Source organism: Paraburkholderia phenoliruptrix (assembly GCF_047325075.1).
In the GTDB taxonomy this organism is placed as follows: domain Bacteria; phylum Pseudomonadota; class Gammaproteobacteria; order Burkholderiales; family Burkholderiaceae; genus Paraburkholderia; species Paraburkholderia phenoliruptrix.
Genome location: NZ_CP168530.1, coordinates 512,947 through 974,319, shown reverse-complemented (window position 1 = coordinate 974,319; position 461,373 = coordinate 512,947). Strand labels below are relative to the sequence as shown.

At 62.6% G+C, this 461,373-nt stretch carries 396 protein-coding genes, 1 tRNA gene, 15 pseudogenes and 1 riboswitch (1 of these 413 only partly in view); of the genes and pseudogenes, 186 read left to right on the top strand and 226 right to left on the bottom strand.

The genetic code is table 11. The features are described from left to right. Positions 1 to 207: 207 nt before the first annotated feature. Positions 208 to 1,848 carry a methyl-accepting chemotaxis protein gene (locus tag ACEN8U_RS04295; protein ID WP_368608055.1) on the bottom strand — a complete coding sequence of 547 codons (1,641 nt, stop codon included), beginning with the start codon at positions 1,846 to 1,848 and terminating at the stop codon, positions 208 to 210. Positions 1,849 to 2,328: 480 nt separating this feature from the next. Here ACEN8U_RS04295 and fnr point away from each other — a divergent pair, with 480 nt between their 5' ends. Further along, a complete protein-coding gene (fnr, locus tag ACEN8U_RS04290; protein WP_368576700.1) occupies positions 2,329 to 3,141 on the top strand; it encodes a fumarate/nitrate reduction transcriptional regulator Fnr in 813 nt (270 codons plus the stop codon). 134 nt (positions 3,142 to 3,275) lie between these two features. Beyond that, positions 3,276 to 4,568, top strand: a complete 1,293-nt coding sequence (locus ACEN8U_RS04285) for an SUMF1/EgtB/PvdO family nonheme iron enzyme (protein WP_368608056.1) — start codon at positions 3,276 to 3,278, stop codon at positions 4,566 to 4,568. Positions 4,569 to 5,091: 523 nt separating this feature from the next. Here the strand turns inward: ACEN8U_RS04285 and ACEN8U_RS04280 are convergent. After that, a pseudogene (locus ACEN8U_RS04280) lies at positions 5,092 to 5,649 on the bottom strand (IS630 family transposase); the annotation flags it as partial. Between the two features lie 177 nt (positions 5,650 to 5,826). Next, complete coding sequence (locus ACEN8U_RS04275) at positions 5,827 to 6,765, bottom strand: LysR family transcriptional regulator (protein WP_368608177.1); 939 nt, start codon at positions 6,763 to 6,765, stop codon at positions 5,827 to 5,829. Positions 6,766 to 6,884: 119 nt separating this feature from the next. Between ACEN8U_RS04275 and ACEN8U_RS04270 the strand changes: the two genes are divergently transcribed. The 6 genes from ACEN8U_RS04270 to ACEN8U_RS04245 all read left to right on the top strand — a co-directional run bounded on the left by ACEN8U_RS04270 (position 6,885) and on the right by ACEN8U_RS04245 (position 13,368). Continuing rightward, positions 6,885 to 8,192: an MFS transporter gene (locus ACEN8U_RS04270; RefSeq protein ID WP_368608057.1), complete on the top strand. Its 1,308-nt coding sequence runs from the start codon at positions 6,885 to 6,887 to the stop codon at positions 8,190 to 8,192. Between the two features lie 20 nt (positions 8,193 to 8,212). Beyond that, positions 8,213 to 9,610, top strand: coding sequence for an FAD-binding oxidoreductase (locus ACEN8U_RS04265; RefSeq protein ID WP_368608058.1), 1,398 nt, complete (start codon positions 8,213 to 8,215; stop codon positions 9,608 to 9,610). A gap of 20 nt (positions 9,611 to 9,630) precedes the next feature. Beyond that, positions 9,631 to 10,380 (top strand): electron transfer flavoprotein subunit beta/FixA family protein, encoded by a 750-nt coding sequence (locus ACEN8U_RS04260; protein ID WP_368608059.1) that lies wholly within the window; start codon positions 9,631 to 9,633, stop codon positions 10,378 to 10,380. Positions 10,381 to 10,396: 16 nt separating this feature from the next. Beyond that, positions 10,397 to 11,155, top strand: a complete 759-nt coding sequence (locus tag ACEN8U_RS04255) for an electron transfer flavoprotein subunit alpha/FixB family protein (RefSeq protein WP_368608060.1) — start codon at positions 10,397 to 10,399, stop codon at positions 11,153 to 11,155. Positions 11,156 to 11,180: 25 nt separating this feature from the next. After that, entirely contained in the window at positions 11,181 to 12,260 is a 1,080-nt protein-coding gene (gene hppD / locus ACEN8U_RS04250) for a 4-hydroxyphenylpyruvate dioxygenase (protein ID WP_368608061.1), read from the top strand. 133 nt (positions 12,261 to 12,393) lie between these two features. Continuing rightward, complete coding sequence (locus ACEN8U_RS04245; protein WP_368608062.1) at positions 12,394 to 13,368, top strand: dienelactone hydrolase family protein; 975 nt, start codon at positions 12,394 to 12,396, stop codon at positions 13,366 to 13,368. 52 nt (positions 13,369 to 13,420) lie between these two features. Here the strand turns inward: ACEN8U_RS04245 and ACEN8U_RS04240 are convergent, their stop codons facing one another. Further along, positions 13,421 to 14,533 (bottom strand): GlxA family transcriptional regulator, encoded by a 1,113-nt coding sequence (locus ACEN8U_RS04240; RefSeq protein ID WP_368608063.1) that lies wholly within the window; start codon positions 14,531 to 14,533, stop codon positions 13,421 to 13,423. Here ACEN8U_RS04240 and ACEN8U_RS04235 point away from each other — a divergent pair. The 3 genes from ACEN8U_RS04235 to ACEN8U_RS04225 are packed head-to-tail and all read left to right on the top strand — an operon-like array spanning position 14,504 to position 16,438. Then, entirely contained in the window at positions 14,504 to 15,418 is a 915-nt protein-coding gene (locus ACEN8U_RS04235; RefSeq protein WP_368608064.1) for an alpha/beta fold hydrolase, read from the top strand. The genes ACEN8U_RS04240 and ACEN8U_RS04235 overlap by 30 nt on opposite strands. A 53-nt stretch (positions 15,419 to 15,471) precedes the next feature. After that, the gene (locus tag ACEN8U_RS04230) at positions 15,472 to 16,116 is read left to right on the top strand and encodes an FMN-dependent NADH-azoreductase (protein ID WP_368581030.1); all 645 of its coding nucleotides are present in this window, start codon (positions 15,472 to 15,474) and stop codon (positions 16,114 to 16,116) included. 13 nt (positions 16,117 to 16,129) lie between these two features. Further along, complete coding sequence (locus tag ACEN8U_RS04225; protein ID WP_368581029.1) at positions 16,130 to 16,438, top strand: YciI family protein; 309 nt, start codon at positions 16,130 to 16,132, stop codon at positions 16,436 to 16,438. Here ACEN8U_RS04225 and ACEN8U_RS04220 read toward each other — a convergent pair. From ACEN8U_RS04220 to ACEN8U_RS04195, 6 genes and pseudogenes are all read right to left on the bottom strand, one after another. After that, positions 16,424 to 16,615 (bottom strand): annotated as a pseudogene (locus ACEN8U_RS04220) (IS3 family transposase); the annotation flags it as partial. The gene ACEN8U_RS04225 and the pseudogene ACEN8U_RS04220 sit on opposite strands and share 15 nt — an antisense overlap. 210 nt (positions 16,616 to 16,825) lie before the next feature. Beyond that, positions 16,826 to 17,251 carry a nuclear transport factor 2 family protein gene (locus tag ACEN8U_RS04215; RefSeq protein ID WP_413657484.1) on the bottom strand — a complete coding sequence of 142 codons (426 nt, stop codon included), beginning with the start codon at positions 17,249 to 17,251 and terminating at the stop codon, positions 16,826 to 16,828. 279 nt (positions 17,252 to 17,530) lie between these two features. After that, positions 17,531 to 18,427, bottom strand: a complete 897-nt coding sequence (locus ACEN8U_RS04210) for an amidohydrolase (protein WP_368608065.1) — start codon at positions 18,425 to 18,427, stop codon at positions 17,531 to 17,533. Positions 18,428 to 18,505: 78 nt separating this feature from the next. Then, complete coding sequence (locus ACEN8U_RS04205) at positions 18,506 to 19,522, bottom strand: substrate-binding domain-containing protein (RefSeq protein WP_368609973.1); 1,017 nt, start codon at positions 19,520 to 19,522, stop codon at positions 18,506 to 18,508. A gap of 33 nt (positions 19,523 to 19,555) precedes the next feature. Beyond that, complete coding sequence (locus tag ACEN8U_RS04200) at positions 19,556 to 20,551, bottom strand: ABC transporter permease (protein ID WP_368608067.1); 996 nt, start codon at positions 20,549 to 20,551, stop codon at positions 19,556 to 19,558. Between the two features lie 45 nt (positions 20,552 to 20,596). Then, on the bottom strand, positions 20,597 to 22,117 hold the full coding sequence (locus ACEN8U_RS04195) for a sugar ABC transporter ATP-binding protein (RefSeq protein WP_368608068.1): 1,521 nt from the start codon (positions 22,115 to 22,117) through the stop codon (positions 20,597 to 20,599). A gap of 399 nt (positions 22,118 to 22,516) precedes the next feature. Between ACEN8U_RS04195 and ACEN8U_RS04190 the strand changes: the two genes are divergently transcribed. From ACEN8U_RS04190 to ACEN8U_RS04170, 5 genes are all read left to right on the top strand, one after another. Continuing rightward, complete coding sequence (locus ACEN8U_RS04190) at positions 22,517 to 23,419, top strand: LysR substrate-binding domain-containing protein (RefSeq protein ID WP_368608069.1); 903 nt, start codon at positions 22,517 to 22,519, stop codon at positions 23,417 to 23,419. Positions 23,420 to 23,526: 107 nt separating this feature from the next. Further along, positions 23,527 to 24,276 (top strand): SDR family NAD(P)-dependent oxidoreductase, encoded by a 750-nt coding sequence (locus ACEN8U_RS04185; protein WP_368608070.1) that lies wholly within the window; start codon positions 23,527 to 23,529, stop codon positions 24,274 to 24,276. Between the two features lie 152 nt (positions 24,277 to 24,428). Continuing rightward, positions 24,429 to 25,757, top strand: a complete 1,329-nt coding sequence (locus ACEN8U_RS04180) for an MFS transporter (RefSeq protein ID WP_368608071.1) — start codon at positions 24,429 to 24,431, stop codon at positions 25,755 to 25,757. A 25-nt stretch (positions 25,758 to 25,782) separates the two neighbouring features. Continuing rightward, positions 25,783 to 26,634, top strand: a complete 852-nt coding sequence (locus tag ACEN8U_RS04175; RefSeq protein ID WP_368577464.1) for a transketolase — start codon at positions 25,783 to 25,785, stop codon at positions 26,632 to 26,634. Then, positions 26,631 to 27,632 carry a transketolase family protein gene (locus ACEN8U_RS04170; protein ID WP_368608072.1) on the top strand — a complete coding sequence of 334 codons (1,002 nt, stop codon included), beginning with the start codon at positions 26,631 to 26,633 and terminating at the stop codon, positions 27,630 to 27,632. The genes ACEN8U_RS04175 and ACEN8U_RS04170 overlap by 4 nt, the downstream gene beginning before the upstream one ends. On the opposite strand, the pseudogene ACEN8U_RS04165 reads toward ACEN8U_RS04170, so the two are convergent. From ACEN8U_RS04165 to proX (ACEN8U_RS04155), 3 genes and pseudogenes are all read right to left on the bottom strand, one after another. Continuing rightward, positions 27,613 to 28,044, bottom strand: a pseudogene (locus ACEN8U_RS04165) (hypothetical protein); the annotation flags it as partial. The gene ACEN8U_RS04170 and the pseudogene ACEN8U_RS04165 overlap by 20 nt on opposite strands. A 277-nt stretch (positions 28,045 to 28,321) precedes the next feature. Then, the gene (locus tag ACEN8U_RS04160; protein WP_368577466.1) at positions 28,322 to 28,711 is read right to left on the bottom strand and encodes a carboxymuconolactone decarboxylase family protein; all 390 of its coding nucleotides are present in this window, start codon (positions 28,709 to 28,711) and stop codon (positions 28,322 to 28,324) included. 269 nt (positions 28,712 to 28,980) lie between these two features. Beyond that, a complete protein-coding gene (proX, locus tag ACEN8U_RS04155; RefSeq protein ID WP_368608073.1) occupies positions 28,981 to 30,006 on the bottom strand; it encodes a glycine betaine/L-proline ABC transporter substrate-binding protein ProX in 1,026 nt (341 codons plus the stop codon). Between the two features lie 737 nt (positions 30,007 to 30,743). On the opposite strand from proX (ACEN8U_RS04155), the gene ACEN8U_RS04150 reads away from it, so the two are divergent. After that, positions 30,744 to 31,226: an Lrp/AsnC family transcriptional regulator gene (locus ACEN8U_RS04150; RefSeq protein WP_368577470.1), complete on the top strand. Its 483-nt coding sequence runs from the start codon at positions 30,744 to 30,746 to the stop codon at positions 31,224 to 31,226. A 202-nt stretch (positions 31,227 to 31,428) separates the two neighbouring features. Here the strand turns inward: ACEN8U_RS04150 and proX (ACEN8U_RS04145) are convergent, their stop codons facing one another. From proX (ACEN8U_RS04145) to ACEN8U_RS04105, 9 genes are all read right to left on the bottom strand, one after another. Next, positions 31,429 to 32,457 (bottom strand): glycine betaine/L-proline ABC transporter substrate-binding protein ProX, encoded by a 1,029-nt coding sequence (gene proX / locus ACEN8U_RS04145; protein ID WP_368577823.1) that lies wholly within the window; start codon positions 32,455 to 32,457, stop codon positions 31,429 to 31,431. 75 nt (positions 32,458 to 32,532) lie between these two features. After that, positions 32,533 to 33,486, bottom strand: coding sequence for an ABC transporter permease (locus tag ACEN8U_RS04140; protein ID WP_368577471.1), 954 nt, complete (start codon positions 33,484 to 33,486; stop codon positions 32,533 to 32,535). After that, the gene (locus ACEN8U_RS04135; RefSeq protein WP_368608074.1) at positions 33,479 to 34,663 is read right to left on the bottom strand and encodes a glycine betaine/L-proline ABC transporter ATP-binding protein; all 1,185 of its coding nucleotides are present in this window, start codon (positions 34,661 to 34,663) and stop codon (positions 33,479 to 33,481) included. Before ACEN8U_RS04135 ends, ACEN8U_RS04140 begins: the two co-directional genes overlap by 8 nt. Beyond that, entirely contained in the window at positions 34,660 to 35,025 is a 366-nt protein-coding gene (locus ACEN8U_RS04130) for an NIPSNAP family protein (protein WP_368577473.1), read from the bottom strand. Before ACEN8U_RS04130 ends, ACEN8U_RS04135 begins: the two co-directional genes overlap by 4 nt. Beyond that, on the bottom strand, positions 35,022 to 35,900 hold the full coding sequence (locus ACEN8U_RS04125) for an alpha/beta fold hydrolase (protein ID WP_368577474.1): 879 nt from the start codon (positions 35,898 to 35,900) through the stop codon (positions 35,022 to 35,024). Before ACEN8U_RS04125 ends, ACEN8U_RS04130 begins: the two co-directional genes overlap by 4 nt. 3 nt (positions 35,901 to 35,903) lie before the next feature. Then, complete coding sequence (locus ACEN8U_RS04120) at positions 35,904 to 37,040, bottom strand: LLM class flavin-dependent oxidoreductase (RefSeq protein ID WP_368608075.1); 1,137 nt, start codon at positions 37,038 to 37,040, stop codon at positions 35,904 to 35,906. A 46-nt stretch (positions 37,041 to 37,086) separates the two neighbouring features. After that, positions 37,087 to 38,598, bottom strand: coding sequence for an aldehyde dehydrogenase (locus ACEN8U_RS04115; protein ID WP_368608076.1), 1,512 nt, complete (start codon positions 38,596 to 38,598; stop codon positions 37,087 to 37,089). 18 nt (positions 38,599 to 38,616) lie between these two features. Then, a complete protein-coding gene (locus tag ACEN8U_RS04110; RefSeq protein ID WP_368577479.1) occupies positions 38,617 to 39,597 on the bottom strand; it encodes a flavin reductase in 981 nt (326 codons plus the stop codon). 127 nt (positions 39,598 to 39,724) lie between these two features. Further along, positions 39,725 to 41,539: a helix-turn-helix domain-containing protein gene (locus ACEN8U_RS04105; protein WP_368608077.1), complete on the bottom strand. Its 1,815-nt coding sequence runs from the start codon at positions 41,537 to 41,539 to the stop codon at positions 39,725 to 39,727. A 143-nt stretch (positions 41,540 to 41,682) separates the two neighbouring features. On the opposite strand from ACEN8U_RS04105, the gene ACEN8U_RS04100 reads away from it, so the two are divergent. Continuing rightward, a complete protein-coding gene (locus ACEN8U_RS04100) occupies positions 41,683 to 42,273 on the top strand; it encodes an amino acid synthesis family protein (protein ID WP_013590905.1) in 591 nt (196 codons plus the stop codon). 13 nt (positions 42,274 to 42,286) lie between these two features. After that, positions 42,287 to 43,231 (top strand): 2-hydroxyacid dehydrogenase, encoded by a 945-nt coding sequence (locus ACEN8U_RS04095; RefSeq protein ID WP_368608078.1) that lies wholly within the window; start codon positions 42,287 to 42,289, stop codon positions 43,229 to 43,231. A gap of 413 nt (positions 43,232 to 43,644) precedes the next feature. Here the strand turns inward: ACEN8U_RS04095 and ACEN8U_RS04090 are convergent, their stop codons facing one another. Further along, a complete protein-coding gene (locus tag ACEN8U_RS04090) occupies positions 43,645 to 43,974 on the bottom strand; it encodes a DUF4148 domain-containing protein (protein WP_368608079.1) in 330 nt (109 codons plus the stop codon). A gap of 473 nt (positions 43,975 to 44,447) precedes the next feature. Between ACEN8U_RS04090 and ACEN8U_RS04085 the strand changes: the two genes are divergently transcribed. After that, positions 44,448 to 45,278 carry a helix-turn-helix transcriptional regulator gene (locus ACEN8U_RS04085; protein ID WP_368608080.1) on the top strand — a complete coding sequence of 277 codons (831 nt, stop codon included), beginning with the start codon at positions 44,448 to 44,450 and terminating at the stop codon, positions 45,276 to 45,278. Positions 45,279 to 45,720: 442 nt separating this feature from the next. On the opposite strand, the gene ACEN8U_RS04080 is transcribed toward ACEN8U_RS04085, so the two are convergent. The 17 genes from ACEN8U_RS04080 to ACEN8U_RS04000 form a co-directional block, all read right to left on the bottom strand. Beyond that, positions 45,721 to 46,860: an ATP-binding protein gene (locus ACEN8U_RS04080; protein ID WP_368608081.1), complete on the bottom strand. Its 1,140-nt coding sequence runs from the start codon at positions 46,858 to 46,860 to the stop codon at positions 45,721 to 45,723. Between the two features lie 628 nt (positions 46,861 to 47,488). Beyond that, a complete protein-coding gene (locus ACEN8U_RS04075) occupies positions 47,489 to 47,695 on the bottom strand; it encodes a hypothetical protein (protein ID WP_368577490.1) in 207 nt (68 codons plus the stop codon). Positions 47,696 to 47,832: 137 nt separating this feature from the next. Next, positions 47,833 to 48,963 carry a 2Fe-2S iron-sulfur cluster-binding protein gene (locus tag ACEN8U_RS04070; protein WP_368577492.1) on the bottom strand — a complete coding sequence of 377 codons (1,131 nt, stop codon included), beginning with the start codon at positions 48,961 to 48,963 and terminating at the stop codon, positions 47,833 to 47,835. A 14-nt stretch (positions 48,964 to 48,977) separates the two neighbouring features. Next, a complete protein-coding gene (locus tag ACEN8U_RS04065; protein WP_368608082.1) occupies positions 48,978 to 50,237 on the bottom strand; it encodes an SRPBCC family protein in 1,260 nt (419 codons plus the stop codon). A gap of 108 nt (positions 50,238 to 50,345) precedes the next feature. Continuing rightward, positions 50,346 to 51,314 carry a LysR substrate-binding domain-containing protein gene (locus tag ACEN8U_RS04060; protein ID WP_413657482.1) on the bottom strand — a complete coding sequence of 323 codons (969 nt, stop codon included), beginning with the start codon at positions 51,312 to 51,314 and terminating at the stop codon, positions 50,346 to 50,348. Between the two features lie 5 nt (positions 51,315 to 51,319). Then, entirely contained in the window at positions 51,320 to 51,715 is a 396-nt protein-coding gene (locus ACEN8U_RS04055) for a cupin domain-containing protein (RefSeq protein ID WP_368608083.1), read from the bottom strand. A 21-nt stretch (positions 51,716 to 51,736) separates the two neighbouring features. After that, complete coding sequence (locus ACEN8U_RS04050; protein ID WP_368608084.1) at positions 51,737 to 52,732, bottom strand: LysR substrate-binding domain-containing protein; 996 nt, start codon at positions 52,730 to 52,732, stop codon at positions 51,737 to 51,739. Between the two features lie 249 nt (positions 52,733 to 52,981). Further along, entirely contained in the window at positions 52,982 to 53,314 is a 333-nt protein-coding gene (locus tag ACEN8U_RS04045; protein WP_413657347.1) for a pyrroline-5-carboxylate reductase dimerization domain-containing protein, read from the bottom strand. Continuing rightward, positions 53,229 to 53,696: an NAD(P)-binding domain-containing protein gene (locus tag ACEN8U_RS04040; RefSeq protein ID WP_413657480.1), complete on the bottom strand. Its 468-nt coding sequence runs from the start codon at positions 53,694 to 53,696 to the stop codon at positions 53,229 to 53,231. The genes ACEN8U_RS04045 and ACEN8U_RS04040 overlap by 86 nt, the downstream gene beginning before the upstream one ends. A 179-nt stretch (positions 53,697 to 53,875) precedes the next feature. Continuing rightward, positions 53,876 to 55,369, bottom strand: coding sequence for an aldehyde dehydrogenase (locus tag ACEN8U_RS04035; protein WP_368577500.1), 1,494 nt, complete (start codon positions 55,367 to 55,369; stop codon positions 53,876 to 53,878). A 15-nt stretch (positions 55,370 to 55,384) separates the two neighbouring features. Further along, positions 55,385 to 56,716, bottom strand: coding sequence for an NAD(P)/FAD-dependent oxidoreductase (locus tag ACEN8U_RS04030; RefSeq protein WP_368608085.1), 1,332 nt, complete (start codon positions 56,714 to 56,716; stop codon positions 55,385 to 55,387). A 6-nt stretch (positions 56,717 to 56,722) separates the two neighbouring features. Continuing rightward, entirely contained in the window at positions 56,723 to 57,610 is an 888-nt protein-coding gene (locus ACEN8U_RS04025; protein ID WP_368608086.1) for a dihydrodipicolinate synthase family protein, read from the bottom strand. Positions 57,611 to 57,681: 71 nt separating this feature from the next. Further along, complete coding sequence (gene glyA / locus ACEN8U_RS04020) at positions 57,682 to 58,977, bottom strand: serine hydroxymethyltransferase (RefSeq protein WP_368577505.1); 1,296 nt, start codon at positions 58,975 to 58,977, stop codon at positions 57,682 to 57,684. A gap of 176 nt (positions 58,978 to 59,153) precedes the next feature. Next, positions 59,154 to 60,035 (bottom strand): glycine betaine ABC transporter substrate-binding protein, encoded by an 882-nt coding sequence (locus ACEN8U_RS04015; RefSeq protein ID WP_035483412.1) that lies wholly within the window; start codon positions 60,033 to 60,035, stop codon positions 59,154 to 59,156. 92 nt (positions 60,036 to 60,127) lie between these two features. Continuing rightward, positions 60,128 to 61,009, bottom strand: a complete 882-nt coding sequence (locus ACEN8U_RS04010; protein WP_368608087.1) for an ABC transporter permease — start codon at positions 61,007 to 61,009, stop codon at positions 60,128 to 60,130. Next, the gene (locus tag ACEN8U_RS04005) at positions 61,006 to 62,295 is read right to left on the bottom strand and encodes a glycine betaine/L-proline ABC transporter ATP-binding protein (protein ID WP_368577508.1); all 1,290 of its coding nucleotides are present in this window, start codon (positions 62,293 to 62,295) and stop codon (positions 61,006 to 61,008) included. The genes ACEN8U_RS04010 and ACEN8U_RS04005 overlap by 4 nt, the downstream gene beginning before the upstream one ends. Positions 62,296 to 62,969: 674 nt before the next feature. Further along, entirely contained in the window at positions 62,970 to 63,863 is an 894-nt protein-coding gene (locus ACEN8U_RS04000) for a LysR family transcriptional regulator (RefSeq protein ID WP_368608088.1), read from the bottom strand. Positions 63,864 to 63,999: 136 nt separating this feature from the next. Between ACEN8U_RS04000 and ACEN8U_RS03995 the strand changes: the two genes are divergently transcribed. The 4 genes and pseudogenes from ACEN8U_RS03995 (at position 64,000) to hpaC (ending at position 65,568) form a co-directional block, all read left to right on the top strand. Next, entirely contained in the window at positions 64,000 to 64,410 is a 411-nt protein-coding gene (locus tag ACEN8U_RS03995) for a cupin domain-containing protein (RefSeq protein ID WP_368608180.1), read from the top strand. A 13-nt stretch (positions 64,411 to 64,423) separates the two neighbouring features. Next, on the top strand, positions 64,424 to 64,660 hold the full coding sequence (locus tag ACEN8U_RS03990) for a tautomerase family protein (protein WP_368577511.1): 237 nt from the start codon (positions 64,424 to 64,426) through the stop codon (positions 64,658 to 64,660). 161 nt (positions 64,661 to 64,821) lie between these two features. Beyond that, positions 64,822 to 64,905, top strand: a pseudogene (locus tag ACEN8U_RS03985) (3-oxoacyl-ACP reductase); the annotation flags it as partial. Between the two features lie 117 nt (positions 64,906 to 65,022). Continuing rightward, the gene (gene hpaC, locus ACEN8U_RS03980; RefSeq protein WP_368608089.1) at positions 65,023 to 65,568 is read left to right on the top strand and encodes a 4-hydroxyphenylacetate 3-monooxygenase, reductase component; all 546 of its coding nucleotides are present in this window, start codon (positions 65,023 to 65,025) and stop codon (positions 65,566 to 65,568) included. A 128-nt stretch (positions 65,569 to 65,696) separates the two neighbouring features. Here hpaC and ACEN8U_RS03975 read toward each other — a convergent pair. Continuing rightward, a pseudogene (locus ACEN8U_RS03975) lies at positions 65,697 to 66,077 on the bottom strand (TetR/AcrR family transcriptional regulator); the annotation flags it as partial. On the opposite strand from ACEN8U_RS03975, the pseudogene ACEN8U_RS03970 reads away from it, so the two are divergent. Beyond that, positions 66,072 to 66,452, top strand: a pseudogene (locus ACEN8U_RS03970) (SDR family NAD(P)-dependent oxidoreductase); the annotation flags it as partial. The pseudogenes ACEN8U_RS03975 and ACEN8U_RS03970 sit on opposite strands and share 6 nt — an antisense overlap. Positions 66,453 to 66,604: 152 nt before the next feature. Here the strand turns inward: ACEN8U_RS03970 and ACEN8U_RS03965 are convergent. Next, complete coding sequence (locus tag ACEN8U_RS03965; protein ID WP_368577514.1) at positions 66,605 to 68,041, bottom strand: cytochrome-c peroxidase; 1,437 nt, start codon at positions 68,039 to 68,041, stop codon at positions 66,605 to 66,607. Positions 68,042 to 68,155: 114 nt separating this feature from the next. Then, on the bottom strand, positions 68,156 to 69,838 hold the full coding sequence (locus ACEN8U_RS03960) for a phospholipase C (protein ID WP_368577516.1): 1,683 nt from the start codon (positions 69,836 to 69,838) through the stop codon (positions 68,156 to 68,158). A gap of 390 nt (positions 69,839 to 70,228) precedes the next feature. On the opposite strand from ACEN8U_RS03960, the pseudogene ACEN8U_RS03955 reads away from it, so the two are divergent. Beyond that, positions 70,229 to 70,399, top strand: a pseudogene (locus tag ACEN8U_RS03955) (SDR family NAD(P)-dependent oxidoreductase); the annotation flags it as partial. Here ACEN8U_RS03955 and ACEN8U_RS03950 read toward each other — a convergent pair. The 11 genes and pseudogenes from ACEN8U_RS03950 to ACEN8U_RS03900 all read right to left on the bottom strand — a co-directional run bounded on the left by ACEN8U_RS03950 (position 70,399) and on the right by ACEN8U_RS03900 (position 82,788). Beyond that, positions 70,399 to 71,592, bottom strand: a pseudogene (locus ACEN8U_RS03950) (alpha-hydroxy-acid oxidizing protein). The pseudogenes ACEN8U_RS03955 and ACEN8U_RS03950 overlap by 1 nt on opposite strands. Before the next feature lie 96 nt (positions 71,593 to 71,688). Next, entirely contained in the window at positions 71,689 to 72,618 is a 930-nt protein-coding gene (locus tag ACEN8U_RS03945) for an amidohydrolase family protein (protein ID WP_368608090.1), read from the bottom strand. Between the two features lie 2 nt (positions 72,619 to 72,620). Beyond that, the gene (locus ACEN8U_RS03940; protein WP_368577521.1) at positions 72,621 to 73,946 is read right to left on the bottom strand and encodes an MFS transporter; all 1,326 of its coding nucleotides are present in this window, start codon (positions 73,944 to 73,946) and stop codon (positions 72,621 to 72,623) included. 15 nt (positions 73,947 to 73,961) lie between these two features. Continuing rightward, a complete protein-coding gene (locus ACEN8U_RS03935) occupies positions 73,962 to 75,200 on the bottom strand; it encodes an MFS transporter (protein ID WP_368577523.1) in 1,239 nt (412 codons plus the stop codon). Further along, a complete protein-coding gene (locus ACEN8U_RS03930; RefSeq protein WP_368577524.1) occupies positions 75,197 to 76,477 on the bottom strand; it encodes an MFS transporter in 1,281 nt (426 codons plus the stop codon). Before ACEN8U_RS03930 ends, ACEN8U_RS03935 begins: the two co-directional genes overlap by 4 nt. Further along, positions 76,474 to 77,520: an amidohydrolase gene (locus ACEN8U_RS03925; protein ID WP_368608091.1), complete on the bottom strand. Its 1,047-nt coding sequence runs from the start codon at positions 77,518 to 77,520 to the stop codon at positions 76,474 to 76,476. Before ACEN8U_RS03925 ends, ACEN8U_RS03930 begins: the two co-directional genes overlap by 4 nt. A 13-nt stretch (positions 77,521 to 77,533) precedes the next feature. Further along, the gene (locus tag ACEN8U_RS03920) at positions 77,534 to 78,610 is read right to left on the bottom strand and encodes a porin (RefSeq protein WP_368608092.1); all 1,077 of its coding nucleotides are present in this window, start codon (positions 78,608 to 78,610) and stop codon (positions 77,534 to 77,536) included. Between the two features lie 133 nt (positions 78,611 to 78,743). Further along, entirely contained in the window at positions 78,744 to 80,132 is a 1,389-nt protein-coding gene (locus ACEN8U_RS03915; protein WP_368608093.1) for an MFS transporter, read from the bottom strand. A gap of 54 nt (positions 80,133 to 80,186) precedes the next feature. Next, positions 80,187 to 81,116 (bottom strand): SMP-30/gluconolactonase/LRE family protein, encoded by a 930-nt coding sequence (locus tag ACEN8U_RS03910; protein ID WP_368608094.1) that lies wholly within the window; start codon positions 81,114 to 81,116, stop codon positions 80,187 to 80,189. Positions 81,117 to 81,139: 23 nt separating this feature from the next. Further along, positions 81,140 to 82,087: a hydroxyacid dehydrogenase gene (locus tag ACEN8U_RS03905; protein ID WP_368577531.1), complete on the bottom strand. Its 948-nt coding sequence runs from the start codon at positions 82,085 to 82,087 to the stop codon at positions 81,140 to 81,142. After that, positions 82,087 to 82,788 carry an RraA family protein gene (locus ACEN8U_RS03900; protein ID WP_368577532.1) on the bottom strand — a complete coding sequence of 234 codons (702 nt, stop codon included), beginning with the start codon at positions 82,786 to 82,788 and terminating at the stop codon, positions 82,087 to 82,089. Before ACEN8U_RS03900 ends, ACEN8U_RS03905 begins: the two co-directional genes overlap by 1 nt. Before the next feature lie 167 nt (positions 82,789 to 82,955). On the opposite strand from ACEN8U_RS03900, the gene ACEN8U_RS03895 reads away from it, so the two are divergent. Then, a complete protein-coding gene (locus ACEN8U_RS03895) occupies positions 82,956 to 83,666 on the top strand; it encodes an IclR family transcriptional regulator (RefSeq protein WP_368577537.1) in 711 nt (236 codons plus the stop codon). 133 nt (positions 83,667 to 83,799) lie between these two features. Here ACEN8U_RS03895 and ACEN8U_RS03890 read toward each other — a convergent pair whose 3' ends face one another. The 5 genes from ACEN8U_RS03890 to mdlC form a co-directional block, all read right to left on the bottom strand. After that, a complete protein-coding gene (locus ACEN8U_RS03890; protein ID WP_368577538.1) occupies positions 83,800 to 84,945 on the bottom strand; it encodes an alpha-hydroxy-acid oxidizing protein in 1,146 nt (381 codons plus the stop codon). A 55-nt stretch (positions 84,946 to 85,000) separates the two neighbouring features. Then, the gene (locus ACEN8U_RS03885) at positions 85,001 to 86,347 is read right to left on the bottom strand and encodes an MFS transporter (protein WP_368608096.1); all 1,347 of its coding nucleotides are present in this window, start codon (positions 86,345 to 86,347) and stop codon (positions 85,001 to 85,003) included. Next, entirely contained in the window at positions 86,344 to 86,469 is a 126-nt protein-coding gene (locus ACEN8U_RS03880) for a hypothetical protein (RefSeq protein ID WP_368608097.1), read from the bottom strand. The genes ACEN8U_RS03885 and ACEN8U_RS03880 overlap by 4 nt, the downstream gene beginning before the upstream one ends. A 130-nt stretch (positions 86,470 to 86,599) precedes the next feature. Further along, entirely contained in the window at positions 86,600 to 88,051 is a 1,452-nt protein-coding gene (locus ACEN8U_RS03875; protein ID WP_368608098.1) for an aldehyde dehydrogenase, read from the bottom strand. Between the two features lie 55 nt (positions 88,052 to 88,106). Then, the gene (gene mdlC, locus ACEN8U_RS03870) at positions 88,107 to 89,696 is read right to left on the bottom strand and encodes a benzoylformate decarboxylase (RefSeq protein WP_368608099.1); all 1,590 of its coding nucleotides are present in this window, start codon (positions 89,694 to 89,696) and stop codon (positions 88,107 to 88,109) included. A 309-nt stretch (positions 89,697 to 90,005) separates the two neighbouring features. Here mdlC and ACEN8U_RS03865 point away from each other — a divergent pair, with 309 nt between their 5' ends. Next, positions 90,006 to 90,926: a LysR family transcriptional regulator gene (locus tag ACEN8U_RS03865; RefSeq protein ID WP_368608100.1), complete on the top strand. Its 921-nt coding sequence runs from the start codon at positions 90,006 to 90,008 to the stop codon at positions 90,924 to 90,926. Between the two features lie 224 nt (positions 90,927 to 91,150). Here ACEN8U_RS03865 and ACEN8U_RS03860 read toward each other — a convergent pair whose 3' ends face one another. Next, positions 91,151 to 91,549, bottom strand: coding sequence for a nuclear transport factor 2 family protein (locus ACEN8U_RS03860; RefSeq protein WP_368577547.1), 399 nt, complete (start codon positions 91,547 to 91,549; stop codon positions 91,151 to 91,153). An 81-nt stretch (positions 91,550 to 91,630) separates the two neighbouring features. On the opposite strand from ACEN8U_RS03860, the gene ACEN8U_RS03855 reads away from it, so the two are divergent. After that, entirely contained in the window at positions 91,631 to 92,572 is a 942-nt protein-coding gene (locus ACEN8U_RS03855) for a LysR substrate-binding domain-containing protein (RefSeq protein ID WP_413657339.1), read from the top strand. Positions 92,573 to 92,601: 29 nt separating this feature from the next. On the opposite strand, the gene ACEN8U_RS03850 is transcribed toward ACEN8U_RS03855, so the two are convergent. The 6 genes and pseudogenes from ACEN8U_RS03850 to ACEN8U_RS03825 all read right to left on the bottom strand — a co-directional run bounded on the left by ACEN8U_RS03850 (position 92,602) and on the right by ACEN8U_RS03825 (position 97,277). Beyond that, positions 92,602 to 93,048, bottom strand: a complete 447-nt coding sequence (locus ACEN8U_RS03850) for a TIGR02594 family protein (RefSeq protein WP_368577551.1) — start codon at positions 93,046 to 93,048, stop codon at positions 92,602 to 92,604. Between the two features lie 102 nt (positions 93,049 to 93,150). Next, positions 93,151 to 93,312, bottom strand: a pseudogene (locus ACEN8U_RS03845) (amino acid ABC transporter substrate-binding protein); the annotation flags it as partial. Between the two features lie 15 nt (positions 93,313 to 93,327). Continuing rightward, complete coding sequence (locus ACEN8U_RS03840) at positions 93,328 to 94,110, bottom strand: YkgJ family cysteine cluster protein (protein ID WP_368608102.1); 783 nt, start codon at positions 94,108 to 94,110, stop codon at positions 93,328 to 93,330. Between the two features lie 135 nt (positions 94,111 to 94,245). Then, positions 94,246 to 95,160 carry an SDR family NAD(P)-dependent oxidoreductase gene (locus ACEN8U_RS03835; protein ID WP_413657336.1) on the bottom strand — a complete coding sequence of 305 codons (915 nt, stop codon included), beginning with the start codon at positions 95,158 to 95,160 and terminating at the stop codon, positions 94,246 to 94,248. A 189-nt stretch (positions 95,161 to 95,349) separates the two neighbouring features. Continuing rightward, positions 95,350 to 96,378, bottom strand: a complete 1,029-nt coding sequence (locus ACEN8U_RS03830) for an AraC family transcriptional regulator (protein ID WP_368608104.1) — start codon at positions 96,376 to 96,378, stop codon at positions 95,350 to 95,352. A gap of 68 nt (positions 96,379 to 96,446) precedes the next feature. Beyond that, entirely contained in the window at positions 96,447 to 97,277 is an 831-nt protein-coding gene (locus ACEN8U_RS03825; protein WP_368608105.1) for an oxidoreductase, read from the bottom strand. A 364-nt stretch (positions 97,278 to 97,641) separates the two neighbouring features. On the opposite strand from ACEN8U_RS03825, the gene ACEN8U_RS03820 reads away from it, so the two are divergent. The 4 genes and pseudogenes from ACEN8U_RS03820 (at position 97,642) to ACEN8U_RS03805 (ending at position 99,592) form a co-directional block, all read left to right on the top strand. Beyond that, entirely contained in the window at positions 97,642 to 98,112 is a 471-nt protein-coding gene (locus ACEN8U_RS03820) for a DUF2147 domain-containing protein (protein WP_368608106.1), read from the top strand. A gap of 190 nt (positions 98,113 to 98,302) precedes the next feature. Next, positions 98,303 to 98,455, top strand: a pseudogene (locus tag ACEN8U_RS03815) (patatin); the annotation flags it as partial. Positions 98,456 to 98,521: 66 nt separating this feature from the next. Continuing rightward, a complete protein-coding gene (locus ACEN8U_RS03810) occupies positions 98,522 to 98,848 on the top strand; it encodes a hypothetical protein (protein ID WP_368577560.1) in 327 nt (108 codons plus the stop codon). Between the two features lie 3 nt (positions 98,849 to 98,851). Next, positions 98,852 to 99,592: an SDR family oxidoreductase gene (locus ACEN8U_RS03805; RefSeq protein WP_368608107.1), complete on the top strand. Its 741-nt coding sequence runs from the start codon at positions 98,852 to 98,854 to the stop codon at positions 99,590 to 99,592. 157 nt (positions 99,593 to 99,749) lie between these two features. Here ACEN8U_RS03805 and ACEN8U_RS03800 read toward each other — a convergent pair whose 3' ends face one another. Continuing rightward, positions 99,750 to 100,382 (bottom strand): TetR/AcrR family transcriptional regulator, encoded by a 633-nt coding sequence (locus ACEN8U_RS03800; RefSeq protein WP_368608108.1) that lies wholly within the window; start codon positions 100,380 to 100,382, stop codon positions 99,750 to 99,752. A 285-nt stretch (positions 100,383 to 100,667) separates the two neighbouring features. Between ACEN8U_RS03800 and ACEN8U_RS03795 the strand changes: the two genes are divergently transcribed. Next, positions 100,668 to 101,561 carry an NAD(P)/FAD-dependent oxidoreductase gene (locus ACEN8U_RS03795; protein ID WP_368608109.1) on the top strand — a complete coding sequence of 298 codons (894 nt, stop codon included), beginning with the start codon at positions 100,668 to 100,670 and terminating at the stop codon, positions 101,559 to 101,561. A 96-nt stretch (positions 101,562 to 101,657) separates the two neighbouring features. Next, positions 101,658 to 102,521 carry a class I SAM-dependent methyltransferase gene (locus ACEN8U_RS03790; protein WP_368608110.1) on the top strand — a complete coding sequence of 288 codons (864 nt, stop codon included), beginning with the start codon at positions 101,658 to 101,660 and terminating at the stop codon, positions 102,519 to 102,521. 234 nt (positions 102,522 to 102,755) lie between these two features. Here the strand turns inward: ACEN8U_RS03790 and ACEN8U_RS03785 are convergent, their stop codons facing one another. The 4 genes and pseudogenes from ACEN8U_RS03785 to cynS all read right to left on the bottom strand — a co-directional run. Beyond that, on the bottom strand, positions 102,756 to 103,655 hold the full coding sequence (locus ACEN8U_RS03785) for a GNAT family N-acetyltransferase (RefSeq protein WP_368608111.1): 900 nt from the start codon (positions 103,653 to 103,655) through the stop codon (positions 102,756 to 102,758). 150 nt (positions 103,656 to 103,805) lie between these two features. After that, positions 103,806 to 104,393 carry a class I SAM-dependent methyltransferase gene (locus tag ACEN8U_RS03780; RefSeq protein WP_368608112.1) on the bottom strand — a complete coding sequence of 196 codons (588 nt, stop codon included), beginning with the start codon at positions 104,391 to 104,393 and terminating at the stop codon, positions 103,806 to 103,808. A 317-nt stretch (positions 104,394 to 104,710) separates the two neighbouring features. Beyond that, positions 104,711 to 105,193, bottom strand: a complete 483-nt coding sequence (locus ACEN8U_RS03775) for a DUF1348 family protein (protein ID WP_368577569.1) — start codon at positions 105,191 to 105,193, stop codon at positions 104,711 to 104,713. A gap of 72 nt (positions 105,194 to 105,265) precedes the next feature. Continuing rightward, a pseudogene (cynS, locus tag ACEN8U_RS03770) lies at positions 105,266 to 105,622 on the bottom strand (cyanase); the annotation flags it as partial. Positions 105,623 to 105,668: 46 nt separating this feature from the next. Here cynS and ACEN8U_RS03765 point away from each other — a divergent pair. Beyond that, positions 105,669 to 106,031 (top strand): VF_A0006 family four-cysteine protein, encoded by a 363-nt coding sequence (locus ACEN8U_RS03765; RefSeq protein WP_413657332.1) that lies wholly within the window; start codon positions 105,669 to 105,671, stop codon positions 106,029 to 106,031. Between the two features lie 168 nt (positions 106,032 to 106,199). On the opposite strand, the gene ACEN8U_RS03760 is transcribed toward ACEN8U_RS03765, so the two are convergent. From ACEN8U_RS03760 to ACEN8U_RS03745, 4 genes are all read right to left on the bottom strand, one after another. Continuing rightward, positions 106,200 to 106,658, bottom strand: coding sequence for a YaiI/YqxD family protein (locus ACEN8U_RS03760; protein WP_368608113.1), 459 nt, complete (start codon positions 106,656 to 106,658; stop codon positions 106,200 to 106,202). Between the two features lie 89 nt (positions 106,659 to 106,747). Further along, positions 106,748 to 108,409 (bottom strand): NRAMP family divalent metal transporter, encoded by a 1,662-nt coding sequence (locus ACEN8U_RS03755; RefSeq protein WP_368608114.1) that lies wholly within the window; start codon positions 108,407 to 108,409, stop codon positions 106,748 to 106,750. 973 nt (positions 108,410 to 109,382) lie between these two features. Further along, complete coding sequence (locus ACEN8U_RS03750) at positions 109,383 to 110,510, bottom strand: VIT1/CCC1 transporter family protein (RefSeq protein ID WP_368577831.1); 1,128 nt, start codon at positions 110,508 to 110,510, stop codon at positions 109,383 to 109,385. A 237-nt stretch (positions 110,511 to 110,747) separates the two neighbouring features. Further along, entirely contained in the window at positions 110,748 to 111,863 is a 1,116-nt protein-coding gene (locus ACEN8U_RS03745; protein ID WP_368608115.1) for a hypothetical protein, read from the bottom strand. Positions 111,864 to 112,469: 606 nt separating this feature from the next. Between ACEN8U_RS03745 and ACEN8U_RS03740 the strand changes: the two genes are divergently transcribed. Then, positions 112,470 to 113,762: an NRAMP family divalent metal transporter gene (locus ACEN8U_RS03740; RefSeq protein WP_368608116.1), complete on the top strand. Its 1,293-nt coding sequence runs from the start codon at positions 112,470 to 112,472 to the stop codon at positions 113,760 to 113,762. A gap of 87 nt (positions 113,763 to 113,849) precedes the next feature. On the opposite strand, the gene ACEN8U_RS03735 is transcribed toward ACEN8U_RS03740, so the two are convergent. Further along, positions 113,850 to 114,053 carry a hypothetical protein gene (locus ACEN8U_RS03735; protein WP_368608117.1) on the bottom strand — a complete coding sequence of 68 codons (204 nt, stop codon included), beginning with the start codon at positions 114,051 to 114,053 and terminating at the stop codon, positions 113,850 to 113,852. Positions 114,054 to 114,416: 363 nt separating this feature from the next. Between ACEN8U_RS03735 and ACEN8U_RS03730 the strand changes: the two genes are divergently transcribed. Continuing rightward, entirely contained in the window at positions 114,417 to 115,082 is a 666-nt protein-coding gene (locus ACEN8U_RS03730; RefSeq protein WP_413657328.1) for a hypothetical protein, read from the top strand. Here the strand turns inward: ACEN8U_RS03730 and ACEN8U_RS03725 are convergent. Together ACEN8U_RS03725 and ACEN8U_RS03720 are read right to left on the bottom strand one after the other, a co-directional pair. Continuing rightward, positions 115,063 to 116,583 carry a diguanylate cyclase gene (locus ACEN8U_RS03725; protein WP_368608119.1) on the bottom strand — a complete coding sequence of 507 codons (1,521 nt, stop codon included), beginning with the start codon at positions 116,581 to 116,583 and terminating at the stop codon, positions 115,063 to 115,065. The genes ACEN8U_RS03730 and ACEN8U_RS03725 overlap by 20 nt on opposite strands. A 151-nt stretch (positions 116,584 to 116,734) precedes the next feature. Next, positions 116,735 to 119,830 carry an acetoacetate--CoA ligase gene (locus ACEN8U_RS03720; protein ID WP_368608120.1) on the bottom strand — a complete coding sequence of 1,032 codons (3,096 nt, stop codon included), beginning with the start codon at positions 119,828 to 119,830 and terminating at the stop codon, positions 116,735 to 116,737. Positions 119,831 to 120,236: 406 nt separating this feature from the next. On the opposite strand from ACEN8U_RS03720, the gene ACEN8U_RS03715 reads away from it, so the two are divergent. Further along, positions 120,237 to 120,971 (top strand): cupin domain-containing protein, encoded by a 735-nt coding sequence (locus ACEN8U_RS03715; protein WP_368608121.1) that lies wholly within the window; start codon positions 120,237 to 120,239, stop codon positions 120,969 to 120,971. 2 nt (positions 120,972 to 120,973) lie between these two features. After that, positions 120,974 to 122,299, top strand: coding sequence for an NAD(P)/FAD-dependent oxidoreductase (locus ACEN8U_RS03710; protein WP_368608122.1), 1,326 nt, complete (start codon positions 120,974 to 120,976; stop codon positions 122,297 to 122,299). A gap of 58 nt (positions 122,300 to 122,357) precedes the next feature. Here ACEN8U_RS03710 and ACEN8U_RS03705 read toward each other — a convergent pair whose 3' ends face one another. After that, positions 122,358 to 123,242: a LysR family transcriptional regulator gene (locus ACEN8U_RS03705; protein ID WP_368608123.1), complete on the bottom strand. Its 885-nt coding sequence runs from the start codon at positions 123,240 to 123,242 to the stop codon at positions 122,358 to 122,360. 128 nt (positions 123,243 to 123,370) lie between these two features. Here ACEN8U_RS03705 and argC point away from each other — a divergent pair, with 128 nt between their 5' ends. Continuing rightward, the gene (gene argC, locus ACEN8U_RS03700) at positions 123,371 to 124,300 is read left to right on the top strand and encodes an N-acetyl-gamma-glutamyl-phosphate reductase (protein WP_368608181.1); all 930 of its coding nucleotides are present in this window, start codon (positions 123,371 to 123,373) and stop codon (positions 124,298 to 124,300) included. Between the two features lie 72 nt (positions 124,301 to 124,372). On the opposite strand, the gene ACEN8U_RS03695 is transcribed toward argC, so the two are convergent. Together ACEN8U_RS03695 and ACEN8U_RS03690 are read right to left on the bottom strand one after the other, a co-directional pair. Continuing rightward, positions 124,373 to 125,908 carry a methyl-accepting chemotaxis protein gene (locus tag ACEN8U_RS03695; protein ID WP_014972409.1) on the bottom strand — a complete coding sequence of 512 codons (1,536 nt, stop codon included), beginning with the start codon at positions 125,906 to 125,908 and terminating at the stop codon, positions 124,373 to 124,375. 80 nt (positions 125,909 to 125,988) lie between these two features. Next, positions 125,989 to 126,948, bottom strand: coding sequence for a cupin domain-containing protein (locus ACEN8U_RS03690; RefSeq protein WP_368608124.1), 960 nt, complete (start codon positions 126,946 to 126,948; stop codon positions 125,989 to 125,991). A gap of 99 nt (positions 126,949 to 127,047) precedes the next feature. Between ACEN8U_RS03690 and ACEN8U_RS03685 the strand changes: the two genes are divergently transcribed. Then, entirely contained in the window at positions 127,048 to 127,818 is a 771-nt protein-coding gene (locus tag ACEN8U_RS03685; RefSeq protein WP_368608125.1) for an SDR family oxidoreductase, read from the top strand. Here ACEN8U_RS03685 and ACEN8U_RS03680 read toward each other — a convergent pair. Continuing rightward, positions 127,802 to 128,698, bottom strand: a complete 897-nt coding sequence (locus tag ACEN8U_RS03680; protein WP_413657324.1) for a LysR family transcriptional regulator — start codon at positions 128,696 to 128,698, stop codon at positions 127,802 to 127,804. The two genes, ACEN8U_RS03685 and ACEN8U_RS03680, sit on opposite strands and share 17 nt — an antisense overlap. A 102-nt stretch (positions 128,699 to 128,800) precedes the next feature. Between ACEN8U_RS03680 and ACEN8U_RS03675 the strand changes: the two genes are divergently transcribed. After that, positions 128,801 to 129,664 (top strand): SDR family oxidoreductase, encoded by an 864-nt coding sequence (locus ACEN8U_RS03675; protein ID WP_368577590.1) that lies wholly within the window; start codon positions 128,801 to 128,803, stop codon positions 129,662 to 129,664. Positions 129,665 to 129,802: 138 nt separating this feature from the next. Here the strand turns inward: ACEN8U_RS03675 and ACEN8U_RS03670 are convergent, their stop codons facing one another. Next, on the bottom strand, positions 129,803 to 131,044 hold the full coding sequence (locus tag ACEN8U_RS03670) for a cystathionine gamma-synthase family protein (protein ID WP_413657322.1): 1,242 nt from the start codon (positions 131,042 to 131,044) through the stop codon (positions 129,803 to 129,805). A gap of 263 nt (positions 131,045 to 131,307) precedes the next feature. Here ACEN8U_RS03670 and ACEN8U_RS03665 point away from each other — a divergent pair, with 263 nt between their 5' ends. From ACEN8U_RS03665 to dctA, 5 genes are all read left to right on the top strand, one after another. Continuing rightward, on the top strand, positions 131,308 to 132,108 hold the full coding sequence (locus ACEN8U_RS03665) for a DUF4118 domain-containing protein (protein ID WP_368608129.1): 801 nt from the start codon (positions 131,308 to 131,310) through the stop codon (positions 132,106 to 132,108). Between the two features lies 1 nt (position 132,109). Then, entirely contained in the window at positions 132,110 to 132,991 is an 882-nt protein-coding gene (locus ACEN8U_RS03660; RefSeq protein ID WP_368577594.1) for an alpha/beta hydrolase, read from the top strand. Continuing rightward, on the top strand, positions 132,988 to 133,773 hold the full coding sequence (locus tag ACEN8U_RS03655) for a MipA/OmpV family protein (protein WP_368577595.1): 786 nt from the start codon (positions 132,988 to 132,990) through the stop codon (positions 133,771 to 133,773). The genes ACEN8U_RS03660 and ACEN8U_RS03655 overlap by 4 nt, the downstream gene beginning before the upstream one ends. Before the next feature lie 88 nt (positions 133,774 to 133,861). Beyond that, positions 133,862 to 134,830, top strand: a complete 969-nt coding sequence (locus ACEN8U_RS03650; RefSeq protein WP_368577596.1) for a LysR family transcriptional regulator — start codon at positions 133,862 to 133,864, stop codon at positions 134,828 to 134,830. After that, positions 134,827 to 136,146, top strand: a complete 1,320-nt coding sequence (gene dctA / locus ACEN8U_RS03645; RefSeq protein WP_368608130.1) for a C4-dicarboxylate transporter DctA — start codon at positions 134,827 to 134,829, stop codon at positions 136,144 to 136,146. The genes ACEN8U_RS03650 and dctA overlap by 4 nt, the downstream gene beginning before the upstream one ends. A gap of 67 nt (positions 136,147 to 136,213) precedes the next feature. Here dctA and ACEN8U_RS03640 read toward each other — a convergent pair whose 3' ends face one another. From ACEN8U_RS03640 to ACEN8U_RS03605, 8 genes are all read right to left on the bottom strand, one after another. Next, positions 136,214 to 136,996 (bottom strand): substrate-binding domain-containing protein, encoded by a 783-nt coding sequence (locus ACEN8U_RS03640; protein ID WP_368608131.1) that lies wholly within the window; start codon positions 136,994 to 136,996, stop codon positions 136,214 to 136,216. A gap of 53 nt (positions 136,997 to 137,049) precedes the next feature. Beyond that, positions 137,050 to 138,348, bottom strand: coding sequence for an MFS transporter (locus tag ACEN8U_RS03635; protein WP_368577602.1), 1,299 nt, complete (start codon positions 138,346 to 138,348; stop codon positions 137,050 to 137,052). Between the two features lie 121 nt (positions 138,349 to 138,469). Continuing rightward, complete coding sequence (locus tag ACEN8U_RS03630; protein ID WP_413657318.1) at positions 138,470 to 141,295, bottom strand: ATP-binding protein; 2,826 nt, start codon at positions 141,293 to 141,295, stop codon at positions 138,470 to 138,472. Beyond that, positions 141,292 to 142,425, bottom strand: coding sequence for a substrate-binding domain-containing protein (locus ACEN8U_RS03625; protein ID WP_368577607.1), 1,134 nt, complete (start codon positions 142,423 to 142,425; stop codon positions 141,292 to 141,294). Before ACEN8U_RS03625 ends, ACEN8U_RS03630 begins: the two co-directional genes overlap by 4 nt. Positions 142,426 to 142,620: 195 nt before the next feature. Continuing rightward, on the bottom strand, positions 142,621 to 143,793 hold the full coding sequence (locus tag ACEN8U_RS03620) for a TIGR03118 family protein (RefSeq protein WP_368608133.1): 1,173 nt from the start codon (positions 143,791 to 143,793) through the stop codon (positions 142,621 to 142,623). Positions 143,794 to 144,008: 215 nt separating this feature from the next. Next, on the bottom strand, positions 144,009 to 144,344 hold the full coding sequence (locus ACEN8U_RS03615; RefSeq protein WP_368577609.1) for a hypothetical protein: 336 nt from the start codon (positions 144,342 to 144,344) through the stop codon (positions 144,009 to 144,011). 67 nt (positions 144,345 to 144,411) lie between these two features. After that, the gene (locus ACEN8U_RS03610; protein ID WP_368577611.1) at positions 144,412 to 144,879 is read right to left on the bottom strand and encodes a PRC-barrel domain-containing protein; all 468 of its coding nucleotides are present in this window, start codon (positions 144,877 to 144,879) and stop codon (positions 144,412 to 144,414) included. 193 nt (positions 144,880 to 145,072) lie between these two features. Then, a complete protein-coding gene (locus ACEN8U_RS03605; RefSeq protein ID WP_413657315.1) occupies positions 145,073 to 145,975 on the bottom strand; it encodes a LysR family transcriptional regulator in 903 nt (300 codons plus the stop codon). Positions 145,976 to 146,067: 92 nt separating this feature from the next. On the opposite strand from ACEN8U_RS03605, the gene ACEN8U_RS03600 reads away from it, so the two are divergent. The 9 genes from ACEN8U_RS03600 (at position 146,068) to ACEN8U_RS03560 (ending at position 155,215) form a co-directional block, all read left to right on the top strand. Continuing rightward, positions 146,068 to 147,339, top strand: coding sequence for an MFS transporter (locus tag ACEN8U_RS03600; protein WP_368608135.1), 1,272 nt, complete (start codon positions 146,068 to 146,070; stop codon positions 147,337 to 147,339). A 32-nt stretch (positions 147,340 to 147,371) separates the two neighbouring features. Beyond that, positions 147,372 to 148,250 carry an alpha/beta fold hydrolase gene (locus ACEN8U_RS03595; RefSeq protein WP_368608136.1) on the top strand — a complete coding sequence of 293 codons (879 nt, stop codon included), beginning with the start codon at positions 147,372 to 147,374 and terminating at the stop codon, positions 148,248 to 148,250. Positions 148,251 to 148,386: 136 nt separating this feature from the next. Next, positions 148,387 to 149,265 (top strand): sap1 transcriptional regulator SapR, encoded by an 879-nt coding sequence (gene sapR / locus ACEN8U_RS03590; RefSeq protein WP_368577617.1) that lies wholly within the window; start codon positions 148,387 to 148,389, stop codon positions 149,263 to 149,265. 5 nt (positions 149,266 to 149,270) lie between these two features. Further along, positions 149,271 to 149,837 (top strand): D-alanyl-D-alanine dipeptidase, encoded by a 567-nt coding sequence (gene ddpX, locus ACEN8U_RS03585; protein WP_368577619.1) that lies wholly within the window; start codon positions 149,271 to 149,273, stop codon positions 149,835 to 149,837. A gap of 64 nt (positions 149,838 to 149,901) precedes the next feature. Continuing rightward, positions 149,902 to 151,509, top strand: coding sequence for an ABC transporter substrate-binding protein (locus ACEN8U_RS03580; protein ID WP_368608137.1), 1,608 nt, complete (start codon positions 149,902 to 149,904; stop codon positions 151,507 to 151,509). Positions 151,510 to 151,530: 21 nt separating this feature from the next. Continuing rightward, entirely contained in the window at positions 151,531 to 152,601 is a 1,071-nt protein-coding gene (locus ACEN8U_RS03575; protein ID WP_368608138.1) for an ABC transporter permease, read from the top strand. A gap of 58 nt (positions 152,602 to 152,659) precedes the next feature. Further along, positions 152,660 to 153,574, top strand: coding sequence for a nickel transporter permease (gene nikC / locus ACEN8U_RS03570; protein ID WP_013590993.1), 915 nt, complete (start codon positions 152,660 to 152,662; stop codon positions 153,572 to 153,574). A 1-nt stretch (position 153,575) separates the two neighbouring features. Further along, a complete protein-coding gene (locus ACEN8U_RS03565) occupies positions 153,576 to 154,451 on the top strand; it encodes an ABC transporter ATP-binding protein (RefSeq protein WP_309587738.1) in 876 nt (291 codons plus the stop codon). Continuing rightward, complete coding sequence (locus ACEN8U_RS03560; protein WP_014972433.1) at positions 154,448 to 155,215, top strand: ABC transporter ATP-binding protein; 768 nt, start codon at positions 154,448 to 154,450, stop codon at positions 155,213 to 155,215. Before ACEN8U_RS03565 ends, ACEN8U_RS03560 begins: the two co-directional genes overlap by 4 nt. 42 nt (positions 155,216 to 155,257) lie before the next feature. Here the strand turns inward: ACEN8U_RS03560 and ACEN8U_RS03555 are convergent, their stop codons facing one another. Beyond that, positions 155,258 to 155,533 carry a hypothetical protein gene (locus ACEN8U_RS03555; RefSeq protein ID WP_028359618.1) on the bottom strand — a complete coding sequence of 92 codons (276 nt, stop codon included), beginning with the start codon at positions 155,531 to 155,533 and terminating at the stop codon, positions 155,258 to 155,260. Between the two features lie 416 nt (positions 155,534 to 155,949). Here ACEN8U_RS03555 and ACEN8U_RS03550 point away from each other — a divergent pair, with 416 nt between their 5' ends. After that, complete coding sequence (locus tag ACEN8U_RS03550) at positions 155,950 to 157,098, top strand: branched-chain amino acid ABC transporter substrate-binding protein (protein WP_013590997.1); 1,149 nt, start codon at positions 155,950 to 155,952, stop codon at positions 157,096 to 157,098. A 135-nt stretch (positions 157,099 to 157,233) separates the two neighbouring features. On the opposite strand, the gene ACEN8U_RS03545 is transcribed toward ACEN8U_RS03550, so the two are convergent. Continuing rightward, on the bottom strand, positions 157,234 to 157,542 hold the full coding sequence (locus tag ACEN8U_RS03545; RefSeq protein WP_368608139.1) for a hypothetical protein: 309 nt from the start codon (positions 157,540 to 157,542) through the stop codon (positions 157,234 to 157,236). 36 nt (positions 157,543 to 157,578) lie between these two features. After that, positions 157,579 to 158,568: a chemotaxis protein CheB gene (locus ACEN8U_RS03540; RefSeq protein ID WP_368608182.1), complete on the bottom strand. Its 990-nt coding sequence runs from the start codon at positions 158,566 to 158,568 to the stop codon at positions 157,579 to 157,581. 91 nt (positions 158,569 to 158,659) lie between these two features. Here ACEN8U_RS03540 and ACEN8U_RS03535 point away from each other — a divergent pair, with 91 nt between their 5' ends. Further along, positions 158,660 to 158,911, top strand: coding sequence for a hypothetical protein (locus tag ACEN8U_RS03535; RefSeq protein WP_013591000.1), 252 nt, complete (start codon positions 158,660 to 158,662; stop codon positions 158,909 to 158,911). A gap of 67 nt (positions 158,912 to 158,978) precedes the next feature. On the opposite strand, the gene ACEN8U_RS03530 is transcribed toward ACEN8U_RS03535, so the two are convergent. Both ACEN8U_RS03530 and ACEN8U_RS03525 read right to left on the bottom strand, forming a co-directional pair. Next, a complete protein-coding gene (locus ACEN8U_RS03530) occupies positions 158,979 to 163,190 on the bottom strand; it encodes a chemotaxis protein CheB (RefSeq protein ID WP_413657309.1) in 4,212 nt (1,403 codons plus the stop codon). Between the two features lie 355 nt (positions 163,191 to 163,545). Further along, positions 163,546 to 164,412, bottom strand: a complete 867-nt coding sequence (locus ACEN8U_RS03525) for a hypothetical protein (protein ID WP_368577630.1) — start codon at positions 164,410 to 164,412, stop codon at positions 163,546 to 163,548. Between the two features lie 514 nt (positions 164,413 to 164,926). On the opposite strand from ACEN8U_RS03525, the gene ACEN8U_RS03520 reads away from it, so the two are divergent. The 4 genes from ACEN8U_RS03520 (at position 164,927) to ACEN8U_RS03505 (ending at position 170,337) form a co-directional block, all read left to right on the top strand. Then, entirely contained in the window at positions 164,927 to 165,916 is a 990-nt protein-coding gene (locus ACEN8U_RS03520; RefSeq protein WP_368608141.1) for a porin, read from the top strand. A 191-nt stretch (positions 165,917 to 166,107) separates the two neighbouring features. Continuing rightward, positions 166,108 to 167,130: a 3-oxoacyl-[acyl-carrier-protein] synthase III C-terminal domain-containing protein gene (locus ACEN8U_RS03515; RefSeq protein ID WP_368577632.1), complete on the top strand. Its 1,023-nt coding sequence runs from the start codon at positions 166,108 to 166,110 to the stop codon at positions 167,128 to 167,130. A gap of 28 nt (positions 167,131 to 167,158) precedes the next feature. After that, entirely contained in the window at positions 167,159 to 169,720 is a 2,562-nt protein-coding gene (locus ACEN8U_RS03510; RefSeq protein WP_368608142.1) for a hybrid sensor histidine kinase/response regulator, read from the top strand. 83 nt (positions 169,721 to 169,803) lie between these two features. After that, a complete protein-coding gene (locus tag ACEN8U_RS03505) occupies positions 169,804 to 170,337 on the top strand; it encodes an N-acetyltransferase family protein (RefSeq protein WP_368608143.1) in 534 nt (177 codons plus the stop codon). A gap of 36 nt (positions 170,338 to 170,373) precedes the next feature. On the opposite strand, the gene hmpA is transcribed toward ACEN8U_RS03505, so the two are convergent. Continuing rightward, complete coding sequence (hmpA, locus tag ACEN8U_RS03500; RefSeq protein WP_368608144.1) at positions 170,374 to 171,588, bottom strand: NO-inducible flavohemoprotein; 1,215 nt, start codon at positions 171,586 to 171,588, stop codon at positions 170,374 to 170,376. Positions 171,589 to 171,917: 329 nt separating this feature from the next. Here hmpA and ACEN8U_RS03495 point away from each other — a divergent pair, with 329 nt between their 5' ends. Next, complete coding sequence (locus tag ACEN8U_RS03495; RefSeq protein WP_368608146.1) at positions 171,918 to 172,610, top strand: phosphatase PAP2 family protein; 693 nt, start codon at positions 171,918 to 171,920, stop codon at positions 172,608 to 172,610. Positions 172,611 to 172,629: 19 nt separating this feature from the next. Here ACEN8U_RS03495 and ACEN8U_RS03490 read toward each other — a convergent pair whose 3' ends face one another. Both ACEN8U_RS03490 and ACEN8U_RS03485 read right to left on the bottom strand, forming a co-directional pair. After that, positions 172,630 to 174,348 (bottom strand): ShlB/FhaC/HecB family hemolysin secretion/activation protein, encoded by a 1,719-nt coding sequence (locus ACEN8U_RS03490; RefSeq protein WP_368608147.1) that lies wholly within the window; start codon positions 174,346 to 174,348, stop codon positions 172,630 to 172,632. A gap of 55 nt (positions 174,349 to 174,403) precedes the next feature. Continuing rightward, on the bottom strand, positions 174,404 to 176,665 hold the full coding sequence (locus ACEN8U_RS03485) for a filamentous hemagglutinin N-terminal domain-containing protein (protein ID WP_368608148.1): 2,262 nt from the start codon (positions 176,663 to 176,665) through the stop codon (positions 174,404 to 174,406). Positions 176,666 to 177,016: 351 nt separating this feature from the next. On the opposite strand from ACEN8U_RS03485, the gene ACEN8U_RS03480 reads away from it, so the two are divergent. The 9 genes from ACEN8U_RS03480 to atzF all read left to right on the top strand — a co-directional run bounded on the left by ACEN8U_RS03480 (position 177,017) and on the right by atzF (position 191,144). Further along, a complete protein-coding gene (locus ACEN8U_RS03480) occupies positions 177,017 to 179,665 on the top strand; it encodes a PAS domain-containing protein (RefSeq protein ID WP_368577642.1) in 2,649 nt (882 codons plus the stop codon). A gap of 229 nt (positions 179,666 to 179,894) precedes the next feature. Continuing rightward, complete coding sequence (tehA, locus tag ACEN8U_RS03475; protein ID WP_368608149.1) at positions 179,895 to 180,929, top strand: dicarboxylate transporter/tellurite-resistance protein TehA; 1,035 nt, start codon at positions 179,895 to 179,897, stop codon at positions 180,927 to 180,929. 288 nt (positions 180,930 to 181,217) lie between these two features. Next, positions 181,218 to 181,330, top strand: a riboswitch (guanidine-I (ykkC/yxkD leader). Positions 181,331 to 181,388: 58 nt separating this feature from the next. Next, positions 181,389 to 182,456 carry a putative urea ABC transporter substrate-binding protein gene (locus tag ACEN8U_RS03470; protein ID WP_368608150.1) on the top strand — a complete coding sequence of 356 codons (1,068 nt, stop codon included), beginning with the start codon at positions 181,389 to 181,391 and terminating at the stop codon, positions 182,454 to 182,456. Between the two features lie 29 nt (positions 182,457 to 182,485). After that, on the top strand, positions 182,486 to 183,301 hold the full coding sequence (locus ACEN8U_RS03465) for an ABC transporter permease (RefSeq protein ID WP_368608151.1): 816 nt from the start codon (positions 182,486 to 182,488) through the stop codon (positions 183,299 to 183,301). After that, a complete protein-coding gene (locus ACEN8U_RS03460) occupies positions 183,298 to 184,089 on the top strand; it encodes an ABC transporter ATP-binding protein (RefSeq protein ID WP_368608152.1) in 792 nt (263 codons plus the stop codon). The genes ACEN8U_RS03465 and ACEN8U_RS03460 overlap by 4 nt, the downstream gene beginning before the upstream one ends. A 10-nt stretch (positions 184,090 to 184,099) precedes the next feature. Next, on the top strand, positions 184,100 to 184,804 hold the full coding sequence (locus ACEN8U_RS03455) for an urea amidolyase associated protein UAAP1 (protein ID WP_368608153.1): 705 nt from the start codon (positions 184,100 to 184,102) through the stop codon (positions 184,802 to 184,804). An 11-nt stretch (positions 184,805 to 184,815) separates the two neighbouring features. Next, a complete protein-coding gene (locus ACEN8U_RS03450; RefSeq protein WP_368608154.1) occupies positions 184,816 to 185,460 on the top strand; it encodes an urea amidolyase associated protein UAAP2 in 645 nt (214 codons plus the stop codon). Positions 185,461 to 185,656: 196 nt separating this feature from the next. Next, positions 185,657 to 189,280 carry an urea carboxylase gene (uca, locus tag ACEN8U_RS03445; protein ID WP_413657302.1) on the top strand — a complete coding sequence of 1,208 codons (3,624 nt, stop codon included), beginning with the start codon at positions 185,657 to 185,659 and terminating at the stop codon, positions 189,278 to 189,280. Between the two features lie 61 nt (positions 189,281 to 189,341). After that, entirely contained in the window at positions 189,342 to 191,144 is a 1,803-nt protein-coding gene (gene atzF, locus ACEN8U_RS03440; protein ID WP_368608156.1) for an allophanate hydrolase, read from the top strand. Positions 191,145 to 191,209: 65 nt separating this feature from the next. Here atzF and ACEN8U_RS03435 read toward each other — a convergent pair whose 3' ends face one another. The 3 genes from ACEN8U_RS03435 to ACEN8U_RS03425 form a co-directional block, all read right to left on the bottom strand. Further along, positions 191,210 to 191,938, bottom strand: a complete 729-nt coding sequence (locus ACEN8U_RS03435; protein ID WP_368577653.1) for an OmpA family protein — start codon at positions 191,936 to 191,938, stop codon at positions 191,210 to 191,212. Positions 191,939 to 192,005: 67 nt separating this feature from the next. Beyond that, positions 192,006 to 198,227 (bottom strand): ESPR-type extended signal peptide-containing protein, encoded by a 6,222-nt coding sequence (locus tag ACEN8U_RS03430; protein WP_368608157.1) that lies wholly within the window; start codon positions 198,225 to 198,227, stop codon positions 192,006 to 192,008. 1,069 nt (positions 198,228 to 199,296) lie between these two features. Further along, complete coding sequence (locus ACEN8U_RS03425) at positions 199,297 to 200,982, bottom strand: YadA family autotransporter adhesin (protein ID WP_413657299.1); 1,686 nt, start codon at positions 200,980 to 200,982, stop codon at positions 199,297 to 199,299. A gap of 571 nt (positions 200,983 to 201,553) precedes the next feature. Between ACEN8U_RS03425 and ACEN8U_RS03420 the strand changes: the two genes are divergently transcribed. From ACEN8U_RS03420 to ACEN8U_RS03410, 3 genes are all read left to right on the top strand, one after another. Next, positions 201,554 to 202,363, top strand: coding sequence for a response regulator (locus ACEN8U_RS03420; RefSeq protein ID WP_368608159.1), 810 nt, complete (start codon positions 201,554 to 201,556; stop codon positions 202,361 to 202,363). Between the two features lie 49 nt (positions 202,364 to 202,412). Beyond that, positions 202,413 to 204,677 (top strand): sensor histidine kinase, encoded by a 2,265-nt coding sequence (locus ACEN8U_RS03415; RefSeq protein ID WP_368608160.1) that lies wholly within the window; start codon positions 202,413 to 202,415, stop codon positions 204,675 to 204,677. A gap of 133 nt (positions 204,678 to 204,810) precedes the next feature. Beyond that, on the top strand, positions 204,811 to 206,958 hold the full coding sequence (locus ACEN8U_RS03410; protein WP_368577833.1) for a TonB-dependent siderophore receptor: 2,148 nt from the start codon (positions 204,811 to 204,813) through the stop codon (positions 206,956 to 206,958). Positions 206,959 to 207,033: 75 nt separating this feature from the next. Here the strand turns inward: ACEN8U_RS03410 and ACEN8U_RS03405 are convergent, their stop codons facing one another. Beyond that, positions 207,034 to 210,486 carry a PAS domain S-box protein gene (locus ACEN8U_RS03405; protein ID WP_310109699.1) on the bottom strand — a complete coding sequence of 1,151 codons (3,453 nt, stop codon included), beginning with the start codon at positions 210,484 to 210,486 and terminating at the stop codon, positions 207,034 to 207,036. A gap of 445 nt (positions 210,487 to 210,931) precedes the next feature. On the opposite strand from ACEN8U_RS03405, the gene ACEN8U_RS03400 reads away from it, so the two are divergent. Continuing rightward, positions 210,932 to 212,347 carry a sensor domain-containing diguanylate cyclase gene (locus tag ACEN8U_RS03400; RefSeq protein WP_310109700.1) on the top strand — a complete coding sequence of 472 codons (1,416 nt, stop codon included), beginning with the start codon at positions 210,932 to 210,934 and terminating at the stop codon, positions 212,345 to 212,347. Between the two features lie 43 nt (positions 212,348 to 212,390). Here ACEN8U_RS03400 and ACEN8U_RS03395 read toward each other — a convergent pair whose 3' ends face one another. The 3 genes from ACEN8U_RS03395 to ACEN8U_RS03385 form a co-directional block, all read right to left on the bottom strand. Further along, positions 212,391 to 213,125, bottom strand: coding sequence for an ABC transporter substrate-binding protein (locus tag ACEN8U_RS03395; RefSeq protein WP_310109701.1), 735 nt, complete (start codon positions 213,123 to 213,125; stop codon positions 212,391 to 212,393). 81 nt (positions 213,126 to 213,206) lie between these two features. Continuing rightward, positions 213,207 to 213,282 (bottom strand) — tRNA-Lys (locus ACEN8U_RS03390). Positions 213,283 to 213,368: 86 nt separating this feature from the next. After that, entirely contained in the window at positions 213,369 to 213,932 is a 564-nt protein-coding gene (locus ACEN8U_RS03385) for an Hsp20/alpha crystallin family protein (protein WP_310109703.1), read from the bottom strand. A 355-nt stretch (positions 213,933 to 214,287) separates the two neighbouring features. Between ACEN8U_RS03385 and ACEN8U_RS03380 the strand changes: the two genes are divergently transcribed. Next, positions 214,288 to 214,548 carry a hypothetical protein gene (locus ACEN8U_RS03380; protein ID WP_013591030.1) on the top strand — a complete coding sequence of 87 codons (261 nt, stop codon included), beginning with the start codon at positions 214,288 to 214,290 and terminating at the stop codon, positions 214,546 to 214,548. 76 nt (positions 214,549 to 214,624) lie between these two features. Here ACEN8U_RS03380 and ACEN8U_RS03375 read toward each other — a convergent pair whose 3' ends face one another. The 3 genes from ACEN8U_RS03375 to ACEN8U_RS03365 all read right to left on the bottom strand — a co-directional run bounded on the left by ACEN8U_RS03375 (position 214,625) and on the right by ACEN8U_RS03365 (position 217,338). Beyond that, positions 214,625 to 215,818 carry a GGDEF domain-containing protein gene (locus ACEN8U_RS03375; RefSeq protein ID WP_310109704.1) on the bottom strand — a complete coding sequence of 398 codons (1,194 nt, stop codon included), beginning with the start codon at positions 215,816 to 215,818 and terminating at the stop codon, positions 214,625 to 214,627. A 126-nt stretch (positions 215,819 to 215,944) separates the two neighbouring features. Continuing rightward, the gene (locus ACEN8U_RS03370) at positions 215,945 to 216,979 is read right to left on the bottom strand and encodes a transporter (protein WP_310109706.1); all 1,035 of its coding nucleotides are present in this window, start codon (positions 216,977 to 216,979) and stop codon (positions 215,945 to 215,947) included. A gap of 110 nt (positions 216,980 to 217,089) precedes the next feature. Continuing rightward, positions 217,090 to 217,338, bottom strand: a complete 249-nt coding sequence (locus ACEN8U_RS03365) for a hypothetical protein (RefSeq protein ID WP_310109707.1) — start codon at positions 217,336 to 217,338, stop codon at positions 217,090 to 217,092. Here ACEN8U_RS03365 and ACEN8U_RS03360 point away from each other — a divergent pair. Then, positions 217,337 to 219,091, top strand: a complete 1,755-nt coding sequence (locus ACEN8U_RS03360) for a methyl-accepting chemotaxis protein (protein WP_310109709.1) — start codon at positions 217,337 to 217,339, stop codon at positions 219,089 to 219,091. The genes ACEN8U_RS03365 and ACEN8U_RS03360 overlap by 2 nt on opposite strands. 38 nt (positions 219,092 to 219,129) lie before the next feature. On the opposite strand, the gene ACEN8U_RS03355 is transcribed toward ACEN8U_RS03360, so the two are convergent. After that, positions 219,130 to 220,092, bottom strand: coding sequence for a substrate-binding domain-containing protein (locus ACEN8U_RS03355; RefSeq protein WP_310109711.1), 963 nt, complete (start codon positions 220,090 to 220,092; stop codon positions 219,130 to 219,132). A 94-nt stretch (positions 220,093 to 220,186) separates the two neighbouring features. Continuing rightward, positions 220,187 to 221,527 carry a leucine-rich repeat-containing protein kinase family protein gene (locus ACEN8U_RS03350; protein WP_310109713.1) on the bottom strand — a complete coding sequence of 447 codons (1,341 nt, stop codon included), beginning with the start codon at positions 221,525 to 221,527 and terminating at the stop codon, positions 220,187 to 220,189. A gap of 213 nt (positions 221,528 to 221,740) precedes the next feature. Between ACEN8U_RS03350 and ACEN8U_RS03345 the strand changes: the two genes are divergently transcribed. Continuing rightward, positions 221,741 to 222,385, top strand: coding sequence for a methylated-DNA--[protein]-cysteine S-methyltransferase (locus ACEN8U_RS03345; protein WP_310109997.1), 645 nt, complete (start codon positions 221,741 to 221,743; stop codon positions 222,383 to 222,385). A 9-nt stretch (positions 222,386 to 222,394) separates the two neighbouring features. On the opposite strand, the gene ACEN8U_RS03340 is transcribed toward ACEN8U_RS03345, so the two are convergent. Then, complete coding sequence (locus ACEN8U_RS03340; RefSeq protein WP_310109714.1) at positions 222,395 to 224,011, bottom strand: alpha/beta hydrolase; 1,617 nt, start codon at positions 224,009 to 224,011, stop codon at positions 222,395 to 222,397. Between the two features lie 81 nt (positions 224,012 to 224,092). Further along, positions 224,093 to 225,721 (bottom strand): methyl-accepting chemotaxis protein, encoded by a 1,629-nt coding sequence (locus tag ACEN8U_RS03335; RefSeq protein ID WP_310109715.1) that lies wholly within the window; start codon positions 225,719 to 225,721, stop codon positions 224,093 to 224,095. A 370-nt stretch (positions 225,722 to 226,091) separates the two neighbouring features. On the opposite strand from ACEN8U_RS03335, the gene ACEN8U_RS03330 reads away from it, so the two are divergent. Continuing rightward, positions 226,092 to 226,769, top strand: coding sequence for a hypothetical protein (locus ACEN8U_RS03330; protein ID WP_310109716.1), 678 nt, complete (start codon positions 226,092 to 226,094; stop codon positions 226,767 to 226,769). A gap of 261 nt (positions 226,770 to 227,030) precedes the next feature. Then, a complete protein-coding gene (locus ACEN8U_RS03325; RefSeq protein WP_310109998.1) occupies positions 227,031 to 228,539 on the top strand; it encodes an MFS transporter in 1,509 nt (502 codons plus the stop codon). Positions 228,540 to 228,597: 58 nt separating this feature from the next. Here the strand turns inward: ACEN8U_RS03325 and kdgD are convergent, their stop codons facing one another. From kdgD to ACEN8U_RS03310, 3 genes are read right to left on the bottom strand one after another with little or no spacing between them, the layout of a single operon-like run. Continuing rightward, on the bottom strand, positions 228,598 to 229,515 hold the full coding sequence (gene kdgD / locus ACEN8U_RS03320; protein ID WP_013591040.1) for a 5-dehydro-4-deoxyglucarate dehydratase: 918 nt from the start codon (positions 229,513 to 229,515) through the stop codon (positions 228,598 to 228,600). 56 nt (positions 229,516 to 229,571) lie between these two features. Continuing rightward, positions 229,572 to 230,921: a glucarate dehydratase gene (gene gudD, locus ACEN8U_RS03315; RefSeq protein ID WP_310109717.1), complete on the bottom strand. Its 1,350-nt coding sequence runs from the start codon at positions 230,919 to 230,921 to the stop codon at positions 229,572 to 229,574. 46 nt (positions 230,922 to 230,967) lie between these two features. Beyond that, positions 230,968 to 232,299 carry an MFS transporter gene (locus ACEN8U_RS03310; protein WP_310109718.1) on the bottom strand — a complete coding sequence of 444 codons (1,332 nt, stop codon included), beginning with the start codon at positions 232,297 to 232,299 and terminating at the stop codon, positions 230,968 to 230,970. A 388-nt stretch (positions 232,300 to 232,687) separates the two neighbouring features. Between ACEN8U_RS03310 and ACEN8U_RS03305 the strand changes: the two genes are divergently transcribed. Then, on the top strand, positions 232,688 to 233,398 hold the full coding sequence (locus ACEN8U_RS03305; protein WP_013591043.1) for a FadR/GntR family transcriptional regulator: 711 nt from the start codon (positions 232,688 to 232,690) through the stop codon (positions 233,396 to 233,398). Positions 233,399 to 233,433: 35 nt separating this feature from the next. Here ACEN8U_RS03305 and ACEN8U_RS03300 read toward each other — a convergent pair whose 3' ends face one another. From ACEN8U_RS03300 to ACEN8U_RS03290, 3 genes are read right to left on the bottom strand one after another with little or no spacing between them, the layout of a single operon-like run. Then, positions 233,434 to 233,751 carry a hypothetical protein gene (locus ACEN8U_RS03300; protein WP_014972474.1) on the bottom strand — a complete coding sequence of 106 codons (318 nt, stop codon included), beginning with the start codon at positions 233,749 to 233,751 and terminating at the stop codon, positions 233,434 to 233,436. A gap of 1 nt (position 233,752) precedes the next feature. Then, positions 233,753 to 235,111, bottom strand: coding sequence for an acyclic terpene utilization AtuA family protein (locus tag ACEN8U_RS03295; protein WP_310109719.1), 1,359 nt, complete (start codon positions 235,109 to 235,111; stop codon positions 233,753 to 233,755). A gap of 26 nt (positions 235,112 to 235,137) precedes the next feature. Next, entirely contained in the window at positions 235,138 to 236,442 is a 1,305-nt protein-coding gene (locus tag ACEN8U_RS03290) for a citrate:proton symporter (protein WP_310109720.1), read from the bottom strand. A gap of 99 nt (positions 236,443 to 236,541) precedes the next feature. On the opposite strand from ACEN8U_RS03290, the gene ACEN8U_RS03285 reads away from it, so the two are divergent. From ACEN8U_RS03285 to ACEN8U_RS03275, 3 genes are all read left to right on the top strand, one after another. After that, positions 236,542 to 237,435, top strand: a complete 894-nt coding sequence (locus tag ACEN8U_RS03285; RefSeq protein WP_310109722.1) for a LysR family transcriptional regulator — start codon at positions 236,542 to 236,544, stop codon at positions 237,433 to 237,435. Positions 237,436 to 237,575: 140 nt separating this feature from the next. Further along, complete coding sequence (locus tag ACEN8U_RS03280; protein ID WP_310109724.1) at positions 237,576 to 238,406, top strand: alpha/beta hydrolase; 831 nt, start codon at positions 237,576 to 237,578, stop codon at positions 238,404 to 238,406. A gap of 369 nt (positions 238,407 to 238,775) precedes the next feature. Further along, positions 238,776 to 239,003, top strand: coding sequence for a hypothetical protein (locus tag ACEN8U_RS03275; protein ID WP_013591050.1), 228 nt, complete (start codon positions 238,776 to 238,778; stop codon positions 239,001 to 239,003). 173 nt (positions 239,004 to 239,176) lie between these two features. Here ACEN8U_RS03275 and ACEN8U_RS03270 read toward each other — a convergent pair whose 3' ends face one another. After that, complete coding sequence (locus ACEN8U_RS03270; RefSeq protein WP_014972480.1) at positions 239,177 to 241,405, bottom strand: NADP-dependent isocitrate dehydrogenase; 2,229 nt, start codon at positions 241,403 to 241,405, stop codon at positions 239,177 to 239,179. Positions 241,406 to 241,760: 355 nt separating this feature from the next. Continuing rightward, positions 241,761 to 242,771 carry a TauD/TfdA family dioxygenase gene (locus tag ACEN8U_RS03265; protein ID WP_310109725.1) on the bottom strand — a complete coding sequence of 337 codons (1,011 nt, stop codon included), beginning with the start codon at positions 242,769 to 242,771 and terminating at the stop codon, positions 241,761 to 241,763. 290 nt (positions 242,772 to 243,061) lie between these two features. On the opposite strand from ACEN8U_RS03265, the gene ACEN8U_RS03260 reads away from it, so the two are divergent. Further along, positions 243,062 to 243,370, top strand: coding sequence for a putative quinol monooxygenase (locus ACEN8U_RS03260; RefSeq protein ID WP_310109727.1), 309 nt, complete (start codon positions 243,062 to 243,064; stop codon positions 243,368 to 243,370). Next, positions 243,370 to 244,530, top strand: coding sequence for an iron-containing alcohol dehydrogenase (locus tag ACEN8U_RS03255; protein ID WP_310109999.1), 1,161 nt, complete (start codon positions 243,370 to 243,372; stop codon positions 244,528 to 244,530). The genes ACEN8U_RS03260 and ACEN8U_RS03255 overlap by 1 nt, the downstream gene beginning before the upstream one ends. A gap of 279 nt (positions 244,531 to 244,809) precedes the next feature. On the opposite strand, the gene ACEN8U_RS03250 is transcribed toward ACEN8U_RS03255, so the two are convergent. Beyond that, on the bottom strand, positions 244,810 to 245,142 hold the full coding sequence (locus ACEN8U_RS03250; RefSeq protein WP_310109728.1) for a hypothetical protein: 333 nt from the start codon (positions 245,140 to 245,142) through the stop codon (positions 244,810 to 244,812). A gap of 31 nt (positions 245,143 to 245,173) precedes the next feature. Here ACEN8U_RS03250 and ACEN8U_RS03245 point away from each other — a divergent pair, with 31 nt between their 5' ends. The 3 genes from ACEN8U_RS03245 (at position 245,174) to ACEN8U_RS03235 (ending at position 248,152) form a co-directional block, all read left to right on the top strand. Then, positions 245,174 to 246,364, top strand: a complete 1,191-nt coding sequence (locus tag ACEN8U_RS03245; protein WP_310109729.1) for a collagen-like triple helix repeat-containing protein — start codon at positions 245,174 to 245,176, stop codon at positions 246,362 to 246,364. A 72-nt stretch (positions 246,365 to 246,436) separates the two neighbouring features. Next, positions 246,437 to 247,705: an isoprenylcysteine carboxylmethyltransferase family protein gene (locus ACEN8U_RS03240; protein ID WP_310109731.1), complete on the top strand. Its 1,269-nt coding sequence runs from the start codon at positions 246,437 to 246,439 to the stop codon at positions 247,703 to 247,705. Positions 247,706 to 247,864: 159 nt separating this feature from the next. Further along, complete coding sequence (locus tag ACEN8U_RS03235; RefSeq protein ID WP_310109733.1) at positions 247,865 to 248,152, top strand: transposase; 288 nt, start codon at positions 247,865 to 247,867, stop codon at positions 248,150 to 248,152. Positions 248,153 to 248,156: 4 nt separating this feature from the next. Here ACEN8U_RS03235 and ACEN8U_RS03230 read toward each other — a convergent pair whose 3' ends face one another. Together ACEN8U_RS03230 and ACEN8U_RS03225 are read right to left on the bottom strand one after the other, a co-directional pair. Then, positions 248,157 to 249,554 carry a sensor histidine kinase gene (locus ACEN8U_RS03230; protein WP_310109735.1) on the bottom strand — a complete coding sequence of 466 codons (1,398 nt, stop codon included), beginning with the start codon at positions 249,552 to 249,554 and terminating at the stop codon, positions 248,157 to 248,159. Then, positions 249,544 to 250,221 (bottom strand): response regulator, encoded by a 678-nt coding sequence (locus tag ACEN8U_RS03225; protein WP_310109736.1) that lies wholly within the window; start codon positions 250,219 to 250,221, stop codon positions 249,544 to 249,546. The genes ACEN8U_RS03230 and ACEN8U_RS03225 overlap by 11 nt, the downstream gene beginning before the upstream one ends. A gap of 229 nt (positions 250,222 to 250,450) precedes the next feature. On the opposite strand from ACEN8U_RS03225, the gene ACEN8U_RS03220 reads away from it, so the two are divergent. From ACEN8U_RS03220 to ACEN8U_RS03185, 8 genes are all read left to right on the top strand, one after another. Continuing rightward, positions 250,451 to 251,470: an ABC transporter substrate-binding protein gene (locus ACEN8U_RS03220; RefSeq protein WP_310109738.1), complete on the top strand. Its 1,020-nt coding sequence runs from the start codon at positions 250,451 to 250,453 to the stop codon at positions 251,468 to 251,470. A gap of 38 nt (positions 251,471 to 251,508) precedes the next feature. Further along, positions 251,509 to 252,303 (top strand): ABC transporter ATP-binding protein, encoded by a 795-nt coding sequence (locus ACEN8U_RS03215; protein WP_013591062.1) that lies wholly within the window; start codon positions 251,509 to 251,511, stop codon positions 252,301 to 252,303. A gap of 16 nt (positions 252,304 to 252,319) precedes the next feature. Beyond that, entirely contained in the window at positions 252,320 to 253,183 is an 864-nt protein-coding gene (locus ACEN8U_RS03210) for an ABC transporter permease (protein WP_013591063.1), read from the top strand. Between the two features lie 281 nt (positions 253,184 to 253,464). Beyond that, positions 253,465 to 254,934, top strand: coding sequence for a tetratricopeptide repeat protein (locus tag ACEN8U_RS03205; RefSeq protein WP_310109739.1), 1,470 nt, complete (start codon positions 253,465 to 253,467; stop codon positions 254,932 to 254,934). 47 nt (positions 254,935 to 254,981) lie between these two features. Next, a complete protein-coding gene (locus ACEN8U_RS03200) occupies positions 254,982 to 255,464 on the top strand; it encodes a glycoside hydrolase family 108 protein (RefSeq protein WP_310109740.1) in 483 nt (160 codons plus the stop codon). Continuing rightward, on the top strand, positions 255,464 to 256,156 hold the full coding sequence (locus ACEN8U_RS03195) for a hypothetical protein (RefSeq protein WP_310110000.1): 693 nt from the start codon (positions 255,464 to 255,466) through the stop codon (positions 256,154 to 256,156). The genes ACEN8U_RS03200 and ACEN8U_RS03195 overlap by 1 nt, the downstream gene beginning before the upstream one ends. Positions 256,157 to 256,338: 182 nt before the next feature. Further along, positions 256,339 to 257,859 carry an alkaline phosphatase family protein gene (locus ACEN8U_RS03190; protein ID WP_310109741.1) on the top strand — a complete coding sequence of 507 codons (1,521 nt, stop codon included), beginning with the start codon at positions 256,339 to 256,341 and terminating at the stop codon, positions 257,857 to 257,859. Between the two features lie 202 nt (positions 257,860 to 258,061). Continuing rightward, a complete protein-coding gene (locus tag ACEN8U_RS03185) occupies positions 258,062 to 258,379 on the top strand; it encodes a DUF4148 domain-containing protein (RefSeq protein ID WP_013591068.1) in 318 nt (105 codons plus the stop codon). A gap of 204 nt (positions 258,380 to 258,583) precedes the next feature. Here ACEN8U_RS03185 and ACEN8U_RS03180 read toward each other — a convergent pair whose 3' ends face one another. The 3 genes from ACEN8U_RS03180 to ACEN8U_RS03170 form a co-directional block, all read right to left on the bottom strand. Next, positions 258,584 to 258,832, bottom strand: a complete 249-nt coding sequence (locus ACEN8U_RS03180) for a hypothetical protein (protein ID WP_014972497.1) — start codon at positions 258,830 to 258,832, stop codon at positions 258,584 to 258,586. Positions 258,833 to 258,935: 103 nt separating this feature from the next. Beyond that, positions 258,936 to 260,108 (bottom strand): acyltransferase, encoded by a 1,173-nt coding sequence (locus ACEN8U_RS03175; RefSeq protein ID WP_310109742.1) that lies wholly within the window; start codon positions 260,106 to 260,108, stop codon positions 258,936 to 258,938. 87 nt (positions 260,109 to 260,195) lie between these two features. After that, positions 260,196 to 261,242 carry a phytoene/squalene synthase family protein gene (locus ACEN8U_RS03170; RefSeq protein ID WP_310109743.1) on the bottom strand — a complete coding sequence of 349 codons (1,047 nt, stop codon included), beginning with the start codon at positions 261,240 to 261,242 and terminating at the stop codon, positions 260,196 to 260,198. 65 nt (positions 261,243 to 261,307) lie between these two features. On the opposite strand from ACEN8U_RS03170, the gene ACEN8U_RS03165 reads away from it, so the two are divergent. The 3 genes from ACEN8U_RS03165 (at position 261,308) to ACEN8U_RS03155 (ending at position 264,112) form a co-directional block, all read left to right on the top strand. Continuing rightward, complete coding sequence (locus ACEN8U_RS03165; RefSeq protein ID WP_310109744.1) at positions 261,308 to 261,808, top strand: MarR family transcriptional regulator; 501 nt, start codon at positions 261,308 to 261,310, stop codon at positions 261,806 to 261,808. Positions 261,809 to 262,283: 475 nt separating this feature from the next. Next, on the top strand, positions 262,284 to 263,756 hold the full coding sequence (locus ACEN8U_RS03160; protein WP_310109746.1) for an ATPase domain-containing protein: 1,473 nt from the start codon (positions 262,284 to 262,286) through the stop codon (positions 263,754 to 263,756). A gap of 5 nt (positions 263,757 to 263,761) precedes the next feature. Continuing rightward, the gene (locus ACEN8U_RS03155) at positions 263,762 to 264,112 is read left to right on the top strand and encodes a response regulator (RefSeq protein ID WP_013591074.1); all 351 of its coding nucleotides are present in this window, start codon (positions 263,762 to 263,764) and stop codon (positions 264,110 to 264,112) included. 39 nt (positions 264,113 to 264,151) lie between these two features. Here ACEN8U_RS03155 and bla read toward each other — a convergent pair whose 3' ends face one another. After that, a complete protein-coding gene (gene bla, locus ACEN8U_RS03150; RefSeq protein ID WP_310109747.1) occupies positions 264,152 to 265,099 on the bottom strand; it encodes a class A beta-lactamase in 948 nt (315 codons plus the stop codon). Positions 265,100 to 265,208: 109 nt separating this feature from the next. On the opposite strand from bla, the gene ACEN8U_RS03145 reads away from it, so the two are divergent. Beyond that, a complete protein-coding gene (locus ACEN8U_RS03145) occupies positions 265,209 to 266,108 on the top strand; it encodes a LysR family transcriptional regulator (RefSeq protein ID WP_310109749.1) in 900 nt (299 codons plus the stop codon). Here the strand turns inward: ACEN8U_RS03145 and ACEN8U_RS03140 are convergent. Next, positions 266,084 to 266,338 (bottom strand): hypothetical protein, encoded by a 255-nt coding sequence (locus tag ACEN8U_RS03140; protein ID WP_013591077.1) that lies wholly within the window; start codon positions 266,336 to 266,338, stop codon positions 266,084 to 266,086. The two genes, ACEN8U_RS03145 and ACEN8U_RS03140, sit on opposite strands and share 25 nt — an antisense overlap. Positions 266,339 to 266,378: 40 nt before the next feature. After that, positions 266,379 to 266,870 (bottom strand): lecithin retinol acyltransferase family protein, encoded by a 492-nt coding sequence (locus tag ACEN8U_RS03135; RefSeq protein ID WP_310109750.1) that lies wholly within the window; start codon positions 266,868 to 266,870, stop codon positions 266,379 to 266,381. A gap of 463 nt (positions 266,871 to 267,333) precedes the next feature. Between ACEN8U_RS03135 and ACEN8U_RS03130 the strand changes: the two genes are divergently transcribed. Both ACEN8U_RS03130 and ACEN8U_RS03125 read left to right on the top strand, forming a co-directional pair. Further along, the gene (locus ACEN8U_RS03130) at positions 267,334 to 267,621 is read left to right on the top strand and encodes a hypothetical protein (RefSeq protein WP_013342362.1); all 288 of its coding nucleotides are present in this window, start codon (positions 267,334 to 267,336) and stop codon (positions 267,619 to 267,621) included. 5 nt (positions 267,622 to 267,626) lie between these two features. Next, positions 267,627 to 268,397: a PP2C family protein-serine/threonine phosphatase gene (locus ACEN8U_RS03125; protein ID WP_310109752.1), complete on the top strand. Its 771-nt coding sequence runs from the start codon at positions 267,627 to 267,629 to the stop codon at positions 268,395 to 268,397. Positions 268,398 to 268,462: 65 nt separating this feature from the next. Here the strand turns inward: ACEN8U_RS03125 and ACEN8U_RS03120 are convergent, their stop codons facing one another. From ACEN8U_RS03120 to ACEN8U_RS03080, 9 genes are all read right to left on the bottom strand, one after another. Beyond that, a complete protein-coding gene (locus ACEN8U_RS03120) occupies positions 268,463 to 269,821 on the bottom strand; it encodes a sigma-54 interaction domain-containing protein (RefSeq protein ID WP_310109753.1) in 1,359 nt (452 codons plus the stop codon). After that, positions 269,821 to 272,877 (bottom strand): peptidase domain-containing ABC transporter, encoded by a 3,057-nt coding sequence (locus ACEN8U_RS03115; RefSeq protein ID WP_310109755.1) that lies wholly within the window; start codon positions 272,875 to 272,877, stop codon positions 269,821 to 269,823. The genes ACEN8U_RS03120 and ACEN8U_RS03115 overlap by 1 nt, the downstream gene beginning before the upstream one ends. A gap of 42 nt (positions 272,878 to 272,919) precedes the next feature. Continuing rightward, on the bottom strand, positions 272,920 to 273,672 hold the full coding sequence (locus tag ACEN8U_RS03110; RefSeq protein WP_310109756.1) for a peptidylprolyl isomerase: 753 nt from the start codon (positions 273,670 to 273,672) through the stop codon (positions 272,920 to 272,922). Positions 273,673 to 273,709: 37 nt separating this feature from the next. Further along, positions 273,710 to 275,083, bottom strand: a complete 1,374-nt coding sequence (locus tag ACEN8U_RS03105) for an HlyD family efflux transporter periplasmic adaptor subunit (protein ID WP_041746561.1) — start codon at positions 275,081 to 275,083, stop codon at positions 273,710 to 273,712. Then, positions 275,061 to 277,670: an FHA domain-containing protein gene (locus tag ACEN8U_RS03100; RefSeq protein WP_310109757.1), complete on the bottom strand. Its 2,610-nt coding sequence runs from the start codon at positions 277,668 to 277,670 to the stop codon at positions 275,061 to 275,063. Before ACEN8U_RS03100 ends, ACEN8U_RS03105 begins: the two co-directional genes overlap by 23 nt. A 272-nt stretch (positions 277,671 to 277,942) precedes the next feature. Beyond that, positions 277,943 to 279,406, bottom strand: coding sequence for an efflux transporter outer membrane subunit (locus ACEN8U_RS03095; protein WP_310109759.1), 1,464 nt, complete (start codon positions 279,404 to 279,406; stop codon positions 277,943 to 277,945). Positions 279,407 to 279,626: 220 nt separating this feature from the next. Then, positions 279,627 to 279,911, bottom strand: a complete 285-nt coding sequence (locus ACEN8U_RS03090; RefSeq protein ID WP_013591086.1) for a hypothetical protein — start codon at positions 279,909 to 279,911, stop codon at positions 279,627 to 279,629. A gap of 285 nt (positions 279,912 to 280,196) precedes the next feature. Then, the gene (locus ACEN8U_RS03085) at positions 280,197 to 280,631 is read right to left on the bottom strand and encodes a DUF4399 domain-containing protein (protein ID WP_310109760.1); all 435 of its coding nucleotides are present in this window, start codon (positions 280,629 to 280,631) and stop codon (positions 280,197 to 280,199) included. 47 nt (positions 280,632 to 280,678) lie between these two features. Continuing rightward, positions 280,679 to 281,182: a DUF4399 domain-containing protein gene (locus tag ACEN8U_RS03080; RefSeq protein WP_013591088.1), complete on the bottom strand. Its 504-nt coding sequence runs from the start codon at positions 281,180 to 281,182 to the stop codon at positions 280,679 to 280,681. 349 nt (positions 281,183 to 281,531) lie between these two features. Here ACEN8U_RS03080 and ACEN8U_RS03075 point away from each other — a divergent pair. Next, positions 281,532 to 282,293: pseudogene (locus tag ACEN8U_RS03075) on the top strand (caspase family protein); the annotation flags it as partial. Further along, positions 282,279 to 283,553, top strand: coding sequence for a formylglycine-generating enzyme family protein (locus tag ACEN8U_RS03070; protein WP_374725931.1), 1,275 nt, complete (start codon positions 282,279 to 282,281; stop codon positions 283,551 to 283,553). The pseudogene ACEN8U_RS03075 and the gene ACEN8U_RS03070, both read left to right, overlap by 15 nt. Before the next feature lie 37 nt (positions 283,554 to 283,590). On the opposite strand, the gene ACEN8U_RS03065 is transcribed toward ACEN8U_RS03070, so the two are convergent. Beyond that, positions 283,591 to 285,786, bottom strand: a complete 2,196-nt coding sequence (locus ACEN8U_RS03065; RefSeq protein WP_310109763.1) for a serine/threonine protein kinase — start codon at positions 285,784 to 285,786, stop codon at positions 283,591 to 283,593. A 434-nt stretch (positions 285,787 to 286,220) separates the two neighbouring features. Between ACEN8U_RS03065 and ACEN8U_RS03060 the strand changes: the two genes are divergently transcribed. The 9 genes from ACEN8U_RS03060 (at position 286,221) to ACEN8U_RS03020 (ending at position 292,222) form a co-directional block, all read left to right on the top strand. Beyond that, positions 286,221 to 286,493, top strand: coding sequence for a hypothetical protein (locus ACEN8U_RS03060; RefSeq protein ID WP_013591091.1), 273 nt, complete (start codon positions 286,221 to 286,223; stop codon positions 286,491 to 286,493). Between the two features lie 88 nt (positions 286,494 to 286,581). Further along, positions 286,582 to 286,866: a hypothetical protein gene (locus tag ACEN8U_RS03055; protein ID WP_013591092.1), complete on the top strand. Its 285-nt coding sequence runs from the start codon at positions 286,582 to 286,584 to the stop codon at positions 286,864 to 286,866. 183 nt (positions 286,867 to 287,049) lie between these two features. After that, positions 287,050 to 287,268 (top strand): hypothetical protein, encoded by a 219-nt coding sequence (locus ACEN8U_RS03050; protein ID WP_310110002.1) that lies wholly within the window; start codon positions 287,050 to 287,052, stop codon positions 287,266 to 287,268. A gap of 391 nt (positions 287,269 to 287,659) precedes the next feature. Further along, positions 287,660 to 287,866 (top strand): hypothetical protein, encoded by a 207-nt coding sequence (locus ACEN8U_RS03045; RefSeq protein ID WP_310109765.1) that lies wholly within the window; start codon positions 287,660 to 287,662, stop codon positions 287,864 to 287,866. A 177-nt stretch (positions 287,867 to 288,043) separates the two neighbouring features. Further along, the gene (locus tag ACEN8U_RS03040) at positions 288,044 to 288,658 is read left to right on the top strand and encodes a TetR/AcrR family transcriptional regulator (RefSeq protein ID WP_310109767.1); all 615 of its coding nucleotides are present in this window, start codon (positions 288,044 to 288,046) and stop codon (positions 288,656 to 288,658) included. Between the two features lie 86 nt (positions 288,659 to 288,744). Then, a complete protein-coding gene (locus ACEN8U_RS03035) occupies positions 288,745 to 289,974 on the top strand; it encodes a YbfB/YjiJ family MFS transporter (protein ID WP_310109768.1) in 1,230 nt (409 codons plus the stop codon). Positions 289,975 to 290,109: 135 nt separating this feature from the next. Next, positions 290,110 to 290,265, top strand: a complete 156-nt coding sequence (locus ACEN8U_RS03030) for a DUF3309 family protein (RefSeq protein ID WP_013591097.1) — start codon at positions 290,110 to 290,112, stop codon at positions 290,263 to 290,265. A gap of 136 nt (positions 290,266 to 290,401) precedes the next feature. Next, positions 290,402 to 291,202, top strand: a complete 801-nt coding sequence (locus ACEN8U_RS03025) for an SDR family oxidoreductase (RefSeq protein ID WP_310109770.1) — start codon at positions 290,402 to 290,404, stop codon at positions 291,200 to 291,202. Between the two features lie 546 nt (positions 291,203 to 291,748). After that, a complete protein-coding gene (locus ACEN8U_RS03020; protein WP_013591100.1) occupies positions 291,749 to 292,222 on the top strand; it encodes an Lrp/AsnC family transcriptional regulator in 474 nt (157 codons plus the stop codon). A 16-nt stretch (positions 292,223 to 292,238) separates the two neighbouring features. Here the strand turns inward: ACEN8U_RS03020 and ACEN8U_RS03015 are convergent, their stop codons facing one another. The 6 genes from ACEN8U_RS03015 to ACEN8U_RS02990 all read right to left on the bottom strand — a co-directional run bounded on the left by ACEN8U_RS03015 (position 292,239) and on the right by ACEN8U_RS02990 (position 298,970). Next, positions 292,239 to 293,474 (bottom strand): YbfB/YjiJ family MFS transporter, encoded by a 1,236-nt coding sequence (locus ACEN8U_RS03015; RefSeq protein ID WP_310109772.1) that lies wholly within the window; start codon positions 293,472 to 293,474, stop codon positions 292,239 to 292,241. A 163-nt stretch (positions 293,475 to 293,637) separates the two neighbouring features. Next, complete coding sequence (locus ACEN8U_RS03010; protein WP_310109773.1) at positions 293,638 to 294,339, bottom strand: 4'-phosphopantetheinyl transferase family protein; 702 nt, start codon at positions 294,337 to 294,339, stop codon at positions 293,638 to 293,640. Positions 294,340 to 294,407: 68 nt separating this feature from the next. Continuing rightward, positions 294,408 to 295,739 carry an MFS transporter gene (locus tag ACEN8U_RS03005; protein WP_310109774.1) on the bottom strand — a complete coding sequence of 444 codons (1,332 nt, stop codon included), beginning with the start codon at positions 295,737 to 295,739 and terminating at the stop codon, positions 294,408 to 294,410. Between the two features lie 207 nt (positions 295,740 to 295,946). Then, entirely contained in the window at positions 295,947 to 296,183 is a 237-nt protein-coding gene (locus ACEN8U_RS03000) for a DUF2783 domain-containing protein (RefSeq protein WP_013591104.1), read from the bottom strand. Between the two features lie 43 nt (positions 296,184 to 296,226). Beyond that, positions 296,227 to 297,936: an FAD-dependent oxidoreductase gene (locus ACEN8U_RS02995; RefSeq protein WP_310109776.1), complete on the bottom strand. Its 1,710-nt coding sequence runs from the start codon at positions 297,934 to 297,936 to the stop codon at positions 296,227 to 296,229. Positions 297,937 to 298,010: 74 nt separating this feature from the next. Then, positions 298,011 to 298,970, bottom strand: coding sequence for an MBL fold metallo-hydrolase (locus ACEN8U_RS02990; RefSeq protein WP_309587641.1), 960 nt, complete (start codon positions 298,968 to 298,970; stop codon positions 298,011 to 298,013). 278 nt (positions 298,971 to 299,248) lie between these two features. Here ACEN8U_RS02990 and ACEN8U_RS02985 point away from each other — a divergent pair, with 278 nt between their 5' ends. Next, entirely contained in the window at positions 299,249 to 300,127 is an 879-nt protein-coding gene (locus tag ACEN8U_RS02985; protein WP_310109778.1) for an IclR family transcriptional regulator, read from the top strand. Next, on the top strand, positions 300,108 to 300,944 hold the full coding sequence (locus tag ACEN8U_RS02980) for an IclR family transcriptional regulator (protein WP_310109780.1): 837 nt from the start codon (positions 300,108 to 300,110) through the stop codon (positions 300,942 to 300,944). Before ACEN8U_RS02985 ends, ACEN8U_RS02980 begins: the two co-directional genes overlap by 20 nt. A 159-nt stretch (positions 300,945 to 301,103) precedes the next feature. Here the strand turns inward: ACEN8U_RS02980 and ACEN8U_RS02975 are convergent, their stop codons facing one another. From ACEN8U_RS02975 to ACEN8U_RS02965, 3 genes are all read right to left on the bottom strand, one after another. Beyond that, complete coding sequence (locus ACEN8U_RS02975) at positions 301,104 to 301,964, bottom strand: MurR/RpiR family transcriptional regulator (protein ID WP_310109781.1); 861 nt, start codon at positions 301,962 to 301,964, stop codon at positions 301,104 to 301,106. A 63-nt stretch (positions 301,965 to 302,027) separates the two neighbouring features. Beyond that, complete coding sequence (locus ACEN8U_RS02970; RefSeq protein ID WP_310109783.1) at positions 302,028 to 303,110, bottom strand: sn-glycerol-3-phosphate ABC transporter ATP-binding protein UgpC; 1,083 nt, start codon at positions 303,108 to 303,110, stop codon at positions 302,028 to 302,030. Positions 303,111 to 303,137: 27 nt separating this feature from the next. Further along, positions 303,138 to 303,911: an SDR family oxidoreductase gene (locus ACEN8U_RS02965; protein WP_310109785.1), complete on the bottom strand. Its 774-nt coding sequence runs from the start codon at positions 303,909 to 303,911 to the stop codon at positions 303,138 to 303,140. Between the two features lie 289 nt (positions 303,912 to 304,200). On the opposite strand from ACEN8U_RS02965, the gene ACEN8U_RS02960 reads away from it, so the two are divergent. From ACEN8U_RS02960 to ACEN8U_RS02950, 3 genes are all read left to right on the top strand, one after another. Continuing rightward, entirely contained in the window at positions 304,201 to 305,433 is a 1,233-nt protein-coding gene (locus tag ACEN8U_RS02960) for a sugar ABC transporter substrate-binding protein (RefSeq protein WP_310109787.1), read from the top strand. 202 nt (positions 305,434 to 305,635) lie between these two features. Beyond that, the gene (locus ACEN8U_RS02955; RefSeq protein WP_013591113.1) at positions 305,636 to 306,526 is read left to right on the top strand and encodes a carbohydrate ABC transporter permease; all 891 of its coding nucleotides are present in this window, start codon (positions 305,636 to 305,638) and stop codon (positions 306,524 to 306,526) included. Then, positions 306,523 to 307,374: a carbohydrate ABC transporter permease gene (locus tag ACEN8U_RS02950; protein ID WP_028361192.1), complete on the top strand. Its 852-nt coding sequence runs from the start codon at positions 306,523 to 306,525 to the stop codon at positions 307,372 to 307,374. The genes ACEN8U_RS02955 and ACEN8U_RS02950 overlap by 4 nt, the downstream gene beginning before the upstream one ends. A 92-nt stretch (positions 307,375 to 307,466) precedes the next feature. Here the strand turns inward: ACEN8U_RS02950 and ACEN8U_RS02945 are convergent, their stop codons facing one another. After that, positions 307,467 to 307,760 (bottom strand): DUF1330 domain-containing protein, encoded by a 294-nt coding sequence (locus ACEN8U_RS02945; RefSeq protein ID WP_013591115.1) that lies wholly within the window; start codon positions 307,758 to 307,760, stop codon positions 307,467 to 307,469. Positions 307,761 to 308,106: 346 nt separating this feature from the next. Here ACEN8U_RS02945 and ACEN8U_RS02940 point away from each other — a divergent pair, with 346 nt between their 5' ends. After that, a complete protein-coding gene (locus tag ACEN8U_RS02940; protein WP_310109788.1) occupies positions 308,107 to 308,877 on the top strand; it encodes a hypothetical protein in 771 nt (256 codons plus the stop codon). A 42-nt stretch (positions 308,878 to 308,919) separates the two neighbouring features. On the opposite strand, the gene galU is transcribed toward ACEN8U_RS02940, so the two are convergent. From galU to ACEN8U_RS02920, 4 genes and pseudogenes are all read right to left on the bottom strand, one after another. Beyond that, positions 308,920 to 309,831: a UTP--glucose-1-phosphate uridylyltransferase GalU gene (galU, locus tag ACEN8U_RS02935; protein WP_013591117.1), complete on the bottom strand. Its 912-nt coding sequence runs from the start codon at positions 309,829 to 309,831 to the stop codon at positions 308,920 to 308,922. A 132-nt stretch (positions 309,832 to 309,963) separates the two neighbouring features. Further along, positions 309,964 to 310,878 carry a hypothetical protein gene (locus tag ACEN8U_RS02930; RefSeq protein ID WP_310109789.1) on the bottom strand — a complete coding sequence of 305 codons (915 nt, stop codon included), beginning with the start codon at positions 310,876 to 310,878 and terminating at the stop codon, positions 309,964 to 309,966. Beyond that, positions 310,871 to 311,263 (bottom strand): annotated as a pseudogene (locus ACEN8U_RS02925) (helix-turn-helix domain-containing protein); the annotation flags it as partial. The gene ACEN8U_RS02930 and the pseudogene ACEN8U_RS02925, both read right to left, overlap by 8 nt. A gap of 528 nt (positions 311,264 to 311,791) precedes the next feature. Then, on the bottom strand, positions 311,792 to 313,105 hold the full coding sequence (locus tag ACEN8U_RS02920) for an MFS transporter (RefSeq protein ID WP_310109790.1): 1,314 nt from the start codon (positions 313,103 to 313,105) through the stop codon (positions 311,792 to 311,794). Between the two features lie 296 nt (positions 313,106 to 313,401). Here ACEN8U_RS02920 and ACEN8U_RS02915 point away from each other — a divergent pair, with 296 nt between their 5' ends. From ACEN8U_RS02915 to ACEN8U_RS02905, 3 genes are all read left to right on the top strand, one after another. Then, positions 313,402 to 314,289: a LysR family transcriptional regulator gene (locus ACEN8U_RS02915; RefSeq protein ID WP_310109793.1), complete on the top strand. Its 888-nt coding sequence runs from the start codon at positions 313,402 to 313,404 to the stop codon at positions 314,287 to 314,289. A 128-nt stretch (positions 314,290 to 314,417) separates the two neighbouring features. Then, positions 314,418 to 315,593, top strand: a complete 1,176-nt coding sequence (locus ACEN8U_RS02910) for a CoA transferase (protein WP_310109794.1) — start codon at positions 314,418 to 314,420, stop codon at positions 315,591 to 315,593. Beyond that, positions 315,590 to 316,348: an enoyl-CoA hydratase gene (locus tag ACEN8U_RS02905; protein WP_310109795.1), complete on the top strand. Its 759-nt coding sequence runs from the start codon at positions 315,590 to 315,592 to the stop codon at positions 316,346 to 316,348. The genes ACEN8U_RS02910 and ACEN8U_RS02905 overlap by 4 nt, the downstream gene beginning before the upstream one ends. 68 nt (positions 316,349 to 316,416) lie before the next feature. Here the strand turns inward: ACEN8U_RS02905 and ACEN8U_RS02900 are convergent, their stop codons facing one another. The 7 genes from ACEN8U_RS02900 to ACEN8U_RS02870 form a co-directional block, all read right to left on the bottom strand. After that, positions 316,417 to 316,860: a hypothetical protein gene (locus ACEN8U_RS02900; RefSeq protein ID WP_013591123.1), complete on the bottom strand. Its 444-nt coding sequence runs from the start codon at positions 316,858 to 316,860 to the stop codon at positions 316,417 to 316,419. Between the two features lie 137 nt (positions 316,861 to 316,997). Continuing rightward, entirely contained in the window at positions 316,998 to 318,686 is a 1,689-nt protein-coding gene (locus ACEN8U_RS02895; RefSeq protein ID WP_310109796.1) for a metallophosphoesterase family protein, read from the bottom strand. 115 nt (positions 318,687 to 318,801) lie between these two features. Further along, the gene (locus ACEN8U_RS02890; protein WP_310109797.1) at positions 318,802 to 319,221 is read right to left on the bottom strand and encodes a hypothetical protein; all 420 of its coding nucleotides are present in this window, start codon (positions 319,219 to 319,221) and stop codon (positions 318,802 to 318,804) included. A 102-nt stretch (positions 319,222 to 319,323) separates the two neighbouring features. Next, on the bottom strand, positions 319,324 to 321,258 hold the full coding sequence (locus tag ACEN8U_RS02885) for a putative bifunctional diguanylate cyclase/phosphodiesterase (protein ID WP_310109799.1): 1,935 nt from the start codon (positions 321,256 to 321,258) through the stop codon (positions 319,324 to 319,326). Between the two features lie 169 nt (positions 321,259 to 321,427). After that, a complete protein-coding gene (locus tag ACEN8U_RS02880) occupies positions 321,428 to 321,937 on the bottom strand; it encodes a DUF1697 domain-containing protein (RefSeq protein WP_310109801.1) in 510 nt (169 codons plus the stop codon). A 40-nt stretch (positions 321,938 to 321,977) separates the two neighbouring features. Then, on the bottom strand, positions 321,978 to 322,820 hold the full coding sequence (locus ACEN8U_RS02875; RefSeq protein ID WP_310109802.1) for a DUF2182 domain-containing protein: 843 nt from the start codon (positions 322,818 to 322,820) through the stop codon (positions 321,978 to 321,980). Between the two features lie 7 nt (positions 322,821 to 322,827). Continuing rightward, a complete protein-coding gene (locus ACEN8U_RS02870; protein WP_310109804.1) occupies positions 322,828 to 323,595 on the bottom strand; it encodes a DUF899 domain-containing protein in 768 nt (255 codons plus the stop codon). Positions 323,596 to 323,718: 123 nt separating this feature from the next. Between ACEN8U_RS02870 and ACEN8U_RS02865 the strand changes: the two genes are divergently transcribed. Together ACEN8U_RS02865 and ACEN8U_RS02860 are read left to right on the top strand one after the other, a co-directional pair. After that, entirely contained in the window at positions 323,719 to 324,945 is a 1,227-nt protein-coding gene (locus ACEN8U_RS02865; RefSeq protein WP_310109805.1) for a helix-turn-helix domain-containing protein, read from the top strand. A 9-nt stretch (positions 324,946 to 324,954) separates the two neighbouring features. Further along, positions 324,955 to 325,614, top strand: a complete 660-nt coding sequence (locus ACEN8U_RS02860) for a glutamine cyclotransferase (RefSeq protein WP_310109807.1) — start codon at positions 324,955 to 324,957, stop codon at positions 325,612 to 325,614. 49 nt (positions 325,615 to 325,663) lie between these two features. Here the strand turns inward: ACEN8U_RS02860 and ACEN8U_RS02855 are convergent, their stop codons facing one another. Beyond that, positions 325,664 to 326,611: a GlxA family transcriptional regulator gene (locus ACEN8U_RS02855; protein ID WP_310109808.1), complete on the bottom strand. Its 948-nt coding sequence runs from the start codon at positions 326,609 to 326,611 to the stop codon at positions 325,664 to 325,666. A gap of 110 nt (positions 326,612 to 326,721) precedes the next feature. Between ACEN8U_RS02855 and ACEN8U_RS02850 the strand changes: the two genes are divergently transcribed. After that, complete coding sequence (locus ACEN8U_RS02850; protein WP_310109809.1) at positions 326,722 to 327,516, top strand: SDR family oxidoreductase; 795 nt, start codon at positions 326,722 to 326,724, stop codon at positions 327,514 to 327,516. Positions 327,517 to 327,585: 69 nt separating this feature from the next. Here ACEN8U_RS02850 and ACEN8U_RS02845 read toward each other — a convergent pair whose 3' ends face one another. Both ACEN8U_RS02845 and ACEN8U_RS02840 read right to left on the bottom strand, forming a co-directional pair. Then, entirely contained in the window at positions 327,586 to 328,956 is a 1,371-nt protein-coding gene (locus ACEN8U_RS02845) for an MFS transporter (protein ID WP_310109810.1), read from the bottom strand. Between the two features lie 62 nt (positions 328,957 to 329,018). Next, positions 329,019 to 330,476, bottom strand: coding sequence for an efflux transporter outer membrane subunit (locus tag ACEN8U_RS02840; RefSeq protein ID WP_368608172.1), 1,458 nt, complete (start codon positions 330,474 to 330,476; stop codon positions 329,019 to 329,021). A 124-nt stretch (positions 330,477 to 330,600) separates the two neighbouring features. Between ACEN8U_RS02840 and ACEN8U_RS02835 the strand changes: the two genes are divergently transcribed. The 5 genes from ACEN8U_RS02835 (at position 330,601) to ACEN8U_RS02815 (ending at position 337,710) form a co-directional block, all read left to right on the top strand. After that, positions 330,601 to 331,218, top strand: coding sequence for a TetR/AcrR family transcriptional regulator (locus tag ACEN8U_RS02835; RefSeq protein WP_310109813.1), 618 nt, complete (start codon positions 330,601 to 330,603; stop codon positions 331,216 to 331,218). Between the two features lie 84 nt (positions 331,219 to 331,302). Then, the gene (locus ACEN8U_RS02830) at positions 331,303 to 332,412 is read left to right on the top strand and encodes an efflux RND transporter periplasmic adaptor subunit (protein WP_310109815.1); all 1,110 of its coding nucleotides are present in this window, start codon (positions 331,303 to 331,305) and stop codon (positions 332,410 to 332,412) included. Then, positions 332,409 to 335,546, top strand: a complete 3,138-nt coding sequence (locus tag ACEN8U_RS02825) for an efflux RND transporter permease subunit (protein WP_310109817.1) — start codon at positions 332,409 to 332,411, stop codon at positions 335,544 to 335,546. Before ACEN8U_RS02830 ends, ACEN8U_RS02825 begins: the two co-directional genes overlap by 4 nt. Positions 335,547 to 335,624: 78 nt before the next feature. After that, the gene (locus tag ACEN8U_RS02820; protein WP_310109819.1) at positions 335,625 to 336,431 is read left to right on the top strand and encodes an oxidoreductase; all 807 of its coding nucleotides are present in this window, start codon (positions 335,625 to 335,627) and stop codon (positions 336,429 to 336,431) included. A gap of 148 nt (positions 336,432 to 336,579) precedes the next feature. Next, on the top strand, positions 336,580 to 337,710 hold the full coding sequence (locus ACEN8U_RS02815; protein WP_310109821.1) for a DSD1 family PLP-dependent enzyme: 1,131 nt from the start codon (positions 336,580 to 336,582) through the stop codon (positions 337,708 to 337,710). Between the two features lie 58 nt (positions 337,711 to 337,768). On the opposite strand, the pseudogene ACEN8U_RS02810 reads toward ACEN8U_RS02815, so the two are convergent. Further along, positions 337,769 to 338,382: pseudogene (locus tag ACEN8U_RS02810) on the bottom strand (aldehyde dehydrogenase family protein). A 159-nt stretch (positions 338,383 to 338,541) separates the two neighbouring features. Here ACEN8U_RS02810 and ACEN8U_RS02805 point away from each other — a divergent pair. Beyond that, entirely contained in the window at positions 338,542 to 339,462 is a 921-nt protein-coding gene (locus ACEN8U_RS02805) for a LysR substrate-binding domain-containing protein (protein WP_310109823.1), read from the top strand. A gap of 81 nt (positions 339,463 to 339,543) precedes the next feature. On the opposite strand, the gene ACEN8U_RS02800 is transcribed toward ACEN8U_RS02805, so the two are convergent. The 3 genes from ACEN8U_RS02800 to ACEN8U_RS02790 form a co-directional block, all read right to left on the bottom strand. Further along, entirely contained in the window at positions 339,544 to 340,752 is a 1,209-nt protein-coding gene (locus ACEN8U_RS02800; protein WP_310109824.1) for a fumarylacetoacetate hydrolase family protein, read from the bottom strand. A gap of 24 nt (positions 340,753 to 340,776) precedes the next feature. After that, entirely contained in the window at positions 340,777 to 342,561 is a 1,785-nt protein-coding gene (locus ACEN8U_RS02795; RefSeq protein WP_310109825.1) for an IlvD/Edd family dehydratase, read from the bottom strand. Positions 342,562 to 342,750: 189 nt separating this feature from the next. Beyond that, positions 342,751 to 343,743 carry a LacI family DNA-binding transcriptional regulator gene (locus ACEN8U_RS02790; protein ID WP_035477645.1) on the bottom strand — a complete coding sequence of 331 codons (993 nt, stop codon included), beginning with the start codon at positions 343,741 to 343,743 and terminating at the stop codon, positions 342,751 to 342,753. 393 nt (positions 343,744 to 344,136) lie between these two features. Here ACEN8U_RS02790 and ACEN8U_RS02785 point away from each other — a divergent pair, with 393 nt between their 5' ends. Next, positions 344,137 to 345,483: an MFS transporter gene (locus ACEN8U_RS02785; protein WP_310109826.1), complete on the top strand. Its 1,347-nt coding sequence runs from the start codon at positions 344,137 to 344,139 to the stop codon at positions 345,481 to 345,483. 68 nt (positions 345,484 to 345,551) lie between these two features. On the opposite strand, the gene ACEN8U_RS02780 is transcribed toward ACEN8U_RS02785, so the two are convergent. Continuing rightward, entirely contained in the window at positions 345,552 to 346,472 is a 921-nt protein-coding gene (locus tag ACEN8U_RS02780) for a LysR family transcriptional regulator (protein ID WP_310109827.1), read from the bottom strand. Positions 346,473 to 346,660: 188 nt separating this feature from the next. Here ACEN8U_RS02780 and ACEN8U_RS02775 point away from each other — a divergent pair, with 188 nt between their 5' ends. After that, entirely contained in the window at positions 346,661 to 347,875 is a 1,215-nt protein-coding gene (locus ACEN8U_RS02775; protein ID WP_310109829.1) for an MFS transporter, read from the top strand. Between the two features lie 383 nt (positions 347,876 to 348,258). Here ACEN8U_RS02775 and ACEN8U_RS02770 read toward each other — a convergent pair whose 3' ends face one another. Genes ACEN8U_RS02770 through ACEN8U_RS02760 form a run of 3 tightly spaced genes read right to left on the bottom strand, consistent with a single transcriptional unit; the run spans position 348,259 to position 352,152 of the window. Continuing rightward, the gene (locus ACEN8U_RS02770; protein WP_310109830.1) at positions 348,259 to 349,419 is read right to left on the bottom strand and encodes a branched-chain amino acid ABC transporter substrate-binding protein; all 1,161 of its coding nucleotides are present in this window, start codon (positions 349,417 to 349,419) and stop codon (positions 348,259 to 348,261) included. A 25-nt stretch (positions 349,420 to 349,444) separates the two neighbouring features. After that, positions 349,445 to 350,689 carry an FAD-dependent oxidoreductase gene (locus ACEN8U_RS02765; RefSeq protein WP_310109833.1) on the bottom strand — a complete coding sequence of 415 codons (1,245 nt, stop codon included), beginning with the start codon at positions 350,687 to 350,689 and terminating at the stop codon, positions 349,445 to 349,447. Then, positions 350,689 to 352,152 (bottom strand): amino acid permease, encoded by a 1,464-nt coding sequence (locus ACEN8U_RS02760; protein ID WP_310109835.1) that lies wholly within the window; start codon positions 352,150 to 352,152, stop codon positions 350,689 to 350,691. Before ACEN8U_RS02760 ends, ACEN8U_RS02765 begins: the two co-directional genes overlap by 1 nt. A gap of 257 nt (positions 352,153 to 352,409) precedes the next feature. Between ACEN8U_RS02760 and ACEN8U_RS02755 the strand changes: the two genes are divergently transcribed. The 3 genes from ACEN8U_RS02755 to ACEN8U_RS02745 all read left to right on the top strand — a co-directional run bounded on the left by ACEN8U_RS02755 (position 352,410) and on the right by ACEN8U_RS02745 (position 356,253). After that, positions 352,410 to 353,852, top strand: a complete 1,443-nt coding sequence (locus ACEN8U_RS02755) for a PLP-dependent aminotransferase family protein (protein ID WP_310109837.1) — start codon at positions 352,410 to 352,412, stop codon at positions 353,850 to 353,852. Between the two features lie 22 nt (positions 353,853 to 353,874). Next, positions 353,875 to 354,078 (top strand): LysR family transcriptional regulator, encoded by a 204-nt coding sequence (locus tag ACEN8U_RS02750; RefSeq protein WP_374725929.1) that lies wholly within the window; start codon positions 353,875 to 353,877, stop codon positions 354,076 to 354,078. Between the two features lie 276 nt (positions 354,079 to 354,354). Continuing rightward, positions 354,355 to 356,253: an acid phosphatase gene (locus ACEN8U_RS02745; protein ID WP_310109838.1), complete on the top strand. Its 1,899-nt coding sequence runs from the start codon at positions 354,355 to 354,357 to the stop codon at positions 356,251 to 356,253. A gap of 490 nt (positions 356,254 to 356,743) precedes the next feature. Here the strand turns inward: ACEN8U_RS02745 and ACEN8U_RS02740 are convergent, their stop codons facing one another. Further along, positions 356,744 to 357,763, bottom strand: coding sequence for a LysR family transcriptional regulator (locus ACEN8U_RS02740; RefSeq protein ID WP_310109839.1), 1,020 nt, complete (start codon positions 357,761 to 357,763; stop codon positions 356,744 to 356,746). A gap of 371 nt (positions 357,764 to 358,134) precedes the next feature. Here ACEN8U_RS02740 and ACEN8U_RS02735 point away from each other — a divergent pair, with 371 nt between their 5' ends. Beyond that, on the top strand, positions 358,135 to 359,199 hold the full coding sequence (locus tag ACEN8U_RS02735) for a porin (RefSeq protein ID WP_374725932.1): 1,065 nt from the start codon (positions 358,135 to 358,137) through the stop codon (positions 359,197 to 359,199). Between the two features lie 235 nt (positions 359,200 to 359,434). Here ACEN8U_RS02735 and ACEN8U_RS02730 read toward each other — a convergent pair whose 3' ends face one another. Further along, complete coding sequence (locus ACEN8U_RS02730; RefSeq protein ID WP_374725933.1) at positions 359,435 to 360,847, bottom strand: MFS transporter; 1,413 nt, start codon at positions 360,845 to 360,847, stop codon at positions 359,435 to 359,437. A gap of 242 nt (positions 360,848 to 361,089) precedes the next feature. Further along, positions 361,090 to 362,013: a dihydrodipicolinate synthase family protein gene (locus ACEN8U_RS02725; RefSeq protein ID WP_310109841.1), complete on the bottom strand. Its 924-nt coding sequence runs from the start codon at positions 362,011 to 362,013 to the stop codon at positions 361,090 to 361,092. A 384-nt stretch (positions 362,014 to 362,397) separates the two neighbouring features. Between ACEN8U_RS02725 and ACEN8U_RS02720 the strand changes: the two genes are divergently transcribed. Further along, on the top strand, positions 362,398 to 363,024 hold the full coding sequence (locus tag ACEN8U_RS02720; RefSeq protein WP_374725930.1) for an HAD-IC family P-type ATPase: 627 nt from the start codon (positions 362,398 to 362,400) through the stop codon (positions 363,022 to 363,024). A 335-nt stretch (positions 363,025 to 363,359) separates the two neighbouring features. Here ACEN8U_RS02720 and ACEN8U_RS02715 read toward each other — a convergent pair. Beyond that, positions 363,360 to 363,548, bottom strand: a pseudogene (locus ACEN8U_RS02715) (MFS transporter); the annotation flags it as partial. 126 nt (positions 363,549 to 363,674) lie between these two features. Here ACEN8U_RS02715 and ACEN8U_RS02710 point away from each other — a divergent pair. From ACEN8U_RS02710 to ACEN8U_RS02665, 10 genes are all read left to right on the top strand, one after another. Continuing rightward, a complete protein-coding gene (locus ACEN8U_RS02710; RefSeq protein WP_310109843.1) occupies positions 363,675 to 366,047 on the top strand; it encodes a bifunctional salicylyl-CoA 5-hydroxylase/oxidoreductase in 2,373 nt (790 codons plus the stop codon). Beyond that, positions 366,044 to 366,817: an SDR family NAD(P)-dependent oxidoreductase gene (locus tag ACEN8U_RS02705; RefSeq protein ID WP_310109844.1), complete on the top strand. Its 774-nt coding sequence runs from the start codon at positions 366,044 to 366,046 to the stop codon at positions 366,815 to 366,817. The genes ACEN8U_RS02710 and ACEN8U_RS02705 overlap by 4 nt, the downstream gene beginning before the upstream one ends. Further along, entirely contained in the window at positions 366,814 to 367,386 is a 573-nt protein-coding gene (locus ACEN8U_RS02700) for a MarR family transcriptional regulator (protein ID WP_310109846.1), read from the top strand. Before ACEN8U_RS02705 ends, ACEN8U_RS02700 begins: the two co-directional genes overlap by 4 nt. Positions 367,387 to 367,424: 38 nt before the next feature. Then, complete coding sequence (locus ACEN8U_RS02695) at positions 367,425 to 368,276, top strand: enoyl-CoA hydratase family protein (RefSeq protein WP_310109848.1); 852 nt, start codon at positions 367,425 to 367,427, stop codon at positions 368,274 to 368,276. A 1-nt stretch (position 368,277) separates the two neighbouring features. Further along, complete coding sequence (locus ACEN8U_RS02690) at positions 368,278 to 369,495, top strand: acyl-CoA dehydrogenase family protein (protein WP_310109850.1); 1,218 nt, start codon at positions 368,278 to 368,280, stop codon at positions 369,493 to 369,495. Then, positions 369,492 to 369,935, top strand: coding sequence for a thioesterase family protein (locus tag ACEN8U_RS02685; protein WP_310109851.1), 444 nt, complete (start codon positions 369,492 to 369,494; stop codon positions 369,933 to 369,935). The genes ACEN8U_RS02690 and ACEN8U_RS02685 overlap by 4 nt, the downstream gene beginning before the upstream one ends. Further along, on the top strand, positions 369,932 to 370,327 hold the full coding sequence (locus ACEN8U_RS02680) for a RidA family protein (protein ID WP_310109852.1): 396 nt from the start codon (positions 369,932 to 369,934) through the stop codon (positions 370,325 to 370,327). The genes ACEN8U_RS02685 and ACEN8U_RS02680 overlap by 4 nt, the downstream gene beginning before the upstream one ends. Before the next feature lie 61 nt (positions 370,328 to 370,388). Continuing rightward, positions 370,389 to 372,029, top strand: coding sequence for an AMP-binding protein (locus tag ACEN8U_RS02675; RefSeq protein WP_310109854.1), 1,641 nt, complete (start codon positions 370,389 to 370,391; stop codon positions 372,027 to 372,029). Between the two features lie 32 nt (positions 372,030 to 372,061). Further along, positions 372,062 to 373,285: a dienelactone hydrolase family protein gene (locus ACEN8U_RS02670; RefSeq protein WP_310109855.1), complete on the top strand. Its 1,224-nt coding sequence runs from the start codon at positions 372,062 to 372,064 to the stop codon at positions 373,283 to 373,285. Positions 373,286 to 373,519: 234 nt separating this feature from the next. Beyond that, the gene (locus ACEN8U_RS02665) at positions 373,520 to 375,007 is read left to right on the top strand and encodes a DHA2 family efflux MFS transporter permease subunit (protein WP_310109856.1); all 1,488 of its coding nucleotides are present in this window, start codon (positions 373,520 to 373,522) and stop codon (positions 375,005 to 375,007) included. A gap of 52 nt (positions 375,008 to 375,059) precedes the next feature. Here the strand turns inward: ACEN8U_RS02665 and ACEN8U_RS02660 are convergent, their stop codons facing one another. Continuing rightward, positions 375,060 to 375,536 carry a hypothetical protein gene (locus ACEN8U_RS02660; RefSeq protein WP_310109857.1) on the bottom strand — a complete coding sequence of 159 codons (477 nt, stop codon included), beginning with the start codon at positions 375,534 to 375,536 and terminating at the stop codon, positions 375,060 to 375,062. Between the two features lie 618 nt (positions 375,537 to 376,154). On the opposite strand from ACEN8U_RS02660, the gene ACEN8U_RS02655 reads away from it, so the two are divergent. Both ACEN8U_RS02655 and ACEN8U_RS02650 read left to right on the top strand, forming a co-directional pair. Beyond that, positions 376,155 to 377,729 carry a reverse transcriptase domain-containing protein gene (locus ACEN8U_RS02655; RefSeq protein WP_310109858.1) on the top strand — a complete coding sequence of 525 codons (1,575 nt, stop codon included), beginning with the start codon at positions 376,155 to 376,157 and terminating at the stop codon, positions 377,727 to 377,729. A 945-nt stretch (positions 377,730 to 378,674) separates the two neighbouring features. Then, positions 378,675 to 379,202 carry a GNAT family N-acetyltransferase gene (locus ACEN8U_RS02650; RefSeq protein ID WP_310109859.1) on the top strand — a complete coding sequence of 176 codons (528 nt, stop codon included), beginning with the start codon at positions 378,675 to 378,677 and terminating at the stop codon, positions 379,200 to 379,202. Here ACEN8U_RS02650 and ACEN8U_RS02645 read toward each other — a convergent pair. The 3 genes from ACEN8U_RS02645 to ACEN8U_RS02635 all read right to left on the bottom strand — a co-directional run bounded on the left by ACEN8U_RS02645 (position 379,109) and on the right by ACEN8U_RS02635 (position 381,873). Continuing rightward, positions 379,109 to 379,708 (bottom strand): flavin reductase family protein, encoded by a 600-nt coding sequence (locus tag ACEN8U_RS02645; protein WP_310109860.1) that lies wholly within the window; start codon positions 379,706 to 379,708, stop codon positions 379,109 to 379,111. The two genes, ACEN8U_RS02650 and ACEN8U_RS02645, sit on opposite strands and share 94 nt — an antisense overlap. 66 nt (positions 379,709 to 379,774) lie before the next feature. Further along, positions 379,775 to 380,170 (bottom strand): hypothetical protein, encoded by a 396-nt coding sequence (locus ACEN8U_RS02640; RefSeq protein ID WP_310109861.1) that lies wholly within the window; start codon positions 380,168 to 380,170, stop codon positions 379,775 to 379,777. Positions 380,171 to 380,367: 197 nt separating this feature from the next. Further along, positions 380,368 to 381,873 (bottom strand): PLP-dependent aminotransferase family protein, encoded by a 1,506-nt coding sequence (locus tag ACEN8U_RS02635; protein WP_310109863.1) that lies wholly within the window; start codon positions 381,871 to 381,873, stop codon positions 380,368 to 380,370. Positions 381,874 to 382,000: 127 nt separating this feature from the next. On the opposite strand from ACEN8U_RS02635, the gene ACEN8U_RS02630 reads away from it, so the two are divergent. After that, on the top strand, positions 382,001 to 382,726 hold the full coding sequence (locus tag ACEN8U_RS02630) for a GNAT family protein (protein WP_310109864.1): 726 nt from the start codon (positions 382,001 to 382,003) through the stop codon (positions 382,724 to 382,726). A 73-nt stretch (positions 382,727 to 382,799) separates the two neighbouring features. Here the strand turns inward: ACEN8U_RS02630 and ACEN8U_RS02625 are convergent, their stop codons facing one another. Together ACEN8U_RS02625 and ACEN8U_RS02620 are read right to left on the bottom strand one after the other, a co-directional pair. Then, on the bottom strand, positions 382,800 to 383,339 hold the full coding sequence (locus ACEN8U_RS02625) for a GNAT family N-acetyltransferase (protein WP_310109866.1): 540 nt from the start codon (positions 383,337 to 383,339) through the stop codon (positions 382,800 to 382,802). A gap of 94 nt (positions 383,340 to 383,433) precedes the next feature. Next, positions 383,434 to 384,300, bottom strand: a complete 867-nt coding sequence (locus ACEN8U_RS02620; RefSeq protein ID WP_310110006.1) for a LysR family transcriptional regulator — start codon at positions 384,298 to 384,300, stop codon at positions 383,434 to 383,436. A gap of 163 nt (positions 384,301 to 384,463) precedes the next feature. On the opposite strand from ACEN8U_RS02620, the gene ACEN8U_RS02615 reads away from it, so the two are divergent. The 3 genes from ACEN8U_RS02615 to ACEN8U_RS02605 all read left to right on the top strand — a co-directional run bounded on the left by ACEN8U_RS02615 (position 384,464) and on the right by ACEN8U_RS02605 (position 386,743). Next, positions 384,464 to 385,408 carry an AEC family transporter gene (locus tag ACEN8U_RS02615; RefSeq protein WP_413657256.1) on the top strand — a complete coding sequence of 315 codons (945 nt, stop codon included), beginning with the start codon at positions 384,464 to 384,466 and terminating at the stop codon, positions 385,406 to 385,408. Between the two features lie 126 nt (positions 385,409 to 385,534). Beyond that, positions 385,535 to 386,113, top strand: a complete 579-nt coding sequence (locus ACEN8U_RS02610; RefSeq protein WP_028361247.1) for a DUF4337 domain-containing protein — start codon at positions 385,535 to 385,537, stop codon at positions 386,111 to 386,113. A 12-nt stretch (positions 386,114 to 386,125) separates the two neighbouring features. Further along, a complete protein-coding gene (locus ACEN8U_RS02605) occupies positions 386,126 to 386,743 on the top strand; it encodes a LysE family translocator (RefSeq protein WP_310109870.1) in 618 nt (205 codons plus the stop codon). A gap of 348 nt (positions 386,744 to 387,091) precedes the next feature. Here ACEN8U_RS02605 and ACEN8U_RS02600 read toward each other — a convergent pair whose 3' ends face one another. From ACEN8U_RS02600 to ACEN8U_RS02585, 4 genes are all read right to left on the bottom strand, one after another. Beyond that, entirely contained in the window at positions 387,092 to 388,366 is a 1,275-nt protein-coding gene (locus ACEN8U_RS02600; protein ID WP_310109871.1) for an RNA polymerase sigma factor, read from the bottom strand. Positions 388,367 to 388,370: 4 nt separating this feature from the next. After that, on the bottom strand, positions 388,371 to 388,778 hold the full coding sequence (locus tag ACEN8U_RS02595) for a VOC family protein (RefSeq protein ID WP_310109872.1): 408 nt from the start codon (positions 388,776 to 388,778) through the stop codon (positions 388,371 to 388,373). Positions 388,779 to 388,808: 30 nt separating this feature from the next. After that, the gene (locus tag ACEN8U_RS02590; protein WP_310109873.1) at positions 388,809 to 389,222 is read right to left on the bottom strand and encodes a YciI family protein; all 414 of its coding nucleotides are present in this window, start codon (positions 389,220 to 389,222) and stop codon (positions 388,809 to 388,811) included. A gap of 136 nt (positions 389,223 to 389,358) precedes the next feature. Then, positions 389,359 to 389,712, bottom strand: a complete 354-nt coding sequence (locus tag ACEN8U_RS02585) for a YciI family protein (RefSeq protein WP_013591185.1) — start codon at positions 389,710 to 389,712, stop codon at positions 389,359 to 389,361. A 410-nt stretch (positions 389,713 to 390,122) separates the two neighbouring features. On the opposite strand from ACEN8U_RS02585, the gene ACEN8U_RS02580 reads away from it, so the two are divergent. From ACEN8U_RS02580 to ACEN8U_RS02560, 5 genes are all read left to right on the top strand, one after another. After that, positions 390,123 to 392,096 carry a hypothetical protein gene (locus ACEN8U_RS02580; RefSeq protein ID WP_310109875.1) on the top strand — a complete coding sequence of 658 codons (1,974 nt, stop codon included), beginning with the start codon at positions 390,123 to 390,125 and terminating at the stop codon, positions 392,094 to 392,096. A 166-nt stretch (positions 392,097 to 392,262) separates the two neighbouring features. Then, positions 392,263 to 392,814 carry a PAAR domain-containing protein gene (locus ACEN8U_RS02575; protein WP_368580799.1) on the top strand — a complete coding sequence of 184 codons (552 nt, stop codon included), beginning with the start codon at positions 392,263 to 392,265 and terminating at the stop codon, positions 392,812 to 392,814. Beyond that, entirely contained in the window at positions 392,811 to 393,713 is a 903-nt protein-coding gene (locus ACEN8U_RS02570) for a glycine zipper family protein (RefSeq protein ID WP_310109876.1), read from the top strand. Before ACEN8U_RS02575 ends, ACEN8U_RS02570 begins: the two co-directional genes overlap by 4 nt. Before the next feature lie 7 nt (positions 393,714 to 393,720). After that, a complete protein-coding gene (locus ACEN8U_RS02565) occupies positions 393,721 to 394,410 on the top strand; it encodes a hypothetical protein (protein ID WP_310109878.1) in 690 nt (229 codons plus the stop codon). A 41-nt stretch (positions 394,411 to 394,451) separates the two neighbouring features. Further along, a complete protein-coding gene (locus ACEN8U_RS02560) occupies positions 394,452 to 394,637 on the top strand; it encodes a hypothetical protein (RefSeq protein ID WP_310109879.1) in 186 nt (61 codons plus the stop codon). A gap of 153 nt (positions 394,638 to 394,790) precedes the next feature. Here the strand turns inward: ACEN8U_RS02560 and ACEN8U_RS02555 are convergent, their stop codons facing one another. Then, a complete protein-coding gene (locus ACEN8U_RS02555; protein WP_310109881.1) occupies positions 394,791 to 395,264 on the bottom strand; it encodes a hypothetical protein in 474 nt (157 codons plus the stop codon). Between the two features lie 934 nt (positions 395,265 to 396,198). After that, positions 396,199 to 396,468, bottom strand: a complete 270-nt coding sequence (locus tag ACEN8U_RS02550) for a DUF1488 domain-containing protein (RefSeq protein ID WP_013591191.1) — start codon at positions 396,466 to 396,468, stop codon at positions 396,199 to 396,201. A gap of 913 nt (positions 396,469 to 397,381) precedes the next feature. Here ACEN8U_RS02550 and ACEN8U_RS02545 point away from each other — a divergent pair. Then, positions 397,382 to 397,732: a DOPA 4,5-dioxygenase family protein gene (locus tag ACEN8U_RS02545; protein ID WP_310109882.1), complete on the top strand. Its 351-nt coding sequence runs from the start codon at positions 397,382 to 397,384 to the stop codon at positions 397,730 to 397,732. A gap of 22 nt (positions 397,733 to 397,754) precedes the next feature. Here the strand turns inward: ACEN8U_RS02545 and ACEN8U_RS02540 are convergent, their stop codons facing one another. Together ACEN8U_RS02540 and ACEN8U_RS02535 are read right to left on the bottom strand one after the other, a co-directional pair. Beyond that, a complete protein-coding gene (locus ACEN8U_RS02540; protein WP_310109884.1) occupies positions 397,755 to 398,066 on the bottom strand; it encodes a high-potential iron-sulfur protein in 312 nt (103 codons plus the stop codon). 64 nt (positions 398,067 to 398,130) lie between these two features. Continuing rightward, complete coding sequence (locus ACEN8U_RS02535; RefSeq protein ID WP_310109885.1) at positions 398,131 to 398,853, bottom strand: nitroreductase; 723 nt, start codon at positions 398,851 to 398,853, stop codon at positions 398,131 to 398,133. Positions 398,854 to 399,060: 207 nt separating this feature from the next. On the opposite strand from ACEN8U_RS02535, the gene ACEN8U_RS02530 reads away from it, so the two are divergent. Next, entirely contained in the window at positions 399,061 to 400,056 is a 996-nt protein-coding gene (locus ACEN8U_RS02530) for an aldo/keto reductase (RefSeq protein WP_310109887.1), read from the top strand. A gap of 51 nt (positions 400,057 to 400,107) precedes the next feature. Here ACEN8U_RS02530 and ACEN8U_RS02525 read toward each other — a convergent pair whose 3' ends face one another. The 5 genes from ACEN8U_RS02525 to ACEN8U_RS02505 all read right to left on the bottom strand — a co-directional run bounded on the left by ACEN8U_RS02525 (position 400,108) and on the right by ACEN8U_RS02505 (position 408,138). Continuing rightward, positions 400,108 to 400,686: a YbhB/YbcL family Raf kinase inhibitor-like protein gene (locus ACEN8U_RS02525; RefSeq protein WP_310109889.1), complete on the bottom strand. Its 579-nt coding sequence runs from the start codon at positions 400,684 to 400,686 to the stop codon at positions 400,108 to 400,110. 34 nt (positions 400,687 to 400,720) lie between these two features. Further along, positions 400,721 to 401,521, bottom strand: coding sequence for an ROK family protein (locus ACEN8U_RS02520; RefSeq protein WP_310109891.1), 801 nt, complete (start codon positions 401,519 to 401,521; stop codon positions 400,721 to 400,723). Between the two features lie 34 nt (positions 401,522 to 401,555). Further along, positions 401,556 to 403,175 carry a glucose-6-phosphate dehydrogenase gene (gene zwf / locus ACEN8U_RS02515; RefSeq protein WP_310109892.1) on the bottom strand — a complete coding sequence of 540 codons (1,620 nt, stop codon included), beginning with the start codon at positions 403,173 to 403,175 and terminating at the stop codon, positions 401,556 to 401,558. An 88-nt stretch (positions 403,176 to 403,263) separates the two neighbouring features. Next, entirely contained in the window at positions 403,264 to 406,107 is a 2,844-nt protein-coding gene (locus ACEN8U_RS02510) for an MGH1-like glycoside hydrolase domain-containing protein (RefSeq protein ID WP_310109893.1), read from the bottom strand. Between the two features lie 51 nt (positions 406,108 to 406,158). Further along, entirely contained in the window at positions 406,159 to 408,138 is a 1,980-nt protein-coding gene (locus ACEN8U_RS02505; RefSeq protein WP_310109895.1) for an amylo-alpha-1,6-glucosidase, read from the bottom strand. 177 nt (positions 408,139 to 408,315) lie between these two features. Between ACEN8U_RS02505 and ACEN8U_RS02500 the strand changes: the two genes are divergently transcribed. Continuing rightward, a complete protein-coding gene (locus ACEN8U_RS02500; RefSeq protein ID WP_310109897.1) occupies positions 408,316 to 408,654 on the top strand; it encodes a hypothetical protein in 339 nt (112 codons plus the stop codon). A 57-nt stretch (positions 408,655 to 408,711) separates the two neighbouring features. After that, on the top strand, positions 408,712 to 410,874 hold the full coding sequence (locus ACEN8U_RS02495; RefSeq protein ID WP_310109899.1) for a phosphocholine-specific phospholipase C: 2,163 nt from the start codon (positions 408,712 to 408,714) through the stop codon (positions 410,872 to 410,874). Positions 410,875 to 410,979: 105 nt separating this feature from the next. Here ACEN8U_RS02495 and ACEN8U_RS02490 read toward each other — a convergent pair whose 3' ends face one another. Continuing rightward, positions 410,980 to 412,095, bottom strand: a complete 1,116-nt coding sequence (locus tag ACEN8U_RS02490) for a M14 family metallopeptidase (protein ID WP_310109903.1) — start codon at positions 412,093 to 412,095, stop codon at positions 410,980 to 410,982. Between the two features lie 46 nt (positions 412,096 to 412,141). After that, the gene (locus ACEN8U_RS02485; RefSeq protein ID WP_310109905.1) at positions 412,142 to 412,909 is read right to left on the bottom strand and encodes a transporter substrate-binding domain-containing protein; all 768 of its coding nucleotides are present in this window, start codon (positions 412,907 to 412,909) and stop codon (positions 412,142 to 412,144) included. 169 nt (positions 412,910 to 413,078) lie between these two features. On the opposite strand from ACEN8U_RS02485, the gene ACEN8U_RS02480 reads away from it, so the two are divergent. Then, positions 413,079 to 413,999: a LysR substrate-binding domain-containing protein gene (locus ACEN8U_RS02480; protein ID WP_310109907.1), complete on the top strand. Its 921-nt coding sequence runs from the start codon at positions 413,079 to 413,081 to the stop codon at positions 413,997 to 413,999. 26 nt (positions 414,000 to 414,025) lie between these two features. On the opposite strand, the gene ACEN8U_RS02475 is transcribed toward ACEN8U_RS02480, so the two are convergent. The 4 genes from ACEN8U_RS02475 to ACEN8U_RS02460 form a co-directional block, all read right to left on the bottom strand. Further along, the gene (locus ACEN8U_RS02475; protein WP_310109909.1) at positions 414,026 to 414,460 is read right to left on the bottom strand and encodes a rubredoxin; all 435 of its coding nucleotides are present in this window, start codon (positions 414,458 to 414,460) and stop codon (positions 414,026 to 414,028) included. A 328-nt stretch (positions 414,461 to 414,788) separates the two neighbouring features. Continuing rightward, positions 414,789 to 415,997 (bottom strand): aromatic ring-hydroxylating dioxygenase subunit alpha, encoded by a 1,209-nt coding sequence (locus ACEN8U_RS02470; RefSeq protein ID WP_310109910.1) that lies wholly within the window; start codon positions 415,995 to 415,997, stop codon positions 414,789 to 414,791. Positions 415,998 to 416,193: 196 nt separating this feature from the next. Then, complete coding sequence (locus tag ACEN8U_RS02465) at positions 416,194 to 417,645, bottom strand: glycosyltransferase (protein ID WP_310109911.1); 1,452 nt, start codon at positions 417,643 to 417,645, stop codon at positions 416,194 to 416,196. Positions 417,646 to 417,698: 53 nt separating this feature from the next. Next, entirely contained in the window at positions 417,699 to 418,298 is a 600-nt protein-coding gene (locus ACEN8U_RS02460) for a cytochrome b (RefSeq protein ID WP_310109912.1), read from the bottom strand. 321 nt (positions 418,299 to 418,619) lie between these two features. Here ACEN8U_RS02460 and ACEN8U_RS02455 point away from each other — a divergent pair, with 321 nt between their 5' ends. The 3 genes from ACEN8U_RS02455 (at position 418,620) to ACEN8U_RS02445 (ending at position 420,700) form a co-directional block, all read left to right on the top strand. After that, positions 418,620 to 418,823 carry a DUF3562 domain-containing protein gene (locus ACEN8U_RS02455; protein WP_013591211.1) on the top strand — a complete coding sequence of 68 codons (204 nt, stop codon included), beginning with the start codon at positions 418,620 to 418,622 and terminating at the stop codon, positions 418,821 to 418,823. A 186-nt stretch (positions 418,824 to 419,009) separates the two neighbouring features. Beyond that, positions 419,010 to 420,113 carry an NAD(P)/FAD-dependent oxidoreductase gene (locus ACEN8U_RS02450; RefSeq protein ID WP_310109914.1) on the top strand — a complete coding sequence of 368 codons (1,104 nt, stop codon included), beginning with the start codon at positions 419,010 to 419,012 and terminating at the stop codon, positions 420,111 to 420,113. 125 nt (positions 420,114 to 420,238) lie between these two features. Next, a complete protein-coding gene (locus tag ACEN8U_RS02445) occupies positions 420,239 to 420,700 on the top strand; it encodes a GNAT family N-acetyltransferase (protein ID WP_310109916.1) in 462 nt (153 codons plus the stop codon). Positions 420,701 to 420,952: 252 nt separating this feature from the next. Here the strand turns inward: ACEN8U_RS02445 and ACEN8U_RS02440 are convergent, their stop codons facing one another. Next, positions 420,953 to 421,327, bottom strand: coding sequence for a hypothetical protein (locus ACEN8U_RS02440; RefSeq protein WP_310109919.1), 375 nt, complete (start codon positions 421,325 to 421,327; stop codon positions 420,953 to 420,955). Between the two features lie 71 nt (positions 421,328 to 421,398). Further along, positions 421,399 to 421,653 (bottom strand): hypothetical protein, encoded by a 255-nt coding sequence (locus ACEN8U_RS02435; protein WP_413657473.1) that lies wholly within the window; start codon positions 421,651 to 421,653, stop codon positions 421,399 to 421,401. A gap of 281 nt (positions 421,654 to 421,934) precedes the next feature. On the opposite strand from ACEN8U_RS02435, the gene ACEN8U_RS02430 reads away from it, so the two are divergent. Next, on the top strand, positions 421,935 to 422,171 hold the full coding sequence (locus ACEN8U_RS02430; protein WP_310109920.1) for a SymE family type I addiction module toxin: 237 nt from the start codon (positions 421,935 to 421,937) through the stop codon (positions 422,169 to 422,171). A gap of 54 nt (positions 422,172 to 422,225) precedes the next feature. On the opposite strand, the gene ACEN8U_RS02425 is transcribed toward ACEN8U_RS02430, so the two are convergent. The 17 genes from ACEN8U_RS02425 to ACEN8U_RS02345 all read right to left on the bottom strand — a co-directional run bounded on the left by ACEN8U_RS02425 (position 422,226) and on the right by ACEN8U_RS02345 (position 440,414). Further along, positions 422,226 to 422,720 (bottom strand): Imm50 family immunity protein, encoded by a 495-nt coding sequence (locus ACEN8U_RS02425; RefSeq protein WP_310109922.1) that lies wholly within the window; start codon positions 422,718 to 422,720, stop codon positions 422,226 to 422,228. A gap of 23 nt (positions 422,721 to 422,743) precedes the next feature. After that, complete coding sequence (locus ACEN8U_RS02420; protein WP_310109924.1) at positions 422,744 to 426,331, bottom strand: RHS repeat-associated core domain-containing protein; 3,588 nt, start codon at positions 426,329 to 426,331, stop codon at positions 422,744 to 422,746. Positions 426,332 to 426,393: 62 nt separating this feature from the next. Then, entirely contained in the window at positions 426,394 to 426,612 is a 219-nt protein-coding gene (locus ACEN8U_RS02415) for an RHS repeat domain-containing protein (protein ID WP_310109926.1), read from the bottom strand. A 356-nt stretch (positions 426,613 to 426,968) separates the two neighbouring features. Next, entirely contained in the window at positions 426,969 to 428,372 is a 1,404-nt protein-coding gene (locus ACEN8U_RS02410; RefSeq protein ID WP_310109928.1) for an MFS transporter, read from the bottom strand. 25 nt (positions 428,373 to 428,397) lie between these two features. Then, a complete protein-coding gene (locus ACEN8U_RS02405; RefSeq protein ID WP_310109930.1) occupies positions 428,398 to 429,663 on the bottom strand; it encodes an NAD(P)/FAD-dependent oxidoreductase in 1,266 nt (421 codons plus the stop codon). Continuing rightward, positions 429,656 to 430,621: a VOC family protein gene (locus ACEN8U_RS02400; protein WP_310109932.1), complete on the bottom strand. Its 966-nt coding sequence runs from the start codon at positions 430,619 to 430,621 to the stop codon at positions 429,656 to 429,658. Before ACEN8U_RS02400 ends, ACEN8U_RS02405 begins: the two co-directional genes overlap by 8 nt. Before the next feature lie 17 nt (positions 430,622 to 430,638). Continuing rightward, entirely contained in the window at positions 430,639 to 432,129 is a 1,491-nt protein-coding gene (locus ACEN8U_RS02395; protein ID WP_310110007.1) for an aldehyde dehydrogenase, read from the bottom strand. A 54-nt stretch (positions 432,130 to 432,183) separates the two neighbouring features. Further along, positions 432,184 to 433,014 (bottom strand): aspartate dehydrogenase, encoded by an 831-nt coding sequence (locus ACEN8U_RS02390; protein WP_310109935.1) that lies wholly within the window; start codon positions 433,012 to 433,014, stop codon positions 432,184 to 432,186. Further along, a complete protein-coding gene (locus ACEN8U_RS02385; RefSeq protein WP_310109937.1) occupies positions 433,007 to 434,665 on the bottom strand; it encodes a thiamine pyrophosphate-binding protein in 1,659 nt (552 codons plus the stop codon). The genes ACEN8U_RS02390 and ACEN8U_RS02385 overlap by 8 nt, the downstream gene beginning before the upstream one ends. Further along, positions 434,658 to 435,464, bottom strand: a complete 807-nt coding sequence (locus ACEN8U_RS02380; RefSeq protein WP_310109939.1) for an SDR family oxidoreductase — start codon at positions 435,462 to 435,464, stop codon at positions 434,658 to 434,660. The genes ACEN8U_RS02385 and ACEN8U_RS02380 overlap by 8 nt, the downstream gene beginning before the upstream one ends. After that, positions 435,461 to 436,381, bottom strand: a complete 921-nt coding sequence (locus tag ACEN8U_RS02375; RefSeq protein WP_310109941.1) for an IclR family transcriptional regulator — start codon at positions 436,379 to 436,381, stop codon at positions 435,461 to 435,463. Before ACEN8U_RS02375 ends, ACEN8U_RS02380 begins: the two co-directional genes overlap by 4 nt. Further along, positions 436,382 to 437,284 carry an alpha/beta fold hydrolase gene (locus tag ACEN8U_RS02370; protein ID WP_310109942.1) on the bottom strand — a complete coding sequence of 301 codons (903 nt, stop codon included), beginning with the start codon at positions 437,282 to 437,284 and terminating at the stop codon, positions 436,382 to 436,384. It abuts the gene before it with no gap. 35 nt (positions 437,285 to 437,319) lie between these two features. Next, the gene (locus tag ACEN8U_RS02365) at positions 437,320 to 437,847 is read right to left on the bottom strand and encodes a cupin domain-containing protein (protein WP_310109944.1); all 528 of its coding nucleotides are present in this window, start codon (positions 437,845 to 437,847) and stop codon (positions 437,320 to 437,322) included. A 26-nt stretch (positions 437,848 to 437,873) separates the two neighbouring features. Beyond that, positions 437,874 to 438,641, bottom strand: a complete 768-nt coding sequence (locus tag ACEN8U_RS02360; RefSeq protein ID WP_413657241.1) for an SDR family oxidoreductase — start codon at positions 438,639 to 438,641, stop codon at positions 437,874 to 437,876. Next, positions 438,634 to 439,737, bottom strand: coding sequence for an aromatic ring-hydroxylating dioxygenase subunit alpha (locus ACEN8U_RS02355; RefSeq protein ID WP_310109948.1), 1,104 nt, complete (start codon positions 439,735 to 439,737; stop codon positions 438,634 to 438,636). Before ACEN8U_RS02355 ends, ACEN8U_RS02360 begins: the two co-directional genes overlap by 8 nt. A 49-nt stretch (positions 439,738 to 439,786) precedes the next feature. After that, positions 439,787 to 440,098, bottom strand: coding sequence for a recombinase-like helix-turn-helix domain-containing protein (locus tag ACEN8U_RS02350; RefSeq protein WP_013591225.1), 312 nt, complete (start codon positions 440,096 to 440,098; stop codon positions 439,787 to 439,789). A gap of 1 nt (position 440,099) precedes the next feature. Beyond that, positions 440,100 to 440,414, bottom strand: coding sequence for a non-heme iron oxygenase ferredoxin subunit (locus ACEN8U_RS02345; RefSeq protein ID WP_013591226.1), 315 nt, complete (start codon positions 440,412 to 440,414; stop codon positions 440,100 to 440,102). A gap of 440 nt (positions 440,415 to 440,854) precedes the next feature. Here ACEN8U_RS02345 and ACEN8U_RS02340 point away from each other — a divergent pair, with 440 nt between their 5' ends. Further along, a complete protein-coding gene (locus ACEN8U_RS02340; RefSeq protein ID WP_310109950.1) occupies positions 440,855 to 441,928 on the top strand; it encodes a porin in 1,074 nt (357 codons plus the stop codon). Between the two features lie 13 nt (positions 441,929 to 441,941). Here ACEN8U_RS02340 and ACEN8U_RS02335 read toward each other — a convergent pair whose 3' ends face one another. After that, positions 441,942 to 442,898 carry an IclR family transcriptional regulator gene (locus ACEN8U_RS02335; protein WP_310109952.1) on the bottom strand — a complete coding sequence of 319 codons (957 nt, stop codon included), beginning with the start codon at positions 442,896 to 442,898 and terminating at the stop codon, positions 441,942 to 441,944. A gap of 138 nt (positions 442,899 to 443,036) precedes the next feature. Here ACEN8U_RS02335 and ACEN8U_RS02330 point away from each other — a divergent pair, with 138 nt between their 5' ends. The 6 genes from ACEN8U_RS02330 to ACEN8U_RS02305 all read left to right on the top strand — a co-directional run bounded on the left by ACEN8U_RS02330 (position 443,037) and on the right by ACEN8U_RS02305 (position 447,569). Beyond that, entirely contained in the window at positions 443,037 to 443,324 is a 288-nt protein-coding gene (locus ACEN8U_RS02330; RefSeq protein ID WP_013591229.1) for a hypothetical protein, read from the top strand. A gap of 153 nt (positions 443,325 to 443,477) precedes the next feature. Then, the gene (locus ACEN8U_RS02325) at positions 443,478 to 445,187 is read left to right on the top strand and encodes an acid phosphatase (protein WP_310109953.1); all 1,710 of its coding nucleotides are present in this window, start codon (positions 443,478 to 443,480) and stop codon (positions 445,185 to 445,187) included. A gap of 140 nt (positions 445,188 to 445,327) precedes the next feature. Next, on the top strand, positions 445,328 to 445,687 hold the full coding sequence (locus tag ACEN8U_RS02320; protein WP_309587461.1) for a DUF3564 domain-containing protein: 360 nt from the start codon (positions 445,328 to 445,330) through the stop codon (positions 445,685 to 445,687). A 289-nt stretch (positions 445,688 to 445,976) separates the two neighbouring features. After that, positions 445,977 to 446,726, top strand: a complete 750-nt coding sequence (locus ACEN8U_RS02315) for a DNA/RNA non-specific endonuclease (protein ID WP_310109954.1) — start codon at positions 445,977 to 445,979, stop codon at positions 446,724 to 446,726. After that, on the top strand, positions 446,719 to 446,979 hold the full coding sequence (locus tag ACEN8U_RS02310; RefSeq protein ID WP_309587459.1) for a hypothetical protein: 261 nt from the start codon (positions 446,719 to 446,721) through the stop codon (positions 446,977 to 446,979). The genes ACEN8U_RS02315 and ACEN8U_RS02310 overlap by 8 nt, the downstream gene beginning before the upstream one ends. Positions 446,980 to 447,191: 212 nt before the next feature. Next, on the top strand, positions 447,192 to 447,569 hold the full coding sequence (locus tag ACEN8U_RS02305; RefSeq protein ID WP_310109956.1) for a hypothetical protein: 378 nt from the start codon (positions 447,192 to 447,194) through the stop codon (positions 447,567 to 447,569). Positions 447,570 to 447,742: 173 nt separating this feature from the next. Here the strand turns inward: ACEN8U_RS02305 and ACEN8U_RS02300 are convergent, their stop codons facing one another. After that, positions 447,743 to 448,459: a Crp/Fnr family transcriptional regulator gene (locus ACEN8U_RS02300; RefSeq protein WP_310109958.1), complete on the bottom strand. Its 717-nt coding sequence runs from the start codon at positions 448,457 to 448,459 to the stop codon at positions 447,743 to 447,745. A gap of 90 nt (positions 448,460 to 448,549) precedes the next feature. On the opposite strand from ACEN8U_RS02300, the gene ACEN8U_RS02295 reads away from it, so the two are divergent. Next, positions 448,550 to 449,089: a DUF962 domain-containing protein gene (locus tag ACEN8U_RS02295; RefSeq protein ID WP_310109960.1), complete on the top strand. Its 540-nt coding sequence runs from the start codon at positions 448,550 to 448,552 to the stop codon at positions 449,087 to 449,089. Positions 449,090 to 449,132: 43 nt separating this feature from the next. Here the strand turns inward: ACEN8U_RS02295 and rarD are convergent, their stop codons facing one another. Beyond that, positions 449,133 to 450,023 carry an EamA family transporter RarD gene (gene rarD / locus ACEN8U_RS02290; RefSeq protein ID WP_310109962.1) on the bottom strand — a complete coding sequence of 297 codons (891 nt, stop codon included), beginning with the start codon at positions 450,021 to 450,023 and terminating at the stop codon, positions 449,133 to 449,135. A 445-nt stretch (positions 450,024 to 450,468) separates the two neighbouring features. Here rarD and egtD point away from each other — a divergent pair, with 445 nt between their 5' ends. Beyond that, positions 450,469 to 451,449 carry an L-histidine N(alpha)-methyltransferase gene (gene egtD / locus ACEN8U_RS02285; protein WP_310109964.1) on the top strand — a complete coding sequence of 327 codons (981 nt, stop codon included), beginning with the start codon at positions 450,469 to 450,471 and terminating at the stop codon, positions 451,447 to 451,449. A 176-nt stretch (positions 451,450 to 451,625) separates the two neighbouring features. Here the strand turns inward: egtD and ACEN8U_RS02280 are convergent, their stop codons facing one another. Further along, entirely contained in the window at positions 451,626 to 451,919 is a 294-nt protein-coding gene (locus ACEN8U_RS02280) for an acylphosphatase (protein WP_013591239.1), read from the bottom strand. A 170-nt stretch (positions 451,920 to 452,089) separates the two neighbouring features. Here ACEN8U_RS02280 and hpnA point away from each other — a divergent pair, with 170 nt between their 5' ends. Together hpnA and ACEN8U_RS02270 are read left to right on the top strand one after the other, a co-directional pair. Next, the gene (gene hpnA, locus ACEN8U_RS02275) at positions 452,090 to 453,100 is read left to right on the top strand and encodes a hopanoid-associated sugar epimerase (RefSeq protein WP_310109965.1); all 1,011 of its coding nucleotides are present in this window, start codon (positions 452,090 to 452,092) and stop codon (positions 453,098 to 453,100) included. Positions 453,101 to 453,193: 93 nt separating this feature from the next. Beyond that, a complete protein-coding gene (locus tag ACEN8U_RS02270; protein WP_310109966.1) occupies positions 453,194 to 453,751 on the top strand; it encodes a hypothetical protein in 558 nt (185 codons plus the stop codon). A gap of 99 nt (positions 453,752 to 453,850) precedes the next feature. Here the strand turns inward: ACEN8U_RS02270 and ACEN8U_RS02265 are convergent, their stop codons facing one another. Beyond that, positions 453,851 to 455,032, bottom strand: a complete 1,182-nt coding sequence (locus ACEN8U_RS02265) for a glycosyltransferase (RefSeq protein WP_310109967.1) — start codon at positions 455,030 to 455,032, stop codon at positions 453,851 to 453,853. 363 nt (positions 455,033 to 455,395) lie between these two features. Between ACEN8U_RS02265 and ispH the strand changes: the two genes are divergently transcribed. Both ispH and hpnH read left to right on the top strand, forming a co-directional pair. Next, positions 455,396 to 456,340, top strand: coding sequence for a 4-hydroxy-3-methylbut-2-enyl diphosphate reductase (ispH, locus tag ACEN8U_RS02260; RefSeq protein ID WP_310109968.1), 945 nt, complete (start codon positions 455,396 to 455,398; stop codon positions 456,338 to 456,340). 10 nt (positions 456,341 to 456,350) lie between these two features. Next, complete coding sequence (gene hpnH, locus ACEN8U_RS02255) at positions 456,351 to 457,505, top strand: adenosyl-hopene transferase HpnH (protein WP_013591244.1); 1,155 nt, start codon at positions 456,351 to 456,353, stop codon at positions 457,503 to 457,505. A 163-nt stretch (positions 457,506 to 457,668) separates the two neighbouring features. Here hpnH and ACEN8U_RS02250 read toward each other — a convergent pair whose 3' ends face one another. Next, entirely contained in the window at positions 457,669 to 458,274 is a 606-nt protein-coding gene (locus ACEN8U_RS02250; protein WP_310109969.1) for an ABC transporter substrate-binding protein, read from the bottom strand. A gap of 361 nt (positions 458,275 to 458,635) precedes the next feature. Here ACEN8U_RS02250 and ACEN8U_RS02245 point away from each other — a divergent pair, with 361 nt between their 5' ends. Both ACEN8U_RS02245 and ACEN8U_RS02240 read left to right on the top strand, forming a co-directional pair. Continuing rightward, positions 458,636 to 461,251: an MMPL family transporter gene (locus ACEN8U_RS02245; RefSeq protein WP_310109970.1), complete on the top strand. Its 2,616-nt coding sequence runs from the start codon at positions 458,636 to 458,638 to the stop codon at positions 461,249 to 461,251. A 2-nt stretch (positions 461,252 to 461,253) separates the two neighbouring features. Further along, a protein-coding gene (locus ACEN8U_RS02240) for a VacJ family lipoprotein (RefSeq protein ID WP_310109972.1) crosses the window boundary here: on the top strand, positions 461,254 to 461,373 show its 5' end (the start). 972 nt of this gene lie beyond the right edge of the window; the window shows 120 of its 1,092 coding nt (coding positions 1-120); it begins with the start codon at positions 461,254 to 461,256; its stop codon lies beyond the right edge, outside the window.

The following is a 461,373-nucleotide window of genomic DNA, read 5'->3' as shown; positions in this document are numbered from 1 at the left end:
ATTGGATTTCGCTGTCCACGTCCGGATGCTCGGGGCAACAGGCGCCCCTCGACGGCAGCGCGGCACCTGGCCGCGACCTTCGGCAGACAGCAAAACGGGAAAGAGCGCCATGCGGGTGCGGGCTTGCCGTAGCGCTCCGTCTTCGGTTTCTTATCGAGCCGGTCCGCGCGACCGGCTCGTGTCTCCGTCCGTTGCCTGCCTCGACTTCTACTGGGCCGTCACGAGCCACGCATTGGCGTCGCTCATGTCGTTCGTGCGATGCACATTCGAGTCGTGAGCGACGCGCCGCTCCCTGGACGCGCCGTGGTCGAGTTTGAAGGTGCTGACGGTGTGAGTAAGCTGCTGCGCCTGGTCCTGCAAAGCCTGCGCGGCCGCGGCGCTCTGTTCGACAAGCGCGGCGTTCTCCTGCGTGACCTTGTCCATTTGCGTGACGGCGTGGTTGATCTGCTCGATGCCCTCGCTTTGCTCCTTGCTCGAGGCGCTGATCTCGCCCACGATCTCGGTCACATGGCGAATGCTCTTCACGACTTCGCTGATGATCTGCCCGGCTTCCTCGACCATCTTGCCGCCGGTGCCGACCTGATTCACCGAGTCGGCGATCAGTTCCTTGATCTCCTTCGCCGCGACGGCGCTGCGCTGCGCGAGGCCGCGCACTTCGCTCGCGACCACGGCGAAGCCGCGGCCGTGTTCACCCGCGCGGGCCGCTTCCACGGCCGCGTTGAGCGCGAGAATGTTGGTCTGGAAGGCGATGCCGTCGATCACGCCGATAATCTCGACGATCCGGCGCGACGACTCGTTGATCGCGCTCATCGTGCTCACGACCTGGTTCACCGCATCGCCGCCCTTTACTGCGACGTCCGAAGCGTTCGACGCAAGCTGGTTCGCTTCGCGTGCGTTGTCGGCGTTCTGCTTGACTGTCGAGGTCAGCTGCTCCATCGCCGCCGCCGTTTCTTCCAGCGAACTGGCCTGATGCTCGGTGCGGCTCGACAGATCCATGTTGCCGCTCGCCACTTCGCGCGTCGCCTGGCTGATCGTGTCGGTGCCCTGGCGCACTTGCGCGACGATGCCGTGCAGATTGCCGGTCATGCGTTCGAGCGCGCTCAGAAGACGCCCGACTTCGTCGGTCGAGTCGATCTGCAATTGATGCGTGAGATCGCCGGCCGCGACCGCTTCGGCGAGCACCACCGCGCGGTTGATCGGCCGCGTGATGGTGCGCGTGATAAAGATAGCGGTGGCAATGGCGATGACGGTTGCGATCAGCGCGAGAAGAATCATCTGCAGCTTTGCGCGATGCGCCTCCGCGACGGCATCGGCAACGTCGTGCGCCATGCGCTCGGCCTGCACGTCCACCATTTTGTCGACAAGGACGTAGTAGGCGTCCTGCAGACGCGCCATGTCGCCCTGATAGACGTCGCGCGCTTCCTGCTGCTGGTTCTTGCTGACGAGATCGAAGAAGCTCTTGACGCTCACGCCGTAGGCCGAGCGGGCGTCGAACTGCTGCTTGAAGAGCGCCTTGGTTTCATCGCTCGTCAGGTGCTTTTCGAGTTCGGCATACGCTTGCGCGTTGGCTTTGCGGATGGCCGCATAGTCGTCCATATATTGCCTGGCCCTGTCCGGCGACGTGGTCAGCAGCAGGTTGCTGAGAATGCCGTTTGCCTTGTAGCCGTTGCTCTTGATCTGATTGCTGAGCGCGATCAGCGTGTAGCGATTGCTGACGATCTCGTCCATCTTCGTGTTGGTGGACTCGAGATGCTCGATGCCCACGACCGCCGTGCCGACCAGCAGCACGACCATCAGCGCGAAGGCTGAGCCAAGACGAACCCCGATTCTTAAATTCGAAATCTTCATGTGTCTAATTCCTTACCCCAACCGCACGATCCAAGTTGTCGCGAAGCGCGCGCCGGCCGCGGCATGGCGGCGTCGCGCGGCGCTTTAGCGTGAAAACCTCCGCCCCTCTGAAGGCAATTCACTTCAATGACGCCGGAAGCCCGGCGGGCGCCGGCGCGGGCGCGTGGAATCCGCCCCTTTCTTGTTGCCGTCGCTTTCCTCATACGTATGACGACAAAAAATCCTAAACCTTGAGAGCGTCGGCACGAGAAAGTGAAAAATTCGCCAAACGTTTGCGAGGAGGTGGGAAAGCCACCGTAGGGGGGAAAAGGTTGAGTAAGCGTTTTTGCGATTAGGAAGATGCGCTCAGACGCTTCTGCGTCGCGCGCGCGGCTCTGACGCCGCGCAAGGTGCCTGAGCGCGCGAGCGCGTCATTTTGCCGCTAAACGGGGGACAGAGCCGGTGGGACAATGGGTCATTACCCATGACTTTGGCTCAGACATGCTGACCTCCACCGCCGCCGCTCATCCCGCCGATTCGGCCCTTCCAACCGGTTCCGCCGTGAGCGCGCCGCCACGCTCAGGCAGCCGCCGTGCGACGCCGCGGGCCGCCGCGCGAACCCAGACGCGCAGCGCGGCACGCTGCTCGAGCTGCGCGATGCGCCAGCTTTGCATGCCGCAAGGCTTGTCCACCGACGAGCTTTCGAAGCTAGAAACGCTGATCTGCTCGGCGCGCTCCGTGCATCGCGGGGAAGCGCTATACCGCAGCGGCGACCGTTTCGACAGTGTCTACGCGGTACGCTCGGGTTCGATGAAAACCGTGATGGCGCACCGCGACGGACGCGAACAGGTCACGGGCCTGCGGCTCGCGGGCGAAGCGCTCGGCCTCGACGGCATCAGCGAAGACCGGCACGCGTGCAGCGCGGTTGCGCTGGAAGACAGCACCGTGTGCATCGTTCCTTACACCGCGCTCAAGTCGCTGTGCCGGGAAATCGGCTCGATGCAGGAACGCCTGCACAAGCTGCTCGGCGAGCAGATCGTGCGCGAAGCCGCACAGATGATGGTGCTCGGCTCGCTTTCGGCCGACGAACGCGTGGCCGCCTTTCTGCTTGACGTGTCGGAGCGCAACGCGCAGCGCGGCTATTCGTCGGCCGAATTCAATCTGCGCATGACCCGCGAAGACATGGGCAGCTATCTCGGCATGACGCTCGAAACCGTGAGCCGCACCCTGTCAAGATTTCAAAAACGCGGCCTGATCGACACGCAAGGCAAGCACATCCGTATCGTCGATCTGGACGGTTTGCGGCACGTCTGAGTGCGAGACAAAGGGCGCGGACCGCACGGCCGCGCCCCTTCCCACGTTTTTCCGGCGGGCCCTTTGCCTTGGCATGGCATCTGCGAGCGGGTACAGTCTTTGTTTAGTCCGTCCCCCGCAAGGAGACCCGGCGAATGTACCGCGATCCCGGTCCGCATCACCCGCTTGTTCAGCGTCTGATCGACGCGCGTCAGGTTACCGACGCGCTCTTCTCCATCGTCAAGCCCGAGTTTCTCTACGAAAGGCCGATCCGCGAGCGGCATCGCATCGTGTTTTATATCGGGCATCTGGAAGCTTTTGACCGCAATCTGTTCGATCAGCGCCTGTTCGACCTGCCGGCGTTCGATCCGCAACTGGATCAGCTTTTCGCATTCGGTATCGACCCCGTCGACGGCGGTTTTCCGACCGATCAACCTGGCGACTGGCCCTCGCTCCAGACCGTGCGCGGGTACGGCTCGCATGCCCGCGAACAGATCGACCGCGAACTGCGCACACTGACCGACTCCGCGCGCGTCGGCGCGTCGGAGCAACTACTGAATGTCGCGATCGAGCATCGGTTGATGCACGCAGAGACGCTTGCGTACATGCTTCATCAATTGCCGCTGGAGCAGAAGGTCACCGATCTGCGCGAGCGCGTTGTGAGCAGCTCGGGGCGCGCAGACAGCCTCTCGTCGATGGTCAGCGTGCCTGCGGGTTCGACCACGCTCGGCATGCGGCGCGACGGCGGGAGCTTCGGCTGGGACAACGAGTTCGGCGAATTGCGCGTGGACGTGCCGGCCTTCGAGATCGACCGGTATATGGTGACGAACGGCGGGTTTCGGGAATTCATCGACGCGGGCGGCTATCGCGAACGGAAATGGTGGTCCGAGCAGGACTGGGCGTGGAAGGAAGCCGAGCGCATCGAGCATCCGGCATGCTGGTCGCGGCGCGATGCGCAGGGTCCACGCGACGAATGGACGTTGCGCACAATGTTCGACGAGGTGCCGCTGCCGCGCGACTGGCCCGCATATGTGAGCCACGCGGAAGCGAGCGCGTACGCGCGCTGGGCGGGCAAGGCGCTGCCCACCGAAGCGCAATGGCAACGTGCCGCCCAAGGCGCGCCGCACGCGGGCCCAGGCAACTTCGACTTTCGCCATTGGGACCCGCGTCCCGTGGATGCCTATCCCGACAACGTCAGCGCATTCGGCGTGGAGAGCCAGTTCGGCAACGGCTGGGAGTGGACCTCGAGTTTGTTCGACGAACTGCCGGGGTTCGAGCCGTTTCCGTTCTATCTGGGGTATTCGGCGAACTTCTTCGACGGGAAGCATTATGTGCTGAAGGGCGGCTCGGCGCGCACCGCACAGTGCATGCTGCGGCCGACATTTCGCAACTGGTTCCAGCCGCATTACCAGTATGTTTATGCGGGGTTTCGGTGTGTGAGGGGGTGACGAATAAAGCGAAACTTGACACAAGAAATCAACTATCGCTTTAACGCGAATTTGGAATGTCTTTCCGTACGACGCCTGAGCGGTCGAACTCGAAGTCCGGGTAGAGGTAGCAACGCCGGGGCGCGGACCACACACCCAGCAGGTCACCGCTTGCCTGCGCCCGGATCGCGTATGTTGCGGCTTCCGGACCAGGCGCGTTACCGGCCAGCTCGGCAAACCGTTCAGCGTCGGGCCACCCTTTGTCAAGCAGTTCGTCACGGAACCGGATCGCCGACTCGGTGGCAAGCAATTCATTCTTAGTTATCACTGCCCCCCTTCTTCCTGAGCGTGCCTGCGACGTCACCGCCGACACCCAAGACTGAGTCTAACTCACCTCGACGTGCACACGCGCCGTCACGGCCGCGTTACCTATAGCTTGGGGCGACCCGTCAGCCTGATACTTCCTCAGAACCGCATTGTCGCAATTCTGCCGCTTAACCAGGAACAGCTGCCTTAAGCGGCACAATTACGACAATTATGAGGAAGCCTGACACTGGCTCTTTTCGTCCACGCACAGGACCAGGGCGTTCTCCAGCGGACTCAGGTAAAGGCCGACCACGGCGCGCAATTTCTCGATGAAGAACTGATCGGTCGAGAGCTTGAAGCTTTCGCTGCGATGCGGTTGCAGACCCAACAGCTTGAAGTAACGGTGCACACTGGTCGGCGAGATCGCTGTTTCGGCGGCAATCGTACGTACGCTCCAGTGCGTGGAGCCATCGGCGGGTTTGGTATGCAGGGTCTTGTGAATCAGCTGAGCCACCCGCTCATCGTCGATCGTGCGCGGCTTGCCGGGGCGCACTTCGTCATAGAGTCCGTTAACGCGCTGCTCCAGAAACCGAAGACGCCACTTGCCCACCGTGGCGCGCGTGAGTTGCAGGCGCTGCGCGATCGCACTGTTCGGCTCTCCGTCAGCCGCCGCCAGCACGATGCGCGCCCGCGTGACCAGCGCAGCCGAAATCGAGCGAGAACGTGTGATCGATGTCAGTTGCAAGCCCTCGTCTTCGCTCAGCACCAGTTCCGCCTTAGGTCGTCCCATCGACATGCTGATGTCTCCCGTTCCGCTGACGTCAACATGCTACGCGAACATAGATTAGTTAACAACGGAACGGAACACTAGCACCAGTGGCATACGCCAGAGAATTCTGTCCCACGCACCAGGGTAAGGATTCCCCATCGAACGGCCAAGGATGTACGGTCACGGCCCTGCAGTGGCGTGCTTTTAAACGCCCATGCGACATTCGTGCACTCCTGTATCGTCCCTTCCGCCCAGCCACTCGATCAGATGCTGATGGAATCCTTCGGCCGCGGGTGAAACGGCACGGTTTGAAGAATGGTAGAGGCACACCTGACGCATCACTTCGGGGTCCACGATGCGGCGCATAACGAGCCCGAGCGGTCTCGCCAGCAGCCCCACGTAGCCCGGCGCCAGGGTCAACGCAAGACCGGCGGCCGCCATGCCAAGCGCGGTGGTGATGTTGTCGACCACATCCATGGGGGCGATGCGTTCGTCCTCCGCCGCACCCGCCTGCATGAGCGACACGTTTCGTTCGTAGTCGCGTCCTGCCGCGACCAGAGGCTGCTTTCGCAGGTCGGCCCATGTAATCCGTCGCCGCGCGGCGAACGGGTGCTCCGGCGCACACCATAGAACCCATGGGCTTTTGAAGAGGCCGATACGGGTAACGTCGTCGCCGACTCCCTGATCCGGTCCAATGGCGAGGTCCACATCCGCGTTGACGACCATGTCGACGAGGTTGTCGACCGCCGCATCCCGAATCCGGACGATCACCTTCGGATGAGTCCGCCCGTAGGCTTTGATCGCGGCAGGTAACATCGTCGTGGCAATCACAAGCGACGCAGCAATCCGAACGATGCCGGCCGCACGGTCGCGGATGTCCTCCGCGGCGGCCTGAGCGAGATCTATGTTCTTCAGCACGCTCTTCGCATAGGCGAGGAACTCGCGCCCGGCGGGCGATAAAGCCACGCTGCGCGTAGTGCGATCGAAAAGGCGAAAACCCACCGCACCTTCCAGCTCGGCAATCAGCAGGCTCACGGCGGACGGCGACAGATTCAGGCGCTCGCCTGCTTTGCCGAAGTTGCGGACGTCCGCAACGCTCAGGAAGGCGGCGAGTTGCCTGGGCGTGAATCGAGCAGCGGACATGCGTCTCCCAATTAAACAGGTTTTCTCAATAATAGGCCAGAAATCATCGTTTGTCTTATTCAATATGTCGACGCAAACTTCGGCCACAAGATCGACTATTCCAACTCAGGAGACACATTGTGGCGCACTCAATCACCGCGAATCTCGAGCAGGAGGAGCAGCTCGAAGAACGCGCTTATTCGAAAGTGACCTGGCGGCTGGTACCGTTTCTCTGCCTGTGCTTCGTCATTGCGTTCCTCGATCGCGTGAACATTGCATTCGCGAAACTGCAGATGGTGTCGGAGCTCGGCTGGAGCGAGCAGGTCTACGGCTTCGGGGCCGGCATCTTTTTCCTCGCGTATTTTCTGTGCGAGGTGCCAAGTAACCTGATCATGCATCGGGTGGGCGCACGTCGCTGGATTGCTCGCATCATGATTTCCTGGGCAGCGCTCACGGGCCTCATGGCATTCGTACACAGCACGACCGCCTTCTATACGATCCGCTTCCTGATTGGCGCTGCCGAGGCGGGCTTTTTCCCGGGAATCATCCTCTATCTCACGTACTGGTATCCGGCAAAACGCCGAAGCCGCATGATCGCCACGTTCATGACCGCCATCCCGATTGCCGGCGTGAGCGGCGGGATTCTCTCGGGCTGGATCCTGTCGACGTTTAACGGCAACGGCGGACTCTCCGGATGGCAATGGCTGTTCGTGCTCGAATGCGTGCCATCGCTCATCGTCGGTATCGCGGCGCTCTTTTATCTCGACGATGGTATCGCCCGCGCAAAATGGCTGGACGAAGCCGCACGCAACCGGCTGATCGCCAACATCGAAGCGGAGGCAAAAAGCAAACAGACGGTGTCGCTGTCCGCTGTGTTGCGCCGGCCTGCGGTGTGGCTGCTCGCACTCGCCTACTTCGGCGCCGCGATGGGCCAATACGGCTTCGGCTTCTGGCTGCCGTCGATCATCAAAAACACGGGCGTTGCTTCTACGATGAACGTCGGTTTGCTCTCGGCGATCCCCTACGCATTCGGCATCGCGGCAATGCTGGCCGTCGGGCGCAGCGCCGACAGAAGCGGCGAACACCGCTGGCATTACCTCGTGCCTTGCGCCGCGGCTGCGCTGGGACTCGTCGTCAGCGCGCTATACAGTCGCGACCAGCCCGTCTCGCTGATCGCGTTGACGGTCGCCTGCATGGGCTTGCAATGCCTTGCGCCGGTGTTCTGGCGTATTCCCACCTCATTGCTGGGTGGAATAGCGGCCGCGGCCGGAATCGCTTTGATTAATTCGATCGGCAATCTCGCCGGCTTTGTCAGTCCATACATGATCGGCTGGATCGTCGATCACACCGGCAGCACCCGCGTCGCGCTCTATGTGATCGCCGTGCTCCTGTTACTGTCGGCAGCAGTGGTTTTTCGCCTGCCGCATAACACCGAATCCGGCCAGTAAGCCCATATCTGATCCAGACAATGAACGCATTCTTGAATCCGCCCGTCGATGATTTTCTTGCAGCTCTCGCAGCAGTCCTGGGCGAAACGGCTTTGGTCAGCGACCCTTCCATTGCAGCGAGCCATTCCAGCGATTGGAGCGAAGCCGTGCCGACGGTGCCGGGCATCGTCGTTTTCCCGCGGACTCCTCAGCAGGTGGCTGCGGCACTGGAAGTGTGCGGCCGCTTTCATCGACACGTCGTCATTCAAGGCGGTTTGACGGGGCTAGCCGGCGGTGCCACGCCGCGTGAGGGCGAAATCGCGCTGTCGCTGTCGAAGCTCGACGCGATTGAGGAGATCGACACCGTCGGCGGCACTGCAACCGTTCAGGCGGGCGTCGTCCTCGAAGAGTTGCAGCGGCGCGTGGAAGAGCACGACTGGTACTTTCCGCTAGATCTCGGCGCTCGCGGCTCGTGCCAGGTCGGCGGCAACGCGGCAGTGAATGCCGGCGGCAATCGCGTCATCCGCTTCGGCACGATGCGCGACATGGTGCTGGGACTCGAGGTTGCTTTGCCCGACGGGCGCCTTCTCAGCATGCTCAATCGCGTGACGAAGAATACGACGGGCATCGACCTGAAGCATCTGTTCATCGGCAGCGAGGGAACACTGGGTGCGATCACGCGGCTTGTGCTCAAGCTGTCGCCGAAACCAACGAATGCGTGTACGGCGCTCTGTGCCCTTCCGTCGTTCGACGCGGCGACCCGGCTGATACGCACGAGTCGTGCGAGGTTGCCCAGCCTATCCGCATTCGAAGTCATGTGGGACGACTTCATGCTTGCCGCGCGCGAAATGCACGCGCTAAGGCCCGCTTTCGATGCGCCCGCGCCCGTTTATGCATTGATCGAAACGCTCGGTACGGACGAGGTCGGCGAGCGCCAGCAACTCGAGGCTTTGCTCGCCGATGCAATCGAGGCGGGCCTCGTGACGGATGCCGTGGTCGCCCAGTCGATGGACGATGCACAGCGGCTCTGGGCGTATCGTGAAACCGTCGGCGAACTACTCTCAAAGCTCAAGCCTCATGCCGCGTTTGATGTAGGGGTGCCCATGGCAGCAATGGAACGTTTCGTCGACGCGGCGCGCACCGCCCTGACACAGCTGTTTCCGCACCAACGCCACCTGTTTTTCGGCCATATCGGCGACGGTAATCTGCACGTGCTGTCCGGCCCGTACGACAGTCCCGACGATCTGCACCGCGTCGAAGAACTTGTCTACCGTGTTGTCGGGGACGTCGGCGGCTCGATCTCTGCGGAACACGGCATCGGCGTCGTCAAGCGCGACTTTCTGCACCATAGCCGTTCCGCCGATGAGATGGCCTTGATGCGCGACTTGAAAAACCTGATAGATCCGGCGGGCGTGCTGAACGCTGGCCGGATTCTGTAAAAGATTCAGATGAGGAAGACGTGAAGATCATTGTTGCTGTGAAGAGAGTGGTCGACTACAACGTGAAGGTCCGGGTGAAGTCGGACGGCACGGGCGTCGATATCGCGAACGTGAAGATGTCGATGAATCCGTTCGACGAAATCGCGGTGGAAGAAGCGGTGCGTCTGAAGGAAGCGGGCGTGGCGACGGAAGTGATCGCCGTGTCGGCAGGCGTGACGCAGTCGCAGGAAACGCTGCGTACGGCGCTGGCGATCGGCGCGGACCGCGCGGTCCTGATCGAGTCAAACGAAGACCTGCAGCCGCTGGCAGTCGCCAAGCCGCTGAAGGCGCTGGTCGACAAGGAACAGCCGCAGCTGGTGATTCTCGGCAAGCAGGCGATCGACGACGATTCGAACCAGACGGGCCAGATGCTGGCCGCGCTGGCTGGCCTGCCGCAGGCGACGTTTGCGTCGAAGGTCGTGGTCGCAGACGGCAAGGCCACGGTGTCGCGCGAAGTCGACGGCGGCGCGGAAACGCTGTCTTTGACACTCCCCGCTGTCGTCACGACCGATCTGCGCCTGAACGAGCCGCGCTATGTGACGCTGCCGAACATCATGAAGGCCAAGAAAAAGCCCCTGGAAACGATCAAGCCCGAAGACCTGGGCGTCGACGTGACGCCGCGTCTGAAGACGCTGAAGGTCGCCGAGCCGCCCAAGCGCTCCGCTGGCGTGAAGGTGCCGGACGTGAAGACGCTGGTCGAGAAGCTGAAGACCGAAGCCAAGGTGCTGTGACAGGGAGACAGGGCAAATGACGAATCTGGTAATTGCTGAACACGACAACACGTCGATCAAGGCCGCGACGCTGCACACCATTGCAGCCGCGCAGAAGATCGGCGGTGACATCCACGTGCTGGTGGCCGGCCACAACGCGCAGGCAGCAGCCGACGCAGCGGCGAACATTGCGGGCGTCAGCAACGTGTTGCTCGCCGACGCGCCGCAACTCGCCGAAGGTCTCGCGGAAAACGTCGAGGCCACGGTGCAATCCCAGGGCCCGATCAAGGTCATCACGGTCCGCACCACCGGTTTCGACGCGGTCGCGGCCGAAGGCGGCAGCGCATCGGTCGAGAAGATCGAGGCGGCAGCCGACGCAGGCATCTCGCAGTTCGTGAGCCGCGAAGTCACGAAGCTGGACCGTCCGGAATTGACGTCGGCGAAGATCATCGTCTCCGGTGGCCGCGGGCTCGGTAACGGCGAAAACTACACGCAGGTTCTGGAGCCCCTCGCCGACAAGTTGAATGCGGCGCTGGGTGCATCGCGCGCGGCGGTGGACGCGGGCTTCGTGCCGAACGACTATCAGGTCGGTCAGACGGGCAAAATCGTCGCACCGCAACTGTATGTAGCCGTGGGCATTTCGGGCGCGATCCAGCATCTGGCCGGCATGAAGGACAGCAAGGTCATCGTCGCGATCAACAAGGACCCCGAAGCGCCGATTTTCAGCGTCGCGGACTATGGGCTGGTGGGCGATCTGTTCACGCTCGTGCCGGAATTCGTCAGCGCTGCCGTCTGACCCCGCCGTTTCGTGGAGAAGTGAAATGACCGATCTGTTTGAAAACCCAATGGGACTGATGGGCTTCGAATTCGTCGAATTCGCATCCCCTCTTCCTGACACGCTGGAACCGCTCTTCGAGAAACTCGGCTTTACGCTCGTTGCGCGACATCGCTCAAAGGATGTACTGCTGTACCGGCAGGGAGACATCAATTTCATCGTCAACCGCGAGCCCCGCAGCCAGGCCGCGTACTTCGCGGCCGAGCACGGCCCTAGCGCGTGCGGGATGGCGTTCCGCGTCCGCGACGCCCACCGCGCATACGACCGCGCCCTTGCGTTGGGCGCCCAGCCCGTCGACATCCCGACCGGGCCTATGGAATTGCGGCTCCCCGCCATTCGCGGAATCGGCGGCGCACCGATCTACCTCATCGATCGGTTTGAAGACGGCCAGTCCATCTACGACATCGACTTCTCGTTTCTCGAAGGCGTTGACCGGCATCCGGTCGGGCACGGCCTGCGGCGCATCGATCACCTGACGCATAACGTCTACCGCGGCCGGATGACACATTGGGCTGCCTTCTACGAGAAGCTTTTCAACTTCCGGGAAATACGCTACTTCGATATTCAGGGCGAGTACACAGGGCTCGCGTCTCGCGCGATGACGGCGCCCGATGGAAGGATCCGCATACCCCTGAATGAGGAGTCGTCGCGCGGCAGCGGGCAGATCGAGGAATTCCTGATGAAGTTCAACGGTGAAGGCATCCAGCACATCGCCCTCTCCACGGACAACCTCGTCGACACCATCGACCGGCTGCAGCTGGCCGGTGTGCCGTTGATGACCGCCCCCAACGATTTCTACTACGACGCGCTCGAATCACGGTTGCCGGGTCATGGCCAGCCGATCGACCAGTTGAAGACGCGCGGCATCCTGCTGGACGGCGCAACTGAAGGCGGAAAACAGCGCCTGCTCCTGCAGCTCTTTTCCAAAACGTTGCTGGGCCCGGTGTTCTTCGAATTCATTCAACGGCAAGGCGACGAGGGTTTCGGCGAAGGTAACTTCAAGGCATTGTTCGAGTCGCTCGAACGCGATCAGATCGCGCGCGGCGCATTGCAAACCGGGCTTTGACGCAAGAGGAGCCGCCGGGCGGCCAGTGCTTGTGCTGCCGCCCGGCGCGCGAAATGAGACGCCCCCCAATAAACAAGAAGTTCGGGCAACCGGGACCGCACGGTCATTCGCCCGTCATTCGGGAGACACATCAATGAAGCTTGTCAAAGCGCTGCTTGTCGCCATCCTCTGGATCGCCGCCGGTTGTGCACACGCGCAGAGCGGTCATGATATGGCCGCCCATGTCGAGGTCCATCAGATTCCCTCGCTCACTCTGAGTGACAGCCAGATGCTGACCGGCGATCGACACGGCGAACCCGTAATCGTGGCCGGCATCCTCCGTCTTGCGAAGCATTCCGGAAAGCAGCCGGTCGTGGTACTCATTCACGGTTCCAGCGGAATCGGCGCGAACATTGAAATGTGGGAGCGTGTTTTCAACGAAAATGGCATTGGGACGTTCGCCATAGATGGCTTCACAGGCCGCGGCATCCGGTCCACCAGCAATGATCAGTCGCAACTGGGCAGGCTGAATTTTGTTCTCGACGCCTATCGGGCGCTGGACATACTCGCGCGTGACCCTCGCGTCGATCCGGACAGGATTGTGCTGATGGGCTTTTCAAGAGGTGGTCAGGCAACACTCTACGCAGCCATGACGCGACTTAACCGCATGTGGAACACCTCCGGCGTTCGGTTCCGCGCCTACATGCCGTTCTATCCAGACTGCATGACCCGTTATCGCGACGACACGGACGTCGAGGGGCCGATCCGCGAATTCCACGGAGCCGACGACGATTATGATCCCGCACCGGCGTGTGCCGCATACATCGGCCGGTTGCGGGAAGCGGGCAAGGACGCCACGATGACGGTCTTCCCGCACGCATCGCATGCGTTCGATGTGCCGTACGCGATGCCGACTGTCGTCGCAAAAGGCGCGCAGACTGTGCGCGCCTGCCGGATTGTCGAGAACACAAGCGGGGAGCTGATTAATCAGGCAACCGGTGCACCCTTTTCCTTCCATGATGAATGCGTTCAGTCAGATCCGCACGTGGGCGGTGACGGCCAGGCGCGCGACGCGGCAATTTCTGGCGTGCTCGCCTACCTTAAGACATTGTTTGGCAGCGGCAGCTAGTCGCCCGCCCACCTGACGCCCCCCCGTCGCCACCAACAGGGCGCCGGCTGGATCAGTCGCCGTTGGCGGAGTGCCGGGGCACGGACGTCGGACCGCCATTGCGCGAAGTCGACCAACGCCTGTAATCGGCCGGAGTCATTCGGACAAGTTGGTTGAACGCACGCCGGAACGAGGTTTCGTCGCCATAGCCGCATTGCAGCGCAACCTGCTTGACGCTCGATCCGGGCCTTTCAAGGAGGACACAGGCCATCTCGATTCTGACGCGGGTGATGAATTCCTTGGGCGATTCGTTGGTCAGGCTTTTTAGCCGCCGATGCAGCGTCCGCTCGCTGAAATTTAGCGCTGCGGCCAGCGCTTCAGCGGTCAAGCCTGGGCTGGCATGGCGAACAATCTGTTCGGCTTGCAGCAGCAGCGGGTCGGTCGCGTTGACGAAACCGCGGGGAGCATAAACCAGTTGCGGCAACGGTAAGCTGTCGGCCACCGAGATATCGGCGGCCAGTCGGGCAACCTCGGGGCCAGCTTCTCGTCGGATCACATGTAAGGCCAGATCGACCCAGGACAGCGGCCCCCCGGTCGTCACTATACGATCCTGTTCTTCAACCGCAGTGCCCCATACCGGACGCGCCTTGGGAAACCGCTGCCTGAACACATGGTGCAGCCACCAGGTGGTGGTACAGCGCCTTCCGTTAAGCAAACCGGCTTCTCCCAGCACAAAGGTTCCGGCACAGGCAGCGCCCACCAGTGCACCGGCCCGATGACGCTCCCCGAGCCACGCTGCCGCGTGCCTGATAGTTGGGGATACTGGAGGCAGGCGGTCAGGCCCCAGCGCCATACCCGTCACGAGTGCCACGTCGCATTGTGTTAATTCCTCAAATGAGGCATCCACCGGGATCATGCGGCCCTGTGGGTCGCGCAGTGGGTTTCCATCGGCACTCGCGATGGTGGTGTCAAAGTTGACGATGGGCTGACCGGACATTCCATATGATGCACCTGGCGGCGGAGCGCGAAGCGCTTGCCCCGTCATCCAGAAGAGATCTGCAAGACCGGTAATGGCAGAAAGCAGACTGCCTTCGACTGCAACAATTCCTATGCGCACGATGGCCTCTGTATATCGGTCCGGGTTGGCGAATTTTGCATGAACGATGTCCAGATTGCCACCTGCCATCACCCTCCGACGTCCGATAAATTTTGGGTTGTCCTTGCTGCGGCTCTCTTCAAGATGAAAACCCCAACTGGTCCCGATTATCCGGATTCGTACCACGCCCGAGCCACCCGTCGGCCATACGTATGGCTGAGCCGGCTCGCCAAGGCCATCGCCTTCACGGTGGCGCTCGCAGGCGTTCATGCAACGGCGTTGGCGGCGCCGGCCGTACGCAACATCGTGCTCGTGCATGGCGCTTTTGCCGACGGGTCGAGCTGGAGTCCGGTTGTCGTCAGGCTGCAGCGGATGGGCTACCACGTCACTGCCGTGCAGAACCCGCTTACCTCACTTGCCGACGACGTCGCCGCGACCGAGCAGGTCTTGCGCCGGCAAACAGGCGACGTGCTGCTGGTGGGCCACTCCTGGGCCGGCGCGGTCGTTACCCAGGCGGGCAACGCCTCCAACGTCAAAGGCCTTGTGTATCTTTCTGCGCTCGTGCCTGACGATGGAGAGTCCGTCAGTGACCTCCTGCAGAGGCTCAATGCGCCCATGACAGGGCTGACACCGGACGCCCAGGGGCTCATCTGGCTTGACGACGCACGACAGTTCCAGCACGTCATGGCGTCAGATATTCCGCTTCAACAGGCTCGTGTGCTGACATCGGTTCAACAACCTGTCGCGGCGGCCTGCTTCACCGGCAAGATCCAGCATGCGGCCTGGCACGACAAGCCTGTCTGGTATCTGCACACAACGAACGACAACGCACTTACGCCGGGCGTGCAGCGAGCAATTGCTCAGCAGATAGGGGCGACGGTAACGTCGATTCGCTCCGCTCACATGTCGATGCTATCTCACCCCGACGACGTCGCAAGGCTGATCGATCAGGCAGCTCGAAGCGCATCGCATTAAATCCGCTCTGTTTGCTGGAGCATTTCACATTTTCACCTGACAGCGGGGCTCAAATGAACATCCTCCATCTTGATTCAAGCATTCTGGGCAGCAACTCGATCACACGGGAACTGTCTGCCACCGTCGTCGCGAAGCTCCGGGAGCAACATCCATCAGCGCAGGTCACATACCGGGATCTGGTCGGCAACGAGATCCGCCACCTGACCGGCGCAATCGCTTCCGGCTTCCGGCAGATCGACGCTGGCGATTTCGACGACGCCACGGTGCGTGAACATCAGATCTCCGAAAATCTCGTGACTGAGTTGCTGGCGAACGACGTCATTGTTATCGGCGCACCGATGTACAACTTTTCGGTATCCAGCCAGTTAAAAGCGTGGTTGGATCGCATCGCACAGGCGGGCCGGACGTTCCGGTACACGGAAAATGGCCCGGTAGGACTGGCAGGCGGCAGAAAGGTGATCGTCGCGTCGGCCCGGGGCGGGTTCTATGCGGAAGGGCCGCTCGGGCACATGGACTACCAGGAAAATTATCTCAAGGCATTCTTTCGGTTCCTGGGCATCACGGACGTTCAGTTCGTCCGGGCAGAGGGCGCTTCGAAACCTCAACCGGTAAGGGACAAGGGCATTGCGCTTGCCAGGGATTCGGTTGCCGGCGTTCTACAAAACCTCGACACGTCGAGCGGACAACCCGTCCAGTAAAGGGAGATGCGTCATGCTTTTTTGCATCAAACTGCAATACATCCGTACGGTCGACGAGGTTCAGGTTCATCTGGACGCCCATAAGACGTGGCTGGCCAAATACGCCGGAATTGGAAGCATACTTTTTGCGGGCCCGCTTCACGGTGAAAAAGGCGGCTTCGTGCTGGCCTATGCTGACCAGCGGGCGGAAATCGAAAAAATGATTGCTCAGGACCCGTTCCACGTTCACGGGCTGGCAACATTTGATATTCAGTGCTGCGAACCGACCATACGTGCGACCGGGTTCCCCGCCCAATGGGCAGCCGGCGCGGTGCGGGCATAACGCATCCGCCGTGCCTTCCCGCATCAAACGCCGCACCACTTTCTCCGAGATGACGACCTGTTGCCTTATCAATGCCGAGCGAATTCGACGATAGCCTTAGCAGCGATGATTGCGCTCGAAGATGTCTGCGATGACGCGACGGGCACTTGCGTGCCTGTCAGCGACCGGGACGCGAGCGCCGTAATGAATGTCGTTCGTGGACAATGTCGGTGGCGTAACCGAGTGCGAGGATTTTCGGGAAGCGCGCGCTGTTCGTGCAGCAGGTCATTGAGCGGAATCTGATAGTGCGCGGCGGCACCCACGTTCCCAGGCAGCAGTTCGTCGCCTTCGTATCCGGTCCCATCAAATTGTCGTTGAATGCCGCCACCTTTCGGCGGTCGCCAAATGCTAGCGATCCCAGCTTTGTGGCAAGCGATCTTTTGAAGTCTCAATCGATATGAGCAGGTGCTGGGAAAGATCTCCGAACAGTTCATTACCAATCCGCCGTTCGGAGAACCACCAGACATCGTCGGCCTTTATAAAACGGTCCAGATAGTCGCCAGCGATGACAGGTTGAAGAGCGAGCGTGTCGCTTTGTTGCATCACCACGACGTAGCTGTGGGAACGCGCTTGATTCTTGCCATCCGGTTCGATAGTCACATTAGACATGATGTGGTGAGTCCGCGGCGTTCCATTCGGATAAAGGCGGACGTATTGTTTCCACATTGCGGTCAGAGCAGCCCCATTGTGGCTTGCGGCAAGCTTTCCAGCTATGTATACATCGGCCCGCGAGAAAAGCTCGCCGAGTTCGTCCCACCTGCCGGTGTCGAGCAGGTGAGCGTATCGGAAAATCAGGTTCTGCCACCGTTTCGTTCGGCCTGGTGCGCAAGCGCCAGATACCGTTACACAGCAATCCTCAACGAACCGGTGGCTTCAATTTGATTGTCGCGCGACACTCACTCGCCCTCCTCAATCAACGCCGCCCGTCAATCGATAGGCCAGATGGTCCCGGGCAACGCGCAACGACACCGGCAAGCGCATACGCGCAACCAGTAAGCTGTTGATGCTCGCGCAGAATTGTCCCATCGGGTCAGTATGCAGTGGAAGTCAACATCAAAAGCGATAGACGCGTTGAGCATTGTCGTGAAACAACGCACGTCGTTCTGAGTCTGAAAAATCTTTCGTGATTTCCTTGAAAGCGTCGAACACTGCATCGTAGCCGCTGAAGAGCTTGTCAACGGGAAAGTTACTCGCGAACATGCATCGCTCTACGCCGAACGCATCGATTGCATCAAGCACAAACGGTCGAATGCTATCGACGGTCCACTTCCAATCTGCCATACCGAGCCCCGAAATCTTGCATGACACGTTCGATGCGGATGCCAGCAGCTTCATACCTTTTTTCCAGCCGTCAATTTCAGCTGGTGTTCGGTCTACCGGCATGCCGGTATGGTTAAGCACGATAGGGGTGTCCGGATATGCACTGGCAAGAGCGGTCGCTTCTTCCATCTGTGGATAATACAGTTGCAAATCGAAGGACAGGTCGTAGCGTCGCAGAAGTGCATAACCAGCTCGCCATTGCGGGTCGCTCATCAGATGTGGACTGTCGATGAATGTCTTAATGGGGTCGCGATGAAAGTTAAGACATTGACGAATCCCGCGCACGTTTGGGTACTCGAGATGTGCCTCGAGTATCTCCTGCAAGTTCCGTGACGACAGGTCAGCAAAGCCAACGATTCCGTGCGGATAGCCGTGCTTGTCCGCAACGCTCTGCAGCCAACGTGTTTCCGCAACAGGGTCGTTGTGGTCATATTCGACCTGAAGATGGACCGTCTTGACGACGTTCTGATTTTTAATGTCCGCCAGAAAATTTTCGATCAGATAGTCCTCGCGAATCGCGGAATAATCGCCGAAAACTCGCTTGAGCATGGGCCCCTGCAGCCACGGATAGTTTCCGGTCTTCAGGTCATAAAGATGATGATGGGAATCAATGATGGGAAAATTGTCCACGATGTCTCCGGATACTTTCGAATCAAAACACTGGCCGCCGACCCATTGGGAAGCGGCCTTCGCGTGTATGGGTAAGCCTTAGTAATTACCGGCTGACGGCGGATATACGCGCTTCACTGTCGCTTGGGTTGCCGGCTGGTCAATGGTCTCTTTCGTGACTAGTGGTTCCTTGAGCGCAAGCTCCTGGGTAGTCGGTTTCTTGTTCAGCGCATTGCTAACCTGCGTCGTAGCGTCAATACCCTGTCCAACGGCTTCCTGCAGAAAGATGCCCTGAATAGCGCCATCACGCAGCAGCTTGATGGTGGTTGGACTTCCATCTGCGGTAACTACTGCGACTTTCCCTGTGAGCCCCCGGGTTTGGAGCGCTTTCGCCGCGCCGGTCGCCGCTTCGTCGTACATGCCGTAGATGGCCTTGACGTCGGGATGGGCGGTGAGAATATCGTTTGCCTGCGAAACCGCTTCATTGACAGTAAGTCCATGTGTTTCGAGAACCTGGACCAGGCCGCAACCATCTGCGGCGAACGACTCCTTTGCCCCCTTCATATACTTCTGTGCGTTCTCGCGGTCCTGTGGAAGAGACAGCATCGCAATCTTGTTGCCACCTCGCTCCTTGGCGAGCTTACAAACATACGAGCCTTGCGCTTTGCCTGTCTCGTAATTATTGGCTGTGACAGCGGATGTGTAGTCTGTCTGTCCGGCCTGAGGTCCAATCCCGGCAAACGCGATGGGCACAGACTTTTCCTTGAGCAGTCGCAACACAGGGGGCGTACTCGTCGAGCTGACCGGGCCCATGACAATGGCGGACACGCCTCGCGTGAGTGCCGTCTTCACGTTGTCCATCTGCTTCGCGGGAGAGTTCTCAGAGGTGAATTCAACGTATTCCATGCCCAGTTCTTTCGCGCGCTGTTTAACCCCATAGGCCACCCACTGCCAATACGAGATGTCTAACGATGGGGCGATATATGCGACCGTCTGCTTCGACTGTGCGTGCGCAGACTGCGATACGAGGGCCGCGAAAGCAAATGCGCTGACGGCAACGATTCTGGTCAACGGCTTACCGATATGGCACAACTTAGTAGATCCGATTATGTTCATCATTGTCTCCTTGATAAATTTTATGTTGCGCGCCTACCGACGCGCTTTGGTGATGCGGTCGACAAGGACCGCGATGAGAATCACGACACCTGTCACGGTGCCTTGCCAGAAGCTGTTCACACCAATCAGATTTGCGCCGTTCTGGATAATGGTTATCATCAGCGAACCAAGCAACGCACCGATCGCGGAGCCAGTTCCACCGAAAAGGCTTGCGCCGCCAATAACGACTGCAGCGATTGCCTGAAGCATCAAGCTGGACCCCGCAGTCGCTTCTGCGTTGCTGATGTACGAGACACTTACGATGCCTGCAAACGACGCGAGCAATCCCGAGAGCATGTATGCGGAAAGGCGAACACGATTGACAGGAATGCCAATCACACGCGCAGATGAACTGCTGCTACCCACCGCATAGAGCCATCTCCCTGCCACAACCTTGCGCAGGCAAAACTCAATAACGATCAACAGCAAGGCGCACCACAAAACATAATTGATGACGCCAGGAACCAGCGTTCCAGAGTTCAGAAGCCAGTAGTTTGGGTCGTTGATTGGAAGTGAGTGACCATCGGTGACGATGAACGAGAGGCTCCCGGCGATAGCGTATGTACTCAGCGTAACGACGAATGGCGCAAGACCCACAAAAGTAACCAGCGCGCCGTTTATCGTGCCGATTGCGAGACCGACTCCGACGCCAGCGAAGCTACTGACGACGACCCCATACCCATGAGACATCGCGAGACCGGTGACCATCCCGGTTAAAGAAAAAACCGAGCCGACTGAGAGGTCGATGCCACCAGTGATAATCACAAGGAGCACCCCAAACGCCATGATGACAAGCGGTGCTGCGGCTTGGGTCACATTCGCGATGTTCCCCACTGACAGCGCTGCCGGTACGACCATCCCAACGGCCAGTTCGATGATGACAATCGCAATTGCAATGGCGATTTCTGTCCGATATGTCGATAAAATTCGACGAATACCGCCACCACCCTGTCTTGCTTCGCTCTCGATGGAATGTGTCACTGCTTTCATGTCTGTCTCCTGACTGAATCTTCAATGTTCAATCTGCATGACGCCTCAGGCAGCCATACCTGTAGCGTCGGCAAGGCTCGTTTCATTTACGTCGGTGTGGCGAAGAACACCAGTCGGTCGGCCTGAAAGGTCGAAAGCGAGCACGGTGTCGCAAAGTTCGACCAATTCCACGTACTCGGTCGACCACCAGACAACAGCCGTACCCTGGTTTGCAAGCTTGCGGACGAGTGCATAGATTTCCCGCTTCGTGCGGATGTCGACACCGCGTGTAGGCTCTTCGAGCACGAGGAGACGTGGCTTCAGCGTGAGCCACCGTGCAACCAGGATTTTTTGCTGCGTACCACCGCTCAGAGTGGATGGAAGGTGCCAGAGGGAGCCCGCGCGTATCCTGAGCGCATCAAGGAGGTTTTGCCCACGTTGAATTTCCTCATCGCGAGCAAGCTTCTTCCGCTCCACGATGCGCTGTGCTGCCATTAGGTTGTCGACGATGGGAAGTGTCGCAAGAATGCCTTTGTTTGCACGGTCGCCAGATATGTAGCCGACTCCAGCACGAGCAGCTGCCGATGGACACCGATGCTTGACCGGCGCGCCAGCCCGAGTGATCTTCCAATGCGACTTGTGGTCAAGTCCTGTTAGCGCTTCAATTAGTGTCAAGGGCCCGGTCGGCGCGCCCGCCAGACCGATGATGTCGCCCGGGCCAATGTCGAGTTCAATGTCACTAAGCTGGACGCGGATTGGCTCACCAGTACGGCTGCTACGGCCGGGCGTGTCTCGCTCAGAAGACCGAGAATCTGCGTTGGCTTCGCTTTGCTGGTCCACTTCGACGGTCTGCCCCATAAAGTCGACAATCTCGCGGTCTGTGATGGCATGAAGCGACGCGCGGTCGACGGCTGTTTTGCCGTCGCGAATGATGGTGCAAACGTCAGCAATCTGCCGTATCTCGCGCATCCGATGGGATACGAACAGGACAGCGAGATTCGTCTCAGCTATCAACTTGCGAATAACCGCAAAGAGTCGACCGGTCTCAGCTGCGGTAAGGTTAGCGGTGGGTTCGTCAAGCAGCAGTAATCTGGCGCCCGAGCGAAGCGAGCGCGCAATTTCCACCAACTGGCGTTCATGAAGCGATAGGTCGCCGACCAAACGACCAACTGATTGGCGTGCGAACTGCGTGTCTATCAATGAGAGCGCTTCTATCGCGATGGCACGCGCCCCCCGCTCGCTGTAAGTGCCAAGCGCGCGGTGCATCCTGGGCATTGCGATGTTCTCTGCCACCGAAAGATGTGGCAGTAGCGCCAACTCCTGGTTCACGACGGCAATCTCACCGGTATCGGCCAGAGATGCAGCAGAGCCGCCAAGTTCGCGGCCAGCGAACTCTAGCGTGCCACCATCTCGCTCATGTTGACCAGAGATAATCTTGATGAAGGTCGATTTACCCGCGCCGTTTCCCCCAAGGAACGCGTGAACCTCGCCAGACCGGATGGACAAATCAAAGCCTTTCAGAACGCTCGTCGGGCCGAAGCTTTTGACAATTGACTTTGCGAGCAGCAGGGTTGGCTGGTCGGCCATTACATATCTCCGTCGCGATACTGCGAGCGAGCGTCTCCGGCTGCATGCCGTGACATCTGCGTGCAGAAATTGGACAAATCTCGAAGCGTACCTGGATGGGTACGGCGCGATCGGGACTGAACACTGTCCCGCTTGCGACTTGCCTTAACCGCAGTCGGCCTTGTAGTCGCGTACGACTCGCATATCAGGAAGGAATGGCAAATGACGCATCGCTGTCTCCTGCGCAGCTGCTGCACCGCGCAATGTATATATGAGGCAAGTCCGTAAGGGACTTCCCGGCCCGACACGGGTAACATTTAATTTGTCTTCGAATCCGTATCGCCTGATGTCGAGAATGGCAGCGACGCCCCTCCGAAGGCAATGCAGTTTTGTTCAATCGCGGCTGAAAAAAATTTGACTATGCGAATCCCTCCTTTGAAAGCCATCATCGCTTTCGAAAGCATCGCCCGCACCAAGAGTGTCAACCGTGCGGCTGAAGAGCTGGACCTCACTGCCTCAGCTGTCAGTCATCAGCTGAGCAATCTCGAATCGATGATTGGTCAATCGTTATTCCAACGGACGGGACGTGGCCTTGTCCTGACGCCAACCGGCGAACGCTATCTGTCTGATGTGACGGGGTCGCTGGCCGATCTTAGCCGCGCCACAGAGCGAGCTTCAAGCCAGAAGGAGGTCGACATCCTGCGCGTGCATTCAAGCCCGAGCTTCGGACTTATGTGGCTGCTGCCGCGGCTGTCGTCGTTCCAGGAAGCCAACGGGGACGTTCAACTGAACGTGGCCTGCTCGTATGAGAATGTCTCGTTTTCCAACGGGTACTACGACATCGACATTCGCCACGGCTATGGTGAGTGGAGCAACCTCGAAGTACGAACCGTGCGCGGTGAATTTATCGCGCCGCTGGCGTCGCCAGCCTATCTCGAGCGTCATCCGGTGAAAACGCCGGATGACCTGCTTGACCAGCGACTCGTCTATTCGGAAACGCCTCTCGTCCAATGGCGTCAGTGGTTCGGGCGTGCCGGCGTAGCCGCCGCGCATAAGACCTTCGATTTCTCTTTCGACCGTTCCTACATGTCGATCGAGACCGCTTCGCTGGGGCTCGGAATCGCGCTCGAAAGTGTGATGATGGCCTCTCAGAAGATAAGGGACGGCGCGCTTGTGCAGGTATTCGACGACAGTCATTCGGTCGAGGTGGGAGCACATCATCTGGTTTACCCTAGCCAAAACGCCGATTTGCCTCGGGTTGCAAAATTCCTCTCATGGATTGAACAGGAAATCGAACGCAGCAAACCCGGTTCGCAGGGATAACCCTGGGGTGAAAATTTCTCAGCCACGGTTGAAGGGAACTGTGTTGATGCAAGGGTTGCGGGCGGACAAACTTCGCCTACACCTAATTCATCAACGGAGACTCTCATATGTTGCTCGAGAATCAAGTCGTCATTATCACGGGCGCGGCGTCGGCACGCGGCATCGGTAAGGCAACAGCAAAGGTACTGGCGGCGCAAGGCGCGCGCATTGCTATCCTGGACCTGAACCAGTCAGATGCAGAAAGCGCCGCGCGTGACCTCGGCGAAGGCCACCTGGGCCTCGCCTGCGACGTTACCGACAAAGCGGCGTGCGTAGCCGCTACAGATGCGGTGGCAGCAAAGTACGGCCGCATCGATGCATTGGTGAACAATGCCGGTATTACGCAGCCCATCAAGACGCTCGAAATTTCGAAGAACAATTTCGACGCGGTGATCGGCGTAAGTCTGCTGGGAACGCTGTACATGTCACAGGCTGTTATTCCTCACATGAAACAGCAGCAACGTGGCAGCATCGTTTGCATGTCGTCCGTTTCGGCGCAACGGGGCGGAGGCATTTTCGGCGGCCCTCACTACAGCGCAGCGAAGGCTGGCGTCCTTGGACTTGCCAAGGCGATGGCACGAGAGTTCGGCGGTGACCATATTCGCGTCAATTCGATCACACCAGGGCTTATCCAGACAGACATCACTGGCGACAAGCTGACGCCGGAGATGCGCGCTGACATCATCAAGGGCATTCCCCTGGGGCGCCTCGGTGAAGCAAACGACATCGCCAATGCTTGTCTGTTCCTCGCGAGCGACCTCTCTGCTTATCTGACAGGCATCACGCTCGACGTCAACGGCGGCATGCTGATTCACTGAAGTCACCTGCCGAAATTACCCGCTTGTGTTCGCCCCGCCGGCGCACACGATGACGCACGAGGTCGAACCGAGGCGTCTTGCCGCGCAAGCGGCCCTAAAGGATGGAGCCGGGCCCGTCACATCGACGGGTTCAGGTGAAAGGAGACAACCCCATGAAATCCAAACTGGCCACACCGGGCATCGGTGCAGACCTGTCCGCTTCCAGCGACATCTCAAGCTTCGAAGCAAAGACTTACGCAAAGGTCGCTCGGCGCCTGATACCGTTCCTGATGCTCTGTTACCTCGGCGCATATCTCGATCGGGTGAACGTCGGCTTTGCGAAGCTGCAAATGCTCAATGACCTGCGCTTCTCCGAAACCGTGTATGGCATCGGCGCGGGCATTTTCTTTCTGGGCTACTTCCTCTTCGAGGTACCCAGCAACGTGATTCTGCACAAGGTCGGCGCTCGGAACTGGCTCGCCCGCATCATGCTGACCTGGGCGGTGATTTCTGCGAGCTTTGTGTTTGTAAAGACCCCCACAACGTTCTACGTTCTGCGGTTTTTGCTTGGCGTCGCAGAAGCGGGATTTGCCCCGGGTGTGATTCTCTATCTCACTTACTGGTTTCCCGCAGCCCGGCGCGCCAAGGCACTGTCCATGTTTTTCATGGCGATTCCATTGGCCGGTATCCTCGGTGGTCCGCTGTCAGGCTGGATTATGCATGCTTTCCAAGGAGCGCATGGGCTCGACGGCTGGAAGTGGCTGTTCATGCTGGAGGCCCTGCCTTCACTGTTCCTCGGCGTCGCAATCTTCCTGTATCTGGACAACGGAATCGCCAGCGCCAAATGGCTTTCCGACGATGAAAAATCCCTACTCAAACGGAACGTGGACAATGACCGTACGAAGGCGACCGAACACGTTTCCATTCGTGCTTTCGTCCGCGACCGTCGTCTGTGGTTGATGGCAGGAATCTATTTCTGCGTCGTGCTCGGACAGTACGGACTTACCTTCTGGTTGCCCACAATCGTTCGACGCACTGGTGTCGCAGACCCGCTGTGGGTAGGTGTTCTGACCGCGATTCCCTACATCTGCGCCATCATCGCGCTGCCCATACTCGGAGGTAGTGCCGACAAACGTCGCGAGCGCCGACTCCATCTGGCGATTCCGATGCTGGTCTCAGCGGCCGCTTTTGCAACGCTGCCGATGTTGGGAAGCGTGGGTGCATCGATTGTATGTGTGAGTGTCGCAGCTGCGGGCATCCTTGCGTCATCCTCACTTTTCTGGGCACTGCCCACCGCGGTGCTCGGTGGCATGTCTGCCGCTGCCGGAATTGCTGCGGTCAACTGTTTCGCTAACCTCGCCGGCTTTTTCTCGCCTGCCATCGTTGGGTGGCTCAACGACTTCACTGGCAAGGCGACCGCGGGTCTCATCTTTATTTCGACAGCCGTAGTGCTGGGCGCCGTGCTGGTTTTCTTCGTGCCAGCCAAAACGGTCAATCGCTGACCAAACTCTTTCAAGGAGACGAGTAATGAGTACCACCGTCATCGAGGATGTAACGCTCGCCGAGCGCGCCTATCGCATCCGACGCAATGCCCTGCTCATGGGCGAAGTGCAGGGTCAAGGTTATATCGGTCAGGCGCTGGACATCGCCGACGTTTTGGCTGTCTCGTATTTCGGCGCGATGAACTACCGGTCGGCCGAGCCCGATTGGGAGGACCGCGACCGATTCCTGCTTTCGAATGGTCACTATGCCATCGCACTATATGCCGCGCTCTTCGAAGCCGGCATCCTTCCGCCGGAAGAACTCGAAACGTACGGTAGCGATGATAGTCGCCTTCCGATGTCTGGCATGGCAAGTTATACACCCGGTATGGAGATGTCTGGTGGTTCTCTCGGCCAGGGGCTGACCATCGCCGTAGGCCGGTGTCTCGGCTTGAAGCGTAAAGGCTCGAAATCCTTTGTGTATACGCTGTTTTCCGACGGTGAGCTTGACGAAGGAGCAATTTGGGAAGGCCTTCTCTCGGCGGCACATTGGAAGTTGGATAACCTCATTGCAATGATTGACGTCAATAATCAGCAAGCCGACGGTCCCTCGACGCAAATCATGGCGTTCGAGCCGCTTGTTCCAAAACTCGAGGCGTTTGGTTGGTATGTGCAACGGGTCAACGGCAACGATATCGATTCCGTAAAAGACGCGTTCGATAAGGCGCGCAATCTGAAGGAACCGAAGCCGCGAATCATCGTCTGCGATACAAAGATGGGGTGTGGTGTTCCTTTCCTTGAGCAACGGGAAAAGAACCACTTCATTCGCGTAGATGCGCATGAATGGAAGCTGGCATTGGATGCACTTGATGAAACTTTCGCAGGGAGCAAAGCATGAACTCGGTTGTCGATAAAAAACCTCGTCTGAAAACGTCCGCGATGATTGCTTCTATCGCCGGCGAAGGTCAGGTAACCCGGTCTGCTCCGTTCGGTCACGCACTCGTCGAATTGGCTCGCGCGAAAACAAATGTCATTGGCATGACGGCCGACCTTGGCAAGTACACCGACCTCCATATCTTTGCGAAAGAATTCCCGGAGCGGTACTACCAGATGGGCATGGCGGAGCAACTTCTGATGGGAGCCGCCGCCGGCTTTGCTCACGAAGGAGCGCAGCCTTTCGTCACCACATATGCGGTGTTCGCGACGCGCCGCGCATACGACTTTATCCATCAGACCATCGCCGAGGACAACCTTGACGTCAAAATCGTCTGTGCGTTGCCCGGGCTGACAACCGGGTACGGTCCAAGCCACCAGGCCGCCGAAGACCTGGCGCTCATGCGCGCAATGCCGAACATGACGGTAATTGACCCTTGCGATGCCCTTGACATCGAACAGATGGTGCCAGCCATCGCAGCGCACGAAGGTCCTGTCTATGCTCGACTCCTGCGCGGCAACGTTCCGGCAGTGCTTGATGAATACAACTACCGGTTCGAACTCGGCAAAGCAAAGATGCTGCGTGATGGGAACGACGTACTCGTCATCTCCTCCGGCATCATGACAATGCGAGCACTGGAAGTCGCGAAGGCGATGGAGGCCGACAAGGTGGACGTCGCAGTGCTGCACGTTCCGACCATCAAACCGCTCGACACGGAGACCATTATCCGCGAGGCGAAGCGGACCGGCCGTATGGTAGTCGTCGCTGAGAACCACACGGTCATTGGCGGTTTGGGTGAAGCTGTCGCAACGACGCTCTTGAGCGCTGGCGTTTCGTGTACGTTCAAACAGGTTGCGCTGCCCGACGAGTTTCTTGACGCCGGAGCGCTGCCCACGCTACACGACCGTTATGGCATTTCGACAGCTGTCATGGCGGCCAATATCAAGCAGTGGCTGGTTTAAACGTCGGCAAATCAATCGGCGTTCGCATATCGAGCATGCGAACGTCAGCAACGATCGCTGTCCTTGGGCCAGCGCTCGGAGCGCGGGTGAAACTGTTGAAGTTCGTAGAGGCTGCTAATGGCGTTCGACTAGCTTGCGGCTCGACGGTCAGCGTGAACGCCTGCGGCGTCTGCAGCGGTAGCACGGGCGGGCTGTCAAGCAGGCGGCTCAATATGTTCAGCACCGTCTGCTTGTTCGGCGCGCCAGCCTCGAATGCCAGCTCAACGGCAGCGAGCACCATCTGTTCGTCGTGCCGCAGCACGAGCGGCAGAATCTCGACCATCTCCCGGTCGCCCGCTGGGCGCATGAGCGGCACGCCCTGCAGCCTGCGGAAGCCAGCTGGGAACTCCGTGAAGGGTGCACCGTTGCGAAGCTGAACCTTCGTTATCGATTTGTGGTTTATCGCAAGCGAGGCCGTGTTTGTGGTTTAGCCGTTGCCATTGAAAGCACAACAGCCCCCCCGCCTTGCCTTCTCTGCGCGTGATCTTGAGCAGCGCGACTACTTGTGTTTTGGAATCAGAGGACATGAAAATCCTTCGGATGACAGAGGTTGAACCGCCAGGAAGTAGCGGACCGGCTAGCCGGCTCGCCGCTTGTTCTGCTTGTCGGGCTGCGTGCGGGAGGAACGCGAACGTTGTGCTCCCCGCCGGTCAGTCCAGCGCGCCCTCGCTCACCAGCACCTCGTGCGCCGCTTTGAAGGCACCGAGGCCGTGGGGAATGCCTGAATAGGCCGTCGCGTGCAGCAAGGCCGCCTTGATCTCTTGAACGCTGACGCCGTTGTTCAGGGCTCCCTTTACATGCAGCTTGAGTTCGTTGGTATGGCCCGCCACGGTCAGCAGCGCGATCTGCATCAGGCTGCGGGTGCGACGGTCCAGCGTGTCGTCGCCCCATGCCCATCCCCAAGCCCAGGCCGTGGTCGCGCGCTGGAAAGCCATCATGAAATCGTCAGCTTTCGCCAGCGAGGCATCGACGTAATCGGCACCCAATACCTCGCGGCGGATCGGCAGGCCCTTGTGGAACAGCGCGTCGTCTTCGTTCATCTCCATGCTCCTTTCAGCGGGTGAAAAAACGCACGGCTTGCCGCGCGCGTGGTCGATGTCATCCCTCACTTGGCTTGACTCGCTCGTGACCCACTGATTGAGCTGAGCCTTGTTGCCGGCCATCCAGTCGTTGGCGGGTTGGAAGCCTCCGGTGCCGGCAGCCAGAAAGGCAGCACAAATCTGCTCACGCCGATGGTCTCGAGGTCGACGGTGCGTTTGCAAAAGCGCACCGCCATCCCCTGCAGGGTATAAAAACGCGTCACCACAAATCAACGTGCCTTGCTTGCCGTAGCGACCCATTGGTCGAATTGCGACTGGTTACTCGCGATCCATGCATCCGACAGCTTCTTGACCACAGAAACGGAGCCGCCTTCCTTGCTAATCGCGCCTTCCCATTCTGACCAGGTCGAGAGAGGGAAGCGGATTTGTTCGAGTAGAGCCTTCACCGCCGGGTTGCCGGCCAGAAACTGTTTATTAGCAACTGTGTCGTAGTTCCATGCCCCCATGGCCATCCGGCACGGGTCCGCTCCGCCGGCACAACCCACAACGCCTTTAACCAAGGCTGAGCCGCGAGCAGGAACATCGGGCGGCAGTGCATCCTGCGGAGTTGGAAGCCAAACGACATCGCTACCGGGCTTGAGTGCGTTAGTCATCCACGACGGACTCCACGCATAATAAAACGCCGGTTTCCCGTTTCGGACCTTCGCGACAACGTCGGCCATGAGCGCCTCGTACTTGCCGCGTATCGGTTTCACGGTCTGCTTCAAACCAAATTTGTCGAGCTGGTAGTCGACCACGACCCCGCAGCTCCACGCGGGGTCGCAACTGATCATTTCTGCCTTGCCGTCGCTGCCGAACAGCCCCGCAATCTTTGGATCCTTCATCTGCTGCAGATTCGTGATGTTGTTGGCTACCGCCGTCTTCCTGTCGACCAGATATCCATTGATACCGCCGCCGATAATCATGCCGTCCCCAACCAACGTCGCCTGCTGCGCGATGGCGCGAAACCCGGGCTCACGCTGAGGCAGCGTCACGTCCGTGGCGAGATCCATGTCTCCTTGCGACACGGCCTGGAAGAACAACGTCGTGTCCATGGTGCTCAGCCGAACGTCGTAGCCCAGTTTTTTTAGAGCCTGAGATGTGATTTGCGCGACCACGTAATTCCCACCCAGACTGTCATCCTGGGCGTAATGAACCGTCTTGCCGGTTCCGGGCAACGTCGTCTGTGCTCCTGCCGTACCAGCCAGAAAAAAACTCGCTGTCACGGCACCCATAACCTTTGCAAATGTGTTCATCGATGCTCCTGTTGAGCTAATCGTTCATTGATCGATTGAAGATGTTCGCTACTCACTTCGACTCCGATGTACATAATCCGCATCGCGCGCGTTGCCAGCGTGGCGATCTCAGACTCCTGCAGGTGAAAGCCCCTGCGAGGAACTGCCAGGCGCACGATGCACAGTGCCGGCGCGGTCAGTCAAAGGCCAGCCTTCACCGATGGGTTTTCGTTCGAACCACGTCCAAATGCACGCGCCTTGACGGGAAAGATATGTGACAAAAATTCCATCCACTTCCTCTGTCCCAGAGGAAAGCCGCAATTAATTAGTAGCGTTTTGTAGGCAGGGTTTTCAGCGATACGTCCCAGAGCCGGACGGGTCCGCGACGGAGCAGAACTGAAGCCGAGGGAGACGTTCTTTCATAGGCCGTGTGGATGACAAGCCCATCGGAGGAAAGGTAACGACAAACTTCCGGCGAAACGCGGATGACACCTGTTGTGGCCTCGCATAGCATTGCTTCAAGTTGTTCCCGTCGGATAATATGAATCACGAGACCCGACGCGGGATCGAGTTGAAATTCCGGATGGAAGCCGACCACGTTTGAAATTAGAAGAGCCCCGTTACTGCCATTGATTGGCGCGTTGCGTAGCGCTCACATAGATAGTGTGACCGGCGAAGAGGGAGGTTCGCGACGGGGAACACCCGTTTTTTGGCTGTACTCACGCCCCGCCATCATCGTCTTCTCCCACATCAGTCCAATGCTGAAACTCGATCGTTACGACATCGCTATCCTCCGGATCCTCGCGCATGATGGGCGTATCACCAAATCCCATCTCGCAGAGGAGATCAATCTTTCTGTATCTCCAACATGGGAGCGAGTGCGTCGACTTGAAGACGAGGGAATAATTCGTGGTTATCGGGCTGAGCTTGACTGGACCGGCAGGCTAAATATCAGCCTCATCATTGTCGAAGTCACGCTTGCGAGACATACGGCCCATGATATGCAACGTTTCGAAACCCGTATGCTTAACGCTCCCGAAGTGAGCCACTGTTATGCTACTGGCGGCGGCGTCGACTACGTAATACACGTTGTCACACGAAGCATAGACGAGTATCAGCGTTTCATCGACTCTATGCTTATAGAAAATCTCGGTATCGAGCGCTACTTCACTTACATAGTGACCAAAACCATCAAACAGATTCCCGCTACCGTGCCCGGCTGGCTCCTGGAAACAGCATAAGCCCGTTGCCAAGTCTCGTTCGGCCAACGGCGCGACAAGTGAACCGTCCGAGGAAAATCCGTGCATCTCAGGCGGTAGGGCTGAACTATTATTTCGAGTTTTGCTCTTCGTTTAAGGTTTATCGTTCTCACGCCGCGTCTTTGCCTGCCGTCTCAATGAGCGGCAGGCAAATCGCTGCTCCAGCTAGCGCTAAGGATAGTGCCTACTTTGCGACACTCGCTGTCTGCACCCATTGATCAAGCACCGCCTTATTTCCTGAGATCCAGTCATTCGCAAGTTTCGCCACCAGCGCTTGCGAACCTCCGTTCTTGCTGATCGCATACTCCCAGGCAGACCATTGCGACTGAGGGAACTTGATCTGTTCGATAAGCGCCCGTACGGCGGGATTTGCCGCGACAAATTCCCGATTGCCAACCGCTCCCCAGTTCCAGGACGCCATTGCCATCCGGCACGGGTCCGCGTCGCCCGCACATCCCTTCACGCCCGGCACCAATGCCGAGCCCCTGTTCGGTACGTTCGGCGGCAGCGCGTCCTCAGGCGTCGGTAGCCACACGACGTCTTTGCCAGGCACGACGGAGTTGACGGTCCAGGATGGGCTCCATGCGTAGAAGAACGCTGGCTTGCCCGCCCTTACCTTCGCGATAGCATCGACCATTAAGGTTTCGTATTTGCCGCGCACTGCGCGCACGTTGTTTTTCAACCCGAACTTGTTCAGTTGATAGTCAACCACGTCGCCACAGCTCCATCCGGGATCGCAACTGATGAGTTCAGCCTTCCCGTCGGCGCCGAATAACCCAGCAATTTTCGGATCTTTCAGTTGCGCGAGACTCGTAATCTTGTACTGGTCTGCCGTTTTCTTATCGATGAGATAGCCATTGATACCGCCGCCGGCAATCAGACCCGAGCCAATAACCTGCGCCTGCTTCTCAACTGCCCGAAAGCCGGGCTCACGCTGCGGAAAGTTGATGTCGGTTGCAAGATCCTCGTCCCCCTGTGCAACCGCCTGAAAGAAAAGCGTGGTGTTCATGGTCGCCAGCTTGACGTCATAACCGAGGTTCTTCATTGCCTGGACGATGATCTGCGTCGCGACGTAGTTTCCACCGAAACTGTCGCCTTGAGCATATTTGACCGTCTTGCCTTTACCCGGCATGTTCTGAGCCGACACCGGACCGCTGACCATCAGCGTAATGACCAATGCCAGCGCGCCACCTGCTGCTGTGAACATCTTCATCATATCTCCGCTTCTCTATCGATTTGTCGCCACGCGACGATCTATGACGACCCAGCTCCAACCGATCCTTCCAGGTTACACAGCCTCCTTGGGATCGTGACGCTCAGACGTCGATTCGCGGCTCACTACACGCTCGCCGCGAAAGAGACGGACGAACGCACCACGGAATGCGCCACTACTGGATCCACCCGGACGAGCGCGTGCCAGCTTCTGAGTGATACGGTCGAGCATCATTGCCAGTAGCACGATTGCAATCCCTCCGATCGCAGCCTGGCCCACATCGAGGCGTCCCAACCCTTGCAGTACGACGAGACCCAGGCCTTCCGCGCCAATCATTGATACAACCACCGACATGACCATGGCCGTGAGCACGGTCTGGTTGAGACCGCCGAGAATCGTGGGCACCGCGAGAGGCAACTGAACTTCCCACAACAGTTGCCTGCGATCTGCGCCAAAGGCGAGGCCCGCCTCTACCAGCTCGTGTTCGACCATACGAATGCCGAGGTTGGTGAAACGGATCAGCGGCGGGAGGGCCGCAGTAACAACCGCGACCTCTCCAGGCACCGTACCCACACCAAAAAGCATCACGACCGGAACCAGATAGACGAATGTCGGCGTCGTCTGCATGATGTCGAGAATGGGTTGCACGATGCGCCACACCCGCTCGCTGCGCGCGCATGCAACGCCGATCGGAATACCCGCCACCGCGCAGAAAAGGATCGCGGTCGAAATCAGGGCAAGCGTGGTCATCGCGTCAGACCAGACTCCAAGAACGGCGATCACGACCAGCCCCACAAACGTGAATGCAGCAACCGATCTGCCAGCGAAGCGCCAGGCAATCAGCGCACATACGACAACAAATATCGGGAACGGTACCGCGTGCAACACATCGATGTTCGCCTCAAGCAACTTCTGGATCGGCCATTTGATAACAAGGAACATCGGTCTCAGATGCATCGCTATCCATTGGACTGCAGCCTGAATCCACTGCGCAATCGGTAGCACCGCAAGGTCGTCGGCTTTAAACATGACTTGCTCCATTGGCGCCATCGGCGCCGATGCGCGCGAGAACTTGCCCCGCTTCCAGCCGACCTACGAGTCGGCCCGTTTCATCGGTCACGCCGATTGCGTCGGCGCGGCCAAATTTGGCTGCGACGTCAATCAGACGGGCTTGAGTGGGAACGCACGCGAAGGCCGCAGAAAGCGGAGGAAGAGGCGCACCATCGCGCAATTCGGCGATACGCGCCGCGGGCAACGTACCCAGGACGTGCTCGTCGGTATCAATGACGAACGCTTGACCGCCCGCCTCGCCTTCGCAGGCCAGCACGATGAATTCGTCGCGTTTCAACATCGGCACAAGCGACGTCATGGAGGAACCTGCGTTGAACAGGCGCGCACGGTCCACATCGCGCGTGAATGCTGCAACGTAGTCACTACCAGGCTGGAGCACGATCGACTGCGGAGTGCCCTCACGCACGAGCTTCCCCTCGGACATGATCGCTATACGCGTACCGAGCTTGAGAGCTTCCTGAAAATCGTGAGTAATGAACAGGATCGTCTTGTTCAAGGTCCGCTGCAGACGCAACAGCTCGTCCTGCATTTCCGCACGGATCAATGGGTCAAGCGCGCTGAATGCTTCGTCCATAATTAGCACATCTGCGTCAGTCGCAAGCGCTCGAGCGAGACCGACCCGTTGGCGCATTCCGCCGCTGAGTTCGTGAGGCATCTTCTGCGCCCAGCGGGCCAGCCCCACAACCTCAAGTACCTGTTCGGCGCGTTTCCGGCGCTCAGAAGATGACATGCCACGGAGCTTCAATCCAAATTCAACGTTCTCGACCACGCGGCGGTTGGGAAGTAACGCAAAATGCTGAAATACCATCGAAATCCGGTTACGTCGAACGTCGCGCAAGCCAGCTTCATTAAGTTTGCAGATGTCGATGTCGTCGAGAAGAATCTGACCGCTGCTCGGCTCGTTCAGCCTGTTCACGCAGCGCGCAAGTGTTGACTTTCCGGAACCCGACAGTCCCATAATCATGTACATGGCGCCGGCCGGAACGGATAGCGATACGTCGTCAAGACCGACGACCTGGCCAGTCTCCCGTAGCACATCTGCCTTGTTCGCACCGCGCTCAAGCATTTTCATCGCGGCTTCAGGACGGTCGGAGAACACCTTGTACAGGTGCTCGATCTTCAGGCGGTCAGTCATGGACGTGCCTCCTTCGATGAACCAGTGACGGACGCCACCTGCGGCAGATTCCGTAGCGGTGAGAAATCGGTTGGAACGAGGATGCGATTTTCTGCCGATTCAATGTTTTCCGACAGTCGCGGGATAAATTCCTGCCAGCGTTGGTCATCTGCAAGCTGTTGCCGACGACGTCGACGGTCCTCAAGATCCGCATAGGCCCACAGGTGGGTGACCTGAGACAGTGGACCAATTTCCGTCGTAAAGTAACCGATCAACGAGCCAAGAATTGGCTGCTGGATCGCAAGCCCCTCATCGCGCACAAGATTCAGATAGCGCGACATGCGGCCATTGCGGATTCTATATATGCGCTCTTCGACAATCATTTTCTGTCCGCTCCGCAAGAGGCTCCCGAATACTCCACACGGTGCGGCTCTTGTTCGACCAGAAACTCGCGCATCATTGCTGCCACCCTGCCGGGTGCCTCAGTGAGAAGCGAGTGACGAAGATTGGGCAGGATGCTCACGCGTGAGTTCGGGATACATTCGTGCATAAAGAGCGACATTCGCGGATTAGAGCCCAGATCGTCTTCACCGGTTACGATCAATGTTGGCACCGGGATCTGGTCAATGAGACCGCCGAAATCTGTCTGGGCCAGCACACGGTACGCCGACGCATAACAGTCCGGATCGTTCTGGGCATTGCGGCGACGAAGCTCGGCAATCAGATTCGGATGTGCCTCCTGAAACTCCTCCGTGAGCCAGCGCGACAGCGATGCATCATAGTGTGATCCTCGATCACCGGCTTGCAGCGCCGCAAGCCTCGCAAGCACCCGCGTCCGCTCGTCTGGCGTTCGGCCCGCAACCGTTGACAACAACACGAGACGCTCGAGTCTCTCGGGATGTGTCAGTGCGAGTCGTTGCGCAATGAGGCCACCAAGCGAAAAGCCCGCAAGGTTGAATCGGTCAAAGCCGAGGTGATCTGCCAGTGCGAGCACATCCCCCACGAAATCGTCGATTTCATAACGGCCCTTCACGAGCGACGATCGACCATGACCGCGTAGATCGAACGTCAGCACGCGAAAGCCGGTGCCAAGCTCGTTGATGGCCCCTTGCCAAGCCTCCAGATACGAGCCCACGCCATGAATACATATCAACGCGCGCGGTCCGTCTCCCTGCAGCCTGTAGTTCAGCTCGACGCCTTCGTTGTCAAACACGCCATTGATCGCGGTGGCAGGTGCGCCAGGAATAACGTCGTCCATCGCTCAGATTCCCGTCGCCGCGGTGCTCATCGTGCGATGCTCGCTCGGCGTTTGGCCTGAATTCAGCAAGGCCAGGTTTGTCCGGCTGTTCTGCCGCTCACGTGCCGCAAAATGGGGCATCACTTCGTCGATGAAAAGGCGGAGCGTACGCATCTGCAACTCGAAGGGCAGATTGAACGACAAACCGAGCGTGTAGAGATCAACGCCTTGCTCCTCGTAGATCTGCAACTTGTCGATGACCTCGTCCGGTGTGCCGAACATGAGGTTGTCGCGAATCGCCCGCGGGTCGTAGTTACCGCGATTGGCGACGGTTTCGTAAGGCACCCCCTCGGGGAACCCGTTCTTCACCGTGCCGATGTTTTGCATCAGATTTTCAAAGTAGCGACCGTAGTCGACGCTATGGCGCACGGCGACCTCCCAGTCTTCCGGGCGATCGTACACGCAGGTGCGACGCTGCATCATGAAACGTGGCCGTGGATGCTCGGGATGATCGGCGACCGCCTTGCGAAACTTTTCGCCGAGCACAACAACTTCCGATGCCGGTGCGGACAGTGGGGTTGAAAGTATGTTTGCGCCGATGCCGACCGCCCAGTCGAAACTGCCCGGGTCGCGCGTCGCGACCCAGATGCGCGGATGTGGCTGCTGCAGCGGCTTCGGCACCGAGGTGGCAAGCGGAAACTTCCAATAGTGCCCTTCGTGAGCGTAATCGCCCTTCCACAGTTCCTTGACCGCAGGCACCAGTTCCTTCATGTAGGCGACGCCTTCCTGTTGTGGCATGCCACCGGCCATCCGGTCGAACTCGTATTGGTACGCGCCGCGCGCGATACCGAACTCGAGCCGCCCATCTGTCAGGTGATCGCACATCGCCGCCTCGCCGGCAAGACGAATGGGCGACCAATAGGGCGCGACAATCGTCGCCGTGCCGAGACGGATACGCTCCGTGTGCTGCGCGAGCCAGGTAAGGACGGTAAACGGATTCGGTGAAATCGTGCATTCAATCGTATGATGCTCGGCGGTCCAGAGCGTCTCAAAGCCTCCTTCGTCGGCGACACGCGCGAGTTCAAGCATCTGTCTACGCGCGTCGGTCATCGAATCTTCGGGCGAGAACCGCTCCATGCTAAGCGAAACAGCGAATTTCATAAATGCCTCAGGTCGAATGTCAGGTGGACGATGTGGGCTCACCTGATTACTTCAGGCGAATCACGAACGGATCCTGCATGGCGCCCGAATAGTCCAGCACCACGTTCTTAAGCCTCGAGAACTCTCGCATCACTTCAAAGCCACCACGACGGCCGTAGCCGCTATGCTTGAAGCCGCCATTGCTCGACATGTATGCTGCAGAGCGGTACGTATTGATCCATACCGTACCGGCGTCGATGTCACGTGCGAACCGCATTGCGCGGTCGATGTCGCGCGTCCAGATGCCCGACGCAAGGCCATACTCCGTGTCGTTCGCGAGCGTCATCAGTTCTTCTTCAGTATCGAACGGCACAACGCCGACTACTGGTCCGAAGATCTCGTCGCGCATGAACCGCATTTCGTTCGTTGCATCGGTAATGACTGTCGGCTCGAAGTACCAGCCTTCGGCGAGCGCCGACTCAGTGGGCTGCTTGCCACCCGCGGCAATCCTTGCCCCCTCACCAACACTCGAACCGACGTAGTCCTTCACCTTCGCGAGCTGTGCCGCAAGCGCGAGCGGACCGATGTCGGTACTTTCTTCCATTGGATGCCCGACGCGCACCCGCTTTGTCCGTTCGACGAGCGCTTCGACGAATCGCTCGTAAATGGGCCGCTCCACAAAGCAGCGGGAACCTGCAACGCAAGTCTGTCCCGCAGCCGCGAAAATGCCCGATACGACGCCGTTTACTGCACGCTCGACCTCAACGTCCGAGAACACCACGTGCGGTGACTTCCCACCGAGTTCCATCTGGCACGGAACGAGGTTTTGCGCGGCATTACCTGCAATCTTGCGGCCTGTGAAGGTGCTACCGGTGAAGACGTATTTGGCAACGCCCGGGTGACGCGTAAGTGCATCGCCGGTCGTAGCGCCATCACCAGTTACCACGTTGAAGACGCCCGGCGGAATACCTGCTTCGATCGCCAGCTCGGCAAGCGCCAGCGTTGACGCAGTCGCGTGTTCGGATGGCTTGACGACCACGGTGTTGCCTATCGCGAGACACGGAGCCAGCGTGCCGGTAAGCATCATCAACGGAGAGTTCCAGGGAATGATCATGCCCACGACTCCAATCGGCTCGCGCAGGTTGAAGTTCAACATATCGAGCTTGTTGACGGGAATCGTGTCACCCTGCAGCTTGTCAGCCATGCCCGCGAAGTACAAATACGAATCCGGGATGGCTCGCATCTGCGCACGCATTTCTCTGAGCAGCTTGCCGTTGTCGCGGCACTCGATCAACGCCAGTTCGTCGGCGTTTGCGAGGACCAGTTCACCGAGTTTGCGTACAAGCTTGCCGCGCTCGGTCTGTGTCATGCGTCGCCACTTCGGGTGCTTGAACGCAACCTGTGCAGAACTTACCGCTGCATCGACATCAGCGGCGTTGGCCTGAGCAAACTCGTACCACGGCCGTGCAGTGGTCGGGTCATAGCTCGGCGCATACTCACGGCTTCTGGGCTCGACGAATTCACCGTCGATAAAATTGCCGAGCCGTGCTCCCTGGAGGCTTTCCACTGTCGTCTTCATGCTGCCCTCTGATGAATTTTAAGGTTGCGCATTCCGAACCCACGGTTGCGCAGTGCCCACCGTTGCAAGGCGGCCACCGTCAGGCGAGTCCACGTAAATCGAATATCCGCCGTTCTCGCTCTCGCGCACGAAGCGACGGAGCATCGCTCGCACTTCGGTTGAAGGAATCTCGTCGTATGGGAGTTCGGAAGGGGCAAAGAAACAGAATCCGGGCGGCAAGGTGAGCGCACCGCGAGGCTCCGCCAGACGTGCGCGATAAATCAGGTAGCCGGAGTCGTGGCCCGCGACATCAAATACCGAATACAGGAAGGTGTCGTCGGACATGAGCGACAACTCTCCACCGCCTTCGACGGGCAGGCGCCCATTGACGAGCTTTCGTGGAGCTGTGGGTAATACCCAGCCACCGTTGCCATCTGCAACCAGCAGGACCTCACCCTGCGCTTCAATCAGATACCCGACGATCATATTGGTCGAAGAAAGCCAACCCGGAGGAAGCGGGTCCTTTACCTGAGCGTAGCGGCCACGGCAAAACCCGAGTGGCGCCGATGGGCTGGTCCCGAATGCCTGAACACGGCCCACGAGAATCGTGTGATCGCCAGCGTCGACGCGTTCATACGTGGTGCAATCGAACCATGAGAGGCAATCAGTGAGCACGGGGGCGCCGGTGTGCACAACGTCGTAGCTGACGGATGCGAACTTGTCTGGAGCTTTCGACGCAAACAGATTCGACACATCAATCTGTGAATCACGCAGCAGATTAACGGCAAACCGGTCGCTTCCACAGAACGCCGGGTAGCTCAACGCTCCTTTGTTTACACAGACAAGCAGAAGCGGTGGATCCAGAGAAACCGACGAGAAGGAGTTGGCGGTCATGCCGCGTGGCTTTCCGTCGGCGTCGACCGTCGTGATCACCGTTACACCGGTGACAAAAGTTCCGAACGCGCGGCGCAGCGCAATCGGGTCGATTGCGGTGCGGTTGCCCTCTATTACCGTAGCCATCTTGTTCACCTCGAACGTCTTAACGTTGAGATGAATGTATGCGGCGAAATTTCCCTTGCCTTCCGATGGAACGGAGGACTTTGTCCAGAATTTCCCCCTCGCCTGCGCGGAAAGGAGGATAGACAGATCATGTCACCTGGTCTGCAGGCAGTCTGCTTTCGACCAGCTTGTGCAACTGCAGGGCCAGTTCCACCGCAAAACGTCGCTCCGGAGTCTCGACGTCAATGCCAAACAGATCCGAAATTCGCGAAAGCCTGTAACGTAGTGTCGTCACATGAAGGCCCATGGCATCGGCACAGGCCTGGCTACGGCAGCCGTGACGGATGTAAGCGGAAAGGGTTTCCATATAGGGCGTGTGGTGGCCTTGATCGTATTCAATGAGCGGGCCTATCGTTCCAGTCATGAACGCTCGCACATCGGGCGAATCGGCAGCACCTATCAGCAACGGAAGCGGACCGAGGTCTGGCACAGAGAGCGCGCCACTCTTGCCCATACCGCGGGCGATCTTGATCATCCGCCAGCAACGTTCCCATTCTTTTGCAAGCGCTTCGAGCCCGGCGAAGGTATCGCCCAAGACCAGAATCGGTTCACGTCCGAGCAACGGTGCAAGCGTCGAGCACAGACGACGACCGAAGGCGGTCATGGCAGCGTTGGCTACGCTCTCATCGGTGCCCCCGTCGAGGGGGAGCAGGCAGACGAGCCCCTCACCCACGGTGATTGTATGAACCGCCAGTTTTTGCTGTGCAGCGAGCATGGCTGTGACACGGTTACACTCAGCGGAGCGGTTCTCACTCGCTGCAGGGCGGTGCGGATAATCGACCACAAGTAGCCGGGTCGGCGTCGTCAGGGACAGACCAAGGCGACGGGCACGCTCGAGCACATCGTTCGCATCTCGCCAGCGCCGTTCAACGATTTCGAAAAAAAGCTCCGTCAGCGTTCTCGTCTCCGCACGGAAGCGGATCACGCTGCGCATCAGTTGCACGCTGACTGCGAATTTTGCGTTCTCGATCGCGAGCATCCGTAGGTCATTGTGCTCGCCGTCGCCAAAGCTAAGGAGCGCGCCGACGATCTCACCGTCCACGGACAGTGGTTCAACACTTGCCGATAGCTTCTGGCCCTCCGAGACCTCGAAGGCGAGCCGGCGCTGCGTGTTGCGCGTAGTGAGCTCTCGCACATCCTCGCGAAGGCGCATTCCCGCGGGGCCGTCCAGCACCGCCCTCCATGCGTCCAGGTCGTACATGCCCCTGTCTGGCGAGCGGGACGAGAAAATTGCCCCACCGTAGAAGTCGATAACCAGCACAGACGCATCAAGCAAGTCAGAGAGCATTTCGATGAGCGTTTCCATCGAACCGCCGGCAAGCACTTCCTGGAGCATCGCACTTTGGACGCCCAGCACCCGACGCAGTTGCGCAGACGCTGCTGCCTGCGCGCGCTGATGGTGAGCACGATCGATTGCGATCGCACCCAGGTGCACGATCATGCTCATGAACGCAAGGTCGTCAGCGGATACGTCAACTATCCGGCGCGCCGAAACGGTGAGAACCATCGGCCGGCCTTGCATATCCCGGCTTGACATCGGCAGCACCAGAACAGTCCTATACCCGCGTTCATGAGCTTCGCGCCGATAGCCCAGGAACTCTGTGGTCTCCCGCGCATCGCGAATATACACAGGCTCATTACGCTGCAATGCAACAAGGGCTGGGCTCGTCGCAAGTTCCCAACGATCTTCAAGCCGGCGGCCAAGCAGTGACGGATCGCGACGAGCGATAACGAGAGCGTCTCCGTGAGCGATATCAACGCTCATGATTGCTCCCAGATCCCATGGCCCGTGACGGCAAGCCTGTTCTATCAGACCATTAAGCAGCGAATCGACGTCGGCGTCGGTGATTATCCGACTTGCGACGTCCCGTAGCGAAGACATACGTGACAACGGATCGGGCATAACTTGTCTCCTCCCTCACTTTCACTATACGGCTTATCGCAGGGTAAAAAAAAAGATGCTTCCATCGAAGCGGAGGAAGACGCGCGGATTCCTGCTACCTAGCATGCGATTTATTGTTCACTTGGACACTACAGAGGATGCAAATGGAAACGGGCGTGCGAAAAATTTCCACCTTCATCGAAGAAATCCATATCGAAGGCGGAAAGCCAGCCGAGAAGCCGATTACGATGGTCGTAGTCGCCGCCGTGCTCAAAAACCCATGGGCGGGTCAGGGTTTCGTTGAGAACTTGCGTCCCGAGATCCTGCGTCTTGCGCCGGTTCTCGGTGAGCAGATGGTGCAGCGACTCACTGCAATCATGCCCGCGGAACGAGTAGAGGCATACGGCAAAGCCGCGATGGTTGGCGTGAACGGGGAAATTGAGCACGCTTCAGCGCTGATTCATACGCTGCGCTTTGGCAATATGTTCCGGGAAGCTGTCGGCGGCACTGCCTTCCTGAGCTTCACCAATTCACGTGTCGGCCCCGGCGCGCTGATATCGCTTCCCATGATTCATAAGAGCCTGACCGGACACCGCTCTCACTTCCTGACAGCGACGTTCCAGATCGCCGACGCACCTGGTCCAGACGAAATCCTGATCGCGATCGGCGCCGCAGACGGCGGTCGCGCACATCCGCGTATCGGCGACCGTTTCATCGACATGGCAGAGATGGATAGCGAAAAAGCGTCGGCATAGGGTAGAGGCCAGCATGTCCGGCACCATTGCATTAATCACCCGTCTTGCGGACGAACCCGAGGCGCAATATCTCGCCGCACTGCGGGGAGCCATGCCTGACGAGACCATTTTGCCGCTGCGCGAGATGAGCATAGCTCAACGCCTGGATAGCACAATTGCAATCGTCGCGAATCCTGATCCGGCGAATCTCGCATCACTGCCGAGACTCACCTGGGTGCAGAGCCTATGGGCTGGTGTCGAGCAACTCATCGCTTGCTGGCCGCAGGATGGGCCGCCGATTGTGAGACTGGTTGATCCGGAGATGTCCCGCACAATGGCGGAAGCGGTGCTGGCCTGGACGTATTACCTGCAGCGCGACATGCCCGTATATCGTGCCCAGCAGAACAATCGCGAGTGGCATCAACACACCTATCGCAAGCCGTCTAACATAGAGGTCGGTATTCTCGGATTAGGGACGCTGGGTGCTCAGGCTTCTCAGCGCCTGCTCGATGCCGGCTTTAGGGTTAGCGGCTGGAGCAGGACACCCAAGCAGGTCGACGGCGTGACAACCTATCACGGTCACGAAGGGCTGGACGATATGCTCGCCGCAGCCGACATCGTCGTGTGTCTGGCGCCCCTGACACCCGAGACACGGGCCCTTATCGACAAAACTCGCATAGCACGAATGAAGGCTGGCTGCGCGCTTATCAATTTTGCACGTGGCCCCGTCGTCGTCGAAGCGGATTTACTGGACGCGCTAGGCAGAGGGCAGATTTCTCATGCGGTGCTCGATGTCTTTGACGTCGAGCCGTTGCCAACGCACTCCCCACTCTGGCTACATCCGAATGTTACGGTGTTACCTCATATCTCCGCACCGACCGACGTGCACACAGCAGCATCCGTGATAGCGGCGAATATCACCCAGTTCCGCAATACCGGCCAAGTGCCTGAGAGCGTGAACTTTGCGCGTGGGTATTGAGGGACGTGCCTATCGGCGTAGGTCGCCGCCCCTCGTTCTTTGCTGCTCTATGCAATGACCAAGCGCTACGATCGTCAAGTCAAAGCTTGAACCCGCCTGCCATGCGATTGTGGACGTGCCGAGTGATGGCAATGCGGTGTTCCTTGTACTAGCACGACATTCTTGCCCTTCAGATCTTGAGGCGGCGCGGCGTACGAGGACTACAAGGCGACGAGGCCGCCCAGCAGCAGCGCAGAACCGAGGAGTTGCTTCAGATGCGTGGTCATGGTGATTTCCGGCAGTTTGAGATTGTGTGGAAGTGGCCACTTTGGCGAGGACTGTGCGCACGAAATGCGCAGGAAATGCCCACGAAATGAGCGCGAGCAGGCAGGCACGGTTCAGCTTGCCGCGCCTGCTCGCTTCACGGCGGTGTATCACGAATGAGCGTAAATGGATCCGAGACCGACGACGTCATGCGACGGCGTTTGTGCCATCGGCGAACGGGAGCCCGTGCTGGCCGAGCCGGTTTTCACGCCGCCATATGCCGCCGCGCTCGAAGCGTTGCGGGCATCCAGACGCTTTTGCGCGGCTTCGATGTTGTTCGGATACTGCGCCTTGTCGCTGGCCGGGTTGTAGCCGGCCTGCTGCAACTGGACCAGCTCCGCGCGGACCTGGGCGCGGGTCAATGCATCGTTCGACTGCGCGAACGAAAGTGCGGGCACGGCAACGAGGGCTGCAACGACGAGCGATTGAACGAGCTTCATGGCGATCTCCAGTTAAACAGGGGCATTCAAAGTCGAAAGGTTCAGATGCAACGTCTGACATGAAAAGCCTGCAATCAGCGCGTTGCCTGAGTCGAGCGCACTGTTGTCAATCAACCTTGCGTGAAGACATTTGAACTCCGCCACGTATCGGCAATGTGTTCGCCGACCCTGTCGTCTGCAAGCTTCCTTATCAGCTGCCGGTCCAGATACACTGCGATACAAAATTCCTGCTGCAAACGTTGAGTGCCCCCCGATTCCCCGGTTCAGCACTGCTCGCGCACCAACCGCCCAATGACCGATTGTGCGGGTGCACGCAGACTTCGCCTTGCGATTTCACTCAAACGGTAACCGGCGCATGGCCTTCTGTCTTTTGACTTTGCGTCAAATATGTTTTGATTTGTCATCTATTGGCGTCCGTCTCCTGATCATGCAGAGTGGCAATCGATACAACGATTACACGAAGCGATCGAAGCGTGAGAACATCACCCGCACTGACCGAACACGAGCGTATAGCTGATTCAGGGGATCCTGTAAACGACTCGAGGGTGCTGATCGCGATGGGCCTGCTGAGTACTGATCTGTCAGGCGAATTCGCAATGGCGGACATTGCCGCGTCCCTGGAAGTCTCCAAGTCCTGTTTTTTCAAGGCTTTCAGACAGCAAGTGGGGGAAACGCCGCATCGATGGAGACTGCGACAACGCATCGCGTCGGCGCAGAGCGATCTCCTCGAATCGCGGATAACCCTCCTTGAGGTTGCTCGAAAATATGGTTTCACCGATCAGGCGCACTTTGCCCGCACGTTCAGAAGGATTGTCGGGGATACGCCCAGCTCATGGCGCGCGGGTATGTGGTGCACACCAGCCGGACGATATGCCGAGCAGCCCGAGGAACGATGTCAAGGCGACCGCGGGGCAAGTACATTGAAAAGGCATAGCAGCCACACCAGCCTTGGCGGGTCTGTACCGTCTGATCAGCGCTCTCGGGTGGCGCTTGCCTTGGGCCTACTAGCCGCTGATCGGTCGGGCGATCTGTCTATAGACGAGGTCGCTGCATCGGTGCAAATGTCGAAGGCCAATTTTTTCCATGCATTCAGAGAGCAGGTCGGACGAACGCCGCATCAATGGAGACTAGAACAGCGCATCGCCGCCGCACAAAGCGATTTGGCAAACAACTCGATGAGTTTGTCGGAAATCGCTTGTCATTATGGTTTTAGCGATCAGGCGCATTTTACTCGGACATTCAGAAGGGTCGTGGGTGAAACGCCCAACTCATGGCGCGTGCGTATGCAAGGTCACGCTAGCTAGCGTGTCACATTGCAGTGGTGCGCCGACGTCGAATTGCGGCTGTGCGACGAATTGCCCGCGCGTTGGTGGTGCCCCCTCGACACCCTGCCGTGGGTGCCAAAGCCGGACCTGGCGCAGATTGACCGAAGCGACATTGTCGCCGCGCGGTCTCATCTCTTCCTCGGGCGCGAAGAAGCTGCCGTGCTCAAAATTCGTGAGCTGTTGTTGCGATACATGCACGCTTCGGCGGTCGGGGACACTGACCGCCCGATCGCTGCGCTCTGAAGACTGACAGGTAAAGGCTCCGCACCTGGTGCAACGGACCGGGCGCCAAAGATGCGGGGGATACACGGCTAACGCACACCGGTAGGTGGGGTCAATTAGCGGTTTGGGCGACGCCGCCCACTGTCCCATCGCCTATCGGCCGCCTACGGTGCGGGTCAGTGGGTCCCGTCGCGGTCCGTCAAGGCTCGTTTGCCGTACCGACGGCGCGCGGCAATGACACCGAAAACACAGTCTCTGTTTCGTCGGAGCGTGCTTCGATAACCCCGTGATGAGCCTTGGCGATCTCGCGTGCAATGTACAGACCGAGTCCAAGGCTGCCCTCGCCCGGAGAGGTTGACGGATCGCACGCTCCCCGGGTCAGCGGCTCGAAGATGCGGCCGAGCGTCGCGCACTCGATGACAGGGCCATGGTTCCTGACGTCGATACGGACCTGCGTCGCGTCCCCGTGCCCCTCGACGCGCACGGGCGTATCCGGCGCCCCATATTTGATGGCATTCACGATCAGGTTCTGAAAGAGTTGCTGCAGTCGCCGGCCGTCCCAGTTTCCCTTCAGGCTGCCGCTGATATCCAGCTCAATCTGCCTATGCGGATGAACGGCACGCAGTTCGTCCAGTTCGTCGGCCAGCAAGTCAGCCAGGTCGACAGGGGCCGGCACGACATTGATCCCCAGGCCCAGCCTGGTCCTGTTGAAATCGCTCAGGTCGTCGAGGAGCGCCTGCATGCGGCCTCCGCTTCGGATCAGACGGGCGGCGGCATCCGATACGTGATCGCCCGCGTTCAGCGCAGCCAGATAGGAAGCAGTCATCTGGATTGCCTGAAGCGGACTGCGCAGATCGTGCCCAAGCATGCCCAGCAGCAGGTTGCGGGTCTGCTCGACGTGGGTACTGAAAAAACTGATCGACTCTGCCAGTGCCTGGTCGATCGCTTCGTTGAAACGGATCATGTCGTCCACGTCAGGAGCGTGAGGCGCGCAATCGTCCATCCACAGGCGCAGTACGCTTGCACGCAGTGCCCGATACTCCGCGGCGAGCTGGTTGATGTTGAAGCCAGCCCGCGCCCTGAGCAGCGCATGGGTTTGCGCCGCCGTCTCGGTTGCATCGATCAGCACGGGCGCGCGCCCCATCGACTTCTGGCGTTGAGCCTGCCGGGTTTGCGACGTCTGTAAGTCTTTTACGACCGCCTGTAGAATCTGTTGCGCATGATCCCGCAGCCCCGATGACTGCAGATTGCCCGCTGCCGGCAGGAGGGTGCCTGCGAACGCCTCCCACTGTGCCAGGATCGGCTCCATGTCTCGCGAGATAAAGTCTGCAAGTCGCATCTGCGGCCTCCACGTTCTGCGTGCTTAATGTTACCCGCAAAACGGCGACTGCCCCGGTGCTGAAAAACCTGAAGGCAAACTGGCGCGGTGCAAATGACCGGCCGGTCGACCGTGCTGCCAAGCCTCTGGGATCACGGCGCCGGCGCCGACTTTCGAACGACAAGTTCGTCACCGTCTCGGGACAAGCCCGGCCGCTAGCCCTGCCCTGAGGCCGGACGGTGTCCGGCGCCTCCCCGGAGTCGTGGCCCGCTGCATGAGGCTTGGTGAGCCGGCTGTTTCCAACGCAACACCGACGACTTCACAACACGCGTCGGTTCGGCCGTACCTCCACGCGTGCCGCCGATTGCCACTTACGCTGCAAATGTCGGTTGGTCTGTGCAAAGCACGGTCGAGCACTGGCTGCAACGTCGTGCATTGGCGCGCACCGCATCACCGTTCCAAGACTCCTCGGTTTCGCACGCGAGCCCCGCCACTCGTCGGGACGAACCCCCGCTACGAGATGCGCAACTGGCGCGTCGTCCTGGCGCCGCGCCTCGAGCGCCGATTCCGGAACGTATTTCTGCCGTACGCAGCGACTCGCCGATCAATATCAGCTCACCTGGCGATTTGACGAGTCGGGCGGTCTCCATCAACGCCTGCCCGTCCAGCAGTACGATCCCGTGCTCTTGCAGCCAGGCTTCGCCGAACGGGTCCAGGCGGCCCACACCTGCATGTTCGACGTGTCGGTCGCATAGCGGATATTGACCGGGTCATAGAGCAGAATCGCGGGACATCGATGCAGGCGCAGCTGTTCCAGCACACGCGAGAGTCGGTACGCCCGGACCTCTCGCATCATGTTGTCCCTTGCGTCATGCTCGGGTGCGCTATTCGCGCCAGTAAGCCTCTCAGCGGCCGGTGTGATCGCTTTAAACATGCTTGCCTGTCGGATATGAAACGATGAACGGAGGCACGGCTTTGCAGCGCTTCACGAAATCAGAGGTCCAGCACGAGGTCCGATGTTGGCCGGCTGCAGCAAAGCAGCCGCAGCCCTCTCTCGATCTCTCTGTCGCGTATTCCGCCCTGGTGCTTCATGTCGACGGTACCTTCCAGGACCCGGGTCTTGCAGGTGCCACAAATACCCTGACTGCACGATGACGGAATCGCCACTCCCGCACGTCGCGCAGCAGAAAGCACGGTATCCGAATCAGTCATGGAGAATGATTTCGACGAGCGAGACAGTGTGACCTTGAAGCTCTTCTGTCCCGACGCGTGCTCCGGCTGCGCGGGCTCTACCGCGACACCAGCACTGAAATCGAAGCTCTCCTGGTGGTAGCGCGCCGGATCGTGCCCGCCTTCTGCCAGCATGGTACGCACGGCGCTCATGTACCCGGCCGGACCGCAGGTGAACACTTCCCTTTCGCGGTAGTCCGGTGCCCAGTCGCGCAGAAGCGGCAGGCTGAGCCGTCCGGTCGGGCCCGCCCAGTCCTGCTCGTTGCCGATGTCCTCGCAAACAAAATACGTGCGAAGCCGGGGTGATAGCTCACGGAGCCTTTGCAGCTCCTTGCGAAAGACAATGTCCGCAGGTGTTCTCGCGCTGTGAACGAACACGATGTCCCTGTCGAGCCCCAAGTCGATGCCTGCTCGGGTCATCGACATCAGCGGTGTAACGCCGGAGCCCGCGGACAGATACAGAACCTTTGGCGTGGCAGACACTGTCGCTGTGAAAGTGCCGGACGGGCCGTACGCGCGCAACTGCTTTCCTGGCTGCATGCTTTCGTGAAGCCAGTTGGACATCCCACCGCCGGGCACTCGCTTGACCGTCATCGAGACTAGATACGGACGCGTCGGCGGCGAAGAGATCGTGTAACAACGCTCGAGCCGGTGCCCATGGACATCCGCCGATACCGTCATGAACTGGCCCGGCTCGAAGCGCACCGGCAGGCCATCTTCGGTGCGGAACTCGAACGTCTTCACGTCATGTGTCTCGTCAATGACGCGGCAACAGGTCAACGTCTGCTGTTCACCACTCGGCCAGTGGCGCGCACCTTGCTCCCACGTGGCGGCGTCAGTCAATCGATCGGCGGTCTGAGGCAACTGATGAAACATGCTTTCCACGCAATTCATGGCAATGACTCCACTCAGGCGATGCCGTGTGCGCTCAGCCGGGCCGCATACCAGCGCGAGAACTGATCGACGTAGGCTTCGGTGAACGGCGAGAATACGCCGGGCACATAGGCCGGATCCTGCGTGCCTTCATGCGTGATTTCCACGAGGTGCTTGTCCTGCGTGTTCGTGGCCAGCCAGACCTCGGTCAGATCCTTGACGTTGTAGTCCACGCCCTCCACCGCATCCGCATGAACGAGCCATTTCGTGCGTACGAGCGTTCTGTCCGCTGCAAGAGGGATGATGTAGCTGATCACCGCGTGGTCGCTCATCACGTGAGTCCACGAATTGTGAGTCCACAGATGAGTGTCTCCCAGATCGCGTCGCGTAAGGTTGCCGAAAAGCCGGGTGCTCGCCACCCTGGTGCTGATGGTTTGCGATTCCCCCGCACCGGCAATCACGAGTTGCTGCGTGCGGAATTGCGTTACCGCGTCTTCGTCGAGCCATTCGACTGTTTCGCTGACGAATCCATCACGCTCCCAGCTCGCCTGACACGCCGCATTGCGCGACTTGTACTCTTCCAGCGCCACAAGCGATTCTTCGCTGAGATTCTCCGGGCAGAAGCCGAAGTCTTCCGGCAGAAAGGACGCGGTCAGTTCAGGATGAGTACCCTGGCAGTGGTAGCACTCGCGGTTATTTTCGATGACGAGTTTCCAGTTGCCGTTCTCGATTATCTCCTGCTCGAAGGCGATTTTCGTGTGCTGCAGATCATAGGGCGCAAAGCGCGGCGCCATGGTCTGTTCCAGTCTCGAGATATCCTCCGGCGCGTTCTTGTCGAGACAGACAAAGATATGAGTGCCGACGATTTTCGTATTGACCGGAATGAGGCTACGGCACGTCACATCGAAATCTTTGCCCATATGTGTCGTGTGACGCAGGCTTCCGTCCAGGTCATACGTCCACTGATGATAAGGGCATACGAGCATACCGACCGTCGACTTCCCGGCTCCCTTCAGCCGCGCGCCGCGATGCCGGCATACATTGCGATAGGTACGGATGTTCTCATCGTCGTCGCGAGCGATGATGATGGACGCCTTGCCGATGTCTACCGTCGAAACGTCGCCCGGTTCCGGCACGTCGGCCGTCACGCCGACCAGAATCCAGTGCTTATGAAAAAACACGTCGACGTCGGTCTCGAATACGTCGGCACGGCCGAACAACTCGCCGGGCATGCCATAACCTGGCGCACGCCTACGAACCAGCTCACCATGGGTCTTGAGTTGCGCTTCAGACATCGTCGTTCTCCAGCGTTCAGGGGTCTCGGGACTTCGGTGGGTCCCGCTATGACCTGAGTATTGGATCGACGAAAAGCAGCGTCAACGCGCTTTATTTTCGGCCTGGCATTACTTTGGATTATGCGAGTGCGCGTGCATGGCGCAAGGCTGATGCGCGTCGCTGCGCAGCCACGCAATCACCGCCTCAATGGCTGGATTGATAGTGCGTCCGTGCGGTATGACAACGTAATACGAATCGGAGGTCGCATAGGAGGCGACCGGCAGGCGCACGAGTTCGCCCGCCGCAATGAAGCCGCTCACGAGCCTGCCCCAGCCGAGCGCAATGCCGAGACCGCGGCGCGCCGCGTCGATTGCATCGGTGTAAAGCGTGCAGCGCAGCGCATAGTTCAAACGTACCGGTGTGAAGCCCACGGCCCGAAACCATGCGTCGCACCCCATCCAGCCTTCGGAGGTGATGTCGGACTCGATCAACGCCGCGCTGGCCACATCGTGCAGCGACTCCGGCATGCCGCGTGATTCGATCCATGCCGGTGAGCAGACAGGAAAGACCTCCTCGTCGAAAAGCCAGGTCGCCGTGCCGTCGCCCCATCTGCCGTTGCCGAATCGAACGGCTATGTCGACCTCCTTCGGCCGCAGGTCCGCGTTGAACATCTGCGTGGAAATGCGAAGCTGCAAGTGCGGCTGCTCCTGTTTGAGCGCCGCCAGCCCGGGCAGCAGACGAAAGTGGGAGAATGCCGAGGTGGCCGCCAGTACGAGTTCCTGCTCGACAGGTCCACTGGAAAGCCGGTCGAACACGCCGGCAATCTTCTGCATGGATTCGGCCACCACCAGATAGAGCGCTTCTCCATCCGGCGTCAGTTCGATCGAGCGATGCAAACGCTCGAAGAGCCGCGTTCCCAGCGTTTCCTCGAGGAATTTCACTTGCCGGCTGACCGCCGCCTGCGTCACACCGAGTTCGTTCGAAGCAAGCGTAAAGCTCTGGTGTCGCGCCACCGCCTCGAATTCGACGAGCGCGGTCACAGACGGAATCAGCCGCCGGTACCCTTTGGTTCGCGGCGTGGACGGTTTCAGCGGCACAGCGGTCAAGCTCGCGCTTGTGTCACGATGGTCGACTCCGTGCGCGCCACGACCAGCACCGTGCAGCCTTCATTCGACGAAGTGCTGTGTCGCGACCCCGCGGGGTATGACACCGTTTGCCCGGGCAGAAAGTCCGTGCCGTCGTGATCGGTGAACACGCCATCCAGTATCACGACGAGTTCGGTCGAGTCGTGCCGGTGATCGAGCGAGCGGGCGCCGGGTTGCAGGCGCATCCAGTAGCTCTTCCAGGCACCCTGCTCGTCTTCGGCAACCGGAATAAATGAGAAACCCGGCAGAATCGTCTCGCCGATTTTCATCGGCTGCCAGTCGCGCTCGTCGATCGAATACCAGCGGCGACCATCCTTTACTTTCACGCCAAAGAGATCCGGTTGTTGCGGCATACGTTTGCCTCCCTTCTCTGCCTATGCTTCTGTCTGTGAAGCGGGCCAGTCGCGCATCATCGCGCCGACCTCCTCGCCTAGCCACTCGCGAAACCGGACATATTCCGGACGGAGTCTCGCACTCTTGTTCGTGATCAGGTAATGATGGCGGTCATGGAACTCCAGTGCGTTCTGGACGGGCCGAATAAGCAGGCCCTGCTCGACCTGGCGATGCACCAGGTGATGCCACCCGAGCAGCGTTCCTTCGCCGGCTTCGGCTTGCGAAACGAGCAGCCGATAGTCATTGCTTTCCAGATGCTCGTTCTCGACCAGTCTGTCGGAGCCGTCGCCCTGCTGGAACCAGTTGCGCCAGACCGACCAGTCCACGTGCTCGCAGACCTGCGCGCGGCCCAGCAAGGAAAGGTTTAGCGTCGCGTGCGACAGAAGATCGAGCGGCTTAACCGACCTTGCGCGGAAGTGGCGCTCGTAAAAATCGCGGCTGCATACCGGATAAACAACATCGTGAAAGAGCGGCTCGACATCGTATTCCGGTTCGCGCGGCGGGTTCTTCGTAATGATGACATCGGGCTCCATCAGTTCGTCGAGCTCCATGAAATGCTCGGTCACCATGATGTGAAGGCGGATATCGGGAAACTGCTTGCGAAACGAAGGCAAACGCACAGACAACCACAGCGCGGAGAACGTATGCGACACGCAGATCGTAAGCGCATGCTTGTCGTTCCGGCGCACGGCCTGGGCCGCCTCGGCAATGTTCATGATGGACAGATAGGACGCGTTATAGAGAATGCGCCCCGCATCCGTCAATGCGATATGCCGGCCGGTGCGTTCGAACAGCGCGACGTCCAGCGAATCTTCGAGTTCCTTGATCTGCCGGCTGATTGCCGCCTGTGTGACGCACAACACTTCTGCAGCTTGTGTGAAGCTCTCGTAGCGTGCAGCCGTGACGAAGCATTTCAGAGCACGTAACGACGGCATCTGAGCTAATAATCGGTCGGCAAACACCGGTTTCTTTTGCATGGCTTTCACTTGTAAAGCGGACGCGTCCAGGACCGAGGACGACTCCGGCCGACGCTGCGCAATGCCCCGTGACAATGCGTTGACCGCGCACTCGAGCAGAACGCTCCAGCCTCAACCAGTTTGCGATTGTTCTACGAACCTGACAAGCGTAGAGAACCCCAATACGCGCGGCCGTTGCTATTGCCATGACGCACGCGGCGCCAGCACGCGCTCGTGTGTGGCTGCGAAAAGCCCACGGCAGCGTCGCCGCTACGGGCTTGCCCTGATCCGCTCCAGCACGCCGTCTAGCGCCCGCTGATAATGGCTGTACGTTCCACGCTGCAGGAGCTCCGCGTGCACCTGCTCGTTGATGCCGCCAGGTGTCATGCATTCGTCGGTCAATTGTGCAAACGGCTGCATGGTTCGCGCCGCGTCGTGGGCAAGTCCCACGTAATAGCCGGACAAAAACGCGCGAGCGGCGTCATACTCGACGCCTTGCTTGACGAGCCACTGCGCCTCACTCTCCAACACCGCATAAAAGCTCGCCATGGTCGCCGTGACGGCAGAGAGAGCGTCGAATCGGCTTTCGTCGTCCACTTCCACCGCTTCGCCCAGCGCGGAAAATGCCCCGGGCCGTTTTGTCGGCGGGACAGATCGCCGTGCTGCCCCGGCCTTCCGCCACCGCCGGTAACGGAACGGCACGTGTCACGCTCTGCACCGGTCCGACGAGGCGGCGAAGCTGATCGAGAGGCACACCCGCAAGGAAGCTGATCACGCGATGGCGCGCAGAAAACTCCAGTTGCCCGAGCACGTCCACGGCGATCTGCGGGACCACTGCAAGGCATACCGCATCCGACGATTCGAGCACTGCCTGATTGCTCGCGCACACGCTAATTCGCTCGTCGAGTGCCGCGAGTTCGCCGGCGATCTTCTCGTTGCGCGGCGATAGCGATATGCGCTCGAACGCAACATCGAATCTGAGCATGCCCGTCACGACTGCTTTCGTAATAGTCCCCGTCCCGATGAATCCGAATCGCATGAGATCTCACTTGATGTTTCGCACGACAATTGCCCGGCAGGGTCGCCCGGGTCCTTCCTCGGTAAAGGTGCGCGAGAGCGCCTACCTGTTACACACGGCGGCGGTGACCGCGCGCCGCGCTTGGCCTAGTCGAGCTTCAGCCAGGTCGTTTTCAACTCACAGTATTGGTCGTGCGCGTAGACGGATTTGTCCCGACCACCGAAGCCCGACTGCTTGAAACCGCCGAACGGCGTGGACAGGTCGCCTTCGCCGAAGCAGTTCACGGTCACCGTGCCCGCGCGAATGCGTGCGGCGATCCTGTGCGCGTGATTGACGTTGTCCGTCCAGAGCGAGGCCGCAAGGCCATAGCAGGTGTCGTTTGCTATCTGCACCGCATCGTCGATGTCCGTGTATTCGATGAAGCACACGACGGGACCGAACACCTCCTCGCGCGCAATACTCATACGGGGGGTGACATTGTCGAAAATGGTCGGCTCGACGAACCAGCCGCCCGTTTCAGTCCGCGTGGCCCTGCCGCCACATACGAGATGCGCGCCTTCTGCCTTTGCCTTCTCGATGTGCGCGAGCACTTTCTCGTAGTGCTTTTCTTCGATCAGCGCGCCGAGCTTCACGTCTGGATCAAGTGGATCGCCCGTCTTCCAGTTCTCCAGCACGGCAGTTATCTTCTCGAGCAATTGCGCCTTCAGGCTCGACGGAACCAGGATCCGGGAGCCCGCGCTGCAGTTTTCACCCATGTTCCAGAACGCAGCCGCGACTGCCTGCTCGGCCACGGCGTCGAGATTGGCAACATCCGGGAGCACGACCTGCGGATTCTTGCCGCCGCATTCGAGCACGACCCGTTTCAGGTTGGTATCCGCGGAATAGTGAAGGAAGCGCTTGCCGGTCTCCGTGGAGCCTGTGAATGCAATGAGATCGACATCGCCGTGCCGCCCCAAAGCCTGCCCCGCACTCTCGCCGAAACCGGTCACGACGTTGAAGACGCCGGCAGGCACGCCTGCTTCAAGGGCGAGATCGGCAATCCGCAACGTCGAAAGCGACGTTTGTTCAGCGGGCTTGACGATGACGCTGTTGCCTACCGATAGCGCCGGGCCTATTTTCCACGCGAGCATCAGCGCCGGAAAATTCCACGGCAATACCGCGCCCACCACACCCATGGGCTCGCGCGTGATCATGCTAACCACGCCCGCACCCGACGGAGACAGCGCGTCATAGCGCTTGTCCGTTACTTCGGCATGCCAACGGATACATGCCGCCGACTCGGGAATGTCGAGCCCCATGCATTCGCTGATAGGTTTGCCCGCCTCGAGCGCTTCGAGAAGCGCCAGTTCCTCGGCGTGTTCTTCAATCAACGCGGCGAGCCGCAGAAGCACGGCCTTGCGCGCCGCTGGTGCAGCTTTCGACCACACGCCCGATTCGAACGCGTCTCGTGCGGCCGCGACGGCACGGTCAATATCCTTCGTGTCGCACTTCGCGATTTCGGCCAGCAATTGTCCCGTCGACGGGTTGAGCGTGCCGAAGGTCTCACTGGATGCCGCAGGACACCGTGCGCCTGCAATGAACGCGCGTCCGTCGAGCGATAGCGCCTCTGCTTTTTGCTTCCATTCCTCATAGCTGGTCATATGCTGTCCTCTGATTTAAAGCTCGGCGCCCGCCGAAAACTCCTTCATCCAGATAGCCGCGGTCACGGCAACATCTGCGATAGGACGTATCGGCAAGGAGCGGGGATGGGGCTGGTTCAAAAGCTGGCGGATCAGGTCGTTGTCGCGGCCGAGCGCATATTCGGCGATGAGCTTGCCTGACGCGGAACCGCGGCTCAGGCCCAGGCCGTTGCACCCTACCGCTTCGAACACACCGTCGGAGCGACGCCCGAAGAGCGCTCCGTTGTTGACCGACAGACACAAAGGGCCGCCCCACGTGTATTCGAGTTCGACGTCTTCGAGCATGGGAAAGCGCCGCTCGAATGAACGCCGGTGCAGACTCTTCGCCTTCGTGAGGTCCGCCTGAGATACCTCCAGACCCGGTCGAAACGCAAAATGATTGCGAACGCAGATGCGGTCCGTGACAAGACGCCGAATGGTCGAACCCATCGGGTCCGCGGGAATCAGCGACCAGGAACGCGTGCCGCCGAGCCGGCGCACTTCGTTCGCATTCATCGCGCGCGTCATGGAGGCGAATGTATAGACCGGCAACAAACCGTTCGGATGTCCGCCAAACGTCGCGGCATATGCGTTCGTGCAAAGCACTACACGGCGCGCGATCAGCTTGCCGTTCGCAAAGGACAAGACCTTGGCTGAGCCGTTGTCCGAGATTCCCCTCACAGCGCTCGACTCGAATACCGCTACGTTCTCGGGCAAGCTTGCAGCGAGCCCGCGCATCAGCGCCGCCGGCTGAACGGTGCTGCACCCAGGGGTAAAAAGCGCACTTTCGTAGAAGTCCGTGCCTGTCACGCCTGCGATTCCGGCCTCGTCCAGCCATTCGAAATCTTCGCCGATGCGCGCCAGTCCCTCGGCGAAGTGCGTGAGCGCAGCATGTCCCTTCCTGTTGACCGACGCATGAAATTTGCCGTCGTCCTGCCAGTCGCAATCGATGCCTTTTTGTTTCACCACCGAGCGCACATAGTCGATACCGTGCCGCTGCAAACGTACATCGGCTTTATCGGCTTCCACGCTTCGCGAGTAGCTTTCGCTGCTGATGTCGTGTGGCAGATCGACGAAGAACCCGGAATTGCGTCCGGCCGTGGTGCGTCCAATGCGATCCGCCTCGACGAGCGCAATCGAAGCATCGGGCGCGAGCTCGGCCAGCCGCCGCGCCGCGCACAACCCGGTAATGCCGCCGCCCACAACAACCCAGTCATAGTGCCGTTCCGCAGTGACGGCAACTGCGGGCGGTGCGGGTGGCAGGCTTTCCCACCAGCCGTTCACACCGTCAGGCGCGGGAAAACGCACGAATTCCAGATTCCAGGCCATGAAGTCTTACTGAGTGTTGCGCAACAGGGGTTGAACGAGCCGCGCGAATGCGGCGCGCTCTTCTTCATTGAGGGTGCCGAGCGGAGCACGCGCAACGCCGACCGGCATGCCCGCGAGCTCGCAGCCGTAGCGAACGTATTGAATGAATTTGCCGCTGCGCTCCAGCAGTTCGAGCACCGGCAGCAATCGCGCCATCAATTGACGCCCCGTTGCAAAGTCGCCGCGCTTCACACATGCATCGAAGAGCGACGTGTGCGCTTCCGGCAGAAAGTTCGACGCGCCTGCGACCCAGCTCTTCGCACCCCACACGAAGAACTCCAGCGCCTGATCGTCCATTCCGCAACTCAGCACGAGCTTCTCGCGGAAATGCGTCGCGAGGTGATGCAGGTGCGAGATATTGCCCGTACTCTCCTTCATCGCGATGAAGTTCGGCCGGTCGAGCAACGTGGCGAGAATACCGTCCCCGATTTCCGTTCCCGTGCGCGCGGGAAAGTTGTACAGCATGATCGGCATGTCGAGGCTGTCATCCACCTTCAGCAGGTGGTTGAGCAGCTCGTCCTGCGTCGGCTGCGCGTAATACGGCGCGGCCAAAAGCAACGCGGAGAGTCCCGCACGTTTCGCTTCCTGCCCGAGACGGATGACCTCTTTCGTGGTCGTCGCGTTGATGCCCGCGGTCAGATAGGTCTTTCCGCCCGCTGCCTGGGCGACAGTCTCGAACGTTCGTACGCGCTCGTCGAAGCTGAGCGCATAGTATTCACCCGTGGTGCCGCCGATCCCGAGCCCCGCGACGCGGCCCGCGAGATTAGCCGCATGCTTGCCGAGCAGCTCGTGGTTGATCTCGCCATCCGCATGGAACGGTGTGACGAGCGGTGTATGTACGCCCTCGAAACTCATCTGGATTCTCTCTTCAATAGACGGCGCGATGTCTCCTGACGACGTGTATCAGTCGTTATGCGCCGTTGTGGTTAAACAAGTGCGTCCGCGCTGGAGTAAATCGGGAACTGGTTGCACAGCTCGCGCACGCGAGCGCGCACCGTGCGCTCGACCTTCTCGTCGCCGTCGGGTTCGCGCTCGAGTGCCGACAGCACCTCGATGATCATTTCGCCGACCTGCTCGAACTGCGTCGTGCCAAAACCGCGCGTGGTCCCCGCGGGAGTGCCGAGGCGAATACCTGAGGTGACGGTCGGGTTCTCCGTATCGAACGGAATGCCATTCTTGTTGCAGGTAATGCCGGCGCGTTCGAGGGCCTTCTCGCCCTGAGTTCCGGTAAGGCGCTTTGCACGCAGATCGACGAGCAACAGATGGTTGTCCGTGCCGTCGGTTACGAGCTTCAATCCGCCGGACTTCAGGACGTTTCCGAGTGCCTGTGCGTTGCGCAGAACCTGATCGATGTACGCGGTGAACTCGGGGCGCAGCGCTTCCCCGAATGCAACCGCTTTGCCCGCGATGACATGCATGAGCGGGCCGCCCTGCAGTCCCGGGAAAACCGCCGAGTTGATCTTCTTCGCGATGTCGCCATTGTTCGTCAGCACGAACCCGCCGCGCGGTCCGCGCAGCGTCTTGTGCGTGGTCGAGGTGACGACGTCGGCGAAACGAACAGGATTCTCGTGCCTGCCTGCGGCAACGATTCCCGCGATGTGCGCCATATCCACCATCAGCAATGCATCCACGCTATCGGCGATTTCGCGGAATCTGGCGAAATCGAGAGCACGTGGATAAGCTGAATAGCCGGCGATGATCAGCTTCGGCCGATGCTCCTCGGCTAGCCGGCGCACTTCGTCGTAGTCGATGCGGTAGGTGTCGCGATTCACGCCGTACTGCACCGCGTTGAACCACTTGCCGGAAAGCGCCGGGCGCGCGCCATGCGTCAGATGGCCGCCTGCATCGAGCGACATGCCCATTACCGTCTCGCCCGGCTTCACGAGCGCGAGCATGACCGCGCCGTTTGCCTGTGCTCCCGAATGTGGCTGTACATTCGCATATTCGGCTTCGAACAGCGCCTTCACGCGGTCGATTGCCAACGCTTCGATTCTGTCGACGTGCTCACAACCGCCGTAATACCGCCTCGACGGATAGCCTTCCGCGTACTTGTTGGTCAGCACGGTCCCTTGCGCTTCCATTACCGCGGCGGAAACAATGTTTTCGGATGCGATCAGTTCGATCTGCGTCTGCTGGCGGCGCAATTCCAACGCAATTTCAGATGCAATGACGGGGTCACGGCTCTGGAGGTTTTCAGCAAAAAAACGCGCGTTCTCGTTCACGTGGTCACTCCGGATGAAATCATGTAAGGCGGGTCTTGCCTGAGCACGCATGCATCTTGTGGTGCCCAGTTTCCATTCGTGGTTGCCTTGCCCAATGCTTCTGTTGCGCCCCTACGGGCTGCTGCAGCATCTGCCGTGAGCGGGAGATCTCCGCTCACGGCAAGGCTGCTCGCCCTCTACTGCTCGAGCCAGGCCTTGACTTTCTCGGGATGGGCGTCCACGAATTTCTTTGCCGCGGTCGCATAGTCGTTCGTGCTGTTGCCCTGATATTCGATCGACTCGACATCCGCGAGCGTCAGCTTGAAGTGTTTGAAAAAGACATCCGCGCGGGGAAACTTGCTTGCGAACTGCTTCGAGGCGAACGCGTGGATCTGCTCTTCACCGCCGAGCGTGCCCTTCGGATCTTTCAGGTAACGCATCTGCCACTTCTGGAACAGCCAGTGCGGGCTCCAGACGGTCGCCACGATCCATTGCTTCGACTGATAGGCACGCGAGACGCTGGCGAGCATGCCCGCTTCGCTGGACGATTGCAGCGTATAGCCGTTGAGGTCGTAGGCCTTGATCGTCTTTTCCGAAGCCTGCATCAAACCGCCGCCAGGCTCGATGCCTTGAATCGTGCTGTTCAATTTGCTCTTGACCTCGGGCTTCGCCAGGTCGGCGATCGACGAGACCTCTGACTCAGGCACATACGTCGGCACGGCCCAGCCGTTCTTGCCGCCCGTATAGATGATGCCGACATCATCCATATCGTTCTTGTACTTGGCGTAGTAGGTTCCATGGGTGACCGGAAGCCAACCGCCGACCATGATGTCGAGGTCGCCGCGCGCAACACCCTGATACTGAATGCCGATGTCTGCCTGCACGAACTGAACCGGTTGCTTCAGATTATTCTCGAGAACGTACTTCGCCACATTGGCTACGGCCAGCACGTCCGCCCAGTTGGTGACCGCAATCTTGACCGGTTCTGCCGCGACGGCGGGCATCACGCCGCTGCCGGCCGCGACCGCGGCGGATATCGCCAGTTTCACGACGAGCGACTTGAATATGTTGTCTTTCATCTAGTACTCCTACCTGATTATAAGATTCGTTAAAGCTTCAACGACCGCTGCTGCGACTCAGCGTCTGGTCCCCACACTCCGTACCGCTTCAGTCAGGTGCGCGCCGCCGCACCCGCGCCGGCCTTCGCCGCCCGCGCACCCGTCCCGGCCTTCTTTGACTTCACGCCAAAGCTTTCCGTCAAACGATCGAGCACGATGGCGAGCAAAACGACACCGAGGCCGCCTTCGAAACCGATGCCGATGTCTAGCCGCTGGATTCCGCTCAATACGTATTCACCGAGACCGCCTGCACCGATCATCGACGCCACCACGACCATCGACAGCGCCATCATGATGGTCTGATTGACGCCCGCCATGATGGATGGCAGCGCATTCGGCAATTGAATCTTCCACAGAAGCTGTGTATCTGTGCTGCCGAATGAGCGGCCGGCTTCCAGCAATTCTTCTCGCACCTGGCGGATGCCAAGCGTCGTGAGACGGACGACCGGCGGCATGGAGAACACGATGGTCGCGATGACCGCGGGCACGCGGCCAAGGCCAAACAGGATCACGGCGGGGATCAGGTACACGAATGCCGGCATGGTCTGCATGAAGTCCAGCAGCGAGCGCAGCACCACCTCGACGCGCCGGTTACGCGCGCCCCATATGCCGAGCGGCACGCCGATCACGAGACTGAAGAAAGTCGCGGCGACGACGAGCGCGAGTGTCGAGACCGTCTGGGACCACAACCCCATGTAGTGAATCGCGAGAAGCGCAATGCCGACGAATGCCGAGAAGAGGACGCCACGCCGCCACAGCGCAAACGCCATGAGAATGACGAGCATTGCGACAAACGGAACCGCGGCGAGACCATCTTCGAGCAGTTTGACGACTGCACCAAGTGCGGCCGAAAAGGCGTCGAAGCCGCCGCGAAAATGCTGGAACAGAAAGTTGACGGCGTTCTCCGCAAACTTTCCGATGATCGACGAATTCATGCTGCTCTCCGTTCCATGACCTGTTTGAGGATTGTCCGGCACGAGACGACCCCAGCGAGTTTGCCGATCGCGTCGGTGACCGGCACATCGTGCTCCTGGCCCAACGCAATGTCGGCGAGCTGGTGAAGATCGGCGTCGAGCGTCACCGCGTTCACGTCGCGCAATAGCGCTTCGCGCACCGGGCGCGTGCCCGCCTTGTGCAGGGACGCGGCAGTGACACAGCCTTGATACCGTCCTGCGTCGTCGCAGACATAGCCGCACTCGACACCGCTGTCGATGAGCTGATTGAGGTAGCGTTCGGCGGACGTGCCCACATCGCAGGCAATCAGCCGCCGGTCCACCGGCGCCATCAGACTGGATGCCTTCAGGAAACGCGATACGTCGACATTGCGGAAGAAGTCCCGTACATACGAGTCAGCAGGAGACTGGATCAGCTCCGCGGGCGTGCCCACCTGAATCAGGCAACCGTCTTTCATGATGCCGATCCGGCCGCCGATCTTGATCGCTTCTTCAATATCGTGCGAGATGAAGACGATGGTTCGCTGCTCTTCTTTTTGCAGGCGCAATAGCTCGTTCTGCATTTCGAACCGAATGAGCGGGTCGAGCGCCGAAAAAGCCTCATCCATCAGGAGCACTGACGGGTTCACCGCGAGCGCACGAGCAAGACCTACGCGCTGCTGCATACCGCCGGACAGTTCACTCGGGAGGAGTTTTTCATACGAACCCAGACCGACGCGCTGGAGCGCGGCGCGGGCGATGTCATAGCGCTCGGCTTTCTTCTGCCCTGCGACTTCCAGCCCATAGGCAATGTTGTCGAGCACCGAGCGATTGGGCAGCAGCGCGAACGACTGGAATACCATGGCCATCTTCTTGCGGCGCACTTCGCGCAATTCCAGCGTGGACATGGGCGCGATGTCGCGGCCTTCGAGAATGACCTGGCCCGACGTGGGTTCGATTAAACGATTCAGCAGCCGAACCAGCGTCGACTTGCCTGAACCGGAAAGACCCATGACGACGAAGATCTCCCCTGCCCGCACACTGAGACTAACGTCATTCACGGCAACCATATTGCCGGTCTGTTCGAAGATCTCGTTTCTGCCCAGGCCTTGCTTGACGAGTTCCGCAGCACGCTGCGGTTTTGGGCCGAAGATTTTCGACAGATTCTTGACTGTAAGGATGTCGGTGCCGGAAACGGCGATGGGTTTGGCAGCCGGTCGTACTTCTTGCGCATCGACTGCGGCCGGATGGAGCACGCCTTGAGGCGCGAATGTCAGGTTTGGGGCCATTCTGTCATCCCAACTGGCAGGTTCAAGGAATTGAAGTGCGGCGCTATCCGTCACGCGGGCCGATGCACCAAGGCATTTTTCCGTCACAAAGGAAGAGCTCAGCCGAGCCGTATCGAACGATTGGCGACTTCACAGGAAGAAAGCCGCATCTTCGTGCGCGAGACCGAGCGCTGAGCGGCGGTTAGTGCATGAATGGCAGAGTACCAAGCCAAATTGACCCATCCAGCTACATTTTGTGTGCACTTTCCCCTACCTTTGGTAATGCGAGCCGTTTGTGTATCAGGTGCAGAAAACAGGGAGAAGGAAAAGACCGACTCGCGCAGCCAAGGTGCGCGCCGATCCCGGAGCCGCGCAGGGAGGTTTGTTGTCGGTTTGGGGCGCCCAAGGTCAGCTGAGCGCCAACCGCTCTCTTAGGGAATGTCCCAGGCACCGTGGTACGGCTGAATTTGCCCGCGTTAAACAGTGGACGTGGAAAAGCAGGGGCTGCCTGGTCGACGAGCCCGGTGCGCGTTGGCGTGAAGGCGTATCCGAAACGAACAATGCATGCGCGACGGCCGCACGCGGAGGACGCAGCGTCGTGCCTGGCACGACCGGAAAGCGGTCGTCGTAGATGAGTGCGTGAGCATCGACGGCGCCTTACGACAGGCTGAGCGCCGGCCGTTCCGGTCTCGTCGTTAGTTGCCGTATCTCAAGGAGTCGACAACCAAGGCAAATGCGGGCGACGTTTGCCGACGACTCGCATAGTAAAGATGGTACCCGGGCACCAAAGGGCACCAATCGTCAAGGACACTGCCAAGACGACCGCTGGCGATATGCGGTTCCGCGAGATCGTACGGCACATAGGCAAGTCCGTACCCCTCTACCGCGGCCTCGAGCATTTGAGGCGTCGTGTTGCATATAAACTGGCCATGCACATTAACGTGCAGCGTGTTACGTCTCTTCCCGAATTCCCACGCATATAACCCGCCACGCGTCGGAAGGCGAAGATTGATGCAACTGTGCGCCGCCAGATCACGCGGATTTGCCGGACGTCCATGCGACGCAAGATAAGCCGGCGAACCGACGACTGCCATTCTGAAATCGGGGCCTATTCGTACGGCAATCATGTCCTGCGCAATGAGGTCGCCGCTTCGCACGCCCGCATCAAATCGCTCGGTAACGATGTCGACCATGCCGTAGTTAATGTTGATTTCTACCGAAATGTCGGGATATCGGCGTAGCAGCTTTTTGAGCTTCGGCCACAGAATCGTATCGGCCGCATGATCGTGCGCCGAGATGCGGATAAGACCCGCCGGCTTGTCCCGCAAAGCGCTCAACGACTCCAGTTCGGCGTCGATGCGCTCATAGTACGGCCCAACGTTTGCCAACAGTCGCTCACCTGCTTCGGTGGGCGACACGCCACGCGTCGTCCGCGTTAGCAAGCGAAGCCCCAGCTTGTCCTCCAGGCCTCGCATCGAATGGCTCAAGGCGGACTGCGATACGCCGAGCTGAGCGGCCGCACGGGTGAAACTTCGCTCGCGGGCGACGGCGAGAAAGGCCCGCAGGACATTGAGATCGACTTTCGACATTATGAATCGCGCTCATATCAGTTAGCGAAGTCTAGCAGCTACCGGAGGTACCGGGTGAGCAGTAAAGTTCAGTCAACGACCACGTGGCGCATGCCGTTGCCGCGGGCGAACCTCTGAACAGGAGCAGTCAATGGAAATCGAAGTGAAGCGTTGCGGCACCGTCGCCTCGGTCAAGGGGCCCGCGGACTGGTTCACCGGCACCGTCCGTATAGACGCGATGTTTCAGCCGAACGAAACGACTCGCGCGTCGGGTGGCAGTGTGACGTTCGAGCCGGGCGCGCGTACGGCATGGCACCAGCATCCACGCGGCCAAACACTGATTGTGACGGCCGGCAGTGGCTACGTCCAGCGCTGGGACGGCCCGCTTGAGGCCATCCGGCCAGGCGACGTTGTGTGGATCCCGGCGGGCGTGAAGCACTGGCACGGCGCATCGGCCGAAACCTTTATGACGCATATCGCCATCCAGGAGGCGCTCGATGGCAAGGCGGTCGATTGGCTCGAGCACGTGGCCGACGACCAGTATCCGGGCACCGTTGCCGCACGCTAAAAAGGAGTCGTCGATGCCTCACGTCATTGTGAAAATGTGGCCAGGCAAATCGGAACAGCAAAAGCAGCAGCTTTCTGATGGCATCACGAAGGTAGTCACGACCATCCTCGGTTATGGCAAAGAGTCTGTCTCGGTTGGCATCGAGGTTGTGCAACCATCGGCGTGGGTCAAGGATGTGTACGACCACGATATCCGCGACAAATGGGACACGCTGTATCAGAAACCGGGCTACGATCCATCGCAGCTCTGAGCAACATCCCGAAGCCGAAACGGCAACACTTCCGCCGCGGACCCAGCCGAGTTTTTTTGAAGCGCCCGCGGCAGATGTTGACCAGCACCGTACGAGGAATTGCCATGACGGACAATATCAAGGACTCTTCGAGCGGACCTCACACCGCCACCGAAGATCAAGCGGCTGTGATGCTCGCGGGCCCCGATGCCTGGTTCGCCAACGGCGCGTGTTGGGACATCAACGGCGGGCTGTTCATGCGTTGAACGCTCATTGCATCGCCGGCCCGCTGCGGCTCAGCCAGGGCGCTCGCCATGCCACGCTTTTATCGATCCGATTCCGTTTTTTCCTCGACAGCAGATCAAGCCGGAGACATACCGATCATGCCCGCACAATCCACTTCCACTCACTCCTCGATCGATCCGCTGCGCCAGCAGTTCCGGCAAGCCATGGCGCACCTGGGCGCTGCCGTCAATGTCATCACCACGGCGGGCGCGCATGGCCGCTGCAGCATCACGGCAAGCGCTGTCTGCTCGGTCACGGACACGCCGCCGACGCTGCTCGACTGCCTCAATCGCTCGAGCGCAATGCCTGCCGTGTTCGACGGGAATCGCCAGGTATGGATCAACGTATTGCCAGCCAATCTGGAGAGCGTCGCGCGACACTTCGCGGGCATGACGGAGCTCTCGATGGAGGAGCGTTTTCAACTGCCTATCTGGGACGAAGGCAACCACGGCGTGCCCGTCTTGCGCGGCGCGCTTGCGAGTTTGCAGGGCACAATCGTCGAGGCGAAGGACGTCGGCTCACACGCGGTGATGTTCGTGGAAACAACAGAAATCAGAGTGCGCAGCGACGGCGACAGCCTGATCTATTTCGACCGGAATTTCCATCGCGTGCCGCGAGTGTGGAAGGCGGCCGTTGGCCAATGAACGATGTGTTGTGAGGCAGGCGAGCGGCACTCCGGACCGCCGGACCGCCGGGCCTCGCGCCCTCGCGCCACGGCCTGCGCGAACGGCCGCGAGCGGCAGGTGCGACGCCCGCGCATAGCGAATAGCGCTCAGCGCTCATCGAGCGGCGCTGGCGTCTCGACTCCGAACGCGCGACGGCTCGCGTCGAGAATTTCGTCGGCGAAAGCGGGATTCGCACCCGCTATCGCACGCGACAACACCAGTGCCCCCACCATCTGACTGAACGCCGCGATCGCCTCGCGGCGTGTTTGCTCCGGCGTCGCGCTCTTTGCGGCGATCATGGCTGCCAACCTGTCGACATACGCCTCAAGGCCCTGCGCGTAACAGGCACGCGCCGCGTCCGTCACCCGGGGCGCGTCGCCCGCGAATCCGGAGAGCGGACATCCAGCCTCGATGTTGTCGCGGTGCGCGTTCGACAGGTAACGCGCCGCCTGCCTGGCGAGGCTACCGGCGTTCGGCGAGTCCTGTCGCGGGCGTTCGCGGGCAATCTGGCCGGCAACGGCGGCGGCGCCATTCTGAACGTGCTTTCGGTTGCGAGCTGGGTGAACCGGCCCATTCTCTCGGGCTACGGCGTATCCAGATCGGCAGCATGGGGGTTGACCAATGGCCTGCGTCATTCGCTGCGCGACCAGCACACGCAAGTGGTCGCGCTGCATGCCGGGTTTATCGATACCGATCTGACGCGCGGCCTCGACGTGCCGAAGGCGACACCCTCGGACGTCGTTCGTCAGGCATACGAAGCGATCGAGGCAGGCGCGGAGGAAGTCTCAACCGACGACTTCACACGGGAGGTAAAAGCCGGATTGTCCACAGGCGTTTATCTGAACGAGCCGGCGCCTCGCTGATGGCGCCGTCACGCTGAATCTGGGTACCGGTCGCTGGGGAAGCGACCGGCCGGCGTGGGCAGCGAGGTGATGCCCTGCTGGACCAATTCATGCCATACGCGCGGTACGCGATCGGAGGTCTCTTGCCGGCGTTGAACGGACATTGCTAAGGACTACCGGACACCAGGCTGATATCCATCATCCAATGTCTTCAGGAAAGCAATGATGTCGTGGATGTCCGCATCCGTCATAGCAGGCGTGTCGCCGAATTTCCGGTCGAATGGCGCGTCCTTGTCATCGATATTGGCATGAAACCGTGCCGGCAAATCATTGTATTTCTGGACTTTCCCATCCACACCCCGCGGATAGAACTTCTGCGGAGCTGTGTTGCGCTCGTTATAGAACGCCATGACCTGCTCAAGCGAAGCGAACACGCCATTGTGGAAGAACACTTTGCGCGTTGATACGTTGCGCAAAGTCGGAGTCAGGAACATCCCGCAATATTGCGTCTGGCCCTTCAGGTCGGTGCGGAATGGGCCGCAGATCCCCATATCGAAGAATTCCGGGTCTTTGTTTGCCGCAATATCATTGTTCCGAGGCGCCCCCAGCGCCTCATACTGATAGTCCGTGAACATTGGCGGGGTACCGTCGGAACTCGGCTTGGAGAGATGACATCCCGCGCAGTTCGCTTTGTTGGGGTCGTTGAATAGACGCAGTCCGCGCAGTTCCGCCTGACTCAGCCGCGCCTTACCTTCGAGCCAGTAGTCGTACTTGCTCGAGTACGGGTGGAACGCCTGTTCTTCTACCTGATAGCGAGCCACGGCGAACATCGCCTCCGACATCGCCAGGCTGGTATTCTCGAAGACGTTCGAACCAAACAGTTGCAGAAAATCGTTCCTGTATTGGGTTCGTTGAATCTTGGCCATGACATCGGCTTCGCTCGTGTTGGCCATCTCAACGGGATTGAGCATCGGCCCTGCGGCTTGTGCCTGCAGCGTGTCTGCGCGGCCGTCCCAGAACATCCCGCCCTGTGGGACCATCGCAGGCGCCGCGGGAACAACGCCAGCATTCTTTTGTGCTCTTGCCACGCCTGAAACCTGGCTTGCCATCTGCGCGAGGTCGGGCGCGTTATCGGCGTCGCCGGTGTCAGGACCGATACTGAAATTTGGCTGGCGATACAGATACATCAACGACGGCGGCGGCCGGTAACCCTGCTGCGACAGAGATGGGCCACCGGGTTGAACCGCCAAACCATTTGGCGGACCGAAAGCATGTGCCGGGCTATGACACGACGCACATGACTGGCGCCCTGAGGCCGAGAGCGTCGGGTCGAAAAATATCTTCTTTCCGAGCTGCGCGACCGCACTCAGTTGCGCTGGCGCTTCAGGCCGCTGGAGTTGTATCGGATTTGGGTTGGCGCCTGTCAGGCTTTCGACCATCACGCCCACAACAGCCGGCACGCGTGACGGATACAACAGCGCAAAACTGCAAAAAGCCACGCCGGCAACAACCGCTGCAGAGAAACTCCACAGGAGCATGTGCCTAACGCTGAACCGAAGCGGGCTCTGAATAGGACTCGTTCCGGTCTGAGGTGATGGGGATGCACGCATATGAGCAACAGGGCTAACGCTTGAAACGAAAAATGTTGCCAACCCTGAGAGTTGGCAACAACTGAAGGTGCTTCTGCCCCGCGCCGGCATCAAGCCGGCGCGACATTGCAACAATCAGATGGCAGGTACGGACGAGACGACGGTGCCGAGGTTCGGGTCGACAAACACCGTAGGGTTATTGCCGCTGCCGCTGAAGTTGAACATGCCCATGATGCTGCCCGCCGTAGCATCGAAGGAGCCACCACCGATACGTTGACCACCAAGCCAGTTGTCTTCGATGAACCGGACGACAGATGCCTGGCTGATTGGAGTGTGATCCACATAGTTCACTTTAGCCCACGGCGAAATCACGAGGAACGGAATACGCGTGCCCGGCCCGCATCGCCCATTGACCGGCGTACCGTTGACGCCAAGCGGAGCCGTTCCCGTGCCGCACTTGCCCGCACCGTTAAGCTGGTCCGCCTGGGCGTCGAAGGAGGCGCTGGTCGGATTCGCATAGGCATGGTCGTACCAGCCGTCAGAGTCGTCCCATGCAACGATAACCGCAGTGTTCTTCCAGTCGGGCTGTTGCTGCAGGAAGTTGACTACCTTGGCCGTAAACGCCTGCTCGTCGAGCGGGTCGGAGTAGCCTGCATGACCATCCTGGAACGCCGGTGCCTTGATGAAGCTTACTGACGGGAAGTTGCCCGCCTTCACTGCAGCGAAGAAGTCGTCAGAGTCGTACTGGTGGTTGGCGGGTTCCGGCGTCTTGCCATCGGTCAACGTGCTGAAGCCAACGGTTGACATTGAGTTCGGACGCGTATGCTGCGGGTTCGCCGTCGACGCGTAATACTGGAACCAGTTGTGGTGCGGAATGTAATCTGCGGTTGCCTGACCCACAGCCGGCGTCACCGTGCTGCGCTTGCACCCCGTCGTGCCGTTGCTGTTAACAGTCGACAGGTTGAAGCCGCCCATGAAGCCGCCCCAGGTGATGTTCCTGGCATTCAGCAGATCGCCGATATTCTTGCCAGACATCAGAATCTGATCCGTCGTGCTGGAGCAGAGGTCGTTGGCAGGGTCAACGTCGTTGATGAGCGTAACGCCGCCCTGACCGTCGTTGACGTAATAGGAATGTGACGCCGTCGACAGATTGAACGGCTGCTGGCTAGTCTTCAGCAGTTGCACGCCGTTAGTCTGGCCGGAAATTACCTCCAGAGCGCCAGGAGTGGACGGTCCAAATGTGTCGGTATAGGCGTTGTCGCTCATCGCGAAGTGCTGAGCATAGTTCCACAACGCCGTTACGGTGTTACCGTCGTAGTAGCCCATGACCTGTCCCGCCGTACCGAATGCGCCAGCACCGCCACTCGAACCCTTACCGGTAAATTTCGGGAAGAGGTCTGCTGCACCGTTGTTGTAGGCCTGCTGCTCCGCGGTATATGCGTGGTTCTGGTCGGCAGTCGCAGCCTGAGTGCGGTCCAACCGGAACGGGTTCGCCCCGTTCGGAGCGTTGAGAGCATTGGTCAGGTTCGGATTGTTCGTCAGCAGAGCACCGCTCAGCCCGTTCACCGTCGGCGTGCCCGCCGCAGCTGTAAATGCCGGTTCTCCCGACGGGTTGGTCGCGTTCGGGTACGTCGCAAAGTAGTGGTCGAACGAGACGTTCTCGTTATAAATGACAACGACGTGCTTGATGGGAGTGCTCGTCGTCAACCGGTCCTGCACTGAAACGGGGGACGGCGTATCGGTGCTACCCCCGCATGCGTAAAGCGAGACCGCCAAAGCGATACCTGAAGCGCCGAAAAGGAAGGCTCGAGAAAACATGTGTTTTAACTCCGGATGTCCTGCTATTTGTTCTTCTCAGTCTATTCCGTTGCGAAATCAACGGGGGAGGAGATGTTTCGTACCCCAGATATTGGAGCAGGCCGGCGTGACGGCGGAATGGCGTTTTATTTACCTAATCCTTACGCGAATTTACCTACGAAAGAATAATGAATGATTACCGCGGCAAATAGGACGCGCCTGCCGTCGTCGCTGATGGGGTCCGTGTGTGAGGGCAGAATTTAGCCGTAATGCGAATTTAAACTCTTCTCATCGGCCGCTCCTGCTGAGAGGACACCGCGGTACACCGCTTTTCCGTGAACGTGTCACACGCACTTTTATCGACATGCGAGCCGCCTGCGTCTGAGAAAGACGCACGAGGCGTGTCCCTTCGATGCCGAGGTTCGCCGCATCTATGAGACCAACCTGTTCGGCTTGCTCAACGTCACACGCGCCGTGCTGCCGGTCATGCGCAAGCAGCGTTCGGGCCACGTGATCAACACATCGTCCATCGTCGGTTATCAGGCGGCGGCAGGCGTCGGCGTGTACAGCTCGGAACCGTATCACCCGATCTGACGAGTTGGATTGCCCAAGCTGCCGCAAAGCGTCCCGGTCAAATCAGACAGTGCACTGACGCCCAGAAGGGCCATGTTGCGCAGCATTTCGTTCGCCAGGATCGCAATGGCGTGAAGAATGCCGGGCTCGCCAGCCACCGCGCCCGCGTAGTTGAACGGCCTGCCTACGAAGACAGCGCGGGCACCTAGCGCGTGTGCGATCAGGACATCATTGCCCCGCCGGAATCCACCGTCGACCATGACCGTGCAGCGCTCGCCGACCGCTTCGACCACACGTGGCAGCGCGCGGACGGAAGCGCAAGCGCCGTCTAGTTGCCGTCCGCCGTGGTTGGACACGATGACGCCATCGGCGCCGAGCTCGCATGCGCGTCGTGCGTCGTCAGCATGCAGGATGCCTTTCACGACAAGTTTGCCGGGCCAGGTATCGCGTATCAACTTAAGATGCTCCCAGCTGAGATGATCGCGCGCCCCGAAATCGCGCAGCACGTTCGACGACAAGATCGGTGCGCCGCGTGTCACGCGCGAATTCTAGAAGTGCGGCATCCCGTGATTGACCAGCGTGCGCAACGCGGTGCCGAAAAGCCAGCGCGGATGCGTCATGCCTTCCCAGGCGAGACGCGCGCTCGGCCTCAGCGGCGTGGAGAAGCCGGCGCGCACGTTATTCTCGCGATTGCCGGACACCGGCGTGTCCGCCGTCACGACGAGCGTGCCGAAGCCCGCTGCGCGCACGCGCTCGATCAACGCGACGATCTTGTCGGGTTCGCCCGGCACATAGGCCTGGAACCACGCGCGCGGATTCGCCTCGCACACCTCTTCCATGCGTATCAGGGATGAGCCGCTCATGATCATCGGCACGTTGGCGCGGCGCGCGGCGCGCGCCTGGATCAGATCGCCGCGATAGGCGGACAACGCGCTGATGCCCATAGGCGCGATGCCGAACGACGCGCTGAAGGTATGGCCGAGCAATTCAACGTCGAGTGTGCGCCGCGATGTATCGGTGAAGACGCGCGTGATCCAGTCGTAGGCTTCGAACGCTTCGCGATTGTGCCGCAGCGTGCGGTCCGTTTCGCAGCCGCCGCTGATGTACGCGAAGATCGGCTTCGGCAGGAAGCGGCGCGCGGCGGTCTCGAAGTCGTCGAGAGAAAGAATGTGCTGCAACCGGCGCGGCACCTTGGGCGCCATGCCGGTGCGCGGCACGGTATGGCTCGCGAGCGGATAGTCCCGAAAGCTGAAGGCATCGGACATGGTGTCTCCTCCTTGCGTTTTGCACGCCGCACGTCAGACGAAACCGTAGAGCTTTTCCGGATTCGACACGAAGATCTGCTGCCACTTGGGCTGCCCGATCCAGCCGGCGATTACATCCACGAGGTTCGCGTCGTCGGGCTTGTCCGACTTCTGCGTCGGATGCGGCCAGTCCGTGCCCCACAGCAAGCGCTCGGGCGCCATGTCGATGAAAGCCTTCGCGACCGGCGCGACATCGGCGTACGCGGGCGCGCCGCTCTTCGAATCGATGTACGGACCCGACAGCGTGACCCACGTATTGCCGCGCTCCACGAGCCTGCGCGCGGTGCGCATGGCGTCGGATTCGAGTCCGCCCGGCTGCGGCACGTGCGCGATGTGATCGATGACGAGCGGGCACGGCAGGCCCGACAAGGTGGTTTCGAGCGACGGCAGCTTCGCGCCCTGCACGACGAGCTCGATATGCCAGCCGAACGGCGCGATGCGCGATGCGAGCGGCACGAGCATGTCGACGGTCGTTGCGCCCGGATAACTCAGGTTGAAGCGAATCGCACGAACGCCGGCGTCGTGCATCCCGGCGAGCTGCTGCTTTGTCACCGAAGTGTCGACCACCGCGACGCCGCGCGCATCGTTACCGAAGCGTCTGAGCGCATCGAGCGTGCAACTGTTGTCGGTGCCGTAAGTGGAGGGTGTGACGACGACGTTGCGATGGATGCCGAGCCGCTTCTGCAACGCGCGATACTGTTCGATGCTCGCGTTCGGCGGCCGCAGCGTCGTGCCCGGCGCGCTCGGAAAGCGATCATCGTAGATGTGCATGTGGCAGTCGATCGTGCCTGCGGGCAGACTGGATTTCGGCGGCTCGGTGCCGCTCGACCACACTTCGCTCGCCGTCACCGTCGAAGAAAGCGATGCGCCGATCAACCCGGCCGCGCTCCAGCCGAGGAATTCCCTGCGGTTCATTTCGCGCATGCTTAGGCCGCCTCGGTCTTGTTCGTCATGCGCGCGTTCGGACCCGACGGGCGGCTCAGCAGCAACAGCGTCACCACACTCACGAGCGTCAGCACGCCGAGCGGCATGAGCGCGAGCGAATAGCTGCCGGTGGCTTGCTTCACCCAGCCGTACACATTGACCATCAGGCCGCCGCCGAGCAGGTTGGCGATCGCGTTGATGGTCGCAAGACCCGCCGCCGCAGCGCTATTCGACAGGATGCCGGAAGCCAGCGCCCAGAACGGGCCTTTGAACGCATATGCGCCGACGAGCACCGCGCACAGCATAATCATCGTCGGGAGCAACGAGCCGGAGAGCGAGGTGCCGAACAGGCCGAAGCCGATCAGCAGCATCGGAATGACCGTGTGCCAGCGGCGCTCGCCACGGCTGTCGGAGCGGCGTCCCCAATACACCATCAAAAACGAAGCCATCAGGTACGGCACCGAATTGAGCAGACCCGTCTGCATGACCGTGAGGCCGAACGACTTCAGCAACTGAGGCTGCCACACGGACAGCGTGCTGCCCGCCGCCGACGCGCACGTATCGACAAGCGCGAGACACAACACATAGCGATTGCGGAAGAGCTTCGCGAGCGGCATCTGCGCGACCTTCTTCGGCTCGCGCGCTTCGTTGGCGAGCGCGCCCTTCAGCCACTCGCGCTCTTCAGCGGTGAGCCATTTGGCGTGCTCGGGCTTGTCCGTCAGGACCGCGAGGCACACTATGCCGAGGATCACCGTCGGGATGCCTTCGAGGATGAAGAGCCAGTGCCAGCCGCGCAGACCCGCGAAGCCGTCCATCTGCAGGAGCGCGGCGGAAATGGGCGAGCCGATGAAGCTCGCGGCCGGAATCGCAACCATGAAGGTCGCCACGATCCGCGCGCGGTATTTCGGCGGAATCCAGTACGAGAGATACAGCAGTACGCCCGGAAAGAAACCCGCTTCTGCCGCGCCCAACAGAAAGCGAAGAACGTAAAACGAGCTCGGATTGCGCACCAGCGCGGTCGCCGCCGACACCAGTCCCCAGGTGATCATGATGCGAGCGATCCAGACGCGCGCGCCGTACTTTTGCAGTGCAATGTTGCTGGGCACTTCGCAGAAGAAGTACGACACGAAGAACAGACTGCTGCCGAAGCCGAACACTCGCGCGGAAAGGCCGAGATCGTGGTTCATCTGCAAGGAAGCCATGCCGACGTTGCCGCGGTCAATGAAGGCCAGCAGGTAGCAGATCATCAAAAAGGGAAGAAGCCGCCAGACCACCTTGCGTATGGTCTGGCGCTCGATACTCGATACGGTGCCGCCATTGACTTGCATGTCTCTCTCCTGAATCTATTGTGCGCCAGCGCGCTGTTCTCTGATACGACTCAAAACCATGATCGCGATGACGCCGCCGGCCAGCACGAAAGCCATCGTGCCGAAGGTGTGCCGCACGCCAAGCGCTTCCGAGGCCGTTCCGACCAGCAGATAGCCGAACGGCATCGTGCCGTTATAGGCCATGCCGTACATGCCGACGAGCCCGCCGCGCACGTGCTCCGGGCAGCTTCGCTGGATGGTCGCGTTGGTCGACGTGGCCGCGAAGGTGAGGCTGAAGCCGAGCGCGTAGAACGCGGGCATCGATGTCGCCGCAGCGGTCGTCATCGACAGCATCGCGAGCGCGACGACAGCCGTCCACGGCGCCAAGCCGATGAACCTTGCCGATGCACGCGGCCCCAACGCCGACGACAGCAGCAAGGCGGCCGAGAGCGACCCCGCGCCCGCGCAGGCGAAAAACACGCCGGTGAAGCGCGCCGCGTCGTGAAAACCCTTGTCTGCCAGCAACGGTACGAGCGTCTGATAACTGCCCGCAAACAGACCAATGCACGCGAGAATCGGCAGATAGCGCGCTGAAAATGCGTCCGCCATCACGTAGCCGACCGCATCTCGCAGGCCGCTCTCGGCACGCGACGGACGCTCCGGCGCGTCCGTCCTGATCGAGCGCACACAGCTGGCCATGAAGCACAGCGCCAGCGCATAGATCACGAACGACGTGCGGGGTCCAAGCGTCGGATAAACGAACCCGGCGATGGTCGGACCGACCATGCGGCCCACGTTGTAGACCATCGTGTTCATCGCGACGGCGTTCGACGTGTGCGCCGCGTTTTCAAGGCTCGTCAGCAGCAACACCTGGCGCGCGGGCGTCTCGACCGCGCTCGATATGCCGATCGCGAGCGCATGCGCGAGGATCAGCGTCACGCTCAGCACGCCCAGCATCGACAGCGTGAAAAGGCTCATGGTCAGCAGCAGCGACGTCAGCAGCACACAGAGCGTCGCGCGCTTCGCGTTTTCCGAACGAATGCGCGAGCCGGCAACCGGCGCCACGACCAACTGCGGCCCGTACAGCAAAAAGTTGAGCAGCGCGAGGATCGCCGCCGAACCCGAAAGGTGATACACGAGCAGGTTCAGCGTGACGTTCTGCGTCCAGCTACCGAGCACGGACGCAACCTGCCCGCTCAGATAGCGCCGCAGCGACGCCTCGCTGAGCGCCGGAAACAGCCGGTTGACGAAGCCAGAATCGGCAGCCGCGGTCATGACAGCGACTTGCCCCGCGTTTCAGGCGCGAAGAACACGACCACCGCGGCGGCGATGAACGCGACAATGGTCGTCGACAGGCCCAGCACGAAACCGCCCGCCGTCGATGCCAGCGCGCCGATCACGAGCGGCGCGATGAAGCCGCCGAGACGTCCGCCGTTGTACGCGAGGCCCATCAGAAAGCCGCGCGACGCCGTGTTGCCGATGATCTCCGCAAGGAACGGGCCGGCGCCCGCGAAGATGCCGTTGACGCTGAAGCCGGTGAAGAAGATTGCGACCATCAGCAGCAGCGGATCGGCCGACAGGATATACACAAACACGGCTCCCGCGCCCACAAGCAGATACGCAAGGAACATCGGGCGGCGGCCGAGCCGGTCCACGAACGCGGAGAACAGCAAAAAGCCGGTGATTGCGCCAAACTGAAGCGACAGCACGAATGTCAGGCTATGCACGAAATCGAGGTGCTTGACGGTGACGAGAAACGTCGGTGTCCAGGTGAACACGCCCCAGTAGAGGTATTGCAGGAAGAAAATGAAGCCGAACGCCGTCAGGAGGCCGCGCACGTTGAGCGCCTCGGCGCTCGCTTTGGCCCTTGCGACCGCCTGCGCTTTCGCGTGCTTGCGTTCGAGCCAGATCGGCGATTCGGGCGTCTTCTTCGCCACCCAGAACAGAATGAAGAACGGCAGTGCGCCGATCATGAACAGCACGCGCCATCCGTGACCCGCTAGGCCGCCGTAGCTGTTGCTGACGATGCCGGCAATCGTGATGGCGAGAATCGCGCCGACGGGTAAGCCCATCTGCATGAGTGCGCCCCCCTTGCCGCGGCGGCTCGCGTGCCAGGTTTCGGCGATCAGCGCCGCACCCGCTGTCCACGTGCCGCCCATGCCGAGCGCGCCGAAGAAGCGCAACGCCGCGAACCAGTGCTCGTTAGGCGCGAATGCGATGAGGCCCGAGAACAGCGAATAGATGCCGACGCAAAGCAAAGCGGTGCGCACCCGGCCCAGACGGTCCGACGCATAGCCGAACAGAATTCCGCCGACGATCTGCCCCGCCGCCGTAATGCTCGTGAACAGGCCCAGTTGTGCCTTGCTCAGGCCGAACTGAAGCGCGAGCGTCGGCAAAAGCAGCGAGAGCAGGAAGGAGTCGTAGCTCTCGAAGGTCCAGCCGAGACCCGCGAGCGTCAGCGAGCGCCACTCGATCGCGGTGATGTTCCTGAATCCCTTGGCGCGTGCTTCGGCGGTGTTCTCGTGGCTGGATACGGTTGCGCTCGTCTTCATGCGTTGTCTCCGGAAATCTCGAGGCGATACGTCGATGCTGCCGTCCCGCTGAACAGCGCGGACTTTTCGTCGGCGGACATCGCGCTCGCCAGTCTCTTGAAGGCGTTCCACAGAACGCCGTAACTGAACATTCCCTTGTCGACGGGGAAATTGCTCTCGAACATGCAGCGATTCACCCCGAACAATTCGATGCAGATGTCGAAGTAAGGCCGCCACGCAGCAGCCAGTTCTTCCGATGACGGCGGCAGATCGCGCGTGGCGAAATCGAAGCCGAATACCGTCAGCCCCGCGCCGCCGAGCTTCATGCGCGTATTCGGCAGGCTAGCGAGACGCGCGAGCGATTGCCGCCATTGCGCGATGACTTCGTCGCGACGGCCCACATACGGACCCGCGCCGAGCGGCCCGCCGAAATGATCGATGACGACAGTCACATCGGGCGATGCTTTTGCGAGTTCGTAAAGTTCGTCGAGCTGCGTGTGATACACCCACGCATCGAGCGACAAGCCGAAACGCGCGAGCGCGCGCACGCCTTGCCGGAACGCGGGATTGCGCATGCGGTCGCGCGGCGGCGTGACGGGGCTCGACGTTACCTCGGGGTTTTCGTGCCACGCGAGCGGATTGCGGATGCCGCGCAAACGTCCGCCCGAGACCTGCGACATCGACTCGAGCACGGCGTCGAGTTCCGCGCCGAGCGTCAGATCCGCACCGCCGACGATCGCGGAACAGCACCGTGCCGGTCCATACGCCCCGCTCGCGAACATCGCGGCGATGCCGTTGGCGAACTCCACCTCGCCGACGGGCTTCATCGCATCGGGGCCGTGTGCGCGCATCATGGAGCGAGCTTGCACGTAGACGGTCGATACGACGCGGTGTCCGCAGCCCACGTCCGCACCGAATTCCTCCGCGAGATACCGGCCGGTTTGCCGGTCCCACAGATGATGATGCGCATCGACGATGGCGAGTTCCGGCGCAAGCACCGGCTCCACGCGTTGCGCGAGCCAGTCGGGCCGGACAGTCACATGAGGCGCATGAACGATTTGCACGGCGCGCTTCCTCTTAGAACTTCTGACGCATGCCGACCACGAAGCCGGTCTGGTTGTAACCGGCCGCAACCGTGCCGTAGCCGCCCACGCCGAGCGCCGCGCCATTCTTGTTGTGCGAATAGCCCGCCGTGGCGTAGATGTCCGTGCGCTTCGACAGGAAGTAGTCTGCGCACAGCACGGCCAGCCACGAATCGGCGTTGGTCGAATGCACGTCCTGGTAGTAGCCGGACGCCGTCAACTGGAAGGACGGCGTGATCGTGTACTGAGCGCCCGCCCAGTACAGATTGGCGGCGTTCGCCGCGGAGCCGTTCGCGACCGCGATCGGGTTCACCGGCAGGAAGGCATTCGACGCACGCAGGTAGCGATAGCCCGCGAAGCCCTTGATCGGACCGAACACATACGAAGCGGCGGCGGTCGCGCGGCGCTCGGTGGCGGTGTTCGTCGCCACGGTGTTGCTATTGCGTTGCTCGTACGACAGGCTCGCCGCGAACGGCCCTTGCGCGAACGTGAGGGCGCCGCTGAAGAAGCGACCGGTGATTTCGGCGCCCGGCACTTCCACGCCGTAGCCGGTGTCGTAGCGCGTGCTGTACATGGCCTGCGCGGTCAGCGGGCCGAAGTTGCCCGTGTAGCGCGCGGAGTTGTCGATGCGCCCGGCCGTCGCGTAGTCGATTGACAGCACCGAATACTTCGACGAAGCGCCCATCGGATCGAACGCCACGGCCTGTTCGTATAGCAGCGAGTTCTGACGGCCGAAGGTGAGTTGCTGGCCCTTGTACGACATGCCGACCCACGCCTGACGGCCGAACAGACGCGTGGTCGTCGTTGCGTTGGCGCCGATACCCTTCGTCGATTGACCGAGCGTGCCGTCGTTGACGTTAAAGCCGTCCTCCAACGTGAAGATTGCCTTCAGCCCGCCGCCGAGGTCTTCGGTGCCCTTCATGCCCCAGCGCGAACCGGAGAGATTACCGGAAGTCATGCGGGTGACCCCGCCGCCAGCGCTCGCATTGTTGATATGTTCGATGCCCACGTCGACGATACCGTAGAGCGTCACGCTGCTTTGCGCGTGCGCGGCGCTGGCGGCGAGGCTCATGCACGCGCCGGCGATAGCCGCGAATACAAAACGGGATGTGAGGTTGGCAGGGTTGCGGGCCTTCGTGAACAAGATACAGTCTCCCAATAGAGTTGGTTGTAGATTTATTCGAACGCGATGAAACATGCGCTCGTTACTTGCGGGCGGCGCGCGCTTCCCCGGCGTCCGCGCCCGGATCACCCAGCCAGGCGATGGTGAGCGCACCCAGCAGCAGGAAGCCCGCGACCGCGAACAGCGGCACGGTGAAGCCGCCGGAAATTTGCTTGAGCCAGCCGATCATCGAAGGGCCGACGAAGCCGCCGAGATTGCCTACCGAGACAATCAGCGCGAGACCGCCCGCCGCCGCGCGCCCGGTGAGAAAGCTCGACGGAATGGCCCAGTACGTGGCCTGGAAGCCGAGGATGCCGCTCACGGTGAAGCAGAGTGCGATCAGCTTGAGCGCGGGCGCGTCGGCCAACGTGCTCGCGCAAAGCGCGGCCGCCGCGATGATCAGCGCGCCCGCCACATACGGAATGCGGTTGACCGCGCGATTGGCGACGCGCGCCCACCAGAGCATCGCGAATGCGCCGATCAGATACGGGATGGCGGTCAGCCAGCCGACCACGGCATGCTCGACGCCGAACTGCTTGATCATCGACGGCATCCACATGCCGACGCCGACCGAACCCACGATCCCGCAGAAGTTGATGAACGCGAGCACGAATACCCGCCAGTTGGTCATCGCGTCGCGCAAGTTGGTGCCGTGCTTCGCGCCGATATCGCCCTGTTCGAGCGCGAGACGGCGCGCAAGCGAATGCTTCTCTTCGGCGGTGAGCCACCTGGCCTTCTCGGGACGATCGGCGAGCAGGAACAGACAGGCGATGCCGAGCAGGACCGCCGGCAGACCTTCGATGAGCAGCAGCCATTGCCAGCTACGCAGACCGTGCAGCCCGCCCAGTTGCAGCAACGCGCCCGAGATCGGCGAGCCGATCATGTTGGCGACCGGAATGCCGACGAGAAACGCCGCCGTCACCTTCGCGCGCCACTTGCCGGGGAACCACTGCGTGAAGTAAAGATAGATACCCGGCGTGAAACCGGCTTCCGCGAGCCCGAGCAGAAAGCGCGCCGCCGCGAAGCTTTTCGGACCGACGACGAACGCCGTCAGCATCGAAATGAGACCCCACGTAAACATGATGCGCGCGATCCACACGCGCGCACCGACCTTCTGCATGATGAGGTTGCTCGGAATTTCGAACAGAAAGTAGCCGATAAAGAACAGCCCCGCCCCCAAGCCGAACTGCTCGGAAGTGAGGCCCAGATCCTTGTTCATCGTCAGCGCGGCGAAGCCGACGTTGGTCCGGTCCAGATAGCTGATGACGTAGCACATGAAAATGAACGGCAGGATGCGGCGGAACGCCTTCGCGAGCGTGCGCTCGCTGGCGGCGTATTCCTCGCTGCCCATATGCGCCTCATGCAGTGCGCCCTGCGGCGCCTTCGCGGCGTCTTGGGCACGCGCGCCGGATACGGTTTGCGGTATGGCCATGCTTGCTCCTCCATCGCACTTCTTCCGGTGCGACATGTTGATATGAACCGCGCTTCAGAGCGGCTTCAGTGCCCGTTTCGGCAGGGCTCCGGCGATGCTCATGCGTGCCTTGAGCACGGTTCCCGAAACGGATTCGGTCATGAAGAGCGTCTTCATGTCCGCGCCGCCGAAACACAGGTTGGTGAGCGATGCGCCTTCGGGGCTGGTGAGGATCTCGACCGGCTCGGCGCGGTGGTTCAGCACCCATGCGCGCCCGAGTCCCGGATTCGCGATGAACAGGCGTCCTTCGCAATCGACCGTCAGTCCGTCAGGACCGCTCGGACCGTAGGACGTGAAGAACTGGCCTACCTTGCTGACCGATCCGTCGGCTTGCAGCGGCACGCGCCACACGCAGTTGCCGCGCGTCATGCCAACGAACAGCACCTTTTCGTCGGGCGAAAGCACGAGGCCGTTCGGGCTCGGGCAATTGCCGAGCAGCATGTCGAGCTTGCCCTCGGGTGTGAGGCGATACACGCGGCCGGTCGGATCGTGCAGGCCGGTTTGTCCCTGATCGGTGAAATACAGGTTGCCTTGCGAATCGAACGCGAGGTCGTTCACGCCGCGAAAGCGCTCGCTGTTGCGGCGCTCGAGATACGGGCGCACTTCCCCGCGTTCGATATCGAGCAGCATCAGCCCGTTGCGATAGTCGGTGATGAGCATGTGCGCATCGTCGAAACGCTTCATGCCGTTCGGCTCGCCGTCGTACTGCACGACAAGCTCCCACTCGCCCGAAGGCGAAATCCGGAAGACGCGTCCGTGCGGAATGTCCGTCACGAACAGATAGCCTTGCGGGTCCCACACAGGGCCTTCGAGGAACGAGTCCGTCGCAAGGCCGCCGCGGTTGGCGCGCGCCCAGTCCGTCTGAACGTCGGGCTTGCGGAATTTCTCCGGCATGCGCGTGAAGACTTCGGCTGCGCGCACTTCGGGCGAGATGAGATAGAACATGCTGAACCTTTACCTTGCTCGTTTCAGGCGACGTCGCGGGCCTGCTCTTCCAGCACCGCGAGCACGTTGGCTGCGGCGCCGCGCCCCATGTTCACGTAGGCGGCATCGCTCACGCCGCCGATATGCGGCGACAGGATCACGTTGGGAATGCGCTGGAACGGATGCGGCGTGGCCATCGGCTCGACGTCGAAGCTGTCGAGACCGGCCGCGCGAATCTGGCCGCTCGCGAGCGCTTCGGCGAGCGCGGCTTCGTCGATCAGCCCGCCGCGCGCCGTGTTGACGAGAATGGCGCCCCGCTTGAAGCGTGCGAGCGTCTCGCGGTTGAGCATCTGACGGTTCTCGGCGGTCAGCGGGCAATGCAGCGACACGACATCGGACTGCGCGTACAACTCGTCGAGCGAAACGAGCTGGGCGCCTTGCGGCGCGTCCTTCGCGTAGGGATCGAACGCAATCACGTTCATGCCGAACGCGATGCCCACCGACGCCACGCGGCGGCCGATCGCACCGAGGCCGACGAGACCGAGCGTGCGTCCATCGAGTTCGACGGACTTGTGCGTGGACTTGTCCCAATGGCCGTCACGCATGCGCAAGTCGAGCTGCGGCACCGACTTGGCGCACGCCAGGATCAGCGCCCACGCGTGCTCCGACACGGCCGCGGCGTTCGCACCGACCGCCGCTCGCACCGCGATACCACGCTCGGCCGCGGCCGCCTGATCGATCACGTCGATGCCGCTGCCGTGCTTCGAGATGACTTGCAGCTTGTGGCCCGCATCCATGATGCGCGCGTTGATCTTGCCGTAGCGCACGATGATCGCGACCGGATTATGTTGCGCGCTCAACGCGACGAGATCGTCTTCGGTCGGCTGCTTGCCTGCGAACACCACGTCGAACTGCGTCAGCATGTCGAGCGCCTGCGGCGCGATATCGGCGGCGGTGACGAGAATCACCGGCTTTTGCAGAGTCGTCGGCATTACAGTGCCTCGCCTTCGACCAGCATGCCAAACGCGCGCAGTTCCTTCTCGAGCCATGCCGGACGCAACGCCTCGCCCTTCAGAATGCCTGCGATGCGCGCCGTTTCGGCATCCAGCTTCTTCTGCGCCAGTTCGATGATGCGCGCGACATCGTTGCGCGGAATCACGACGACGCCGTCCGCGTCGCCGACGACCAGATCGCCCGGATTGATGAATGCACCCGCGACCGAAGCCGGCGCATTCACGACGCCCGCGACGCTCTTGGTCGGGCCGCACGGATTCAGGCCGGAGGCGAAGATCGGGTAGTCGCCTTTCGCGAGTTCGTGCGAGTCGCGCACGGCGCCGTCGATGACGATGCCGGCGATGCCGCTCACCTTCGCCTGCGTCGCCATGATTTCGCCGAGCAGTGCGCACGACAGATCGCCCTTGCCGTCGACGACGATCACGTCGCCCGGCTTCGCGATAGCCAGCGCCGCGTGGATGGCGAGGTTGTCGCCGGGACGTACTTCGACCGTGATTGCCGGGCCTGCGACTTTCATCGCCTTCGACAGCGGTTGCACGCGACCGTGCAGCGTGCCGCGCCGGCCGGCGACGTCCGCGAGGATGGCGGCCTGAAACTTCGCGGCGGCCTGGACGAGTTCAGGCGACACGCGCTCGATATTGCGATTGATGGGGGACTGTCCTGTGGAAGCTGCGCTCATGGATCTCACCTCGGTAGTGTGTTGTACTGTGTACAACATGCGTGTACTGTGTGAAATGACTATAAGGCAAGGCGCGGGCGGGAGACCACTGGCGTTAACCCTTTTATCCAGTAAATTGGCGTTGTACTAGGTACAATACGACCGGAGCGACTAAACAGGAGACGGAGATGGGGAACGAAGGCGTTGCGGCGGTGGAAAAAGCGCTGTCGCTGCTGGACTGCTTCAGGCCAGGAGCCGAATCGCAGTCTCTAGCGGCGCTGGCGCAGGCGTCCGGCATACACAAGACGACCGTGTACCGCCTGATGAATTCTCTGGAGCGGATGGGGTATGTCGTGCGCTCGCAGACGGGAAACTACTCGCTCGGCCATCGCGTGTTGTATCTCGGCAAGCTCTACGAGCAGTCGTTTCGTCTCGCTTCGGTAGTCGAGCCGGCGCTGCGTGCGCTCGCAGCGTTGACGAAAGAGAGCGCATCGTACTACGTCCACGACAACGGGGAACGGCTCTGCCTGTTCCGGGTGGAACCGTCCGAAGGTTTGCGCGAGACGCGGCTCGCGGGCACATCCCTTCCGCTCGACGATACAGCGATCAGTCAAGTGATCCGCTTCTGGGGGTTGGGGGAGCCCATCTTCACAGAGCAGCCGACCTTGCCCCTCTTCACGGCGGGCGCGCGCGACGTGCACACGGCGGCCTTTGCGACGCCGATTTTCGGCGCGGGCGACAAGTTCATGGCCGCGCTGACGCTGTCCGGTCCCGCATCGCGTCTCACTGCGGCCGATGCCAGCGGCGCGCTCAACCGCGCGCAGTTAGATGCGGCGGCCGATCTTTCGCGACGCCTGGGTGCGAGCGCCGAGCTCTGCAGCAAGCTTTATGGTGTTTAACTCGGGTTGATGAGCGGCCGAATCTCGTCCCAGTCATGAGCCGCGACCTGATCGACCGCCGAAATCCGCGACACGGCGGGATCGCTATTCCGAACAATTGCGCATTCAGAATCTGGCGCCAATGCGCCGTTGCCTATGATGGCCGCTTCGAAATATAGCTACGATCGAGCTCACCCACCGAGCGACAACCGATGAGGGCGAGCGTCCGGTCTGTTTCCCGTTTCATCATCTCGATGACGTCGCTCACTCCGGTTTCCCCTCGCGCTGCCAACCCGTATAAGGTGGCGCGCCCCAGCATCACCGCATTTGCTCCCAACGCCATCGCCTTCACGACATCGGCCCCCGTGCGTACGCCACTGTCGAGAATTACCGTACTTCCCGGGATGTGCTCGACAATATCCGGCAGCACGTCGGCTGTCGCGGGCAGGTCGGCGAGCTGCCTGCCGCCGTGGTTGGAAACGATCACGCCGTCCGCGCCGAGCTCGACGCACCGCGCGGCATCATCGGCTGTCACGATCCCCTTAACGAGGAGCTTGCCTGGCCATTCGTCCCGCAAACGGCGCAGGTCATCCCAGCTGAAGCTCGCATCCATCTGCCTGCGAAGGACCGCTGCCTGCGAGGCCGTGTCCGATGCATCGTCCGTAGCGAAATTCTTCAACTCGGGCATGCCGTTCATCAGATAAGACCAAAGCCAACGCGGGTGCGACAGTCCGTCGAGAGCCGCACGTGCACTTGCCTTGAAGGGCATGGCAAAGCCATTGCGAAGATCGCGTCGGCGAAAGCCGTTGACCGCGACATCGGTAGTGAGGATCAAGGTCGAATAGCGTGCCGAGCGGGCACGATTGACCAGGCTCTTCGCGAGGTTGCGATGAACGACGTACAGTTGAAACCACAGTTCTCCGTCGGCCCCTTTCGCCACCTCTTCGATGGACATATTGGAAGCCGTCGATAGCGCAAACGGAATACCGGCCTTGCCCGCCGCGCGTGCAAGCGCAAGGTCGCCCTTGGGCCAGAATGCGCTATTGAGGCCAGTTGGCGCGATCACCAGCGGTAAGGGAATCTGCTGACCTAAAAGCGCCACGGACTGCTCTCGTGTGCTGACATCCGACAGTCGGCGTGGCAACAACTGCAAGTTGTCGAACGCCGAACGGTTATGCCTCAGTCCCGATTCATCGTCTGCCGCCCCTTCCAGATAGTCGAACACCATTCGCGGCAGCCGCCGTCTGGCTTCGTCGCGATAGTCGCTGACGCAGAACATGCCGGGCAATCCTGTTGTCATGATTGGGGTACTGTCAGTCTGAATCGTGATGCGAAAAACATGAGACGCGCCGTGGTCAGGCGCGACCGATGGGCGGAATATGGCGACGCACGATCATCAGGCAGATAAAAACCATCGACATCGCGCCGCCAAGCATGCCCAGGTACGCAGACGCTCCTCCCTGCGTGATCACGAATGCCCCCGCGAACGCGCTAAGAATCGCGCCAAGCCGCCCGAACGCGAGCGCGGATGCGGTCCCGGTCGCACGTATCTCGGTCGGATACACATAGGCGCAAAGGGCGTACATCGTCGACTGAACTGCGTTCACAAAGAGACCGTGCAAACCAATTCCGAATACAAGCAACGTTGTGTGGGCGGAGACGTCAAGACCGCGCAGGAAAAGGGCGCTCGCGGCGGCCATCAGGCAGCACACCAGCAAAGGCCAGCGCGACCCGAACCGACCGATCGCCACCGCGCAGCCCAGTGCTCCTAAAACACCGCCCAGGTTGTAGGCGGTAAGACCGGAACCCGCCACGGCAGGGCTGAGACCCTCGCCAGCAAGCATCGTCGGCAGCCAGCTGAATGCGCTGTAAACCGCGATCAGGTTCATGAAGAAAGCGATCCAGATTGCAATGGTGTCACGGCCCTGACCGTCCGCGAACAGAGATCGAAAGCTCGGACGCGGTACCGTATTCTGCTCCTTCTGGTCAGCGAACACGGCATCCGGCTGAATCGAGCGGGACATGCGGGTCAGCAGGCGACGCAGTTCATTCCAACGTTCGCTATGGCGGGAAAGATAACGCGGCGATTCGGGCATGACGAAATACAGCAGGGCCGCCAGTGCAACGGGAAGTGTGCCTCCAATGAGAAAGAGTCCGCGCCAGCCATAATGAGGAAGCACGACACTCGCGAACAGTCCGGCAAGCATGCCCCCCAGCGGTACGCAAACGATGGTTGCGGTCACCGCGAGCGTCCGGCGGCGAGCAGGCGTAAATTCGGCTGTCATGGTCGTGGCGCTCGGCAGCGCGCCGCCGATACCGAGTCCCGCGAAGAAGCGCAGAATTGCAAGGGCCATAACGTCCGGCGATAGCGCAATCGAACTCGTCGCCACACCAAATACCAGCACGCTCCCGATGATTGCCCAGCGCCGACCGAACCTGTCCGCGAAGAGCCCAGCGCACGCGCTGCCTATACCCATGCCGACAAGGCCGGCAGCAACGGCGGGCGCAAATGCGTTGCGCGTGATGCCCCATTCCCTGATCAAGCTGGGAATAGCGAACCCGATGAGTTGCCCATCGAATCCATCCATCACAATCGCAAACGCGGCGAGCAAGACGACTATTCGCTGAAATGCTGAGAACGGTCCTTCATCGAGGGTGCGGCCTATGTCTATGGTCGGCAGACGGACGTTACGATCGTTCATTTCGCCTCCCCAGCCAGACGAATGAAGTCTGAATCGCCGTTCCCGGCCATCCGTTCCCTGACGTGCTGGTCCCACTCGAAATAGACGCGATCGAATGGCAGCTCGAAATCGACCATAGGCATTGCAGTCTCCTTAATTTGATCGTTCATCTTTACCCGAGCGAATGCTTCTTACCGGTATAGCGTTGTTATTCTGTTCATCGCGCATGAGCCAGAGGCCCGTCTCCGCGCCGTGTCCGCGCCCTGGCCGCCATCAGAACGGATAGTGGCGAGGCGTGGTTTGCACGGTGACCCAGCGCAAATCGGTGAATTCCGCGATCCCGGCCTTGCCGCCGAAGTGCCCAAAGCCGCTGGACTTCACCCCGCCAAACGGCATTTGCGCCTCGTCGTGAACCGTCGGCCCATTGACGTGGCAAAGCCCGGACTCGATACGCTTCGCTACCGTCAAGGCACGCGCAACGTCACGGCTGAAGACGGCTGCCGACAGACCGTATTCATTGTCATTCGCGCACGCGATGGCCTGTTCGTCGCCCTCGACGCGGACGATTGCCTTGACTGGCCCGAACGACTCTTCCCGGTAGATATGCATGTCCGCCGTGACGTAATCCAGCAACGTGGCCGACATGAGCGTGGTCTCGGACTTTCCTCCGCACACTAACGTCGCACCTTTCGCCAGCGCGTCGTCGATCAGGTCGTTGCACCTCCTGACGGTCGCCATGTCCACAACGGAGCCGAGTACGACCGGGCCCTTTCTCGGATCACCAAGCGGCAGGGTCTTCGCCTTTTCGGCCAGTCGCGCGACGAATTCATCGGCGATCTTCGTGTCGACGACGATGCGTTCGGTGGACATGCAGATCTGACCGGAATTCGCAAACGCCCCGAATGCTGCGCCTTGAACTGCAGCGTCAATATCGGCATCGTGAAGAACCAGAAACGGAGCCTTTCCGCCGAGTTCAAGTACCGAGGGCTTCAGATACTTCGCACATTGGGTCGCGATGATGCGGCCGACGCGGGTTGAACCGGTGAAGTTGACTCGCCTGACCGCCGGCTCGGCAATGATCGCTTCGACAATGGCGCCCGCATCCGCTGGCGCATTCGTGACGAAGTTGACGACGCCGCGTGGCAGTCCGGCGTCCTGTAACGCCTCGATGATCAGGCCGTGGGTCGCGGGGCAGAATTCGGAGCCCTTGAGCACGACGGTATTGCCGCAAGCGAGCGGCAACGCGATGGCTCGCACGCCAAGGATGACCGGCGCGTTCCACGGCGCAATCCCGAGCACGACGCCAGCGGCCTGACGAACCCCAAGCGCCAGGTTGCCAGGCACGTCCGAGGGAATCACCTCGCCTGAAATCTGCGTGGTCATCGCAGCGGCTTCGCGCAACCCGTCCGCTGCAAGTTTGACGTTGAAATCTGCCCACAAACGGGACGCGCCTGTTTCTGTGGCCATTGCGAGCGCGAAAGCGTCGCCCTTTTCTTCGAGTGCATCTGCGGCTCGATTCAGCAATGCGCGTCGCTCGCCGGGTCCCATCGCCGACCATGGGGCAAACGCGGCGGCGGCTGAGTGCACCGCGGCTTGCGCATCGGCCGCAGTGGCGGCGGCTACCGTCGATGCAACCGTGTTATCGAGCGGGTTACGGCGCTCGAATGTCGCTCCATCGCGAGCCATCGTGCGCTCGCCGTTGATCAACATCGGCACATGATTCATTACGGTCTCCTGAAATATATTCGAAAAGGCAGTCTGTCGAACCACCGGCTCACGGTCAGGCCACGACAATTTCTACAAGACGCGTTTTGCCCGAAGACAACGCGTCTTCCAGAGCCGGCTTCAGCGACAGAGCATCGCTAACTCGAACGCCTTTGCAACCCATGCTGTTGGCGAGAGAAACGAAATCCAGCCCCGGAAGATCAGTGCCCTGTACCGGGTCCGACGCGGAGAAGCCAAATACGGGCGCAAATTCCTGCAAGGCGGCATAGCGGGAGTTATTCAGGATGACAAAGGTAACGGGGAGATCCAGTTGGACCGCGCTATATATCGCTTGCGGCGAATACATCGTCGAGCCGTCACCGATGAGGGCAATCACGCGGCTACCGGGTTTGCCCAAAGCCACGCCCACTGCGGCGGGCATTCCGTAGCCCAGACCACCGCTTGCCATCGTGTAAAACGTCTGACTGCGCGTGAACGGCAGATAACGTTGCATGACGGGCCGCGAACTTGGCGCCTCCTCGACCACGATATCCGCTGCGTTGCGAACCTCGGACAGCGTCTGCAACGCATACGCGACCGACATGATCGCCGTGGGCCCGGCTCGCTCGACGACCTCCCGAGGAGCCGGTAGCGGCCGGCCATGCGGCGCCGGACGGGCCAGCAGGTCGACAAGCCCCAGGCGAATGTTCGCCACCACCGAGGTGCCGACCGGTGTCCACGCCGCGGTAGCCGGATCGTCGATAAGCTGGTACAACGCCGCGCCATCGGGCACATGCGGCCCACTGCCTTCGACGTGATACGCAAATGCCGGCGCCCCCACGGCGAAGATCAGGTCATGCCCATTCAGCATTCCGACAATTTTTTCGCGCATCGCCGGAAGGAATCCGGCGAACAGCCGATGATCTTCAGGGAAGCTGCAGCGCGACGACATTGGCGCAACATAAACCCGCGCGTTGTGGCGCTCTGCTAGCTGGATTGCCTCGCTCCAGGCATCGGCGCGATCGAGTTCCGCTCCGACGACGATGGCTGGCCGTTTGCACTTGTCCAATGCGTCACCGATCTCCGCAATCCGCACTGGATCGGGGCGAAACCGGGTGCTAACCCGCGTCACCTCCATCAACTCGGCCGGCTGATCCCAGTCGTCGACCGGAATGGAAACGAACACGGGGCCACGCGGCTCCTGCATCGCGACGTGATACGCGCGGACAAGTGCAAGCGGAACATCTGCTGCACGAGCCGGTTCAATGCTCCACTTCACATAGGGACGCGGCAACTCGGTTGCTTGCGAGGCCGACAGAAACGGATCGAACGGCAGAATCGAACGCGCCTGCTGACCGGCGGTAATAATCAGCGGCGTGCGGTTCTTGAAAGCCGTGAATATGTTGCCCATCGCGTTGCCGACGCCGGCCGCCGAATGCAGATTGACCAGAGCGGCATTGCCGGTCGCTTGGGCATATCCGTCTGCCATACCGACAACGACAGCTTCCTGCAATCCGAGCACGTACCGGAAGTCCTCCGGGAAGTCGCGGAACATGGGCAGCTCGGTTGAGCCGGGATTGGCAAACACGGACGTCAGTCCGAGGCGCCGCATCAAGTCCACGACGGCATCGCGAACGGTCGGCTGCCCACTGGTGTTTCGCTGCATCTCGAGTCCTCTGCGGTTCGCCATAAAAACTGGCGGTGATTGGATGAGCCGCAGTATGGAATTTGCCGCATTGATTTGAAATTGCTAAAAACGGTCAAAGTCATTACATTCAGGCATGGGTTGATCGGGTCGCCGGATTGGCTTCTTTTGGCTGCCCGCCTTGCTGATCACGGCTATGCGCTGTAATGACCGGCTCTTCAACGGGCGCAGCGAGCAGGCGCTGGGGTCGCTTCCAGGGAAGACACCTAGGGTGGGGACAGCTTGCGACTTGTTCGATCCCTCCAAACCCTTTCAATCGGGTTCGCCGCCATGAGTTTCAATCTGCAGCAGTTGATGATGTTCACCACGATCGTCTCCACGGGTAGCCTCGGACGAGCCGCGGCAACGCTGAACATGACCCAGCCGGCGCTAAGCAGATCGATCAAGCGACTTGAGGAATCAGTAGGGGCTCCGCTTTTCGAGCGGCACACTAAAGGGATGCAGCTAACCGCGCTCGGTGAAGCATTGATGCCGCATGCCATGTCGCTGCAAAGGGAGGCCGAACACGCGCGCGAGGAATTGGATGCAATGCGCGGCCTGGCGAAAGGCGTGATCAAGGTTGGCGCGGTGGGCAGCATAGCGAGCCTCGTCTTGCCGATGGCTATCGCATGCGTGCTCGAGAAATGGCCCAATCTACGCGTTGAGGTGATTGAAGGCGTGTGGGATCGTCTGGTTGAAGGATTGCTCACTCGCGAAATCGACCTGGCGCTGTGCACTTCGGGAATCGAAACCGAAGACGTGGCTGCGATCTCCGATTGTTCATGGACTGACAGGAGTTGTGTAGTCGCGGCGACCGATCATCCTTTGCGCTCGAAGGATAAGCTTCGACTTGATGACACGTTGACGCAACGCTGGGCACTCACCCCCAAGGGAACCGGACCTTATGCCCACGTGCGGGAGACCTTCGAAGCCCACGGTCTTCCGATGCCTTCCATCGCAGTCGAAACCCGTTCGGTAACCGTGCTCAAAAGCCTTGTCGCGCGCTGTGGCTTTGTCTCCTGGATGGCCGAACCCATGTACGACACCGAAAGCCGGGCCGGCGTCATCGACGCGTTGGATATCGAAGGCCTCGATGCACAACGCACTCTGACTGCGTTCCGTCGTCGGCGAGGCACTCTGCCGACGCCCGCTGTGAAACTGCTCGACGAATTGCGTCATCTGACCGGCTCTCTGCGTAGCACCGCGACGTAAACTCGTAGCTTGCCGGGTGTTGATTTGCCGCCCGTGCAGCCCGGCAGGGCGAAGGATTGGAAGCCCCTTAGCTGAGGTGTCCATGGCGCCCGAGCAGGAAGTGCCGCCCTTCGGCTACCGGCGGATGTCGGCGTGACCCATGAATACCCTGCCAGTGCGTGGTGAACGAAGTCGGCGCCAGCCCTGCGCCAACCAGCTTTCGGTATCGAGCAATATCGATTGGGCTACGCGTATTTGTCACCTACCGTACTGCGAATCGGATGGGTATCGTAGACGATGATCATCCGCTCGATGAGCCCGTTGTCGTCGAACTCGAAAACATCGACGCACTCGAAACGCACCGCGGACCCATCTTTCAGCCCCCAGTCATAGACAAAGTAACCGGTCGCACGTCGAGCCCCTGTCGTGCTGGCGCAGATGTCGATAGGCGTTATTCGGCTTTCTCCAGACGCTGCCTCGACCTTCGCAAAGAATGGCGCAGGGCGCATCCAGCCGAGAAACGGCGAGAAGATCTGGGCGTCTGGCGTGAACAGCGCGCAGATCGCCGCGACGTCGCCGCGCTCCAGTTCCTCGAGATAGTTGCGAACCTGCCGCGTGTATAGTGCTTCCGACGATGAGGCCATCTTCATTCTCCAATCGTTCGTTGACAACTCCGCGCATTTGAGCGGATGCGCATCCGATACACGCACGATAGCGATGCACCGATGAGCAAACAATCGAAAAATCCGCAACCCGGGTATGCAACGCATGCATATCCATTGGCCGACCTTACGCGGACGCTACCGCCGCTGGCAGCGTTCCAGGCATTCGTCGCCGCGGCGCAACTCGGGAGCATCAGCAAAGCCGCTGACCATCTGTGTCGAACGCAGGGCGCGGTGAGCCGTCAGATCCAGCAACTGGAAGCGCACTACCGGTGTGCACTTTTCGTGCGCCATGCGTCGGGGCTGACGCTGACAGCGGAAGGAAGCGAACTGTTGACCGTGGCCGTCAGCGTACTCACGCAACTGGTTCAACACGCAGACCTTCACGCCAGGACGGCGTCTGTCGTGACCCTGCGATTGCCGTCCACGTTCGCGATTCGCTGGTTGCTCCCACGGCTCGCAGATATCAATCACGCGTTGCCGGAAACAGAACTGCGCATCGCCACATCGGCGGACGACGCACCGGATTTCACTACGCCTGACGTCGACGCCATCGTGGTTCGTGGGACCGGGCAGTGGCCGGGCATGGATGCGGTTCCGTTGTTTGCCGAGCAACTCACACCGATGTGCACAAGCGAAATGGCCGCATCGCTTGGCTCGGCAGCCGACCTTGCCCATGTCACATTGCTCCATCCCGGACACGGCCATGAGAAGTGGCGATGCTGGCTCAAAAGCGTGGAGGCACGGCACATCGACGCGGACCGTGGCCCCGTTTTTGATACCCTCGAATTGACGCCCACCGCTGCGGCGGAAGGGCATGGAGTTGCAATAGGCGATCCCCGGATGGCGAGGGACCGCCTGCGGGCGGAGACACTGGTGACGCCTTTTATCGAGGTGGCGCAAAACGGCTTGTCGTACTTCGTCGTCTATCCGTCCCAACGTGCCGCACAGTCAAAAATTCGCGCCCTCGCTGACGTCTTGTTTCGACTTGCGCAGGAGGACTGAGTGTTATCGGGGAAGCAGTCTTGCAGGCGTCAAGGCCAGCGATAGGCGAGCACGCGATCGCGCGGATAGTCGAGTTCCCGGACCTCCTCGAGTTGGTTGCCTCCGAACAGGTAGACGTTCTCATCGTCGATTCGGAGAAACAATCCAACGTGTCCCTTCCAATCGACCTCGTCATCGGCAGTCAGAACGGCAACGCAACCGTATTTCGGTTTCTCAAGCGGTTGCCCCCAAGTGAGCCACGAGCGAGCCAGCGCTGAGCCGGTTCCGCGAATACCCGATTGCTTCATGCACCAGTTCAGGAACGAGGAGCACCAGGCGATCTTGTCGTCGTAGCCAGCGAGCTGTGTGCAATTATTGTATTCGGCAATTCGGGGATTGCACTGTCCCGCACCATAACGCCTGATGCCTCGCTCCTTGAGGGCGACGCTTAGCCAGGCAGGCGCGCTGACATCCGTTGCTTGTGATGCTTCGCTCATCAACGTGCTCCTTACAGGTTTTCTTCTTGAGTCGGTCCGCAAAACGCATTTTGCGCTCCCGAACTCACTGCCTGGTACGAGGTTGAGTGAAGGGGTCAATGACAGAGGCGGCGTCCGCAGGCCTTCGCTCGTTTGCGGCTCATGTGCGACGGCCTCGATCACCGAACTGCCCATCCGGCTCGCAATCATTCGATTGCCCAACGCAGTGCTCGCATATGCGTCAATCGCGCCAGAGAGAACAGCTGCGATCGCGTCGGATTGCTGGCCAACAGGCGCTGATTAATCGTCGCTGGATGCGTGAAATCCCAGATACTTTTGTTGGTCGGGCAACGCTTCGGGTGCTACGGCGCGCGCGTCGACCGAGGCAAGCGCCTCACGCGACCGGCGCCGATTCGAAACGACGGTCCACGATTGCGCACACGCGTTGCCTTCGATGGCTTCGGCCCTATCGATTGCGGCCCCGATGGCCCGCATCATCGCCTCGCGTTCCGCCAACACGGCGACGAAACCCTCATTGGCGAGCGCAGTCGAACTTACGCGAAGGAGGGCACACAGCATCCGTTTCGCGCCAACATCGCCCACGTCCGCGTCTCGAAAAGCGTCGATGCCTGCCACAAGCGACGGCTCCACGTATCGACCCGACACTTCCAGCACGGGATGACGATCGCTCCACGCGTCCGGTGGGCATGCCTTTCCAGCGGGGCGAAGTTCGATGAACGGATTGATCTCGGCAGGATAAATGCGGCATACGCGCGGCCGCCGCTCGTAAATGCCGCATGCCAGATCGGGTTGCAGATGGGGGCACGGTCCTTCGAACGCAGCCACGACCGTCACGACAACGCGCAACGGTAACGTACCGCTCATCGCCGCGAACGAGCGCCGGAACTTGTAGGCGGCGGCCGGATCATCCGCTGCCGGCTCGACCAGCCAGGGTATGGCTTCACAGAGTAGCTGCACTTCACCGCCATCGCGCAGCCAGTCCAGCACTTCGGAAAGGCCGAGCGGCACCCGGAGGTCCCGGCAGCACCGACCGCACATGGTGCAGGAGAAATGGAGCGTCATCGGTTGTCCGGTCGATGGAATCGAGTGAATGCGATGGCGGATTGGCCTGGTGCGAAGCGACACCCAGCCGTTATGCAGGCACCGCGGCTCGTTGAATCTCTGGCCTGCACGGTTAGCCGTGGGAGCTGCCCGCTTTCACAGGACAATGTCCTGCCGCCTCGAATTGCCCTGCGCCGCGCTGGAGACCGACTCCCACGCCTGCCAGGTGGCGAGACGCTCAGTGTATGCGGAACGCGCGACAGGAAGCCCTTCGGTGCCGAGAAAGAGACGCAATGGCGGATTGGCCGTATCGACGATCTCAAGGACAGCCCGAGCGGTCGAGCGGGGGTCGCCGAAATCGATCTGTCCACTGGACGAAAAGACCCGTGCCCTGAGAGCGGCATAGGCATCGTTGCCGGCCGCCAGTTTCAGCGATTCCTGACTCGAAAAATCGGTGGCGTATGCGCCGGGCTCGAGCAGCGTGACGTTGATCCCGAAGTCCTTGACCTCCTGGGCGAGGCTCTCATGCATTGCTTCAAACGCCCATTTGGAGGCGTGATAGAAGCCGACGATAGGCCCCGCCACAATGCCGGCAACGCTCGATACGCCAACTATGTGGCCGTGGCGCTGCTCGCGCAGAAACGGCAACGCAGCCCGGATCACGCGCCAGGCGCCGAAGAAGTTGGTTTCGAACTCGGCGCGGACGTCGGCTTCGCTCGCTTCCTCTATCGCGCTCACCAGCGCGTAGCCCGCATTGTTCACGACGACATCGAGCCTGCCAAAGTGCGCATGGGCCTGCGCGATGACGTGGCCTGCCTGAGCGGAGTCGGTGACATCGAGCGCGAGAGGAAGCACCGCGTCGCCATAGCGTTCGACCAGCCCGTCGAGACTGGCCAGCTGTCGCGCCGTCGCGGCGACCTTGTCGCCTCGCGCGAGTGCCGCCTCGGTCCAGATACGGCCAAAGCCGCGCGATGCACCGGTAATGAACCACACTTTTTCTTTCATGGGATGCCTCTCGAAATGGATAGCTGTTGCAGGCAGATTTGTACCGCCTTGCCTGATCGGCGGCACTGGCAGATCGCGCCATGCCCGTTGCACCTGGCGCCAATCGAATGAACGTGACTTGCGCCGCAGCGCAGCGGCTACCTCACTACGGTGGGCTGCAGGACAGCGTCGACCGGCGGTCTCTGCGTGGCCGGCAACGAGTCGAAGCTACGGAAGGAAGTCTGGGCAAAGAGCGCGCCGGGGGTTATGTGCGCGTCAGATCGGTTCGGCGGCAATGCCCAGCGAATTCAGTTCGCGCCAGCGGTTCGGGGTGACGCCTTCCCAATCGCGGAACGCGCGATAGAACGAGCTCGTGTCCTGGTAACCCAGCAGGCAGGAAACCTCATCGATGCCCGCGGCCGGGTCCGCAAGCAGCCGGCGCCAGAGCTCCTGTCGGGCCTCGGCAAGCAGATCCCGGAATGTCGTGCCTTCGTCCGTGATGCGCCGTTGCAGTGTCCGCTCGCTCATCCCGAGGTCGCGCGCCACGTCCGACAGTTCCGGCCGGCCGCTTGCGAGGCATCGTTTGAGTACGACCTTCACCTGCTCGCGGATCGAGCTACGCGCTTCGATTTCCTCCAGCGCTGCCGTCAGTGCCGGGGTCAGCATGTCGAGCAGTTCGGGGTTGTGGCCGGGAAACGGCCGGTCCAGATCGACCGACTTCAGCACGAGCGCATTGCGCGATGCGCCGTAGCGAATCGGGCAGCCGAAATACTCGCGGTAGACCTCGTCCGTGGGACCTGAGCGAATGAACTCCACGCGGCGCGGCGTCAGGTGTTGCCCGGTACCCCGCCTGCCGAGCTCGAGCAGCGTCGCAAACGTGACATCGGTCGCAACAGCGGGTTCAGATTCAGTGGCGTATGGCCACGCCGACGTGAGCGTGCATTCGCCCTCCTCTTCGGCGATATGTAACTGCTCCGGCGTGCAGAGTCTCTTGAAGCGGGCGACCCGCTCAAGGCCGTCGCGATAGTCCCGGGCATGGAATGCAGCAAGGATGAAAGGGGGATGCGTCGCGGCTTCGCTCCGGGTCACCAGTGTGATGCCCAAACCGGGCTCGGGCGCCAGCTGCCCGATCGCTTTCCATAGCGCGAAGTAGTGCTCGGTACTCACGAGCGCCTGCGGATTCAGGTGCAGCGTGGCGGGTAGCCGGGCCTGACGCAGTACCGCGGCCGGCGGCAAGCCGGCGTGCGCAATCGCGCGCCAGAACGCCTGCGGTATCTTGCATCTGTCTGCCATGACTGCGCCCATCGGTGCCTCTGGTGTAATAGCCTCTGCCCCTCGTGCGCGCCCGTCGCGAGCCGGGCGCGCGGATTATCCTAGCGCATCTGGCTCATGATCACGCGGTCGAACATCCGGTCGCCAAACCAGGCGCGGATCAGGATCATCGGCTTGGCGTACTTGCCGGCGACGTAACGCGTGCGGGGTTTTCTCGCGCGTAGTGCCTGCGATACCACGTTGGCGATGACACCCGGGTCGGTGCCGCGTCCGTTGCCGTAGGCTTGCTGCGTCGACTTTGCGACAGCCTGAGTCAGCTTCGCGTAGGCACCGCTGCCGGAGCGCGCCAGCAGGCCGCGCGAAACCACATCGCCAAATCCGGTCTCGATCAGGCCAGGTTCCACGATCACGACGCGGATGCCGAATGGCGCGAGTTCGAGCCGCAGGCAGTCCGACCACCCTTCGAGGGCATGCTTCGTCGCGTGATACCACGCGCCGAGGAGCGTATAGATCTTGCCGCCCATCGACGTGATGTTGACGATCGTGCCGCTGCCCTTGTCGCGCATGGCGGGGAGGAGCAACTGCGTGAGGCGGGCCGTGCCGAACACGTTGACCTCGAACTGGTATCGCGCCTCCTCGATGCTGATGTCCTCCACCGGCCCGTACAGCCCGAACCCGGCGTTGTTGACGAGCACGTCCACTCCCCCGGTTTCCTTGAGAATCGTCCCGGCTGCCGACACGATCTCGGCTTCGCGGGAAAGATCCATGCGCAGCAGCCTTGCGCCAAGGCGTTCCAGGTCGATCATCCTGTCGACGTGCCGCGCAGCCACGTAGACCTGGAAGCCGTCGTGGATCAGCTGCCGGGCGATTTCCTTTCCCATGCCCGAGGAGGCGCCCGTCACGAGGGCTGTCTTCTTGCTTCTATCAAACATCGTGTTCTCTCAGCGAGTTCTGACTGAGTGAACCTTACGCGCCGCACGGCGCCGGCGCACTAACGAAAGGCGCCACACTGGTCGCAATTCGCGCCATGCCGAAAGCGGCGACCGGAAAGCGATCCGCCGCGCAGCCCTCCGTTCCAGGAAGAAATGGCGCTACTCGCAACGACAGCGGCGTCATCCGCCACTGTGCGATCCGGGCTCAGTCCTTACGATCCGGTCGTCTGTCGCAATCGTGATCACGCCTCGCGTGCGTGAGCCGGTCCTGCCGGACGGCGTGCGCTGCCTCTGTGAGGGCGGCTGCACGCCGGACGCCCGGAACAAGATTGCTTCCCGGAAACCCCTCAAAAGGATCACCGGCATGAACGCAAGCCTGGTTTTACGCCAATCGGCCGTCTCCATGATGCTCTTCGTCGTGAGCCTGTTTTTAACGCTAACCGCTCATGCCCAGCAGGCTCCCGGCGACGGCATCGTTGGAATATGGGAAGCCGACGATGGCAGCGTGAAGCTCGACATGTACAAGGCAGGCGCCGCCTTCGAGGCACGTCTGCTGTATGGAAATCAGGTGGTGGAGTCCGATAACGTCACCTTCAAGCTCGACACGAGGAACCCCGACCCTGCGCAGCGCTCCCGCTCGCTGAAGAACATCGTGTTTCTGACCGGCCTTCGCTGGGACGACGGTGAATGGACCGGAGGCTCGCTCTACGACGGGTCCTCCGGCCGCACATACACCTGCAAGGCGACCATCAAGGACGGAAAGATGTATCTGCGCGGCTACCTCGGTATATCCGCCCTCGGACAGACCAGGGTGTTCCATCGCGTGAATGCGTAACGAAATACACCGGGAAAGACACAAGGACGACCGGATGCCATGGGCGTTTGCCGGCAGATCTTTTGGAACGGTCCGATGAAACTGTCATGGAGTTGCGTGCTGCCTGCCCTGTTGTGCGCGCTTCTGGCGACGTCCTGCGCGGGAACTTCCAGCACGAGCGAGACGGCGCGCGACATCGGTCGACTCGCTTGTGGCAGGCAAGCCCATCGAACGTTTTCCGAAGCGATTTGCAGCCGTAGCGAGTGACCTCGAGCGTTCCACCCCCGTCATCCTGACGCAGGGGGACGCAAGCGAGGCCGCGAGAGCGTCCGCGTCGATCCCCGGCGTCTTTGTGCCGATGCGATACCGGGACGGTATGCTCGTGGACGGCGGAGTCACGTCTGTCGTGCCCGTCCGCGTGGCGCGGGCCATGGGTGCCGACATCGTCGTCGCGGTAGACATCTACTGTCACAGTCCCCGCTATCCCGCAACTTCTATCATGTCCATCGTGCTGAGGACCATGCAGGTCCAGAGTTGTCTGATGGCACAAAACGAACTGGCCGAAGCGGACGTCCTGATCGCGCCGGCCGTTTCGCCCGCAGGCGCACAGGACACAGCCGGGAGAGAGCGTGCGCGGCAGGCGGGTTACGACGCGGCAAAGTCCGCCGCTCCGCAGGTGGAAGCGCTTCTCCGGAAGAGGCATCCGGTGCTACGCTCCGCACCGGATGCGCCAGTTTCCAACGCAACACTCCGCTGACAGATGATGCAGACCTCGTTCCAGCAGTCGTCATTCGATCTGGCGCATGTACGCCAGCCACCGTCTCGTCGCCGGGTTGTGGTTGCCGGCGCTACGGGGCTCGTGGGAGCCCACATCCTTCGGCAACTGCTCGAAGATCCGTCCGTGGCGGAGGTTCATGCTCTATGCCGGCGTGAACTGGAGGTACGCAGTCCAAAGCTCATGGTTCACCTGGTGGATTTCCGGTCGATCCCGCCTTTGCCTCCAGTCGACGAAGCCTATCTTGCGCTGGGTACAACGATCAGGCAGGCGGGAAGCCGCTCCGCATTTCGCGCCGTGGACTTCGAAGCCAATCTTGCTGTTGCGAAAGCCAGCCTGGCGGCTGGCGCAAGACGGTTTGGCGTGGTCAGCGCCATCAGCGCGAATGCACGCTCAATCGTGTTCTACAACCGCGTCAAGGGCGAACTCGAAGATGCACTTGCCGCGCCAGGCCCCGAAACCCTCGTCGTGGTACGGCCTTCGTTCCTGCTTGGAGACCGGAAGGCTCTGAAACAACCTGCGCGCTACGGCGAAAAGATGGGCATCTGGCTGAGCCAGTTGCTGAGACCTCTGCTTCCCGCGGACTTTCGTCCTGTCGAAGCGCACCGTGTTGCGCGAGCCCTGGTTTTGGCCGTGCCGGCAATCGAGGGAAAAGCCATTGTGCCGTCGGGTTCCATCGAGGACTTCGAACTGAATTCGCTCTTTGTGCCCAAGCGAGAGTCCTGACGAGCGGGGCGCGCATAGACATATGGATTGTGAGTGCGCGACGTGCGACCGTGCTGCACGGATGTGCGGTCGCCGTTGTCAGCTCACCCGCGCGGCAGTTAGTGTGCAACATCCAGACTGTCGCGAAAACTAACGGCCGGTTCGCGATAGCGCACCTTTAGATGCCACCGTGCGCGGCGATGAACATGGCGACGGCCGACCGGCAATAGGACTCGATTTCGTTGTCGTCAATTGCCCTCGCCTCATCGAAGCGTGCGATAAGCAGCAGATCGCATCCTTTGAAGAGTGCGCCAAACAAGCGGGCGGACCGGTGAGCATCGGGTACGTTCAGAATCGCTTTCGCGTGCAACTGATGCAACACGGCCTCGATCTGGGCGATGACATGGGCGGGCCCGGCTTCGTAATGGAGCTTGCTTAACGACCTTTGATTCGTCTTGTCGGCCAAAACCATGGCTTCGACACTGCGGACGTCCGGACTCAACAGCGTGCGAAGCAGCGAAGATCCCACCGCCATGAGCTGATCTTCAGCCGAACCGGCGATGCCTTCGGTAAGCGTCTGCGGTGCAAACTGCTGGCAGTGGGCCGCCATGGCCGCGCTGAACAGCGCCTCCTTGTTCTCAAAGTGCCGATAGATGCTTAGCTTGGATATCTTCGCCCGCTGCGCGACCTTGTCCATGGTCGTCGCTTGAAAACCCAATTCCACAAAGAGTTCGCAGGCGGCGTCGACAATCGTTTGACGAAGCGCCTCGTTGGCGGGCCGGCCGCGCCGGCTCTGGCTGTTTTCGGTCACAACAATTCCAGTACTTGACAGTATTCAAATTCTTGCACTACGATACCACGCAGTATCTTAAATGTGCAAGCCAAGGACAGGTTTCAACCAGTTGCCCCAATCAGGTTTTCTCGGGGCGCCTGGCGATATCGAATGCGGGATTGTGGGGCCGATCAATACAGCCATCAGCAACTTTCTCGCCAATGCCGAAGCCCTACTCGCTGACCGTCTCAAGCGCGTATCGCTGGACGATATTGCACACCACGCCCAGCCCACCCCTCCAATCACAACACGGAGCCCATCACCATGGATGACGTCATCATCATCGGCGGCAGCTTTGCCGGCCTCGCCGCTGCCCTGCAGCTCGGCCGTGCCCGCCGCAGGGTCACCGTTCTCGATACCGGCCGGCCGCGCAACCGCTTTGCCGGCCACTCGCATGGCCTGCTCGGCCACGATCACAAGCCGCCGCTGGACATCCTGGTCGAAGCGCGGCAGCAGCTGTCGCGCTATCCAACGATCAGCCTCGTCAATGCCCGGGCAGAGAGCGTGTCTGGCGCCATCGACGATTTCTGCGTCGTTACTGACGATCACGAAAGCCTGAGGGCGCGCCGCTTGATCCTGAGCTATGGCGTCGCCGACCAGATGCCTGATGTTCCGGGCTTTGCCGAAAGCTGGGGCACGTCCATCGTGCCCTGCCCCTATTGCGACGGATTTGAAGTCGCCGGCCAGCATTGGGGCCTCGTCTGGTCCAGCCCGCAGTCGTACCAGTCTGCCAGGCTGTTCCGCGATTGGACCGACAAGTTGACTGTCTTCGCCGATGGTCATGACATTGCGCCCGATATCCAGGCCGATCTGGCGCGCCGCAACATATCTCTCATCGATGGCCGGATCGTCGAGATCGCCCACCAGAATGGCCATATCACCACCGTCAATCTCGATACCCGCCGCAATGTCGCGGTCGACGTCCTGTTCGCCCATCCGCGCAACAAGCCGTCCGCGAGCCTGCATGAATCACTGGGCCTCGCCACGGTCGACACCCCCACGGGCATCGTCCTCAAGGTCGACGAGCGCCGCCAAACCAGCATGCCCGGCATCTACGCCGCCGGCGACCTCGCCACGCCCTTCTTGCCCTCGGTCACCCAGGCTTCATCGCAGGGCGCGATGGCGGGTATCTTCGCGCAGCAGTCGATGGTTGTTTGACAGCACACATTGCCTTCTCCCGTTGCGCCCTTGCGTCCGAAAAGGTTGGCGTAGATCGGCGCGGTGATGGACGGATAGTCGAGTCAAGGAGATGACATGGCAGAGCAAAGTGCCGATCAGGTCGGTGACTGGAATGGTCAAAGCGGGGAGCGCTGGGTCGCCAACCAGGCGCGGCTCGACGCCATGGTCGCGGTGTTCGGCCAGGCCGCGATAGAAGCCGCCGCGCCCGCGACGGGTGAGCGCGTGCTGGACATCGGCTGCGGCGCGGGCGCGTCGAGTCTGGCTCTGGCCGCCCGCGTCGGCGCGGGGGGCCAAGTGCTGGGCGTTGACATATCCGAACCGCTGATCGGCCGGGCGCGCGCGCTTGCGCGACAGGATACGCCGGCCATGTTTCAGGTGGCCGACGCCAGCAGCGCCGAGCTGCCCGAAGGTGCGTTCGACATCCTGTTCTCACGTTTCGGGGTGATGTTCTTCGACGATCCGACAGCGGCGTTCGCCCACATGCGACGCGCGCTCCGGGCGGGCGGGCGGGTCGCTTTCGTCTGCTGGCGCGGTGCGGCCGAGAATGATTGGATGCGCCTGCCGGTGGGCGCGCTCAAGGGCATCCTCCCGCCGAGCGCGCTGCCCGATCCCGAAGCGCCCGGCCCGTTTTCGTTCGGCGACCGGGGGCGCGTGGCGCGCATCCTGATGGCGGCCGGCTTCACCGATATCGCTATCGCGCCCTTCGACGCTTCCGTCCCGTTCGGCGAGGGCGAAACGCGGGACGCTGCGATCGACGACGCGGTGAAGATGACGCTCGAGGTCGGCCCGCTTTCGCGTGCGCTCGCTGATCAGCCCGACCACATCCGAGCCCGCGCCTCGGCCGCAGTTCGTGCCGCCTTCGCAGGCCTCCCCGGCGAGCGATCGGTGATGATCGACGGCGCGGCGTGGATCGTCAGGGCACGCAATCCGGCAAGCTAACAGGAATGAACAGGGTCGACGCCCCCGCTCGGTAGAGCGGGGCGTCGTTGGCCGCTCAGATTGCTTTCCCTTCTGGCCGCTGAACGAGCGCTCGCCTTGTGACAATCAGATGGCCGGTTGCGAAGCAGAGCCGACGCCTGAGCGGTCTGCCGGCGGTGCATGTGACCGGCAGTTTGTGCCCGCCCCTGCCCGACACGACGAACCGGCCCAGCCCCGTCCCACCCCCAAAACACGTCAAACCCGCCGTTCAAGGCCGAAAACCCCGGCGCCGTCTAGCATCTCGACCAGTCCCTCCGGATAGATAGTCTCGGTCGTGGCGGACAGCTCGTCCCGACTCCACCATTTGTGCGCCGTCATCACTTCCATTTCTTGCGCGGTCCAACCGTCACGCGAAATGGACTCCGCGCCGGTGGTGACGACGAAATACTGTTCGACGGCGAGCACGTGCTCACCGTCGGGTAACTGCATGAGCACTTCGCGCTGTCCGACGGGCGGGGCGAGTTGTGCCTCGCGAATGCCGGTTTCTTCACGGAGTTCCCGCATCGCCGCTTGCGCAAAGGTCTCGCCATGCTCCACACCGCCTCCAGGTGTCGCCCAATAGGCCTGTCCCGTGAGCGCTCCAGATTCATGCACGAAGCGAAACAACAACACTCGCCGCTTTGGAGTGGTGATCAGAAGCCTGGCCGAAGGCCGCTCACGTATTCGATTCACCGATTTCTCGTACAGCGAGTCGACATAGTCGCCATGTTCGGTCATTGGTTTGAGTCCTACCCGGACGAAGCCAAGCGACTCATAGTAGTGACATAGCCTGATGTTTCTCGCGTCGCATCCAAGCCGAACAAAACGTCGGTTCAGTATGCTGACCTGGTCAGCGCACCAATCGAGGACGAAGCTGCCAAGCCCACGGCCATGAAAGCCCTTTTTGACAGAAAGTCCGTGCACATAACCCGCGACTGGCTCTTGAAGCCCCCAATATACTTCGTCATCCAAATCGAGTGAAAACGTGCCCACGAGCACACCGTCCTCCTCCACGACATACACCGCTCTTCGCGAGAGACTCTTCAGCACCCATTCTTCAGAAAAGCCGTTCCCTTCCCTGCCCCATGCATAATCGCCATGAGCCAGCTTTTCCAAATGTGCGTCGTTCCGGATCTGTGTAATAACCGGCACGTCAGCTGCTGTCGCTCTACGGATGCTTCTTGAGGCCATCGCCTAAGGCTCCGTTCGTTACGGAGTTGGTCACCCCGATCGCCGTGACTACTTTCATCCGATCAGCAGGCACGTCTATCCCTTCCTGGCGATGACGCGACCGATCGCCTTACCCGACGAAGGACTCACCACTTGCTCGTTCACAACAACAGTTGCGTCGGATAAAGCCTGCAGAACTAACGAAGAATCAAAGGCGGCATAGAGCCGCCCATGTTCGTCCCGCCGGTCGTTCCCCTCGGTGACTCGCCAGCTCAAATACAGAGTTCCACCAGGTTCGATGATGTCGAGGAGCCTGCGCACCGAAGGCACAATCAATTCCGCCGCCAGATGCATGATGACCGTTTCGCACAGCACATTCTGGAAAGTCGCGTCCGCGATGCCCTCGAGCTCGGGTAGCGCGGCAACCTGAAACTCCACCTCGGGATGGCGCCGCCGAGCCTCTTCGAGCAAACACTTCGAAGGCTCGAAGCCCACGGTCGGAAAACCATTCGAAGAGAGCCAGGCAGCATCGCGTCCGCTGCCACAGCCAACGTCCGCCGTACGTCCGGGACGGAAGTACTTCCGCACCAGCGCGTGCAAGTCTGTCGCTGGCGGCTGCTCATCCCAGTCTTTTGCAAATGACGCGGAATGTTGGTCGTATGCGCTAAGCGTTCTGATGTCCATAGACTTTTGTGCATGTTGCGCCCGGCATTTCGTCGACACGGCAGCAGATGGGCAAAACCGGGGCGCGGGCCGGCCGCCTTCTTATCACCACTGACGCTCCCACGCGACGTCGATCGAGATTAAACGATTTCCGAATCTACCGTGCTCACGTTCATCGAGGTTTGTCCCTGAACCACCCTCAAATTCTTCGTGCGACGGTAGATCAACGACGCCTTGGTCCTACGCATTGTATGCGTCCCGTAAGCCGCGTCGTCGAATCTGATCGCCGCCGCGCGCACGCGCGTCACGCCGAACGTTGGCGCGCGCGTCCCGGCCTCTTACAGGCCGAGATCACTCAAGCCAGGATGATCGTCCGGACGACGTCCGAGCGGCCAGTGAAACTTGCGCTCGGACTCCTTGATCGGCATGTCGTTAATGCACGCGAAGCGGCGCTGCATCAGACCATCTGCGCCGAACTCCCAGTTCTCGTTGCCGTACGAGCGAAACCAGTTACCCGCATCGTCGCGCCATTCGTACGCGTAGCGCACCGCGATACGGTTGCCGTCGAACGCCCACAGTTCCTTGATCAAACGATAGTCGAGTTCCTTGCGCCATTTGCGCTCGAGAAACGCACGTGCTTCGTCGCGATTGTTCGCGAACTCCGTGCGATTGCGCCATTTCGTATCGAGCGAATAGGCGAGTGCGACCTTGGCGGCATCGCGCGAATTCCAGCCGTCTTCCGCGAGACGGACCTTTTCTTTGGCCGATTCCAACGTGAACGGCGGAAGCGGCGGACGAATTTCCTGCGGTTGAGTCGACATGACGGCTCGCCTTTTTAGATCAGCGATTGAACTTCGTGCGTCGTGGATCGCCCGACCCGCGACGCGATAAACTCAGAACGGCCTGGAGGGCAGATACTTGCCGTTGAGCGCGATGACGGCACGCTCGCCGCCTTCGGGGTCCGGCACCTTCTGGATATCGAGCTTGAAATTGATCGCGCTGATGATGCCGTCGCCGAATTTCTCGTGAACCAGTGCCTTCAACGTCGAGCCGTACACCTGCACCATTTCGTAGAAGCGGTAGAGGGTGGGATCGGTCGGCACGCCGCCCGGAATGCTGCCGCGCACGGGAATGGTTTGCAGCAGGCGCACGGCATCTGCGTCGCGCCCAAGGCGTTCGGCGACCAGCTTCGCCGCGTTCTCCGGCAGCGCATGCTGACCGAGCAGCGCGGCTGTCGTGTACGCGACGCTCCCGTCCCTGCGCCTCGCTTTGCTAAACTTTTGTCCAAGCCTTTCGATGTGCACCCATCCCGGGCAAATCACATTCATGAAGAGATGCGCCATGCCGATCAGCACGTTACGAGCTTTTAGCTTACGGGCTGCAATATGCCTGTCTGGATTACTAACGATGCACCCTGCATTGGCGGATAGCGGGGCGTCATATGACGAGTGTTTGCTTGTCGGGCTGCGCGACGCGCGTAGTCAGGTCGCCTCGAACTATATTCAGCGGTCGTGCTACGCACTATATAGAAATAGCGAAATGCTGCTGCCGCGTGAGCGGGCCTACCACGAGTGCATTGTCCAAAACATGCCGGGAGCCAGGGAGCAATTCGCGATCATGCAGATCAACGCAATCTGTTCTCGGCGAGGGCAACTCTGAAAACCGGCATGGATCTCGACCTGTGACAGGTGGGCGGCCGTGTTGACGAGCGTCCTTCCCGCCACGGCCATCGCACCGGTATAGGCGTCCGCTCAACCGGCTCACGGACGCAGCATGGCTAACAGACCCGCAGCAACGTTTCTTCCTGTCTCCCGGCTATGGAGCGTGTCAACGTGGTGCGTCACGACGACGTACCAGGAAACGATCCAGCTGTGCCGCAAATGCTTTGCTGTCGCCTGCTGCGTAAGGTGTGGGGCCGCCGGTCTGCACACCTGAGTTGCGCAACTGATCCATTACTTCGCGCATCGTCAGGCGCTCCTGAATATTCTCGGAGCTAAACCACGTCCCCCGCGGGTCGAGTACGTGAGCGCCCTTGTCGAGCGCAGCAGCGGCGAGAGGTATATCTGCCGTAATCACGAGGTCACCGCCCTCGACGAGTTCAACGATACGGTTATCGGCCGCATCAAAGCCGTGTGGCACCTGGAGGGCCTTGATGAACCGGGAAGGTGGCGTTCGCAGATACTGATTCGCGACCAGCGTGACGCACACTTCAACACGCCGGGCTGCCCGAAACAATATCTCCTTGACGGCAACCGGGCAGGCGTCTGCGTCGACCAGCACTTGCATCGTGGTGTTTCCGATAGGGGAGGAAGTCATCATATTACTGCTTACACGCTGATTTCAGGCGCACCCTAGCCCATCGGGGCAGCAATCCCTTAGTGAATGGCCACCTGCACGACCTTCACGATGACGAGACCCACCGCAACGACGAGGTAGGTGCGCAGCACACCCATCCACACGCGCGTCGACAAGCTCAGGTGCTGCGGCGCCGCCAGATCTTCGAGCGGCGGCATACGCCACGTGTTGCGCGACTCCTTCAGCGCAGTACGACTGAGGGGCAACTCATCATCTGCGCCAGCTCCACCGCGCAGTTTGCGCGAGAGTTCCACTGTCGCGTATATGACCGCGCCCACCGTGCATCCGACCACGAGAATCTTGAGAATCGCGGCACCGCTAATATCCGGATACACGGTAGCCGCCGTGAGGATGATCGAAAGAATCACGAGCACGGCAATCACGGCGCCCGTAAACACGTTGACTTTCGTCGAATTGATCCACGGGCCGAGCACGGCCTTGTCATTGCATAGAAGCAGCAGAAATACCGTTGCGCTCGGCAGCAGCACGCCGGCCAGCGTCTGCACGGCTTCGGTAAGAAGGCCGAGCGGGCTGCCGGGCAGCAGGACCAGTGCCGCCGCAAGCGCAATGATGCCGAAGTAGACGAGGTAGAAGCCCTTCGCGTCGAGCACGCTGCGATGCAGCGAGTGCTTGACTTTGAAGACATCGCCGATCGCGTAGGCGGTCGAGAGCGAAACAGCGGCAGCGCCGATGATCGACGCGTCGAGCAGCGCCACCGCGAAAATCGTGGCCGACGTCTCGCCGACATATTTGTGCAGCCCGGCGATCACACCGCCCGCATCAGTGAAGTGACCGAACTCGGGCCTGCCGTCGAAGAGCGCCGCCGTGAACGCCATCATTGCCACGGCGCCGACGATCACGAACGCGATACCGATCCAGAGATCCGCCTTCTCGTACTTCATGAAACGCGGTGTGATGCGCTTGTCGATCACGTAGCTTTGCTGGAAGAACAGCTGCCACGGCGCCACGGTCGTGCCGACAATACCGATCACGAGCAGCATCACGTCGGAGAGCTTCGAGTTCTTCGGCCATGTCGGCACCAGAAAGTCGCGCGCGATGACGCTCACGGGCGGGTGGATCGACACGAGTACCGGAATCAACAGCAGACTCAACACGCACAGCACAATTGCAAAGCGTTCGAAGCGCCGGAAGTCGCCCGTGCTGACCGCGGCCATCGTCAGCACGGCGGCGATGCAGACGCCCAGCACCTTCGAGACGCCGAGAAAGTCCAGCGCGAATGTGATGCCGATGAACTCGGTGACGATCGTGAGGGCATTCAACAGGAAAAGGTCGATGACGCTGAAAGCGCCCCAGAACTTGCCGAAGCGCTCGAAGATAAGCCGTGCATGGCCGACACCCGTCACGGCGCCGAGGCGCAGGACCATTTCCTGGTTCACGTAAAGAACCGGAATCAGCAGCGCGAGTGTCCAGAGCAGCGACGTGCCGTAACTCTGCCCGGCCTGCGTATAGGTACCGAAGGCGCCCGCGTCGTTATCGCCGACCATGACGATGAGCCCGGGGCCAAGAATGGCGAGCAGCGTGCGCAGGCGCGCCGTCCAGCTGCCACGGGGGGCGGTATCGTGATGGGCGATCGTGCCGAGCGCGCCCTTGATATCACCCACGTGTGCCTCGTCGAGCACGGCGCTTTGACGTTGCGTGAGGTTTGCGGGAGTGGTTGACATTTCCGGTCATTCCTTAGCAGTGCTGCGTGAAATCGATGATTGACACGTGGCACGTCCTTCCGCCTGCCGGCGCTGCGGCAGCCGGCAGACAGGCGGCCACGCATGGCCCTTCAGCGGGCTAGCTTCTTAAGCGCCGCACAGATGGCGCCGGCTACGCGAGTCCATGTGTGTGAACGGCCGTCGAGCGCGAGCATGCCGTTGTAATGTGTGCGAGCTTCCTCGACATGCGGCAGTTGTGAAACGAGCAAAGCGAAGCGCATGGTGATTCCTCCAGATTCCAGATGCTTGAAACGTGGCGCCGTCGATCAGGCATGCCCCCGTTTCACTTCGCGCGCTTCGACATGCTCGAGCGTGGGAGGAACGTGTGCGGCCCGATGTCAGGCGAAGCGCCCTGCGTTCGGCGAGAACGCCGGGCGAGTCGTGCAGGGACAAGGCTCGGGGTCGGGCATCGTGAACTCCTCTGTGACTCGAGTCCGGTTCATGTTTGACGGACGTGTTCAACCGCACGCTCGATCCGGCACGAATGGCGTGCGCGAAAACAGCGTGAACGAACGGCGGCACGAGCCAAGGGCCCGGCGCACCGGGGCGCGTAGACGAATGTGCGCAACAACGCACGCGTCGACGACGGCGGCCAATCGAAAAGATGCGCGGGTGAGGAACGGCGGAAGCTACTGCGGCGCGCACCGTCTGCCTGCTGGCAGGACGGCGGCTAAGGAAGAATCCAGGCGGGCGTCGTGCCGGTCAGGCAGAAAAACTGTTCGAAGGTCGACTACTGCAACTGTCCAAGGCAAATGCCCCTTTCGTGGAAACACGCGAATTCTAGTGACGGCGCACGAGCCAAGTCAACGACTATTTAGAAGTTTTTTCTTTCGAATCCGTTACTTCCGGCGAATGCAAATGATTCGCACGCCTTTTCGTTTGCTGCTCGCGCAACGACGGCCGCTACGCGTGGTGATCTATGCATCCGGCCGCTCTACGAAACCGACACGCCTAACAGCCGGCCCACGCCGAACGTGAACGCGGCGGCGATCAGGCCGATCGCGACTTGCCGGAAAGCGGAGAAGGCCGCGCTTCGCCCATTGAATAGGGATGTGAAGACGCCGATGGCTGCAAGCGACAGCGCGCTCAGAACAATGCATTGCGCAATGGCCGGAAACCCGTGGGTCCACAGGAACGGCATGGCCGGGAAAATGGCGCCAAGCGAGAAAAGGCAGAAGGAAACAGCAGCCGCGGACCATGGATTGCCGCCCAGTTCCGCCGGGTCCAGGCCGAGCTCTTCCCGCGTCAGCGTATCCAGCGCCTTGTCCTTGTCGCGCATCATCTGCGACGCTACCCGCTTTGCCTCGTCCGGTTCGAGGCCTTTCGCACGATAAATCAGCGCGAGTTCGTGTTCTTCGGCATCGGGCGACATCTTCAGTTCGTCCGCCTCCTTGGCAATCTGAGTGCGAGCGAGCTCGCGCGCGTTGGTCACCGAAAGCCATTCGCCCAACGCCATCGAGCAGGCGCCGGCTATCAGTCCGGCGAGCCCCGTCAGAAGGATTGCCTTGTTGCCGGTACCAGCACCTGCCACGCCCATAATCAGGCAGAAGTTGGAGACGAGACCGTCGTTTGCACCGAGCACGGCCGCACGCAGATCGTTGCCCGACGAGACACCCTTGTGCCATGACTCGGCCGCAGCAATGCGGGCGCCCTGCGACATTCCCGGGTCGCTGCCATGAGCCAGTGTTTCCACCACAGCGGCGTGGTGATGCTCGTCAGCCGACATGTGGCCCGCGTCAGGTTGCCCCTGGTACTTGTTTCGGTCCGCGTATTCGGCTGCAGCGAGCGTGGGCAAGACAAAGGCCGCACCGAAAACGCGGACCAGAGCTCGCATCAGGCGCGTCTTGAGGGCCGGACCGGTTCGCCTGGCGGACATTCCATTGGCGCTTAGCTTGTCCGCCCACACCTGCGCATGTTCACGCTCCGACCTGGCGAGGTCTTTATATACCTGCTTGCGGGTCTCATCCTTTTCAGCGTGCGCAAGGGTCTCGTATAACGCCGCGCTGTGCAGCTCATCCGAAAAGTTGGCCCTGAACCGTTTGATTTCTTTTTTCGATGCCATGGCGAAGTCGAGTGTCGTATCTCTCCTTCCGTAGCGTAAGCGATTCTGGCGCTTCTGAACGCAATGTCCCTGCAACGCGTTGTAACCGAGAACGTCAACGGTTCTCAAGTCGATTTGGAGCATCACGGCCTGCCAGCCCTGCGCCGGCACGCAGGCCAGTAAGCGCGAAAAGGTATCCGGACTGTGAGGACGTGCTATACGCAGCACGTCCCCACTTCGAGCGCCCAATGTCAGTGCCTACACATTCGGCGTCGCGCTCTGCGGGTCCGCCGGTGTGGCAGGATCGGCACTTTGCAGCGGCGGTGCGTAGAGGATCACGTTGGGCAGCCGCGGGTTGGTCGTGTCGGTGCTGTCCAGCACGCGCGACTGAATGGTCGTGTTATCCGTCACGCCCCAGAAGTTGTTCGAGAAGTCGAGCGAATGAACCGTCGACGCATCGTATGTGCCGTGTGACTCGATCACGATGCGATTCACATTCGGTGAATCCTTCTTGAAGAGAAACGAGTTGCGTTGCGCGATGCCGGTGGGCGCCTGTCCGTTGGCCGGGAACGCGTCGATCAGCACGAGCGCATCGACCATGTTGATGAACAGGTTGTTCTGCACGAAGACCGACGGATCGAAAGCGAAGGCCGCCGAGTCGACAAACGTATTGCCCTTCACCGTCGCCGACCTGCTCAGGCGCGGGTAGCCGTTCGTGCCGGCCTGATAAGTCGTCACGCCATTGCGGACAATGGGCGTCACGTTCAGGTGAGTGGCCTGGCTGAAGGTCATCGAAAACGGTGCGGCGTCGTTGATCTGGACGAATGCGTCCTGCAACACGGTATGCGTGATGCTCACCGTGCCACCGCCCGCGTCCGGAGCGAGCGACGTGTTGGCGGCCGTCACGCCGAGCAGTTGAACGGGCCCCTGGCTTCCCACGTTGAGCGTGCCCGCGACGTTGATGATGCCTTTCGTCGGAATCGTACCCACGCAATCGCTCGTGCAGGGCACCGCGCGGTAGGTCTCCACGATCGTGTTATCCGGAATCGTCAACGTGACGCCGGGCGCCACCCGCACGGTGCCGGCGAGGAAATACGGGGAGCCGCTTGCCGGCCACGTGGTGTTCGCGGTGATGACGGTTCCGTCTGGAATCACCGTGTTTGGCTGCGCATAAACATAGGCCGTCACGAGGTTGCCGTTTGCGTCGGTGCAGACTTTGGCAGGGTCCGTCGTGTAAGGGCCGTCTGTGCAGGCCCTGGGACTCGTGGACGAAGGTGTTGCCGATGCCGTGGTGGCGCTGCCGCTGCCGCCCCCTCCTCCGCCTCCGCAGGCAGCCAGCAACAGGACAAGGAGTAAGCCTGGATATTTTTTCATTTGAAGGTCCCCGTATCGCACTTATTGTTCTGGAACATCGCTGTCGTACTGTGTCAGCGATTCGTGCGGTGGATCTTTACACGCCGCGCTGCGGGTAACTGTGGTCTGAGACACAAAAATGGTGCGAGACGATCGCGTCTGCCGACTGCCGCACATGCCTTTCAGGCATTAGCTTTGCTCTTGTGCGTCTGCGTCTGTGATTGCGGCGCGCCGACGGCCAACCGTTCAGCGAATCGATCTACTTTTCAAGGAGCACCAAATGCGAGGCATTCAATCGACGCTTGTACTTCTGACCGCATTGGCCGTTGCCAGTACCGCGGGTGCGCAAGCGGGCGGCAACGGCAACGGCGGATCAGGCGGCGGCAACGCACACGGGGCGGCGACCGCGGCCCCGACCGCCGGAGGAGACAACACGTCGGCACCCGCCAGTACCCGCCCGAGCCACCATCGTTCGCACAAGCACCACAAGCATCAAAGCGGGCGCCAGCCACAGTAGCGGGACGCGCGCATCGCTTTGGCTCCCACGTCGCGCTTGCGCAATGACATTGCACGCGGCCGCCAGCCGTCAGGTCCGCAATTTGCTCTACGGACAACAAGGGGCAGAACATGGACGACGACAAACTGATAGAGCCGGAAGCAGCTGTGCGCGACCCTGTCGAGCGGTCATGGATCAAACGACTGGGGCCGGGACTCATTACAGGTGCGGCAGACGATGACCCGTCGGGGATCGGCACATACTCGCAGGCCGGTGCACTTTTCGGGTTCAACCTGCTGTGGACGATCCTGCTCACGTATCCGTTGATGACAGCGATTCAGCTGGTGAGCGCACGGATTGGGCGGGTGACCGGAAAAGGCCTCGCCTCCAACATGCGCGCGCATTACCCGCCATGGCTGTTGTACGGCGCGGTGTTCCTGCTCCTCGTCGCGAATGTGATCAACATCGCGGCAGACCTTTCAGCGATGGGCGCCGCGGTCGGATTGCTGGTGCACGGTCCGGAGCACTTGTATGTCGTCTTCCTTGGACTGTTCTCCATTGCGCTTCAGATATTCGTTCCCTACGACCGGTACGCGAACTTCCTGAAATGGACCGCCCTGTCGCTTCTCGCCTATGTGGCCGTCGCGGTGATCGTGCCGATCCGTTGGCCGGACGTTGCGCGTGCAGTCGTGCTGCCGCACGTCTCACTGACATCCGACTATCTGACGACGGTCGTCGCTGTCCTCGGAACCACGATCAGCCCGTATCTATTTTTCTGGCAGGCATCGCAGGAAGTCGAGGAAATGCGCGCTGCACCGGGGCAAGGACCGTTGCGCCGCATGCCGTATCAGGCGCCGGCGCAGTTGCGCCGGATCAGTTTCGATACATGGATCGGCATGGGCGTGTCGAACTTCGTTGCGTTTTTCATCATGCTCACGGCGGCCGCGACGCTCCACCTGCATCACATTGATGTGAAAACATCCGCAGACGCCGCGCGAGCGCTCGAGCCGCTTGCCGGGCGATTCGCCTACGTGCTGTTTGCTCTCGGCATCATCGGGACGGGGCTTCTCGCGCTTCCCGTTCTCGCAGGATCGGCCGCGTATGCCGCTGCCGGGAGCTTCCGCTGGCGTAGCAGTCTCGCGCTGCATCTGACGCTTGCACGCGAGTTTTACGCGGTGATTGCGCTCGCCATCGTCGGCGGTGTTGCCATCACCTTCATGCACTTCGATCCGATTCGCGCACTCTACTGGAGCGCCGTGATCAACGGTGTGACTGCCGTACCGATCATGATAGTCATGATGCTGATGGCGCGTAGCAGGCGCGTGATGGGGCAATTCGCCGTCACCGGCCCGCTGGCCTGGGGAGGATGGCTCGCGACGCTTGCCATGGCGGTCGCCTCGATAGGCGTCTTCGTGCCGTCGTAGGAATCGCTTGCAGGCTCGATATCGAACCATCAGGGCAGTTTCACCTGATCTCGGTTTCTACACCTGCAATCACGAGCCGAACGTCGGCTACCGCACCGCGCCCGACTGCTGCACCACCTCCGGGAGCAGCACGGCAGCGGAAAATTCGACCGTGAGAGCCTGTCTCTGCGCTTGCAACCAACCTTTCAGATCAACGTTCTTACCTCGCTGTAGTGAGAGCAATAACAGCAGCGCCACCGCGACATGGAGCCAGAAGACCGACTTCTCCAGGTTTGCGTATTCGTGTTCCATGTTCGCCCTCCTGCCATCCGACGGATCCGGCGAGGCCCGCCTTCGCCCATATGACAAACGACTATAGGCGAAGCATATTGAAACGCCGCTTCAATCCGGCAGTCGACGCACCGTTTTACTCTTGCTAGACTGAATAAGCCGTTGTCGCCGTCGTAGATCGCCTCGGCACCAGGAGGCAGTATGAGCGTCCGCTTCGAAACGCGAGACCGTACCGCAATCGCCGCGCGTGCCGGGAAGATACTGCGGACCTCGGCAGTGGTGATGGGCGCTGCAATCCCCTTTGCGGGATGTGGCGGAGGCGACGATAGCGGACGAGCAGCCGCCTTTGCGACCGCCGACGAGGCGAGTCCGCATGAAGAAGGTGTGAACCCGTATGTCGTGTCGCTCGATATGGAGTTCCGGAGCAAGACATACAGTCAGTGGGCGGTTTCGTTCTGGCAGTGGGTGCTCGGGTTGCCGGTCGGCCCCCTGCCCCATCCATTCGAAGACTGCAACCATCGGCCTATTTCAGCCGCGCAAACGGGAAACGTATGGTTCTGGGCCACGCCCGCTGCGGTGCAGACGATCTGCAACCAGGCGGCGAGCACAATTCCTGCGGGCACGTCGATCTTCCTGCTGGTCCTCGACGGCGCGTCGCTCTTCCTGCCCATGGTCGACGGACCGAATTCACTCGACAATCCGCCCATCCGCACATTCACCGCCGATCAGTTGAAGATTGCCAGCGCCTTTACAAACGACATTCGCGATCTGTTCTGCACGGTAGACGGCGTGGCCGTCGACAACATCGCGGCCTATCGCACCAAGACCGGCATATTCCCGTTTTCCGCGCCTAGTCCATGGATTTTCGGTCACACAGGCGGATCCGCGACGGCCGTCGCCGACGGCTATTACCTGATGATTCAACCGCTGCCAGCGGGGCTGCACACCATTCACTATGGCGGGAAGTTCGTTGTTCCAGCCGGCGTATTCGAAGCCGGCCAGTCCGTCATCGCCAAAGACGTCACGCTTATTATCCGGGTTGGCTCATAGCGCTCGCCGCTCTCACGCAATTGCGGCCCGCCCTTTTCGCTTCGTAAAGCGCGATGTCCGCGGCCTTTGTCAGTTCCTCGCAGGTGGCAGGAGACGCGCGCCGCCCAGTCGCGCAGCCGATGCTGACCGTGAACGGATGAACGGCAGCGCTGCCGGCCTCGCGCCCGGTTTGCCAGGAGCTTTCCAGTTGCTCGCGGATGCCCTCGGCAACACGGTAAGCGCCCGCGGCGTCCGTGTCCGGCAACACAACCACGAACTCTTCGCCGCCATACCGGGCGACGCAATCGCCGCGACGGTGAACGCGCTGCACGATGCGGGCGGCAAGATGCTTCAACGCCTTGTCGCCTTCTGCGTGACCGTATTGGTCGTTGTATTGCTTGAAATGATCGGCGTCCACGAATAGCACCGACAGATGGCTGTCGTTGCGCTGCAATCTGTCCCATTCGTTTTGCAGTACCTCGTCGAGCGCGCGGCGGTTCTTGAGACCGGTGAGCGGGTCGGTCTGCGTGAGTTCGGTCAGGCGGTCTCCAGCGAGCGCGCGGTCTCGCAACGCAAATGCCAGCAGCCAGACGACTGCGCAAAACGCGAAGCTGATGGCGCAGGCGGAAACGCCCACCATCCATGCAAGCGTTCGCCATGAGGCGAGGATGTCGTCGAGTGCGGGGGCGACGACGGCGATCAGCGGCGTGCCGGGCACACGTTCAAACGTATAGAGCCTCAGCACGCCGTCAGTGGAAGAACGCGCCGTGTAGAAGCCGGATTCGTGATTCACCATCCGAGGAAAGGTCAGCGACTTGCTGAAGTTCCGTGTAAACGCTGCGGCAAGAGCGGGATTTCTCGCGACAAGCGTGCCGTCGGTGCGAACAATCGCCGTGACGCCGCGCGAGCCGACGTCGAGCCCATCCAGCAGGCGCCTGAAATATTCCACGTCGATCGCGACCAGGGCTATGCCCTTGAAGGAGCCGTCCGCGTTATTGATCCGTCGGCTGAGCGCCATCGAGTCTACGCCGCCGCGCGAGCGCGCCTGATAGACCGCAGAGATATACAGGCCGAACTTGTTCGACTGCCGATGCACGAGAAAGTAATCGCGGTCGCTAAAGTTCCAGTGATGCGTGCGCGAACAGCAGCCGTCTATCAACTGTCCGCGCTCGTCGGTCACGCCCATGCCCGTCACGTAACGCGTAGCGGCCGTCGGGCTGAACAGCAGATCATGCCGCACGCCCGGCTCCATGTGCTGAACGGCGGGCTTATCGAGCGCGGCAATGAGCGCCTGCAACGATTGATCGGACGAATCGATCGTCCGCGAAATGTTGCTCGACAATACGGCGGCTACGTTTCGGGACGTCTCGTGAGCGTGCAGGATCGCTGTGTCGCGCGCGGCGACGAGCGTGAGCAGGCTCACGCCCAGGACGCTCGCCGCCAGCAGCATGCCGAGCGCGCCCACGATGAACGGATGACGACCCGCGATAATGGCCGCTCGCCCGACAGGGTTAGGAAACACGATAATCGTCTTGTAATGTGCCGATCTTGTTTAATGCGATGTGAATACGACCGCGACGTGGAAACTGACAGTCGGATTATCGGCAGGCAAAGACGAAAAATTGAGTGTTTCAGTTTATTTTTATTCGAGCGGCGACACCTCCGCGCCGATGTCATGATTCGCCGAGACCGCGATCGAGCGCCGCCGCGACGAACTGCACATTCGGTTCGACGATCAGATCGGAATGGTCGCCCGACACCTCCGCCACGACGAGCCCAGCACGCGCCACGCGCCGCCACAGCGGCAGCGGATCGCCATAAGCATCCTGCAGAACCGCCGCGCGCACGTAGACGATGGGGCATGCGTCGTAAGGCTTCGGACGATACGTGGTCATCGCGACGCGCATCGTTTCGCGTATGTGCCGCATCGCCGGCGGCAGCACAGCGGTGTACGCTTCCGGCCTGCGCGCCATGCGGCCAACGCGCATCCGCAATTGATCCGCGACGCCTGTGAACCGGTCTTTCACGTAACCCGGCAGGCGTGCGGCCGGCAGCGCTCTCACCGTGCGCCAATGCATGCGCAAAGAAGCGGCGCGACGTTGTAGTTGCGCGCTCCAGGGGCGGCAGTGCTCGTCGACGTAGGTATCGAGCAGGAACAGCAAATCGATCCGCTCGCCGGCACGACGCAGTTGCTGCGCAATCTCGAAGGCCACGAGACCGCCGAACGAATAGCCGGCCAACGCATACGGCCCTTTCGGCTGCACGGTACGCATCTGCTCGATATAGCTCGCGGCCATGTCTTCCACGCGCAGCAGCGCCGGCTGCTCGCCTTCCAGACCGCGCGCCACCAGTCCGTAAACCGGGCGACGGCTTTTCAGAGAATCGATCAATGCGAGGCACTCCATCACCGAGCCGCTCGCGCTGTGGATCAGGAATAGCGGCACGCCGGTTCCCGCGCGCACCGGCACGAGAGTCGGCGAAGACGACGGCAATGCGTCCTCCCAGATCAGCGAGGCGAGCCGCGAGATGGTCGGCGCGATCATCAGCATGGCGAGTGGGATGACGCGTCCGGTCGACTGGCGTATTTCGGCAAACAGGCGCATCGCAAGCAGCGAATGGCCGCCCAGGTCGAAGAAGTTGTCGTCGCGGCCGATCGGTGCCATGCCGAACAGCTTCTCCCACTGCGCCTGCAGGTGGGCTTCGAGCTGTTCGCGGGTCTCGCCCACCGGCGGCAGTTCGCGCGCGGCCAGATTCAACGCCGGATGAAGCCGGATGGCGTCGAGACACTCGGGGTTGCGCAGTGCCGCCGTGTTGCCGACCGGCAGTCCGTTGACCGCGCAGCGCGCCGCCGCTTCGGAGAGCTTGCCGTTGTGCGTGAGCGGCAAAGCATCGACGGCAATGATCCGGTCGGGCACATGAGCCGGCGACGCGCGGCGCGCGAGGTCGCGGCGCACGCGGGCGGCGAGCGCGCCGTTCAACCCCGCACCCTTGTTCAACACCAGCAACAGCACGAGCCGCGACTCGACCTGCTGCGTATCCCGCGGATTCGCGGACGCATGACGCACCTGCTGCTCGACAACCAGCGCCTCGCGAACTTCGGGAATATCGTTCAACACCCGATAAATCTCGCCGGGACCGACGTTGATGCCGCGCACATTCAGCACGCCGTCGGAGCGGCCATGCATGCGCACGCTGCCTTGCGGCGACAGCGAAATCAGATCGCCATGCGTCCAGACACCTGGATTGCTTGCGAAATAGGCGGCATGAAACGCCTTGCCGTCGGTATCGCCGAAGAATCCGAGCGGACGCGAGGGGAACGGATTCACGCAAACAAGCTGACCGACGCCCGCGGTTTTCGATCCCTGGTCCCATGCCTGTACATCGAGCCCGAGACTGCGGCATTGCGCCTCGCCCGCATACACCGGAACGTTAGGATTACCTAGCACAAAGCAGCCGATGATGTCGGTGCCGCCCGAGATGGACTGCAGCGGCAGCGGCTTCACGTGATCGCGCACCCAGTCGAACTGCGAGTCGTACAACACGGCCCCGGTGGACAGCATTGCGCGCAGGGCGCCGAGATCGAACTGCGTCTTCGGCTGCAGGCCCGTATCTTCCGACATCTTCAGATACGCGGGGCTGGTGCCGAACACGGTGACCCGCTCCTCGGCGACGAGACGCCACAGCGTGTCGACGGTGGACACCGGCCCATCGTAGGTCACGATCTCCACGCCGGAAGCAAGCGCCGACAACTGCCAGTTCCACATCATCCACGCGCAACTCGTGTGAAAGTACATCCGGTCGCGAGGCGCGAGATCGGTATGCAGCCGGTGCTCCTTCAAATGCTCGATCAGCGTGCCGCCGGCGCCATGCACGATGCACTTCGGCTTGCCGGTCGTCCCCGACGAAAACATGATGAAAAGCGGATGGTTGAAGGCGAAGCGCTGCCACACGAAACCGCTCGCGTCGCCGTTATCGAGCAGTCCGGCAAGCGCGTGGATCGGCTGCGTGACCGTGCTCGGCAAGCCGCCGTCGTCGAGGCACACAACCGCTTGCAGGGACGGCAGCGCGGCCGCGAGTTCCGCGATGTTGCTCGCCACCGGTTTGCCGGTGTCGAATGGGCGCGCCGCGGTATGTGCAAACAACAGTCGCGGAGCCAGCGGCTGGAAGCGATCGCGGATCGATTCGACGCCCATCTCGGGCGCCGCGGTCGACATGGTCGCGCCAAGGGCCGTCACGGCCAACGTGCTGACGATAGCCTCGACGTCGTTGCGCATCACGCCGACCACGCGGTCGCCTTCGCGCAGGCCGAGCGCCGACAGCGCCTGCGCGAGACGCGCGACCTGCTCGCGCAGTTCGGCGCGCGTGAGGCGCACGCGGCTGCCGTCGGCGTGACAGGCGGTGAGCGCGGGTGCGTCCGCCGATGCCGTTGACGGCGCCAGCAGGACGTCCGCGTAGTTGAGTTTCATCTGCGGAAAGAAGACCGCGTGTTCGCAGTCGTCGCCGATGCAAACCGGTTCGGCGTCGCCTGAGTATGCATCGCCTAACGCCCATTGCACGAAGCATCGCCAGAAGGTCCGAAATTCGCGGACGGAAAACTCGTACAGGGCTTCGTGGTCGGGCAGCGGCTCGCCCGTGCAGCGTCGCAGGAACGCCGTGAACGCCGTCAACTGCGACGCGTCGATCCGTTCGGGCGAGCTCGTGTAGAAGGGTGTGCGTCCCGACGTGTCGCCATACGCACGCGAGGCGCCCGGGAAGTCGAAGCGATCCATCCAAACCCCATGTTCAGCGTGCGGACACCATTGAAATGCGGCGGGCGCGTCGCGCGCGACGTTGGCCGGCCGCCGATGACGGTACGGGCATAGCGTAGCCAACCGAATGAACGCGCTCCGTGCGACATCGAACACTCGTCGGGGGCGCCTGGGAGGGAGGCCGCGCGCCGGGCAGCCGGCTTGCAGGTTCGCCCGCTGGAACCACCACGGGCTGCCTCGCCGGCATAAGCGGAATGCCTGCGTGGCAACCGGTTAAAGGGTGTGACCGCAGACCGTGCTGTGAGCCCGGCGCACAATGGATGGATTTGCGTTGTTTGCCGGCTCAAATCAGTGCGCCCTGATTTTTTCGAGCTGGTTAAATGGCTGACAGCAAGCAATCATCGTCGGGCAATTCATAGGAGCCAAAGTGAGCGCAGCATTTGTATTGCACCGTGCCGAAGGAGCGCCGGTTTCGACCGCTTTCCGCCGCGGAGCATTTGGCCGCAACGATCCCTTCGCGCGACACCGGGAAATCGCCTGGGAAGGACCGGATGCGATGGCAGCGGGTCGTGTCAGCTTCATCGGCGAGCTCGCTGTGGAGCGCTTTCCCCACATCGAAACCATCGTCGTCGTGGAAGGAACGCTCACGCTGGAGGCGGCCGGAATGGCGCCGTTGGAGCTGGGTCCGCACGAAGGGGCCGTGATCGGCTGCGGTACCGCGCTTCGCATGAGAGCCGAATTCCGCACGCGTTTCCTGTTCTGCGCCGCCGCCTGCGCGCGGCCGACGAAGACCGGCCTCACGCCTTTGCGCGCCGACGCCGATTTCAAGCCGTCGGCCACCCTGCCGGCGGAGGTGCTGCTGGGCCCGGCTCCCGCATGCCGCAGTGACAATGTCTTCAGCGAGGACGACGCGGCGTACAAAGCGGGTACGTGGGACTCGACGCCGTACCACCGGATCATTCTTCCGCATGGTGTGAACGAATTCATGCACCTTCTCGCCGGCAGCGTGCAGTTCGCCGCGCCGGATGGCAGCGTACTGTCGCTCAACGCCGGGGACGCGCTTTTCGTCCCGCGAGGTGCACCGATAGGATGGGAAAGTCGCGAGCGCGTGGCCAAATTCTATGTGGTTCAAAACGTCCAGTCTTCCGTCGAACGAGATTAATCATGTCCCCTCCGCTGCGCCACCTGCACACTTCGCCCACGCTGCCGGCCGCCGCTGACGTGGTCGTGATCGGAGGCGGGATCATCGGTGTATTTGCCGCCTACTATCTGGCGCGGCGGGGTGTGTCCGTCGCGCTCGTCGAAAAAGGAAGGGTCGGCGCCGAACAGTCGAGCCGAAACTGGGGCTGGTGCCGGCAGCAGAACCGTGACGCACGCGAGTTGCCGATGGCGAGCAAAAGCCTTGACCTTTGGGAGCGATTTGCCATCGAGTCAGGGGAAGATACGGGCTTTCATCGCTGCGGGCTGCTGTATCTGAGCAATGACGACGCCGAGTTGGCGCGTTGGGCCAATTGGGGCGACTTTGCAAAGACGGCGGGCGTGACGACCTACATGCTCGATAGCCGGCAAGCCGCCGAACGGGGCAAGGTGACCGGCCGGGCCTGGAAGGGCGGCGTCTTCTCGCCCACCGACGGCACGGCGGACCCCGCGAAAGCTGCGCCCGCGGTGGCCGCCGCGCTGATGAAACTCGGGGGTAGCGTCACTCAGAATTGCGCCGCGCGCGGCATCGAGCTGGAGGGCGGCCGGGTCTGCGGCGTCGTGACGGAAGCCGGCGTCATCAGGACCCGCACCGTCGTTCTCGCAGGGGGTGCATGGGCATCCGCGTTCTGCCGCCAGTTGGGCATCCGCTTTCCTCAAGCTTCGATCCGACAATCCATCCTGAGTGTCGCCCCTGTGGAGCACCGCTTGCCGGATGCCCTGTTCACGTCCGGCGTCTCCGTTACGCGTCGAACCGACGGACGCTACGCGCTGGCCATTAGCGGGCGCGCGCGCGTCGATGTGACGCCCCAGTTCCTGCGGTTCGCTCCACATTTCGTACCCATGTTCGCCAAGCGCTGGCGCAACCTTCTTCCGGGCGGCCTGGAGGGTATTCGCGGTGGGCATGAAACGCTGAAGCGATGGCGGCTCGACGCGCCGACTCCCATGGAGCGCGTACGCATTCTCGATCCGAAGCCTGACCGCGTAGCGGTCGCCGAAACCCATCGCCGCGCCGTCGAACTGCTGCCGGAACTTCGCGAAGCGAGGATCACCCATGCGTGGGCCGGTTTCGTCGACAGCACGCCGGACGGCGTACCGGGTATTGGCGAAGTGCCGGGCGTGCCCGGGCTGATCCTCGCCGCGGGCTTTTCTGGGCACGGTTTCGGCATTGGCCCCGGCGCTGGACACCTGATCGCGGACCTTGCCAGCGGTGCGGACCCGATCGTGGATCCCACGCCGTATCAGCCCGGCCGATTTGCCCAGTCCGCGTGGGGCAAGGTCGCTGATTTCTAAGCACACCTCATCTATGTAATTGCAGGTCAGGGAGGTTCGCGCGGCCGTGCATGCAACGCTACGCCAGTCGCAAATCCCACAATACGTCGAGTACGTGTTGGGTAGAACGCTCGACGTACCCCGCGCGATGTGCAATGCCGAGCCGTCGCCACAACGCCGGGCGCAGCGGACGCATGGCAATGCCTCTGTCCGGCAGTGGGGTCGTCGCCTCATGGGGCAACAGCGCGGCGCCATAACCTGCCGCCACCAGGCTCTTGATCGCGTCGTTGTAGTTGAGCTGAATGCGCGGCGCGGGATGGTACCCGCCGCTCGCGAACCACTCGGCAGTCAGACGCGAGAGATGCGTGGTCGCGTCATTGAGAATGAGCGGCTGACCGGCGAGCCATTCGGGTGTCACGCGAGCCGGACACCGCCAATGTGCCGGCACAAAAGCCCTCACCGGGTCGCGGCGCCAGGGCTTTATCACAAGTCCGGCGACCGGCGGCTGAGGCAGCGCGACGAGCCCGACATCCAGCGTTCCATCCACCAGCCGGGACAAGGTTTCCTGCGAAGTAAGCACGACGATCTGAATGTCGATGGCGGGATGATGCTCGCGCAGAACCTCGAGCGCTTGCGGCAGCACGTGTGCGATCACGCCTGTGGATGCGCCGAGACGCGCACGCCCTTCGAGCCCCTCTACCTGGCGTTGAATATCGTCTAACGCCTGCTCCGCGTCGGCGAGAAGCCGGCGCGCTCGGTCCACCAGTACCTCGCCTATGGACGTCGGCCCCACATGCCCGCGCTTGCGTGACAGGAGCGGAGCGCCAATGCGCTCCTCCAGTTCGGCAATGTGGAGGCTCACAGTGGGCGGCGCCAGGTGCAATGCCCGCGCCGCATCGGCAAATGAACCATGCTCCGCTACGGCGACCAGCGTGCGCAAGCGGTCCAGACTGATTTCTCGCATGGCGGCGTCCCGATTCAGAAAAACTGAATCTCTGCGTTGTGAAATTCAACTTTTTCTATTCTATCCGCCCGCGCACTATAGCGGCTCGTTTTGCCTGTCATAACCACAGTCAGCGGAGTCATTCACGTATGAGCTCTCCCCTCGTTTTCATCGACGGCGACCAAGGCACCACCGGGCTGCAAATCCACGAACGGCTGCGCAACCGTACCGACATCAGCCTGCTCACACTGGCTGGTGCCGAGCGCAAGGATTCGCGGCGGCGCGCAGAAGCCATCAACGCCTGCGATATCGCCATCCTCTGTTTGCCGGACGCCGCCGCGCGCGAGGCAGTGGGCGCGATTGTCAATCCTGCCGTCCGCGTGATCGACGCAAGCTCCGCCCACCGCACGCACCGGGACTGGACTTACGGTTTCCCGGAGATGACGCCGGGGCAGGCAGAGCGAATTGCAAACGCACGTCGCGTCACCAACCCTGGTTGCTATCCGACCGGTGCAGTCGGCCTGCTGCGTCCATTGGTACAGGCGGGGCTCGTACCGGGCGACTACCCGGTCAGCATTCATGCGGTATCCGGATACTCCGGACGTGGGCGTGCGGGTGTGGAGGAACACGAAGGGGCGGGCGCTGCCAACGCGCCTTCTCTCCAGGTCTATGGCCTCGACCTCGCGCACAAGCACACACCGGAAATTCAGCAGCACGCAACGCTCGTGCACCGTCCCATTTTCGTTCCTGCGTATGGAGCGTTCCGCCAGGGCATCGTGCTCACGGTGCCGCTAGCGTTGCGGCTGCTGCCTCCCAGCGTGGATGGGGCGACGTTACACGCATGCCTCGCACGCCACTATGCCGATGCAGCTCACGTGCGAGTCTTGCCGCTGCACGAATCGAGCGCCTTGAAGCATCTGGATCCGCAAGTGCTGAACGGTACCAACGACATGCACTTGAGCGTATTTCATGACGTCGAACACGAGCACGTATTGCTGTCGGCGGTTTTCGACAATCTTGGCAAGGGTGCATCCGGCGCTGCAGTTCAGAACCTCGACCTCATGCTCGCACGGCAATAGCGCCCCCTCAACCAACCGTTCCGAGCCGCTCCGAAAGCTCACCGCGCAGCCAAGCGACGCTTACCCTGACGCCTACGACAGCTTGAACGTTGCCGCTGCCGAGTTCAGCCGCTGCGCCTGCTCGTCCAGCGACGACGACGCGGCAGCCGCCTGCTCCACGAGTGCCGCATTCTGTTGCGTGACCTCATCCATCTGCGTGACGGCGCGGCTTACCTGCTCGATGCCGGTGCTCTGCTCCGTGGATGCCGCCGAAATCTCGCCCATGATGCCCGCCACCTGACGGATCGAGCGCTCGATATCGCTCATCCGTTCACCGGCCACTTCGACAAGGCGGTTACCGTCGTCGACTCGCGAAGCCGAACGCTGGATCAGTTCCTTGATGTCCTTCGCCGCCGCGCCGCTGCGTTGCGCGAGCGTGCGCACTTCGGAGGCCACGACCGCAAAGCCGCGCCCTTCCTCGCCGGCGCGCGCCGCCTCGACAGCCGCATTCAGCGCGAGGATATTAGTCTGGAATGCGATGCTTTCGATCACGCTCGTGATGTCCGCAATCTTGCCGGAGTCGGCGGTGATCTGCTGCATCGTGTCCACCACCTGGCGGACCGCAGTCGCGCCGCGCTCCGTCGCTTCGCTCGCGCTGCCCACGAGCGCGTTGGCGTGCTGCGCGTGGTCGGCGTTCTGCTTCACCGTCGCGGTGATCTGTTCCATGCTCGCCGCGGTTTCTTGCAGCGACGCGGCCTGCTCCTCGGTGCGCTGCGAGAGATCGAGATTCCCTTGGGCGATCTCGGCAGAGCCGAGCGCGATGGAGCGGCTCGCCGACTGGATCTCCGCAATCATCGCAGCGAGGCGTGCCTTCATCTCGCCGAGCGCCGCGAGCAGACTGCCTGTCTGGCTGCCGGCCACGTCGAAACGCACCGCGAGATTACCGCCCGCGATCTCGTGCGCGACGTAAGCAGCGTAGGCCGGTTCGCCGCCGAGCATGCGCCGTACGCTGCGCAGCACGGCCCACGCTATCGCGGCAACCGCCACCGCAATCACGAGGGCGATTGCGCCGAGCATCGTCGCGAGTTTTGTAAAGCTGGCGTTGATGTCGTCGTACCAGAAGCCCGTACCGACCCACCAGTCCCAATACGGCACGCCCACCACACCTTGCAGTTTGGGTTCGACGGGCGCGTCCGGACCGCGCTTGATCAGCACGTCGACCAACGCGAAATGCGCCTGCAGCATGCCCTGGCGATAGGCCTCGCTGTCGGTGAGCCCGCTCGTCGTGCGATTGCCGTTGGCTTTCGTGCCGATAAATTTCGCGTTCGGATGCACCAGATTGATGCCGTCCGAAGTCGTCGCCCAGTAGTAGCTCTTCGAGTTCGCATTGAGCTGCGACAGGGCGGCCTTCGCCTGCCGCTGCGCCTCCTCGCGTGTCAGCGTGCCGCGCTGCTCCAACTGGTGATACGAATCGATCAGATGTTCGGCTTTTTCCAGCAGGATCACAATCTCGTCGCGCCGTGAATCGATCAGCGCGCTGCGCAGCGTATGCAACGCGGTCGCGGCGACTGCAGCGACGCCGAGCAGCGCGGCGAGAACGAGTGCAAGCAGTTTGGTGGACAGCTTCATGCGATGGCCCCGGCAGATTAACTAGTTGGTACATATATCGGCCGGCGGGGCCTGGTTCTTGAATTTCCTGCGCTGCACGTTTACCCGGATACGCGGTTGCCGAATGCTGCTGTGCCACCGTCCCGCTCACGAGAAGCAGCGCCGTTACTTCCCCTCCCATACCCCGTCGGCGACACGCCCACATACCGCGTGAACGCAACGCTAAACGCGCTCGCCGAGCCATAACCCACCCGCGCCGCGATCGTCGCAACGCTGAGCGTGTTCCGGCGCAGCAGATTCTTCGCGATGGCCATGCGCCACGACAGCAGATACTCCATCGGCGCGACGCCGACCGCACGGCTGAAGCGCTCGAAGAATGACGAACGCGACAGCGCAGCGATTTTCGCAAGCTGCGCCATCGTCCACGGCTCTTGCGGGCGCTCGTGCATCTGACGGATGGCGAGCGCGAGCCGGGCGTCGGCGAGGCCGCGGACGAGCCCAGGCGACGCCCCCGTCTGCGTGGAGCGCAGCGCTTCAATCAGGAGTACTTCCAGAAGGCGCGCGAGCACGACCTCGCGCGCGGGCCGCTGTGCTTGCGACTCCTCACGCACCAGCTTCACGAGTGTCGCGAGCCTGCGGTCGCCGCGCACGAGCACCAGCTCGGGCAGAAGCGAAACAAGCAAGGCCGCATCCGGCGACCCGAACGCGCACAGGCCCGCAAGCCATTGCGCATCTGGCGCGGCTGACGCATCGCCGAAACGGAAGCTGCCGTCGGGCAGCGGCGTGGGCGCGAGATTCGGCGCGGCGTCAGGGTCCGGTGGGTCGATGCTGGTGATCTCAAAGCCGAAAACCTCGGGCACGAGCACGAAGTCGTCGGCCTGCAGAATGAGCGGCTCGCCGCCATTGACCGACAGACGCAGCGATCCTTCGAGCACCACGCAATAGAAGGGCTGCCCGACCTCCGTGCGGCTCGCGCGCCAGCGCCCCGCGCCACTGAGCACTTTGGAAAACGTGGGCGCCGGTTGCAGCAACGCGACGACTTCCGCCAGCGGGTCGACCATAGCCGGACGATCTCTAATGAAAAGTGGACGTTCGATTATAGCGAGTCCGACCTACGACGCGCTATCGTGTGGCCACTGTCACCGACCACAGGAGTCGACATGAAGACCGTATTGATTACAGGTTGCTCGTCCGGGTTTGGACTTGAAATCGCCCGTCATTTTCTGGATCGCGACTGGCGCGTCGTCGCGACGATGCGCACACCGCGCGAAGACGTGTTGCCGCGTTCCGATCGCCTATCCGTTCTCGCGCTCGACGTGAAGGATCCGCAAAGCATCCGCGCTGCGATCGAGGCCGCCGGCCCCGTCGACGTGCTCGTCAACAATGCGGGCATCGGCTTTCTCAACGCGCTCGAAGGCACGCCGATGGACACCGCACGCGACATCTTCGAGACCAACACGCTCGGCACCATCGCGATGGCCCAGGCCGTCGTGCCGCAATTGCGCGAGCGCCGCGCGGGCGTGATCATCAATGTGACGTCGACCGTCACGTGCAGGCCGCTGCATCTGCTGTCGGTCTATACGGCCAGCAAGGCGGCCGTCAATGCGTTCAGCGCATCGCTCGCGCTCGAACTGGAGCCGTTCGACGTGCGCGTGCGTGTCGTGCTGCCGGGACGCGCGCCGTCTACGCGCTTCGGCGAGAACGCGCAGGCACGCATGAAAGACGGCTTTCCCGAGCCCTACAGCGCGCTGGTGCAGCAGGTTTTTGCGAACTGGCAGAAGGAGACGGCCGTCACGCATGCATCGGACGTCGCCGAAGCCGTATGGCTCGCCGCCACCGATCCGTCGAGCCCCTTCAGCATTCCCGCGGGCGAAGACGCGGTGGACTGGTACAACGCGCGCGCCCAGCACCTCCTTACGCCGGCTCTATAAATCCCGCGAGTTCCTCGGGTTGTCCCAACGGAAACGCCTCCTTGATGTGATCGAGAAAGGCGGAAACGCGAGGGCTCAGCAAGCGTCGCGAAGGGTAAAGCGCCCACAGTGCAATCTCGGGGCCGTCCACATCGCCCCAATGCGCGAGCCGGCCGGCGGCGATGTCATGGCTCACGAGCGACAGCGGCAAGCTCGCGGCCCCCACTCCGAGACGCACGGTATCGCGAACCATGATCAGCGACGAGAGGTAAGCCACCGGCTCGATCGCGATGCGCGATTTTCCCTTCGGACCCCTGACGTCCCACGCGCCAATCGGATCGTTACCGCCGCGCAGCACAGCCGGAACGCTGGACTTGCCCTTCGGCCGCGCCAAACCCGGCCAGGCCACGACAACCAGCCGGTCGCGCAGGAACACCCTGCCGATCAGGCTCTCGTCGGGATCGGGGTTGACGCGGATCACGAGGTCGTAGCCCTCCTCGATCATGTCGACGGGGCGATCTTCCGTCGTGACTTCGAGCCGGATCTCGGGATATTTCAGCGCGAAGGTGGCGACGAGCTTGCCCATGGCGAGCTGCGAAAAGAGCGTCGGCGCGCTGATGCGCAGCCGGCCGCGCGGCTCTTCGCTACCGGATGCGATGGCCGCGGCGCTCTCTGCAAGCTCGGTCAGGAGGGCGCCCGTGCGCTCGTAAAGCGCGCGTCCTTCCTGCGTGAGTTTCAATCCGCGCGGCCCGCGTTCGAACAGCCTGAGGCCGAGACTGTTCTCCAGTTCGCTCACCCTGCGCGAGAGCGTGGCCTTCGGACGCTCCGTCGCACGGGCGGCCTCCCCAAAGCTGCCGTGACGGGCGACGAGATTGAAATCAGCGAGAGCAAGCAGGCCCATGTGTTTCACCAGTGAGACACCCTGTCTATTTATAGCATCTTCCGGACCGTAGATGGATCACTTACCTTAGAGCCGTCCCAACCCACTCAAGGAGTGAACATCATGACTATCCTCGTAACCGGTGCCACCGGCCGTGTCGGCCGCCAGGTCGTCAATCAACTCGTCAACCGCGGCGCCGACGTGCGCGTGCTGGTGCGCGATCCGTCGAAAGCGGACTTCCCGCCGGCCGTGACCGTCGTTCAGGGAGATATGCTCGACGTCGACTCCCTCCGCAAAGCCTTCTCCGGCGTGCGCACGCTGTTTCTGCTCAATGCCGTGGCGGGCGACGAGTTCACCCAGGCGCTCATCGCACTCAACGTTGCTCGCGAATCGGGTGTCGAGCGCGTGGTCTATCTGTCCGTCATCCACGCCGAGCGGTTTGTGAATGTGCCGCACTTTGCCGTGAAATCCGGCGCCGAGCGCATGATCGAAGAGATGGGATTCAGCGCGACGATTCTGCGTCCGGCTTACTTCATGGACAACGAGCTCATGATCCGCGACGTGATCGTCAATCACGGCGTCTATCCGATGCCCATCGGCAGCAAGGGCGTCGCGATGATCGACACGCGTGACATCGCGGAAGTTGCGGCCATCGAACTGCTGCGTCGTAACGATGCGCCCGGCAAACTGCCGCTCGACATCATCAATCTGGTCGGGCCCGACACGCTGACGGGTGCGAAGCTGGCCGCTATCTGGTCCGAGGTGCTCGGCCGCCCGGTTGCCTATGGCGGCGACGATCCGAGCGGCTTCGAGCAGAACCTGGCGACGTTCATGCCGACATGGATGGCCTATGAGATGCGCCTGATGGCCGAGCGCTATGTCAGCGACGGCATGGTGCCGGAGGCGGGAGACGTCGAGCGTCTTACCGGCATGCTGGGCCGCCCGCTGCACGCCTATCGCGAGTTCGCCACAGGGCTCGTTGGCTGACCCGCGAGCCTCGCCCGATGCCGCCCAATCGTCGCAGACGACTGGACGCGCATCGGGCGGGGCATCTCGCCGGCGGCCCGCACGCACGCGCGAGAGCTCAGCCTTGCTTCTTTTCAGGCGGCCGTGCAGCGCGGCAGCTTACGCGGCCAGCTTGAGCGCCTGCTCGAAGTCCGCCAACAGATCCTCAATGTCTTCAATGCCCACCGACAAGCGCAGCATGCCATCGGAAATGCCCATCGCCTTGCGCGTTTCGGCGCCCGCCTCGAAGAAGATTGTGGGCGCGACCGGAATGATGAGCGTGCGCGTGTCGCCGAGACCCGTCGCCTTGATCGGCAAGCGCAGTGCGTTGACGACCTCCGCCATGCGCTCTGCGTCGCGCAATTCGAACGACAGCAGCCACGACGCGCCCTTGAACAGCGCCTGCGCGACGCCGTGTTGCGGATGGCTCTCGAGCCCCGGATAGAACACCTTGCCGATCGCTTCGTGGCCCTGCAGGAAACGCGCCAGCGCCAGCGCGTTGTCGCTGCTCTGCTTCACCCGCAAGGCGAGCGTCTCGGCGCCCATCGCGATGGAGTGCGCCTGCTCCGACGACAACGAGGCCCCCATGTCGCGCAAGCCCTTCTTGCGGATCTGCAACAGACCCTGCTCCTTCGCCGGTGCACGCCGGTAGTCGTCCGCAATATTCGGATACGCGCTCCAGTCGAACAGGCCCGTGTCCGTCACCGCCCCGCCGAGCGCGGCGCCATGGCCCGCGATCGTCTTGGTGAGCGAGTTGACGACGAGACTGGCGCCGACCGCTTTCGGCCTGAATAAGGCCGGCGACGTAATGGTGTTGTCGACCACATAGACGATGCCGCGCTCGCGGCACAGCTCGCCGATACCCTGCAAGTCGGGAATCTGCGTGCCCGGATTCGCGATGGTTTCGACGAACACCATCCGCGTATTCGGCTGCAGCGCGTTCTTCACGTTCTCTGCGTCGCCGGCATCGACGGTTGTCACTTCCACGCCCAGCGTGCGCAACGTGCCGAACAGGCTGTTCGTGTTGCCGAAAACGTAGCGGCTCGACACGAGGTGATCGCCCGCACGCAGCAGCGTGAGGAAGATCGCGGTGATCGCAGCCATGCCGGTGCCGAAGCAGATGCTGCCGAGCCCGTCTTCGAGGCTCGTGATCTTGCGCTCGAGCGCGGCGGTGGTGGGCGTGCCCTGGCGCGCGTAGTTGAAACCGCCCTTGCGCGTGCCCTGAAACACGCCGATCAGATCCTCGACGCGCTCAAAGCCATATTGCACGGACGTATGAATCGGTTGGCGCACGCCACCGTGCTCGGTGCCCGTGATCCTGTCGCCGTGCACGATGCTCGTGGTAAAGCCTTGCTTGTCCATCGTTTGTTCGCCCTTGAAGTCGATTACAGCGGCACATTATGGCCGCTAACCCATGGCCGCGCGATCTTCGCCGCCGCTGCGGGTGAACATATTATGCGCTTCGGGCGCCATGCCGCCGTCGGGACACAGGGCACGATCCGCGACGCGCGATTACAATGCCCGGTCGATGAAGTCAGTCGCGTGGCGGACCTCGCGCGGTCTGCTCAAGCTTTTTTACCTATCGCCGTTATCAAGGTGAAAGGTCATATCTTCGCGTCGAATGCATGGAAGTCAGAAATTCAAGGCGGTGGGCGCCGCGCGGCCGTAACAGGTGGATCGTCGCGGCGGCGGCCCTCGTTTCAGCCGCCATCGTCAGAACGCTGCTGCACCCGCTGCTCGGGCCGGTCATGCCGGGCGCATCGTTTCTCATTGCTGCCGTGCTGGTCGAATACTACTGCGGCCTCGCGCCCGCAATAGGCGTGATGCTGCTCGGGTTGTGCCTCGCCGACTATCTTTTCGTGCCGCCCTATGGACACATCGACGTGATCGACGCGTCCGACATCCGCCTGCTGATCTCGTATCCGCTCATTACTATCCTCGTCATCACGCTCGTCGAGCGCCTGAGGCGCGCGCAGTACCGCGCGGAACTGCTCGGCGCCGTGGCGCAATCGCGCTATGAAATGCTGCTGCGCCATGACAACGAGCGGCTGCTGGCGCGCCGCGCGACGGATGAAATGCATCGCATGCTGCATCACATCGCCCAGTATCAGCGCACGCTCATCCTCATCAAGGCGCTCGATCCCGCCAACAGCCTGCCGCCGGGCAGCTTCGTCGCGGCCGGGGCCACCGCCATGCCCGACGGATCGACAGGCGACGCGTCGTTGCATGCCGGCATCGCGTATTGCACGAAGCACGCGCAAGTGCACCAGGAGGACCTGGCCCGCGTCAGCGGCCATCTCACGCCCGGGCACCACCGCATGCGCTTCCTGTCCGGCGGCCGCGACGACTGGCGGCCGGTGGAATGCGTGTGCGAGCGCTTCATCACGTCCTCCGGCGAATTCCTGATTCTGCGAGCGGAGGACTGACATGAGCGCCTCCCCTCTTTCGAGCATGGAAACCGGCGATCACGCCGTCCTGCTGCTGCACGGTCTGTCGAGCTCGCCGCTGGAGCTGCGCTTTCTCGCCCGCCTTCTCGCGGACGAGGGCTTCGTCACTCATACGCCCGAGTTGCCCGGCTACAGCGCAGGCGCCGGACATCAGCCGATGGAGCAGTGGATCAGCGCCGCCGTCGCCGAGTTCGACAAGCTCGCCGCGCGCCACCGCCATGTCTCCGTCTGCGGTCTCTCGATGGGCGCCACCCTCGCCGCCGCGCTCGCGCACGAACGGCCGGCCGCACGCGCCTTGCTGCTGCTGTCGATCACATTGAGCTACGACGGCTGGGCGATCCCGTGGTACCGCTTTCTGCTGGACTACGTCTATTACACGCCGATGCGCTCCCGTTACCGCTACCGCGAGCACGAACCGTACGGCCTGCGCAACGAAGCGTTGCGTTCCAAGATCGCGCGCGCGATGCAGAAGAACGACATCAGCGAAGTCGGACCCGCGTCGATCAGCATGCCGGCGCTGCACGAGGCCGGCCGGCTGGCGGGCTGGGTGCGCAAGAAGCTGAAGGGCGTCCGGACGGACTGCCTGATTCTCCATGCCATCGACGACGAGACCTCGAGTCCGCACAATGCGCGATTCGTCGGCACGCACATCGGGGCTTCTTTTCTGCGAACCATCTGGCTTGACGACTCCTATCACATGATCACGTCCGACAACGAGCGCGAAGTCGTCGCGCGCGAATGTGCGCTTTTTCTGCGGGAAAGCGTGGCGGCCACCGTCTCCAGCACGACACCCACGCCGGTGATCTCGCGCGCGCTTGCGCGCCGCCTGCGGCAACTGGCGACCGTAGCGAGGAAAGAATGAAGCGTGCATTCATCATGAGCACGTTGGGCGCCTTCGCGGTAACGGGCGCGGCGAGCGCGGCGAGCGCGGCGCAGGCCGCTGAGACTCAGGCGGCAAGCGACTGGAAAATATCGGTCGGGCCTGGCTTGTATGTGTTTCCGAAATATCCCGGTTCGTCGCAGGTTCAGGTGCTGCCCTTTCCGGTCCAGGACATTTCGTGGAAGGACCGCGTGTTCTCGCAAGGCCCGGATGTTCTCGGCGTGAATGCGCTGCTCGGCGAGAACTACCACGTCGGGGCATCGCTCAGCTTCGATTTCCAGTCGCGCAGCGCATCGCACGACGCACGCCTGCGAGGCTTGCCCGACGTGCATTACGGACCGAAGCTGCGTCTTTTCGCCGACTACACCTGGTGGGCCTTCACGGGTTCGGCGGCGGTGTACCAGGACATCGCAGGAACAGGGCAAGGGCTGACCGCCATGGCGGACCTCTTCGTGTCCGCGCCGCTCGGCAACCTGCTGCTGTCCGTGGGGCCGGGCGTGACGTGGGCCAACGCCACCTACACGCGGACTTTTTTCGGCGTCAACGCTCAGGAAAGCGCCGCCTCGGGCCTGCCTCAATATGCGACGGGCTCCGGCGTGCGGGACGTGCATTTCAACGTGAACGCCACCTACAAGTTCAACTCGCATTGGTCGGCGAACGCCGCCGCCGTGATCGGACGGCTGGAAAAGAGCGCCGCCGGCAGCCCGATCACGCAGCGCCGGCTGGATCTGAACGGCATGGCGTCGGTTTTGTACCGGTTCTAGTGAGCACAAGTCGAACCGGGTACTTCACAATGGCCGCGTCCGGATAGGTCATGCAAAATGCCCGCATCCAGAATGGGGAGAGTGACCCGTGGGCATCAACTTTGATCTGAACGACCTGCAGGCGTTTCGCGCGGTAGTGGAGCTCGGGAGCTTCCGCAAGGCCGCCGAGGCGGTCAGTATCTCGCAGCCGGCTTTGAGCCGCCGCATCGAAAAGCTCGAGGAAGCACTCGGCGTGCGTCTTTTCGAGCGCACCACGCGCAGCGTGACGCTCACCACTGTCGGCCGCGTATTCGCGCCAAGCGCGGAACAACTGCTCGACGATCTCGACGTCGCGCTGCTCGGCATCCGCGATGTTTCGTCGAGCCGTCTGGGTCATGTGACCATCGCCTGCGTGCCGTCGGTGGCCTATTACTTTTTGCCGGGCGCGATTGCGAGCTACCATCGCCGGTTTCCGCGTATCCGCGTCAAGCTGCTGGATTCGAGCGCGAACGAGGTGCTGGGCGCCGTCATCAGCGGCGAAGCGGATTTCGGCGTGAGTTTCATGGGCAGCCAGGAGCCCGAGGTCGAGTTCAAGCTGCTGCTGCAGGAGCGCTTCGTTGCGGCTTGCCGTCGCGACCACCCGCTCGCGCGCAAGAAGCGCGTGACGTGGAACGAGCTTTATGAGCACGACTACGTTTCGGTCGACAAGACTTCGGGCAACCGCCTGCTGCTCGACCAGGCGCTGTCGTCCGTCGCGCCACGTGCGCCGAGCGTCTGCGAAACGCGCCATGTCACGACCCTGCTCGGCCTGATCGAGGCGGGGCTCGGCGTTGCCGCGGTGCCGTCGATGGCGATGCCCGGACGCGATCATCCCATCCTCACCAGTGTGCCGCTCGTCGAACCGGTGGTGAAACGGCGGGTGGGTATCGTGAGGCGCCGCGGGCGGCCACTCACGCCGGCCGCGCAGGAGTTTCACAAAACCATTCTCGACATGCGGCGCAGCGGCGTTGCAAGCAACGATGCTTCCGGCGAAACATCTGCACCGGCACGGCAGACGGGCAGGAAGACCGCCCTGTGAACCTCGCACGATCCCTTCGCTCCCTGTATGTGCAAGTACTGCTGGGCATGGTAGCCGGCATCGCGCTCGGCCACTTCCTGCCGCACGCGGGCGCGCTGCTCAAACCGCTGAGCGACGCATTCGTCGGCCTCGTGAGGATGATGATTGCGCCGATCGTCTTCTGCACGATCGTCTCGGGCATCACGTCGCTGGCGAGCAGCAAGGCGATCGGGCGCACCATCTTTCAGGCGCTCGCGCTCTTCTATTTGCTGACCGCCGTGGCGCTCGTGCTCGGGCTCGTCACCGCGTTCGTGCTGCAACCCGGCGCGGGCCTGCATATCGACGCGCACCGTCTTGACGCAAGCATCCTCGCGCAATACGGGAAGCACGCGGAGCCTCGCGGTCTTGTCGCGTTTGCGCTGGGGGTCATCCCCGAAACGATGCTCGGCGCCTTCGACAAGGGCGAGGTGCTGCCCGTGCTGCTGCTCTCGCTGCTGTTCGGCTTCGCGCTGAATCGGTATCCGAAGGCGGGAACGCCGGTACTCGCGCTCGTCGACGGTATCGCGCAAAGCCTCTTTCGCATCCTCACGATGATCATGCGGCTCGCGCCGCTCGGCGCATTCGGCGCCATGGCGTTCACGGTGGGGCGCTTCGGCATTCGCTCGGTCGGCTCGCTGGGCATGCTGGCGGTGTCGCTCTACGTCGCCTGCCTGCTGTTTATCGCGCTCGTGCTTGCGCCGCTCGCGCGGCTGCACGGTTTCGCGCTGTGGCGGCTGTTGCGCTACCTGCGCGAGGAACTGTTGATCGTGCTCGCCACATCGTCGACGGAGCCCGTGCTGCCGCGCCTGATCGCGAGACTGGAGGCGCTCGGCTGCGACAAGGGCGTCGTGGGTCTGGTGCTGCCCGCCGGCTATTCGTTCAATCTCGACGGCACCGCGATCTATCTGACGCTTGCCTCCGTTTTCATTGCCCAGGCGTGCGACGTGCCGCTTTCAGCCACGCAGATCGCGACGATGCTCGCGGTCATGCTGCTCACGTCGAAGGGCGCGGCCGGCGTGTCGGGCAGCGGGCTCGTCGCCCTCGTCGCGACGCTGACGGTGATGCCCGATTTGCCCGTCGCCGGGGTGGCGCTGCTGGTGGGCATCGACCGCTTCATGTCCGAGGCGCGCGCGCTGACGAGCGTGATCAGCAACGCCTGCGCGGTGATCTTCGTTTCGATGTGGGAAGGCGCCTGCGACCGTCGGCGTCTGGCACAGCGGCTCGGGGCGGCCGCGCCGGGCGGCGCGGATGGTGAAGACGGCGCAGGGAACCCAGCGGGACATACTTCGGAGACCTGACAGCAAGGCCGCAAGGAAGGCCGCCCAAGGAGGGCCACTATAGGGCAGCCCTCCCTTGCACTTCACGTCAATGCGCGGAAACCGAATCCAGCCCCGTGGATTGCACTGCGGCCTGTACGCCAGGCGAAGCGAGATAGTCGAGCAGCGCTTTCGCTTCCTGCGGATGCTGGGCGCCGACGGGAATGCCGGCGGCAAACCGCGTCACCGACTGCAGCGACTCCGGAATCTTGCCGACAAACGTCGCACCCTTCACCGGCAACAACTCGCTCACCTGCTGGAAGCCGATTTCGTAGTCGCCGTTCGCAACGACCGAGGCGACCGGAATGCGCGGAATCATCTTCGCCTTCGACTTGACCTGATCCTCGATGCCGAGCTTTTTGAACAGCTCGCGCTCAATGTAGACACCGCTCGCGCTGTCCGAGTAGGCGATCGACTTCGCGTGCAGGAGCACCTGCCGGAGGCCTTCCGCCGAGCTGATATCGGGCTTCGGCGCCCCTTCGCGCACGACCATGCCGATGCGCGAATCGGCCAGCTCGACGCGCGAGCCGGGCATGACCTTGCCCTTCTGGATCAGATCGTCCAATGCATAACCCACCATGATGACGGCGTCCGCGGGCTCGCCGCGCTCGAGCCGGTTGGGAATCGCTTCGGGCGATTTGCCCATCGACGGACCGAGCGCGGTGTCGAGCGTGTTGCCCGTTTCGGAGGCGAACTTCGGGCCGAGCACTTTATACGCCGCGGTAAAGCCGCCGGAACTCATGACGTGCAGGTCGGCGGCCTGCACATTCGCTGCAACAAACGAGGTGGCAAGCCAGGCTGCGGCGGCGACTTTCAGAAGCAGATGTCTCATGATTGGAGTCGTGTGTGATGGTGTGTTCAGATTCGTGCGAAGCGCCACGCGCATCAGTGCGCCGGCGTCAGCGTCGCCGCGCGGCGGCGATACAGCGCGAAGGTCGCGAGAAGGGCGCACGCGGCGGCAAAGCTCATCCAGTAGCCGGGCGCGGCCTTGTCGCCGGTCATGTGAATGAGCGCCGTCGAGATCGCCGGCGTGAAGCCGCCGAATACGGCCGTCGCGAGGCTGTAGGCGAGCGAGAAGCCCGCGACGCGTACCTGCACCGGCATCACTTCCGTCAGCGCGACGACCATCGCGCCGTTATACATGCCGTACATGAACGAGAGCCACAGCAGCACGAGCAGCATATTGATGAAGCTCGGCGCATGCGCAAGCAGCGAGAGCGCCGGATACGCGGTCGCAATGGCGAGCACCGTCATGCCGACGAGCAGCGGCCGGCGGCCGATCTTGTCCGAGATGGCCCCGCCGATGGGCAGCCACACGAAGTTCGACACCGCGACACACAGCGTGACGAGCAGACTGTCGGCCGTGCTCAGATGCAAGACCGTCTTGCCGAAGGTCGGCGCGTAGACCGTGATGAGGTAGAAGCTCGCGGTCGTCATCGCCACCAGCATCATGCCGGCGATCACCACGGACCAGTTTTGCGCCAGCGTGCGGAACACTTCCTTCATGCTCGGACGATGCTGGCGCGCCTTGAACTCCTGCGTTTCCTGCAGATTGCGGCGCAGCAGGAAAATGAACGGCACGATCATGCAGCCGACGAAGAACGGCACCCGCCATCCCCACGCCGCAATGGCCGTGGCATTCAGCGACTGATTCAGCGCGAAGCCGAGGGCTGCGGCCACGACAATGGCCACTTGCTGGCTCGCGGACTGCCAGCTCGTGAAGAAGCCCTTGCGGCCGGGCGTCGCCATCTCGGCGAGATATACCGAAACGCCGCCCAGCTCCGCGCCTGCCGAGAAGCCCTGCAGCAGCCGGCCGACCAGCACCAGCGCGGGCGCGAGAAGGCCGATTGTCGAGTAGCCCGGCACGAACGCAATGAGAATGGTGCCGCTCGCCATGATGGACAGCGTGACGATCAGGCCTTTGCGGCGGCCCACGTCGTCGATATACGCGCCGAGCACGATCGCGCCCAACGGCCGCATCAGGAAACCCGCGCCGAAGACCGCGAACGTCATCATCAACGAGGCGAATTCGCTGGCAGCCGGGAAAAAGACGTTGGCAATCTGCGTCGCGTAAAAGCCGAACAGGAAGAAGTCGAACTGCTCGAGAAAATTCCCGGCCGTGACGCGGAAGACCGCCGCGGCCTTGGACTGGCCCGGGGCAAGGGTAGAGGGGGAGGGGTGCATCGATGTGTCTCCTGAAATCCTGCAACATGCGGTGGTCCGCACTTTGCCGTTTGACGCATAGTGGCCCCTCGCCAGTCAAACGGGAATTGCAATTTTTTGAACGATTGATGTCGTACGGTTATCAATCGGCGCCGCGCGCGCCCCGATACTGCTCGACGAAACTGACGATCGCCTGAGACCGGTAATGCTTCGCCAACTGGCACAGGTGGTCGGCGAAAGGACGATAGCGTTCGTCGAGCTCGGTCAGGTGCTCGGTGTGCTGGACGATGGCGCGCATGTCGCCGAGCCGCGCGAGGTAGTGCAGCGCCTCCATCTCTTCATGGGGCGGCACGATGAAGTTGTCCGTGGAGGAACCCGTGATTCGTATAGCCGGTTCGCGCGCCTCGGGCGGCGTGTCGTCGCTCCATTCGAGGTTCAGGAGCACCGCGATCTGCGAGAGCAGCACGCTCAGATCAACCGGTTTGGACAGCATGGCGTTCGCACCGGCGGCGAGGCTTTTCGCGGCATCGCTGCCCGAGGCGCCCGCGGAGACCGCGACGATGGGCAGGCGCGCGAACTCCGGCATGGCGCGCAGGCGCCGCGTCGCTTCCAGCCCGTCCATGCCGGGCATGACGACATCCATGAGGATGAGCGACGGACGCAGCGCCTCTGCTTTCTGCAACGCCTCCAGTCCGTTGCCCGCTTCCGCCATCTCGAAGCCGAGCGGCGCGAGCATATCGACCATCACGGCACGATTCGCCGCGACGTCATCGACGACAAGGATCGTCTTGCGCGGCCCGTGGTAGCCGCTTGCCGTCCATTCGAGCGGCACGTCGGCGGCCTCGCGCGCCACCGCCGGGACATCCAGTTCGAACCGGAAGATGCTCCCCCCACCGCGGCGGCTCTCGACCTGAATCTCGCCGCCCATCAGGCGCACGAGCTGCCGGCTGATGGCAAGCCCGAGCCCCGTGCCGCCCACGCGGTGCCGCGCGTCGCTCACCTGCTCGAAAGGCCGGAAAATCGTCTCCCGATGCGCTTCCTCGATGCCGATTCCAGTGTCCTGCACTTCGAAACGCAGCCGCGTGGGCGGCGTCCAGTCGACGTGCAGACGCACGCTGCCCGTCTCGGTAAATTTAATTGCATTGGAGAGCAGGTTGAGCAGCACCTGGCGTAGCCGCTTTTCGTCGACGCGCACGGCCGCGGGCAACCCGGGCGCCATGTCGCACGAGAAGGCGAGGCCCTTTTCCGTCGCCTTCAGGCGGATGGTCCCGGCGATAAAGTAGATGAAGCGCTCGAGCAGCACATCGGAAAGATAGAGGTCCACCTTGCCGGCCTCGATTTTCGCCATGTCGAGAATATCGTTGATGATCGCCAGCAGATGTTCGCCGCTGCGCTGGATCACCGCTATTCCGTCCGCCTGGCGCTGCTCCAGGTTCTTGTCGCGCCTGAGTATTTGCGCGTAGCCGAGAATCCCGTTCAACGGCGTGCGCAGCTCGTGGCTCATGTGCGCGAGAAAATCGCTCTTGGCCCGGTTCGCCGCATCGGCGTGTTCCTTCGCGACGGCAAGCTCGGCGGTGCGCTCGCGGATCATGTCTTCGAGGTGCTCGCGATAGCGCCGCAGTTCATCTTCGGCACGCCTTTGCTCGGTAATGTCGCGTGAAATGCCGAGCAGGAACTGCGGCTCGCCGCGCACGTCGACGATCGGAATCTTCATGGTGTGCAAAAGGCGCACGCCATAACGGGTGTGCACCGGCTCGTCCGGCACGTCCACCAGTTGCTGCGACTTCAGCACGTCGCGATCCTTCAGCGCATAGAACTCGGCCTCGCTCGGCGGAAACAGATCGTGGACGGACTTGCCGATGAGTTCCTCGCGCCGGTAGCCGAGCAGCTGCTCGCCCGCCTTGTTAAAGCGGACGAAGCGCAGCGTCGCCGCGTCTTTCACGAAGATGGTGTCCGGAATGTTCTCGATGATGCTGTCGAGAAAGTGTTCGCTCGCACGTGCGGCCTCTTCCGCGTGCTGCCGCTCGACGATCTCGGCGGTGAGGCCCGCGAGCGCCGTGCTCAGCTCCGCCGTGCGCTGCGTGACGCGCGCCTCCAGTTCGGCGTTGAGTTCCTTCAGTGCCTGCTCGGCCTGCCTGCGCTGGCGCCGGTCTTCGAGAAACTGTTCGACCGCGCGCGCCATGTCGGCAATCTCGTCGCCGCCGCGCACGGGCACCCCGGCTTGCGCGCTGTCGACGTCACCGTGCCGCAGGAAGTGACTGACGCGCCGCAGCCGTCCAACCACATGGCGGCCGAGAAAGGCATGAGCGATCAGCCAGGCGAGCAGCAGGCTCACCGCCACTTCGCCGGTCACCCATTTTCGGGTGCGGTCGGCATTGTCGGCGAGGTCCTGCACCGCCTGACGATAGTCGCGCGTGAAGTAATCCGCCTGCTGGCGCGCCGCGGCGGCGAGCGCGTCGGCCTGGCGACGCAGATCGTCCTCGAGGCTTCCCGACGCCGATGACCCGCGAGCCTCGGGCGCGGCCCCCGGCGTGCTTCCCGCGCGCAGCGCCGTCTCGCGGACCTGCGCCTCGATATTGACCGTGTTGCGAAAGCGCTGGCTGGAGCGATGCAACGCGAGCGCGTCGACACTCACGCCTTCGCTCGTCGTTGCGGCGGCGAGCCGGTCCACCAGGCGGTCGAAAGTGGCGAGCTCCTCGATCACATGCCGATGCGTTTCGCGCACCACGTCCACGGTCTCGCCACTGGACAACTGCAACGCGAGGCGTTCGATCATCAGCGTGAGCTGCGCCAGGTTGTGCGCATCCTCCTGGCGCGCGAGCCGCTCTTCGGCCAATTGGCGGACGGCGTGGGCCGAGCTTCCCAGCGAATAAAGCGTAGTCGCGCCGACCGCGACCACCAGCGCGGCGAGGCAGGAAACCACCAGCGCAAACTGCGCGGTAAGCGACTGTGGAAGCGGAAGTTTCACGGGCGTTGCCAGATGTGGCGATAGATGTCGCGATAGCCGTTGGCCGGGTCATAGATCAGACGATCGCCGCCGTCCGCGGTAATGTTCTCCGCGGTCACGAGATGCACGGGCACCACATAACCCGTCACGCCGCCGCCGGCAAGGAGCCGGTTCATCTCGTCGACCAGTTGCCAGCCGTGCAGATTGAGCGGCTCGGCGACCGTGCCGGTCTGGAAGGTGCCCGTGCGGATCCGCAGGAAGGCGGACTCGCTGCCGTCGCCGGCCGACAGCATCGCCATGCCCGCGTTCGGCATGCCCGCCTGGGTCAGTACCGGCGCGGCGTAGTCGAAATAGATGTCGTTGACGGCGAGCGCGTAGGTCCAGCGCTTGCCGTGCTGCGCGAGCAAGGCGCGGGTGGTGGCCGGCATCAGCTCCTGGCTGCGCGAAATCGGCACGTCGCGCATATCGAGCAGTGTGCAGCCGCTGCACTCGCGCACGACGGCGGCCATTTCGTCCGCCTTGGCTTGCGCGATCCGGAAGTTGGAGTCGGTGAAGATGACGACGCCGGCATGTCCGCCCGACTGGACGATCGCCGCCAGCGCGGTCACGCGCGCGACTTCGACGGGATCCGTCGCCACGTTCATCGCGAGAGGGGTGCCGGGCACGGGTCCGGCCTGGGCCGCCACATGCCAGCCGACAACCGGAATGTTGCGCTCGGCAAACGGACGCAGGCCGGGCAACAGGGCGCGCGCGTCGCTGCCCACGAGGATCATGCCGTCCGGGCGGCTGGCGAGTGCATTCGCCAGCATCTTGAGGCGCAGGTCGGGCGTGCCGGCGGAGTCGAAAATCTTGACGCCCCAGCCGATCACTTTGGCCGCCTCGAGCACTCCGTCGACCACACCGACAATGCCGCCGTTGCGCAGGTCCTCGGCGACGACGGCAATATGCTTGCCGGCCTGCGCGCGCGGCCCGTCGCGCGGTCCGTTCCAGGGCGCCCCCGGTTGCGCCGCCGCATTGACGACGCGCTTAGCCTCGGCCAGGAAGTCGGTCGTGGCGACGGTGCTGGCGGGCACGGCGGCAGTCGGCATACCCTGCGCCGCAGCAACCGACAGCAGACACGCGCACTCCCATGCCAGAAGCCAGCCCCTCATGCCGTTCCCCCAGGGCCTCGCCGGGGTTCAATGACCGCCATTGACGATGTACCCAAATGCCGCGCGCAGGTGGATCCTGCGCATTTGATAGTACACCGCTATGCCTGCGTCGTAATGTCAGGCTTCCCACGCTTTGGCGACGACGCCGCGCCGCATTCGCCGGCCGCGCGGCGCCTGTTTCCCGCGCGCCGGGCGCTACATGCCGATGCTCGCCCCATCGCTGGAACTGGTGCCGGTGCCGGTGCCGGAGCCCGCGCTCGTGCCTGTGCCGGCACTCGATGTCGCGTTCAGATCGATTCTTCCATATACGCCGTTGGCTTCGTCGTTCGGGCCCGCCGCGAAGAAGAGCGTGCTGGAAGGCTGGCTGTCAAGATCATTGCCGAACGCAATGCCCCATAGGCCGTGTTCCACAATCGGGCTGCCGTTCGATCCATTGAGCCGTCCCATCGACTGTCCGCTCGTCGCATTGAACGCGTTGATCGTGCCGTCGCCGAAATTGCCGATCAGGACCGCACCGCTCAGCGAGCCAAAGTTAGCGGGCGCCACCGCCATGCCCCAAGGCGCGTTAAGCGGGCCGCCGATCGCGAAGTGCTGCTTGAGGTTGCCCGCGCTGTCGTAGACGTCGACCATGCCGAGGCCCGCGCCCGCGACGTCATCGTGTTTGGCGGCGTCCTGCTTCGCGTACGTGACGAACAGATTCTGGCCGATCGCCTGAATGCCGAACGGCGCGAAGCCGGCGGGAATCGCCGGATCCGTGAAAGCGCCCGGCATGGCGACCTTGGCAAACGATGTATTGAAGACGTCGATCTTGTTGTTATGGAAGTCCGTCGCGTAGAGGAAGTTGCCGTTGTTCATGGTAGCGATGGCGAGACCTTTGTAGACCGCGCCGCCCGCCCCATCGTCATACATGACGAACGCATTGGTCGGGCCGACGGCGGGCGCCCACGCGGTCAGGGTGCCGCCTTCGCCCGCGAAGATGAACGCTGCGAGTCCCGACTTGCCGTTTTCCGTGACCACGAAGCTTTGTGTGCCGTTGAAGACAATGCCCGTCGGCGATGCCGGACCGTTCCTGCCGTCGGGTATCGTGACGACGAGCGATTGCGGCACGCCATTGCCGTCATAGAGCGTCGCGACGTTGGTGCCGTTGTCCGCCACCCAGGCAAAACCTTTTGGATTGAAAGCGACGCCCCAGGGGTTTTTCAGATTTGCGTCGGTGTGGGCAGCGGGCACGGCGCCGTCGGAGACGAGGGCCGTCGCGGTGAACGTCGACTGGATCGGCGAGTTGACGCTGTTCGAACCGGAACCGCCACCGCACGACACCAGCGCCGCGATGGCTGCGACGCCGAATACATCAAGTAGAGACTTCATGACCGCACTCCTCGTTCTGCCACAGAAGCTGACGGTCAATGAACGAGGGGCGCAGGAAGTTTATTCCGGTGAAAAAGGGCTTATTTCGCGGGCTATCGTGTGCGGCATCGCGTGCCTGAGCGCGCGAGCAGTCAAGCGGCACACCTTGTGCAATCCTCACGAATTGCGAACAAGGCGTGTCGCCCGATGGTATGGCGCGGCGCTGCCGCGGCCGCTCACTGTGCAGTCGAAGCAGCGGTGTCCGATGCGCCCTTGGCATGCGCGCCGTTTTGCGGCATGCGTGTCGGCGCAGCATGTTTGGACTTGCCGCTTTTCATCGTGGATGTAGAGCCACTCGTGCCGCCCATGTTGGGCGCACTCATGCCTGCACCGCCCTGCCCCGCGCCGTTCGCTCCGTTCACGCCGGCTCCGCCCGCGCCGACGCTCGTGCCGCCGCTGCCGCTACCACCGCCGCCGCTGGAACCGCCGCCGCCCGCACCCTGCGCGAACGCCGTGCCGACCAACGCCAGTGCACATGCAGAAGCCAGCACTGCTTTCTTTACCCTCTTCATCGTTGCCTCCCTCGATAAGACAAACGCCGGCCATGCTGTGCGCAGGCCGGCGTTCGTGATGAACAACTCAGATATCTCCCGGCGGCACATCTGCCACGCCGCGCGTCGTCGACCAGTACGGGTCGCGGTTGTAGTACTGATGGAGCGTCGTGCCCCACGACGCATCGGCCATGGAAGGCCAGTGGTCCTTGTCGAAGCCGGGGTCGTCCTTGATGCGCTGGGCGTCGATGCTCACGCGGAAACACTTGGCGTCGGTGTCGAGCGTAAGCGCATTCCACGGTATGGCGTGCAGGTTCGCGCCCATGCCGAGAAAGCCGCCTTCGGACAGCACCGCATAGGCGATCCTGCCGCTGCGCACGTCGAGCATGATGTCCGAAATCTTGCCGACGTCTTCTCCGTCCGCTGAAATGACCTGGGTGTCGTCGAGCGTCGCCGCGGCCATGACTTCCGGTCCGGGGCCTTCTCCGGTGCCCGTGCCGACGATGTCCGCACCGCCGGTGCCCGACGCAGTGCCTTGCGGGTTCAATATACTCATGATGTCCTCCACATGTACTTGTGTGGAGGTTGATCCGCAACGACTATGCCCGCCGTTCAGACACGGCACTCCGTGGCGCGGCGTGCGAAAGCGCCGGGCGACAGCGCGCAGACCGCGTAAGGATTGCTCACGATCCGAACGACTCTGCGCGACCTGTTAAGGCATCCGGCTCGTATCGGTCCGGTCCGCCGCGCTACAGCGCAACGCTTTCGAGCCGTGCCGCGAGAAACTCCACGAACAGGCGCGTGCGCGCCGGCAGGCGCCGCGTGGGCAGCCAGAGCGCCTGCAACGGCAGCGGCGACAGTTCGTAGTCGGTCAGGATGAGTTCCACGCGGCGCTGCTGTACGAGCTCGCCGATCTGCCAGTACGCCGCCCGGCCAATGCCGAGACCGCTCGCGACCGCATCGTTGATGGCAGCCGTGCTGTTGCTTTCGAAGCGCCCGTGCACCTGCACCGCTTCCTCCACGCCGCGTTTGCTGCGGTAGCGCCACAGCGACGCCTCCGGCAAAGCCGAGCGCACCACGCAATCGTGCTGCTTCAGATCCGCCGGCCGCAGCGGACGCCCGCGCGCCTCCAGATAAGCCGGCGAGGCGAACGTCACGCGGCGAATCGTGCCGAGCCGCCGCGCAATCAGATTCGAGTCGGGCGTCTCGCCAATACGAATGGTGACGTCGGCGCCGCTCACCGCCGGGTCGTCGTACTCCTCCGACAAATCAAGCGACGCCGTGAGTTGCGGATAGCGCGCAAGAAACGCCGCGAGGAGCGGCGCGAGATAACGCGGACCGAAGAGCGTCGGACCGCAAATGCGCAGGCGCCCCGTCACCGTCGTCGCATACTCGGCGAGTTCGGCGCGCGCCATGGCCAGATCGGCGAGTACCTGCTTGATGCGCGTGTAGAACTGCTCGCCCGCCGTGGTCAGCCGGCACTGCCGCGTGGTGCGCGCGACGAGCAGGGTTCCCGCCTCGCGCTCCAGCACCTGCAGCGAACGGCTCACCGCCTGCAGCGATCGGTCGAGCCGCCGCGCCGCCGCGGTCAAATTGCCTTCTTCGGCAATCGCGACAAAAACTTCCAGGTCACGCAGCGATCCATTATCCATTTTTCCGGGAGAAAGAGTCATTTTTCGCCCCGATTATCTATCAGACAGGCGCGAGTAGGATACGGAACATCGTCCTCACGGAGCACCCGCGCATGTCACCACACGATTCGGGCAGCGCCGCCGCTGCCAGGCCTGCCACGGTCGCCGCGCGCCCTTATGCGATCGCCGTCGGCATCGCGGTACTCGGTCTGTACGCGTCGCAGGCGCTCGTGAACGATCTCGCCACGTCGGTCGGACTCGGCGCGTGGGCCAACCTCGTGACGATGCTCACGCTGACCGGCTATGCCGCCGGTCTGCTGCTCCTCGTGCCGCTCGTCGACCTGTGGCCGAACCGGCGGCTCATCATGGGCACGCTCGGCGCGCAGGTGATGTCGCTCGCGGTGCTCGCGGCGGCGCGCGAGCCGGTGGTCTTCCTCGCTGCGTCGTTTTGCGTCGGGCTGACATCGAGCGCGATCCAGATGCTCGTGCCGGTCGTGGCATCGCAGGCGCCGGAGGCCGAGCGCGGTCGCGTGGTCGGCGACGTGATGAGCGGGCTCATGCTCGGCGTGCTGCTGTCGCGGCCGGCGGCCAGCCTGATCGCCGGCGCATTCGGATGGCGCAGCTACTATGCAATCGACGCCGCCGCGCTCGCCGCGATGTCGGCGTGGCTGTGGACGCATCTGCCCGAGCGGCGTCCGCTTCACCAGAGTTCGTATGCCGCGCTGCTCGGCTCGCTGCTGCATCTGATCCGCGACGAACCGGTCCTGCGTCGCCGCGCGCTGTATCAAGGCTTGCTGATGGTGTCGTTCAACCTCTTCTGGACGAGCGTCGCGCTCAAGCTCGCGAGTGCGCCGCTGCGCCTCGGCCACGTCGGCATCGGCCTCTTCGCGCTGGCCGGCGCGGGCAGCACCGTCATCGCGCCGGTGGCGGGCCGCCTCGGCGACCGCGGCCTCGACCGGCAAGCCACCCTCGCCTTCCACACTATCGTCGTGCTGGCGGCCGGCATCGCGCTCGTCGGCGGCAGCAACGGCTTGTCGCCTGCGGCGTCGCTCACGCTGCTCGTGGTCGCGGCGCTGCTGCTCGACCTCGGCGTAATCGGCGATCAGGCGATGGGGCGCCGCGCCGTCAATCTGCTCAACCCGCAAGCGCGTGGCCGCGTGAACGGACTCTTCACCGGTTTGTTTTTCGTCGGCAGCGCCATCGGCGCACTGCTCGCGGGGCCGGCGTGGGCGCTCGGCCATTGGGCAGGCATCTGCATCGCCGCCGCCGCATTCGCGCTGGCCGCCAACCTGCTGCATGTCGTGCACACCAGGGCGCCGGCGCGCCCGCCGTGCACGTCGTGCCAATCGCGAACGGCCTCGTCCGCCGCCGAGCCGCGGCCCTGAACACACCTCTTCCAACGTGAGGAAAACCGACCATGGACGCCACCCGCTCCACCTTCCGCTATCCGACTGTCAGCGCCGGAGGCGTCGACATCTTCTATCGCGAGGCCGGCCCGAAAGACGCGCCGACCGTTCTGCTGCTGCACGGCTTTCCGTCGTCTTCGCGGATGTATGAACCGCTCATGCCGTTTCTCTCGCCGGAGTTTCATGTCGTCGCGCCCGACTATCCGGGCTTCGGCAACAGCGAGGCGCCCGCGCCCGAACGCTACGCCTATACGTTCGACAACCTCGCGCGTTCCATCGAACAGTTCACCGACGCGCTCAAGCTCGATCGCTACGTCCTCTTCATGGCCGACTATGGCGGTCCGGTCGGCTTCCGGCTCGCCATGGCGCGGCCCGAACGCGTAATGGGCATCGTGATCCAGAATGCAGTCGCGCATGAAGAAGGACTCGGGCCGCTGTGGGAAACGCGCAAGGCGTTCTGGAAGGACCGCGCGGAGCATGAAGCGAGTCTGTGGGCCAACCTCGCCTCGCCGGCTGCATTGAAACTGCGCCACGTGGGCACGAGTCCCAACCCGCAGCGCTATGATCCGGACAACTGGCGCGACGAGGAACAGTTTCTCGCGCGGCCCGGGCAGGCGGCCATTCAGACAGATCTCTTCTACGATTACCGCACCAATCTGCAGTCGTATCCGCGCTGGCAGGCCTGGCTGCGCGAGCATCGGCCGCCCACGCTCGTGACCTGGGGCAGACACGACCCTTCGTTTACCGTGGCCGGCGCACACGCCTATCAGCGCGACGTTCCGGACGCCGAAGTACATGTGCTGGACGCCGGCCACTTCGCCCTGGAAGAAGCCAGCGACGAGATCGCTGCCTTGACGCTCGATTTTGTGCGGCGCGTGGCGGCGCGGTGAATGCGCGACCGCACACACGAACCTATGCCTATTGAATTGTCCGCCCCGATAAAAAAATTAATGTAGCGCTCGCTTTATTGTCCTTGTCAGATAGCTACCAACGCATGATCCCATGACAGATAAATAACGAACGCCGATGCCCACTGCGTTTACCGATACGGTCCAGCAGAGTTTTACGACGCTCACGCCGACGGCCAAGCGCATCGCCACGTATATGCTCGCGAATCTGGACCGCCTCGGGCTCGAAACCGCGGACCAGATCGCGCAGCAAACCGGCACGAGCGGCATTTCGGTGGGGCGCTTTCTGCGCAGCATCGGCTATCGCAATCTGGACGATCTGAAGCGCGAGTTGCGCGGTAGCCAAACGCGGCCGTGGTTCATTACCGACCGCCTCGACGCGTATCGCAGCGAGCGCGACGCGGGCGGCCCAGAGCGCACGAGCCGGCAACGGGCGGCACGCGCACGGTCTCTGGATCTAGAAGTCGAGGCAGTGCGATACGTCTATCGCCTCGCAGAAAGCGAAGCGTTTGAACGCGTGGCAAAGCGCGTCGCCGCGGCGGACGCCGTGTATATCGTCGGCATTCAATCGACGCGCGGCATTTCGAACGCGTTTTTCAGCTACCTCGAATACTTGCGGCCGCGCGTGTTCTATTCCGATGGCATGTCGGGTTCGTATGTCGATTCATTGAACTCCGAGTTCGCCTCGCCGTATCTGATCGTCACCGACACGCGCGCCTATTCGCGCATCGCGCGCCGCTATTGCGAGGCCGCGGCGCAGCGCGAGCTCGCCTTTGCGCTCGTCACCGATCTTTACTGCCCGTGGGCACGCGACTTCCATTGCGATCTGCTGCAAGTGAAGACCGACGTCGGCCAGTTCTGGGACTCGCTCGCGCCGCTCACCTGTCTCTTCAATCTCCTGCTGACCTCGATCGTGGAGCGCCTCGGCCCGGCCATCGACGAGCGCGTTGCCCGCAATCGCGAACTGCAGCGAGAACTCGACCAATTCGAATTCTGATCGCCATGACCGCTACTTCCCGCCTGGTCCACATCATGCCCGACACGCATCGCGTGGAGATCGACCTCGTTTATGCGACGCCGCGCAACTTCACCGGCAAGCCGATTTATCGCGAAGCACACTGCCTGCTGCTGGAACCCGCGGAATCCGCCTTGCGCAAAGCCGTCGATCTCGCGGACAGCGTCGGCCTGCGCTTGCGCATTTTCGACGCCTACCGGCCGCCGCAAGCGCAACAGGTGCTGTGGGACTTTCTGCCCGACCCGACTTACATCGCCGAACTGGGCCGCGGCTCGAACCATAGCCGGGGCACGGCCGTCGACCTCACGCTGATAGACGGCGACGGCGAACCGCTCGACATGGGCACGGGTTTCGACGAGATGGTGAAGGCATCCGAGCACTTTCACCCTGGCCTGCCGCAAGACGTGCAGCGCAATCGCCTGCTGCTGCTCGGCATCATGCATGCAGCGGGTTTTACGCACATTGCCAGCGAATGGTGGCACTACGAACTACCCGGCTCGCGCGCGCTGCCCGTGATCGACAACAGCGAAAGCGGCCCGTTGAAATTGATGTGATCTGATCCCGATGGGTTCCTGGCTGTCCGTTTGCAGGTTGTCTTCCTTTACATTCGGAGCAAGTATGAATCTGGTTTTGCGCAATGCGCTGGCAGCAGTCGCGGTCGTGTCCGCGCTGACCTTTTCCGTCACGATGACAGGCAGCGCGCTCGCCGCGACGCCGAAAGACATGCTTGTCATTGCCACGACGCTCGACGAATTCTCGACGCTCGATCCCGGCGAAGTCTACGAACTCGTGCCCGAAGAATATGTGGCGAACACCTATGACCGCCTCGTGCGCGTGGACCTGAAAGACCCGTCGAAATTCAACGGCGACGTCGCGCAATCGTGGAGCGTGAGCCCCGACGGACTCACGTTCACCTTCAAGATCCGCTCGGGCCTCAAGTTCCATTCCGGCAATCCGCTCTCAGCCGACGACGTCGCATGGTCGATACAGCGTTGTGTGCTGCTCGACAAAGGCGCCGCCGCCGTGCTGCAAGGCATTGGCCTCACCAAGGACAATGCGCTGCAGAAAGTCCGCAAGATCGACGACTCCACAGTCAGCATTACGACCGATCAGAAATACGCGCCCACGTTCGTGCTGAATGTGCTCGGCGCGTGGCCCGCCTCGGTGCTCGACAAGAAGCTGCTGATGTCGCATCAGAAGGGCAATGACTTCGGCAATGAATGGCTGCGCACGAACGAGGCCGGCTCGGGTGCCTACAAGCTCGTCAAATGGACTGCCAACGACAGCCTGATTCTGCAGAAATACGACGATTACCGCATGCCGCTCGCGATGAAACGCATCGTGCTGCGCCACGTGCCCGAGGCGTCGAGCCAACGCTTGCTACTTGAAAACGGCGACGCCGACGTGGCGCGCAACCTGAGCCCCGACGACCTCGCGGCCTTGACGAAATCGAACAAGGCGCACGTAAACGCCGTTCCGCAAGCCACCTTGCTGTACCTCGGCCTGAACGTCAAGAATCCTAATCTTGCGAAGCCCGAAGTGCAGGAAGCGATGAAGTGGCTGATCGATTACAACGGCATTCAGACGAACGTTGTGAAGACGACCTACAAGGTTCATCAGACGTTCTTGCCTGAAGGCTTTCTCGGCGCACTCAACAGCAACCCCTACCATCAGGACGTCGCCAAGGCGAAAGCGCTGCTGGCCAAGGCGGGTTTGCCCAACGGCTTCAGCGTGACCATGGACGTGCGCAGCGCCTATCCGTACAACGAGATCGCCCAGGCGGTGCAGGCCAATCTGGCGCAAGGCGGCATCAAGGTCGAGATCGTTCCGGGCGACAACAAGCAGACGCTCGCGAAGTATCGCGCGCGTCAGCATGACATCTATATCGGCGAATGGTCCGCCGACTATATCGACCCGCACAGCAACGCGCAGGGCTTCGCGTGGAATCCGGACAACTCCGACAAGTCCTCCTACAAGATGCTCGCATGGCGCAATTCGTGGGACATTCCTGATCTCACGAAAGAGACCAACGCCGCGCTTGCCGAGTCGTCCACCACGAAGCGCGCGGAGCTTTATCAGACGATGCAAAAGGAAATGCTCGCGCGTTCGCCGTTCGTCATCATGTTCCAGCAGGTCTCGCAGGTCGCCATGCCGCCAGGCGTGTCCGGGCTCGAAGTCGGCCCGATCAACGACCTGGTTTCGTATCTGCACGTGAAAAAGCAGTAAGCGTCTCGCGGCGCGCTGACCATGTCGACCATTCCGACTCCTATCGACCGCATTCGCGCAGCGTCCGCGCGCCGCGCAAGCGTGCGCTGGACGCTGCGCGTGCTGCGCTGGGTGCTGACGCTCGCCGTGACCTTCATCGGGCTGCTTGCGGTGACCTTCGTAATCGGTCGCAAGGTGCCGATCGATCCCGTGCTCGCGATACTCGGCGATCGCGCGTCGGCAAGCGCCTATGCGGCCGCGCGCGTGCAGCTCGGTCTCGACAAGCCGCTCGCCGAGCAATTCCTGATCTATGTGAATGCGGTATTGCACGGCGACCTGGGCGTCTCGCTGCTCACGGCCAATCCGGTGCTCGACGACATCCGGCGGGTCTTTCCCGCCACGCTCGAGCTGGCCACGCTGGCGACCATCGGCGGCGTGCTGGTCGGCGTGCCGCTAGGCGTCGTCGCCGCCACGCGCCACAACCGCTGGATCGATCACGTGGCGCGCTTCGTGGGGCTGATCGGCAGTTCCGTGCCTGTGTTCTGGCTCGGTCTGATGGGGCTGTTGCTGTTCTATGCGAAGCTGCATTGGGTGTCGGGGCCCGGCAGGCTGGACCCCGTGTTCGACGGCATGGTGGACTCGCGCACCGGGAGCCTGCTCCTCGATTCGCTGATGGCCGGCGAATGGGAGGTGTTCTTCAATGCGCTCTCGCATATCGCACTGCCCGCCGCGATACTCGGCTATTACTCGGTCGCGTATCTGAGCCGGATGACGCGCTCGTTCATGCTCGATCAGTTGAATCAGGAGTACATCACGACGGCGCGCGCGAAGGGCGTTCCCGAGCGACGCGTGGTGTGGGTGCACGCGTTCGGCAATATCGCTGTGCCGCTGCTGACGGTGATCGCGCTCTCATACAGCTTCCTGCTGGAAGGCTCGGTGCTGACCGAGATCGTGTTCGCGTGGCCGGGCATCGGCTCGTATCTGACGGGCGCGCTGCTCAACGCCGACATGAACGCCGTGCTCGGCAGCACGCTCGTGATCGGCGCCACTTTCATCGCGTTGAATCTGCTGACCGACGCGCTCTATCGCGTGTTCGATCCGCGCGCCCGCTGATGCAACGGAGACTATTCACGTGCGCCCTCCCCTTGAACGTTCGACGCAGGACTGGCCGATGAACGCCCCGCGCCGCACGTGGAAAGCGTGGCTGCTCACGGGCACGCCCGCGTCGCGCAAGCAGGCCGCGCTGGGTCTCGCGTATCGACGCTGGCGCCGGTTCGCGGGCAATCCACTTTCTGTGTTCGGCTTTGCGATTCTGCTGGTGCTGGTGATCGTCGCGGCGATCGGACCGTGGATCGCGCCGCACGACCCGCTGCGTCAGGTGCTGTCGGACCGGCTGCTGCCGCCCGGCTCCGCTTCGCACTGGCTCGGCACCGACCAGCTCGGGCGCGATATTCTCTCGCGCATCATCTACGGTTCGCGGCTTACGCTGTCGATAGCGATACTCGTGGTCGTCGTGGTGGTGCCGATCGGCCTCATGATAGGCACCACCGCGGGCTTCTTCGGCGGCTGGGTCGATAACGTGCTGATGCGCATCACCGACATCGCGCTCGCCTTTCCGAAGATCGTGCTCGCGCTCGCCTTCGCCGCGGCGCTGGGACCGGGCGTGATCAATGCCGTCATCGCCATCTCCATCACCGCGTGGCCCGCGTACGCCCGTCTTGCGCGCGCCGAGACCTTGCGGCTCGTGCAGGCAGACTTCATCCAGGTTGCGCGTCTGCAAGGCGCGTCGAATCTGCGCATTTTGCTGCGCTATGTGATGCCGCTCTGCACGTCGTCGGTGATCGTGCGGGCCACGCTCGACATGGCCGGCATCATTCTGACCGTCGCCGGTCTCGGCTTTCTTGGGCTCGGCGCACAACCGCCGAGTCCCGAATGGGGCTTCATGGTCGCTTCCGGCCGCAACGTGCTGCTCGATTCGTGGTGGGTCGCCACGCTTCCGGGCTTTGCGATTCTGCTCGTGAGTCTCGCGTTCAACCTGCTCGGCGACGGATTGCGCGACGTGTTCGATCCGCGCCATGGAGACTGACATGGACGCTCCGCTGTGTGAAATCGACGATCTGCGCATTGCCTTTCGCGCGCACGACGGCACGCTGAATGAAGCGGTACGCGGCGTGTCGCTGACGCTGAAAAAAGGCGAGCGGCTCGGCATCGTCGGCGAATCGGGGTCGGGCAAATCGCTCACGGGCCGCGCGCTGCTGGGTCTCTTGCCGCCCGCCGCGCATTGCAGCGCCCAAGCGCTCCGCTTCGACGGGCAGGACATGCTCGCCATGCCGGCCGCGCGGCGGCGCCGCTTCTGCGGCTCGCAAATGGGCATGGTTCTGCAGGATCCGAAGTATTCGCTCAACCCGGTCATGACCGTCGAGCAGCAGATGCGCGAAGCGTTCGCGCTGCACGAGCCGAAGCTCGGCCGCCGTGCAATGCGGGCAAAGATCGTGAGTGCGCTCGAGTCGGTGCACATTCGCCAGCCGGAACGCGTTGCGCGCTCGTATCCGCACGAGTTGTCGGGCGGCATGGGGCAACGCGTGATGATCGCGATGATGGTGTCCACCGGCCCGCGCCTCCTGATCGCCGACGAACCGACGAGCGCGCTCGATGTACTGGTCTCGATGCAAGTGCTGGCCGTGCTCGATGAAATGATCGAAAAGCATCAGACGGGCCTCATTTTCATCAGTCACGACCTGCCGCTCGTCATGTCGTTCTGCGACCGCGTGGTGGTGATGTACGCGGGCCGCGTCGTCGAAACCTGTGCCGCGCGCGATCTCGTGAACGCGCAGCATCCGTATACGCGCGGGCTGCTTGCCGCCAATCCGCCGCTCGTCGACCCGCCCGCCGAATTGCCTGTGCTGTCGCGCGACGCCGCGTGGTTCAACGAGCCTGCCGGGCAGCAAGGAGTGCCGCGATGATCCGCGTCGATGCATTGACTGTGCGCTTCAGGACAGCCGCCGGCTCCGTCGATGCAGTGCGCGCCGCCAGCTTTCGGGTCGCGGCGGGCGAGGTCTTCGGCCTCGTGGGCGAATCGGGCTCGGGCAAGTCGACCATTCTTCGCGCGCTGAGCGGACTCGCGCCTGTTTCCGAGGGCTCGGTGCATATCGCCGGCCCGGATCGCGACGCGCGCGCACGCCACGTGCAGATGGTCTTTCAGGACCCCTACGGCTCGCTGCATCCGCGCTTCACGGTCGACCAGACGCTGCGAGAACCGCTCAACATCAACCGGATGGGCGAACAGGAAACGCGCATTCTCAATGCGCTGCGTGAAGTGGGCCTCGATCCGTCATTCCGTTTTCGCTATCCGCATCAACTGTCGGGCGGACAACGGCAGCGGGTCGCCATCGCGCGTGCGTTGATTGTCGAGCCGCGCGTCGTGCTGCTCGACGAACCGACGTCCGCGCTCGACGTTTCCGTGCAAGCCGAGATTCTCAACCTGCTGAAGCGCCTGCACCGCGAACGCAATCTGACCATGATTCTGGTCAGTCACAATCTCGCGGTGGTCGGCTTTCTGTGCTCGCGCGTGGCGATCATGCGCAATGGAGAAATCGTCGAGGAACTGCCTATTGAAAGCGTTCGCGCACAGCAGGTGCAGAGCGACTACTCGCGCAGCCTGTTGCTCGCGACAGGCGGTTATCAGCGCAAGGCGGCGCAAGCGCTCGGCGTGGACGCGTCGCCATGATGGAGCGGCTCTCCAGACGCCGCCGGGAGCGCCCGCACATCGCTACGGCTTGCGCGCCGGCGCACTGTTGTCGGGCGCGCCGCGATTGTAGGGCTGGGTGGGCGGCGGCCGGTTGTCGGTTCCCTGATCCTGGCGCTTCGTATCGTCGCCGGCACTGTTCTTTTTCGCAGGGGCGGCATCGGGCGCCATGCGACGTAAGGTCTGCAACTGCAGCAGTTTCAGGAGGCGGTCGCTCGCCTGCGCTGCGTTCATGCCCGCGAGGCATCCCGCGCAAGCGAGACCTACCGCCACGATGGATAGTCGGATTCGCTTAGCCATGCACGTCTCCCTGCTAGCGCATCCTCGCGGCCCGCATGCACAGCGCCTGCCGGCCGACGATGTGTCGCGTGGACGCGCTCATTCATGATACTGCCGCCACTGCGATGTCGCACGCCACAGGGGGTGTTTGTCCTGATTGCCTCGGTTTACGCTGCTGTGCCGTAATGCGGATGGGTCGCTCGCCGAAGGCGCGGAGCAGGAGCGTTGCCGCTTTCCTGTTGCTGCGCATCGCGACGTTTCCTCTCCGGACACATTTGCTCAATACCCACGTCTATTCACAAGGAGCCCAACCCGCAGTTCATGCGAACAAGAGCCGTGCACCGGCCGCCTCCGCGCCGCAGAGCTTGAACTGCGGGCGAGCCCACCGGCATGCACGCCATAGCAGTGACCTCATGCTTGCCGACAAAGGAAACAACATGCGTTTTGCGAAGACTTTCACCCCTATCGCGGTTGCAGTTGGAGCACTTCTCGCAGTTGCACCACTCGCCTCTCGCGCGGATACGGTTGTAAAAATCGGCTTTGCTGCGCCGCTCACCGGCCCCAACGCCAGTTACGGAAAAGACCTGGAAAACGGCGTCAAGATGGCGCTCGACGACGCCAAGGCGCAAGGCATCAAGATCAACGGTCAGCCCGTGTCGTTCCAGCTCGTTGCCGAAGACGATCAGGCCGACCCGCGCGTCGGCGTGCAGGTCGCGCAAAAGCTGGTGGACGAAGGCGTGTCCGTCGTCGTCGGCCACTTCAACTCCGGCACGACAATTCCCGCTTCGGATCTCTACGAAAAGGCGGGCCTGCCGGTCATCGATCCGGCGGCGACCAATCCGGTCATCAGCAACCGCGGCTACAAGAACGTCTTCATGGTGATCTCGAGCGACGCACAGAACGCGGGCACCGCGGGCGCCTATGCCGTCACCACGACGAAGGCCAAGCGCATCGCCGTGATCGACGATCGCACGGCGTTCGGTCAAGGCGAAGCCGATGAGTTCGTGAAGGCGGTGAAGGCGCACGGCGGCGACATCATCGACCGCGAATACACGACCAATCAGGCGACGGACTTCAAGACGCAGCTCACGAACCTGAAGAGCAAGAACCCCGATCTGATTTTCGTCGGCGCGCTGAATCCGCAGGCGGCAGGCATCATGAAGCAGATGAACCAGCTCGGCCTCAAAGCGCAGTACGTGGGCGGCGGCGGCGTGAAGGACGTCGACTTCATCAAGCTCGCGGGCAATGTCTCGGAAGGCGCAATGGCATGGGAATACGGCCGGCCGCTCGACAGCACGCCCGTCGGCGCGAAGTTCGCCGAGCGCTTCAAGCAGAAGTTCGGCGAGGACGTGCTTTCGTATGCGCCGTTCGGCTACGACGCGGCGTGGACCGCCATCAAGGCGATGCAGGCAGCCAACTCGACGAAACCGGACGACTATCGCGCGAAGCTGCAAGGCATCAGCTTTGACGGCATTACCGGGCATATCGAGTTCAACGCGAACGGCTCGCTGAAGAACGGCTCATCCACCTTGTATCAGGTCAAGAACGGCCAGTGGGTGACGGTCAAGACGGTGAGCGGCCTGTAAGCCAGGCGTCGCGGAGTGACGGCACCGGCGCGGGCAGCGCCTCTCGACAGCATGGGGCCGGTGCCGGACCCGACCGCAGCGATGAATGCGGGCGAGCAGCGCGGCGAACAGCGCGGCGGGGGGCGCCGAGGGCGCTTACCGCCGCGCTTGCGGGCACTCCGTCCGATACCAGAAATCCACTTGCCGCTGCGCCGCCTCCAGATCCGCCGGATAGTAGGGGTCGAAGCGCCACTCCGGGTGGTAGCCCGCCATCTCCAGGGCCGCCAGTTCGCTCATGCTGCGCTCGTGCGTGACGGGCGCCTTGTTTCTGATGTCGGTGAGGTCGCGGCATTGGGTGGGGCTCAGGTGCGTCTGCGCGCCTCGCTGCATGCCGCCGGCAACACAGCCCGCGAGCAATACGATCGACGCCGCCAGAATCGGCGCTACCTTCGTCGCAATCTTCATTTCGTACCTCTTGCCAGGCGGACAGCGAATTGTGCCTCAGGGCTCCTGGGCGCGCGTGGCGCTGCGCAGAATCTCGGCCAGCTTCTCGTTTTCGTCGATGCGAGCCTGCTCGACCGCCTTCTCCACATCGTTGCCCGCACGCTCGGCCCAGCGCTGCCGTTCGCGCGCGAAGATGATCCGCTCATGCACCGCACGGATGGCGCCCCAGACCGCGTCCTCGGCGCTCTGCTCGGTCGCCTCTTCGAGCGTCAATGAGGAAAACGCGTGCCCCGTGTGGCAGCGGTAACGCAATGGCCGCTCGTCGTACATTCGCCAGAGGACGCCGTTGCAACTCGGGCACGTGAGCGCCGAGCGCTCACCGATCTCATCCAGTTGCTCCGGCAAGACCGTCAGGCTTTCGCCGAGCTGTGCCTCGCGGTCAAGATCAGGCCGATTGGTCATGGGATGCTCCTCGCGCGGTGCTGCTCCCTGCACCGCAGCATGAAGAACCTGTGGGAGATCGTCAGGACCCGCGACGGCGTCCGCGCCCGCCGCGGCGAGCGCGCTGCGCGGCATGGAAGGCGCCTCGGAATCGTCGGGGCGCTGCACCACCGCATAGCCACCGCGCGCACGAATGGCGGCGAGACCCGCCGCGCCGTCGTCGAGATCGCCGCTCAGCACGACGCCCACCACACGTTTGCGGTACTCGGCGGCGGCTGAGCGGAACAAGGGGTCCGCCGCCGGACGCGCAAAGTTTTCAGCCGCGGTATCGAGCAGCCGGAATTGGCCGTCGCGCACCACCATGTGTCGATCGGGCGGCGCGATGTAGATTCTGCCTCGCTCCATCCGCTCGCCTTGCTGCGGATGGCTTGCCTTCAGCGGACCCGCGCGCGAGAGAAGTTCCGGCAGTATGCTGTGATGTCGGCCGATGTGCAGCACGATACAAACAGATGCGCCAAGATCGGGAGCAAGGCCTGCCACCAGTTTTCTGAGCACGGCAAGCGCGCCACGCGATGCTCCGATAACTACAATGTCGCGATGAGCCATAAGGCCTCCTTCGTCGTATCGGCGCAATTTCCAGACCTGAACGGGACGGGCGCGGCAGGTTCTGCGAGGGCATGCAACGCGGGAGGCAATCGTGAAGCTATCCGAAGAACTGATCAATTTGCGCCAGGCCGATGTACATATCGCCGAGGCGACGCGCCGGATCGAGCATCAGCAGGCACTGGCCGCGTCGTTGCCGGCGGGTACTGAAAAGGAGCGCGCCGAGGCGCTGCTCACGGCCATGCGGGCGACGCTCGTGCAGTTCGCCCTGCACCGCGAAGCCATCGTCGAGAACATTGCGCGGCTGCGTGGGAGCGGCGACGAGTCTTCCGATAGCGCGCCCTGAGCAAGCGCAGGCCGGGCCAGCGCGCCCGGCCTGCATAACGGAGACGCCAGCCGACCCGGCGCCCGCATCACTTCCCGGTGCGTCGCGCGTCCGGCGTCAGCTGTGCGCGCCGGTTCTCGCCTGCGGCTCGCCCGTCCGGCGTCAGCGCGCCGAGTTCATCCAGCAATTGCTGGAATTCCAGCGGCTTCGCCAGATGAGCGTTGAATCCCGCCTCATGCGCGGCCTGAACCTCGTCGTGCCGGTTCCGCCCTGTCAGCGCAATCGCGTGAACACCGCTGACGGCCGGATCGGACCTGATCTTGCGGATCAGCTCGTAACCGTCCATGTGCGGCATGCCTATGTCGGACACGACCGCGTCGACCGGTTCCTCCGCCAGCATCCGCAGCGCCTCCAGACCGTCGCCGGCGGTCCTGACGCGCGCTCCTTCGAGCTCGAGCAGCGTGGTCAGCGAGGCAGCCGTTTCCGCATCGTCCTCGACCAGCAGGATGTGCAGGCCGGCGATAGTGCGGTGCTTGCCGATGGCGTCGCGCAGCTGCCCGCGCTCGTCTTCTATGGCGGGCAGCCATACCGTCATTCTGGTGCCGTGGCCCGGACCGTCCGACTCCGCCTTGACGTGGCCGCCGTGCATCTCGACAAGCTGCCTCACGAGCGCAAGGCCGATGCCGAGACCGCCGCGACTGCGGCCGCGCGGCGTCTGGCGGAACATATCGAAGATGTAAGGCAGCGTGGCCGGCTCGATGCCCTGGCCGCTGTCGGTGACTTCAAGGCGCAGCATGCGGCCGTCGCGCGACAGACGCACCTCCACGTGTCCGCCGGAATCCGTGAACTTCATGGCGTTGGACAGCAGGTTCCAGAGAATCTGCTCGCAACGGACGGGGTCGGCAAGCGTGATGGCCGGCTCGTCTGCAACCTCGACCTGCATCGTAATGCCGCGGGCGTGCGCGTCTTCCTCGCAGGTGTCAGTGATATCCGCGATCAAAGCCGCCAGATCGACCCGCGAGACTTCGAGCGCGAGCTTGCCGGTCTGGATTCGCGAGAGATCGAGCAGATCGTCGATGATCTGCGCCTGGCTGCGCACCGCGTGCCGGATGGACGCGGCCGCATCCCACACGGCGGGCAGGTGGCGCACTTCCGGCAAGCGCGGAAGCATTTCCGCCTTCACGCCGATCAGATTGAGCGGATGTTTCAACTCGTGCGACAACACGGCGATGAACTCGTCCTTCAACTGGTTCGCGCTCAGCGCCTGCTCGCGCGCCGCCTGCTCGCGGGCGAGCGCTTCGCGGCTCGCGTCCTCCCGCAGTTTGCGCGCCGTCAGATCGCGCAGAATCTTCGCGAAGCCGTTAAATGACGTATCCACAATCGGCGTCACCACACCGCTGCAGAAGATGCGGCGGCCGTCTTTCGTGCGGTGCCAGCGCTCGTCGTCGGCGCGGCCGTCCTTCGCGGCGATGTCGCGCTCCTGCGCGGGCAGCAGCGCCTGGCGGTCGTTGTGCTCGTAGATCAGCTCGATGTTCTGGCCGACCACTTCGCCTTCCGAATAGCCGAAAATCCGTTCCGCGCCCGCGTTCCAGCTCACAATCGTTCCGGCGGAATCCTGAATCACAATCGCGTAGTCTTTGGTCGATTGCGCGACGAGGCGCAGGCGCCGCTCGCCCGCCCGCGCGGCTTCCTCGGCTTCGTGACGGTCGGTGATGTCGATCAGCGTGATCACCGCGCCGTCGATATGATCGTCCGCCGTGCGATACGGCAGGAGCCGCATCAGATACCAGCGGCCGGCCTCGCTCTGAATCTCCCGCTCGGTCAGCCGCAGAGACTGGAACGACTGCCTGACGTCGTCGGCAAGCGTCGGATAGCGCAGCGTATGCGTGATATGGAAGAGCGAGCGCCCGAGGTCGGAGTCGATCAGATTGAAAATGGCTGTGGCGTTCGGCGTAAACCGTTTGACCCTGATTTCCTTGTCCACGAACACCGTGGCAATTTCGCTCGACGCGATGATGTTGTGCAAATCGTCGTTGGCTTTGGCCGTGTCTTCGATCCGTGCCTGCATCTCCGCGTTGGCGGTAGTCAATTCCTCGTTGACCGACTGCAATTCTTCCTTGCTGCTTTCCAGCTCTTCGCTCGTGGAGCGCAGTTCCTCGATGATCGCCTGCAGTTCTTCGTTCGACGCCTTCAGTTCTTCCACCGACGTCTCGTACTGCTCGATGATCGTGGCCAGCTGTTCGCGGCTGTGCTGCAACTCCTGCTCCAGCTGGGCGAGCACAGGGTCCTGGCCGGTCGCTTCGACCTGTTCTTCGTCGGTCATGTGGCCGGCAACTTCGTCGAATACGATCAGGAGAAACTCCGCATTGGCGACGGCGTCGTGAAACGGCCGCACCGTCATGTTGATCCACGAGACCTGGCCGTCGTGCACCCATTTCACCCGGCGGGCTTCCACGCTCGTGCGCGTTTGCAGCGCCCGGAAAATGGCGGTGCGCAGGTCGAGCCTCAGGTCGGGCAGCACGAGCGTCATGATGTTGCTGGACAACTCGCCGCCGACGTGCCGCAAGAAGCGCCCGGCGTTGTCCGACAGATGCACCACGTTCGATTCACGGTCGATAATCACGCTCGGCGGCGAATACGTTTCGAGCGCGCGCTGATGCAGTTCCGCGTAAGAGAAGTTGCGCTGCGCGGGGCTCGCCGGTTGCCGCGAAAGCGGCAGCGGAACCGCCCGCTCCTCGCTCGCGCCGACGTCGGACTGCAGCAGCGGCGGAAAGCCCATTGCCGGCTTGGCACGATGCGTGACGGCGCGCGCACGGTAAATGCGCCACTTCTTGTCCACGACGACGAAGAGATCGTCGGCCGCGTCAGCCGACTCCGCCGTGCCGAGGAACAGATAGCCGTTCGGGCGCAGCGCGAAGTGGAAGAGTTCGAGAATCTGCCGCTGCACCGCGCGCTCGAGATAGATGAGCACGTTGCGGCACGAAATCAGATCCAGATGCGAAAACGGCGGATCGCGCAGCAGACTGTGGGGCGCGAAGAGAATGCGCTCGCGCACGGCCTTGGTCACGACGTAATGAGCGCCTTCCCGCGTGAAATAGCGTTGCAGCAGCGGCGCCGGCACGTCGCTCGCAATGGCAAGCGGATACGAACCGGTACGCGCGCGGGCAATCGCCGCTTCGTCGATGTCCGTCGCGAAGACCTGAATCGAGCGGCCCGATGCGGCTTTTTCGCGTGCCTGCGCGAGTTGCAGCGAGATCGAGTAAGCCTCCTCGCCGGTCGCGCAGCCCGCGACCCACACTCGCACCTGGCCGTCCGGCGGCTGTTCGGCGAATAGCGAGGCAATCACTTCGCGGCCGAGATATTCGAACGCGTCCGGGTCCCTGAAAAACTGCGTGACGCCGATCAGCATGTCGCCGAGCAGTGCATGCGCCTCGTCGGGCGTTGCGCGCAGGAAGTCCCGGTAGCCCATCAGGTCGCGCTGGCCGTTCACCTGCATGCGCCGCTCAATGCGCCGAAGCACCGTGGCTCGCTTGTATAGCCGGAAATCGTGGCCGGTGCGCACGCGCAAGTGCATGAGGATGTCGGAGAGCGCGCGTTCCGGATCGTTGACGAGCGCCTTGCCGGTGTCGTTCGACGCCTCCGCGCCTTCGAGGTCCTGAAGCTGGATGCGCTGCGCGTTGCTCCACAGCTCCAGCAGCCGCTGCGGCATTTCGGAGGCCGGCAGCACGATGTCGACCTGGCCGGTGGCGATCGCATGCTGGGGCATCTCGGCGTGCTCGGCGTCGCTCGGCGTCTGGGCCAGCGTAATGCCGCCGGCTTCCTTGATGCGGCTCAGTCCCGCGGCGCCATCCGACCCCGCGCCGGACATGACGATGCCGATTGCGTGCCGCTCGTGCGCATCCGCGAGCGTGCGGAAAAAATGATCGATCGTGAAAGCCGGTCCGGGAGCTTGTTCCTGGTCGAGCGTCCGGAGGCAGCCGTCGGACATTTCGAGCCGCTTGCCCGGTGCGATCACGTAAATATGGTTCTTCTCGAGAGGCATGGTGGCCGTCACCTGGCGCACGGGCATGCCTGTCGTGCGTTGCAGGATCGCGTCGAAGTGACTGGCGTGTTCCGACGGCAGATGCACGACGACGACAAACGCCATCTCCATGCCCGTCGGGGCATTCTCGAAAAATGTATTCAGGGCGGTAACCCCGCCGGCCGAAGCGCCGATCCCCACCACCGGAAAACGCAGGTCGCTTTTTACCGTGGGAGGTGATCCGGCTACCTCCCGGGCGGTCGACTTCTGCCGTGACATTGCCTTTCTCCTCGTTTTCGCGCGACAGCGGACTGTCGTGCCTCCCAGATAAGAATTATCGCCGATGCACGCTCAGTCAACTGTTAAGGCGCTCATTGTAGGGCCAGCAAGAGCCACGCGCCGCTTTATCGGCATGATCGGGGCCAAATCGCGCACGATGGCCGGTGTGGCGTTGGCGGCAGGTCGCCGGCGGCGGGTTGCCGCGGCGACACGGCGTGAGACGGCGCGACGAGGCGCCGTGCGGGGCCGCCAGCCATATTACGAATATAGGCGACGCCGGAGTAAGGGAGTAATGCAGGAATGACAGAGAAGACGGGCCACGGCACATTCATGCCTGCCGTGGCCCGCGGGCGGCTTAGTGCTTCGTCAATTGCCCGTACGCGATCACCGAATTGTCGGTTGCCTTCACCAGATAAATGATCGAGCGCTGGTACAGCGTGGTGCTGCCGGTGACCGGCAAGAACGTGATCGCCGCGTTGCCCGTGTACGTCACGCCCGACGCGAGCGTGCAGGTGCTCGTGGTGCCCGTCATCGTCAGCGTATAGAGGTTCTTGCTGGAACCCGGCGTGGTCAACGTCAGCGTGCCCGAGACCGCGCAGCCGAGAATGTTGCCGGTGAAACCGCCGGCGTCGTCGACAGTGAGTGTGGTCGAGTTTTGCGCCCACGTGCCGGTGACGCTCGACTGCGAGACCGCCAGTGCGTTCGCCGGATCGTATTTCAACGACAGATTCACCGTACTGCCGTTCGCGACATAGCTGCCGGTCAGGGTTTGATTCGCGGCATACGTCCCGCTACCCGCCGTGGCGGTGTAGCGCAGGTTGCTCATGACTTCGAAGCCGCTGGTGAGCGTCCAGTTCGGCGCAGCCGTGGTCGCGGCGCCGAAGAAGGTGGACGTGACGAACGAGAACAGGCCGCTCAGGTAGGAGATGTTGTTCGCCGGATCGATCATCGCCGTGACGCGCGACGACGTCGTGTCCGTCCAGATGCCTTCGAATCCGTTCCCTGTCGCCGCGGTCGACCCCGCCTGCGGCGATGCGAGGCTCGGCAGTGCCTCGCCCGTCACGGTCGGCGTGGATGCCGGGGACGGTGCCGACGGTGCACTCGCGGCCGGCGCAGCGGCCTGAGTGGTCGAAGAACTGCCGCCCCCGCCGCCGCCGCATGCGGCAAGCGCGAATGAACCCAGCAACGACATAATCAAAGGTAGTTTTTGTTTCATTTTCATTTTGTAGTTTGAGCGTGCGGAGATTCAAGTCCGCAAAATGGTTGTTCAACTCTCGATAGGCCCGCGCAAAATCGCGCACCGGGTTAAACGGCAGCAGAGCGAAAATCTTGAGTGTTGACATAAACGAATATCTTTGGTTAGAGCGGGTCGCTTATTGGCGAATGGACAGATGTCGGCAGAGTTAATGCATGCCGCATAAAAGAAACTGCCGCCGAAAGCCTGTGGCTTTATCGTTCTCCAAGACTTCGGCCATAACGATTCGATTGGGAAAATCAGGCCGGCGAGGGCGTCGCAGAACTTCCCGCGCGTGCAAATCGCGCAACGTCGAGTATCCAGTGCATCACGCATTGGCCACCGCAGCTATCATGTCGAGCGGCGGCTGCCCAACGCGCGCAAGCCGTCGCTTTCATTTTTCTTTGTGTATCGCGGCTATTCCATCAAAAGGATTATGTGCCTGACTGAGGCCTTTCGTTCACGCAACCGCTGTCCCGCGCGGCTCGTCCTAAGTGTCGTCATGGCTGGCTCCTGCTGGTTCGCCGCGCCGGCCGCTCACGCACAGGGCACTGTCACGCTATACGGCTCGATCGACACGAGTATCGAAGTCACGAATCCCGGCTCTTCCTGGACGCCGCGCCTCGACTCGGGTGCGTACCGCGGTTCGAGAATCGGCCTGCGCGGCGCCGAGCAACTGGATTCGGACACGCGTCTTCTGTTCGAGCTCGAAAACGGCTTCAGCTCGGCTGACGGCACCTTCTCGACCGCGGGCACGATCTTCAATCGCCAGGCGTGGATCGGCGTCGGCGCGCCGTGGGGCGAAGTTCGCGTCGGCCGCCAGTACTCGCCGATCTACATCCCGTTCAAGGGGCAGCTCGACGCCTTCGGCGCAGGCACCATCGCCTCGGGGCTCAACAACCTCTCGAAGATCACGCCGTACACGGATAACGGCATCGCCTATCTGTCGCCCGACTTTCACGGCTTCACCACGACCGTGATGGTCGCGCTGCGCGACAGCGGCAACGGCAACGGCGTTTCCGGCGACTATGAAACGTTTGCGTACCGCAATGGGCCGCTGCGCATTGCCTATGCGCATCAGCAGACGCATGGCGGCACCACCTTGCGCGCAAACCTGGGCGGTGTGTCGTACCGCTTCGACAAAGCCACCGCCTACATGTCGTTCTTCAACGGCGACGGCGGTGCGCCGCGCTATCACGACGACGGTCTGTCGGTCTCCGTGCGCTACGCGTTCTCGCCGCGCCTGCGGGTTTCGCTGGGCTATGCGTATGCCCGCGATCGCTCGGGCGGCGACGACAACGCCGACCAGTTCAGCGTGGCGTGCGAATACGACTTCTCGCCGAAACTCACGCTCTACGCGAGCGGCGCGATGCTGCGCAATCATGGCGACGCCACCTTCACGCTGCGCGGCGTCAACGTGACCGGCCTGCCGACGGCCTATCCCGGCGCGCCGGTTCGCGGCGTGCAAGTGGGGATGATCGAGCGGTTCTAGCCGAATGCCGCTTTTCACGTCGATTAAATGATCCAACCGAGGGCGACGGTATTTCGCCAGTTGCGGTGGACGCGTTAATGTACGAGCGCTGTAAAAGCGGGCGCCGGATGACAGGCGCGCGCTACGTGCGCGAACGAGACTCCCTCCACCAATAAACCCTCTTTAATGGATTGTTTATGCTTATCAAGAACGTGGCCGTCAGCCTGCCTTCCAGAGTCGTCACCAATGACGAAGTCGCCGATATGATCCGGTTTCATTCCACCGGCTATGAGGGCGACATCGACCGGGGCATTCGCACCATCAAGACGCTGCTCGATCGAAGCGGGCTCGTCAACCGGCGCTGGTGCGACAGCCACGAGTCGCCCATCGACCACGTCGCCATGGCCACGCGCAAGGCGTTGTCGGAAACCTATTTGCGGCCCGAGCACATCGAGCTGTTTATTTATGTCGGCATCGGCCGAGGCTTTCTTGAGCCGGGCAATAGCCACATGATGGCGAGCACGCTCGGTTTCATCAATGCGGAATGCTTCGACGTGGTGGACGCCTGCATGAGCTGGACCCGCGCCATGTCGATTATCGACAGTTTGTTCAAGTGCGGTCAGTACAGAAACGCTATGATCGTGAATGCCGAATTCAATATGCTGGCAGGCGGTCCACTCTACCCGGGGAATTTTGCGTTGAAGAATCAGGCGCAAATCGAATACACATTGCCGTCCTTCACGATCGGCGAGGCGGCCACCGCCACGCTGCTCGTGGCGAAGGAGCCGGAGAACTTCAGCTTTGCCTTTCGCGGAAAGCCCGAGGTTTCCGACCTTTGCACCATTCCCATTCCCGGCTATGAAGGCTATTGCCACCCGTCGGAGCGAATCGGGAAAAACGGCGACATGCGTTTTACATCGTTCGGCCACGAGCTTCACAAGAATTCCGACGAACTCTCCGCCGTACTCGCTAAACTGCCAATTCCGAAGAAAGATATCGACATTGTCTTTACCCATGCGTCTTCCAAGGCGGCGTGGCACGGCTATGGAGAAAAGGTGGGCATTCAGGACAAGATGTATCACATCTATCCGGAGACGGGGAATCTCGTGTCGGCCTCCATTCCCGCCGCCATTGCCATGGCAAAGGACAACGGCGAATTGAAACGGGGAGACAGAGTGCTGTGCTGGGTCGGCAGTGCTGGCATGTCATTCAACGTTAGCAGCTTCAGGTTCTGAGGCCACGTCAATAAATTCAAAACGCGACATGAAAGCCATTTCAGGGGGCATCCGCTATCTCAACCGGGTGGTGTCCGAAGCTGCCAAAGTATCTGACTACAGCGTGCTGGCTGTGGGGTTGATCGGCACGCTGGGACATCCGGTGTACTGGTTCTGGTGGACCTTTGTGGATCCGCAGCCGAATGAGAACGCACTGATGCGCGTTGTCGGCACCGCAAGCTGCGCGTTGCTGCTGTTGCGCCGTTTCTGGCCCGCTCCGGTAGCGCGCCTCCTGCCCTGGTATTACTTCGCAACGGTAGCCTACACGCTACCGTTTTTCTTCACTTACTATCTGCTGGCGGGTGACTATTCGATGCTCTGGTCGATGGCCGAGCTCGGCATGGTCTTCTTTCTGATCGCCATCTTTCCATCGTTCGTTGCGTTGTCACTCAATCTGGCGCTCGGCATCGGCGCTGCCGTGTTGTGCGCCCGCATCGTCATTCCGCAAGCTGTTCATGTGGATGCGCATCTCTTTCTCTACACTTATCTGCCGGTTTTCACCTTCGGCATTTGCGCGGGCATCACGTTCTCATACAGCAATCTGAAGGGAATCGTCGCGCAGGCGCGCACGGGCGCGCTGCGTGCGCTCGCGGGCTCCATTGCTCATGAAATGCGCAATCCCCTCAGCCAGCTCAAGCATGTTCTGGATAGAGTGGAAGAAGTACTGCCGGCCGCCATGGACCACCACGCGTCGCAGCGCCGCACCGCGCTGCTGTATCGGCATCTGGCGCACGGCCAGCTCTCCATTGAGCGCGGCTTGCGCATCATCGCCATGACGCTCGACGAAGTGAGCGCCAAAGCCATCCGCTCCGATCAATTCACGTATGTCAGCGCGGCGGCGGCCACGCGCAAGGCGCTCGAGGAATACGGCTTCGGCGACCAGAACGAGCGTGCCCGCGTAAGACTCGCGGTGCTGGAAGATTTCACCTTCAAGGTCGATGAAACCGTCTATCTGTTCACGCTTTTCAATCTGATCAAGAACGCGCTTCACCACATTGCCGCGCACCCTTCGGCCACGCTCACACTCACGGTGGATCGGCACACGGTGATCGTTCACGACACCGGCCCCGGCATTGCGCCCGAGATGTTGCCGCATCTTTTCGAGCCGTTCCGCACCGCAGGCAATTCAGCCGGCACCGGGCTCGGGCTCGCTTACTGTCAGCGCGCGATGCGCGCGTTCGGCGGCAGTATCCGTTGTCGCTCCGAAGTCGGCCAATTCACCCAGTTCACGCTGGAGTTTCCGCCCGTCTCCGAAGCGGAGGTTGCACGCCACGAGCAGGAAGTGTTCGAACACGCGGCGCCGTTCCTTCAAGGCAAACGTATCCTCGTTGCCGACAACGATGCGGATCACCGCAAGCGCGTTCAGCGCGCGTTGTCGAAGGCAGGCGCGCTTCCGCGCGAAGCGGCCGACGGCGAGGCGGCGCTCGCCGCGCTCGGCGAGCGACAGGCGTGGGACCTGGTGCTGATGGACATCAACATGCCGGGACTGGACGGCTACACCGCCACCGAGCGCATTCGCGCGGATCGGCGCAATCCGAACTGCAACGTGATTGTCGTCGCGTACACGGCGGAGCCCGGCAACGTGGCGCGGGTTCTGGCACGCCGCGCCGGCATGGATGAGTTCGTCAGCAAATCGGCGAGCATGGTCGGGTTGATCGGCGTGCTGCGCAAGCTGTTCGAGAACGGTCATCAGCATGGACGCAGCCAGCGCTTTGACGGCTTTGCCGGCAAGACGATCCTGCTCGCCGACGACGACACGTACAGCAGACTCGTCGCGAAAGGCTATCTCGAACGATTCGGCGCAACAGTGGTGGAAACCGAACATGGCCCCGCTGTGCTCGCCCGGCTGCAGGAAGGCGCCGCGATCGACGCGATCGTGATCGACATGAACATGCCCGGTATGGGCGGCGTGGAGACCACGTCGCTCATCCGCGCGCGTTCCGATGCGTACGCGAGCGTGCCGATCATCGCGTTGACGAGCCAGACCGACATGGAGGCGGTGGAACGGTGCCTCGCCGCCGGCATGAACGAAGTGATGACGAAGCCCGCGCAGATCGGCGCGCTGTATGCGGCGCTCGCGCGGCAGTTCGCTCGGCATCGGGCACAACATCTGTCTGCAGACGCAGCTTCGTCACACGAGGGCGCGTTGCCGGCCGGCAAGTCCATGCCGCTCAGCGAAGGTCCGCTGCTCGACGAGAAGCATCTTCAGGAACTGGTCGCGCTTGACCTGCTCGACCAGACGTTCCTGAATGGCATCGAGCAGATTCGCTCGACGGTGGCGACGCTCGCGACGAGCGTCGCGGCGCGCGACCTCGATTCGACGCGGGAGGCGCTGCACATACTGCTCGGCGTCAGCGGCAATATCGGCGCCCGGGCGCTGCATCAGTTCCTGCGCCAGATTTATCCGCGCGTGGTGGAAGGCGAATGGCCCGCCGAAGCAGACTGGCTCGCACGAATCTGTTCGTTGAGCGACCGCTCGGCCCCGGCGTTGCAGACGTATTTCGCCTCCGCAAAAGCGCCCGAGCATCATCGAAAGACGACGAGCGATTGATTGGTTTTAGTCGGCGATGAGGAGCGCTGTGCGCGATGCCTTGCAGCACGATCCAGCATGCCTTTCGACTCATGGAGCCAAAGATGACTGAAACGATAGCGGTGCGGCGCATCACTGCCGACGAGGCAATACGTTACGTGGAACCGCTCGCCGATCTGCTGATCGATTGCGTGGAGGGCGGCGCGTCGGTCAGCTTCATGTTGCCGATTTCGAAAGACACCGCGCGGCAATTCTGGCAGCACGTCGCCGATGGCGTGATCCGCGACGAGCGAATACTGCTCGTCGCCGAATATCCCGACGGCAAGGTCGTCGGCACGGTGCAGCTCATCACGGCGCAGCCAGAGAATCAGCCCCATCGCGCGGATGTCGCGAAGATGCTCGTGCACCGTGAAGCGAGACGTCAGGGCGTTGCCGCGCGGCTCATGGCCGCCGTGGACGACGAAGCGCGACGCGCCGGCAAATCCGTGCTCGTGCTCGACACGGTCACGGGAGGCGATGCCGAGCGGCTCTACGAGCGCGCGGGCTGGCAACGCGTGGGCGAAGTGCCGAATTATGCGTTGATGCCCGACGGCCGCTTTTGCGGCACGACCTTCTTCCACAAGCAACTGGCCGCCTAGACACTCGAAATAAGGGCTCAACGCACCACGGCATGTTCACTCCTCAAACAGATCAGGGCCGAAGACCTCGTAGTGAATCCGCGTTTCGGGAATGTCCATTGCGCGCAATGCATCGTGCTGCAGGCGCATGAATTGAATCGGGCCGCACACATAGTAATCCGCGTCCGGCAGCAGGATCAGGTCGCGGAGTTCGTTGAGATCGATGAAGCCGGCGCGGTCGTAGTCCTGCCCTGCTACATCGCCCGGCAATGGGTTTTCGTAGTAGACCACTGCCTTGAAGTTCGCATACGTCGCCGCGGTTTGCCGAAGCCGGTCGCGCATTGCATGGACCGCGCCATTGCGTGCGCCATGCACGAACACGACCTGTCGCTGCGGATCCTGAATCGCGCGCTTGAGCATGCTCACCATCGGCGTCAAACCGACGCCGCCGCTGATCAGCACGATCGGCGTTTTTGCATGGACGTCGATATAAAACGTGCCGTACGGCGCGGCGAGCCTGACTTCGTCGCCAACGTTCACATGCTCATGCAGCAGCGACGACACATAACCCGGCGGCCGCGAGGCATCGCCATCCTCGCGTTTGACCGAAATGCGATAGCTGCGCCCGTTCGGCATGTCGGACAGACTGTATTGGCGAATTTGTTGCAATTGCAACGAAGGTACTTCGACGGCAATGCTGATGTACTGGCCCGGTTCGAAGTTGACCACGGGCTGCCCGTCGGCGGGTTCCAGCACGAATGAGGTAATCACGCTGCTTTCGGGCCGCTTTTCCTTGACCACGAACTTGCGCCAGCCGGTCCAGCCGCCCAACTGTTGCGTCGAATTCTCACGCAGTTCGCTTTCCATGCCCATCAACAGGTCCGCAAGATTGCCATAAGCCTGCGCCCAGGCCGAAATGATCTCTTCATTCGCCGCATCGCCCAATACGTCCTTGATCGCGCCGAGCAGATGTTCGCCGACAATCGGGTAATGCTCGGGCCGCACGTCGAGGCTCGTATGCTTGTTGGCGATGTTTTTCAGCACGGCTGCGAGGCTGCCGGGATTCTCGATGTTCTCGGCATATGCATAGACCGCACGCGCGAGCGCCTGCTGTTGTTGGCCCTGATTCTGATGCGCCACGTTGAATACGTTTTTCAGTTCGGGATGAGCGTCGAACAGTCTCTCGTAGAAGCGCGTGATGATGGGCAATCCATGCTGCGCCAGCACGGGGGCCGTAGCTTTTACAACATCCTTCGTTCTCTGCGTCAGCATTTGCCGCTCCTTTCATGCGTGACGCGCGTCGCACACGCGCCGTAGTTCGTGAACAGTAGATACAGCAAACCGTGTGACAGGTCCGGCGGCAGCGCGTGCGCGCATTGCACGCCACGCCTGACGCATGAAATCCGGGCCTCTGCGGCGATGATACGTCGTGCCGGGCGCAGCCAGGCGAACGGGACATCTGGTGAAAAATTGTCGATCATTAGTGATCAGGTACACTAACCAGTAGCCGTTTTGTCAAGAATCTGCTGCACGACGCAGCAGCCGCAACACAGGGAGACGGTTTCAGCCCTTTACTACAAGCCTTAAATGCTCACAAAAGAATGAATAGCTTTGATACAACAATCGAAAAGTATCTTTCAAACATTCACTTCGGGTTCTTCACGACCCACGCCATTGAAACAGTCGCCGATCTGTACACCTTTAAGGGTCTGCTGCTCATTCCCGTATTGTGGTGGATGTGGTTTCAATCAGGTGAGCGAACGAAATGGCGCCGCGAAATGGTCATTGCGACGGTACTCAGCGGCCTCGTCGCGCTGTTCGTCGGACGAGCGTTGACGCACTGGTTGCCGTTCAGAGTACGGCCCGTCTACAGCCACGAACTGAATCTGCACTTTCCGACCAGCGTGTCGAAAGACGCGCTGCTGACATCGTGGAGCTCATTCCCGAGCGACCACGCCATGCTGTGGATGGCAATCGCCACAGGCATCTTTCTGGTGTGGAAGCGAATCGGTCTGCTCGCGCTGGCGTACACCGTGCTTTTTATCTGCCTTCCGCGCGCCTATCTCGGCTTTCACTATCCAACGGACCTGCTCGTCGGCGCCGCAATCGGCATCGCCATCGCTTATGTCATGACACGTGAAGCCGTTCGCGCGCGCTCCGCGGCGCCGCTATTGCGATGGACCGAACGCTACCCCGGCCCTTCCGCGATGCTGGCCTTCGTTCTATGCCTCGAACTCGTCACCCAGTTCGACGAACTGCGCAAGCTCGCGAGCAGCGTCTTCAAACATATCTAACGTGTTCTGGGCGCTTTAGCTAGCTGCCTATCGAAACATAGAGCAGCACCATGGGCGCCTTCGATCCACCGGGCGTCGGCGCGCGCAGCGGCACGCCATAGGTGCAGCGAACATCGACGAAGCGCGACCATTGGAAACGCAAGCCCGCGCCGATGCTGACGAGCGACCCGTGGCTCGCCTCCGCGGGCTGATCGATACGATTCCACACATGGCCGGCGTCGACGAACACGAAAGGCTGCGCGGCCGCGCTGCTCGCGCCGAACGGCAAAGCAGGCGCGCGCAATTCGGCCTGCACGTTCCAGCCGCGATCGCCCAACACGACATACGGCTCATAGCCTCGCACGCTCGACTCTCCGCCCAAGCCCATTTCCTCGCTCGGCAACAACGTATTCGGCGTCCACTGGAAGGTGCCTCGCCCGCTCAACGTAAAGCCGCCGCCCAGCGCAAACGCGCGCTGAGCAGCGAGTTGCAGATACGCGTAGCGGGCCGTCGCGCCTTGCCGCGCGGCGCGAAAAGCGCTGTCGGTATTGGAGCCGTCCAGCCCGCCAGGACTGGCCACGAGCATCGCGGATGCATGCGTCGCGCCTCTATCGTCCGGCTGGCTCAGATCGTATGCGAGCACGAATTGATGCACGTGCGTGTTCGAGTTGAACACCTGAAAGCCGCCGAACTCCAGATCGTTGTTGCTGCGTTTGAAGTCGTAGCCGAACTGCACGAGTTGCGCGGTCTCGCCTGTCGCCGGCACACGCCAGTCGTAGCGCACGCTGAGCTGCGCGGAGGTGCCGGTTTGCCCGTAACTGTCCGGCAGACGCGGCGTGCTTTGCGCGTAGACGCCGAACAGTTCGATGCTGTCGTGCCACGGCAGCGGCGCGACGTAGCTGAGCGCGTGGGCCATGAAGCGCGCGCGGTTCGGGCGCCCCTCAATGTCAGGATTGCCGCTGAAGAAATCGTTACTCGCCGTGAATTGATAGGCGGCGTGCTGATCGAGCCCGAACAGATTGCCATAGTCAATGCCGGCGAAGAAGCGGTCGCGGCCGAGTTCGCGCACGCCGGCGTTGTCGTACCCTGCGTTCACACGCCATGGCAGACGGTCGTCGGTCTGGAGGATCACGTCGGTTGAATTGGCGGCCTGGCCTGGTGCGAAGACCGCATCCACGCGACGGTACGGATTCGCGTTGAGCACCGCGAGACCCAGCGACACCTCGGACTGCAGAATCGGACCGCCCGGCTGGAGCGGCATCTCGCGTTTGAGCAGGTCGTCGGAGAAATAGCGGTTACCGCTCGTGCGCACCTCTCCCAGCCGAAACTCCGCGACCGCGATATGCACGACGCCGGCACTCACATCCTGCTCGGGCACATACACATCCACGAGCGGCTTGCCGGCGGCGCGATACCGCTCGACCACGGCGCGGCGAATCTCGCCAAGGCGTGCAAAGGTGAGAGGCTGGCCGAGATCGTCGTCGAACGAATGCAGAAAAGCGGCGTTCAGTAGAGGCAGGCCGTGCGCGGCGATGCCCGGCTGCGCGGCCGCCCGAGGCGTGCTTGCGCCCGCGGCCTCGAACACCAGCCCTTCTAGCCGGCTCACTGCGATCTGCGCGGAGTTTTCCTCCGCCGGCGCCGAAGGTCGCGACGGCGCCGTGCGCGGCGTCGGTGGCGGGGGTGCTGGGGCAACGTCGCGCCAGGCCTGCGCGAATACTGCCGAAGCGTGTAGCGCCGCCATCACGCACAAAGCGGGCATTGCGCCACGCGGGCCGAGCGCGCGCGCCGGTGTATCCGCGAATAAAGCGCGCCGCTTAATGCGCAAGCTGCGAGCGCAACACAGGATGCGTCGCGCCGGCCGGCATCGCCCATACGCCGTTCGGGCCGAAGTCGTAGCCCGCAAAATTGGCCGGGTCGCTCATCTGCGCCGTGGTCAGCCCGTTCGACGGCGGCAGACTCCCGCCGCTCGCCGCCTGCCCTGTCGTCTGCGTGTTCCAGTAGACGTCCGGCGCGAGCGTGCCGGAGCCGAACGCAATCACGCCGTGCGTCGGCATGAAGCGGGTTTGGACGGCGCCGGTCGCAAATGACTGGCTGACGGTTCCATCATTGATACCGACGAGCCCGCCGCCGTAACCGGTCGAGAACACCGGGCTCACGCTGCCCGTTGCATACGACTGCGTGATCGACCCGAGGTTGTAGCCGACGAGGCCGCCGTTCGCGTCCGAGCCCGAGATCGCCGCGCTGCTCCACGAGCGCTCGACGCTGCCTTCGTTGCGGCCCACCAGTCCGCCGAATGTGGTGCCGTCCTGGTAAATCTCCCTCGCGGCGCCGCTCGAGTGCGCGTTGGCGATCACGCCCTGATTCACGCCGGCCAGCAGGCCGCTGCCGAGAAAGCTCGTGCTGACATAGCCGTTTTCCACGCCTACGTCGCGCAGCACGCCGCCCGTCCCCACCACGCCGAAGAGTCCCGACGAGTAGTCCTTGCTGAAGTCGGCGATCTCGATGTGCGCGTTGTTCACGTTGTGCCACATGCCGTCGAACTGGCCGGTGAAGGGCGTCGCGTGATTGCCGATTGGCGCGAGCGTGTAGCCGGTCGCGTCGATGTCCGTGCCGAGCGCGTAGTTGCCGGCGAGGTCCTGCGCAATGTTCTGCAGGTCCGTCACATTGTTGACGAGCTTGTAGGCTGTGATCTGCATGAGCTGCCCGCTGGCCGGCGCGGCCGTCCACGCGGGATTGCCGAGCAGAGTGCCGGCGCTGTAGCTTCCGTTCATGTCGTAAAGCGCATTGACGAGCCCCGTGCTGCCCGACCAGTCGATCACGCCGCGATTCGCGACGCTGCCGCCGTTGTCGAGGCTCGCGGCATCCGCGCGCAAGGTCAGGTTGCCGCCGCCGTGGTTGGCGACGGTTGCGCCCTGCGCGATGCTCAGGTTGCGATACGCCGCGAGCGTCAGCGACGCATTGCCTTGCCATGCAATGCCCGAATTCACGTCGATGTCGCCGGAACCGCCGTTCGCGCCGGTGGTTTGCAGGTTGACGGAAGTGCCGGTGCCGAGGCTCGTGGAGAGCGCGCGCGCCGCGCTGTCGTCCACGGTGAAGGCGGGTGTCGCGATGTTCCATTGATTGGCGTGCACCGTCGTGCCGCCAGTCGGAAACGCGAGCGTGTCCGCGCTCATGTCCACCGTACCGCCGGTTGCGTCGATCACGCCGCCCGGTTGCAACGTGCCGTGCGCCGCGACGAGCCATACGTGGCCGTCGCGCATGGCGGTGCCCGTCGCGCGAATGGCCTCGTGATTGCCGGCGAGCGCGTAGATGTTGCCGTCCACGGCTTGCAGGCTGATCTGCGCCGCCTGAATCAGGCCGCCGTTCACGATGGCGGCGCTCGCGCCCGGCTGGCCCGGCTGCACGAACACCTGCCTGCCCGACGACGAATCCTGCAGCAGCACCTGCTGCCCCGCCGCCAGTTCGACGGTGCCGTTAGGCGCGCTGATGGTGCCGGCATTGGCCACCTGCCGCGCGATGAGGAAGACGTCGCCGTTGCCGGAAGCAATCGTGCCGAGGTTCACCACGCCCGCGCGCGAATTGCCCGACAGGGTGAGCGGCTGGCCGTTCATGAAGGCGTCGGTGTCGGCGACATCGAGCGTCGACGCGACAAAGCGTCCGTTTGTCGACACGACGCCTCGCGGTCCGACGACGATTCCTTGCGGATTGATCAGATAGACGCTGCCGCTCGCGCTCAGGGTGCCGAGAATTGCGGACGGGGAGCCGCCCGTGACGCGGTTGAGCGTCGCGCCGTTGCCGTTGGCAAACACCACGCGGTTGCCGCCGCCAATCGAAAAGCTGTTCCAGTCGACCACGCCGCGGCCCGAACCCTGATTGATCGTCAGTGTGGTGCCGTCGCTGCTGAACGATCCGCTTCCGCCGACGAAGTGTCCGCCCGCGGGCAACACGCCCGCAGCGCGCGCATCGAATGAAGCCGCGCAGCACAGCACCGCCGCGGCAAGCGGCAGGAGCGCAATACGCGCCCCGCGCCGACGTGAATTATTGTGGTCGTATGCTGCCGGCGGAATGTTGTTCATCACGTCTCCTGTCCCACGCGAGGCGCGCCGCATGCTGAGATGGCATGCGGCTCTCGCGCGTCGGTCCAACTGTGCGCACGCCCGTATTATTGCAGCCGGTTTCGGGCGCACAATGAGCACCGCGAAGCGCGATATCGACGTATTGCGCCTAAAGGTCTGCGGAATTGGCCAAGGCATAAGCGGCGAAGTGCCGCAATGGGGGTGCGAACCCATGGTTTCCCCAATAGCAGCGAGGCGACGGGCACATGACGATGGGCTTTCGCTCCGCTGCGGCAGCGCGATGCTTCAATCTCACTTACGATCTGAGCACACGTCATCTCCAGGCAGTAAAACAGTGCGATTGATAACGCAATGAGCAATAACGATATTGCCGATCAGGTTCCGGCTCTCGTATGGACCGCCGATGCAGGCGGTGTCGTCACCTATGCCAACATCGCTTGCCGCAAGTACCTCGGCCATCCCTTCGCGCCGAACACCGCGATTCACTGGGATCAGTTCGTTCTGGAAGACGACGTCAAGAAGGTGCTCGATGCATGGCGCAGCGCGCTCACAGCGGGCGAAAGCGCCAAGGTGAACGCGCGCCTCGAACGTTTCGACGGCCAATACCGCTGGCACAAACTGCGCATTCAGCCAATTTTCGACGACGCGCGCGTCGTCAGCGGCGCGTGCGGGATTGCCGTGGACATCCACGACTTCGTCAAGGCCGGCGAGGCCTATGAAATCGGCGAACGGCGTCTGCGCTTTGCACTCGACGCGGCGCGCGTCGGCGCGTGGGAATGGGACATGGGCAGCCGCACCGCGCGCATCAGCGCCCAGCTCGCGCAAATTTACGGGCTCGAACGGCAGGAAGCAGAAGTGCCGCTGCAATGGCTCTTCGATCGCATTCCCGAGAGTCGTCGCGCGTGGTTCGCGCGCGAGTTGACGGCCCGCTTGCACGAGTGCGTGCCCTTCGAACTGGACTTTCCGATCGAACTCGAGGACGGGCGCCGTTCGTGGCTGCGCACGCGCGGCGAAACGGACTGCGGAAGCGGCACGACAATCGAGCGCGTATTCGGCGTGACGTACGACATCACCGAGCAGCACGATGCGCAGATCGAGCGCGAGCGCAGCGAGCAGCGCTACCGCGCGCTCGTCGAAGCGAGTTCGGAACTCACGTGGATCGCGGACGCAGCGGGCCATACGAATCAGCTCGGCAACTGGCAGTCGTTCACGCCGCAGGACGGCCTCACCGCGGGCTGCGAATGGCTCGATCTCGTCCATCCCGACGACGAAGCCTGCGCGCGCACGACGTGGTCGAACATCGTCAAGGCGCAAATGCCGGGCTCGATGACCTTCCGGCTCCGGCGACGCGACGGCAGCTGGCGCACCATGTCCGCGCGCGCCGCGCCCTTGCGCGACGACGACGGCACACTGCGCGAATGGTTCTGCATGGCGACGGACGTGACCGACGAGCGCGCCGCCGCAGCCGCGCTGGAGGAGCGCAATCTGCGTCTTCAGGTGGCCATGCGTGCCGCGCGCATGACCATCGGGTATCTGTCGCTCGATTCCTGGACAGTCTGCTGGGACAGCGTCGACGCACTGCCGGGCGTGCCGGCCGGGACGATTGCGCTGCGGTACGACGCCGCGCTGCATCGCGTGCATGCCGAGGACCGCGCCGCCGTGGACGAGGCGATGCGGCGCGTCGCCCTGAGCGGCGAATTCGACAAGCCGCTCGAATTCCGCATCATGATGCACGGCGAGGAAAGCTGGCTGCAGAGCCAGGCGGTCTTGCAACGCGATGCCGACGGCAAACCGTGGCGCGTCATTGCCAGCGCGGTGGACATCACGCAGCGCAAGACGCTGGAACTTGCATTGCGCGAAACGGATCGCCGCAAGGACGAATTCCTCGCGATGCTCGCGCACGAACTGCGCAACCCGCTCGCGCCGATGCGCAATGCGATCGCGCTGCTGCGCCGCGAGAGAGAATCCGGCGTGAATTCCTGCGAACTGGTCGGCATGCTGAGCCGGCAGGTCGATCATATGGCGCAACTCGTCGACGATCTGCTTGAAGTGTCGCGCATCACGCACGGGCGCATCGTGCTTCGGCGCGAGCCGGTGCTGCTCGGCACCGCCATTTACGGCGCGCTGGAAACCGTGTCGTCAATGGCGGCCTCGCGCGGCCAGCACCTCACGGTCAAGCTGCCGCCCGCGCCCGTCTGGCTCCATGCGGACCCGCTGCGCCTCTCGCAGATCTTCGTCAACGTATTGAACAACGCGTGCAAGTACACGGATCCCGGCGGCAGCGTGTGTGTGACCGCGCTCGCCGACGAACGCTTCGCGGCGGTCACCATTGAAGACAACGGCAGCGGCATTTCGCCGGATCTGCTGCCGCACATCTTCGACCTCTTCGCACAAGGCGAGCGCACGCTCGACCGCGCGCACGGCGGGCTCGGCATCGGCTTGTCGCTGGTGAAAAAGCTGGTCGAGCTGCATGGCGGCACGATCGACATTGCGAGTCCCGGCCCGGGCCGCGGCGCGACGGTGTCGATCCGGCTGCCGCTTTCGCACGCGCCCGACGTGCCCGCGCCGTTGCACGACGAACCGTCCCCGAGCGGCACCTCGCATGGCGAGCGCGCCGCGCTCAATGTGCTGATCGTCGACGACAACAAGGACGCCGCGGATTCGCTCGCCCTGCTGTGCGAGAGCGAGGGCTATCACGTCAGCATCGCGTACGGGGCGCACGATGCGCTCGCGAAAGCCGAGGCCGAGCCCGTGGATGCCGCGTTGCTCGACATCGGCCTGCCGGACATCGACGGCTACGAGCTCGCCGGGCTGATTCGCCAGAAGGGCGGGACACGGCCCGTGCTGATTGCAGTGACGGGTTACGGCCAGGCCGACGATCATCTGCGCGTGCAGGCAGCGGGGTTCGACCATCATCTCGTCAAGCCGGTGAATATCGACTACCTGATGTCGCTGCTCGCGGAACTGTCGCCGGCGGCGGCATCGCCGCATGCGGACTGAGGCGGGCGCATTTCCTACCCGATCCCGATCCCGATCCCGATCCCGATCCCGATCCTTAAACGCTGAATCACGAAAGCCTCCGTCGTTCCGTTCCCCATGTGCATCTTGAGACGATCGCGCGATTTGTTGAGCGTGCCCCGCGTTCAGCGTTTGCGACGGCGGTTCTACAGTACGTCATCGATCGCGCAGCCGGATAGTCACGCGCGACACAACCTTCGGAGGATCGGTGATGAACAGCAATCGTGGCGCGATTCCGGCCTCGTTCTTCGGGATAGCAGTGGGCGCACTGGCGCTCGCCAACTTGTGGCGCGTGGCAATCAGGTTGTGGCATTGGCCCGCCGCCATCGGAACGATCACGACGGTCGCGGCGCTGGTCGTATGGCTCGTCATTCTCGTCGCCTACGCGCAAAAGTGGCGCACGCACGCGACCGACGCCCGCGCGGAACTGCAGCATCCGGTGCAGTCGTCTTTCGTGGCGCTCGGCCCCGTGTCGAGCATGCTGGCCGCGCAGCTTCTGCAGCCCCACGCGTACAAACTTGCACTTGTGTTGTTCAGCGTGGCGGCGCTCGCGCAACTGGCGCTCGGCGCGTATCTGCATGGACGGCTCTGGCAAGGCGGCCGCAAGCCCGAGCTCATCACGCCCGCCATTTATCTGCCCACCGTGGCGCCGAGCTTCGTGGCCGGCACCACAGCGGCAGCTTTCGGCTTTTATCAGTTGGGCGGGCTCTTCTTCGGCGCGGGCGTGCTGTTCTGGCTTGCAATCGAATCGCTGATCCTGCACCGTGCCGCCGTACATGAACCGCTGCCCGAAGCATTGCGTCCGACGCTCGGCATCCAGCTTGCGCCGCCCGTCGTAGGCGGCGTCACCTACCTCGCGTTGACGAGCGGCGCCTCCGACCTATTTTCGCTGATGCTGCTCGGCTACGGCCTCTATCAGGCCTTGCTGCTGTTGCGCCTGCTGCCGTGGATTCGCCACCAGCGTTTCGTGCCGGGTTACTGGGCTTTCAGCTTCGGCGTGGCCGCCTTGCCGACCATGGCGCTGCGCATGGTGGAGCGAGGCACCACGGGCGCAGTGGCGTGGGCCGCGCCGGTTCTGTTCGTGGTCGCGAATGTCATCGTCGCGATGCTGGCAGCGAAGACGCTGGAGTTGCTCGTGCGAGGCAAGCTGGTGCCGCCGGCTTCGGCGTCCTCCGGTGAGCCGCAGGCGGCGAGCGCGTCGGCTGATCCGGGAATGGTGCGGGCTCGGCAGACCGCAGGGGTTTAGTTAGCCACTATCTGCTGGCAGCCCGTGGCCGACCGTTAGCCCGCGGGCTAACGACCTAAACCCGCCGGATATTGTTATTGCCGCAGCCAGGCGTCGTCCCCGCTTCACGCCGCAGCGGAATTGCACCACGAGCGGGCACCGCCGCACTGCAACGTTGCATCCGCGCCTGGCCGAGAGGCGCCCTGCCGACGCAAAAGCCCCTGCTTTCAGGGGCTTTTGCGCATGGCACGCTTCTCGCTGTACTTCGTACAGGAGCCGGCGCTACATCCGGTTTGGCAGTCACAATTTGCAATGGACGACTAGGGTTCCGGTTTGCGCCGCGGCATCGCCGCACACAAACGCTGGTCCGAGAGTTGTCGACCTCAGGCGAGGTTACACGGCGGGATAAAAGCCCGGGAGAGAACGCGACACGTCGCGCCGCTCCTACCGCTATCAATCCGCCACACTGGGGTCATCCATATGCGCAAACTTCGTTTTTTCGCCAGCGTTGTCGCTGCTTTCGCGGTTCTCTCCTCCTCCCCCTCGTTCGCTGCCGGCCGGACCGACTTCAAGGTCTGCTGGACCATTTACGCCGGCTGGATGCCGTGGGGCGAAGCGAAGACACAAGGCATCGTGTCCAAATGGGCCAGGAAATACGGCATTCATGTCGATGTCGTGCAACTGAACGACTACGTCGAGTCGATCAACCAGTACACCGCCGGCAAATTCGACGGCTGCACGATGACGAACATGGATGCGTTGACCATTCCCGCCACCGGCGGCGTGGATTCGACCGCGCTGCTCGTCACCGACTTCTCCAATGGCAATGACGGGGTACTGATCAAAGGTTCCGGCAAGAAAGTCGCGGATCTGAAGGGACAGTCCATCAATCTCGTCGAGTTCTCGGTTTCGCATTACCTGCTCGCGCGCGCATTGGAAACCGCGGGACTGAGCGAACGCGATCTCAAGGTCGTCAATACTTCGGACGCCGATATTTCCGCCGCGTTTGCGACTCCCGCAGTCAAGCAGGCCGTGACGTGGAACCCGATGCTTGCCGACCTGAAAGCCAAGCCGAATGTCACGGAGGTCTTCGACTCCAGCAAGATTCCCGGCGAAATCATGGACATGATGGTCGTCAACACGAAGACGCTCCATGACAATCCGGCTCTCGGCAAAGCGCTCACCGGCGCCTGGTTCGAAATGCTCGCGCTGATGCAAGCGAACAGCACGGCCAGCGCAGAGGCGTTGAATTCGATGGCGAAGGCGTCGGGCACCGACCTCGCCGGCTTCAAGAGCCAGCTTTCCACCACTGAACTCTTCTACACGCCGAAGGCCGCGCTCGCCTTCGCGACCAGCGCGAACCTGCCGACAACCATGACGCGCGTCGCCAAATTTTCCTTCGACCACGGTCTGCTCGGTCAAGGCGCGGCCGACGCCAACGCCGTCGGCATGGAATTCGGCAATGGCGTGGTCGTCGGCAACAGAAACAACATCAAGCTGCGCTTCGATCCTGCCTATGTCCGGATGGCCGCGGACGGCAAGCTCTAAGTCAGATACCTGAACCACAAGGTTCCGTCATGCGACTGATCAATCGATATCCGGGGAGAAGTAGCGCCCTGATGCTACTGCTCATGCCATTCGTCGTGCTCGTGGTGGTTTATTTCACGAGCTCGTCGGCGCGACTCGCCGCGAACCCGGAAGACAAACTGCTGCCCAGTGCCGCGCAAATGGCCGACGCGGTCAAGCAGTACGCGTTCACCGAAGACAAGCGCACCGGAGAACATCTGCTGTGGACCGACACGCGTTCCAGCGTGCGGCGCCTCGCAATCGGACTCGCGGCAAGCGCGGCGATCGCATTGGCCGTCAGCATCGCGACCGGCAGCATTCCGGCCGTCACGGCAGCACTGTCGCCGTTCATCACCGTGATTTCGATGATTCCGCCGCTCGCGCTGCTGCCTATTCTGTTCATCGTATTCGGCCTGGACGAATTGTCGAAGGTCGTACTGATCATCATCGGTATTACGCCGATGATGATTCGCGATCTTCAGCAGCGCGCCCGCGACATACCGAACGAGTTATGGGTCAAGGCGCAGACACTCGGCGCGACGAGCTGGACGCTGATACTGCGCATGATCGTTCCGCAGCTATTGCCGCGTCTTCTCGTTGCGTTGCGCTTATCGCTTTGCTCGGCCTGGCTGTTTCTGATTGCCGCTGAAGCCATCGCGTCCACCGACGGCCTCGGTTACCGCATCTTTCTCGTGCGCCGCTATCTGACCATGGACGTGATTCTGCCGTACGTCCTGTGGATCACGCTGCTCGCATGGCTGATGGACGAAGCATTGCGGCGCCTCGCGAAATACGCCTTCCCGTGGTACGGCGGAGGCTCGCGATGATCGAAGTCCGCAACGTCTGGAAAGAATACGGCGAACAGGTCGTGCTCGAACGGCTCGATCTGAAAATTGAAAAAGGCGAGTTCTGCTCGATGGTCGGCGCGTCGGGTTGCGGCAAGTCGACGTTTCTCCGACTTCTTCTCGGCCAGGAGCGCGTCACGCGCGGCGAGATTCTGCTCGACGGAAAAGCGCTGCCCGGAGAACCGGATGCGGATCGCGGCGTGGTGTTCCAGCGCTATTCCGTATTCGACCATCTGACCGTGATGCGCAACGTGCTGCTCGGACTCGAGTTACCGCGGGCCAGATGGACCGGCCGCCTGTTCGGACAGCGCCGCCGCTCAGCCCAGGATGAGGCGGTTACGATGCTCGATAAGGTCGGACTCGGCAGCTCGCTCGACAAGTACCCGCATCAATTGTCGGGCGGCATGCAACAGCGGCTCGCCATTGCGCAGGCGTTGATCATGAAACCGCGCGTGTTGCTGCTGGACGAACCCTTCGGCGCGCTCGACCCGGGCATTCGCAAAGATATGCACGAATTGCTGCTGAATTTATGGCGCGAATCCAGCTTGACGATCTTCATGGTCACGCACGATCTGAAAGAGGGCTTCGCGCTCGGCAGCCGCGTCCTCGTATTCGACAAGGTACGTGTCGACCCGCAAGCGCCGAATGCCTATGGCGCGCGCATCACCTACAACATTCCGCTCGACCACAGCCGCGATTGCCCGCCTGCTCTTCGCATGGCGCAAGCCGCTGTTGAAGGTGCGTCGCGTGCTGCCGCCGTAGCGGCTTGAGATGAGACCTATGGACACCTTACTCGAAGAAAACGTTGCGGGCGGCGCTCACACGTCGCTCATCGTCAAACGCGGACAGTCGCTGCGTATCACCGATTTGCGCGGCGGCGCCAACGTCAGCGTCATGCTGCTCAACGCCCAGGAAAAGAGCGAGCGCCTGAATCTGCCCGATACGCTCAAATGCCAGCACACAGCGAAAATTACCGCCGGCCACTGCCTCTATTCCGACATGGGACGCGTGCTCGCAGCCGTCGTCGCGGATACGTGCGGCTGGCACGACACACTTTGCGGCGTATCCAACGCGGAGGAAGTGCAGCAGAAGTACGGCGTGGGGCGCTATCAGGAATTGCGCAATGCGTTCTATCGCAACGGCACAGACAACCTGCTCGTGGAAATGGGCAAGTGGGGCCTTGGCCTGCCCGATCTCCTGATGACCCTGAACCTGTTCAGCCGGGTCGACGTCACTGACGAAGGGACACTGAGCTTTGTTGCCGACAACTCGACCGCCGGCGATTACGTCGAGTTATATGCGCCGATGAACACACTCGTGATCCTCACCGCGGTCCAGCATCCTCTGGACCCGCACCCCGAATACGCGCCGAAGCCCATCAAGCTCACGCTCAGTGCCGCGGACGCGAGCGTCGCTGAACTGTGCCGCACTTCATGCGATGAAAACGTCCGTGGGTTCATCAATACCGAACGTTTCTTTCTCTGACCGGAGCACCTATGACGATAAAGACGCTCACCGAAAGCACGCTCGATCCGGCTCACGCCATTTTCCGCGAAACGCTGGCCGCCGGAGAACCCTGGCTAAAAGAAGTCAAGGCGGGGCAGACCCTGCGCATTCTCGACCTGGAAGGCAATCAGGCCGTCGACACGCTGTTCTACAGCGCCGTCGATCCGCGCGAACGATACGACGCACAACGCACGCTGCGGCGCCAGCGCAGCCTCTACCTGACGACCGGAACGGTCTTGTATTCGAATCTCGGCAACCCGCTTTTGACGATCATTGCAGACACCTGTGGCCGTCACGACACGTTGGGCGGCGCCTGCGCGCAGGAAAGCAATACCGTGCGTTATGCGCTGGAAAAGCGCTACATGCACAGCTGCCGCGACAATTACCTGAGAGCCTGCGCGCACGACGGCCGTTTGTCGAAGCGCGATATCGGCGCGAACGTCAACTTCTTCATGAACGTTCCCGTCACGGCAAGCGGCGGACTGACTTTCGAAGACGGCATCTCCGCGCCCGGCAAATACGTCGAAATGCGTGCGGAAATGGACGTGATCGTACTTATCTCCAACTGTCCGCAGCTCAACAATCCCTGCAACGCCTACAACCCCACACCCGCGGAGCTATTGATATGGAACTGAGCACATTGCGCCGCTGGCTATATGAAGTCATGCGGGTGCGCGCGGAGCGTTATTGGGCGCCAAGTTCTTCAACCGCGGTATCGCACCAACCGGTCAAACACTAAATAACCGGCTGCATTGTCTGCCGATCTGCCGTGGACGGCCACGGCATGCACGCTCACGGCGGGACGGCCCGCCCATGTTTCTGTGCCATTCCATGTTCGAAAAAGTTCTCATAGCCAATCGCGGCGCCATTGCCTGCCGCATTCTGCGCACGCTGCGCGAACTTGATGTGACGGGTGTTGCCGTCTACAGCGAAGCCGATCGCGCCAGTCTGCACGTGACTCAGGCCGCGCGTGCCCACAGTCTTGGCGAGGGCGCTGCGGCAACGACCTATCTCGACATCGCGAAGATACTGTCGCTCGCGCGCGCCGAAGGCGTACAGGCCATACACCCGGGTTACGGCTTCCTGTCGGAGAACGCGGCATTCGCCGAAGCTTGCGAAGCCGCCGGCATTGCATTTATCGGACCGACGCCGAAACAACTGCGTGAGTTCGGACTCAAGCACACTGCACGCGCGATTGCCGCGTCACAAGGCGTGCCGATGCTGGAAGGCACGGGCCTGCTCGACGATCTCGCCGCCGCACTCGATGCCGCGGCGCGAATCGGCTACCCGGTCATGCTGAAAAGCACGGCGGGCGGCGGCGGCATCGGCATGCGTGTCTGTAGCAGTCCAGAAGAACTGAGCGCGCACTTCGACGCGGTAAAACGCCTTGGCCAGAACAATTTCAGCGACGCGGGCGTGTTCCTCGAAAAGTACATCGAGCGCGCGCGCCATCTCGAAGTTCAGGTTTTCGGCGACGGCCAGGGCGATGCCATTGCACTGGGCGTGCGCGATTGCTCGGTTCAACGGCGCAACCAGAAAGTACTCGAAGAAACGCCCGCGCCGAACCTGCCTGACGGAATGGCCGCTGCGCTCTGCGAGGCGGCACTCAAACTCGCCAAGGCCGTTCATTACCGCTCGGCCGGAACCGTCGAATTCGTCTATGACGCGCTCGCGCAAAAGTTCTATTTCCTTGAAGTCAACACGCGGCTGCAAGTCGAGCACGGCGTGACTGAACAGGTCTGGAAAGTCGACCTCGTGCGCTGGATGATCGAACTCGCGGCCGGCACACTCGCGCCGCTTTCTGTTCTCGCGAGCGGCCTTCAGCCGGAAGGTCATGCAATCCAGGCACGCCTGTATGCGGAAGATCCGGGTCGCGACTTTAAACCGAGCCCCGGACTTGTGACCGATGTGGCCTTTCCCGCAGCGGACGGAAAGAATCTGCGCATCGATACGTGGATTGAAGCGGGTTGCGATGTGCCGCCCTATTTCGATCCCATGCTTGCGAAGCTGATTGCGTGGTCGCCGACCCGCGATGAGGCGCGTCGCGCGCTCGGCGATGCGCTCGCCCGCACGCGGCTGTATGGTGTGGAGACGAACCGCGACTATCTCCGGCAGATTATCGACGACACGCCGTTTGCCAGCGGCGAGCCGTGGACCCGCTGTCTGGAAACGCTGCGCTATCGCGCGGCGACTCTGGAGGTGCTGAGCGGCGGCACGCAGACCACTGTACAGGACTATCCGGGCCGGCTCGGCTATTGGGCAGTCGGCATCCCGCCCTCAGGGCCCATGGACAGCCGCGCGTTGCGGCTCGCGAATACCTTGCTCGGCAATGAAGCCGGCGCGGCCGCGCTCGAAATCACCATGAGCGGACCGACGCTTCGTTTCAACACGGACGCCGTCGTCGCCATCACCGGTGCCGTGTTGCCGGTCACACTCGACGACCAGCCGATTCCGATGAACACCGCGGTGCTCGTGCCCGCAGGCGCGACGCTCACGCTCGGCACCATACGAGGCACGGGCGCGCGGGCCTACCTGTCGGTGCGCGGCGGATTCGACGTGGCGACGTATCTGGGCAGCCGCAGCACCTTCACGCTGGGACAGTTCGGCGGCCACGGCGGCCGCGCGCTGCGGGCAGGCGACGTGCTGCATCTTTATCCGCTGACCGACCGCACGAGCGGCACACGTTTGCCGACGGCGCTGACGGCGGCGCTGCCGGACGTGCGGGTGCTGCGCGTCATATACGGCCCGCACGGCGCGCCGGAGTACTTCTCGCCCGACTATGTGACGCGCTTTTTCGACACCGAATGGGAAATCCATTTTAATTCGAGCCGCACCGGCGTGCGTCTGATTGGACCCAAGCCCGAGTGGGCGCGTGAGGACGGCGGCGAAGCGGGGCTGCATCCGTCGAACATTCACGACAATCCGTATGCCGTGGGAGCGGTGGATTTCACCGGCGACATGCCCGTTATTCTCGGCCCCGATGGGCCGAGTCTCGGCGGCTTTGTGTGCCCGGTCACGATCATCGAGGCGGACCTGTGGCAAATCGGTCAGCTCAAAGCCGGCGACAAGGTGCGCTTCGTGCCGGTGAGCATAGACACGGCCCGCGCAGCCGCGCAGCGCCTCCATCTCGAGACTACATTACTCGGGGCTCAATTCACAGCGGCAGGTGTCGACGCAGCACAATTGCCACAAGCGTACACGCTGGGCTCGCCGATCGTGCTCGACGTGGGCGCCGGCCGCGAGCGACTGCTTGCTCGACTGTCGGGCGACACGCATCTTCTGTTGGAAGTGGGTCCCGCGGAGCTGGATCTCGAACTGCGATTCCGCGCGCATGCATTGATGCAGTCGCTCGAATCACTGCGGCTTGACGGCGTAATCGACCTCACGCCGGGTATTCGCTCGTTGCAGGTTCACTATCGGCCCGATGTTCTCCCGCTGAATACACTGCTGGAGACGGTTGCGAATACCTGGAACAAAGTACTGCTCGTAGAAGATTTGCGAGTACCGTCGCGCATTGTTTATCTGCCGCTCTCGTGGGACGACCCCGCTTGTCAGCTCGCAATCGACAAGTACATGACCACCGTCAGAAAAGACGCGCCGTGGTGTCCCAGCAATCTGGAGTTTATTCGCCGCATCAATGATCTCGAATCGATCGACGCGCTCAAACAGATCGTCTTCGAAGCAAGCTATCTGGTGATGGGTCTCGGCGACGTCTACCTCGGCGCGCCGGTCGCGACTCCGCTCGATCCGCGTCATCGGCTGGTCACGACAAAGTACAACCCGGCGCGGACGTGGACGGCGGAGAACTCGGTCGGAATCGGCGGTGCGTACCTTTGCGTCTACGGTATGGAAGGGCCCGGCGGCTATCAGTTCGTGGGACGCACGCTGCAGATGTGGAACCGCTTTCGGCAAACAGCGGACTTTGCCGGCGAGCCGTATCTGTTGCGCTTTTTCGATCAGATCCGCTTCTACGAAGTACCCGCTGACGAACTGCTGCGGATTCGCGAGGACTTTCCGCTTGGCCGTTACCCGCTGCGGATCGAAACGACGGAACTGTCACTGACCGACTACCTGAGCTTTCTCGAGCGCGAAGCGGACGGCATCGCTCAATTCCGTTCGCGGCAGCGCGCGGCATTCCAGGCGGAACGGCAACGCTGGGAAGGCACCGAGCATGTCGACGCAGCAATGGACACACCCATTGCTTCAGACGCGGCGAGCGCGCCTCTTGCCGACGACCAGATCGCCGTCGACAGCGAGATCGCGGGCAATCTCTGGCAGGTACACGTGAAGCCGGGCCAGTCCGTGGCAGCAGGCGACGTGCTGCTCATCATCGAATCGATGAAGATGGAAATCGCCGTGACCGCGCAATGCGCCGGCGTGATCGACGAAGTGCACGTCGCGCCCGGCTCGCCGGTGAAGGCGGGACAGCGTGTGGTCGTCATGAGCCGCGCGTGATGGCGCGCCGCAACCGTTTCAGCTCGCGTACTGTGCAGCGGAACATTCTCGGGAATCTCGCATGACTTCTTTCGACCTGCGTCTTTCGACCTTGCGCGATCACTATCGCAGCGGCGAGACGACGCCACGCGCGTTGATCGCGCAAGTACTTGCGCGCGCCGCATCGCTGAATGACGAATACCGTCTGTTCATACGGCTACTTTCCGAAGCGGAACTCGAACCGTATCTGGCGCGCCTGGACGAATTTAACGCGGACTCCTTACCGCTTTACGGCGTTCCATTCGCCATCAAGGACAATATCGATCTTGCCGGCATCCCGACCACTGCGGCGTGTCCCGCATTCGCCTATGTGCCGGCCGAATCGGCCACGCTCGTAGGCCAATTGATTGCGCTCGGCGCCGTGCCCATCGGCAAAACGAATCTCGATCAGTTCGCAACCGGTTTGAACGGCACGCGGTCGCCGTACGGCAAATGCCGCAACAGCGTGCTGCCTGACTATCCGTCGGGCGGTTCAAGTTCCGGTTCGTCGCTGGCCGTCGCGCTCGGGGTGGCGAGTTTTGCACTCGGCACCGACACCGCCGGTTCCGGACGCGTGCCCGCCGCGCTCAACAACCTCGTCGGACTGAAAGCGACCAAAGGTCTGCTTTCCACTGCGGGCGTCGTACCGGCATGCCGAACGTTGGACTGCGTAACCTATTTCACCGCGACGGCACAAGAAGCGAGCGAGCTCTTTGCACTAACCGCATCAGCCGATCCCGCCGATGCCTATAGCCGCGCGAACCCGCAATGGAACGATGCGAGCGCATTCGGCAAGCCGGCGAATTTCCGCTTCGGCGTGCCACAGCAACTGGAATTTTCGGGCTGCAACGAAAGCCCGGAACTCCTCGCTCACGTGCGATCGACGCTCGAAGCGATCGGCGGAGAAGCAATCGAAATCGACTTTGAGCCGTTTCTCGAAGCGGCGAGGCTTCTCTATGAAGGACCGTGGGTGGCCGAGCGCTATAGCGTAGTGGGCCCTCTGATGGAAGCCCAACCCGATGCCGTGCTGCCCGTCATTCGCGATGTACTCGCAAAAGCGCCGGGCGCAAGCGCCGTGGAGCTTTTTCGCGCGCAGTATAGGCTGCAAGAACTCAAGAAGCAGTGCGATGCCGTTCTTGACGGACTCGACTGCGTGCTCACTCCCGCCTTCCCTCGCCCGGTCACGCTTGCGGAACTCGAAGAGGACCCCGTTAGCGCGAATTCGCTGCTCGGCTACTACACCAATTTCATGAACCTGCTCGACTATGCGGCCGCCGCCGTGCCTGGCGGGTTCATGAAGAATGGACTGCCGTGGGGCGCGACGCTATTCGGGCGCGCATTCACCGATCAGTATCTGCTCGGCGTGGCGGCGAGCCTTCAGCAAGCGCTGGGCTTGCCGACAGTCGGCGGCAATTCGTGCGACTACCGGTTGCCTGCCCCGAGAGCGCGCAACGATCGCGTGCGTATCGTGGTGTGCGGCGCGCATCTGGAAGGGCTGCCGTTGAATGGGCAGTTGACGAGGCGCGGCGCACGCCTCGTCGGAAAAACGACCAGTTCGCCGGATTACCGGCTCTATGCACTGCCCGGCGGAGGGATTCAGCGGCCAGCCATGGCGCGCGTGCGTGAGGGAGGCGCGGCGATTGCCGTCGAAGTATGGGAGTTGCCGAGTATGGAACTCGGCTCGTTTATCGGCGCAATCCCCGCGCCATTGGGCCTCGGAAAAGTGGAACTCGCAGATGGGACATGGGAGACCGGGTTCATCTGCGAGCAGAACGGTCTGCACGATGCGGTGGATATCACGCATGCCGGCGGCTGGCGTGCGTGGTTAGCGGAGTCGGCAGGCTGAGCTGTGAAATGAGCGAGCATCGCCCGCTCCTCACGATGCAGCCGCTTTGCCGGCTCGCGCTCACATCACTTGCGCCCCTCCACGGTGATGGACACATAGCGATCCTGTTGCAGACACGCAATCAGTGCGCGCGCGTCGCCCTCCGCGCAATGCGTTCGCGGCTCGCTTGAGCCGACACCCTTCGCGTGAATGATGCTGCCGTCCAACCCGTGTGCCACGAGATAGCCGCGCACGGTGTTGGCGCGCGCGAGCGACAACGGCCCGTTGATCGATTCGGGACCGAGCCTGTCGGTATGGCCCACCACCGTGACGGCACTCACGTGCTCGTGTTGGCGGATGCGCGCGGCGATCTCGTCGAGTCTGGCTTTGGCGGCCGGCAACATGGACTCGGGCGACGACTTGCCGAACGGGAACAGCGCATCGCTTTCCAGCGAGAAGTTCTCCAGCGTGGCGGCCTGAGCCGCAACCGCACCGGTTTCGGCGGGCGCTTTGTTGCTCAGCGCCTCGCCGCATTTGAAGTGCAGAACGCGCGGGTCGCTCCGTGGGTCGTCGGCAGTACGAACCACATCGATCCTGTCGATCACCTGAACCGGCTTGTCGCCGCAGATGCGCCGCGCGACGTCCATGCAGGTCGATGCGCCTTCGAACAGTCCGTGACACTCGGCGCGATATATTCTCGCGCCGTTGCGCCAGTCGACCGAATACGCGTTGTAGGTTGGACCGCTCCCTGCCGTGCATCCGGTCACGACGAGCACGGCGGCAGACAACAGGCTTGCTAAAAAGAGTCGTTTCATCAGGTACTCCATAGACTGTGTGTAGCGAAGAACGCAGGGCGCGCCGCAGCGGCCCCGCCTTCACGACTTACCATTGCATGGCCGCGCCGACGCCGACCGTCGTGCCGCCGGGACTCATGCCGACGCCGGCCTTCATCTTCACGTTCTCGGTGAGGCGCGCCGTGCCGCCAATCGCCACCGCCTGATAGCCGCGGAAACCCGCCGTGCCGATACCGAGCGACAGCGTCTTGTCCTTGTCGACTTCCGGAATCATCGTGAGCGCGGTGGCTGCCGCGATGCCCGAATACGCGTTGCGCGCCGTCGAGTTGATGCCGTTCTGCAACTCGTTCATGCGTGCATCCGTGTAAGCGTTGGCCTGGGACAGCGCGGCGTTCAGCTGCTGGACGTTGACGGCATCCGTGGGCGCGGTGCCGGCGGCGACATTGATGACCTGCCGGTTCGTCCCCGCGGAGCCGACCGCCACCACATTCGCGCGGCCGCCGTCGTTGCTGTCCGTGCCGAGCGCGGTCGACCCGGCGCCCGTCGACGTTGCGCCTGCGCCCACCGCGGTCGAGCCGGTGCCCGACGCAGTCGATCCATTGCCGACCGCCGAGCTGTTCGTACCGGACGCCACGGCGCCCTGGCCACCCGCCGACGAGTTCGACCCCGAGGGCGTCGGCGGCGTCGGCGTGCCGGGCGACGACGAGAAGCTGCCGCCGTTGTTGACCGTCTGCTGGTTGATGAGCGTCGTCAGGCGGCTTGCCACTGCATCGAGCTGCGATACGTTCACGGCGTCCGTGCCGGCTTTGCCCGCCGCAAGGCCCGTGATCTGCCGGTTGCCGATGTTCACCTCGCCCGCCGACGACTGCGGACTGCTCAGCCCATACGCGATGTAGTTGCTCAACGCGCCGACCGTCGTCACGGATCCTGCGCCCAACGCGACGCTGTTCGCGGAGGTGGCGCTCGCACCGGCGCCCAGCGCGAGCGCGTCGATTGCGCTGCTGTGCGAGGCCGAGCCAATGGCGACGGAACCCGCATTCGCCGCGCTCGCGTTGGCGCCCTGAGCAATCGACTGCGCACCGCTCGCCACCGAGCCGCTGCCGAGCGCAATCGCGTCGGCCTGCGCCGAACTCGCCGCCTGACCGATGGCAACGCCGCCCGGCGCAGTGGAGTCGACAATGGCGCCGTTGCCCATGCCCACGCCGTTGTCGCCGTTGACCACGGTGGTTGGGCCAACCGCAATGGACTCCGCGCCGACCGCCAGTGAATCCGCTGCCGTCGAATTCGCGTGGAAGTACAGCTGTCCGGTCACCGCAAAGGACGAAAGCGCACCGGCCAACTGGCGGATGGTGACCGCGTCATGCGCCTGCGTACCGTCGGCGACATTCGTCAACTGACGATACGTGTTGCCGCTTGCGCTGCCGAACGACACCGCGCCGAGCAACGTCTGGTCCGCTGTGTTGAATGGAATCGAGTGCGTGCCGTTGGCAATCGAGCCCACACCCGACAGCACCGCGCGGTCCGACACGGAACCCGAGCCAATCGCGACGCCGCCCGCCACCGATGCGCTCGACAGCGCGCCCAGCGCCACCGCGTTGTTCGCAAGCGCGGTCGCGCCATTGCCGCCGGCAAAGCTGCTCGCGCCGCTCGCCGTGGCCGCCACGCCCGCCGCCAGGGCGTTGAGGCCCGTCGCGCCGTCGTTGTTGTAGTTGGCGCCTTGCGTGCCGCCGTCGTTGACGCTGTAATAGTGCTTGGCGTTTGCCGTCACCACGCTCGCGAGGTTGTCGACTGCCTGGTCGGTCGCGTAGAGCTGCGAGCCGTTCACGGCGTCCGTGCTGCTCCCGCTTACGCGGCCCGCGGCCACGTTGGTCACCGTGCGCTCGTGACCGACGCTGCCGACACTGACCGTGCTCGTCGGCGACGTGCCGGCATAGGAGTAAGCCGTGCCGTTGATGGTGTCGCCCGTGGTCGCCACGGCGGCGGCGCTCGTGGAGCCGCTGCCGAGCGCCACATCGTTCGCATTGTTCGCGGATGCGCCCTGGCCGAGCGCCGTGCTGCCGGCGCCCGTGGCCGTCGCGCCGACGCCTGCGGCCAGTGCGTTCGTGCCGGTTGCACCGTCGTTGTTGTAGTTGCCGCCTTGCGTGCCGCCGTCGTTGACGCTGTAGTAGTGCGTCTTGTCGGCGGCGACGGTGGTGGCCAGTGCGTCGATCGCCTGGTTGCTCTGATACAGCTGCGAGCCGTTCACGGCGTCCGTGCTGGTCGCGCTCAGGCTGCCTGCGGCCACGTTCTGGATCTGCCGCTCGGCGCCCGCGGTGCCCACGCTCACCACGCTGGTCGGATTGGTGCCCGCGAAGCCGTAGACCGTACCGTTGATCGTCGTGCTGGCGGTCGGCGTCGGCGTGCCGGTTAGCGATCCTGCGCCCAACGCGACGCTGTTCGCGGAGGTGGCGCTCGCACCGGCGCCCAGCGCGAGCGCGTCGATTGCGCTGCTGTGCGAGGCCGAGCCAATGGCGACGGAACCCGCATTCGCCGCGCTCGCATTCGCGCCCTGAGCAATTGACTGCGCACCGCTCGCCACCGAGCCGCTGCCGAGCGCAATCGCGTCGGCCTGCGCCGAACTCGCCGCCTGACCGATGGCAACGCCGCCCGGCGCAGTGGAGTCGACGATCGCCCCGTTGCCCATGCCCACGCCGTTGTCGCCGTTGACCACGGTGGTTGGGCCAACCGCAATGGACTCCGCGCCGACCGCCAGTGAATCGGCGGCCGTCGAATTCGCGTGGAAGTACATCTGTCCGGTCACCGCAAACGACGAAAGCGCACCGGCCAACTGGCGGATGGTCACCGCGTCATGCGCCTGCGTACCGTCGGCAACATTCGTCAACTGACGATACGTGTTGCCGCTTGCGCTGCCGAACGACACCGCGCCGAGCAGCGTCTGGTCCGCTGTGTTGAATGGAATCGAGTGCGTGCCGTTGGCAATCGAGCCCACACCCGACAGCACCGCGCGATCCGACACGGAACCCGAGCCAATCGCGACGCCGCCCGCCACCGATGCGCTCGACAGCGCGCCCAGCGCCACCGCGTTGTTCGCAAGCGCGGTCGCGCCATTGCCGCCGGCAAAGCTGCTCGCGCCGCTCGCCGTGGCCGCCACGCCCGCCGCCAGGGCGTTGAGGCCCGTCGCGCCGTCGTTGTTGTAGTTGGCGCCTTGCGTGCCGCCGTCGTTGACGCTGTAGTAGTGCGTCTTGTCGGCGGCGACGGTGGTCGCGAGGCTGTCGATCGCCTGGTTGGTCTGGTACAGCTGCGAGCCGTTTACGGCGTCCGTGCTGCTCCCGCTCAGGCTGCCCGCCGCCACGTTCTGGATCTGCCGCTCGGCGCCTGCCGCGCCCACGCTCACGACGCTGGTCGGATTCGCGCCCGCGAAACTGTACACGGTGCCGTTGATCGTCGCGCTGCTGGTCGGCGCGGCGGCCCCGGTCTGCGAGCCCGAGCCGAGCGCGACGTCGCCCGTGTTGTTGGCGACCGCGTTCGGGCCTATCGCGACGCTGTCGGTTCCGAGCGCCTGGCTGTCGGGCGCCGTCGAGTTCGCGTGGAAATACTTGATGCCGGGCGCGCTGCCGCCGCCGGTAATAGCCGTGATGAGATTCTGCACCGAGCTATAGGTGTTGCCGCCATAGCTGAGGCTCGTGGTCAGCGCGCCGGTCGTGCTGTTGTACGTGGTGCCGCCGCCGAGGCTCGACGCCACGCTGTTGCCGAGGTTCGTCACCTGGCCGCCAATCGTGTTGATGGCGGTATCCGCGGCGAAAAGCTGGGAGCCGTTCACCGCGTCCGTGCTGGACGCGCTCACGCGCCCTGCGGCGACATTGGTCAGCTGACGGGGCGCCCCCGCGGTGCCGACGCTGACCACGCCCGCGGGCGCACCGCCTGCGTAAATGACACTTGTGCCGTTGATGGTGCCGCTACCGGTTGGCACCGCGGCGGACGTGACCGTCGACCCCTGGCCCAGCGCCACATTCGAACCGCTGACGCCGCTTGCGATGCTCGCGCCCTGGCCGAGCACGGTGGAATTCGCCACGCCGTTATCCGTGGACTGATTGCCGACGACGAGCGAAGCCGCGCCGCTCGCCGAAGCGCCGAAGCCGCCCGCGGCCGCATTCGCGCCGGAGGAAACCGGTTGCGTCGACGTGACCGAGTTGTTGGACACGAACGGGCCGACGCTGCCGCTCGTCAGGCTGTCGACCGCCTGGTTGGTCGCGTACAGTTCGCTGCCGTTCACTGCGTCCGTGCTCGTCGCGCTCACGCGGCCCGCGGCGAGATTCGTGAGCGTGCGCTCATTGCCCACCGAGCCGATGCTCACCGTGCTGCCGGGCGTCGTGCCTTGCACGGCGCGCGTGACGCCGCCCACGGTGACGGTCGCCGTATCGACGGGCGCCGCGGTCGTGCTGCCGGCGCCGAGCGCCACGGCGTTTGCATTGGTCGCCGATGCGCCCGCGCCCAACGCAATCGCGCCGCCCAGGTTCGCCACGGCGGAATCGCCGAGCGCGAGGGCGCTCGCGCCCGTTGCGTTGCTCGCGTTGCCGAGCGCCACCGCGCCCTGGCCGCTCGCCGTGTTGCCGTTGCCTTGCGCGACCGCGCCGTTGCCGGTTGCCGTGTTGTCCGCGCCCACCGCGATTGCGCCGTTGCCCGTCGCGCTATTCGGATCGCCGATGGCGACGGCGCCGTTGCCGCTCACTGTCTGCGCCTGACCGAGCGCGACCGCGCCGGTCCCGCTCAACACCTGAGAACTGTGGCCACCGGCAATCGAACCGGCACCGGCGGTCGCCGCGACCTTGTTGCTATCGCCGATAGCCACCGTCGACGCAGCGAGCGCCTGCGACGTAAAGCCGATCGCCGTAGCATTGCCGCTGCTCGCGGCTGCCTGGTTGCCCAACGCAACCGCGCTGCTTGCCGACGCCGTTGCATTCGTCCCCATCGCGATAGCGTTCGCATTCGCGCCCGTGGCGGCTGAATCGCCAATCGCAATCGACGACGCGCCGCCCGAACTCGCGCCGGAGCCCATCGCCACCGCGCGAATACCCGAAGCCGCGGCGCCGCCGACGGCCGCGGGCGCGGACGAGCCGCCTTCCGCGACTGAATCGGCCCCGCCGAGAGCGATTGCATTGGCACCGCTCGCGCTCGAACCGTTCATCATGCCGAGCGAATTGAGTCCCGAGGCAGCCGCTCCCGCTCCCAGCGCCACTGCGTTCTGCGCAGTGGCCGAGGCCACCGTGCCGGCCGCCAGCGACGACGCACCGGACGCCCGCACGTCCGTGCCGATGCCGACGGCGCCCGCCGCCGTTGCGCCAGTGCCCGCGACGGTGCGCGCGCCCAGATACACGGCATTGAGCCCGCTGGCGATGGACTGAAAGCCGACGGCGATGGAATGCGTCCCCGAGCCGTTGGCGATATAGCCAAGCGCAACGGCGGCGGCTCCGCTGCCCACCGCCTGATAACCAAACGCGGCAGCATAGTCGCCGGTCGACGTCACGTCCGTGCCGATGGCAATGGACGACTGTCCGCTCGATCCCGTGCCGGCGGCAGTGCGCGCGCCGAGATACAGCGCATTCACACCTGTGGCACTCGCTCCCGAACCCACCGCGACACCGTTTGTTTGCGAGCCGACCGCGCCGCTGCCCACTGCCACCGCGCCCGAGGCGGCGGCGCTCGAACTGGCGCCCATCGCGACACCGTTGTCTCCCGTGGCCTTCGCCGTCGGCCCGACCGCGGTCGACAGGTTGCCGCTTGAAACTGCGTCAACGCCGATACCGATGGCCCCGTTTCCGCTGGCCGTCACATCGGTACCAATGCCGATGGCGGACTCCGCGGTCGCGCCCGTACCCGGAGCAGTGCGCGCGCCCATGTAAATGGTGTTGGTCGTCGATGCAATGGCCTGGAAGCCGAACGATATTGCGTTAAGTCCCGTACTGCTCGCGCCATAGCCCACGGCAGTGGCGCCGCCCCCAGTCGCCGCGGACATGTAGCCCACGCACGTGGTGCTGCCGCTATAAAAGTTGTAGGGCGCCGTCGAGCAACTTGCCTGCGCCAGCGCCTGCGTGCTCCATCCGCCTACGCCCATGGCGAGCAACATGGTGAGCACGCGAGGATTCGCCCCGCGGGGCGCGAGCGGCGCGCACTCGCCTCGTTCACCGTGGCGTCCATCGCAGACCGAGGCAGCCGCCCCTGATTTTCCCTTGCCGCGCGACGTATCCAACTCCGACGCCGCGACGAATGCACCCAGCGCCTTGTTCCAGATGGTCCGATATGCCCTGTTCATGTCGTTGTCTCTCTGAATAATTGAAACGCGATGCTCGTAAGCACAGGCGTGCGCCCGCCTCCTGTTGCTTAGGATGCCTATTTACTGTGCTTAAAACGTCTGCAGTGGTGCGTTGCTTTAGCGCTGGGGTTCCCGAAGTCGCTTATGACCTTGATGAACGACGAACCGCGAATGCGAGCGAAGAACGCTTCGCACACGCCCGGTTCGTGTGCAGAAAGGAAATGCAGACTTCGATCGGAGAGCTGGCTTTCCGACGAGCTGACCGCTGAGACGAATAATCTGCCGCGTTATGAAGGCCCGAACGGACACGGCATAGCGGCTGCGATTGGGCCGAGAAGCGCCAACTGCCGGCCTTGATATTGTTTTTTTACCGAGCATGTGCCCGGACTTTTTCCGCCTCGGATACTCATGGTTGCCTGCCCCTGATGTCGCATCATTTCGTTTCGCCGGCGCTTAATGGCTTCATGTGTTTTGCCACGCGCAAGCGCTGTTTTAATCAAATGAATGAGCACTATGTGAGACGAGCTTCGACCTGCCCGGGTTAGATGTGGTGCCTCTCCCGAGGTGTTGCGTAAGAAAAGGAAAGATGCGTGCTCATGGCAACTTTCTCATAAGACTTTTTATTTGTCCACGGAAAGCCCGCGACTATTTTCGGGGTATTGCAAGATTTGACAATTAAAGAAGCGGTCGCAATTGGGGCTCATTCACGAAACTGTCTCGCAGTTATGCATGGCGGGGTGGAATTGGGAGAGAACCCTCACTGTGAGTCGGGAGAGTGCGACGCGCGAGTACGGGATTGCTATTGCGCCAACGGTCACCTTACAAAGTGCCGTTCGCTGCGTATGCATTTTTTAATACATTTCCCAGCTAAATGGCAGCGGTTGATTAATACTTTTTTGTCGCTATTTTGAGCAACGCACAAGCAGTATTTTTTACATCATGCTTTGCGCGGATAGGCGACACGTTGCAGTGACGGAAATGGCAATGATGCGAAAAGAAGTACACCGCGATGCCCGCATAACGCGAGACATCGCGGTGGCGTCATACCATGCTCAAAGCTGATTTTGACTTACCAGCGATAGCCCACGCCGGCGCCCGCGCCCACGGAGCCGTGACCGGACACGCCCGTCGTCACCGAGCCTTTGACCATCCATTTGGCGGTCGCGATAGAAAGCCCGACGGCCATCGCGCTCTGTCCGCCGTAGGTTCCGGCACCCATCGCGACAACCTTCTCACCGGGCAACACGGCCTGCGGCAGGTTGGCCATTGCAATGGCGCTCGCCGAGCCGGCGTTCGCGTCGCGGCGATACTTCTGCATGTCGTCGCGAACGCTGTTCACTGCGCTATTCAATTGACGCACGTTCACAGCGTCGGTCGGAGCCGTACCGTCCGCAACGTTGGTGATCTGACGCTCAGCACCCGGTGCACCGACCGAAACCGTGTTGTCCCGGTCTGCGACTGAATTTGCACCCAGGGCAACCGAATTGTTCGCGGTGACCTGAGAGTTCGTGCCCACTGCCGTGCCGTTCGCGCCGGTGACACTCGCACCATCGCCGATTGCGGTTCCATTCGTTGCCGTGACTTTGGAACCTGTGCCAATGGCCGTTGCACGCGCTGCCGTGACAGTCGAGTTCGTGCCGATCGCCGTTCCATCGTTGCCCGAAACATTCGAACCGGTGCCGATGGCGGTGCCGTTCTGCACGGACACGACCGAGTTCGTGCCCACTGCAGTGCCCGTGGGATCAGCCGTGGTACCGGTCGAGCCGGTGGTCGACAGCGTGTTGACGGTGGTGGTGAGCGACGTGAGGTTATTGGAGAGTGCCGCAACCTGGGAGGCCACCGAGAAAAGCTGCGAGCCGTTCACGGCGTCCGTGCTGGTCGCGCTGATCTGACCCGCGGCGACGTTTTGCAACTGGTGCTCCTGACCGACGGCGCCGATACTCACCACGCCGAGCGGCGTGGAGCCGGCGAAACCACTGAACGTCACTCCATTCAGCGTGACGCTATTCACGTTCGTTGCGGCGCGCGTGACCGCGCCGGAACCGAGCGCGGTCGATTCGTTGGTCGAAGCGACGGCTGCGTTACCGATCGCGATCGAATTTGCCCCTGTCGCCTGTGTGAGCGTGCCCAGCGCAATCGCGTTGGCCGATGCGGCATTCGCGCTAAATCCGACCGCGATAGAAGTAGCCGCTGATGCAGTTGTCGACTGGCCAAGTGCAATAGCCGATCCCCCGCTGGCCAAGCTCGAGTTGCCGATTGCCGTGCTGCTGCCGCCGCTTGCCGTAGCCGACACACCCACTGCCGTGGCTGCTTGAGACGCCTTCGACAGAGAGCCTAACGCAGTGGCACCGGCGTTATTCGCTGCCGCTCCGCCGCCGAACGCTACCGCGTTGTTTCCGATTGCAGTTGTATCAGCGCCTACTGCCGTAGCGCCGCCACCATTCGCGGTCGCCGCATCTCCAATCGACAAGGCATTACCTCCATTTGCACTGGACGCCATGCCGAAGGCCTCGTTATTCTGACTGCCATCGCTGCCCGCCGTGGCGGGAGAGGTGCCTCCAGTTGCAGCAGGACCTGCACTGTTGGAGACGCTCGCCCCGTTGCTACCTCCCGACGCATAGTTGTCTGCGTATGCCTGCCCTGCGGGCAGAAACGCCACCGCCGCCAGTATCGCTAGCGACAGCTTTGATTGCAGCAGGGTAGCCGCTCGTCGCGTCTCCACTTTCGGTCCTTCCGCCCGGCTGCCGCGTTGCATCTCGCCTGCAGCGACTCGCGTCTCAACTCCGCTATTCGAAACCACCCTGTGTCGGCTCATGTTCATTGCGTTTTCCGTTCTGACTTCTGTAGTGGACAAAAGGATTTCCTTTCGCTCTCTCCGTGGCGGCGTCTATGGCAACAACCTCGTATGCCCGCGCCTCCGATGGCCCGCGTCCGCCGCCTGAATCGCTGCAGACCGGAACCATTCCTTACCAGCGACATCCCATGAAACTTCTGGAAATGCCGTGTAAGAGTCAGCGGAATTATGGGTAGCGCAATTCGCCTACTCGTTTGCGCGAGCGGCAAATTGCTTTGCTGGAGAGAAAATTCTTTCTTCATCCGCCATGAACCTGGTCGTCTAACGCCATCCTTCGCGAGTTCTCATGCGAAGCGAATCGGCGTCGTTCGCAACGAACCTCGCCAGGCCGCGAAATTCAGCCCGAAATATGTATCTGTTATTCTTCGCGCCGCTGTTGGGTCTCTGAGCCGATATCAGCCGACGCTCAACCCACTATGTGGTCGTCAATCAACCCCGAGAACGTCACCCGCAAGGTGTGTCCCCTTTAACGATGCCGCCTCTGAATACCGCCCTCGCAGGTGCCCATCTTCTTGTTGTGGACGATCAGCCGGACCAGCTTCGATTGTTAATTGACGTTTTACGACATGCCGGATGCCGGATCAGCGTGGGATTCGACGGATCGCAGGCCTATGAACGCGCGCTCGCCATTTCGCCCGATCTGATCCTGATGGACGTGCGCATGCCGCGCATGGATGGCTTCGCGGCTTGCCGGCTTCTGGCCGCGGACGCTCGCACGTCCGCGATTCCCGTCATTTTCCTCACGGTGGCCGGCGATCTGGACGAGCGTCTGAACGGACTGGAGATCGGCGCAGTCGACTATGTGTTAAAGCCATTCGACGCCGCCGAGGTGCTCGCGCGGATTCGCGTGCACCTTGTGCGCGCAGGCGGCAAGCGGGAAGTTCAGGACGACGGGTTCGCCGTCGACACCACCGGCAACGGCGTACTCGTTCGCGCCGCCATCCAGCATCTGTCGCAAAGACTGAACGATCCGCCGACGGTCGAGCATCTCGCGCGTTTGCTGGGAACGAATGAAAAGCGCCTGTCGCGCGCCTTTCGCGAGAACCTCGGCCAAACGGTGTTCGAGTACCTTCGGGAAGAGCGCCTGCGGGTCGCGCAAACGCTCTTGAGCACGACGCCTTTGAGTATTGCGAGCATCGCCGAAGAAATTGGCTTTTCCAGCGCCGCGAATTTCGCCACGGCATTTCGCGAGCGATTCGGGGTAACGCCGTCGGCGTATCGCGACGAACATCGCATTCAAGGCGCCGCGGACTCGAACCAGCCAGCCGCCGATGCAGACTGACTTCACCATACGTGCAGCCCTGTGGCAGTGCGTCCTTTTCATGTGCTTCATGTGGTGGAGCACGCACGCGTTCGGCGCCGGCCTCAGCCCGACGAGCGGCGACGAACAACATGCGCTCGCGTTGGGCCCAATACAGGCATTCGAAGATGTCAGCGGCAAGATGACATGGCAGGACATTGCCGCCTTCTCTGATGGCAACCCGCACCGCTTCGTGACTGTGGACGACAAGCGCTTAAAACCGGGCTTCACTCGCTCTGTCTGGTGGCTGCGCGTGGACGCGAGCAACCGCGGCCTGACAGCCGTTCCCCTCGTTCTCGCGCTTCTCGACGCGCGCCTCGAACACGTGGACTTTTACGTGAAGCGCAGCGGTAATTGGACCTCTTCCAATTCAAGTCCAGACAATCCAGCCTCCTCGCAAGTTTTATCGCGCTATCCGCAAATGGAGTTCACGCTTGCGCCGGGTGAACAGTTGCCTGTTCTCATCCGCGTAACGAGCGATACCGCGCTCGCGCTGGAACCCGTGCTTTATTCGACGGCGGCGTTCGACGCGCTCGAAAAACGCGCCGCGCTGTGGGATGGCGGATTGATCGGCGGGACTTTGGCATTGGCGTGGTGTGCGTTGCTGATCGCCTATTTTTCGCGCAGCGGCTCGTTTCTCGTGCTGGCGGCCATGTGCTTCATGACCGCGCTGTTCGACGCGGCAGATCGCGGGTACACGAAAATATACTTCTGGCCGCATGCAACCGACTGGAACTCCAGAAGTGTGACGGTGTTCGGCTGCACGGCCGTTTTTCTGTTCATCGTGTTCATCCTGCGCATGGCAAGCAACGAAAAAGCGAATCTGCCGGCGCGCTACATTCTGTTGAGCTTCGCGTTGTTCGAGTGCATCGCGGCCGCGGGGGCGGCATTCGGTAATCTGTTCGTCTTCGTTCAACTCGGCATGTACGGCAACGCCGTTTTCGGCATCGTCCAGATCGGCGTGGCTGCAACGCTCGCCCGGCGCTCGACGCCAACTGCGCGCATCATGCTGCTGGCAGTGATCTTCGCGCTATTCAATTTCGCATTGCGCATGCTCGAAACACTCGGCTCATTGCCGCCGGGTCTCGCCTGGTTGAAGTCCGATATTCATCCGAACCCGGTCGTCTCGGTGATTGGGCTCGCCACTCACCTGATCGTGCTGGCGGCATGGATCAACCACGTCGGCAAACAGCGCCTCGCGGCCAGAGCCGAACTTGCCGATTGGCAGAGAACCGAGCACGACCGGCTCCGCGAGCAAGTCGAACGGCGCACATTGGAACTCAATGAAGCGCTGCTTTACGCGGAAGAGAGAAACCAGCAAAAGATCGAAACGCTTGGCTATGTCAGTCACGATCTTCGCGCGCCGCTCGCCACTATTTCCAGCTATGCACGGCTGCTGCTGGATGCGGCGGATTCGAAGCAAAGTACGTTGATCCACGCCATTGAGCGCAGTGTGAATTACCAGCTCGGTCTGATCGACGAGCTGATCGGCTATGCGAAGGCCGAATTGCAACCGCTGGATATCGCGCCGACCGAAACCGACCTGCCTTCGTTGCTGGATGACATCGCCGAGTACGCGGTGGCGCTCTGCGCGCAATTGAACAACCAGTTCCACTATCAGGCATTGACCTCGTTGCCCCGCCAGTTGACGATCGACGGCCGCCGCTTGCAACAGGTACTGCTGAATCTCTTATCCAATGCCTCCAAGTTCACGCGCGACGGCACGGTCATGATGACAGTCAGAGCGCGCCGAAGTGGCCGGCACTGGCACATGGGCTTCGAGGTCGCGGATACCGGCATCGGTATCGAACTCGAAGAGCAGTCCAAACTGTTCACCGCCTTTCGCCAGATACAAAGCGTGAACGGCAGCACAGGGCTTGGCCTTTTTATCGCACAGCGCATTGTCAAGACCATGGGCGGCCAGTTGCGCGTGGCGAGCGCGCCGCGTGAGGGAACGTCATTCTCGTTTGAACTCGTCGTTGCCATTGCCGACGATTGGGAGGCATCGCCGCGGAACGTCGTACCGTATTCATCGAGCTGGGCTGCATCGCCGCGGCTTCACATCGGGCGGCCGCGTGTCGACGCCGTTCCTCCTGACAGCGATCGCCGGCAATTGGCCGTGCTCGCAAAAGACGGGCGCCTGACTGACATCGAACAATGGATCGAGAACATGCTCGCGCTTCACCCGTCATGCGCGGCGTTTCTCACCGAAGTTCGCCATTGCGTGGAAGCGCTGGACTTCGCAGGTGTCGAAGCGCTCGCCCTCACACCGCACGACACCACCAACGTCTCATGAAAGCGAGCACATGGCCTTATTGCGTTTAAACAATGAACACCCGCGCCCGCAGAACCATGGGCAATTGGTGACAGGCGGAACGTTCCGGGCAAGGCGCGCGGGCCGCCATGCCATCTTGACCGCGATGAAGGGCATGGTGCTCGCCGCGGCCGCCGGCCATGCTCACGCACAGGTGATGCAATCGGCACAAGACGCGACCGCGCAAGTCGACGCGACGCCCGGCATCTCGCTGCCTGCGATCACGGTGAAAGACCCGCGCAATGAGTCGTCGGTGGGACTCGTCGGCAAACGTAGCCAAACCGGCACCAAAACAGACACGCCGATCGCTGAGATTCCTCAAACAATCAACGTCGTCACCGCGGAGCAGATCGAGATGACGGGCGCGACCGACATCAACCAGGCGCTGCGCTACATACCTGGCTTCTCGTCCTTCGGGTCGGATGCGCGCACGGACTGGTATGCGGCGCTGCGCGGCTTTACGCCAACGTTGTTCGTCGACGGATTGCAGACGCCGAATACCGCGGCCCTCGCCGCCTGGCGCGTCGACCCTTATATGATCGACAGTGCCACCGTGCTGCGCGGGCCGACCTCGGTACTGTACGGCGCCGGCGACCCGGGCGCGATCGTCGACGTGCAGACGGCGCAAGCCGACGGCACGCGCGTGCGCGAAATCGGCGTGCAACTCGGCAACTACGCGCGCAAGCAAACGATGATCGATCTCGGCGACACGCTCGACGCCGACGGCAAATACGCCTATCGCTTTCTCGGCGTGGCGCGCGACGGCAACGCACTGACCGGGCCGAACATGGACCAGCGTGTGGCGCTCGCGCCGTCGTTTCGCTGGCGGCCGAACGCAAGCACCTCGCTGACACTCACCGCGACGTACCTGCAAGACCGCGGCGACATTTCATATAACTTCCTGCCGGCGCAAGGCACTGTCTTGCCGAATCCGAACGGCCCATTGTCACCGGACGTCTATATGGGCGATCCGGCGTTCAATCATTATCAGAAGAAGCAGCAGTCGGTCGGCTACCAGTTTTCTCATGACCTGGATTCGATCTGGACGCTGCATCAGAACCTGCGCTGGATGCATCTTTCCGGCGACGACGGGTCGGTCTTCGGCGCTGGGTTTGCACCGCACAGCATGACCGACATGACGCGCTATGCAGGCCTGTTCCAGATGAACTACAGCCGTTTCGACGTGGACAACCACGCGCAAGCGCGCTTCGGCACAGGGCCACTGGAACACACGCTGCTGCTCGGCTTTCAGTACAACAGGCAGACGACGACCGAAAGCGTGTGGCTCGCCCAGGCGCCGTACCTCGATCTTTACAACCCGGTCTATACGCCGGTTAGCACTGCAATCTTTTCCGGCCGCACGTCGTTCGGTCACACCGACACCTATACGGCGATGAACACATTCGCCACCTACGCGCAGGACCAGATCAAGGCGGGGCGATGGACCATGACGCTCGGCGGCCGCGAGGATTGGGTCGACATGCACGAGGACAACCGTCAGACCGGCACCCGGAGCAAACAGACTGACAGCGCGTTCTCGGGCCGGGTCGGGCTCACCTATCAGGGCGACTATGGGTTGTCGCCCTACGTCAGCTATTCGACTTCGTTCAATCCGGTCATTGGCGTCAACATGAACGGGGCCGGTCTGCCCAAACCGACGCGCGGCCGCCAGATCGAGGCCGGTCTGCGCTGGCAGCCTGCCGCCAGGAATGTGCTGCTGAGCGCCGCCGTCTACGAGATCCATCAGACGAACGTCGTCACGCCGGCCCCGGCGAATCTGGATCCGACCGGCACCTCGTTCGTGCAGACGGGCGAGGTGCGTTCGCGCGGCGTCGAGCTGAACGCTGTGGGCAATATAACGCGCGATCTGTCCATCATCGCGTCGTACGTCTATCAGGACGTGAAGAACATCAAGGCCAACGACGCGTCGCTAAACCATTGGCCGGTCGACGTTCCGCGTCCGCGTCAGATGGCGTCGCTGTGGACCGACTGGACATGGCATACGGGCGCGTTAGCGGGCTTCGGCATGGGCGCTGGCATCCGCTATCAGAGCGCGCTGGCCGGCGCGCCCGACAACTCGCTGAGAATCGCGAGCTACACGGTGTACGACGCCGCGCTGCACTACGACACCCGCAACTGGCGTCTCGCACTGAACGCGGCGAACCTGTTCGACCGTCGCTATGTGAGCGGCTGCCAATCGTACGCTGTCTGTGTATTCGGCAACGAGCGCACTGTGCTGGCCAGCGCCAGATACAACTGGTGAGGAAGCCATGCGAGCTGCCGGCACGCCCGGCACTTTTTTGGCGGACGTGCTGCAACACCTGACACAGCGGCGGTGTCACATCCGCACAACGCTGGCCGGGCTCGCCTCGACACTCGGGGTTCGCGCCGCGCCTTGTCTGCCGCCGCGGATCGCATGCGCCGCGGGTTCCGGGCGATGAAAGAAATACCCCTGGAACTTAGACACGCCGAGCCGGCGCAGAAACTGCAACGTCGCGTGATTTTCGATGCCCTCGGCCACGAGGTCGATCTCCATGTCGGCGGAAATGGAGACTGCCGCCTTCACCAGCGCCTGGCTGATCGGACCGGAGACGATGTCGGACGTCACCGAGCGATCGATCTTGATGCCGTCCACCGCGATCCGCTTGAGCACATCGAACGAGTTGTAGCCGGTGCCGAAATCGTCGAGATAAATTCGCACACCGTACGATCTGACCATGGCAACGAAGGCCAGCTCCTCTTCCGTCCAGTTGATTTCCTCGAGTTCGGTAATCTCGATCCACAGCATTGCCGCCACGCCGAGATTATCGGACAGCCGCTCGATCAGCCAGTTGCGAAACAGCGGATCCGCAATCGACCGCGCGCCGAGATTGACCGACAGATACGGGCACGGCGTGCCCCGATGCTTGACGCGCAGGCCATACAGCAATGGCAGCGCCTGATTGAAGATCATCTGGTCGATCCTCGTCATCAGATCGAAACGCTTGGCGGCTGACAAAAACATATGAGGACCGACAGGCTCGCCGGACGAATCCACGAACCGCGCCAATGCTTCATAGCCGAATATCTCGCCGTCCGCCGACACGATCTTCTGCAAAAACAGCTTGAAATAACCGTTCTCGAGGCCCTCCTGAATGCGGTACGACCATCCGGTCGTCAGACGCGCGTCGACAATGGATGCCGCGTCGGGCCGATAAACGCAGACGCGATCGCGTCCCTCGCGTTTCGCGGCGCGGCAGGCGGCGTCGGCCCATGCCAGGCAGGCTGCGGCGCTCGCGGTTCCTGCAAGCACACTCGCCAGACCGACACTCGCTCCGGGCACAAAGAGCCGCCCGTCGTGGACAAACCGATAGGCGTTCAACGCAGTGACGATGCGGTTCGCGACGGCGAGCGCCTGCTCCTCGTCGACGCCATGCAACAGCAGCACGAACTCGTCGCCGACGAGCCGGCTCACCGTATCCGCCAAGCGGGCATGCTGGCGCAGCAAATGGGCAACTTCGGCGAGCAGCCGGTCGCCCGCGTCATGGCCGCAAGCGTCGTTGACAACCTTGAACCGGTCGAGATCGACATATAGCAGACAAAGTGTCTCGTCGTGCCGGCCCGCGCCGCCGACGGCCTGTTCGAGCCGCCGCATGAAGCCGCGTCGATTGAGCAGTCCCGTGAGTTCATCCTGCATGGCTTGGGTGGCCAGCGCTTCTGTCAACGCATGCACCTTTTCGGCGTCCTGCAGCACGGTAACGGTGCCGAGAATCTTGCCGTCCATCGCATGAAGCGGAGAACAGGAGATGGTCACGACGCGTCTTTGCTGACCGCTTGCCCGCAGGCCGACAAAATCGTCGATGCGCACGGGTTCGCCCGACGCGAGCACCGATACCGCCGGGCACGGCAGCGCCCTGGCCGTGCCGATTTCAAGCAGTCGCAGAACCGATGCGATCGGCTTATCCACGATGTCCGCGATCTCCATGCCCATGAGCTTCGCGGCCGCCACATTGCACAGCGTCACCGTGCCGTTCAGATCGGTGCGGATTACGCCTTCCGCGAGCGAGGTCAGCGTCACTTGCGCGAGCTCCTGCGCTTCGTACAGCGCGGCATCGCGCTGCACGCGCTCGGTGATGTCCTCGACCATTAAAAATGCTTCGGATGGCTGATCATCGGCGTCGTAGGCGGTGACGACGAGATGGCTGCGCACCTGAATCACGACGCCGTCGCCGCGCGTGTAGCGCTTCTCGATCACCGCGCGCCCGTTACCCGACTTGACGCGATCGGGCATCGCCGATAAGGGCCGGGTCGGGTCGTCGTGCACCGTGATCTGCCGGAACGACCTGCCGATCAGGTCGGCCTTCTCATAGCGCAGCAGCTCGCACATCGCATTGTTCGCGTCGACGATCACGCCCTCGCCCACCACGATCGCGAATCCGACCGGCGTGTTCTCGAACGATGCACGGAAGAAGCGCTGCGAATCTTCGAGTGCGGCTTGCGTGTCCTTGAGCGACGTGATGTCGTGCGCCTCCGCGAAGATGCGCACCACCTCGCCGCTCTCGCCGCGCAGCGGCCACATCGACATGTCGGTGCTCATGATGCGTCCATCGGCGGCACGCTGGCCGATCTCGAACTGAACATACTCGCCGCTGGCCGCGCGACGCACGCCGTCCCTGACGCGCGCGCGGTCGCTGTCGTCGAGCCACCAATGACCTTCCCACAGGTACAGCGAGCGTGTTTCTCCGGCGCTCAGCCCCGTGAATGCGTGGACCACCGGATTGACGGCGACATGCCTGCCGTCGGGGTCGAGCACGGCAATGAAGCGCCGCGTCGTCTCGAAGATGCCGCGGAATCTCGCCTCGCTCTCGCGCAGCGCCTGATCGGCGCGCTTGCGCGTGTCGATATCCATCAGCGTGCCGATGATGCGCAGCGGCTTCCCGGCGTCGTTCCAACGGACCACCTTGCCGCGGTCGCTGACCCATTTGTAATGCCCGTCGCCGTGCCGCACGCGCAGTTCGCACTCGTAGTGGCCGCAGCGGCGCTCGAAGTGGGCTGTCTGCGCGCGCTGGTAGGCCGCGACGTCATCGGGATGCAGACGGGCGAGCCAGTCCGCGGCCTTTGTGAAATTTGTGTGCGAGGCACCGACAATTTCGAGCATGCGGTCCGAGTAGAACACGCTGTCCAGTTCGATATCCCAGTCCCACAAGCCGATTTGGGCGTTCTCGATGGCGAGCGTCGCGCGCGTTTCGGACACGGCGAGCGCGTCGCGGGTTTCCAGCAGCTCCGTCACGTCCTGGACGACCGACACCGCGGACACGTCTGCGGTGTCTTGCGCGCCCTCGAGCAACGATACATGGACGCGCAGGTCGAGCGGCTTGCCGTCGCTTCGCAGATGGCGCCTCACGAGACTGAGACGCCCGCCCAGCTCGCGCGCCGTCAGCCGGATCTGCTCGAAACCGCCGTGCGGATCGTCGCCGGCCGTCAGATGACCGGCCTCGGTACCGATGAGTTCATCGCGGGCCGCGCCGACGATCCGGCAATACGCCTCGTTGACGCCCAGCAGACGCGCACCGGGCGTACCGTCGTGGATCGCGAGCCCGAGCGGCGCATGCTCGAAAGCCGCGCGGAAAATGCGCTCGGAACGGTTCAACGCCTCGACGGCCTGATGGAGCTGCGCCTCGAGTTCCAGCTCGGTCTCAAGCCGCCTGATGTCTTCAAGACCCGACCCGTCCGCCGCCGGCTCGCGCGCCAAGGCGCGCGACGCATCATCGCGCCTGCGCCTCCATGCCTGAAATACCGTGCGAAGCTTCATGATGACATGTCGATGGTTGCGGACGGGCTCCCGGTCATGCGCTTTCCCCTATTCGTACTCATGGTTCATTTCCTTGTTCTGCCCGCCCGCGAGGTAGCGCATTTCCTCGGGGCGCGCCGGCACGCGGCGATCCAGCTACTCAACCCGTGTTAACGGCACGGTTGCGCCAAAGTCTTACATTCCGTCGACAACAAATGCCGTCAGGTTTTCCTGAATTTGCCGTGAGGAATCGTGCCGCCCTTTGCCCACACGCCCGAGCAGTGGCGCGCGGCCCTGCATGCGTTCAGGCTTTCCTTACCCGATTCTGATCGCGCTTACAGTGCCGGGCTTGCGTCCGTTCACGACATCTCTCATAGTCTGCGTCTTGCGCGTTTTCGGGCGGCCCGACTGTGCGCCGATCCCTCATGACACGACTGGACTGTTGACAATGGCGGCGGAACAAAGCTTGGCGACTGAACTCATCGATGCGCGAACCGATGCGCCGCACGCGCATGCTTCGAGCCGACGCGCGCGCGTGCTTCCCGGCGCGGTTGCGCTGATGTCGGTAGTGGTCTTTCTGGTCGCCGTGCCGTTCGCGAAGATACCGCTCGCTCAGGTGCCGGCCTTTATCCCGGTGTATGAGTCCGCGCTCGTTCTCAACGATCTGATTACCGCCATGCTGTTGTTCGGCCAGTCGGTGATCGCCCGTTCGCGGGCGCTCGGCGCGTTGGCGAGCGGCTACCTGTACACGTCGGCGACGGCGCTTCTTCATATGCTGAGCTTTCCCGGCCTGTTTTCGCCGACAGGGCTTCTGAACGCGGGACCGCAAAGCACGGCCTGGATCTACATGTTCTGGCACGCCGGTTTTCCGATCTTCGTGATCGCCTATGCGCTGCTGAAGGACAGCAAAGAGGCGCGCATGACAGGAAAGTCCGTCGCGGCAAGCACGCTGGCGCTGACAGTGGGCGCCGTGCTCGGTCTCGCGGCGGCCATGGTCGCTCTGGCGACGGCGGGCGAATCGCTGCTGCCCCACATCATGCAGAACCACCACTACGCGCCGGCAATGCAGTGGGTCGCGGGATCGACGTGGGGCCTCTGTCTTCTCGCGCTGGTGGTGCTGTATCGGCAAAAGTCGCGCTCGACCATCGACCTATGGCTCATGGTCGTGCTATGCGCGTGGATCTGCGACGTCGCGCTCAGTGCCGTGTTCAACGAAGGCCGTTACGACCTCGGCTTCTATGTCGGGCGAATCTACGGCATGTGCGCGACGAGCTTTGTTCTGCTGTTGCTGCTGGTCGAAAATACCTTTCTTCATTCTCGACTTGCCGCGGCACTCGACGAACTGAAGCGGCTCGCCACGACGGACCCGCTGACGGGCGTCGCCAACCGCCGCGCATTCGAAGCCGCATTGACGGCGCACTGGCAACGCGCGTTGCACGACCGGTCCACGCTGTCGTTGCTGATGATCGACATCGACTTCTTCAAGCTTTTCAACGACCGCTATGGTCATGTGGAAGGCGACCGCTGCCTCGTGCTCGTCGCCGAATGTCTCGCTCGTGCCGTGCGGCGCGGCAGCGATCTGGTGGCGCGCTATGGCGGCGAAGAGTTCGTGGTGCTGTTGCCGGACACGAATGCCGCGTCGGCGGCGCACGTCGCGCGGCGGATGTGCGACGCCGTGACGGCACTCTGCATTCCTAACGAAGGCTCACCATCCTTTCGCAAGATCACGATCAGTGTCGGCGTCGCGAGCCGTGTTATCGATGCCGGCGCCGAGACCACGGTGCTCACGCGTGCCGCCGATCACGCGCTCTATCTCGCGAAAGCCGCGGGGCGCGGCCGCGTCGAACAGGCCGCCCATGCAGAGCGACAGCAAGACGCGTGACAGGAGACGCCCGCGGGCGTCAGGCCGCTGAGCGCGTTGGCAGTCAGGCCGCGGGCGCCACGGACGCGCCCGCAATGCCATGCCGCTCGAGCGAATCGGCAACGAAGCCCGAGGCCTTCATTTCCTCGACGAACATGCAGAGCGCCGCGGCTGCCGCTTCGCCGCGGCTTTTCGGCGTGCCCATCGCCTGTTGAATCACCATGAAGCGCTCGTCGAGCAGACGCAGCCCCGGCGTGCTTCGCGCATCGGCCTCGAGTTGCTGCTTCACGCCCGCTGCCACTTCGAGGCCCTGTTCGAGGAAGGTTCGCACGACGGTCGGCGAGGTGGGTGCACGCACGATCTGCGCGGCTTTCAACTGGCGGGTCAGAAAGAGATCGTAAGCACTGCCTTTACCGACCGCGACGCGGTTGTGCGGCTGATCGACGTCTTCGTTCGTGCGGACCGACGAGTCGTCGCGCACCATGTAAAAGCCTTCGATCAGCACATACGGCGCGGTGAAGGCAATGGTCTCGCCGCGCAACGGATCGACGGCAAAGAAGCCGCAGTCGGCGCGCTCCTCGCTCACCGCCTGCACCGATTTGCCTGCCGTGTCGAACACCACGAGCGCCAGTTTCACGCCGAGCTGCTTCGCCAACGCACGCGCGAGATCCACGGAAACGCCGAAGGGCTCGCCGGTTTGCGGGTCTTTGTTCGCGAGGATCGGATTGCCGAGATTGATCGACGCACGCAGCTTGCCCGTGGGCGCGAAAGCGGAGACGACACTTGGATCGATATTCATGATGTGCTTGTTGCGGCCGCTCGTGGTGGGATGAGCCGGCCGCCGACCGCGCCGCCGCCTGACTTCCTCAAAGCAATTCGATGGTAGGCCGTGGCGGATTCGAACCGCCGACCAACGGATTAAAAGTCCGCTGCTCTACCAGCTGAGCTAACGACCCGCCTCTGCGCGCCCGTCACCGCGAGCGTCTATTGGACTAGCGCACCATGGGACCATGGGACCGCGGCGAAGCGAATGCCGCCGCTGCTAGCCGATCTCAATCGTCCGGCTAGCAGGCCGCAGCGGCTCCCGCTTGGGTACCGTTAAAGTTAGCACGCCTTTGTCGAACTTGGCCAGTGCCCGCTCGGGGTCTGCTTCCTCGGGCATCGGGATCGTGCGCACGAACGTTCCGTATGCGCGTTCGAGCCGGTAACAGCCGTCCTCCTCGCTGTGCACGTCCTGCTTTTTCTCGCCGCGCAATACGAGCGCGCCGTCTTCCACACTGACGGTCAAATCTTCGCGCGCCATGCCCGGCAACTCTACTGTGACGCGCAGCACCTTGCCTTCATCGACCACGTCGATACGCGGCTGGAAGCGCGACGAACTGAAATCGCCGAACCATCGTTCGAGCGCGCCGCGGCCCGCAAACGGATCGTGAAAGAACTCCTCCACCGCGCGCCACGGATCGCGTGGAAAAAGCCGCGAAATGTCAGGCCACGCGGCCCGCCACTGCTCGTTTGCCGAGGTCTCGTGCGCACTCTCCGCCTCGGGCTTGCGGCCGGAGCCGCGAAGAAACTTGAAAGGGTTCCACTTTCTCGGATCGGTGTTCATCGCATCCTCCTTCGCGTGCGATACGAAACCCGCACACCGGCGCTGACGCGCGCCTCGCGAAACACGCAGCGCGTCGCAACGCGACTGCGGAGCCGAAAATAAAATAGGTCGGCGCCGAACGAATTTCAAGTACGCTTTTTGCAGGCGATGCAGGCCGCCAGCGCGTCTTTATCCATAGAAAAGCTTTGTTACATGCGCACTGCGCAATCGGCTCTTGAAGTCGCCGAGCAGAGGCCTTATTTCGTTTTCCGCCGGCGTGCCGGCGACGGCTGTGCCATTGCGCTCGCGGCCGGCGGAGCCGCTTTTTGCATGTGCCGCGGCCGCGTTGCGCGACATTCGAACACCTCGAATAGCTATGGAACTGACGCTCACTATCGACTCGCGTCCCTTGACGCTGGAACTCGACGACGTGGTGGCCGGCCTGCTTGCCGTTCGCCTGAACCTGCCCTCGGACGCCGACACGCGCGCAGCGCTGTGCCGTTATCTGAGCGATGCAGGCGGCCCATGGATGCTGGACGAAAACCATATGCGCAAGCGCATATTGCGGCGCCTGATCCTCGATATCGCCGATCCTGCGCTGGTCATCCGCTATCTGATGATCGAGCAACCGCACTGAGGGGCGGCGCTGCGGCTTGAACGCCAGCCCTCTTTGTGCGGCGCGGCGACGGCGCGCGCCGGCTCCCGGCGACGCGTCACAGCGCGGATTGCGCCATGTCTGCCGAGCTGTTGCCGGCGCGTTCCCGTTGCGCCAGTTCGATGCGGCATTTGCCGGCTCGTTTCGCGCGATAAAGCATTTCGTCCGCGCCGGCCAGCGCTTCGCCCAGGCTCTCCGCTCGCGCGCAGTCGTTGATGCCGGCGCTAAACGCAAACGCCAGCTTGCCGTTCGCCCCAGGCACCGGGCATCTGACCGCGGCGAGCACGTTGCCGATGCATTGGGCCGCCTCGGCCATCGACGTCTGCGGAAAAAGGATCGCGAACTCTTCGCCGCCGAGCCGCCCAAACACGTCGCCCGGGCGCATATGCCGCTGCACTTCCCCGCCGAACTCGGCGAGAACGCGGTCGCCCGCGGCGTGCCCGTGGCGGTCGTTGATCGCCTTGAAATCGTCGATGTCGATAATCGCGACGCTCAGCTCCCCGCCCGCGTTACGGGCCACGCGCGAAAGCGCCTCGCCGCGAGCGATGAATGCGCGGCGCACGAGGGCGCCCGTCAGGTCGTCGAACGTAGCGAGGTTCTCGACTTGCTGCATGAGCCGGTCGTTCGCCAGCATCACGAGCCCGATAGAGAGAACCGGCAGCGAAAGAATGCTGATGCCCAGAAAGCCGAAATCGGGCGCGACGTGCGTCGGCCATTGCATCGACGGATCGGCGAAAAAGGCATTCAGCATGCCGCGCGCGAAATAAACCACACCGCCTATCAGCGCGGCGCAAAGCACGAGCCAATGACCGTACTGCGGCCGCCCGCCCACGCGAGAACTCCAGATGATCCAGCCCACGGCGATGCGCGAATACGCGAGCACAAACGACATGACCGCGGCGCGGGAATTGATATCGGGCGAGATCCACGTCCAGTACACCAGGGCGAACGCCGCTGCGCCCCATGCGAGGTGCTCAGCGGCCGGCGCCGTGCGCTTGCCGACGAAGGCGCGGCAGCCTTGCAGCATGAGCGACGCGCCCGCGAGCACGAACAGACACGAAGCGAGCAAGACAACCGACGACGGGCGAGCCTGCGTGATGAACAGCACGCCCGATGCCGCCGCGAACAGGCAATGCGCCGCAAGCCAGCGACGCAGTCCGGCCACCTCGTAGCGTGCAAGATAGCCCAGCACGGCTGCGCTGGAAAGGCACGAAACGAATACGGTGGCGAGTAGTGCGGCGGAACTGGACATGGTCTTCGGCGTTATTTTTGGGCCGCCTCTGCGGCGTGCGGCCTTTGGTCTTTACATGGTGTCCGCTCCTGCCGTCCACTGCGGCAGCCCTCGTACGGACAAACTTCGTTTTAATCGCTCATCGCGCTAACGTTCCTTCCTTCGACGGAATGCCCACCATGCCGTCAATCCCGTGAAGCACGCGACCAGCGCCACCATCACCCAGAAACCGTGATGGTTCTCGGCAAACGGAATACCGCCCACATTCATGCCGAAGAAACCTGCAACGATATTGATCGGCATCGCGAGAACCGTCACGAGAGTCAGTGTGAACAGCGTGCGGTTATTCTGCTCTTCCAGCCGGGAAATGATCTCTTCCTGCAGCAGCCTCACGCGTTCGATCAGACCCGCCATGTCGGAAAGTACCACGGAGAACTCTTCCGTCGACTCGCGCAAGTCCTGCACGTCCTCATGCTGAAGCCAACGCGGCGGTCTCGCGAGCAAGCGGAAAATCGCGCCCGGTTCCGGTGCCAGCATGCGCTGCAAGCGCGTCAGCATGCGTCGCATCGCGCCCAGATCGAGCCGGTTTTGCGTGGGGCGCTGCGAGAGGAAACGGTCTTCGATACGATCGACGTCGGCGCTCGTGCGTCGAACGATCTGCACGAGCAGATCGGCCTGATCTCGCATCAGATGAACCAGCAGTTCCACTGGCGAGCGAAATATTTCCCCTTCTTTTACAGACGCGCGCAAGCGGTCCACTGAGCGCAGCGGCTTCAATCGCGCCGTCACGATGATCCGCTGATGCGCGTAAATCCACAGTGTGGCGATCTCCGACGGAATGAACTCGAGATTGAACATCACGTCGTTCACCACCGCGCGCAGTGCGCCGTCCGCCTGTTCGATGCGCGTGGAGTGCGAGCCTTCGCGCAAGGCATCGAAAAACGTCTCGGGCAAATTCAGTTGCGCGCGCATCCAACGCTCGCTCGCGCTGTGCGCGAGGTTGAAATGCAACCACAGGAACTCGTCCCCATGCGCGGCGGCCCCATCCTGGTGCGCGCGCAGCCAGTCGAGCGCGTCGTCGGCGGAAATGGGCCGGCCTGCCTGCGTGGGCGAAAAGATAAAGCCGCACACAATGCCGGACGAATCCGAGCCGTAGGTTTGCAGCAGGAGTTCAGATTTCATAAGTCTTTCAGGCTTGTTTTCCGCATCCCGTTCGTCACACGCGCAATTTACCAGCCGAAGATGAAGCGCCGATGGCCGCCATCGCCACTTCACGCGACCGTCATATTGCCTTAACCGGCGGGCCGCCATAACGATTTGCCATTGAGCGAATGCTTCATAGCAAATTTCAATCGTCCGCAAACCTTTGCGCGCACTTCATCAGGGGTAACCGCCCTAAGACATGCTGCGAGCGCGCCGTTATTGAGTGTGGCACCGGCGAAACCGATATCCGATAGTGTGCTGCGGACCGGCATTGCCCGGGCGTCTGAAGCCCTCAAATAGTTTTCGGCCAGCAAGTGGCGACTGGAGTCCAGAATCATGAACTTTCATCATCTGTCGGAAAAGGCAAAGCTGACTGCCGCGTTTGGTTCGCTTGCGGTCGTCGTGTTGATCGTCTCCGCGAGCTCGCTGATTGCGCTCAACGACGCGAACGAGCGCTTCGCCGGCTTTGTCAGCGGCATCAATGCGCGTGCGCAGATGGCGGAGTCGTTGCGCAACGCGGTCGACGCCCGTGCAATGGCGGTGCGCAACCTCGTGCTCGTTTCGTCGCCTGCGGACGTCGACATTGAAAAGGCCGCGGTCGTCGATGCCGAGAAGCAGGTGGAAGCGAGGCTCCAACAATTCAATGCGATGGTGGCCGAAGCCAAGGACATCAGCGAGACCGCCCGTTCGCTCGCCGGTGAAATATCGCGCATCGAACAGCTCTATCGCCCCGTCGCACTCCAGATCAATAGCCTGGCATTGAGCGGTCAGCGCGATGCGGCCGTTGCCGACATCGCCTCGAAATGCCGTCCGTTGCTGACTGCGTTGACGAAGGCGACCAATGCATACCTCGACGTGACCCATGAACGCGCGAAAATGATGGCGCAAGAGTCGGAGGAGCGCTTTGTGCAACAGCGCAATCTGTTGATCGCGTTCTGTATCGGCGCGATTGCCCTTGCCGTCGCCGCCGGCATTGTCATCACACGCGGCCTGATGCGCGCGCTCGGCGCCGAACCTGTGGCACTCGCCGAAGTCACGCGGCGCGTGGCCGAGGGCGATCTGCGCAGCGTCCCCGGCGCGAGCGAGGCGCCGGCCGGCAGCGTGCTGGCTTCGATGGGCGAGATGCAGTCGAGCCTCGTTCGCCTGATCGGCAATGTCCGCAGCGCCGCCGACAGCATTGCGACCGGTTCGAGCCAGATCGCGTCGGGCAATGTCGATCTGTCGTCGCGCACGGAGCAGCAAGCGTCGTCTCTTCAGGAAACCGCATCCAGCATGGAAGAATTGACGGCCACCGTGAAACAGAACGCGGAGAACGCGCAGCAGGCCAGCACCTTGTCGGCCAATGCGTCTGAAGTGGCGATGAAGGGCAATGGCGTAGTGGGTGAAATGGTCGGCACGATGGGCGAGATCAGCGCGAACTCCACGCGCATTGCGGAAATCACAGGCCTGATTGAAGGCATTGCGTTCCAGACCAACATCCTCGCGCTCAACGCGGCAGTGGAAGCGGCGCGTGCCGGCGAACAGGGCCGCGGCTTCGCCGTGGTGGCGAGCGAGGTGCGCAACCTCGCGCAACGCTCGTCGAGCGCCGCAAAGGAGATCAAGGACCTGATCAGCACGTCGGTGGAAAAGATCCGGGACGGTTCGTCACTGGCCGACAAAGCGGGCATGACAATGGCAGAAGTCACGCAGGCCGTGGCGCGCGTGACGGACATCATGGGTGAAATCGCGGCGGCGTCGGCGGAACAGAGTCGCGGCATCGAACAGGTGAACCTGGCCATCACGCAGATGGACGAAGTCACGCAACAGAACGCCGCCCTGGTGGAAGAAGCGGCGGCCGCTTCGAAGTCGCTTGAAGATCAGGGTAAGCAGTTGAATCAGTCGGTGTCGTTCTTCCGTCTCGACGGTGCAGACGCAGCGACACGGCATGCGTCCGGCGCTGTGCAGCCCGCGCAGCCGCGTGCACGGGTTGCTTCTGTGCGCAAGACTTCTGTGGTGGACAAACGCGCGGCAGGGGCGAGCTTGCGGCCGGTCGCTGTGGCGACGGCTTCCGCAGGGGCAACGGGTCACGGTGAGGGCTGGGATACGTTCTGATCGTCAATTCGAACAGCCAGCCGCACGTATCGGGCGAATTAGCGCTTCGGCGCCGTGACAAGCTGTAACGGCGTCTCGATGACCGGCGACAATTCGCTCTGTTTTCGCTGCTCGGTCACGGCCTTCAGCGCGACGTCCATGCCGAACACGGCCTGACGGTCGGCGAACTGATTGACGGTGGCGAGCACGTGGCCGTCCGCAATCAACGGTTTGATCGCATCGATCGCGTTGTAGCCGGTGATGTACACGCTGCCGGTGCGGCCCGCGTCGCGCACCGCATCCGCCGCACCCATTGCCATGTTGTCGTTTGCGCATAGCAAACCGCGGATCTGCGGATGCTGGCCCAGCATTTTCGAAGCGATGTCGCGGCCTTTGCCATACTCCCAGTCGCCGGCCTCGGTCGCCACGACCTGCATGCCGGCAGCGGTCATCGCTTCCTTATAGCCTGCCGTGCGCTGCTGTGCATTGCGATCGGCCGCAATGCCCTCGATGATCCCCACCTGATCGCCGGCCTTCAGCCGCTCGGCCAGATAGTTCGCCACCAGCATCGCGCCCTTGCGGTTGTCAGGGCCCACAAACGGCACGGAGATTTTCGCGGCGTCCTGCAAGGCCTCGTCGAGCGGATTGTCGATCGTGATGACGATGATGCCCGCCTTGATCGCGCGCGCGACCACCGACGTCAACCCTTTCGAGCCCGACGGCGCAAGCACGATCGCGTTCATCTTCGCGGCGATCATCTGCTCGACAATGCGGATCTGGCCGGCCGTATCGGGCTCCGTCGCGGTTCCGCTCACGGTCAGCACGAATTGCGACGCGTAGTGCTGCTGATAATTTTTCGCCGCGTTCGCCATGGCCACCGTGAACGGGTCGCTCAGCGACTTCAGCACGAGCGCGATCTTCGGCGTGCCGCTTTCCACGGCCGCTGCGCCGGCCGCGCGCGCGAGACCGGCCGCAGCCAGTGCACCGGCGATCAGCACGCGGCGGCGCATGCTCTGCGTCATGGTTGCTCTCCTTCGTGGCAGTGCTCGTCGACCGCATGAACGCCAACGGATGAACGCGGACCGGCGGGCCCGCCAGCGGCTCGTCTCGTCGACATCAACGAGCCTTCAGGGCGAACAGTTCGGATGCGATCTGTTCGAATAACGGCCGGCTCGCGACCTCTTCGCTGAGGCAACTGTCCCTCAAGCCGGTCAGTTTTGCAGCGACCTCGGCTGACGCAAGCGAATCGCTCCAATCGCAGCGCGCGGTCAACTCCTCGAGCAGACAGCCATACGCCCTGACTTCGAGACGCTCCAGCGCCGCGCCCGCTTCGCGATTCTCCGTCGCATAGAAAGAAGCGGCGCCGAAGTCTCCTAACAATACACGTGCCTGCCCATCGTGCAGAATGTTGTGCGCGTACAGGTCGCCATGCATGACGCCTCGCCGGTGCAAATGGCGCGCAGCGGAGGCAATACCGTACGCCATCTCGACCACGTCGGCGGGTTTGAAGCGCGTGGCCGCGTCGTAAATGTCGCGCGTGCACGATTCGAAGTTCGGCGGCCCGGCCAGATTGCGGTACTGCGGCGCGATCAGTTCCATCACGAGCCCGTGCGCATTGGCCGGATGGTCCTTCACTTTTCCGGCGACGGCAATCAGGTTCGGGTGATCGCCGGACTGAATGCAGGCCGCCATTTCACAGTCCGGCAAGCCGTCGCTCGTGACCGCGCCCTTGAACAGCTTCACTGCGACAGGCCGCGCCGCATTCGCCGATGTGCGAAGTTCGGCGCGGTATATCACGCCTGACGCACCCTCGCCGAGCGGCTCGTGCAGACGCAGATCGTTCCAACCGATCCCGGCTATCGGCGTATCGTCCAACGCGGCCGCCTCCAGTGCCTCGCCAAATGGATTGCCCGCATAAGCGAGCCATGCGAGGCGCGGCATGCGAAACAGCCACGCCGGCAGTTCATCGAGCCGATTCGCGGCAAGCCGCAGCAACTCGAGCCGCGAACAGGCAGCCAGTTGTTCGGGAAGACAACGCAGACGATTGCCCGCCAGCATCAACTTCTGCAGATCACTGCAACGGCCGATTTCGGGCGGCAGCGTGTCGATTTCGTTGTCCGTGAGAATCAGCCAGCGCAGGCGCGGCGGCAACGCATGCCCCGCCACGGTGCGAATACGATTCGCCTTGAAGCCGACCATGCTCAGTTGCGGACACTGCCCCAGCACCGGCGGCAATTCCGTGAACGGATTATTCGACGCAAACAGAATGCGCAATTTGCGGAGCCGCGCAAAGTCGTCCGGCAGTGCGGTCAGCGCATTCCCCGACAGATCGAGAACTTCGAGCGTGTCGGCGAGATCCAGAATTTCGCGCGGAAATTCGGTCAGCCCGCACGCGAGTTTCAAGTGGCGTGTGCCCGCCAGCTGTCCCGCTTGCAGTTGTTCAAGTGTCGTTGTCACAGTGGTAGAAAGATCCGGTGGCGGCCTTGCATCGTGCGCGAAGGGTCGATTTTACTGAGTCGCGCGGCAACACGCTGCTTCACCGCCCGCCGCCCGTCTGAATCCTTCATACTTGACGACCACACAGACAGCAAGATTCGAAGTGTTTCTGCGCGACGCAACGTGCACACTGAAATCGTCGCGACGCACACTTCCATTTGCAGGAGCAGACAAGTGACTTACGCATACAAGCTGATGGATTCACCGGTCGGCCAATTGAAACTGGTTGCGCGCGGCGAACGCCTCGCCGCCATTCTGTGGGAGAACGACAAGCCCAATCGCGTGCGGCTGGGTGAAGTGACGCATGACGACGACCGGCCGATCCTGCGTGAAGCCGAGCGCCAGTTGAACGAGTATTTCGCCGGCAAGCGGCAGACGTTCGACCTTGCGCTCGACTTTCAGGGCACCGAGTTTCAAAAGAAAGTATGGGCCGCCTTGCTGACAATCCCGTTTGGCCAGACGCGCACTTACGCGCAAATCGCCGCGCAGATCGGCAATATCAACGCGGTGCGCGCAGTCGGCGCGGCGAACGGGCGGAACCCGATTTCAATCGTGGCACCCTGCCACCGCGTGATCGGCGCGTCCGGCGAACTCACCGGTTTTGCGGGCGGCCTGGCGAACAAGATGCTGTTGCTGTCTCTCGAAGCGGGACAAACGTCGCTGGAAGCGGGCGTAGACCGGCGAACGCTGGCCGTTAAAGGTCCGGTCAAAGAGACGGTCAAACCCGCTGACAAAGCTGACAACGCTGACAAACGCCCACGGCCCGCGCCCGCACCTGCGCCCGCTCGCGAACTGCAAACCTCGTTATTCGACGATTGAGGGCACGCATCACCGCGTCGCCGAAACCGAAAGCAGGCTTGCCTCTAAGCCGTCGAAGAAAGCACGCGCTGCGATCATGCAGGAGCCGGCCACCAGCTCGCCGTGATAGGCGCGCAATACCGCCGACGCGCCGCCGTCTTTCGCGCCGGCGGCAACCGCCTCTTTCGCAACCGCGGACTTGGCGCCGGCAAAGCCCTGCTTGATCGCCGCAAATGGATCGTCCGATCCGCCGGCAGCCGAGTCGACATCCAGTACCGAAGTCAGCCCCGCAGGCACCTTCGCCTTCAGCCAATACGCCTCTTCCATGCGTGTGTTGAAGAAAAACACCATGGGATCGGCCGCGCCGCCGCACAGCAGGACCGGCGCTTTCGGCACCCAGTTGCGCAAATCGTTGCGCCTGAACGCCTGCCGCAGCGGCTGCATGGGAGTCGCCGCCGGCGCGAGGGCCGGCGTTGCATCGGGGAAGGCGCCGTCGGGATGCGCGGCGGCGTCTTCGAGCAGCGCGCGGCGATAGCTGTTGCGTACGAGATTTGCGTCGCCGAAACCTGCTGCGAACAGCGGCGCGAATGCCGGTGGCGTCAGAGAGGGCGCTGCGGGCGGCGTCAGAGACGCAAACTGCGGACCCGGCGGCGTGTTGCTGAAAAGATGCGACGGCGGCAAGCTGCCTTGCGAAAAGAGCGTATCGAGCGATTGCGCGCTCGGCAGCAGATGTTCTATATGAGGCGCATAGGCAGCTTCAAAAAACTCGGCCGGCTGGCGATACAGGTTCTTGTAGGCCCGCTGATAACCTGTCACGGCCAAGGTCGTGAACAGCGTCGAGCCAAGCGCGACCTGCCCCGCAGTGATCGCGTCGGCTGTCGCGGCTAGTGCGTAGGGCCCGGAACCCGGAGCGGAAGCCGTCACGCTGACGCCCGCTGCCTGCAACGCGCGATGCGTCGCGAGCGCGACAAAGCCGCCCTGCGAATAACCGGTGATGAACAGCTTGCCGTTCTCGCGTGCGGCGGCGGTCGCGCCGTCGCCTTTCATGACGACGCGCGCCGCGTGCAGCGCGTCGATCATATCGGCGGATTGCTGGTCGGCGTTCAGGTACGGATGGTACGGAAGATCCGAGCCGGCATAGCCCGCGTAGTTGCTCGCCGCGACGATGTAGCCGTGAGCCGCATACATCGCGGCGACGCTCAGGCCCTCCCCGGCGCCCTCGTTGTCCGGGTCGGTCCGTGTGATGTCGGCGAGATTGTATTGGCTGTACGCGGTGGTGCCGTGCGCATACAACATCAGCGGACGCGGCCCGCTGCAGGTTCGGGACTCGCCTTGCGGGATCATCAGTGCCCCGCTCGCGGTGGCCGCTTCGCCGGCGCCGCCGATGGTCCGGTAGCGGAAATACACGACCTGCACGCCGCAGACAGGCGCGCCCGCCATCTGCATGAGTTGCTGCCCGGAGGGGCTGGATGCCAGCACGTCCGACAGCGCCGCGGCGCTCAGCCGCAATGTGACGCGATGGTCGAGCAGCTGACCGCGCGCGCGGCACGCGTGATCGCAATTTGAGCCGGCCTGGGCCCTCGTGCCGATGGTCAACGCGACGCATGACAGAAGGACGAGGGTCGTGGCGCGGATGGGCTGTGGCATGCGAGGCTCCGGGCGAAATCGCTAGGATAGCGCCTGAACAGCGCCAGGACGGCAAATCCTGGCAAGCCTCTCAATTCGTGATCAGACCGCGACCGCCAGCTGGTGCGGCCGTTTGTGCGCGACCCGGCCAACGGCCACCGCATCCTCGTGCCCACCGCCCTGCACCTGAAAAGTATGAATCGACGCCTCGAGCAGCCTCGCCTGTTCGGTCAGCGTCTGCGCCACCGCGGCGGCCTCCTCCACCAGCGCCGCGTTCTGTTGGGTGACGCTGTCCATCTGCGAGACCGCGTCGCCGACCTGATCGATGCCCGCGCTCTGCTCGGCGGCAGCCGCGGCGATGTCGCGCATCACGCCCGACAGCTTCGCAATGGCCTCGCTCGCCGCCTGAATCGTGGTGCCGGTCTTGTCGACCAGTTCTACGCCGTTCTCCACCCGGCCCACCGCGCGGCTGATCAGCGTGCGGATTTCCTTCGCGGCCGACGCGCTGCGCTGCGCCAGCGTACGCACCTCGCCGGCCACCACCGCGAAGCCGCGTCCTTCGTCGCCCGCGCGAGCGGCTTCGACAGCCGCGTTCAGCGCGAGGATATTGGTTTGAAACGCAATCCCTTCGATCACCGAAATGATCTCCACCATCTTGTGCGATTCGGTCGATATCTCCTGCATCGTCGACACGGCCTCAGCCGCCATCTGCCCGCCGTGCGTGACGATCTGCTCGGCGCTCGCCGTCAGCTGGCTCGCCGTCTGCGCGCTCTCCGAGGTCTGGCGGACCATCGCCGTCATCTGCTCCATGCTGGCCGCGGTTTCTTCCAGAGAAGCCGCCTGGCTCTCGGTGCGCGAGGACAGATCCGTGTTGCCCGCGGCGATCTCGCGCGCGCCCGTCGCCACTTTATCGGCGGCGCCGCTGATCTGCACGATGGTGTTCGCGAGCGCGTCGCGCATCTGCCGCATGGTGTGCAGCAGGCTCGAATCGTCGCCGCTACGGATCTCGATCGGAATGACCAGATTGCCCTTCGAAATTTCGCCGGCCACCTGTGCGGCGTAGGCGGGATCGCCGCCAATGGTCCGTTGAATGCTGCGATTCGTGAACGCGACGAGCGCCGAAAGCAGCAGCGCAACGGCGCCGACCACCGCGCCGAGCACGTAGAGCGACTGCTTGAACGCGGCGTCGATATCGTCGACATAGGCGCCCGTCGCGATGATCCAGTCCCACGGCGCATAACGCACGACGTAGCCGATTTTGCCGACCGCGGCGGACGGCGGGTTGCCCGGATGCGGGAACACATAGTCGACGAAGCCGCCCTCCGGCGCTTGCGCCACCGTCGCGAAGGTCACGTAATGATGGCGGCCGTCGGCATCCTCGACGCCCGCGAGATCCTTGCCGTCGGTCGCCGGTTTCATCGCGTGCATGATCATGCGCGGCTTCGAATCGAGCACGAGGAAATAGCCGTCCTCGCCGTAGCGCACGTCGCGCAGACGCGCGAGCGCCTGCTTGCGCGCGTCGGCTTCGCTCAGCGCGCCGCTTTGCGCGAGCGCCGCATATTCCTTGACGATGCTAAGCCCGACGTGGCCCACATTCACGAGGTCATGCTTGCGCTCTTCGATGCGCGTCTCGCGCGACAACCACGCCGCCGACACCGACACGGCGAGGAGCGCCAGCAGGCTCACCACGAGCGGCAACCAGAGCTTCTGCTTGAAATTCAATCGGTGCATGCGCGCGCCCCCTGTTTCGTCCAGTCAACGGAAGCCGGTAATCGGCTGCGCGAACCGCCGACGGTTCAACACGCGCGCCGTGTCACACGACCACTTGACCTGTTTATCGGCAGCGCAGCGGGCAGCATGTGTAGAGACAAACCCTCTCCTCATTCTCCCGTTTGAACCGGCGAATCTGTGATTGCGAAGGTGGGACGCGCTTGTGGTTTCGTATGAAGCGCCCCCTTAAGTTCTGTTGAGCGCTGTCGTTTACATGGCATGCGGCGGAGATGAATTCATTCGCGCCGCATAAGTGCAATACCAATAGTTCAGCCATCCGGTAATTTCACCGACCGGACAAAAACGCTAACAAGCCGAAACCCCACTCCAGATGAAAAAAATCTTCGCCACTTTCGCCATTGCCGGCACGTTGCTGACCACGGGCTGTGCAACAGTTGCACCGATGTCGCCGACCACGGCCATGAGCTCCGTCGATACGACCAAAAACTCCTACGCGCTCATGACCGTCACGTTGCGCAACGCCTATCACACGAGCTATCAACCGAGTCCGATCGTCGTCCACATGGAGCGCGGCGCTGCGGATAGCCGTTCCGACCGCCTCAATTTCAAATTCGACGATCAGGCGACCACGACGAGCGACGCCGGCAATCACTATTTTGTCCGGCTTCCGCTTGCGCCCGGCAAATACGTCATGCGCGGTATCACCGGACAAAGCGGCATATTCCCTTTCCATGGCATGTTCTTTACGCCGCTTCATGAAACCGTGGAAATCAAACCGAATTCGATTGTTTATCTGGGCCATATCGACGCCACCGTGGTCGAACGTAAAGACGGCGAATTGCGCGCGGGCCCGGTTATTCCGCTGATCGACCAGGCGGCAACCGGTTTCAGTGGCGGCACATGGGACATTAGCGTCAGCGACCAGTTCGATCACGACGTGACGGAATTCAAAAAGGACTTCCCCGCCCTGAGCAATGCCTCGATCGAGCGAGACATCCTGCCGGCGTGGGACAAGCAAAAAGCGACCGAGTGGTGGGCCAACCACTAACTGCATAGCCCTGATGGACCGCGTGCGAGCGCCCGGCGATTCCGTTGCGCGCGCACGCTTTTCCATTGCGCGAGACGCACATGCACATTTTCAACTAAGGGCAAACCCGTATAATGGCCCAAGTGGTCAGACAACTGGAACATCCAGCCCGTCTCTCCCCTTGCGCCATCCGGCGATCCACCTTTCATCGCTTGCCTGCCCAGATCCGTGACTTCCACTGCCGCTGCTCCCGCGCTGCCCTTCCGGAACGCCCTCTTCGCGATGCTCGGCATCGGTCTTGTCAACATGCTGGTCGCGCTCGATCAGACGGTGGTCAGCACCGCGCTGCCGTCCATCGTGGCCGAGTTGCACGGCTTCGAGTACTACGCGTGGATCGCGAGCGCTTATCTGCTGGCGTCGGTCGTGACGGTGCCGGTGTTCGGCCGGCTCGGCGACTACTTCGGCCGCAAGCGCTTTGTGATCGCCGCGGTCATCACGTTCACCGTGGCCTCCGTGCTGTGCGGCGTCGCGAACGACATGTTGTTTCTCGTGATCGCGCGGGGCTTGCAGGGCGTAGGTGGCGGCATGATGGTGGGCACCGCGTTCGCGTCGATACCCGACCTCTTTCCCGATCCGCGCGCCCGCGTGCGCTGGCAGGTGGTAATGGCGGCGGCGTACGGCATCGGCACGGCGGCGGGGCCGTCGCTCGGCGGATGGATGAGCGAGCACCTCGGCTGGCGCTCCACGTTTCTGATCAACCTGCCGGTCGGCGGCGCCGCGCTGTATTTCATCTGGGTGCATCTGCCGAACTTCCAGCGTCCGCATGAAGGCGAGGTCAAGATCGACTGGCTCGGCGCCGGGCTGGTGGCCGCGGTGCTCGGCGGCCTGCAGGCGTTTATCGAAGCCGTGCCGAAAGACGGCCTGACGGCCGGCAACATCACGCTCGCCGTGTGCGTGGCCGTCGGCGCAGTCGCTTTATATGTGTGCGAGAAGCGCGCCACGCATCCCATCATTCCGCTCGACCTCTTCAAGGACTCGCAGCTCGTCACGCTGTTTACGCTCGGCATGCTGTCGGGCTTCGTGATGTTCTCGCTGATCTTCTTCGCGCCGCTGCTGTTGCAAGGCGGGTTTGGTCTTTCCCCGCAACAGGCCGGTCTGCTCGCCACGCCTATCGCGGCATGTATCGCGCTCGGCAGCGTGCTCAACACGCGCATCGTGATTCACATGAAGAAGCCCACGCGGATTCTCTCCATCGGCTTCGGCCTGCTGTTGTTTGCGTCTATCGGCATTGCATTCGCCAACGCCGGCACGCCGCATCTGTGGATCGAGTTACCGATGGCCGCGGTCGGCATCGGCCTCGGCTTCATCCTCAACAATCTGAATGTGTTCGGCCAGGAGATTGCGGGCCGCGAGCGCTTCGGTATCACGACGGCGCTGTTGCAGTCCACGCGGATGGTGGGGGGCATGCTGGGCACGAGCATCGTGGCGACGGTCGTACAGCATCACTATCGCGACGTGGTCACGCGCACCATCAGCGTGCTCGGTGAGCCGGCGGCCTCGCAGTGGCGGCCGCGCTTCGTCGACCTGCGGATTCTGATCGACGAAGCGTCGCGCCTGAAGTTGATCGCCGACATGAAACCAACGGGGCTCGACACACTCGCCTTGATCGACACCGCGCGCGATGCGCTCGTGCAGTCCATTCACATCGGCGTGTGGCTGACGGCTGTCGCGGCGCTCGCCGCTGCCTTGCTCGTGCAGCGGATTTCGCACGTGGTGTTTCGCCGCGGCTAGCGCCCACGGGCCGGGCCGCTCAAGACAGCCCGCCGCTGGCGAAACGCATTGCCCTGCATTACTGCGGGCCGAGCTTCCTGATCAGCGCGTCGAGCTGCGCGAGTTCGTCTTCGGTCAGATCGGTCAGCGGCGCGCGCACCGGACCGGCATCATGCCCAACGAGCTTCGCGCCCGCCTTCACGATACTCACGGCATAACCCGCGCGACGGTTGCGAATGGCCAGATACGGCAGGAAGAATTCGTCGATGAGGCGCGAGGTGGTGGCGTGGTCGTCGGCGGCAATCGCGCGGTAGAACGCCATTGCCGTCTTCGGAATGAAGTTGAATACGGCCGACGAATACACCGGCACGCCCAGCGCCTTATACGCCGCCGCATACACTTCTGCCGTCGGCAGACCGCCCAGATACGAGAACCGGTCGCCCAGCCGGCGGCGAATCGTCACCATCGCTTCGATCTCGCCCACGCCGTCCTTGAAGCCGATCAGGTTCGGGCAACGGTCCGCGAGCTGTTCGAGCATGTCCGCATTCAGCTTTGAATTCGCGCGGTTATACACGATGACGCCGATGTTCTTCACCGCGTTGCACACCTGCTCGACGTGCGCCGCAATGCCCTCTTGCGACGCCTCGGTCAGATAGTGCGGCATCAACAGCACGCCGCTTGCGCCGAGTCGTTCGGCCTCCTTCGCATAGTCGATTGCCACGCGGGTCGGACCGCCCGCGCCCGCGAGAATCGGCACTTTGCCTTTGCAGGTTTCCGTCGCCGTGCGGATCACGTTGGTGTAGTCGCTCCTCGTCAACGAAAAGAATTCGCCCGTGCCGCCCGCCGCGAACAGCGCAGTGGCGCCATACGGCGCGAGCCATTCGAGCCGCTTCGCGTAGGTGTCGGCGCGAAACTCGCCTTGCGCGTCGAAGTCGGTGACGGGAAAGGACAACAGGCCCTCGGATACGATCGCTTTGAGTTCTTGCGGTGAAGTCATGATGGATGGCGTGAATATCGTCAATAGTGAATGAGCGCGCGGCGCGCCTCAGAGCATCAGCGCACGAGGCACGGGCGCTTGTTGTCGAACTTCCAGTTGGGAATCAGGTACTGCATCGCGACGCCGTCGTCGCGTGCGCCGAGGCCGTGCTGCTGATACAGCGCATGGGCCTTTTCGAGCGCGTCCATATCCACTTCGACGCCAAGACCCGGCTTCTGCGGCACCTTCACCTTGCCGCCGACAATCTGCAACGGCTCGCGCGTCAAATGCTGACCGTCCTGCCAGATCCAGTGCGTGTCGATCGCGGTGATCTTGCCAGGCGCGGCGGCCGCGACCTGCGTGAACATGGCGAGCGAGATGTCGAAGTGGTTGTTCGAATGCGAGCCCCACGTGAGGCCCCAGTCGTTGCACATCTGCGCGACCCGCACGGAGCCTTGCATGGTCCAGAAGTGCGGATCGGCAAGCGGAATGTCCACGGACTGCAGCTGGATCGCGTGGCCCATCTGACGCCAGTCGGTGGCGATCATGTTGGTCGCCGTCGGCAAGCCTGTCGCGCGACGGAATTCCGCCATGACTTCGCGGCCCGAATAGCCGTTTTCCGCGCCGCACGGGTCTTCCGCATACGCGAGCACGTCGTGCTTGTCGCGGCACAAGCGCACGGCTTCCGCAAGCGACCATGCGCCGTTCGGGTCCAGCGTGACGCGCGCGTTCGGGAAGCGTTCGGCGAGTGCCGTCACCGCTTCGATCTCCGCGTCGCCGGACAGGACGCCGCCCTTCAGCTTGAAGTCGTTGAAACCGTAACGCGCCTGCGCGGCCTCGGCGAGGCGCACCACCGCTTCGGGCGTCATGGCTTCTTCCGTGCGCAGGCGCTCCCAGTCGTCGCGCCCGTCAGCGCCGCTCGCGTAGGGCAGGTCCGTCTTCTTGCGGTCGCCGATATAGAACAGGTAGCCGAGCATTTCCACTTCGTCGCGTTGCTGGCCTTCGCCGAGCAGCGCCGCGACCGGCACGCCGAGATGCTGGCCGAGCAGGTCGAGCAGCGCGGCCTCGAGCGCGGTCACGGCGTGAATGGTGGTGCGCAGATCGAAGGTCTGCAGGCCGCGGCCGCCCGCATCGCGATCGGCGAACTGCGTGCGCACTTTGTTCAGGACAGCTTGTAAATTACCGATCGACTGGCCGACGACGAACGGACGCGCGTCGTCGATCGTCTTGCGGATATTCTCACCGCCCGGCACTTCACCGACGCCCACACGCCCTGCGCTGTCGCGCAGAATCACGACGTTGCGCGTGAAGAACGGGCCATGCGCGCCGCTCAGGTTCATCAGCATGCTGTCGCGACCCGCAACGGGCACGACGCGCAGTTCGGTGACGGTGGGCGTATCGTTCGGATGGGAAGGTTTCGTGGACATATGAACTTGGCCAGTTAAGTGAGTTAGGCGTAACGATGACGAGCAATCAGTGGGCGCTGCCTTGCAGCGGATCGCGCAGCCCGTTGCCGTCGCCGCGGCGATTGCGGGCGAGGAATGCCGCTGCCGCTGCGATCAGCGAGGCGACGCCGAGCCCATACAGACCGCCGGTAATGGAACCCGTGTGCTGCTGTAGATAGCCGAAAGTGGCGGGCGCGAAGAAGCCGCCCAGATTGCCGATGGAGTTGATGAGCGCGATCACCGCCGCGGCGACGCGCGCATCCAGATAACCTTGCGGAATCGGCCAGAACAGCGACGACGCCGCCTTGAAGCCGATCGCCGAGAAGCAGATCGCGACGAACGACAGAACCGGATTGGCCGACGTCGACGCGAACAGACCGCACGCGGCGATCACCAGCGCAACGGCGAGCCACGCCTGCTGGAAACGCCACTTCGCGGAAAGCAACGCGAAGCAGTACATCGCGACCATGGCGATGAGCCAGGGAATCGCGTTCAGCATGCCGACTTCGAAATCGGAGAGGCCGCCGATCTTGCGGATGATGGTCGGCAGCCAGAAAGTGGCCGCGTAGATCGTCAACTGGATCGCAAAATAGAGGCCGCAGAACAGCGCGATCTGCGGATCCTTCAGCAGCTTGATGGCCGGCAGATGCGCGCCGCCGTGCGCGACGCGCTCGGCCTGCTCGGCGGCGATCGCGTCTTCGAGCACGCGTTGTTCGTCAGCCGTGAGCCACGACGCGTCGCGAACGCGCGACTTGAGGAAGATCCAGCTCACCGCACACAGCACAATCGAGAAGCCACCTTCGATCAGGAACATCCATTGCCAGCCGTGCAGGCCCAGTCCGCGAATCGACAGCAGACTGCCGGTGATCGGACCCGACACCACCGACGCGATGGCCGAGCCCGAGAGGAAAATCGCAACGGCCTTGCCGCGCTCTTTTTGCGGCAGCCACTGCGTGAAATAGAACACCACGCCCGGAAAGAAACCGGCCTCGGCGACGCCGAGCAAAAACCGCAAGACGTAGAACGACGTTTCGTTCGACACGAACGCCATGGACGCGGCCACGACGCCCCACGTGCCCATGATGCGCGTGAGCCACGCGCGCGCGCCGTATTTCTGCATCAGCACGTTCGACGGCACTTCGAAGAGTGCGTAGCCGATGAAGAACAGACCGCTTCCGAGGCCATAGGCGGCGGCGCCGATGCCGAGGTCGGCCTTCATGTGAGCGTTGACGAAGCCGATGTTCACGCGGTCGATGTAGTTCGCGATGAACATGATCAGGAAAAGCGGCAACACATGCCGCTTGACCTTTGAAACGGCCGACGCCAATGGATCGATTGCCGTGGTAAGAGCAGAGTTCAAGAAAGTCTCCTGTGTCGGCCGTCGGGGAGCCGTGGTCTGACGTCTGCCGGCTAGCTCGCCGAACGGCGGCGGCTATCCTGCACGACATACGTTGTCTGACGACAGTCTACAACCGTTTCCGGTGGCTTTCCAATGTGGTGTTTACCCTGTTTTGCACCTTTAATCCTCTTGTGAGCGGTCGACTCGGCTGCTTGCGAAGCCCAGCCGCGTTCATTTCGCTCAAAATAAGACGTCCGATGTCCGCGGTTGTGATGCGGCTCGCCCCGGCCAACAAGCCATGTATTTTTACAGCAGACGCTATGATGGCTGATGTCCAGACGTCGAGTGACGTCGCCCGCGCCCGCACGGCGCGCGTTTTCAGCCGATTACCAGCCAACCAGCCCGAGAAATGAGCAGCCTGACTGAGAAAGTGGTGGCCACCCTTTCCGATGACATCCGCCGCGGCGTCCTGAGACCGGGCGACCGCATCCCCACCGAAGTCGCGATGATGAAGCAGTTGTCGGTGAGCCGCTCCGTCGTGCGCGAAGCGATTTCCCGTCTGCAGGCGGCGAAAGTCGTGGAAACGCGCCATGGGATCGGCACCTTTGTGCTCGCCCCTGCCGCCGACAAGCCGATGGAACTGCCTGCCGCCGATCTGTCGAGCATGCTCGACGTGATGGCGATCATCGAATTTCGTATTGATGTGGAAGCGGCGTCGGCCGCGCTCGCCGCCGCCCGGCGCACCGAGCAGAGCCTCAAGCAGATGCGCGCGGCGCTCGCGCGCTTCGAGTCCGAACTCGAGCGCGGCAGCACCGACACGCTGGCACACGACGTCGAGTTTCATTTGCAGATTGCGCGCGCAAGCGGCAATCGTTATTTTTTCGACGTGCTGAGCCAGTTGGGAAGCGGCGTGAGCCCGCGCACGCGCCTCGGCTCGGCGGAGATCGCGAAGCTCGACCAGATCGAAACGTTGCGCAACGTGCTCAACGAACATCAGCTGATCTATCGCGCGATAGAACGCCAGGACCCCGACGACGCCCGCGCGGCGATGCGCATGCACCTGAGCAACAGCCGCGAGCGGCTGCGCCGCGCGCATGAGGCGAGTGAGCGGGGGGAGTAGGCGACGCGGAACGCAGCCAGGCACGCCCCCACCCCTCACCCCGCCGCCGGCGCCTCGATCTCCAGCCCCATCAGCGCGGAACTCAGCGACTTACCGTGCGCGTCGAGCGCCAGCGAACGCGTGACACCGCCGCCGAGCGCATCGCCGAGCACGAAGTTGAACGCCGCGATGGCGGGCAATTCGTAGCGCACCACGCTGCCGCGCACGACATCGGCGAGATGCGCCTTCACGCGCTCCGGTGTCAGCACGGCGCGCAAATGCTCGTAGTGCCGAGCCTCATAGCAGATCACCGAGATGTTCAGCGTATTGCCCTTGTCGCCAGTTCGGGAATGAGCAAGCTCGCGCAGTTTCATTTCACGCCTCCACCATCGTGAACGCCGGCTTCACATGCTCGCGTGGCAACAATACGGACTGCACAGCAACGACTTCGCGCGTCGATTTGACGACGCCGCCGCCCCCGGCCGGGCCGTTTGTGTACAGCGTCTCGACTTCATTGCCGATGCGCACGGCTTGTTCCAGCGACGCCGCGCGCCCGCTCACGCGCACCCGCACTTCATACGGCCCGGCACACTCAGCGGCGAGCGTCTCGCCGTGCAAAGCATTCACGCCGATCAGATCGAAGCGCAATTCTTGCGTCTGCACGCCCGTCAGCGCAAGCCGCTCGCGCACGATCTCGAGCGCGAGGCGAGCCCGCGCAACCGCGCCTGGGCCCGCATACGAAATCTGCCCCTCGCCGATATAACCGTCGAAGTAGGCGACCGACACTTTCAGCGTGCCGGTCCGCGGCGTGCCGTTCCCGCCGCTTACACGCACGCGGTCCGCGCCTTCCTGCTCGATGCGCACCTGCGAAAAATCAGCCACCACGTCGGGCTGCAGATAACGCTGCGGATCATGAATCTCGTAGAGCAGTTGCTCCTTGCAGGTGGCTTCCGTCACGCGTCCGCCTGCTTTCGCAAGCTTGGTGATGACCACGGCGCCGTCCGGCCCGACTTCCGCGATCGGAAAGCCGAGTCTCGCGAGCGAGGGCACGTTCTTGAAGCCGGGATCCGCGAAATAGCCGCCGGTGATTTGCCCCGCGCATTCGAGCAGATGGCCGATCACCGTCGCCTGGCCGAGCGTCCGCCAGTCGTCCATGCACCAGCCGAACTCGTGGATCAGGGGCGCGACGAACAACGACGGATCGGCCACGCGTCCGGTCAGGACGATCTGGGCGCCGGCCGCGAGCGCCCCGACAATCGCACCGGCGCCGAGGTAAGCATTCGCGGAGACAAGCCGGGTGTCGTAGTCCGCGACGCGCTCGCCGGATTCCTCGAAGCGATAGTCGCCGGCGCGGACCGCGTCGAGCACGTCGTCGCCCGTCACGGCAGCAATCTTGATGTCGCCAAGCCCGAGAGAGCGTGCGATTTCCGCCGTCTTGCGCGCCGCCGCCAGCGGATTCGCCGCGCCCATGTTCGACACAATGCGCACGTCGTTGCGCAGCACCGCGGGCAGTACCGCCTTCATCCGCGTTTCGAGCAACGGGTCGTAGCCGAGTTCGGGCTCTTTGCTGCGCGCCTGTTGCGCGATGGCGATGGTGCGTTCGGCGAGGCACTCGAACACGAGGTAATCCAATGCGCCGTGCTCCGCGAGTTCGACCGCGGGTTCGATGCGGTCGCCCGAATAGCCTGCGCCCGCGCCGATCCGCACAACGCGTTGATGCTGAGTGGCTGTCATGCTGCTCACACCTGTTTGCGTCAAGCTCAAAGTGAAAATACCCCTAAGGCGACGCACGCAATCGTCATCACGATGGTGGCGCCGAACAACAAGGGAAACGTGAATCGCTGATGGTCGGCGAGATCGATGCCGCACAAACCGACCACAAGGAAAGTGGCGGGCGTCAACGGACTGACCGGAAATCCCGTCGTCATCTGGCCGAGCAATGCGGCCTGGCCGACGTGGACCGCGGGCACGCCCAGTTGACCCGCCACCTCCGCGATAACCGGCAGGACACCGAAGTAAAACGAGTCGGGATCGAACAGCATGCTAAGCGGCATGGACATGATGCCGAGCGCGACCGGAATATGGCTCGCCATGGCAGGCGGAACGAAGCCCACCGCGGCTTGCGCCATTGCCTTCAACATTCCGCTGCCCTGCATTACGCCGGTGAACACGCCGGCCGCGAGCAGGATGCCGGCCATCATCAACGCAGCGCGCGCGTGGGCGTCGATACGTTTGCGCTGCATGTCGACGTTCGGGTAGTTGACCATCAACGCGACGCACAATCCCACCATGAACATGATGGCGGGCGGAATCTTTTCGCCCATTACGACCATCGTGCCGAGCACGACGAGCGTGAGCACGATGTTGAACCAGAAGTTTTGCGGGCGGCGCAGGGCCTGCTCGTCGGGCGTCAGTTCGCGTTTGGGCATCGGCACGGAGCCGCTTGCGGCGCTGAGGCCAAGCCGCTTTTCCTCGCGGCGCCCGAGCCAGAACGCGACGCCGAACACGAAGACGAGGCCGATTGCCTGCACCGGAATGAGCGGATTGAACAACGATGAAACCGGCAGATGCAGCGAAGCGGACGCGCGAATCATCGGACCCGTCCATGGCAGAAAGTTGATGCCCGCCGCCATCGACACCGCCGCGGCCAGCACGCGCCGGTCCATTTTCAGACGATCGTAGAGCGGCAGCATCGCTGGAATGGTGACGAGGAAACAGACCGCGCCCGAGCCGTCGAGGTGAATCAAGAGCGCGAGCAGCGTCGTGCCCATCACGATGCGCGTGGGCCGCGTGCCGACCGCGCGCAGAATACGGTCGATGATCGGGTCGAGCGTGCCCGCGTCGGTAATGGTGCCGAAGTAAAGAATCGCGAACACGAACATGCCGACCACGGGCGCGAGGCCCTTCAGCCCGTCGATCACGAACTTGCTCGTTTGAAAGCCGAATCCGCCGATCAGCGACGCGGCGATCGGCACGATGATGAGCGCCACCAGCGGCGACATGCGTTTCGACAGAATGGCGCCGAGCAGCACGACGATGGTGGCGAGCCCCAGCAATGGCAGCATGTGCTTGTCTCCGATGTTGTTTTTTACTGCGATCCAGCGTAATTTCCGGGCAGCGATAAATCAATTGAAATGAATTGATTGCAGCAATTACAAACCATCATGGATCTGAATCTTCGGGACATTCGCGCTTTCATCGCCGTCGCGCAAACGGGCAGCTTCACGCAGGCGGCCGCGCGGCTGCATCTTTCGCAGCCGGCGCTGACCGTGCAGATCCGCCGTCTTGAAGAAACGCTGGGCCTGCGGCTTTTCGACCGCAATAGCCGCAACGTCGCGCTCACGCCCACAGGCCGCGACCTGCTGCCGCTCCTGCAAAAGTCGCTGCACGACATGGAGCAGGTGCTGGTCGACGGCCGCGCGCTGGGCGACGGCGCGAGCGGCACCGTGCGGATCGCGTGCCTGCCGACCTTCGCGGCGAGTTCGCTGCCCGAGCTGGTGCGGGAACTGAAGAAAGCGGTGCCGCGCGTCGGCTTTCAGGTGCGCGATGTCGTCGCGAGCATGGTCAATACGCTCGTGCGCAATGAAGAGGCCGACATTGGACTCACGGGCGGCGAGCTCGACGACATGAACCTCGAAGTGCTGCATGCGGGCATCGACAGGCTGGTGGCTATTTGCCCGAGGCGGCATCCGCTCGCGAAACGGCGGCGCATCGCGTTGGCGGATCTCGCCGCGACGCCGCTCGTGCTGACCGCGCAAGGCACCAGTGTGCGGGCGGTTGTGGACAGCGCGTTTGCGCAGGCGCGCTGCGTGCCGGAGATTTCCTGCGAGCCGACCTACATGATGAGTGCGGTCGCAATGGTTCGCGCGGGGCTCGGCGTGACGATCCTGCCGGCGGCGGCGCGCGAGGTGCGGGCCGAGCCGGAACTGGTGGCGCGTCCCGTCGACGATCCGGCATTCACGCGGCCTGTCGCGCTCATCAAGAAGCGCGGGCGGACGTTGCCGCCTGTCACCGAGACGTTCGTTGCCATGCTGATTGCGAAGCTGGAGGCCGAATGAGCGGGGATCGCTGCGCTGTTCTCGCGTGAACAGGCTAAATTCCGTAGGCTGGTTGATTTGGGCGCTGCAACGCAGGCACGCTGTATGAGCCGCAGCAATGCCGGTTCTCGCCCCGCGCGAACAATACGGAGACAACCGCGATGCCTTCTTCCCGGCCAACCGACGACAACACCATCGACGACACGCTCGAACATTTCGAGGCCCACGGCGCGCCGCCGCTGCCTGCTTCGAACGAGTCAGGCTGGGTCGAGCACGAAGGCGCGCGGATCTGGTATGCGTCTTACGGCACGGGTGCGCCGGTGATTCTGCTGCACGGCGGCCTCGGCCATAGCGGCAACTGGGGTTATCAGGTGCCCGCGCTGCTCGAAGCCGGCCACCGCGCGGTAGTGATCGACAGTCGCGGCCATGGCCGCAGCACGCGCGATGCGCGGCCCTACCAATATGAACTGATGGCCTCCGACGTGCTCGCCGTCATGGACAGGCTATCGCTCGCACGCGCCGCCATGGTCGGCTGGAGCGACGGCGCATGCGTGGCGATGGTGCTCGGCATGGTGGCGCCCGAGCGCGTCGCGGGCGTGTTTTTCTTCGGCTGCAATATGGATCCGGGCGGCACGAAAGAATTTGTCGCGACGCCGGTGATCGACCGCTGCTTCAACCGTCACCGCCAGGACTATGTGCGGCTGTCCGCGACGCCGGACGACTTCCACGCCTTTGTGGCAGCCGTCAGCGAAATGATGAGGACCGAGCCCAATTACGCCGCGCGCGATCTCGCCCGCATCCGCGTGCCGGTGCTTATCGTGCAAAGCGAACACGACGAGTTCATCAAGCTCGAGCACGCCGAATATCTGGCCCGCAGCATTCCCGGCGCGCAACTGCGGATGTTGCCCGGCGTCAGCCATTTCGCGCCGCTGCAAAGGCCAGCCTTGTTCAATCGGACGATGCTCGCCTTCACTGCGCGCGTGCTGGCGTGAAGGCTGTTTCGACACCGCATACATGCCTGGATGGCGGAAACGCCCAAAATTTCACGATATGACACGCGCCCTTGCTTCGTAAAAAATCGTGGTGCGTGGCACAAATCCCTCATTTCGCAATGTCCGCCGGCGTTGCACATCGCAAAATGAAACGCGTAAGCGCTTGATATTGCGCATTATTTTCGATCCGAGCGAACTGCCTAACACCCGCTTGCGCGGCTGCGGCCTGACGTAGACTCTTTTACAAGAGCAGGCGATTCATGCGGTGCAGTCGAGTGAGCGGAACAACACGCTGTTGGACGTTCCCGATGCTCCCGCACGAAGTCGCCGGAAGACCGCGATTTTTTATTGGCAATTGGGAGACTAAAAATGAAAGGCTTTCGCTTTGGATCGGCTGAGGGCGCGTTCTACATTCTGCCCGGCCAGGACGGTTGGGAAGCAACCTACGGCAACGACAAACTGGGCGAGTTTTCGAGCCCCCAGCAAGCCGCTGACGATCTGGCGCGCGGCTTGACCTGCCCGCATCTGTCGGAGGTCGACACGTCGACGCTCGAAATTCCCGAGAAACTGAGCGACTGGGAAATCGTTCACGTTTAAGGGACCGCATGACGCGCGTCCACGTGACAAAGCCGGAAACGACGATGGCGCTCGAAAGCGCCATCGTTTTGTTTACTGCTTACTACCGGGCATGCCTGGGTGCGTGCTCATTTGCGTCTCGCGCCTTCAAACGCGCCTCGCACCGCACGCCCGCCAGCCCACGGCCGACCACCTTACGCGATCGAGTCCACGATCTGATTCAGCGTGGCGCTCGGGCGCATGGCCTTGCTCGTCAGTTCGACGTTCGGACGGTAGTAACCGCCAATGTCCACCGGCTTGCCTTGTGCTGCACGCAGTTCCTCGAGGATCTTCGCTTCATTCGCGGCCATTGCCTTCGCTACACCGGCGAACTGAGCCTGCAACGCGGCGTCTTCGGTCTGCTCGGCCAGTGCTTCCGCCCAGTACATCGCGAGGTAGAAGTGGCTGCCGCGGTTATCCAGACCGCCGACCTTGCGCGCCGGCGACTTGTCGTTGTCGAGGAACTTGCCGGTGGCCTGGTCGAGCGTCTTCGCGAGAACCTGGGCCTTCGGGTTGTGATACGCGCTGCTCAGATGTTCGAGCGACGCCGCCAGCGCGAGGAATTCGCCCAGCGAGTCCCAACGCAGAAAACCTTCTTCGACCAGTTGCTGAACATGCTTCGGCGCCGAGCCGCCCGCGCCCGTTTCGAACATGCCGCCGCCTGCCATCAGCGGGACGATGGACAGCATCTTCGCGCTGGTGCCCAGTTCCATGATCGGGAACAGGTCGGTCAGATAGTCGCGCAGCACGTTGCCGGTGACCGAGATCGTGTCCTTGCCGGCGCGGATACGTTCCAGCGAGAACTTCGTTGCCTCGACCGGCGTCATGATGCGAATGTCGAGACCGTTCGTGTCGTGATCCTTCAGATACTGCTCGACCTTCTTGATGATCTGCGCGTCATGCGCACGTGCAGCGTCCAGCCAGAACACGGCCGGCGTGTTGGTGGCGCGCGCGCGGTTCACGGCGAGCTTCACCCAGTCCTGCACCGGCGCATCTTTCGTCTGGCACATGCGCCAGATGTCGCCGGCTTCCACCGGCTGTTCGATCAGCACCGCGCCGCTCGCGTCGGTCACGCGAACCACGCCGTTGGCCGGAATCTGGAACGTCTTGTCGTGCGAGCCGTATTCTTCGGCCGCTTGCGCCATCAGGCCGACGTTCGGCACCGTGCCCATGGTGACGGGGTCGAATGCGCCGTTCTTCTTGCAGTCTTCGATCACGGCCTGGTACACGCCTGCGTAGCAGCGGTCCGGAATCACGGCCTTCGCGTCGTGCAGCGCGCCGTCGGCGCCCCACATCTTGCCGGACTCGCGAATCATGGCCGGCATGGACGCGTCGACGATCACGTCGCTCGGCACGTGCAGGCTGGTAATGCCCTTGTCCGAGTTGACCATGGCCAGTTGCGGACGCTGTTCGTACTGAGCCTTGATGTCGGCTTCGATCTGCGCAGCCGTTTCAGCCGGCAGGTCCTTCAGGCGCGCGTACAGGTCGCCGATACCGTTGTTCGGGTTGAAGCCGGCCTGCGCGAGCGCGTCCGCGTGCTTGGTCAGCACGTCCTTGTAGAACACCGAGACCACGTGCCCGAAGATGATCGGATCGGACACCTTCATCATGGTGGCCTTCAGGTGGACCGAGAACAACACGCCGTTCGCCTTGGCGTCGCTGATCTCTTTTTCGATGAAGCTGCGCAGGGCGTTCTTGCTCAGGACCGAGGCGTCAATGATCTCACCCGCCTGGACCGGCGTCTTTTCCTTCAGGACCGTCTTCGTGCCGTCAGCGGCCGTCAATTCGATCTTCACCGCGCCGGCCGCGGCGATCAGCGCCGACTTTTCGCTGCCGTAGAAGTCGCCGCCGCTCATATGCGCCACATGCGATTTCGAATCCGCGGTCCACGCACCCATCTTATGCGGATGCTTGCGCGCGTAGTTCTTGACCGACAGCGGCGCGCGGCGGTCCGAATTGCCTTCGCGCAGCACCGGGTTCACCGCGCTGCCCTTGATCTTGTCGTAGCGGGCCTTGACGTCTTTTTCCGTGTCGGTCGTGGCGACATCCGGATACGGCGGCAGCTTGTAGCCCTGATCGCGCAATTCAGTGATCGCGGCCTTCAGTTGCGGCACCGAAGCGCTGATGTTCGGCAGCTTGATGATGTTCGCTTCGGGACGCGTGGTGAGTCCACCCAGTTCCGCCAGATCGTCGGAACCCTTCTGTTCCGGGCTCAGGTAGTCCGGAAATGCAGCGATGATCCGGCCGGCAAGCGAGATGTCGCGCGTTTCGACGTTAACGCCAGACGAGCGCGTGAACGCCTTGACGATCGGCAGCAGCGAGTAAGTCGCCAGAGCCGGCGCTTCGTCGGTGAGGGTGTAGATGATCTTCGGCGGTGTGGACATGTTTGATGCTTTGCTAGGTGAAGTGAGAGACAGAGCGTGGGAAGCGCCAAGCCAGCGAATTGCGACAGACCAGCAAAACGCAGCGCGACCCGCAGCACTACTTTTTACGGCCCGACCGTGAGTATATGCGTGTTTTCCTCGCTCCGCTGCTAAACAAACAGGCCGAAGATCTGGGCAAATCTAGCCGGACGCCCGCCAGACAAGGGTTTCAGCGATTTGCCCTATGTCCAAAGACATATGTCTTATAGATGACCTGGCGTCAAAAATTCAGCTCAGGTGAGAATCGCTCTCAACCGCGGCGAAGCGGAGCAGAACATTTAATCAATCGCTTAACATGCGGGCGGAGAGCCGGCGGTCAGCCGTCGACCGCATCGCCCTCCCGATAGCTCTGCGCCATCGCGACCATCACCTTGCGCGGTCCTTCGAATGGGTCGCGGGCGTGCGCCGTCAACATGTTGTCGAGCATCAGCACGTCGCCGGTCTGCCAAGGAAACACAATGCGTTGCGCATCCAGCACGCCCCGAATCTGCGCGAGCGCGTCGGCTTCGAGCGGCGCGCCGTCGCCGTAATACACATTGCGCGGCACGTTTTCCAGCCCGACGGAGTCGATCAGCGCGTCCTGCATGTCTTCGTCGAGTGAAGAAAGGTGGAAGAGGTTTGCCTGGTTGAACCAGACCGGCTCGCCCGTGCGCGGGTGCCGCGCCACCGCCTGGCAGCGCTCGCGCGTGCGCAGCAGCAGTTCGCCGTCTTCACTGTCGCGCCATTCGCATTCGATGCCGCGTGCGCGACAGATGCGCTCCACCACGGCCGGATCGTCCGAGCCGAAGGCCTGTTCCCACGGCAAGTCGAGCCCTTGTCCGAAGTTGCGCACGTATAGCAGTTCGCGGCTCGCAAAGCGCGCGACCAGCGCCGGATCGAGCGCGCGATACACGGCGCGGCTGTCCGCAATCGGCGTCGCGCCGCCGGAACGCGCGGCGAGCGCGCAGTGAAACCAGATGCGCAGCGGCCATTCGCGCGTGTAGGACTGTTCGTTATGCAAAGGAATGGAGCGATGCGGCGGATATTCCGTCGACGTGTACACCGCGCCTTCCACCTGGCTGCGCGGCGTGGACGCGAATTCATAGCCGATCAGCGGATGCCCGAACGAAGCCGCGAAACCTTGAAACGCGTCGATCGACTCCACGCGAAAACCCGTGAAGAGCACGCCGCCGGCACGCTCCAGCCTTTCATCGACAATTGCGCGCAGCAGCGGCGCCGCCTCGCTCAATGACTGGTTCGTGCCCGCGCGCGGCGAGACGACAGTCGGCAGCCCCGGCTGAACGGAGAGATCGGCCAGCGTGGGTCGCGGCATCGAAAGCATGGTCATAGGGGATCCTCTTGCAGTAGCGACGCGTCGGCGTGAGAAAAGAGACGGTGACAATCTATCGCAAACGCGAATCATTCTCAATAACGATCTGCAAATTGCCCCACAGGCTGGACAGCATTGCGTCGAGCAGTCCCGGAACGGTTACGACTTCTCGCGGAGCGTCCGCTTCGAATCTGGTACAACCGATAGTTGTGCCGCCCCTCGCCGCATGGGCAAATAAGCGCCGTGGATAGTGCGGTGCACATGACACGACGAGTTTCCGACTACCCCTGTTCTAGCTGGAGCAACCGATGGCTCATGCCTACCTGCAGGTAATCGCCCACTTTTTCGCCAAGCCCGGCCAGGGCGACGCGATCGTCGAGCCGCTGACCGAACTCGCCGCGGCTACCCGCGCGGAGCCGAAGAATCTGTACTACGAGTTTTTCCGTTCGCCGCTCGCGCCGGATCATTTCGTGATTCTCGAGCAGTACAGCGACGCCAATGGGCTCGCCGAGCATCGCGAAACCGAGCATTTCCACCGGCTCGGTTTCGGCACGATCATTCCCATGCTCGAGCGGCGCGAGGTGTCGAGCCATATGGTGTCGGGAGACGCGACATGATGAACGCATTCCGCTTTCAGACGGTGCCGACGCTCGTCGTCGAGTTCGGCGCGGCGCGCCGGCTGGGCGCGTTGTTGCGGGCGCAATTTCCGGCGCTCGAGCGCTTGTGCGTGGTGACGGACGGCTTTCTGCACCACAGCGGCCTCCTGAACCCGGCGCTTGCCGATCTGGCGGCGCATGGCTGGAATGCGACCGTGATCGACGACGTCATCGCCGATCCGCCCGAGCCTGTCGTGCTCGAAGCGACAGCCCGGGCGCGCCACACCCGCGCCGAAATCGTGCTGGGACTGGGCGGCGGCTCGTCGATGGACGTCGCCAAGCTCATCGCGGTGCTGGCTCCGCAGCAACAACAGCCGCTCGGCGACATGTACGGCGTGAACAAGGTCGCGGTACCGCGCCTGCCGCTCGTGCAAATGCCGACCACCGCAGGGACCGGTTCGGAAGTCACGGCAGTGTCGATTGTCACGGTCGGCGAGGCGAAGAAAATGGGCGTCGTGGCGCCGCAGCTGATCGCCGACCTCGCCATTCTCGACGCCGAACTCACGCTGGGCTTGCCCGTCGCGGCGACGGCGGCGACCGGCATCGACGCCATGGTTCACGCAATCGAGGCGTACACGTCAGCGCATTTGAAGAATCCCGTCTCGGACATGCTCGCGATCAAGGCGCTCGACCTGCTGTCGCGCAACCTGCTGCCCGCGTGCGAGGACGGCTCGAATCGCGCGGCGCGGGAGGCCATGCTGCTCGGCGCGACTTTCGCGGGACAGGCGTTTGCGAACTCGCCGGTCGCGGCCGTGCATGCGCTCGCTTATCCGATCGGCGGCATTTATCACGTGCCGCATGGGCTGTCGAACGCGCTGGTGCTGCCGCATGTCTTGCGATTTAACGCCGAGTCCGCGGCGCATCTTTATGCCGAACTCGCGGACGTCGTGGTGCCCGGCGTGTCGGGCAGCGCTCCTCGGAAGACGAATGCGCTGATCGAGAGACTTGAACAGATGATCGCGGCAACGCGCATTCCGGCGCGATTGCGCGACGTGGGCATCGCGCGCGAAGGGCTCGAGCGGATGGCCAGCGACGCCATGTTGCAGACGCGACTGCTCGTGAACAACCCGCGGCCTGTCAGCGAGGACGACGCGCTCGCGATCTATACCGCGGCGTTTTGATCTGTCCGCGCGCCGTTACGTCGAAGCGTGCGCGTTACGTAGCGTGGGGCGGAACACCGGCGCGCGGCCGCTCGGCTTCAGGCAAATTTCCGCGTTTAATTCTCCTCATTTGCACCGCGGCGAGATTTAATTTCTCGTTTCACACCGTGTGCGTCGTTAAGCACGGATGGCGCGGACCTTGCAGAGACGTCTCCGTTAATTGTCGTTCAACGGGGACATCATGATCAAATTAGCTGGCCGCACGGCTATCGCTGTCGCGACGTCGACATTGCTCGCGCTTTATGGCTGCGGGTCGACTCTCAATACACCAGGCACGAGCGCACTCACGCCGAACACGAGCGGGCTCGGTGGCGGAGGGTTGGGCGGCACATCGGGGAGTTCGGGCACTTCGGGCACTTCGGGCACTTCGGGCACTTCGGGCACTTCGGGCACTTCGGGGACTTCGGGGACTTCGGGGACTTCGGGGACTTCGGGGACTTCGGGCACTTCGGGTACTTCGGGGACTTCGGGCACTTCGGGCACTTCGGGCACTTCGGGCACTTCGGGCACTTCGGGCACTTCGGGCACTTCGGGTACTTCCGGTACTTCCGGTACTTCCGGTACTTCCGGCACTTCCGGCACCTCCTCCACGCCAATCGGTCACGTGGTCATCAACGCCAGCAACCTCATTACCGCTGTCGGCACAACCGTCGCCGATACCGGCAGCAAAGTCGCCGGCACATCGGTGCCGGGTGTCGGCAGCACCACCACCGCGGGCCTCGGCAACACCATCACCGATCTCGGCAACGCGGTGAAGTCGCTCGGCGACGGCACGGCCGCCGGCCTCGGTACAGTCGGTAGCTCGGCGAATCCCCTCAACCCGACGGTCGGCTCCACGTCCGGCGTTCTGTCGAATACCGCTGCCGCGGTGACCGCGCTCGGCGGCGCGGTCACGGGCCTCGGCAGCGGACAGCTCGCGCCGCTGGCGCCGCTCGCGTCGACGCTTGGCACCGCCGTGGGCGGGGTGGGCGGCGGGCTCGGCGCCACCGGCGCGGGACTGAACACCACCGTAGCCGGCGCGCCGGTCCAACAGGCCGAGGGGCAACTCAGCTCAGCCATCAATCCGATCACCCTCGCCGTCTCGAACACGACGCAGACCATCGGCAACGCAACCGGACTCGGCTCGCCGCTGAATACCTTGCTCAGCACAATCGGCAACGGACTCGACGCGGCCGGCGTCAGCGTCAGCGCGGCCACGGGCGATCAGGTCGGCAAAGACGTCGGCGGAGTCGTCAGTCAGCTCGGCAAGACCGTCACGAGCACCGGCGGACTGTTCACGGGAGCGACGACCAACCCGCTCGCGCCGCTCACCGGCGTGCTTGGGCCCATCGGCGGCACGAGCGCAAGCGGCGGCGCGCCCATTCCGCCCTTGACGGGCCTGATCGGCAACCTGGGCTCGTTGGGCGGCAGCACGGGTGCCAGCACGCCTGGCGGCGTCGCGAGCCTGCTCGCGCCGGTTACTGCACTGCTCGGCAACGCGGGCTCATTGCCCGGCAACAGCGGAACCGGCGGCTCGAGTGGCACGAGCGGTACGGGCACAACCGGCGGCGCCGCAACAGCAGGCGGCCCGCTTGCACCCGTCGCCACGCTCGTCGGATCGCTGACATCGGCGGCCGGCGCACTCGGCGGATCGCACAGCGGCACGGCGGCCAATACGGTCACGGGGCTCGTTACCGGCTTGACGGGCGGGTCTGGCGGCGGACCGGGGGGCGGCACAGCGTCAAGCACTAACCCGCTCGCGCCGGTGACCCACCTCGTCGGCGGATTGCTCGGCGGCGTCTCCCCGGCAAAATAAGTAGTAGCCCGAAACGGTCGGGCCCACAGCAACATAACGCCCGACCGCTTATGTCATGACGACGAGGATGACATGACCTCCAGCATCGATACACTCGCGCGTGTCGACGACCCGGCTCCGCATTCGGCAACGCCCTTTACGGTGGGCCTCGCCGGCATGGCGGCCGGCCTGCTGACGCTCTGGCTGGTACGCGACAGCCCCGCGCTGGACGGCGCCGCGCGCAGCACCGCGGCGTGTCTCGCGATCATCGCAACGGTGGCCGCTTACGAGCTGTTTGTCGCGCGCGTCTATTTGCGTCCGAGCGCGGGGCTCGCGAGTCGGGGCATCCGCACACTCAGCATCGTGCGCGTCGCGATGCGCCTCGCGGCGCTCGCCTGCGTCTATGCAGGTATAGGCACGCTCTACTGGCTCTTGCCCGAATATCATGGCGCGTTCTACAAGCCGTTCTGGTCGCTGATCGCGACACTCGCCCCTTATGTGGCAGCAGCCGCGCCGCTCTACTTCGCGTGGATGGACACGCATCAACGCGAAATAGACGATGCGTATCTGCTCCTCGCGCGCCTGCTGTTACGCGGCGAGCGTCCCTCGAACTGGCGGCCCGTGCGCGAAATGCTGGCCGGCTGGATGGTCAAAGCGTTCTTCCTGCCGCTGATGACGGTCTATCTCTCCACCAATGCCGCTCAATTCGACACTTCCCTTTCCGCCGCACTGAACGCGCCGTTGTCTCTGGCAACGTTTCGCTTCATGTACGACCTGTCGTTTGCAATGGATCTGATGTTCGGCACAGTCGGCTATCTGTGCACGCTTCGCATCCTGGACAGCCACGTGCGCAGCGCCGAGCCGACCATGCTCGGCTGGCTTGTTGCACTGATCTGTTATCAGCCGTTCTGGTCGCTGATTTCCAGCCAGTACATCCGTTACGAAGGTTCCGTGTTCTGGGACAACTGGCTCATGTCCATGCCGGTGCTTCGCATCATCTGGGGCACCGCGATCGTCGCGCTGTTGCTGTGCTATGCGTGCGCGACGATCTCTTTCGGATTGCGGTTTTCCAATCTGACCAACCGCGGCATCATCACTTCCGGCCCCTATCGTCTGACGAAACATCCTGCCTATATCGCCAAGAACCTGTCCTACTGGATGGTGTCGGTGCCGTTTGTCGAACCCCTGGGTTGGCGAGCCGCACTCTCGCATTGCGCAGCGCTCGTCGCCGTCAACCTGATCTATTTCGTGCGCGCGAAAACCGAAGAAAGACACCTGATGAGCGATCCGGATTACCGCGCATACGCCGAATGGATCGACAGAAATGGGCTCTTTGCCAGGATGGCCCGCGCGCTCCGCTAGGAGCAACAACCCGAATGCGCGAGCCTCTTTCGGGCTCGCTGACTCAGTGCCCCGAGTAGATTCGCAGGAGGCAATTTGACCGGACAAACAACTTTCAATAGCATCGTCAGCCACGCAACTCAGCAACTGCCCTATCCGTACAGTCAAGCAAGCCGGCCCATGCTACAGATCCCCCTCTCCGATGCCGACTGGGCACGAGTCCAAAGCCTCTTTCCGGAGCAGGTATCCACTCGCGGACGCCCCCGCCGCAGCGACCGCGAGATCCTCAACGCGATACTCTGGCTGCAGCAAACGAATGAAAAGTGGCACAGACTGCCCGGCACGTTTCCGCCGCAGCAGACGTGCTATCTGCGATATATGGCGTGGAAGAAGTCAGGCGTGCTCGATCAGGTGAAGGAGCGTCTGCCCCAGTGCCATCTCAAACAGGCGCCGGGTGACGGCAGCTAGCTCGCTACGCGGCTGCGTGCGTGTGCGCTGCCACGGCACGCGGAAAAGCCACGCTGATGTGCACGCCTTTGCCGTTTTCGCCAGATTCGAGCGTGATGTTGCCGTGATGTGCGTCGGCGATTTCGCGCACGATTGCGAGCCCGAGGCCCGTGCCTTCGGTATCCGTCGACGCGCGAAAGAACGGCTCGAAGATGCGACTGCGAGACTCGGCGGGAATACCTGGCCCGTCGTCGAGCACGCTGACGGCGACGCTATCCGCATCGGCCTTTACAGCGACCGTAACGTGTCCGCCGCGACCCGTGTAGCGGATCGCGTTTTCCACGAGGTTGGCAGTGAGCGCCTGCAGCAGGCCGCGATGTCCCGCCACCGGCGCGCTGTCGCACAGTTCTGCGCCGAGGTCGATGCCGCGCCCTTGCGCAAGCAACGCGAGGTCTTCCACGACTTCCATGGCAAGCGGCACGAGGTCCACGGTTTCGACGACAACCTGCCGGTTGTCCGCCGCCTCCGCTTGCGCGAGCAGCAATAGCTTGTTGGTGAGCCCGACCATCGACCGGTTACTGCGATGCATGGCGGCGAGCGCTTCGTCGAGTGCCGGATTCAGGCCGCTTTGCTGTCGCGCGAATTGCAATTGCGTGCCGAGCAGCGTGAGCGGCGTGCGCAATTGATGCGCCGCGTCGGCGATAAAACGGCGCTGCGCAGCGACCTGCACGCCGAGGCGCGCAATGCACTGATTGATCGCTTCGACGATGGGCCGCAACTCCGTGTGCAAGCGGTCCACGCGAATCGGTTCAAGCTGCATCGGATCGCGGTCCGCCACTTCCTCTTTTACTTTCATCAGCGGACGCAGTTCGAACGTGAGCCCGATACACACGAGCGCAACGGCGAGCACGATCATTTCGATCTGCCGAACAAGTTGCGGCTGCCAGAGCTGCTCGGCCATGGCGTCGCGCGAACGCACGGTCTTGCCGACCGTCACGCGCACGCGGCGAGTCGCGCCGTTGTCGTACATGAGCCGTACGAGTCCGACAGCGCGCACATCCTGGCCGTAGAGCGTGGTGTCGTAACGATCGGGCGTGTCGGCCGCCTGCGTAGGACGCGGCGGAAAGTCGGGCGTGCCCGCGAGCAATTGCCGGCCGTCCACATTCACGCTGTAGAACACCTGATCGCGATAGGGCGACGCAAAGATTTCAAGCGCGGCGGGCGGGACGTCCACGCGCAGAAAACCGTCCACCCATTCCACCTCGCCCGCAATCATTCGCGCCGAGGAGATCAGCTGATTGTCCTGCACGAGGTCGGCGGTTTGCCGTGCATTGTCGTATTGCGTCTTGCCGGTCACGAACACGTACAGTGCGAGCGGCACCAGCAACCACCACAGCAGACGGACGCGCAAACTATTGGTCATCTTCTTTCTTGCGCAGCAGATAACCGAGTCCGCGCAGTGTGACGATCGCCGCCGAACTGCCGTCGAGCTTCTTGCGCAAGCGGGAAATGTAGATCTCGACCGCGTCTTCGCTCGGCTCGTCGGCGAGCGTGAAAATCGCGTCGACGAGCGCCGGCTTGGTCACCGTTTTGCCGAGCCTCAAGATCAGCGTTTCGAGCACCGTGCGCTCGCGCGGCGTGACATTGAGCGGCACGCCTTTGAGCGTGAACTGGCGCGTGTCGATGTCGAATGCCAGGTCGCCGCACACGACTTCGCTCGCCTTGGAGGGCGACTGCCGGCGGATCGCCACCTTGATGCGCGCAATCAGCTCGCGCACTTCGAACGGCTTCACCAGATAGTCGTCTGCGCCGGCGCCGAGCAGTTCCACTTTCTCGTCGATCGAGCCGCTCGCCGTGAGAATGAGCACGGGCGTTGCGTCGCCTCGCTGACGCAGCCGGCGCAGCACGTTCTTGCCCGACAGCTTCGGCAGATTCAGGTCGAGCAGGATCACGTCGTAGTGATTCGTCTGCAGCAGACGGTCCGCGGAATCGCCGTCCTGCACGGCGTCGAGCGCGAATGCCTCCTGCTCCAGCATCTTCGCGAGCCAGTGCGAAAGCGTGGGATTGTCTTCGATGAGCAGCAGCTTCATGGCGGAAACGGCGAAAGTCCAGGGCGTCGATTGTGCCGTAAAAAGCGGCTCCGCGCCTCTGTATCACTCCCGGCGCGACGTACGCTTTCGGCACTTCGGGGTTAACACTCATGATCTGTCTACATCGCCGAAAGCTGCCAGAAGGTTTCCAATTTCTATAATCGCCGTCATTCATCCAAAAAGCGCCGCCTGCAGCGTCGGGCGGCGACTAAACCCAGGAGACTGCCCCATGCGTACCTTGCGCCAGATTGCCGCCGTATCCGGTGTTGCATTTGCCCTTGCCGCCGCCTCGACCGCCGCTCACGCGGAAAAACTCACGATCATGGTCGGCGGCGCCGCCAAGATCATCTATCTGCCGGCCAAGCTCACCGAACAACTCGGCTATTTCAAGGACGAAGGCCTCGACGTCGAAATCCTTTCACAGCCGGCCGGCGTGGACGCGGAAAACGAACTGCTCGCGGGCGCCGTGCAAGGCGTGGTGGGCTTCTACGATCACACCATCGACCTGCAGAGCAAAGGCAAGGAAGTCGAGGCGCTGGTGATCTTCGGCCAGGTGCCGGGCGAAGTGGAAATGGTCTCCACGAAAGCTGCCGACACCTTCAAAAGCATGGCGGACGCAAAAGGCAAGACGCTCGGCGTGACGGGCCTCGGCTCGTCCACGAGCTTCCTCACGCAATATCTCGCGCAGCGCGCGGGCGTGCCGTCCACGCAATACACGCTGCTGCCCGTGGGCGCGGACAACAGTTTCATCGCAGCGATCAAGCAGAACCGGATCGACGCCGGCATGACGACGGAGCCGACGGTCTCGCAACTGCTGAAAACCGGCGACGCCAAGGTGCTGATCGACATGCGCACGCTGGAAGGCACGCGCGCGGCGCTCGGCGGCACGTATCCCGCTTCCAGCTTCTACGTGCAGCGCGCGTGGGTCGAATCGCACAAGAGCGACGCCGCGAAGCTCTCGCATGCTTTCGCGAAGACGCTGAACTTCATCGCCACGCATAGCGCCGAAGAAATCGCCGCGAAGATGCCGAAGGACTACTACGGCAGCAACAAGGACCTGTACGTCGGCGCATTGAAGGCCTCGCTGCCGATGTTCACGAAGGACGGCAAGATGCCTGCCGACGGGCCGGAAACGGTCCTGCGCGTGCTCTCCGCATTCAATCCTTCGGTGAAGGGCAAGCACATCGACCTCGCGAAGACCTACACGAACGACTTCGTGGCCGCACCGGTCAAGACCGCGGCGCAGTAACGTCAACCCACACCACGAGAACTACGAGGCTTAAGCCGATGAACCAACCAATGTCACGCGAGACGCCTGCGATCGAAATGCGCAACGTGTCCTGCCGTTTCATTTCTCCGGACGGCAAGGCAACCATTGCGTTGCGCGACTTCAGCATGTCGGTGGCACGTGGCGAGTTCGTCGCTATCGTCGGCCCCACGGGTTGCGGCAAGTCCACCACGCTCAGCATGATTACGGGCTTGCTGAAGCCCACGACGGGCGAAGTCCGCGTCATGGGCGCGCCTGTGGATGGCATCGATCCGCGCATCGGCTTCGTTTTTCAGGCCGATGCCGTGTTCCCGTGGCGCTCGGTCATCGACAACGTTGCCGCCGGTCCGCTGTATCGCGGCCGCTCGAAATCCGCCGCCTACGACGAGGCCAACGAATGGCTGCGCCGCGTCGGCCTCGACAAGTTCGGCAAGCACTATCCGCATCAACTCTCCGGCGGCATGCGCAAGCGCGTGGCGCTCGCGCAGACCTTCATCAACCGTCCGGAAATCCTGTTGATGGACGAGCCGTTCTCCGCGCTCGACATGCAAACACGCACGCTGATGCAGGACGAACTGCTGCAATTGTGGGGCGGCGCCGGCTCGGTGGTGTTCGTCACGCACGATCTCGAGGAAGCGATCGCACTTGCCGACCGCGTGTTCGTGCTGACCGCGCGCCCCGCCACACTGAAGAAGGTCTACGAAATCGATCTGCCGCGTCCGCGCATCACGTCGGAAGTTCGGTATGACCCGCGTTTCATCGAAATCTCGCGCGACATCTGGCACGACCTGCGCGAAGAAGTGCAGATCGGTTAATCAAGGAAAGACAACCATGTCTACAACCCCTCAACAGACAATGCCCGCAGGCCTCGACCCGGCTTCGCTGGAACAGGTGGAACGAGCCGCGCAAAAACGTATCCGCCAACGACAACTGCTGGTTATTTCGCTGCGTATCGCGGTGCTCGTGGTCGTGCTCGGCGGTTGGGAACTGGCCGCGCGGCTCAAATGGATCGATCCGTTCTTTTTCTCCATGCCAAGCGCGATTTTCGATCAGATCGTCGAATGGTTCGTGAACGGCACGTCGCAAGGTCCGCTTCTCACTCAGGTGTGGGTCACGCTGGAAGAAACGGGGCTCGGCTTCATTATCGGTTCGGTTGCGGGCGTGTTCTGCGGCATCGTGCTCGGCCGCAACAAGCTGCTGTCGGATGTATTTAGCCTGTACATCAAGATCGCCAACTCGATTCCGCGGGTGGTGCTGGGTTCGGTGTTCGTGATCGCACTGGGCCTCGGCATGGCGTCGAAAGTGGCGCTCGCCGTCGTGATGGTGTTCTTCGTCGTGTTCGCCAACGCCTTCCAGGGCGTGCGCGAGGCCGACCGCTACATGATTGCGAACGCGCAGATTCTCGGTGCGTCGCGCCGCCAGGTGACCACCTCGGTGGTGATTCCGTCGGCTTTGAGCTGGATTCTCGCAAGCCTGCATGTGAGCTTCGGCTTTGCGCTCGTCGGCGCAGTGGTCGGCGAATTCCTCGGCTCCAAACAGGGTATCGGGCTGCTGATTTCCACCGCGCAAGGCGCATTCAATGCAAGCGGCGTGTTCGCGGCGATGATCGTGCTGGCGGTCGTCGCACTCGCAGCGGACTACCTGTTGACCGCTGTCGAGCAGCGCCTGCTGAAATGGCGCCCCGCCGCGATGTAAGTCCGCCCCGCCTCGCCAATTAAAGCGCGGGGAGAACACAATCGATGCCGTTCGGTCGCCGACCGAACGGCATTTTTCATTTTCAGGCACGTCTGTCGCGCGTCAGCCGACTATTGCTCGCTTATAAGTTGGCCACCGCGCGACACTTTCCCTCTCCCACTCGTCATGCAATCCCGCAGATGACGCTGAGTGCAAGCGTTTTCACGCATGGCACGCTCAATGCGTAACAGCGGCCACCGGAAGTCGCGTACTTCCCAACATCGATCGGGCCGAGGTGCTCCATGTCGAGTGTGCAAAGTCAACGCCGAGTCCCGCATCTACGCAACCGTCCATTGCGTCGAGGTGTTGCAGCCCGCGATGGCGGCCACCCCTTCGCCGCTCCCATATTGCTCGGTTGGCGAACTGCCGGAATCATTGGCCGCGGTCCGAAAGAGTTATGGCCGTATGTCCTGCCGTGGGTATTCGCGCTCGTCACCATTGCCTTCTTTTGCCTTGTCGTGCGGGGCGTGATGACGCGACAACTACTGGTGCCGCCGGTCGAAGCACCGCAATCGCTGGCGGCGCGCGGTTACACGCCCAATTTCCTCGCCGAACGGATCATGTCTTCAATGAGGCTGATCGGTCAGGATGCCGAATCGATTCCGCACGACACGTTGGCGGATAACGATGCGCAGCCCGACATTCAGCTTCCGGGCCAGGAGATGTCGTATGCGTCGACGGTCAGATTCGTCAAAGGCATCGTGAGGCGCACCGACGTCGTAGTTCGCGTCGGCATTACGAAGCTCGACGAGCGAGCCGACTCCTACGTCGCACATGTACAGATCGAAGGAGGGCCCTTCGATTCAAGGGAGAGCACCGTATCGTTCAATGGAAACGACCTAGAAGCCTTCGTGCATGAGATCGCGATCAAGGCGATGCGCCTTGCCGAGCCGAACATTCTCGCGAGCCATCTCTTTTCCGAGGTGCAAAAAACGAAATGCTCGCTCGCGCGCTGCAACTACGACGACATTCTCTCGATCTACAACGAAGTACTTGCCATGCCGGCTTCCGAACAAAGCGAATGGGCGCTCGCCGGTAAATCATGGCTCCTCGCAAGCCAGGGGCGCGCGAAAGAAGCCGAGCAGCAGACGCGCGAAGCGCTGACTGTCTACCAGAACTCCGCGATTCTGCACGCAAGCCTCGGCATTGCGCTGGAGCAGCAGCATCGCATAGACGACGCGCTCGAAGCACTGCGCGCCGGAGCGAACAGTCGATCGACGACCGCGGAGAACCTGCGTCTGCTCGGCGACGTGCTGTTGCATGCGGGCCGTTACCTCGAAGCGCTCGACGCATTCAGGCAGGCGGATCGAATGAAGCCCGACTCTGTCGACAACCTTCACGATTGGGGCGAGGCACTCGTCGCAATGGGCCAGTACGACGAAGCCATCAACAAGCTTTCGCACGCGGTCTCGCTGCGCCCCGACCTCGCGCCGTCGTACGCAGAATGGGGCCGAGCGCTCGAGAAAAAAGGGGATATGCGCGGCGCGGCGAGCAAATTCGCCGAGGCGTTGCGACTCGATCCGGGCACGTTGTCGGCGGGAGAAAGTCGCATCGCGCGATTCGGCGCGGCCCTGCAGGATCCCGACGACGCGGGCACCGCCAGGCGCGACACCCACGTCCAGCCCGTTTCTAACCCGCCCGCGGATAACCGCCTGGAAGCCTCACAGCCGGGGGACCCTAACCTCCAGCGGAACGCAATCAGACTGGCTTGACCCCACTACGTTCTGTTCGTCACGACACTCATGGAAGGAGATGATCGATGGAAAACTTCGAGGATGCATTCAAGGCGTTGATCGGAAGCGAAGGCGGTTACTCCTTCAATCCGGCCGACCCGGGCGGCGAGACGATGTGGGGCGTGACAGCCCGTGTCGCGCGCAGTCAGGGATACAACGGCGCCATGAAAGATCTGCCACTCGACACGGCGAGGCAGATCGCGAAACAGAAGTACTGGGATCCGCTGCATCTCGACGAACTCGATCCGCGCGTGGCCTTCCAGATTTTCGACGCCAACTACAACGGCGGACTCGTCGTGCTGTGGATGCAGAAAGCGTCCGGCGCGAACGAGGACGGCAAGTTCGGCCCGCAGACGTTGGAAGCAGTGAAAAACACGGACCCGATGAAATTCGTCATGCGGTTCGCGGCGTATCGCCTGCGGTACCTGAGAAACCTTCACGCGTGGGCAAGCTTCAGCCGGGGCTGGACCGAACGCATGGCCTGTAATCTTCTTCTGGGAGCAGCATGATGGACTGGTCGAAAGTAGCAACGAACATTGGCAGCACCGCCCCGCTTCTTGCGGGGCTCGTTGGCGGCCCCGTGGGCATCGGCGTGACGGCTGCGGCAGCAATCATTTCTCATGCACTCGGCACGCCCAGTGACCCCGCTTACGTCGAGCCGGCATTGAACGATCCTGGCGCGCTCGACAAAATCAGGCAGGCGGAAAGCGCCAACGCCCTTCAATTGCAGCAATTGATGGTCACCGCCGCACAGGCCCGGCTCGCCCACGAGACCGACATGGCCCGCATCGAAACCGGCGACCGCGCCGGCGCGCGCGCCATGGCACTCGCCACTGGCGATTGGGTTCCCAAAGTACTCGCGATGGCGGTCACTGCGGGCTTCTTCGGCATCCTGCTGCTGATGGCTTTCCAGCCTTTGCCGGGCGTCAACAAGGATCTCGTCAATGTCATCGTCGGCGCGTTGGGCACGGCGTGGATCAGCATCATCGGCTACTACTTCGGCACTTCGGTTGGATCGATGAGAAAGACCGAGTTGCTTGCCAAGCCGAGCGTTCCCATCACGCCCGACAGCGCCGTAACGCTGCGAGAGCCGGCAACGCCCCCGGCTCCGTCCACGCAAGCGGCTCCGACGCCCCACGCAGAGGTGTTCCAACCGTTCGCACCCGGCGCACAAGGTCCGATCTTCTCGGGCGCGTCGTGAGTCCTTTTTGAAGGGGATTTTCAATTGTTGCAGGGCGGCTGGCACGCGCGGCGAGACTGATAACTCGCCCACGAACCGGCCGCTGCCATCAAGGCCTTTCGCCATAGCCCGTTTTGCGATACGTTTGCAAAGCTGACGCCTCACAGGTTCAGTCTTGCACACACTCTGCAGGAGCGATGCACATGGGCGACGTCCAATTCGGCAAGGCGGCACAACAGCAAGCACATGCGCAGAACGACCCCATCCGCCACGTGGTGGTTCTGCTCATGGAAAACCATTCCTTCGATCAGATGCTCGGCTGCCTCGACGAGGTGCACGAAGGGCTGGACGGCATACGCAATGCGGCCTCGAAAACGAACGACGACGGCCACGGCCACACCTTCTACCCACGCCCCACCCGCTCACGGCAAATGAAGCTGGATCCGGATCATGGGCACTCGGCGGTATTGAGCCAGATCGACGGAAACAACAGCGGCTTCGTGCGCTCTTTCGTGAAGGACTATCCGAAGAGCAGTCTTGCCGCGCGGCAAGACATTATGGGCTACTACCCGCGTGGCTTCTTGCCGGCGCTGCATACGCTCGGGGAGCAATTCACCGTTTGCGACCGGTGGTTTTCATCGTTACCCGGCCCGACATGGCCTAATCGCTATTTCGCGCTTACCGGCACCTCCAAAGGGCAGGTGGGCATGCCATCCGGTCTCGATGGGCTCAATCCGAAGTGGTACACGGAACAGGACCAGGATACGATTTTTGACCGCCTGACTAGCGCGGAAAAAACCTGGCGCGTCTACTTCTACGACTTTCCCGCGTCATTGCTGTTGAAGAACCAGCGCAAAGCGGAGAATCTGGCAAATTACCGCTACTTCGACACTTTCTTTCGCGATGCCGCGGGCCCCGCCGATGCATTTCCCGAGTTCGTGCTGATCGAGCCGAAGTACTTCGGCGAGGCGCAGAACGACGACCACCCGCCGCATAACGTGATGAAAGCCGAGAAGCTGATCGCGGATACCTATAATGCGCTGCGCTCGAACGAGTCGTTATGGCAAAGTACTTTGTTAGTCGTCCTCTACGATGAGCATGGCGGCTTTTACGACCACGTGCCGCCGCCGCCCGATGCGGTCGCGCCCGACGAACATACGGGCGCCTTCGACTTCAGGCAGTTGGGCGTGCGCGTGCCCGCCATTCTGGTTTCGCCGTGGTGCGACCGCGGCGTCTGTCACGCGCAGTTCGATCATTGCAGCGTGCTCAAATATCTCTGCGACAAGTGGAATCTGGCGCCGCTCGGAAAGCGCGCGCAAGCAGCAGCCAGCGTCGGACTGGCGATCCGGACCACCGGCACTGCGCGCGCCGATACGCCGCAATTCATTCGCGTGAGCAATCAATCGCTGATTCCGGATCACGTGGAACTGGAAAAGAAGTCGTCAAACAGCAATCAACTCGGGCTCCACCACTTCGCGGATTTTCTTCACGCTGAACTCGACCGGCTGGCCACGGGCGCGGTCATGTCGGCTGCAAACATTGCACGCGCTGAAAGCCGTTGGGCACGGCTGAAAAGCGCGCTGGGTTCGGCGATGATCGGCTTCGGGCAGTGGCTCAGCAAAGACTTCTATCAGGCAAGGGACGAGCGGGAAGCGCGCACGAGTCACGCATTCACACGGCTTTCGCAGGAGGCTGACGGCACGGCGAACACGCGCCGCCCATGAGAAACGGTTAAAAGTGCGCACTTCCGGGCGCGGAACCGGCCGGAACGCCGCCGCCCCCAGTCCGTCTTTTATCTCAATTCCAGCAACGATGTTTACCAGAACGGGCGATTACTCTCTCCAGTTTGCAAACCTACAATGCAATCACTGGCTGCGAACAACAAGGTTCGTAGCGCAATAAACACCGAACTGGAGGTAGTTCATCATGAAATCGCTTATTCAAGCCGTTGTTATCGCCACTGTACTGGCCGCTCCTGTCGCTTCGTTTGCGCAGTCCAACCAGCCTGTGACCCGCGCTCAGGTGCGCGCCGAACTGATTCAACTCGAAAAAGCCGGCTACCAGCCGAGCCGCTCGGACCCCTACTACCCGGCCGATCTGCAAGCCGCGCAAGGTCGCGTTGATGCGCAGAATGGCACCGCGCAGCCGGCGGTACCCAGCTATGGCGGTGTGGCGAACGGCTCCTCGCAATCGGGCCGCGCTGCGTCGGCGAATGGTGCAAAGTCGATTTACTTCGGCAACTAAGATCCGGCGTTCGCCGCCGGGCGCAATCCGTTTGATCCGTTGCAAATGAACTGGCCCGCGACCGGTTGTTCCGGTGGCGGGCCAGTTCGCTATCTGTTACCTCCGTCATCGGCTACCGATGACTTCGCCTGGATCCCTCAAATCCAGGCGCTTTTTTGCCGCGCCGACGTATCCCGTTGCGTGTGCAACCAATCGAGCGGCGAGTCAGTCGCGCGCGATCAGATCGCCCACCTGCCCGCGGCCCGTGACGAGGCAACTCGACAGGAAATTTTCCCCCTGGCTGCGTGCACCGGCCTCCCCAAAGCCCTTCTTGAGCGCGCCCGCCTTGACGAGTTCTGCGCCCTGCTGGCACGTGATCGTGCCTACTTCACCGGCCTGCGCGCGCATGAGCGCGCGATCCGCCATCAGATAGCCGAGCAGCAGCACGACTGCAATATTGAACGCCTGTCTCATGGGTCGTCTCCTCCTTCGAAGAGACTAACGCGAAGCCCGCGTGCGCGGTCTTAGGGGTTTCCCGATTCAGACGTGCATGGCGATGCCATTCGAATCGCGCGAATCAGCTCGTGGTGCCGCCCTGGCCGGTGCGCGCCGCTGGCGCGTCGGCGCCGGTACGTCCGGATTGCAGTTGCCGGATCGCCTGCTGTACGCGCCGCGTGTTCCGCTCGAACAGCAGATAGACCACGAAAGCGTACGCATAGCAGGCGACCAGCATGCCCGCGAGCACCAGGACGCCATCTGCATCGAAGTGGATTCGCCGGCCAAAACCCACGGCAGCGACAAAGAGAATGAATGAAAAATGCGTGAGATACAGCGAATAGGAAAATCCGGAAAACAGAATCGCGACTCGCGACAAAGCCGCAGGACGCAAGCGAACGTTTTCACGCAGCACGCAGCGCAGAAAGACAAAGCACGGCACGCCGACAATCCAGTCGTTGTCGAGTAGAAAGAAGCGCGTGCAGACGAGTGCCGCTAAAAAGGCCGCGCCGCTTGCGAGCGTCAGCCACGGAAGGCCCGAGCGTGCGCTGGGCGCGGGCACGCGCTTTTCAAGCACGGCGAGCACTACGCCGAGGAGCCACAATCCGAAGCCGCTCAGCAGCGAAGGAAAGGCGATCATCGTGCCGATTGCAAACGCGGCCATCGCAAAGGCGCCGAGCCCACGACGTCGACGCACCAGCACCGCGCATGCAGGAAACCACAGGTAATACCAGAACTCGTTGGCGAGACTCCATAACGGGCCGTTCGATCCGTAGGTGCCGCACGACAACTTCTGAAGGAAGACCAGGTTGCAGGCAAGTGTCGCCGCACCGAGATGCGATGCGACGTTGATCTGTTGATCGAATGTGCCTTCAGTACCGAGGTAAAACGGCCCGCCCGCCAGTTCGAGACCCAGACGGTCCCAGAAGAGCGTGAGCAGCAAGGCCGGCACGAGGACGATCCAAAGGCGCGACAAGCGCTCGGTCAGATAGCGCTGCCAGCTCCATGTGCCGGCGTCGAGCTGGCGCAATACCGAGCCGCCCACAAAATAGCCGCTCAACAGGAAGAATACGATGACGGCCGTATGCCCGTAATTGCTGACGAAATAAAACACCTTGCCCGCAAGACCGATGCTCACGCTCGACCGGTAATCGACGAACATCAGATTGCGCAAATGGCTCACGCAAACCGCGCCCGCCGCCAGCGCCCGGATCAGGTCCAGCGTGTCGCAATGTGGTTTACCGGGGGATGCCATCTGAACCTGGATCGTACAGGAAGTGTGTCGATCAAATTACGGTCCAGCATGCTTTTAATCCGTACGTTCGCCCACATACGGGGCCGGTCAGAACCTCGCTTCGATGTCGCGGATACGCTGCTCTATCGCCTGGCGCACCCGCGCATTCGACGGCACGACGAGCAGCGACGACGCAATGATCCGATACACCTTGTTGCGCGACACTTTCGAAACCCGCTGCGGATCGAGCCACGCAGCGTTGTCCACGAGCAGCAGCAGCGTTTCGAGGCCGATCAGGATGGGCCACAAGCACGCCAGCCGCAGCCGCACGGACAATGCCGGAATTGCGAGCGTGTAATCGAGCGCTTCGCGGAAATGATCGAGCGTGTTGCGCAACAGCTCGATCATCAGCGGACGCGCGCGCAAGGAATTGGCCGGCAGCAAGAGGTCTTGCGGACTCAGGCCGTGCTGCTCCAGCATGCTTTGCGGGAGATAACAGCGGCCAATTCGCAGATCCCTGCCGCAATCGCGCAACACATTGGTCATTTGCAGCGCCTTGCCGAAGCGCACGCCGCGCGCTGCCATGATGTCAGGGCGCTCCTTCAGCGTGCCGGGCATGTGCGCGTAGGTCATCGCAGTCCAGAATTCGCCGACGCAACCGGCCACCAGATACGTATAGCGATCCAGCTCGCCATACTCGCGCAGCGCGGCAATTCGCCCAGAGCGTTCGTCGGGAAATGTGCGCAAGTCGAATTCCATGCCTTCGGTCAACGTCGAGACGATCTCGCGCACGGCCTTGCGGTCGGACTCGCTCAATTGCGCGAGCACTTGCAGCGCCGGGCCGAGCGATTCGAGCAATACCTTCTCGTCCGACTGGCTCTGCTGGCCCGCCACTTCCGCGGCCATGCGCTGGAACAGCGCGCCGTCGCTCGCGACGCCGTTGACCTGATCGCGTAACGAGAGCAGCAACTGGAGGCGCTGCCCGGGCGCAATCAGCGAGGTATCCGCGATGGTATCCGCGGCCCGCGCGAGCAGATACGCAAGGCCGATCGGATCGCGCATGCCTGCCGGCAATACGCGCAGCGTGAGGTAGAACGAGCGTGATACGCCTTTCAGGAGCGGGCCGAGAAGAAAGGCCCGGGTCGGAGTCGGCATGGTTGCGATGTCAGTATTGGCAAAATTCAGGCGGTGCCGAATTGTATACGGCAAGCCGCGCTAAGATGCCGGATAGCCTGAATCTCATGCCCACCATGACCAAAAACCAGAACTCGACTCTCGAAGCCACTGCCACGCGCGCTCGCCGGCCCAGTCTGCGGCTCACCTATGTCATCGGCAGCCTCGACCGCATCTTGCGGCGCCGGATGAGCGAGGCGCTCGCGCCGCTCGGCTTGACGCTCGCCCAGTTCACTGCGTTATCCGTGCTCGAGGCCAAGGGGCAGGCGTCCAATGCGCAGCTTGCCGAGCGCTCGTTCATTACGCCGCAATCAGCCAATGAAGTGATGAACGCAATGGCGAGCCGCAACTGGGTCAGCCGCGAGCCGGACCCCACGCATGGCCGCATCGTTCTTCTCCAGTTGACTGACGAGGGCCGCGCCGTGTTGCGCCAATGCGAACAGGCAGTAAAAGCAATCGAAAAGCAGATGCTCGACGGCATCGAACTGGAATCAGCCGGCACGGTGCAGCGTCATCTGGAAACGTTCGTGCGTAACCTGCGCGGATAGGGCCAACGCACCGCCGGCATTTTAATCAGGATCGCTATCTACCCTCGCCGGCGCTTACCCGGCCTGCGCGCTTGAGGTGACCTTGAAGCGTGGGCCTCGATCTCGCTCGGGTAGGCATTTCCTGACAAGCACCTCACTGCGGTGCGGCGTTAACCAGCGTCGCGCGTACCTGTTTTGTATTTTCGGGCGCTTGTGAATACAACTTTTCAATTCCGCGCGGGCTGCGCGTTGGCGCAGCGTCCGGGATGCAACGCGGCGCTTTCATCTTGCGTCGTGATCCCGCATTGACCGCTTGCGAATGCCCGTGGCGCAGAGCTCCCAGGACAAGTAGAATCGCGGGAATTCAATGCTCAGTGGGCGACACTCTTCGACTGATCGCGTCGACAATCGGGAACGCACTTTGCTCGCTGAGTTGGGCTAGGCACGCGTCGATGCGTGGATCCGGCCGCTAGTCGCAGTTCAACCGCACATCATAATGACCAATCACGAATCGCCGACCTCTCTTCGCGCTAACGTTGAAACGGGCGTGCCCGGCCTCGACGAGATTCTCGGCGGCGGTCTTGTGCGCGGCGGCGTGTATCTTCTCGAGGGCATGGCCGGCGCCGGCAAGACGATTCTGTCGAGTCAGATCGGCTTTCATCGCGTCAGTCGCGGCGAGAAGGTGTTGTACATGACCCTCATCGCCGAATCGCATGACAAGCTGCTTGCACACCTGAAGCGCCTCACTTTCTTCGACGAAAACGCCGTGGCCCAGCAGATGCTTTTTGTGTCGGGCTATCACGAGCTGATGCAGGACGGCCTGGACGGCTTTCTGAAACTGATTGCGTCGAGCATCTACGATTACCGGCCGAGCCTGATGATTATCGACGGCTTTCGTAGCGCACGGGAATTCAGCGAGACGGAGCTGTCGCTGTCCAAGTTCATTCATGAACTGAACGCCCTCGTCGCCGCAATGGACTGCACGACGTTGCTGCTCGCGCCGCTGTCGGGCAACGAGCCTCATCCGGAACACACGCTCGTCGACGGGCTCATCGAGCTGAACCGCTACAGCGACGGTATGCGCCGCGCGCGCGAAATCGAAGTGCACAAGATGCGCGCGCGCAACCACCTGATGGGCAAGCACTACTTTCGCATCGCCGAAAGCGGGCTGCTGATGTTCCCGCGCCTCGAAGCGCAGCACGCCGCGCCGGGTGGGCCGGTCGATCTGAAAACGCGGGTGAGTTTCGGTTTGCCGCATCTCGACATCATGTTCGGCGGCGGCCTGTCGCAAGGCTCGACCACGACCTTGATCGGACCTTCGGGTGTCGGCAAGACCATGCTTTGCCTGCAGTTTCTTGCAGCCGGCGTGCAGCACGGCGAACGTTGCCTGTATCTCGGCTTTTACGAGGGACCGCAAAGGCTGATCGGCAAAGCGGAGGCGGTCTCCATTCGGCTTGACGAAGCGCATCGGGATGGCCGGCTTGCGATTCAATGGCAGCCCGCCGTCGAACTCCCCGTCGACGAAATCGCCGCGAACGCACTCGCCACCGCCAGGCAGATGGGCGCAACGCGCATGGTGATCGACGGCGTGGAAGGCTTTCGCGATTCCGCGCTGCGGGTCGAGCGCTTCGGGCTGTTTCTGAACGCCTTGCTGCATCAGTTGCGCGAGGCCGGCATGACGACGCTCGTCACGGAGGAAGTCCCGCTCTACCCGGACTACGGCCATTCGCGAAGCACGCGTGTGTCGGCCCTCACGGAAAATCTCGTGCTGTTGCGTTATACGGAAACGGACGCGGGTCTGCGTCGCGCCATTTCCATCGTCAAACAGCGCGAAGGCGCGCATGACCCGTCCACGCATGAACTGGTGATTTCGTCGCAAGGGCTCGAAATTGTCGAAAGCCCGCTCAGCACCACGGTTTCCTCGGCGTCAGGCCTGTCCGCGACCTTGCAGCCGCGGCGACCGGCGTAGCGCTCATGAAAACCATTCTGGTTGTGGATGACGAGTTCGACATCCTCACGGTGTGGCGGCTGCTGCTGGAACGTCACGGCTATACGGTGCTGACGGCGTCCAACGGCGCCGTTGCACTCGAGCAGATACGCAGGACGCGGCCCGACATTATCGTGTCGGACTGCATGATGCCGGTCATGTCGGGCCTTCAATTGTGCGCGGCGCTTTATGCCGACGCTGAACTGCGCGACATTCCGATCATTTTGTGCAGCGCGGCCGCCGACATTCCTGTGCAGCCCAATCCGTCTATCGAATATGCACGCAAGCCGATTGCGTTCGACGCGCTGCTCGCCTTGCTTCAACGAATGTCGGTTTAGCGGCCCGCACGACACCGCTTCAACACCGTCTCGCCGACGTCAAACAGACTCGACCACCAGCGCGCCGACGTTTGCAATCGCCGCATTGCCGCGCGCGGCGTCGCCTGTCGTCTCAGTCAGATAAACCGCCACGAGTATCGGTCCGCGGCCCGGTGGCCAGAGAATGGCGACGTCGTTCGCGGTGCCATGATCGCCCGTACCGGTCTTGTCCCCCACGCCCCAGTCTTTCGGCAGCTCTGCGCGAATTCGCGCGCCGCCGGTTTCATTGGCCGCGAGCCACGCAAGCAACTGCGCTCGCGACGCGGAACTCAAACGCTCGCCGAGCACGAGTTCGCGCAGATTGCCGAGCATGGCATTCGGCGTGGTGGTGTCCCGCAGATCGCCCGGGGTCGCCTCGTTCAGCGTGGGCTCGTTGCGGTCCAGACGCGTGATGCCGTCGCCGAGGCTGCGCGCAAATGCAGTCAGCCCGGCAGGACCGCCGAAAGTCTGCAGCAACAGATTTGCAGCCGTGTTGTCGCTGAGCGTGATCGCCGCCTTGCACAACTGCGCGATGCTCATGCCCCCGTTGCCGGTGAGCTCGCGCGTATGCTTCGACGTCGCGGGCGAATACGGCACCAGTTCGCTTTTTGAGTAGACGATGCGCCGCTGCAAGTCTTCTTCGCCGCGGTCGACACGCGCGAGAATCGCGCCCGCGGCGAGCAGCTTGAACGTACTGCACATTGGAAAGCGCTCGTCCGCACGCAAGCCGGCATGCAGACCCGAAGTCGTATCGACGATCGACACGCCGAGCCGCCCGCCGCTTTGCGCCTGGATGTCCTCGAGCCGCGCGCGAATTGCATCCGTGCTGGCGAACGCTTGCCGCTGCCTTGCCGCGTCTGTCCCTGCGGCCGGCTTAGCATTCTTTGCCCAAGCACCGCTGTTACCGAGCGCAACACCCGCTATCGAAACACCCAGCATCGCACCCGCGAATTTTCTTCTCGTGATCATTGCCGCTCCTTGTGTGAAGCCGCAACTATCGGTTTTTCGGCTCTGACTGACAAACGATGATAAGTTAATGCGCTCACAAGAAAAACTTATGCCTCGGCCATGAGATCCCATGAGACCTTATCTTCCGCTTAATGCGTTGCGCGCTTTCGAGTCGTCGGCTCGGCACCTCAGTTTCACTCGCGCCGCGCTCGAGCTGAATGTCACGCAGGCCGCCGTCAGCCAGCAGGTCAGATCGCTCGAGGAGCGGCTCGGCACCGCGCTCTTCAAGCGCCTGCCGCGCGGCCTTGCCATGACCGACGAAGGCCTTGCATTGCGCCCTGTGCTGACGGATGCGTTCGACCGCATCGAAGCGGTGCTCAAACAATTCGACGGCGGCCACTTTCACGAAGTGCTGACGGTCGGCGTGGTGGGCACGTTCGCGGTCGGCTGGCTCATGCCGCGGCTCAAATCGTTTCGCGAGGCGCATCCCTTTGTCGAACTGCAGCTGCTGACGAACAACAACCTCGTGGACCTCGCGACCGAAGGCCTCGACTTCGCTATCCGTTTCGGCGACGGCACGTGGCCCGGCTCGCTCGCCACGCGCCTGCTCGACGCGCCGCTCGCGCTGCTTTGCACGCCTGAAATTGCTGAGCGATTGTCGAAGCCGGCGGATCTCGCCGACGAAACGCTGTTGCGTTCATATCGCGCGGATGACTGGAGCAACTGGTTCGCCGCGGCCGGCATTGCGCCGCGACCTATCCGCGGGCCCGTGTTCGATTCGTCGCGACTGATGGTGGAAGCGGCGATGCAGGGTGCGGGCATCGCGCTCGCGCCCGTGTTGATGTTCGATCACGAGATCAATACCGGCCGTCTCGTGCGTCCATTCGATGTCGAAGTACATGCGGGCAGCTACTGGCTGACATGGCTGAAAGGCAAGCCCATGTCGCCCGCGATGATGCTGTTCAGTCAGTGGCTCATCAAGGAAGCGGCTCTTGACCTGCCGGATCAGCACAGACCGGTGCGACGATAGCCGTTCATTGCGGGGCGGTCCGCTTGCGGCGGAAACACGTTCCAGGAGCCGTCGTCGTGACGGAAGAAAAAAATGGACAGCAGGCCGCCCGGACGCGGTGCCTCGACACGCACGAAGCGCTGATGCAGTGACGCGCGGTGGCAAAACTCGACCACGCGTGCGGGCATCGACGGAGTGGGCGCAAGCCATTTGTCGACGGCCCAGTGCAAAGTCTTTTCAGCGGCAGCCATGATGTTCTCCTTCATTCCCTCACTGATTTCATTCACTGACTCACGCAGCGTGCGCGGCAAGGCGGCCCTTCGCGCCGTTTTCCACGAATGCCTTCACGAGGCACACCAGCACGTGCATGCCGGTGCGTGGATGACGCAGGCTGCAATGCACCTGTTCGCTGCGGCTTTCGCCGAGCAGCACCCACGCGCAGAAGTGTTCGCAGTTGTTGGTCAACAGGCGGTAACGGTTTTCGCCGAGGCGTGAACGCGCGCGGCGCACCGCTTCTTCGCCGATGTAGCGCGCGCAGGGCGTCGCGCGGATCGACAGCGGGTGGCCGGCGGCGAAGCGGTCGATTTCGACTTCTTCAACCGGGCCGCGATGGACGGAGCCCGCAAAGCCTGCGTAATGCACGACACGGCCATTGCCCACATAGATGCCGTGATGTTCGTAGCCGGAACGCGTGGAGACGAGGTGCGAGCCGATCGGCAAGTCGATGGTGGATGACGATTCACCGCTGACTTCGCTGCTCGTCTGAAGAGAGTTCGTGTTCATGGCTGGCCTCGTTTTGTTTCCAACACTGTTGCGAGGTCTTTTGCATCATCCGGGCCATGTGCCGGAAAGCCTTTGTTTATGGGGCCTTCGGAGAACGGCGGCGACTTTGAGCAACGCGAGTGTGGGCCATGAACCGACAGAAATCGCGCCCATGTGTTGGCGTCAGGCGCTCTTTCTCCGCGAGGATAAGCGGCGTTTCGGGGCCGCTTTCCGGAGGACTCCTGGCGACCAAAAAGTGTTGGGCGTCGCACCGGTTGCGGTGTGCGCATGTTGGCCGGCGCCCGACCTATCGACTCGCACGCAGACCGGCGCGCAGCGTCGACGTAGTCCGCATGACCACGCCAGGCAATGCATTGCGGCAAAACGCGTGATGTCGCGTGCGAATTGGCATAGCACTTGCACCATCACCGTCCAGATTCCTTCAAGCCGCGCGCGTTGCGCACGCGGTCAACCGGAGAACGACATGGCTTCCATTTCCGTGAACGACCTTTCGCTCAACCTCGCGCTCGACCGCAAAGCCATGGCGGCAATTCGCGGCGGCGGCGGAGCGCCCTGGGTGTATGGCTGGATTCAACCTTATGTGCGGGAAACGCCGAGCATTGGGCCGGTCGTGAACCTGTACGAGGTCTCGAACAACTTCTATGCTAACCAGATGATCAACCAGTTCCAGTCGGTCGACGTGCGCAACACCGGCGCAAACTCGAACATCAGTGTCTCCCCTGACGCACGCAGCCGAAACGATATGGTGTAGCCGTTGTGATTTGCGCGAGCCAATTTCGATGGACGTCGTCGTCGCGCTCCGACGCGGGATGCGTGCGCGAAATCAATGAGGACGCGTGCCTCGACGAGGCCGCGCTCGGACGCTGGGCCGTCGCGGACGGGATGGGCGGCCACGCGGTCGGCGACCTCGCGAGCCGGCTCGTTATCGACGCCCTCAAGCGGCTCGCCCCGCCTGTCAGCATGAAAGCGTTTATCGCGGACGCACGCGCCCATTTGCAGGTAGCCAATCGTCAGTTGAGAGAAGAGGCGGCACGCCGCCAGGTGCAGCGCATTGGCAGCACGGTCGTCGTGCTTCTCGCGTGCGACCGTTTTTGCGGCTATGTGTGGGCCGGCGACAGCCGCCTCTATCTGGTTCGCGACGGACAATTGCGTCAACTCACGCGCGACCACAGTCAGGTGGAAGCGCTCAAATCGCTCGGTGTCCTGACCGACGAAGAAGCGCGCCATCATCCGGCTCAACACATGATTACGCGCGCTGTCGGCGCGACGGACCTGCTCGAACTCGACGACGATGCGATCGAAGTCGTGGACGGCGACATGTTCCTGCTTTGCAGCGACGGCCTGAGCAACGAAGTCGGCGAAGACGACATGTTAGCCGTGCTGAGTACCGCCGCGCATGGCAACGCGCCCGACCAGCTGGTCAGCCTCGCGCTCGAACGCGGCGGCCGCGACAACATCACGGCGGTCGTGGTGCGCGCCGAAGATCCTTATGCCGCCGACAAAACGCTATTGAATCCCTCGCCATGACTCGGGTTCGATGCCGTGCCATGAAAGACATGGGGCCACCTCCTCCTTAAACGGAGGCGGCCCCGTCATGCGTCATTGTCATCTTCGTCCTGCTCTGCTGCGCCGTTTCTGCTCGGTGCGGCGAGGTTGCGATTGCGAAAGTCCTTCGAATGAAGCCCGTGTTTTTTCAGCAGCATTTGCAGATGCGAGCGGTTCATGTCGATACGCCGCGCCAACTCTGCCACTGTGCCGTTCACTTCCCGCAGCCCGCGTTCGAGAAAGGCTTTCTCCGCATCGTCGCTCGCGGCGCGCTTCGCATCGCTGAGCGACATCAGATTCGCCACGCTGATCGGCTGCTGGCCTGCGCCGTTGGCAAGGCCTTGCAAGGCCGCCGCCGAGCCGGGCGCCGCGGGCCGCATGTCGGTCGGCAAGTGGTCGATGTCCGCCATATCGCCCGCAAGGCACGAAATGCGGTACATCACATTGCGCAGCTCGCGAATGTTGCCTGGGTACGCGTAGTTGAGCAGAAAGTCCCGTAAACGCGGGGTCAATCTCACCGGCCTGCGCTTCAGTGTGCCGGCCGCTTCATCGCCGAACCATGCAATCAGCAGCGGAATTTCGTCGCGGCGCTCGCGCAGCGGCGGCAGCGTGACGTGAATCACACTGAGCCGGTAGAAAAGATCCTCGCGGAACTTGCCCTCCTCGCTGAGCTTGCGCAGGTTCCGATTCGTAGCCGCGACAATACGCGTATCCACCGCAATGGTTTCGTCCGAACCCACGCGTTGAATCTCGTGCGCTTCCAGCACGCGCAGCAGTTTCACCTGGCCCGCGAGCGGCAACTCGCCGATTTCGTCGAGAAAAATCGTACCCGTATGCGCACTTTCGAATTTGCCTTTGCGGTCGTTTGCCGCGCCCGTAAACGCACCCTTTCGATGACCGAATAGTTCGGACTCCAGCAGGTTATCCGGAATCGCGCCGCAATTCACGGAGATAAACGGCTTGTCCGAGCGCGAGCCGTTCGCATGAATGACCTTCGCCATGAGTTCCTTGCCGGTACCGCTCTCCCCGTCGATCAGCACAGGCAAGTCGGTAGGCGCCGCCTTCTCCGCAATTTCAAGCGATTCGAGCAGGCGCGGATTGTCGCCGAACGTCCCTTCGAAAATGAAGCTGCGCTCGAGCAGCGCCTGTCTGCGCGCACCGCGCGACTGTTCGGCGCGCTGTTCCGGCTCCGCCGCCACCGCGGCTTGCACGAAGCGCTCCTTGTGCGATAGCTGCATGACTTCGTCGCGCAGCGAGGTGGCCTGCCTCAGCAGTTTGTCAATGTCGGTACGTTCCAGCCGCGACGACCAGCGCAGCGTCGAGCGCAAAATTTCGATACGCTCGATCAAACCCGCATAGGAAATCGCCGGACTGATGTCTTCGATCTGGTCGAGTATCTTCATCATCACGCACTCAGTTGTTTCTGCACCAGTTGGTAGTACATGCCACCGCGCTGAAGCAGTTCTTCGTGACGGCCCTGTTCGACAATCGCGCCTTCATACAGCACAAGAATCTTGTCCGCCCGCATAATGGTGCTCAGCCGGTGCGCAATGATCACCGCCGTGCGCCCCTTCAATATGTCGTGCATATTGCCGAGGATGTTGCTTTCCGATTGCGAATCCAACGCGGACGTCGCTTCGTCGAATACCAGCAGACGCGGATCGTGATACAGCGCCCGCGCAATGCAGAGCCGTTGAATCTGGCCGCCGGACAAACCTATTCCGCGCTCGCCGACAATCTGCTCATAACCGAGCGGCATTTTGCTGATAAACGCGTGGGCGTCGGCCATCTTTGCCACTTCCTCTATACGTCGGCGGTCCGGCGCGTCGTCGCCGCTGGCGATGTTCTCGGCAATCGTGCCGGAGAACAGCAGATTGCTTTGCATCACGTAGCCGATCTGCGCGCGGTAATAGGCTTTGTCGACCACGCTGAGGTCATAACCGTCGATCGACATTTTCCCTTCGCTCGGTGCATAAAAGCCGACCAGCAGCTTCGCGAGCGTCGTCTTGCCCGAGCCGCTGCGCCCGACAATCGCCACCAGTTCGCCGGGCTTGATGTCGAAGCTGATGTTTTCCAGCACATAAGCGGAATCGTTGTCGCCGTAACGGAAGTAGACACCGCTCAGGCTGATTTCGCCCTGCAGTTCCGGAAGCATTACACGTGACGGCAGATCCTCAGGCTTCTGTTCAGGCTCGATGTCGAGCACATCGCCGAGACGTTCCATTGCCACGCCCGCGTCGTTCAGCATGCTCCACAACCCGACAAGCCCCATGAGTGGACCGAGCACGCTGCCCATGAATGCATTGAAGGCGATCAACTGACCAATCGTCATCTCGCGCGCGAGGACGAGATTGGCGCCGACCCACAGAATCGCAATCGTGGTCGCAGCATTGAGCAACTGACTGCCGAGCCCGACGAGAATATTGAACGCGTGTGCGCGGTACTGCACTTCCAGTGCTTTTGCGTACTTCTTTTCCCAGCGCAAACGCACGGGCCGCTCGATGCCCATGCCTTTGACGGTTTCCACGCCTGCCAGCGCTTCCATGAGGAAGGACTTCGATTCCGTCGACGCAGTGAATACCTCGCGCGCGTAGTTCTTGATCTTCGGCGTGGCGAGCGCGGTCAGCGCCATGATTGGAATGACAAATCCGATCAATACCAGTGTCATCTTCACGTTGTAGACAAACATGATCGTGAAGTAAATAAACACCATGAGCAGATTCAATGCCGTTGTCACGGTGGATTCGGTGAGAAACGCGCGAATGGTCTGGTTCTCCTGAAAGCGCGCGAAGATGTCGCCGGTTTTGCGCTTGGCGAAGAACGAGAAAGGCAGCGACAACGTGTGCTTGAAGAACTGCGACATCATCGCGAAGTCCATGTTGCGCACCATGAAATTCGCCAGATAAGCGCGTATCGACGCCATTAGCTGCGAGAACACATTGGCAATAATGAGCCCGCCTATCAGCAGATGCAGGAGGCTCACGTTCTGGTGAACGATCACGCCGTCGAGAATGTTCTGGATGATGAGCGGCGGAATCACGCCCAGCACCTGAATCACGAATGTCGCGAGAAACAGATGCCCGAGAATCTTTCTGTAGGGCTTGAGGTAGCCGACAAAACGTATCCATGGCGAACGCGCCGCCGACATGTGCACCAGATGCGGTCCGCCAGTAAGCAGCAGACAGGTGCCGCTCCAGCCGCGCTCGAAGTCTTCGACCGTCAACTTGCGAAAGCCGAGTGCCGGATCGGCAAGCCACACGTACTCGCTGGACAGGCCGTACACCACGACGTAGTGATAGCCTTCCCAATGCACGATAAACGGCAAATCGAACCCACGCAGCGAATCGAACGTGCACTGCACGCCGCGCGCGGTGAAGCCGAGCGATTCCCCCGCGCGCGCGAGACTGTCGAGCGTCGCGCCCTGCGTCGTCACATTGGCGAGTTCGCGCAGTTTGCCGAGCGTCATGGGAATGCTGTAATGACGGCAGATCATCGCGAGACACGCGGCGCCGCAGTCCATTTCTTCCGCCTGCTCGACGAGCGGGAAGCGCCGGATGACTTTTTCGCCGAACTCGGGCTTGCTCTGCAGATCGAGCATGAGCGGCAACTTGCGGCGTTGCTCCAGCCGCTTTTGCCGCTGCAATTCGCGGTCGCCGTAACGAATGCGCTCGTCCAGTACTTCGCGCAGTTTCGGATTGCGCTCGAGGATGAAATGCACCGTGCGCTCGGGAATGACGAGAAGCCGCGTATCGGTAGCCGCAATCGCGGAAGCCATCTGCTCCTGCCGCATCAAACACGCCTTCTCGCCGAATATCTCGCCTTCGCCTAATGTGGCGAGCGTATAGTCGCGCCCTTCCTCATGTCGAACGATCCGCACCTCGCCCTGGCGCACCACGTATAGGCGCCGGTCGTCGCGCGCGTCCTGCCTGAGAATTTCCTTGCCCGCGGCAACACGCTTCACGCCGACACTGCGCACATACTCTTCGAGTTCCGCCTTGTTCAGTTTGCCGCGCAAATCGAACAGTTGCGCGACAAATCCACCGGCCGAATTGATCGCCACATAGCTCGCGACAAAGGCAAGCGCCGCCTGATTGCCCGTGATCACCGGCTCGATCGCGGCACGCGGAATGAACAGCAGCTCGGTTTTCGCGGATGCCCGCACCGACGCTTCATGCACATACGTGCGGAGCATGGCAATGTCGGCGAAAATTTCGCCCGACTTGCGCACGCCCATGCTCGTCTCCTTGCCATGCTCCTCGACAAAGATGCGGACCGAGCCCGAGCGGACTATGTATAGACCATCGGCTGTCTCGCCCGCGGAACACACGGTTTCACCGAACGAGTAGAAACGCGCTTGCGCATACTCGGCCAGGCGCTCGATCTCGTCGCGCGAGAAAGGCGACAGTATCTCCACCGAAGCAAGAAATTCGGCGGCGGATGGCGCAGTCTGGGGTGCATCCATAAGCGTGCGTGCCTCGGTTTTGCTTCTGATGGTGGCGCCCGGTCAGCGCGCTTCGATCACGTGCTCCTGCGCCCGCGCGATCAACCAGCTTTCGCGCAGTAGCCGCCGGACTTCGGCGGCCACGTCGGCGTCGAGCGTAGCCGGATATTTGGCGGTCACCGCAAAGATCTCGAAACACGAGCGATCCGCCGAGGGGAACGGCCCGAGCAGATCGCCCACGGCGGCATTGAAAATCTTCGCCTCGATGTCGGGCTTCAACGAACCGCGCAGCACCTTGCCGATCACACCGCCCGCTTCGCGCGTATCCGCAATGGAATGTTCGCGTGCCATGTCGGCGAAACTGTCCGGATCGTCGCGCAGATACGAGATCATTTCCTTCGCCTTGCCCTCGCTGTCCAGCACGATGTGACTCACCTCGATGGCATCGAACTTCGGTGAATTCAGCGCAAAGTAGTCTCTGACCGCCGCGTCGTTGCCGACCTCGTCGAGCATCTTCTCCTGATAGAGGCCGTCTGTAATGAAGACCTCGAATTCGTCGAGGCTCACGTTGAGCACGTCGAGGTACTGGTTCATATCGGTCGCGCGATGCAGTCCGCGCACGCGGCGAAATTGATCGGCGCGCTCCTGGATTTCGTCGGCGGTGACGACAATGCCCTGCTTTTTCGCCGCATGCACGGTCAGCTTGTCGCGCACGATCTGCTCTATCAGGCTTTCGAACTGCCCTGTCAGTTTCAGAAGACGAATGAACTCGCTCACATCCACGACTTCATCGTCAATTCGCACTATCGCGGTCATGTTGTCCGCTCCTTTGATTAATGGGTAATCCGAACAGTCAACCTGCCACCTGTCTGAACGGATCGAGGCCAAGGTCGATCAGCCGCCGCTCCCGCACCACGATTTCCGCGCTGGCAGTCATGCCGTAACGCAACGGATAGCGAGTACCGGCGATCTCGTAGTAGTTCTTCTCCAGCGTGACGCGGCCCTCGTAGACGGGCTGCTTGTCCAGCAGCGAGGGCTTGGTGGCCGGAGAAATGTAAGCGAGCGTGCCGCTGATCAAGCCGTAGCGCTGATACGGAAACGCGTTGAACTTGAGCTTGACGGGCAGTCCCTCATGCAAAAATGCGCGATCATGCTCGGCGATTTCGATCTTCAGTACCGGCTTGGCGTCTTTAGGCGCAATGCCGCCCAGTGGTGAATTCGCCTGGATCTTGTCGCCTCGCTGGGTGGACGTGACATCGGTAATCACACCGGAAACCGGTGCGAGAATCAGCAGAAAATTGTCCTTGTCGATGTTCTCGAAGCGGATTCGCGCGGCGGCTTCGGATACGAGCCGTGCGCTTTGCAGTTGCAGCCGCACTTTGTCTTCCGCGTCGGTGATGTCGCGCACCGCGGCGTCGTATTGCAGTTGCAGATCGGTGGTTTGCTGGCCGCTCGTTTCCAGCTCCGCATTCGCTTTCGCATACTCGTGGCTCAAACGGAAGTCCAGTTCCGCGAGTTTCGACTGCGCGACGCGGTACGCGTTGTCCGCTTCCAGCGCCGCCGTTCGTTTCTGCTCCACCTGCAATTGCGCAATGCCGCCGCCACCGGGCTGCGCAAATAGCTGCGAATAGCGGTCCAGTTCCTGATGGGCGGCCTCGCGCACACGCCGCGCGTTGTCGAGCACACTGCGTGCTTCGTCGAGTTCGGCCTTCTGCCCTTCGGCAAGCTTGGTCGTGCCTTCGGAAACACGGTTTTCGTGCAGACGGGCTTCCACTTCCATTTGGGCCTTCAATGCAGCGGCTTTTCGCTCCATCAGCGCTTTCTTCTGCGGGAACTGCTTCCAGTCGCGCTCGGCATCCTCGAGTTTCAGTTGCGCTTGCAACGCATTGCTCGCGGCCTCTATCGCGCCGCGCGCATTCAATCGCGCGAGTATGTCGCCTTTCGACACGGGCTGTCCTTCGGCGATATAGAGGTCGGCCAGCTCGCCGTCGATAGGCGCGTAGATGCGGCGCACTTCCGATTCCGGCGACAGCGTGCCCTGCGCGGTGACGATCACATCGGCGCGCCCGACGAACGACCACAGCAAGCCGGCCACGACGAGCGCGACCATGGTCCAGATCAGCGCACGCGCGATTCGCACCGGCTCGGCGGTGAGTATCGCGATGCCTTCCACGCTGTGGTCCTCCAGCGCTTCCGCCAGCGGCCTAGGGTGACTGTCGCGTTTCACTCTGCTCGCCTCCAATCAACGCCAGCTTCGCCTTGAGAAGCGAGGGATCCAGCACCATCCGCAGCTCGGTCAGCGAGCGGCGCTGCAACGTCGTCTCTGCTTCGATATCCGCGACCAGGCGGTCGAAATCCGCGGGATGGTCCGCTTTCAGTTGCAAATAGATGCGCATACCCTGCTGCGCCGCCGCCTGGGCATCGGACAGGAGCCGCGCCTCATTGCGAAAACCCGGTGAAATACCGGCCTCCAGGCGCTGCGTGCCGCCAATCGGCCCGCTCGCGCGATACTGCTTCCACAGGCTTTGCGCGCGCAGCATCAGGTCTTGCGCGCGCGCCAGCGCTTTATCGTGCAGCGCGGCGACGTCTTTCTGGATGGATTGTGCAAACCACACGTCCGTTGCAGGATCGAGGCTCGCGTAAAAGGACAGCAGACGCTGGTCGTAATCCTTGCCGCCGCGCGTTTTCTGCAAGTCGTTGTATTGATCGAGAAGCGCTTTCTTGTGGGCCGCTTCGGCAGCGAGCACATCGGACCATGCGCCGGCAGGCATCGACTGCAATCCGGCCAGTGCCTGCTGCGTGTCACCGCGTTGCCATGCTGCCGTTACGGCGTCGTGCTGCTGGACCACGTCGGCGGAAGGCAGACGCGTCGCCGCCAGTTGCGCATACTGCGCCTGAAACGGCGGCGTGCCGAAACGCGCAGTCTTCATGAGCGCGAGCAACGTGCTCAACTGACGGCCGAGCGCCGCTTCCAGCACAGCACTGTATTGGCGCAGATCGTCGCGCACGCGGTCAAGGCCGGCGAGCCGCGGATAACGCTGCGCGTAATCGTCGAGTACGGATGGCAGCGCTGCGGGCTTGTCACGCGCGAGCTCGGTGCGAATCGTGCCATCCAGGCGCTCGATCGCGGCAAGGTAAACCGAATCGTCGCTTTCCAGCTTGCGCAGATGACTCATCGCTTGCGCGTAAGGCTCCGTAAATACGGGCACATATGACGCGATTCTGTCGAGCGCACGCTGGTGGCTTTTCGGGTCGTCCTCCCAGCGCTGCAGCAAACCGTCGATCGCGGGTTCGTCGTGATAGATGCGAATAGGCGCCTCGACGCCGCCGCGCCCGGTGACGAAGCGCTCCAGTTCGCCCACCCACTGCAGTTCTCCGAGCAGGGACGCAGCATCAGCATTGTTCGCGGTCGACGACTTCATGTCCGCAAGCAGCGCGTCCGCCTCCTGGAACTGAGCCTTCTGCAGCGCATTGAGCCAGCCCGGCAGCTTCGCCTTGAGCAGCGCTTCACTCGCGAGCGCGCTGACTCTCGTGTCCGTGGGATGACTCGCCAGATAGCCCTTCGCGGACTGCACCGCACTTGTATAGTCGCCGCTCGCCAGCAGGTTCTTTAGCTCGCGCTCGGACGAGCCACGCATGTAAAGCGTCAACGCGACGGCGGCGATGAGCACGACACCGGCGCTGCCCCATGCCGCGATGCGCCGCAGGCTCGCGTGGTCGTCGCCGGCAAATGCCTTGCCCAGTTCGCTCGCCACGAGCCGCCAGCGTTGCGGCTTGCGTCTCGTTGCACCGGCGACGCGGCCAGCGCCCGAGCCGTTAGCGGCGCTCGTCGCGGCATGCCCGCCATTTGCGACTTTGGCCGCGCCCGCCGCCGCTGCTCCGCCCGACGGCCCGCGTTTTGCCTGTAGGCTCGCGGCGTTCGCGGCCTCGTTGACTTCGTCCTCGCGCTGCCGCGCCGGATCGACGCAGAAAATGTCGAGGAACGAATTCGCCGCGCCGACGAACGTCGTCTTGTCGGCGTCGGCGGCCTGGTCGGCGGCGGGATCGAGGAGCAGTTGCGTCACGGTCGGTTCGACCTCAGGCGGTGTTTGCAGCGTCACCCTGTAGACGAAGTGGTCTCCGCCAAATGCAACGACGTCGCCATCTGCAAGCGGCAGCGCGGATTCGTCAAGCCGCTTTCCCCCGACGAATGTGCCGTTCGTGCTGCCGAGGTCTTCCACGTAAAGCTGCTCGCCCTTCAGATAGATGTGCGCGTGCCGGCGCGAAATGTAGTTGACCTGATGCGGGTAGCGGTCCTTGTAGCGCGAGAAGACTTCGTCGGCCTTGCTGACCAGAAATGGAAAGGCCTGTACTTCAACAGGCTGAAGCCCGAGATCGTCTCGCTGCGGCACGAGCAGCAGGCGCGGCGCGCAGGTTGCGCTGCTGCCCGCGACAATGCGAGCGCGCGGCTCGATGCTCACGCGATAACACAGGTCGCCGCCAAAGCACAGTTCGTCGCCCGCACGCACGCGGGCCGGGGTCTGCCGTACCGCGATGCCGTTGACGGTGGTGCCGTTCTTGCTGCCGAGATCCGCGACATAAACCGCGCCATGTTCAATAAAGACGCGCGCATGACGGCGCGACAGACGCGCGATGCGCTCGGCGGGGTAATCGTTGAACGGCGCTTCGCTGCGGCCAATGGCGAACAGACTGTCGACAATGCGGATGGCGTCCAGCGCCGGGTGCTGCCCTGACGCAACGGGAGCGAGCAGCACGTCGAAAGCAGTTTCGACTGTCGCACGCGTCTCAGCAATCGATGTTTCGCCGTCGGCCATTTTATCCGGATCACTAATCGTTTACCCGCTGCGGCGGGAGCGCAACGGACTCAGCACGAAGGACGACGGCGAAAAGACCTTGTTTTAAGGAGCCGTCGTAAACGCGGCCCCTCAAAGATTGTAAGTCACGCATCGCGAGTGTCAATTGCCAGTCGTCGGCCAGTCGCCGGTTTGAGAGCCGCCCGGCGTGCGGCCCGAAATCCGCAAGCGACCTCGTGTGCACAGCATGGCGGATTAGCTCAATGTTCCTTTACTTGTGCAGGCCTTCTGCACTACTTCTCTTTGACCTGTGCCTGCACGTCCACAGTCGGCCAGCCGCCGCCGAGTGCCTTATATAGCAGCACCGTGTCGGACAAAATCAATTGATGATTGGCCAACAGCGACTGCTGTGCATCGAGCAGCGTGCGTTCGGTTTCGAATACCTCGAGTTGCGACACGACACCGAGCCGCAGTTGCGACTGAATCTGATCGGCCACGATCTGCAGACGATCCACCTGTTGCTGCAATTCAGCTCTCTGCGCCTTGTGCGCATTCAGATTGACCAGCGCGTTTTCCACTTCCTCGAATGCGCCCATTACCGTGGCGCGGTACTGCTGCTCCGCGACTGCCGATTGCGCCTGCGTCACTTTCACGTGCGCACGCACACCGGGGTCGAGTAGTGGAATGTTGATGCTCGGCATGAAGCCGAAGGTGAACGACTTCAGCAAGTCGGTCAGCGCGAAGCTCGCGGTGCCGCCGTGCCCGGTCAAACTGATAGAAGGCAATTGCGCAAGCTTCGCCTGACCGACGAGGTCATACGCCTCGAGCACACGGAACTCCGCGGCCACGATGTCGGGGCGCCGCGCAAGCAGTTGGGCGGGCAAGCCGTCGGGCACGCCGGGCAACTGAACGCGTTGCTGCAAATGACCTTTAGGCAGGCGGAATTCGCCCGCGGGTACGCCCGTCAGCGTGCACAGCGCGTTATTGGCCAGATCGCGCGAGCGCCCCAATTCGAGCAACTGATTCGTCAGGCGATTGATTTCCGCCTGTTGCCGCAGCACCTGCGTCTGCGGGATCAGGCCGCTGCGGCGCTGGCCTTCGTAGATGGACAGAATCTGCCGGTTCGCAGCGAGGGTTTTTTGCTGCTGGTCGATCTGGTCGTCGAATTGAAGGATCTGAAAATAGGTGCTCGATACGTTCGACACCAGTTCCAGATAACCGGCACGCCAGTCGGCTTCACTCGCATGAAATTCGGCCTTCTGCGCCTGCACGCCTTTTTCGACTTTGCCCCATATGTCGATGTCCCAGTTCACCTGGGTCGCCACGTTATATTGCTTGGAGAACGTCTGGCCCGTGGTTTTCTGGAAATCGGCGCCGCCTCCGAGATCCATCGTCGGCAGGGCGCCCGCTTTGGCCTCGCCGATCTGTGTGCGCGCCACGTCGATACGCGCGGCCAGCACCTTGATGTCGAAGTTGCCGCCTATCGCCTTCGCAATCAGCGAGTCGAGCGTCGGATCGTTAAAGCCCTTCCACCACTCCGGCTCGATCGTGGCCGCCGCCGAGACAGGGGCGCCGTTCTGGCCGGTCCATGATGTTTTGGCCGGTGTGTCGGGCCGCTTGTAGTCCGGCATGCTTACATCGACACAGGCACACAGCGCGGCGGCGCATAGCGTAGCAGCGCATAGCCCGCGCAACGCCGCCGTTGTGGGGTGATTGAAGAAGCGCTGAACGATCTGTGAATCAGGCAACGCTGACACGATTTTCTCCGGTGACGCCACTTCACTGCGCGACACGAGTCGCACGCTTTCAGTAAAGCACCTCCCGCGCCGCTTCACCATCGAAGCAGTGCATGAACATGGACCGGGGAGATGTGCGGTGAAGAGGTGTCGCGTGAAAAGAACGATTGGACGTGCGGACTTTTTGAGGATCGGCTGGCGGACGCGCGGGCCGGCGGGCCTTTGCGTCCGCCCATGCCGCTTACGACACGTAGATGTTGTTGCTCGACGTCACATGCGGATCGATGGTGGTCGAGACACCGGCAACGAAGGCGGCGTTGTTGCCGTTCGCGTTCTGAATGTTCATCGTCGTGCTGATCAGTTGCGTCGCATCCACCTTCTTGCTGTTGTTCGGCGCATAGACCGGCGCGAAGTTCAGATACGACGACGACGGATACAGGAAGCCGGTGCCGCCGCGCACAGCGCTCATCGCCTTGCTGTCGAGTTGTTCGGTGATGGACAGGTCTTTGATCATCAGCGTGTTCATGGCAAATCTCCTGAAGGGAAGGTCACAGCGTTTCGGTTGGGTTCGAGCAACTTGTCTGCTCGAGCATCACTAACGCATGGGCTGTGCCAGTTTTATTTCCCGGTCCTAAGAAATCTGCGAAAGTGCCTTGAATAAAGGCTTTGAGAGCGATCGGGCGCCGCTGACCGCCGATCTGACGGCGCCCCGTCGTACTCAATGTGATGGATCGCAGCCAACAACCGGCGCAAAACGGTTGGCTGCGGGGTGACATGCATTGAATCGCAGCGCGCGCCGCGATTGCCGCGGTCAACGCGCGATGACCGTGATCTTCTTCGAATACACGGGCGGGCTGTGCGGGACATGCATGTCGTCGCCCATCAGCAACTGCAACGTATGCTTGCCCGGCGGTAACTGGATCGTGGTTTCGGTTTCGCCTGCGCCGAAGTGCAGGTGATTGCGGTCCGAGGGTATCTCCTGGTCCAGCGGCGGCAAGTCGGTATCGATCAGCAGATGATGATGCCCCGTGTTCGGATACTTGACGCCCTTCGGCGCCACGCCCATATAACGCAGTCCGAACCACACGCGAAACGGCTTGTTGGCGGGCACCACCTGGCCGTCGTTCGGATAGCCGATATAGGCATATGCGCCGTGAGGCGAAGGCGCCCCGGCCGCCGCGGCGAAATCCGCCGCGCCCCCTATGGCCGACACGACCAGTGCCGCCACTGCGATGAGCTTGTACATGAAGGTCTCTCCGTCCTGAGCAGGCCGCAATGAACGCGCGGAACGCGCTAGTCTTTCTGCACGGTGATGGTGATCTTTTTCGAGTACACGGGCGGCGTATGCGGCACGTGATTGTGGTCACCCAGAATCAGTTGCAGCGTGTGCTTGCCTGGCGGCAGCTCGATACGCGCATCCGTTTCGCCCGCGCCGAAATGCAGGTGATTGCGGTCCGACGGAATTTCCTGGTCGAGCGCGGGCAGATCCGTATCGATCAGAAGATGATGATGCCCGGTGTTGGGAAACACGATGCCTTTCGGGCACACACCCATGTTGCGCAAACCCATCCGCACCCACAACTTGCCGCCGTGAATCACGGCGCCGTCGGGTGGCCAGATGATGTACTCCTCCGCACCGGGCGGCGACGCAGTCGATTCCGCGAAAGCCGCGAGCGGCAGCGCGGCGCCAGCAATGGCCACGGCGAGCACCGCACGCGAAACTGCCCGCGTGGCGCACAGCCGCATCATGGCTATCGAACTCGGGTTGGGAACAGCGGGGACGTTGGTTCTTCGCATGGCGCACTCTCCCGAAGAGCGGTCGTGACCACCTCGACTGCGTAAAGGCAGCGAAGGCGTTGGTGCTGCGGTCGCGGGCGCGCGCTTGATGCGGCCGCCGCGTAGTTAAAACGACCGTGCCGCGTTGCTTTGTGAATTAGCTTAGGACGTAACTTGCCAAAAAGATACGCCATGCTCGTTAACCGTATAGCGCACTCGGTAAAAGTGTTGGTTGTGGCCCGCCACGCGCGTGCTATGGTTGTTGATACGCTGCAACGCGGCTCTTGGAAAGCGCGTGGATGCAACCCATAGCGGCGATGACGCGGTGCTCGAATGCCTATGTTCTGTCCGGAACAAACAGGATGCGAAGATGTGGCGAATATTCCTGCTGGTGTGGATGGCCGGGGCCATTCTGTTGGATTGCGGCAGTGCTTTTGCCTCAGCGCCGCGTGAGAGCACAAGCGCGGCGAATGCGGCAGCGGCGGAGCCGGCGCTTTTAGCGCGCTCACCCTTTGCCTTGCGGCACGCCGGCGCGTCGCCCATTGCGCTTGTCATCGGCAATGGCGCCTATGGTCTGCATTCAGCGAACGGTGCAGATTCCGCGGACGCTATCGAGCGCAACGCACCGCGTGACGCACAGGCCATGGGCGACCGCTTGCGTGCGCGCGGCTACAACGTCGACGTGCTGGTGAATGCAACGCCACTGCAAATGCGGCGTGCGCTTGCCCGATTTGGCGAGCGTCTGCGTGCCGGCGATGTCGGCCTGTTCTATTTCGCCGGCCATGGCATGCGCCTCGGCGCACAAACCTTGCTGATTCCCGCCGGTCTCGACCTCCGCTCGCCCGCCGCGCTGGTCCGCGAGGGTGTCGAACTGAGCGACGTCTTGCAGAGCATGCACGCGTCACGCAACGGCGCGCTGAATATCGCGATTATCGACGCATGCCTCGACAATCCCTTCACCGGCGAAGTCGCGGGCGCGTCGGCGCTTCCGCCCAACACGCTCGTTGCCTACGCAACCGCGCCGGGCAGCTTCGCAGCGGACGGCAGGCGTCATGGCATCTACACACATGCGTTGCTGCGCGCCCTCGACGAGACACCCACGCAGCCTCTCGCGACCATGCTGGCCAGCGTTGCCGCGGAAGTCGAACAAGCAACCGGCGGCGAACAGAGACCGTGGATCGCGTCATCGTTGCCCGGTTATGAGGCGGCCACGCAGGCTGCAGGCAGCGCGACCGCTGGGCCTCTCCCGAATGACGACACGGTCGCCGCACTGCACAGCCGAGGCATTTTGCCGAAGGACAGCAGCGAGCAATACGAAATCACCTTCTGGGATTCGATCAAGGACAGCAACTACCCCGCGGATTACGAAGCGTATTTGAAGGCCTATCCGAATGGGCGCTTCGCCACGCTCGCGCATGCGCGAATCGATCGGCTGCGGGCGGCGGCATCCAATACGCCCACGCCGACCGCGCCGGCGCAGCACGCCGCGCCCCCGGTTCAGCCTGCGCAGCAGAGCGCGCGGCCCGCGACACCCGCTGCGCCTGCTGTGCCCGCTGCCTCCGCGACGCAAGAGCGCCCGCGCGCCGCCGCGACGCCGCCCGCCGCGAGCACGGCTGCGCCTGCCGCGCCGCCGGTGCCGGCAGCGGCGCAAAAACCGGTCGCGCATGCGCCGTCAGCCGGAGAAAGCCGCGACTGCGCGACGTGTCCTGTCATGATCGCGCTGCCCGCTGGGTCGTTTTCGATGGGCAGCAACAGCGACGACCCGTCGGAGAAGCCCGTCCATCACGTGACGATCAGCGCGCCGTTCGCTATCGGCAAATACGAGGTGACCGTCGAGCAGTGGAATGCCTGCGTCGCTGCGAATGCATGCCCGAAGCTCACACCTGAAACGAACACGAATAAGGCCGCTCCCGCACGTGATCTCAGTTGGGACGACGCGCAGCAGTACGTCAAATGGCTCACCAAAACCACGGGAAAACCGTACCGTCTGCCCACCGAAGCCGAATGGGAATACGCGGTGCGCGGCGGCACCAGCACCGCTTATTGGTGGGGCGACCAGATGCGCAAGGGCAACGCGAACTGCAAGGACTGCGGCGAGCCGTGGCACAAGGAGGGCCCCGAAGCCGTGGGTTCTTTCGCACCGAACCCGTACGGCCTCTATGACATGAACGGCAGCGTCTGGGAATGGACCGCCGACTGCTGGCACAACTCATACCAGTCCGCGCCCGCCGACGGCCGCGCGTGGGACAGCCCGGGTTGCGACATGCGGGTGATTCGCGGCGGCTCGTGGCGCGAAGGCGGCGGCTACATGCTGAGCGCGACGCGCTTCAAATACAGCGCGGGCGTGCGCCAGTCGCAAGACGGTTTCCGCGTCGTCAAAGACCTGAAGTGATCTGCTGAACGAAGCTCGACAAGGCGCCGTCTGCACGTCACGGCGCGTGAGGCTTCGTGGTGATCGGCGCGAAATCGGCTAGGATTCTGTCGCGGCCGTATTTCGCCGCGATTTGCGCGAGCCGCGTATCGAGTGCACGCAGATAGTCGGCGCGCGGTTCAGCTTCGGGACGCGGCTTGTCGAATAGCGGCGCGGGCGTGATCAGCAGCACGACCATCTCCGAGCCGAACGGTTTGGAAATCACCCAGTCGCCCGCGCTGCCGACCGTCGCGGCGTAGTGCGGCGGTGCCTGGTTGTCCTTCGCACGCGGGCTCGGCACCATATGAACGACATTGCCGTCGAGCTGGTAATAGTCGAGGTTCACATACGAGTCGTAGCCGGGCGTGCTGACATCGACAACCAGTGGATTCCCCTCGCTCAACTGGCCGCTCGGCGGACGCACCTGCAAGCCCGCAACGTGCCCCGCTTGCCAGTTCTGCGTCCAGTACGGCGCGAGCGCCTTCACGGTGTCGCATTTGTCGTCGGCAAGCGGGGCGACGTCGAGCTTCAGCGCGTCTACGCCAGGCAGCGCCGTCAAACCATCCTTCAGCCGCGCAACGCCATAGCGTTGCGACAGGTAGCCGCGAACGCTCAACGTGTGATCCTGCGTCGCGGCCGATAGCGCCGAGCATGGCACTTGCGCGAGCACCGGCGTGACCGCGGCGAGTGTCAGCGCGGGCTTCGGCGCAGGAGGCGGCGGCGCGACGAATGCCGCGGAGGCATTGGCCGCCGGAGCGTTTTCCGAAGGCAGATTCGCGCTCGCGGCGTCCGCTGCCCCGCTCGCGGGGCCCTCTGTCCCGCTCGTCGCCGCAGCCACTGTTCCGCTCGCCTGCACCGGCAATGAAGCGGCTTCACCGCTCGCGCCTTGCGACGCGCCGGCGGCCACCTGTGCTTCGCTGTGACGGCTCGGCCCCGAGCGCCACGCAAACACCGCGACAGCCGCGGCGCAAATCACCGCAGCGCCGGCGAGCCCTGCCTTCGCCAGCGTCCCCGACTTCTCTGCGCGAGCCTCGTTGTCGAACTCGGCGATGAAGCGTGTCACGCTCGGCATGCGCGTGGCCCGGTCGAAGGAAAGCGCGGCGCGCAACGCGCGCCACTGCCTTGCATCGAGATTGGGCGGACGCTGCGGCTTGAATTCGGCGTTGCGCGCCTGCGTAGCCGACAGGCGATCAAACGGGTGATGTCCGGTGAGCAATTCATACGTGATGCAGCCAAGCGCATAGATATCGTCGCGCGGGTCGGGCTCGCGATGCTCGATCATCTCCGGGCTCGCGTAGGCGGGCGTCAACGCGCCGAGGCTGCCAGGATCGAACACGGTGGCATCGCTCTCTTCTTCCGGCCGCTGAAACACGCGGGCGATGCCGAAGTCGATCACCTTGACCTCGGCATTCGTCGTGAGAAAGACATTGGCGGGTTTGAAGTCGCAATGCACGAAGCCGCGTTCGTGCGCGTACGCGAGCGCGCTGCACATGCCGCGCACAATGGGCAGCGCGGCACGAACCGGCATGCCCTGATAGCCCGGCGTGCGCAACAACTGGCTGAGCGGCTTGCCGGACAGGTATTCCATCGTCAGATAGACGATAGGACCGTCGCGATCGAAGTCGTACACCGTGATGATATTGCGGTGCGCGAGCACCTGCGCCTTGCGCGCTTCGCGCTGCAACGCCACGAGCGAATTCGGATTGCCGCGGAACTGGACGTTCAGGACCTTGATCGCAAGATAGGGTTTTCTGTCCGACGCCTCGAGCTTGCGCAAATCCAGCGCCTTGTACACCGTCCCCATTCCGCCGACACCGAGGCACTCTTCGAGAACGAAGCGGTTATTCAGCGTATCGCCGATGCCCTTGATCTGATCGTGTCCCGCCGCGTGGATTCCGTTAGCAGTACTTGCGGAGGCACCTGTGCGCGCAGCGCCGGCCGGGACCACCGAGGGAATCTCCACAGTGGTCTGGATACCGGTCTCCTCGCCGCCGGCTGCGACATTCGACACCCGCAGCAGCTCGATACGCCGCCTCACTTCGATATACAGGTCCTCAGGCAGCGGCGCCTTGCGATGCGCGGTGCCGAGCATCTCCAGCAGCTGCGTGGGGCCGAGGCCTTCGGTCACCAGCGTGCTGTCGAGTTGAGCGACGAACTCCTCGCGGGACAGCTCGCCGTTCTGGAAGTCGTGAATTACACGCGCAAGGCTTGCCATGTTGTGCGAAATGCCGCCGCTGCCGTCCGCCCCGATCGCATGCGAACAGGGGCTCTCCGGCCGATAGGAAAGCTGTCGTAACCAGTTACATGTGCCGCTTCGATACTAGCTCCCGCCCTGTGCTTTCGCAAACCAGGATTGCCCCGCGCGCGGCGCGCGTCACACTGGCCGCGCTTATCGCGCTTGTCGCGCGCGATCCAACAGAATGCGGTGCGTTGTCGGGCGCACGCCACCACTCGCCGCCAGCAGCTCGCCTTCAGCGAACGGATAAAAAATCGGTGCGCTGCGCCGAAAGCCTTGCGGGTCAAGGCATCACGAACTTTATTAGGAACCTTGAATAAATCTGGCACAGGCCGTGCATTAGTGACGCTCGAGCAGACAAGTTGCTCGAACCCAACCGCAGAACCGCAACCTTCCCTTTCAGGAGACTCACCATGAACACGCTGATGATCAAAGACCTGTCCATCACCGAACAACTCGACAGCAAGGCGATGAGCGCCGTGCGCGGCGGCTTCGGCCCCTCCACGTCGTACTTCAACTTCAGCCCGGTCTACGCGCCCGACTACAGCAAGAAGGTCAACGCGACGCAACTGATCAGCAACGAGCTCAACATCCAGAACGCCAACGGCAACAACGTCGCGTTCGCTGCCGGTCTCAGCTCGACGATCAACCCGTCCGTCACGTCGAGCAACAACATCCACGTGTAACACGCGACGAGGCGAAGCGGCCGCCTGTTCGGGCCGTTTCGCCTCGCGCCGCGCACCGCCTTCTTCCTCGCACCTTTGGAGAAACACCATGTCATCCCTCATGATTCGCGATCTTTCCCGCACCCGCGAACTCGACCGCCGCGCCATGTCCGCAGTGTCCGGCGGCACCGGCAGCAGCGTGCCGGGCGTGCCCACGGTCGGCGGCCTGAGCGGCATCGCCAACGTCAACGTCTCGGTGAACCAGAACCTGAACCAGCTGCAGTACGTGAATGTTGCGGCGCTCAACAACGTCGGCGTGATCGGCGCTGGCTTCGTTCCGTTGCACCTGAATGTCAGCCCATCGCTGTGGGCAGCCAACACCGCTGTTGTGTGACGGCGTGCAGTAGCGAAGGACCGGGGGCTTCCCTACTGCCGTCTTGCCACATCCGGCAGGCAGGTTAAAAACAGATTTCCTATACTCATAGTGCGACGAGACCTCAGCACATTGCACGACACCTACGAGCGCCAACCGGACCATCGCGCCGGTCAATCGCTCGGCTTTCCCGGCGAACACATCATGGCCAAGCTTCTCATCAAAGACCTCGCAGACAACGTCGAACTCGACCGTGCGGCCATGGCCGCCATTGTCGGCGGCGCACGCATTGGCGCGCGACTGACAAGCGCCGCGCCGCTCGTGCCCACCTCGGCGCGCGTCGTCGAATACCCGCCCGGCTTTCCCGCCGCGCATCAAACCATCGTGAAGGTGGCCGCGACGCGTAACACGCGGCGCAGTTAGATCTACGCGTGGATTCGCGCTTTGATTCGCCCTTAAATTCGCCCTTATATTCCCGTTTAATTCAACTCTGCGGCGGCACGTGTCATGAGCACGTGCCGCCTCTGTCTTTTCCGTGCGGCGTTGAGCGACGCCCTCGTGCCGTGAGCTCCTGAGCGCCCTCGCGAGCCAACACTTCACGCGCTTTCTGTGGGTTGCGCCCGCACACCTGGCCGCTAATTTTTCTCCATCGCAATCGGTTCTGGGCGGAGGCGCGGCGCGCTTGCCTGCCTGGCCTCGCGTCCGCGGACACTGGGCCGACCGGCGCTCAATCTCGCGCAAATTGGCATACGCCTTGCAGAAATCGCAACGAGCACTCCGCCGTGCTCGTTCAACCACTTCAAGGAGTATTGCCATGAAATCCACCGTCATCATCAAGGACCTACCCCGCGGCGTCGACGCGGCCGACGAAGAACTCACGCTCTCGGCCGAGCAGCTTAAGCTCGTCCGCGGCGGCCGTTCCGTCGTCGTTACAGTCGACGGCGGCGCCGCCGGCCACGTCGACGACTTCGGCATCAACACCGCCATCTTCGAAGGCCGCATCAAAGGCACCTATCTGTAGGACGCTCGAGATGCCAGCAATTGGAAACCGCCGCGCGCCGCGCTGCTGCGCGAGACGCGGCGGTCCCCCAGCGCGGCGGCCACCTCGCCCCTTGCTTTCTGTATCAATCGATATATAATGCAGTTCTATATCGACTGATACAGAACCCACCGGGTCCGGTGGTAAAGGACATTCATCATGGCGCGCCCCCGCGGATTCGATGAGAACGAGGTGCTGGAAGCAGCAAGCGCAACCTTCTGGCAGAAGGGCTACGAAGCCACCTCCACGCGCGACCTGGTCAAGTGCACCGGACTCACCCAGCCGAGCCTCTACAACGCCTTCGGCGACAAACGCGGGCTGTATCTGCGCGCGCTGGAGCACTACCTGGACCACTCGTTGCGCGAGCGCATCAGGCGCTTCGAGACCAGCATGCCGCCCGCCGAAGCCATTACCGGCTTTTTCGACGAAACCATCGAAAGGTCGGTCGCCGATCCGCACAAGCGCGGCTGCATGCTCGTGAATTCGGCGCTCGAAATTTCATCGGAGGACGAAGCATTTCGCCAGCTCGTCGCGACCGAGATCGCCGAAATTCGCGCGTTCTTTTATCGCTGCCTCATTGCGGCTCAACAGAGCGGCGCGATGGCCAAAACCGTTTCCGCCGATCAGGCCGCGGCGCATCTGCTCGCCACCGTGCTGGGCATGCGCGTGCTGGCGCGCATCGATCCGCAGCGTGCCGTGCTCACGAGCGCCGTAGCCAGCGCGCTCGCGTTGCTCGGGCTGCCGGCGCTGCCGGCAAGGCACGGCGACGTCTAAAGCCGCGCGCCTCACGCGGCGCCCCTTTCGCACTTTCACCGACATCCGGCGCGACGTCATGCACGTTCACCGGTAAAGGAGTCGTCATGTCTACAGCGCCCTCATTGACCTCTTCGGGCTCGACATCGCTCGATGCCCGCGCGCTCTTTGCCACGTTCGCCGGACTGAGCGGCAGTCTCGTCGCAATCGGGCTCGCACGCTTTGCGTACACGCCGCTGATTCCCTCGCTGATTCAGGCGCACTGGTTCACGTCGGCGCAAGCCGTCACGCTCGGCGCCGCGAACTTCGCCGGTTATCTGATCGGCGCGCTGATCGGCCGGCCGCTGGCGTCCGCGTTATCCAACCGCACCGCGTTGCGCATGTTGATGGCCGTGGTGACCGCCGCGTTCTTCGCGTGCGCGTATCCGCTCTCGATAAGCTGGTTCTTCTTGTGGCGTTTGCTGTCGGGTATCTCCGGCGGCGCCATCATGGTGCTGGTGGCTACATCCATTCTTCCGCACATTCCGGTGCCGCGCCGCGGCTTTGTCAGCGGCATGATCTTTCTGGGACTCGGCCTCGGCATTGCCGCGTCCGGCACGCTGATTCCCGAACTGCTGCATTTCGGTCTGCGCACGGCCTGGTTCGGTCTTGGCGCTGTCGCGCTCGTACTGACAGCGGTGAGCTGGTTCGGCTGGCCGTCGACCAATCCGCCCGCGCCCATTGCCTCGGCGACTCGTCATCTTGCTCCGCAAAGCAATACGCTCGCGCTGCGCGTGCTGTATGCGCAGTATGCGGCCAACGCGCTCGGTCTTGTGCCGGCCATGATCCTGCTCGTCGATTACGTGGCGCGCGGTCTCGGCAAAGGCGCGGCAATCGGCGCAAATTACTGGGTGCTGTACGGGCTTGCGGCGATAGCAGGGCCGGTGATCGCGGGCAACATCGCGGACCGTATCGGTTACGGCAAGGCTTATCGCGTGGCACTGCTGCTGCAGGCAGCGGCTGTTGCCATGCTCGCGGCGTCAGGCAACCCGTGGGTGTTGGCCGTGTCGACGGTGATTCTCGGCATCTTCACGCCGGGCGTGGTGCCGCTCGCGCTTGGCCGCATTCATGAACTCGTGCCGCACGATCACACCGAACAGCGCGCCTCGTGGAGCCGCGCGACAACAGCGTTCGCACTCTTCCAGGCGCTTGCCGGCTACGGCTATTCATACCTGTTCTCGCATTCGCATAACGATTACGCGCTCATCTTTGCCTGCGGTGCCGTCGCGCTGGCGCTGGCATTCCTTGCGGATCTCATTGCTTCGCGGGCCGCAACCACGCGCACCCCGGCGCTGTAAGCGCCGACTCGTTCAGCCGTGGGCACGACGCTTGCTCGGCTAAGGTGACGACGCTGTCCGATGCACGCGCGGTGCACATCGCACCATGTGCACCGTTGCTTGCGAGGCGGCTCCATCACCAAGCGGAGGTCATATATGTTGGGAACTATTCTTCTGGTTGTGCTGATTCTTCTCCTCATTGGCGCGTTGCCGACCTGGCCGCATAGCCGCTCGTGGGGCTATGCGCCTACGGGTGGTCTTGGCCTCGTGCTGATCATCGTGATCGTGCTGCTTGTCGCGGGCGTCATATAGCGATTCGCGCGACGCAATAAATCAGTCGATCAACACGGGCCTGGCCGCCGGATGGCGATGCAGGGAACTGCTCGCCTTCCGGCGGCCTCGTCACATCTGAAGGTACAGAGGCGCGCATGAGCGCCGAGGAATTGCGATGGAAAAGTTACTCGCCAATCAGTTCGCTCTGGTCACGGGCGCGAGTTCCGGCATTGGTTACGGCGTCGCGGGAGCGCTTGCGGATGCAGGCGCCTCGGTAGCGCTCAACTATCATTCGCATGCCGAATCAGCTGAAAAGCTGGCTGACGAGATCAACCAGTCAGGCGGCACCGCGTTTGCGGTCAAAGCGGACGTGTCGAATCCCGCAGAGGTCGATGCAATGTTCGACGCCTGCCGCGCCCGCTTCGGCACGCTCGATATCGTCGTGGCGAATTCGGGGTTGCAGCGCGACAACGCGATTGCCGATATGTCGATGGACGATTGGCAGACCGTGCTTGGCACCAATCTCACGGGACAGTTCCTCACGGCACAAGCCGCAGTGAAAGAATTCCGCCGGCGCGGGGCAACGTCCGTGTCGAAAGCGCTCGGCAAAATTATCTGTATGAGCTCGGTGCACGAAGTCATTCCGTGGGCCGGGCATGTCAACTACACCGCGTCGAAGGGCGGCATTCAGATGTTCATGAAGTCGCTCGCGCAGGAAGTGGCGCCGGAGCGGATTCGCGTCAACTCGATTGCGCCTGGCGCGATTCGCACCAAGATCAATCACGACGCGTGGGACACGAGCGCCGCACGCGAAAAGTTACTGCAATTGATCCCTTACGGGCGGGTCGGCGAAGTAGAAGATATCGGCAAGGCCGCCGTGTGGCTCGCATCCGACGAAAGCGATTATGTTGTGGGCACAACCTTATTCGTGGACGGCGGAATGACGCTCTATCCGGGGTTCGTCGACAACGGCTAAACAGTGTGACATTTAGAACGCGGCAGCGGCACGCGCGGTGAATACCTCAGGCACGCGCCATGCTGAATCTCCGTCGTATTCCAACTCGATACGAAAGGAGAGACATCATGCCTTACCTACTTGGCTGGCTTCTGGGTGTTCCGGTGATCGTGCTGGTGATTCTGTACCTGATCTTCCATTGATCATTCGAAACACGCTCTGTGGCGCGGCCCTTATGTGGCCGCGCGTCTCTTACATGCCTCGATTCGCGCGCCAGTGCCCTACATGCGTTCGGGCCCGAGCGAGCGTTGGCTGCGACCGGGTAGTGTCGCAGTTTCCCCTCATGCTGGCTTCGGTAAAAGCAGCGTCATACCCGTAGCGGCTTGTGGCCGCGCGTGGCCGCCGGACGGTTGGCGAGCCGGACGGATCTCCCGGGCGCGAATGCACCCTGAAAATATACCGGCAGCCGCGCTGGATAGGCTTCCTAAAGCGCGAGCCCACACGGCAACTCCCGGAATGTTATTCCGATAGAATGACGCCTGACCAAACAATCTTCCGATTCCCGATATGAGCACCAAGACCCGCGCGCTGGACAATCAAGACCGCAGAATCCTCCGCGCACTGCAAAAGAACGCACGCGTGAGCAATGCGGAGCTGGCCGAACAGGTCGGCATGTCGACGACGGCGTGCTGGAACCGCACGCGTCAACTCGAAAGCGAGGGCTACATTCGCGGCTATGTTGCGCTGCTCGATCAACAGAAACTCGGCCTCGCCGATATCGTGCTGCTCGAAGTCACGCTCGATCGTCACGACGACGACGCGCTCGCCCGTTTCGGCGCGGAACTGGCGACCCTCACCGAAGTACTCGAGGCATATCTGGTGTCCGGCGATTACGACTATCTGGTCAAAGTGGCCGTGGACGGCACGGCGGGTTATGAGCGCTTTCTACGCGAGAAGCTCTACAAGATCGCGGGCATTCGTCATAGCCGTTCCATGTTCGCGCTGCGTTGTATGAAGAGCATTCCGTCGGTGCAGATCTGATGCGCGGCCACGGCCCTCAACTTTCGCGCAGCGGTTTTTGACACGCGGCGAGCAGCGCGCCGCCCGCGAGCAGCAGCGCGGAATAGATGAGACCGCGAGCCAGACCCGCTCCGTCCGACACCCAGCCGATCACCATGGGCCCGACGATCTGCCCGAACGCGAAAACGATGGTGAACGCACTGATGCCCTTGGCCCAATGGCTCGCCGGGAGATTGTGGCGCACGAATGCCGTCGTCGATGCCACAGCGGACAGGAACGTCGCGCCGAACAGCGCGCCGGACGCAAAGGCGATCCACGGTTGCGTGAAGAGCGCGGGCAACAGCGTCGCGACGGCGAGCAGCGCGTTGAGCACGGCGAGCGCCTGACCGCCGCGCATGCGGTCGAGCAGCGCCGACCACACGCGCGCGGAAAGCACCGTCGCGACGCCCAGCAACAGGTAGAACGCCGTTACGACTGCGGCGCTCATGCCAGCGTTGCGCAACAGCGCGACGATAAACGTCATGTAGCCGATATAGCCGACGCCGAACAACGCATAGCCGGCGAGCGCGCAAGCAAAGCGGGGCCAGCGCGCGGCGTGATCTGTGGCCACGCGTTGCGCGGCCGGTGCCGCAGTAGCGTGCAAGCCCTCGATTTTTCGCGCGGCGCCAACGGCCGCCACGGTCAATACAGCGCACGCGGCAGCCAGCGCAAACCACGCGAACTGCCAGCCATGCGCGCGATTGAGAATCGTCAACGGCACGAGCAGCGACGCAGCCACAATGCCCCATCCCGTACCGCCGTAGTACAGGCCGAGCACGAGCCCCGCATCGCGTGGTCTTGCCGATGCGAGTCGCGCCGCCAGCACGCCGCCGCTGATGAAAATCGCCGCGCTGGCCGCGCCTGTGATTACGCGCAACAGCAGGAGCAGGTTGGTGTCCGCGACGAGACCACTGCCGGCCATCAACAATGCCGTCGCGACGCAACCCGCGACGAATAACGTGTCCACCCTCGAGCGACGCGCAATTCGCGGGAAAGCCAGCGCGCCGAGCAGATAACCGAGCGCATTCGCGGTGTTCATCGCGCCGGCTTCGGCGAAGCTCCAGCCCAGGTCGAGTTTCATCGACGGCAACAGCAGCGCGTAGGCGAAGCGCGCAAGCCCTAGCGCGATCGCGCTTCCCAGGGACAGCGCGGCGGCTTGCAGCAGGGTCGGCAAGCGCTGGACGGCTTCGTCCGCGACGTTGGAATCAGCAGCTTCGGATGGCTGGGTCGGCATGCGTTAGTGTGGAAGACGGGACCTTGTTGCGAGGCCGTTTTGCTGGTCGATGCAAGATTTTTCGCGCTTCGCCATCATATCCGGAGACACCGCGCGGGGCTGACAGTTAGTTGCATGTTGCCGGACAAAAAAACGCCGATGGAACGCGTTTGATGTCGGCGCGCTACGCATCACGCGGCGCCGCAGACCATGCCAGGCACGCCGCGTAGCCGCGCGGCGCGGCGAGCCATTGCGCCGTCAGCGCGCGCATGTCATCCGCAATGGCGTTGCGCAGCGTCACGCGCAGGCCTTCGCGCGGCAACACGGTCAAATGCTGCAGGCCGCGCGCGATGCCCGCGCCCGTCGTCTTGACGAGCGCTTCCTTGGCTGTCCAGGCGTCGTAAAACGCCGCCGGTTGCGCCGAGGCATCGAGGCGCTCGATCCATGCAGCCTCGTCCGGGTCGAGCGTCAGGGCGACGATAGCGCGCCAGTCGAAGGTGTCGCTGCACTGCTCGATGTCGACGCCCACGCGCCGCGCCGCTGACATCGCGATCAGACCGTACGCGCCCGCATGCGACACGTTGAAGTCGAGTGCCGTCGAGTCCGCGAGCTGCGGGCGCCGGTTTGCGTCGGCCGTCAAACGCACGGCGCGAGCGTCGATGCCGAGGTTGCGCGCGAGCAGTTCGCGCAGCGCGGCGCGCGTGGTCGCGAAACGCAGCGCGTCTTCTTGTCGACGGAATCGCCGCGCTCTGTCGCGTTCGTCGTCGCTGAGCGATTGGAAGATTGCGGCGTCGAGCGATGCGTCGAAAGAAAAAGCGACCCGCCACACCGACACATCGGGCGGGCCTTCGTGTTGCAGCGGAACAACCTGGATAGTGGCCGACATCGCAAGAACCGGGCGCAATGAAATTACCGCGACTCTACACGATGAGCCTCGTGCAACGTGCGCTGCGTTCAGACGGGCCGGCTCTCCTTCGGCACGCCGATCAGCAGCGCAATGCCGCTTGCAAACAACAGCACGGTCAGCAGATACAGCGCGTTGTCCATGCTGCCGGTGTGCGTCTTGATCTGCCCGATCACCCAGGGGCTCACAATGCCGCTCGTAATGCCGATGCTGCTGATCAACGCGATGCCGCCCGCCGCCGCCGCGCCCGACAGATAGCGCGAGGGCACGGTCCAGAAGATCGGCAACGCCGCAAAAATCAGCACGGCAGCGAGCGAGAGAATCGCGAGCATCGCAGCAAAACTGCTTAAATGCAGCGTCAAAAGCGAAAGCGCGAGGCCGCCGCCAATCGTGCATACGGCGAAATGCCGCCGGCGTTCGCCGCGTCGGTCCGAATGACGGGCAATCAGAATCAGGCCGACTGCGCCGACCGCATTCGGAATCACGCTGTACAGGCTGATTGCGAGCACATCGCGAATGCCGAAGTCGCGGATCATCAACGGCATCCAGAAGTTGAGCGTCAACGACGCGCACGTCAGCGAGAAATAGATGAACGCGAACAGATAGACGCGCGGATTGCGCAAGGCCTGCACGAACGAGTGCGATGAATGGGCCGCGTGCGACGATGCGGCGCCTTCTTCGTCGCGTTGCGCGATGAGCTGCGCCTTTTCGTCGGCGCTCAGCCACTTCGCGTGCTGCGGACCGTCGACCAGATAGACGGCCGCGACGAGACCGAGGATCACCGCGGGCGCCCCCTCGATAACGAACATCCACTGCCAGCCGAAGAGGCCGAGCACGCCGCCCATATCGCGCATGATCCAGCCCGACACGAGGCCGCCCAGCACGCCCGCCACCGCGACGCCCGCGAAGAACACCGAGAGCACGGCCGCACGTCGCCGGGCCGGATACCAATACGTGAGATACAGCACGATGCCCGGAAAGAAGCCCGCCTCGAACACGCCGAGCATGAAGCGCAGCAAGTAGAAATGTGCGGGCGTCGACACCATCATCATGCCGACCGACGCCACGCCCCACAGCAACATGATCCGCGTGAAAGTGCGGCGCGCGCCGAATTTGGCGAGCAGCAGGTTGCTCGGCACTTCACACAGCACATAGCCGACATAGAACACGGCCGCGCCGAGCCCGTACATCGCGTCGCTGAAGCCGAGGTCGTGCTTCATCTGCAACTGCGCGAAGCCGATGTTGATGCGGTCCAGAAACGACACCACGTAACAGAGAAACAGAAAAGGAATAATGCGCAGCGACACCTTGCGATACAGCAGATCGTCATGCGCGGCGGCGCTTGAACCGGGCTCGAGCGCCGAGGCGAGGGATTGACTCATCGTTTATCTCCAGACATGAGGCGTGATGGGTCCAACGGACCCGCGGGTCCGGCGTCTTGACGCGCCGCGTTGTTGTTTGCCGAAGCGACGGCGTGCGCGAGCGTTAAAGCGTTAAGGCGCTAAAACGTAAAGGCGCGCTCTTGCCGCGATGGACGACGCGCGGCCTTCACCAGCCGCGCGCAGTGTTGCGCTGTACGAACCTGCGGATCACGCCGCCAGCGGGTGGACCTCGCCGCCTTCCGGCGATGCATCGGCCACGCCTTCGCGCGCGTATCGGATCGCTTCCAGCAGCGTCGCGTGATCGCCGATATGGTTGGCCAGCAGCAAAATGAGTTGCGCATTCGCCGACTGACTCCGTGCGTCGTCGAGGTCGCGATGCATGTCGATCAGCGCCTCGTAGAAATCGTCCGGACGCGCGAGATTCGGTTGCGTGTTCAGTGCCATGGTGTGTCTCCAGATTCTATTTTTTGCGCTCATGCCGCAGCCGTTACGCTGTGCCTTCGACGCACAGCGCGCGCTTGAGCGCATGCTCCACGGCAAGCGGCTCGAGTTGCCGCCAGCGCGCGCACACATGCTGGTCCGGACGGATCAGATAGAACGTGCCGGGCAGCGCGTCGTAGCGCGCGCCGGCGAGACCCTCGGCGTCGCGCAGAATCGTCACATCCGCGATGGCGGGCGGCTTTGTGTCGCCGCTCGCGATCACGACGAGCTTCAACGGAATCGCGCTCGTGCGCAGCGCATTGAGCGCGGCTTCGGTGGCGGCATCGATGCCTTTATCGCCGCAAAACAGCACACCGGTGAATTGCTGGCCGAGATGCCGAAGCAGCCACGCGGGGTCGCCAGCCGCCTGCACAGGCGCATCGACACAGGAGGCACCGGGCACCATGAGGCCCGCGAAACTGTCGCGATCCACCGTATTGAGCGGCGAATCGCTCAACACTGCAGGCACCGACAGGCGGCCGCTATTCGTCAGTTGCCGGGCAAACGGATGATGGCGCGCGAGCTTCAGCACGGCGTCGCGAAACACGCGGCTCACCGGGCTCTTGGGCGTGATGAAATCGGTGGAGCGGGTGGAGTTGCGGATGTTTTCGTCGGCGGCAAATTCGCGCTCGCTCGCATACGTGTCGAGCAGTGCGTCCGATGCCTTGCCGTCCAGCACCATGGCGAGCTTCCACGCGAGATTTTCCGCGTCCTGCACGCCGCTATTCGCGCCGCGCGCGCCGAACGGCGACACGCCGTGAGCGGAATCGCCCGCAAACAGCACATTGCCGTGGCGGAAGCGCTCCATGCGCAAGCACGAAAACGTATAGACGCTCACCCATTCGAGCTCGAACTTCGCATCCGGCCCGAGCAACGCGCGCACACGTGGAATGACGCGCTCAGGCGTTTTTTCGAGCACCGGATCGGCGTCCCATCCGAGCTGGAAGTCGATGCGCCACACATTGTCCGGCTGACGATGCAGCAGCACCGACTGATTCGGATGAAACGGCGGATCGAACCAGAACCAGCGCTCGGTCGGAAAATCGGCTTCCATTTTCACGTCGGCGATCAGGAAGCGATCCTTGAAGGTCACGCCTTTGCTGTCGAGCCCCATCAGATTGCGGATCGGGCTGCGCGAGCCGTCGGCGGCGACCACATAGCGGCCACGCAATGCGTATTGACCGTTCGGCGTGTCGACCGTCAGCGTGACGGCGGCGTCGCATGTGCCCGGCGTTCCGCTCTGCTCGACGCCGACCACTTTGCTTTTCCAGCGAATCTCGATGTTGGGCATTTCCTGAGCGCGTTCGAGCAGGAAGCCTTCAACATAGTACTGCTGAAGATTGATGAACGCGGGCCGGTGATGCCCCGCCTCCGGCTGCAGATTGAACGTGTAGACGAGTTCGTCTTTCAGGAACACCTTGCCGACATTCCAGCTGATGCCCTTGTCCACCATCCGGTCGCCGCATCCCAGCCGGTCGAAAATATCGAGCGAGCGTTTGGAAAAGCAGATCGCGCGCGAACCTGTGGACAACGAACAATCGTCGTCCACCAGAACCACGGCCACGCCCTGCTGCGCGAGGTCGATGGCGGTGGCGAGGCCCACGGGCCCCGCGCCGACCACGATCACCGGATAGACCGTCTGCTTCGCGCCGGTCTGCGGGCTTTGCTCGCGGCACGGCTGATATTCGAACGACAGCGTCTGGTAGTTGATGCTCATCTTGTGTCTCCGTCCTTCTCCGCTTTTTCTGCTCTACGTCCGCGCTGCGCTTCGGTTCTCTTGTTATAGGCCTGTCAGGCTTGCAGCGCGTCCCACATTTCCTTGTCGCGTTGTGCGGTCCAGATGCGCGGATGCGTGATGCCGCTCGCTTCGTCGTAAGCACGCGAAACGTCGAACGGCAGGCAGTGTTCGTAGATGAACACATGGCCGAACTTCGGATCCATGGCCTTGCGCGTGTGCGCCATGGCGGCCTTCAGATCGAGCTTCTGCGCAACGGCTTCGCGGCCTTGCTGCAGCAGCGTCGTGACAAAATCCTTCGTGTAATCGAGGCCTTTGTTGACGTCTTGCGGCGTGGTCAGCGCGGGGCCGCGGCCCGGCACCAGCTTTTCGGCATTGAGCGCGCGCAGTGCTTCGAGCGTCGCCGGCCATTGTTCGAGTTGCGCGTCGCCGCAATAGCAAGCTGCGTCGTATTCGACGAGATCGCCGGAGAACAGCACCTTTTGCGAAGGCAGCCACACGACTGTGTCGCCCTTCGTGTGACCCGCGCCCAGATGCGCGATGCGCACTTCGAGCTTGCCGAGAAACAGCGTGATTTCCTTTTCGAAGACGAGCGTGGGCCATGTCAGCCCCGGCACCGTCTCGACGCCGGCAAAAAGACGCGGAAAGCGCTCAATTTCCGACTTCATGTCCGCTTCGCCGCGTTCGACGATCATCTCGTAGGTACCGCGGCTCGCAATGATTTCCTGCGCGCCTTCCTTGAAGTACGCCGACGCGCCGAGCACGCGCACCGCGTGATAGTGCGAGAGCACGACGTATTTGATGGGCTTGTCGGTGACGCTGCGGATCTTTGCGATGAGGTCTTGTGCCATGGCCGGCGTGGCGGTGGTGTCGACGATCAGCACACCGTCGTCGCCGATGATCACGCCCGAATTCGGGTCGCCTTCCGCGGTGTACGCGTAGGCGTTCTCGGACAACTGCGTCCACGTGACTTTCTTGACTTCCAGATCGGCCTGCGATGCGAATGCCTTTGCCATGCTCGTCTCCCTCAAAAGTTGGATGTGAGGCGAGACGGCCGGCCGCGCGACGGGGCGCAGGCTGACGGTGCTGGAGGTTGTCTCGCCCCGTTTTGACTCTGTGACTGCGCCGGTATGTCGGGGTGAATGCATCTTATGACCGCGGCGATTTATTTGTCAATAGCGAAATATATCGCTATACGCAAATCCCCCCCCCCCCGCCTAAGATAGACAGAACAGACAGTGGCGGTTTGCGCTCACGGTTCGGTTAACATGGACCCTTTTTACGGACAAGCACGGTGGTCAGCAAAGCAGCCAACGCAGCCAAGGCAGCCGGCACGGGCGCAGGCGGAAACGAAACCGCGGAAGGCGGCAAGACGCAGCGCGGCATTCAGAGCGTCGAAGTCGGCGGCCGGCTGCTCTTCGCGCTCGCGCAGGCGCGCGTGCCCCTCGCGCTGTCCGATCTCGCCGTCGCGGCGGATCTCGCGCCGGGGCAGGCGCATGCGTATCTGGTGAGCCTGAGCCGCCTCGGCCTCGTCAAGCGCGACGAGTTGTCGGGCCGTTACGAGCCCGGTCCGCTGTCGCTGCGGCTGGGTCTGCTGCATCTGGAACACCAGCCGGCGTTTCGCGCTGCCGTGCCGCGCGTGGCCGCGCTGGCCGAAGCCATCGGCTTTAGCGTGGCCATTTGCATCGCCGGTCCGCAGGGGCCGACCATCGTTCGATACGAACATGCGGGCTTTCCATTGCATGTGAATCTGCACGTGGGCACGGTGATGTCGCTGCCCGCCACATCGACGGGACGCGTTTTCTGCGCTTACTTGCCGCGCGAAACGCTCGACGCGATGTGGGCCAATCAGTCTGGCGCCGAAGCAAGCATGCGGGCCGCGCCGCGCGACGCGTCTTTCCAGGCGTCGCTGGAGAAAATCCGCGCGCGCGGCCTGGAGAGCAGCGTGGATGCTCCGAGTCCCGGCATCAGCAGTGTGAGCGCGCCGGTGCTCGACCCGCAGGGGCATCTGGCACTGGCATTGACGGTGATCGGCTCGACGGGCGCAATGAATGTGGCCGCCGACGGTCCGATCGCCCGTGCGTTGCTCGGTACCGCTCGAGAGATCGGCGCCGAGCTGGCGGCTCAATCCTCACTGCTTGCCTCGTCTAATCGTGACTGCGTCATCCGATAACCTTTCCCGCCTTTCCGCGGATGCCAAACCGCAGCGCGGCATCCAGTCGCTCGACAACACCGGCGAGCTGCTGGCAGCGCTCGTCGCCGCGGCGCGGCCGTTGACCTTGCGCGACCTCGCAGCCGCAGCCGGCATGCCGCCGGCCAAAGCCTTTCCGCATCTGGTGAGCTTGCTGAAGATCGGCCTGCTGAGCCGCGACGCCGCCGGCTGCTTCGAAGCCGGGCCGCTTGCGCTGGAGCTCGGGTTGATCAGCCTGCAGCGGCTGTCGCCCGTGCGCGAGGCCGAGCCCGAGGTGGTCGAACTGGCGGCATCCACAGCGATGAGCGTCGCAATGGCGGTGCTCGGCCCGCTCGGACCGACGGTCGTGCGGCTGGAGGAATCGCCGCGGCCACTGCATGTGAGCTTGCGGGTCGGCACGGTCATGTCGCTCGTGAATACGGCAATCGGGCGCGTTTTCGCCGCCTATGTCGCCGACGACGTACGGGCCGGGTTGCTCGCCCAGGACCATCTGCGGCTGGCAGGCGCCGAGGAAACGGACGTTCCGGTGGGCAAAGGCGCGCCGCCGGCGCTGAAGGAAACCTACGCGCAGCGACTCGCCCAGATTCGCGCCCAGGGGATCGATACCGCGCTCAGCCGGCCCGTGCCCGGCATCGACACGCTGGCCGCGCCGGTGCTCGATCACACCGGCAGCATCTGCCTCGTGCTCGCCCTGATGGGACCGAGCGGCAGCTTTGACAGCGCCGCCACAGCCGGGCCCGCGCAGATGTTGCAGGCCGGCGCGCTGCGGTTGTCGCGGCGGTTCGGGTGGATGGGGTGACGTGAGGCGGCGACGCGCGCTTGCGCCTCCCTTCGGTAATCGTTTTTTCTTGGAAACGGCGTTTTGTAATCGTTTTGGCGGACAAATAATCGAAACTGATGCGGGCGGCGTGGCGATTGTGCACGCGATCGCTGAAGCCTTCGCCGACGAAGCCAGCCCTTAATCGCCCGTCTGCGGCTCGTGCGAGGACAACCTTGCCTTCGCGTGCCGCATCTTCTCCAGCGTCTTCGGCCCCGCTTTGAGCGCGACGCCGATGGCGAGCGCGTCCATGATGCAAAGGTGCACGAGCCGCGACACGCCCGGCGTATTCGGATCAATGGGACTCGGCACGCGCAGCAGCAGCGGTATATCCACGAGCCACGCGAGGCGCGAGCCCACATTGGTGAGCGCGATGGTGGTGGCGCCGCGTTCCTTCGCGATCTGAATACTCTCGTTCACTTCGACGCTGCGCCCCGAATGCGAAATCGCGAAGGCCACGTCGCCGGGCTCCATCATGCCGGCGTAGAGACGTTGAAGGTGCGCGTCGGTAAAAGCGGTGGACGCGATGTCGAGGCGCAAAAACCGCAACGCCGCATCTTGCGCGACGAGGCCGGAGCCTGACCCGACGCCGAAAAAGAACACACGCCGCGCCCCCGAGAGCGCCGCAATCGCGCTCTCGACCACCGCCGGATCCAGCGCGCCGCGCGCGTGCGTGATGCCCTCGACGGCGGCTTCGCCCACTTTGTCCATCAGCGTTTGCACGTCGTCGCCGCGCGCAATGGCAGCCGACGCATACGGCAATCCGCCCGCCACGCTCTGTGCGAGCTGCATCTTGAAGTCGCGCAGACCATGCGCGCCGATGGCCCGGCAAAAACGCGTGACCGAAGGCTCGGAGACGTCCGCACGCTGCGCGAGTTCGGTGATGCTCGCGCGCATGGCAAAGTCGACGTCGTTCAGCACCATGTCGGCGACCTTGCGTTCGGCGGGCCGCAAACTGGCGAGTGCGCTGCGGATGTGGGGAATCAGATTCGGTGCGGACACCCGGTGTTCCTTGAGGGTTAAATGAATCCGCGTCGCTCGCAGCTTCAATCGGCAACACGCGGCTCAGGCCAGTCTGCGTCCACTCTCCGTATCGAACAGGTGGATGTGACGAGCCGGCAAATGCAGCGCGATACGCTCGCCGGGCTCGAGGTTCGAGCGTTGACGCGTCGTCACGCACCACGTGTTGCCGCCTATTTTCCCGTACAAATGCGTCTCCGCGCCAGTCGGCTCGATGACTTCGACTTCCATCGCCGCGTCGGGCGTCTGCGTGACCGTTTCGATGTGCTCGGGCCGCACGCCTAGCGTGACCTTCGCGCCAGCCGTGGCCGAAGCCGGTGCGCCTTCCAGCGCGATCTCACCGCCGTCCGCGAGTTTCAACGCGAGCCCCGAGCCTTGAGCACGGTTCACCACGACGCCTTCGGCGAAATTCATCGACGGCGAGCCGAGAAAGCTCGCGACAAACAGATTCGCCGGACGGTCGTACAGCTCGAGCGGGCGTCCAATCTGTTCAATCCGACCCGCGTTCATCACGACGATGCGATCGGCCATCGTCATCGCTTCGATCTGATCGTGCGTCACGTAAATCACCGTGTTTTTCAGGCGCTGATGCAGCGCCTTGATTTCCGTGCGCATCTGCACGCGCAATTTCGCGTCGAGGTTGGAGAGCGGCTCGTCGAACAAAAATAGCGATGGCTCGCGCACCACCGCGCGCCCCATCGCCACGCGCTGCCTCTGACCGCCCGACAAGGCACGCGGCAAACGGTCGAGGTAGCCGCCGAGATTGAGCATCTTTGCGGCAGCCTCGATTCGCGGCTTGAAATTCGCGGGGGACTCCTTACGAATGCGCGGACCGAAGGCGATATTTTCGTAGACCGACAGATGCGGATAGAGCGCGTAGCTCTGAAACACCATCGAGATGTTGCGCTGCTGCGGCGCAAGCGTGTTCGCGCGCGTTCCGCCGATCATCAGATCACCGCCGCTGATTTCCTCGAGCCCCGCCACCATTCGCATCAGCGTGCTCTTGCCGCAGCCCGACGGGCCGACTAACACGACGAACTCGCCGTCGTCGATGTGAAGGTCGATGCCATGCACCACCTGCGTATCGCCGTAGCGCTTGAAGATGCCGCTCAGTTGCACTGTTGCCATGCTGTCCTCATCGTCTGCGGGTTTGGATCAAAGCGATTCGAGCGTCAGCTCTTGCGCCATCAGACGGTTGCCGGCCATCAGGCCGCCGTCCACGGGCAACGCGACGCCGGTGATCACGCGCGCCATCGGCGAGGCGAGAAAGAGCACGGCGTCGGCGATATCGTCGGGTGTGGCGAAATCGCGCAACGGGTACCACTTTTTCAGATCTTCGAAGACCTGGGGGTTCTTGTCCACGCGCGCTTGCCATGCCTGCGTCTTCACGGTGCCCGGGCACACGATATTCGCGCGAATGCCATGGCGGCCGAGTTCGAGCGCGAGCGCCTTCGTGTAACTGATCAAGCCCGCTTTTGCCGCGCTGTATGCAGGATGCCCGAGCGCGGCCATGCCGTTCACGGAGCCAATCAGCACGAGCGCGCCCTGCTGGCGTTCGACCATCGACGCGCGTACGGCTTCGACCGTGTGGTACGTGCCGTTCAGGTTCAGATGAATGTCGCGCTGCCAGCTGGCGGCGTCGGTCGTGGCAAGCGTCAGGCCTTCGGCTGCGCCCGCGTTTGCGACCAGTACGTCCACCGGTCCGCGTTTTGCCACCGCGGCGGCCACGGCTTGCTGCACCGCGGCGGCGTCGCCGAGATCGGCAACCAGCGGCGTGACCTGCGTTTCGCCGAGTTGCTTCGAAAGGCGCTCGAGCGCGGACGCGTCGATGTCGAGCGCCAGCACCGTATCGCCTTGCACGACGAAACGCTTGCATAACACGCTGCCGATACCGCCGCAGGCGCCCGTGACCAATACGACTCGATTCATTTTTCCCTCGCTTTCAGGCCGACATGCGTCTTCGCAGACCGTGAAAATTTCTTACACAACCGTGCGGCGCATCATGTTCGGTATCCCGAATAGTGGGTAACCGGTTGCTTAGCCACGCCGAGAATACGCCTGTTTTACAGGCATCTTATGCACAAACCCGGGCAATAAAAAATATCGCAGACCCTACGTGACAAGGCATTTTTAGCCGTGTAGGATTTTTTCAAACAATTCAACCAACAACGCAACCCCGGCGGCCGGCGACGGCAGCGGACCCATTGAGGAGAGAGAAATGTCGTTGCATGCCCGTGCTTCCCTCGCGCTCGGCAAAGTCGCCGTGGCGCTCGCGTTTGCAGGTATCGCCGTGGCGGCTCGGGCCGACACGGTCCGCGTGACCGTCGCGCATTACAGCGATGCCACCGCGCCGTACTTCGAAAAGATGGCTCGCAACTTCGAGAAGGCCAATCCCGGCACCACCATCAAGATCGAAGATGTGAACTGGGACACGTTGCAACAGAAGCTGCAAACGGACATTTCCGGCAACGCCAATGCCGACCTCGCGATTGTGGGCACACGCTGGCTGCTCGACTTCGTGAAGGACGACGTGGCCGAGCCGCTCGACGGCTATATGGACGCGAACTTCAAGGGACGCTTCATCGGTCCGTTCCTCGCGCCGGGCGAGATCAACGGGAAGGTCTATGGCTTGCCGATTGCCGCGTCCGCGCGGGCGCTGTACTACAACAAGGATCTGCTCGCCAAGGCCGGCTATCCGGACGGCCCGAAAACGTGGAACGACGTCATCGAAGCGTCGAAGAAGCTGAAGGCGCAGGGCATTGCCGGCTTCGGTCTGCAGGGCAAGGAAATCGAAACGGACGTCTACTTTTACTATGCACTGTGGACCAACGGCGGCGAGGTGGTCGGCAAGGACAACAAGGCGGCCTTTAACTCGGCGGCGGGCGTGAAAGCGGCCACGCTGTACAAATCGCTGATCGATCAGGGCCTCACGCAGCCGGGCGTGACCGGCTATAGCCGCGAGGACGTGCAGAACCTCTTCAAGCAAGGCCGCGTGGCGATGATGATTTCCGCGCCGTTCCTCGCCAAGCAGATCAAGAAGGAAGCGCCCAACCTCAAGTACGGCATCGATCCGATTCCGATGGGCACCACACACGCCACCTACGCGGTCACCGATTCGATCGTGATGTTCAAGAATTCGAAGGTGAAGAAGTCTGCGTGGAAGTTCCTCGACTATCTGTTCACGAAGGAACCGCGCGTCGAATTCACGACAACGGAAGGCTTCCTGCCGACCACCAAGGCGGAATCTTCGGACCCGGCGTTCAATGATCCGGACACCAAAGCATTTGTCGCACTGCTGCCTACGGCGCGCTTTGCACCGACTGTGACGGGTTGGGAAGATACCGCGAAAGCCGTCACCGACGCCATGCAGTCCATCTATCTGGGCAAGGCAAAGCCGGCCGATGCACTGAACGCGGCCGCCGCACAAGCCAACAAGTCGCTGGGCCACTAAGCGGCCGACACGGCGAACTTGCGGTGATCCGCTGGACAGGAAGCGCGCCGCCTCGTTGCGATTGCCGCCTTTGCAAAAAGCGCGGCGCGCTTTCCGGCCCTTTCCGGCCCTTTCCGACCTTCACGCTGGCCGCTCCCGACAATCCGGCCCATTCCGGCGCGCTCGCAAGCTTCATGCGGGCGCGCCTCACGATCGAGCACGTATGAGCCGTTCCGCCTCTTCACGTCTGCAAGCGCCGTGGTTACTGATTGCACCGAGCCTGGTGCTGGCGCTGTTTATCATCAGCTATCCGATTTTCAATATCGTGTGGCAATCGCTGCATGAGGTATCGCGCTTCGGCGCGATTCGCGATTTCACCGGCTTGCAGAACTTCTACTCGATTTTCGGCGACCCCACGTTTCTCGCGGCTGCGCGCCGCACGATTGTGTGGACGGTCTTCGTGGTGGGCGGCACCGTCGTCATCTCGGTGCCAGTCGCGCTGGTACTGAATCAGGACTTTTACGGACGCGGCATTGCGCGAACCATCGTCATGCTGCCGTGGTCCGTTTCGCTGACCATGACAGCGGTGGTCTGGCGCTGGGCTTTCAACGACGACTACGGCATGGTCAACGTCACGCTGCAACGCCTCGGCCTCATTGGCGGCCCGATTCACTGGCTCGCTACTCCCGAGCTCGCGTTCCCGGTCGAAATCGCCGTGGGCATCCTCGTGTCGATTCCGTTTACCGTCACCATTCTGCTCGGCGGGCTCTCTTCTGTGCCGGGCGACATTTACGAAGCGGCGCGCATTGACGGTGCGAGCGCGTGGCAGCAGTTTCGCAAGCTGACGCTGCCGTTGCTGCGGCCCTTCATCAATATGGCCATATTGTTGAACGTGATCTACGTGTTCAACTCGTTCCCGATTATCTGGGTGATGACGCAAGGCGGCCCGGACAACAGCACGCATATTCTCGTGACTTACCTCTACGAACTCGGCTTCCGGCTCGGACGACCCGGCGAAGCAGCCGCCGTGTCGCTCATCATGCTCGTCATGCTGTTCGTTTTCTCGATGGCGTATCTGCGCCTGCAGCCGGCAAAAGAAGGAGAGCCGTCATGACGCTCAGCACGAAAGCCCAACGCTCGCTGTGGTGCTGGCTCGCGTTGTCGCCGCTGGTGGTGGTCGTGCTGTTCCCGTTTGCGGTCATGCTCTTCACTGCATTGAAGCCCGCTTCGGAGATTTTTGTGTATCCGGCGCGCTGGCTGCCGGTGCATTGGCAGTGGAACAACTTTGTCGATATGTGGCAGGCCGCGAACTTCGGCGTGGCGCTGCGCAACAGCACCGTCATCAGCTTGCTGTCGACGTTGCTTGCACTCGCGGTGAGCTTGCCCGCCGCTTACGCATTGGCGCGCTTCCCGTTTCGCGGACGCGGGCCCTACCGCCAGTTTCTGCTCGTCACGCAGATGCTCTCGCCTATCCTGCTCGTGGTCGGCCTGTTCCGGCTTGCTGCGATGATTCCTTATGGCGACGGTAATCTCGTCGATTCGAAAATCGGCGTGATCGTCTCGTATGCGGCCTTCAATATCGCGTTCGCCGTGTGGATGCTGTCCTCGTATTTTCAAACAGTGCCGCGCGATCTAGAAGAGTCAGCGTGGCTCGAAGGATGCGGACGCGCGAGAGCCGTTTTCAAGGTGTTCCTGCCGCTTGCCGTACCCGCGATTGTCGTCACGGCGATCTTCACGTTCATCAACGCGTGGAATGAATTTGCCGTGGTGTACACGCTGATCCGCTCGCCGGAAAACAAGACGCTGACCGTCCAGGTGACCGATATGGTCGCCGGCAAATACGTGGTGGAGTGGCATCTGGTGATGGCCGCCACGCTGTGCGCCACGTTGCCGGTGTCCGTCGTGTTCGCGTGGTTGCAGCGGTATCTGGTGAAAGGCCTCGCGCTCGGGGCCGTCAAATAGGCTTGAGCGGGGCCGCGCTGATGTCTGGCTGCCTCAGCGCGGTCATGCATGGCGAGCGAGGTCGACGCGCGCCGCGCTGAACTCCCGAAGCCTTATTCCGCGCCGCGGACAATCCGCAAATCGCGCTCGACGGCGTCGCCCAGCGCCGCAAGCGCTTTCTTGTAGTCGTCGCTATCGTAGGCGGCGACTGCCTCTTCATACGACGGAAATTCGATCACCACCGTCCGCTCCTTGATGCCGTGCTCGCGAACCTCGTCCGCCACGCCGCGCACGATGAACTTGCCGCCCGCGGCCGCCACTGCGGGAGCCGCCAACTGACCGTAGGCCGCCAGCTTCGACGGGTCGTTGATCTTGCGATACGTGGTTACCCAATACCCCTTGCTCATGTGACGCTCCTCCTGGTTGATGATGAGTCAGGAGCGTAACAGAGATTGCGCAGCGCCTAGTTGTGGCCCTCGCGGCCCTATCGAAGCGAGGGTCCATCGCCCGAACCGGCCCATACGCAGGTTCGATTCGTCAAATCGCGCCACGCGGCCGGAAAAGATGGCCCAAAACGCTGAGCCTCGGCGAGTGACAAACCGCCGAGTTGTATAGAAACTCTCCGTACGATCCACGCGATGTGTCGATGATCGACCGTTCGTGTTTAAAACGCACCGAGTCGCGTTCACGGTAAGGCAACGAGTCGTCGTTTATCATGGACGTGTGCCTTTCGAAGAAGCTTCAGTTTCAGATATGACCAATACCGGAAAGACGCTGATCGTCGGCCTCGTGCTGGCGGACCTGGTGATCTGCGCCTATTTACTCTATCCGCGCGAGGAAAAGAAGTCGGCGGCTGCGCCCGAGGCGGCGCTCACAGCGCCTGACGTCGTCGATTCCCGCCCCGCCGAAACGCATGTGATCGCGGGCAGCATCGTTCGTCCCGGGTCGCCCGAGACGTCTGCGAACGCGAACAACGGCAACGCTCAAAACGGCACGAAGGTGAGCCGCGTGGATGTACGGCCGTCGCCGTCTTCGGCGCCGATGGCAGTGCCCCAGCCTGCGATGCCGGCCATGCCGGCGGCACCAGCGGCTCCTGCCGCGAACCTCGCGAATATGCCCGCCGCGGATATGCAAACGCAGGCGCCGCTTTCGCAAGTTCCGCAAGCGGCGGCGCAGCAGCCCATGCAGCAGCAGCAACAGGCGCAAGTGCAAGCGCAGCAGCAGGCACAGCCCCAACGCTCCTACGCGAGGTCGAAAACCACGCAGCACGCCGACGACTCGCGCGGCCACGAGGATCTGCGCCGCCACGGTTCCAACGAGGTTGGCGCATTGATGACGGAGTTGCTGGTGCGCGAGTCGGCGAAACTCGATCCTTCGTTGCCCCCGCCGCCGCCGACCGATCCCGTCGACCTGAATCGCCGCAGCTCGAATCCCGTCGCGGCCGCGATGACCGATCAACTCGTCAAGGAGTCCGCGCGCGTGGCGCCCGCGTCCGGCACGCAAAAGCAGCCGGGCACGCAATAGACGTAACCGCCGACGCAACCGCCGCGCTTGCCGCGGACTGCGTCACGCAGCGGCCATATCCACGGCATCGGGGAACTGCATTCTCGATGCCAGCTGCTCGCGCAGATACGCATCGAATGCCTCTGCGACTTCTGGATGCCGTAACGCGAACTCCACGGTCGCCTTCAGGTAGCCGAGCTTGCTGCCGCAATCGAAGCGTGTGCCCGCGTAACGGTGCGCGAGCACCTGCTCGTCCGCGAGCAGCGATTGCAATGCATCGGTGAGCTGATATTCGCCGCCCGCCCCCGGCGACAGGTTGCGAATATGCCGGAAAATCGCCGGCGTGAGGATATAGCGCCCCACCACGCCGAGATTGGACGGCGCATCTTTCGGTGCAGGCTTCTCGACGATCGTCGACACCTTCAGCAAGCCGTCGTCCCATTCGCGTCCACCTACCACGCCATATGAACTGCTGTGCTCGCGCGCAATGCTTTCCACGCCGATGACCGAGCTGTGGTAATGATTGAACACGTCGACCATTTGCGTCAGCACGGGCGGCTCGCCGTGCAACAGGTCGTCGGCGAGAATGACGGCGAACGGCTGATTGCCCACCAGCTTCTCCGCGCATAGCACCGCATGGCCGAGGCCGAGCGCATCGGCCTGACGCACATAAAAGCAGTCGACGTTGGCCGGTTTAATGCCGCGCACGAGCTCCAGCAGCTTCTGCTTGCCGCGTGCTTCGAGTTCCGCCTCGATCTCATACGACTTGTCGAAGTGGTCTTCAATCGCCCGTTTGCTTCGGCCGGTCACGAAGATCATTTCGGTGATGCCCGCGGCAATCGCTTCTTCCACTGCATATTGAATCAGCGGTTTGTCGACAACCGGCAGCATCTCTTTCGGACTTGCCTTCGTTGCAGGAAGAAACCGCGTGCCCAACCCCGCCACCGGAAAGACGGCCTTCGTCACTTTCAACATGTTGCACCCCGCAATAGACCATTGAATGTCTGCGAATTCGCGCCGCTTGCAGCAGATTTGCCTCGCGCCAGCAGATGCGAAATGCGCTCGAATCGAATCCGGCGCGCGCCCTCGCGGCCGCGCCGCAAGCTATCAGGCGGCGCCGCGCTGGGTCGGCGATGCCGCCGCATGAGCCGCGTCGATGCTCACGCGCCCAGCCGTGTCGGGCGACAGCAGCAACGCGTTCATGACGCGCAGCCGCCACGCTTCGGGCGGCATGCCGTCAATCGACGTGTTCAGCTTCACCTTGAGCGACGGATCCAGCACGAGCCGCTCGCGCAGGCTGCTGACGACCCATCTGTCGAGACGGCGCGTCAGGCCAAGCCGTTCGACGGCCTCCAGCGCAATGCCCAGCGGCCTCGTCTTACCGCCCGTCCGCTCGGTCAATGCAAGCGCACAATAGGTCGTGACCTGGGCATCCAGCCCTTCACGTAGCGGCGTGAGTTCGAGCGCGAGCCGTCCCTCGTCCATCGCGCGAAACAGCGCGATGGCGGTGGCCATGTCGCCGTGGTACTGCTCGCGCCAGCCCGGCAGTCGTCCCGGCGCAAGCGAAGCCGCTCCGATCGCGTCGATGTCGAAGGGTCCATCGCCATAGCCTGCGATGCGCACGGAAATAGCCGGATAAACGGTTCCGCTCTCTCCATACACGGGAGCGCCGCCGAGCGCCTCGACGATGCGGTCCGGCAAACCCGCTTCGCGCATCGGCAATGCGCCGCTCAGCGACTCGGCCGGCGAACCGGCGTCGAACGCAAACAGAATGTGATCGCCGCTGCGCGCGACCATGCCGCCTTCCACAGCCACGAGCTGACGCGCGCGTTCCAGCACCGCGCGCCGCACGGTGGCGCCGAGTGCACGCTCGTACGCCGCCTCGATCTGCCGCACGTTGAAGATGGATGCGACGAGGCACAGCGGCATCGCACCGTCGCGCGATTCGCCGGGGCGCACACCGAGGCGGTTGAGGAGCGACGCGAGTTGGGCGTCCTTCAGCAGACGATGCAGATCAGTCATCGTGGCCCTCGCGTTCCGCAAGCTCTTGCGGTGTCGACAACGCGATGGCAGCGAGACGCTGACGCTCCGCGTTCCGATAGCCGGTGGGCGATATAGCGAGATGCTGCCTGAAGAGCTTCGCGAGCCGGTCGCCGCTGCTCAGACCGGTGCGCCGCGCGATCTTGTCGGCGGGCAACTCCGTTTGAATCAGCATGTGGCAGGCTTTTTCCAGCCGCAAACGCAGAACGAATTCCGTCGGCGTTACACCGATTTCCTTTCTGAAGCGCCGCAGAAAGTTGCGCTCGCTCATCGCCGCCGCACGCGCGACCGCAGCAATCGAGACGCGCCCTTCCACGCCTACGCGCAACTGCTCCGCCGCTGCGCGAATCGGCTCGCTCGCTTGCGCCCCCGGCGTTTCGATGCTCGCGCGCATCGGCGCCGCTGTTCCGGTCCAGAGTAGATCGCACGCACAATTCATATGGCTGCCCCCGCAACATGGCGAAATCCGCTTTTTCTGCGGTGCATCATAGGCGCTTCATTTCACGCTCAATTTGAAGGTGTCCGATTGCATCCAGCTATTGGCGGATGCGACCAAGCGCGCTCGTGACGGGTGCGGGGAAATTGAATTGACGGAACGCTACGCTATGCGCGCCGGTTGGCGCTCGCGTGGAAGACGTGATGAAGGCGTAGGCTGCAAAGGCGCCGATTGCCCGGCGGGTAGCCGGCGCACATTCATCTGTATTGCGAAGCTTTTATGCGGCGCGATTGTCGCGTTCGGCCAAGAGCTTGGGCAAAACAGCCGCGCGTCGGCAACCGGTGCTCCCGCGCGACTACACTCCGCTTCGGTCTTCGAGGGATCGCTATTTCAGGACTACCCCGTCCCTCGACTTTCGGCCTGCCGTTCCCTCGGGCGGCAGGCTTTTTTTTATGCCGCTTACGCAGCGGCGTCCTCGACAATCGGCTTGCGCGCCATGAACCAGTAAAACAGCGCGGCGCATCCGGCAATCGCGCCGCCTGAAATAAAGGCAAGCGCGTATGACCCGGTACGGTCCACGATGAACCCGGCAACGACCGGCGAAAACGCGCCGCCAAAATAGCCGCCGAAGTTCTGGATCGCGCTGACCGAGGCGATCATCGACGAAGGCGCGATGTCTGCCGCAAGCGCCCACGCGGAACCCACAACAGCCGCGACGAAAGCGAGGCCTACCGTGAACAGTGCGAGCGTCACATTGAACGATTGCGTGAACGGCAGCGCGATTGCGCACACGGCGGCACCCACCGCGCAACATGCAATCAGCAGACGCTTCGCGGCAATAGGCGAAGCGAACTGGCGATCGACCATTTTCTTCGCCAGATAGCCGACTGCAATCTCGCCGAGCGCGCCGCCGGCCCACGGGATACCGGCATAGACGCCAAGCTGCGCGAATGAAATATGAAAGCGGTCGAGCAAATAGAGCGGCAGGAACACGAGGAAAATATTCCACAGCCAGATTGTGCAGAAGTAGCCGAGAATCATGCCCCACACACTGCGTCGCGCGAACAGCGAACGCCAGCGCAGCGAGGAATGGACGAGCGATCGTTCATGACCGCCGCCGCCCGCTTCAATGTACTCGCGCTCGTCGTTCGAAAGACGCTTGCTGTCCACCGGATTGCGATACAACATCAGGAACAGCAGCGCGAATGCGATGCCGAATGCGCCCGTCACGTGAAAAAGCGAGCGCCAGCCGAACGCGACCATCAGCGCGACAAGCACCACGGGCGCAATCGCGGGTCCCCACTTGGACGACGAATCCCACACACCGGTTGCGAAGCCGCGCTCTTTCGCCGGAAACCATGCAGCGGTGATTTTCGCGGAGGTCGGCCAGCACGGCGCCTCGCCGACAGCAAGCAGGGCACGCATCACGAGCAAGCCGGAAATGGAACCCACCACGCCGGTGAGCCACGTCGCCACGCTCCACCAGATCATCGCGAGCGCGTAGGCGCGCTTTGCGCCGAAGCGGTCGATCACCCAGCCGGCCGGCAATTGCATCACCGCATAGGTCCATGCAAACACACTGCCCAGCAGACCGATTTGCGTGCGAGTGAGACCGAGGTCCTGAATCATGCCCGGCGCGGCGATGGAAAGACTCGCACGGTCCATGTAGTTGATCATCCCGCCGATCAGCAGCCAGATGAGCACGTGCCAGCGGAAGTTTAGGCGTCTGGGCTGCACTGCGGCGGCCGTGAGCGAACCAGTGGGCTTGTCCAAATCGTGTCTCCGTCCAGATGGCCATGCAGGGCCATTCGTCGTTGCGGACATGCACGGTGCAGCGTAACGCGGCACTTGTATGCATGTACTGAACGACAAGTGTACGGACCGGAACGCGAGACCTCCAATGTCGAAACTGCATGGGGCGATAGCGTTTTCGTTATCGTGGCGGGACGTGCGCCCATGCATCGCCAGGTCGAGCCGCCGCGCGCGGCGCACTACACTATCGGGCAATGCAGGCGCCGGTTCGTCGTTGATACTTGTTTGATGCCTGATTCCATACCCACGGAGACGAAGTGAAATTCGACACGACCACCGTCCGGCTTATTCTTGCGATTGCGGAAGAAGGCAGCATCTCGCGAGCCGCCGACAAGCTCAGCCTGGCCGTCGCGGCTGCGTCGCGGCGCGTGTCGGACATCGAGGAGCAACTCGGCGCGAAGCTTTTCCGGCGCGTGCCGCACGGCGCGGAGCTGACCGAGTCGGGCGCCAGGCTGGTGGAATACGTTCGGCAGATCGACAACCTGATAGACCGCATGGAAGGCGACGCGCAGGCGCTCAATCACGGCCTCGAAGGTCGCATCATCATCGGCGCCCCGAAGGCTGTCGTGATCCAGTTTCTGGCCCGCGAGATCGCCGCGATCCAGCGCAAGTACCCACGCATCGCGCTCAAGATCGTCGAAGAAAACAGCAAGATCGTCCAGCAGCTGCTGCGCGACAGAGTGATCGACGTCGGCATCTACGAGAAGAAAAGCGGTTTTCTCGATCTCGACAAAGCCGCTTACCGCGAAGATCGCCTCGTGCTGGTGTATAGCCGAACGCATTTCGAATTCGGCAAGGGGCCCGTCGGCATCGACGATATTCTCGATGTTCCCATTGTGAGCCTCGGCAGGGGCTCGGCGGTGCTGTCGGCCGTGGAGCGCGCGTATCGCAGCCGCGGCCGGCTCTTTCCGAACAATTTCACGGTGACCGGCTTCGACACCATGCTGGCGATGGTGCGTCACGGACTCGGCGTCGGACTCATGCCGCCTGATGTCTTGCAGAGCTTCCATCCTGAGGGAGCGCTTGCGTCGACTGAACTCGACGGAGACTGGTCAAGGCGCAGTTACGTGTTGTCCTGCGTCGAAGGACACGCGCAGGAAGAGACGCTGCGCAATGTCGTCGCTGAGCTGCTGGCAGGCGGCTAGCGCGACCCCACGCACCGCGGTTTCGCGAACCGCGAAACCAGCCATGACGCGGCGATTCTTGCGGCGCGCCCTCGCACTCGGCGACAGTGGAGCCACGACACGAGTCACCCGATCGAGGAGAAGGCCCCATGGCGCAATCACCGCAACTACCGCCACTACCGCTGCAAGGCATACGCGTGCTCGACGTGAGCCAGGTCATGGCAGGTCCGTTCGCCTGCATGATGCTCGCGGACCTGGGCGCAGACGTCATCAAGGTCGAACCGCCCGAGGGCGACCAGACGCGCAGCTCGATGGGCTTCAAGATGAAGGGCCCCGACAGCATGGGTTTTCTGAACCTCAACCGCAACAAGCGCTCGGTCACGCTGGACCTGAAAAGCGACGAAGGGCGCGAAATGTTCTACAAGCTCGCCAAAACAGCGGACGTCATCGTCGAGAACTATCGGCCCGGCGTCGTGCAGCGTTTGCGGATCGACTACGAGTCCATCAAGGCGATCAATCCGAAGATCGTTTATGCAAGCATTTCGGGCTTCGGACAAAGCGGGCCATGGGCGTCGCGGCCGGGCTTCGACCTGATGGCCCAAGCCATGTCGGGCGTGATGAGCGTGACCGGCTATAAGGGCGGCAAACCGGTGAAAGCCGGCGTGCCCGTCGCGGATATCGGTTGCGCGCTCTTTGCCGTGTACGGCGTGCTGTCGGCCTATATCGGCGCGCAGCGAAGCGGAGAAGGCCAGCATATCGACGCGTCGTTGTTCGACTCGATCATGGCGTTCTCGATCTGGGACATGTCCGACTATTGGGGCACAGGCGTGCCGCCCACGCCGCTCGGCACGAGCAACAAGATGAGCGCGCCCTATCAGGCCGTCAAGGCCCGCGACGGGTACTTCGTCATGGGTGCGACCAATCAGAAGCTGTGGACGAGGTTGTGCGAAGTGCTCGATCGCCGCGATCTCATCGATCACGCCGATTACGCGAGTGTCGCGCTGCGCCTGAAAAATCGCGAGGCGATGATCGAGGTGCTGGAGCAGGAATTCGGCAAACGCGACAGCGCGGAGTGGGTCGAAGTGCTGCTCGCTGCCGGCATTCCCGCGGGACCGATTCTTTCGTACCCCGAAGCATTTGCGAGCGAGCACGCGCGGCATCGCAACATGTGCATGGAGATCGAGCATCCGAACGAGGGCACCGTGAAGAACATCGGCTTCCCGGTCAAACTGCTCGGCACGCCACCGACTGTGCGGCGCCACCCTCCGCTGCTTGGCGAGCATAACGACGAAATTTTCGCGGAGATCAATGGAGGTGCGTCATGAGCGAACCGGTTCGCCTCACCGTTCATGCCTCGGGCGCGGCGGAAATCCTGATCGACAGACCCGAGCGGCACAACGCGATGACGCTCGCCATGTACGAGTCGCTGCTCGCGCACATTGCGCAGTGCGAAGCAAACAGCGGGGTGCGCTGCGTGCTGCTGCGCGGGGCCGGCGGCAAGTCTTTCATTTCCGGCACGGACATCGGCTATTTCAGGGACTTCCGCGACGGTCGCGATGGCGTCGCGTATGAAGCGTTTGTCGAGCGCGTGATCGACACCGTCGAACGAATTGCGGTACCGACCATCGCCGTGATCGACGGCTGGGCCGTGGGCGGCGGTCTCGCGCTCGCCACTGCCTGCGATTTTCGCGTTTGTACCGACGCGTCGCGTTTCGGCGCGCCGATTGCAAAGACGCTGTCGAACACGCTGTCTTCGCGCAACATCGCGCGGCTTCAGGCGGCGTTCGGCACGCCGCGCGTCAAGAAGATGCTCATGCTCGCGGACTACCTGAGCGCGGACGAAGCGCTCGCATGCGGATATGTGCACGAGATCTGCGCGTGCGAGGCGCTGGAGGACGCGGCACATGCGCTCGCGCAACGGTTGATAGCGCTGTCGCTGGTCACGCAGCAGGCGGTGAAGGAAAGCCTGCGCCGCATCGTGGTCGAACAGCGGCTCGACGACGAGGATCTGATCGAAGCGGTATATGGCAGCAGCCGCTTCAGGGAAGCGGTGGTGGCGTTTAGTTCTTCGAAGACGTGACGGTAGAGCACCACTGGTAATGCGCAAAAAAAGCGCCGCAACTGCGGCGCCTTCTCGTCACGCATCACTCAATCGTAATGCCGGTGCTTATGATGCTTCTTGCCGCCCGACCGATAGCCGCGCGAGTAGTCGTCGGCATACGAATTCGAGCGCGAGATGTTGCCGCCGAGCGCCGCGCCTGCGCCGCCGCCCAACGCTGCGCCCACGAGGCCGCCGCCGCGGCCGCCCATTGCATTGCCTGCCGCCGTGCCCGCGCCGCCGCCCAGCGCGCCGCCGATAATCGCGCCCGTGCGCTCGCGGCGATTCGACGTCACCGCGCCGCCCGCCCCGCCGCCCACGGCGCCACCGATCACGGCGCCCGTGCTGCCGCCGACCGCGCCACCCAGTGCCGCACCCGCGACGCCACCGAGCGCGCCGCCCAGCGCGTTGTTCATGTCGCCGGCCACCGCCGACAACGACGCCGCGCTCGCGAGCGCTGCAACAGCCACAATCTGGAGGATTTTTCTGGACATAAAAGGTCTGTGTTTTTTATGAGACGGCGCCGAGTATAACCGGTGGCATGAAAGCATCCTGTAACTACGGCACGCCTTACCGGTAAGACGTGTAACAAATGATGGCGCCGTCATTTTTACCTTTTACTGTCCGCGGCTCAGCGCTTGCGCTTCTTCTTCAGCTGGATGGTTTCGAACAGTTCGTAGTTGGCAGTCGGCGTCTGATCGGCACCGGGCGCATGGTAGTAGTTCATCGTGATGGTGGTTTCGCCGCCGGCCTGGCCCGGGTCATGATCGAACACGGCGATGCCGTAGCCCGTGCCGGTGTCGCGTTGCGCGGACCAGATCGCGTCTTCGACGGCATCGGCGCTTGCCCGGACGAAGGTGCCCGCCGTCGTGCCCGGCATCGGACGATTGGGCCGCGTGAAGATACGCGCTTGCGGCAGGCCGGTGCCGGCGTCGACACCATAGACGTCGAGCGGCGCACTCGTGCCGCCGCCGCCGAGAATCAGGTGGATCGTGCCCTGGCTCGTGTCGAAGGTCGACGCGCCCGCCGAGATTGCCGACATCACCGGCTTCGGCTGCAAGGTATCGACCGGGTGGCCGGTTGCGATGTCGGTGCCCTTGTGATGATTGCAGCCGCGCACGGGGTAGCTGCGCTCGTAGTCGTGATCGTGGCCGCACAGCACGAGGTCCACGCCGTAGCGGTCGAAGAGCGGCAGCCACGCCTCGCGAATGCCCTTGTCTGAACCGTTCCCTGTCTTTGACGAGCTCAGCGCGTCCTGATGCATCTGCACGACGATCCAGTCGATGTCGTCGTCTTCGGCCGCGTGGCGCAAGGTCTTTTCGAGCCAGCGGGTCTGCTCGCCGCCGCTGTAGCCGCGCACATAGAAGGAGGTCCCCGGCTGGATCGGCGGATTGCCGGTGCTCGCGGCCGGCACGAGCGGATTCGGTCCGGCCACGAAGGCGGCGGCGTCCTGGTAGACGACGTCGTCGGCATCGAGCGAAATAAACAGCACGGAGCTCACACGGAAGCTATACCAGCGGCCCGGAAAACGCGTGTGATTTTCCGGCAGCGTATAGCGCGCGAGATACGACGCGAAGCCTTGCTCGCCATTATGGAATTCGATTTCGTGGTTGCCGGGGCACGGCATCCATGGACGATTCGCCGCCGATGTCTGACAGTTGTTGCCGAAATCGCGCCACACGTCAGGCTGGTGCGTCGGGTTCAGATTCGCATAGCACAGGTCGCCGTTGAGCAGATGGAACAGCGGCTGAAAGCGCTCGACTGCCTGCACCGCGAAGCGGCTTTGCGGCGACGACAACACCCAGCCGGTGTTCGGTGTGGCGAGGTCGCCATAACTCGTGAAGCGAAACGGCGCGCGGCCGCGCGGCGCTGTGCGGAAGCTGCCGCTAAAGGGCTGCGCCGCGTTGCTGTCGTTCTCGGCCGTGATTTCGTATTCGTAGCGAGTGTCGGGCTTGAGATCGCGCAGGCGTGCGTGGTAGTTGAACACGACTTCGCCGTTCAGGCCGTCCGTGTAGGTGGTTTGCACACCATGCACGACGTGCTTCGCGTCGCCCGTGCGGCCAATGCGCAGATGCGGCTTCACGGCGGCCGCGAGCGACGCCCACGACACCGTCACTTCACTCGACGGATCGTTGCCCCACGTCAGGTGAACCTGTTCGGGCGTGCCGTCCGGCGTGCTGCTCGCGGCGCGCGCCGTCGACAGCGCATTGGCGGCGGTAGCAAGACCGGATGCGCCGGCAAACTTCAGAAACCCGCGACGCGAAACGATGGAAGCGCCCTGATCGGCTGGCGAGGCCTTAGCGTTTTTTGTATTCGACATGTCTGTGTTTGTGGGTAGGGAGGACAGGCGGCTTTTGACCCGTGATCCTAGTCGCGAAACGGTGACAGTTGAATGAAAAGGCACATCGCCAATACACTCTTGCGGACGGCCGGCACTAATGCGTTGGCGGCTGTGGGCTGTTGGCGGGATTCGTGTCGAACTTCGAAACGCTTTCAATGCCGTGTTCGCCGACGAGCTTCAATAGTTCGTTCTCCATGGCATCGGCCACCTGCTTGTCGTAGATCTGTTCGCCCTTCACGTACACCGTGAACGATCGCAGGTACTTGGCTTGCTTGGCGGGATGAGCGATCGTGTCGCGCGTCCACTCATAAAGCGGGTACCTGTCGATGCCGAATCGCTCGGCTTCGCTCACGTAGTCCGCAAAAGCGTCGTACTGGCATTTCACCGTCGCATCATGCCGATGTAAGACTTGCGCAAGCCTCACCTGCGCGTCGCCCGAAGAATCGGCGCGCAGCGCGTTCGCAAGTTCTTCCGACACGGTGAGCCGGAGCTGAAATTTCAGTGTCGAGTCCACTTATGCCTCGCGGTTCGATGAAAACGGCGCCCGCGCACAAACGCTCTTTCATGTGAAAGCGGCATCAGCAAGGGCGGGCATCAAGACGAAGCGGCCGGCCGCTTACGCCTGGTTCAAGGACTGCGCAGACAGCCTTTCGTCGATACGTGCAATTTCGCTGCCTTGCACGGGTCGGCCGAGCAGGAAGCCTTGGGCATGCGTGCAACCGGAGCGCCGCACGAAATCCAGTTGCTCCTCGGTTTCGATACCCTCGGCCGTGGTCGGCATGCCGATCTCGCGCGCCAATGCAACGATCCCTCGCACCACCGCGGCGGACTCGCGCCGGTGCACGGACTCCTTGACGAACGAGCTGTCGATTTTCAGCTTGTCGAACGTAAAGCGCACGAGCGTGGACATTGTCGAAAAGCCGGTGCCGAAATCGTCGAGCGCGAGGCCGATGCCCAACGCACGCAGCCGCGAAATATTGCGCCGCGTCACGATGTCGTCGTTCAGCAGCACGGTCTCCGTCACTTCGATGTTCAGGCGCTCGGGCGGCAGGCGCGTCTTGCGCAGCACGCCCGCCACGATGGAAGCAAACGTCTCCTCGCGCAGTTGCACCGGCGACACGTTGACGGCAACCGGCACCTTGTCACGCCACATGACCGCTTCCTTGCACGACTGCAGCAGCGCCCACTCGCCGAGCGCGAGTATCAGTCCGGTGCGTTCCGCGGTGGGAATGAACGCGGACGGGGAGAGTTCGCCGCGCGTCGGATGCGTCCAGCGAATCAGCGCTTCGCGGCCGGTTACGGCGCCGCTCGCGAGATCCACAATCGGCTGGTACTCCATGCGCAGTCCGCCGAACGTGCGCAACGCGCCTTCCAGGTCGCTGCGCAGCAGGCTCAGGCTTTCGTCGGAGACATGCTGCTCGGCATCGAAAATGGCGTAGGCGCTCTTGCCGCTGCGCTTGACCGCGTACAGCGCACGGTCGGCGCAGATGAGCAGTTGCGGCCCGGTCGACGCATGCTCGGGATACAGCGCCACGCCCACGCTGGCGCCGATATGCACGAGCGCTTCGCTCAACGAGAATGGCCGCGCCAGCGTCTTGACGATGCTGTCCGCGAGCAGGCGCACATCGCGCGACGGTTCGGGCGCTTCCGAAATGACCACGAATTCATCGCCTGCAAGGCGTCCGACGATGTCGGTGGCCGGCATCACTTCACGCAACCGAACCGCGGCTTCCTGCAGAATCTGGTCGCCCGCGGCATGGCCGAGACTATCGTTGATCGCCTTGAAGCCGTCCAGGTCGATCAGTAGAACAGCGAACAATCCGTCGCGTTGCGCAGCGCCGGCCGCCGTGCGTGCGAGCAGCAGCTCGTTGATGCGCGCCCGGTTCGGCAGGCCCGTCAGGCTGTCGTGATGTGCGAGCCGCTGACTGCTTTCGCGTGCGAGCAGCAGCGCCACGGTGTCGCGATTGCTGCGCAGCGCCACGGTCAGAAAACCCGCTGCGCAAAACGGCGCCTGAAACAGCAGCACGAGTTTCCCCGAACCGGGCGACAGCGCGGCGCCAAGGCCGAGCAAACCGAGAATGAAGCCGATTTGCAGCATCACGAGCCGCGGCGTGGCCGCATTGCGTCCCGCCAGGCCGCCGACAACGCCTACCGCGCACACATTGCCGAGCAGAAAAAGCGTCGCGTCTGCGCTGATATTGCAGAGCAGCGCGCCGAACCCGAATAACGCGCTCCACAGAATGCTCGCAAACAGGAACGCCGCGGTGGGCGTAGGCAGATTCTGCGCACTGCGGTGGCGGCACAGCCAGATCAGCGCAAGACGCACGAACAGCAGCGCGACCACGGCGCCCGTCCACGTGGCGTACAGCAGGCTGGGGTGCAGATAGTAAGCGGTCGCGCAGACGCTGATTTCGCAGATGGACGCGAAGACAATCGACGCGGTGCGCGTGAAAAGATTGGCGAGGAGTATCTGGCGGTTTTCGGCGCTCAGGTTCTGAGCGGAAGAGACGATCCACCTGAAAAATGGAGACCTTGGTTCGCTAAAAGCCATGACCTACGCATTTTTAATGGTGGGTGGATCGAATCCGGCAGCGTGCGGGCTGATTATTACGTAAACGTTGGTCAAAAGGTTAATTCCGCCAGGCGGTGGCGGCAAGCGACGCTCGCAGATGTCAGACTTTCCTAAGGTTAACCCTTGATTTTGACGCGAAAGCTGCGTGCTACTCGTTCGCCATCTCGACAAGTTTCGCAACCGTATTCATGTTGCGTGCCGTTCCGGTCCTGGCGGCCGGGATTTTCAGTTTCGTATCCGCCATGCCGTCGTTGTAATGCACGTAGATTTCGCGTGCGCCGAGCGCCATTTCTTCGTCGCGCTGGCCGCTCGCGTGAGCGAGTGCATCGGCAGGCGGGGGCGCGTCGAGAAAAATCGCGACGGTCCGGTTGGGCGCTGCCGACTTGAAGGGATTGGCCGCCAGCACCTGTGCGAGTTCCGCTCCCGTGCGAACCGCGACGCCCACCGGCTTGCCCGCGTATTCCTCGAGACAACGCTCGAGCCGGCTCTTCACCGAAGCCTCGTTGAGCTTGCTTTCGAACACGACGTTGCCGCTCGCAATGTACGTGCGGACCTGAGTAAAACCGAGGGACTCGCACATGGCGCGCAAGTCAGCCATGGGAAGCTTGCCGGTGCCGCCGACGTTCACGGCGCGCAGAAAAGCGATATATCGGGTCATCGGTCTCGTGGTGTTTTATTCAGTTTTGCGAAGCAGTTCTTTATACGAGCGCGGCGGCTCGCACAGTCATCAGCACACCCATGCCGACGATCGACCATCCCACCCCTTGCGCAACAAGCTGACCGCGCGGCGCAAGGCGTTCAAGCGTCATGGCAGCCGCCGCCAGCGCCATCGCAAGCGGATTCATCGCGCCGGTCACGACAAGCACCAGGGTCAGGCTCGCACAGCACAGGCAGCAATGCATGCCGAGGCCCAAACCGTAGCGCAATGCAGCACTAGCACGCGACGGCAATGCAGGTTGGCCGCATTGCGGCGCCCTTCGGCAGCAGCCGAGATAATGCGCCTTCCACCCGGACAATTGCAATGCACCGGCGAGCAACACGATTATGCCGGCTACCGCCGGGGCGGCATGCGAGAGTGCCGGCATGCGCATCTGGAGCGCGGCGAACGCCCCGCCGAGTGCGAACACCGTCGCACCCAGCAGGCCCCAGACGGCGAAATAACCGGCGCCCGCAAGCCATGTGAGCGATGCCACTCGCGCGTGCCCTGCACCGCGGAGCGCTTCGCCATAGCGCCATAACGCGGGTGCCAACGAAGGCAGCATCATCGCGATCATCATGACGAGCCACATGCCCACGAACGATGCCGCGACGCGCAGCCACGTCCGCCCGCAGGTGGGCATCCACATCATCGAGAGCGTGGAGCCGCCGGGCAGGGGCATCGCGCCCATCGCCGACATGGCCATGCATGCCGCGATTGTCGCTGCCGCGCTGACGGCGAACAGCAAGCCGCACACGCCGTAGAAAGCCGCCCGCGAACAGGCCCGCGCACGGGTCTCATTGCTTGCCGGCTTGCCGGATGCGCCTGAGCTCACGCAGTCCATCACGCCCTCAGCGCTCTTCGTATTCGTCGTGCCGACGCCACCAGATGCCCGTCTCGTTGCGCCCCTTCGGCGCACGGTCGAGCCACTGGTACATGCCCCACAGCCCGTCCAGTCCACGCGCATAGGTCGAATACGTGTGATACACGGCGCCGTCCTCGAGCACGAACGCGCTCAGCCCGGGCCGGTCGCGCGTGTAGGTGGACGCGTCCGTTCCGCAGGTCGCCGCGAACTGCGCGACGGGCTCGGGCGCCGGCACGGCGTCCATGGCATGGTGCCCGCGCTGATAGTTGTATTCGACGGTGCCCTCGCGCTGCTGCGCCTCGGTGAACGAGATATTGAAGTCGAAGTTGAAGTCGCTGCCCGCGGATGACGCCCACGGAAACGTCCACCCCATGCGACGCTTGTATTCCTGAAGTTTCGCGAGCGGCGCGCGCGATATCGCCATCAACCGCACGTCGTGATTCGCCAGATGAACCGCGAATCCGTCGAAGCCATCCGCAATCGACGAGCACGACGGGCAACCCGCCTTGTAATCCGGCCCGAACATGAAGTGATAGACGAGCAGCTGAGAGCGCCCCGCAAACAGATCGGCGAGGGACGCGTTGCCTTCCTCGGTCTCGAACCGGTAGCTCTTGTCGACGCGAACCCAGGGCAGTTCCTGGCGGCGCCGCGCCAGTTCGTCGCTGCGCCGCGTCAGCTCCTTTTCCGCCTTCAGCAGATCGAGGCGCGCCGCGAGCCATTGCTCGCGGGTTCCGGTGGTGTGTGTCGTGGCCATGGCTTTCTCCGTCGGGTTGGCTTCGTCGTTCGGTGGGTTTCGATACGACGTACTGGTTAGCGGTCGTGCTAGATTAGTACCGGGATTCCTGACGGTGGGAGTGACAAGTGTGGCGCGATTTCGATGAAGACGGATCCGCTGATTCAGGCCGCGGCGCAGGCGCTCGCAGCCGGTGATCCGCTTGGCGCATTGAAGCGCGTCGCGTTGCGCGACGACGCGCCGGCGCTCGCGCTGCGAGGCATCGCGATGGCGCAGCTCGGCGATCTGATCCGGGCGAAAGCGCTCGTGCGAAGCGCGGCGCGCGCGTTCGGCGCAAGACACGCGCTCGCCCGCGCGCGGTGCGTCGTCGCAGAAGCGGAAATCGCGCTCGCGTCGCGCGATCTGGCGTGGCCGGCCAAGACGCTCGCCGACGCACGCGCGACACTCGAAGCCTCAGGCGACCGCGCCAACGCCGCGCATGCGGGCTATCTGGAGGTCCGGCGGCTGGTGCTGATCGGCCATATCGACGACGCCGAGCGCTTGCTCGGCGCACTCGACCCCGAACCCCTGCCGCCCGCCCTCAGGGCCGCACACGAGCTGGTCGCCGCGGGCGTCGCGCTGCGGCGTTTGCAGACTGCCGCGGCGCGCGTCGCGTTTGCCCGGGCGAGGCATGCCGCGCATGAAGCCGGTATTCCCGCGCTGATTGCCGAAGTGGACAATGCTTCGCACACCTTGAGACTGCCCGCCGCGCGTCTGATCGCGGGCGGCGAAGCGCGGCTCCTGCTGCTCGACGAGGTGGAAGCCTTGCTCGCGTCGGACGCGCTGGTGGTCGATGCGTGCCGGCACGTCGTGCAAACGGGCGGAACGGTTGTCTCGCTGACACGGCGTCCGGTGCTGTTCAATCTCGCCTATCAGCTTGCAGAGGCGTGGCCCGCCGATGTGCCGCGCCACACGCTGATCGCGGGCGCTTTCAGGACAAAGCATGCCGATGACACGCATCGCGCGCGCTTGCGCGTCGAAATGGGGCGGCTGCGCACGATGCTGCGCGCATTCGCCGATGTCGGCGCGACGCGGCGCGGCTTTGCGTTGGCGCCGCATCGCGGCAAGCGGGTTGTGCTGCTCGCGCGGCCCGTCGACGAAGCGCACGCGGCAATGCTCGCGCTTCTCGCCGATGGCGAGTCGTGGTCGAGTTCCGCGCTCGCGCTGGCGCTCGGCGCAAGCCAGCGCACCGTCCAACGCGCGCTCGATTCGCTCGCGGCCGCGGGCAAGGCCCAGTCTTTCGGCCACGGACGCGCGCGCCGCTGGACCGCGCCGCCCGCCTCCGGATTCGCGACAACCTTGTTACTCCCCACGCCGGTTACGCTCAATTAGGATGACAGCATGAACCAATCAAACGCCACCATCATCCGTGAATACGGCCCGTTTCCCGGCGTCCAGCAAGTGGGCGGCGTCACTTACGACGGCCGGCAGGTCTGGATCGCAGCCGGCAAGACGCTGAACGCGTTCGATCCCGCGAGCGGCGAAACGCTGCGCGCCATCGACATCGCCGCCGACGCAGGCACGGCCTTCGACGGCCAGCATCTGTTTCAGATCGCCGGGGGCAGCATCCACAAGATCGATCCGGTCAGCGGCCGCATCCTGGCAACCATTCCCGCGCCTGGCGGCGAGGGCGCTTCGGGACTTGCGTGGGCCGAAGGGTCGCTCTGGGTCGGCGAATATCGCGAGCGCAGGATCCACCAGATCGATCCGCAGACGGGCGCGGTGCTCTCCACCCTTCAGTCGAATCGCTTCGTGACCGGCGTCGCATGGGTCGACGGCGAGCTGTGGCATGGCACGTGGGAAGACGATGCGAGCGAGCTGCGGCACATCGATCCGCGTACCGGCGAGGTGCTGGAAAGCCTGGAGATGCCCGCGGGCGTCGGCGTGTCGGGTCTTGAATCGGACGGCGGCGGGCAGTTCTTCTGCGGCGGCGGCAATAGCGGCAAAGTGCGCGCGGTGCGACGTCCGCAACGCGAGACGGGCGAAGCCGAAGTCAGATAGGCAGCATTCGCGTCCGGCCGCAAATCGCGCGTGTGCGCGTGTGCGCGGATCACGCGGCGTTGCGCGCCTCGCGCCGCACGGCTTGCGGCGGCAGTCCAAAACCGCGTATGAACGCCTCACGCAAATGGCGCCGGTCGCGAAAGCCGGTCTCTTTCGCAATCACGTCGAGCGGATGCCGGCTCTGCTCGATCATCAGGCGCGCCGCTTCGAGCCGCAGACTTTCCACGGCACGCGCCGGCGACTGTCCCGTTTCCAGCGTAAAGACGCGGCTGAACTGACGCGGGCTGAGGTTCACCTGCTCCGCCAGTTCGTCGACGGTAAGCGGGCGGCTCAGGTTCTCGCGCGCGTAATTCAGCGCGCGCTGGATGCGGTCCGATTTCGGCGCGAGGTTGAGCATTTCCGAGTGCTGCGACTGACCGCCCGAGCGCCGTTGGTGCATGACGAGCTTGTGCGCGACCGAGCGCGCCACCTCGGCGCCGAGATCTTTTTCGACCATCGCAAGCGCCATGTCGAGACCAGCAGTCATGCCAGCTGACGTCCACACCGGACCGTCGACGATATAAATGCGGTCGTCTTCCACCCGAACGTCCGGAAAGCGCTTCTGCATGTCGCGCGCGTAGGCCCAATGTGTGGTGGCGCGGCGCTGCGCAAGCAGACCCGCCTCCGCGACCACGAAGCCGCCCGTGCAAATACCGCCGATGCGCCGCGCGCGCGGTCCCGTCCTGCGCAGAAACGCGAGCACGTCCTCAGGCGGCGGCATACCCACTGGATCGTTGACGCCCGCGACGATCCACGTGTCGACCTGGCGGCGTGACCGGACCGGCCGCGTACTGATGCTCATGCCCAGCGACGAACGCACCTCGCCGCCCGCCGTCGAAAAATTCTCCACGTGGTAGGACGGCTCGCCCACCACCAGGTTCGCATATTCGAAGGCGGCCTGAGTCGCGATCGCCATCACCTGGAAACCGTCGCTCAGCAAATATCCGATGCGGTGCATGCGGGAGCCTCCCATGTCCGAAAACATGACCATATATGTCATTTGCGCCGCCGTCAAAACAGACCAGAATTCGCTCACACCGTCACAACCCAATGCGAAGGAGCGACACCATGGCTGAAACACACAAAGGCACTGCACTGATCACGGGCGCGTCGTCGGGCATCGGCGCCATTTATGCCGACCGTCTTGCGAAACGCGGCTACGACCTGATTCTGGTTGCCCGCAACCGCGAGCGCCTCGCCGCGCTGTCCAGCCGTATCACGACCGATACGCGCCGCAGCGTCGAGATTCTGGACGCGGACCTGAACGACAAGGCAGGCCTTGCCGCCGTCGAAGCAAAACTGAAGGAAGACGCGAGCATCACGTTGCTCGTCAATAACGCGGGCGTCGGCACGCATACGCCGCTGCTCGACAGCGACGTCGACGCCATGCAGCGCATGATCGACCTCAACGTCAGCGCGCTGACTCGGCTCACCTATGCGGCCGTGCCGGGTTTCGTTGCCCGCCGCAAGGGTGCGTTGATCAACATTGCGTCGATCGTGGCCATCGCGCCCGAGGTGCTGAACGGCGTGTACGGTGGCAGCAAGGCGTTCGTGCTGGCCTTCAGCCAGTCGCTGCATCATGAACTGGGCGACAAGGGCGTTCAGGTGCAGGCCGTCCTGCCGGGCGCGACGGCGACCGAATTCTGGCAGACCGGCGGCCTGCCGCTCGATAACCTCGACAAGTCCATTGTGATGTCCGCCGACGACATGGTCGACGCCGCGTTGGTCGGCTTCGATCGCCGCGAGCTGGTCACCATTCCGTCGCTGCACGCGGTGGAGAAGTGGGAAGACTACGAGGCTGCGCGCCGCGCGATGGCCCCGCTGCTGTCGACCAATACGCCGGCCGCGCGCTATAAGGCCTGAGCCGCGGCAACGAACAGCCGGGCCGCGTCAGATTGCGTTGCACGCGGCTCGGCTCGCTGCCCGGTTCATTCAGGCATGCCGATGGCCGTGCCCGCTACCGCTGATCGACTGCGGCTCGTCGTACTCCTCTGAGATGTCCTTGTTCGTGTAGTCGCCGAGACGGGAAGCGGCGAACAGACTCAGCAGCCCGCACACGAACACATAGAAGGCGATGGCATAGCCCGAGTGATAGTAGGCGAACAACGCGGTTGCAATGAGCGGCGCCGGGCCGCCCGCGATCACCGACGCCAGCTGATAACCGAGCGATGCGCCGCTATAACGCAGCCGCCCCGTGAACGACTCCGCGATCAGCGCCGCTTGCGGTCCGTACATCATCGCGTGGGGCACGAGCGAAAGCACGATGGCCATGAAGATCCACGCCGGGTTGCGCGTGTCGACCATGGCGAAATACACGAAGCCGAACAGGCCGGCGGCGGCCGCGCCGATCATATACATGCGGCGGCGTCCAATCAGATCGGACACATGGCCGAAGAGGGGAATGGTGACGAATTCCAGCACCGATGCCGCTAGCACCGCCGTCAGCAGCAGATCGCGCGAGGCGCCCAATGTCGTCACACCATACGTGAAAACAAACGCCGTGAAGATGTAGAACGGCGCCTGTTCAGCCATGCGCGCGAAGGCCGACAGCAGAATATCTTTCGGCTGGCGGCGAATGACTTCGAGCATCGGCGTCTTTTCGATTTTGCGCTCGGCCAGAAGCTTCGCGAAAATGGGCGTCTCGAGGATATTCAGCCGGATATAGAGACCAATTCCGACCAGCACGATGCTCAGAAAGAACGGCACGCGCCAGCCCCATGTGACGAAGGCGTCGCCGGAAATGGCGCTCATGGCGAGCACCGCGAGGTTCGCGACGAAGAGCCCCGCAGGCACGCCGAACTGCGGCCACGACGCGACGAAGCCGCGGTGCGCGTTGGTGCGGGCCCATTCCATCGACATCAGCACTGAGCCGCCCCACTCGCCGCCCACACCCACGCCCTGAATAAAGCGCAGCACCGTGAGTATCACGGCGCCCCACACTCCGATCGACGCATAGGTCGGAACAAACGCCACGGCGAACGTGGCGAGCCCCATGAGCAGCAGCGTGACGATGAGCGTCGCTTTGCGGCCGATACGGTCGCCGTAATGCCCGAATATGGCCGCGCCCACCGGCCTCGCAATGAAGCCCACCGCGTAGATCAGAAACGCTTCCAGCGTGCCGACGAGCGGGTCCGATTCAGGAAAGTACAGCTTGGCAAAGACGAGACCGGTTACCGTGCTGTAGAGAAAGAAGTCATACCATTCGATCGTCGTACCGATCGTGCTGGCTAGAACGGCGCGGCGCAGCTGGCGCCGTGCGTCCTCTTCGGAGAGGGGCGCCGCCCCCGGTTGTATGGCAGTCATTTGGCATCCCCGAACGAATGCGCGACATGCTGTATTGACACGCGGATGGAAGCCAGGTTCCGTCACCTCACGGCCACCGCCTCCGCCGCCGGCTGCCAGCCGCCGCCCAGCGCCTTGAAGGCGGCGACAGCCGCTTGCGCTGACTCCGCTTGCGCCTGCACTCGTGCATCCGAGGCGCGCAACAGGCTGTCGTCGGCCTGCAGCACTTCGATCAGACTGACGACCCCGTGCTGATACGCCGCGAACGACGCCGCGCGCGCGCGGCTGAGCGAGTCGACGCCGTCAGCCAGAAGAGCGGCCTGCTCCTCGCGCTTGACCAGTGCCGAAAAAGCGTTCTCGACGTCCTCCGTCGCGTGGAGCGCCGTGAGCCGATAGGCTGCCAGCATCTCGGCCTTCTGGCCCTTCGCCTCGTCGATCTGCGCATTGATGCGGCCGAAGTCGAACAGACGCCAGCGCAGACCCAGCACGCCGGCAGCCTGGTTCGCGCCGCTCGAAAACAGATTGCCGCTCGCCACGGAAGTCGCACTGCCGATCAGTCCGCTCAACGACAGCTTCGGGTAGTACTCGGCAATCGCGACGCCGATCCGCGCATTGGATGCCGCAAGGCGCCGCTCCGCCACGATCAGGTCAGGCCTGCGTCTGAGAAGCTCGCCCGGCGAGCCGGTCGCCCCGATGCGCGGCGCGGCGGGAATGTCGCCGCCCTCCAGCAGTTCGGCGCGATGCGTGCCGGGCTGCGCGCCCAGCATCACGTCGAGAGCGTTCATAGCCGCGTCGAGACCGGCTTCGAGCACCGGCACGGACACCTTGACCTGGGCGAGCGCGCCCTCCGCCTGCCTCACCTGAAGCTCGGCCGCCAACCCTTTGCTATACAGAAGCTTGATGGTCGAGAGCAGGTCCTGTTGCGTCCGCACCTGCCGGCGCGCGACATTCAGACGCGCCTGCAAGCCGCGAATGCTGATGTAGATGTCCGCGGTCTGTGCGGCCACGGCGAGGCGCGTGGCCGCTGCGCCCGCCTCCGACGCCTCGTAGTCGGCAAGCGCCGCTTCCCGGCCGCGCCGTAATCCGCCGAACACGTCCAGTTCCCAGCTTGCGTTGAGATTGGCTTCGTAGTCGTTGCCGTAGCGGTCAAAGCCCGGCGTCGCGTTCTGGAGCCGCCCGAGCGGCGTTTCAATGGATTGGTAGGCTCTCGCCGCCTGGCCGCTGACATTGCCCGAAGGCAGCAACGCCGCGTTCGCCGCGCCCAGTCCGGCACGGGCCTGCGCGACGCGCGCCGACGCCTGCGCGAGATCGAGGTTCTGTTCGAGCGCAAGCGCGACGTAGCGGGTCAGTTGCGGATCGCCGAAGCCGGCCCACCATGTTGCAAGGTCGGCAGTCGCGGCGGCCTGCCGCTGATCGACCGCGGCCTGGCCCTCGAACCTGGCCGGCATGGCCACCTCGGGCCGGACGTAGTCGGGGCCGACGGCGCAGCCTGCCGCCAGGCCGGCGACAATGAGCATGGCAAAAGTGCGTGTGAGCAGCATGGGCTTCTTCCGGCGAGAGGATGAGGGACGGGACGACCCGTCATGTGACGACTCGTAACAGTGACTATAATACATTTTGGTCACACGTTGTCGATTCTGACATGCGGCGGTAAGCTACGAACCTATGAAAAACGCTCCTACCTACCCCATCTCGGGCCGCGGCCCGGCCGATCACGATGTCCGCGACCAGATCGTCGCGGCCGCCACCGAGCACTTCAGCCGGTATGGCTACGAAAAGACGACCGTGTCGGACCTCGCCAAGGCAATCGGCTTTTCCAAGGCCTATATCTACAAGTTCTTCGAGTCCAAGCAGGCGATCGGAGAAATGATCTGCGCGAACTGCCTGCGCGAAATGGAATGCGCGGTGAAGGCCGCGGTCGACGAGGCCGACCGCCCGCCGGAGAAGCTGCGCCGCATGTTCAAGGCAATCGTGGAGGCGAGCTTGCGGCTCTTTTCCGAAGACCAGAAGCTGTATGAGATCGCCGCGTCGGCCGCCACCGAGCACTGGCAGGTAACGCTCGCCTACGAAAAACGAATTCAGGAGATGCTTCAGGCAATCCTGCAGGAAGGCCGGCAAAGCGGCGACTTCGAGCGCAAAACGCCGCTGGACGAGACCGCCGCTGCTATCTACCTGGTCATGCGCCCCTACCTGAATCCGCTGATTCTGCAGCATAGCTTCGACTCCGCCGAGGAAGCGCCGGCGCAGCTATCGAGCCTCGTCCTGCGGAGCCTCTCGCCCTGAGAAAAAGAGGTCGTTGTGACTGTTGACTGATTTGGTCACTAGAACCATAATGGAAGCCATCATCATTTCGCCGATGGGACTTCCATGTTCTCGCGTCGCCTCGCCACTTCTGCCGTCGTCTGTGCGTTGCCCTTTGCGCTGGCCGCTTGCGGCGCCAAAGCCCCATCCGATCCGCGCACGGAAGCGCCGCTCGTGCGCTCCGCCATCGTCCAGACCGCGACGCCGGCGTCGCGTTCGTTCACGGGCACCGTCGCCGCCCGGGTGCAAAGCGACCTCGGTTTTCGCGTGTCCGGCAAGGTGCTGGAGCGGCTCGTGGACGCCGGACAGAGCGTCCGGCGCGGGCAGCCGCTCATGCGCATCGACCCCGTCGATCTGAAGCTCGCCGCCCAGGCGCAGCAGGAAGCGGTGAGCGCCGCCCGGGCGCGCGCCCAACAGACCGCTGAAGATGAAGCCCGCTACCGCGACCTGCGCGGCACCGGCGCGATCTCGGCGTCTACGTACGACCAGGTGAAGGCAGCGGCGGACGCCGCCAAAGCACAGCTCAGCGCGGCAGAAGCCCAGGCCGACGTGGCCCGCAATGCGAGCCGCTACGCGGAGCTGGTCGCCGACGGCGACGGCGTCGTCATGGAAACGCTGGCCGAGCCCGGCCAGGTCGTCAGCGCAGGGCAGCCCGTCGTGCGGCTCGCTCATGCGGGGCGCCGCGAAGCAGTCATTCAGTTGCCCGAAACACTGCGCCCCGCGGCCGGCTCGATTGCGCAAGCCACGCTCTTCGGCAAGGAAGACGTGAGCGTTCCCGCCACGCTGCGGCAGCTCTCGGACACGGCGGATCGCCTGACGCGCACCTTCGAGGCGCGCTACGTGCTCGACGGCGACCTCGCCAACGCGCCCTTGGGCACGACCGTCACGATCCGCATTCCCGATCCGGATTCCGCCGCGCAAGGCGGCTTGCAGGTGCCGATCGGCTCCCTGTTCGACGCGGGCAAGGGGCCCGGCGTGTGGGTCATCAAGGGCGAACCGGCGAAGGTGGCCTGGCGGCCCGTTGCCGTCCAGCATCTCGGCGACGACGGCGCCAACATCGCCGGTGGACTTCAGCCGGGCGAGCGGGTCGTCGCGCTCGGTGCACATCTGCTGCGCGAAGGCGAGGTGGTCCGCGTCGCCGGCCAGGCCGCCGCCACTCAGGGAGCACGTCCGTGAGCGAACGCCGTTTCAACCTGTCGGCGCTCGCCGTGCGCGAGCGCTCCGTCACGCTGTTCCTGATCTGCCTGATTTCGCTGGCCGGCCTCGTTTCATTCTTCAAGCTCGGGCGCGCGGAAGACCCGGCTTTCACAGTCAAGGTGATGACCATCATCACCGCCTGGCCCGGCGCCACCGCGCAGGAGATGCAGGACCAGGTCGCCGAGAAGATCGAAAAGCGCATGCAGGAACTGCGCTGGTACGATCGTACGGAGACCTACACAAGACCCGGCCTCGCCTTCACGACGCTGACGTTGCTCGACAGCACGCCGCCCTCCGAAGTGCAGGAGGAGTTCTACCAGGCCCGCAAGAAAGTCGGCGACGAAATAAGCAATCTTCCGCCCGGCGTGATCGGGCCCATCGTCAACGACGAATACTCGGACGTCACCTTCGCGCTCTTTGCGCTCAAGGCGAAGGGCGAGCCTCAGCGCCTCCTGGTGCGCGACGCGGAGACGCTGCGTCAGCGCCTGTTGCACGTGCCGGGTGTGAAGAAGGTGAACATCATCGGCGAGCAGGCGGAGCGGATTTATGTGCAGTTCTCGCATGACCGCCTGGCCACGCTCGGCGTGAGTCCGCAGGACGTGTTCGCCGCGCTCAATAGCCAGAATGTGCTGACGCCGGCCGGCTCGGTGGAGACGAAAGGGCCCGAGGTGCTCGTTCGTGTGGACGGCGCTTTCGACAAGCTGCAAAAAATTCGCGACACACCGGTCGTCGTGCAAGGCCGCACGCTGAAGCTCTCGGACATTGCTACCGTCACGCGCGGCTATGAAGATCCGGCAACGTTCATGATCCGCAATGGCGGCGAACCCGCGCTGCTGCTCGGCATCGTGATGCGCGACGGCTGGAACGGGCTGGATCTCGGCAAGGCGCTGGACGGCGAGGCCCGCTCGATCAACGCTGAACTGCCGCTCGGCATGAGCCTGACCAAGGTCACGGATCAGGCGGTGAACATCAGCTCGGCCGTCGACGAGTTCATGGTCAAGTTCTTCGCCGCATTGCTCGTGGTCATGCTGGTGAGCTTCGTCAGCATGGGCTGGCGGGTGGGTCTCGTGGTCGCCGCGGCCGTGCCGCTGACGCTGGCGGCGGTCTTCGTCGTGATGGCCGCGACCGGCAAGAATTTCGATCGCATCACGCTCGGGTCCCTGATACTCGCGCTCGGCCTGCTGGTGGACGACGCCATCATCGCCATCGAAATGATGGTGGTGAAGATGGAAGAAGGCTACAGCCGCGTGGCCGCTTCCGGCTATGCATGGAGCCATACCGCGGCGCCGATGCTGGCGGGCACGCTCGTGACCGCCGTCGGCTTCATGCCTAACGGCTTCGCGCGATCCACCGCCGGCGAATACACGAGCAACATGTTCTGGATCGTCGGCATTGCGCTGATTGCCTCATGGGTGGTCGCCGTGGTCTTCACGCCCTACCTGGGCGTCAAGCTGCTGCCCGACTTCAAAAAGGTCGAAGGCGGTCACGGTGCGATCTACGACACGCCGCGCTACAACCGGTTTCGCCAGGTGCTCGGGCGCGTGATCGGACGCAAATGGTGGGTCGCCGGTTCCGTGGTCGGTCTTTTCATGCTGGCCATACTCGGCATGTCTATCGTGAAGAAACAGTTCTTTCCGATCTCCGACCGGCCCGAAGTGCTCGTCGAGCTACAGATGCCCTACGGCACGTCCATTGATGAGACGAGCGCCGCCACGGCAAAAGTGGAAGCGTGGCTCGCCGGGCAGAAGGAAGCGCGAATCGTCACCGCCTACATCGGCCAGGGTGCGCCCCGCTTTTATCTCGCGATGGGACCGGAACTGCCCGATCCGTCGTTCGCGAAGATCGTGGTTCGCACGGACAGTCAGCATGAACGCGACGCGTTGAAGCTGCGACTGCGCGAAGCGGTGGCAGGCGGGCTCGCCTCCGAAGCGCGGGTGCGGGTCACGCAACTCGTCTTCGGCCCGTACTCGCCGTTCCCTGTTGCCTACCGCGTCTTAGGCCCCGACCCTGACAAGCTGCGCAGCATTGCCGCTCAAGTCGAACACGTCATGAACGCCAGTCCGATGATGCGCACAGTCAACACCGACTGGGGCACGCGTACGCCCACGCTGCACTTCACGTTGCAGCAGGACCGGCTGCAGGCGGTCGGGCTCACCTCCAGCGCGGTTGCGCAACAGCTGCAATTCCTGCTGTCCGGCGTGCCGGTCACCGCCGTGCGCGAGGACATCCGCACCGTGCAGGTCATGGCGCGTTCGGCCGGCGACGTGCGGCTCGATCCGGCCAGAATCGGCGACTTCACGCTGGCCGGCGCGAATGGTCAGCGTATTCCGCTGTCCCAGGTAGGCCAGGTCGACGTGCGGATGGAGGAGCCGATCATCCGGCGTCGCGACCGCATGCCGACCATGACCGTGCGCGGCGATATTGCCGATGATCTGCAGCCGCCCGACGTGTCGGCGGCGATCACGAAGCAACTGCAGCCGATTGTCGCGAAGCTGCCCAACGGCTATCGCATCGAGCAGGCGGGCTCCATCGAAGAATCGGGCAAGGCGACGGTCGCCATGCTGCCGTTATTTCCGATCATGCTCGCGATCACGCTGCTCATCATCATTTTGCAGGTGCGCTCCATCTCCGCCATGGTGATGGTGTTCCTGACGAGTCCATTGGGCTTGATCGGCGTGGTGCCGACGCTGATCCTGTTCCGGCAACCCTTCGGCATCAATGCGCTGGTTGGGCTGATCGCACTGTCCGGCATTCTGATGCGCAACACGCTGATTCTCATCGGGCAGATCCATCAGAACGAACAGGCAGGCCTCGATCCGTTCCATGCCGTTGTCGAGGCCACCGTGCAACGGGCGCGCCCCGTGATCCTGACCGCGCTGGCGGCGATCCTCGCCTTCATCCCGCTGACGCATTCTGTGTTCTGGGGAACGCTCGCGTACACGCTGATCGGCGGCACTTTTGCGGGAACGATTCTGACGCTCGTCTTCCTGCCGGCCATGTATTCGATCTGGTTCAAGATCCGGCCGCGCGGTACGGAGACCGGGAACGAGCGGCACAAGCACGCGCCGCCTCTGACGGAGATGCTCGAGGAGTCGCCTGCGGGGCAGAGTTGAACGACGCGCTCCTCGCGCGCAAGATGAATTGACATTGATCTGCACTCCCGCTTACTTACGCTTATCGAAGGAACTGCCATGCCGAATTCCACCGTGGTCGTTGTCACCGGCGTCTCGTCGGGTATCGGGCGCGCTGCCGCCACGAAGTTTGCGAAGCGCGGATGCCGGGTGTTCGGCACCGTGCGCCGTCTTGCCCAGGCGACGCCCTTGCCCGGCGTCGAGCTGATCGAGATGGATATCCGCGACGACGCTTCCGTTCAACGCGGCATTCAAACCATCCTCAACCGGGCAGGACGCATCGACGTGCTCGTGAACAACGCGGGCATGAACATGATCGGCGCGGTCGAGGAAACCGCCGTTACCGAGGCGACATCTCTATTCGACACCAATGTGTTCGGCGTCCTGCGGACGACACAGGCTGTCCTTCCGCACATGCGAGCGCAGCGTCGCGGACGGATCGTCAATGTGAGCTCCGTGCTCGGCTTTCTACCGGCACCGTATATGGGCATTTATTCGGCGTCCAAACATGCGGTGGAAGGCTTGTCGGAAACGCTCGATCACGAAGTGCGTCAATTCGGCATCCGCGTCACGCTGGTCCAGCCGTCTTACACGCGCACGAGTCTCGACGCGAATTCGCCGCTGGCCGCCTCGACTATCGCCGACTACGATCGCGAACGCGACATTGCAGCGCGCTCGGTCGCCAACAATCTGAAGGACGCTCCGGAGCCCGACGGCGTAGCCAGCACGATCGTGGAAGCAGGCCTCGGCGCGTGGCGCATGCGCCGCACGCCGTCGGGGCAGGCTTCTTTGCTGAGCAAACTGCGCCGTTTCATGCCGCCTGGCCCGGTCGATTCCGGGGTGAGGAAGACGGTGGGGCTCGCGTGAGGTTGGTGCGAGCGCGCATTCAACTGGGCTTAACTCCTGGTTTATCGGCCATTAAGCACAAGTTCGCGCCGAGCTTCTATAGTGGCGGCTTGTCACTACGCGCCCGGCTCGTCATGCCGGTCGCGCAAAGAATCGCAAGGAGCCACAGATGAACCTGGAGTCGCTGAATACGCCCGCGGCCTTGATCGATGTCGAGCGCATGCAGCGCAACATCGCGCGAATGCAGCAACGCATGAACGCGCTAGGCGTCAAGTTTCGCCCGCACGTGAAGACCACGAAATGCGAGCAGGTCGTCAGAGCACAAATGGATGCAGGCGCAAGCGGCATCACGGTGTCGACACTCAAGGAAGCCGAGCAGTTCTTTGCCTGCGGCGTTCGCGACATTGTCTATGCTGTCGGCATGGCGCCGACCAAACTACCGCAGGCGCTCGCGCTGCGGCGACAAGGCTGCGATCTCAAGATCGTCGCCGACAGCGTCGTGTGCGCGGAAGCCATCGTCGCTTTCGGCCGGGAGCACGACGAGCGATTCGAGGTGTGGATCGAGATCGACGTGGACGGCCATCGTTCGGGCATCGCGCCCGAGGACGACATGCTGCTGACTGTCGCGACGATTCTCTCCGACGGCGGCATGCCTGCCGGCGGAGTGCTGGCGCATGCGGGTTCGAGCTACGACTACGATACCCATGACGAACTGGTTCGCATCGCCGAGCAGGAACGTGCAGGCTGCGTGCGGGCCGCCGAGCGCCTTCGCGCGGCGGGCCTGCCATGCAACGTGGTGAGCGTGGGATCGACGCCGACGGCGCTGGCTGCTGAGCATCTGCAGGGTGTGACCGAAGTTCGTGCCGGCGTCTACGTCATGTTCGATCTCGTCATGCACAACGTGGGCGTCAACGACATCTCCGAAATTGCCTTGAGCGTATTGACCACCGTGATCGGCCATCAGAGCGAAAAAGGCTGGGCCATTGTCGACGCAGGCTGGATGGCCATGAGCCGCGACCGCGGCACACAGCGCCAGAAACAGGACTTTGGCTACGGACTCGTGTGCCTCGAGACCGGCGAGGTGCTGGGAGAGTATTTGATGAGTGGTGCTAACCAGGAGCACGGCATCATTTCGCGAGCCGGCAGCGCCGACCAGCAGATCGAGAAGCGCTTTCCCGTCGGCACGCGTCTGCGCATTCTGCCCAACCACGCCTGCGCCACGGGGGCGCAGCATCCCGCCTATCTGGCGGTGCAGTCCGACGGCACGGTAGAAACGTGGCCGCGCTTCTACGGCTGGTAATGAACCCGAACCCTGCATGCCTCGTCGGCAAACTGCAGGGCGAGGCATAGCGACGGTTTCAATCGTAGTACCCGAGGATCGACTTCACCTCCATGTACTCCTCCATACCCTCGATCCCATACTCGCGACCATTGCCGGATTGCTTGTACCCGCCAAACGGAGCCTGCGGATCCCACGCCGGATAGTTCAGATGCACCTGGCCCGAGCGAATGCGCGCGGCCACCGCGCGCACGAATGCCATGTCGGTGCCTTGAACGGTCCGCGCTGCGTCCGGAACGAGTAATGCCTCAGGTTGTCGCGTGCCACGCGGATGTGTTCCGCGGCGCGCGGCACATGCGCCGCGCGCGCATAGCTGATGGGCGCGCCCATTTCCATGGTCAGCGCCGTGGCAAACAGTTCGCTGCGCTCCAGCATCAACGCATGAACGCGCGCGAGCAGCGCGGCGCGCTCCTCCTGCGAAGTCGCGGACCAGCTTTCGAACGCGTTGCGCGCAGCCTGCACCGCCCGCTCGACATCGCGCGCGTTGCCAAGCGGAATGTCGCAGAGCGTGTTTTCCGTGGACGGGCATACGACCGCGACGCGATCCGCACCTTCCGGCGCGACCCACTCGCCGTCGATAAAGAGCCGATCGAGCCTTCCCGCTTGCAGGAGGTGACGAAGAGGTGAATTCATTGCAGTGTGTCCTCGAGCCGGTGCCACTCGGCCTACACCATGAGATCCGACACGCTCTCGCCAGAAGAACTGCGGTTGCCGGATTCGTGCGACCCACTATAGAGAAAAATGTTTTTGTCTTGTTTAATATCCAATGAACCCGCAATTAAAGAGGCCTTAATGCTTCAGTTGGAAGACATGCAACTGCTGCGTGCGCTCGGCGTGTCGCAATCGCTTGCCGCAGCCGCAAGGCTTCTGGATCTCACGCCGCCTGCAGTGACGGTGCGTCTTCAGCGCATTGAAGAACGGATGGCGGTGCGCCTCGCCACGCGCGCGGCGCGAGGCATATCGCTCACCGACGAAGGCCAGCGACTCGTTCAGGAGGCAATTGAAATCCTGGAGCGGATCGAATCCATTCCGTCGCGCGTGTCCGGCGAGTCGCACGGCGTAAGCGGCCATTTGCGCGTGGTGGCGCCGTTCGGCTTCGGCCGCGCGTATATCGCGCCGCTCGTGCGCGACCTGCGTCGCTCGCACCCTCATCTCACGATCTCGCTGATTCTGGTCGAAAGCCCTTTGGCGGCGGCATCGGGCGCCGACGTGGCGATTTCCATTGGTCAGGTCAAGGCGTCCTCGTGGATCGGGCATTTTCTGGCTCCGAACGAACGCATTCTTTGCGCGAGCCCCGCGCTTGCTCGCGGCCTCTCGAAGCTTAAGCATCCGTCGGAACTGTCGCGCTGCGAGTACCTGACCTTACGCGAGAACGACGAAGACGTGACCCGTCTGCGTTTCATTCAACTCGATGCGGCGGGCAGGCGGGTCAGCAAACCTGTCACGGTCCGGTTGAACGGCGCTTTGTCCTCGAACGACGGCACGGTGGTCCGAGACTGGGCGCTCGACGGGCTCGGCGTGGCCGCGCGATCCGAATGGGACTGCGCGCAACTGATTGCGCGAGGCAAGCTGAGCCGCGTGTTGCCGGCATGGCATCTCGAACCGGCACCGGTCATGGCGCTCGTGCCCACGCGCCACGGTCTCACCATTCGTCAGCGTGCGTTTCTCGATGCCGCGAAGCGCGCCTTCGACCCGATTCCGTGGCGGAATTGATCTGCTGGTCGAACGAGATGCAAAGGTTCAACGCCGGCGGCCAGATCGGCGATCAGGTAGCCGGCGCCCTTCGCGCGACGGCTACCGCCTTCCGCCGACCTGGATCAGTTCGCGTTGCGCAAGGTTGCGGTACAGGGCGCGCACGCCAAAGGCCCAAGGCGCGACTTCCGTGCTGAGCCGCACGGTGTTGACGAGCGCGCCCAGCTCGGGGGCCGAGATGGTGACCACATCGCCCAGGTGATGCGTGAATCCGCCGCCGGGTGTGTCGCGATCCTTGATGGGCGAGAACATCGTCCCTAGAAAAAGCATGAAGCCGTCCGGATACTGATGATGGCGCCCCCATGTCTGCGCAACCAGATCCTGCGGATCGCGGCTGATTTCGCTCATGTGGCTCACGCCCTCGAGCACGAAATCGTCATCCGCCCCTTCCACGCGCAGGCTCACGCTGGTGTTGCGCACGTCGTCGAGACTGAATTCGTCGTCGAACAGGCGCACGAACGGTCCAATGGCGCATGACGCGTTATTGTCCTTGCACTTGCCGAGCAGCAGCGCCGAGCGCCCCTCGATGTCGCGCAGATTCACGTCGTTGCCGAGCGTTGCGCCGACGATTTCTCCGCGGCTGTTCACAGCCAGCACGATCTCCGGCTCAGGGTTGTTCCAGTTCGATGCCGCGAGCAAACCCACGTCGGCGCCGGGACCGACGGCCGACATCGGCTGCGACTTCGAGAACACTTCCGCATCGGGGCCGATACCGACCTCCATGTACTGCGACCACGCCCCGCGGCGCTCGAGTTCCGCCTTGAGCTTCATCGCCGCATCGGAGCCGGGCTGAATCTTCGAGAGATCAGTGCCGATGGTTGCAGCAATGGTTGCGCGCACTTCCTGCGCCTTGGCCGGGTCGCCTCCCGCCTGTTCCTCGATAACCCGTTCGATGAGGCTCACGGCAAACGTCACACCGCATGCCTTGATGGCCTGCAGATCGTTGGGCGCGAGCAGGCGCAGGTCGTCCGCCGATCCGGAACGCAGCGCTGCCTCGACCAGCTTATCCACTGGGCCGAGCGACTCGCCCGACACCGTTCGCGCGAACGCGACGAGGTCTTCGCGCTCGAACAGGTCGGCCGTCGTCGGCACGCTTGCCGTAATGTCCAGCACTTCGCCGTTGCGCACCAGCACGACGCAGGGGCCGTGAAGTTCGCCTGAGGGTGTATGCAGTTTGCGCCACACGCGGCCGACGAGCAGCGCCTGCCCGACATCGCGCGGAAGGAAGGATGCTGCGGAAATGGCATTCATTCGTGATGTCTCCTTGTCGGTCCGTTAGTGAGAGTGGCGCGGGTTGCCGCGCTTTTCAATGACGTTCAGGTACAGCGTAGCGGGTTCCAGGCAGCCGCCCGTGGATAGTTGCCCAACCGTCTTGCGATAAAGCTCCTGCCAGGGCGTCTGCGCCTCGGGAATCGCAAACGTGGCATGCTCGCGCCGACGCGCGAGTTCGGCTTCGTCAACCAGTACGTCGACCTTGCGGGCGTTCAGGTCGACGCGAATGCGGTCACCCGTTTGCAGCAGCGCGAGTCCACCGCCGACGGCCGCTTCCGGCGACATGTTGAGGATAGAAGGGCTCGCGGACGTACCGCTCTGGCGTCCGTCTCCGAGCGTGGGCAGCGAGGTGATGCCCTGTCGCACCAGTTCCGCGGGCGGCGCCATGTTGACGACTTCCGCGCTGCCCGGATAACCCACCGTGCCTGCTCCGCGAATGACGAGAATGCAGTTCTGGTCGATGTGAAGAGACGGGTCATTGATGCGCGCGTGGTAATCCTCGGGACCGTCGAAGACGATTGCCCGCGCCTCGAACGTGTTTTCCGCGCCGGGCTCGCTCAGATAGGTTTGCCGGAACGCGTCGCCGACCACCGACATCTTCATGATGGCGCTGTCGAAGAAGTTGCCCGACAGCACGATGAATCCCGCCCCGTGCTTGAGCGGCTCGGCCGTCGACCTGATGACCTCGCGGTCAGGCTCGGCCGTGCTGCCGGCGATTGCGCCGATGGTGCGGCCCGCAACGGTCGCGCAATCGCGGTGCAGCAGCCCTGCCTTGTCGAGCTCGCGCAGCACGCCCGGCACGCCGCCTGCCCGGTGAAAGCTCTCGCCCAGATACTCGCCGGCAGGCATACAGTTCACGATGAGCGGCACCCGCTCGCCCACGCGCTGCCAGTCGTCGAGGCTCAGGTCGACACCGATGTGCCGGGCAATCGCAATCAGATGCGGCGGGCAGTTGCTGGATGCGCCGAGCGCTGAGGCCACCACGATCGCGTTCTCGAACGCTTCCTTGGTCATGATGTGCGACGGTCGCACGTCGTCGCGTACCAGGTCGACAATGCGCTTGCCCGTTGCGTAAGCCATCTGGCCTCGCTCGCGATACGCCGCCGGGATGCTCGCGCAACCGGGCAACGACATCCCCAATGCTTCCGCAAGACTGTTCATCGACAACGCCGTGCCCATGGTATTGCAGTGACCGATGGACGGTGACGAAGCGGTCGTCAGTTCCATGAATCCTTCGTAATCGATCTCGCCTGCCGCAAGCAGGTTGCGCGCATGCCAGATGACCGTGCCTGAGCCCACGCGCTTTCCCTGATGCCAGCCGTCGAGCATGGGGCCGCCTGACAGAACGATAGCCGGCAAATCGACAGTCGCGGCGGCCATCAGGCAGGCGGGCGTCGTCTTGTCGCAGCCGGTGGTGAGCACGACCCCGTCGAGCGGAAAACCGTGCAGGATTTCCACGAGGCCGAGATAGGCCAAGTTGCGGTCGAGCGCGGCCGTCGGCCTGCGGCTCTGCTCCGCGAGCGGATGGACCGGAAACTCCATCGGAATGCCGCCCGCGTCGCGAATGCCCGCCTTGGTGCGCTCGGCGAGTTCGATGTGATGCCGATTGCAGGGCGCGAGGTCGCTGCCCGTCTGTGCAATGCCGATAATCGGGCGGCCCGACTGCAATTCTTCACGTGTGAGCCCATAGTTCATGAAGCGCTCGACGTAGAGCGCGGTCATGTCGGCGTGCGAGGGATCGTCGAACCATTCCTGACTGCGCAGGCGGCGTGTGCTGGGTGAGGTCATACGGTACTCCTTTTTGCTGGCCTGCCGAAAGATCGTCAGGCGCGAGGCGTCTCTTGTGCGCTCATCTGTGCCGGGCGCCGGCATGCTGCGCCGGATCATCACACGTATTGTTCGCGCCGCGGTGTTATCGGTAACATCTTTTGATATTAGCACGCGCGAACGCGCTATGCATCTTCGAGGCGTGAAGATCTAGGCGCTCTCGCGCTCCACGACGGCATAGTCGATAACCACCTTGCGTTGCGCTCGCGCGGCGTGCGTGCTTCCCGCCTGCGCGGCCAGCAGCAGCTCGCCCGTGCGCCGGCCGATGCCGTAGGCGTCGACCGAGACCGTCGTGATGGTCGGATTGCTGCAGAGCGCGACTTCGAAATTACCGAAGCCCGCCACGGCGATGTCGCGCGGCACGCGAAGCCCGCGACGGTGACATTGCATGATGGCCCCGAACGCGGACATATCGCTCACACACATGACTGCGTCGGTATCGGGCCATTGCTCGAGCAGTGCGTCGAGCGCGGGCGCGCCGTGCGTCATCGTGATGGGCGACTCGCCGAGACGCACCACGCGAGGCTCGCCCAGACCCTGCGCTTTCATCTCCTGGAGGTAGCCCTTGAGCCGCTCGAGGCCGCGACGATCGAGGTCGCTCGCGCCGCACAGAAAGCCGATCTTGCGATAGCCCTTGGCGCTGAGATAACGCACCATCTCGCGCGCCGCCCGGGCATTCGAAAAGCCGACCGCCAGATCGATTGGTTTGGCGGGAAGATCCCACATCTCGACCACCGGTATGCGTGCGCGCTCCAACAAGTGCCGCGTGCCGTCCGTGTGCTGCGAGCCGGTCAGCGCGATACAGCGCGGCTGGTAGCGCAACATCGAGCGCACGAGGCGCTCTTCCCTTTCGAGGCCATAGTCGGTATCGCCGAGCAGCAGTTGCAGCCCTTCCGGTTCCAGGACGGACGTGAGCCCACGCACCGTATCGGAGAAGTTCGAACTCGCGAGCGACGGCACGAGCACCGCGACGAAATCGGAACGGCCCGACGAGAGTGCGCCTGCTGCCGCGTCGGCCACATAACCCAACTGCGCGATAGCCTGCTCGACGCGTTCGCGCGTGGCCGGCGCAACACTGTGCCCTGCCAGCACGCGGGAAACGGTCATTTTGCTGACCCGCGCGATATGCGCGACGTCCGCCATGCGCGGCGGGTTGGCGGGCTGCGTTGCGCGCGCCGGCCGCGCGGTTCGCGGCGTTCGGGTGGTGGTGGCCATCGGGCTTTGGAGTACTTGTACGAGGGGCGAGCCGTTGCACAGCACGCGTCGGCTCACGGCTAATCGCCATGATAGACGCGACGCCTCATACGACGTAGGTAGATTCCCCTAGCTTGCGTCTTCAGGGCGCACCATGCTAACTTCGTTACCGATAACATAACAACAGAGCGAAAAGCTTCGACCCGAATTGTTATCGGTAACATAGCCGGTCAATTCCTGATCCAGCGACCGGGTCGAGGCTTGCACGCGGGCAAGCGTCGAGTCGATGCGCGCGGCCCGCTCCGCTTTCGCGCTCAAGACACGCATAAAGGAGACAACCGAATGCCAACCATCGCTCAGACCGCGGGTGCGCCTGTCGCGGTCGATCATGCCGAAGAACTGCTGTACCGGAAGGTTCTGAAGCGGATCCTGCCGCTGCTTTTGCTGTGTTACGTCGTGGCCTATCTCGACCGTGTCAACGTCGGCTTTGCCAAACTGCAGATGCTCGATTCGCTGGGCCTCAGCGACGCCGTGTACGCCGTCGGCGCGAGCATCTTCTTCTGGGGCTACTTCCTCTTCGAGATGCCCAGCAATCTTCTGCTTCACCGGTACGGCGCGCGATTCTGGATCGCGCGCATCATGGTGTCGTGGGGCGTGGTCTCTTCGTCATTGGCATTCATTGCACCGCTGGCCGCCTTCTTTCATGTGCAAACGTCCACGATGTTCTACATCCTGCGTTTTCTACTGGGCGTCTGCGAGGCGGGCTTCTTTCCCGGCATCATCCTTTATATGAACTACTGGTTTCCCGCACGGCGCCAGAGCATTGCGATGTCCGGGTTCCTGATTGCCATTCCCGTGAGCCTGACGCTCGGTGGTGTCCTGTCCGGCTGGCTCATGGAAAACACACACGGCGCGTTCGGTATGGAAGGCTGGCAGTGGATGCTGCTGGTGGAAGGCATTCCGTCGATTCTCGTCGCCTTCCTCGTGCTCTTTCGCATGGGCGACGGCATCGAGTCGGCGAAATGGCTGACAGCCTCCGAAAAGGCCTTGCTGCAAAAGAACCTCGAACAGGAGAGTTCGAAGAAGACCCACCGCATTGGCGCCGCGCTCAAGAGCCCGCGCGTGTGGTTGCTGACCTTCATCCTGCTCACGTTCAACACGGGGTTCTACGGGCTCGCGTTCTGGCTGCCGTCCATCATCAAGGCATCCGGCGTCAAGAGCACGCTCAATATCGGCCTGCTGACGGCCATCCCGTACCTGAGCGCTGTCGTGGCGATGATCTGGAACGCACGCCATTCGCGCAAGACGGGTGAGCGCCGGCTGCATGCAGCGGTTCCGGCGTGCATCGGCGGCATCGGTCTGATTCTCAGCGCGAGCTTCGCGAACAATGTGCCGTTGTCCATTCTCTTTCTGACGATTGCGACCTGCGCGATCCTGGGTCTGATGCCGATATTCTGGACCTTTCCAGGGCAGATTCTCTCGGGGACGGCCGCGGCCGCGGGCATTGCCCTCATCAATTCCGTGGGCAACCTGTCCGGCTTCACAGGTTCGATGATCACGAGTGTCGCAAAGGACATGACGGGCAACATCAACAACGGCACTTACGCGCTGGGAGCCTGTCTGCTCGTCAGTTGCGTGCTGATCCTGTCCATCCCGAAGAGCATGCTGAACAACGACCAGCAGGCTTGATGCGGCGCCTTGCGCATTGCGCCTTGCACACGCACCCGAAGCGCGGTGAGCACAGCCGAGCTCGACACTCAACCTTCGAGCGCCGCCCCCAACCGCGATTCGAGAAACTGCACGAATGCACGCACCTTGCTCGACTGGCGGCGATTCGGCAGATACGCGGCATACACGACTGCGTCGCCTGAATGAGGCCGCGCGTCGAAAGACGCGAAAAGTCGCATGAGGCGTCCCGCACGGATTTCCGCGGCGACCTGCCAGGCGGGCAGCAATGCGATGCCGCGTCCGGCCACCGCAGCTTCGAACAGCATGTCCAGATTGTTCGAAAGCAGATGGCCGCGCACGTCGACGCGTTCCTCTACGCCGTCGCGCTCGAACGTCCAGATCTGGCGCGCGCGGTAGCCGCCGCCATAGGCGAAGCGCAGGCACTCGTGCCCGGCGAGGTCCGCGGGTGTCTGCGGGGTGCCGCTGCGCCGCAGGTAGTCCTCGCTCGCCACGACATAGCGCGGATTGTCCGCGAGTTTTTTCACGACCAGATTGGCGTCGCGCTCCGCAAAGCCGATGCGGATGGCGACGTCGATCCGGTCAACCGCGAGATCGACAAACTGATCGCCCACCACGACGTCGAGCACCACGCGCGGATGCTCGGCAAGAAAGGCCGCCAGATGCGGCGCGAGGCATAACCGGCTGTAGGTGGACGGCACCGAAACGCGCAGCGAGCCGACGGGCGCCGCGCCGCTGTCAAATACGCTCTCGTCGGCCTCGGCCAGATCGTCGAGGACTTTCGACACCTGTTCGACGTACGCAAGGCCGGCGTCGGTCAGGCTGACCTTGCGCGGCGTGCGGGTCAACAGCGCCGCGCCAAGCGACGCCTCCAGCGAATCCATCAGGCGCGTCACCGAAGAAGTCGCCACGCCGAGACGTTGCGCGGCCTTCGAAAAGCCGCCGGCATCGGCGACTTCGAGCAAGGTTTTGACGGCGAGGAATTTGTCCATGTGTAAGCGCATTGGGAGGTTCGTTGCATAAAACGCAACGTTAGCTTGCATTCTATTCGCATTCCGCCGCGCGAACGCAACGATTAAGCTGCATGCATGGCTTGACGCGTTCAGCCACGTAACAGGCCTCGCGTCCCCGACCGATCACGGACCCGTCGTTTTCGGCTTCTTCACTTCACGGAGTTGTCATGTCAACCCAGCTATCCGCCGCGACTCGCACCGGCAGTCCCGTCAAACTGACGCGCGGTCTCATCGCGCTCTTTGCGTTCTGCTGCGGCGCCATCGTCGCCAATCTCTATTACGCGCAGCCCATTACCGAACTGATCGCGCCGGACGTTCACCTGTCCGGCGGCATGGCGAGCGTGATCGTCTCGCTCACGCAAATCGGCTATGCCTTCGGGCTGTTTTTTCTCGTGCCGCTCGGCGACCTGCTGGAAAACCGCAAGCTGATGATCGCTACGGCGCTCGTGTCGATCGCGAGTCTGGCCGCCGCGGCCTTCGCGCATCAGCCCAGCGCGTTTCTCGTCATCTCGTTGCTGGTCGGGTTCAGCTCGGTCGCCGTGCAGATTCTGATTCCGCTCGCCGCGCATCTCGCGCCCGACGAATCGCGCGGCAAGGTGGTCGGCACGATCATGAGCGGTCTGCTGCTCGGCATTCTGCTGTCGCGTCCAATCTCGAGCGTGGTCGCCGGACACTTCGGCTGGCGCGCGGTGTTCGGTTCCGCCGCCGTGCTGATGGCGCTTGTGACGACCGTGCTCGCGCTGACCATTCCGCGCCGCCAGCCCGCGCACCAGGCCACCTACGTCGAACTGATCGGCTCGCTCGGCCACCTCGTGCGCACGATGCCGGTATTGCGCCATCGTTCGTTGTACCAGGCACTGATGTTCGCCTCGTTCAGCCTGTTCTGGACCGCGATTCCCGTCGAACTGACGCGCCAGTTCGGCCTCACGCAGACGCAAATCGGCATCTTCGCGCTGGTCGGCGCAATCGGCGCAACCTCGGCTCCCGTGGCCGGCCGCCTCGCCGATGCCGGCCACACGATGCGCGCAACGCTGATCGCGCTGGTGGTGGGCGCCCTCGCGTATGCACCCGCGTTGATCCATCCGGCGTGGGGCGTGGCAGGTCTCGTCGCGAGCGGCATCGTGCTCGACTTCGCCGTGCAGATGAACATGGTGCTGGGCCAGCGCGAGATCTACGCACTGCATGCGGCGAGCCGCAACCGGCTGAACGCGCTGTACATGACCAGCATCTTCGTGGGCGGCGCGCTCGGCTCGGCGCTCGCGAGTCCGCTCTATGAACACGGCGGCTGGCCGCTCGTGGCTGCGGTCGCCACGGCCTTTCCGCTGATCGCGCTGGCGCACTACCTGACGATCGGCCGCCCGCACGCGGCGCGCCACGCCTGATGTCGCGGAGCGGTTGCAAAGGGGCGGGGCGGCGCCTGCGGGTCCGGTCGTAAGTCGTTGAATCCAAATGGTCGTCGCAGAAAGCGTGCTCACACGCAAAGTCCGTCATGACGCCAGGAAACCGCGATTCAGCAATGCGGCCGCGTAATAAGATCTGTCTTGCGAACTTTGCGATGCCGGGAACGAGCACGTCGATGCCCCGCTTCGGAAGTTTTTCTGACATTCACTGCTAGCCGCAAACAGCTACCCGGCAATCAAACTGGACTCGCACTCGCCCTCTATGACAACTTACGTCGAATCCACAGAACTCCGGGTAAAGGACTTCGCACGAGCGCAATCGTAGGAAAGCGAACGTAAACAATGTATCCGCACCCGAAACACCCTCACCCACCACCGCCGACAGTTTTGATGCTCTTCCATTGCCCCTGCTGCACTTCGAAGAGCGTATAAGGCGGCTTGATCAGATCGCCGTACGGATCGAATGTGATCTTGCCCGTCACGCCTGGGATCGACACTTTCGCGAGGCTATCGACGATCCTCTGCCGGTCGAGCGAATTCGCGTCATGAATCGCCTTCAGCATCGCGAGCGCTGCGTCGTAAGCGAACGGTGCATACAGTTCGACGTCCTGGTTGAAGCGCACCTTATAACGCCTGCCGAAGTCTTGCGCGGCAGGCAATTTGTCGAGCGCGGGGCCGGGTTCGAGATCCTGCGTGCGTTCGCCCGATGGCCCCGCGATCTGCAGGAACGCATTGCTCTTTAGCGCGCCTGCGCCGAACAGTTGCGTCGCCATGCCGAGCGAGCGCATCTGCTTGACGAGCATTGCGCCCTGTTCATCAAGACCGCCGAAGAAAATCACGTCGACGTTCTTTGCCTTCAGCGAAGTGAGAATCGCGCGGAAATCGACGGCCTTGTCGTTCGTGAATTCGCGATCGACGATATTGCCGTTCGCCTCTTTCACGCCCTTCTCGAAGGCATCGGCAAGACCCTGCCCGAACGCCGTGCGGTCATCGATGATGCCGATCCGCTTCGCCTTCATCTGCTCGACGACGAAATGTCCCGCCACCACGCCGCCGACGCCGTCATGCCCCATCGTGCGGAATACGTTCTTGTAGCCCTGCTTCGTCAGTTGCGGATTGGTTGAGCCGGGCGTGATCATCGCGACGTTGGCGTTGTGATAGACCGTCGATGCCGGAATGCTGCATCCGGAGTTGTAATGGCCGATCACACCGACCACACCGTCGTCGACGAGCTTTTGCGCAACCTGAATCGCGACGCGCGGATCGGCCTGATCGTCCTGCACATCGAGCACGAATTTCACGGGCTTGCCCGCAACCGTCGGATGCTTCGCGTTTTCTTCGTCAATGGCGAGTTGCGCGCCGTATTGCAGGTCCTTGCCGACGCGCGCGACGGGGCCCGTCAGCGGACCAACGAAGCCGATCTTTACCACCTGCGGATCGTCGGCAAACGCAGACGTTGCAGCGAACGATGCGTGCACTGCCACAGCGCAAGCGGCCAGCCTGATGATGCATGTACGTCGATTCATGATGCGCTCCTGTCGATTGAAATTGTCAAAATCGCGTCGGTGCATAACGCGACAGATCCAGCAACGCGCCCGTTGACGAATCGCGCCGCGCAACCAGATCCGCGACGATGCGCCCAGTCACGCCCGCCAGCGTCAGACCGAGATGCTGGTGGCCGAATGCATAAATCACACGCTCATTACCGCTTGCGCGGCCCAGCACGGGCACGCCATCGGGCAGCGAGGGGCGGAAGCCCAACCACGTGCTGTCGGGCTGTTGCAGGCCCGGTAAAGCGCGCTTCGATGAAAACGTCAGCAGATCGATCAGTGAGCGGTTGCGTGTTTCGGTAAAGCCGCCCAGTTCGACCGTGCCCGCGACGCGGATGCCGTCTTCCATCGGCGTCATGTAGAAGCCGCGTTCGGCCCAGCCGCAAGGCCGGGAAATCAGTTGCGACGCGCCGCGATAACGCACGTGATAACCGCGTTCGGTATCGAGCGGCACGCGGTCGCCGCATTGCTCCGCCAGCTTCGCGGAGCGCGCGCCCGTTGCGATCACCACATGATCGAAATGGCGCGACATGCCGTCGTCGGTTGTCAATGCAACACCGTCCGGTGCGGACGAAATCCCGTTCACGCTCTTGCGTTCGAGCTTGAGTCCGCGCGCCGCCAGCGTGTCGTGCAGCGTCCGCAGATAAGCCTGCGGGTCCGAGAAATGCCAGCTATTGCTGAACAGCACGGCGCGCTCGAAGATCGGTGCAAGCGACGGTTCCAGTTCGCGCACATCCTCGCCACGCAGTACTTCGAACGACACGCCAAGCTGCTCGCGCAAGTCCAGCGAAGCACGCGACGCGTCGAACGATGCGCCGCTCGAATACAGATAAAGACATTCGCGCGGCCGCACGAACTTCGCCAGCTCAGGCTCTTCGAGCAGAGGCGCGTAGCCCGCCTGAGCCTGCGCGAGCAGCGCGGCGAGCGCGCCCGCGCTCGCTTCGTAACGACGCTGCGTCGAACTCAGCATAAAGCGCGCGAGCCATGGCAGCAGATGCGGCAGATAACCCCAGCGCATGCGGAACGGGCTCGTATTCGACAGCAGAAAACGCGGCAGATCGCGAAACACCGACGGGTTGTTGACAGGGATGCAGCCATACGGCGCGAACGTGCCCGCGTTGCCGAACGACGCGCCTTGCGCGACGCCCGACGGATCGAACAGCGTCACGCGATGTCCGTCGCGCATCAGCCAGCCGGCGCTCGCAAGCCCGATGAAACCCGCGCCGACAATGCCCACGTCCGCCATTACCGGTCTCCCTGCATCGCGTGTCTTTCGATCGACGCGAGATAGCCTGTGCGCGTGCCTTCATCTGCATGACGGCGCCGTGCTGCCAGCAGCCACGCAGCAGACGCGACCGCGAGACTCGCGATGCTCGCCATCAGTTGCGGACGCAATCCCGCATCGGTGCCCATCGCGATCAGCACGCCGACGATCGCGGCAACGACCGCATACGACAGCCACGGGAACAGCCACATCGGCAGCTCGGCCTGCACGCCCTTGCGTTCGAGCCGGCGGCGAATGCGGATCTGCGCAAGCGCCGTCGCGAGGTAGACGAACAGCATCACCGCGCCCGATGCATTCACGAGGAACAGGAACACGCCCTGCGGCGAAACGATCGCAGCGATGATCGCCACATAGCCGACCACGCTGCTCAGCAGCACGGCGAGGCGCGGCACACGCGACGGCGTGAGGCGCAGCAGCGCGCGCGGCGCATCGCCACGGCCCGCGAGACGGAACAGAATCCGCGACGACACATACAGGCCCGAGTTCAGCGCGGACAGCACAGCAACCAGCACGATCGCGTTCATGATGTCGGCGGCGCCCGGCACGCGCATCGTTTCGAGCCCGGAGACAAACGGCGAATGACCCGTGACGATGCTCGTCCACGGCACGATGCAGGCGATCAGGAACATCGAGCCGACGTAGAACGTGATGACACGCAGGATCACCGAGCGTGTCATCGCGGCGACGCTCTTCGCAGGGTTATCCGATTCGGCGGCGGCGATGGTCGCGATTTCCGCGCCGCCGACCGCGAAGATCACCGTCGGCACGGCCGCGAACACCGACATTGTGCCGAACGGCAAGAAACCGTTCGACGCCGTGAGATTGCTCCACGCGCTATGCGTATGACCGAAGCCGAACACCCAGGCCGCGCCGATCGCGATGAACACGATGATGGCCGCGACCTTGATCGACGCGAACCAGAACTCGAACTCGCCGTATGACTTCACCGACATCAAGTTGATGAAGGTCATCACTGACAGCAGGACGAGGCCGATCATCCACACGGGCGCGGGTATCCAGCGTTGCAGGATGGCCGCGCCCGCGACCGCTTCGACGGCCACGACGATCACCCAGAAGTACCAGTAGAGCCAGCCGCTCGTGAAGCCCGCCCAGTCGCCGAGACCGATGCGCGCGTATTCCGTGAACGATCCGATGCCCGGCACTGCGAGTGCCATTTCGCCGAGCATGCGCATCACCATCAGCACGACGATGCCCGCCACCAGATACGACAGGCACGCAGCCGGCCCGACCGTGTTCAACGTCGCGCTGCTGCCGACAAAGAGCCCGGCGCCGATGATCCCGCCCAGCGAAATCATCGTGACGTGGCGTTGACGCAAGGCGACGCCGAGGCGCGGCGTCGAGCCTTCATTTGCGCTGTCCTGCGGCCGTTCCTGCGCGTGCGTCTGTCTGATGCTTCCAGCCATACGAAATCTCCTTCCAGCTCGTTCCTGAATTCAAAATCCACACAAAACCCGATTCAAAGAATCACACAACAATTTTTTGTGTGCAATTAAAAACCACATTGTGTGGTCCAGGATTTTCCCTGGCGTAGCCGGGCGTGGTCCTTGCCGGCCTTGAAAGACGCGGCAAAGACGTGGCGCATATGCATACTGGTATAAAATCCGGCGAACTGGCACAAACAGGCACACAAAACCTGTTTTGTATGGAGACAGGCAAGACAATGGCTTCCGGCAGACCCAAAACAGCGCGCAGCAACGGCACTTCGGCGGAAATCGACCAGACAAACGGCGATCCCGTCCAGACAAAACGCCCGACCTATATCGAGGTATCGGCGTCGATCGAAGACGAGATTCGCGGGGGCGTCTATCCGCCCGGCAGCCGCCTGCCGCCGCAACGGCAGCTCGCAACCGAGCTCGGCATCAACGTGTCGACGGTGTCGCGTGCGTATAAGGAGTTGCAGTTGCGCGGTCTTGTGATCGGCAGCAAGCGGCGCGGCTCGCTCGTCACGGGTGGCGCGATGCCGCGCGTGGAAGCGTCCGTTGCGCCCAATGCGGCGCCGGGCGGCGTCATCGATCTGACTGTCAACCGGCCCGCGACGGGGGAGTTTCTGTCGTGCCTCGCGACGACGCTCGCAGAATTGCCGCGCGATCCGCGCTACGCAGCGCTTCAGGAATATCAGCCGCCGCAAGGGCCCGACTGGGCGCGCGCGGCGGGCGCGCGCTGGATGGCGGCGCCCGGCTTCGCGCCCGCGCCCGAGCATGTCGTCGTGACGAGCGGCGCGCAGCACGGTTTGTATGCCGTGCTCAACAGCCTGATCGGCACGGATGGCGTGATCGTTGCCGACCGGCTCACGTATTACGGGCTGAAGGCGCTCGCGCCCGTGTTCCAGTTCGAGATCGTCAGTGTGCCGAGCGACCGCGACGGTCTGATCACCGATGAAGTCGAACGCATCTGCAGCCGCGTGCCCGTAAAGGCGATCTTCACGGTGCCGAATCTGCAGAATCCGACCGTCACGACGATGAGTCTCGAACGGCGCGTCGCGCTCGTCGATATCGCGCGGCGTTATGGCGCGGCGATCATCGAAGACGACGTGTACGGTCCGCTCGTGTCGCAACGTCTGCCGACGATCGCGAGTCTGTGTCCCGAGCTGACGTTTCATATCGCCGCGACCTCGAAGATTCTCGCGCCCGGCTTGCGTCTGGGTTATCTGCTGAGCCCGGCCGAACGTTCCGCGCTCGCGGCCGAGGCAGTGCGCACCACGGCATGGATGCCCGCGCCGATGTCGATGCTGATCGCGACGATGTGGATCGAGGACGGCACCGCGCGCCGCATCATGGATGCGCAGCTTGCAGAGATTCGCGTGCGCCACGATCTGGCGCGGCAAATCCTGCCGCAGGAATGGCTCGACGCCGATCCTGCCTGCATGTTCGTGTGGTTGCGTTTGCCGCCGCCGTGGCGCGCCGATGATTTCGCGGCGAATGCGAAAGCGCGCGGCGTGGTCGTAATGCCTTCGTCGGCGTTTGCGGTGGATCGTGCCGACGTCGAGCACGGCGTGCGGATCAACCTCGCGTGCGCGTCGTCACGCGAGCAACTGGTGAGCGCGTTGCAGACGCTCGCACAAGCATTGCGCGACCGGCCGCGAGCGTTGTTCGGAACGATATAGAGAAAAGCTGCACACCAGTTTCTTGCAATTGGAAAAGCAGCTGGGTGTCCGTCTCTCTCATCGGACCACTCGCAAGCTGGAGCCTAGCACGGGCAAGCTCGCACAGTGGCGGTGCCGCATTGGCGACGAGATCGTCTATCGCGATGTGCCGGCTGCCATCTGCGTGAACGACACGGACATGGAAACGCAGGCGGTGCGTGAAGACATTCATCGACTTCATGGTTGAGCGGCTGGGCGGCAACCGGGACTTTTTTTCCTTGCCCCCAAGAGCTCCGTGCCGGGCAATGGTCGCAGCGGGGTCGCGGAGCAACGGGACGAAGCTAGTTGATGCCCACGGCCGTGGAAGCCCTTTTTGAATCAAACCTTTCCGAATGTCATCGGGGCTTCACTTAGCTCGCCCAAGATCTGCCCCCATTGACTCTACTGCCACCGACTTGGGAAACCTATGCTGTTGCGACTCGTCCGCCCCCGCCCGCTATCCGGTTTCATTGTCCTGTGTGCCATGCTGACGCTGAGTGCCTGCGGGAGCAGTGATGACGTCCAAAGTAGTGCGGCCGTTGTTCCCGCCCCGCCGGCAGATCCGGGCTTCGTGGACAGCGCGTCCATCCCTCCTGTACCGGCATTCGTCGACAATGCCGCCTCGAACCAGCGAAACGACGCCCACTTCGCGACACTGGATACGAATGCCGGCGTACGCGTTGTCGCTCGTTTCCTCGACCTTTGGCAGCCCGCAACCATGATCGTCGACGCGGGCGCTACGGCACCGGCCGTCGATGGGTTCCCGGCCGTGGTCGCTTCCACGTGCTCAGGCATCGTTAACTCGGGCACGCCCTGCGGCACTGTCCTCAATGCTGCCGTGTTGGGCCAGAACACGCAGTTCGTCGTCAACGAGACCGTCTCCCGGACACAGGCGCAGGCTGACGCGGCTTATTTCGACGACCGCCGCAATAAGGGATACAGCGTGACCGACGGTTTGGGGCCATTGACGAGCGCATGGCTAGGCCTCACGCAGCAAACCACGACGATCACTTCCGTCCCGGCCAACGCTACCACGACGCTGTACAACGACGCAGGCAACAACACAGGCGTTGGCAGTCCTAATAACACGACTTTCGGCACCGTGGTCGACTTTGTGAATGCCATGAGCACGAACGGTTCGACGGAACCCGCCAAGCGCTTTTACAAGTACGCCAGACCATTCCGGTGGAGCAGTTCGGTGGTCGTGGATCCGACATTGGTACCGGCCGAAAGCACAACGCCGGCAACAGACGGTGGCTTCATTAGCGGCCATACCGCCGAAGCGATGCGTGACTCGCTGGCCATGGCTTACGTGGTTCCTCAGCGCTTCCAGGAATTGATGAGCCGCGCAATGGAGCTGGGAGAAAACCGGATCATCGCGGGCATGCATTCGCCACTCGACGTAATGGGTGGCCGCATGCTGGGCCTCGCCGTGGTGGCGGCCAACCTCTACAACCCGGCAAACACCTCCTTGAAGGCGGCGGCCTATGCACAGGCCCAAAGCGCGTTGATGTCCCAGACAAACACGACGAATCGTACGCTCTATACCTTCGCGCATTCGGGCACAGCCTCCACCGACCGCTTTGCCGACTATCAGACCAATCAGTCCAACTACCTGCGTCGTATGACCTTTGGCTTTTCTCAGATCGAGGCGACCGATGCCGCGCCAATCGTTCCGAAGGGCGCAGAAACGCTGCTTGAAACCCGTTTCCCCTACCTCAGCGCAGATCAGCGCCGGGTCGTGCTGAAGACGACCGAACTCCCGTCCGGTTATCCGGTCATGGACGACGGGGAAGGCTGGGGACGTCTGAACATGTTTGCAGCGGCGGATGGCTACGGCGCATTCAACGGCAACGTCATCGTGTCCATGGACGCCAGCCAGGGCGGCTTCAACGCGTCCGACACGTGGCGCAATCCGATCTCGGGAACCGGCAAGCTGACCGTCCAGGGCAGCGGAACGCTCAGGCTGGCCGGCGCCAACACCTTCTCCGGCGGCTCCCAGGTCAGCGGCGGTACACTCGAAGCGGACTCGACGACCGCATTCGGCACGGGGGATGTCTACCTCGGTGCGGGCACCGTGGTCATCAATGCGCCTGGTGTCGTGTCTGTGGTCGGCAAATACACGCAGCTTGCGAATACGACGCTGGAGCTCGATGTCGGTGCGAATGGGCAAGGATCGATGAAAGTGGGCGCTCAGACCACGGTTGTTGGGGGAACGCTGCATGTCAAGTTCGTCAACGGCTTCGCACCCAAGGTCGGCGATACGCTCAACCTGATAAGCGGCAATGGTTCGAACGTGAAGTTTTCGACTATTGCTGTTGACGGCTTCAACGTCACGCCTATCTATACATCGAGCGGCGTGCAGGTCCATCTCGATTCCTGACTGAAGTGTTCGTCCGAGAGCGGCGCCACGCACGCCGCTCACCCGGGCGTGGCCGGGCGCTGCAGGGCATCGATGTGCCCGTTCCTGGCATCGCCATTCGCCAAGACAGACTTTATTCTCCCGGATCAGTGATCACAAAAAATATACCCGGTCGAGACAGCCCGCGCTAAGTATCTGTTTTTGTTAAAGCCTCCGAAGCCCAAAGATTGCTTGCATAACGGTCGGGCCCCTTGGGTGACGCGCGCTTCCGTTCTTCAAATCAAACCCGACTTCCATCGCCTGAATCACGCTTCAGAGGCAACCTGGAGTGATCGAAAAATCCAGCGCCTGATAAAAGACGCAGCGCGCGGACAACCCCTTGACTCAGCGATGTTGCGGAGCTTCGAGATAAGCCCGGCCCAAACCATCTACCTGGGCAGGCGGATTCCCGGGCTCCACATTGGAGGCAAAACGGCACTTGACTCGGACACCCGCATTCACGGGCACTAACTCATCGTTTAGCGCTAGCTCCGCGGCGATTCGCGGGAAGGTGCTTAGCTCCTGCCGTTGGCGCGGGCGGAATCCGCTCATGGCGGTCAAGCCTCTGGGTCGCCAGGCCATCGTACACACCCGACTTGGCGAGTTCCGATGCGATTTCCTTCAAGGTCGCAATCACAATCCTGATTGCCGGCGTCATGGCACCCTGGCTCGAACTGGCAAGCGTCACAAACCGGGTGAGGTTGGGCTTGACGATTCTTGCCGCTCGCAGCCGGCCAGCGCGAACATCCGGAGCAATGGCCCACGGCCCAAGCACGGCATATCCGCGACCGCTCGCTGCCACCTCTCTCTGAACAGCAAGGGAGTCTGCTTCCAGCACCGTACGTAGTTCGATACCGGCCCGCCGGGCCTCGTCATCCATCAGATTTCTCAGGCGATTGGGCCTGCCGGGCAGTATCAGTGGCAAACCGCCGAGCTGCCGAAATTCAATGGTTTCCCGCTGCAAAACAGGAGAGTTCGGTGCACCGACCAGATAGGTTTCGATTGTCGCGAGCGTTGCGAGCCGCTCCGTGGTCATCGCGCGCTCTGCGTGAAAGAGGATAGCGAGGTCCACGCGGCCGCTGTCCAGCCAGGTTTCGACCTCGCCCAACTGGCTCTCGCGAACGTTCAGTCTGATGTCCGGATACGCTGCGTTGATGCGCTCGCACAGCGTGGTCATGAGCGGATGCGCCGTGGATGGCAGGATGCCAATCCGCACCTCACCAAATGGAGCTCCGGACGACGTCCGAATCTCGTTGAATAGCTGGTCGGTGTCCGCAATCCAGGCACGGATTCTTGGAATAATTCGCTCGCCGAATCCGGTCAGTTTGACGCCGCGGCCTGTGCGCTCGAAGAGACGGCCTCCGCATTCGCGCTCGAATTCGGCAATCTGCCTGCTGACATTCGATTGGACAGTCTGCCGAAGGGCGGCAACGCGACTGATGCTTCCAAGCTCCGCCACCTCAATAAACAACTTGAAGGCTTCTCGTTCCATCGCTGTCTCCGGCGCCATCTCTCGGGAAGCATATCTGAAATCGCATCGATGCGTCTATCGGCATGAATTTGCGTTGCATACACTGCCTGAAAGATGACGAATGCGCTGGCCCAAGCGCTACTGGCACAACTGACCAGTACAGGAGACGACCGTATGCGGATATCCGTTGATGTGAGGAGTCCTGCTGGTGCATCGCTAGCAATTTGAACGTCGAGCGTATGCGCGCGCGTCGAGACTTCTTGCGCAAATAAAGCAGTTCAGCCCTGCCTTCCCCGCCCCCGAAGAAACGCCCGTCCAGGAAGCGCCCCCGCATCCCGGTGGGCACGGCTGTGTCGTGCGAATACTTAAAGGAGACACTACAGATGGCACCAATGAAACCCGCCCGGCGCGAGCGCCGTCGCCGCCGATTAGCCCCGCGTTACCTCGCCATGGCATTGATTCCTATATGGACGGGAGTCGTTCACGCGCAGCCTTCCTCTGCCGATCCGTCGGCCTCCATTCAGTTATACGGCTTGGTGGGAACATATGTCGCGCAATCGAAGGTGAGCGGGTCAAGTCAGGGTAGCGTCGTACTGGGAGGGGGTGGCCTGACGACCTCGTTTTGGGGACTGCGCGGCAAAGAAGACCTGGGCGGCGGTTACGCGGCCATCTTTACACTGGAAAGCTTCTTCCGTCCGAACACGGGGCAACTCGGTCGCAACACGACAGACGGACTGTTCGCACGTAACGCCTATGTGGGAATGACAACGCCGTATGGCGTCTTCCGATTCGGCGAGCAAACCACTCGCACGTACCTGAATCAGATTCTGCTGAACCCGTTCGGCTCTTCAGTCGTCTTTTCTCCGCTAGTGGTCCAGTCGTACACGGCCGCGTACAACAACACGGTTGTCGGAGATACCGTCTGGAGTAACGTCGCAAGCTCCGAGTCCGCTCCGTTCGTGGGCGTCACCGGCACTGTGCAATACGGAGTCAGCGGGACACCCGGAAGCCAGGGGAACGATAACCTCGGCTTGCACCTGAACTACGAGAACGGCCCGCTACAGATTGCCTTGTCGGCACAGCGAGTTCGTGTTGCGGTCAACGCGCCTGCCGTTCAGCAATATCTCTATCTCGCCGGCGCAACCTACAACGCGAACTTCGCGAAGGTTTACGCGGCAATACAAACGACCAATACAACCACGACGCGAGTCGGTTCGCGCACATACGAGCTCGGCCTTTCGATTCCCGTTACGCTTACGTCTTCGGTACTGGCGGAGTGGGCAATGACGAAGCGCTCCGCGCCCAAAAACCAGAACTCGATTCGCAACACGGCCTCCGTCGGCTACGACTACTATCTCTCCAAACGGACCGACGTGTATGCCGTTTACTCGTACGATAAGCTCAGCGCAAAGCCGTCTGGCAGTACGTACGGCGCGGGCATAAGACATACCTTCTAAAGCCCCGCCCAGCACCTACTGCCGGCGCGGAATGTGAGATTCCGCGCCGGCGCGTTATCCGTCTATCCGCCTTCGCAAATCATCCCTGCAATTCAACTAGCGAGCTCGCTGTCACCGTGTTTCCAGCAGGCTAAAAAGGAATCGCCGCGCGTCATAACAACGCGCGACGATGCCTGAACAGCAGAAGAGAGGGACGAGAGCCGTTCAGACGGCGTCCCACTCAACGCGACTTCCGTTACGGCGAGATTTCTTCCAGAGAGCGGTTGCTCGTCTCAATCATCGCGCCGGCTGCCAGCAGGCCAACTACGGTCGTCGCGGCAAACATCAGAAACACAGCGGAAATTCCGTGTCCCGACAGTACAAAGCCGACGATAGCAGGGGCTGCTGCGGAGGCAATTCTGAGCCACGATGTTGCGAGGCCTGTTCCGATTGCCCTCATACGTGTCGGATAGATTTCCGGGGTGTACAGATAGAGCATGACCGTCGTGGTTCCCATGACGGCATAGGCCGAAGAGCCCAGTATCATCACGGCCCACGGCCCGCCGTTTGCGACCATGCCGAGTGCGAGGAGCAACGCCCCACTGACGAGAAATGTCCCCATCGCCCACTTACGCCGCCCCGTGCGGTCAACCAGAAAGGCGCACAGCAAAACGGCGCACGCGCTGAGCACGTTCGACAGCGACGCCATGTGCAGCGATTCCTGAAGAGGCAGGTGATAGACAGTACGGTAGAGGCTCGGCAGCCAGTTGTTGATGCCATTGGCCACGAAGTACGAGCTGGCCCAGAGTAGCCAAACAACCAGCGTGCGGCCGCGGTAAACGCTAGAAAAGAGTTCCTTCCACGACGCCTTTCTTCTCGACTGACTTGCATCGCGAATCTTTGAAAGCCGCCGTTCTACCTCAAGCCAGTCTCGCTCGACGTCGAGATTGCGGCGCGTCGTGCTCGCCTCGATTTTCTCGACGACGCGTTCCGCATCATCATAGCGGCCTTTTGATATGAGCCATCGAGGGGACTCCGGCAGACGAGCAATGAAGAGTGTGACGACGATGCCTGGAATCGCCCCCACAAGAAACATCCATTCCCACCCAAAACGCGGGACGACGAACGCGCCCACCTGTGCGGCACCGAGAAGGCCCAACGGGAAAATCAATTCGTAAAGGATAAAGAACCGGCCCCGGCCGTGCGCCTGAGACAATTCGCTAATATAGGCTGCTGCGACCGGTACCTCGCCGCCGACACCGATTCCTTGCAGAAAGCGCGCAAGGAAAAGAAGCTGCAAATTGCCTGAGAACGCACAGGCTATCCCCATGACCGACATGACACCAACCGTCGTTGTCGCACTGGGTACACGTCCAAAACGCTCGGCGACCCAGCCAAAGGTTAGCGCCCCGACGAACTGCCCCAAATACCCCGCAGCAATGAGGAATCCTATTTGCATCGGCGAGAGGTGCCACAGCCCGACCAGCACTGGCAAGGAAAAGGCCAGCGAGAGCGCGTCGAATGCATCGAAGAAAGTGGCACTGCCCATGATGATGCGGGCTTTCGTGTGCCAGCGGCTAAATGGAACGTTCTCGATGCGGAAAAGCAGATTTGCAGCACGTACCACAGGTTCAGACTTTTGAATTGCCAGATGGTCGGTTTCGACCATGGCGCCCGCTAGTAACTTGCTCATTTTGTCTCCATCCAATACATCGACGGCGGGCTCTACCGTGGCCCGCTTATTTGCGATTGTCAGGCCTACCGTGTCGCAAGCGCACCTCGTCCGCTGTTATGACCGGCTAGTAGCGCTGTGCTCCACGCCTTTCTTATAAACGAACAGGCGAAGCGTGAAGCCTCGCCTGCGAGGCGCGGTGCTATGCGGTGCGCTGCTCACATTGCAGGCATCACCAGTTAGTCGACGAGACCGGCGGAGCGAAGTGCCTGCGCGATTTCGACGTCAGCCCCGTCGGGCAGCGGCAGCAGCGGCGAGCGAACCGTCGCGTGCTCCAGAATGCCACGCGCTACCAGTCCATGTTTGAGTGCCACTGTACCTTCCATGTGGGAGCCGCGGTGATATACAGAGCGCGTAATGGGCAGCAAGCGGTCATGGATGGCGCGCGCGGCCTTGTAGTCCTTCGCCTTGCCGGCCTTGATGAACTCGACGAGCGGCTCGGGTGCCAGGCCGCCGTAGCCGACCAGCGCACCATCAACGTCGAACATGGTATGCAGCAGGTATTCGTCGTGGCACGTGAGGATTTGCAGTTCAGGGCGTTCGCGGCGGATGACGGGGATTTCCGTGTCCCACCGACGCATGTTGCGCACGCCATTCTTCATTGCGAAAACGCCAGGTTGCGCGGCGATTTCCAGTTGCGTTTCGAGGTTGTAGGTCGCCTTCGTTACGTCCGGGTACTGGAAGAGAATCAGCGGCAGGCCGCTTTCTTCATGAATGGTGCGATAACGGTCCTGCGGCGCGCCGTTCTGATATCCAAAGCGCAGCCAGCCGTGCGACGGATATACGAGGCCCGCCGCCGCCCCAGCTTCGACCGCGCGCTTCGCTTCCAGCGCTGCGACCTGGGTCCCTTCCAGAGTGATGCCGGCGATGACCGGAATTTTGTTGTCCACCGATTTCACGAAGGCTTCGATGACCTTCTGCTGTTCTTGCGGCGTCATGAAGGTACCTTCGCCGGCGTGCCCGAGGACGGTCAAGCCTTTGACGCCTTCAATACTTCCGAGCCAAGAACCAAGACGCTGGATAGCTGCGTAGTCGACGGCGCCGTCGCGAGTGAAGGGAGTGACGGGAGCGGGTACGAGGCCCTTGAGGTCGATGCTTTTCATGCTGTCTCCGAAGTAAAGCGGTTACGTGTCTGGGCGTGCGCTGTCGGGGCGCAGACCACTGTGAACTCGCCGTGCGGCTTCGGCTTCTTGCCTGTATGTCACGCAGCGGGTATGGAAGTCAGTGTAGGCAGATGCGCGATATCGAGAAAGGCATGGAAGTGCATTTCAGATATCTCACATTTGAGATGCGACGGAGAATTAAGGCGCTCGTCGATAACCTGCTATCCATAACCGACAGGTCGTCTGGAACTTTCGGCCCCGGCACAGGTGATGAGCGGCGGCGCTACTCATCGGCATGCATCAACGGTCGGCGGCATCGGGACGATGCATCACGGAGTGAGAAGCTTCCCACGTGATGAGAGTTGTCCAGCAACACGGTGAGACATGCGTTGGCGCAAAGCATTTGCTTCCGCTTCCGGCTGCCGCTTGCAGTTGGTGACCGGCAAACTACCCCGGGGCGTAGCGAATCATGTCACCGCGAACGCCGTGGCAAAGGCGCTCGCGCTCCATGGCGTCAAGGCCGGCGTGCTGCCTGAAGACAAGTACAAGCATGTGCAGGCGCTACAGGCGCAGGGGCATATCGTCGCCATGGCCGGAGACGGTGTGAACGACGCACCCGCGCTCGCGCAGGCGAATGTCGGCATCGCGATGGGAACCGGAACAGACGTGGCCATGAACAGCGCGCGCGTCGTTCTCGTCAAGGGAGACCTGCGCGGCATCGCACGCGCCCGCGCGTTGAGCGTCGCCACGATGAAGAACATCCGTCAGAACCTGTTCTTCGCATTTGCCTACAACGCGGTGGGGATTCCGGTGGCGGCTGGTGTGCTTTATCCGTGGCTTGGCATTGTGCTCAGCCCGATTATCGCCAGTGCAGCAATGGCGTTGAGTCCGGTCTCGGTCATCGGTAACGCGTTGCGACTACGGACCGCCCGGACGCGGAGGCCTTTCTCCAATCTGTTACACAGGATGTACTCAAGCTTTTCCAGCGAAAGTGGCTTGCTGAGGTGGTAGAGGTCATCACTAGGCGGAGGCGGCTTGCCTGCTGAGGCAATCTGCATACGTTCACCGGGATTCACGGACACTAATTCATCGTTTGGCGCCAGCTCCGCGGCGATTCGCGGAAGAGTGCTTAGCTCGTGCCGTGGGTGTGGGCGAAATACGCTCATGGCGTTCAAGCCGGCGAAACTCGAGTACGAAGGCGTCAATCGGCACTTTGACGTTCGGGCTCGAGTATGCGCAACGTCGGCCTCCCGCCCAAGTTCTTGAGCGGTACGTAGATACGATGTGTCCCCGGGTCGCTGCCGGTAGAAAGAAACAAACAGGGATATCGCCGCCTTGACACCAATCTAGTGCACAAGCTTTACACGCCTGAACGCCCGTAGCAATGTCAGGTCGTAGGTAATCTTCAGCACTCCGCACGCCACCAGCGGTACACCCGTATATCCCGAAGCCATCATTGCCCCCGCCAGCATTGGCCCGATTGCCGCAGCGAGACTTCTAGGCACTGCGGTGAAACTGGCCGCCGCGGGCCGTTCGCCTCGTTGTCGTCGTGGTGGCCCCTGGTACTCCGCCCGCGCGCCCCGCGCACCAAACATTTACTTGACACCTAAACTATCAAGGCCTAAATTAAACTCACCAGTAAAGCGACAGTGGGGAAGAGCATGCGCATCGTCTGTATCGGCGGCGGCCCGGCGGGGTTGTACTTCGGCCTGTTGATGAAAAGCCGCAATCCGGCGCACGACGTCACCGTCGTCGAACGCAACCGTCCCTACGACACATTCGGCTGGGGCGTCGTGTTCTCGGACCAGACACTCGGCAATCTGCGCGCCGCAGACGCGCCCAGCGCAGACGCCATACTCGACGCGTTCAATCATTGGGACGACATCGAGATCCACTTCGGCGGCCGCAAGGTTCGTTCGTCCGGCCACGGCTTTTGCGGCATCGGCCGCAAACGTCTGCTGAATATCCTCCAGGCGCGTTGCGAGGAACTGGGCGTGAAGCTCGTCTTCGAAACGCAGGTTACGGACGACGCCTCGTATCAGGCCGACCTGATCGTCGCGTGCGACGGAGCAAACAGCGCGATCCGCCAGAAATACGCGGCCACGTACAAGCCGAACGTCGACGTGCGCGACTGCCGTTTCGTCTGGCTCGGCACCAGGAAACTATTCGACGCCTTCACCTTCGCGTTCGAAAAAACGGAATTCGGCTGGTTTCAGGCTCACGCCTATCGTTTCGACGACCAGACCTCCACCTTCATCGTCGAAACACCCGAGCGCGTGTGGCGCGCCGCCGGACTCGACGAAATGAGCAAGGAAGACAGCATCGCATTCTGCGAAAAGCTCTTTGCGAAGTATCTGGACGGCAATGCGCTGCTCTCGAACGCCGCGCATTTGCGCGGCTCGTCGCAATGGATCCGCTTTCCGCGCGTCGTCAACGAAGAATGGGTTCACTGGCGCAGCAACGCGGACGGCAGTCAAACGCCGATCGTGCTGATGGGCGATGCAGCGCACACGGCGCACTTTTCCATCGGCTCGGGCACCAAGCTCGCACTCGAAGATTCAATCGAGCTCGCCAACAGCATGGACGCACATCCCGGCGATCTGCACGCGGCGTTGAAGCACTACACGGAAGTGCGCAGCGTCGACGTATTGCGTATTCAGAATGCCGCGCGCAATTCGACGGAATGGTTCGAGCACGTGGATCGCTACACCTCGTTCGAGCCCGAACAGTTCGCGTATTCGCTGCTCACGCGCTCCCAGCGCATCTCGCACGAAAACCTGCGCGAGCGCGACGCGCGTTATGTGTCCGGTTTCGAAGACTGGCTCGCAGCGCGTTCAGGCGTAGAGCGTGCACCGCAAAAGCACTCCATTCCGCCAATGTTCACGCCGTTCACATTGCGCGGCGTCACGCTGAAAAACCGCGTGGTGGTTTCGCCGATGGCGCAATACTCCGCCGTCGACGGCATTGCCGGCGACTACCATTTAATGCACCTCGGCGCGCGCGCCATGGGCGGCGCCGGCCTCGTCATGACCGAGATGACCTGCGTGTCGCCGCAAGCGCGCATCACGCCCGCCTGTCCCGGCATGTATGCGCCCGAGCACCTCACCGCATGGAAGCGCATTGTCGACCTCGTGCATCGTCAGTCGGACGCGAAAATCGGCATCCAGCTCGGTCACTCCGGCGCCAAGGGCTCGACGCGCGTCGCGTGGGAAGGTATCGATCAACCGCTCACCGAGGGGAACTGGCCGCTCATTTCGGCTTCGCCGCAGCAGTATCTGCGCGGCATCAGCCAGTATTCGCGCGAGGCCACGCACGACGATCTGCGCGAAATAGAAGCGCAGTTCGTGCGCGCCACGCAGATGTCCGCCGAGGCCGGTTTCGACTGGCTCGAATTGCACTGCGCGCACGGCTACTTTCTGTCGAGCTTCCTGTCGCCGCTCACCAACCATCGCACGGACGAATACGGCGGCTCGCTCGAAAACCGTTTGCGGTATCCGCTGCAGGTCTTCAAGGCGATTCGCGCGGTGTGGCCGCAAGACAAGCCGATTTCTGTGCGGATTTCCGCGAACGATTGGGTTCAAGGCGGCACGACGCCCGACGACGCCGTGCAAATCGCGCGCGCCTTCAAGGCCGCGGGCGCCGACATGATCGACGTGTCGTCGGGTCAGGTCAGCAAGGAAGAAAAGCCCGTGTATGGCCGCATGTTCCAGACGCCGTTCGCGGACCGCGTGCGCAACGAAGCGGGCATCGCGACCATTGCCGTGGGCGCGATTTCCGAGGCGGATCACGTGAACAGCATCATCGCAGCGGGCCGCGCCGATCTGTGCGCGATTGCGCGCCCGCATCTCGCCAATCCGTCGTGGACACTGAACGAGGCCGCCAAAATCGGCTATTTCGACGTGACATGGCCGAATCAATACATCGCCGCGAAGTCGCAACTCGAACGCAATCTGGAACGCGAACGCGCACAGGCCGCGGCGAATGCAGGGCTTTCGGCACAGCAGCGCGCACAGCGTGCGGAAGGAACCACGTGAACACAAACCATTCGTCACTTGCGGGGCAACACGCGGTCATCACAGGCGGCGGCAGCGGCATCGGCGCCTCGATAGCAGAAGCGCTGCTTCGCGCTGGCGCGCGCGTCACGTTGATGGGTCGCCACGCGGAGCGGCTCGACGCGCAGCGTGAAAAATGTCGCGCATTGGGCGACGTTGCGTGTGTGACCGTCGACGTCACACAGGAAGACTCCGTCGCGAGAGCCTTCAACAAAGCGGGCGCGGTCGACATATTGATCAACAACGCGGGCCAGGCACAAGCGGCGCCCTTTACGCATACCGACATGACGTTGTGGCAGCGCATGCTCGACGTGAACCTCACCGGCGTTTTCCTCGGTACGCGCGCGGTATTGCCGGGCATGCTGGAGCGCGGGCGCGGACGCATCGTCAATGTGGCGAGCACCGCGGGCCAGATCGGCTATGCGTATGTGGCCGGGTATTGCGCGGCCAAACACGGTGTGATCGGTCTCACGCGCTCGCTGGCACTCGAAGTCGCAACCAAGGGCATCACCGTAAATGCGGTCTGTCCCGGTTACACGGAAACGGAGCTGCTGCACGCGTCGCTCCAGCAAATCACCAGCAAAACATCGCGCACCGAAGAACAGGCGCGCGAGAGCCTGCTTCGCTCGAACCCGCAACATCGCTTCGTGAGTCCGGAACAGGTTGCCCATGCCGTGTTGTGGCTATGCCAGCCGGATTCGGATGCGATCACGGGGCAATCCATTTCCATCTCCGGTGGAGAAGTCATGTGAGCAAGTCATCCAACATCAGAAAGATTGCGACAGGCGGCACGAAAGCAGCCGAGACCCGAGCGCCGCGCAAAGGCGTCGCGAAACCCGCGGAGAACGTCGTGGATCTGGAAATGAGCACCGGCGCCGACAGTCATATGGGCCTGCGTTTATGGCTGCGTATGCTGACCACGACGAACCTGGTGCAGGCGGAATTGCGCAAGCGTCTGCGCAACGAATTCGACACCACGTTGCCGCGTTTCGACTTGATGGCGCAACTCGAGCGTCATCCTGAAGGATTGAAGATGACGGAATTGTCGCGTCGCCTGATGGTGACGGGCGGCAATGTGACCGGCATTACCGATCAACTGGAAAAAGAAGGCCTCGTGTCGCGCGACACCGACCCGAACGATCGCCGCTCGATCAGCGTCTGCCTCACGCCTGCAGGCCGCAAAGCGTTCGACAGGATGGCGGCGGCCCACGAGCAATGGGTCGTCGAACTGTTTGGCGGCCTGAGTCTCGAGGAAAAATCGCGCACGCATCAGCGGCTCGGCAAACTGAAAAAGCATCTGCTGGATAGTCTGAAAGACTGATTGATCAACGCCACTACGCTTTGCGTGGAGACAAGCTCATGCCACAAGCCAACGCCGACGCCCTCCTGGCCGGCAACCGCGTCACACTCGCGGGCTACCAGGCGCAGCACTTCGGCTGGTCGGTCGCGAACAAGGTCGCGACCATCACATTGAATCGCCCGGAGCGCAAGAATCCGCTCACCTTCGAATCGTATGCCGAGTTGCGCGATCTATTCCGTCAGCTCACCTATGCAACCGACGTGAAGGCCGTCGTGATCCACGGTGCAGGTGAAAATTTCTGCTCGGGCGGCGACGTACACGACATCATCGCGCCTTTGATCGACCTGCCCATGCCGGAGCTGCTGCTCTTTACGCGCATGACGGGCGATCTGGTCAAAGCCATGCGTCATTGCCCACAGCCGGTCATTGCCGCCGTCGATGGTGTATGCGCCGGCGCCGGCGCCATTCTCGCGATGGCGTCCGACATGCGTCTCGGCACCGCGCGCAGCAAGCTCGCCTTTCTGTTTTCGCGCGTCGGTCTGGCAGGGTGCGACATGGGCGCATGCGCGATTCTGCCGCGCATCATCGGTCAAGGGCGCGCCGCCGAACTGCTGTTCACGGGGCGCGCCGCAAGCGGTGACGAAGGCCATGCGTGGGGCTTCTATAACCGGCTCTGCGAACCAGCCGCGCTTCTCGAAGAGGCGCACAAGCTCGCCGCCGACCTCGTCGCCGGTCCCACGTTCGCGCACGGCATCACGAAGAAGATGCTGCACCAGGAATGGAGCATGAGCATCGACGAGGCCATCGAATCTGAGGCGCAAGCGCAGGCCATCTGCATGAGCACGCGCGATTTCGAGCGCGCGTATCAGGCCTTTGCCGCAAAATCGCGCCCCGCGTTCGAAGGAGATTGAGTTGAGCGCCGATACGAACATCGATCTGCACAGCGCATTGGCGTGGCCTTTTTTTGAGCCGCGTCATCGGGAACTGGCCGCGGGTATCGAGTCATGGTGCCGCGAGCATCTGTCGCACGCCGAACACGTCGAGCACGGCGCTGTGGATGCCGCCTGCCGTCAACTCGTTCGTGAACTCGGCGCGGCTGGCTGGCTCAAGTACGGCGTGGGCGGTGTCGCCTACGGCGGTCACGGCGATACCATCGACACGCGCGCGGTCTGTCTGCTGCGCGAAACGCTGGCAAAGCATTCGGGTCTCGCGGATTTCGCCCTCGCCATGCAAGGGCTCGGCTCCGGCGCGATCTCACTCGGCGGCACACACGAGCAAAAGAACCGCTATTTGCCGCGCGTCGCGAACGGCACGGCAATTGCCGCATTCGCGTTATCCGAACCGGAGGCCGGGTCGGACGTGGCAGCCATGTCGCTGGCCGCGCGTGAAGACGGCGACACCTACGTGCTCGACGGCGACAAGACGTGGATCTCGAACGGCGGCATCGCCGATTTCTACGTCGTGTTCGCACGCACTGGCGAAGCACCCGGCGCACGCGGCATCAGCGCGTTTATCGTGGACGCCGACACGCCGGGGCTCGAAATTGCCGAGCGCATCGACGTGATCGCGCCGCATCCGCTCGCGCGTCTGCATTTCGCGGGCGCGCGCGTGCCGCGCAGCCAGATGCTCGGCGCGCCTGGCGAAGGCTTCAAGCTCGCCATGCGCACGCTCGATATTTTCCGCACGTCCGTCGCGGCGGCGTCGCTCGGTTTCGCTCGGCATGCGATGGCCGAAGGCATCGCGCGCGCCGCATCGCGCAAGATGTTCGGCCAGACGCTCGCCGATTTCCAGCTGACCCAGGCCAAGCTCGCGCAGATGGCGTTGACGATCGACAGCAGCGCCCTGCTCGTCTATCGCGCGGCATGGCTGCGTGACCAGGGCGAAAGCGTGACGCGCGAAGCGGCCATGGCGAAGTGGCACGCGAGCGAGGGCGCCCAGCAGGTGATCGACGCTGCCGTGCAGTTGTATGGCGGCATGGGCGTGCAAAGCGGCGTGGCGGTCGAAATGCTGTATCGCGAGATTCGCGCGTTGCGCATATACGAAGGCGCGACGGAAGTGCAGCAATTGATCGTGGGGCGCGATCTGTTGAAAGCGCACGCCGCCGCAGCCGCCGGAGAACACGCGAAATGACCATGCCCTTCGAAAGGCCCATACGTATCCGCTTTTCGCATTGCGATCCGGCAGGCATCGTTTTCTTTCCGCAGTATCTGGTGATGACCAACGCGCTTGTCGAAGACTGGTTCAACGAGGGCCTGCAGATCGATTACGCGCAGATGATCAGCCGGCGCCGCATCGGCCTGCCTATCGTCAAGCTGGATTGCGAGTTTTCGCGGCCCAGCCAGATGGGCGAAACGATCATGCTGACGCTCGCCGTCACCGCAATCGGCCGGCGCTCGATCGGCATCGAGATAGTCGGTGATTGCAACGGCGAAACGCGTTTTCGCGCGAAGCAGGTGCTTGTGACGACATCGCTGGAAAGCGGCCGCTCGATCGACATCCCCACCGACATCGCGACCGCACTTGCGATGTTTGCTCCACAGCCCGAACTCAGCGAGGCGCAACGCTCATGAAAAAAGCTCTTCTTCCCGCCGGCTGGATCAAACCGCGCGGTTATGCAAACGGCGTCGCGGCCACCGGCGTGCAAGTATTTATTGCCGGCCAGATCGGCTGGGACGAACAGGCGCATTTCCAGACCGACAACTTCGCCGGTCAGGCCATTCAGGCGCTGAAGAATGTGCTTGCCGTGCTGCATGAGGCAGGCGGCAAGCCCGGGCATCTAGTGCGTATGACGTGGTACGTCACGGACAAGCGCGAGTACCTGGCATCACTAAAGGAAATTGGCCGTGCGTTTCGCGAGCTGATCGGCGACTACGACATCGCGATGAGCGCGGTACAAGTCGTCGCGTTGATCGAAGACGAAGCCAAGGTCGAGATCGAAGCAACGGCCGTTATTCCGCAGTAAGGACACGCAACCCCTCGTCAACTGAAGCGCATAGAGCCGGCTCGATACCGGGGAGACCACGATGGAACCGTCAGCACACGTCGATACTTTCGCGCGCGACAATCTTCCGCCGCAGGATCAATGGCCCGTCTTTCTGCTGGACAATCCTGAGCTCGCGTATCCGGCGCGGTTCAATTGCGCGACCGAATTGCTCGATAGAACAATCGAGGCAGGCCACGGCGAGCGTCCTGCCGTGTGGTCGCTGGTCGACGGCGAGCCGCGCGCGACCACGTACAACGAACTCCTCGCGATGGTGAATCGCGGCGCGCATGTGCTCGTCGACGAGATGGGTTTGCAGCCGGGCAATCGCGTTCTGCTGCGCGGGCCGAATACATTGCAGATGGCGGTCGCGGCGCTGGCATCGCTGAAGGTCGGACTGGTCGTCGTGCCGACCATGCCGTTGCTTCGCGCAAAGGAGTTGAAGCAGATCATCGTGAAAGCGCAAGTGAGCGCCGCGCTGTGCGATGCACGACTGACCGAAGAACTTGCGCGCTGCAGCGATCCGCAAAGCGAGTTCTACTGCGCCGGGTTAAAGCAAACGCTGCTGTTTCATGACGATGCAGCGGACTCGCTGGATACGCTGGCCATCAACAAGCCCGCGGAGTTCACCGCATGCGATACCGCCTCCGACGACGTTTGTCTGATCGCGTTTACGAGCGGCACGACAGGCGCGCCGAAAGGCTGCATGCATTTTCATCGCGACGTGCTCGCGATGTGCGATCTGTTTCCGCGTCACGTATTAAAGCCTTCCGCGAGCGATATTTTCTGCGGCACGCCGCCGCTCGCCTTCACCTTCGGCCTGGGCGGCCTGCTGTGTTTTCCGCTGCGCGTGGGCGCGTCGACGGTATTGATCGAGAAGCTCACGCCGGAGACCCTGTTACAAACGGTCGAGCGTTTTCACGCGACCATCATGTTCACTGCGCCGACGTTCTATCGGCAGATGGCGCCGCTCGTTGCGCAGCACGATGTGTCCAGCTTGCAGAAGACCGTGTCGGCGGGCGAAGCGTTGCCCGATTCGACGCGGCGTCTATGGCATGACGCGACCGGCATCGACATGATCGACGGCATTGGCGGCACTGAGCTGATTCATATTTTTATCTCGTCGCAGGGCAGCGAAATACGGCCGCATGCCATTGGCCGCGCGGTGCCGGGCTATGTGGTGCAAGCCGTTGACGACGCCATGCAACCGGTTGCGCCCGGCACCATTGGCAAGCTCGCGGTACGCGGGCCGACGGGTTGCCGCTATCTCGCCGATGAGCGTCAATCGAAATTCGTGCGCGACGGCTGGAATCTGCCGGGCGATTCCGTCTATCTCGACGAAGACGGCTACGTGTTCTACCAGGCGCGCGCCGACGACATGATCGTTTCGGCCGGCTACAACATCTCCGGTCCCGAAGTGGAAAGCGTGCTGCTGCAGCATGATGCCGTGGCCGAATGCGGCGTGGTCGGCGTACCCGACGATACGCGCGGCCAGATCGTCAAGGCGTTCGTCGTGCTGAATCCTGGCCATACGCCGGACGACAAACTCGTCGCGCAGTTGCAGGAATTCGTGAAGAATACGGTAGCGCCGTATAAATATCCGCGTGTCATCGTGTTTGTCGATTCGTTGCCGCGCACGGAAACGGGCAAGCTCAAGCGCTTTGAATTGCGTACGATGGCATAGGCTCTTCCTCGCCAACTTCAGGAGACACACGCATGGCCGGCTCTTTCATGGAAGTGGTCGCCCAGGACGGCGGCCGTTTCAACGCGTATGTGGCGCGACCCGCGCAAGGCTCGGGCCCTGGGCTCGTTGTGTTGCAGGAAATTTTCGGCATCAACGACACCATGAAGGCGACGGCCGACCGTTTCGCCGAAGAAGGGTACGTGGTGCTGGTGCCGGATCTGTTCTGGCGGATCAAGCCCGGTATCGAGCTCGGTTATGGCGAGGCCGACATGAAACAGGCGCTCGACTATCTCGCGCAGTTCGACACCGACCTCGCCGTCGACGATATCGCCGCGACCGTTGCCGCGTTGCGCGCGATACCCGAGCAAGCTGGCAAGGTCGGCGCGGTCGGCTACTGCCTCGGCGGCAAGCTCGCGTTTCTCAGCGCGGCGCGTACCGATGTGGATTGCGCGGTGAGCTACTACGGCGTCGGCCTCGACGCGTACCTCGACGAAGTGCCGGCCGTGCGCTGCCCCATGGTGTTTCATTTCCCCGAAAACGACGCGCTGTGTCCGCCTGAAACGCGCGACCGCATTAGCGCTGCGTTGCGCACACGCGGCCAGATCGAGCAGTACGTGTACCCCGGTTGTGATCATGCGTTTGCCGCGCCTTCGCGTCCGCAATACAACAAGCCGGCTGCGATGATGGCGTATTCGCGCACGCTCGCGCTGCTGCGCAAAGTGCTCGGGCCGGTCTACGATCTGAATGCGCTGTGGGAGGCGCATTGCTATCACGAGTTCGCCACGCGCGACGTGGAGGCCGTGATGCCGACCATGGTGGCCGAGCCCTATGTCAACCACGTTCCCACGATGACGGGCGGCGTCGGTCATGACAACCTCAAGCGGTTTTATACGCATCACTTCGTCAACTCAAATCCACCGGATACCAAGCTGATTCCAATTTCGCGGACGATCGGTGCGGATCGTATCGTCGACGAATTCATTTTCAGCTGCACGCATAGTTGCGAGATCGACTGGTTACTGCCGGGCGTGGCGCCGACGGGAAAGTACTTCGAAGTGCCGATGCTGGCCGTGGTCTGCTTTCGCGGCGACAAGCTGTATAACGAGCATATCTATTGGGATCAGGCCAGCGTGCTGGTGCAGGTGGGCTTGCTCTATCCTGAAGGATTGCCGGTGGCCGGGATTGAAAGCGCGCGGAAGTTGCTTGATGAGACGTTGCCTTCTAATGCGTTGATGGGAAGTAAGTCGCGAGTATGATTTTTTTGGGGCGGTGGCTGGCGGCCGGCAGTCCAGCCATAGGTGCGCCCTGGAACTCGTAGTTGTGACGCAAAACCCGCGAGTGCTAGACTGAAAAACCCCTCGCCCTCAAGCACCTAACACCAGGTTGGTCCACATCGCGCCGGGCGGCGGGCCCGTCCGGCATCGCGTTGCATCAGGCATGACGCTCGAAGCCGCCGGTTTCCCACACGACCGCGGCACAGGAGCGCTCGCATGACTCATTCCATCCACGGCAATAAACGCTGGCTTGCACTCATGGTGCTGTGCCTCGGTGTCCTGATGATCGTGCTCGACACGACCATTGTGAATGTCGCGTTGCCGTCCATTGCTGCGGATCTCGGCTTTACGGAAACCTCGCTCGTGTGGGTCGTCAATGCGTATATGCTGACGTTCGGCGGCTGCCTGCTGCTCGGTGGACGGCTCGGCGATCTGTACGGTCATCGCAGGTTGTTTCTCGGCGGCATTACGCTGTTCACGTTGGCGTCGCTCGCGTGCGGGCTCGCGAACTCGCAGGTGCTGCTCGTCTGCGCGCGCGCCGTGCAGGGTCTTGGCGGCGCTATTGTGTCCGCCGTGTCGCTGTCGCTCATCATGAATCTGTTCACCGAGCCGGCTGAGCGCGCCAAAGCGATGGGCGTGTATGGCTTCGTCTGCGCAGGCGGCGGCAGTATCGGCGTGTTGCTCGGCGGATTGCTGACCAACCTGCTCAGCTGGCATTGGATCTTTCTTGTCAATCTGCCTATCGGCATTGCCGTGTATGCGTTGTGCGTCGCGCTACTGCCCTCCGCACGCGGTCATGCGCACGGCGAACGGCTCGACGTGGCCGGCGCCGTGTCAGTCACGGTTTCGTTGATGCTAGCCGTGTATGCCGTCGTCAATGGCAACGAGGCCGGCTGGACTTCGGCGCAAACGCTCGGCTTGCTGCTCGTCGCACTGGCGTTGCTCGCGGCGTTCCTCGTCATCGAGTCGCGCGTGCAGCATCCGTTGATGCCGCTCGGTTTGTTCCGCTTGCGCAATGTGGCGACGGCGAATGTCGTCGGCGTGCTGTGGGCCGCGGCGATGTTCGCGTGGTTCTTCATTTCCGCGCTGTATTTGCAGCGCGTGCTCGGCTATCGGCCGCTGCAAGTCGGGCTCGCGTTTTTGCCGGCGAACCTCATCATGGGATTCTTTTCACTCGGATTGTCGGCGCGCGTCGTGATGCGCTTTGGCCTGCGTATTCCGCTCGCGGTCGGGCTGCTGGTTGCCGCGTGCGGTCTCGCGCTGTTCGCGCGCGCGCCGGTGGACGGCAGCTTCGTGCTCGACGTGCTGCCCGGCATGATGCTGCTCGGCTTCGGCGCGGGCATCGCGTTCAATCCCGTGCTGCTTGCGGCGATGAGCGACGTCGATCCCACCGACTCAGGGCTCGCCTCGGGCATCGTCAATACGTCGTTCATGATGGGCGGCGCACTCGGCCTCGCGGTGCTCGCTAGTCTCGCGGCTGCGCGCAGCGGCGACATGCTGGCGACGCAGAGCGCGCTCGCCGCGCTCAATAGTGGGTATCACGTCGCATTTGCGTTTGGTGCTGTTTTCGCGGCTGCTGCGGGGGTGATCGGCGGGGTGATGTTGCGTGCGGCACGGCCGGGTGGTGCGGAAGATGAGCACGGCGCGTCCGCCAGCGGGCGCGCTCGCTCCACGGGGAATTCGGCGGCGACGGAAAACGGATGAGCGGGACGGCGATAGGCGGGCTCTTTCGCCGCCCGCGTTTAGCCTTTTCTCCTCAGTGCCTTTGTGACGCGCCGGTTGCCTGAGGCGCAAGATCCGCGATCAACGTTGCGCTGTTTTTCGCGGACGTGCGTTTGCGGCGTTTTCCGTCTGCCGCCGCCTCGGACGCGCCGCCCTTCTCCGATGCCTCCGCCAGAAGGTTCGCCGCATGTCGCGCGGTGATGCGGCTGTGCGGAACGCCCTTAGCATCCAACGCGATGACCTGGAAGAGCTCGCGGTCGCATTCGAGTTCCTGCTGATAGTGCTCTGCCGTGTCCACCAGCAATTCGAGCAGCTTCTGGCGACGCTGACGCTCGTCGCGCGTAATGGCAGGATTCCTACATATCGAGGACGCGAGTGTGATCAGCGTGTCCAGTTGAGTCAGGCTCCGGTCGCAGAGGTCGAAGGCTGAGAGGGCGAGCTTTTCGTATTGGAGGGCGTCGACAGGTGGGCGTGAAGATGCTGGCGTTTGAGACTTGAGTGATTTGGACATGGTGCGATCTCCCTGTGTTCGGTGGGTCGCCCGGGCGCTCGGTTTTGCAGGTGGGTGAGCGGGCGAGTGATGTGGTTGACAGACCGGCGTTCCAACAATCCGGCGAGCCTCGCGGCTCCCTCACCACCGCCCGCCCATTGAAAATATAGACGTGCAGAGATAGACGCACGACCCGCGTGAGCGGGTGTGCGGTTGGAACGTCAGGCTGTCAAACCTGGTCGCGGGTGTCTCCCAACGACTCGATGATTATAAGCGAGCGGATTGAGGTTGCTGCAAGTGTCGGGGCTAGTTTGCCAATTGGAATAGGGCCAGTAGAAGGTTGGCGACGACGGGGGAAAGAGTGATGCCACCGGTAGGGGCACGGTCGGACGTCCTCGCGTTCATTCCGAACAAGAACAAACCGACTAATGTCGGCGTGCATCAAGCAATCAAACGCATACCGGCCTTGAAACAGGTTACGTAGCCGCGGCTAGCGCCAACTGATGCGCGCGAGTTTTGCGCAGCCTTCACAAGCACTTTTGGTCGTTGCCTTAAGCTTCATGAGTCCCGTATGCTCTGTTGAGGCTGGCTTATGCCGTGTCGGTTGCATAACAAAAATCCCTGGAGATCGCCTACGCTATGAATTTGGACGACGCATGCAGGCTCAGCATAGAACACCTAGCAGCTCACGGCTCTAGCGACATTACTCGCGAATCGCTGGAAGCCGCGCTCATTAGCGCCCATAAAGTTGATCTAATGAGCGAAGTGCGCGCAAAAATCCGTCATGGGGACGTCAACAATATGGGATTCAAGCCAATCCAGTATATTTTGACTCCTAAAAACCGGTATGTATTTGATTATCGGAAAGCGGCCATAATTGATCCGTTGTGCCTCGCAAAATATACGGCGATAGTCCTCCAAGCTGCACCTGAAATCGAGAAATCACGGATTCCAACGTCGGAAAAAATAGTTTTTTCGGCAAGGTTTGCGCCCAATGATGGCGCTCTTTTCGACAAGAGTATCGGCTACGGTGACTGGCGCGAGCGCGTAAAGGAACTCGCCAATGATTCGTCGTGCACGTACGTCGTGCAGTGTGATATCGCGTCGTTCTATGATCGAATTAACATACATCGCGTGGAGTCTACACTCCTAAGTATAGGCCTAGATAAACAGATAGTTTCCACGCTTAACAGTTTGCTGCTGCTATGGTCAAAAAAAGACAGTTATGGAATACCGGTTGGAAATGCTGCGAGCCGCATCGTCGCGGAGGCAGCCCTTATCGATATTGATAGATATTTAATTGACGCCGGCGTAAAGTTCGTGCGTTACGTTGATGATTTCCGCATCTTCGCGCCGGATTTAATCACTGCGCAAAGATGGATGAATTTGCTCACCACCCGTCTGTTCCGCGATGGACTTATGCTAAACACCGGCAAGACGAAGTTGTATCTAGCGGATAAAGACGAGGACGCGGCAGGTGCCTCAGTCGACGAAACCCCGGAAACCATAATAAGGAAAGTGACAAAGCTGACCGGCGGTTACAATCGGGTCGCACGGTCTTTTATTATGCCGGCCAGCGATAAATACGAGGCATTTCTCAGGATAGACATCCCACAAGAGATTGAGGTCCTCGAGGCGACAGGAATTCCCGAGTTCTCTGGAATTCAAAAACTAATAATTTCCTGCCTTATTCAACAAAGATTTGACCTGCTGGAAAAGATAGCAATAATCTGCGGAGAATATCTTTATTCACTCGAATATTTTGTCGATATGTTATTAAAAAACAGTGATGTCATACCGCAACAAAACAAAGAAAATATTACAAATCACTATGCTCAACTTGTGTTGACCTCGGGATTTGGCGCACTTGAATGGCACCAAGCGACGCTAGCAAAGCTGCTTTCCAGCGATGGCTATTTTAGGAAATCCGCGCTTATCCATATTGTTAAAGCCCCGGCGAAAGATAGTGTCACCTATCCTTCAATGATTGCATTAGAAGGATTGCGAGGACGCCTGACACGTGAAGAATTCAGAACGATTCGTGAGTGGTTCGACCGGTGCGATGAATGGGAAAAACGAAGAGTTATTAGCGCTTCAATCGCTCTTCCAGAAGATGAACGTAAGGCGTGGGGCCGCGCGATTAAACCCATGCTCCAAGCTGATTTTTTGGCAACAAAAATGGTGGATAACCTTATTCGTGGACAAGAGCCATAATTTAAGATTTTTTATGCATGCAGATCGGATAGAGGGTGCTGCAAATCGTAGTCAGCCGATGGGCTGGCGTAGGGCCGCGCTCGCCCCGGTTAGGAGCGAGATACAAAAGAACGCTACTTGTATCGACAGCAGATATCCAGACATAGCGACTCATCGGACTCTGTTTTGAAGATCACTGGTAATGAGAAGCAGATCATGTTATCGGATAACAATAGTCGAATAGACACAATCGATCACACTCATTGCCGACAATGGCTGCCCGCCTTATATCGCGAAAATACTTCAAGCCGCCGACATTCAAACCTCTGACTCAACATCCGATATAATTATAATATTTCCCCGGTGACCTCATGGTGGGATTAAAGTATTCGAGCCGATTTGCGAGAGAAATGCGTATCGAAAAATGTAGTGGATTGCTATTTTTAATAACCCTACTCCTAGGCTGCTCCGACCATCCCAATGAAACATGGATAGCAGAAACAAAAATCCCGGTTTACGACGGTGTTGAAGGGATAGTGTTGTTTTCCTTGCAGCCAATGGACCGCTGCGAGCCCGGGATAGATATGGCCGGCAAAGTGGACATGTACACGAAGGTTAAATGCAATTCCGGCGAAGGCTGGGTAATGGGTGGCGGTTTCAAGAAAATAGCCCGGGGCAGGGAATAAGCACAGTGAATTTTGGGATTTGCTGATCCATGAATCTCTGCCACCCCGACAACAGGCCGGACTGATTCCAGCCGCCAAATCACTGTGATTGGACGGGCATCTCGTTTCAAACTGAGCGCCCCTCGGCGAGTCCTTACTTTCTCTCACGCCGATTAGTCGACCTCAGTCCCCCAAGAACGCCGCCCGTGTCCCTGCTATGCTTACTGTCCAAGCTAAACAGCACGATCCAACATCGCGCCAGCAATCAAGCACCCAACGCACCAACCCGATCGAACCACCCTTGACCACGCAAATCCGCCCCGCCACCGCCGCCGACGCCCCGCTCATCCTCCACTTCATCACCGAACTAGCGGTGTACGAAAAGGCCGAGCACGAAGTCGTCGCCACCGTAAAAGACATCGAAACCAGTCTCTTTTCCGACGCATCCACAGCCACGGCGCTCATCTGCGAAATGAACGGCGAGCCCATCGGCTTCTGTGTCTACTTCTTTTCCTACTCCACGTGGCTCGGCAGGAAAGGCCTGTATCTGGAAGACCTGTACGTCTCGCCAAAAGCGCGCGGCAGCGGCGCCGGCAAACAGATGCTGCGTCACCTCGCGGGCATCGCGTGCGAGACCGGCTGCGGCCGCTTCGAATGGAGCGTGCTCGACTGGAATGCGCCCGCCATCGGTTTCTATGAATCCATCGGCGCCAGCGCGCAAAGCGAATGGGTCCGTTACCGGCTCGCCGGCGAGGCGCTCAAGGCATTTGCCGCAGGCGACACGTCGAACGCCTCGCCCGTGGCAAAAAACGTCCCGCCCGCCACGTAATGGCAGGTACGCAGATCGCGGTCGTCGCCGAAATGCCAGCGGTTGTTCGAGTACACGCGGCTGTCCGCGTACGCCGCCACCACCTCGCCGATGATCAGATCGTGCCGCTGGCTGTCGTCCGGAATCACTTTGCATTCCATCCACGTAATGCAGCCGGCCAGCATCGGCACGTCGATTTTTTCCGCGACGAAGGTTTCGAGTTCAAAGGCCGAGAACTTGTCGATCGCAAACCCCGCGTTCGTGCCCACGGCCAGCGTCTGCGCCGCGAACTTGCGGCTCGGCAGTTGCAGCCCGAACACGCCGCTTGCTTCGATCAATTGCCGCGTCAGCGTGCGACTGTCCACCACCACGACCACCTTGGGCGGGTTGAAGTCGAGCGGCATGGCCCATGAAGCCGCCATCACATTCGACCGCCCGTTGTGCGCGCTCGTGATGATCGTCACAGGCCCATGATTGAGTAACTGCGTGGCCCGCGGCAAGGCCACGGGTTCCCGGGTAACGTTCATACTTGGTTTTTGCCCGAAGGTCTGGTCCGTCAGGGCGGCAGCCGCAAAGCCGCCGCCCTTCATGCGTCAATGCGGCGCTTTTCCGTTGGGTACCGCGTTCACCGGCTTATGCTGCTCTTCCCCGAGGCTCGGGAAAAACGCGTTCCACGCCGCTCGCACGCCGTTCGCCGCGGTAGCTTCGGCATCGATAGGTTCGTCCGCGCCTTTGGCCTCGGCGGGTGCTGCGGCGCCGTCGCCGGCCGCTTCGGCCTGGCCGTCCGCCTTGCCATCCGCCGCGTGCGACGGATCCGCGGACAGGCCGCGCCAGTGCGTGAACGCGTCGTCGGGCTTGTCGGTCCACTCGCCCTCGCCGTACTTCGCAAAGGCCGTGTCCCCGCTCGTCAGTTGCACCTCGTACCAGCCGTCGCGCACGGGCGAGTGAGCGGCCAGTTCAAACCACGGGGTCGGTTCGATTTCCTTCATGTCATCTCCACTCGGATTAATCGTCATAGAAAACCACACCAAAGGGATGCTTCATGCCCGGACCGCACAGCCATCCGGCGACGCGCACGCGACGGCGCGCGGAACATGATGCGGGCAATCCGTCGAGATTGCGTGTTCGGTCACCGCGCATAAACGACACGATAGCGCGACATGGCCCGCGCGGACAAACCCAAAAATCACGCCCGCCGCCGACGCGGTTTTTCCCTGCCCGCAGCCAGTCCGGCCAGCTCCGCCAGCACGCGGACGGCCGGCGCCAGCTGCTCGGCGGGCGTGTTGCCGTAGCCGATCACGAGCCCGTTGGTGCCGGCGCGCGGCTTGAGCGCGAAGCTGGACAGCGCTCGCGGACCCAGGCCCTTGGCGAACGCGCGTTCGGTCAGCGTCTCGTCGTCGATGCCCGCCGGCAGGCGCAGCGTCAGATGCATGCCGGACTCGCCGCCCAGAATCTCCGACGCCGCGAAATCTTCGCTAAGCGCTTCGCGCAAGGCCTGCTGCCGCTCGCGATACAGCCGCCGCATGCGCCCGAGGTGTCGGCCGAATTCGCCGCTTTCCATGAAATGCGCGAGCGCCAGTTGCTCCAGCCGATGCCCGCCGCGCAGCATCTCGTACAACGCCACTTCGGCGTGCTCGGCAATGGCGCGCGGCAGCACGACAAAGCCGATGCGCAGCGCCGGAAACATCGTCTTGCTGAACGAGCCGACGTACAGAACCGGCGCGTCGTCCACGAGCCCTTGCATGCTGGCGATCGGCTCGCCGGAGTAGCGGAATTCGCCGTCGTAGTCGTCTTCGATCAGCCATGCGCCCGCGCGGCGCGCCTCGGCAATCAGCTCGAGCCGCCGCGCCACCGACAGCACCGCGCCCGTCGGATACTGATGCGCAGGCGACGTGTAGATCAGCTTCGGCGGCTGCGCGGCCCACGCGGCGGGCGGCACGCAGATGCCTTCGGCGTCGACGGGCATCGGCTGGATGGTCAGGTCGCCCTGCCGGAAGGCGGCTTTCGCGCCGCGATAGCCGGGGTCCTCGATCCACGCGACGTCGCCGGGATTGGTGAAAAGCCGCACGCAAAGGTTGAGTGCCTCCTGCGCGCCCTCGGTGATCACCACTTGCGAGCCCTCGCAGCGCACGCCGCGCGCCATCCGCAGATGCGCGGCGATCGCGTCGCGCAATGCGGGCTCGCCGGCCGGCGTGCCGTAGCCGAGCGCGCGCGGCAGCGAGCGCTCCATCGCGCGCTCCATGGCGCGCCGCCAGGCGGCAAGCGGAAAGCGGTCCAGCGCGGGCGTGCCGGGCGTGAGCGGCAACGCGTTATCGACAGGCTTGCGCGTCGCCGCGAACTGGCCGACGCGCGCCGCGTACGCCACTTCGGGCGCGGCGGGTGGCGCGGACGACTCGCCCCGCGCCGCGCGGCTCGACAGCGGGCTCACGCGCGTGCCTTTCTTATCCGCGACCACATAGCCGACCGCCGCCAGATGCTCGTACGCAATCACCACGGTGTTGCGCGACACGCCCATTTCCGCCGACAGCAACCGCGACGACGGCAGCAGCGATCCCGCCGGCAGGCGTCCGCCGAGAATGGCCTGCTGCAGGCGCTCGATCAGTTGCTTCTGCAACGGCGCGGGCTTTTGCGCGCCGCCGCGGGCCCCACGCTGCGCGGCCGTATGAACAAGCGGGCCAATAATCTCGATCATGACGGCTGGACCTATCGAATTCGTTTGAGCTGGATCTTTTTAACATACCACGATTGACGTATCGTTCTTCATGATCTTTACGGCCATCTTCACGATCAATCACAAACACCACGCGAGGAGTGCAGACATGGAACCCCGACGTAACGCCTTCGGCCAGCCCATCGGCGAGCCGCTGCCGGAGTGGCGCGGCGCGCAGCCGCCCGGGCGCGCGCAGCTTGCGGGCCGCTATTGCCGCATCGAACCGGTGAACGTCGACGCGCATGCGGCGGATCTGTTCGACGCCTACCACTCGGCCGCCGATGGCCGCGACTGGACCTATCTCGGCGTCGGGCCGTTCGAGACTGCAGAGGCGTATCGCGAGCATCTGGGGCGGCTCGCCGCGTCGGCTGATCCGCTGCACTACACGGTGATCGACAACGCGTCCGGCAAGGCAGTCGGCACGTTTGCGCTGATGCGCATCGACCCGCCCAACGGCGTGATCGAAGTGGGGCACGTCGTTTATTCGCCGCGCCTGAAGCGCACCCGCATCGCGACCGAGGCGATGTTCCTGCTGATGCAATATGTATTCGATGAACTCGGCTATCGGCGCTTCGAATGGAAATGCGATTCGCTGAACGAACCGTCGCGCGCGGCCGCGCTGCGTTACGGCTTCACGTTTGAAGGTATTTTCCGGCAGGCGATTGTTTATCGTCAGCGCAATCGCGATACGGCGTGGTTTTCGATTATCGACAGTGAATGGCCGGCGCTGCGTGCGAGCTATCCGCGTTGGCTGGACGATGCGAATTTCGACGCCGAAGGGCGGCAGATGGAAAAGCTCGCAGATTTGATTGCGCGGCAGAGGGCCGCTTCTTAAGACGCCCCGCTGATAACTCGCATTGAGTCACGCATTCAGTCAGGTAAGCCGGCTTTCGCGCCGGCTTTTTTATTTACGCTGCGGCAAGCGGTGGCCGGCGGAACACGATGGTCGGCTGCCCTTTGTATGTCGTTCGAATCTGCTCACGATAGCCGGCCTTGTGCGCGACTCGCAGCGACGCTTCGTTCTCCGGTGCAATGATGCATGCCGTTTCCGCACCCGGCCATTCTTTGTCCGCCCAATCGACAGCGGCTTGCACGGCTTCTATCGCGTAGCCTTTGCCGTGCATGGCCGGACTCAAAGCCCAGCCGATTTCGGGCGTGCCCGTCAAGGTAGGTTCGATCTCGCGCTGAAAATCCGCGAAGCCGACTTCGCCGACAAAGCGTCCGGTTTGCGTTTCGCGCACGACCCAATAGCCGAAGCCGAGCAGCGTCCAGTGACCGACATAGCGCAGCAGCCGCGCCCACACTTCTTCATGCGTAAAAGGCTTGCCGCCGATATGACGGGCGACCTCGGGATCGGACCACATCGCGAGGCTGTCGGGAAAGTCGTCGCGCGTGTGAGGGCGCAGGGTCAGGCGGGGGGTGGTGAGGGTCAAAGGCTGGGTCGGCATGGGGAAGGACGGCAATTTATCGGCTATGACTTGCAGCGAGCGGCTAAAAGGTTTGAACGCGAATCCACTCGATCATCGCAGATTCCAGCCGCCCCTACACCAACTCCAAAAACCGCCCCAAACAGGGGTTCCGATTCGCCGGCGACCACGCCAGCATCTGCTCGATCAAAGGCGCATCCGCCAGCGGCTTGAACACCACGCCCGCCAGCTGCGCCTTGCGCATGGAAGCAGGCACAAGCGCAACGCCCACGCCTTCGTCGACGAGACTCAGCACCGTCTGCTGCAATTGGACTTCGAAGCGAATATCCGGCTCGAAGCCGCCAGAGCGGCAATGCTCGAGAATCGTCGCGTGCAACGTGGGCGCCACTTCCTCGGATGCCAGCACGAACGGTTCGCCGGCCAGTTGCGCAATTTCGAGCCGCCGCGCGCGGGCTCGCGGATGCCCCCGCGATAACGCCACGCACAGCGGCTCGCGCACGATCGTGCGCGTGGCGAGCCCCTTGTCCGGCACGTGCGGAAACATGATGGCGGCGTCGATGTGCCCCGCCACCACTTGCGCGGCCAGATCGTTCGAGACAACCTCGCGCAAATTCAAGGCAACCTCGGGATAAGCAGCACCGAACGCGCGCGCATAACCGGGCACGACGCTATAGGCCGCGCACATCGTGAAGCCGATGGCGAGCTTGCCCGCTTCGCCGGACGCCGCCGCTTGCGCATTGCTCACGGCCTGCTCGACGGAAGCGAGAATCGCCTTGGCGTCGGCGTAAAAGCGCTCACCTGCGGCGGTGAGCGTGACGCTGCGCGGGCTGCGCTCGATCAGCGTCACACCGAGACTCGCCTCCAGCGCGGCGAGCTGGCGGCTCAACGGTGGCTGCGACAGATTTAGGCGCGCCGCCGCGCGGCCGAAATGGCGCGTTTCGGCCAGCGTCACGAAGTAGCGCAGCGGCTTGATGTCGATCACAGTGGCATCCACCTCATTTTCGACGATGCAGAAAAGGTATTGTCAGTGCTAAAAAACAGTATTGGATTGTATCAACGCGAATCACTACGCTGACACGTCGCCCGCTTATTCGCGGCCTGTTACCCGCGCCTTTCGCACAAAATTTGCACCGATATTTGCACCGATGTTAGCCACGCTCGAGATCCTGCTCCCCGTCTTCGGCCTCATTTTTGCGGGCTTTGCGTGCCGCCGGCGCGGTGTACTCGGGCCGAACTCCGCGTCGGAACTGAATCGCTTCGTGGTCTGGCTCGCGCTGCCCGCGCTGCTCTTCGACACCATGGCGCGCGCCACGTGGGAACAGCTGTATCAGCCGGCGTTTGTGGTCACGTTTTCGGTGGCGTGCGCCGGCATCTTCGCGCTCATTCTGGTCCTGCGCCTCGTGAGCGGACGCCATCTCGCCGATGCGAGTGTCGACGCTATCGCCGCGTCGTATCCGAATACGGGCCATATCGGCTTTCCGCTCGGCATCATTGCGTTCGGCAACGCGAGTCTCACGCCCACCACTATCGCGACGATTCTGGTGGCATGCGTGCTGTTCGCGGGCGCGATCGTGTTGATCGAAGTGGGCTTGCAGACCGAGCGCACGCCGCACACGCTCGGCCTCAAAGTGCTGGGCTCGCTGGCGCGCAATCCGCTGATCGTGTCGCCGATTGCCGGCGCCCTGTTCGCCAGCCTTCACGTCGCGTTGCCCGCCAGCGCGGAAACCTTTCTGAAGCTGCTGAGCGGCGCGGCCAGCCCCTGCGCGCTGGTGAGCCTCGGCTTGTTTCTCGCGGAAAAGCGGCCGTCCGAATCGGGCACCCGCGGCGTCGCGTGGCTGCTCACGCTCGTCAAGCTGATCGTGCAACCGGCGCTGACATGGTGGCTCGCCGCGCGCGTCTTCGGGCTCTCGCCGGCGCTGGTCGAAATGGCCGTCGTGCTGGCCGCGCTGCCCACCGGCACGGGCCCGTTCATGCTGGCCGAGTTCTACGAGCGCGAGGCGCACATCACGTCGCGCACGATTTTGCTGTCGACGCTCGGCTCCGTCGTGACACTCTCGCTGCTCCTGCTAGAGATGGGCCATCGCACGTGAATCGAAACGCCGTGGCGCACGCCGAACGCACGCTTTTCCAGCCGCACCGCATCACAGGCTAAGATTGAGGTCACCGGGCCCGCGCGACGCCCGGACACGACAAGAACGTCTGCCTCGGAGAATGTGATGTCTGAAGAGTATGAAGTGCATGGTCCGCACGACCATGCGGTAGAGCACGCCGGCCATCACGACGCCGACTCTTTCGGGAGCCGCATGGCCGTCATCACGGCGGTCCTCGCGACAATCGGCGCGCTGTGCGCCTATCAAAGCGGGAACAGTGAAAACCTCGCGCTCTATTACAAGAACGAAGCCGCGATCAAAAAGACCGAGGCGGCGAATCAGTGGAGCTACTATCAGGCCAAGGGCGAGAAGCAGAACCTCGCGGAACTCGGCGCGGCGCTGTCGGAAGGCAATTCGGAGGCGCACGCCAAATTTGTCGCCGACGTCGACAAATACAAGCAGCAAAAAGAGCCGATTCGCGCCAAAGCCGAAGCCATCGAAAAAGAAGTGCTCGACAACGACGCGAAAAGCGAAGCGCTGCTGCATGGCCACCATCGCTGGGCACAGGCCACGACGCTGATTCAGGTTGCCATCGCGCTGTGCGCCATTACGTTGTTGACACGCAAGAAGTGGCTGCGCAATCTATCGTTCGTGGTCGCCGCGGCGGGCGTCGCTACCGGCGCGCTCGCTTTTTTCTCGGCTTGATGGGAGCCTGCCGTGGTCGATAGTTCTGCCGTTCTCGGCGTGTTATCCGTGTATGTGGCCGGCGTGGTCATTCCCGGCCCGAACTTCGTGGCCGTCGCGCACAAGGCGGCATCGGCCACGCGCATCGAAGCGCTTGCGGTGGTCGCGGGCATCGTCCTCGTCAATCTCTTCTGGGCGAGTTGTGCGATCTTGGGCGTCGGCATTGTGTTCGCGGCTTTTCCATGGCTTGCGTTTGCCGTGAAGGTGGCCGGCGCCGCGTATCTGTTGTGGTTCGGCGCACGGCTCATTGTTAAAGCTTCGGCGGGCAAGCCACAGCCGCTCGCGCAAGCGCCCGTCGGCAGCGTCCGTCAGGCGTTCACGCAAGGCTTCGCGACCAATATCGCTAATCCGAAGTCCGTCGCGTTTTTTGCCGCGGTGTTTTCGTCGGCGGCGCCGCCGCATGAGAGCATCGGCACCTTCGCGGCGATGCTCGGGATGGTGTTCGTCGTGGCCAGCAGCTGGTATGGTTTTGTCGCGCTGACGCTATCGCATTCGCGCATTTCGTCCGCGTATCGGCGCAGCAAGGCGTGGGTGGATCGTGTGTGCGGCGGCGTGATTATTACGTTGGGTGTGCGGCAGTTTATGCGGTAAGCGTTGTTTCGAGGCGCTCAATCTGGTGGACGGGCGCGCGCGGCGCGCCTGGCGGGCCGCCGGGTGAGCGAGCCGCGCCGGGCCTGCCGGCGGTGAAGCCCGCCACGCGCAAGGCCTGGGAAGCCCGCGACGACCGCCAACGCCGAGAAGTCCGAGAAGTCCGAGAAGTCCGAGAAGTCCGAGAAGTCCGAGAAGTCCGAGAAGTCCGAGAAGTCCGAGAAGTCCGAGAGGTCCGAGAGGTCCGAGAGGTCCGAGAGGTCCGAGAAGTCCGAGAGGTCCGAGAGGTCGCCACGGTCTGCGAGGCCGCCCGCCCCTTCGCGGAGTTTATGCGCACAAACTGCCCGCGCCCTACTGCATCACCGAATGCGCGCGCTCAAGCAACAGTTCGCGCTCGCGCGCATTGCGCGTCATCGCTGCGGCGCGCTTGAACTCCGCGCGCGCTTCCTCCAGGCGGCCGAGTTTGGCGAGCAGATCGCCGCGCACACTCGGGAGCCAGTGATAGTTCGCGAGGGTCGCATCGCCGGCAAGCGCATCCACGATTTCGAGTCCCGCAGCCGGCCCGAACGCCATGCCCACCGCCACCGCGCGATTCAACTCGACCACCGGCGACGGCGCGACCTGCGCCAACGCGTCGTAGAGCGCGACGATCTGCGCCCAGTCCGTGTCTTCCGCCCGATGCGCGCGCGCATGACACGCGGCGAGCGCCGCTTGCAGCGCATAGGGCCCGCTTGCGCCACCCAGCGCGTGCGCCGCGCTGAGGGCCGCCAGTCCGCGACGAATCAGAAGCGGATCCCAGCGGCTGCGATCCTGATCGAGCAGCAACACCGGGCGGCCTTGCGCGTCGGTGCGCGCGTGCGTGCGCGACGCCTGAATTTCCATCAGCGCGACGAGACCGTGCACCTCGCTTTCGCCGGGTACCAGACCGCTCAGCACGCGCCCGAGGCGCAGCGCTTCTTCGCAGAGCGCCGGCCGCATCCAGTCGTCGCCGGCCGTGGCGGAATAGCCTTCGTTGAAAATCAGATAAATCACCTGCAGCACCGACGCGAGCCTCGGCGCGCGCGCCTCGGCCTGCGGCACCTCGAACGGCACTTTCGCCGCCGACAAGGTGCGCTTCGCCCGCACGATCCGTTGCGCGATGGTCGGCTCGGGCACCAGGAAGGCGCGCGCGATCTCGTCCGTGGTCAGGCCGCCGAGCAGGCGCAGCGTGAGCGCGACGCGCGCATCCGTCGACAACACCGGATGGCAGGCGGTAAACACCAGCCGCAGCAGATCGTCGCCGATATCGTCGGCTCGCGCGGCGTCGAGTGCGTCGACGAAATCGGGCACGAGATGCGCTTCCAGCGCATCCATGTCGTGGCCCAGCTCCTGACGCTTGCGCGCGTGCAGCGCTTCCTGCCGCAAGCGGTCGAGCGCGCGATTTTTTGCAGTCGCCATCAGCCACGCTCCCGGATTGTCGGGCACGCCCGCGTCGGGCCAGTGCTCCAGCGCCGAGACGAGCGCGTCCTGCGCCAGTTCTTCGGCGAGCCCGACGTCGTGCACCATGCGCGCGACGTGGGCGATGACCTTGGCGGACTCGATCCGCCACACGGCCTCGATGGCACGATGAGTGGCCAGTTTCGTCACGGGTTCAGCCCGCCGCCTTGGCATTCGGGTCCATGTAGATCAGCTCCCAGATGTGTCCGTCGATGTCTTCAAAGCCATGGCCGTACATGAAGCCATAGTCCTGCGGCGCGCGCGGCACGCTGCCGCCCGCGGCGACCGCTTTCGCGACGAGCGCATCAACTTCGCCCCGGCTTTCGCATGACAAGCCCACGAGCGCCTCGGTGCTTTCTTTCGGATTGCAAAGCGATTTGCGCGTGAACGACTTGAACAGGTCTTTTACGAGCAGCATGGCGTAAAGATTTTCACCGAGGACGAGACACGCCGCCTGATCGTTGGTGAATTGCGGATTGAAACTGAAACCGAGCGCATTGAAAAACGCCTTCGACCGTTCAAGGTTTTCAACGGCCAGATTCACGAAGATCTGTTTATGCATGATGGAATCCGATAATCGGTTAGCGATCAATCAGCGACGGCGCGCTTCCAGCTCGCGGAAACGCTCGAGTTCCGGACTCGGCTCGAAGTCCTCCAGTTCGTAGAGTTGGCGTACTTCGATTTCGCCATCGGCCTCGTCGCCGAAGGGCGCGGGAAAACGCCGCGCCCATTCCATGGCTTCTTCGCGCGAGCGCACCTGGATCAGCGTGTAGCCGGCGATCAGTTCTTTCGTTTCGGCAAACGGCCCGTCGATCACCGAGCGCTGGCCGCGGCTGTAGCGAACCCGCCATCCCTTGGAGCTCGGCTGCAAGCCGGTGGCATCGAGCAACACGCCGGCGCGGGCCAGCTCTTCGTGGTACGCGCCCATCGCGGCCATGAGTGAGGCTTCGGGCATTTCGCCGGCTTCGCTTGCTGCGGTCGCCTTGACCAGGATCATGAATCGCATCGCCGTGACTCCTTTCGTCGTAAGTGGTGAGGTGCAGCGCGGCGCGTGGGCCGCTCTTACTCACACGACGGGCAATGCGCACGCGATTCGACACATTCCGCGCGCCGCCTGGGGAAAACCCCGAGCAAAAAATCGCCTACATGAAGCACGGGCCGAGCTTGCGTACCTCGACGGTGCACCAGGTGGCGGCCGGACAGGCCTGCGCGATGGCGACGGCTTCCTCGCGCGAATCGCAGTTGAGCAGGTAGAAGCCGCCGATCATTTCCTTGGCTTCGGCGAACGGGCCGTCGAGCAGTTTCGGCTGGCCGCCGCGCACCTGGACGCGCACGGCGTCGCGAGAAGAAGTGAGCGCTTCGGCCGCGAGCAGTTTGCCGCGCTCCTTGAGGTCGGCGGCAAAACGGAGCATTTGGTCGTAGACTTCGCGGCCCATGGCCTCGCCGCGCTCGGCGCGCTGTTCGGGGGGCTCGACGATCAGCAGCATATAAGACATGGCGTCTCCAATGATTACGCTGCGGACCGGCAGCCCGGCAGTCGTACGGCGAGATAGACGCGCCCAGCGTGAGCGCGGAAAGCCAGTCTAACAAGCGCGGATCGCTCTGGTAAACCGGCTCGCGCGAGTAATCCGCGGCTAGCCGTGCTGTTTTACGAAGACTCGTAATCGCTTCGCCGCAAGCAAATTGACATTTGTCGCGCGGCGCAATGGCGTCGATTGAAGTATTCTCCCAACGCGCCGAACGTCGCGGCAAAAGCGGCCATTAATCGGCGAGAAAATCTATGAGCGTTTGTCTGACCGAAGCCCCTCCCGCAAAGCCACGGCGCGGGCGCGCGGCGGATTAAAAACGCTCGTCGGCATGATTGGCCGATACCAGACCACAAGAAATCACAACATCGGGGAACTACATGCACAGACTGTCAGCCCGCAGCGCCATTGCGGCCGCCGTGGCTTTTGCTTTTCTTCAACTGGGCGCTTGCAGCGGCGGCGGTTCGGGCTCGAGTTCGGGCTCGTCCAGCACGCAAACTGTTACGCCGACTTCGGTGACGGGCACCGTGGCGAGCGGCAGCGCCTGGGTGGGCGCGAGCGTCACCTTGATGGATGCCACCGGCGCCCAGGTCACCGCCAGCACCGACGCGCAAGGTGCCTACACCCTCTCCGTCAAAGGCATGACCGCGCCGTTTCTGCTGACCGCAAAAGACGCGGGCGGCCTCTCTAGCCCGCTCGTGTCCGTGCTTGCGACGCTGCCCAACGGCACGGCGCCGGCTGTGGTCAACATGACGACGCTGACCACCGCAATCGCCGCCATGCTGACGGCGTCGGGCAATCCGTCCGAGCTCGCGTCGAGCACGGCACTCGCGAAAGTCACGCTGTCGTCGGTTCAGATTGCGATCATCACGCTCGACGCAATCCTCGCGGACATCCTCACCCAGAACGGGCTGCAGGCGGCCGGCTTCAATCCTGTCGGCACCGCGTTCACGGCGAACCACACGGGCGCGGACGCGGTGATCGACACCGTCTCGCTCGTCACCGGCGCCAACGGCGGCTTGCTGCTGCTCTCCAATGCCGCGCCCGGGACGACCATCGCACTGAACAAGCAGACGGGACTCTCGACGAAGCTCGCGGCGCCATCGGTCGCGGCGAACTATCTGGAACCGCTCGCCTCGCTGCTGACCGCGTGTGCCGCGAAGGGCACGCTGAATACGTCATGCTCGCCCGCCATCGACGCAACCTTCCTGGAGAACGGTTCGAGCGACCTGGCGGTCGGCCACGACTTGACCGACGCCTTGCTGACCGGCGCGCGCTTCGGCTCGCCGAAAACGCTCGCGTTCTTCACGCGCGGCGGCAAGCAGCAAGCGCTCGTGCGGATTCCGTTCACGCTCGCGGACGGCACGGCAGTCGTGCTGTACAGCATCGCGCAGCAGATGGCCGCGCCCGTGGCGCTTGCCAACGCAACGCAAGGCACGCAGCTCGGCTGGAACCTTATCGGCAACCAGTCGCAATTTGCCGTGTCGATCAATTCGCGGATCGAGCGCCGCACGTTCCTCGACACGCGGCTCAACGACGTGAACCGCTACGAGTCCGGCCTCGACATCACGATTCCCACGGCGAGGAACCCGAGCGTGTATTCGGCGTCCGTCAGCGGGCCGGGGCTCGCCGCGCCGGTTTGGCTGCTGCCGCGCAATGCGGCCGGCAGCGGCACGCTCGGTCTCGCCGATAGCGCGCTTGGCGCCGCACCCGTCTCCCCGGCGACGAGTGCCAGCGGCACGTCCATGTATCGCTGGTCGTGGCAGTCGCTGTCCTCGACGGCGAGCTTCGCGCCGCCCGCTGTCAGCGGCGTGTATGCCCCGCAATCCGTCGACGCGAGCACCGTGCCGCTCTACGCAACCTACACGGTGACGTTCTACGACAGCAACGGCGCGCAACTCGGCCAGTCGCAGGTGATGAACCCTGGCAGCCCGCTCGGCGCGGCAGCCGGCGCGGCGGTCTCATGGCCGACCTTGCTGTCGGACTTCGCGACGCAATTCCTCACGCCGGGCGGCTCGCTTGCCGGCAGTCAGTACGCGATGAGCGTGAGCTGGTCGAGCCTCGTCAACGGACAGAATGTGGCTTATCCGGTGAACTCGGTGCAGATTCGCGCATCCGGTCTCACGCTCGCGGGCACGAGCGGCGAAATCGACGGCTTTGCAATCGGCAGTCCGAACAATACGACGTTTGGGCAATATCAGACGACTGTCAGCGCGGGCATCGATTCATCCGGCGCGCGCACGTGCACCAATTGCCCGTTCCCCGCATTGACCGCGGGCGCATCGCGTGCGGTGGAACTCGGCGGTGGTCAGAATGGAATCCGCTATGGCGATGTGACGCAGTACAACGATTAGCCGTCGCGCAAGAAAAACGCCCCATGTGGGAAGCGCCTAGAGGGGCTTTCTTCTTGGTGGCTTTGCCGGAGATTGTTAAGGAAATTCTCAACCGTCGTAACAGTTTTTGCCGCGTCGACAGCCCTGTGATAAGTGTCGGGATTCTCCATTCTTTCTATAGGGTGATATGCGGAGGTTCTATCTGAAGGTGGGCGACAAGTCCTCGACGGGAGGCACGATCATTGAAGGGATACCGTCATGCACCCATCACGGAACGCCTCTGACGTTCCTTGGAGCTCAGGTGGTCTGTTCTGCTTGTGGCTCTACGGGCCGAATTGTCCCGAAGGGGCCGCGGTGGCTGGACAACATGATGGGCAAGGAGGCGGCTCTAGACGGCGATCTGTGTGCCTGCAACTGCTATCCGCATCCTGTCATGCTCGCATCGCAAAGCACGATGTCTCAAAGCTTTGAGTCTCATCACCTGACGGATATGGGGTTCGCTTGCAACGGCACTCCGTTGAGGAAAGACCCCGTTGGTGACTTTGACGAAAGGGTGAGAGTGCTTGACGGCTCTGGTCGCCCTCTATCCGGCGTTCCATTCCATATAAAGGTCAGAAGCGGTTCCATTCACAAGGGCGTTACGGATTCCGAAGGGTATTGCCCCCGGATCTATACGACCCATGCTGAGAAACTGGATATTGCTATCGGCTACAAAGCTGTGGAGCGGTGGAACGCATGAGTACCTTTACCTACAACATTCCAACGAACGACGAGAAGGGTTCTCAATATGACGTGCTTGGGCATCTCATGCCTGCCCGCATTTTCGTTTTTGTCGTTGTTGATGAGCCCGGGAAAGACGGCTTTCTTGTTCGCCGTGTTTATAGCTCCATTGAAGATCCGTATCTTCTCCAGCTAAATTTGATGCCCATCGGCAATCTTCGTGAGGTCTATCCTGAAGAGTATGGCTTGTGGTCAAGAGGCGGTCCAGAATCAAAAGTAAGTGTTGCTGAGCATGTGTTGGAGTTTGAGAAAATAACCTCTTATGCTTCCACAAGCGGCACTTATCCTGATGGTACACTTCGCATGAATGGCAAGACGGTTTATGTTGATATTGCCAAAGCAAAAAAATCTGGTGCAAAGCTCGTCACTACAGAGGAAATCGTTCGTGCCATTGACGAATACAAGATGAGCTTGAATTCCAAAGGGAGACGTGAGGCTGAGCATATCAGGCAAAAGGTCATGAACATAGACAAGGAGATTCTTATTCAGCCTCGTCCTCGTGTTCCGCCGTCTGGTGTGTTTAGCCAAACGGGCTTGAAGGCGTCTCTCGGCATTGTGAAATACGCTCGAGTTGTGCAAGTAATTGGGATTGGCTTCACGGCTTACGATCTCGGTGTTGCCACTGACCAGTCATTCAAGATGAAGAGCGTGCGCCCTATTGAGAAAGAGGTTGCGAGGCAGATTGCCGGCTGGGGTGGTGCCGTGGCTGGTGCGAAGATGGGGGCTGCCGCCGGCGCTCTTGTGGGTATCGAAACTGGCCCAGGTACAATCATTACGGGTCTGATTGGTGGCATAGTGTTCGGTGCGATTGGTTACATGGGCGGCAGTGCCGTTGCTGACCAGATTCCGAACAATTGAGGAAGCTATGTTCTCCCTGTCCCGTGCTATTGAAGAATTTTCGATTAAAAGACAAGAGAAAGTCCTGTCCAGAAAGGTTGAGACTGGCCGCCTGAATGCTCTTGAACATGTCTTCGGTATTCCACTGGAAACATTGAAGGGATTTTTCTCAAATCCAGCAGAAAACTTCAATTCCGATTATCCAAGGGCTGAGAATCTGGGGAATCTTGGAATTGAGGCCTTCCTCGTTATTTTTAATGTGGAGATTAACTCCTTCCCGCTGTGCTTTAACTTAATCAAGGCTGGAAAGAAAGAAATCTCGCTCAATCATTTTGAGCAAGATGGAAGGCATACGCTGGTTGCTCATGACGATGAGTTTGGTGGAAGGAACATTCGCCTCCTCACTAATGATATTGAGCTTATAAGATCGCTGGCTAAAGCGAGGTACGGGCCGCCTCCGCCTTGGATTGTCTGGCATGACCTCGGGCCTCATTCTTCCAATCAAGGAAATGAAGAGTATTGGTCTGTCTATGTTTGGTCGCCGTATTGGTTGAGCTTGAGTCTGGAGGAGCAAGACAAGTTCATCGAAGATTGGCGAGCAAGAACGAAGCCATACATTTCAGATGAAGATTGGGACAGTTGGGTATTCAAAATACGGTTTGCGGATCCTAAATCCAGGTTCTTATACCTGAAGCAATCTGGAATTGAAGATGACTGAACATAAACGTCGAGGCGCTGTATCAGGAGATACGAGGCGAATTGATCGCCTACGACCCGGTTCACGGTGAGATGATTGCCCGCGCCGCATGGGAAGCGAATCTCGCACCGACCGAAATTAGCGTCGTGCGAGCCCTCCATACGATCCAGCGCGAAACGATGTGGGTTGCCATCACCCCGGCCTATGCAAAACTGCCGCCTGTCTGCAGCGCCTACCTGAATGGCTGAAGTCCCTGTACAAAGAAAAACGACCCGGCCGCGCAGGCGACCGGGTCGTCGAATGCTGCCCTTCACGTTACACCGTTCGGTACCTTAGAAAGACTCTAACCGAACCGCGTTACCCCATGTGGGGCGTTCCCTCATCTCCGGCTTGCCGAAAGCTCACAGCACCGCTTCGGCGATAGCCTTCGTCCGCGCGGACCGCATCAAGCCTTCTATCATGCGCGCCTGCGCGCTCGCGATCTCGCTCAGCGATGCCGCCGACAATTGCCCGTCCAGAATAGCGAGCGACGTGCAGAGTTGCGCGTATTCGTCGCTGCTCAACGTCCATGCGCCGGTCCGCTGTTCGCGTTCGTCGAGATGAACCATGGCGGCATGTCCGCGCTGAATATCGTCGAGTGCATCTTCACCGAGACCGAGACCCGCGAGTTCCTGCGACACCAGCAAATGCCGGCTCAGCGTGATGTGCAGATCGCGCGAGCCGTGGCCACGCTGAAATGCGTCGAGGGCCGCATAGCACTGCAGGATCATCGCCTCGGTGACGGGCGCGTGAGCGCTGCGGCTATGGGTCAGCGCACGCAGCAGCGGCGAGATGGCCGGCGCCTTGTGTTTGCGGACTCGCGATTTACTGGACATAGGTTCAACCTCCTTCGCTAACTCTCGGCTTCGTCGCCGGATCGGTACGATTTTCCGGCGACGAATGCCGCCGATGCGCCGGCGGCTCGACAGCCTCTAATGTGAGTCTGTGCAAGCATCATGGCAAGCCTTTATTAAGACCGACTTAAACGGCGGAATTCCCGGACCTTCACCGCATCGACGAAAAAAAACCCTGTTCCCGCGAGAGAACAGGGCCGGACAGGATGGAAGCGTCGTGCGTGCGCGTGGATGCCCGCCGACCGTTAACCATCGAAACCACGAGAGCTGTTACTGCTTGTGTTGTTGCTGCTGCGAAAAAAGTTGATTGCCAGCTTGACTGCTACTGCGAAGACTTCCGTTGCAAATTCAACTGCTAGTGCTCTTTGCTGCGAATGCAGGGTTACTGCTACTTCGACAACGTTCGCTGCGGGTTCAACCACTACGGTTACGCAAAACGGCAAAACTCCAGAAACGATTCGCTGCGACTGCAACGCCTACTGTTACTGCTACTGCGCCATATGCCTTGCTTCTACTTCGTGTTGCTTACTGCCTTGCCGCGTCGACCACCGCGGCACACTGCCATCAACGGTACGGTTCAAAGCGACGCGGGGGGAAGACCGCGTCGATGGGCGCGGTGTTCTGTCGCTCCATGGAAAACAGTTTAGGCGAGCGAACGCTCAAGCAATTCGGCAAAAGGAAGGGATTTGCCACGCCTGTTTAACGAATGGGCGTAACAATCGGGGACGCATGTGGGAGGGACAACAGGCGAACAACCGGAGAACAGCGCGGCGAGCAGCAACCGCGAGCGCACTCGAACGCCGCGAGACACGCTCAGCGCAATCAGGCATGCAACGAAGAATGCGCACACAACGTCAGCAAAACGTTGCGTGCGAGCAGATCAGTCGACATCAGCGCGCGACATCACGACGCGTCATCACCGCGCGGCAAAGTCGCTGATCGTCAGCAGCACTTTTTCGCCGGGTCGCGCCAGCATCTTTCTTTCGGCCACAGCGGTGATGCGTTTGCGGCCATCCGCAAATGTCTTCAGCATGCGGTCTTCCGCGGCGCCGCGTTGCAGCCAGAAATACTGCTCCAGCGCTTCACGCGTGACGGCGCATTCAAGGTCCCGTCCTCGCGCCGAAAGCTGGAAAATCACCGCGCGTCCGTCTGGCGAGACGCTAGGTTCAAGCTCGATAATCTCCATGGCCCACCTCGCAAAGTTGGTTATGCCGTCCGCCCTATTCAACGAACGACACCGAACAAAACTGAATAGACACGCCAGCCCGCATCGCCTTTTCCGCAGATGAATCCGCCGCTACGCAGCCGTTATATCCATCGTAAGCGAAGGTGAGCGCGCGTGCATGTCTGTGTGTTCCGGCGGATACACTGGCGCGCGCGTGCCACCCGGCGTCGACGGAAACGCACGCGCGTGCGAGTGTCGGCGAGCGCGGCGCAGCCCTCACAGCGTGCGAACGTTTCACACAAAAGTCATGCAATAGCGTACTCAAGCCTTCGGACATCGCGTGTGTCCCGCCGCGCACTCCGCGCGACGCGGATGCAATCGCGAACCAGGAATGCGGCGGCCGTAATTCGTGGCGTACCACACCGCGCGAATCGGCAAAACGGAGACAGCCTGTGTCCGGATAGAACACAAGCGTCGTCACGTCGCCCTCTATGGCGCGCGTCAGAATGTGTGGTTCGGTAGTCAGCATTGCTCGTGGGAGGTTGGGCTGCGCCCCTGTCGGCGCGCGTCGATCCGGGTAGGGCAAAAGCAAGGCACATGCCAATCGACACCGAGCGCAGTGCATTGGCCGTTCCGCTTGCCCAGTCAACCGTGAGCACGAGGCAGCGTGCGGGCGACAAACATCCGGGGCGCCCTTATGCGTTGCGGATAAAGCAGTAGCGGCGGGCGTGGCTTTAGCCGGCCGCACCCACTGCAATGTGGCGGCTTCCGACTTCAGGTCCGCAGACCGGACAGACCATGCATGGTAAAAAAGCGCTGGCAGCGCGACAATTCACACCCATTCTTACTAACGGGCGGCGCGGCCCGACACCGCCTCGCCGGAAATCCCAGCAGAACAAATGGCGGATAACGACTGACCCATCACGGAGCCGGCATGACCCTTCGTCCCACCTCCAGCATTCGCAGCTGGCACGCGCATGTCTATTTCGACGCGACGACTCGCGACAGCGCGTGGGCCTTGCGTGAGCAAATCGAAGCGCACTGGCAGGGCAAACTGCAAATGGGCCGCTTTCACGAGCGCCCGGTCGGGCCGCATCCGATGTGGTCGTATCAGCTCGCGTTCGCTCATGAGCAGTTCGGCGACCTCATCGGCTGGCTCACGCTCAACCACGGCGCGCTCGACATCTTCGTGCATCCGAACACTGGCGACGCGCTCTGCGACCATCGCGACGCCGCGCTCTGGATTGGCCACTCGCACGAACTCGCGCTCGGTGCGTTAATCTGACGAATCCGCCGCCGTGCGCCGCTCACATGTTCGTGTACGAACTGCACCAGCCGCGCGCCGCAACCTGTTTGTCGCCGAACAAGGTGCAGCCGCCGTACGCGTCGGTGGCCTTGCCCTGAAACAGCGAACACGTGCCGCACTTCTGGTCCGCTGCATACTGCGGATACTTCGCCTTGTCGACCTTCGACGCGTCCTCCTTATAGCCCAGCGCCCGCGCCTGCGGATCGCTCTCGCTCAACGTACTGGCGTCGGCGGCGAAGGCTGTGCGCGACAACACGAGCGAGGAGCCGGCGCTCACGCTCATCAGGAGAAAATGGCGGCGCGACGTTTTCATTGTTGTTCTCCGAGGGTGTTGGTGGGGCGTGCACGAACTAGATGCGCTTGTTATTCGCGGCCGTTCAATCGAGGAATCGCGTGAATCGTTCAACCGGTTCGCGTTCGGTGCGCAGCGCATTCACGGGCGCGCTGTCGTCGGCGAAACCGAGCGACATGCCGCACACCAGCTGCTCATTCGGCGGCAGCCCGAGTTGCCCGGCGATCACCTGATGAAACGGTGTGAATGCGGCCTGCGGACAGGTATCGAGGCCACGCCCGCGCGCGGCCGTCATGATGGCTTGCAGGAACATGCCGTAATCGAGCCAGCTGCCGCGCTCCATCACGCGGTCGATGGTAAAGAAAAGACCCACCGGCGCGCCGAAGAAGCGATAGTTCTGCGCGTGCTGCTCATGCATACGCGCCTTGTCGCTCTTGCCGATTCCGAGGAGGCCATACAGGTCCCAGCCAATCTTGCGGCGGCGGTCGATATAAGGCGACACCCATTGGCGCGGATAGTACGCATATTCCTCGCGATACAGCGTGTCGCGCTGCGGGTCGTCGTAGGCCGCCAATAGCGCCTTCGAAAGACGCGCGAGCGAATCGCCCGTCAGCACATACACTTTCCACGGCTGCGTGTTCGTGCCCGACGGCGCGCGGCTCGCCACTTCCAGAATGGCCTCGAGGTCGGCGCGCGGCACGGGCGTTGGAAGAAACGCGCGGACCGAGCGGCGCGTGATCAGCGCGGCATCGACCGCGTCGGCAGCGCTGGTAGTTTGATAAGCGGCGTTATGAGCGGGACAGGTCATCGGCGAAATTCCGGCTGAAGCGGCATAACGAATGGACTGCAACGATTCTAGCGCGAGCGGCCGCTCTCACGCGGGCAGGCACGCAGCTTACGATCCGAATGCAAGCCGAGCGCCCGCGAACGCAACTGTCGTTTTGCGTTTATCCTCTCTGGACGCTTTTCGCCGTGTTCTCCATCGCAATCGTTTCGTTCCATTCCGGAGTTGAGCATGCAATACCGCAAATTCGGCCGCACGGGCCTGACCGTTTCCCGCTTGTGTCTCGGCACCATGACTTTCGGCCTGCAAACCGAAGAAGACGCTTCGCGCCGCATTCTCGACACGGCTGCGGACGCAGGCGTGAATTTCATCGACACGGCCAATGTTTATCCGCTCGGCGGCGGCGAGGACATTGCAGGACGCACGGAGGAAATCGTCGGGCGCTGGCTGAAGGGCAAGCGCGACCGCTTCATTCTGGCCACCAAGGCCGTGGGCAAAATGGGCCCGTCGGCATGGGACCAGGGCGCGTCGCGCAAACATCTGCTCGACGCCATCGACGCCTCGCTGCAACGTCTCGGCACCGATTACGTGGACCTCTATCAACTGCATTCCGACGACGCCAACACGCCGCTCGACGAAACGCTCGAAGCGCTGGATGCGATCGTGCGTTCGGGCAAGGCGCGCTACATCGGCGTGTCGAACTTTCTCGCGTATCGGCTCGCGCGTGCGCTTGGCCGCGCGGACGTGCTGCGCGTGGCGCGCTTCGTGTCCGTGCAGCCGCGCTATAACCTGCTGTTTCGCCAGATCGAACGCGAACTGCTGCCGCTCGCCGCCGAGGAGCAACTCGCCGTCATGCCGTACAACCCGCTCGCGGGCGGCTTGCTGACCGGCAAGCACAAGCTGGATGCCACGCCCACGTCGGGCCGCTTCACCGAGACCGTCGGCAAGGCGGGCGCGATGTACCAGGAGCGCTACTGGCATCAACGCGAGTTCGAAACCATCGAGCGGCTCAAGGCGATTGCTGCGCCGACCGGCGAGTCGCTCACGCGCATCTCGCTCGCGTGGGTGCTGGCGAATCCGCTCGTCACGTCGGCGATTATCGGCGCAAGCCGCGCCGAGCAATTGACCGATACGCTAGCCGCATCCGAGTTCGTGCTGGACGACGACACCAAGAAGCAACTGGATGAAGCCAGCGTCGAATACCGTTGGGGCGATGCCGCCCGTTAGTTCGAGCGTCGGGGCGCAGCGCGCGTGCTTGCTATCCGCAATGTGCCGGGATCAGCGCCCGTATCTGAGCACCGTGCTCGTGGCCGCGATCACATGATCCTTGATGGCGGCGAGGAGCGCGTCTCTCGTCAAGCCCGCGGGCAGCGCATCGGGCACGAGATCGAGTGCATAAACCTGCGCGATGTAGTGATGCGGCATCTCGCCGACCGGCGGGCACGGTCCGAAATAACCGGGACCGCCCGTCCGGTTCGTTCCGCCGATGCTGCCGGGCGGCGCCGCGGCCCCCGCACCGAGCGCTGTGACCGAAGGCGCAATGCCGTAGAGCACCCAATGCACGATGCCGAGTCCCTTCGCGCCATCCGGGTCGAAGATCGTCACGGCGTAGCTCTTCGTGCCCGCCGGCGCGTTGCGCCATTGCAGCGCGGGCGACACGTTGCCGCCACCGCAGTTGTTCGCACTGGCCGCGTGTGACGAGTCCAGCGTGCCGCCGTCGGCCAGACCGGGCGACGTCAGCGTGAACGCGGCGTCGGCCGCATACGCGTTTAACTGCACCGCGGCGAACGCGAACGCGGCACCTGCAAGCAGGTAAGTCAGGCGCCGTGCAGCGCCCGGTTGAGGCTTTCGGATCATCACTGTTTGCTCCGGCCAGTCTTGCCAGTCGAGGTCATTTGAACTTGCCCGTGCGCGCATTCGCTTCGGGCAACTGACGGGTTTCGCGCACCGACCGCGGATGCCACAGCCGCGCGCCGCCCTCGATGCCCGCATCGTTCGAGACGGTGGCCACGTTGGCGGGCAATTCGAACGTGAGGCGCGCCGCATTGCCACCGCCAATCCACAATTTGTCGTAATGCACGAGCGATTCGAGAATGCCGATCACCTTACGAACGCGCCGGTTCCAGCGTTTATTCCCTGCTTTTTCGCGCGCGGCCTCGCCGATGTACTCGTCGTAAGCCACGCCTTTCTTGCTCACCGGATGATGCGCAAGCTCGAGATGAGGCATCAGCTCGCCGTCGCGAAAGAGCGCCGTGCCCGCGCCAGTGCCGAGCGTCAGCACGAATTCGATGCCCTTGCCTTCTATTGCCGCAAAGCCCTGCATTTCGGCGTCATTGATCATGCGCACGGGCAAGCCGCCGAGTTTTTGCGCGAGCAGATCGGCGAGCGCAAAGCCGTGCCAACCCTCCACGCCGAAATGCGGCGCCGTCAGAATGCGGTTGTTGCGCACCACGCCGGGAAAGCCGATCGACATCAGCTGCGCCGGCACCTTCGCGATCAGCGGCTGGACGAGTGCAGCCAACGCATCGACGAGTTGTTCCGGCGTGCACGGATGCGGCGTCGCGACCCGCACGCGTTCGGTTTGCATCTCGCCATTCGCGTTGATGATGGCCGCTTTTAGACCCGTGCCGCCGACGTCGATTGCAAGAATCCGTTCGTTACTGGTTGCCGCTTTATCTTTGGATGTCGCCACGGTGACCCCCGTTGGTATGGTTGTGCTTGAGGTTTTACTTCTTTTCGACTGCATCGCGCTTGAGTGGCCGCCACGCGCGGCCATCGCGCGCGAGCAGCGCATCGGCCCCTGCCGGGCCTTCGCTGCCGGCCGCATAGCCGTGCACGGCCACCGCGCCGCCGGTCTGCGGATGCAACACGCCGTCCACCGCACACCACGTCGCTTCAATGCTATCGGCGCGCTGGAACAGCGTCTCGTCGCCGAGCATGCAGTCGTATAACAGCGTTTCATAGCCGACGTTTGCGCTTTGTCCGAAAAAGTCGCCATAGTTGAACGACGACTGCACGGGGCCGATCTGCATCACCGGGCCCGGCGTCTTCACATTGAAATCGAACGACGTGCCATGCGCCGGATCGATCCGCAAGGTCAGCACGTTGGGCGTGAGCGCGTCGACCGGCGTGTCGCGAAAGAGCCGGAAAGGCACAGGCTTCAGCTGCACGGAGATTTCGGTGCGGCGCGCCGCAAGCCGCTTGCCGGTGCGCAAATAGAACGGCACGCCGGCCCAGCGCCAGTTTTCGACAAACACGCGCGCGGCCGCATACGTTTCCGTCGTGCTGTCCGCCGCGACGTCCGGTTCCTCGCGATAACCCACGCCTGCCGGACCTTTTTCATATTGACCGAAGACGACGTCGTTCGGCGTGAGCGGCAGGATCGCGTCGAAAATTTCGGCCTTCTTGTCGCGCACGGCTTCCGCATCGAACGAATTGGGCGGCTCCATGGCGACCATGCCGAGCAGTTGGAACAGATGGTTCGGCACCATGTCGCGGAACGCGCCGGTCTGCTCGTAGAACTTGCCGCGCCCTTCCACGCCGATGGTTTCGGCCGCCGTGATCTGCACGCTGTCGATATATTCGCGCCGCCACACGGGCTCGAACAGCGCGTTGGCGAAGCGCACGGCCAGAATGCTCTGCACGGTGTCCTTGCCGAGAAAATGATCGATGCGGTAGACCTGCGATTCCTTCGCGTACGAAAGGATGTGCGCGTTGAGGTCGCGCGCCGACGCGAGGTCGGTGCCGAACGGCTTTTCGATCACGACGCGGCGAAAGCCGTTGTCCTCTTTGAGCAAACCCGTCTCGCCCAGATGCTCGACGATCGGCTTGAAAAAACGCGAGCCGACTGCGAGATAGAAAATCACATTGCCGCCGGGCGCCTGAGCGAGTTTCTGCTTCAGACGCGCAAACGTATCGGGCGTCTCGAAGTCGCCGGCCATGTAGTCGAGGCGTTGCGCGACCCAGTCCCACGCGCGGTCGTCGAGACGGCCGGCGTGGAAGGTGCTGGCTTTATCGGCGGCGAATTTTTGCAGCGATTGGTGCAGGTCTTCTATCCACTCGCGGGTTTCGCGCTCGCCGTGGTTCACGCCGACAATCTGCATGCCGGCGTCCAGCAGACCGTCCACGGCGAGGTTGTACAGCGCGGGCATGAGAAGGCGCTTCGTGAGATCGCCGCCCGCGCCGAAAATCACCAGCGTGCAGGGCGGCGCCGGCCGCTTGCCCGCGGGCGACGGCGGCTCGCCGTGCGGACTCGCACTCACTTTGCAACTGCGCTGCACGGCGGCGTTGGCGTCAGCGCCTGTCTTAGGAGAATCGGCGGCTTGAGGATTCGGTGTAGTCGACATGGAATTCGCTCGGGAAAGCCAATGAACCGGACGTGGCAATACTGGAAAGACCACGTCCGCCCCCACACAGTTCAACCGCGATGGCGCGCTATTTCACCGTGCTACCCGCCAACGCCGACGCGCCTTCGTGCTCGGTTGCAAGCGCCGTGGCGGGCTCGGGCGCGGGCTGCGTGGCCGTCTGCGTGGGCCGCGCGGGCGCCGACGGCGCCATGGGAATCGGCGCGCGCCCCGGCTCGCCCGCGAGCGGCACGCTGCCCGACGGCGCCATCTCCCGCGGTTGCAGCAGCAACGCGACGAGTCCGGTCCAGCCCGTTTGATGCGAAGCGCCCACGCCGCGGCCGTTGTCGCCGTGGAAGTATTCGTGGAACAGAATCAGGTCCGCCGACTTGGGGTCCGCCTGGAGCAAGGGATACGCGCCCATGACCGGCCGCTCGCCGTCCTTGTTCTTGAGGAACAGCGTCGTGGCGCGACGCGCCAGTTCGTCGGCGATTTCGCAGAGCGAGAAAGTCTGCCCCGAGCCCGTCGGATATTCGACGCGGAATCCGTCGCCGTAATAGCGGTGAAATTCGTAGAGCGACTCGATCAACAGATAGTTGACGGGCATCCACACCGGACCGCGCCAGTTCGAATTGCCGCCGAACACGCGCGTGTCGGACTCGGCCGGCAGATATTTGACCGTGAAGCTGTTGCCGTTGTGAGTGAACACGAACGGATGATCGCGGTGATAGCGCGAAAGCGCGCGCACGCCGTGGTCGGAGAGAAATTCGCTTTCGTCGAGCGCGCGCCGCAACAGCGCTTTCATTCGATGCCCGCGCAAAACGGAGAGCAGCAGTGCATTGCCCTTGCCCGGCTCGTTCCAGCGCGAAACCAGCTTCGCGAGATCCGGCCGATGCTTGAGGAACCACATCAACCGGTCGCGCAATCCGGGCAATTCGCCATGCAGGCGCTCTTCGAGCACGTGCACCGCAAAAAGCGGAATGAGTCCGACAATGGAGCGCACGCGCATCGGCAGGCTCGTGCCGTCGGGCAGGCGCAGCTTGTCGTAGAAGAACTCGTCTTCGCTGTCCCAGAGTCCGGTATCGCAACCGTCGTCGCAACTCACGGCTTGCGCGATATACAAAAAGTGCTCGAAAAACTTCACGCCGATATCGACGAACACATGGTTCGCGTACGCGAGTTCGAGCGCGATGCGCATGAGGTCGAGCGCGTAGGCGGCCATCCACGCGGTGCCGTCCGCCTGGTCGATGTGGCCGCCGGTAGGCAGCGGCGACGACCGGTCGAAAATGCCCACGTTGTCGAGCCCGAGAAAACCGCCCTGAAAAATATTGTGGCCGTCGGCGTCCTTGCGGTTCACCCACCACGAGAAGTTGAGCAGCAGCTTGTGAAAAATAAGCTCGAGGAAATCGCGGTCGGCTTTGCCGGTGAGCGCGCGATCGATCTCGTACACGCGCCACGCAGCCCAAGCGTGAACCGGCGGATTGGCGTCGCCGAGCGCCCATTCGTAGGCGGGCAATTGCCCATTTGGATGCTGATAGCGGTCCTTCACGAGCAGCAGCAATTGACGTTTCGCGAACGCCGGGTCGATCAGCGCGAACGCCGCCGCATGAAACGCGAGATCCCAAGACGCATACCACGGGTACTCCCACTTGTCCGGCATCGACACAATGTCCGCGTTGCACAAGTGCATCCAGTCCGCGTTGCGTCCGTGCTTGCGCGCGTCCGCCGGTTTGGGCTGCAACGGATCGCCTTCGATCCAGCGATGCACGTCATAGCGGTAATACTGCTTGGACCACAGCATGCCCGCGAGCGCCTGGCGCTGCACGAGTCGCGCGTCCGGGTCGTCCATGTCGCGTTGCAGCGCGCCGTAGAACTCGTCTGCCTCCGCGATACGTTTTGCAAACAGCGCGTCGGCGTCGAGCGGCACTTCGTCGGGTGTCGCCTCCGGACGCCAGCGCAGATACACCACCGCGCGCCCATGCGGACCCAGTTCGATCGGCGCATGCGCACCGGCCTTCGTGCCGCGATCACGCCGCACCGCTTGCTGATCGCCATGCACGAGGTAGTCGTTGAAGCCGTCTTTGAACGGCCCGGGCGCCTCTGTATTGAAGAGGCGCTTCACATTCGTGTCGTTCTCGCAGAAGAGCCAGGTGACATGCGGCGCGTCGTTCGACCAGGCCGTGACGACAATCGGCTCGTGTCCGTGCTGATGCCCGATCAACTGCGCGCGGCCGTTGTGGTCGATGCCTGCGACGAGCGACGGTTTGTCCGGGTTCTCCTTCCACGACCAGGAATTGCGCGCCCAGATCTGCGGCAGCACGTCGAGCGAGGCCGGCTCGTCCGCGCGATTGTCGATTGTCACGCGCATCACGATGTCGTCGGGCGCGTGCTTGGCGTATTCCACCTGCACGTCGAAATAGCGTAGATCGTCGAATACACCGGTGTCGAGAATTTCGTACTCCGGCATGTCGCCGCCGCGCCGCGCGTTTTCCTCGATCAGATCCTGATACGGATAAGCGGCGTGCGGGTACTTGTAAAGCATGCGCATGTACGAATGCGTCGGCGTGCCGTCGAGATAAAAGTACAGCTCCTTCACGTCCTCGCCGTGATTGCCCTGCGCATTCGTGAGACCAAAGAGCCGCTCCTTCAGGATCGGATCCTTGCGATTCCACAGCGCGAGCGACACGCACCAGCTCAGCGTGTCGTCGCCGAAACCGGCTATGCCGTCTTCGCCCCAGCGGTAGGCGCGGCTGCGCGCATGGTCGTGCGGGAAGTACTCCCAGGCGGTGCCGTCCGCGCTGTAATCCTCGCGCACCGTGCCCCATTGACGCTCGCTGAGGTACGGTCCCCAGCGCTGCCAATGGGCACAATCCGCCGAATGCAGACGTGAACCTTCAGTAGTGGCGAACAGATTCGCAGCGCGCAGCGGTGGCATGACAGCTTCCTTGCGTCGGGCTTGGCGGTGGGACACACATCGTAGCGCGGTTTACGCGGCGTTGCGATCCAACCCTGCAAGCAGGTAGTCGAGGCGCAGCAGCTCGCCGAGCGACCACGCCTGAAACGGCGTGCCGGCGGGCGCGTGCGGCGCATCGCCGTCGGCGATTTCGGAAATATGATCGAGCCCGGCGTGATCCAGATGCGCATACAGCGGCGCGAGGAAACGCGTGCGCGCCTGCCGGCAAGCGTCGCGCGTGTTGCCGTGCACGCGCAGCCAGGCTTCGACGAACGGACCGAGCAGCCACGGCCACGCCGTTCCCTGATGATAGGCGCCATCGCGTTCAAAGGGGGCGCCGCTGTAGCGTCCGCGATAGGCGGGATCCGACGGCGCGAGTGTGCGCAAGCCGAGCGGCGTCAGCAGTTGCGCTTCCACCTGGTCGACCACGGCGCGCGCCGCCGCGCCTTCTAGCAAGGCAAACGGCAGGCCGCCCACCGCGAAAATCTGGTTCGGACGAATCGACCGGTCCACGGTGCCAGCTACGTGATCGACGTCGACGTTGTCGAACAGCGCCCCCGTCGACGGATCGACGAAACGTTCATGAAACGCTTGCATCGCTCGCGCGGCCGGTTCTTGCCACGCGCCGTTCCACGTTGCTGCAATGCGCAACGCGTTGATCCAGAGCGCCTCTACTTCCACCGGCTTGCCGATGCGCGGCGTGACGACCCAATCGCCGACCCTGGCGTCCATCCACGTGAGCTGCACGCCGGGCACGCCCGCGCACAGCAAACCGTCTTGCGCGCAGGCCTTGATGTTAAAGCGCGTGCCTTGCGTATAGCCGGCGAGGATCGCTTCGGCGGCGGCGTGCAGGCGCGCTGTCGTTGCGGCACCCGCGTGATGCGTTGCCAGATAGTCGTGCACGGCGACGATGAACCACAGCGACGCATCCACCGAGTTGTATTCAGGCGCGTCGCCGTAATCGGGAAACCGGTTGGGCAGCATGCCCTCGGATAAAGTGCCGGACCATTCGAGCAGAATCGCCTCCGCGGCGTCCAGGTGGCCCGAGGCGATGAGCAAACCGCGCATGGCGATGAAGGTATCGCGGCCCCAATCCGTGAACCATGGAAAACCCGCGAGGAGCGTGCGGCCCTCGTTGCGCTGCACGACGTAGGCATCGGCGGAACGTTGCAGGCGCGAGCCGAGTGCATGGCGGCGCCGCTGTTCGAGTTCTTCCAGGTCGCCTGCGCGACGCGTTGCTGCGGCTTTAGAGTTTGCAGGCGCCTCGTTCGATGCGCTCAGGATCATCAGCGCGTGCGCTTCTGCTCCTGCCAGATCGAAGCTGAATACGCCCGGCGTCGCGAGGTCTTCGGTGTAATCCAGGCCGCGCTCGCGCTCGCGAACGTAGCAGAAGTTGCGGTACCAGTCCGGCGCCTGCGTGTAAGTGCCGTTGCTCGCCGCATGAATACGCGGCAGGTCGCCGTAGGGTTGCCAGCTCGCGCCGCTCGCGTCGTCGGTGATTTGTGCGGCGAAATTGAACGCCGCGTTCTCGTGATGCAGCGCGTGATAGTCGCGGCCCGAGAGCAAAGGCCTGACTTTCAACGTGAGCGCGTCGCTTTGCGATCGCCCTTGCGGGCATTGCCACCGCCAGCGCAATACCGTTTCGCACGTTGCCTTGCTGACGAACACTTCCGCCGTAATCAGCGTCTGCGCATTGAACTCGAAACGCCAGGTCGGCCACGGTTCGGTGGTGAATTCGACGAGGTTCGCCGTGGCATCCGGGTACAGGACGTCGGGCATATAGCGCTGCATGCTGAGCGGATAACGCTCACCGTTCCCTTCGAGCCATGCTTCGACGCCGTTGATCAGCACCACGCGTCCGCCCGGCGCGCGCGTGGCCGTGAGCAGCAACGCGTGATAGCGGCGCGTGCGCAACGTGCCCACGGTTCCCGAAGCAAAGCCGCCAAAGCCGTCGGCCTCGAGCCATTCGTCTTCGAGACGCGTCATGTCGAAAGGTCGTTCAATGCGTGTCATGGCGTGAGCAATCGTGCGGAAGAAGGCGCTGCCGTGTCCATTCTCCTACTTATCACTTTCCCATTCCTTTCGAAGAACTCACAAGTGCGAGTCATTTTTTCCACTCGCAAACGTTTCACAATTATTTCTTGAAAGGGTTGGAGACTGCATCCGCTTTCACAAAACCGGATGTGAGACATGAGTAGAGATCAACGCTTCGTCGTCGCCCTCTTCGTTGCGCTCGCAACGTTCGCGCTCAACGGCTGCGGCGCGGATGACGCCGCATCCGCGAATGCTTCTTCGTCTTCCTCTTTATCGGCGAATGCAGGCGCAAGCGGTGCACCGGTACCGGGCGGGGCATCGCCTGCTGCGCTGCCTGCCGCAGCCATGCCCGACGCCGCGTCCACGCTCGCCGCGAACCCCGCTCTCGCGTCCGACGCGATCGCCCAGAACATGCAAGCCACGCTCGCCGCCGACAGCCGGCAAGTGCCGCCCGTCATGCGCTATGCACCGGGCGACGGCGCGGACAGCAACTGACCGATTCCACCGGCGCGCGAGGCGCGCTATTCTCTCCCCCGCAGAAGGTGATATTCCATGACATCAAATAGCCGTCGCCGTTTCCTGCAGACCGTGGCTTCATCCGCCGGCGCTGCCGCCGCGCTGACCGCGCTGCCCGAGTCGATTCGCAATGCGCTGGCCGTTCCCGCGTTTTCGCGCACGGGCACCATTCGCGACGTCGAGCACATTGTCGTGTTCATGCAGGAGAACCGCTCGTTCGACCACTACTTCGGCCATCTGCGCGGCGTGCGTGGCTACAACGACCGCTTCCCGATCCCGCTGCCGAACGGCAAGCCGGTGTGGTATCAACCGTCGAAGGCAGACCCCACCAAGCCGGTGCTGCCGTTCCATCTGAATACGTCGACCACCAGCGCGCAATGTGTGGGCGACCTGGACCACAGCTGGTACAAGACGCATGCCGCTATCGACGGCGGCCGCTACGATCAGTGGCCGGCCACCAAGACCGACATGACGATGGGCTATCACCTGCGCAGCGACATTCCGTTCCACTACGCGCTCGCCGACGCCTTCACGATCTGCGATGCGTATTTCTGCTCGCTGCCGGGACCGACGCACCCGAATCGCTCGTATCTGATGACCGGCACCGTGGACCCGACCGGCAAGTTCGGCGGGCCGCTGCTCGACAACAACGATTGGGTGGACGGCGACGGCCCGCCGAACTATCAGTTGCTGTCATGGACCACGTACCCCGAGCGCCTGCAGGCTGCCGGCATTTCGTGGCAGATTTACCAGCAAGGTTTGACCGGCGCCGATCCGTTGAATGGCAACTACGGCACGAACATCCTGCAAAACTTCAGCAACTTCATTAACGCGCAGCCCGGCTCGCCGTTGTATGAGCGCGCGCAAACTGTGCGCACCATCGACGACCTGAAGGCCGACGTGCTCGCGAACAGGCTGCCGCAGGTGTCCTGGCTGTGCCCGCCCGCCGCGTACTCCGAGCATCCGCAATACACGCCCGCGTACGGCGCCGAATATACGTCGCAGATTCTCGACGCGTTGACCTCGAACCCCGAGGTGTGGAGCAAGACCGTGCTCTTCATCATGTACGATGAGAACGACGGCTTCTTCGATCACATGGTGCCGCCGCAGCCGGCCACCACGGCTGCGCAAGGCAAGTCGACGGTCAGCACGGAAGGCGAAATTCACAACGTGGTCAATCCGGGGCGCGGCGGCAGCTATACCGCCGACGGCCTGCCCTACGGCCTCGGCCCGCGCGTGCCGATGACCATCGTCTCGCCGTGGACGAAGGGCGGCTTCGTGTGCTCGCAGGTGTTCGACCACACGTCGGTGATCCGCTTCATCGAAACGCGCTTTGGCGTGTATGAGCCGAACATCACCGCCTGGCGTCGCGCCGTGTGCGGCGATCTCACCACGGCGTTCGATTTCCGCACGCCGGATTCGCGCATCCCGCCGCTGCCGGACACGAGCAACTACAAGAGCATGGCCGACAACCAGTGCGCGACGCAGCCCAAGCCGACGGTGCCCGCGACGCCCGGCGCAATCGATCCGCAGGAAAGCGGCATTCGTTTCGCCCGTGCGTTGCCGTATGAGTTGCACGTGAACGGCCACGCGAACCCGAAGCAGAACACGCTCGAGATCTCGTTCGCCAATACCGGCGACCAGGGCGCGCACTTCTACGTGTACTCGACAAATCGCACGGACGGTCCGTGGCGCTATACCGTGGAAGCAGGCAAGTCGCTCGGCGAATCGTTCGATCTGACGGCGACCAACGGCGTGTACGCGTTCGAAGTCTTCGGGCCGAACGGCTTTGTGCGCAAATTCGCGGGCAACACGCAGGCAGCGACGCAACCTGCGGCGCAGGCCGCGCAGCTTGACGGCGGCCATCACCACGACAAAGCGCCGCAGCCCGAAGTGAAGGTGCAATACGACGTCGCGAACGGCAACGTGTTCCTCAAGTTCAGCAACAAGGGTGGCGGCCTCGCGCGCTTGACGGTGACCGACAACGCGTATGGCGGCCGCCCGCGCCCGGTGATCGTGCCGGCGGGCGCGCATATCGAGGAGGTATGGGTGCTGGCGTCGAGCCATCACTGGTACGACCTGACGGTGACGAGCAACGACGACGACAGCTTCTCGCGTCGCGTGGCGGGTCACGTCGAAAACGGCCGCCCGAGCATCAGCGACCCGGCTGCTATTGCGCCGGTGCTGGTGGTGAACTGACGTGGCGAACTGACGCGTAGCGGGTGAGGCTCCGGTTGACGCGCGCAATGTCGGCGCGTCCTGCCGCAGCCTCTGTTGCAGGCATGGTTCGCATGCGGCTTGACATCACGCGCCCAACAAAACTCCCGTACGGAAGGCGCGCGTTCCCGTCACCCGACCCAGCGGCGCGCCGGCCGTCACGAAGCGAATCGCACGACGCATGTAGAGCACGCCTTCGGTGTTGCTCGTGAGCGTGGTGGTCTCATCGGTCAACGGATCGACGATATCGAACAGCGGCTGGCCGGCGTGGATCGTGTCGCCGATTTTCGCGCGATGCACGAGAATGCCGCTCACCGGCGCGTAGAACTGCTCGCTGCCGGCAAGCGGCGTAGCGGGCGTCAATAGCGGCGGCAGCGGCTTCGCTTCGAGCGCAATGGCTTTGCGCCACACCAGATAATCGACGATCGCGTCGGCATCCTGCTGGGCCGTTTCATACGAAACGTCGCGCTGGCCGCGGCATTCCACCGTCACGGCAATGGCGCCGTTCGGCACCGGCTTGCTCGCGGGCAGCGCCTGTTGCAACTGCCACCACAGCAGGCTGTGCGTTTCGTCGAATGCCTCGCCGCCCGAGTTCGTCGCGAGCAGCGACGCCTGTGCGCCGAGATAGCGCGCAAACGGTTCGAACTGCGGCCATGCTGCCTCGCTCGTGTAGAGATGCATCGCGGCTTCGAGCGAACAATGCAGATCGATCACGACGTCGGCATCGAACGAAAGCTTCAGCAGCGACAATTGCAGCGATTCGAATTCCGTCAGCGGCTTTTGCGCGGCCAGTTCATCGGCAATGAGCCGGCGCACGATCCGCACGTTTTCCGCCGCGTCCGAACCTAGTGCCTCACGCGCGTTGGCGACAAGTGTCGGAAACCGCAGGAAATGCCGGTTGAAATTCTTGCCGCTCGCAAGATCGAAGCGGCCGACAAACTGTCCGAGCACGGTTTGCCCGAGGCCGACGGGGTTCGCAACCGGCACGAGCACGATCTGCGCATTCAGCGCGCCCTGTTTTTCGAGTTCGAGCAGACGACGCTTCAATAGCACCGTCGTCAGCATGGCGGGCGTTTCGTCGGCATGCAGCGACGCCTGAATATAGATCTTTTCCCCGCGGCTCGCCGCGCCGAAATGGAAGGAGACGACTTCGCGATGGGTGCCGACAGCGGGCGAAAGAAGCGGATGCGATTGCCTGTTCATAAGGAGAGCCTGGAGTTAAACAGCGGAGAAGCAATACGCGCGCGCATCAATTGCCGTAGGGATCGAAGTCGAAGTACTTTTTCGCGATCTGCGCGTATGTGCCGTCTTTCAGCATGGCGGCAATCGCCGCATTCATCGACGCCTGCACGGCCGTCTCGTCCTTGCGCAAACCGATGCCGGTGCCGCGGTCGCCCATTGAAAGCGGGTCGCCCACAAACGTAAAGCCACGGCCGGCCGGCGTGCGCAGGAAGCCGAAGTCCGCTTCCACCGAGCCGAGCAGCGCGCCGTCGAGCCGTCCATTCTGCAGGTCGGCGAAGACCTCGTCCTGGCTCTTGTACGCGACGACATGCGCGCCGAGCGGCGCCCAGTTCTTCAGTGCATAGCCTTCGAACTGCGTGCCCGATTGCACGCCGATCTGTTTGCCGGCAAGCGCCTGAAGGCCGCCGGCGAGCGGCGAGCCTTGCCGCGCGATCAGCCGCGATTTGAACTGGAAGAGCTTCGACGTGAACAGAATCTGCTGCTCGCGCTTTTGCGTGATCGCCATCGACGAAAGAATCGCGTCGATCTTGCGCGCCTGCAACGCGGGAATCATCCCCGAAAATTCGAGCTCGACCCATTGGCAGCGCGCGTGAATGCGGCGGCAGATCTCATTGCCGAGATCGACGTCGAATCCCTTGAGGCTGCCGTCGGGCGCCTTGGAATCCATGGGCGGGTAGCTCGGGTCGATGCCGAGGCGCAGCGTGTCGGTTTCGGCGGCCAGCACGCCGTTGCTGAAAATCAGCGCGGCGCTCAGCATCATCAGCGGAAGTTTCATGGGAGCGGAAGTGGTCTGGAGGTGGGCGGAACACGGCGAGGCCATCGTATGCCGCCGCGGCGCTTCACAAAAGTCCGCTTCGGACTATCATGATCGCTTTTGCCGATCACGCCGGCACGCGACGCGGCACGCACGCGCGCATGGCCCCGATCACCACACGGACGCTCACATGGCGCTCACGATCTCCCAGTTGCGCGCCTTCAAGGCAGTCGCCGAGCATGGCAGCCTGCGCGCGGCCTCGCGCGCGCTCGGCGTCGCACAGAGCGGCATCACGCAGCAGGTGCAGAACCTGGAATCGATATTGGGCGCGACGCTCTTTATCCGCACCAACCGCGGCATTGCGCTGACCGCGCTCGGTCAACGTCTGCTGCAGCGGGCGGGCGCGATTATCGGCGAATGCGAGCGCGCCGAGCAGGAAGTGCAGCAGTTGCGCGGCGACTATGTGGGCGAAGTCACCTTCGGCATGACGACCGAACCGCTGGTCGATGCGTTGGCGCATGTGCTGATGGACTTTCGCACGCGCTTCGAACGCGTGGCGCTGCATCTGCGCACCGGCACCTCGCGCATGATGATTTCGTGGATTCGTGAAGGCACGCTGGACTTCGCGGCCGCACTCGTCTCCAAGCACACGGATACGGCGGATCTGTCCGTCGTGCCGCTTTACGCGTCGGACCCGGTGATCGTGTGCCGCAAGGGTCATCCGAAGGCACGGGCGCGCTCGTTGGCCGAGCTGGCCGATTGCACATGGATCGCCACGCGCTCGCCGAATCTGACCGACGACCCGCACGTCAATCGCCTGAATCACCTGTTCGAAAGCCACGGCTTGGCGCCGCCGAAGATCGTCGCGACCGTGGAAGGTTTATACGAGACGCTGCATCTGGTGGGCGCGACGGATTGCCTGTCGCTGGAGTCGTCGATTGTCGCGAGGCAGGGTCCGTTTGCCGGTGCGCTCAGCACCATCGAGGTTCGCGAGCGCGCGATCGAGCAGACGGTCTGCTTGCTGCAGCGCGCCGCCATTCCGCTCACACCTGCTGCGCAAGAACTCGCGACGATGATCGCCTCGTACACGCGCACCGTGCGGGCGCGCTGAAACGACACAGGCCGGCGCCTGGAACTCTAGAACTCAACCAGCGCGAAGTCTTCCTTGCCCACGTCGCAGAGCGGGCAGCGCCAGTCGGCGGGAACGTCGGCCCAGCGCGTGCCCGGCGCAATGCCCTCCTCGGGCAGACCGGCGGCTTCGTCGTAGATCCAGCCGCAGATCACACAGACCCATTGCTTGAAGTCGTCGGGCGAAGCATTGTTCGCGGCCGGCGAATCCGGCGATTCCGGCGCGCCGTGCGTTTGCGGCGCGGCCGGCGTTTCGTCGAGGCTCACGACGAGCGGCGCCTGCGTGCCCTCGCCATGGCCATTGCCGGCGAGGCGTGTCTGCAGGCTTTCCAGCAGGCGCTGCGCCTCGTCATGCGTCAGGTCGATCCAGTAGGGATCGCCTGCGCCGTCGTTGAGCCGTTCGGGGGAAAACTGCAGTTCTACAGCGACGCCCTTCCTGTACATGACGGCGTTAAACCAGCAGATTCAGCACGATAGCAGCGATCAGAGCGGCGCCGCCGATCAGGCCGAGCATTTGCAGCAGAGTGAGGGATTTGCGCGATGCGGTGGGGAGCGGTTGCGTGGTCACGGGACGGTCTTCAGAAATCGAAAAAAGCGAAATGGTACACGGGTCGCGCCGCCGCGCATGCCGATTTGCGCAAACCCGCCTGCATCAGTGGGCCAGGCGTTGCCGCCCGGTTCCCATTATCGCTGTCCGACCGGGCCGTATTACTCGCGGGGCAGAGATGAATTAATTCCTGGCGAGGCGCAAAGCTGCCCGTGCATGTGACGCTCAGGTCTTCGCCAACGGGCTGCCGTGACGCGAGTCCCAGAAGCGGATCACTTCCGTGTGCCCCGTGCCAGCGCCGACGATCTGGTCCGGCGCCCCGCATTCGCGCAGCAGCGCGCGCAATTCGTTGATGACCGGAAACACCTCGTGGTTCCAGTCCGCGCCCTGCGAATCGTGCGCGCGTTGCTCGGCCTCGACGATTTCGCGGTCTTCCTTGAAGATGCGCTCGGTGAACCATACGAGCAGCGGCCACGCGAGATTCAGTGCGCCGGGAATGCCCGGCTTGCGGATCGACAGCAGTCCGAACGTGCGGTTCGTGCGCTGCTCACGGTCGAGCGGCACATAGACGATCCACAAATCCATCACCAGTGTGTTTTCCGACGTGCGGATCTGCAGCGTCTGATACGGATATTCGGTGCGGATCGTCATCACGTCCTTGTCGTTGTCGCCGCCGCTCTTGCGGCTCTGACCGAACACGATCGCCTCGCCGACGGGCTGCTGGCCCGCCATGCGCGCGAACGTGTAGTCGACCTCGACCCAGCCTTCGCCGTGCCGCCGCCCGAGCGAACGCGCGCGCATCTGCCCCATCTGGCGGCGGTGCAGAAACTGATGGTTCATGTCCATCAGATTCTCGTGCATGAACGAATAGTGGCAATTCACCGGACGGCCGAAGCGCCGCGTCTTGTACTTCTTGTCCGAGACGGAGCCGAGCCGGGGCAGCGGACGAACCTCGGCCATGGCTGGATCGCCGGGAAACACGAAGATCAGTCCTTCCACTTCACGGCACGGGTAAGAGCGCACGCCGTTCGGCAAACGCTCGCGCCCGAGGTACGGCACGTCGATGCATTTGCCCGAGCAGTCGTAAGTCCAGCCGTGGTAGCCGCAACGAATCGACTCACCGTCGACGACACCCTGATGCAACGGCACCTGCCGATGCGCGCAGCGGTCTTCGAGCGCGAACACTTTGCCGGATTCCGTACGCGCGAGCACGATGGGATCGCCAGCGAACGTCACCCCGTGCGTCTTTCCGCGCTTCACCTCATGCGACCACGCGAGCGGATACCAGTAGTCGGGATGAATGCCGACGCGGCGCAAGTCGCGGACCGGCGCGTCGTTGGCCGCGTGGCCCTGCGTGGGAGCGGTTTTCGGCGATGCCGCATGCGTTGGCGACGCCTCGACGGTGTTTTGTTCGAGCGGGGGAACAGCATGCATAGTGTGGAGCCTCCGTGCACGTGCGGATAGAGTAGGCGGCCGCGTGTCGCGGCCGTTATCGTCGTCAGTCTACTCGAACCGGGCAGAGCATGGGTCCGACGGGGCCAGAGCGCCGCGCCGGCTGGGCTGGGGGACAGGGCGGTGGCGCGAGGCGTTGTTTGGAGGGCTTCGGGCTTCGGGCTTCGGGGCTTCGGGGCTACGCCTCGTCGCGGCTCACGAGACCGGTGCGGCGCTGCACGCCCCAGGAACGCCCGCCGCGCAGGAAGTGCAGCCAGCCGAGCGCGGCGCCTGCGTGCCGCAACAGCTGGAACGTGAACGGCTCGGCCAACGCCGCCAGCATCGCCATCCCGATGGTGGCGCCGGTGCCCCGGCCGGTCCAGCGTCGGTAAAGATGAATGCTCCATAGATAGAAGGCGAGGTCGATTGCCGTCTTGAGGCCGATCACGCCGAAGATCGAGACGACGATCGCGCCGTGGCCGCCGAGCAGAAAAGCGAGCAGCAGTGCGAACGCGGTCAGGCCGTAGATAGGCTGCATGGTGTCGAGCGCCTTCACAGGCAGCATCAGCATGCCGAGCGTTCCATAACGCGGATTGCCCGTCATGTCGCGATTCCAGTACTGCGTTTGCAGGAAGCCCGCAAACCAGCGCCGGCGCTGGCGCAGGAAACCGCCGAGGGTGTCCGGCGCGTCCGTGTGCGCGTGCGCGTTGCCGACCACGCGCACGTCCCAGCCGAGGCCGCGGTCGACGGAATAGCGGCGCAGCCGGTGAATCAGCTCGTAGTCCTCGACGAGACACTGCGGATCGAAACCGCCGACGTCCAGGAGCGCCTCGCGCCTGAACGAAGCAAAGGCGCCCGAGACGAGCAGCAGGCTGTCGGCGCGCATCCATGCAAAGCGCGCGATGAAGTTGCGCATGTACTCGTACGTCTGAAACCACTGCAGCACGCGCCCCGACGCCGACTTGCCGCACACCGGCACCAGAATGCCGGCCGCGGCCACCAGCTTGGGGCTGCTTGCGAAAGCGGCGCGCATGGCGTAAGTGGCGTCGTCGTCGAGAAGCGTGTCGGCGTCGACGGTCATGACGGTGTCGGTGTTCATCAGCGTAATGGCGGCGTTCAGCGTGCGCGCCTTGCCGCCGTGCGGCATGCGCAGCCAGAACAGATTCGGATGAAGCGCGCTGGGCGCGCTGAGCTTTCCCTCGGCCGGCGCGGTGAGGCCGAAGCGCTCCGTGAGCAGCGCATGCGTGTGATCCGTGGAGCCGTCGTCGGCAATCACGATTTGCGCGGGACCGTGCGCCTGCCGAAGCAGCGCCGCGAGCGTGACCGGCAGCACCGCCGCTTCGTTATGCGACGCCACGACCACGCCCATGCTGGGCAAATTGCGCCGATCGTAGTCGGGATCGAGCGGCGGCGCACGGCGCATCAGCGGTAAGGTTTTCCACGTGACGAACGCGAGCAGCAACGTGTCATAGACGACGTAGGCAATCCCGGTCGACCACGCCACTACGCCGTGCAAAAAGAAAGCACGCGCGAACAGCAATAGCCATGCAGCGACGACCGCCGCGTGAATCAGCGTGCTCGACAATGTCGTGCCGCGCGGCACGATGCGAGGCGATGCAAGCGCGAACGCCTGTTCCAGGGTCTTTTTCAAAATGGCAGATGGCCCGTCTTGGCTGCGGTTTCAAACGATGAACGACACGGCGCTCACGGCACCATGCGTTTCAGAACCGACTTGCGATCGATCCACTCGTGCTTCAGCGCGCCGCCGACATGCATGGCGAGCAATGCGTACAGTGCATAGCCGAGCCACGTATGCAATACGCCGAAGCGGTCATGCAGCGTCTCCTTCAACGCGGGGTCAAGATTCATGACGTAGCCGATACGCGGCCACGTGAACAGATCGAAAAGCCGCATGGGATGCGTGGCCGCGTCCTTCCATGCCGAGTCGTGCAGCCAGCCCGAAAGCGGCAGCGCGATCATCAGCAGATAGAGCATGAAGTGCGCAGCATGCGCGGCCAACTTTTCCCACGACGGAAACTCGCGCGGCAACGGCGGCGGCGTGTGCGAAACGCGCCATACAATGCGCAGCAGCGCGAGGCCGAGCACGGTGATGCCGATGGACTTGTGCGTGTCGATCACGGGGCGCACCCAGCCGTCGGGCAGCGAGTCGGCGGACAGGCCAAGCGCGACATTGCCGATGATCAGCAGCGCGATGAGCCAGTGCAGCGCCATCGCCATGCGCGTATAGCGCGAGGGCGCGGATAAGTCAGTGTGTTTGGCGAGGGGTTCGGCTTGCGTGTTCATCAGTCGTGCGCTCGGCGAGGAAGTCGTTGCAAAGTGTTTGTCATGGCGGTTTTCAGCGGTGCGCCATTCACGGACAAGAACTGCTGAGTGTGCCGTTTTATTCCATGACGCGCTCAATGATGTGTTTCGGTTTATTTCACGCTGGCGGCCGGCGAGTCTGCGCTAAGGCGGCGAAATTCGCGAGGCAAGAAAAAAATCTCTGTGGCGTGCAACACGCGATAGACCGATTCAATTGGCATCGGCGGGCATCGCATCCTCTAATAAAAGCCCTGTGTTTGGCCACACTCGCGTATCCCACCGCCGCTTAACTGGAGACATTCCATGTCGCAACCCGAACCGAATGTAGACGAAGTGGTCAGAAGCATCGCTGAGGAAACCAATACGCCCGCGGAAACCGTCTCGCAGATGTATCAGGACATCCTCGCCGACTATCGGCATCAAGCGCGGGTATTCGATTACGTGCCGCTTTTTGCGGCCAGAAAAGTGCGCGACCAGCTTCGCGACGGCTCGCGTCGCAAGCATTGAGCCCGCCCTTGTCCCCATTGTTGCCCCGCCGGCATTGCGGCGCGGGGCGACCACCATTTTAAGGCGCGTGCCATTCGTCGGTTGATTGAACGGACACGCGCGCCGCTCTTCGCCGCTTTTCGCAATACACCGCTTATTTTTTCCCGCTGCTAGACTGGACCCCGTTCAACCGATCGGGGAATGGGCATGCGTGTGGCAATCGTTGGCGCGGGAATCGCCGGACTGAGCACGGCGTGGTCGCTCACCAAAGCAGGGCATGACGTCACGCTAATCGAGCAGGGGTCGATCCCGAATCCGCTCGCGGCGTCGGGCGACCGGCATCGCATGATTCGCCGTGCATATGGCGACGCCGACGGCTATGCACAGACCATCGCCGAAGCGTTCGATAGTTGGGACAGGCTGTGGGACGATCTCGGCGTGTCGCATTACGCGAACTGCGGTGTGCTCGGCATTTCGCAGTTTGCGGGCGACGGCGCCGAGCAGTTTCGCCTTGGCCTCGAGCGCATGGGTTTCGACTACGAACGGCTCGATCCGCGAGAAGCCGCCGAGCGTTATCCGTTTCTCGACGCCGCCACGTTCCGGTACGCGTATCTCGATCGCGAAGGAGGCGCGCTCTTCAGCGAGCGCATTGCGCACGATCTGAAAGCGTGGCTGCGCATGCGCGGCGTCGACGTTCGCCTGCATGCGAAAGCAGTTGCAATCGATCCCCAAGCGGCGAGCATTCACACCGAAGACGGCACGACGATCCACGCGGACAGGCTCGTGGTGACGACGGGCGCGTGGACGCTGCGGCTCTTTCCGTCACTGGCCGACCATCTCACCATTTATCGCAACACCGTGGCTTATCTGACGCCGCCTGCGGATCTCGAGCACACATGGTCGAACGCGCCGGCAATCGTCGATATTGGCGGTTCGAGTGACGGCTACGTGTTGCCGCCCATCGACGGCGTCGGTCTCAAGTTCGGGGCGGGCGTGTTAAAGCGAGCAGTGGCGGATGCGGAAACCGACCGCGTCGCCATGCCCGGCGAAGGCGACCGGTTGCGGCGGCTCTTTGCGCCGCCGTTGAGCCGCATTGACGAATACGCGGTAACCGAGGTGAAAACGTGCGCGTACACTTTCACGGCGGATCAGCGGTTCTTTTCGAAGCGGATCGGCAAGACGCTCGTGGTGTCGGCATGTTCAGGGCACGGCTACAAGTTCGGCGCCGCTGTCGGGCAGCGCGTCGCGCATGCGCTCGAAACCGGCGACGACAGCGCGCTTGTCCAGTGGCTCAGAGCCGAGACGGTGTAAGCACGCTTGCATCGACGGCCCGACGAAAGCATGGCTCCAAATTAGGGCCGCGCGCTGGAGCTAACAATAGCGGCCCGATTTTCTTATGCTGACGGTTTGCCTGCCGACATAACAAGGAGCCGCGCATGTCCGACACGATTCACATCCGCCCCGTCAAACAACAGGATTTCGACGCATGGCTGCCGCTATGGGATGCCTACAACGCGTTTTATGGCCGCTCCGGCGAAACCGCATTGCCGCGCGAAATCACTCAGCTTACCTGGGGCCGCTTCTTCGACGTTTATGAACCGATGCACGCGATGGTCGCCGAACGCGGCGATCAGTTAGTCGGCATCGTGCACTTTCTCTATCACCGTCATACGACGCTCGCGGGACCGATCTGCTATCTACAAGATCTTTACACGCTGGAGGCGGAGCGCGGCAAAGGCGTGGGCCGCGCGTTGATCGAAGCCGTATATGCGCGCGCGAAAGCGGACGGCTCGCAACGCGTGTACTGGCAAACGCATGAGACGAACCACACTGCGATGCGCTTGTATGACACGGTGGCGGATAAGTCGGGGTTTGTGGTTTATCGGAAGCAGGTGTGAAGTGGGGCGTGAGTGGCGTTGGGCGACGGAATGGGTTCTGAGCGCTGGTTCCGAAGATTGAGCGCGCGCGCAACACCGTCGGGAACCGGCGACTCATCACTACACCACTTTGAATCGAAAGAGCCGCTCGCGCGGCCCTTTATGTCACGCCACCACTCCGTGCCTTGTCCTACGCCAAAACCGGCTCGCCGCGTTGTCGCTCACTGCGGCTCGTCCGTGAGCTCCCAGCTATACCTTTGCCAATGGCAACGTTTAAACCTCGCTTTCACCGTCGCTTGCATAAACATATATGTCAACGCTCGCGCCAACGTCGCCAACTGCCTTGAGAAACGATGGCGTGAGAGAAATCGGGTAAATAGCCGTATCGGGCAGCCAGAAGAGGCCGAGGCGAAACTCTACTGCGTCCACGCCTGGAAACGTGACCAGACGCCTCACCTCGGCGTCATACGTTCGCAAGAAAGCAAGCGCCGCATTGACTTGGGGCTCGAGAAAATCTTCGTCAATGGGAGACACGGCGATCTGAAGCGACGAGTACTCCCGAGTTGGGCGATATGCATTTCCGGTCGCTCCTCGTCGAAATGTTTCGGCTACGCCTGACCACGGCGAGGACGCCAAGAAGCTGTCCACTTCAAACTCCGCACCAAATCCACAAAGAATGCAACCGGGCATAAATTCATCACCTTACAAATCCTGAGCTGTCACCCACATTGTCCAGTTTCTAAAAGATAGATCTTGTAGTACTCCAACGCAGTATCCCTGGGGAGTTGTCCGGTCTGCGGATCTTTAAGCTCTTTGATCAACGAACCGCCATCCTGCCGGTGAAGCCACCTCCAATAAGTATTCGGCAAGCCATACTTCTGATCCCAAGGCCCAAGCCCGAATGGGTCGGCCCTTGATACGGGATTGCCACCGACATAAGCATACGCATTCGTCTGCCCGCTCGCCCAGCCAATCGGATCCTCGCTGATGAACCTGCCAGTCTGCGGACTGTAATACCGGTTAGCTCACCTCGCAAACGCGGTCCCATGCCCAGATGGCAGAAGCACATTGAAGCCATTGCGCAGCTACCTAAAGCGAAGCAGCAGTTCGTCGCGCAGATGCTCGAAGCCGTGCTCGCGCAGGCGCAACAGCAGTAAGGAAGGCGATGTAACGCCGTAAACGAAGCGCGGGCGATGAGTGCTACCAACACTCACCGCCCGCTGACCACCACCCACTCTTATCAGGAGAGTCGATCATGGCTGACGCCAATCATAAAGCACCACCGCCACCCGTCACCGAACGCTCTGTCACCATCCAGCAATCCTGGCGCTATCAGAAACCGGCACGCCTGCCCTTTCATCTGCGCAAGGAGCCGGCCACCTTTCCGTGGATGAAGCTCTCCGGGCGATGGATCGAGACCGCCGGTTTCGAGCCCGGACAGCGCGTGCGTATTACCGTCGAGCACCAGAAACTCGTCATTACGCCGCTTTAAATACAGAAGGGCCGCGAACGCGGCCCTTCTGGTCACTTCACCACTCCACACCTGCTATGGAAACACCACGATATTGGGCTCAAGCAGCACAGCGCCGCGATAAGGCCGGATGGAACGGATTTCCGCCGCCGCACAAACGAGTTGGACGTCGAGTCCGATGTTAGGCTCAAGATCAAACGCAAGTAACCCGTCAGGCTGATGTCGCAAGCTGATTTCCGAAACAAAGCTGTCATCAAGCATGGCGTTGACATCAATACTGGCACTGCGCACATCCAGGAGAGCGATCGTAACCGCGTAATCCGACCGCTCAATCCGCTCGGCCGCCGGTCGATGCTCCCGGTGTAGTACTTCAAGTATCACATCGACAAACTCCAGCCGACGTGGATCGACGGGCCCAGTTGCCGGATCATGTCTCCTCATCCGCTTCGCTCGCTCCATGCTAATGGAAAGCACGCTCGCATCATGAAACGACGGGTATCTCCCGAAGACCTTCAGGAGAAGCTCATTGTCTTTCACAACGGGCCACGCAGAACCACTCACTTCGTCCATTTTTTCTCCATTACTGAAACTGCCTATGGAATCGGACACAGCGGCACGTGTTCATTACGATCAAAACCCGGACCGATGTTATGCCCATGGGGCGCATCACCGTGACTCCGGTGATACTGGGCAGAGAGATTTCCACTGGCATCGTAATAGTCAATGTCTCCCTTGTGTGGATGAACCACGAATCCGCCGGAAGGACCGCCTGTCCAGAGCGTGCCGCGGCTTAATCCCAATGGATCGCTATAGGAAAGCGGATTGCCACCCACATAAGCATACGCATTCGTCTGCCCACTCGCCCAACCGATCGGATCCTCGCTGATGAACCTGCCAGTCTGCGGACTGTAATACCGGTTACGGTAGTAATATAACCCCGTCCCATCATTCTCCCGCCCGGTGTACTGCTGCGTGTTGGGGTCAGCCAGACCGGTCTGCATCGTCGCACCATATGGCTCGTAGCTATACACCGTCTGGCTCTGCTGCTGAGCGTCCGTCAACGCAATCACATTGTTATTTGCATCGCGCAGAACGTACCTGTCCTGACTCGAATCATCTCCGATACGTCGGAACGTCAATTCATCGACATCGCTCGTCGGGTACGGCGAGAACACGCGGATGCGCTGTGACCAATCCCCGTCCGGCACCATGAAGTTCATCTCACCGCCGATCCACGTGGTCTGCATACGGTGACCGTCGACCGTACGATCCCTGCGGCGACCGAACATATCGTAAGCAAAGCTCGCCATCACGCCGCCGCTGATCCGGCTAAGCAGGCCTTGTTCGTTCCAGTTGTACTGATTGATCGCGTCGCTTACGACGTTGCCGTTAAGGTCGTAAGCGAATGTCTTACCCGCCCAACGCGTCAACTGGTTCGCCGCGTTGTACTGCGCGTCGTTGACCGCCTGCGGCAAACTTACTTTAGAGAGGCTGCCACCGGCTTTGATACGCCGTCCGGCCGCGTCATACCCATACGTCAGATCCCCCAAGAAGCCGCCGTCGGCCCGCTTGTAAGTGATACCCGTCAGTTGGCTCGCAGCATCCCACGCGTAGATGGCAGTAATTCCGTTGGCAAACGTCTCTTGACTTCGTCGACCGAGCGCGTCATACGAGTAACCGAACGTACGCACATCTTCGTCATTCACCTGATACTGGATCTGCGTCACGCGATGTTCGGCGTCGCGGCTGTAATTCACGGTTGCCCGGTCCATGTCGATGCCGGCGACGTCGCGCGTGTCAGGCGCATAGCGATATGTCCAGATGCCTTGAATTGTCGGAGAATCAAATGTACGTATCAGCTTGCCCGTTACGGCATCGTAGTAAAACACCGTATCGACTTCTTTCTGGTTGCGACCGTCAGCCGTCGGGAAAAAGTCCTGCGTGCCGCTCAAGTATCCAGTCTTGTTATCCCAGCCGTACACCCAGCTTCGAACAGGCGCAGCCGCCGCTGCCGTTCGGAAATCGGTCCGTACCGTACGACCGGCTGCGTCATAGATATAGGTCGTTACCTGACCCTTGCGGTCGGTCACCGCCGCGATCTGCCCGGCACTATTCCACGCGTATCTCTCGCTGTTACCCAAAGGATCTGTCTTGGTCTGAGGACGTCCAATTGAGTTATACGTGTATCGCGTTGTGACGCCCTTGGGATCAGACCGGCTCAGCAGATGACCGTTGCGGTCCCACGTGAAACGTGTAACGCCATTGAGCGCGTCCGTGATGTCGACGGTGCGACCGAGTGCGTCCAGCGTCCGCTGTGTCCTGTTTCCCTGCGGGTCTTGTACCGCGGTCACCCGACCGACGGCATCAGTCGTGAACTGAGTAGTCCGGTTCAGCGGGTCTGTCACGCTCGTAAGATCGGCGCCCGTCCAGACATATTTGGTCAAACCCTTCAGCGCGTCAGTGACCGTCAAACGGCGACCTTGGCTATCGTTCGTGAAGACTGTGCGATTGCCGAGCCGGTCGGTAGCCGATAGCAGATTTCCCTTCGAGTCGTACGCGTAGACAGTGCTGACACCGCGCTGAGGATCGCCTGCCGACGCTTTCGTGAGCAACCGGCTGTAGGCGTCGAAGGTCCGCGTCACGAGCGTGCCGTACTGGTCCGCATCGGTGACGCGGTTGCCGTTTGCGTCGTAGACGAACACATACTGACGGTCGCCGACCGTGGCACTTGTCATTCGACCCGTGGTGTCGTACCCGTACGTCTGAACCTGAGCAATGTCATGTCCCGCCGGATAGGTATTACGCTGCACCCGACCGTTCGCATCGAATTCCAGACGACGGATGCTGCCACGCCGGTCCGTCACCTCCGTCTGAGTGATCTTCCCGCCTGCGGCGGTATAGGCCATCGCGAAAGTGCTGCCGTCCGCGAGCCTCTGGCTCACTACGCGGTCATTGTCGTCGTAAGTGTTGATGACCTGCTGGTTGCCCTCGGGGTCCGTCACGCCCACAAGTCGACTCTTGTCATCCCAGCTGTATTCCCAGAGGCCGCCCGCCGCATCCGTAACCTGCGTCAGGCGGTCCAGACCGTCGTACTGGTAACTCACATGGCGGTTCAGCCCGTCGGTGACGCCAGAAATGAGCGGGGTACCTCGCGTACCGATCACCGACGTGAACGTGAGCGACCTGCTGTTGGGGCTCGTCAGCTTAGTTAGCGCGCCCGTCTTACTGTCGCGCGCCATGGTCACCGTGTTGCCATTGCGATCTTGAAGCCGTGTCAACCGGTACAGGCCGCCGAGCATGGTGAACTGCATGGTGCGGCCGTCGCGCAGCGTCAGCAGTTTCGTGCCGCTGCCAGTGATAGTAGCGCGGAAGTACTTCCCAGGGCTCGTCAGGTCGTCCCACGTCGACGTAGTGCCGGCGCGAAGCGTAAACGAAATGCGGATTCCGCTCGGTAGATACAGTTGGATGAGCTGCCGCAGATTGTTGCTGTCTGCAGCGCTCACCGTTAGGTAGCCGTCGTAGTTGACCGTCGTCCCGATGCCGAAGGCGCCGGCCATCGGTCTGCCTGACGAGTCGTATGCGCTGCTACGGTAGACGCGTGCGAGATCCAGCGCGATAGTGTCGCTGACGCGCAGATCATGGGCTACAAGGTGGAACTGACCGGTGTTGAGTTTCACGGGGTCCGCGCCCGACGTACTGCTGCCGCACCCTGCCGTCGCGCCTCCGTCCCCGCAGCCGCCGGAACCCGCAGAGTTGTCTGCACCAGTAGCATCGCTAGCATCGCCCGAACTACCGGAATCGTCAGAACCGGCTGAGTCACCTGAACCGTCGGCTCCGCCGGATTGATCGTCAGCGCCGTCAGTACCGTCGCCGTCGGCAGTCGCAGTCCCGTCCGGAGAGGACGGCTCGGACGTTGTACCGGTAGTCGGGCCGCTACAGTAAGCGGCAATTACTGAAGTATCTCCGCACGCATAACCACCCATGCCGCCAAAATCGGCGGATGCGGCGTTCAACGGGCATTGCGGGTCAGCCGGATAAGCGCCGGAATTGGCATACTTTGTTTCGCAATCTATTGCTGCATAGGCATGCGGTGACACTAAGCCCGATAAAAGAACCAAGAAAAATACGGCGAAAGGACGCATTAGCGCCCGACGCGCTGCAATGGCATCGGTGACTTGCATGGATTTCCTGAGGAAGAGGGCGAATTGCCTGACTAGCGCGAGGTTTGCGCTAAAGCAACGGATCAAGAAGACACTTCTGCATCTGCCAACGCAGAAGAATTCAATGCACCGGAAGGCGTTGAGGACACCGCCATCTGTCTGCGGATCGCCGATATGTTGCCCGCCGCGTCGTAGTCGTAATAGGCAGTTTCGCCCGCGACCGAAACCGACGTAAGGCGGCCTATCGCGTCATAGCCGTATGTAATGTCGTCGGCATGCGCCGTCATCGGCAGAATCGCCATATATGTCACTGCACCCACGCTCACAATTTGCCGCACCCGCCCCCGCCCTTGCCGGGCAGCCACATAAAAACGCGCGGGTTCTTCCCGTGGAAGACTTATCATCGATATCCTTATTGTTTATATTAAGTAGCACTACCAAGTGATAAACGATACCTAAGCGTAAGACGGATATCTATCAGACCGGTCTCTATTTAAGTAGTACTTCTCCTGCCGCCTGTAGGCCTTTTCCGACGCATTTTGAGTCGCGATATCGATTCGCTTTTCTACGCCGCCACAAAACGAAAAAGCGCACCTCCCAGTGCGCTTTTTCGTCCCCGCAATCACCGCATCACATCACCGCCTTGGGAACCCTGCCCTCAAGCCTCCAGCTGCTCGAGCACCTTGCCCTTGGTTTCAATGCCAAGGAAATGAACCGCCACCGCCGCCAGAAAGGGCACCGCCGCGAGAATATAAAACGCAAACTGCAAATTGCCGCCGATCATCGTCTTCGACACAATCGCCGGCGCGAAGATCGCCGCTACTTTGAGCCACGCGCCGCCCACGCCGCAGCCCATCGCGCGGATGCTGGTCGGATACAGCTCCGGCGTATAAACATAAGCTGTGATGAAGCCGCACGCGAGAAAGCCGAGCGACAACGCACAACACGCCGCCACCACATACACGGAAGAGTCGTGGAAAACGCCTGCAAACAGCAGCGACAGCGCACACGCCACGAATGACAGATTGATGATCGGCTTGCGCCCCACCTTGTCGACGAGCAGCGCGCACGTCAACGATCCCACCACGCCGAGCACGGAAGCTGCCACCGCCAGGTTCAACGCCAGTTGCAGCGGCGCGTGATAGACCGTGCGGTAGATCGTGGGCAACCACGTCGACAGGCCATACTGAATGAAGCCGCACGTGATCCACAGCATCGCGACGGCCAACGTGCGCTTCAGATACGCCGCACCGAACAGATCGCTCATGCGACGCTTCGGGTGCCGGTTCGCCATCGCTTCGAATTCCGCCGCCTGCGTGACGGGCGGCAGCGGTCCCTTCGCCGCCCGTTCGAATGCATGCACGGCGGCATCGGCATCGGCCATGCGTTCGCGTTCGGCGAGCCAGCGCGGCGATTCGGGCACGAGCTTGCGCAGCACGAAGAACAGAATCAACGGCATGCCGCCGATAAAATACATCGCCTGCCAGCCGAAACGCGGCACGATCCAGGCACCGAGCGCATTGGAAGCGAGCAGACCCACCGGAAACACGATCTCGTACAACAGCACGAAGCGGCCGCGCCCATGCGCCCGGCTGATCTCGTTGATGTAAGTCGCGGCAACCGGCAACTCGCCGCCGAGGCCCAGGCCCTGAATCACGCGCAACGCGACAAACGCTGCAAACGTCGGCGCAAAGCCGCACGCAATACTCGTCACGCCGATGATGCCCGAGCTCAGCGCAATCGCCCGCACACGCCCTTGACGCTCGGCGTACCACGGAAACACGAATGCACCGATCAATTGTCCGACCGAACCGGAGCCGATCAGAAAGCCGATTTCCCACGGCGTCAAATGCCATTTCGCGATCAGCACCGGCAGCGTCGCCGCGATTGCGATCACGTCGAAGCCGTCGAAAAACGTGGCGAGACCGATCAGAATGCGCGCACGCACCTGCATCGCATTCTTCGGCAGCCGCTCGAGTCGCGCGATAATCGACCCTCTTGTGACAGGGCCCGAAACACCGGCGCCGCTGCGGTCTCCAATCATGTTGTCGATGGTTCTCATGCCGTTGTGCCGTCCGTAGATGTGGTTAGGCAAGCGCCGTTGAGGCGTCGGTCAGTGTGGCAAGGTCGATAGTCCGGCCTTGATTCATCCACTTGCGCGAGAGCTTCAGCTCGCGCGGCGTGTTGATGGCGATCACGCCGCGAATCGCGCCGTCTTCGAGATGGAACAGCGTCGCCCGTTTGGCCGCGAGATCGCCGCGCACGGCCAGCTGTGCATCGGCCGGAATGTCGCCGAGAATCTGCAAATTGACGTCGTACTGATCGGACCAGAACCACGGAATATCCGCGTACGGCTCGAACGTGCCGAGCAGCGCTTTCGCCACCGCAATCGCCTGGTTTTGCGCGTTGGCCCATGATTCCAGCCGCACGCGCCGCTTGAGCCAGGCGCTCGGATGATTCGCTACGTCGCCGCACGCGAAGATGCGCGGGTCGTCGGTCGCGCCGAAATGGTCGACCACGATGCCGTCTTCCACCTTCACGCCCGCCGCCTGCGCCAATGCCGTATGCGGGGTGAGGCCGATGCCCGCCACCGCGAAATCGGCGTCGAGGGTCGAACCGTCCGCGAAAGTTGCGCGGATGCGAGTCGCGTCGTTCGGATGATCGTCGAGCTTCGTGAGCGCCGCATTCAGGCGCACGTCCACGCCATTCGCACGATGCAGTTCCAGCAGGAAGCGGGACACGAGCGGCGGCAACGAGCGCGCGCACAGACGCGGCGCGCCCTCCACGACCGTCGCCTCGACGCCGAGCTTGCGCGCCGTTGCCGCGACTTCGAGGCCGATCCAGCCGCCGCCCACCACCAGCACACGCTTGCTGGCACGCAGCCGTTCGCCGAGCGCGAGCGCTTCGTCGAGCGTGCGCAGATAGGCAATGTGCGAGGTCTTCACGAGCGACTCAGGCAAGCGCCGCGCCGCGCCGCCCGTTGCGATCACGAGGCGGTCGTAGTGCACTTCGCGGCCCGCTTGCGTGCGAACCGTGCGCGTTTCGCGATCGATCGAGATTGCCGAGTCCGGCTGCCACGCCTCGATGTTCAGCGCGTCGAAATCGTCCGGCTTGACGAGGCGCACCGTGTCCATGTTGGCCTCGCCCGCCAGCACGGCCTTCGAAAGCGGCGGCCGCTCGTACGGCAGATGCACCTCGTCGGCGATCATCACGAGGCGGCCGTCGAAGCCTTCCTTGCGCAGCGTCTTCACCACCCAGCCCGCCGCCTGACCGCCGCCGATCACGGCGATCGTGCGCGGCGCCTCGAGTTCGGCATGCACGGCCTGCGCCTTTGCAGTAGCAGCATCAGTCATTTTTGCGCTCCGTCATGAACTTGCCTTCCGGCGCCTTCGCGTTTTTCTGGCGACGCGTATTGCCGTCGATGCCGCCGTCTATCGCCCATTCGGCGAACACGGTCGGGCCGGGTTCGAAATCGCGCGGCTGCCATTCGGGCGTGAGTTGGTCCTCATCGGCGTAGTACTCGATCAGCCCGCCCGCGGGATTCTGGAAGTACCAGAAGTACGCCGACGAAACCGGATGGCGCCCCGGCCCAAGTTGCGTGTCCCAGCCGCAGCGGCTGATATGCATGCCGCCGCCGAACACTTCATGAATGTCGCGCACGGTGAACGCGACGTGGTTCAAACCGCGCTTGCCGTTGGGCAGCGCGAGCAGAAAAATGTCGTGATGGCCGCCGTGTGGCGCGCGACGCATGAACGCACCGCGGCCCGGATAGCGGTCCGACGTCTCGAAGCCGAGCAGCTCGTGATAGAACTTTTCCTGCTCGGCGAGCCGGTTCGTGAAGAACACGACGTGCCCGACTTCCACCGGCTCGGCGCGTTCATAGATTGGCGAAGGCTGATCGACGCGCAAGGTTTGGCCCCACACGTTCGAGGGCGAGCCGTGAATGTCGAGCGCGCGCTTGCGCGTCACTTCCACGCGGATCGCCATGCCGTTCGGGTCGATGCAGCCGACTGCCTCGTCGGTTTCGAAATGGCCCGGCTGGCCCGCGAAGCGACCGCGCAATGCGTCGAGCTCCGCTCGGGTCGCGACGCCCCAGGTCACTTCGCGCAGCGTCGGACCTTCTTCGAACGCGGGCGGCAACGACGGATCGTTGGCGTCGACGGCCAGAACGGTGCAGCCGTTGAGCGTCTCGAAGCGCGCGTGCGTTTCGTCGTACGCCACCTCCTTCAGCCCCCAGTCGGAGAAAAAGCGGCGACAGGTAGCGAGATCCGTCACGCCGTAGATAATCTGTTCAATGCCGAGAATCGTCATAAAGCGCCTCTTGCGTATTAGTCAGCCCACGCCAGCGGCGCGTCGTTCAAGCCCCAATAGAGGCTCTTCTGTTGCATGTACTCGCGGATGCCGAGCCGGCCTTTCTCGCGTCCCATGCCGCTCTCTTTCCAGCCGCTGAACGGCGTCGAAATCGAGAACAGCTTGTAGGTGTTGATCCAGACAGTGCCGGCTTCCAGTGCGCGGGCAATTCGATACGCCCGTTTGTAGTCGCGCGTCCAGATGCCTGCGGCAAGGCCGAACACGCTATGGTTCGCGTCCTTCAGCAATGACACCTCGTCGTCGAAGGGCATGGCCACGAGCACCGGCCCGAAGATTTCTTCCTGGCAGATGCGTGCGTCGTTGGTGAGGCCTTCGAGGATGGTCGGCTGGTAGTAGGTGCCCTGTTCGCGGCCGTCGCCGACCGGACGTTCGCCGCCGCACAGAAGCCGGCCGCCCTCTTGCAGACCCAGCGCGACGTAGCGTTCGACTGTTTCGCGATGCGCTTCCGTAATGAGCGGACCCATTTGCGTTTGCGCGCGCGAAGGATCGCCGACGCGCAGCTTGCGCGCGCCTTCCACGAGACGCTTCATGAACGCGTCGTAAATCGACCGCTGCACGAAAAGACGCGAGCCGGCGATACACGCCTCGCCCGACGAACTGAAAATGCCGTACAGCACGCCATTGACCGCATGATCGAGATCCGCGTCGTCGAATACGATGGTCGGCGACTTGCCGCCCAGTTCGAGCGAGACCGGCATCAGCTTGTCCGCTGCAATGCGCGCGATGCCGCGGCCCACTTCGGTGCCGCCGGTGAACGACACTTTCTTCACGAGCGGATGACGCACGAGCACGTCGCCGATCGCCGAACCCTTGCCCGGCAGCACGCTTATCACGCCCTTCGGCACGCCGGCTTCCTCGCAGATGCGCGCGAGCGCCAACGAAACGAGCGGCGTCACTTCCGCGGGCTTCAATACCACCGCGTTGCCGCCTGCGAGTGCCGGCGCGAGCTTCTGCGCGTCGGAGGCAATGGGCGAATTCCACGGCGTAATGGCCGCGATCACGCCGATCGGCTCGTACACGCTCATCGTCAGATAGTCGCCGCGCGAGGGCGTCACTTCTTCGTCGAGCGTTTCAAGGCACGCTGCGAAATAGCGGAACGTGTTGGCCGCGCTCGCCACCAGCACGCGCGTTTCGCCGATGGGCTTGCCGTTGTCGCGGCGCTGCAATTGCGCGAGCGCCTCGTGACGCGCCATGATCAGATCGGCGATGCGGTACAGAATCAGCGCGCGTTGATGCGGCTTCAAACCGGACCAGTCGGCGCGGCGCCACGCGATATCCGCGGCCTCCACGGCTTCGCGGGCGTCGTCGGCATTGGCCGTCGAGATTTCCATGTTGACCGACTGATCCGCCGGATACAGGCTTTTGTACGGGTTGCCACGCCCTTGCCGCCATTCGCCGCCGATAAAAATATCGCCGGTCGGCACGAGGCTGGTATCGAAGTGAGTCATGTCGGTCATTCCGGTTTGCTTGAGCGGTTGGCTTGAGCGGTTGCTTCGCGCGGCTTAAATCACGCAGCGCGCCGCGCGATTGCGGAGCGCACGAATCGCGCTGTACGCGGTCAACGCCGACGTCTTCGGGTTGTCGGGCAGCGGCTTGCCGCACATTTCCAACGACATTTCGCCGAATGCGCCGCGCGCGAGAATGCGGTGCACGTTGCGCGTCACATTCGGATCGGCGATCAGGCGGACAGTCGTCTGATCGAGTCCGAGGCCGGCCAGTGCAACGGTCGCGGCCACATTGGCATTCTTCGGATAAAGGCGCGCCGCTTCGCGCGCGCTGCCTTCGAAAATCACGCGCTCTTCCTTCAGCGCGTTCAGATCGCAGACCTGTTCGGCCGGCGTGCCGAGCCAGCCGGTGGGCGGCTTGCGGCCCGTGTACAGCACTTCATCGAGACCGCCGAGCTTGGCCGCGGCCAATGCGTCCACGCCGCCGATCGCGCCCGACAGCAGCGTCAACGTCGCGTCGCCTTCGTCGGCGGCCGCCGACAACGCGTCGAGCAGCATCACGTCGGACAACGCGCCGATCGACGCGACCGCGCAATCCGTGCCGGCCTTGAGCAAAGGCACTACGTGATCCACCAGCGCGCTGTGTCCCGCGCATTCCAGCGCGAAGTGCGGCCGGCTGGAAAGCGCGGACACGGAGGCGACCACATCCACCGCGGCGCCGACCACTTCACGCACCGACGCCATATGATGTTCCGGCACGATCACGTGCGACACGCGCACAGCCGGATCAGCGGCAACCGAGCGATACACCGCCTGGCCGATTGCGCCGAAGCCGATCATCGCGACGTCGACGGGTGCGTGATGCCCCGCGTAGCCCGCTTCACGCATGTTCCGGCTCCTCTTTCTTGACGGGCGGCCCCGCGAACGCGGTGGCGAACGAGCCGACCGACAGCATCTCGACTTCCACCAGCACCGGCCCGGTTTTCGCCATGCCTTCGCGGATGATCGCGTCGGCCTCATCGAGCGACTTGATGCGGTAATGCGTGAGCTTCAGGCTTTCGCAGAACTGAGCAAAATCCGGCTGATGCAGATCGACATAGCAGCGGCGCCCACCATAGTGCGCATCCTGAATGTTGCGGATCACGCCGTAGCACTGATCGTTCATCAGCACGATCATCACGTTGGCGTTTTCCTGGACGGCTGTCGCGAGTTCGCCGACATTCACCATCAAGCCGCCGTCGCCGACGAGGCACACGGTTTTCGCCGCGCTGCCCGCGAGCGCCGCGCCGATGCCCATCTGCATGCCCTGGCCGATGCCGCCGCCCAACGCATGCACGCCTGCGCGCGGCGAAAAAATCTTCAGCATGCGGTTGCCCCACGTGCTGTTCGAAATCGTGACGTCGCGCACCCAGTTGTAGTCGCGGCCCACCGCCGCCTGCAGCGCGTCCACGAGCCGCTTGTACGGGCCAAGGCCCTTGCTCACATCGGCGACGGCGCTTTCGCGCGCTGCGGCGAGATCCTGCGCGAAGGCCGGATCGACCTTGATGCGGCCTTCCAGCAGCGTGGCGAGTTCTTCCAGCACGGCGCTCGCGTCGCCGTGCACGAACATTTCGTTGCGATAGCCGCGGTTATCGGCCAGCGCGTCGGCGTCGATGCGATACAGCGGCTGCGGCAGCGCGAGCTTGTATTTGAGCGTCTCGTTGCCGCGCAAACGCGAGCCGACGACCACCAATGCATCGCACGTCTTATAGAAGCTTTCGACGGCGGCATGCACATTGAAGGCGCCGAGCGTCGCAGGATGATCTTCCGGCAGCACGCCGCGGCCCTGCACGCTCGTCACGACGCCGAAGCCGAGCGCGACGAGACGCTCCACAGCCTGCGTCGCATGACGCGCACCGCCGCCGAGCCACAACAAGGGGCGCTTCGCCTTGGCGAGCTGCTCCGCGAGTTGCGCGACGCGCTTTGCGCAGTGCGTGAGCGTGACGATGTGCGGAGCCGCCAGATCCGCGGGCCATTCAATTTCGGCTGCCTGAATGTCGATGGGAATCTCGACGCTGACCGGACCGCTCGGCGCCGTTTGCGCAACGCGCACGGCTTCGCGGATAGTAGGCAGCGCGGTTTCGACAGAACGCACGCGATACGCGGCCTTGGAGATGGACTGCAGCATCGACAACTGGTCCGGCGCTTCGTGAATGTAGGCGAGATCTTTGTCGAGGTATTCGGTTTCGATCTGACCGGTCACGTGGAGCAGCGCGGTGCCGGCAGTAAGCGCCTCGACCATCGCGCCCGCTGCATTGCCCGCTGCGGTGCCCGTGCTGGTGAAGGCCACGCCGAGGCCGCCGGAGACGCGCGCGAGACCGTCGGCCATGTTCACGGCGCCGGCTTCGCCGCGCGCGCCGACATAGCGAATCTTGCCGCGCTTGTGGATCGCGTCGAGGATCGGCATGTTGTGGATCGAGATCACGCCGAATGCGGTTTTTACGCCGCATTGCTCGAGAAAGGCGGCGATCAGCTCGCCAACGGTGGTTGTATTAGACATGTCGTGCAACGCCTCCAGAAACATCGATGTGACTGCCCGTCGTGTAGGACGACAGCGTCGTAGCCAGATAAAAGAGCGCTTGAGCGGCTTCTTCGGGTTTGCCGAAGCGGCCTAGCGGAATGTTTTTCTTGCGCGCCAGCTCGGCGGTCCAGTCGTCCCAGCTCTGGCCGGGCTGCGCTTCTTTTGCGTAACGGCGGCGCCATTGCCCCGATTCGACAATGCCGATCAGAATCGAATTGACGCGCACGCGCTGCGGCGCGAGTTCCACCGCCAGCGACTTGATGAGGTTTTGCACGCCTGCACGCGCCGACGAAGTCGCCACCATGTGCGGCTCCGGTTGCAGCGCAAGCAGCGAATTCACGCAGACAATCGCTGCGTTGCCCGAGCCCGCGGCATGGCGCAGCATCGGCAAGAACGCGCGGGTCGGGCGGATCACGCTGAAGTACTTGAGGTCGAGTTCCTCGCGCCAGGCTTCGTCGCTGGTGTCGGCGAAGGTGGACACGCGGCCCTGGCCTGCGTTGTTGACCAGCATGTCCGTGCGGCCAAAGCGTGCTTGCACGGCTTCTGCAAACGCGCTGACGTCTTCGGTATTCAGCACGTCGCAGCGGCGCGCGAGCAACCGCGCGTCCGGATAGTTCGCGCTAAGCGCGGCCTCGGCTTGCGCGAGGCGCTCGGTATCGCGGCCGCAAATCGCAACCGATGCGCCGGCTCGCAGGAACAGTTCCGCGCACGCGAGGCCGATGCCGGACGAGCCGCCTGTCACCACCGCCACCTGCCCGTTCAGATCGATTTGAATCATTTGAGCCCCAGTGCCTTCATGTATTTGCTGCCGGAATTCGACGCATTGCCGGGACGGTAATTGAGCCGCTGCGAGAGTTCGCCGGCCGCGCGGCGCACCTTGTCGACGAGGCCGCTGTCGAGCAGCGACGCGTCGATTTCCTGGCGCGGAATCGTCGTCGTGATCACGGCGACGATGCGTCCCGTGTCGTTGCGCACCGGCGCGCTCACCACCGAAATGCCGCGCTCAAACGACGACTCGCTGATCGCAAAACCGCGCCGCGCGTCGTCGCGGATCCGTTCGTAGAGTTCATCTACGGTGGCAGGCGTTTGCCGTGTGAAACGCTCCAGTTGCGGCTCTGGATAAAGCTTTTTCAATTCGTCGAGCGTCATGTCGCCCATCAACACCTGGCCGTGCGTGGTCGCATACGCGGGCAAGCGCGTGCCGACGTTGACCTTCACGGAACTGAAAATGGGCGCATGGCTTTGCGCCTTCGCGACAAAGACGACGTCGCGTCCATCGCGAATCACAATGTGCGTGGTGAGGCCGGTGTCGTCGCGCAGTGCTTCGATGATCGGTAAGCCGAGGTCGGTCAACTCCAGCGAGCTTAGATATTCGAAGCCGAGGCGCAGCACGGCCACGCCGAGCCGATAGTTGCGGTCCTTGTCCGCGCGCTCGAGAAAGCCCAGCGACTCGAGCGTTTGCAGCAAACGGAAAACCGTCGTGCGAGGAATCTTCAGGCGCCTCGATAATTCCGGGGCGCCGAGAACGGGCTCACGTGGCGAAAACTCCGTCAGTATCTTCAGACCGCGCTCCAGACCCGGCACGCGATAGTTCGATTCGCCGCCGCTGTCGTTGTGGTTGCCGTTTTGCTCGTTGTTGTGCTCGTTGTTGCGCTCGTCTTCCGCGTCGCGCTCATTGAGGGTCTCGGGCGTCATTTATTGGCTCCGTGGTCCGGCACTCGCGCGGCAGAACGTGTCGAGGATCGCGTTGTACGCGGCGTCGGCTTCGATATAGCCGGCGTGCCCCGCGCGCGGCACCACCTGCAGCGGCGTGCCCGCCGCCAGTGCGAGCCGCTCGCAGGCGGCGGGGGGCGTGATGGTGTCGTCGGCGCCGACCGCCACGTTGGCGCGGCCCTTGAAGCGCGCGAGATCGGCGGCGAGATCCGCGTTGGCCAGCAGATGCGTGGCCTGCGCGTAGCCATGGGGAATCACGCGCGACATGTTCCAACGCACCCATGCGCGTGCTTCGTCGCTCGCCTGCTCAGACAACATATTGGCGCTGCGTGTGTCGGCGAGGCCTTGCGGGCCGAGCTCGTTCAGCATCGCAAGACGCTGGTCGCGCCTGGCTTCGCGCACTTGCGCGGGTGCCGCGCCGTAGCCGCCGGCGGGCGAGAGCAGCAGCAGCCCTGCCACGCGCTCGGGATGGCTCGCGGCAAACGCCCCAGCGATGATTGCGCCAAGCGAATGACCCACCAACACGCAGCGTTCGATGTGAAGCGCGGCGAGCCATTCACCGAGCACGCTTGCGTAATCGCTTGCCGCGGGCGACGCCGCAGCAACCGGCGTCGATTCGCCATAACCGGGCGCGTCCCACGCCAGCACGCGACGGCGCGCACCCAGCGCCTCGAATTGCTGCACCCACGAAGCCGCGCCCGAACCGATACCGTGCAGCAGCACCAGCGGCAACGCGTTATCCGCGTCGCGAGCGGCATCTTCGGCGCCATTCGCTTCGCGATAGCTCAGCGTGCGTCGCTGCGCGAGCGCGATCTGCCGGGCAGGAAAGCGCGCAAGGCGTGCTTCGAGCGTGGCGTTCGCATCGGTGAGAGCGGTGGCGGACATATCTGCTTCGCGGGAATATTCACAAGGAGGTAGGTTTAGCGCTTGAGCTTCGCGAGCGGCGAATCCGGCGGATACGTCGGCGTAATGGGCTTAGGAGAACCGAGCATCACGCACATCAAGGCATCTTCTTCGCCGACGTTGATTTCGGTGCGATAAACGCCCGGCGGCACGGAAATCAGATCGCGCTCGCCGAGCACGGCCTCCCACGTTTCGCCGTCTTTCTCGCAGATCACCTTCATCTTGCCGCGCAGCACGAAGAAAATTTCTTCGACGTCCATATGAATATGGCTCGGGCCGATATTGCCGGCCGGAATCACCATCGTCGAAAACGTGAAGCCGCCTGCCGGTACCGTGTTCACGTCTTTCGCGACGCCCGTGCCGCCCGTGCCGACATAGCGCATCTGCGCGCGGCGGTACTTCGGGTCGTAATCGGCCTGAAACTTCAGTGCGTCCCAGTCGTAGCGCCGCGTTGCAAAGCGTGCGACGCGGCTGTCCAGCCACTGTGCAAAGCTCGCGTCCGCAGGCTGGTCCCACGATTTGCGTTCGATTTCGGCGTCCGCCATCTCTTTCTCCTTTCGATTCGACAAGATCAATTCATCACGAAGCCGCCGTTCACCGGCAGCAATTGGCCGGTCACGAAGCGCGCGGCATCGGACAACAGAAACAGCGCCGGCCCGGTGACATCGTCGGGCACCTGCGCGCGCGCGAGCGCACGGCCTTGCAGGTAATACTCATGACGCCCGGCGGGCACATACGCGGTCGCCTCGACCTCGGTGAGGCCGGGCGCGATTGCGTTGACCGTCACCTGATGCGCGCCGAATTCACGCGCGAGCGAGCGGGTCATCGAAATCACCGCGCCCTTGCTGGCCACATACGCGAGCAGTTTCGGCGCGCCCCACATTGCCGTGTCGGACGCGATGTTCACGATGCTGCCGCGCCCGGACTCGCGCAGATAAGGCAGCGCGGCGGTGCTCATCAACCAGGTGCCGCGCACGTTCACATTCATGACGGCGTCCCAGGTTTCGACGGAAAGCTCGTCGGCAAATTTGCCGCCGGAGTTCGTGATCGCCGCGTTGTTGATGAGCGCGTCGAGGCCGCCGATTTGCGCCGCGGCCTGCTGCGCAAATCGCGCGATGCTCGCGGGATCGGCGAGATCGAGCGGCAGATAGGTTGCCGCATGGCCTTCCTTCACTAGCCACGCCGCGAGCGCGCGTCCTTCGTCGTGCAGAATGTCGCCGAACACGACCTGCGCGCCGGCTTGCACCAGCGCGCGCACGAACGCCGCGCCGAGACCGCGCGCGCCGCCCGTCACGAGAACGCGCCGGCCATTGAGCGCAAGCGTGGCGTCGTTATGCATGGCCGTGGCCCGCGGTTTCGGTGTGCGCTGCGCCCAGCTGCGCGGCTTGCGCCGCTTGCGCGCGATGCGCGTCGAGCGCGGCGAAGTCCTGCTGCGCGCGTTGCCGCAGCATGCGGCGCACGCGCGTCATGCCGACGTCGTGCTGATATAGGAACTCGTGCTCGCGCGCGTTCGGCGCCATGCTTTCGAGCACATAGCGGTCTTGCTCCAGCACCGCCCAATGCAGGCCTTCCAGGCGATTGCGATACATGAAGCGCCAGGCGTCGCGCTGCCAGCCTTGCACCTTGCGGGTCCGCCAGAAGTAAACCTGGCAATTGTTTTCGTCGACGGGAACCGCGAAGCCGATGATTCCGAAGTTGCCGCCCGGGCCGAATTTCTTCTTGTACGGAATCGCGAGACGCATCCACAGGCAGCCGGTTTCGCCGAGTTCCACCCAGTCGAAGTTGACGTCGCGCTGCCCGACCTTTTCGAACATCAAGCCGGTTTCGGTCTTGCGCACGCGCATGTCCGCCTGCTTGTCGCCTTCGGCCATGGAATGCGACGTCGCGTGCAGATAGGCGCCGTGCATCGGGTCCATGACGTTGTCGATTGCGTACTGGTAATTGCACTTCCAGTTCGACATGCACAGGAAGCTCGCGTACTCCTCGCCGACCAGTTCCTCCGGCAGATTCAGCGGCGCGGGTTCCTGATGTGCGTCGTCGCCGAACCACAGGAAGACCGCGCCCGCGTGTTCCTGCGCCGGATACGACTTCACGCACTTCTGACCTTCGAGCGGACACGCGGACACCGCCGGCACTTTGGTGACGGTGCCGCTGCCGTTGATCTCGATGCCGTGATACCAGCACGCGACGCTGCCGCCGAGATTCCAGCCCAGCGACAGACGCGCGCCGCGGTGCGGGCAGCGGTCTTCCAGCGCGTTGACTTTGCCTTCCTTGTCGCGCCACAGCACGATCTGATCGCCGAGGCGGGTGATGCCGATCGGCGCATCGCCGACCTGCCAGCTCGGCGCGACGGGATACCAGTAGTTGCGCAGACCACGGTCCAGGTAGGACTGAATCGGATCGGCCGCGTGTTGCGTTGTCGTGGGGGACGTCATGAAGAGACTCCGGATGCGGATGCGATGAAACGTGTTCGGAAAAGCGCGCTTATTCGGCGAGCAGGCGAAATTCGGCAGCGAGACGCTCGGCGCTCCATGCGTTGCCTTCCGGCGTGCGGAACCCAAGACCGTTCAAACCGTCGACGACTTCCTGCAGCTCTACCGCGCCCGCTTCGAACACTTTTTCGAGCGCGTCGCCGAAGTCGTTTTCGTATTGCGTCGGCTCGGCCTTGCGCGTCTGCCAGATAAAGTTTTCCGCCTCGCCGGGCTTCTCGATCACGCCCTTGCCGGCGACGTTGTTCGGCTGCGGCGCGAGCCACGGCTTCAGGAAGGGATTGAAGTTCACGGCTACCTCTCGCATGTCATTCCACCTTGATCTGGATTTCTTCACCGGCGAGGCGCACCGAATACATCTTCAGGTCGCGGCCGCCCGGCTCTTTCAGGCACTTGCCCGTCGGAATGTGAAATACGGCTTCGTGCAGCGGGCATTCGACGGTGTCGCCGTCGATAAAGCCTTGCGTCAGCAGTGCGTATGCGTGGGGGCAGACGTTTTCGAGCGCGTAGAGCTCGTCGCCCACCTTGTAGATGCCGATCTCGGTGCCGTCGAGCTTGAACTCGAGCGGCGCGTCTTCGGACAGATCGCCGGCATGTCCGGCGCAGCGCCATTGGTCAGTCATTTCTCGCCTTCTCCTGGAGCCTGACGTTCCATATAAGGAACATCAGTTCGTGTATGGATAATTATAGGAGCGGCTCTCGAGCGAGCAAATAAAAATCTCATGCGTTAGGGGAAAACACTGACTGCAGTGTTCACAACACTGCATTGCGCGATGCGCGGCGATGGCTACCTGCGCCGGAAACCCCTACCGCACGGGCATTCGACGCGAACAAAGAGACTTCGGACTGGAAACGATTCGGGTTTGTACGGACACCGAAAATTTATTTTGACGGCGCGGGAAGTCACTATACTTTTCCATAGGCGATACGAACGCCCATAGATGGAACAAAAGTAGCGCAGTTTTCCGGCGCGAAACGCGAAGACTGCATCAACCCAAAAGCATGGGGTCAGAAGCGGCGGAACCGGCGCGCGCTGTCCGTCGTGCGATCAGGAGAACCAACGGTGAAGCACATTATTGCGGCCGGCTTGACCGCCATCTGCGCGACGACAGGCGCATGGGCACAGAGCAGCGTCACGCTATACGGCAGCCTGGATGCCGGTATTGCCTACATCAGCAATGCGGGCGGCCACTCGAAGTGGATCGAGGAGCAAGGCAACATGCAGCCGGACCGCTGGGGCCTGAAGGGCGTCGAAGATCTGGGCGGCGGGCTGAAGACGGTCTTTCAGCTGGAGAACGGCTTCTATACGAACACGGGCGCGTTTGCCAAAGCGGGCACGCTGTTCAATCGCCAGGCGTTTGTGGGTTTGAGTTCTGACCGGATCGGCACGTTGACCTTGGGTCATCAGACGCCGTTCAGCTTCGACGTGCTGGGCCCGCTGAGCACCGCCTATCTCGCCGCGAGCTGGTACGCGTTCCATCCTGGCAATATCGACGAACTCGCCGACACGGGCGTGGTGCCGTTCGACAATTCGGTGAAGTTCCGCTCCGCGAGCTTCAGCGGCTTTTCGTTTGGCGCGATGATGGGCCTCGGCAACACGACGAACTTCTCCACCGGCAAAACGCTGAGCTTTGCGCTTAGCTATGCGAACGGTCCGTTCAAGGCCGGTGCGACGTATGCGAACGAGCACAATCGCACGCCCTCTATTGTGACCACGGGCATCACCCGTTTCCAGGGCGTGGCAGCGGCGAACTATAGCGCCGACAAAGTGCAGAACATGGGCGCGGGCGCGTCATACCAGTTCGGCAAGCTGCTCGTGCATGGCCTCTATACGCGAGTCAAACTGCAGTCGGCGGGACATTCGGACACCTATCAAAGCTACGACGTGGGCGCGAACTACCAGTTCACGCCGTTTAACAGCGTGTCCGGCGGCGCCGCGACCACCACGCTCGCCGGGCACCGCTGGACGCAGTTCGAAATCGGCGACGTGTATGCGTTGTCGAAGACGACGCAGGTGTACGTGAACGCGCTCTATGAGCGCGCGGGCTCCAACACGGACGCCGCCTTCTTCACGGCGGGGGTGTCGAGCGGCCGGAATCAGACCATCGTTCTGACCGGCATTCACCACTCGTTCTGACGACGAGGCTGGGCTAGCTCGCCGCGACCGGTTTGCGGCGAGCCTGCAGTGCAGTTGGATCGTCCGGCCGTGGCCGGTGGCCAAGGCGTTCGGACAACTCGAGCGCGGCCTGGCAAACTGCGGCGATGAGCGGCTCGCGCTCCTCGGCCTCGCCAAGGTCGGAGCGCGGAATCGTAACCGTCAAGGCGGCGGCAATCTTGCCGCTCTGATCGCGCACCGGCGCGCTCACTACCGAAATGCCCCGCTCGAACGACGCCTCGCTGAGCGCATAGCCGAGCGCCGCGCTTTCGCGCACTCTTCCATACAGTTCTTCGACCGTCGCCGGCGTACGTTCGGTGAAGCGTTCGAGTTGCGGCTCGGGATACAGGCGCCGCAATTCGTCGAAAGTCAGATCGCCCATCAGCACCTGGCCATGGACGGTTGCGTGTGCCGGCAAACGCGTGCCCACATGCACTTTCACTGAACTGAACATGGGCTCGTGCGTTTGCGCCTTGGCGACGAACACGACGTCGCGTTGATCGCGAATCAGCAGATGCGAACTCAAGCCTGTGGCGTCGCGCAGACGTTCGAGAATCGGCGTGCCGACGTCGGTCAGTTCGAGCGAGTTCAGATATTCGAAACCGAGCCGCAGCACCGCGACGCTCAGGCGGAAATAGCGGTCGCCGTTCACTCGCTCCAGGAAGCCGAGTGCTTCGAGCGTTTGCAACAAACGGAAGGTGGTGGTTCGCGGAATGCCGATGCGTTTGGAGAGTTCCGGCGCGCCGAGCACCGGTTCGCGTGCGCTGAATTCGGCGAGGATGCGCAGGCCGCGCTCGAGGCCCGGCACCAGATAGGTCGAGCCCGCGGCGCTGTCTTCGTCGTTGGCGGCTTCATGCACGGGCGACAGCGCGTCGTCGTGCGAAGCCGGCGCTGCCGCAGCACGTGGCCTCGCCTGCTTGCGTCCCACTCCGGTCTGATCTTCTTTTGCCATCTTCGCTGCCGTTTTCTGCTGTTCATCGAGGTCAGATCAGCATCATAACGTCTTTGCGGTGCTATGCTTTGATGCGGTCCGCTGCGCGAGGCCCCGTTGCCGCGCCTTCGTACCGCTCAAGCGTCGGAGGCCACGCTCATGTCCAATTCCGTGCAGATCCAGGTTGCCGATTCGCATCTTTATCCCGGGTGCGCCGTGCATATCGCCCACTTGCCGGAACCCGCACGGGCGGCCGCGGCGGTCGTCGAATTCGCCGACGGCTCCGGGGCCAACGCCACCTGCCATCTGCGCGCGCACGACGAACTGGAATTGACCGTCGACGGTTACGCGACTCAAACGCGCCACCCCGTCAACGCGAGACATTGGCTGCTGCTCGCCGTCGATGCAACGCACAACAGTTGGCGCGTCAAGCGTCGCTTGCCCTAGCTGCCCAACACCGCATCACATCCTGCAGTAAGCCGGAGCGGTCTTCCGGTGCAAACTTCCGCCGTACCTTGCGCAGAATCGTAGCTACCGCCGGCGCCCCGCGCGCCGCCCCGAGCCGCATTTGACGCTCGTCACGCATTCCGGAACCGACCGATGACAGACCACGACTCTTCCCTGCCGCCGAACCCCGGCAGCGCCGACCACGCCGCCAACGCCGCCGACGATCCGCACAACCCGGAGCGCCGCCGCGTGCTGACCGGTCTTGCGGCGGTCGGCCTCGGCCTCGCGCTGACCGGCTGCAAGACCGACGACATCGCCAACGCCGCCACGCCGCGCAGCGCCGCGGATATCCGGCTCGACGCTGCACTGCACGATCAGGTCAAACAGATCGTGGTGATCTACGCGGAGAACCGCAGTTTCGCGAATCTTTACGGCAATTTTCCAGGCATCCAGCATCCGCTCGATGCCGTGAGCGCCGAGCGTTCGCTGCAATTCGACCGCGACGGCAAAACGCCGCTGCCGCGGCTGCCGGCCATCTGGGGCGGCCTCGTTCCGCAAGCGCAGGAAGTGGACGGCAGGCGCTACATGATCGGCCAGAACGACATCGGCAATCTGCGCAATGGGCCGTTCCATCTGACCGACGCGCACGGTGCGCCGCTGCCTACGGGCGTGATCACGCGCGATCTGGTGCATCGCTTCTATCAGAACCAGATGCAGATCAACGCCGGCCGCAACAACCAGTTCGCGGCGTGGGGCGATTCCGGCGGCCTCGTCATGGGGCATTACCGCAATTCCGCCGACACGCTCAAGCTCTGGAGTCTCGCGCAGCAGTACACGCTGTGCGATAACTTTTTCATGGCCGCGTTCGGCGGCTCCTGGCTGAATCACATCTTTCTGATTTCAGCGCAGGCGCCGTTTTATCCGGACATCCACAACAGTCCGGCGAAAAAAATGGTGTCCGTCGTCGAAGGCGACGATCCCACCGGCACGCGGCTGAAGCTCGCGGCGGACTCGCCCGCGTCGGCACTGGACGGCCCGCCGAAGTTCGTCAACGACGGCGCATTCACCGCCGACGGCTACGCGGTCAACACCATGGCGCCGCCGTATCAGCCGAGCAACGTGCGCCCCGCGGAAGGCGGCAACCCGGCATTCGCGGACGCAGCGAATCCGCGCGTGCTGCCGCCGCAAAACTACGCGACGATCGGCGACCGTCTCACGGACAAGGGTGTCGACTGGGCCTGGTACAGCGGCGCGTGGCAATACGCGCTGGAGCATCAGGACACGGGCGCGGTGCCCGACTTCCAGTATCACCACCAGCCCTTCAACTACTTCGCCAACTACGCGCCCGGCACCGCTGCGCGGCGCAAATATCTGCGCGATGCGGGTCTCGGCAGCGATCCGTCGACCAACCGTTTCATCGCGGACATCGACGCGGGACGTCTGCCCACTGTGGCGTTCTACAAGCCGCAGGGCGATCTGAATATGCATGCCGGCTATGCCGACGTCGAAGCGGGCGACCGGCACATCGCACGTGTGATCGAGCATATCCAGCGAGGCCCGCAATGGGCCAACACGGTCGTGATCGTCACCGTCGACGAAAACGGCGGCTGGTGGGATCCGGTCGCGCCGCCGAAGGGCGACCGCTGGGGCCCCGGCTCGCGAATCCCCGCGCTCGTCATTTCGCCGCTCGCCAGGAAGGGCTACGTCGATCACACCGTGTACGACACCAACTCGATTCTTCGCTTTATCAGCCGTGTGCACGGACTCGCACCGCTCGACGGCGTCGTCGCGCGCGACCGCGCATTTGCACGCAACGGTCTCGCGCCGCTCGGCGATTTGACGGCGCCACTCGACCTCGCGTGAATGTAGTCGGAGAACGCGCCGCCGCGCGGCGCCTTCACGCGTATTTCATAAGCCCCGAAAGAGTCATACGTTTGCCTTGAATAACCGGTGCCGCGACATAGACTGATAAAGCAATTCTCCGCACTTCGCACGGAACTGATATGCGCCTCACTATCCTTATTAACGGTTCCGATCCCACCGTCAGTCACGACTATGCTGTTCTCTGGCTCGACACCGACCAAGGCCGGTGGTCGAGGGAAGCGCATCAAGGGATCGATCTGCCCCCGTGGGGCGAATTACACGATGAGGACGGCGTGACGACACTCTGCGCGCCGAGTAACAACGCGCCGCTTTGCACGCTGCGCGGCCTGCACGTGGACCGCAAACAGCGTGTGAGCGCGGCACAAGGCGACGCCGCGTGGACCGCGCTGCGCAACCGCACACCGACAAGCGGGTTCTGGCGCTTGCAAGCAGTGGATCGTCAAAACGTGCACGCGGAAAATAGCGTGTTCGGCAATTAATTCCAGCGTCTTTTCCTTTCCCGGTCGAAATTCCCACGCGCGCGCCGAGCGGCCCGCGCGCGGTCATTTTTTGCGGCGTTGATGCTCTACGCGGTAACGCGCCGACCATTCTGCCTAACGCACGCATTTAAGCCCGTCTTAAGTTTGCGTACGTAGAGTTGGAAATCCACGCATTCGGGTCGCTGCAAGGCGGCCCATTTTTTTGCCTGCGCGATTCTCGCAATCCCTGCTGTCCGACGGTGCGCGCAACGCTATACTTTGCGCCCCTTCCCTCCTCACCGTTCGACACATGAAGAAGTGGTTCGCCTGCCTGCTCGTCGCGTTTGCCGCTAACGCCAGCGCGGCGCCTTCCTGCACCCAGTTCACACCGAATGCGCAATGGCCGGTTCTGACCAATCAGAAGATGGCGCCGAAAACGCGCATGCTGTGCTACAGCGATTTCGCCGTCATGCATTCGGGTATCACGCACGGTCCGTTGTGGTCCGCCGAACATCTGACGCGCGACCATATCGAAGCCGCGAAAGACATGGTGCGCACCAACAAGTTTTTCGAAGAAGAGCGCTTGCCCGACGGCGAAGGCGCGACGCTCGCGGACTACCGGCGCAGCGGCTTCGATCGCGGACATATGAGTCCTGCGGGTAATCGCTGGAATGCCGAAGCGATGGCGCAATCGTTTTCGCTCGCCAACATCGTGCCGCAAAATCGCGAGAATAATCAACGCTTGTGGGCGCGCATCGAAACGTCCGTGCGTAAAATCGCCGTTGCGTATGACGACACCTATGTCGTCACCGGGCCCATGTTCAGCGGCCAGCAACTGCAGACCATCGGACCCACGCACGTGTTCGTGCCGACGCAGCTTTTCAAGGCGGTCTACGTGCCCTCGCGGCAACTTGCGTTCGCGGTCGTGGTCGACAATGTATCGACGAACCGCTACGAAATCAGGACGATTCACGAACTCGAGGCAGCGTCGGGTATCCGCTTTCCGGGCATTCCGGAGAACCTCAAAGATCAGCGACCGGGAGGACTCAAAGGTGTTTAAACCCTATTCGAACGATGACGACGTGCTCAACATCCAGGGCGACGCACTGACCGTGAGCAACGGCACGACGCGCATCGTACTCAACGGCACGCTCGAACTCACGCAGGATCAGCGCGGGCTGAAGGCGGCGCTCGCACTCAAAGAAGCCGTGGATGCCATCGTCGCGGCATTGCAGGCGCATCCTGGGTTGCCCGCCAAAGTAAAGGACGAGCCGGATGAAAAACCGGGCGTCGTTCAAAACCCGTTTCAATGACGTTTAAGAATCGTCAGACGAGGCGGAAGCAAAAACACTTAAAGCGTATTCAGCACGCCGATATGTTTCTGCGGTGCGCTGTCGTTACGTTTTGTCACCAGAGCATCGTCAACTGCTGTCTTCCGGACTGCGTTAAACCGGCAGCGCTGAACAATTCAGCCGCGGTCAGGATCCACCAACAGGAATCCACCGGTTAAACAAGGAGTCAAACCATGAAGACGCTTTTCGCCGCTCTCGCTTCCGCTCTGCTCGTGTCGACTGCTTTCGCCCAAACGGCGGCACCGGCATCGTCCCCCTCCGCGCAGCCCGCACAAACGCAGTCCGCCGGCCAGGCGAATCTGAAGGCGAGCACCGCCGTGCAAACCGGTGCATCGGATGACAGCGCGGCTACGGCCAAAGCGCCTTCCAAAGCCACTGCAAAGTCGCATGTGAAGACGTCGTCGAAGCACGTCGCGAAGCATCACAAAGCCGTGAAGAAAACGCCGGCCGATTCGAGCGCAGCGAAAGCGAAAACGGACAGCACGCAGCAAACCAGCAATGCGCCGGTGAACGCCGACGGCGCAAAGACCGACACGACCAAAACGCAATAACACGTGTACGGTTTCGGCGCGCACCGGCCACATGTGCACTAAAAGATAGAAGCCAATAATCGAAGCCGGGCCAGGCCGTTCAGGGAGGGCGAGTCGTATGACTCGCCTTTTTTTTATGCGCTTGTGCGGCGTGGATTAGTCCAGGCGGCCGCCGTGCGGCGCCTATGCGCGCGCTACTGATCCGAACTTCCGTTCAGTTGTGCGAACTCTCCGAGCCTGCGGGCGTCGACGATCTCTATTTCCGCGTAGCCAAGCTTCAACGCGCCTTGCGTTTCAAACTGCTTGAGCACCTGGTTGATGGTCTGCCGCGACAGCGCCAGCATCATCGCGAGATCTTCCTGCGGCACGGGGATCACGCGCCGCAGCGCGCCCGCTTCTCCATACCCGCCCGCCATCAGCAGCAGCCGGCGCGCGACGCGCTGCGCAGCCGGCAGCAACGCCGCTTCTTCTATCGCGTCGAAGGCAAGACGCAGCTTGTGCGTGAGCAGCAAGCCGAACGTGTGCCAATAGGCCGGCGTGCGTTCGAGCAGCGCCGCGAGTGCGGCGCGCGGCACATGAAACAGCTCCGTCTCGCGCTCGGCATACGCATCGTGCGTTCGCGGACGATTGTCAAACAGCGCGATTTCGCCGAACCAGTTCATCGGCTCGATGACCGCAAGCAACGCTTCCTTGCCGCTCACACTCGCGGCGCCGATTCGCATCAAGCCGCTGAGCACGCAATAGAAGCCGTCGTCGGAATCGCCGCGCGTGAAGAGACGCTCGCCGGCAGCGAGTCGCTTCAGGCGGCCTGCTTCGACCAATTGCGCCTGCAACGCGGCCGGGGCCGAGCGAAACCATGCGCTGTCGGCGAGCCGCGCGGCAAGCTGGATGGAAGGAAGAGTTGCGGTCATTGAATCGCGCCTATGCCGATTGTCGGCTACCCGATGGTTTCCAATCTCGATCGCCGCGATTATGCTGGCTTTGACCGAGGAGCGGCATCCATGAGAACGCTGACACAACAGCTTACGCACTATGCGGCCTACCATCGCGACAGGCGCAATATCGCCACGCATTTCGTCGGCATTCCGATGATCGTGCTGGCGTTGGCCGTCCTGTTGAGTCGTCCCGCTTTCGCGCTCGCCGCGCTGCCGGTCACACTATCGCCGGCGTGGCTGCTGTTCGTCGCGGCCACGCTCTATTACCTGGTGCTCGACGTCCCGCTCGGTCTGATGATGGCAGCAGTGTCAGCACTGTGCATCGCATTCGGCCAGTGGATCGCGGCGCAGTCCACGCTGGTCTGGCTCACAACGGGCGTTGGCCTCTTCGTGATCGGCTGGGTGTTTCAGTTTATCGGGCACGTGGCGTACGAGCATCGCAAACCGGCTTTCGTCGACGATGTGATCGGCCTGCTGATCGGACCGCTGTTCGTGCTCGCCGAAGCGCTGTTTGAAATCGGCTGGCGGCCCGCATTGCGCGACGCGATAGAGCGCGAAGCGGGACCGACGCGCGTCAACCCGAACCGCGCCGCCGCGCATCGCTAAGCGCGTGCCGCGCCGTACGATGCGCGGCGCGCCTTCCCCGAATTCAGCCGAAGCGTACGAACCGCATGCTGTGCAGCGCGGTCAATGCGACGGCGATCCAGATGGGGACGTAGGTCGCCAATTGCGCGGCGCTCAACGTTTCGCCGAGCAGCGTGATGGAGACCAGCACGAGCAATACCGGCTCCACATAGCCGAGAATGCCGAACAGTGCGACCGGCAACAGGCGGCTCGCGGTGAGATACGAAGCCAAAGCGAGGGTGCTCAGCGCGCCAAGGCCCGGCAGCAGCAGGAGCCACATGTCGAGCCGCCCGGAGATAAGCGCAAGCGATCCGCCGCTGACGATGAACGCAACTGCAGCAGGCAGCAGCAAGATCATTTCGACGGTGAACACGGCGAGCGAATCGTAGGGAATCTTGCGCCGCAACACAAAGTACGGCGGATAGCCGAGCGCGACCCACAGCGTCGGCCATGAGAACGCGCCCGTCACCCACAATTCATGGCCGACGCCCACGGCCGCGCAGGCGACGGCGGCCCATTGCAAACCGTCGAGGCGCTCGCGATAGTAGAAGCGCCCAACCAGCACCATCACGAGGGGCAGCAGGAAATAGCCGAGCGACACTTCGAGCATGCGCCCATGCAGCGGAGCCCAGAGAAAGATCCACAGCTGCGCGCCGAGCAATGCGGCGGCCGCGAGCATCGCGACGCCGAGCGCGGGCTGCGTCACCATCCGGTAAAGAAGCTCGCGCAAAATCGGTAGACGTTTGCGCAGCGCCACGAGCAGCAGCGCGCCGGGCACCGTCCACACGATCCGCCACGCGAAAATATCGAGCCCGCTGAGCGGCGCGAGCAGCGTCGCATACGCCGACAGCAACGCGAACATCGCACAGGCGCTCACCGATAAGGCAATGCCGCGCCTCGGCGAATACTGGTTCATGGTGCGGTCCGTGGCCCGATGCGCGCGTGCATCGCTGTGAGGGTGGTCATTCGACGTGAAGGTCCGTGAGCAAGCCGCGCATTCTAGCTGGATTACCGGCGTGTACTCCCTGCGCAGCCGCGCGGCCTGGTTCCTGAGGCGCGGCAGGAGCGCGGAGCGGCAGCCCAGCGGCGGCAAATTAATCCGTGCGCATCTCGCCGCAATGGACTAGAACATAACTTCACGCGCGCGAGACAACCCGCGCGCGTTTGTCGGCAACGCAGCAGCAGCACTGCATCGCTCAAGCGCGAATCTTGCTTCGGTAACTTGCTGCAGCGTTTGCAACATCCACGAGCCGGGCCGGCATGGCCGGACCCGCTTCCTTCGCGGCACGCGTCGATTTCCATCCGCCGTGCCGGCGTCCCGCCACGAATCCCGCTCATCGAATGTGACTACTGGAGCCACCATGACCCAGCCAGCCCTCTCGCACGACGCATCGCCCGATCTACGCTCAGCTTTCGCCGCCGACGTCCGCGCCGGCCTCACGCATACGCCGCAGAAAGAGCTGCCCTCCAAGTATCTGTACGACGAAGTCGGCTCCGCGTTGTTCGAAGTAATCACCGTGCTGCCCGAATACGGCGTGACGCGTGCCGAGGAGCGGCTGCTCGCGAAGCACGCGGCGGACATCGTCGAGCATCTGCCACACGATGTCACCGTCGCCGAACTCGGCAGCGGCAGCGGCCGCAAGACCCGCCGCATTCTTGAGGCGCTGTGTAAAAAGCGCCCTACTTCTTACTGCCCGATTGAAATTTCGCGCAGTGCGTTGCAGTTGTGCAGGCGCGAGCTGGGCGACATCGAACGTATTTCGATTGTGGGTTACGAGCGCGATTATCTGGCGGGCCTCGCGGAAGTCAGCAAGAAGCGCGCGTCCGGCGAGCGCCTCCTCGTGCTGTTCCTTGGCAGTACGATCGGCAATTTCGGCAGACTCGCGGCAACGCGTTTTCTGCGCGACATCCGCAACATGCTCGCGCCCGGCGATGCCTTGCTGCTCGGCACCGACCTCATCAAGCCGACGCCCGTGCTGATTGCCGCTTACGACGACGCGATCGGCGTCACGGCCTCCTTCAACCTGAATCTGCTCGCGCGCATCAATCGCGAACTGGGCGGCGATTTTCCGCTCGATGCGTTCGAGCACGTCGCGCGTTTCAATCCGGACGCGCGCAGCATCGAAATGCATTTGCGTGCGAAGCGCGAGCTCACCGCGCACGTCAGCGCGGCGAATTTGACCGTGTCGCTCGAGGCAGGCGAGACGATCTGGACGGAGAGCAGCCACAAATACCGCGCGGACGAAGTGCCGGCGATTGCCGACGACGCGGGTTTCGCGTGCAGCCATCAGTGGGTGGAAAGCGAGTGGGGATTCGCCGAAAGCCTGTTGGTCGCGCGCTAAGGGCTCGCGCCTTTTTCCGCGAACCAGGTTTTTCGACGCAGCCAATCGGGCGGTGCATGTTCTTTTGAATCGCACCGCTTTTAGCGTCAGATGCACGGGGGTTGAATCTCAACGAAGCTCAACGCGGGCCGTCCAATGTTTTCGCAACGCCGAGCCGTTCCCGGCTCGCGCGCCGCTCAATGCTGCTCGAAGCGCTCATAGCGCTTTTCCGTCGCGCGCTCTTCGCCGGTCACTTCTGTCACGCGCGCCGCCGGCGGCCCGTGCCGCAGCCACGACAGCATCCGGTCGACCTGATTGGCCGCGCCCTGCAACACGGCTTCCACGGAGCCGTCGTCCAGATTCGCCACCCATCCTTTGATGCCGAGCGCATGCGCCTGGCGCACCGTCGCGTGACGAAAGCCGACGCCCTGCACGGTGCCGCGCACGCGCACGTAATACGTTTCGATCCGCTCATCCAGATCCGGTGCCATGCCGTTTTCTCCTCGCAATCTTTCAAGCCGGCATTCTAGTCGGGGCGCGGCGAGCTTGCCTGCCGAAGTTGCCTCGCGAGTTGCCTCGCGCCGGACGGCGCAGCCTCAGCGACACCCGCCCCGCGCGCCACGTACAATCCCCCGACTGTCACGCAGGAAACGGAAACAGAATGACCGAACAGAATGGCGATCTCGTGCTCGTGACCGGCGCATCCGGCTTCGTCGGCTCGTCGGTGGCGCGCATCGCGCAGCAGAAAGGCTTCAGAGTGCGTGTGCTCGTGCGCGCCACCAGTCCGCGGCAAAACGTCGAGTCGCTGGACGCGGAAATCGTCGTAGGCGATATGCGCGACGAAGCGTCGATGCGCAACGCGCTGCGCGGCGTGCGCTATCTGCTGCACGTTGCGGCGGATTACCGGCTGTGGGCGCCGGACCCGAGCGAGATCGAGCGCTCGAATCTCGAAGGCACCGAGGCCACCATGCGCGCGGCGTTGAAGGAACGCGTCGAACGCATCGTCTACACGAGCAGCGTGGCCACGCTCAAGGTGACGAGCTCGGGCCATTCAGCCGATGAAAGCTCGCCGCTGAAAGCCGATCAGGCCATCGGCGTGTACAAGCGCAGCAAGGTGCTGGCCGAGCGCGCCGTGGAGCGCATGATCGCAGAGGACGGCTTGCCCGCCGTCATCGTCAATCCATCCACGCCCATCGGCCCGCGCGACGTCAAGCCGACGCCGACCGGGCGCATCATCGTCGAAGCGGCGCTCGGCAAGATTCCCGCGTTTGTCGATACCGGCCTGAACCTCGTGCACGTGGACGACGTGGCGGCCGGCCACTTTCTCGCGCTCGAGCGCGGCAAGATCGGCGAACGCTATATTCTCGGCGGCGAAAACCTGCCGCTGCAGCAGATGCTCGCGGATATCGCGGCGCTGACCGGCCGCAAGGCGCCCACCATCAGCTTGCCGCGCTGGCCGCTCTATCCGCTCGCGGTGGGCGCCGAAGCCGTCGCCAAGTTCACGAAGCGCGAACCGTTCGTGACCGTCGACGGATTGAAGATGTCCAAAAACAAGATGTACTTCAGTTCCGCAAAAGCCGAGCGCGAACTGGGTTACCGGGCGCGGCCCTACCGCGAGGGTTTGAGCGACGCACTCGAATGGTTCCGCGGCGCAGGCTATCTGAAGGCGTAGCGCACGCATTTTGTTACAACGTCGCTGTGATTGCGAAAGGTAAAAGCCTGCGCGCAGCAGTTAAAATCGTGGGTCTTACCAGAGAAACCTCGCATGAACCTTCACGAACAGCTCGGCGCGCTGGAAGCGGGCGTCGATCAGCTCATTCAGGCTGTCGTGGCCCCGCAGGCCCAGAACACCCCCGAGACAGGCAACGAAAACGCGCCGCAAGAGGCCTCGGCGGACAAGTCAGCGTCCGCAGCGAAAACCGCGGCGGAACAGACCCAAACGGCCGAACCGCAAGCCGGTGCGGCCGCAGAGGCGGCGGCACCCGCCGCCGCGGCGCCGCTGCCCACGCTGGAAATCAATCGTCCGGCGCAGAACGAGATCACCATGACGATCGGCGGTCAGACGGTCGCGCTGCGTCCCGAGCAGATCGGCAAGCTGATCGAGGAACTGTCGAACGCGCGCGCCTCCATGACCCCGGAACCGCCGCCGGGCATTCCGCCAGGCTGGCGTTTCGTGTCGACCAAGAACCCGGTCATGGCTGTGCAGAAGCAGTCGAACGGCGACCGTTTGCTGGTCATGCGCCATACCGGCCACGGCTGGGTGCCGTTCACTTTTTCGCCGGATATGGTGATTCAGCTCTACATGATGCTCACTAACAAGTGAAAAGCAGTTCCGGACAGGCAGAAAAAACGGCGCTCATGCGCCGTTTTTTTATGACCGCGCGGCGCTGCCGCCGCCCCCGCCCTGCAGACCGTCGACGCCTCAGCGTTCCTGCACGGGCGCCTGCACCCGCGCCTTCCATTGCCCGCCCTTGCCGCGCCAGTAGCGCACCGCCGAAGCGAACGTCGCGCCGACATAGAACAGCGCGACGAGCGGCAGAAACGGCGCCCACAGCGGCGAGCGGCGGTAGTAGCTCAGCATCGGCGCATACGCGCAGCACATGGCCGCCCAGGCGAGCCACGCCGGCCAGCCCGTGGGCCCGAGCACGAGCGCGGCGACCGGCGGCACGAGGTAGATGATCGCCATGCCGGCGAGCGTGCCCGCCAGCAGCAGCGGCGAATAATGCAGTTGCGTGAACGCCGTGCGCGCGATCATGTTCCAGATCTCGCGCCAGCTGTCGTAAGGGCGCAGCGACACGCTGCGCGCCGCCACGTCGAGCCGGATCGGATGACGCCCGGCGCCCCGATGCTTGATGCGCGCGGCAAGGCTGCAATCGTCGATCAGTTCCGCGCGGATCGACTCGATGCCGCCCGCTTCTTCCAGCGCGCTACGGCGCACCAGCATGCAGCCGCCCGCCGCAGCCGCCGTGCGATTGCGCGGATTATTGACCCACGCGAACGGATACAGCTTGGCGAAGAAGAATACGAAAGCCGGAATCAGCGCCTTTTCCCAGAAGGAATCGCAGCGCAGACGCACCATCAGCGAGACGAGATCGCGTTTTTCCGCGTCGGCGCGGGCGACGAGCTGCGTCACGGCGTCCGTAGGATGGCCGATGTCGGCGTCCGTCAGCAGCAGAAAGTCCGCCGGCAAGCCGAGCGTACGCACGGCCTCGATGCCTTGCGACTGCGCCCACACCTTGCCCGACCAGCCGGGCGGCAGCGGCTTGGCGCCCAGCACCGTGAGACGGTCGGGACATTGCAGTTGTAATGCCGCGGCGCGGGCGGCGTCGGCGGTGCCGTCGGTGCTGTGGTCGTCCACCACGATCACGTGGAAAGCGCCGGGATAATCCTGCTCGAGCAGCGTCGTGACGGCGTGGGCGATCACGTCGACCTCGTTGCGCGCGGGCACCACCGCGGCCACCGCCGGCCACGCGGCGCGCGGCCCGACAGTGAGCGCCGCCGCCGGGCGCGCGCGCCAGAAACCGCCGCGGGCGAATAGCAGCACAGCCCAGATCAGCAAGGACAAACAGGAAAGAAAAAACAGAATGACCGGCACCCAGCCCATTAAGCGTTACCCTCTGTTTCCGGCAAGCGTCGGAATGATTTTCGACGTGGGCGCGAAGCGCTCCACAGGACGACGTAGTTTAAGGGTTCCGCCAAACCGGTGCAGTGTGCAATTCTTGCCGCATAAATCGACGCGCAAGTTTCGGCAAAACGGCCGGCGCGCCCGCCGCAACTGCCGCGTCCGCCCAACACTGCGGCGGCCCCGCCAAAGCAAAGCTGGCCTGATAGCGTTAGAATGCGCGTTTGGTTTTGCTGTACCGGCCCGTCGCCGGAGCTCAAGACGTTAATTAATTAGATCGTCGCGGCGATAAAGTCAGAATTTCCGGCTTCCTCGAAACCCGCGTCAGTCGGAGTCCGCCAACTTATGCGAGTCATCCTTGCCCAACCCCGCGGCTTTTGTGCGGGCGTTGTTCGTGCAATCGAGATTGTCGATCGGGCGCTGCAGCAGCACGGCGCGCCCGTCTACGTGCGCCACGAAATTGTCCACAATCGCCACGTGGTCGACAATCTGCGCCAGAAAGGCGCGCGTTTCGTCGAGGAACTCGACGAAGTGCCTCAAGGCGCCGTGGCGATTTTCAGCGCGCATGGCGTCGCTCAAACGGTCGAACGGGACGCGGAAGCCCGCGGGCTCGACGTGCTCGACGCGACCTGCCCGCTCGTCACTAAAGTGCACGTGCAAGGGCGTCAATATGTGGCTGCCGGGCGCACGCTGATTCTGATCGGCCATGCGGGGCATCCGGAAGTGGAAGGCACGATCGGCCAGATTCCGGGCAAAGTGCTGCTGGTGCAAAGCGAAGCCGAAGTCGAGCATCTGGACCTGCCGGTCGACACGCCGCTCGCCTACGTGACGCAGACCACGCTTTCGGTGGACGATACGCGCGGCATTATCGACGCGTTGTTGCGCAAGTTTACCGACATCGTCGGGCCGGACACGCGCGACATCTGCTATGCGACGCAAAACCGCCAGGCGGCGGTGCGCGAGCTGAGCAAGCAGGTCGACGTATTGCTGGTGGTCGGCGCCACCAATAGTTCCAATTCGAACCGGCTGCGCGAAATCGGCAGCGAAAGCGGCGTGGCGAGCTACCTCGTCGCCGACGGTTCGGAAGTGAAGCCCGAGTGGTTTGCGAATGCGCACACCATCGGCATCACGGCGGGTGCCTCCGCGCCCGAAGAAATGGTCAAGAACGTGATCGATGCGCTGAGCGCAATGGGACCCGTCGACGTCACGACGATGGCGGGCCGTGAAGAGAAGGTCGAATTCAAGTTGCCATCGAAGCTGATGCAACCACTCGCCGCACGCGAAGTTTAAGGAGGACGTCTTGTCTATTCCGCTGCTACAGAAAGTCCGGGTCGGCGCATACATCATGCGTCAGCACCTGTCCGGCAACAAACGCTATCCGCTCGCACTGATGCTGGAGCCGCTGTTCCGCTGCAATCTCGCCTGCAATGGCTGCGGCAAGATCGACTATCCGGACCCTATCCTGAATCAGCGCCTGTCGCTGGAAGAATGCCTCGGCGCCGTCGACGAATGCGGCGCGCCGGTGGTCTCCATTGCAGGCGGCGAGCCGCTCCTGCACAAGGAGATGCCGCAGATCGTCAAAGGCATCATCGCGCGCAAGAAGTTCGTGTACCTGTGCACGAACGCGCTGCTGATGGAAAAGAAAATGGACGACTACGAGCCGAATCCGTACTTCGTGTGGTCGGTTCACCTCGACGGCGATCAGCAGATGCACGACCATTCGGTGTCGCAGGAAGGCGTGTACGAGAAGGCCGTCGCGGCCATCAAGGAAGCGAAGCGCCGCGGCTTCCGCGTGAACATCAACTGCACGCTGTTCAACGACGCGGTGCCGGAGCGCGTGGCCGCGTTCTTCGACACGGTCGGGCCGATGGGCGTGGACGGCATCACCGTCTCGCCGGGCTACGCGTATGAGCGCGCGCCGGACCAGCAGCACTTCCTGAACCGCGACAAGACCAAGCACCTGTTCCGCGAAATCTTCAAGCGCGGCAACAACGGCAAGAACTGGTCGTTCAGCCAGTCGGCCATGTTCCTCGACTTCCTCGCCGGCAATCAGACGTACGAATGCACGCCGTGGGGCAACCCGGCGCGCACGGTGTTCGGCTGGCAGAAGCCCTGCTACCTGGTCGGCGAAGGCTACGTGAAGACCTTCAAGGAATTGATGGAAACCACGGACTGGGACAAGTACGGCACCGGCAACTACGAAAAGTGCGCCGACTGCATGGTCCACTGCGGTTTCGAAGCCACCGCCGTGATGGATACAGTGGCGCATCCGCTGAAGGCGCTCAAGGTCAGCATGCGCGGTCCGAAGACCACGGGCGCGTTCGCCAAGGACATCCCGCTCGACAAGCAACGCCCGGCCGAGTACGTGTTCTCGCGCCACGTCGAAATCAAGCTGGAAGAGATCAAGGTGGCGGGCAAGGGCAACAAGGTGCAGACGGCGACGGCTGCGCACTGAGCGCACACCGAGTATTCACGGCGGCGCAGCTCCGTGCGGCGGGGCTGTCGTCCGGCAATTCGTGCTGCATGATGCAAAAAAGCGCGGTGGCTTTGCAGGCCACCGCGCTTTTTTTGCGGCTTTGTTGTGAAGCCGGAGGCGTACCTTCAGCCTCCGCGCTGGATCACCCCGCGCTGCGCGCGTTATGCGCGGTCAGGAATTTGATCAGGCCGTCGACCCCGCCTTTGGCAAGCTGATCGGCGAATTGCGTCTGGTACACCTGAATCAGCCACGCGCCCATCATGTTGATGTCGTAGATCTTCCAGCCCGACGGTCCCTTCGTGAGCCGGTAGTCGATTGCATCGTCACCGCCATTGCTGATGACGTGCGATTGCACCACGACGTCTTTCGCGCCGCCCGGCACATTGGCCGGCAAGAACTTGAACTTCACGTCCTGGTCGCGCAATTGCGAAAGCGACGACGCATACGTGCGCACCAGCAGCAGTGTGAACTGGTCGTAAAGCTGCTTCTGCTGTTCGGGCGTGGCGGTGCTCCACGCCTTGCCTACCGCGATACGCGTGGTGCGCTGAAAGTCGGTTGCCGGAACGAAGCGCGTCTCGACCAGTTGCGTGATCTTTGCCATGTCGCCGCCGCGCGCCTGCGGATCGGCCTTCATTGCCGAGACCGTGCCTTCGACGGCACTTTTTACCACCGAGTCCGGCGTGCTTTGCGCAAAGGCCGCCGTTGACACCACGGCGGCAGCGAGGAATGCAGACAGATAACGTTTCATACGCTCAGGCAACCTGAAAAGAGTGTGCGCCGCCGGTCAGGGAACATGCGATGGGGCGATTGAGCAAGCCCGAAGCAAGCTGGCGGCGAAAGCTGGATAGACCAGTATACCGAGATTGCGTTCCCGCCCCAGAGGGTCCGTGCAATGGGCGTTCAGGGTCCCGGCAGCGCTACACCGCCGCCATGGCCCGGGAGCCGCAATTGCTACGGCGATTGTCTGCCCGGCATCGCCGCCGCGCAGCGCGGACTGCGTGCGCGCCGCCGGCGCGCATTGCTGCCGAATGCGGTCCGGTTTGCTCCGGCTCTGTATACTTGTGCACTTTCGTCAAAATGCCACCCGTGATAAGGCCAGCTCCGCCTACATGCTGAAGTCATCTATTGTTCGCCTCGTCGCCTATTCGGTGCGCCATCCATTGCGGATCATCGCACTGTCGATCGTGCTCGCCATTCTGAGCGGCATCTATGTCGCGCATCACTTCAAGATCAACACCGACATCAGCCGTCTCATCGAAACCGACAAGGAATGGTCCACGCTCGAGCATGCAATGGACCAGGCTTTCCCGGACCGCGGCCAAACCGTGCTGGTCGTCGTCGAAGCACGCGCGCCGGAATTCGCCGACGCAGCCGCGAGCGCGCTGACGGCTGCACTGCGAGCCGAGCCGAAAGAATTCGTCGCCGTCTCACAGCCGGCCGGCGGGCCGTTCTTCGAACACAATGGGCTCCTCTTTCCGTCGACGGAAGAGGTCATGTCCACCACGTCGCAGCTCGTGCAGTCGCGCCCGCTCGTGAACACGCTCGCGCACGACCCGAGCCTGACGGGACTGGCAGGCACGCTCACCACGAGCCTGTTGCTGCCGCTGCAGATCGGTCAGGTGAAGCTTTCGGACATGAGTCGCCTGTTGTCGCAAAGCGCGAATACGCTCGACCTCGTGCTGGCGGGCAAGCCGGCCGCTTTCTCGTGGCGCGCGCTCGTCGACAGGAGCGCTGCCACGAATCCGGCGCGGGCCTTCGTGGTCGTGCAACCCGTGGTGAACTACGACGCGCTCGAGCCGGGCGCCGCGGCGTCGCAACGCATCCGCGACACGGCCGCTTCGCTGCATCTCGACTCGCGCTACGGGGCGGCCGTCCGTCTGACCGGCGAACAGCCGCTCGCCGACGAAGAGTTCGCGTCCGTCAAGGACGGCGCGGTGCTCAACGGCATCGCCACGTTTGTTGTCGTGCTTATCATTCTGTGGCTCGCGCTGCGCTCGGGCCGCATGATCGCCGCGGTCTTCATCACGCTCTTTGTCGGACTGGCAATCACCGCCGCGCTGGGCCTCATGATGGTCGGCGCGCTGAACATGATCTCGGTTGCGTTCATGGTGCTGTTCGTCGGGCTCGGCGTCGATTTCGGCGTGCAGTTCGGCGTCAAATATCGCGAGGAACGCAATCGCGACGACCGTCTTTCGGCTGCGCTCGCCCATACCGCGCACAGTATCGGCGTGCCGCTGACGCTTGCCGCCGTCGCCGTTGCGCTCAGCTTCTTCTCGTTTCTGCCGACGGCGTACCGCGGCGTGTCCGAGCTGGGCGAGATCGCCGGCGTCGGCATGTTCGTCGCGTATCTGACGAACATGACGCTGCTGCCGGCCTTGCTGAAGATCTTCAACCCGCCGGGCGAGCCGGCATCGCCGGGCTTCAAGCAGTTGGCTCCCGTCGACGACTTTCTCGCGCGCCACCGCAAGCCCGTGCTGATCGGCACGCTGATCGTCGTGATCGGCGCCACGCCGCTCCTCACGCGTCTGCACTTCGACTTCAATCCGCTGCATCTGAAAGATCCGCATACGGAATCGATGGCCACGCTGCTGTCGCTGAAGGACTCGCCCGAGGCCGCGGTCAACAACGTGCATGTGCTCGCGCCGTCGCTGGCCGACGCCGACCGCATGGCCGAGCGCTTGCGCGCGTTGCCGGAAGTGGGCCGCGTCACGACGCTCGACAGCTTCGTCCCCGGGCAGCAGCAACAGAAAATGATGCTGATCGCGAGCGCCGCGCAGCAGCTGCTGCCCGCGTTGCAGCAACAGCCGGCGCCGCAAGCCACGGACGCGGTGCGCGTCGCGGCGCTCAAGCGCGCGTCGAACCAGCTCTCGCTCGCCGCCGACGACCACCCGGGCCCAGGCGCCGCCGAGGCCAAACATCTGTCGGCCACGCTGCAAAAGCTCGCCGCCGCCGACGCCGCCACGCGCGACCGCGCGGAAACCGCGATGTCCGAGACGTTGCGCATCGCGCTCAAGCAACTCGAAAATCTGCTGCAGCCCACGGAAATCACGCGCGAGACTCTGCCGAAGGACATCTCCAAGGGCTGGGTCTCGAAAGACGGCCGGGCGCTCGTCGACATCGCGCCAAAGGTGAAGCCCGGCGCCGATCCGAACGACGACGTCGCGCTCGCACGCTTCGCGCATGCCGTGAAGAAGGCGGAGCCCGGTGCGATCGGCGGGCCGATCTCGATCCTCCATTCCGCGGACACGATCATCAAGGCGTTCCTGCAGGCCGCGTGCTGGGCGCTGCTGTCCATCGCGATCCTGTTGTGGGTGGCGCTGCGCCGCCTCGGCGACATGCTGCGCACGCTGGTTCCGCTGCTGGTCTCGGCGCTCGTCACGCTCGAACTGTGCGTGGTGTTCGGCATGCCGCTGAATTTCGCGAATATCATCGCATTGCCGCTGATGCTCGGCGTAGGCGTGGCCTTCAAGATCTACTTCGTGATGGCGTGGCGCAATGGGCAGACGGGCCTCTTGCAGTCGAGCCTGACGCACGCAGTGCTGTTCAGCGCCGCGACCACGGCGACGGCGTTCGGCAGCCTCTGGCTATCGCATCATCCGGGCACGTCGAGCATGGGCCGCCTGCTGGCGCTGTCGCTCTTTTGCACGCTCATTGGTGCGGTGGTTTTCCAACCCGTGTTGATGGGCACGCCCCGCCCACGTCGCGCGAAGCACAAAGGAATATAAGCATGAAACTGCGTACCACTGTGCTGGCGCTAGCCGCCACCGGCCTTGTATCCGGCTGCGCGACCGGCCCCGACCGCAAGCCCGGCGACCCGTTCGAGCCGATGAACCGTGCGGTGTTCAAC

Bases quoted from the DNA above. Each gene is read 5' to 3' on its own strand.
- ACEN8U_RS04295 (WP_368608055.1), bottom strand. From the start codon at position 1,848: ATGAAGATTTCGAATTTAAGAATCGGGGTTCGTCTTGGCTCAGCCTTC.
- fnr (WP_368576700.1), top strand. From the start codon at position 2,329: ATGCTGACCTCCACCGCCGCCGCTCATCCCGCCGATTCGGCCCTTCCA.
- ACEN8U_RS04285 (WP_368608056.1), top strand. From the start codon at position 3,276: ATGTACCGCGATCCCGGTCCGCATCACCCGCTTGTTCAGCGTCTGATC.
- ACEN8U_RS04275 (WP_368608177.1), bottom strand. From the start codon at position 6,765: ATGTCCGCTGCTCGATTCACGCCCAGGCAACTCGCCGCCTTCCTGAGC.
- ACEN8U_RS04265 (WP_368608058.1), top strand. From the start codon at position 8,213: ATGAACGCATTCTTGAATCCGCCCGTCGATGATTTTCTTGCAGCTCTC.
- ACEN8U_RS04255 (WP_368608060.1), top strand. From the start codon at position 10,397: ATGACGAATCTGGTAATTGCTGAACACGACAACACGTCGATCAAGGCC.
- hppD (WP_368608061.1), top strand. From the start codon at position 11,181: ATGACCGATCTGTTTGAAAACCCAATGGGACTGATGGGCTTCGAATTC.
- ACEN8U_RS04245 (WP_368608062.1), top strand. From the start codon at position 12,394: ATGAAGCTTGTCAAAGCGCTGCTTGTCGCCATCCTCTGGATCGCCGCC.
- ACEN8U_RS04235 (WP_368608064.1), top strand. From the start codon at position 14,504: ATGAACGATGTCCAGATTGCCACCTGCCATCACCCTCCGACGTCCGAT.
- ACEN8U_RS04240 (WP_368608063.1), bottom strand. From the start codon at position 14,533: ATGGCAGGTGGCAATCTGGACATCGTTCATGCAAAATTCGCCAACCCG.
- ACEN8U_RS04230 (WP_368581030.1), top strand. From the start codon at position 15,472: ATGAACATCCTCCATCTTGATTCAAGCATTCTGGGCAGCAACTCGATC.
- ACEN8U_RS04225 (WP_368581029.1), top strand. From the start codon at position 16,130: ATGCTTTTTTGCATCAAACTGCAATACATCCGTACGGTCGACGAGGTT.
- ACEN8U_RS04205 (WP_368609973.1), bottom strand. From the start codon at position 19,522: ATGAACATAATCGGATCTACTAAGTTGTGCCATATCGGTAAGCCGTTG.
- ACEN8U_RS04200 (WP_368608067.1), bottom strand. From the start codon at position 20,551: ATGAAAGCAGTGACACATTCCATCGAGAGCGAAGCAAGACAGGGTGGT.
- ACEN8U_RS04195 (WP_368608068.1), bottom strand. From the start codon at position 22,117: ATGGCCGACCAGCCAACCCTGCTGCTCGCAAAGTCAATTGTCAAAAGC.
- ACEN8U_RS04190 (WP_368608069.1), top strand. From the start codon at position 22,517: ATGCGAATCCCTCCTTTGAAAGCCATCATCGCTTTCGAAAGCATCGCC.
- ACEN8U_RS04185 (WP_368608070.1), top strand. From the start codon at position 23,527: ATGTTGCTCGAGAATCAAGTCGTCATTATCACGGGCGCGGCGTCGGCA.
- ACEN8U_RS04180 (WP_368608071.1), top strand. From the start codon at position 24,429: ATGAAATCCAAACTGGCCACACCGGGCATCGGTGCAGACCTGTCCGCT.
- ACEN8U_RS04175 (WP_368577464.1), top strand. From the start codon at position 25,783: ATGAGTACCACCGTCATCGAGGATGTAACGCTCGCCGAGCGCGCCTAT.
- ACEN8U_RS04170 (WP_368608072.1), top strand. From the start codon at position 26,631: ATGAACTCGGTTGTCGATAAAAAACCTCGTCTGAAAACGTCCGCGATG.
- ACEN8U_RS04160 (WP_368577466.1), bottom strand. From the start codon at position 28,711: ATGAACGAAGACGACGCGCTGTTCCACAAGGGCCTGCCGATCCGCCGC.
- proX (WP_368608073.1), bottom strand. From the start codon at position 30,006: ATGAACACATTTGCAAAGGTTATGGGTGCCGTGACAGCGAGTTTTTTT.
- ACEN8U_RS04150 (WP_368577470.1), top strand. From the start codon at position 30,744: ATGCTGAAACTCGATCGTTACGACATCGCTATCCTCCGGATCCTCGCG.
- proX (WP_368577823.1), bottom strand. From the start codon at position 32,457: ATGAAGATGTTCACAGCAGCAGGTGGCGCGCTGGCATTGGTCATTACG.
- ACEN8U_RS04140 (WP_368577471.1), bottom strand. From the start codon at position 33,486: ATGTTTAAAGCCGACGACCTTGCGGTGCTACCGATTGCGCAGTGGATT.
- ACEN8U_RS04135 (WP_368608074.1), bottom strand. From the start codon at position 34,663: ATGACTGACCGCCTGAAGATCGAGCACCTGTACAAGGTGTTCTCCGAC.
- ACEN8U_RS04130 (WP_368577473.1), bottom strand. From the start codon at position 35,025: ATGATTGTCGAAGAGCGCATATATAGAATCCGCAATGGCCGCATGTCG.
- ACEN8U_RS04125 (WP_368577474.1), bottom strand. From the start codon at position 35,900: ATGGACGACGTTATTCCTGGCGCACCTGCCACCGCGATCAATGGCGTG.
- ACEN8U_RS04120 (WP_368608075.1), bottom strand. From the start codon at position 37,040: ATGAAATTCGCTGTTTCGCTTAGCATGGAGCGGTTCTCGCCCGAAGAT.
- ACEN8U_RS04115 (WP_368608076.1), bottom strand. From the start codon at position 38,598: ATGAAGACGACAGTGGAAAGCCTCCAGGGAGCACGGCTCGGCAATTTT.
- ACEN8U_RS04110 (WP_368577479.1), bottom strand. From the start codon at position 39,597: ATGGCTACGGTAATAGAGGGCAACCGCACCGCAATCGACCCGATTGCG.
- ACEN8U_RS04105 (WP_368608077.1), bottom strand. From the start codon at position 41,539: ATGCCCGATCCGTTGTCACGTATGTCTTCGCTACGGGACGTCGCAAGT.
- ACEN8U_RS04100 (WP_013590905.1), top strand. From the start codon at position 41,683: ATGGAAACGGGCGTGCGAAAAATTTCCACCTTCATCGAAGAAATCCAT.
- ACEN8U_RS04095 (WP_368608078.1), top strand. From the start codon at position 42,287: ATGTCCGGCACCATTGCATTAATCACCCGTCTTGCGGACGAACCCGAG.
- ACEN8U_RS04090 (WP_368608079.1), bottom strand. From the start codon at position 43,974: ATGAAGCTCGTTCAATCGCTCGTCGTTGCAGCCCTCGTTGCCGTGCCC.
- ACEN8U_RS04080 (WP_368608081.1), bottom strand. From the start codon at position 46,860: ATGCGACTTGCAGACTTTATCTCGCGAGACATGGAGCCGATCCTGGCA.
- ACEN8U_RS04075 (WP_368577490.1), bottom strand. From the start codon at position 47,695: ATGATGCGAGAGGTCCGGGCGTACCGACTCTCGCGTGTGCTGGAACAG.
- ACEN8U_RS04070 (WP_368577492.1), bottom strand. From the start codon at position 48,963: ATGAATTGCGTGGAAAGCATGTTTCATCAGTTGCCTCAGACCGCCGAT.
- ACEN8U_RS04065 (WP_368608082.1), bottom strand. From the start codon at position 50,237: ATGTCTGAAGCGCAACTCAAGACCCATGGTGAGCTGGTTCGTAGGCGT.
- ACEN8U_RS04055 (WP_368608083.1), bottom strand. From the start codon at position 51,715: ATGCCGCAACAACCGGATCTCTTTGGCGTGAAAGTAAAGGATGGTCGC.
- ACEN8U_RS04050 (WP_368608084.1), bottom strand. From the start codon at position 52,732: ATGCAAAAGAAACCGGTGTTTGCCGACCGATTATTAGCTCAGATGCCG.
- ACEN8U_RS04040 (WP_413657480.1), bottom strand. From the start codon at position 53,696: ATGCTCAGATTCGATGTTGCGTTCGAGCGCATATCGCTATCGCCGCGC.
- ACEN8U_RS04035 (WP_368577500.1), bottom strand. From the start codon at position 55,369: ATGACCAGCTATGAGGAATGGAAGCAAAAAGCAGAGGCGCTATCGCTC.
- ACEN8U_RS04030 (WP_368608085.1), bottom strand. From the start codon at position 56,716: ATGGCCTGGAATCTGGAATTCGTGCGTTTTCCCGCGCCTGACGGTGTG.
- ACEN8U_RS04025 (WP_368608086.1), bottom strand. From the start codon at position 57,610: ATGAGTTTCGAGGGCGTACATACACCGCTCGTCACACCGTTCCATGCG.
- ACEN8U_RS04015 (WP_035483412.1), bottom strand. From the start codon at position 60,035: ATGAAAGACAACATATTCAAGTCGCTCGTCGTGAAACTGGCGATATCC.
- ACEN8U_RS04010 (WP_368608087.1), bottom strand. From the start codon at position 61,009: ATGAATTCGTCGATCATCGGAAAGTTTGCGGAGAACGCCGTCAACTTT.
- ACEN8U_RS04005 (WP_368577508.1), bottom strand. From the start codon at position 62,295: ATGGCCCCAAACCTGACATTCGCGCCTCAAGGCGTGCTCCATCCGGCC.
- ACEN8U_RS04000 (WP_368608088.1), bottom strand. From the start codon at position 63,863: ATGTCGAAAGTCGATCTCAATGTCCTGCGGGCCTTTCTCGCCGTCGCC.
- ACEN8U_RS03990 (WP_368577511.1), top strand. From the start codon at position 64,424: ATGCCTCACGTCATTGTGAAAATGTGGCCAGGCAAATCGGAACAGCAA.
- hpaC (WP_368608089.1), top strand. From the start codon at position 65,023: ATGCCCGCACAATCCACTTCCACTCACTCCTCGATCGATCCGCTGCGC.
- ACEN8U_RS03965 (WP_368577514.1), bottom strand. From the start codon at position 68,041: ATGCGTGCATCCCCATCACCTCAGACCGGAACGAGTCCTATTCAGAGC.
- ACEN8U_RS03960 (WP_368577516.1), bottom strand. From the start codon at position 69,838: ATGTTTTCTCGAGCCTTCCTTTTCGGCGCTTCAGGTATCGCTTTGGCG.
- ACEN8U_RS03945 (WP_368608090.1), bottom strand. From the start codon at position 72,618: ATGCGCGAAATGAACCGCAGGGAATTCCTCGGCTGGAGCGCGGCCGGG.
- ACEN8U_RS03940 (WP_368577521.1), bottom strand. From the start codon at position 73,946: ATGCAAGTCAATGGCGGCACCGTATCGAGTATCGAGCGCCAGACCATA.
- ACEN8U_RS03935 (WP_368577523.1), bottom strand. From the start codon at position 75,200: ATGACCGCGGCTGCCGATTCTGGCTTCGTCAACCGGCTGTTTCCGGCG.
- ACEN8U_RS03930 (WP_368577524.1), bottom strand. From the start codon at position 76,477: ATGAAGACGAGCGCAACCGTATCCAGCCACGAGAACACCGCCGAAGCA.
- ACEN8U_RS03920 (WP_368608092.1), bottom strand. From the start codon at position 78,610: ATGAGCCTCGCCGCCAGCGCCGCGCACGCGCAAAGCAGCGTGACGCTC.
- ACEN8U_RS03915 (WP_368608093.1), bottom strand. From the start codon at position 80,132: ATGGCCATACCGCAAACCGTATCCGGCGCGCGTGCCCAAGACGCCGCG.
- ACEN8U_RS03910 (WP_368608094.1), bottom strand. From the start codon at position 81,116: ATGTTCTATCTCATCTCGCCCGAAGTGCGCGCAGCCGAAGTCTTCACG.
- ACEN8U_RS03905 (WP_368577531.1), bottom strand. From the start codon at position 82,087: ATGCCGACGACTCTGCAAAAGCCGGTGATTCTCGTCACCGCCGCCGAT.
- ACEN8U_RS03900 (WP_368577532.1), bottom strand. From the start codon at position 82,788: ATGAGCGCAGCTTCCACAGGACAGTCCCCCATCAATCGCAATATCGAG.
- ACEN8U_RS03895 (WP_368577537.1), top strand. From the start codon at position 82,956: ATGGGGAACGAAGGCGTTGCGGCGGTGGAAAAAGCGCTGTCGCTGCTG.
- ACEN8U_RS03890 (WP_368577538.1), bottom strand. From the start codon at position 84,945: ATGACAACAGGATTGCCCGGCATGTTCTGCGTCAGCGACTATCGCGAC.
- ACEN8U_RS03885 (WP_368608096.1), bottom strand. From the start codon at position 86,347: ATGAACGATCGTAACGTCCGTCTGCCGACCATAGACATAGGCCGCACC.
- ACEN8U_RS03880 (WP_368608097.1), bottom strand. From the start codon at position 86,469: ATGCCTATGGTCGATTTCGAGCTGCCATTCGATCGCGTCTATTTCGAG.
- ACEN8U_RS03875 (WP_368608098.1), bottom strand. From the start codon at position 88,051: ATGAATCATGTGCCGATGTTGATCAACGGCGAGCGCACGATGGCTCGC.
- mdlC (WP_368608099.1), bottom strand. From the start codon at position 89,696: ATGCAGCGAAACACCAGTGGGCAGCCGACCGTTCGCGATGCCGTCGTG.
- ACEN8U_RS03865 (WP_368608100.1), top strand. From the start codon at position 90,006: ATGAGTTTCAATCTGCAGCAGTTGATGATGTTCACCACGATCGTCTCC.
- ACEN8U_RS03860 (WP_368577547.1), bottom strand. From the start codon at position 91,549: ATGGCCTCATCGTCGGAAGCACTATACACGCGGCAGGTTCGCAACTAT.
- ACEN8U_RS03855 (WP_413657339.1), top strand. From the start codon at position 91,631: ATGAGCAAACAATCGAAAAATCCGCAACCCGGGTATGCAACGCATGCA.
- ACEN8U_RS03850 (WP_368577551.1), bottom strand. From the start codon at position 93,048: ATGAGCGAAGCATCACAAGCAACGGATGTCAGCGCGCCTGCCTGGCTA.
- ACEN8U_RS03840 (WP_368608102.1), bottom strand. From the start codon at position 94,110: ATGACGCTCCATTTCTCCTGCACCATGTGCGGTCGGTGCTGCCGGGAC.
- ACEN8U_RS03830 (WP_368608104.1), bottom strand. From the start codon at position 96,378: ATGGGCGCAGTCATGGCAGACAGATGCAAGATACCGCAGGCGTTCTGG.
- ACEN8U_RS03825 (WP_368608105.1), bottom strand. From the start codon at position 97,277: ATGTTTGATAGAAGCAAGAAGACAGCCCTCGTGACGGGCGCCTCCTCG.
- ACEN8U_RS03820 (WP_368608106.1), top strand. From the start codon at position 97,642: ATGAACGCAAGCCTGGTTTTACGCCAATCGGCCGTCTCCATGATGCTC.
- ACEN8U_RS03810 (WP_368577560.1), top strand. From the start codon at position 98,522: ATGGGTGCCGACATCGTCGTCGCGGTAGACATCTACTGTCACAGTCCC.
- ACEN8U_RS03805 (WP_368608107.1), top strand. From the start codon at position 98,852: ATGATGCAGACCTCGTTCCAGCAGTCGTCATTCGATCTGGCGCATGTA.
- ACEN8U_RS03795 (WP_368608109.1), top strand. From the start codon at position 100,668: ATGGATGACGTCATCATCATCGGCGGCAGCTTTGCCGGCCTCGCCGCT.
- ACEN8U_RS03790 (WP_368608110.1), top strand. From the start codon at position 101,658: ATGGCAGAGCAAAGTGCCGATCAGGTCGGTGACTGGAATGGTCAAAGC.
- ACEN8U_RS03780 (WP_368608112.1), bottom strand. From the start codon at position 104,393: ATGGACATCAGAACGCTTAGCGCATACGACCAACATTCCGCGTCATTT.
- ACEN8U_RS03775 (WP_368577569.1), bottom strand. From the start codon at position 105,193: ATGTCGACTCAACCGCAGGAAATTCGTCCGCCGCTTCCGCCGTTCACG.
- ACEN8U_RS03765 (WP_413657332.1), top strand. From the start codon at position 105,669: ATGTGCACCCATCCCGGGCAAATCACATTCATGAAGAGATGCGCCATG.
- ACEN8U_RS03760 (WP_368608113.1), bottom strand. From the start codon at position 106,658: ATGCAAGTGCTGGTCGACGCAGACGCCTGCCCGGTTGCCGTCAAGGAG.
- ACEN8U_RS03755 (WP_368608114.1), bottom strand. From the start codon at position 108,409: ATGTCAACCACTCCCGCAAACCTCACGCAACGTCAAAGCGCCGTGCTC.
- ACEN8U_RS03750 (WP_368577831.1), bottom strand. From the start codon at position 110,510: ATGGCATCGAAAAAAGAAATCAAACGGTTCAGGGCCAACTTTTCGGAT.
- ACEN8U_RS03745 (WP_368608115.1), bottom strand. From the start codon at position 111,863: ATGAAAAAATATCCAGGCTTACTCCTTGTCCTGTTGCTGGCTGCCTGC.
- ACEN8U_RS03740 (WP_368608116.1), top strand. From the start codon at position 112,470: ATGGACGACGACAAACTGATAGAGCCGGAAGCAGCTGTGCGCGACCCT.
- ACEN8U_RS03735 (WP_368608117.1), bottom strand. From the start codon at position 114,053: ATGGAACACGAATACGCAAACCTGGAGAAGTCGGTCTTCTGGCTCCAT.
- ACEN8U_RS03720 (WP_368608120.1), bottom strand. From the start codon at position 119,830: ATGGATCGCTTCGACTTCCCGGGCGCCTCGCGTGCGTATGGCGACACG.
- ACEN8U_RS03710 (WP_368608122.1), top strand. From the start codon at position 120,974: ATGTCCCCTCCGCTGCGCCACCTGCACACTTCGCCCACGCTGCCGGCC.
- ACEN8U_RS03705 (WP_368608123.1), bottom strand. From the start codon at position 123,242: ATGCGAGAAATCAGTCTGGACCGCTTGCGCACGCTGGTCGCCGTAGCG.
- argC (WP_368608181.1), top strand. From the start codon at position 123,371: ATGAGCTCTCCCCTCGTTTTCATCGACGGCGACCAAGGCACCACCGGG.
- ACEN8U_RS03695 (WP_014972409.1), bottom strand. From the start codon at position 125,908: ATGAAGCTGTCCACCAAACTGCTTGCACTCGTTCTCGCCGCGCTGCTC.
- ACEN8U_RS03690 (WP_368608124.1), bottom strand. From the start codon at position 126,948: ATGGTCGACCCGCTGGCGGAAGTCGTCGCGTTGCTGCAACCGGCGCCC.
- ACEN8U_RS03685 (WP_368608125.1), top strand. From the start codon at position 127,048: ATGAAGACCGTATTGATTACAGGTTGCTCGTCCGGGTTTGGACTTGAA.
- ACEN8U_RS03680 (WP_413657324.1), bottom strand. From the start codon at position 128,698: ATGGGCCTGCTTGCTCTCGCTGATTTCAATCTCGTCGCCCGTCACGGC.
- ACEN8U_RS03675 (WP_368577590.1), top strand. From the start codon at position 128,801: ATGACTATCCTCGTAACCGGTGCCACCGGCCGTGTCGGCCGCCAGGTC.
- ACEN8U_RS03670 (WP_413657322.1), bottom strand. From the start codon at position 131,044: ATGGACAAGCAAGGCTTTACCACGAGCATCGTGCACGGCGACAGGATC.
- ACEN8U_RS03665 (WP_368608129.1), top strand. From the start codon at position 131,308: ATGGAAGTCAGAAATTCAAGGCGGTGGGCGCCGCGCGGCCGTAACAGG.
- ACEN8U_RS03660 (WP_368577594.1), top strand. From the start codon at position 132,110: ATGAGCGCCTCCCCTCTTTCGAGCATGGAAACCGGCGATCACGCCGTC.
- ACEN8U_RS03655 (WP_368577595.1), top strand. From the start codon at position 132,988: ATGAAGCGTGCATTCATCATGAGCACGTTGGGCGCCTTCGCGGTAACG.
- ACEN8U_RS03640 (WP_368608131.1), bottom strand. From the start codon at position 136,996: ATGAGACATCTGCTTCTGAAAGTCGCCGCCGCAGCCTGGCTTGCCACC.
- ACEN8U_RS03635 (WP_368577602.1), bottom strand. From the start codon at position 138,348: ATGCACCCCTCCCCCTCTACCCTTGCCCCGGGCCAGTCCAAGGCCGCG.
- ACEN8U_RS03625 (WP_368577607.1), bottom strand. From the start codon at position 142,425: ATGAGGGGCTGGCTTCTGGCATGGGAGTGCGCGTGTCTGCTGTCGGTT.
- ACEN8U_RS03620 (WP_368608133.1), bottom strand. From the start codon at position 143,793: ATGAAGTCTCTACTTGATGTATTCGGCGTCGCAGCCATCGCGGCGCTG.
- ACEN8U_RS03615 (WP_368577609.1), bottom strand. From the start codon at position 144,344: ATGAAGAGGGTAAAGAAAGCAGTGCTGGCTTCTGCATGTGCACTGGCG.
- ACEN8U_RS03610 (WP_368577611.1), bottom strand. From the start codon at position 144,879: ATGAGTATATTGAACCCGCAAGGCACTGCGTCGGGCACCGGCGGTGCG.
- ACEN8U_RS03605 (WP_413657315.1), bottom strand. From the start codon at position 145,975: ATGGATAATGGATCGCTGCGTGACCTGGAAGTTTTTGTCGCGATTGCC.
- ACEN8U_RS03600 (WP_368608135.1), top strand. From the start codon at position 146,068: ATGTCACCACACGATTCGGGCAGCGCCGCCGCTGCCAGGCCTGCCACG.
- ACEN8U_RS03595 (WP_368608136.1), top strand. From the start codon at position 147,372: ATGGACGCCACCCGCTCCACCTTCCGCTATCCGACTGTCAGCGCCGGA.
- sapR (WP_368577617.1), top strand. From the start codon at position 148,387: ATGCCCACTGCGTTTACCGATACGGTCCAGCAGAGTTTTACGACGCTC.
- ddpX (WP_368577619.1), top strand. From the start codon at position 149,271: ATGACCGCTACTTCCCGCCTGGTCCACATCATGCCCGACACGCATCGC.
- ACEN8U_RS03580 (WP_368608137.1), top strand. From the start codon at position 149,902: ATGAATCTGGTTTTGCGCAATGCGCTGGCAGCAGTCGCGGTCGTGTCC.
- ACEN8U_RS03575 (WP_368608138.1), top strand. From the start codon at position 151,531: ATGTCGACCATTCCGACTCCTATCGACCGCATTCGCGCAGCGTCCGCG.
- nikC (WP_013590993.1), top strand. From the start codon at position 152,660: ATGAACGCCCCGCGCCGCACGTGGAAAGCGTGGCTGCTCACGGGCACG.
- ACEN8U_RS03565 (WP_309587738.1), top strand. From the start codon at position 153,576: ATGGACGCTCCGCTGTGTGAAATCGACGATCTGCGCATTGCCTTTCGC.
- ACEN8U_RS03560 (WP_014972433.1), top strand. From the start codon at position 154,448: ATGATCCGCGTCGATGCATTGACTGTGCGCTTCAGGACAGCCGCCGGC.
- ACEN8U_RS03555 (WP_028359618.1), bottom strand. From the start codon at position 155,533: ATGGCTAAGCGAATCCGACTATCCATCGTGGCGGTAGGTCTCGCTTGC.
- ACEN8U_RS03550 (WP_013590997.1), top strand. From the start codon at position 155,950: ATGCGTTTTGCGAAGACTTTCACCCCTATCGCGGTTGCAGTTGGAGCA.
- ACEN8U_RS03545 (WP_368608139.1), bottom strand. From the start codon at position 157,542: ATGAAGATTGCGACGAAGGTAGCGCCGATTCTGGCGGCGTCGATCGTA.
- ACEN8U_RS03540 (WP_368608182.1), bottom strand. From the start codon at position 158,568: ATGGCTCATCGCGACATTGTAGTTATCGGAGCATCGCGTGGCGCGCTT.
- ACEN8U_RS03530 (WP_413657309.1), bottom strand. From the start codon at position 163,190: ATGTCACGGCAGAAGTCGACCGCCCGGGAGGTAGCCGGATCACCTCCC.
- ACEN8U_RS03525 (WP_368577630.1), bottom strand. From the start codon at position 164,412: ATGAAAATGAAACAAAAACTACCTTTGATTATGTCGTTGCTGGGTTCA.
- ACEN8U_RS03520 (WP_368608141.1), top strand. From the start codon at position 164,927: ATGGCTGGCTCCTGCTGGTTCGCCGCGCCGGCCGCTCACGCACAGGGC.
- ACEN8U_RS03510 (WP_368608142.1), top strand. From the start codon at position 167,159: ATGAAAGCCATTTCAGGGGGCATCCGCTATCTCAACCGGGTGGTGTCC.
- ACEN8U_RS03505 (WP_368608143.1), top strand. From the start codon at position 169,804: ATGACTGAAACGATAGCGGTGCGGCGCATCACTGCCGACGAGGCAATA.
- hmpA (WP_368608144.1), bottom strand. From the start codon at position 171,588: ATGCTGACGCAGAGAACGAAGGATGTTGTAAAAGCTACGGCCCCCGTG.
- ACEN8U_RS03495 (WP_368608146.1), top strand. From the start codon at position 171,918: ATGAATAGCTTTGATACAACAATCGAAAAGTATCTTTCAAACATTCAC.
- ACEN8U_RS03490 (WP_368608147.1), bottom strand. From the start codon at position 174,348: ATGCCCGCTTTGTGCGTGATGGCGGCGCTACACGCTTCGGCAGTATTC.
- ACEN8U_RS03485 (WP_368608148.1), bottom strand. From the start codon at position 176,665: ATGAACAACATTCCGCCGGCAGCATACGACCACAATAATTCACGTCGG.
- ACEN8U_RS03480 (WP_368577642.1), top strand. From the start codon at position 177,017: ATGAGCAATAACGATATTGCCGATCAGGTTCCGGCTCTCGTATGGACC.
- tehA (WP_368608149.1), top strand. From the start codon at position 179,895: ATGAACAGCAATCGTGGCGCGATTCCGGCCTCGTTCTTCGGGATAGCA.
- ACEN8U_RS03470 (WP_368608150.1), top strand. From the start codon at position 181,389: ATGCGCAAACTTCGTTTTTTCGCCAGCGTTGTCGCTGCTTTCGCGGTT.
- ACEN8U_RS03465 (WP_368608151.1), top strand. From the start codon at position 182,486: ATGCGACTGATCAATCGATATCCGGGGAGAAGTAGCGCCCTGATGCTA.
- ACEN8U_RS03460 (WP_368608152.1), top strand. From the start codon at position 183,298: ATGATCGAAGTCCGCAACGTCTGGAAAGAATACGGCGAACAGGTCGTG.
- ACEN8U_RS03455 (WP_368608153.1), top strand. From the start codon at position 184,100: ATGGACACCTTACTCGAAGAAAACGTTGCGGGCGGCGCTCACACGTCG.
- ACEN8U_RS03450 (WP_368608154.1), top strand. From the start codon at position 184,816: ATGACGATAAAGACGCTCACCGAAAGCACGCTCGATCCGGCTCACGCC.
- uca (WP_413657302.1), top strand. From the start codon at position 185,657: ATGTTCGAAAAAGTTCTCATAGCCAATCGCGGCGCCATTGCCTGCCGC.
- atzF (WP_368608156.1), top strand. From the start codon at position 189,342: ATGACTTCTTTCGACCTGCGTCTTTCGACCTTGCGCGATCACTATCGC.
- ACEN8U_RS03435 (WP_368577653.1), bottom strand. From the start codon at position 191,938: ATGAAACGACTCTTTTTAGCAAGCCTGTTGTCTGCCGCCGTGCTCGTC.
- ACEN8U_RS03430 (WP_368608157.1), bottom strand. From the start codon at position 198,227: ATGAACAGGGCATATCGGACCATCTGGAACAAGGCGCTGGGTGCATTC.
- ACEN8U_RS03425 (WP_413657299.1), bottom strand. From the start codon at position 200,982: ATGCAACGCGGCAGCCGGGCGGAAGGACCGAAAGTGGAGACGCGACGA.
- ACEN8U_RS03420 (WP_368608159.1), top strand. From the start codon at position 201,554: ATGCCGCCTCTGAATACCGCCCTCGCAGGTGCCCATCTTCTTGTTGTG.
- ACEN8U_RS03415 (WP_368608160.1), top strand. From the start codon at position 202,413: ATGTGGTGGAGCACGCACGCGTTCGGCGCCGGCCTCAGCCCGACGAGC.
- ACEN8U_RS03410 (WP_368577833.1), top strand. From the start codon at position 204,811: ATGGTGCTCGCCGCGGCCGCCGGCCATGCTCACGCACAGGTGATGCAA.
- ACEN8U_RS03405 (WP_310109699.1), bottom strand. From the start codon at position 210,486: ATGAAGCTTCGCACGGTATTTCAGGCATGGAGGCGCAGGCGCGATGAT.
- ACEN8U_RS03395 (WP_310109701.1), bottom strand. From the start codon at position 213,125: ATGAATATCGATCCAAGTGTCGTCTCCGCTTTCGCGCCCACGGGCAAG.
- ACEN8U_RS03385 (WP_310109703.1), bottom strand. From the start codon at position 213,932: ATGAACACCGATCCGAGAAAGTGGAACCCTTTCAAGTTTCTTCGCGGC.
- ACEN8U_RS03380 (WP_013591030.1), top strand. From the start codon at position 214,288: ATGGAACTGACGCTCACTATCGACTCGCGTCCCTTGACGCTGGAACTC.
- ACEN8U_RS03375 (WP_310109704.1), bottom strand. From the start codon at position 215,818: ATGTCCAGTTCCGCCGCACTACTCGCCACCGTATTCGTTTCGTGCCTT.
- ACEN8U_RS03370 (WP_310109706.1), bottom strand. From the start codon at position 216,979: ATGAAATCTGAACTCCTGCTGCAAACCTACGGCTCGGATTCGTCCGGC.
- ACEN8U_RS03360 (WP_310109709.1), top strand. From the start codon at position 217,337: ATGAACTTTCATCATCTGTCGGAAAAGGCAAAGCTGACTGCCGCGTTT.
- ACEN8U_RS03365 (WP_310109707.1), bottom strand. From the start codon at position 217,338: ATGATTCTGGACTCCAGTCGCCACTTGCTGGCCGAAAACTATTTGAGG.
- ACEN8U_RS03355 (WP_310109711.1), bottom strand. From the start codon at position 220,092: ATGACGCAGAGCATGCGCCGCCGCGTGCTGATCGCCGGTGCACTGGCT.
- ACEN8U_RS03340 (WP_310109714.1), bottom strand. From the start codon at position 224,011: ATGCCACAGCCCATCCGCGCCACGACCCTCGTCCTTCTGTCATGCGTC.
- ACEN8U_RS03335 (WP_310109715.1), bottom strand. From the start codon at position 225,721: ATGCACCGATTGAATTTCAAGCAGAAGCTCTGGTTGCCGCTCGTGGTG.
- ACEN8U_RS03330 (WP_310109716.1), top strand. From the start codon at position 226,092: ATGAAAAAAATCTTCGCCACTTTCGCCATTGCCGGCACGTTGCTGACC.
- ACEN8U_RS03325 (WP_310109998.1), top strand. From the start codon at position 227,031: ATGCTCGGCATCGGTCTTGTCAACATGCTGGTCGCGCTCGATCAGACG.
- kdgD (WP_013591040.1), bottom strand. From the start codon at position 229,515: ATGACTTCACCGCAAGAACTCAAAGCGATCGTATCCGAGGGCCTGTTG.
- gudD (WP_310109717.1), bottom strand. From the start codon at position 230,921: ATGTCCACGAAACCTTCCCATCCGAACGATACGCCCACCGTCACCGAA.
- ACEN8U_RS03305 (WP_013591043.1), top strand. From the start codon at position 232,688: ATGAGCAGCCTGACTGAGAAAGTGGTGGCCACCCTTTCCGATGACATC.
- ACEN8U_RS03300 (WP_014972474.1), bottom strand. From the start codon at position 233,751: ATGAAACTGCGCGAGCTTGCTCATTCCCGAACTGGCGACAAGGGCAAT.
- ACEN8U_RS03295 (WP_310109719.1), bottom strand. From the start codon at position 235,111: ATGACAGCCACTCAGCATCAACGCGTTGTGCGGATCGGCGCGGGCGCA.
- ACEN8U_RS03290 (WP_310109720.1), bottom strand. From the start codon at position 236,442: ATGCTGCCATTGCTGGGGCTCGCCACCATCGTCGTGCTGCTCGGCGCC.
- ACEN8U_RS03285 (WP_310109722.1), top strand. From the start codon at position 236,542: ATGGATCTGAATCTTCGGGACATTCGCGCTTTCATCGCCGTCGCGCAA.
- ACEN8U_RS03280 (WP_310109724.1), top strand. From the start codon at position 237,576: ATGCCTTCTTCCCGGCCAACCGACGACAACACCATCGACGACACGCTC.
- ACEN8U_RS03275 (WP_013591050.1), top strand. From the start codon at position 238,776: ATGAAAGGCTTTCGCTTTGGATCGGCTGAGGGCGCGTTCTACATTCTG.
- ACEN8U_RS03270 (WP_014972480.1), bottom strand. From the start codon at position 241,405: ATGTCCACACCGCCGAAGATCATCTACACCCTCACCGACGAAGCGCCG.
- ACEN8U_RS03265 (WP_310109725.1), bottom strand. From the start codon at position 242,771: ATGACCATGCTTTCGATGCCGCGACCCACGCTGGCCGATCTCTCCGTT.
- ACEN8U_RS03260 (WP_310109727.1), top strand. From the start codon at position 243,062: ATGGCTCATGCCTACCTGCAGGTAATCGCCCACTTTTTCGCCAAGCCC.
- ACEN8U_RS03255 (WP_310109999.1), top strand. From the start codon at position 243,370: ATGAACGCATTCCGCTTTCAGACGGTGCCGACGCTCGTCGTCGAGTTC.
- ACEN8U_RS03240 (WP_310109731.1), top strand. From the start codon at position 246,437: ATGACCTCCAGCATCGATACACTCGCGCGTGTCGACGACCCGGCTCCG.
- ACEN8U_RS03235 (WP_310109733.1), top strand. From the start codon at position 247,865: ATGCTACAGATCCCCCTCTCCGATGCCGACTGGGCACGAGTCCAAAGC.
- ACEN8U_RS03230 (WP_310109735.1), bottom strand. From the start codon at position 249,554: ATGACCAATAGTTTGCGCGTCCGTCTGCTGTGGTGGTTGCTGGTGCCG.
- ACEN8U_RS03225 (WP_310109736.1), bottom strand. From the start codon at position 250,221: ATGAAGCTGCTGCTCATCGAAGACAATCCCACGCTTTCGCACTGGCTC.
- ACEN8U_RS03220 (WP_310109738.1), top strand. From the start codon at position 250,451: ATGCGTACCTTGCGCCAGATTGCCGCCGTATCCGGTGTTGCATTTGCC.
- ACEN8U_RS03215 (WP_013591062.1), top strand. From the start codon at position 251,509: ATGAACCAACCAATGTCACGCGAGACGCCTGCGATCGAAATGCGCAAC.
- ACEN8U_RS03210 (WP_013591063.1), top strand. From the start codon at position 252,320: ATGTCTACAACCCCTCAACAGACAATGCCCGCAGGCCTCGACCCGGCT.
- ACEN8U_RS03205 (WP_310109739.1), top strand. From the start codon at position 253,465: ATGTCGAGTGTGCAAAGTCAACGCCGAGTCCCGCATCTACGCAACCGT.
- ACEN8U_RS03200 (WP_310109740.1), top strand. From the start codon at position 254,982: ATGGAAAACTTCGAGGATGCATTCAAGGCGTTGATCGGAAGCGAAGGC.
- ACEN8U_RS03195 (WP_310110000.1), top strand. From the start codon at position 255,464: ATGGACTGGTCGAAAGTAGCAACGAACATTGGCAGCACCGCCCCGCTT.
- ACEN8U_RS03190 (WP_310109741.1), top strand. From the start codon at position 256,339: ATGGGCGACGTCCAATTCGGCAAGGCGGCACAACAGCAAGCACATGCG.
- ACEN8U_RS03185 (WP_013591068.1), top strand. From the start codon at position 258,062: ATGAAATCGCTTATTCAAGCCGTTGTTATCGCCACTGTACTGGCCGCT.
- ACEN8U_RS03180 (WP_014972497.1), bottom strand. From the start codon at position 258,832: ATGAGACAGGCGTTCAATATTGCAGTCGTGCTGCTGCTCGGCTATCTG.
- ACEN8U_RS03175 (WP_310109742.1), bottom strand. From the start codon at position 260,108: ATGGCATCCCCCGGTAAACCACATTGCGACACGCTGGACCTGATCCGG.
- ACEN8U_RS03170 (WP_310109743.1), bottom strand. From the start codon at position 261,242: ATGCCGACTCCGACCCGGGCCTTTCTTCTCGGCCCGCTCCTGAAAGGC.
- ACEN8U_RS03165 (WP_310109744.1), top strand. From the start codon at position 261,308: ATGCCGGATAGCCTGAATCTCATGCCCACCATGACCAAAAACCAGAAC.
- ACEN8U_RS03160 (WP_310109746.1), top strand. From the start codon at position 262,284: ATGACCAATCACGAATCGCCGACCTCTCTTCGCGCTAACGTTGAAACG.
- ACEN8U_RS03155 (WP_013591074.1), top strand. From the start codon at position 263,762: ATGAAAACCATTCTGGTTGTGGATGACGAGTTCGACATCCTCACGGTG.
- bla (WP_310109747.1), bottom strand. From the start codon at position 265,099: ATGATCACGAGAAGAAAATTCGCGGGTGCGATGCTGGGTGTTTCGATA.
- ACEN8U_RS03145 (WP_310109749.1), top strand. From the start codon at position 265,209: ATGAGACCTTATCTTCCGCTTAATGCGTTGCGCGCTTTCGAGTCGTCG.
- ACEN8U_RS03140 (WP_013591077.1), bottom strand. From the start codon at position 266,338: ATGGCTGCCGCTGAAAAGACTTTGCACTGGGCCGTCGACAAATGGCTT.
- ACEN8U_RS03135 (WP_310109750.1), bottom strand. From the start codon at position 266,870: ATGAACACGAACTCTCTTCAGACGAGCAGCGAAGTCAGCGGTGAATCG.
- ACEN8U_RS03130 (WP_013342362.1), top strand. From the start codon at position 267,334: ATGGCTTCCATTTCCGTGAACGACCTTTCGCTCAACCTCGCGCTCGAC.
- ACEN8U_RS03120 (WP_310109753.1), bottom strand. From the start codon at position 269,821: ATGATGAAGATACTCGACCAGATCGAAGACATCAGTCCGGCGATTTCC.
- ACEN8U_RS03115 (WP_310109755.1), bottom strand. From the start codon at position 272,877: ATGGATGCACCCCAGACTGCGCCATCCGCCGCCGAATTTCTTGCTTCG.
- ACEN8U_RS03110 (WP_310109756.1), bottom strand. From the start codon at position 273,672: ATGACCGCGATAGTGCGAATTGACGATGAAGTCGTGGATGTGAGCGAG.
- ACEN8U_RS03100 (WP_310109757.1), bottom strand. From the start codon at position 277,670: ATGGCCGACGGCGAAACATCGATTGCTGAGACGCGTGCGACAGTCGAA.
- ACEN8U_RS03090 (WP_013591086.1), bottom strand. From the start codon at position 279,911: ATGAACACGCTGATGATCAAAGACCTGTCCATCACCGAACAACTCGAC.
- ACEN8U_RS03085 (WP_310109760.1), bottom strand. From the start codon at position 280,631: ATGTACAAGCTCATCGCAGTGGCGGCACTGGTCGTGTCGGCCATAGGG.
- ACEN8U_RS03080 (WP_013591088.1), bottom strand. From the start codon at position 281,182: ATGCGAAGAACCAACGTCCCCGCTGTTCCCAACCCGAGTTCGATAGCC.
- ACEN8U_RS03070 (WP_374725931.1), top strand. From the start codon at position 282,279: ATGCTGGCCAGCGTTGCCGCGGAAGTCGAACAAGCAACCGGCGGCGAA.
- ACEN8U_RS03065 (WP_310109763.1), bottom strand. From the start codon at position 285,786: ATGGCAAGCCTTGCGCGTGTAATTCACGACTTCCAGAACGGCGAGCTG.
- ACEN8U_RS03060 (WP_013591091.1), top strand. From the start codon at position 286,221: ATGAACACGCTGATGATCAAAGACCTGTCCATCACCGAACAACTCGAC.
- ACEN8U_RS03055 (WP_013591092.1), top strand. From the start codon at position 286,582: ATGTCATCCCTCATGATTCGCGATCTTTCCCGCACCCGCGAACTCGAC.
- ACEN8U_RS03050 (WP_310110002.1), top strand. From the start codon at position 287,050: ATGGCCAAGCTTCTCATCAAAGACCTCGCAGACAACGTCGAACTCGAC.
- ACEN8U_RS03045 (WP_310109765.1), top strand. From the start codon at position 287,660: ATGAAATCCACCGTCATCATCAAGGACCTACCCCGCGGCGTCGACGCG.
- ACEN8U_RS03040 (WP_310109767.1), top strand. From the start codon at position 288,044: ATGGCGCGCCCCCGCGGATTCGATGAGAACGAGGTGCTGGAAGCAGCA.
- ACEN8U_RS03035 (WP_310109768.1), top strand. From the start codon at position 288,745: ATGTCTACAGCGCCCTCATTGACCTCTTCGGGCTCGACATCGCTCGAT.
- ACEN8U_RS03030 (WP_013591097.1), top strand. From the start codon at position 290,110: ATGTTGGGAACTATTCTTCTGGTTGTGCTGATTCTTCTCCTCATTGGC.
- ACEN8U_RS03025 (WP_310109770.1), top strand. From the start codon at position 290,402: ATGGAAAAGTTACTCGCCAATCAGTTCGCTCTGGTCACGGGCGCGAGT.
- ACEN8U_RS03020 (WP_013591100.1), top strand. From the start codon at position 291,749: ATGAGCACCAAGACCCGCGCGCTGGACAATCAAGACCGCAGAATCCTC.
- ACEN8U_RS03015 (WP_310109772.1), bottom strand. From the start codon at position 293,474: ATGCCGACCCAGCCATCCGAAGCTGCTGATTCCAACGTCGCGGACGAA.
- ACEN8U_RS03010 (WP_310109773.1), bottom strand. From the start codon at position 294,339: ATGTCGGCCACTATCCAGGTTGTTCCGCTGCAACACGAAGGCCCGCCC.
- ACEN8U_RS03005 (WP_310109774.1), bottom strand. From the start codon at position 295,739: ATGAGTCAATCCCTCGCCTCGGCGCTCGAGCCCGGTTCAAGCGCCGCC.
- ACEN8U_RS03000 (WP_013591104.1), bottom strand. From the start codon at position 296,183: ATGGCACTGAACACGCAACCGAATCTCGCGCGTCCGGACGATTTCTAC.
- ACEN8U_RS02995 (WP_310109776.1), bottom strand. From the start codon at position 297,936: ATGAGCATCAACTACCAGACGCTGTCGTTCGAATATCAGCCGTGCCGC.
- ACEN8U_RS02990 (WP_309587641.1), bottom strand. From the start codon at position 298,970: ATGGCAAAGGCATTCGCATCGCAGGCCGATCTGGAAGTCAAGAAAGTC.
- ACEN8U_RS02970 (WP_310109783.1), bottom strand. From the start codon at position 303,110: ATGGCAACAGTGCAACTGAGCGGCATCTTCAAGCGCTACGGCGATACG.
- ACEN8U_RS02965 (WP_310109785.1), bottom strand. From the start codon at position 303,911: ATGAATCGAGTCGTATTGGTCACGGGCGCCTGCGGCGGTATCGGCAGC.
- ACEN8U_RS02960 (WP_310109787.1), top strand. From the start codon at position 304,201: ATGTCGTTGCATGCCCGTGCTTCCCTCGCGCTCGGCAAAGTCGCCGTG.
- ACEN8U_RS02955 (WP_013591113.1), top strand. From the start codon at position 305,636: ATGAGCCGTTCCGCCTCTTCACGTCTGCAAGCGCCGTGGTTACTGATT.
- ACEN8U_RS02950 (WP_028361192.1), top strand. From the start codon at position 306,523: ATGACGCTCAGCACGAAAGCCCAACGCTCGCTGTGGTGCTGGCTCGCG.
- ACEN8U_RS02945 (WP_013591115.1), bottom strand. From the start codon at position 307,760: ATGAGCAAGGGGTATTGGGTAACCACGTATCGCAAGATCAACGACCCG.
- ACEN8U_RS02940 (WP_310109788.1), top strand. From the start codon at position 308,107: ATGACCAATACCGGAAAGACGCTGATCGTCGGCCTCGTGCTGGCGGAC.
- galU (WP_013591117.1), bottom strand. From the start codon at position 309,831: ATGTTGAAAGTGACGAAGGCCGTCTTTCCGGTGGCGGGGTTGGGCACG.
- ACEN8U_RS02930 (WP_310109789.1), bottom strand. From the start codon at position 310,878: ATGACTGATCTGCATCGTCTGCTGAAGGACGCCCAACTCGCGTCGCTC.
- ACEN8U_RS02910 (WP_310109794.1), top strand. From the start codon at position 314,418: ATGGCGCAATCACCGCAACTACCGCCACTACCGCTGCAAGGCATACGC.
- ACEN8U_RS02905 (WP_310109795.1), top strand. From the start codon at position 315,590: ATGAGCGAACCGGTTCGCCTCACCGTTCATGCCTCGGGCGCGGCGGAA.
- ACEN8U_RS02900 (WP_013591123.1), bottom strand. From the start codon at position 316,860: ATGTCCAGAAAAATCCTCCAGATTGTGGCTGTTGCAGCGCTCGCGAGC.
- ACEN8U_RS02895 (WP_310109796.1), bottom strand. From the start codon at position 318,686: ATGTCGAATACAAAAAACGCTAAGGCCTCGCCAGCCGATCAGGGCGCT.
- ACEN8U_RS02885 (WP_310109799.1), bottom strand. From the start codon at position 321,258: ATGGCTTTTAGCGAACCAAGGTCTCCATTTTTCAGGTGGATCGTCTCT.
- ACEN8U_RS02880 (WP_310109801.1), bottom strand. From the start codon at position 321,937: ATGACCCGATATATCGCTTTTCTGCGCGCCGTGAACGTCGGCGGCACC.
- ACEN8U_RS02875 (WP_310109802.1), bottom strand. From the start codon at position 322,820: ATGGACTGCGTGAGCTCAGGCGCATCCGGCAAGCCGGCAAGCAATGAG.
- ACEN8U_RS02870 (WP_310109804.1), bottom strand. From the start codon at position 323,595: ATGGCCACGACACACACCACCGGAACCCGCGAGCAATGGCTCGCGGCG.
- ACEN8U_RS02865 (WP_310109805.1), top strand. From the start codon at position 323,719: ATGAAGACGGATCCGCTGATTCAGGCCGCGGCGCAGGCGCTCGCAGCC.
- ACEN8U_RS02860 (WP_310109807.1), top strand. From the start codon at position 324,955: ATGAACCAATCAAACGCCACCATCATCCGTGAATACGGCCCGTTTCCC.
- ACEN8U_RS02855 (WP_310109808.1), bottom strand. From the start codon at position 326,611: ATGCACCGCATCGGATATTTGCTGAGCGACGGTTTCCAGGTGATGGCG.
- ACEN8U_RS02850 (WP_310109809.1), top strand. From the start codon at position 326,722: ATGGCTGAAACACACAAAGGCACTGCACTGATCACGGGCGCGTCGTCG.
- ACEN8U_RS02845 (WP_310109810.1), bottom strand. From the start codon at position 328,956: ATGACTGCCATACAACCGGGGGCGGCGCCCCTCTCCGAAGAGGACGCA.
- ACEN8U_RS02840 (WP_368608172.1), bottom strand. From the start codon at position 330,476: ATGCTGCTCACACGCACTTTTGCCATGCTCATTGTCGCCGGCCTGGCG.
- ACEN8U_RS02835 (WP_310109813.1), top strand. From the start codon at position 330,601: ATGAAAAACGCTCCTACCTACCCCATCTCGGGCCGCGGCCCGGCCGAT.
- ACEN8U_RS02830 (WP_310109815.1), top strand. From the start codon at position 331,303: ATGTTCTCGCGTCGCCTCGCCACTTCTGCCGTCGTCTGTGCGTTGCCC.
- ACEN8U_RS02820 (WP_310109819.1), top strand. From the start codon at position 335,625: ATGCCGAATTCCACCGTGGTCGTTGTCACCGGCGTCTCGTCGGGTATC.
- ACEN8U_RS02815 (WP_310109821.1), top strand. From the start codon at position 336,580: ATGAACCTGGAGTCGCTGAATACGCCCGCGGCCTTGATCGATGTCGAG.
- ACEN8U_RS02805 (WP_310109823.1), top strand. From the start codon at position 338,542: ATGCTTCAGTTGGAAGACATGCAACTGCTGCGTGCGCTCGGCGTGTCG.
- ACEN8U_RS02800 (WP_310109824.1), bottom strand. From the start codon at position 340,752: ATGAATGCCATTTCCGCAGCATCCTTCCTTCCGCGCGATGTCGGGCAG.
- ACEN8U_RS02795 (WP_310109825.1), bottom strand. From the start codon at position 342,561: ATGACCTCACCCAGCACACGCCGCCTGCGCAGTCAGGAATGGTTCGAC.
- ACEN8U_RS02790 (WP_035477645.1), bottom strand. From the start codon at position 343,743: ATGGCGGACGTCGCGCATATCGCGCGGGTCAGCAAAATGACCGTTTCC.
- ACEN8U_RS02785 (WP_310109826.1), top strand. From the start codon at position 344,137: ATGCCAACCATCGCTCAGACCGCGGGTGCGCCTGTCGCGGTCGATCAT.
- ACEN8U_RS02780 (WP_310109827.1), bottom strand. From the start codon at position 346,472: ATGGACAAATTCCTCGCCGTCAAAACCTTGCTCGAAGTCGCCGATGCC.
- ACEN8U_RS02775 (WP_310109829.1), top strand. From the start codon at position 346,661: ATGTCAACCCAGCTATCCGCCGCGACTCGCACCGGCAGTCCCGTCAAA.
- ACEN8U_RS02770 (WP_310109830.1), bottom strand. From the start codon at position 349,419: ATGAATCGACGTACATGCATCATCAGGCTGGCCGCTTGCGCTGTGGCA.
- ACEN8U_RS02765 (WP_310109833.1), bottom strand. From the start codon at position 350,689: ATGGCGGACGTGGGCATTGTCGGCGCGGGTTTCATCGGGCTTGCGAGC.
- ACEN8U_RS02760 (WP_310109835.1), bottom strand. From the start codon at position 352,152: ATGGCTGGAAGCATCAGACAGACGCACGCGCAGGAACGGCCGCAGGAC.
- ACEN8U_RS02755 (WP_310109837.1), top strand. From the start codon at position 352,410: ATGGCTTCCGGCAGACCCAAAACAGCGCGCAGCAACGGCACTTCGGCG.
- ACEN8U_RS02745 (WP_310109838.1), top strand. From the start codon at position 354,355: ATGCTGACGCTGAGTGCCTGCGGGAGCAGTGATGACGTCCAAAGTAGT.
- ACEN8U_RS02740 (WP_310109839.1), bottom strand. From the start codon at position 357,763: ATGGAACGAGAAGCCTTCAAGTTGTTTATTGAGGTGGCGGAGCTTGGA.
- ACEN8U_RS02735 (WP_374725932.1), top strand. From the start codon at position 358,135: ATGAAACCCGCCCGGCGCGAGCGCCGTCGCCGCCGATTAGCCCCGCGT.
- ACEN8U_RS02730 (WP_374725933.1), bottom strand. From the start codon at position 360,847: ATGGTCGAAACCGACCATCTGGCAATTCAAAAGTCTGAACCTGTGGTA.
- ACEN8U_RS02725 (WP_310109841.1), bottom strand. From the start codon at position 362,013: ATGAAAAGCATCGACCTCAAGGGCCTCGTACCCGCTCCCGTCACTCCC.
- ACEN8U_RS02720 (WP_374725930.1), top strand. From the start codon at position 362,398: ATGCGTTGGCGCAAAGCATTTGCTTCCGCTTCCGGCTGCCGCTTGCAG.
- ACEN8U_RS02710 (WP_310109843.1), top strand. From the start codon at position 363,675: ATGCGCATCGTCTGTATCGGCGGCGGCCCGGCGGGGTTGTACTTCGGC.
- ACEN8U_RS02695 (WP_310109848.1), top strand. From the start codon at position 367,425: ATGCCACAAGCCAACGCCGACGCCCTCCTGGCCGGCAACCGCGTCACA.
- ACEN8U_RS02685 (WP_310109851.1), top strand. From the start codon at position 369,492: ATGACCATGCCCTTCGAAAGGCCCATACGTATCCGCTTTTCGCATTGC.
- ACEN8U_RS02680 (WP_310109852.1), top strand. From the start codon at position 369,932: ATGAAAAAAGCTCTTCTTCCCGCCGGCTGGATCAAACCGCGCGGTTAT.
- ACEN8U_RS02675 (WP_310109854.1), top strand. From the start codon at position 370,389: ATGGAACCGTCAGCACACGTCGATACTTTCGCGCGCGACAATCTTCCG.
- ACEN8U_RS02670 (WP_310109855.1), top strand. From the start codon at position 372,062: ATGGCCGGCTCTTTCATGGAAGTGGTCGCCCAGGACGGCGGCCGTTTC.
- ACEN8U_RS02665 (WP_310109856.1), top strand. From the start codon at position 373,520: ATGACTCATTCCATCCACGGCAATAAACGCTGGCTTGCACTCATGGTG.
- ACEN8U_RS02660 (WP_310109857.1), bottom strand. From the start codon at position 375,536: ATGTCCAAATCACTCAAGTCTCAAACGCCAGCATCTTCACGCCCACCT.
- ACEN8U_RS02655 (WP_310109858.1), top strand. From the start codon at position 376,155: ATGAATTTGGACGACGCATGCAGGCTCAGCATAGAACACCTAGCAGCT.
- ACEN8U_RS02645 (WP_310109860.1), bottom strand. From the start codon at position 379,708: ATGAACGTTACCCGGGAACCCGTGGCCTTGCCGCGGGCCACGCAGTTA.
- ACEN8U_RS02640 (WP_310109861.1), bottom strand. From the start codon at position 380,170: ATGAAGGAAATCGAACCGACCCCGTGGTTTGAACTGGCCGCTCACTCG.
- ACEN8U_RS02635 (WP_310109863.1), bottom strand. From the start codon at position 381,873: ATGATCGAGATTATTGGCCCGCTTGTTCATACGGCCGCGCAGCGTGGG.
- ACEN8U_RS02630 (WP_310109864.1), top strand. From the start codon at position 382,001: ATGGAACCCCGACGTAACGCCTTCGGCCAGCCCATCGGCGAGCCGCTG.
- ACEN8U_RS02625 (WP_310109866.1), bottom strand. From the start codon at position 383,339: ATGCCGACCCAGCCTTTGACCCTCACCACCCCCCGCCTGACCCTGCGC.
- ACEN8U_RS02615 (WP_413657256.1), top strand. From the start codon at position 384,464: ATGTTAGCCACGCTCGAGATCCTGCTCCCCGTCTTCGGCCTCATTTTT.
- ACEN8U_RS02610 (WP_028361247.1), top strand. From the start codon at position 385,535: ATGTCTGAAGAGTATGAAGTGCATGGTCCGCACGACCATGCGGTAGAG.
- ACEN8U_RS02595 (WP_310109872.1), bottom strand. From the start codon at position 388,778: ATGCATAAACAGATCTTCGTGAATCTGGCCGTTGAAAACCTTGAACGG.
- ACEN8U_RS02590 (WP_310109873.1), bottom strand. From the start codon at position 389,222: ATGCGATTCATGATCCTGGTCAAGGCGACCGCAGCAAGCGAAGCCGGC.
- ACEN8U_RS02585 (WP_013591185.1), bottom strand. From the start codon at position 389,712: ATGTCTTATATGCTGCTGATCGTCGAGCCCCCCGAACAGCGCGCCGAG.
- ACEN8U_RS02580 (WP_310109875.1), top strand. From the start codon at position 390,123: ATGCACAGACTGTCAGCCCGCAGCGCCATTGCGGCCGCCGTGGCTTTT.
- ACEN8U_RS02575 (WP_368580799.1), top strand. From the start codon at position 392,263: ATGCGGAGGTTCTATCTGAAGGTGGGCGACAAGTCCTCGACGGGAGGC.
- ACEN8U_RS02570 (WP_310109876.1), top strand. From the start codon at position 392,811: ATGAGTACCTTTACCTACAACATTCCAACGAACGACGAGAAGGGTTCT.
- ACEN8U_RS02565 (WP_310109878.1), top strand. From the start codon at position 393,721: ATGTTCTCCCTGTCCCGTGCTATTGAAGAATTTTCGATTAAAAGACAA.
- ACEN8U_RS02555 (WP_310109881.1), bottom strand. From the start codon at position 395,264: ATGTCCAGTAAATCGCGAGTCCGCAAACACAAGGCGCCGGCCATCTCG.
- ACEN8U_RS02550 (WP_013591191.1), bottom strand. From the start codon at position 396,468: ATGGAGATTATCGAGCTTGAACCTAGCGTCTCGCCAGACGGACGCGCG.
- ACEN8U_RS02545 (WP_310109882.1), top strand. From the start codon at position 397,382: ATGACCCTTCGTCCCACCTCCAGCATTCGCAGCTGGCACGCGCATGTC.
- ACEN8U_RS02540 (WP_310109884.1), bottom strand. From the start codon at position 398,066: ATGAAAACGTCGCGCCGCCATTTTCTCCTGATGAGCGTGAGCGCCGGC.
- ACEN8U_RS02535 (WP_310109885.1), bottom strand. From the start codon at position 398,853: ATGACCTGTCCCGCTCATAACGCCGCTTATCAAACTACCAGCGCTGCC.
- ACEN8U_RS02530 (WP_310109887.1), top strand. From the start codon at position 399,061: ATGCAATACCGCAAATTCGGCCGCACGGGCCTGACCGTTTCCCGCTTG.
- ACEN8U_RS02525 (WP_310109889.1), bottom strand. From the start codon at position 400,686: ATGATCCGAAAGCCTCAACCGGGCGCTGCACGGCGCCTGACTTACCTG.
- zwf (WP_310109892.1), bottom strand. From the start codon at position 403,175: ATGTCGACTACACCGAATCCTCAAGCCGCCGATTCTCCTAAGACAGGC.
- ACEN8U_RS02510 (WP_310109893.1), bottom strand. From the start codon at position 406,107: ATGCCACCGCTGCGCGCTGCGAATCTGTTCGCCACTACTGAAGGTTCA.
- ACEN8U_RS02505 (WP_310109895.1), bottom strand. From the start codon at position 408,138: ATGACACGCATTGAACGACCTTTCGACATGACGCGTCTCGAAGACGAA.
- ACEN8U_RS02500 (WP_310109897.1), top strand. From the start codon at position 408,316: ATGAGTAGAGATCAACGCTTCGTCGTCGCCCTCTTCGTTGCGCTCGCA.
- ACEN8U_RS02495 (WP_310109899.1), top strand. From the start codon at position 408,712: ATGACATCAAATAGCCGTCGCCGTTTCCTGCAGACCGTGGCTTCATCC.
- ACEN8U_RS02490 (WP_310109903.1), bottom strand. From the start codon at position 412,095: ATGAACAGGCAATCGCATCCGCTTCTTTCGCCCGCTGTCGGCACCCAT.
- ACEN8U_RS02485 (WP_310109905.1), bottom strand. From the start codon at position 412,909: ATGAAACTTCCGCTGATGATGCTGAGCGCCGCGCTGATTTTCAGCAAC.
- ACEN8U_RS02480 (WP_310109907.1), top strand. From the start codon at position 413,079: ATGGCGCTCACGATCTCCCAGTTGCGCGCCTTCAAGGCAGTCGCCGAG.
- ACEN8U_RS02475 (WP_310109909.1), bottom strand. From the start codon at position 414,460: ATGTACAGGAAGGGCGTCGCTGTAGAACTGCAGTTTTCCCCCGAACGG.
- ACEN8U_RS02470 (WP_310109910.1), bottom strand. From the start codon at position 415,997: ATGCATGCTGTTCCCCCGCTCGAACAAAACACCGTCGAGGCGTCGCCA.
- ACEN8U_RS02460 (WP_310109912.1), bottom strand. From the start codon at position 418,298: ATGAACACGCAAGCCGAACCCCTCGCCAAACACACTGACTTATCCGCG.
- ACEN8U_RS02455 (WP_013591211.1), top strand. From the start codon at position 418,620: ATGTCGCAACCCGAACCGAATGTAGACGAAGTGGTCAGAAGCATCGCT.
- ACEN8U_RS02450 (WP_310109914.1), top strand. From the start codon at position 419,010: ATGCGTGTGGCAATCGTTGGCGCGGGAATCGCCGGACTGAGCACGGCG.
- ACEN8U_RS02445 (WP_310109916.1), top strand. From the start codon at position 420,239: ATGTCCGACACGATTCACATCCGCCCCGTCAAACAACAGGATTTCGAC.
- ACEN8U_RS02430 (WP_310109920.1), top strand. From the start codon at position 421,935: ATGGCTGACGCCAATCATAAAGCACCACCGCCACCCGTCACCGAACGC.
- ACEN8U_RS02425 (WP_310109922.1), bottom strand. From the start codon at position 422,720: ATGGACGAAGTGAGTGGTTCTGCGTGGCCCGTTGTGAAAGACAATGAG.
- ACEN8U_RS02420 (WP_310109924.1), bottom strand. From the start codon at position 426,331: ATGCAAGTCACCGATGCCATTGCAGCGCGTCGGGCGCTAATGCGTCCT.
- ACEN8U_RS02415 (WP_310109926.1), bottom strand. From the start codon at position 426,612: ATGGCGATTCTGCCGATGACGGCGCATGCCGACGACATTACATACGGC.
- ACEN8U_RS02410 (WP_310109928.1), bottom strand. From the start codon at position 428,372: ATGAGAACCATCGACAACATGATTGGAGACCGCAGCGGCGCCGGTGTT.
- ACEN8U_RS02405 (WP_310109930.1), bottom strand. From the start codon at position 429,663: ATGACTGATGCTGCTACTGCAAAGGCGCAGGCCGTGCATGCCGAACTC.
- ACEN8U_RS02400 (WP_310109932.1), bottom strand. From the start codon at position 430,621: ATGACGATTCTCGGCATTGAACAGATTATCTACGGCGTGACGGATCTC.
- ACEN8U_RS02395 (WP_310110007.1), bottom strand. From the start codon at position 432,129: ATGACTCACTTCGATACCAGCCTCGTGCCGACCGGCGATATTTTTATC.
- ACEN8U_RS02390 (WP_310109935.1), bottom strand. From the start codon at position 433,014: ATGCGTGAAGCGGGCTACGCGGGGCATCACGCACCCGTCGACGTCGCG.
- ACEN8U_RS02385 (WP_310109937.1), bottom strand. From the start codon at position 434,665: ATGTCTAATACAACCACCGTTGGCGAGCTGATCGCCGCCTTTCTCGAG.
- ACEN8U_RS02380 (WP_310109939.1), bottom strand. From the start codon at position 435,464: ATGATTCAAATCGATCTGAACGGGCAGGTGGCGGTGGTGACAGGCGGC.
- ACEN8U_RS02375 (WP_310109941.1), bottom strand. From the start codon at position 436,381: ATGACGCCCGAGACCCTCAATGAGCGCGACGCGGAAGACGAGCGCAAC.
- ACEN8U_RS02370 (WP_310109942.1), bottom strand. From the start codon at position 437,284: ATGTCCGCCACCGCTCTCACCGATGCGAACGCCACGCTCGAAGCACGC.
- ACEN8U_RS02365 (WP_310109944.1), bottom strand. From the start codon at position 437,847: ATGGCGGACGCCGAAATCGAACGCAAATCGTGGGACCAGCCTGCGGAC.
- ACEN8U_RS02360 (WP_413657241.1), bottom strand. From the start codon at position 438,641: ATGCATAACGACGCCACGCTTGCGCTCAATGGCCGGCGCGTTCTCGTG.
- ACEN8U_RS02355 (WP_310109948.1), bottom strand. From the start codon at position 439,737: ATGACGTCCCCCACGACAACGCAACACGCGGCCGATCCGATTCAGTCC.
- ACEN8U_RS02350 (WP_013591225.1), bottom strand. From the start codon at position 440,098: ATGCGAGAGGTAGCCGTGAACTTCAATCCCTTCCTGAAGCCGTGGCTC.
- ACEN8U_RS02345 (WP_013591226.1), bottom strand. From the start codon at position 440,414: ATGACTGACCAATGGCGCTGCGCCGGACATGCCGGCGATCTGTCCGAA.
- ACEN8U_RS02335 (WP_310109952.1), bottom strand. From the start codon at position 442,898: ATGGCAAAAGAAGATCAGACCGGAGTGGGACGCAAGCAGGCGAGGCCA.
- ACEN8U_RS02330 (WP_013591229.1), top strand. From the start codon at position 443,037: ATGTCCAATTCCGTGCAGATCCAGGTTGCCGATTCGCATCTTTATCCC.
- ACEN8U_RS02325 (WP_310109953.1), top strand. From the start codon at position 443,478: ATGACAGACCACGACTCTTCCCTGCCGCCGAACCCCGGCAGCGCCGAC.
- ACEN8U_RS02320 (WP_309587461.1), top strand. From the start codon at position 445,328: ATGCGCCTCACTATCCTTATTAACGGTTCCGATCCCACCGTCAGTCAC.
- ACEN8U_RS02315 (WP_310109954.1), top strand. From the start codon at position 445,977: ATGAAGAAGTGGTTCGCCTGCCTGCTCGTCGCGTTTGCCGCTAACGCC.
- ACEN8U_RS02305 (WP_310109956.1), top strand. From the start codon at position 447,192: ATGAAGACGCTTTTCGCCGCTCTCGCTTCCGCTCTGCTCGTGTCGACT.
- ACEN8U_RS02300 (WP_310109958.1), bottom strand. From the start codon at position 448,459: ATGACCGCAACTCTTCCTTCCATCCAGCTTGCCGCGCGGCTCGCCGAC.
- ACEN8U_RS02295 (WP_310109960.1), top strand. From the start codon at position 448,550: ATGAGAACGCTGACACAACAGCTTACGCACTATGCGGCCTACCATCGC.
- rarD (WP_310109962.1), bottom strand. From the start codon at position 450,023: ATGAACCAGTATTCGCCGAGGCGCGGCATTGCCTTATCGGTGAGCGCC.
- egtD (WP_310109964.1), top strand. From the start codon at position 450,469: ATGACCCAGCCAGCCCTCTCGCACGACGCATCGCCCGATCTACGCTCA.
- ACEN8U_RS02280 (WP_013591239.1), bottom strand. From the start codon at position 451,919: ATGGCACCGGATCTGGATGAGCGGATCGAAACGTATTACGTGCGCGTG.
- hpnA (WP_310109965.1), top strand. From the start codon at position 452,090: ATGACCGAACAGAATGGCGATCTCGTGCTCGTGACCGGCGCATCCGGC.
- ACEN8U_RS02270 (WP_310109966.1), top strand. From the start codon at position 453,194: ATGAACCTTCACGAACAGCTCGGCGCGCTGGAAGCGGGCGTCGATCAG.
- ACEN8U_RS02265 (WP_310109967.1), bottom strand. From the start codon at position 455,032: ATGGGCTGGGTGCCGGTCATTCTGTTTTTTCTTTCCTGTTTGTCCTTG.
- ispH (WP_310109968.1), top strand. From the start codon at position 455,396: ATGCGAGTCATCCTTGCCCAACCCCGCGGCTTTTGTGCGGGCGTTGTT.
- ACEN8U_RS02250 (WP_310109969.1), bottom strand. From the start codon at position 458,274: ATGAAACGTTATCTGTCTGCATTCCTCGCTGCCGCCGTGGTGTCAACG.
- ACEN8U_RS02245 (WP_310109970.1), top strand. From the start codon at position 458,636: ATGCTGAAGTCATCTATTGTTCGCCTCGTCGCCTATTCGGTGCGCCAT.